General features: G+C 40.6%; 416 protein-coding genes, 2 tRNA genes, 2 pseudogenes and 1 riboswitch (2 of these 421 only partly in view). Of the genes and pseudogenes, 210 read left to right on the top strand and 210 right to left on the bottom strand.

Annotated elements, in window-relative coordinates; translation table 11 throughout:
- The 11 genes from glyQ to ACZ45G_RS15220 all read left to right on the top strand — a co-directional run.
- Positions 1-20 carry the end of a glycine--tRNA ligase subunit alpha gene (glyQ, locus tag ACZ45G_RS15270; protein WP_464179600.1) on the top strand. 871 nt of this gene lie to the left of the window's left edge, so only the last 20 of its 891 coding nucleotides appear in the window; its start codon lies beyond the left edge, outside the window; the stop codon is at positions 18-20.
- 1 nt (position 21) lies between these two features.
- Positions 22-2,097, top strand: a complete 2,076-nt coding sequence (glyS, locus tag ACZ45G_RS15265; protein WP_464179598.1) for a glycine--tRNA ligase subunit beta — start codon at positions 22-24, stop codon at positions 2,095-2,097.
- A gap of 57 nt (positions 2,098-2,154) precedes the next feature.
- A complete protein-coding gene (locus ACZ45G_RS15260; RefSeq protein WP_464179596.1) occupies positions 2,155-2,412 on the top strand; it encodes a hypothetical protein in 258 nt (85 codons plus the stop codon).
- Positions 2,381-3,157: a nucleoside phosphorylase gene (locus ACZ45G_RS15255; RefSeq protein ID WP_464179593.1), complete on the top strand. Its 777-nt coding sequence runs from the start codon at positions 2,381-2,383 to the stop codon at positions 3,155-3,157. Before ACZ45G_RS15260 ends, ACZ45G_RS15255 begins: the two co-directional genes overlap by 32 nt.
- Positions 3,147-5,162: an NAD-dependent DNA ligase LigA gene (ligA, locus tag ACZ45G_RS15250; protein ID WP_464179591.1), complete on the top strand. Its 2,016-nt coding sequence runs from the start codon at positions 3,147-3,149 to the stop codon at positions 5,160-5,162. The genes ACZ45G_RS15255 and ligA overlap by 11 nt, the downstream gene beginning before the upstream one ends.
- Positions 5,128-5,778 (top strand): LysE family translocator, encoded by a 651-nt coding sequence (locus ACZ45G_RS15245; RefSeq protein WP_464179588.1) that lies wholly within the window; start codon positions 5,128-5,130, stop codon positions 5,776-5,778. Before ligA ends, ACZ45G_RS15245 begins: the two co-directional genes overlap by 35 nt.
- Positions 5,779-6,022: 244 nt before the next feature.
- Positions 6,023-6,886 (top strand): universal stress protein, encoded by an 864-nt coding sequence (locus tag ACZ45G_RS15240; protein WP_464179586.1) that lies wholly within the window; start codon positions 6,023-6,025, stop codon positions 6,884-6,886.
- On the top strand, positions 6,879-8,369 hold the full coding sequence (locus ACZ45G_RS15235) for a glycine betaine uptake BCCT transporter (protein WP_464179584.1): 1,491 nt from the start codon (positions 6,879-6,881) through the stop codon (positions 8,367-8,369). Before ACZ45G_RS15240 ends, ACZ45G_RS15235 begins: the two co-directional genes overlap by 8 nt.
- Before the next feature lie 168 nt (positions 8,370-8,537).
- The gene (locus ACZ45G_RS15230) at positions 8,538-9,506 is read left to right on the top strand and encodes a YitT family protein (RefSeq protein ID WP_464179582.1); all 969 of its coding nucleotides are present in this window, start codon (positions 8,538-8,540) and stop codon (positions 9,504-9,506) included.
- A gap of 370 nt (positions 9,507-9,876) precedes the next feature.
- Entirely contained in the window at positions 9,877-10,290 is a 414-nt protein-coding gene (locus ACZ45G_RS15225; protein WP_464179580.1) for a type II secretion system protein GspG, read from the top strand.
- A 14-nt stretch (positions 10,291-10,304) separates the two neighbouring features.
- A complete protein-coding gene (locus ACZ45G_RS15220) occupies positions 10,305-12,398 on the top strand; it encodes an HD domain-containing phosphohydrolase (protein WP_464179578.1) in 2,094 nt (697 codons plus the stop codon).
- A gap of 27 nt (positions 12,399-12,425) precedes the next feature.
- Here ACZ45G_RS15220 and ACZ45G_RS15215 read toward each other — a convergent pair whose 3' ends face one another.
- The 7 genes from ACZ45G_RS15215 to ACZ45G_RS15185 form a co-directional block, all read right to left on the bottom strand.
- Positions 12,426-13,727 carry a TRAP transporter large permease gene (locus tag ACZ45G_RS15215; protein WP_464179576.1) on the bottom strand — a complete coding sequence of 434 codons (1,302 nt, stop codon included), beginning with the start codon at positions 13,725-13,727 and terminating at the stop codon, positions 12,426-12,428.
- The gene (locus ACZ45G_RS15210; protein ID WP_464179574.1) at positions 13,724-14,215 is read right to left on the bottom strand and encodes a TRAP transporter small permease; all 492 of its coding nucleotides are present in this window, start codon (positions 14,213-14,215) and stop codon (positions 13,724-13,726) included. The genes ACZ45G_RS15215 and ACZ45G_RS15210 overlap by 4 nt, the downstream gene beginning before the upstream one ends.
- Positions 14,216-14,282: 67 nt before the next feature.
- Positions 14,283-15,323 (bottom strand): TRAP transporter substrate-binding protein, encoded by a 1,041-nt coding sequence (locus ACZ45G_RS15205; protein WP_464179572.1) that lies wholly within the window; start codon positions 15,321-15,323, stop codon positions 14,283-14,285.
- A gap of 58 nt (positions 15,324-15,381) precedes the next feature.
- Complete coding sequence (locus ACZ45G_RS15200) at positions 15,382-16,674, bottom strand: phenylacetate--CoA ligase family protein (protein ID WP_464179570.1); 1,293 nt, start codon at positions 16,672-16,674, stop codon at positions 15,382-15,384.
- Between the two features lie 69 nt (positions 16,675-16,743).
- Complete coding sequence (locus ACZ45G_RS15195) at positions 16,744-17,451, bottom strand: GntR family transcriptional regulator (protein ID WP_464179567.1); 708 nt, start codon at positions 17,449-17,451, stop codon at positions 16,744-16,746.
- 40 nt (positions 17,452-17,491) lie between these two features.
- Positions 17,492-18,061, bottom strand: coding sequence for an indolepyruvate oxidoreductase subunit beta (locus ACZ45G_RS15190; protein WP_464179565.1), 570 nt, complete (start codon positions 18,059-18,061; stop codon positions 17,492-17,494).
- 21 nt (positions 18,062-18,082) lie between these two features.
- Positions 18,083-19,936 (bottom strand): thiamine pyrophosphate-dependent enzyme, encoded by a 1,854-nt coding sequence (locus tag ACZ45G_RS15185; protein ID WP_464179563.1) that lies wholly within the window; start codon positions 19,934-19,936, stop codon positions 18,083-18,085.
- Between the two features lie 500 nt (positions 19,937-20,436).
- On the opposite strand from ACZ45G_RS15185, the gene ACZ45G_RS15180 reads away from it, so the two are divergent.
- Complete coding sequence (locus tag ACZ45G_RS15180) at positions 20,437-21,045, top strand: DUF6515 family protein (protein WP_464179561.1); 609 nt, start codon at positions 20,437-20,439, stop codon at positions 21,043-21,045.
- Positions 21,046-21,400: 355 nt separating this feature from the next.
- On the opposite strand, the gene ACZ45G_RS15175 is transcribed toward ACZ45G_RS15180, so the two are convergent.
- Positions 21,401-24,418 carry a CHASE domain-containing protein gene (locus ACZ45G_RS15175; protein WP_464179559.1) on the bottom strand — a complete coding sequence of 1,006 codons (3,018 nt, stop codon included), beginning with the start codon at positions 24,416-24,418 and terminating at the stop codon, positions 21,401-21,403.
- Positions 24,419-25,289: 871 nt separating this feature from the next.
- Here ACZ45G_RS15175 and ACZ45G_RS15170 point away from each other — a divergent pair.
- The 7 genes from ACZ45G_RS15170 to ACZ45G_RS15140 all read left to right on the top strand — a co-directional run bounded on the left by ACZ45G_RS15170 (position 25,290) and on the right by ACZ45G_RS15140 (position 33,769).
- Positions 25,290-26,057, top strand: coding sequence for a methyltransferase domain-containing protein (locus ACZ45G_RS15170; RefSeq protein ID WP_464179556.1), 768 nt, complete (start codon positions 25,290-25,292; stop codon positions 26,055-26,057).
- A gap of 127 nt (positions 26,058-26,184) precedes the next feature.
- The gene (locus ACZ45G_RS15165) at positions 26,185-26,361 is read left to right on the top strand and encodes a methionine adenosyltransferase domain-containing protein (protein WP_464179554.1); all 177 of its coding nucleotides are present in this window, start codon (positions 26,185-26,187) and stop codon (positions 26,359-26,361) included.
- Between the two features lie 177 nt (positions 26,362-26,538).
- Positions 26,539-27,294: a glutamine ABC transporter substrate-binding protein GlnH gene (glnH, locus tag ACZ45G_RS15160; RefSeq protein ID WP_464179552.1), complete on the top strand. Its 756-nt coding sequence runs from the start codon at positions 26,539-26,541 to the stop codon at positions 27,292-27,294.
- Positions 27,295-27,517: 223 nt separating this feature from the next.
- Positions 27,518-28,240, top strand: a complete 723-nt coding sequence (locus ACZ45G_RS15155) for an ABC transporter permease subunit (RefSeq protein ID WP_464179550.1) — start codon at positions 27,518-27,520, stop codon at positions 28,238-28,240.
- Positions 28,237-28,971, top strand: coding sequence for a glutamine ABC transporter ATP-binding protein GlnQ (glnQ, locus tag ACZ45G_RS15150; RefSeq protein WP_464179547.1), 735 nt, complete (start codon positions 28,237-28,239; stop codon positions 28,969-28,971). The genes ACZ45G_RS15155 and glnQ overlap by 4 nt, the downstream gene beginning before the upstream one ends.
- A gap of 188 nt (positions 28,972-29,159) precedes the next feature.
- Positions 29,160-29,963 carry a nitrilase-related carbon-nitrogen hydrolase gene (locus tag ACZ45G_RS15145; RefSeq protein WP_464179545.1) on the top strand — a complete coding sequence of 268 codons (804 nt, stop codon included), beginning with the start codon at positions 29,160-29,162 and terminating at the stop codon, positions 29,961-29,963.
- Positions 29,964-30,436: 473 nt separating this feature from the next.
- The gene (locus ACZ45G_RS15140; RefSeq protein ID WP_464179543.1) at positions 30,437-33,769 is read left to right on the top strand and encodes a hypothetical protein; all 3,333 of its coding nucleotides are present in this window, start codon (positions 30,437-30,439) and stop codon (positions 33,767-33,769) included.
- 341 nt (positions 33,770-34,110) lie between these two features.
- On the opposite strand, the gene ACZ45G_RS15135 is transcribed toward ACZ45G_RS15140, so the two are convergent.
- Positions 34,111-36,426, bottom strand: coding sequence for a PAS domain-containing hybrid sensor histidine kinase/response regulator (locus ACZ45G_RS15135; RefSeq protein WP_464179540.1), 2,316 nt, complete (start codon positions 36,424-36,426; stop codon positions 34,111-34,113).
- A gap of 597 nt (positions 36,427-37,023) precedes the next feature.
- On the opposite strand from ACZ45G_RS15135, the gene ACZ45G_RS15130 reads away from it, so the two are divergent.
- On the top strand, positions 37,024-37,284 hold the full coding sequence (locus ACZ45G_RS15130; RefSeq protein WP_464179538.1) for a PilZ domain-containing protein: 261 nt from the start codon (positions 37,024-37,026) through the stop codon (positions 37,282-37,284).
- 375 nt (positions 37,285-37,659) lie between these two features.
- On the opposite strand, the gene ACZ45G_RS15125 is transcribed toward ACZ45G_RS15130, so the two are convergent.
- From ACZ45G_RS15125 to ACZ45G_RS15105, 5 genes are all read right to left on the bottom strand, one after another.
- A complete protein-coding gene (locus ACZ45G_RS15125) occupies positions 37,660-37,827 on the bottom strand; it encodes a toll/interleukin-1 receptor domain-containing protein (protein WP_464178320.1) in 168 nt (55 codons plus the stop codon).
- 123 nt (positions 37,828-37,950) lie between these two features.
- Positions 37,951-39,774 carry a PKD domain-containing protein gene (locus ACZ45G_RS15120; protein WP_464179536.1) on the bottom strand — a complete coding sequence of 608 codons (1,824 nt, stop codon included), beginning with the start codon at positions 39,772-39,774 and terminating at the stop codon, positions 37,951-37,953.
- A 962-nt stretch (positions 39,775-40,736) separates the two neighbouring features.
- Entirely contained in the window at positions 40,737-42,662 is a 1,926-nt protein-coding gene (locus ACZ45G_RS15115) for a MopE-related protein (protein WP_464179534.1), read from the bottom strand.
- 479 nt (positions 42,663-43,141) lie between these two features.
- Complete coding sequence (locus tag ACZ45G_RS15110; RefSeq protein ID WP_464179533.1) at positions 43,142-43,588, bottom strand: hypothetical protein; 447 nt, start codon at positions 43,586-43,588, stop codon at positions 43,142-43,144.
- 364 nt (positions 43,589-43,952) lie between these two features.
- Complete coding sequence (locus ACZ45G_RS15105) at positions 43,953-45,761, bottom strand: SLC13 family permease (protein ID WP_464179531.1); 1,809 nt, start codon at positions 45,759-45,761, stop codon at positions 43,953-43,955.
- A gap of 1,133 nt (positions 45,762-46,894) precedes the next feature.
- On the opposite strand from ACZ45G_RS15105, the gene ltrA reads away from it, so the two are divergent.
- Positions 46,895-48,298 (top strand): group II intron reverse transcriptase/maturase, encoded by a 1,404-nt coding sequence (ltrA, locus tag ACZ45G_RS15100; protein ID WP_464179528.1) that lies wholly within the window; start codon positions 46,895-46,897, stop codon positions 48,296-48,298.
- A 484-nt stretch (positions 48,299-48,782) separates the two neighbouring features.
- Complete coding sequence (locus ACZ45G_RS15095; RefSeq protein ID WP_464179526.1) at positions 48,783-50,030, top strand: histidine kinase N-terminal 7TM domain-containing diguanylate cyclase; 1,248 nt, start codon at positions 48,783-48,785, stop codon at positions 50,028-50,030.
- Positions 50,031-50,292: 262 nt separating this feature from the next.
- On the opposite strand, the gene ACZ45G_RS15090 is transcribed toward ACZ45G_RS15095, so the two are convergent.
- From ACZ45G_RS15090 to ACZ45G_RS15050, 9 genes are all read right to left on the bottom strand, one after another.
- Positions 50,293-50,454, bottom strand: a complete 162-nt coding sequence (locus ACZ45G_RS15090; RefSeq protein ID WP_464172986.1) for a hypothetical protein — start codon at positions 50,452-50,454, stop codon at positions 50,293-50,295.
- A 623-nt stretch (positions 50,455-51,077) separates the two neighbouring features.
- Positions 51,078-53,882 carry a hypothetical protein gene (locus ACZ45G_RS15085; protein ID WP_464179524.1) on the bottom strand — a complete coding sequence of 935 codons (2,805 nt, stop codon included), beginning with the start codon at positions 53,880-53,882 and terminating at the stop codon, positions 51,078-51,080.
- 1,908 nt (positions 53,883-55,790) lie between these two features.
- Positions 55,791-56,480 (bottom strand): PAS domain-containing protein, encoded by a 690-nt coding sequence (locus ACZ45G_RS15080; RefSeq protein WP_464179522.1) that lies wholly within the window; start codon positions 56,478-56,480, stop codon positions 55,791-55,793.
- A 413-nt stretch (positions 56,481-56,893) separates the two neighbouring features.
- The gene (locus ACZ45G_RS15075; protein ID WP_464179520.1) at positions 56,894-57,259 is read right to left on the bottom strand and encodes a response regulator; all 366 of its coding nucleotides are present in this window, start codon (positions 57,257-57,259) and stop codon (positions 56,894-56,896) included.
- A gap of 48 nt (positions 57,260-57,307) precedes the next feature.
- Positions 57,308-59,164, bottom strand: a complete 1,857-nt coding sequence (locus tag ACZ45G_RS15070) for a PAS domain-containing sensor histidine kinase (protein WP_464179518.1) — start codon at positions 59,162-59,164, stop codon at positions 57,308-57,310.
- Between the two features lie 552 nt (positions 59,165-59,716).
- On the bottom strand, positions 59,717-61,036 hold the full coding sequence (locus ACZ45G_RS15065; RefSeq protein WP_464179516.1) for a reverse transcriptase domain-containing protein: 1,320 nt from the start codon (positions 61,034-61,036) through the stop codon (positions 59,717-59,719).
- A 742-nt stretch (positions 61,037-61,778) separates the two neighbouring features.
- Positions 61,779-62,966 (bottom strand): PqqD family peptide modification chaperone, encoded by a 1,188-nt coding sequence (locus ACZ45G_RS15060; RefSeq protein ID WP_464179514.1) that lies wholly within the window; start codon positions 62,964-62,966, stop codon positions 61,779-61,781.
- A 45-nt stretch (positions 62,967-63,011) separates the two neighbouring features.
- On the bottom strand, positions 63,012-63,212 hold the full coding sequence (locus ACZ45G_RS15055) for a hypothetical protein (RefSeq protein WP_464179512.1): 201 nt from the start codon (positions 63,210-63,212) through the stop codon (positions 63,012-63,014).
- A 463-nt stretch (positions 63,213-63,675) separates the two neighbouring features.
- Entirely contained in the window at positions 63,676-63,879 is a 204-nt protein-coding gene (locus tag ACZ45G_RS15050) for a hypothetical protein (RefSeq protein ID WP_464179510.1), read from the bottom strand.
- Positions 63,880-64,405: 526 nt separating this feature from the next.
- On the opposite strand from ACZ45G_RS15050, the gene ACZ45G_RS15045 reads away from it, so the two are divergent.
- On the top strand, positions 64,406-65,611 hold the full coding sequence (locus ACZ45G_RS15045) for a lytic murein transglycosylase (RefSeq protein WP_464179508.1): 1,206 nt from the start codon (positions 64,406-64,408) through the stop codon (positions 65,609-65,611).
- Between the two features lie 597 nt (positions 65,612-66,208).
- On the opposite strand, the gene ACZ45G_RS15040 is transcribed toward ACZ45G_RS15045, so the two are convergent.
- From ACZ45G_RS15040 to ACZ45G_RS14985, 12 genes and pseudogenes are all read right to left on the bottom strand, one after another.
- Positions 66,209-67,339: a BamA/TamA family outer membrane protein gene (locus ACZ45G_RS15040; RefSeq protein ID WP_464179506.1), complete on the bottom strand. Its 1,131-nt coding sequence runs from the start codon at positions 67,337-67,339 to the stop codon at positions 66,209-66,211.
- Between the two features lie 102 nt (positions 67,340-67,441).
- Positions 67,442-68,803 (bottom strand): DUF1254 domain-containing protein, encoded by a 1,362-nt coding sequence (locus ACZ45G_RS15035; RefSeq protein ID WP_464179504.1) that lies wholly within the window; start codon positions 68,801-68,803, stop codon positions 67,442-67,444.
- Positions 68,804-68,892: 89 nt separating this feature from the next.
- Positions 68,893-69,351, bottom strand: coding sequence for a TspO/MBR family protein (locus tag ACZ45G_RS15030; protein WP_464179502.1), 459 nt, complete (start codon positions 69,349-69,351; stop codon positions 68,893-68,895).
- A 249-nt stretch (positions 69,352-69,600) separates the two neighbouring features.
- A pseudogene (locus ACZ45G_RS15025) lies at positions 69,601-69,725 on the bottom strand (transposase); the annotation flags it as partial.
- The gene (locus tag ACZ45G_RS15020) at positions 69,724-69,924 is read right to left on the bottom strand and encodes a hypothetical protein (RefSeq protein ID WP_464179500.1); all 201 of its coding nucleotides are present in this window, start codon (positions 69,922-69,924) and stop codon (positions 69,724-69,726) included. The gene ACZ45G_RS15020 and the pseudogene ACZ45G_RS15025, both read right to left, overlap by 2 nt.
- Positions 69,925-71,212: 1,288 nt before the next feature.
- Positions 71,213-71,914 carry an aquaporin Z gene (gene aqpZ, locus ACZ45G_RS15015; protein WP_464179498.1) on the bottom strand — a complete coding sequence of 234 codons (702 nt, stop codon included), beginning with the start codon at positions 71,912-71,914 and terminating at the stop codon, positions 71,213-71,215.
- A 146-nt stretch (positions 71,915-72,060) separates the two neighbouring features.
- Positions 72,061-72,309, bottom strand: coding sequence for a GlsB/YeaQ/YmgE family stress response membrane protein (locus ACZ45G_RS15010; RefSeq protein ID WP_464179496.1), 249 nt, complete (start codon positions 72,307-72,309; stop codon positions 72,061-72,063).
- A gap of 172 nt (positions 72,310-72,481) precedes the next feature.
- The gene (locus tag ACZ45G_RS15005; RefSeq protein ID WP_464179494.1) at positions 72,482-73,327 is read right to left on the bottom strand and encodes a mechanosensitive ion channel family protein; all 846 of its coding nucleotides are present in this window, start codon (positions 73,325-73,327) and stop codon (positions 72,482-72,484) included.
- Positions 73,328-74,246: 919 nt separating this feature from the next.
- Positions 74,247-76,142: a monovalent cation:proton antiporter-2 (CPA2) family protein gene (locus tag ACZ45G_RS15000; RefSeq protein ID WP_464179492.1), complete on the bottom strand. Its 1,896-nt coding sequence runs from the start codon at positions 76,140-76,142 to the stop codon at positions 74,247-74,249.
- An 11-nt stretch (positions 76,143-76,153) separates the two neighbouring features.
- Positions 76,154-76,768, bottom strand: coding sequence for a glutathione-regulated potassium-efflux system oxidoreductase KefF (gene kefF, locus ACZ45G_RS14995; RefSeq protein WP_464179490.1), 615 nt, complete (start codon positions 76,766-76,768; stop codon positions 76,154-76,156).
- 300 nt (positions 76,769-77,068) lie between these two features.
- Entirely contained in the window at positions 77,069-77,638 is a 570-nt protein-coding gene (locus ACZ45G_RS14990; protein ID WP_464179488.1) for a poly-gamma-glutamate hydrolase family protein, read from the bottom strand.
- A gap of 1,099 nt (positions 77,639-78,737) precedes the next feature.
- On the bottom strand, positions 78,738-78,848 hold the full coding sequence (locus tag ACZ45G_RS14985) for a penicillin acylase family protein (RefSeq protein WP_464179486.1): 111 nt from the start codon (positions 78,846-78,848) through the stop codon (positions 78,738-78,740).
- 138 nt (positions 78,849-78,986) lie between these two features.
- Between ACZ45G_RS14985 and ACZ45G_RS14980 the strand changes: the two genes are divergently transcribed.
- A complete protein-coding gene (locus ACZ45G_RS14980) occupies positions 78,987-80,045 on the top strand; it encodes an MBL fold metallo-hydrolase (protein WP_464179484.1) in 1,059 nt (352 codons plus the stop codon).
- A 199-nt stretch (positions 80,046-80,244) separates the two neighbouring features.
- On the opposite strand, the gene ACZ45G_RS14975 is transcribed toward ACZ45G_RS14980, so the two are convergent.
- Positions 80,245-81,147: a diguanylate cyclase gene (locus ACZ45G_RS14975; protein ID WP_464179482.1), complete on the bottom strand. Its 903-nt coding sequence runs from the start codon at positions 81,145-81,147 to the stop codon at positions 80,245-80,247.
- 50 nt (positions 81,148-81,197) lie between these two features.
- On the bottom strand, positions 81,198-84,257 hold the full coding sequence (locus ACZ45G_RS14970) for a response regulator (protein ID WP_464179479.1): 3,060 nt from the start codon (positions 84,255-84,257) through the stop codon (positions 81,198-81,200).
- Positions 84,258-85,048: 791 nt separating this feature from the next.
- Between ACZ45G_RS14970 and ACZ45G_RS14965 the strand changes: the two genes are divergently transcribed.
- Positions 85,049-86,311 carry a DUF1186 domain-containing protein gene (locus tag ACZ45G_RS14965; protein WP_464179477.1) on the top strand — a complete coding sequence of 421 codons (1,263 nt, stop codon included), beginning with the start codon at positions 85,049-85,051 and terminating at the stop codon, positions 86,309-86,311.
- Positions 86,312-86,415: 104 nt separating this feature from the next.
- On the opposite strand, the gene ACZ45G_RS14960 is transcribed toward ACZ45G_RS14965, so the two are convergent.
- The 8 genes from ACZ45G_RS14960 to ACZ45G_RS14925 form a co-directional block, all read right to left on the bottom strand.
- Positions 86,416-86,492, bottom strand: a tRNA-Asp gene (locus ACZ45G_RS14960).
- Between the two features lie 168 nt (positions 86,493-86,660).
- Positions 86,661-87,431, bottom strand: a complete 771-nt coding sequence (locus tag ACZ45G_RS14955) for a DUF2914 domain-containing protein (protein ID WP_464179475.1) — start codon at positions 87,429-87,431, stop codon at positions 86,661-86,663.
- A 431-nt stretch (positions 87,432-87,862) separates the two neighbouring features.
- Positions 87,863-90,019: a penicillin acylase family protein gene (locus ACZ45G_RS14950; protein WP_464179473.1), complete on the bottom strand. Its 2,157-nt coding sequence runs from the start codon at positions 90,017-90,019 to the stop codon at positions 87,863-87,865.
- A 79-nt stretch (positions 90,020-90,098) separates the two neighbouring features.
- The gene (locus ACZ45G_RS14945; protein WP_464179471.1) at positions 90,099-90,755 is read right to left on the bottom strand and encodes a hypothetical protein; all 657 of its coding nucleotides are present in this window, start codon (positions 90,753-90,755) and stop codon (positions 90,099-90,101) included.
- Positions 90,756-90,821: 66 nt separating this feature from the next.
- Entirely contained in the window at positions 90,822-92,258 is a 1,437-nt protein-coding gene (locus ACZ45G_RS14940; protein ID WP_464179469.1) for an RNA-binding domain-containing protein, read from the bottom strand.
- Between the two features lie 136 nt (positions 92,259-92,394).
- The gene (locus tag ACZ45G_RS14935) at positions 92,395-92,871 is read right to left on the bottom strand and encodes a winged helix-turn-helix domain-containing protein (protein ID WP_464179467.1); all 477 of its coding nucleotides are present in this window, start codon (positions 92,869-92,871) and stop codon (positions 92,395-92,397) included.
- The gene (locus ACZ45G_RS14930; protein WP_464179465.1) at positions 92,787-93,233 is read right to left on the bottom strand and encodes a penicillin acylase family protein; all 447 of its coding nucleotides are present in this window, start codon (positions 93,231-93,233) and stop codon (positions 92,787-92,789) included. Before ACZ45G_RS14930 ends, ACZ45G_RS14935 begins: the two co-directional genes overlap by 85 nt.
- Before the next feature lie 64 nt (positions 93,234-93,297).
- Complete coding sequence (locus ACZ45G_RS14925; RefSeq protein WP_464179463.1) at positions 93,298-93,861, bottom strand: TetR/AcrR family transcriptional regulator; 564 nt, start codon at positions 93,859-93,861, stop codon at positions 93,298-93,300.
- An 858-nt stretch (positions 93,862-94,719) separates the two neighbouring features.
- Between ACZ45G_RS14925 and dndB the strand changes: the two genes are divergently transcribed.
- The 4 genes from dndB to dndE are packed head-to-tail and all read left to right on the top strand — an operon-like array spanning position 94,720 to position 99,664.
- A complete protein-coding gene (dndB, locus tag ACZ45G_RS14920; protein WP_464179461.1) occupies positions 94,720-95,838 on the top strand; it encodes a DNA sulfur modification protein DndB in 1,119 nt (372 codons plus the stop codon).
- A complete protein-coding gene (gene dndC / locus ACZ45G_RS14915) occupies positions 95,798-97,246 on the top strand; it encodes a DNA phosphorothioation system sulfurtransferase DndC (RefSeq protein WP_464179459.1) in 1,449 nt (482 codons plus the stop codon). The genes dndB and dndC overlap by 41 nt, the downstream gene beginning before the upstream one ends.
- 44 nt (positions 97,247-97,290) lie before the next feature.
- Positions 97,291-99,306, top strand: a complete 2,016-nt coding sequence (gene dndD / locus ACZ45G_RS14910; RefSeq protein ID WP_464179457.1) for a DNA sulfur modification protein DndD — start codon at positions 97,291-97,293, stop codon at positions 99,304-99,306.
- The gene (dndE, locus tag ACZ45G_RS14905) at positions 99,299-99,664 is read left to right on the top strand and encodes a DNA sulfur modification protein DndE (protein WP_464179455.1); all 366 of its coding nucleotides are present in this window, start codon (positions 99,299-99,301) and stop codon (positions 99,662-99,664) included. The genes dndD and dndE overlap by 8 nt, the downstream gene beginning before the upstream one ends.
- A gap of 152 nt (positions 99,665-99,816) precedes the next feature.
- Here the strand turns inward: dndE and ACZ45G_RS14900 are convergent, their stop codons facing one another.
- The 7 genes from ACZ45G_RS14900 to ACZ45G_RS14870 form a co-directional block, all read right to left on the bottom strand.
- Positions 99,817-101,067 (bottom strand): DNA phosphorothioation-associated DGQHR protein 1, encoded by a 1,251-nt coding sequence (locus ACZ45G_RS14900; RefSeq protein ID WP_464179453.1) that lies wholly within the window; start codon positions 101,065-101,067, stop codon positions 99,817-99,819.
- Positions 101,064-101,558 carry a hypothetical protein gene (locus ACZ45G_RS14895; RefSeq protein WP_464179451.1) on the bottom strand — a complete coding sequence of 165 codons (495 nt, stop codon included), beginning with the start codon at positions 101,556-101,558 and terminating at the stop codon, positions 101,064-101,066. The genes ACZ45G_RS14900 and ACZ45G_RS14895 overlap by 4 nt, the downstream gene beginning before the upstream one ends.
- A 45-nt stretch (positions 101,559-101,603) precedes the next feature.
- A complete protein-coding gene (gene dptH, locus ACZ45G_RS14890; RefSeq protein ID WP_464179449.1) occupies positions 101,604-106,703 on the bottom strand; it encodes a DNA phosphorothioation-dependent restriction protein DptH in 5,100 nt (1,699 codons plus the stop codon).
- Positions 106,684-108,108, bottom strand: coding sequence for a DNA phosphorothioation-dependent restriction protein DptG (gene dptG / locus ACZ45G_RS14885; protein WP_464179447.1), 1,425 nt, complete (start codon positions 108,106-108,108; stop codon positions 106,684-106,686). The genes dptH and dptG overlap by 20 nt, the downstream gene beginning before the upstream one ends.
- On the bottom strand, positions 108,105-109,883 hold the full coding sequence (gene dptF, locus ACZ45G_RS14880) for a DNA phosphorothioation-dependent restriction protein DptF (RefSeq protein ID WP_464179443.1): 1,779 nt from the start codon (positions 109,881-109,883) through the stop codon (positions 108,105-108,107). Before dptF ends, dptG begins: the two co-directional genes overlap by 4 nt.
- A 211-nt stretch (positions 109,884-110,094) precedes the next feature.
- Positions 110,095-110,247 (bottom strand): hypothetical protein, encoded by a 153-nt coding sequence (locus ACZ45G_RS14875; protein WP_464179441.1) that lies wholly within the window; start codon positions 110,245-110,247, stop codon positions 110,095-110,097.
- Between the two features lie 549 nt (positions 110,248-110,796).
- A complete protein-coding gene (locus tag ACZ45G_RS14870; protein WP_464179438.1) occupies positions 110,797-111,099 on the bottom strand; it encodes a hypothetical protein in 303 nt (100 codons plus the stop codon).
- A gap of 318 nt (positions 111,100-111,417) precedes the next feature.
- Here ACZ45G_RS14870 and ACZ45G_RS14865 point away from each other — a divergent pair, with 318 nt between their 5' ends.
- Genes ACZ45G_RS14865 through ACZ45G_RS14845 form a run of 5 tightly spaced genes read left to right on the top strand, consistent with a single transcriptional unit; the run spans position 111,418 to position 118,042 of the window.
- Positions 111,418-112,665: a hypothetical protein gene (locus ACZ45G_RS14865; RefSeq protein ID WP_464179436.1), complete on the top strand. Its 1,248-nt coding sequence runs from the start codon at positions 111,418-111,420 to the stop codon at positions 112,663-112,665.
- The gene (locus ACZ45G_RS14860; RefSeq protein WP_464179434.1) at positions 112,652-113,227 is read left to right on the top strand and encodes a condensin complex protein MksE; all 576 of its coding nucleotides are present in this window, start codon (positions 112,652-112,654) and stop codon (positions 113,225-113,227) included. The genes ACZ45G_RS14865 and ACZ45G_RS14860 overlap by 14 nt, the downstream gene beginning before the upstream one ends.
- Entirely contained in the window at positions 113,217-116,057 is a 2,841-nt protein-coding gene (locus tag ACZ45G_RS14855) for a hypothetical protein (RefSeq protein ID WP_464179432.1), read from the top strand. The genes ACZ45G_RS14860 and ACZ45G_RS14855 overlap by 11 nt, the downstream gene beginning before the upstream one ends.
- A 3-nt stretch (positions 116,058-116,060) precedes the next feature.
- Complete coding sequence (locus ACZ45G_RS14850) at positions 116,061-116,891, top strand: hypothetical protein (RefSeq protein ID WP_464179430.1); 831 nt, start codon at positions 116,061-116,063, stop codon at positions 116,889-116,891.
- Between the two features lie 38 nt (positions 116,892-116,929).
- A complete protein-coding gene (locus ACZ45G_RS14845) occupies positions 116,930-118,042 on the top strand; it encodes a pentapeptide repeat-containing protein (RefSeq protein WP_464179428.1) in 1,113 nt (370 codons plus the stop codon).
- A gap of 51 nt (positions 118,043-118,093) precedes the next feature.
- Here the strand turns inward: ACZ45G_RS14845 and ACZ45G_RS14840 are convergent, their stop codons facing one another.
- The gene (locus tag ACZ45G_RS14840; protein ID WP_464179426.1) at positions 118,094-118,375 is read right to left on the bottom strand and encodes a HigA family addiction module antitoxin; all 282 of its coding nucleotides are present in this window, start codon (positions 118,373-118,375) and stop codon (positions 118,094-118,096) included.
- A 209-nt stretch (positions 118,376-118,584) separates the two neighbouring features.
- Positions 118,585-118,824 carry a hypothetical protein gene (locus ACZ45G_RS14835; protein ID WP_464179424.1) on the bottom strand — a complete coding sequence of 80 codons (240 nt, stop codon included), beginning with the start codon at positions 118,822-118,824 and terminating at the stop codon, positions 118,585-118,587.
- Positions 118,825-119,268: 444 nt separating this feature from the next.
- Here ACZ45G_RS14835 and ACZ45G_RS14830 point away from each other — a divergent pair, with 444 nt between their 5' ends.
- Positions 119,269-120,543 (top strand): 4Fe-4S dicluster domain-containing protein, encoded by a 1,275-nt coding sequence (locus ACZ45G_RS14830; RefSeq protein ID WP_464179422.1) that lies wholly within the window; start codon positions 119,269-119,271, stop codon positions 120,541-120,543.
- A gap of 93 nt (positions 120,544-120,636) precedes the next feature.
- On the top strand, positions 120,637-121,575 hold the full coding sequence (rsgA, locus tag ACZ45G_RS14825; RefSeq protein WP_464179420.1) for a ribosome small subunit-dependent GTPase A: 939 nt from the start codon (positions 120,637-120,639) through the stop codon (positions 121,573-121,575).
- Here the strand turns inward: rsgA and ACZ45G_RS14820 are convergent.
- The 3 genes from ACZ45G_RS14820 to ACZ45G_RS14810 form a co-directional block, all read right to left on the bottom strand.
- Positions 121,540-122,163, bottom strand: coding sequence for a hypothetical protein (locus ACZ45G_RS14820; RefSeq protein ID WP_464179418.1), 624 nt, complete (start codon positions 122,161-122,163; stop codon positions 121,540-121,542). The two genes, rsgA and ACZ45G_RS14820, sit on opposite strands and share 36 nt — an antisense overlap.
- 15 nt (positions 122,164-122,178) lie before the next feature.
- Positions 122,179-122,742 (bottom strand): YaeQ family protein, encoded by a 564-nt coding sequence (locus tag ACZ45G_RS14815; RefSeq protein ID WP_464179416.1) that lies wholly within the window; start codon positions 122,740-122,742, stop codon positions 122,179-122,181.
- Positions 122,743-122,834: 92 nt separating this feature from the next.
- Positions 122,835-123,290, bottom strand: coding sequence for a universal stress protein (locus tag ACZ45G_RS14810; RefSeq protein ID WP_464179414.1), 456 nt, complete (start codon positions 123,288-123,290; stop codon positions 122,835-122,837).
- A 203-nt stretch (positions 123,291-123,493) separates the two neighbouring features.
- Here ACZ45G_RS14810 and ACZ45G_RS14805 point away from each other — a divergent pair, with 203 nt between their 5' ends.
- Positions 123,494-125,947 carry an SEC-C metal-binding domain-containing protein gene (locus tag ACZ45G_RS14805; RefSeq protein ID WP_464179412.1) on the top strand — a complete coding sequence of 818 codons (2,454 nt, stop codon included), beginning with the start codon at positions 123,494-123,496 and terminating at the stop codon, positions 125,945-125,947.
- A gap of 20 nt (positions 125,948-125,967) precedes the next feature.
- On the opposite strand, the gene ACZ45G_RS14800 is transcribed toward ACZ45G_RS14805, so the two are convergent.
- The 7 genes from ACZ45G_RS14800 to ACZ45G_RS14770 all read right to left on the bottom strand — a co-directional run bounded on the left by ACZ45G_RS14800 (position 125,968) and on the right by ACZ45G_RS14770 (position 131,978).
- The gene (locus ACZ45G_RS14800) at positions 125,968-126,276 is read right to left on the bottom strand and encodes an antibiotic biosynthesis monooxygenase family protein (RefSeq protein WP_464179410.1); all 309 of its coding nucleotides are present in this window, start codon (positions 126,274-126,276) and stop codon (positions 125,968-125,970) included.
- Positions 126,277-126,307: 31 nt separating this feature from the next.
- Positions 126,308-127,474 carry a sodium ion-translocating decarboxylase subunit beta gene (locus tag ACZ45G_RS14795; RefSeq protein ID WP_464179960.1) on the bottom strand — a complete coding sequence of 389 codons (1,167 nt, stop codon included), beginning with the start codon at positions 127,472-127,474 and terminating at the stop codon, positions 126,308-126,310.
- A 130-nt stretch (positions 127,475-127,604) separates the two neighbouring features.
- Complete coding sequence (locus tag ACZ45G_RS14790) at positions 127,605-129,482, bottom strand: biotin/lipoyl-containing protein (protein WP_464179408.1); 1,878 nt, start codon at positions 129,480-129,482, stop codon at positions 127,605-127,607.
- A gap of 40 nt (positions 129,483-129,522) precedes the next feature.
- Entirely contained in the window at positions 129,523-129,780 is a 258-nt protein-coding gene (locus ACZ45G_RS14785; protein ID WP_464179406.1) for an OadG family transporter subunit, read from the bottom strand.
- A 164-nt stretch (positions 129,781-129,944) separates the two neighbouring features.
- On the bottom strand, positions 129,945-130,616 hold the full coding sequence (locus ACZ45G_RS14780; protein ID WP_464179404.1) for an amino acid ABC transporter permease: 672 nt from the start codon (positions 130,614-130,616) through the stop codon (positions 129,945-129,947).
- Positions 130,617-130,635: 19 nt separating this feature from the next.
- Entirely contained in the window at positions 130,636-131,430 is a 795-nt protein-coding gene (locus ACZ45G_RS14775; protein WP_464179402.1) for a substrate-binding periplasmic protein, read from the bottom strand.
- Between the two features lie 11 nt (positions 131,431-131,441).
- Entirely contained in the window at positions 131,442-131,978 is a 537-nt protein-coding gene (locus ACZ45G_RS14770; protein ID WP_464179400.1) for a CD3072 family TudS-related putative desulfidase, read from the bottom strand.
- A 400-nt stretch (positions 131,979-132,378) separates the two neighbouring features.
- On the opposite strand from ACZ45G_RS14770, the gene ACZ45G_RS14765 reads away from it, so the two are divergent.
- Complete coding sequence (locus tag ACZ45G_RS14765) at positions 132,379-135,651, top strand: 7TM diverse intracellular signaling domain-containing protein (RefSeq protein WP_464179398.1); 3,273 nt, start codon at positions 132,379-132,381, stop codon at positions 135,649-135,651.
- Positions 135,652-135,820: 169 nt separating this feature from the next.
- On the top strand, positions 135,821-137,554 hold the full coding sequence (locus tag ACZ45G_RS14760; RefSeq protein WP_464179396.1) for a hypothetical protein: 1,734 nt from the start codon (positions 135,821-135,823) through the stop codon (positions 137,552-137,554).
- A 535-nt stretch (positions 137,555-138,089) separates the two neighbouring features.
- On the opposite strand, the gene ACZ45G_RS14755 is transcribed toward ACZ45G_RS14760, so the two are convergent.
- Positions 138,090-138,542, bottom strand: coding sequence for an amino acid ABC transporter permease (locus ACZ45G_RS14755; RefSeq protein ID WP_464179958.1), 453 nt, complete (start codon positions 138,540-138,542; stop codon positions 138,090-138,092).
- Positions 138,543-138,914: 372 nt separating this feature from the next.
- Between ACZ45G_RS14755 and ACZ45G_RS14750 the strand changes: the two genes are divergently transcribed.
- From ACZ45G_RS14750 to ACZ45G_RS14730, 5 genes are all read left to right on the top strand, one after another.
- Positions 138,915-139,940 (top strand): amino acid ABC transporter substrate-binding protein, encoded by a 1,026-nt coding sequence (locus ACZ45G_RS14750; protein WP_464179394.1) that lies wholly within the window; start codon positions 138,915-138,917, stop codon positions 139,938-139,940.
- A gap of 108 nt (positions 139,941-140,048) precedes the next feature.
- Positions 140,049-141,236, top strand: a complete 1,188-nt coding sequence (locus ACZ45G_RS14745) for an amino acid ABC transporter permease (protein ID WP_464179392.1) — start codon at positions 140,049-140,051, stop codon at positions 141,234-141,236.
- A complete protein-coding gene (locus ACZ45G_RS14740) occupies positions 141,233-142,333 on the top strand; it encodes an amino acid ABC transporter permease (protein WP_464179390.1) in 1,101 nt (366 codons plus the stop codon). Before ACZ45G_RS14745 ends, ACZ45G_RS14740 begins: the two co-directional genes overlap by 4 nt.
- A gap of 111 nt (positions 142,334-142,444) precedes the next feature.
- Complete coding sequence (gene cysK, locus ACZ45G_RS14735) at positions 142,445-143,362, top strand: cysteine synthase A (protein WP_464179386.1); 918 nt, start codon at positions 142,445-142,447, stop codon at positions 143,360-143,362.
- Between the two features lie 213 nt (positions 143,363-143,575).
- Positions 143,576-144,328, top strand: a complete 753-nt coding sequence (locus ACZ45G_RS14730; RefSeq protein ID WP_464179384.1) for an amino acid ABC transporter ATP-binding protein — start codon at positions 143,576-143,578, stop codon at positions 144,326-144,328.
- 283 nt (positions 144,329-144,611) lie between these two features.
- Here ACZ45G_RS14730 and ACZ45G_RS14725 read toward each other — a convergent pair whose 3' ends face one another.
- Positions 144,612-145,568, bottom strand: coding sequence for a PLP-dependent cysteine synthase family protein (locus ACZ45G_RS14725; RefSeq protein ID WP_464179382.1), 957 nt, complete (start codon positions 145,566-145,568; stop codon positions 144,612-144,614).
- A gap of 461 nt (positions 145,569-146,029) precedes the next feature.
- Here ACZ45G_RS14725 and ACZ45G_RS14720 point away from each other — a divergent pair, with 461 nt between their 5' ends.
- The 4 genes from ACZ45G_RS14720 to ACZ45G_RS14705 all read left to right on the top strand — a co-directional run bounded on the left by ACZ45G_RS14720 (position 146,030) and on the right by ACZ45G_RS14705 (position 149,019).
- Positions 146,030-146,833, top strand: coding sequence for a FadR/GntR family transcriptional regulator (locus ACZ45G_RS14720; RefSeq protein WP_464179380.1), 804 nt, complete (start codon positions 146,030-146,032; stop codon positions 146,831-146,833).
- Between the two features lie 129 nt (positions 146,834-146,962).
- Positions 146,963-147,997, top strand: coding sequence for an L-threonine 3-dehydrogenase (gene tdh / locus ACZ45G_RS14715; protein WP_464179378.1), 1,035 nt, complete (start codon positions 146,963-146,965; stop codon positions 147,995-147,997).
- A gap of 45 nt (positions 147,998-148,042) precedes the next feature.
- On the top strand, positions 148,043-148,252 hold the full coding sequence (locus ACZ45G_RS14710; protein WP_464179376.1) for a hypothetical protein: 210 nt from the start codon (positions 148,043-148,045) through the stop codon (positions 148,250-148,252).
- Positions 148,253-148,329: 77 nt separating this feature from the next.
- On the top strand, positions 148,330-149,019 hold the full coding sequence (locus ACZ45G_RS14705; protein WP_464179375.1) for an aspartate/glutamate racemase family protein: 690 nt from the start codon (positions 148,330-148,332) through the stop codon (positions 149,017-149,019).
- Positions 149,020-149,116: 97 nt separating this feature from the next.
- On the opposite strand, the gene ACZ45G_RS14700 is transcribed toward ACZ45G_RS14705, so the two are convergent.
- The 4 genes from ACZ45G_RS14700 to ald all read right to left on the bottom strand — a co-directional run bounded on the left by ACZ45G_RS14700 (position 149,117) and on the right by ald (position 152,650).
- Positions 149,117-149,371 carry a heterodisulfide reductase-related iron-sulfur binding cluster gene (locus ACZ45G_RS14700; RefSeq protein WP_464179374.1) on the bottom strand — a complete coding sequence of 85 codons (255 nt, stop codon included), beginning with the start codon at positions 149,369-149,371 and terminating at the stop codon, positions 149,117-149,119.
- A gap of 81 nt (positions 149,372-149,452) precedes the next feature.
- Positions 149,453-149,785 (bottom strand): aminotransferase class I/II-fold pyridoxal phosphate-dependent enzyme, encoded by a 333-nt coding sequence (locus ACZ45G_RS14695; protein ID WP_464179373.1) that lies wholly within the window; start codon positions 149,783-149,785, stop codon positions 149,453-149,455.
- A 40-nt stretch (positions 149,786-149,825) separates the two neighbouring features.
- Positions 149,826-151,415: a sigma 54-interacting transcriptional regulator gene (locus tag ACZ45G_RS14690; RefSeq protein ID WP_464179372.1), complete on the bottom strand. Its 1,590-nt coding sequence runs from the start codon at positions 151,413-151,415 to the stop codon at positions 149,826-149,828.
- Positions 151,416-151,537: 122 nt separating this feature from the next.
- Positions 151,538-152,650: an alanine dehydrogenase gene (ald, locus tag ACZ45G_RS14685; protein ID WP_464179371.1), complete on the bottom strand. Its 1,113-nt coding sequence runs from the start codon at positions 152,648-152,650 to the stop codon at positions 151,538-151,540.
- Between the two features lie 178 nt (positions 152,651-152,828).
- Here ald and ACZ45G_RS14680 point away from each other — a divergent pair, with 178 nt between their 5' ends.
- Together ACZ45G_RS14680 and ACZ45G_RS14675 are read left to right on the top strand one after the other, a co-directional pair.
- Positions 152,829-152,990, top strand: coding sequence for a hypothetical protein (locus ACZ45G_RS14680; RefSeq protein WP_464179369.1), 162 nt, complete (start codon positions 152,829-152,831; stop codon positions 152,988-152,990).
- Positions 152,991-153,168: 178 nt separating this feature from the next.
- Positions 153,169-154,083 (top strand): B12-binding domain-containing radical SAM protein, encoded by a 915-nt coding sequence (locus ACZ45G_RS14675; protein ID WP_464179368.1) that lies wholly within the window; start codon positions 153,169-153,171, stop codon positions 154,081-154,083.
- Here ACZ45G_RS14675 and ACZ45G_RS14670 read toward each other — a convergent pair.
- The 5 genes from ACZ45G_RS14670 to ACZ45G_RS14650 are packed head-to-tail and all read right to left on the bottom strand — an operon-like array spanning position 154,080 to position 161,636.
- Complete coding sequence (locus ACZ45G_RS14670; protein ID WP_464179367.1) at positions 154,080-155,279, bottom strand: multidrug effflux MFS transporter; 1,200 nt, start codon at positions 155,277-155,279, stop codon at positions 154,080-154,082. The two genes, ACZ45G_RS14675 and ACZ45G_RS14670, sit on opposite strands and share 4 nt — an antisense overlap.
- The gene (locus ACZ45G_RS14665; RefSeq protein ID WP_464179366.1) at positions 155,279-156,745 is read right to left on the bottom strand and encodes an efflux transporter outer membrane subunit; all 1,467 of its coding nucleotides are present in this window, start codon (positions 156,743-156,745) and stop codon (positions 155,279-155,281) included. Before ACZ45G_RS14665 ends, ACZ45G_RS14670 begins: the two co-directional genes overlap by 1 nt.
- Positions 156,738-159,878 (bottom strand): efflux RND transporter permease subunit, encoded by a 3,141-nt coding sequence (locus ACZ45G_RS14660; RefSeq protein WP_464179365.1) that lies wholly within the window; start codon positions 159,876-159,878, stop codon positions 156,738-156,740. The genes ACZ45G_RS14665 and ACZ45G_RS14660 overlap by 8 nt, the downstream gene beginning before the upstream one ends.
- A gap of 15 nt (positions 159,879-159,893) precedes the next feature.
- Positions 159,894-161,039 carry an efflux RND transporter periplasmic adaptor subunit gene (locus tag ACZ45G_RS14655; RefSeq protein WP_464179363.1) on the bottom strand — a complete coding sequence of 382 codons (1,146 nt, stop codon included), beginning with the start codon at positions 161,037-161,039 and terminating at the stop codon, positions 159,894-159,896.
- Positions 161,040-161,051: 12 nt separating this feature from the next.
- Positions 161,052-161,636: a TetR/AcrR family transcriptional regulator gene (locus ACZ45G_RS14650; protein ID WP_464179362.1), complete on the bottom strand. Its 585-nt coding sequence runs from the start codon at positions 161,634-161,636 to the stop codon at positions 161,052-161,054.
- 370 nt (positions 161,637-162,006) lie between these two features.
- Here ACZ45G_RS14650 and ACZ45G_RS14645 point away from each other — a divergent pair, with 370 nt between their 5' ends.
- The 7 genes from ACZ45G_RS14645 to ACZ45G_RS14615 all read left to right on the top strand — a co-directional run bounded on the left by ACZ45G_RS14645 (position 162,007) and on the right by ACZ45G_RS14615 (position 170,612).
- Complete coding sequence (locus tag ACZ45G_RS14645) at positions 162,007-163,665, top strand: AMP-binding protein (protein ID WP_464179361.1); 1,659 nt, start codon at positions 162,007-162,009, stop codon at positions 163,663-163,665.
- A 92-nt stretch (positions 163,666-163,757) separates the two neighbouring features.
- A complete protein-coding gene (locus tag ACZ45G_RS14640) occupies positions 163,758-165,320 on the top strand; it encodes an acyl-CoA carboxylase subunit beta (protein WP_464179360.1) in 1,563 nt (520 codons plus the stop codon).
- A 136-nt stretch (positions 165,321-165,456) separates the two neighbouring features.
- The gene (locus tag ACZ45G_RS14635) at positions 165,457-166,140 is read left to right on the top strand and encodes a ferritin family protein (RefSeq protein ID WP_464179359.1); all 684 of its coding nucleotides are present in this window, start codon (positions 165,457-165,459) and stop codon (positions 166,138-166,140) included.
- 367 nt (positions 166,141-166,507) lie between these two features.
- Positions 166,508-167,419, top strand: coding sequence for a tetratricopeptide repeat protein (locus tag ACZ45G_RS14630; protein WP_464179358.1), 912 nt, complete (start codon positions 166,508-166,510; stop codon positions 167,417-167,419).
- Between the two features lie 94 nt (positions 167,420-167,513).
- Positions 167,514-167,768 carry a glutaredoxin family protein gene (locus ACZ45G_RS14625; protein WP_464179357.1) on the top strand — a complete coding sequence of 85 codons (255 nt, stop codon included), beginning with the start codon at positions 167,514-167,516 and terminating at the stop codon, positions 167,766-167,768.
- Between the two features lie 71 nt (positions 167,769-167,839).
- Positions 167,840-168,601, top strand: coding sequence for a SagB/ThcOx family dehydrogenase (locus ACZ45G_RS14620; protein ID WP_464179356.1), 762 nt, complete (start codon positions 167,840-167,842; stop codon positions 168,599-168,601).
- A 25-nt stretch (positions 168,602-168,626) separates the two neighbouring features.
- On the top strand, positions 168,627-170,612 hold the full coding sequence (locus ACZ45G_RS14615) for a monovalent cation:proton antiporter family protein (RefSeq protein ID WP_464179355.1): 1,986 nt from the start codon (positions 168,627-168,629) through the stop codon (positions 170,610-170,612).
- A gap of 6 nt (positions 170,613-170,618) precedes the next feature.
- Here the strand turns inward: ACZ45G_RS14615 and ACZ45G_RS14610 are convergent, their stop codons facing one another.
- From ACZ45G_RS14610 to ACZ45G_RS14590, 5 genes are all read right to left on the bottom strand, one after another.
- Positions 170,619-172,097 (bottom strand): acetate--CoA ligase family protein, encoded by a 1,479-nt coding sequence (locus ACZ45G_RS14610; RefSeq protein ID WP_464179354.1) that lies wholly within the window; start codon positions 172,095-172,097, stop codon positions 170,619-170,621.
- Positions 172,094-172,780, bottom strand: coding sequence for an acetate--CoA ligase family protein (locus ACZ45G_RS14605; RefSeq protein WP_464179353.1), 687 nt, complete (start codon positions 172,778-172,780; stop codon positions 172,094-172,096). Before ACZ45G_RS14605 ends, ACZ45G_RS14610 begins: the two co-directional genes overlap by 4 nt.
- Before the next feature lie 26 nt (positions 172,781-172,806).
- Positions 172,807-173,241, bottom strand: a complete 435-nt coding sequence (locus ACZ45G_RS14600; RefSeq protein ID WP_464179352.1) for a MarR family winged helix-turn-helix transcriptional regulator — start codon at positions 173,239-173,241, stop codon at positions 172,807-172,809.
- Positions 173,242-173,361: 120 nt separating this feature from the next.
- Positions 173,362-175,524 (bottom strand): hybrid sensor histidine kinase/response regulator, encoded by a 2,163-nt coding sequence (locus ACZ45G_RS14595; RefSeq protein ID WP_464179351.1) that lies wholly within the window; start codon positions 175,522-175,524, stop codon positions 173,362-173,364.
- Positions 175,525-175,564: 40 nt separating this feature from the next.
- Positions 175,565-175,996: a DUF1499 domain-containing protein gene (locus ACZ45G_RS14590; protein ID WP_464179349.1), complete on the bottom strand. Its 432-nt coding sequence runs from the start codon at positions 175,994-175,996 to the stop codon at positions 175,565-175,567.
- A gap of 167 nt (positions 175,997-176,163) precedes the next feature.
- Between ACZ45G_RS14590 and ACZ45G_RS14585 the strand changes: the two genes are divergently transcribed.
- Positions 176,164-176,964 (top strand): MBL fold metallo-hydrolase, encoded by an 801-nt coding sequence (locus ACZ45G_RS14585; RefSeq protein WP_464179348.1) that lies wholly within the window; start codon positions 176,164-176,166, stop codon positions 176,962-176,964.
- Here ACZ45G_RS14585 and ACZ45G_RS14580 read toward each other — a convergent pair.
- Positions 176,951-178,036, bottom strand: a complete 1,086-nt coding sequence (locus ACZ45G_RS14580; RefSeq protein ID WP_464179347.1) for an HD domain-containing phosphohydrolase — start codon at positions 178,034-178,036, stop codon at positions 176,951-176,953. The two genes, ACZ45G_RS14585 and ACZ45G_RS14580, sit on opposite strands and share 14 nt — an antisense overlap.
- Positions 178,037-178,360: 324 nt before the next feature.
- Positions 178,361-180,010, bottom strand: coding sequence for a protein kinase domain-containing protein (locus ACZ45G_RS14575; protein WP_464179345.1), 1,650 nt, complete (start codon positions 180,008-180,010; stop codon positions 178,361-178,363).
- 409 nt (positions 180,011-180,419) lie between these two features.
- On the opposite strand from ACZ45G_RS14575, the gene ACZ45G_RS14570 reads away from it, so the two are divergent.
- The 20 genes from ACZ45G_RS14570 (at position 180,420) to ACZ45G_RS14475 (ending at position 202,366) form a co-directional block, all read left to right on the top strand.
- Entirely contained in the window at positions 180,420-180,803 is a 384-nt protein-coding gene (locus ACZ45G_RS14570; RefSeq protein WP_464179344.1) for a PAAR domain-containing protein, read from the top strand.
- Positions 180,804-180,999: 196 nt separating this feature from the next.
- Positions 181,000-181,914 carry a methyltransferase domain-containing protein gene (locus tag ACZ45G_RS14565; protein WP_464179342.1) on the top strand — a complete coding sequence of 305 codons (915 nt, stop codon included), beginning with the start codon at positions 181,000-181,002 and terminating at the stop codon, positions 181,912-181,914.
- Positions 181,911-182,258, top strand: coding sequence for a hypothetical protein (locus ACZ45G_RS14560; RefSeq protein WP_464179339.1), 348 nt, complete (start codon positions 181,911-181,913; stop codon positions 182,256-182,258). Before ACZ45G_RS14565 ends, ACZ45G_RS14560 begins: the two co-directional genes overlap by 4 nt.
- Positions 182,255-183,151 (top strand): hypothetical protein, encoded by an 897-nt coding sequence (locus tag ACZ45G_RS14555; RefSeq protein ID WP_464179338.1) that lies wholly within the window; start codon positions 182,255-182,257, stop codon positions 183,149-183,151. Before ACZ45G_RS14560 ends, ACZ45G_RS14555 begins: the two co-directional genes overlap by 4 nt.
- 129 nt (positions 183,152-183,280) lie before the next feature.
- The gene (locus ACZ45G_RS14550) at positions 183,281-184,387 is read left to right on the top strand and encodes a type VI secretion system protein IglI family protein (protein ID WP_464179336.1); all 1,107 of its coding nucleotides are present in this window, start codon (positions 183,281-183,283) and stop codon (positions 184,385-184,387) included.
- 18 nt (positions 184,388-184,405) lie between these two features.
- Entirely contained in the window at positions 184,406-184,912 is a 507-nt protein-coding gene (locus ACZ45G_RS14545) for a hypothetical protein (RefSeq protein WP_464179334.1), read from the top strand.
- 37 nt (positions 184,913-184,949) lie between these two features.
- Positions 184,950-186,557: a hypothetical protein gene (locus ACZ45G_RS14540; protein ID WP_464179332.1), complete on the top strand. Its 1,608-nt coding sequence runs from the start codon at positions 184,950-184,952 to the stop codon at positions 186,555-186,557.
- A 35-nt stretch (positions 186,558-186,592) separates the two neighbouring features.
- On the top strand, positions 186,593-189,187 hold the full coding sequence (locus ACZ45G_RS14535) for an ATP-dependent Clp protease ATP-binding subunit (protein ID WP_464179330.1): 2,595 nt from the start codon (positions 186,593-186,595) through the stop codon (positions 189,185-189,187).
- 24 nt (positions 189,188-189,211) lie between these two features.
- Positions 189,212-189,508 carry a hypothetical protein gene (locus tag ACZ45G_RS14530; RefSeq protein WP_464179329.1) on the top strand — a complete coding sequence of 99 codons (297 nt, stop codon included), beginning with the start codon at positions 189,212-189,214 and terminating at the stop codon, positions 189,506-189,508.
- Positions 189,462-192,815 (top strand): hypothetical protein, encoded by a 3,354-nt coding sequence (locus tag ACZ45G_RS14525; RefSeq protein ID WP_464179327.1) that lies wholly within the window; start codon positions 189,462-189,464, stop codon positions 192,813-192,815. Before ACZ45G_RS14530 ends, ACZ45G_RS14525 begins: the two co-directional genes overlap by 47 nt.
- A gap of 17 nt (positions 192,816-192,832) precedes the next feature.
- Positions 192,833-193,282, top strand: coding sequence for a hypothetical protein (locus ACZ45G_RS14520; RefSeq protein WP_464179325.1), 450 nt, complete (start codon positions 192,833-192,835; stop codon positions 193,280-193,282).
- Positions 193,283-193,304: 22 nt separating this feature from the next.
- Entirely contained in the window at positions 193,305-195,026 is a 1,722-nt protein-coding gene (locus ACZ45G_RS14515; RefSeq protein WP_464179323.1) for a hypothetical protein, read from the top strand.
- A gap of 43 nt (positions 195,027-195,069) precedes the next feature.
- Positions 195,070-195,594 (top strand): type VI secretion system contractile sheath small subunit, encoded by a 525-nt coding sequence (tssB, locus tag ACZ45G_RS14510; RefSeq protein WP_464179321.1) that lies wholly within the window; start codon positions 195,070-195,072, stop codon positions 195,592-195,594.
- 70 nt (positions 195,595-195,664) lie between these two features.
- On the top strand, positions 195,665-197,173 hold the full coding sequence (tssC, locus tag ACZ45G_RS14505; RefSeq protein WP_464179319.1) for a type VI secretion system contractile sheath large subunit: 1,509 nt from the start codon (positions 195,665-195,667) through the stop codon (positions 197,171-197,173).
- Between the two features lie 44 nt (positions 197,174-197,217).
- Entirely contained in the window at positions 197,218-197,790 is a 573-nt protein-coding gene (locus ACZ45G_RS14500; RefSeq protein ID WP_464179317.1) for a hypothetical protein, read from the top strand.
- 27 nt (positions 197,791-197,817) lie between these two features.
- Positions 197,818-199,059: a type VI secretion system baseplate subunit TssK gene (gene tssK, locus ACZ45G_RS14495; protein ID WP_464179315.1), complete on the top strand. Its 1,242-nt coding sequence runs from the start codon at positions 197,818-197,820 to the stop codon at positions 199,057-199,059.
- 20 nt (positions 199,060-199,079) lie between these two features.
- The gene (locus ACZ45G_RS14490) at positions 199,080-199,454 is read left to right on the top strand and encodes a GPW/gp25 family protein (RefSeq protein WP_464179312.1); all 375 of its coding nucleotides are present in this window, start codon (positions 199,080-199,082) and stop codon (positions 199,452-199,454) included.
- A gap of 15 nt (positions 199,455-199,469) precedes the next feature.
- Complete coding sequence (locus tag ACZ45G_RS14485) at positions 199,470-200,039, top strand: hypothetical protein (protein ID WP_464179310.1); 570 nt, start codon at positions 199,470-199,472, stop codon at positions 200,037-200,039.
- A 17-nt stretch (positions 200,040-200,056) separates the two neighbouring features.
- Positions 200,057-201,673, top strand: a complete 1,617-nt coding sequence (locus ACZ45G_RS14480; protein WP_464179308.1) for a type VI secretion system baseplate subunit TssF — start codon at positions 200,057-200,059, stop codon at positions 201,671-201,673.
- Between the two features lie 54 nt (positions 201,674-201,727).
- The gene (locus tag ACZ45G_RS14475; protein ID WP_464179306.1) at positions 201,728-202,366 is read left to right on the top strand and encodes a DotU family type IV/VI secretion system protein; all 639 of its coding nucleotides are present in this window, start codon (positions 201,728-201,730) and stop codon (positions 202,364-202,366) included.
- Positions 202,367-202,436: 70 nt separating this feature from the next.
- Here ACZ45G_RS14475 and ACZ45G_RS14470 read toward each other — a convergent pair whose 3' ends face one another.
- The 3 genes from ACZ45G_RS14470 to ACZ45G_RS14460 form a co-directional block, all read right to left on the bottom strand.
- The gene (locus tag ACZ45G_RS14470) at positions 202,437-203,237 is read right to left on the bottom strand and encodes a FecR family protein (protein ID WP_464179304.1); all 801 of its coding nucleotides are present in this window, start codon (positions 203,235-203,237) and stop codon (positions 202,437-202,439) included.
- A gap of 143 nt (positions 203,238-203,380) precedes the next feature.
- Positions 203,381-205,531, bottom strand: coding sequence for a CHASE2 domain-containing protein (locus tag ACZ45G_RS14465; protein ID WP_464179302.1), 2,151 nt, complete (start codon positions 205,529-205,531; stop codon positions 203,381-203,383).
- A 70-nt stretch (positions 205,532-205,601) separates the two neighbouring features.
- A complete protein-coding gene (locus ACZ45G_RS14460) occupies positions 205,602-207,881 on the bottom strand; it encodes a tetratricopeptide repeat protein (RefSeq protein ID WP_464179300.1) in 2,280 nt (759 codons plus the stop codon).
- Positions 207,882-208,135: 254 nt separating this feature from the next.
- Here ACZ45G_RS14460 and ACZ45G_RS14455 point away from each other — a divergent pair, with 254 nt between their 5' ends.
- From ACZ45G_RS14455 to ACZ45G_RS14425, 7 genes are all read left to right on the top strand, one after another.
- Positions 208,136-208,528: a universal stress protein gene (locus tag ACZ45G_RS14455; protein WP_464179298.1), complete on the top strand. Its 393-nt coding sequence runs from the start codon at positions 208,136-208,138 to the stop codon at positions 208,526-208,528.
- An 18-nt stretch (positions 208,529-208,546) separates the two neighbouring features.
- On the top strand, positions 208,547-209,455 hold the full coding sequence (locus ACZ45G_RS14450; protein WP_464179296.1) for an ArsR/SmtB family transcription factor: 909 nt from the start codon (positions 208,547-208,549) through the stop codon (positions 209,453-209,455).
- Positions 209,456-209,542: 87 nt separating this feature from the next.
- Positions 209,543-210,970 (top strand): mannose-1-phosphate guanylyltransferase/mannose-6-phosphate isomerase, encoded by a 1,428-nt coding sequence (locus tag ACZ45G_RS14445; RefSeq protein ID WP_464179294.1) that lies wholly within the window; start codon positions 209,543-209,545, stop codon positions 210,968-210,970.
- A gap of 150 nt (positions 210,971-211,120) precedes the next feature.
- Entirely contained in the window at positions 211,121-211,651 is a 531-nt protein-coding gene (locus ACZ45G_RS14440; RefSeq protein ID WP_464179292.1) for a YqgE/AlgH family protein, read from the top strand.
- 16 nt (positions 211,652-211,667) lie between these two features.
- On the top strand, positions 211,668-213,959 hold the full coding sequence (locus ACZ45G_RS14435; RefSeq protein WP_464179290.1) for a dynamin family protein: 2,292 nt from the start codon (positions 211,668-211,670) through the stop codon (positions 213,957-213,959).
- Between the two features lie 42 nt (positions 213,960-214,001).
- Complete coding sequence (locus ACZ45G_RS14430) at positions 214,002-214,397, top strand: hypothetical protein (RefSeq protein WP_464179288.1); 396 nt, start codon at positions 214,002-214,004, stop codon at positions 214,395-214,397.
- A 163-nt stretch (positions 214,398-214,560) separates the two neighbouring features.
- Positions 214,561-214,905 carry a response regulator gene (locus ACZ45G_RS14425; protein ID WP_464179286.1) on the top strand — a complete coding sequence of 115 codons (345 nt, stop codon included), beginning with the start codon at positions 214,561-214,563 and terminating at the stop codon, positions 214,903-214,905.
- A gap of 20 nt (positions 214,906-214,925) precedes the next feature.
- Here ACZ45G_RS14425 and ACZ45G_RS14420 read toward each other — a convergent pair whose 3' ends face one another.
- The gene (locus ACZ45G_RS14420; RefSeq protein ID WP_464179284.1) at positions 214,926-215,480 is read right to left on the bottom strand and encodes an HDIG domain-containing metalloprotein; all 555 of its coding nucleotides are present in this window, start codon (positions 215,478-215,480) and stop codon (positions 214,926-214,928) included.
- Between the two features lie 104 nt (positions 215,481-215,584).
- Here ACZ45G_RS14420 and ACZ45G_RS14415 point away from each other — a divergent pair, with 104 nt between their 5' ends.
- The 10 genes from ACZ45G_RS14415 to ACZ45G_RS14370 all read left to right on the top strand — a co-directional run bounded on the left by ACZ45G_RS14415 (position 215,585) and on the right by ACZ45G_RS14370 (position 224,782).
- Positions 215,585-216,403 carry a putative molybdenum carrier protein gene (locus tag ACZ45G_RS14415; RefSeq protein ID WP_464179282.1) on the top strand — a complete coding sequence of 273 codons (819 nt, stop codon included), beginning with the start codon at positions 215,585-215,587 and terminating at the stop codon, positions 216,401-216,403.
- Positions 216,400-217,374: a rhomboid family intramembrane serine protease gene (locus ACZ45G_RS14410; RefSeq protein WP_464179280.1), complete on the top strand. Its 975-nt coding sequence runs from the start codon at positions 216,400-216,402 to the stop codon at positions 217,372-217,374. Before ACZ45G_RS14415 ends, ACZ45G_RS14410 begins: the two co-directional genes overlap by 4 nt.
- A 16-nt stretch (positions 217,375-217,390) precedes the next feature.
- Complete coding sequence (locus ACZ45G_RS14405; RefSeq protein ID WP_464179278.1) at positions 217,391-220,666, top strand: intermembrane phospholipid transport protein YdbH family protein; 3,276 nt, start codon at positions 217,391-217,393, stop codon at positions 220,664-220,666.
- 14 nt (positions 220,667-220,680) lie between these two features.
- A complete protein-coding gene (locus tag ACZ45G_RS14400; protein ID WP_464179276.1) occupies positions 220,681-220,884 on the top strand; it encodes a YnbE family lipoprotein in 204 nt (67 codons plus the stop codon).
- A gap of 8 nt (positions 220,885-220,892) precedes the next feature.
- Positions 220,893-221,264, top strand: coding sequence for a YdbL family probable chaperone protein (locus ACZ45G_RS14395; RefSeq protein ID WP_464179273.1), 372 nt, complete (start codon positions 220,893-220,895; stop codon positions 221,262-221,264).
- Positions 221,265-221,346: 82 nt separating this feature from the next.
- Positions 221,347-222,129: a DUF4198 domain-containing protein gene (locus tag ACZ45G_RS14390; protein WP_464179271.1), complete on the top strand. Its 783-nt coding sequence runs from the start codon at positions 221,347-221,349 to the stop codon at positions 222,127-222,129.
- A gap of 4 nt (positions 222,130-222,133) precedes the next feature.
- Positions 222,134-222,745 carry a cobalt transporter CbiM gene (gene cbiM / locus ACZ45G_RS14385; protein ID WP_464179270.1) on the top strand — a complete coding sequence of 204 codons (612 nt, stop codon included), beginning with the start codon at positions 222,134-222,136 and terminating at the stop codon, positions 222,743-222,745.
- Positions 222,746-223,231 (top strand): hypothetical protein, encoded by a 486-nt coding sequence (locus ACZ45G_RS14380; RefSeq protein WP_464179269.1) that lies wholly within the window; start codon positions 222,746-222,748, stop codon positions 223,229-223,231.
- A complete protein-coding gene (cbiQ, locus tag ACZ45G_RS14375) occupies positions 223,224-223,979 on the top strand; it encodes a cobalt ECF transporter T component CbiQ (protein ID WP_464179268.1) in 756 nt (251 codons plus the stop codon). Before ACZ45G_RS14380 ends, cbiQ begins: the two co-directional genes overlap by 8 nt.
- Positions 223,979-224,782, top strand: coding sequence for an energy-coupling factor ABC transporter ATP-binding protein (locus ACZ45G_RS14370; protein WP_464179266.1), 804 nt, complete (start codon positions 223,979-223,981; stop codon positions 224,780-224,782). Before cbiQ ends, ACZ45G_RS14370 begins: the two co-directional genes overlap by 1 nt.
- A gap of 6 nt (positions 224,783-224,788) precedes the next feature.
- Here the strand turns inward: ACZ45G_RS14370 and ACZ45G_RS14365 are convergent, their stop codons facing one another.
- Positions 224,789-225,214 (bottom strand): hypothetical protein, encoded by a 426-nt coding sequence (locus ACZ45G_RS14365; protein ID WP_464179264.1) that lies wholly within the window; start codon positions 225,212-225,214, stop codon positions 224,789-224,791.
- A gap of 87 nt (positions 225,215-225,301) precedes the next feature.
- The gene (gene recJ / locus ACZ45G_RS14360) at positions 225,302-227,011 is read right to left on the bottom strand and encodes a single-stranded-DNA-specific exonuclease RecJ (RefSeq protein WP_464179262.1); all 1,710 of its coding nucleotides are present in this window, start codon (positions 227,009-227,011) and stop codon (positions 225,302-225,304) included.
- 190 nt (positions 227,012-227,201) lie between these two features.
- On the opposite strand from recJ, the gene ACZ45G_RS14355 reads away from it, so the two are divergent.
- The 3 genes from ACZ45G_RS14355 to map are packed head-to-tail and all read left to right on the top strand — an operon-like array spanning position 227,202 to position 229,658.
- Complete coding sequence (locus ACZ45G_RS14355) at positions 227,202-227,411, top strand: DUF4911 domain-containing protein (RefSeq protein ID WP_464179260.1); 210 nt, start codon at positions 227,202-227,204, stop codon at positions 227,409-227,411.
- Complete coding sequence (gene miaB, locus ACZ45G_RS14350; RefSeq protein WP_464179258.1) at positions 227,401-228,780, top strand: tRNA (N6-isopentenyl adenosine(37)-C2)-methylthiotransferase MiaB; 1,380 nt, start codon at positions 227,401-227,403, stop codon at positions 228,778-228,780. Before ACZ45G_RS14355 ends, miaB begins: the two co-directional genes overlap by 11 nt.
- Positions 228,777-229,658, top strand: a complete 882-nt coding sequence (gene map, locus ACZ45G_RS14345; RefSeq protein ID WP_464179257.1) for a type I methionyl aminopeptidase — start codon at positions 228,777-228,779, stop codon at positions 229,656-229,658. Before miaB ends, map begins: the two co-directional genes overlap by 4 nt.
- A 132-nt stretch (positions 229,659-229,790) precedes the next feature.
- Here map and ACZ45G_RS14340 read toward each other — a convergent pair whose 3' ends face one another.
- Positions 229,791-230,543: a hypothetical protein gene (locus tag ACZ45G_RS14340; RefSeq protein ID WP_464179255.1), complete on the bottom strand. Its 753-nt coding sequence runs from the start codon at positions 230,541-230,543 to the stop codon at positions 229,791-229,793.
- 190 nt (positions 230,544-230,733) lie between these two features.
- Here ACZ45G_RS14340 and ACZ45G_RS14335 point away from each other — a divergent pair, with 190 nt between their 5' ends.
- The 3 genes from ACZ45G_RS14335 to ACZ45G_RS14325 all read left to right on the top strand — a co-directional run bounded on the left by ACZ45G_RS14335 (position 230,734) and on the right by ACZ45G_RS14325 (position 231,869).
- Positions 230,734-230,889, top strand: a complete 156-nt coding sequence (locus tag ACZ45G_RS14335; RefSeq protein WP_464179253.1) for a YjbQ family protein — start codon at positions 230,734-230,736, stop codon at positions 230,887-230,889.
- Positions 230,890-230,982: 93 nt separating this feature from the next.
- Positions 230,983-231,441 (top strand): MaoC family dehydratase, encoded by a 459-nt coding sequence (locus ACZ45G_RS14330; RefSeq protein WP_464179250.1) that lies wholly within the window; start codon positions 230,983-230,985, stop codon positions 231,439-231,441.
- A gap of 224 nt (positions 231,442-231,665) precedes the next feature.
- Positions 231,666-231,869, top strand: coding sequence for a hypothetical protein (locus ACZ45G_RS14325; protein WP_464179248.1), 204 nt, complete (start codon positions 231,666-231,668; stop codon positions 231,867-231,869).
- A 285-nt stretch (positions 231,870-232,154) separates the two neighbouring features.
- Here ACZ45G_RS14325 and ACZ45G_RS14320 read toward each other — a convergent pair whose 3' ends face one another.
- Positions 232,155-233,345, bottom strand: coding sequence for a Fic family protein (locus tag ACZ45G_RS14320; RefSeq protein WP_464179246.1), 1,191 nt, complete (start codon positions 233,343-233,345; stop codon positions 232,155-232,157).
- Between the two features lie 793 nt (positions 233,346-234,138).
- Between ACZ45G_RS14320 and ACZ45G_RS14315 the strand changes: the two genes are divergently transcribed.
- The 4 genes and pseudogenes from ACZ45G_RS14315 (at position 234,139) to ACZ45G_RS14300 (ending at position 237,862) form a co-directional block, all read left to right on the top strand.
- On the top strand, positions 234,139-235,377 hold the full coding sequence (locus ACZ45G_RS14315) for a tyrosine-type recombinase/integrase (protein WP_464179244.1): 1,239 nt from the start codon (positions 234,139-234,141) through the stop codon (positions 235,375-235,377).
- A 108-nt stretch (positions 235,378-235,485) separates the two neighbouring features.
- Entirely contained in the window at positions 235,486-235,860 is a 375-nt protein-coding gene (locus tag ACZ45G_RS14310) for a hypothetical protein (protein WP_464179242.1), read from the top strand.
- A gap of 106 nt (positions 235,861-235,966) precedes the next feature.
- A pseudogene (locus tag ACZ45G_RS14305) lies at positions 235,967-237,204 on the top strand (ISAzo13 family transposase).
- Positions 237,155-237,862 (top strand): hypothetical protein, encoded by a 708-nt coding sequence (locus ACZ45G_RS14300; protein WP_464179240.1) that lies wholly within the window; start codon positions 237,155-237,157, stop codon positions 237,860-237,862. The pseudogene ACZ45G_RS14305 and the gene ACZ45G_RS14300 overlap by 50 nt, the downstream one beginning before the upstream one ends.
- A 270-nt stretch (positions 237,863-238,132) precedes the next feature.
- On the opposite strand, the gene ACZ45G_RS14295 is transcribed toward ACZ45G_RS14300, so the two are convergent.
- Both ACZ45G_RS14295 and ACZ45G_RS14290 read right to left on the bottom strand, forming a co-directional pair.
- Positions 238,133-238,345, bottom strand: a complete 213-nt coding sequence (locus ACZ45G_RS14295; RefSeq protein WP_464179238.1) for a hypothetical protein — start codon at positions 238,343-238,345, stop codon at positions 238,133-238,135.
- Between the two features lie 704 nt (positions 238,346-239,049).
- Positions 239,050-240,570: a MarR family transcriptional regulator gene (locus ACZ45G_RS14290; protein ID WP_464175045.1), complete on the bottom strand. Its 1,521-nt coding sequence runs from the start codon at positions 240,568-240,570 to the stop codon at positions 239,050-239,052.
- Positions 240,571-241,469: 899 nt separating this feature from the next.
- Between ACZ45G_RS14290 and ACZ45G_RS14285 the strand changes: the two genes are divergently transcribed.
- Positions 241,470-242,051 (top strand): hypothetical protein, encoded by a 582-nt coding sequence (locus ACZ45G_RS14285; protein ID WP_464179236.1) that lies wholly within the window; start codon positions 241,470-241,472, stop codon positions 242,049-242,051.
- A 285-nt stretch (positions 242,052-242,336) separates the two neighbouring features.
- Positions 242,337-242,807 carry a hypothetical protein gene (locus ACZ45G_RS14280; RefSeq protein WP_464179234.1) on the top strand — a complete coding sequence of 157 codons (471 nt, stop codon included), beginning with the start codon at positions 242,337-242,339 and terminating at the stop codon, positions 242,805-242,807.
- A gap of 476 nt (positions 242,808-243,283) precedes the next feature.
- On the opposite strand, the gene ACZ45G_RS14275 is transcribed toward ACZ45G_RS14280, so the two are convergent.
- The 5 genes from ACZ45G_RS14275 to ACZ45G_RS14255 all read right to left on the bottom strand — a co-directional run bounded on the left by ACZ45G_RS14275 (position 243,284) and on the right by ACZ45G_RS14255 (position 246,915).
- Positions 243,284-244,303, bottom strand: a complete 1,020-nt coding sequence (locus ACZ45G_RS14275) for a tyrosine-type recombinase/integrase (RefSeq protein ID WP_464178012.1) — start codon at positions 244,301-244,303, stop codon at positions 243,284-243,286.
- Positions 244,300-245,274 carry a tyrosine-type recombinase/integrase gene (locus ACZ45G_RS14270; RefSeq protein WP_464178010.1) on the bottom strand — a complete coding sequence of 325 codons (975 nt, stop codon included), beginning with the start codon at positions 245,272-245,274 and terminating at the stop codon, positions 244,300-244,302. Before ACZ45G_RS14270 ends, ACZ45G_RS14275 begins: the two co-directional genes overlap by 4 nt.
- Positions 245,261-246,175 carry a tyrosine-type recombinase/integrase gene (locus ACZ45G_RS14265; RefSeq protein ID WP_464178008.1) on the bottom strand — a complete coding sequence of 305 codons (915 nt, stop codon included), beginning with the start codon at positions 246,173-246,175 and terminating at the stop codon, positions 245,261-245,263. The genes ACZ45G_RS14270 and ACZ45G_RS14265 overlap by 14 nt, the downstream gene beginning before the upstream one ends.
- Positions 246,168-246,578 (bottom strand): hypothetical protein, encoded by a 411-nt coding sequence (locus ACZ45G_RS14260; protein WP_464178006.1) that lies wholly within the window; start codon positions 246,576-246,578, stop codon positions 246,168-246,170. The genes ACZ45G_RS14265 and ACZ45G_RS14260 overlap by 8 nt, the downstream gene beginning before the upstream one ends.
- Before the next feature lie 133 nt (positions 246,579-246,711).
- Positions 246,712-246,915, bottom strand: a complete 204-nt coding sequence (locus tag ACZ45G_RS14255; RefSeq protein ID WP_464178004.1) for a hypothetical protein — start codon at positions 246,913-246,915, stop codon at positions 246,712-246,714.
- A 1,097-nt stretch (positions 246,916-248,012) separates the two neighbouring features.
- On the opposite strand from ACZ45G_RS14255, the gene ACZ45G_RS14250 reads away from it, so the two are divergent.
- The gene (locus tag ACZ45G_RS14250; protein WP_464179232.1) at positions 248,013-248,495 is read left to right on the top strand and encodes a hypothetical protein; all 483 of its coding nucleotides are present in this window, start codon (positions 248,013-248,015) and stop codon (positions 248,493-248,495) included.
- A 176-nt stretch (positions 248,496-248,671) separates the two neighbouring features.
- The gene (locus tag ACZ45G_RS14245) at positions 248,672-249,535 is read left to right on the top strand and encodes a hypothetical protein (RefSeq protein WP_464179229.1); all 864 of its coding nucleotides are present in this window, start codon (positions 248,672-248,674) and stop codon (positions 249,533-249,535) included.
- Positions 249,536-250,123: 588 nt separating this feature from the next.
- Here ACZ45G_RS14245 and ACZ45G_RS14240 read toward each other — a convergent pair.
- Both ACZ45G_RS14240 and ACZ45G_RS14235 read right to left on the bottom strand, forming a co-directional pair.
- Positions 250,124-250,594: a hypothetical protein gene (locus tag ACZ45G_RS14240; protein ID WP_464179227.1), complete on the bottom strand. Its 471-nt coding sequence runs from the start codon at positions 250,592-250,594 to the stop codon at positions 250,124-250,126.
- Positions 250,595-250,845: 251 nt separating this feature from the next.
- A complete protein-coding gene (locus ACZ45G_RS14235) occupies positions 250,846-251,049 on the bottom strand; it encodes a hypothetical protein (protein WP_464179225.1) in 204 nt (67 codons plus the stop codon).
- Positions 251,050-251,217: 168 nt separating this feature from the next.
- On the opposite strand from ACZ45G_RS14235, the gene ACZ45G_RS14230 reads away from it, so the two are divergent.
- From ACZ45G_RS14230 to istB (ACZ45G_RS14215), 4 genes are all read left to right on the top strand, one after another.
- On the top strand, positions 251,218-251,664 hold the full coding sequence (locus ACZ45G_RS14230) for a hypothetical protein (RefSeq protein ID WP_464179222.1): 447 nt from the start codon (positions 251,218-251,220) through the stop codon (positions 251,662-251,664).
- 78 nt (positions 251,665-251,742) lie between these two features.
- Positions 251,743-252,063 carry a hypothetical protein gene (locus ACZ45G_RS14225; RefSeq protein ID WP_464171865.1) on the top strand — a complete coding sequence of 107 codons (321 nt, stop codon included), beginning with the start codon at positions 251,743-251,745 and terminating at the stop codon, positions 252,061-252,063.
- Between the two features lie 9 nt (positions 252,064-252,072).
- Positions 252,073-253,551 (top strand): IS21 family transposase, encoded by a 1,479-nt coding sequence (istA, locus tag ACZ45G_RS14220; RefSeq protein ID WP_464171864.1) that lies wholly within the window; start codon positions 252,073-252,075, stop codon positions 253,549-253,551.
- Entirely contained in the window at positions 253,548-254,273 is a 726-nt protein-coding gene (gene istB, locus ACZ45G_RS14215) for an IS21-like element helper ATPase IstB (protein ID WP_464171863.1), read from the top strand. The genes istA (ACZ45G_RS14220) and istB (ACZ45G_RS14215) overlap by 4 nt, the downstream gene beginning before the upstream one ends.
- Positions 254,274-254,389: 116 nt before the next feature.
- Here the strand turns inward: istB (ACZ45G_RS14215) and ACZ45G_RS14210 are convergent, their stop codons facing one another.
- Together ACZ45G_RS14210 and ACZ45G_RS14205 are read right to left on the bottom strand one after the other, a co-directional pair.
- Positions 254,390-254,545: a hypothetical protein gene (locus ACZ45G_RS14210; RefSeq protein ID WP_464179220.1), complete on the bottom strand. Its 156-nt coding sequence runs from the start codon at positions 254,543-254,545 to the stop codon at positions 254,390-254,392.
- Between the two features lie 190 nt (positions 254,546-254,735).
- The gene (locus ACZ45G_RS14205; protein WP_464179218.1) at positions 254,736-256,019 is read right to left on the bottom strand and encodes an IS4 family transposase; all 1,284 of its coding nucleotides are present in this window, start codon (positions 256,017-256,019) and stop codon (positions 254,736-254,738) included.
- A gap of 510 nt (positions 256,020-256,529) precedes the next feature.
- Between ACZ45G_RS14205 and ACZ45G_RS14200 the strand changes: the two genes are divergently transcribed.
- The gene (locus tag ACZ45G_RS14200; protein ID WP_464172795.1) at positions 256,530-258,050 is read left to right on the top strand and encodes a MarR family transcriptional regulator; all 1,521 of its coding nucleotides are present in this window, start codon (positions 256,530-256,532) and stop codon (positions 258,048-258,050) included.
- A gap of 857 nt (positions 258,051-258,907) precedes the next feature.
- On the opposite strand, the gene ACZ45G_RS14195 is transcribed toward ACZ45G_RS14200, so the two are convergent.
- From ACZ45G_RS14195 to ACZ45G_RS14185, 3 genes are all read right to left on the bottom strand, one after another.
- Entirely contained in the window at positions 258,908-259,075 is a 168-nt protein-coding gene (locus ACZ45G_RS14195) for a hypothetical protein (RefSeq protein WP_464179216.1), read from the bottom strand.
- Positions 259,065-259,508, bottom strand: coding sequence for a MaoC family dehydratase (locus ACZ45G_RS14190; RefSeq protein WP_464179214.1), 444 nt, complete (start codon positions 259,506-259,508; stop codon positions 259,065-259,067). The genes ACZ45G_RS14195 and ACZ45G_RS14190 overlap by 11 nt, the downstream gene beginning before the upstream one ends.
- Before the next feature lie 229 nt (positions 259,509-259,737).
- Complete coding sequence (locus ACZ45G_RS14185; RefSeq protein ID WP_464179212.1) at positions 259,738-260,625, bottom strand: HU family DNA-binding protein; 888 nt, start codon at positions 260,623-260,625, stop codon at positions 259,738-259,740.
- Positions 260,626-260,809: 184 nt separating this feature from the next.
- On the opposite strand from ACZ45G_RS14185, the gene ACZ45G_RS14180 reads away from it, so the two are divergent.
- The 3 genes from ACZ45G_RS14180 to ACZ45G_RS14170 are packed head-to-tail and all read left to right on the top strand — an operon-like array spanning position 260,810 to position 262,052.
- Entirely contained in the window at positions 260,810-261,103 is a 294-nt protein-coding gene (locus ACZ45G_RS14180; RefSeq protein WP_464179210.1) for an integration host factor subunit alpha, read from the top strand.
- 17 nt (positions 261,104-261,120) lie between these two features.
- Positions 261,121-261,723, top strand: coding sequence for a DUF7713 domain-containing protein (locus ACZ45G_RS14175; protein ID WP_464179208.1), 603 nt, complete (start codon positions 261,121-261,123; stop codon positions 261,721-261,723).
- 8 nt (positions 261,724-261,731) lie between these two features.
- Positions 261,732-262,052, top strand: a complete 321-nt coding sequence (locus tag ACZ45G_RS14170; protein ID WP_464179206.1) for a DUF6794 domain-containing protein — start codon at positions 261,732-261,734, stop codon at positions 262,050-262,052.
- A 53-nt stretch (positions 262,053-262,105) separates the two neighbouring features.
- Here ACZ45G_RS14170 and ACZ45G_RS14165 read toward each other — a convergent pair whose 3' ends face one another.
- The 3 genes from ACZ45G_RS14165 to ACZ45G_RS14155 form a co-directional block, all read right to left on the bottom strand.
- The gene (locus tag ACZ45G_RS14165; protein WP_464179203.1) at positions 262,106-262,579 is read right to left on the bottom strand and encodes a flavin reductase family protein; all 474 of its coding nucleotides are present in this window, start codon (positions 262,577-262,579) and stop codon (positions 262,106-262,108) included.
- Between the two features lie 27 nt (positions 262,580-262,606).
- Positions 262,607-263,290, bottom strand: a complete 684-nt coding sequence (locus ACZ45G_RS14160) for a putative quorum-sensing-regulated virulence factor (protein WP_464179201.1) — start codon at positions 263,288-263,290, stop codon at positions 262,607-262,609.
- A 488-nt stretch (positions 263,291-263,778) separates the two neighbouring features.
- Positions 263,779-265,011, bottom strand: a complete 1,233-nt coding sequence (locus ACZ45G_RS14155; protein ID WP_464179199.1) for an ATP-binding protein — start codon at positions 265,009-265,011, stop codon at positions 263,779-263,781.
- 547 nt (positions 265,012-265,558) lie between these two features.
- On the opposite strand from ACZ45G_RS14155, the gene ACZ45G_RS14150 reads away from it, so the two are divergent.
- The gene (locus ACZ45G_RS14150; protein WP_464179197.1) at positions 265,559-267,415 is read left to right on the top strand and encodes an NACHT domain-containing protein; all 1,857 of its coding nucleotides are present in this window, start codon (positions 265,559-265,561) and stop codon (positions 267,413-267,415) included.
- A gap of 422 nt (positions 267,416-267,837) precedes the next feature.
- Here the strand turns inward: ACZ45G_RS14150 and ACZ45G_RS14145 are convergent, their stop codons facing one another.
- Positions 267,838-268,020 carry a hypothetical protein gene (locus ACZ45G_RS14145; RefSeq protein WP_464179195.1) on the bottom strand — a complete coding sequence of 61 codons (183 nt, stop codon included), beginning with the start codon at positions 268,018-268,020 and terminating at the stop codon, positions 267,838-267,840.
- 243 nt (positions 268,021-268,263) lie between these two features.
- Between ACZ45G_RS14145 and ACZ45G_RS14140 the strand changes: the two genes are divergently transcribed.
- The 4 genes from ACZ45G_RS14140 (at position 268,264) to ACZ45G_RS14125 (ending at position 270,276) form a co-directional block, all read left to right on the top strand.
- Entirely contained in the window at positions 268,264-268,455 is a 192-nt protein-coding gene (locus ACZ45G_RS14140; RefSeq protein WP_464179193.1) for a hypothetical protein, read from the top strand.
- 74 nt (positions 268,456-268,529) lie between these two features.
- Positions 268,530-269,096, top strand: coding sequence for a hypothetical protein (locus ACZ45G_RS14135; RefSeq protein WP_464179191.1), 567 nt, complete (start codon positions 268,530-268,532; stop codon positions 269,094-269,096).
- Positions 269,093-269,425 (top strand): hypothetical protein, encoded by a 333-nt coding sequence (locus tag ACZ45G_RS14130; protein WP_464179189.1) that lies wholly within the window; start codon positions 269,093-269,095, stop codon positions 269,423-269,425. The genes ACZ45G_RS14135 and ACZ45G_RS14130 overlap by 4 nt, the downstream gene beginning before the upstream one ends.
- Before the next feature lie 329 nt (positions 269,426-269,754).
- Positions 269,755-270,276 carry a hypothetical protein gene (locus tag ACZ45G_RS14125; protein ID WP_464179187.1) on the top strand — a complete coding sequence of 174 codons (522 nt, stop codon included), beginning with the start codon at positions 269,755-269,757 and terminating at the stop codon, positions 270,274-270,276.
- A 652-nt stretch (positions 270,277-270,928) separates the two neighbouring features.
- Here ACZ45G_RS14125 and ACZ45G_RS14120 read toward each other — a convergent pair.
- The 6 genes from ACZ45G_RS14120 to ACZ45G_RS14095 all read right to left on the bottom strand — a co-directional run bounded on the left by ACZ45G_RS14120 (position 270,929) and on the right by ACZ45G_RS14095 (position 275,277).
- Positions 270,929-271,372: a hypothetical protein gene (locus ACZ45G_RS14120; protein ID WP_464179185.1), complete on the bottom strand. Its 444-nt coding sequence runs from the start codon at positions 271,370-271,372 to the stop codon at positions 270,929-270,931.
- A gap of 68 nt (positions 271,373-271,440) precedes the next feature.
- Positions 271,441-272,487, bottom strand: a complete 1,047-nt coding sequence (locus tag ACZ45G_RS14115) for a hypothetical protein (RefSeq protein ID WP_464179183.1) — start codon at positions 272,485-272,487, stop codon at positions 271,441-271,443.
- A gap of 39 nt (positions 272,488-272,526) precedes the next feature.
- Positions 272,527-274,149: a DUF2569 domain-containing protein gene (locus tag ACZ45G_RS14110; protein WP_464179181.1), complete on the bottom strand. Its 1,623-nt coding sequence runs from the start codon at positions 274,147-274,149 to the stop codon at positions 272,527-272,529.
- Between the two features lie 344 nt (positions 274,150-274,493).
- Positions 274,494-274,817, bottom strand: a complete 324-nt coding sequence (locus tag ACZ45G_RS14105) for a hypothetical protein (RefSeq protein ID WP_464179179.1) — start codon at positions 274,815-274,817, stop codon at positions 274,494-274,496.
- Positions 274,793-275,101, bottom strand: a complete 309-nt coding sequence (locus ACZ45G_RS14100) for a hypothetical protein (RefSeq protein ID WP_464179177.1) — start codon at positions 275,099-275,101, stop codon at positions 274,793-274,795. Before ACZ45G_RS14100 ends, ACZ45G_RS14105 begins: the two co-directional genes overlap by 25 nt.
- Positions 275,098-275,277 carry a hypothetical protein gene (locus ACZ45G_RS14095; protein ID WP_464179175.1) on the bottom strand — a complete coding sequence of 60 codons (180 nt, stop codon included), beginning with the start codon at positions 275,275-275,277 and terminating at the stop codon, positions 275,098-275,100. Before ACZ45G_RS14095 ends, ACZ45G_RS14100 begins: the two co-directional genes overlap by 4 nt.
- Positions 275,278-275,882: 605 nt before the next feature.
- Here ACZ45G_RS14095 and ACZ45G_RS14090 point away from each other — a divergent pair.
- Positions 275,883-279,194: a translation initiation factor IF-2 N-terminal domain-containing protein gene (locus ACZ45G_RS14090; RefSeq protein ID WP_464179173.1), complete on the top strand. Its 3,312-nt coding sequence runs from the start codon at positions 275,883-275,885 to the stop codon at positions 279,192-279,194.
- A 54-nt stretch (positions 279,195-279,248) separates the two neighbouring features.
- Here the strand turns inward: ACZ45G_RS14090 and ACZ45G_RS14085 are convergent, their stop codons facing one another.
- The 15 genes from ACZ45G_RS14085 to ACZ45G_RS14015 all read right to left on the bottom strand — a co-directional run bounded on the left by ACZ45G_RS14085 (position 279,249) and on the right by ACZ45G_RS14015 (position 289,373).
- Positions 279,249-279,449: a hypothetical protein gene (locus ACZ45G_RS14085; RefSeq protein ID WP_464179171.1), complete on the bottom strand. Its 201-nt coding sequence runs from the start codon at positions 279,447-279,449 to the stop codon at positions 279,249-279,251.
- A gap of 139 nt (positions 279,450-279,588) precedes the next feature.
- A complete protein-coding gene (locus ACZ45G_RS14080; protein ID WP_464179169.1) occupies positions 279,589-279,819 on the bottom strand; it encodes a hypothetical protein in 231 nt (76 codons plus the stop codon).
- Positions 279,816-280,400: a P-loop NTPase family protein gene (locus tag ACZ45G_RS14075; RefSeq protein WP_464179167.1), complete on the bottom strand. Its 585-nt coding sequence runs from the start codon at positions 280,398-280,400 to the stop codon at positions 279,816-279,818. The genes ACZ45G_RS14080 and ACZ45G_RS14075 overlap by 4 nt, the downstream gene beginning before the upstream one ends.
- 89 nt (positions 280,401-280,489) lie before the next feature.
- The gene (locus ACZ45G_RS14070) at positions 280,490-280,978 is read right to left on the bottom strand and encodes a JAB domain-containing protein (RefSeq protein WP_464179165.1); all 489 of its coding nucleotides are present in this window, start codon (positions 280,976-280,978) and stop codon (positions 280,490-280,492) included.
- A 97-nt stretch (positions 280,979-281,075) separates the two neighbouring features.
- Positions 281,076-281,318, bottom strand: a complete 243-nt coding sequence (locus ACZ45G_RS14065) for a hypothetical protein (RefSeq protein ID WP_464179163.1) — start codon at positions 281,316-281,318, stop codon at positions 281,076-281,078.
- Between the two features lie 13 nt (positions 281,319-281,331).
- A complete protein-coding gene (locus ACZ45G_RS14060) occupies positions 281,332-282,258 on the bottom strand; it encodes a DUF932 domain-containing protein (RefSeq protein WP_464179160.1) in 927 nt (308 codons plus the stop codon).
- 536 nt (positions 282,259-282,794) lie between these two features.
- Positions 282,795-283,280, bottom strand: coding sequence for a hypothetical protein (locus tag ACZ45G_RS14055; protein ID WP_464179158.1), 486 nt, complete (start codon positions 283,278-283,280; stop codon positions 282,795-282,797).
- Between the two features lie 104 nt (positions 283,281-283,384).
- On the bottom strand, positions 283,385-285,244 hold the full coding sequence (locus tag ACZ45G_RS14050; RefSeq protein WP_464179156.1) for an ATP-dependent helicase: 1,860 nt from the start codon (positions 285,242-285,244) through the stop codon (positions 283,385-283,387).
- Entirely contained in the window at positions 285,241-285,534 is a 294-nt protein-coding gene (locus ACZ45G_RS14045) for a hypothetical protein (protein ID WP_464179154.1), read from the bottom strand. Before ACZ45G_RS14045 ends, ACZ45G_RS14050 begins: the two co-directional genes overlap by 4 nt.
- Positions 285,531-286,355 (bottom strand): RecB family exonuclease, encoded by an 825-nt coding sequence (locus ACZ45G_RS14040; protein ID WP_464179152.1) that lies wholly within the window; start codon positions 286,353-286,355, stop codon positions 285,531-285,533. Before ACZ45G_RS14040 ends, ACZ45G_RS14045 begins: the two co-directional genes overlap by 4 nt.
- A 91-nt stretch (positions 286,356-286,446) precedes the next feature.
- Positions 286,447-287,445: an SWIM zinc finger family protein gene (locus tag ACZ45G_RS14035; RefSeq protein WP_464179150.1), complete on the bottom strand. Its 999-nt coding sequence runs from the start codon at positions 287,443-287,445 to the stop codon at positions 286,447-286,449.
- Positions 287,446-287,472: 27 nt separating this feature from the next.
- Positions 287,473-287,814 (bottom strand): single-stranded DNA-binding protein, encoded by a 342-nt coding sequence (locus ACZ45G_RS14030; protein WP_464179148.1) that lies wholly within the window; start codon positions 287,812-287,814, stop codon positions 287,473-287,475.
- Positions 287,815-288,192: 378 nt separating this feature from the next.
- The gene (locus ACZ45G_RS14025; RefSeq protein ID WP_464179146.1) at positions 288,193-288,852 is read right to left on the bottom strand and encodes a hypothetical protein; all 660 of its coding nucleotides are present in this window, start codon (positions 288,850-288,852) and stop codon (positions 288,193-288,195) included.
- Positions 288,853-288,873: 21 nt separating this feature from the next.
- On the bottom strand, positions 288,874-289,095 hold the full coding sequence (locus ACZ45G_RS14020; protein WP_464179144.1) for a hypothetical protein: 222 nt from the start codon (positions 289,093-289,095) through the stop codon (positions 288,874-288,876).
- Between the two features lie 68 nt (positions 289,096-289,163).
- Positions 289,164-289,373, bottom strand: coding sequence for a hypothetical protein (locus ACZ45G_RS14015; protein WP_464179142.1), 210 nt, complete (start codon positions 289,371-289,373; stop codon positions 289,164-289,166).
- Positions 289,374-290,065: 692 nt separating this feature from the next.
- Here ACZ45G_RS14015 and ACZ45G_RS14010 point away from each other — a divergent pair.
- From ACZ45G_RS14010 to ACZ45G_RS14000, 3 genes are read left to right on the top strand one after another with little or no spacing between them, the layout of a single operon-like run.
- The gene (locus ACZ45G_RS14010; protein ID WP_464179140.1) at positions 290,066-292,150 is read left to right on the top strand and encodes an HsdM family class I SAM-dependent methyltransferase; all 2,085 of its coding nucleotides are present in this window, start codon (positions 290,066-290,068) and stop codon (positions 292,148-292,150) included.
- Positions 292,147-293,445 (top strand): restriction endonuclease subunit S, encoded by a 1,299-nt coding sequence (locus tag ACZ45G_RS14005; protein WP_464179138.1) that lies wholly within the window; start codon positions 292,147-292,149, stop codon positions 293,443-293,445. The genes ACZ45G_RS14010 and ACZ45G_RS14005 overlap by 4 nt, the downstream gene beginning before the upstream one ends.
- Positions 293,442-296,666: a type I restriction enzyme subunit R domain-containing protein gene (locus ACZ45G_RS14000; protein ID WP_464179136.1), complete on the top strand. Its 3,225-nt coding sequence runs from the start codon at positions 293,442-293,444 to the stop codon at positions 296,664-296,666. The genes ACZ45G_RS14005 and ACZ45G_RS14000 overlap by 4 nt, the downstream gene beginning before the upstream one ends.
- A gap of 402 nt (positions 296,667-297,068) precedes the next feature.
- Here the strand turns inward: ACZ45G_RS14000 and ACZ45G_RS13995 are convergent, their stop codons facing one another.
- Positions 297,069-297,398: a hypothetical protein gene (locus tag ACZ45G_RS13995; RefSeq protein WP_464179134.1), complete on the bottom strand. Its 330-nt coding sequence runs from the start codon at positions 297,396-297,398 to the stop codon at positions 297,069-297,071.
- A gap of 49 nt (positions 297,399-297,447) precedes the next feature.
- Positions 297,448-297,996, bottom strand: coding sequence for a hypothetical protein (locus tag ACZ45G_RS13990; RefSeq protein WP_464179132.1), 549 nt, complete (start codon positions 297,994-297,996; stop codon positions 297,448-297,450).
- Between the two features lie 339 nt (positions 297,997-298,335).
- Between ACZ45G_RS13990 and ACZ45G_RS13985 the strand changes: the two genes are divergently transcribed.
- Positions 298,336-299,109 (top strand): hypothetical protein, encoded by a 774-nt coding sequence (locus ACZ45G_RS13985; RefSeq protein ID WP_464179130.1) that lies wholly within the window; start codon positions 298,336-298,338, stop codon positions 299,107-299,109.
- Positions 299,100-299,816 (top strand): NUDIX domain-containing protein, encoded by a 717-nt coding sequence (locus tag ACZ45G_RS13980; RefSeq protein ID WP_464179128.1) that lies wholly within the window; start codon positions 299,100-299,102, stop codon positions 299,814-299,816. Before ACZ45G_RS13985 ends, ACZ45G_RS13980 begins: the two co-directional genes overlap by 10 nt.
- Before the next feature lie 76 nt (positions 299,817-299,892).
- Here the strand turns inward: ACZ45G_RS13980 and ACZ45G_RS13975 are convergent, their stop codons facing one another.
- Entirely contained in the window at positions 299,893-300,930 is a 1,038-nt protein-coding gene (locus tag ACZ45G_RS13975; RefSeq protein ID WP_464179126.1) for an ADP-ribosylglycohydrolase family protein, read from the bottom strand.
- A gap of 199 nt (positions 300,931-301,129) precedes the next feature.
- Positions 301,130-301,756, bottom strand: coding sequence for a hypothetical protein (locus ACZ45G_RS13970; protein ID WP_464179124.1), 627 nt, complete (start codon positions 301,754-301,756; stop codon positions 301,130-301,132).
- A gap of 371 nt (positions 301,757-302,127) precedes the next feature.
- On the opposite strand from ACZ45G_RS13970, the gene ACZ45G_RS13965 reads away from it, so the two are divergent.
- The 3 genes from ACZ45G_RS13965 (at position 302,128) to ACZ45G_RS13955 (ending at position 304,648) form a co-directional block, all read left to right on the top strand.
- The gene (locus ACZ45G_RS13965) at positions 302,128-303,039 is read left to right on the top strand and encodes a DUF5655 domain-containing protein (RefSeq protein WP_464179122.1); all 912 of its coding nucleotides are present in this window, start codon (positions 302,128-302,130) and stop codon (positions 303,037-303,039) included.
- Between the two features lie 9 nt (positions 303,040-303,048).
- A complete protein-coding gene (locus ACZ45G_RS13960; RefSeq protein WP_464179120.1) occupies positions 303,049-303,399 on the top strand; it encodes a YkgJ family cysteine cluster protein in 351 nt (116 codons plus the stop codon).
- Positions 303,400-303,697: 298 nt separating this feature from the next.
- Positions 303,698-304,648, top strand: a complete 951-nt coding sequence (locus ACZ45G_RS13955; protein ID WP_464179118.1) for a putative phage abortive infection protein — start codon at positions 303,698-303,700, stop codon at positions 304,646-304,648.
- 68 nt (positions 304,649-304,716) lie between these two features.
- Here ACZ45G_RS13955 and ACZ45G_RS13950 read toward each other — a convergent pair whose 3' ends face one another.
- From ACZ45G_RS13950 to ACZ45G_RS13915, 8 genes are all read right to left on the bottom strand, one after another.
- Entirely contained in the window at positions 304,717-304,935 is a 219-nt protein-coding gene (locus ACZ45G_RS13950) for a hypothetical protein (RefSeq protein WP_464179115.1), read from the bottom strand.
- A gap of 51 nt (positions 304,936-304,986) precedes the next feature.
- On the bottom strand, positions 304,987-305,373 hold the full coding sequence (locus ACZ45G_RS13945) for a hypothetical protein (RefSeq protein WP_464179113.1): 387 nt from the start codon (positions 305,371-305,373) through the stop codon (positions 304,987-304,989).
- Positions 305,374-305,720: 347 nt separating this feature from the next.
- Positions 305,721-306,614 (bottom strand): tetratricopeptide repeat protein, encoded by an 894-nt coding sequence (locus ACZ45G_RS13940; RefSeq protein ID WP_464179111.1) that lies wholly within the window; start codon positions 306,612-306,614, stop codon positions 305,721-305,723.
- A gap of 454 nt (positions 306,615-307,068) precedes the next feature.
- Complete coding sequence (locus tag ACZ45G_RS13935) at positions 307,069-311,073, bottom strand: NACHT domain-containing protein (protein ID WP_464179109.1); 4,005 nt, start codon at positions 311,071-311,073, stop codon at positions 307,069-307,071.
- A 294-nt stretch (positions 311,074-311,367) separates the two neighbouring features.
- Positions 311,368-312,093 (bottom strand): IS21-like element helper ATPase IstB, encoded by a 726-nt coding sequence (istB, locus tag ACZ45G_RS13930; RefSeq protein WP_464179107.1) that lies wholly within the window; start codon positions 312,091-312,093, stop codon positions 311,368-311,370.
- Positions 312,093-313,574 (bottom strand): IS21 family transposase, encoded by a 1,482-nt coding sequence (gene istA / locus ACZ45G_RS13925; RefSeq protein ID WP_464179105.1) that lies wholly within the window; start codon positions 313,572-313,574, stop codon positions 312,093-312,095. Before istA (ACZ45G_RS13925) ends, istB (ACZ45G_RS13930) begins: the two co-directional genes overlap by 1 nt.
- A 12-nt stretch (positions 313,575-313,586) precedes the next feature.
- Positions 313,587-313,907 (bottom strand): hypothetical protein, encoded by a 321-nt coding sequence (locus ACZ45G_RS13920; protein WP_464179103.1) that lies wholly within the window; start codon positions 313,905-313,907, stop codon positions 313,587-313,589.
- 79 nt (positions 313,908-313,986) lie between these two features.
- Positions 313,987-314,421, bottom strand: coding sequence for a hypothetical protein (locus ACZ45G_RS13915; RefSeq protein WP_464179101.1), 435 nt, complete (start codon positions 314,419-314,421; stop codon positions 313,987-313,989).
- Between the two features lie 853 nt (positions 314,422-315,274).
- Here ACZ45G_RS13915 and ACZ45G_RS13910 point away from each other — a divergent pair.
- Positions 315,275-316,339, top strand: coding sequence for a toll/interleukin-1 receptor domain-containing protein (locus ACZ45G_RS13910; protein ID WP_464179099.1), 1,065 nt, complete (start codon positions 315,275-315,277; stop codon positions 316,337-316,339).
- Positions 316,340-316,680: 341 nt separating this feature from the next.
- Here ACZ45G_RS13910 and ACZ45G_RS13905 read toward each other — a convergent pair whose 3' ends face one another.
- From ACZ45G_RS13905 to ACZ45G_RS13840, 14 genes are all read right to left on the bottom strand, one after another.
- Positions 316,681-317,211 carry a DUF2889 domain-containing protein gene (locus ACZ45G_RS13905; protein WP_464179097.1) on the bottom strand — a complete coding sequence of 177 codons (531 nt, stop codon included), beginning with the start codon at positions 317,209-317,211 and terminating at the stop codon, positions 316,681-316,683.
- Between the two features lie 92 nt (positions 317,212-317,303).
- The gene (locus tag ACZ45G_RS13900) at positions 317,304-318,077 is read right to left on the bottom strand and encodes a hypothetical protein (RefSeq protein ID WP_464179094.1); all 774 of its coding nucleotides are present in this window, start codon (positions 318,075-318,077) and stop codon (positions 317,304-317,306) included.
- 157 nt (positions 318,078-318,234) lie between these two features.
- A complete protein-coding gene (locus ACZ45G_RS13895) occupies positions 318,235-320,220 on the bottom strand; it encodes a hypothetical protein (RefSeq protein ID WP_464179092.1) in 1,986 nt (661 codons plus the stop codon).
- A gap of 84 nt (positions 320,221-320,304) precedes the next feature.
- Positions 320,305-321,045 (bottom strand): DUF5131 family protein, encoded by a 741-nt coding sequence (locus ACZ45G_RS13890; RefSeq protein ID WP_464179090.1) that lies wholly within the window; start codon positions 321,043-321,045, stop codon positions 320,305-320,307.
- 74 nt (positions 321,046-321,119) lie between these two features.
- Positions 321,120-322,139 (bottom strand): hypothetical protein, encoded by a 1,020-nt coding sequence (locus ACZ45G_RS13885; RefSeq protein WP_464179088.1) that lies wholly within the window; start codon positions 322,137-322,139, stop codon positions 321,120-321,122.
- Positions 322,140-322,157: 18 nt separating this feature from the next.
- Entirely contained in the window at positions 322,158-322,463 is a 306-nt protein-coding gene (locus tag ACZ45G_RS13880; RefSeq protein ID WP_464179086.1) for a DUF2695 domain-containing protein, read from the bottom strand.
- Entirely contained in the window at positions 322,453-322,620 is a 168-nt protein-coding gene (locus ACZ45G_RS13875; RefSeq protein WP_464179084.1) for a ribbon-helix-helix protein, CopG family, read from the bottom strand. The genes ACZ45G_RS13880 and ACZ45G_RS13875 overlap by 11 nt, the downstream gene beginning before the upstream one ends.
- Positions 322,621-322,876: 256 nt before the next feature.
- Positions 322,877-323,281: a DNA polymerase gene (locus ACZ45G_RS13870; protein WP_464179955.1), complete on the bottom strand. Its 405-nt coding sequence runs from the start codon at positions 323,279-323,281 to the stop codon at positions 322,877-322,879.
- Positions 323,282-324,415: 1,134 nt separating this feature from the next.
- Positions 324,416-325,429, bottom strand: coding sequence for a hypothetical protein (locus ACZ45G_RS13865; protein ID WP_464179082.1), 1,014 nt, complete (start codon positions 325,427-325,429; stop codon positions 324,416-324,418).
- 454 nt (positions 325,430-325,883) lie between these two features.
- Positions 325,884-328,181: a DNA primase family protein gene (locus ACZ45G_RS13860; RefSeq protein ID WP_464179080.1), complete on the bottom strand. Its 2,298-nt coding sequence runs from the start codon at positions 328,179-328,181 to the stop codon at positions 325,884-325,886.
- On the bottom strand, positions 328,162-328,341 hold the full coding sequence (locus tag ACZ45G_RS13855; protein WP_464179078.1) for a hypothetical protein: 180 nt from the start codon (positions 328,339-328,341) through the stop codon (positions 328,162-328,164). Before ACZ45G_RS13855 ends, ACZ45G_RS13860 begins: the two co-directional genes overlap by 20 nt.
- A gap of 284 nt (positions 328,342-328,625) precedes the next feature.
- Positions 328,626-329,714 (bottom strand): hypothetical protein, encoded by a 1,089-nt coding sequence (locus ACZ45G_RS13850; protein WP_464179076.1) that lies wholly within the window; start codon positions 329,712-329,714, stop codon positions 328,626-328,628.
- Positions 329,714-330,694 carry a hypothetical protein gene (locus ACZ45G_RS13845; protein ID WP_464179074.1) on the bottom strand — a complete coding sequence of 327 codons (981 nt, stop codon included), beginning with the start codon at positions 330,692-330,694 and terminating at the stop codon, positions 329,714-329,716. Before ACZ45G_RS13845 ends, ACZ45G_RS13850 begins: the two co-directional genes overlap by 1 nt.
- Before the next feature lie 226 nt (positions 330,695-330,920).
- The gene (locus tag ACZ45G_RS13840) at positions 330,921-331,463 is read right to left on the bottom strand and encodes a hypothetical protein (protein ID WP_464179071.1); all 543 of its coding nucleotides are present in this window, start codon (positions 331,461-331,463) and stop codon (positions 330,921-330,923) included.
- Positions 331,464-331,855: 392 nt separating this feature from the next.
- On the opposite strand from ACZ45G_RS13840, the gene ACZ45G_RS13835 reads away from it, so the two are divergent.
- From ACZ45G_RS13835 to ACZ45G_RS13815, 5 genes are all read left to right on the top strand, one after another.
- Entirely contained in the window at positions 331,856-332,350 is a 495-nt protein-coding gene (locus ACZ45G_RS13835; protein ID WP_464179069.1) for a hypothetical protein, read from the top strand.
- 338 nt (positions 332,351-332,688) lie between these two features.
- Complete coding sequence (locus ACZ45G_RS13830) at positions 332,689-333,747, top strand: tyrosine-type recombinase/integrase (protein WP_464179066.1); 1,059 nt, start codon at positions 332,689-332,691, stop codon at positions 333,745-333,747.
- A gap of 323 nt (positions 333,748-334,070) precedes the next feature.
- Entirely contained in the window at positions 334,071-335,243 is a 1,173-nt protein-coding gene (locus tag ACZ45G_RS13825) for a tyrosine-type recombinase/integrase (RefSeq protein WP_464179063.1), read from the top strand.
- A gap of 802 nt (positions 335,244-336,045) precedes the next feature.
- Positions 336,046-336,807, top strand: coding sequence for an MBL fold metallo-hydrolase (locus ACZ45G_RS13820; protein ID WP_464179061.1), 762 nt, complete (start codon positions 336,046-336,048; stop codon positions 336,805-336,807).
- Positions 336,798-337,160: a hypothetical protein gene (locus ACZ45G_RS13815; RefSeq protein ID WP_464179059.1), complete on the top strand. Its 363-nt coding sequence runs from the start codon at positions 336,798-336,800 to the stop codon at positions 337,158-337,160. The genes ACZ45G_RS13820 and ACZ45G_RS13815 overlap by 10 nt, the downstream gene beginning before the upstream one ends.
- On the opposite strand, the gene ACZ45G_RS13810 is transcribed toward ACZ45G_RS13815, so the two are convergent.
- Both ACZ45G_RS13810 and ACZ45G_RS13805 read right to left on the bottom strand, forming a co-directional pair.
- Positions 337,125-337,466, bottom strand: a complete 342-nt coding sequence (locus ACZ45G_RS13810; RefSeq protein ID WP_464179057.1) for a PEP-CTERM sorting domain-containing protein — start codon at positions 337,464-337,466, stop codon at positions 337,125-337,127. The genes ACZ45G_RS13815 and ACZ45G_RS13810 overlap by 36 nt on opposite strands.
- Positions 337,467-337,717: 251 nt before the next feature.
- Complete coding sequence (locus tag ACZ45G_RS13805; protein ID WP_464179055.1) at positions 337,718-337,975, bottom strand: hypothetical protein; 258 nt, start codon at positions 337,973-337,975, stop codon at positions 337,718-337,720.
- Between the two features lie 326 nt (positions 337,976-338,301).
- Between ACZ45G_RS13805 and ACZ45G_RS13800 the strand changes: the two genes are divergently transcribed.
- From ACZ45G_RS13800 to ACZ45G_RS13790, 3 genes are all read left to right on the top strand, one after another.
- Positions 338,302-338,460: a hypothetical protein gene (locus tag ACZ45G_RS13800; RefSeq protein ID WP_464179053.1), complete on the top strand. Its 159-nt coding sequence runs from the start codon at positions 338,302-338,304 to the stop codon at positions 338,458-338,460.
- Positions 338,461-338,637: 177 nt separating this feature from the next.
- A complete protein-coding gene (locus tag ACZ45G_RS13795; RefSeq protein WP_464179051.1) occupies positions 338,638-338,886 on the top strand; it encodes a hypothetical protein in 249 nt (82 codons plus the stop codon).
- Between the two features lie 53 nt (positions 338,887-338,939).
- Positions 338,940-339,083, top strand: coding sequence for a hypothetical protein (locus ACZ45G_RS13790; RefSeq protein ID WP_464179049.1), 144 nt, complete (start codon positions 338,940-338,942; stop codon positions 339,081-339,083).
- Between the two features lie 649 nt (positions 339,084-339,732).
- Here ACZ45G_RS13790 and ACZ45G_RS13785 read toward each other — a convergent pair.
- Positions 339,733-341,100, bottom strand: a complete 1,368-nt coding sequence (locus ACZ45G_RS13785) for a pentapeptide repeat-containing protein (protein ID WP_464179047.1) — start codon at positions 341,098-341,100, stop codon at positions 339,733-339,735.
- A gap of 495 nt (positions 341,101-341,595) precedes the next feature.
- On the opposite strand from ACZ45G_RS13785, the gene ACZ45G_RS13780 reads away from it, so the two are divergent.
- The 4 genes from ACZ45G_RS13780 (at position 341,596) to ACZ45G_RS13765 (ending at position 342,767) form a co-directional block, all read left to right on the top strand.
- The gene (locus tag ACZ45G_RS13780; RefSeq protein ID WP_464179045.1) at positions 341,596-341,892 is read left to right on the top strand and encodes a hypothetical protein; all 297 of its coding nucleotides are present in this window, start codon (positions 341,596-341,598) and stop codon (positions 341,890-341,892) included.
- Positions 341,893-341,964: 72 nt separating this feature from the next.
- Positions 341,965-342,132: a hypothetical protein gene (locus ACZ45G_RS13775; protein WP_464179043.1), complete on the top strand. Its 168-nt coding sequence runs from the start codon at positions 341,965-341,967 to the stop codon at positions 342,130-342,132.
- A 73-nt stretch (positions 342,133-342,205) separates the two neighbouring features.
- On the top strand, positions 342,206-342,487 hold the full coding sequence (locus tag ACZ45G_RS13770; RefSeq protein WP_464179041.1) for a 4a-hydroxytetrahydrobiopterin dehydratase: 282 nt from the start codon (positions 342,206-342,208) through the stop codon (positions 342,485-342,487).
- Between the two features lie 97 nt (positions 342,488-342,584).
- Positions 342,585-342,767, top strand: a complete 183-nt coding sequence (locus ACZ45G_RS13765) for a hypothetical protein (protein WP_464179039.1) — start codon at positions 342,585-342,587, stop codon at positions 342,765-342,767.
- Between the two features lie 175 nt (positions 342,768-342,942).
- Here the strand turns inward: ACZ45G_RS13765 and ACZ45G_RS13760 are convergent, their stop codons facing one another.
- Complete coding sequence (locus ACZ45G_RS13760) at positions 342,943-343,155, bottom strand: rubredoxin (RefSeq protein WP_464179037.1); 213 nt, start codon at positions 343,153-343,155, stop codon at positions 342,943-342,945.
- Between the two features lie 523 nt (positions 343,156-343,678).
- Between ACZ45G_RS13760 and ACZ45G_RS13755 the strand changes: the two genes are divergently transcribed.
- The 4 genes from ACZ45G_RS13755 (at position 343,679) to ACZ45G_RS13740 (ending at position 348,120) form a co-directional block, all read left to right on the top strand.
- Positions 343,679-344,440, top strand: a complete 762-nt coding sequence (locus tag ACZ45G_RS13755) for a hypothetical protein (protein WP_464179035.1) — start codon at positions 343,679-343,681, stop codon at positions 344,438-344,440.
- 409 nt (positions 344,441-344,849) lie between these two features.
- Positions 344,850-345,134 carry an HU family DNA-binding protein gene (locus tag ACZ45G_RS13750; protein WP_464179033.1) on the top strand — a complete coding sequence of 95 codons (285 nt, stop codon included), beginning with the start codon at positions 344,850-344,852 and terminating at the stop codon, positions 345,132-345,134.
- Between the two features lie 927 nt (positions 345,135-346,061).
- Positions 346,062-346,478: a GNAT family N-acetyltransferase gene (locus tag ACZ45G_RS13745; protein WP_464179031.1), complete on the top strand. Its 417-nt coding sequence runs from the start codon at positions 346,062-346,064 to the stop codon at positions 346,476-346,478.
- A gap of 661 nt (positions 346,479-347,139) precedes the next feature.
- On the top strand, positions 347,140-348,120 hold the full coding sequence (locus ACZ45G_RS13740) for a pentapeptide repeat-containing protein (RefSeq protein ID WP_464179028.1): 981 nt from the start codon (positions 347,140-347,142) through the stop codon (positions 348,118-348,120).
- A gap of 165 nt (positions 348,121-348,285) precedes the next feature.
- On the opposite strand, the gene ACZ45G_RS13735 is transcribed toward ACZ45G_RS13740, so the two are convergent.
- Complete coding sequence (locus ACZ45G_RS13735; RefSeq protein ID WP_464179026.1) at positions 348,286-348,783, bottom strand: GNAT family N-acetyltransferase; 498 nt, start codon at positions 348,781-348,783, stop codon at positions 348,286-348,288.
- 581 nt (positions 348,784-349,364) lie between these two features.
- Here ACZ45G_RS13735 and ACZ45G_RS13730 point away from each other — a divergent pair.
- Together ACZ45G_RS13730 and ACZ45G_RS13725 are read left to right on the top strand one after the other, a co-directional pair.
- On the top strand, positions 349,365-349,853 hold the full coding sequence (locus ACZ45G_RS13730; RefSeq protein WP_464179023.1) for a tyrosine-type recombinase/integrase: 489 nt from the start codon (positions 349,365-349,367) through the stop codon (positions 349,851-349,853).
- A gap of 177 nt (positions 349,854-350,030) precedes the next feature.
- The gene (locus ACZ45G_RS13725) at positions 350,031-351,329 is read left to right on the top strand and encodes a hypothetical protein (protein WP_464179021.1); all 1,299 of its coding nucleotides are present in this window, start codon (positions 350,031-350,033) and stop codon (positions 351,327-351,329) included.
- 185 nt (positions 351,330-351,514) lie between these two features.
- Here the strand turns inward: ACZ45G_RS13725 and ACZ45G_RS13720 are convergent, their stop codons facing one another.
- The 3 genes from ACZ45G_RS13720 to ACZ45G_RS13710 form a co-directional block, all read right to left on the bottom strand.
- The gene (locus tag ACZ45G_RS13720) at positions 351,515-351,910 is read right to left on the bottom strand and encodes a hypothetical protein (protein ID WP_464178083.1); all 396 of its coding nucleotides are present in this window, start codon (positions 351,908-351,910) and stop codon (positions 351,515-351,517) included.
- A 33-nt stretch (positions 351,911-351,943) separates the two neighbouring features.
- Complete coding sequence (locus tag ACZ45G_RS13715; protein ID WP_464178084.1) at positions 351,944-352,351, bottom strand: DUF3024 domain-containing protein; 408 nt, start codon at positions 352,349-352,351, stop codon at positions 351,944-351,946.
- A 478-nt stretch (positions 352,352-352,829) separates the two neighbouring features.
- Complete coding sequence (locus tag ACZ45G_RS13710; RefSeq protein WP_464179019.1) at positions 352,830-352,985, bottom strand: hypothetical protein; 156 nt, start codon at positions 352,983-352,985, stop codon at positions 352,830-352,832.
- A gap of 135 nt (positions 352,986-353,120) precedes the next feature.
- Between ACZ45G_RS13710 and ACZ45G_RS13705 the strand changes: the two genes are divergently transcribed.
- From ACZ45G_RS13705 to ACZ45G_RS13695, 3 genes are all read left to right on the top strand, one after another.
- Complete coding sequence (locus tag ACZ45G_RS13705) at positions 353,121-354,530, top strand: hypothetical protein (RefSeq protein ID WP_464179016.1); 1,410 nt, start codon at positions 353,121-353,123, stop codon at positions 354,528-354,530.
- Positions 354,511-354,565: transfer RNA gene (locus ACZ45G_RS13700), tRNA-OTHER, on the top strand. The genes ACZ45G_RS13705 and ACZ45G_RS13700 overlap by 20 nt, the downstream gene beginning before the upstream one ends.
- 329 nt (positions 354,566-354,894) lie before the next feature.
- On the top strand, positions 354,895-356,022 hold the full coding sequence (locus tag ACZ45G_RS13695) for an adenylate/guanylate cyclase domain-containing protein (protein ID WP_464179014.1): 1,128 nt from the start codon (positions 354,895-354,897) through the stop codon (positions 356,020-356,022).
- Between the two features lie 324 nt (positions 356,023-356,346).
- Here ACZ45G_RS13695 and ACZ45G_RS13690 read toward each other — a convergent pair whose 3' ends face one another.
- The 10 genes from ACZ45G_RS13690 to ACZ45G_RS13645 form a co-directional block, all read right to left on the bottom strand.
- Entirely contained in the window at positions 356,347-357,006 is a 660-nt protein-coding gene (locus ACZ45G_RS13690) for a class I SAM-dependent methyltransferase (RefSeq protein WP_464179012.1), read from the bottom strand.
- A 56-nt stretch (positions 357,007-357,062) separates the two neighbouring features.
- Complete coding sequence (locus tag ACZ45G_RS13685; RefSeq protein ID WP_464179010.1) at positions 357,063-357,566, bottom strand: lactoylglutathione lyase family protein; 504 nt, start codon at positions 357,564-357,566, stop codon at positions 357,063-357,065.
- Between the two features lie 1,007 nt (positions 357,567-358,573).
- Entirely contained in the window at positions 358,574-359,866 is a 1,293-nt protein-coding gene (locus ACZ45G_RS13680) for a sensor domain-containing diguanylate cyclase (protein WP_464179008.1), read from the bottom strand.
- Complete coding sequence (locus ACZ45G_RS13675; RefSeq protein WP_464179005.1) at positions 359,853-360,386, bottom strand: V4R domain-containing protein; 534 nt, start codon at positions 360,384-360,386, stop codon at positions 359,853-359,855. The genes ACZ45G_RS13680 and ACZ45G_RS13675 overlap by 14 nt, the downstream gene beginning before the upstream one ends.
- A gap of 770 nt (positions 360,387-361,156) precedes the next feature.
- Positions 361,157-361,384, bottom strand: a complete 228-nt coding sequence (locus ACZ45G_RS13670; RefSeq protein WP_464179003.1) for a hypothetical protein — start codon at positions 361,382-361,384, stop codon at positions 361,157-361,159.
- Positions 361,385-361,402: 18 nt separating this feature from the next.
- A complete protein-coding gene (locus tag ACZ45G_RS13665) occupies positions 361,403-361,804 on the bottom strand; it encodes a (deoxy)nucleoside triphosphate pyrophosphohydrolase (RefSeq protein WP_464179001.1) in 402 nt (133 codons plus the stop codon).
- Between the two features lie 500 nt (positions 361,805-362,304).
- Positions 362,305-363,516, bottom strand: coding sequence for an EAL and HDOD domain-containing protein (locus tag ACZ45G_RS13660; protein WP_464178999.1), 1,212 nt, complete (start codon positions 363,514-363,516; stop codon positions 362,305-362,307).
- A 974-nt stretch (positions 363,517-364,490) separates the two neighbouring features.
- A complete protein-coding gene (locus ACZ45G_RS13655; protein ID WP_464178996.1) occupies positions 364,491-365,426 on the bottom strand; it encodes an HD-GYP domain-containing protein in 936 nt (311 codons plus the stop codon).
- A gap of 790 nt (positions 365,427-366,216) precedes the next feature.
- On the bottom strand, positions 366,217-367,305 hold the full coding sequence (locus tag ACZ45G_RS13650; RefSeq protein WP_464178994.1) for a hypothetical protein: 1,089 nt from the start codon (positions 367,303-367,305) through the stop codon (positions 366,217-366,219).
- A 399-nt stretch (positions 367,306-367,704) separates the two neighbouring features.
- The gene (locus ACZ45G_RS13645) at positions 367,705-369,201 is read right to left on the bottom strand and encodes a BCCT family transporter (protein WP_464178992.1); all 1,497 of its coding nucleotides are present in this window, start codon (positions 369,199-369,201) and stop codon (positions 367,705-367,707) included.
- A 1,486-nt stretch (positions 369,202-370,687) separates the two neighbouring features.
- On the opposite strand from ACZ45G_RS13645, the gene ACZ45G_RS13640 reads away from it, so the two are divergent.
- Positions 370,688-370,948: a PilZ domain-containing protein gene (locus tag ACZ45G_RS13640; RefSeq protein WP_464178990.1), complete on the top strand. Its 261-nt coding sequence runs from the start codon at positions 370,688-370,690 to the stop codon at positions 370,946-370,948.
- Positions 370,949-371,287: 339 nt separating this feature from the next.
- Here ACZ45G_RS13640 and ACZ45G_RS13635 read toward each other — a convergent pair whose 3' ends face one another.
- Positions 371,288-374,086: a PAS domain-containing hybrid sensor histidine kinase/response regulator gene (locus tag ACZ45G_RS13635; RefSeq protein ID WP_464178988.1), complete on the bottom strand. Its 2,799-nt coding sequence runs from the start codon at positions 374,084-374,086 to the stop codon at positions 371,288-371,290.
- A gap of 601 nt (positions 374,087-374,687) precedes the next feature.
- A complete protein-coding gene (locus ACZ45G_RS13630) occupies positions 374,688-375,338 on the bottom strand; it encodes a hypothetical protein (protein ID WP_464178985.1) in 651 nt (216 codons plus the stop codon).
- A 904-nt stretch (positions 375,339-376,242) separates the two neighbouring features.
- On the opposite strand from ACZ45G_RS13630, the gene ACZ45G_RS13625 reads away from it, so the two are divergent.
- Positions 376,243-377,040 (top strand): MBL fold metallo-hydrolase, encoded by a 798-nt coding sequence (locus ACZ45G_RS13625; protein ID WP_464178983.1) that lies wholly within the window; start codon positions 376,243-376,245, stop codon positions 377,038-377,040.
- A gap of 1,601 nt (positions 377,041-378,641) precedes the next feature.
- On the opposite strand, the gene ACZ45G_RS13620 is transcribed toward ACZ45G_RS13625, so the two are convergent.
- Positions 378,642-379,700 (bottom strand): hypothetical protein, encoded by a 1,059-nt coding sequence (locus tag ACZ45G_RS13620; protein WP_464178981.1) that lies wholly within the window; start codon positions 379,698-379,700, stop codon positions 378,642-378,644.
- Between the two features lie 1,563 nt (positions 379,701-381,263).
- Between ACZ45G_RS13620 and ACZ45G_RS13615 the strand changes: the two genes are divergently transcribed.
- From ACZ45G_RS13615 to ACZ45G_RS13605, 3 genes are all read left to right on the top strand, one after another.
- Complete coding sequence (locus ACZ45G_RS13615) at positions 381,264-381,887, top strand: tyrosine-type recombinase/integrase (RefSeq protein ID WP_464178979.1); 624 nt, start codon at positions 381,264-381,266, stop codon at positions 381,885-381,887.
- A 79-nt stretch (positions 381,888-381,966) separates the two neighbouring features.
- The gene (locus tag ACZ45G_RS13610; RefSeq protein WP_464178977.1) at positions 381,967-382,704 is read left to right on the top strand and encodes a putative quorum-sensing-regulated virulence factor; all 738 of its coding nucleotides are present in this window, start codon (positions 381,967-381,969) and stop codon (positions 382,702-382,704) included.
- Between the two features lie 28 nt (positions 382,705-382,732).
- Positions 382,733-382,978, top strand: a complete 246-nt coding sequence (locus tag ACZ45G_RS13605; protein ID WP_464178975.1) for a hypothetical protein — start codon at positions 382,733-382,735, stop codon at positions 382,976-382,978.
- Between the two features lie 56 nt (positions 382,979-383,034).
- Here the strand turns inward: ACZ45G_RS13605 and ACZ45G_RS13600 are convergent, their stop codons facing one another.
- Positions 383,035-383,673: a histidine phosphatase family protein gene (locus ACZ45G_RS13600; protein ID WP_464178973.1), complete on the bottom strand. Its 639-nt coding sequence runs from the start codon at positions 383,671-383,673 to the stop codon at positions 383,035-383,037.
- 651 nt (positions 383,674-384,324) lie between these two features.
- On the opposite strand from ACZ45G_RS13600, the gene ACZ45G_RS13595 reads away from it, so the two are divergent.
- The 4 genes from ACZ45G_RS13595 (at position 384,325) to ACZ45G_RS13580 (ending at position 388,355) form a co-directional block, all read left to right on the top strand.
- Positions 384,325-385,038 carry a YkgJ family cysteine cluster protein gene (locus ACZ45G_RS13595; RefSeq protein ID WP_464178971.1) on the top strand — a complete coding sequence of 238 codons (714 nt, stop codon included), beginning with the start codon at positions 384,325-384,327 and terminating at the stop codon, positions 385,036-385,038.
- Between the two features lie 416 nt (positions 385,039-385,454).
- Entirely contained in the window at positions 385,455-385,610 is a 156-nt protein-coding gene (locus ACZ45G_RS13590; RefSeq protein WP_464178969.1) for a tyrosine-type recombinase/integrase, read from the top strand.
- A gap of 48 nt (positions 385,611-385,658) precedes the next feature.
- A complete protein-coding gene (locus tag ACZ45G_RS13585) occupies positions 385,659-387,062 on the top strand; it encodes a hypothetical protein (RefSeq protein ID WP_464178967.1) in 1,404 nt (467 codons plus the stop codon).
- 645 nt (positions 387,063-387,707) lie between these two features.
- On the top strand, positions 387,708-388,355 hold the full coding sequence (locus ACZ45G_RS13580; RefSeq protein WP_464178965.1) for a lysoplasmalogenase: 648 nt from the start codon (positions 387,708-387,710) through the stop codon (positions 388,353-388,355).
- Between the two features lie 270 nt (positions 388,356-388,625).
- Here the strand turns inward: ACZ45G_RS13580 and ACZ45G_RS13575 are convergent, their stop codons facing one another.
- A complete protein-coding gene (locus ACZ45G_RS13575) occupies positions 388,626-388,961 on the bottom strand; it encodes a helix-turn-helix domain-containing protein (RefSeq protein ID WP_464178963.1) in 336 nt (111 codons plus the stop codon).
- Between the two features lie 501 nt (positions 388,962-389,462).
- On the opposite strand from ACZ45G_RS13575, the gene ACZ45G_RS13570 reads away from it, so the two are divergent.
- From ACZ45G_RS13570 to ACZ45G_RS13480, 19 genes are all read left to right on the top strand, one after another.
- Complete coding sequence (locus ACZ45G_RS13570) at positions 389,463-390,329, top strand: GIY-YIG nuclease family protein (protein ID WP_464178960.1); 867 nt, start codon at positions 389,463-389,465, stop codon at positions 390,327-390,329.
- 408 nt (positions 390,330-390,737) lie between these two features.
- Complete coding sequence (locus ACZ45G_RS13565) at positions 390,738-390,914, top strand: antitoxin Xre/MbcA/ParS toxin-binding domain-containing protein (RefSeq protein ID WP_464178958.1); 177 nt, start codon at positions 390,738-390,740, stop codon at positions 390,912-390,914.
- Positions 390,915-390,925: 11 nt separating this feature from the next.
- A complete protein-coding gene (locus ACZ45G_RS13560; RefSeq protein WP_464178956.1) occupies positions 390,926-391,714 on the top strand; it encodes a hypothetical protein in 789 nt (262 codons plus the stop codon).
- Between the two features lie 21 nt (positions 391,715-391,735).
- Positions 391,736-392,149, top strand: coding sequence for a hypothetical protein (locus ACZ45G_RS13555; protein WP_464178954.1), 414 nt, complete (start codon positions 391,736-391,738; stop codon positions 392,147-392,149).
- A gap of 150 nt (positions 392,150-392,299) precedes the next feature.
- Positions 392,300-392,545, top strand: coding sequence for a hypothetical protein (locus ACZ45G_RS13550; RefSeq protein WP_464178952.1), 246 nt, complete (start codon positions 392,300-392,302; stop codon positions 392,543-392,545).
- A 32-nt stretch (positions 392,546-392,577) separates the two neighbouring features.
- Positions 392,578-392,808 carry a hypothetical protein gene (locus ACZ45G_RS13545; protein ID WP_464178949.1) on the top strand — a complete coding sequence of 77 codons (231 nt, stop codon included), beginning with the start codon at positions 392,578-392,580 and terminating at the stop codon, positions 392,806-392,808.
- A 31-nt stretch (positions 392,809-392,839) separates the two neighbouring features.
- Positions 392,840-393,019 carry a hypothetical protein gene (locus ACZ45G_RS13540; protein WP_464178947.1) on the top strand — a complete coding sequence of 60 codons (180 nt, stop codon included), beginning with the start codon at positions 392,840-392,842 and terminating at the stop codon, positions 393,017-393,019.
- Between the two features lie 327 nt (positions 393,020-393,346).
- Positions 393,347-393,697 (top strand): hypothetical protein, encoded by a 351-nt coding sequence (locus ACZ45G_RS13535; protein WP_464178945.1) that lies wholly within the window; start codon positions 393,347-393,349, stop codon positions 393,695-393,697.
- Positions 393,678-394,376: an antitoxin Xre/MbcA/ParS toxin-binding domain-containing protein gene (locus tag ACZ45G_RS13530; protein WP_464178943.1), complete on the top strand. Its 699-nt coding sequence runs from the start codon at positions 393,678-393,680 to the stop codon at positions 394,374-394,376. The genes ACZ45G_RS13535 and ACZ45G_RS13530 overlap by 20 nt, the downstream gene beginning before the upstream one ends.
- Positions 394,373-394,960, top strand: a complete 588-nt coding sequence (locus ACZ45G_RS13525; RefSeq protein WP_464178941.1) for an NIF family HAD-type phosphatase — start codon at positions 394,373-394,375, stop codon at positions 394,958-394,960. The genes ACZ45G_RS13530 and ACZ45G_RS13525 overlap by 4 nt, the downstream gene beginning before the upstream one ends.
- Positions 394,961-394,974: 14 nt before the next feature.
- On the top strand, positions 394,975-395,193 hold the full coding sequence (locus ACZ45G_RS13520; protein WP_464178938.1) for a hypothetical protein: 219 nt from the start codon (positions 394,975-394,977) through the stop codon (positions 395,191-395,193).
- 12 nt (positions 395,194-395,205) lie between these two features.
- Complete coding sequence (locus ACZ45G_RS13515; protein ID WP_464179953.1) at positions 395,206-395,607, top strand: DUF6957 family protein; 402 nt, start codon at positions 395,206-395,208, stop codon at positions 395,605-395,607.
- A 36-nt stretch (positions 395,608-395,643) separates the two neighbouring features.
- Entirely contained in the window at positions 395,644-396,069 is a 426-nt protein-coding gene (locus ACZ45G_RS13510; protein WP_464178936.1) for a hypothetical protein, read from the top strand.
- A complete protein-coding gene (locus tag ACZ45G_RS13505) occupies positions 396,041-396,223 on the top strand; it encodes a hypothetical protein (RefSeq protein WP_464178934.1) in 183 nt (60 codons plus the stop codon). Before ACZ45G_RS13510 ends, ACZ45G_RS13505 begins: the two co-directional genes overlap by 29 nt.
- Positions 396,223-396,456, top strand: a complete 234-nt coding sequence (locus tag ACZ45G_RS13500) for a hypothetical protein (RefSeq protein ID WP_464178932.1) — start codon at positions 396,223-396,225, stop codon at positions 396,454-396,456. Before ACZ45G_RS13505 ends, ACZ45G_RS13500 begins: the two co-directional genes overlap by 1 nt.
- On the top strand, positions 396,453-396,872 hold the full coding sequence (locus tag ACZ45G_RS13495) for a hypothetical protein (RefSeq protein ID WP_464178930.1): 420 nt from the start codon (positions 396,453-396,455) through the stop codon (positions 396,870-396,872). Before ACZ45G_RS13500 ends, ACZ45G_RS13495 begins: the two co-directional genes overlap by 4 nt.
- A 45-nt stretch (positions 396,873-396,917) precedes the next feature.
- Entirely contained in the window at positions 396,918-397,991 is a 1,074-nt protein-coding gene (locus ACZ45G_RS13490) for a metallophosphoesterase family protein (protein ID WP_464178928.1), read from the top strand.
- Between the two features lie 24 nt (positions 397,992-398,015).
- On the top strand, positions 398,016-398,372 hold the full coding sequence (locus ACZ45G_RS13485) for a hypothetical protein (protein WP_464178926.1): 357 nt from the start codon (positions 398,016-398,018) through the stop codon (positions 398,370-398,372).
- A 303-nt stretch (positions 398,373-398,675) separates the two neighbouring features.
- Positions 398,676-399,008, top strand: a complete 333-nt coding sequence (locus ACZ45G_RS13480; RefSeq protein ID WP_464178924.1) for a hypothetical protein — start codon at positions 398,676-398,678, stop codon at positions 399,006-399,008.
- 516 nt (positions 399,009-399,524) lie between these two features.
- On the opposite strand, the gene ACZ45G_RS13475 is transcribed toward ACZ45G_RS13480, so the two are convergent.
- From ACZ45G_RS13475 to ACZ45G_RS13410, 14 genes are all read right to left on the bottom strand, one after another.
- Positions 399,525-399,812 carry a hypothetical protein gene (locus ACZ45G_RS13475; RefSeq protein WP_464178922.1) on the bottom strand — a complete coding sequence of 96 codons (288 nt, stop codon included), beginning with the start codon at positions 399,810-399,812 and terminating at the stop codon, positions 399,525-399,527.
- Positions 399,813-399,834: 22 nt separating this feature from the next.
- On the bottom strand, positions 399,835-400,080 hold the full coding sequence (locus ACZ45G_RS13470) for a hypothetical protein (protein WP_464178920.1): 246 nt from the start codon (positions 400,078-400,080) through the stop codon (positions 399,835-399,837).
- A gap of 39 nt (positions 400,081-400,119) precedes the next feature.
- Positions 400,120-400,254, bottom strand: a complete 135-nt coding sequence (locus tag ACZ45G_RS13465) for a hypothetical protein (protein WP_464178918.1) — start codon at positions 400,252-400,254, stop codon at positions 400,120-400,122.
- 322 nt (positions 400,255-400,576) lie between these two features.
- Positions 400,577-402,340, bottom strand: a complete 1,764-nt coding sequence (locus tag ACZ45G_RS13460; protein WP_464178916.1) for a hypothetical protein — start codon at positions 402,338-402,340, stop codon at positions 400,577-400,579.
- A 13-nt stretch (positions 402,341-402,353) separates the two neighbouring features.
- On the bottom strand, positions 402,354-404,420 hold the full coding sequence (locus tag ACZ45G_RS13455) for a hypothetical protein (RefSeq protein ID WP_464178914.1): 2,067 nt from the start codon (positions 404,418-404,420) through the stop codon (positions 402,354-402,356).
- Between the two features lie 13 nt (positions 404,421-404,433).
- The gene (locus ACZ45G_RS13450) at positions 404,434-405,231 is read right to left on the bottom strand and encodes a hypothetical protein (protein WP_464178912.1); all 798 of its coding nucleotides are present in this window, start codon (positions 405,229-405,231) and stop codon (positions 404,434-404,436) included.
- A gap of 175 nt (positions 405,232-405,406) precedes the next feature.
- The gene (locus tag ACZ45G_RS13445) at positions 405,407-406,279 is read right to left on the bottom strand and encodes a hypothetical protein (RefSeq protein ID WP_464178910.1); all 873 of its coding nucleotides are present in this window, start codon (positions 406,277-406,279) and stop codon (positions 405,407-405,409) included.
- Positions 406,280-406,778: 499 nt separating this feature from the next.
- Positions 406,779-407,600: a hypothetical protein gene (locus ACZ45G_RS13440; protein ID WP_464178908.1), complete on the bottom strand. Its 822-nt coding sequence runs from the start codon at positions 407,598-407,600 to the stop codon at positions 406,779-406,781.
- A gap of 107 nt (positions 407,601-407,707) precedes the next feature.
- Positions 407,708-408,058 (bottom strand): DUF4870 domain-containing protein, encoded by a 351-nt coding sequence (locus ACZ45G_RS13435; RefSeq protein WP_464178906.1) that lies wholly within the window; start codon positions 408,056-408,058, stop codon positions 407,708-407,710.
- Positions 408,059-408,347: 289 nt separating this feature from the next.
- Positions 408,348-408,426: riboswitch (cyclic di-GMP riboswitch) on the bottom strand.
- 1,046 nt (positions 408,427-409,472) lie between these two features.
- Positions 409,473-409,787: a hypothetical protein gene (locus ACZ45G_RS13430; RefSeq protein ID WP_464178904.1), complete on the bottom strand. Its 315-nt coding sequence runs from the start codon at positions 409,785-409,787 to the stop codon at positions 409,473-409,475.
- A 235-nt stretch (positions 409,788-410,022) separates the two neighbouring features.
- Positions 410,023-410,601 carry a flavin reductase family protein gene (locus ACZ45G_RS13425; RefSeq protein ID WP_464178902.1) on the bottom strand — a complete coding sequence of 193 codons (579 nt, stop codon included), beginning with the start codon at positions 410,599-410,601 and terminating at the stop codon, positions 410,023-410,025.
- A gap of 132 nt (positions 410,602-410,733) precedes the next feature.
- Positions 410,734-411,486 carry a hypothetical protein gene (locus ACZ45G_RS13420; RefSeq protein ID WP_464178900.1) on the bottom strand — a complete coding sequence of 251 codons (753 nt, stop codon included), beginning with the start codon at positions 411,484-411,486 and terminating at the stop codon, positions 410,734-410,736.
- A gap of 31 nt (positions 411,487-411,517) precedes the next feature.
- Positions 411,518-411,673, bottom strand: coding sequence for a hypothetical protein (locus ACZ45G_RS13415; protein ID WP_464178898.1), 156 nt, complete (start codon positions 411,671-411,673; stop codon positions 411,518-411,520).
- A 107-nt stretch (positions 411,674-411,780) separates the two neighbouring features.
- On the bottom strand, positions 411,781-412,071 hold the full coding sequence (locus ACZ45G_RS13410; RefSeq protein ID WP_464178896.1) for an integration host factor subunit alpha: 291 nt from the start codon (positions 412,069-412,071) through the stop codon (positions 411,781-411,783).
- Between the two features lie 124 nt (positions 412,072-412,195).
- Here ACZ45G_RS13410 and ACZ45G_RS13405 point away from each other — a divergent pair, with 124 nt between their 5' ends.
- The 7 genes from ACZ45G_RS13405 (at position 412,196) to ACZ45G_RS13375 (ending at position 418,369) form a co-directional block, all read left to right on the top strand.
- Positions 412,196-412,468, top strand: coding sequence for a hypothetical protein (locus ACZ45G_RS13405; protein WP_464178894.1), 273 nt, complete (start codon positions 412,196-412,198; stop codon positions 412,466-412,468).
- Between the two features lie 6 nt (positions 412,469-412,474).
- Positions 412,475-414,970: an SF1B family DNA helicase RecD2 gene (gene recD2, locus ACZ45G_RS13400; RefSeq protein ID WP_464178892.1), complete on the top strand. Its 2,496-nt coding sequence runs from the start codon at positions 412,475-412,477 to the stop codon at positions 414,968-414,970.
- Positions 414,971-415,028: 58 nt separating this feature from the next.
- A complete protein-coding gene (locus ACZ45G_RS13395; RefSeq protein ID WP_464178890.1) occupies positions 415,029-415,424 on the top strand; it encodes a secondary thiamine-phosphate synthase enzyme YjbQ in 396 nt (131 codons plus the stop codon).
- 587 nt (positions 415,425-416,011) lie between these two features.
- Positions 416,012-416,434, top strand: a complete 423-nt coding sequence (locus ACZ45G_RS13390; RefSeq protein WP_464178888.1) for a GNAT family N-acetyltransferase — start codon at positions 416,012-416,014, stop codon at positions 416,432-416,434.
- A 15-nt stretch (positions 416,435-416,449) separates the two neighbouring features.
- Positions 416,450-416,875, top strand: coding sequence for an alpha/beta fold hydrolase (locus tag ACZ45G_RS13385; RefSeq protein WP_464178886.1), 426 nt, complete (start codon positions 416,450-416,452; stop codon positions 416,873-416,875).
- Entirely contained in the window at positions 416,844-417,356 is a 513-nt protein-coding gene (locus ACZ45G_RS13380) for an alpha/beta hydrolase family protein (RefSeq protein WP_464178884.1), read from the top strand. The genes ACZ45G_RS13385 and ACZ45G_RS13380 overlap by 32 nt, the downstream gene beginning before the upstream one ends.
- Positions 417,357-417,904: 548 nt before the next feature.
- Complete coding sequence (locus ACZ45G_RS13375; RefSeq protein ID WP_464178882.1) at positions 417,905-418,369, top strand: hypothetical protein; 465 nt, start codon at positions 417,905-417,907, stop codon at positions 418,367-418,369.
- Positions 418,370-418,384: 15 nt separating this feature from the next.
- Here the strand turns inward: ACZ45G_RS13375 and ACZ45G_RS13370 are convergent, their stop codons facing one another.
- Entirely contained in the window at positions 418,385-418,942 is a 558-nt protein-coding gene (locus ACZ45G_RS13370; protein ID WP_464178880.1) for a MerR family transcriptional regulator, read from the bottom strand.
- 188 nt (positions 418,943-419,130) lie between these two features.
- Complete coding sequence (locus tag ACZ45G_RS13365; RefSeq protein WP_464178878.1) at positions 419,131-419,424, bottom strand: hypothetical protein; 294 nt, start codon at positions 419,422-419,424, stop codon at positions 419,131-419,133.
- 1,550 nt (positions 419,425-420,974) lie between these two features.
- Here ACZ45G_RS13365 and recC point away from each other — a divergent pair.
- The 6 genes from recC (at position 420,975) to ACZ45G_RS13335 (ending at position 436,470) form a co-directional block, all read left to right on the top strand.
- Positions 420,975-424,478 (top strand): exodeoxyribonuclease V subunit gamma, encoded by a 3,504-nt coding sequence (gene recC, locus ACZ45G_RS13360; protein WP_464178876.1) that lies wholly within the window; start codon positions 420,975-420,977, stop codon positions 424,476-424,478.
- A 2-nt stretch (positions 424,479-424,480) separates the two neighbouring features.
- Positions 424,481-428,161: an exodeoxyribonuclease V subunit beta gene (gene recB / locus ACZ45G_RS13355; protein WP_464178874.1), complete on the top strand. Its 3,681-nt coding sequence runs from the start codon at positions 424,481-424,483 to the stop codon at positions 428,159-428,161.
- Positions 428,145-430,130, top strand: coding sequence for an exodeoxyribonuclease V subunit alpha (gene recD / locus ACZ45G_RS13350; protein ID WP_464178872.1), 1,986 nt, complete (start codon positions 428,145-428,147; stop codon positions 430,128-430,130). The genes recB and recD overlap by 17 nt, the downstream gene beginning before the upstream one ends.
- Positions 430,131-431,008: 878 nt before the next feature.
- Positions 431,009-432,712, top strand: coding sequence for an ATP-dependent nuclease (locus tag ACZ45G_RS13345; protein WP_464178870.1), 1,704 nt, complete (start codon positions 431,009-431,011; stop codon positions 432,710-432,712).
- Entirely contained in the window at positions 432,709-434,094 is a 1,386-nt protein-coding gene (locus ACZ45G_RS13340; protein ID WP_464178868.1) for a UvrD-helicase domain-containing protein, read from the top strand. The genes ACZ45G_RS13345 and ACZ45G_RS13340 overlap by 4 nt, the downstream gene beginning before the upstream one ends.
- Positions 434,095-434,139: 45 nt before the next feature.
- Positions 434,140-436,470 (top strand): hypothetical protein, encoded by a 2,331-nt coding sequence (locus ACZ45G_RS13335; RefSeq protein WP_464178866.1) that lies wholly within the window; start codon positions 434,140-434,142, stop codon positions 436,468-436,470.
- A 320-nt stretch (positions 436,471-436,790) separates the two neighbouring features.
- Here the strand turns inward: ACZ45G_RS13335 and ACZ45G_RS13330 are convergent, their stop codons facing one another.
- On the bottom strand, positions 436,791-437,528 hold the full coding sequence (locus ACZ45G_RS13330; RefSeq protein ID WP_464178864.1) for a tetratricopeptide repeat protein: 738 nt from the start codon (positions 437,526-437,528) through the stop codon (positions 436,791-436,793).
- Positions 437,529-438,210: 682 nt separating this feature from the next.
- Here ACZ45G_RS13330 and ACZ45G_RS13325 point away from each other — a divergent pair.
- The 8 genes from ACZ45G_RS13325 (at position 438,211) to ACZ45G_RS13290 (ending at position 442,850) form a co-directional block, all read left to right on the top strand.
- Entirely contained in the window at positions 438,211-438,498 is a 288-nt protein-coding gene (locus ACZ45G_RS13325; RefSeq protein WP_464178862.1) for a hypothetical protein, read from the top strand.
- A complete protein-coding gene (locus ACZ45G_RS13320; protein WP_464178860.1) occupies positions 438,499-438,894 on the top strand; it encodes a hypothetical protein in 396 nt (131 codons plus the stop codon).
- 586 nt (positions 438,895-439,480) lie between these two features.
- Positions 439,481-440,086, top strand: coding sequence for a recombinase family protein (locus ACZ45G_RS13315; protein ID WP_464178858.1), 606 nt, complete (start codon positions 439,481-439,483; stop codon positions 440,084-440,086).
- A 257-nt stretch (positions 440,087-440,343) separates the two neighbouring features.
- Positions 440,344-440,916: a hypothetical protein gene (locus ACZ45G_RS13310; protein ID WP_464178856.1), complete on the top strand. Its 573-nt coding sequence runs from the start codon at positions 440,344-440,346 to the stop codon at positions 440,914-440,916.
- Between the two features lie 29 nt (positions 440,917-440,945).
- Positions 440,946-441,140 (top strand): hypothetical protein, encoded by a 195-nt coding sequence (locus ACZ45G_RS13305; RefSeq protein ID WP_464178854.1) that lies wholly within the window; start codon positions 440,946-440,948, stop codon positions 441,138-441,140.
- A gap of 78 nt (positions 441,141-441,218) precedes the next feature.
- Positions 441,219-442,391 carry an NIF family HAD-type phosphatase gene (locus ACZ45G_RS13300; RefSeq protein WP_464179951.1) on the top strand — a complete coding sequence of 391 codons (1,173 nt, stop codon included), beginning with the start codon at positions 441,219-441,221 and terminating at the stop codon, positions 442,389-442,391.
- Positions 442,381-442,677, top strand: a complete 297-nt coding sequence (locus ACZ45G_RS13295) for a hypothetical protein (RefSeq protein ID WP_464178852.1) — start codon at positions 442,381-442,383, stop codon at positions 442,675-442,677. Before ACZ45G_RS13300 ends, ACZ45G_RS13295 begins: the two co-directional genes overlap by 11 nt.
- Entirely contained in the window at positions 442,674-442,850 is a 177-nt protein-coding gene (locus ACZ45G_RS13290) for a YfgJ family double zinc ribbon protein (RefSeq protein WP_464178850.1), read from the top strand. The genes ACZ45G_RS13295 and ACZ45G_RS13290 overlap by 4 nt, the downstream gene beginning before the upstream one ends.
- Here the strand turns inward: ACZ45G_RS13290 and ACZ45G_RS13285 are convergent.
- The 5 genes from ACZ45G_RS13285 to ACZ45G_RS13265 all read right to left on the bottom strand — a co-directional run bounded on the left by ACZ45G_RS13285 (position 442,822) and on the right by ACZ45G_RS13265 (position 447,936).
- Positions 442,822-443,097 carry a hypothetical protein gene (locus ACZ45G_RS13285; protein ID WP_464180075.1) on the bottom strand — a complete coding sequence of 92 codons (276 nt, stop codon included), beginning with the start codon at positions 443,095-443,097 and terminating at the stop codon, positions 442,822-442,824. The two genes, ACZ45G_RS13290 and ACZ45G_RS13285, sit on opposite strands and share 29 nt — an antisense overlap.
- A gap of 744 nt (positions 443,098-443,841) precedes the next feature.
- On the bottom strand, positions 443,842-444,927 hold the full coding sequence (locus tag ACZ45G_RS13280) for a site-specific integrase (RefSeq protein WP_464178848.1): 1,086 nt from the start codon (positions 444,925-444,927) through the stop codon (positions 443,842-443,844).
- 613 nt (positions 444,928-445,540) lie between these two features.
- Positions 445,541-446,341: a hypothetical protein gene (locus tag ACZ45G_RS13275; RefSeq protein WP_464178846.1), complete on the bottom strand. Its 801-nt coding sequence runs from the start codon at positions 446,339-446,341 to the stop codon at positions 445,541-445,543.
- The gene (locus tag ACZ45G_RS13270; RefSeq protein WP_464178844.1) at positions 446,325-447,488 is read right to left on the bottom strand and encodes a DNA cytosine methyltransferase; all 1,164 of its coding nucleotides are present in this window, start codon (positions 447,486-447,488) and stop codon (positions 446,325-446,327) included. The genes ACZ45G_RS13275 and ACZ45G_RS13270 overlap by 17 nt, the downstream gene beginning before the upstream one ends.
- Positions 447,489-447,504: 16 nt before the next feature.
- Positions 447,505-447,936, bottom strand: coding sequence for a very short patch repair endonuclease (locus tag ACZ45G_RS13265; RefSeq protein ID WP_464178842.1), 432 nt, complete (start codon positions 447,934-447,936; stop codon positions 447,505-447,507).
- Between the two features lie 1,138 nt (positions 447,937-449,074).
- Between ACZ45G_RS13265 and ACZ45G_RS13260 the strand changes: the two genes are divergently transcribed.
- The 8 genes from ACZ45G_RS13260 (at position 449,075) to ACZ45G_RS13225 (ending at position 452,476) form a co-directional block, all read left to right on the top strand.
- On the top strand, positions 449,075-449,515 hold the full coding sequence (locus tag ACZ45G_RS13260) for a hypothetical protein (protein ID WP_464178840.1): 441 nt from the start codon (positions 449,075-449,077) through the stop codon (positions 449,513-449,515).
- Entirely contained in the window at positions 449,512-449,766 is a 255-nt protein-coding gene (locus ACZ45G_RS13255; RefSeq protein ID WP_464178838.1) for a hypothetical protein, read from the top strand. The genes ACZ45G_RS13260 and ACZ45G_RS13255 overlap by 4 nt, the downstream gene beginning before the upstream one ends.
- Before the next feature lie 1,016 nt (positions 449,767-450,782).
- Entirely contained in the window at positions 450,783-451,142 is a 360-nt protein-coding gene (locus ACZ45G_RS13250; RefSeq protein ID WP_464178836.1) for a hypothetical protein, read from the top strand.
- Between the two features lie 50 nt (positions 451,143-451,192).
- Positions 451,193-451,600, top strand: coding sequence for a threonyl-tRNA synthetase editing domain-containing protein (locus ACZ45G_RS13245; RefSeq protein WP_464178834.1), 408 nt, complete (start codon positions 451,193-451,195; stop codon positions 451,598-451,600).
- Complete coding sequence (locus ACZ45G_RS13240; RefSeq protein ID WP_464178832.1) at positions 451,601-451,732, top strand: hypothetical protein; 132 nt, start codon at positions 451,601-451,603, stop codon at positions 451,730-451,732.
- Positions 451,723-452,019 carry a nucleotide triphosphate diphosphatase NUDT15 gene (locus ACZ45G_RS13235; RefSeq protein WP_464178830.1) on the top strand — a complete coding sequence of 99 codons (297 nt, stop codon included), beginning with the start codon at positions 451,723-451,725 and terminating at the stop codon, positions 452,017-452,019. Before ACZ45G_RS13240 ends, ACZ45G_RS13235 begins: the two co-directional genes overlap by 10 nt.
- Positions 452,020-452,044: 25 nt before the next feature.
- Positions 452,045-452,221, top strand: coding sequence for a hypothetical protein (locus ACZ45G_RS13230; protein ID WP_464178828.1), 177 nt, complete (start codon positions 452,045-452,047; stop codon positions 452,219-452,221).
- Positions 452,222-452,275: 54 nt separating this feature from the next.
- Entirely contained in the window at positions 452,276-452,476 is a 201-nt protein-coding gene (locus ACZ45G_RS13225) for a hypothetical protein (RefSeq protein ID WP_464178826.1), read from the top strand.
- 220 nt (positions 452,477-452,696) lie between these two features.
- Here the strand turns inward: ACZ45G_RS13225 and ACZ45G_RS13220 are convergent, their stop codons facing one another.
- The 10 genes from ACZ45G_RS13220 to ACZ45G_RS13175 all read right to left on the bottom strand — a co-directional run.
- On the bottom strand, positions 452,697-452,879 hold the full coding sequence (locus ACZ45G_RS13220; protein WP_464178824.1) for a hypothetical protein: 183 nt from the start codon (positions 452,877-452,879) through the stop codon (positions 452,697-452,699).
- Positions 452,880-453,542: 663 nt separating this feature from the next.
- The gene (locus ACZ45G_RS13215) at positions 453,543-454,286 is read right to left on the bottom strand and encodes a hypothetical protein (RefSeq protein WP_464178822.1); all 744 of its coding nucleotides are present in this window, start codon (positions 454,284-454,286) and stop codon (positions 453,543-453,545) included.
- Between the two features lie 119 nt (positions 454,287-454,405).
- The gene (locus ACZ45G_RS13210) at positions 454,406-454,741 is read right to left on the bottom strand and encodes a hypothetical protein (RefSeq protein WP_464178820.1); all 336 of its coding nucleotides are present in this window, start codon (positions 454,739-454,741) and stop codon (positions 454,406-454,408) included.
- A gap of 137 nt (positions 454,742-454,878) precedes the next feature.
- Positions 454,879-455,637: a hypothetical protein gene (locus ACZ45G_RS13205; RefSeq protein WP_464178819.1), complete on the bottom strand. Its 759-nt coding sequence runs from the start codon at positions 455,635-455,637 to the stop codon at positions 454,879-454,881.
- 154 nt (positions 455,638-455,791) lie between these two features.
- Positions 455,792-456,145, bottom strand: a complete 354-nt coding sequence (locus ACZ45G_RS13200) for a hypothetical protein (protein WP_464178817.1) — start codon at positions 456,143-456,145, stop codon at positions 455,792-455,794.
- Positions 456,146-456,834: 689 nt separating this feature from the next.
- Positions 456,835-458,076 carry a TRAP transporter large permease gene (locus tag ACZ45G_RS13195; protein WP_464179949.1) on the bottom strand — a complete coding sequence of 414 codons (1,242 nt, stop codon included), beginning with the start codon at positions 458,074-458,076 and terminating at the stop codon, positions 456,835-456,837.
- A 77-nt stretch (positions 458,077-458,153) separates the two neighbouring features.
- Complete coding sequence (locus tag ACZ45G_RS13190; RefSeq protein ID WP_464178815.1) at positions 458,154-458,636, bottom strand: TRAP transporter small permease; 483 nt, start codon at positions 458,634-458,636, stop codon at positions 458,154-458,156.
- A 37-nt stretch (positions 458,637-458,673) separates the two neighbouring features.
- Positions 458,674-459,714 (bottom strand): TRAP transporter substrate-binding protein, encoded by a 1,041-nt coding sequence (locus ACZ45G_RS13185; RefSeq protein ID WP_464178813.1) that lies wholly within the window; start codon positions 459,712-459,714, stop codon positions 458,674-458,676.
- Between the two features lie 28 nt (positions 459,715-459,742).
- Positions 459,743-461,110: an aminotransferase family protein gene (locus tag ACZ45G_RS13180; protein WP_464178811.1), complete on the bottom strand. Its 1,368-nt coding sequence runs from the start codon at positions 461,108-461,110 to the stop codon at positions 459,743-459,745.
- A 23-nt stretch (positions 461,111-461,133) separates the two neighbouring features.
- Positions 461,134-461,373, bottom strand: partial view of an IclR family transcriptional regulator gene (locus tag ACZ45G_RS13175; protein ID WP_464178808.1) — the final stretch only. 537 nt of this gene lie beyond the right edge of the window; only the last 240 of its 777 coding nucleotides appear in the window; its start codon lies beyond the right edge, outside the window — the gene reads right to left on this strand; the stop codon is at positions 461,134-461,136.

The raw sequence follows: 461,373 nt of genomic DNA, 5'->3' as shown, positions 1-461,373 counted from the left end.
TGAGAAAGGAGGGAAAATAAAATGAAGACACTTTTAATTGAAATCGGCTGTGAAGAGATTCCGGCAGGATATATTATCCCGGCACTGACGGTATTTAAAAACAATATTTTAAAAGCCCTCACCAAAGCCCGCATCGACCATGGAGAGGCAAAAATTCTGGGAACTGCCAAGCGTCTCACCCTCATGGTGGCCAATGTGGCAAAGGTCCAGAATTCCAAGACCTCCACCCTGTCAGGCCCCCCTGAACGAGTGGGGTTTGATGAAAACGGCAAGCCCACCATCGCCGCTCAAAAGTTTGCCGAAAAGGCAGGAATAAAGGTGGATGCCATTGTGGTGGCAGATACGGGCAAGGGACGTTATTTAACCGCAGTGGTAGAAGAAAGTTGTGAGGCCGCACCTGTTATCCTGGAACGAATGATGGCAAAGCAGATCCTTGCCATCCCCTTTCCCAAGAGCATGCGATGGGGAAGCCTTTCCATCAGTTTTGCAAGACCCATTATTTCACTTGTGGGGCTTTTGGGAGACCAGGTGCTCAACTTTACGGTGGGCAATATCACCTCTTCCAATAAAACCTTTGGTCACAGGTTCATGAACCCTGGTTCCGTAAGCATTGAAACAGCGGATGACTATGAAGCCGTGGTGGAATCAATCGGGGTCATTGTGGACATTGACCGAAGAAAAAAAATGCTGACAGATGCAATTGAGATGTTGGCCGCGGAACATGACAGCCAGATTCTGGAGGACCCGGATCTTGTGGATATCGTGGCCAATCTGGTGGAATATCCCTATCCGGTTGTGGGCCGTTTTGACGAAGCCTTTCTTGAGGTTCCCGATGAGGTACTGATCACGGCCATGCGCGAGCACCAGAAATATTTTGCCCTGGTGGATGCAGACAAGACCCTCAAACCCTTGTTCATTGCCGTGAATAATACCCTGGCAAAGGATATGGATCTTGTGGCAAGGGGTCATGAAAAGGTTTTGAGAGCAAGGCTCTCCGATGCCAAATTTTTCTATGAAGCCGATTGTGAGGTCAGCCTGGATACCTTTGCTGAAAAACTAAAGAAGGTCACTTTCCAGGCAAAATTGGGATCTGTTTATGAAAAAACACTGCGGTTGGAAGTTTTGGTGGATTATCTGGCAGATGCGAGTGCCTATGCAGACACGGCCGCTTTGAAAACCAATTTGTCACGGGCCGCCAGGATCTGCAAGGCAGACCTTGTCAGCCAGGTGGTGATTGAGTTTACCAAACTCCAGGGATTCATCGGCCGGGCCTATGCCATCAGGGGGGGAGAAACCGCCGACGTGGCTGACGCCATTGAGCAGCATTACAGACCGGTCCAGTCCGGAGGTCAGCTGCCGGAAAATCCCACGGCAGCCCTTTTGGCCATTGCCGACAAACTCGATACCATCTGCGGCTGTTTTTCCGTGGGCCTGATTCCCACCGGTGGGACCGACCCTTACGCCCTGCGTCGTCTGGGAATTGGTATTATTCAGATTATCCAGGCGGAAAACCAGAGTCTCTCCCTGACCGCCCTCATTGAAAAGGGCGTGGCAGGCTTTGTGTCCGACACGGCCAAACGTGACAAGATAGTGGATCAGGTTAAAACATTTTTAAAGAACCGAATGGTTAATATCATGACCGATCAGGGGTTTTCCAGGGAAGCGGTTAATTCTGCATTGGCGGCATCCTTTGATAATATTCCCGATGTGCATCTGAGGGTAAAGGCCCTGGACATCCTACGAAAAGAGCCGGATTTTGAACCCCTTGCTGTCACCTTCAAGCGGGTGGAAAATATTCAGAAAAAGGCCGGGGAGATTAGCACCCAAAAGGTGGATCCCTCTCTTTTTGAACATGGGGCAGAAAAAGATCTGTTCGAGGCATGTACAGCCGTGACCTCAACGGTTGAATCGCTTATAAAAAAGGGGGAATACACGGGTGCCTTAAAAGAAATTGCTACCTTAAGACCTCTGGTGGACAGCCTTTTTGATGATGTAATGATTTTTGCCGATGATGCGGCAATTAAGAACAACAGGATTGCCCTGTTGGCATCTGTATCCGGCCTGTTTAACAACATCGCCGATTTTTCAATAATATAAATAAATCGGGTCAGGCCCTTATTTGCCTGACCTCAACTTAATAGAAAGGAAGATTTTATGGCAGGTTATGATCCTGAATTGGACAAATTGATAAAAGAATGGAAGAACGAAGAAACAGGACTTTTAATTTCCATCCAGCAGTATGGGGAGGGAGAGCCCAAGGTCCAGATAGGCCCCAGAATTCTTAAAAAAAAGGACGGGTCTGACAGGGCCCCTTCTAAAGCAGGGCGGCTTTCCGTTGAAGACATCATGTGGGTCTATGAAATAATTGATGAGGTAAAGGATGAATTATCCGACATGGTCGGACCTGAATAATGATGCCATTGTACCGCCTTTAGGTGCAAGACAGGCACTGGATATCGGACCTATGGCCCTGTTGGTCAGCACGGAACCCGATATCCGGTACCTGCGGACAACACTGAAAAACCCAAAGACCCAGGGTTTTTTCATGGGGTCCCTTATGACCCCGGAAGCAGCTCCCCAGGGATTTTCGGTTGCAGGCCCCTATATCGGGGCTCCCTATGGGGTGATGCTCCTGGAATCCCTTATCGCCAAGGGGGCCAGACAGATTGTTGTCCTGGGATGGTGCGGTGCCCTTACCCCGGATCTGGCCTGCGGGGACCTGATTATTCCTGAATTTGCTGTTGTGGATGAGGGCACCTCGGCAAGTTACACGGTATTGGACCGGGAATTGCCCACTACCTCTCCGGATCAACATTTATCAAACCAATTGGCTGCCCATTTAACGGATTCAGGTGTTAAGGCCTCGCGTCTTCCCACCTGGACCACCGATGCCATTTACCGGGAAACCCCCCAAAAGGTGGCCTGGTTCAGGGAAAAAGGTGCTTGTGCCGTGGAAATGGAATGTTCTGCTCTCTTTGCTGTGGCAGCCTATAGAAAGGTGAAGATTACTGCCCTGCTGGTGGTATCGGATTCCCTGGCATCGGGATCCTGGAATCCCGGGTTCCGAAAAAAAACATTTAAAACGGCAAGGAAATCAGCCTGTACTTCGGTGCTGAGCTTTGTTGAGAAAGCATGTGAAGATAAAAATGAACAATAGTCTGGAAAAGGAAGCAGCCCAGCTTCAAAAAGAATTGACCGAGCACAGCCAGCGGTATCATGTTCTGGATGACCCCGTTATTTCCGATGGTGAATATGACAGAATGATGGCAAGGTTAATCGAAATAGAAACCCAAAATCCCGCGCTTTGTACGGCTGATTCCCCCACCAAACGGGTGGGGGCGCCGCCCCTTGATGCCTTTGAATCCGCTGCCCACTCCATTCCCATGCTCAGCCTGGACAATGCCTTTGAAGATGACGATGTTCTGGCTTTCCACTCAAGAAATGTCAAAAATCTGGAGTTTGAAAAAATTTTTTACACGGCAGAACCCAAGCTGGACGGACTGGCTGTGGAGCTGACCTATGAAAACGGGATTCTTACCCGGGCCACCACCCGTGGGGACGGCATCAACGGGGAGGTCATCACCGAGAATGTCCGGACCATAAAATCCATTCCCCTGAGGTTGAAGACACCCAAAGAATCCTTGCCGGCACTTCTGGAAGTCCGGGGAGAAGTCATCATCATGCACAAAGATTTCGAGCGTCTGAACCAGACCCGGCTGGCCAAGGGGGACGCAGTCTTTGCAAACCCCAGAAATGCGGCAGCTGGTTCTTTGCGGCAGCTGGATTCCAGGGTGACCGCCACAAGACCCCTGACAATCTTTGTTTATGGGGTGGGCAAGGTAACGGGGATGGCATTTGAAACCCAGGCCCGGATGCTGGCCGCCTTGAAAGAGTTCGGTTTTCCAGTAAACGAACACATCCAGACCCATATTACCATCCAAGAGGTGCTGGGATTTTATAACCGCCTGGCCGAGATCCGGGCGAATCTTGATTATGAGATTGATGGCATGGTGATCAAGGTGGATCGCATGGACATGCAGCAGGCCCTGGGTGAAAAAATCAAAAGCCCCAGGTGGGCCATTGCCTATAAATTTCCCGCCATGCAGGAAACCACCACGATTCTTGATATCATTGTCCAGGTAGGCAGAACCGGTACCCTGACCCCGGTGGCCTTGCTGGAACCCACCAATGTCGGCGGAGTGGTTGTCGCCCGGGCCACCCTGCACAATGCCGATGAAATCAAACGAAAGGATATCCGGATCGGGGACAAGGTGTTGATCATGCGGGCTGGGGATGTGATTCCCAAGGTGGTCAAGGTCATAGAATCTGCCCGGAAGGGAGATGAACGGCCCTTTGAAATGCCCGACACCTGTCCGGTTTGCAATAGTCCGGTGCGCAGGTTAGCGGATGAGGCGGCCATAAAATGTATCAACCTTGCCTGCCAGGCCCAGTTGACCGAGCGAATCAAACATTTTGTATCCAAAAAAGGGTTTGACATGGACGGGCTGGGCAAAAAAATTGTGGACCAGCTGGTCAATGAGGAACTGATCGCTTCTTTTGCCGATCTTTTCAGCCTTGACCAGGAGCGTCTGGCAGCCCTTGACCGCCAGGCGGAAAAGTCTGTTTCCAATATGCTCAAGGCCATTGAGGGCTCAAAGCAAATCAGTTTTCCCAGGTTTTTATTTGCTCTCGGCATTAATCACACCGGTGAAAACGCTGCCAGACTTCTGGCCGGGCAATTTAAAACTCTGGATCAACTCATGGCAGCCGATACAGCGACCCTTGAAAATATCCACGGCATGGGAGAAAAGACGGCGGCATCTGTGATCAGCTTCTTTGCCAACCAGGAAAATAAAAGGATTATCCAGCAGATCCTGGACGCAGGGGTGATGATTCAAAATGATCTATTTGCCCGGCAGACCCCGGCGGATCACCCCTTGTCCGGCAAAACCCTGGTGCTGACCGGTACCCTTGAAACCTTGAAACGCTCCGAGGCCAAACGACGCCTTGAGGAGCTGGGGGCCAAGGTCACCTCCTCCGTCTCTGCACGAACCGATTTTCTGGTGGCGGGCCGGGATGCCGGGTCCAAATTGGAAAAAGCAACACGCCTGGGCGTCACCGTCCTTGATGAAACCGAGCTCAAAGCGTACCTCCATGATTGATCCGGCTGTTTTATTCTTGTTTATTCCCACTTTTTTTGTGGTTTCTGTCACCCCGGGGATGTGCATGACCCTGGCCCTGACCATGGGCATGACCATTGGGGTAAGAAAAACCTTTTACATGATGTGGGGGGAACTATTGGGTGTGGCCCTGGTTTCCGTGGCCGCCGTCTGCGGGGTCGCCGCCATCATGCTCCAATATCCTTCCCTGTTTTTGTTGCTCAAATACCTGGGGGGAGGATATCTGGTTTTTCTGGGGGTTCAAATGATCCGTTCCAGGGGAAAAATCCCCCTTGATTCAGATCCCTCACAACTGAAAAACATCAGTCCCAAAACCCTCATGGTCCAGGGGTTTGTCACAGCCATTGCCAATCCCAAGGGCTGGGCATTCATGATTTCCTTGCTGCCCCCCTTTATTACACCTTCCAAACCTTTTTTACCCCAGATCACAATTCTGGTCCTGATTATCCTGACAACTGAGTTTCTTTGTCTTGTCCTCTATTCAAACGGCGGCAGAACCCTGAGCCGGTTTCTTGAAAAACAAGGGAACCTTCGGATCCTCCACGGGGTATCCGGCCTGCTCATGGCAGGAGTTGGTATCTGGCTGGCATTCGGCTAAACTGGCAAAAAATAGCCCCGCCCCGCCCCTGAAACACCCGTTCAAGGGGCACATCCATTAGTATCAATCCCTTCCCCCTGTAATTAAAAAGTACCTTTATGATACCATTGTTTTGGCATGGCAGATATTCTATCCGCCTTCTCTTTTCTGCTCCAGCTGCCGGACGATTCTGTCGTTGCAACGAGGGATTGATTCGGCTACAATGCGCAGAATGTGAGAATATAGCTGAAAAAATGGAGAAACAATGATGCTGGAAAATGTTCTGTTTCCCGTGGAGGGCAACGAGTCCACAGCGAAGCTTGCTGACATGGCCGGATTTTTGAAGATTTTTAACACAAAGACCATCTCCCTTCTCTGGGTGGGATCGAAAAAAAAAGAGAAAAACACTCGCTTTTTTGAAGAATTGAAACAATTGTTTTCCGACCTTGGCTTTGAGACCGATTTTGTCCAGCGGAACGGCGCCGTTGCGGACCAGATTGTTCAGTATGCCGGCGAGAGCGGGACCGAATTTGTCTGTTTTGCCTATAAACGAAAAAGCCCTTTGAAGCGGGCACTTCTCGGGGATGTTGTCACCGATGTGATCCGGTTGTCAAACCTGCCGGTTTTTGTGTATAAACGCCCCTTTTCATTCCAGAAAACCAAGGGGGTCCAAAGGGTGATGTACGCCACAGGCCTTTCCGCTACCGACATAAAAATACTCGGTTATCTAAAGGACAAAAACCTCAAAGCAGACGAGCTGCTGCTCTTCCACGCAGGAGAGCGGGCCCCTGACCCGGCAGCGGAGGCAAAAAGGATTGAAAGGGCCTATGCCAGGCTTGGGGAGCTTGAGCAGCAGTGCCGCGGTGCTTTTACCCGCATTGATAAAAAAGAGGCTGTGGGCGCTTCAATTACCAGGGCCATTGTCTCCCAGGCCAAAGAATCCGGTGTCGATTTTATTATTGCCGGCAAGTCGGACAAGGCCAATGCCTTTGAAAAAATGATTGGCGCCACCGCCGAGTCCCTTCCCCGCAAATCCCCCTGTCCGGTGCTGATCATCCCCGGCATCTACGAGGGCATCCACGGTGCCGCCCTTTCCGACCGGCGTGAAGATGAGGCCTATCATGGTTAAGAAGAACAGTGTTTTTATTGTCTCCCTGGGTATTGTCCTGCTCCTTGTGGGCTTTGGCATCTATGATCCGGATCTTCTGACCAAAGTCTCGTCTGCCCTCCACCAGTGGATCATCACCGCCTTTGGGTGGTTTTACCTATTGTCCACCTTTATTTTTCTGGTCTTCAGCATTGCCCTGGCCTTGAGCCGGTACGGGGCAATCAAGCTTGGCCAGGATTTTGAAAAACCCCAGTACAGCTATTTTGGCTGGTTCAGCATGCTCTTTGCCGCAGGTATGGGCATTGGTCTCATCTTTTGGGGGGTTGCCGAACCCGTCTCCCACTACATGTCCCCCCCTCGTTACATCGAGGGGTTTTCCGGGGAGGCGGCAAAGTTTGCCATGACCCGCTGCTTTTTCCACTGGGGGCTTCACCCATGGGCCATCTATATCGTGATGAGCCTCTCCATTGCCTATTTTTCATTCCGGCGGGGAATGCCCCCCCTGATCTCCAGCTGCTTCTACCCCCTTCTGGGGGAGAAAATATACGGCGTTTTCGGGCTGACCATCGATATCCTTGCCGTCTTTGCAACGGTGTTCGGCATTGCCACCTCCCTTGGCCTGGGCGCTCTCCAGATAACCAGCGGGCTGGCCTTTGTCTTTGGCACCCCTGACTCGTTTTTCGTCACGACCCTTGTTGTCTGCTGCGTCACCGTGATGTTCATGATCTCGAGCATGACGGGCCTTGACAAGGGGATACAGCTGCTGAGCAAGATCAATATCATGATCGCCCTTGTTCTCCTGGTTTTTATGTTGGTTGCCGGTCCCACAGCCTACATTTTAAACATTTTTACATCAACCCTCGGCGACTACTTCTCCTCGCTTCTCTCCATGAGCCTGACCTCGAATCCCTTCCAGGGGTACGAATGGACCAAAAACTGGACCCTGTTCTACTGGGCCTGGTGGATCGCATGGGCCCCTTTTGTGGGGCTTTTTGTGGCCAGCATCTCCAGGGGCAGAACCATACGGGAGTTCATTTCAGGAGCCCTCATAGTACCCACTTTGCTGACCTTTTTGTGGTTTTCCGTTTTTGGCGGTGCCGCCCTGAACCTGGAGATCAACCAGGGGGTAAAGATCTCCGATGCTGTGTCGGATAATGTCAGCACGGCTCTGTTTGTTCTCTTCTCCCACTATCCCATGAGCAGCCTGCTCTCTTTTGTGGCCGTCATCCTGCTCATCGTCTTTTTTGTCACCTCTGCCGATTCGGCAACCTATGTCCTTGCCATGATGACTTCCGGGGGCAACCGGAATCCCTCTGCATGGAAAAAAATCCTATGGGGCCTGACAGTGTCTGCCACAGCACTGATCCTTCTCATGTCCGGGGGGCTGGAATCCCTGCAGCGGATGTCCATCGCTGCAGCCCTTCCCCTGGTGGTGATCATGCTCTTACTGGTATGGTGCCTTCTCAGGGGGCTGATGTATGAGCTCAAGGAGAACGGGCGATGAGAGAGGTCAAAACCGGGCATTAAGGCCAGTATTGTTGCGGTTTTGGGCCCTTCAGCCCCATGTTTCAGGCAAAGGGAGTGTCATCCACACAGGCGTCGGTCAAGAAAGCCGGTGCAGACGTAAATTAAAACAGGACAGCGCTTGTTCAGTAAAAAAGGAGCAGTGACAATGGCAGAGAAAACGGGTACCGCCAGCAGAAGGGAGCGTTTTTTTTTGAAAAGGCATATTCAACTCCACGGCCTTGGCAGCGTGATCTTATACCAGGTGCTCATTGCCGTCGGCTCAGGGATTTCGGCCTTTGGATACAGCATGTTCATGGTCCCGTTCAATCTGGCAGCAGGGGGGATTGGCGGCTTGAGCATTATCATCAACCACTTCACCGGTCTGCCCGCCGGTATGGTCTACCTTCTCATGAACCTGCCCCTGCTGGTGATGGGGTTTTTTCAACTGGGCCGGTGGCGGTTCCTCTTTTCCTGCGTGTTTTCCATTGTGGTCTTCTCCTTTGCGGCGGATTTTTTTGCCGCCTATCTTCCCGGCATCATGGAGACCTACCCCATCACCGAGGATCTGCTGCTCAATTCCATTTACGGCGGGCTCTTCTTCGGCCTTGGGGTGGGCATTGTGTTCCGGTACGGCGGCTCCTTCGGTGGGACCACCATTCCTGCCCTGATTCTTCACAAGCGCACCGGCTACCCGCTGAGTCAGACTTTTTTTTATCTGGACGGGGGAATCATCCTCCTTGCCGGTGTCGTTTTCGGCTGGGAGCTTGCCCTCCTTGGTCTGCTGGCCCTTTTCTTCGCCGGTACTGCAACGGATTTTGTTTTGGAGGGGGTCAGCCAGGTGCGCACCGTCACCATCATCACCTACTCTCCTGAGGCGTTGAAGCAGGTGATCATGAAAACCCTGGGCCGGGGGATCTCCCAGTGGGAGGTGACCGGTGGGTACTCCAATGATAAGTATACCATGCTCCTATGTACCATCAGCCGTTCCCAGGTCCAGGATCTCAAGGCCATAGTGGCCGAATACGAGCCCAAGGCCTTTATGGTCATCGGCGTGGCCCAGCAGGCCATGGGAAGCTTCAGTTTTATGGCTCATAAAAAGAGCCGCAAGAGTGTAGCCGTGTCAAAGGATCCATGAGAAAAGATCCATGAGAAAAGATCCCGCTGCCGCACCCAATTGAATTTACACGCACTGGAAAATAATAGGGAAACCGCCATGGGGGCGGCTGAAAATGAGCCCTTGCTGCGTAAAAATGCCCCTAGGACCCCGTCGCCAATGACCAGTGCTTTCGTTGAAATAGAGCGCATTTCAACAATTTATCCGGGTGTGCCAGGATTGAAGTTCCCTGCGATATTGACATAATAAAAAATCATGGAAAAAAATCGAATTTAATGCAATCCTATTAAAAATTAGGATATGTTGTGACACCTAATTGCCAGTTGGGAATAAAAGGAAGGACAGCATTAGAAAAATTAAGCATAAAAATGGGTTTACGCTGATTGAGTTAATGATAGTTATGGCCATCATTGGCACCTTGTCAGCGATTGCAATTCCAAATTTTATTCGTTACAGGCAACGAGCCCTCGAAGATAGAGCCATAGTAGAAATCAAACAAATCGGGACTGAAATTACCCTTTTTCAGGTTGATACCGGTAACCTGCCGGAAAGTTTAGCCGATATCGGTCTGGGGTCCTTGCTGGATCCCTGGGAGAACCCCTATCAATACCTGAACTGTGAAACGGCTAAAGGGAAAGGCAAATTTCGAAAGGACCATAACCTGGTGCCTGTAAACACAGATTTTGATCTGTACAGCATGGGGCCGGACGGTAAAAGTCAGAGTCCGTTCACGGCCCAGGCAAGCCGGGATGACATTGTTCGCGCTAACAACGGCCAATATGTCGGATCTGTTTCCAATTATTGATCCAGGAGAACCATATGAAAATAGACCGCTCATTTTTAAAAAGTAAGGTTGCCAGAAGAATTTTTGCCCTGTTTGTTTTATGCGCCCTGATACCGATTTTTGCAATAAGCGGCATCTCTTACTTTCAGGTCTCCAAGGAGCTGAAGATCCAGGGAATGGAACAACTTTACAACTCTGCCAAGATCCATGGTTTGTCGATTTATGAAAGGTTTTTACTCCTTGAAAGCCATCTTTATATTCTTTCTTCGGCCATTCAATCCACGGGTGGAAAAACGGATACCGTCCTTGCTGAACGTGTCATAGGGGAAACGGCTACACAGCGGTTCACCGCACTGGCGCTGATAAAAAACGCTAACAATATCACACCGCTTTATGGCAAGCTCACACATTTTTCTCTGGATATGTTGACAAAACCGGAAAGCGGTAAGACATCCATTTTTTTTCAAGACAATCCAGGTGCGCCATCGGATGTTTATATGATATTGCGCTTGAATCCAGCGGATCCATTATCCGATTATCTGGTGGGCCAGATTGAAATAGCGTCCTTGTGGGGAATCGGATATGAAAACTCACTTCCTCCCATGACAAAATTGTGCATCAGCACACAATTCAGAAAAGTTTTGGTCAGTTCCTTTTCAGTGCCCGAAACGCTCTTAAGTAAACTTGTGATCAAAAATGACGGCAAAAAGTCTAATTTTTTTCAATATGAGGAGGAAGGGCAAGAGTATTATATGACATATCGACCGGTCTTTTTACAATCCGGGTTCGACGGCCCCAATATCAACGTTGTGCTGCGGCGGTCTGAAAAAGAAGTGCTGCGCCCCGTTGCTGATTTTAAAAAAATATTTCCCCTTGTTGTTTTGCTGTCGATCTGGATCATTTTGTATTTAAGTCTTTCGTTCATCCGAAAAAGTCTTACCCCTCTGGAACAATTGAAAAAAGGAACCCTCCGCCTTGCAAAACGGGATTTTAAAACCCAGGTAGTCGTTAACAGCAATGATGAATTTGAAGACCTTGCCGATTCTTTTAATACGATGTCTCGCCAGCTGGGCCGGCATTTTGAAGCGGTGACAACCCGATCAAAAATCGACAGGGCAGTCCTTTCATCGTTGAGTGTAAAAAAGATTGTGAATACGGCCTTAAAAAGGATTTACCTGTTTTTTGACTGTGATTCCATCAGCATTAATATCGCAATGGACAAAAAACCGACAACCTATCATGCCTTTATCCTAACCGATATTAATGTTCGAAAAACTATGGAAGAATTTTTTAATTCAACCCATGAGGACCGAAATATCCTTGCAGCAACCAAAACACACCTGACGCTTGATTTAACCGAAGAGCACCCGTCATTTCTGTCCCAGACCGCAATGAAAAATATGTCTTCATTCCTGGTTTTACCGCTTTTTTTCGATGGCGATCTAAAAGCAACCATTGCACTTGGATTCAAGGACAGGAAAGATTTTTCAAATGAAGAACAGGACCAGGCACGCCAGATTGCGGATCAGGTCAGTGTGGCACTTTCCAATTCTTCCCTTGTCTCGGCATTGAAAAAGTTAAACCTGGGAACACTTGAAGCTCTTGCGCGAACGGTTGATGCAAAATCCACCTGGACTGCCGGCCATTCGGAACGTGTTGCCATCTTGTCTGTGAAGATTGCACAGGTATTGGGCTGGGATGAAAAACTATTGGAATTAATGAGGCGAGCTGCCTATCTGCATGATATTGGTAAAATAGGCATTCCCCTGTCAATATTGGACAAACCCGGCCGGTTAACCGAAGAGGAGTATGAAATAGTTAAGGATCATCCGGAAATCGGTGCCCGAATATTAGAACCCATTGAAGCATATGCCGATGTGATTCCCATGGTATTACAGCATCATGAGAAATTCAATGGGAAAGGCTATCCCCATGGCATAGCAGGGGAAGAAATTTCCATTGGTGCCAGGATAATGGCCGTGGCGGATGTGTATGATGCGGTGGCATCTGACAGACCCTATCGACAAGGGTGGATAGAAGAAAAGGCGATCAAAATGATCAAGGAAGAGGCGGGTGAACATTTTGATCCCAAAGTTGTAGATGCATTTTTAACCGCAATTTCCGAGTAGGAGGCGGCGACATTGGGGGTTCCTTTTTTATAGGAGGTTGGGCAGGAACAGGACCACCTTTGGGAAAAGCATCATCAAAATAATACAAAGGATATAGGCCGGCAGAAAATAGGCCACTCCCTGAAATACCCGTTCAAGGGGCACATCCTTTGCCATTCCTCCCACCACATAGGTGGTGGCACCCACGGGCGGGGTAACAGCCCCCAGGGTGGTCACAATGGTGATGGTGACCCCGAACCAGATGGGATCATACCCAAGTTCCATGGCCACGGGAAAGAAAATGGGAATGGTGATGAGCAGCAGGGCCAGGGCATCCATGACAGCCCCGCCGATGATATAGATCAAAAAGATGATGCCCATGATGGTCAATTTTGAAAAGGGAAGGGTGACCACCCAGTCGGCAATGTCAAAGGGGATCCGGGTAATGGCCAGAAAGCGCCCGAAAATCATGGCCCCGGTAATAATAACAATGACCATGCAGGAAATCCGAAGGGTGTCATAAACTGAACTCTTAAAGTTTTTCCAGGAAAGGCTTCGCTGAACCAGGGCAATGGCAACGGCAAAAAAGGACCCGATGGCCCCGGCTTCCGTTGGGGTGAAAAACCCGAAATAAAGCCCCAGCATGACCACCAAAAATAAAATGAGCATTTCAACGGCACCGGCAAGGGACAAAATTTTTTCTTTGAAGGTGGTTTTTTTTCCAATGGGTCCCCAGGATGGATGGAGGGTGCACAACACATACACCGTCGCCGTGAGCAACGAGGCCAGTAAAATTCCGGCCGTAAGTCCCCCGTAAAAAAGCTTGGCAATGGACTGTTCCGTGGAAAGCCCGATAATAATCAGCACCACAGAAGGGGGGATGACAACTCCCAGGGTGGAGCCGCAGGCAATGGCCCCGGTGGAAAGCATGGGTTCATAGTTGTACTTGTTCATCTGGGGCAGGGCAACCGTGGTCATGGTGGCCGCTGTGGCGGCATTGGAACCGCAGATGGCGGCAAAGGCGGAACAGGCCAGGACCGTTGCCATGGCAATGCCCCCCCGGATATGCCCCACCCAGGTATAGGCGGCTGTGTACAATTTTTCGTTCACCCCGGAATAAAAGGCCACCTGGCCCATGAAGATAAACAGCGGTATCACGGTTAACCCGTATTTGGAAAAAGTGTCCCAGGTCACCGTGGCCAGCATGTTAAACCCTGCATCAAGGGAAATCACAACTGAAAAACCGATAAATCCAACAAGGCCCATGGCAAACCCGACGGGCATGCCAAAGACAAACAAGATTACAAGCAGGAGAAGAATCCCTGTAATGCCGATGAGGGAAAGGCTCATTTTGCACCTGCTTTCTGGGGAAATATCAGGGTTAAGCCGTCGGTCAACAAGGCCAGGGCCAGAACAAAACACCCGAAGGCCACGGCCAGGGTAAAGGGATAATAGATGATTCGCAACGTTTCTGAAAGCTCGCCCGCGTTTTTAAGGATCATGGCCTTTTTAACAACCTGCCAGGCCGCAATGAAAAAAAATCCTGCGCACACCCCGTTATTGACAAGGCCGACCCATCGTCTCAGGGGTTTGGGGTAGGTATTTACCAGGACATCCACACAGATGTGGCCCCGGGTCAGCTGGGTATACCCCAGGGCAAATGCCGTTACAACAGCGCCGACATATCCCATGAGTTCAAAGGTTCCCCGGATGGGGATATAGAACTGCCGGATAAAAATGTTGGCACAGGTCAAAAGGATCATTGCGACCAGAAATGCGCCGCCTGTGATCGTCAGCACCTTGTTTAAAATTATATTAAATTTTACTAAAAACGCCATTGAACGGTCTCTCCAAAAACCCCTTTGCAGACAAGCGCTGTCTGCAAAGGGGAAGATAACAAAGGGGTTATTGGATATAGGTTTTAATATCCTTGATAATTTCTTCGGCCGGCAGCCCTTTTTCTTTGGCGCCTTTTATCCAGTTTTCCGTGATAAAATCAAGTTTGCCGTCCCACCGGGCTTTCTCCTGGGCGGAAAGGGAGATAAACTCAACATTGTTGGATTCCTTTGACCAGGCAATGGCACGCTTAATATGGTCATCCATGTAAGTGCCGGTCCACAGGGACTGTTCTTGTTTAAGATCCATCATAACTTTTTGGACATCGGCGGGAAGGGAGTTCCATTTGCCTTTGTTCATGATGACGGAAAAAGGATAGATAACAGTCTGGGTCATGGTGACAAATTTACAGTTTTCAGCAAATTTAGAGTCCTTCATCACTTCCAGGGAAGAGAAAAGCCCTTTGACCGTGCCTTTCTGCAAGGCTTCAACCGTTGCCGGCATGGGCATGCCAACGGGATTGGCTCCCCAGGCTTTCAGGATCTGGGCGGCGCCGCCCGAAGCTCTCAGGTCCAACCCTTTCATGTCCTCTAAGGTGCGGACCGGAACCTTGGACATGACGTTGCCCGGGGCATTGGTGAACATGGCCAGGACCACCACATTTTCAAAGGCCTTGGGTTTGTAGCGTTCATAAAGTTTGAGAAGGGCCATGCTGCCGGTTTTGGCATCTTTGATTCCAAGAGGAAGGCTGGTGGCATTGGTGACAACGAACCGGCCCGGCTGATAGGCCATGCAGATGTTTCCAATGTCGGCCTGACCCGCCACAACACCGTCCATCATCCCCTTGGCGCCCAGGAGGGTTCCCCCGGGGAAGGTGTTGATCTGAACCTGACCGTTGGTGCGTTTTTCCACTTCCACCTTCCAGCGCTCCATTTGAACGCAGGGGAAGGTGGGGGCAGGGGGGAAATTGGCATAGTTGAGTTTAATGGCGCCGGCCAGTACCGGTGTTTGAAGGGCAATAAGGCAGGTGACACTCAAAAACAACCCCAGGATTGTCGACCCCCCCACTCGTTTTAAAATGGACCGTTTTAAAAATGATCGTTTTACCATGGTGTATCCTCCGTCATAAAATTATGGCCCCGGGGTGACCCCGTCAGCCCTCGGTTTTTCATTCGTCTCTTGTGTCAAAAATCCGCTGGGCTTTGCCCGGGTATCTTGGCAAATCACCATAGGCGCAGATATCAGGCGTGCAACTGACCATGATCTTGGAGTGAACCAATTTTCTTAGTCTGGCTTGAACCTCCTGGGTGTGGCCGGGATCAACTCCCTGGGCAGCTTCCACCCGTATGGTCATGTATTCCTTGCCGTCTTCTTTTCGTTCCAGATGAAGCTGGTATTCGCTGCCAACTTCGGGAATGGCGGACAAGACTTCATCCACCTGGCCGGGGTAGATATTGACCCCCTTGAGGATGATCATGTCATCTGAGCGGCCCAGGATTTTGTCGTGCATGGGAAATATATTACCGCAGGAACAAGGCGTGGTGATTTTCCGGGTGAGATCCCTTGTCCGGTAGCGGATAAGCGGGGTCGCCTCCTTGCATAGCGTGGTGATTACCATCTCTCCGATTTCACCATTCTCAACGGGCAGAAGGGTGTCCGGGTTCAAAATTTCAAGAATATACTTGTCCGCCCAATAATGAATCCCCTCATGCCGGGAACAGTCAAGCCCGGTCCCGGGTCCGTAAAGTTCGGTCATGCCTGTGATGTCGAACATGTCCTCAAGGCCGATGAGGTCCTTGATTTTTGCCCGCATGGCACAGGAACACCGTTCAGATCCCAGGATGATTTTTTTCAGGTTGATCTTGTCGCGGATCCCCTGGCGATTGATCTCCTCGGCCATGAGAAGGGCCATGGAGGCAGTGCAGCAAAATACAGTGGGCTGCAGGTCCACCAGGAACTGGCATTGAATGTCAATGTTCCCCGGTCCCACAGGAATGGCCATGGCACCCATGCGTTCACATCCCAGCTGAAATCCCATGCCCGCCGTCCATACCCCGTAGCCCACAGCTATCTGAACCCGGTCCTCCCGGGTGAGCCCGGCCATCTCATAGCACCTGGCAAACATGTCAAACCAGACATCCAGATCCTTCTGGGTATAGGCCAGCACCTTTCGTTTGCCCGTGGTACCCGATGAGGCATGGATACGCACCACATCCCCTTGGGGCACCGACAGCAGGGGCAACGGATACCCTTCCTTGAGGTCGTTGCCCGTGGTAAAAGGAAGGCCCTGCAGGTCCTCCAGACTCTTGATATCCCCGGGCAAAAGCCCGACCCCTTCAAATTGCTTCCTGTAAAAGGCAGATCCCTCCCAGGCATGGGCAGTGGTCCATTTGAGTCCAGCAAGCTGATGCGCCTGCAATTGCTCCATATCCGTGAAGACAGGCATAAAATGTTTTGTCATGTGGTGCTCCCTTAAGGTATGGTCAGGATAGAACCGGTCCCTGCCGGCCCCTCTTCCATTGTGTTTTTATTAACTGTCCTGTTTTTTCTGGGCTTTTTTCTTGTTTTTTTCTGCCTGATCCAGCTGGGCCAATACCATGTTTTTCCCTTTGATGATGTGGGCCCGGAGCAGCTGTTCAACTTCATCACCATCCCTGTCCTTAACCGCTTTGAGCAGGTCGATGTGGTCCTCATTGCTCTTGAGAACAGCCTCCTCCTGGTTGAGGATAATCTGGTGAACGCTGGGCAGCTGTGCCCGAAGCTGGTTGACCATGGTGATCAGTTTGGGATTTTTGCTCAAGGCATAGAGAAGGTCATGAAATTGGGTGTTGATCTCCTGAAGTTTGTCCCAGTTTTTTTTGGATTCCAGACACTTGTCATATTCTTTGATGTTTTTTTCCAGGGGGATCAGGTCCTTGTCCTGATAATTTTCCGCAGCAAGCCTTGCCGCATACCCCTCCAGCACGCTCCTGATGCCAAAGGTCTGCTCAACGTCTTCCTGGGTCAGGGTGACCACTTGAAATCCGCCGGAATGAAGCCGTTCAATCCAGCCCCCCAGGGCCAGCTTGTGCAGAGCTTCCCGCAGGGGGGTCCGGCTGATACCCAGCATGTCCGCCATTTTGCTTTCCACAAGCCTTGCCCCTGGCTCAATGGTCTGGTCGATGATGGCGTTTTTTAAATATTCAAATACATCCTGGCCCAGGGAATTTCTTTCCTTAAAATTAGTATCTAATTTCATGTGAATCCTCGGTTGAAAAGTTTTCTTTCAATTTCCTAACCTAACTGTCCAACATGGCCCTGCCGGTTTCATAACAGGTATCAAAGATTTTAAGGTTCAAGGCCTGGAAGGACCCGGGGCTGATGGCCGAAACCGTTGTCCTCAGCTCATCTGCATTCAAAGGTCCCACCCCGAAACTAGAATAAAAGGCAATCATGGCAAGATTGGTCGATCTGGGAGCTCCCATATCCATTGCTGTCTTGCCTGCCTCCATGGCCCTGGGGACAATCTGCATTTTGGAAAGATAGGGGGCCACCCGCTCATCCGGGAAGGCATGGGTCCCGGCATTGGCAAAGAGCATCCCCCCTTTTTTCAGGTAGGGCAGGTGCCGATAGGCTTCCGATTCATCCATGGACAATAAAAAATCAGCCCCGCCAGCCCGGATCAGGCTGGACTTTGCTGTCCCTATTTTTAGGTGGGATACCACGGACCCGCCCCGCTGGGCCATGCCGTGGGTTTCTGCTCCCAATATATCAAACCCCTTGTTCAAAGCGGTCATGGCCAGCACACGGGTCATAAATAATATCCCCTGGCCCCCTAGCCCGCTCAATACAAAATTAGTCGTTTTCATTTATATTTTCTCCTCGGTTGTTCATACTCTTTCGATGGCACCCTGGGGACAGATGGTCAGACAAACCCCGCACTGGACGCAGAGAAGCGGATCAATCATGGTCTTTTTTCTGTCCGCGTCCCGGATCAGGGCAGGGCATTCAAATCGTTGGTGGCAAAATCCGCAGTCATTACATGCATCAGTGACCCTTACCTCAATTTTTTCGGGAATGGCATCCTTGAACCCGATTACACAGGGGTGTCGGGAAATGATCACCGCAATACCGCCTTCAGGGTCGCTGGCATGGGCATGGGCATCCTTTACCGTCTGGATCATGCTCTCTGTGTCATAGGGGTCCACCACCTTTAAATAGTTGACCCCGCATCCTCGCACAATATTTTCAAGGGCGATGGGATTTCCCTGCCTTCCGTCCACCAGATTTGCCTGGGTAATGGAGGGCTGCATCCCGGTCATGGCCGTGATGTGGTTGTCCAGGATGACCAGAACAAACCTTGCATCATTGTAAACCGCATTGATCAAGGCTGTGGTACCGGAATGGAAAAAGGTGGAATCCCCAATGGTGGCCACAATGGGTTTTCTGACCCCATCCTGGATATAGGCATTCCAGAACCCTGACGCCATGGTAATCCCGGCCCCCATGTCCAGGACCGTGTCCACCACTCCCAGGTTGCTGCCCAGGGTGTAGCACCCGATATCCGAGGGGAAAATAGCCTTGGGCACGGCCTTTCGAATGGCATAAAAAGAGGCCCTGTGGGGGCATCCCGGACAAAGGGTGGGTTTTCGAATGGGCAGTCCCAAATCCGCCACCAGATCAAAGGCTTCTTTCCCGCAGTCCCCATGGGACAAAGGGGCCTGGCCGCAGTCAATCAAGGCCTTGTTCAGCAAAGTCTCAATTTTTTCCGGTACCAACTCCCCTTCCATGGGCACATGGCCGGACAATCGTCCCAGGGTTTTGCGTTTGTCCCGGAGCATATACTCAATAACCGTGTCGGTCTCTTCAATGACCAGCACCTTGTCACAGGCATCCATGAATTCATCGGCCAACCGTTCCGGAAAGGGGTAGGGGGCTCCCAGCTTCAACACCGGAATATCCTCTCTGCCCGCTTCTTCAAACAGGTCTCTCACCACAAAGGCTGGAATCCCGCCGGCCACAACCCCGAAGGGATAGTTTCCTTGCTTTAGATTGTGTTGATTAAAGGGGGTCAGGGTATTAAATTTCTCTGCAATTTGCAGATGTTTTTCATTCAACGCTTTGTGCAGGATAAACCGAAATTTCGGAGTAGAAGCCCAGCGGGCTGGGTCCCGCTTGAAATCGGCAGGGGTCAGATTGTTTTCAAGGGCACCATATTTTATATTTTGCCGGGCATGGCAGATCCGGATAGCAGGCCGAACTAGCACCGGCACCTGGAATTCTTCGGACAGATCAAAGGCAAAGCGGATCATCTCCCGAGCTTCTTCAGGACTGGACGGGTCCAGCACCGGCACCTTGCCAAGGCGTGCCATTAATCTGGAGTCCTGTTCCGTCTGGGAGGAATGGGGTCCGGGGTCATCGCAGCTGATAATAACAAGGCCGCCGATGTTCCCGATATAGGCAGCGGACATGAACGAGTCTGCCGCCACATTCAGGCCCACCATCTTCATGCAGCAGGCCGACCGCTTGCCGGAAATGGCAGCAGCAAAGGCATTGTCAAAGGCCACCTTCTCATTTATGGACCATTCAATGGCCGTATTTAAATGGGCAGCCTTTGAAAACCGCACCACCTCGGGTAAAATTTCCGAGCTGGGGGTACCCGGGTATGAGGTCATGACCTGGCATCCGGCCTCGAGCAGCCCCAGAGCAATGGCACCGTTTCCTAGTAAAAATTCTTCTTTCATTCCAAGATCCTCAACAAAAGTAAATTAATGTCACACAGCAGTTCAATCGGGCCTGTTGCAAAAAAAAACGTGTGTACGGTATACGGTATACAATTGTTTTTTACAATCATTATTTTGCCATAAAAAAATTACCATGGCCACGGCCACTGAAAAACTAAATGCCTTGGGTAGTGAGTCTTTTTTATACACAAAAGAGAATCCGGGTGAGTAAAAACTATCCAATCCAGTAATACTCTCCCTCAAAACATGGGCTGGGCAAGGTTTGGGAAAAGATAGACCTCACACGATCTATGTTCCTCCCCTCCGGATTGGGTATTTTATATACACTTTTATCTTTGATCCAGGGTGGAAACGATACAAAAAATATGTTTCCTCGTATTATTAAAGGCCAGATAGGGCTTTGCCGTTTGTGGCATGGCTTTTGCTATATTAATTTGGTATTGTTAATCTGGTATTGTTAACTTGGCAAAAAAGTAACCCCTTTATTAAAGGAAACAGGCATGAAATCAAACAATATGTTTAATAAAATCATCGTCATCACAGTATCTCTGGTGTTTTTAACCCTGTCTGTCACCCCGGTCAATGCCCTGGCAGGTCCCCATAAATCTTCCAGGGACTTTTATAAACAGGCTCCCAGGGGAAGTAAGCGGGTAAGTCATGGCAATAAGCATTATGTGGTTCACCAAGGCCGGTTTTATAAACCCGGCAGGGGCGGTTACGTCCACACCCGTCCGCCAAGAGGTTTTGTGTTGGGGGGCCTGCCTTTGGCAGCAACACTCATTGTGATGGCGGGTATTACCTATTATGTGTTTGACGATATTTATTATCGTAAAATACCCGCAGGCTATCAGGTTGTGGAAACTCCCCAGCCGGTAGTGGTTGTGAATTCAATTCATCCCGGTACCCAGGCCATGGTGGTGGCTAAAGCCCTGAATGTCCGGTCCGGACCGGGTTTCGGTCATCCTGTACAAAACCTGGTCCATTCTGGTGATCTGCTGATAGTCCAGTCAAGTTCTGCGGACTGGCTTTATGTGCAGTTACCCGACAGGAGCTATGGATGGGTCAAAAGCTCTTATGTTTCAATAATGGATACCGGCGCGAAAGGATAAGAAAAGAAATGATTGCAGCCGGACAAAAACAATTCTAAATAAAGGGCTTTGCGGCTGTCCCCCGGTTTGTCCATGATGACCAATGAAAAAATTGTAATAGGTCAGCTTGTTTATCTTGAAATGCAGAAACATAGGGGAGCAGGCAGATGACCGGCAGGCACGTTTTTTATATTATAAAAATTATAGTGAAAGATTGGCTTGTGACAGAGGTTGAGGGTTATATAATTGAATTGCAAATTCAAAACTGAAAAAGTATCATATACCACATATTGGGGTTCCCAAATTTTGCCCGGACTGAGTCTTTAAAATTATGGATAGAAAAGCAATTGAAGCTAAATAATATTAATTCTGCAGATTAATGTTTTTCAAGTTCTTTTTTGACTGTTATAGCTATCTTTTCAACAGAATATGGCTTTCTAATATATTGTCCGGCCCCTAACCTTTGGGCTTCTTTTACCCTCTCGTTCTCTGAAAAGCCACTTGCAATGACCACTTTTTGATCAGGTTTTAAATTTTTAATCTTTTGATAAGTTTCAAGCCCGTCAATACCTGGATCCATTATCATATCCAATAATATAATATCACAAGAGTCATTTTTTAAATATTCAACAGCCTTTTCCCCGCTTGAAACAGATACGACATTGTAGTTCAAACGTTTTAAGATAGTTTTGGCAATCTGTCTTTGTTCCTCTATATCGTCTACAATCAAAATGATTTCTTTATTTCCCAGGTATTCTTCAACAAGGTGTGGTTCTTGTTTCATTTCAATTTGCTGTCTTACAATCGGAAAATACAAATAAAATTTTGTACCTTTGTTTTCGATGCTTTCAACATTAATATAACCGTAATGATCCTGAACGGTTCCCCATACTACCGACATGCCAAGTCCTGTTCCGCTACGGCCCATTATTTTTTTTGTATAAAATGGTTCAAATATCCTTTGCAGGTCCTTAGCATTGATCCCGATTCCCTTGTCTTCAATTGTAACAACAGCAAATTCTCCTTTTTTTATTGATTCATATCCTGGTATAGGTTTGTCAATATGCTGGTTCTCAGTAGAGATTATAATTTTCCCTCTTGATGTCTGGGCTTCCACAGCATTTAAGACCAGATTCATAATGGTTGTTCGCAAATGGATTTCGGAACCTTTTATGTTAGCCAAACTTTTATTAAGGTTGGTTTCAATTACAACATTATTATAAGATAACAGTTTATAATGTTCAGGAGACTTTAAGTAATCCATAATAATATTATTCAGGTTGACTATTTCAGTAGCCATTACACCTCGCCGGGCAAGAGTCAATAGATCGTTAACTATGGCAGATGCCTGTAGCCCTGAGCTGTGGATCAACTCCAAAGGCTTTCGAAAACGATGATCATTGGGAAGGCCCATCATCAAAAGTTCCGGGTAAGATACAATTCCTGAAAGAACATTGTTTAAATCATGGGCAACACCACCAGCCAGGAGGCCTAAAGCCTCCATTTTTTCCATACGAACAAGTTGTTTCTCCAAATCTTGCTTTTCTTTTTCTGCCTTTTTTCTGGCAGTGATATCTGTTATGGTCCCAATCCAACCCGTTATTTCCCCATGATCCTTAAGCACTGATGCGATACACAAGACCCAAATGATTTTGCCATTCGAATTGACAAAACGAAACTCTGACTGATACATGGTATTCGTAATAGCTGATTTCTTCCATTCGTTGAAGATCTTTTCTTTATCATCTGGATGGATTTTTTCTGACCAGCCTGTACCTTTTGCCTTGCTTGCCGTGATGCTGGTTATCTCACTCCATCTGGGGCTTGCATAAGTATTGTTTCCTAATGCGTCAGTCATCCAAATCCCTGATGGTGATATCTCGGTCAGAAGTTTATAATGTTCCTTTGTCCTTGATAGTTCTTTTTCTGCGGTGATACGATCAGTCAAATCAATACCGAACGTATAGTTTTTTTCTTCACCAGTAATATAACCCCACAAAATATTCCTCTTCGAACCATTCTTGCAAGTAACCTCTGCCGCCATCGCCTCAATTGACGATTGTGTCTCGATTGCATGTTGAATTCTTTTTGCCCATTCCTCCGAAATTTGCTGGCGATATATTTTATCGGGATAGGCTAAAGGCCACCAATATTCTAGTGTAGGGACTTCTTCTATGGAATAACCAAACAAATTGACAAACGTGGGATTCAAGTAATCGAACACCTGTTCTATGCCCACGGAAGAGCATATAGCCACTGGTAGTATCTCCACCATTTTCTTGAAATTTTTCTCACTCACATAAAGTTCTTTTGTCCGTTTGTCCACCAGGATTAGTGCTTTCTCACGGGCTTTTAATAAAACACGGATCAATATGAACAAAAGTAAGGTTATCAGAGTGCCACAGACAAGAGCAAGCCAGGCTGCAAGGTATTGCTCATGAACAATCTGGCCGACAGGTTGTTCAAAGATTAATGTCCAGTAATGGCCATTAAAATTAATTTGGGCCTGTCGTTTGAATTCAATATTTGATAAAGATTTTTTATCCACTGACGTATACAGCAAGTTTTGAGGCAAAGGGTCTAACCCATCAAAGACCTGAATATAAAGTTGTTTTTTTTCCTTAAAATAGTTTTTACCGAGGACTCCCTCCATCAGGTCGTTCATCCGGTAAGGACTGTAGACCCATCCATCGATTGCATTACGACGCTCTTCTATGGTCGTGATGGGCATACCCTTTCGGTATACTGGGACATACATTAAATTTCCGGCTTGTACTTGTTTGTCAGTTTCCTGAACCAGCGTTATTTTACCAGAGAGTGCGGCAATATTTGTATCTCGCGCTTGTTCCATGGCTTTTCGACGCACAGGTTCTGAAAACATATCATAACCGAAAGCTCGGAGGTTACGATCAGAAAAAGGTTCCAGATAAATTATAGAAGAATAATTCTCTCGATCACCCTCAGGATAAATTTTGTAGTCTGGAAATCCTTCTTGACGGATTTTTTGAATGTGCTGGGGCAACCCTTGACGGGGGATCAAAAGCGAGAATCCAATTCCTTGGATACCCGGAAGTTGTTTTTCAAGGTTCTGTTGATGAGTAAAAACATACCATTCTTCCCGAGAAACTGTTTCAGATGCGTTAAACAAGGCTTTTCCGCTCAAAAGGATACGATTATGGTCATCGAGTCTTTCTGAAATCTTAACGCCAATCTCATCACATTGATTCACAAACCCCTCTTCTATTCGGATATCTATGCTCGATTTGATATAGATGGCTGTGCCGGATGAAATAATAAGTCCAATCACTACAATCATCCAGGTCAGTTTCTTGAAATAAAGGTTTGAGTTTGGTTTAGTGTTGGCTTCAAATGTGTTGGGTAATTGGCTCGGCATGGTCGTCCTTGATTCGACACAACTTACATTAGTCATAATTGTTCAAAGACTTAACAATTCAAATTATATTTGTAAAGATTTCTAAAAAACCGTACCTCAAAAATCTGGATATTATTGCAAAAAAAATTTAATAATTTGACCCGATTTCCTCGAGAGTAATTATAGTATTATCAAACATACCCCGAATTAAAACTTCACCCATGACTTGAAATACCAGTACGCACCCAGAGAAGGTTGTAAAATAGAGCCTTTTCATAGACAAAACGTTCGCTTTTTTTATCAAAAAATAATCTTAATAAAAATTCATTTTAGGAAAGAATCTCTTTCCTTGCAGAAAGTAAAATCTCATTGCCAATTGGCTTGTTAAAGGTGTGAACAGCCCCAAATTCGAATAGAATACTATGAAAAATATAGTCAGAGTTTAGATAGAATACTATGAAAAAATTTCTCTAATTATTTTCATAAAATGAAATTTGATAAAAGTTTTACTATGGATAAAGATGTTTTTTGAAATGAAATAAAAATAGATTTCTTATATAACTTGCTTAATTATTAATTCTATTTTATGGTGCTATTCAGATCTATTACTTTTATTACTATTTTTTCTATCTTGACTTTGTTGTGCTGGAAAAGGTGTTTTGAATTTATTTAATACAAAGTATTCTATGTAAAATAGTGATATTTGACAAGATTAATACTTAGAGTAAAATGTTTTTTTTAAAATGGTTGTAACTTCCAAACGCCTCAATTTTGTGAGGCAAGTTATCTGTATTCGGGGTTTCAATGCAAACAGATGATGACGTAAAAAAGTTTATTACTTATTTGAACTTAGGGCTCAAGAAGTGTGCAAAAAACAAATGGAGGAGAAAAAATGGACGATCCAAGTTTTACAATGTCAATCCCGAGAACGACCTGTGAAATTGTACAGGGAGAAGAGCAATTTATTATCACATGTGATGATGGCAGAGAGGTGCAGATACGGGCACATGATTATGATGAAATTTATAAAATTCCCGGCCTTTATGAACACCTTTTTTATGAAAACTATAAATGTGACTCTCCTGCAGTTGTTTGTTCAGAGTTAGTCAATGCGGTGGAAGGTGCAAATCAGAAAATATCCAATCTTAAAGTACTTGATGTGGCAGCCGGTAACGGCATGGTTGGTGAGGCGCTGGTTTCAGTAGGGGTGGGGAGCGTATTCGGTATTGATATCCTTGAAGAGGCGGCTATGGCTACAGAACGGGACCGGCCTGGTATTTATGCGGATTATTTTGTAGAAGATTTAACCAGACTGCCTTCTGATGTCGAAAAAAGTATTACAGATGAATCTTTGAACTGCATGACCCTGGTTGCAGCTCTGGGGTTCGGTGATATACCGCCCCATGCATTTGCAGAAGCCTACAATTTAATAAACAAATCCGGTTGGATCGCCTTTAATATTAAAGATGAATTCTGTTCCGAAAAGGACCAGACAGGCTTTTCCAAGCTCATTCAAGATATGACGGGAAGCGGAGTATGGGATATAAAATCAAAAAAGCATTATGTTCATAGATTGTGTCAAGACGGAACCCCCCTCGAATATTATGCCATCGTAGGTAAAAAACAGGAAGACATCCCGAACAGCATGGTTTCAAATTAATTCCTTAGCTTCATACTACTAGAATAATCACCTTAGGCGTGACATCAAATTAAAATCGTCCAAGCAAAAGAGACTATCCTCAACGGATAGCTGTCTTTGGAAATGTCACTTCAATTACCTGGGCGGTTTGTTTTTGATAAGCAGTCTTACCCGTTATATTACCAAGAATGCACAACTGGCAAGCAAATGCGAAGTTCAAATCGCCTATGCAATTGGCGTGGTCGAGCCTGTATCTGTTCTGGTAAATACAATGGGAATCGGACCATGCGTTAGTCTGCCTTCAATACGGGTCAACCCCTTTTAACCAAACCTTTGAACATACAGATTTACATGGTTTCCCATCTCCAGGGAATGGAGGCCAACGGCTGGAAAATGCCTGCTCACAGTGAGCAGGCATGGCATAAAATGAGAAAAGTGGCTTAACCTCAATTACAGTTTTTGGGGGGGAGGATCACATTATCAAAATTTAAAGGAGGATAAATTGAAAAAAACATTTAAACACAAATGGTTATTAGCAATTTTAACAACATTGGCAATTTTGACAGTTGGTAGTTTCGCTTATGCTGCCGATTTGCGTGTGGGTGTGGATACAGCTTTTGTGCCTTTTGAATTCAAAGGCAAGGACGGCAATTATACAGGTTTTGATGTTGATCTGTGGGATGCGATTGCCAAACGTATAAACGTAAAGTATGAGCTAGTCCCAATGGATTTTAACGGGCTCATCCCAGGAGTGACCACTGGCAACCTTGATGTGATTCTTGGAGCCATTACAATTAAATCCGAAAGAGAAAAAGCCATTGATTTTTCACATCCTTACTTCAGAGCTGGCTTAAAAGTTATGGTACGAATCGAAAACACAGACATTAAAGGCCCGGACGACCTCAAAGACAAGGTTGTGGCTGTGAAAACTGGAACGGCAACTGTTGATTATGTAAAGAACCTGGGCACGAAAAAAATTGTCCAGTTCCCAAATATCGGCCAGGCCTATCTGGAAGTGGTCACTGGCGGTGCCGATGCAGCTATGCATGACACACCTAATGTACTATACTTCATCAAAACTGCAGGCCATGGCAAAGTCAAATGGGTTGGTGCCAATGTAAAGGCGGCTTATTACGGGATCGGTTTTCAGCAGGGAAGTGCTTTGCGTGATAAAGCCAATGTTGCCCTGTTGGAATTGACGGAATCCGGTGAATTCGACAAGATTTATATCAAGTGGTTCGGCTCAGCGCCGGAATAATGGTTGTCCACCTTTGACGGAATAATTTGCCAAAATCAAATGACCCCGTTGTTCAGCAGAACGCACAGCCGATATTCGAAAAGATCCCCGAATATCCAGATCTATCTACCAATTAGTCGATAGATTAAAACGACGGTTACTTAGAGCCCTGGTAATTAATAAATCTACAACCAGGGCTCTAAAACCTCACATTTGTAATTAATTAAAATACGAAGGAAACATCATGAGTTTTGAATTTAAATACATAGTGGAAGCGATCCCCTCTTTGCTCATAGGTGCCAAGCTAACCGTGTATATAACCATTATCGGTATCATCGGCGGACTGATCCTGGGAACTTTGGCCGGGCTTTCCCGACTTGCCGGAACTAGTGCAATAGGCGGCGAAAGCTATGGGGGTTTTCGGGTGTTTAGTATCGTTGTTCAAAAACTTGCCGTTGTCTATATCGAACTGATTCGTGGGACACCCATCATCGTTCAGGCCATGTTTATCTACTTTGCCCTGCCGATGCTGATTGAAGTGACCACCGGTGTAAGGGGAATTCGCTTTAATGCTCTGACTGCCGCTATTATTACGATCATATTAAACGCTGGTGCCTATATGGCTGAAATCGTTCGTGGTGCAGTGCAATCCGTAAACAAGGGGCAGGTTGAAGCCGGTCTGGCCATGGGAATAAGCCGACTGCAATTAATTATGAACATCATAGGCCCAATTGCCTTTAAACGCGCCATTCCATCCCTAGGCAATCAGTTTATCATCAGCATGAAAGACACATCACTGTTTATTGTCATCGGTGTTGGGGAGCTGACACGTCAAGGTCAGGAAATCATGGCGAGTAATTTCAGGGCTCTGGAGGTATGGTCTGCGGTTGCCGTATGTTACCTGATCATGACAACAGCTTTGGCTCTGTCTCTGAAAATTATCGAAAAAAGGATGAAAGCAACATGAACGGTCTCATCGAATTTAAAAATGTCAACAAAAGTTTTGGCAAAGTGGAAGTTTTGCATGACATCAATATAACGATAGAAGAAAAAGAAGTGGTCGTCATTGTCGGACCTTCAGGTTCCGGCAAGTCGACCCTGTTGCGCTGTATCAACGGGCTGGATATCATCACGTCAGGAGAATTAATAGTCAATGACATTTCTCTGCCCGAAAATTATCAACAGATCCGCGAAATTCGTAAGGAAGTCGGAATGGTATTTCAGTTATTCTACCTTTTCCCGCACATGACCGCTCTGGAAAACATAGCTTTCGGTCCGAAAAAAGTTCGGGGAGCTTCCCGGAGCGAGGCCAATGCCATTGCCAAACGTCTCCTGGAAAAAGTCGGACTTTCAGATCGAGGCGATCACTATCCTTCCCAGCTTTCCGGAGGTCAACAACAAAGGGTAGCGATTGCCAGGGCCATGTCAGTGAAACCTAAAATTATGCTTTTTGACGAACCCACATCAGCCCTTGATCCGGAATTACGAGAAGAGGTCCTCAATGTGATGATGGCAGTTGCCCAGGAAGGCATTACCATGGTGGTGGTTACCCACGAAATGAGTTTTGCCAGTAAGGCAGGATCCAGGCTTTTGTTTATGGATGAAGGTCGAATTACAGAAGATGGTGATCCAACAACACTCCTGGAATCTCCGACCACAAAGAGATTAAAGGACTTTCTAAAGCACGTCGGGTATTAATTAAATACCCTTCTATTATCAATTTGCTTTATAAAAGCCTCGGAAATATGATTTGAATGAACTGTTATTTTGTGATAGCCTTAACCAATTAAGTCTGAAGTTAATCAAATTTGTAAAACTCACCAACTGCAGAAAAACCATTGTAAAAATCGATTTTTATAACTGCTCGATTAGAAGGAGTTCCAGAAATGTTTCAAGTCGCTGCCATCCAGATCACACCTATCTTAGGTGATGTTCAGGCCAATCTAAAACGAGGGATCCAGTTCATGCGACAACTCGGTCAGGAAGCCGATTTAATCGTTTTTCCTGAACTCTGGACCACGGGTTACTATCTGTCCAAACAGGTTTTTCAACAATTGGCTGAAACAAGAGATGGGCCTACTATTAATCAACTCAGAGAAGAAGCTCGACGTGCAAAAGCCGTGGTGATAAGTTCTTTCGCAGAAAAAGGCCCCGAAAATCAATTGTTTATTTCAGCGGCTATTATCGATCAGAATGGAGAGCTATTGGGTGTTGTGCGCAAAAGCCTTTTATGGGGGCGCGAGAGCGAAATCTTTAAAAAAGGTGAAATAAAATACCCCATTTTTGAAACAGAGCAGGCAAAAATCGGAGTGTTGATCTGTTATGAAATGGAATTTCCCGAACCATCACGGCTGTTGGCATTGGAAGGCGTGGAATTGATTATTTGCCCTTCCGTATGGAGTGTCTCTGCATCGCGGCGTTGGGATATCCAGTTACCAGCACGTGCCTTGGACAATACCGTCTTTATTTTGGGCGTTAATACCGTTGGTAATAACAGTTGTGGAAAAAGCAAACTGGTTGGCCCCATGGGTGATATTCTGGCGGAGGCTTCTGATGCCAGAGAAGAGGTTCTGTTAAGAGCTGTTGATATTCAATCCTTATATTGGGCGCGAGATGAGAATCGGTATTTGGAAGATTATCGGACCAAATTAACACCAGGCGGAAGCACTATCCCCACTCCCATTATTTAACTTCACACCACCCGATCTTTGAACAATATGGAAATATATTTATTTTTAATACGCCCTTCTGACGGGATATTGAAACATAGTATCCTTTTTTTTACAGGACGGTTGACAACAGTGGTAAAATTCTGATTCCACTGCCAGAGACCTTTAGAAAAATGCCCTTTGCCCAGGAAACCCTCGGTTTTTTAATCGGCAAGATAAATGAAGAGTGTGGTAAAAGGACTTCATTGGAGCGGGTCGTCCAACAAGCGAGACCGAATTTGGCTTTCGTTTTCTGACGGCCCCGGAGCATGAATTTTTCCTGTTGACGGCCAAATGTGTTAAATGCAAAAAAAGAGAGGAACCGCTCGAATTACTCATAAAATAAGCATTGGCAAAGGCTATGGACTAGGGACAACTATGCAGTACCCCAATAAGCAAACGCCTATAAAAGGGAATAATCCCAGTATTCATTTTTTTTCATGGGAAAACATATTATGTCAAGAAGGGCAAAAATAACCAAAGGGTTGTTGGTTATTTTATTCACACTTACCAGCCTTCTGGCTGTTGGGATAATAATTGCACCGAAGCTTATTTCCAACGCCGCTGTCAGCAACAAAGTTCGCAGTGAAGTGTCCAGGATGTTCGATTGTGAATTTGACTTTAAACAGCTGGAACTCTCTTTTTTCCCCCGGCTCAAAGTGGTGGTTGACACGCTTAAAATAAATGTTCCCCGGCAATTATCCGTCTCGGTTAAGGAAATTGAAATATATCCTGAGATTTTGCCGCTGCTCACTGGAAATGTTGCACTTAAAAAAGCGATCATCAATGGTCCGAAGGTTCGGATTCTCATGCCTGAATCGACCCCGGGGGAAAAGAGTTCGACCAGCCCATCTGAAACAGACCCGTCCACATCAAGTGTATCAAATGCCATTTCCGAGCTGTCAAAAATGTATCTGCCCATCACCCGTGGAATCGTCACACAGGGTAGCATTGAACTGGTGTATGATAAAAACACCACTTTTAAAGTGAATGATGTTGAGGCTGATTTAAAAAATGAATTGAAAAATTTAAGCTTTCAGATAAGGGCCATAGTGGATATGATGCCGGTATCCGGCAGTTTCATTATCTCTGAAGCAGAACCAAAATTTCGTTCGCAGCTTGAAATCAGGGACCTTGACATCAATTCCGCCCGTTCGGCAATCCTTGCAGCAGCAGGAGAAAATACTGCCGTTCAAACCGTTTTTGATATATTAAAAGGCGGCAAAATCCCACTGGTTACAGTGTCTGGTCAGGCAAATACACCAGCCGATTTTAAAAATTTGGACACCTTTATCATTCAAGGTCAAGTGATGGATGGGATAGTCAAAATTCCTGGAACAGGCTTGGAAATGGCTGCTGTTAAAGGCGATGTTAAGATTTTACATGGAGTGCTGGCCGGGGAAAATATTCAGGCCCAATGGGGGAAATCATCGATTCAAAGTGGCAGTTTAAAGCTGGATCTGGCCAAAGATCCCATGCCGCTCCGGGTTGAAACCGGGATAACGGCCAATATGGCGGATATTCCGGCAATCCTTGACCGTATTATCCAGGATCAGGATTTCAAAAATGAACTGGCACAACTTGAGAATGTCAAGGGAAGTGCCAGGGGAAAATTGCAGTTGACCGGTGATGCAGACAACCTGGAAATGGGTATTGTTGCAACCGATATTGACTTTGCCGGGCGTTACAAAAAAATTCCCTATCCGCTCACCCTGGTCTCCTTAAACAATGGGAGCCTCTCCTATGACGGGAATAAGATAGGATGGGAGCAACTATCCGGTTCCTTGGGGGCATCCTCCTTTTCTGGATTTTCCGGCAGTCTTGATCTGAAGGGAGTAAATGATTTTAGCATTACCTCGGGAACCTCCCGTATTCTCCTGCTCGAGCTGCTGCCATGGATTTCAACCCATGCAAAGACACAAAAGCTCCCTATATATTTGAGTGGCGGCAAAGGGATTCTCCAATTATCAACGGTCCTGTTAAACGGGCAGCTTAAGGATTTTAGCAACTGGCAGTTTAACATTGCCGGTGATCTGGAGGATTTTGTCTTTCAGAACTTACCTGGAGATCCTGGTCCACTGAAAATTGGCACCTTGAACTTTACGGCAGACCCTCAAACATTAGAATATGCCCATGGACAGATAAGCGTGCATGATACCTCCCTGGAAATATCGGGTATTCACAAACTATATATGACAGATTTTAATGGGGATGCAAAGTGGACCTTTGAAGGCCAGGTGGGCCAGCAAACGGTTGACTGGTTCTCAAAAATAATTGACATGCCAGATTGGCTGAAGTTCCTGCCCCTTTCCTTTGCACCCTCACATCTTGCCGTTTCGAATCAAGGGGGACAAAAACTCACTGCAGACCTCTCTTTTCAAGACGGTCTTGGGGTGTCAGCCGATTTAACCGTGAACCCAAATGAGGTGGTTCTTAAAAATTTGAAGATTAAGGATAAAAATTCCCAAGCCTCCTTTGCAGGTTTATACAAGGATCCGTCCATTGAAGTTTCCTTTGAAGGAAACCTTCATGAATCGACCCTGGAAAAATTATTCAGGTTCAGTTCCCCCTTGGCAACTTCCCCCTTGGCAACTTCCATTAACGGCAAGGTCCGGACCCGCGCAAACCTGAAAACTCCATTATATATGAGTTTTGATGGAAACCTGAATGGAAAAAATTTGTACATACCCCTGGGCATGGGGACTCCCCTGTTGATAAATCATATTGCTGCAAAGGGAGAGCCAGAAGAGATAAAGATTGAATCTGCAGATCTGTCCTGGGATGATATGGCCCTGACCCTGTCAGGAAGCATAAACCCCGATGCCGGCAAATCGCTGACCTTTGATCTGGATATAGCGGCTGATACAATTGATGTGAAAAAAATCATGGATCATTTTGAAGAGGAGAACAGGTCTACCGATCAAAAATCTGTCGCCCCCACCCGTTCTGCACCGATTTTAGTACCGATTAAGGGTGACATTCGTTTGAAAGCAGAGCAATTTAAAACCAAGGCGCTAACGATCCAGCCCCTATATGCCGACATCAGGGTTCAAGACAAAATAGTTGACATCAAGATAAAAAAGGCAAATCTGTGCGGCATTCCAGCTACAGGCACCATCAAAATTTCCCAGGAAAACATTGAATACCACCTTGAGCCCATCGCTCAGGCCCAGCATTTAAGTACGACAATGAACTGTTTGATGGATACATCCTATAAAGCCGATGGGACCTTTGACGCAAAGGGTATTATAGAGGGACAGGGCTCTGTGGAAGACTTATTATTATCCTCAACAGGCAACATGGATTTGAGCATTTTAGATGGCCATATCTATCAGGATATCGTTTTGCAGAATGTTGTTAAATTTCTCAACGCCACAGATCTTCTTACGGACATCCTGAGTGAAGATCAGCTAAAGGATGAAGGTTTTGGTTTTAAACAATGCAAAGTCCATGTCACATTGCACCAAGGAAAGCTGCTGTATAAGAACTTGGTGCTGGATGGTAACCGGTTGACGATAATTGGTGAAGGAGAAGTCGATCTCATCCAGAACCAACTGGATGTCACGCTGCTTGTGGCCCCGCAAAAAACTGTGAATACTATTTTGGGGCACATCCCATTGGTTGGGGGCATTCTGCAGACAATGGCTGCCATACCCTTAAGAGTCACAGGGCCCTTTGATAATCTCCGGGTTGTCCCGGTGGCTCCAGCAGCTGTAAAGTATGAGCTGAAGGAAATCATGAAAGCGACCCTTGGTGCCCCAATGAAACTGGTTCCCGTAAAGAAATAAAGATTGGTCTGACGATACTATTTTAATTTAGATAATTCCGGGGCATCTACCCTGAGGCTATAATTCACCAATCACGATTCATTATTGTTTCGGGTTCATATAAACGCTCCGGACATTGCATAGAATTGTTTTAGCAAGGGTGTGCCTTAGAATATGAGCCCTGGGGCAGCAGGTATATGCCCGCCAGGTGTGGTTTTTATATATTATATCGTTTAATACGGAAGAATGGCTTATTATAATGGATTTGGTCTATATAATTTAATGCAACGTGACAAAATATTATTCATCCCAACCACAAAATATGGGATTATTCTTGTTCCAAAGTTCCAAAAAAGATTGTGTTATTTGTCCAAAACGTTGCGTATAGCTTTTGCAATTGTGGACATTGATGCAGGCTTCATAAGATAACCGTCAATCCCAAATCTTTTTGCTTTTTCTTCATCAATTAGCGAGCTGTGGCCTGTACAGATGATGATAGGGATGTCCGGTCGAAGTTCCTTTAGTTTTTCAGATAGTTTAGCACCAGTCATCTGCGGCATTGTCATATCGGTTATGACCAGATCAAAAGTATCAGGTTTTAACTTGAATAAATCCAATGCTTCTACAGGATTAAGCCTTGCTTCAACCCTGTAACCCAGTTTTTCTAATACTTTTTGAGTCATATCAGTAATGGCCTGTTCATCATCAACAAAAAGAATCGTTTCTGTACCCAAAGAAAATTCATCTGCCGTTTTAGTTTTATTCACAGCCTTTTCATCCACCACCGGGAACAAAAGCCTGAAAGTGGTTCCTTTGCCAAGGTTACTGTCTACGCAAATAGCACCTCCATGATTTTTAACAATGCCGTGTACAATGGAAAGACCCATGCCCGAACCCTTTCCTATTGCCTTGGTGGTAAAATAGGGATCAAAAATCCGGTTGATGATTTCAGGATTTATCCCGGGGCCGGTGTCAGTGAGCGTGATTTTGAGATACTTACCCGGGGTCAGGCCCTCAAAGCCGTTTGTTTTTTCCGTTTCAGACCTTGTCAGTTTAACCGTGATATTCAGGTTGCCTCCTGTTTCTTCCATGGCCTGGGAAGCATTGATACACAGATTCATCATGGCCTGATTGATCTGGGTTGAATCCGCAAGGATTACGATATCCTCCTCCGGCAGGTGTTGATGAATTTCTACGGTGGTGGGGATGGTTGACCGCAAAAATTTTAGAGAATCCTTTATAACGGCGACAGCTTCTATGGGTATCCTTTCCTGATCCGTCTTACGGCTGAAATTGAGCAATTGCTTTACAATACCTGCTGCCCTGAGGCTGGCAGATTTAATCTCTTCAAGATTGGTATATGCTGGATTCCACTTTGGAATATCCTCAAGTGCCAGTTCCGTATTTCCGACAATCATGTAAAGCAAATTATTAAAATCATGGGCAATGCCACCTGCAAGCGTTCCAATGGATTCCATTTTTTCTGACTGGCGAAGGTTTTCTTCTATGTTTTTTATTTTGGTAATATCATGAAAAATTGTTAATTTTGAAATCGTACCATTGCTACGGGATATGGGTGAGCTGGAGACCATATAATAATTATTATCTTTAGGATCTAAGGTTTCATATTCAACATGCTCATTTTTTTCAATCTGATCAAATACACACCAGGAACATTTTTTATCCTGACCATATATGGCTTTATGGCAAACTTCGCCAGTGGCATCTCTTCCGACCCTATCAATCATGATAGAGTTCATATATTCGATTCGCAGTTCAGGGGAGCATATATAAGCAGCGTCTTTCATCGATTCCATCATGGTACGATATTTTTCTTCGCTGTCCCGCAAAGCATCCACAGCTCGTTTACGCTCGCTTACATCACTTAGAACGCAGTGGGTCTGCTTAAAAGACCCGTCATCCCCGTGTCCGATCTTCCCATCAAAGGCAACGATTATCTCTGATCCGTCTTTCTTAATCATCTCGAATTCAATGCCCAGGATATATCCTACACGCTTAAATTTTGGAAAGTTTTCCTTGAAAATTTCTTTGAAATCAGGGTGAATGAAGTCTGAAAAATTTTTACCAAGAACTTCTTCTTTTGTATATCCAAGTAATTTGCACCAGGTTTCGTTGAGTTCGATTAAATTCCCATTCGCATCTAATGATTGATAACCCAGTGGTGCATTCTCGAATAGAATACGAAACCGCTCTTCGCTCTCTTGAAGATGGTTTTCTGATATTATACGTTCAGTGACGTCCTGAAACAAAGATCCGATGCCAATAACATTGCCATCAATATCTTTCAGGGTTGTGTTGTACCATTCGCATATGACTCGCCTGCCATCTTTGGTTATGTTCTCATTGGTACTGCGAGCTCCACCTTTTTGGGAAATCAAATTCTTAAATAGGTCATCAACCAATTCTTTCATATCTTCAGGAAGAATAAGTTCTGTGGCATGTTTGCCCAAGGCCTCTGATTTAGTATAACCGAATATTGCTTCAGCCGCCGGATTCCATTCAGTAGCTTTGAAATCCAAGTCCCAGGAAAGCACACCCACTGGCGTCTCTTGAAGATGGTTTGCAAGTTTGTGTTCATTTTCTAAGAGCGCCTTCTCTGAACGCTCTAACTCCTGAACTCTTTTTTTTAATTCTTCATAGGTCGGTTTTTTAACCATATAAGACCTCTTTTATTGTCAAAATTCACGTTGTTCTTGAAGGGGAATACTTACAATAAAATTAGTAACTCCAATCTGCAATAATTCAAATTGTATCTAAAAAAGTTTTTTAAAAGAAAATTACATTAAAAGGTTGGAAATTGCAAAATTAAATAACATTTTAGTGGGCTTTTTCACGAATACCGATATTAACCGTGACCAGTAAGATTTTAAATGAGGCGACAAATTCCAAAAGAAATATATGGGGTGCTTGATCTGGACCGTAGAGATTACACTAACGAGAAGGGCTCTCTTTTTAAGATCTCCCCATAATACCACATCTGGTATAAACCAAACTTTCAATCTTTAATGTGAAATTCAGCTATATGGGACAAGGTATTTTTAAATGAATCAATTCCCCGGTAAATTTTATTGGAGATAGGCGCACACGACGTTGTGTTTGGTACATTTTCGCTTGATCTTTTATGTTTATTCGGCTAACTGAAGTATAATCTATTACCCACAAAAGACTGTAATAAGGATTTGCTTATGGGACCTTCCTCGGAAAAAAGAAGAGATCAAAGATATATAATTACGTCTCCGATGGACCTATACCGTATGGATAATAAAAACAACCGTTATGACGCAGAGATGATTGATTATTGTAATAAAGGTCTATCCCTGAGGACCAATGAAAAATTAGTTTTAGGGGAATCCGTCTATGTTGAGGTAAAAAATTGTGACACCAATGTTCCCACCTCTATAAAAAAACAAAGTTACAGCGGAATAGTCAGATGGGGAAAACGATATTCGTCAACCAATGATAGAGCTAACGGTCTTTACAAATATGGGATCGAATTATCAACAAATAATCATTGATAATTCTAAAATGGTAGGGCCGAGGGGCCACCACTTATCCCCAGAAATAAGGAGTCCTGATATTTGAGATACACTTTCCAACAGTTCAAACCCGAAAAATAATTGTTCAGAATCGGCGAAAATGTTTTTGATATATTATAAAAAACACTCTGGAAGAATGTCCAGAAATGATACCTGTGGTTCATATATTTGAATGGGTAGTTTTATTCTGGAAAAGAACAAAACAACAGATATAGTGGTTCCAAAATATTGTCAGGACTGAGGCCTATGAATACGAAGTCGTGACTGACTGTCTTTAGATACCAGACAACATTGCCAAAAGAAATTATAAATTTTGCAGGTCGAATATCTTTATATTTCCCTTTTCCAAAGTTGTTAGAGCAAATATTTCCAAACTGGAACAGTGACCTGGTAGAAGTTTGTGCCAAGGACAAAAGTCCAGGGTTGATATGTCATAGAGTAGCCTTTATGGTACAGGTGCCAAGCGATCCAATCAGCCCAAGCTTTGTCTGACGAAGTAAAACTTAAAAAAAATTCTGGCATGTGCGAAGTACCCCTGTTTGAAATTCGTCTATCTTGTGAATGGGTTTGTGACAAAGTTTCAAATACCATTTGTGAGTACTACAGGTTAACTTTTTTAAATAATAATAATCGTATACGTCTTTATCACAATCCCCCAAACCCAAAAATTTCTGCAAATTCAGAGAGATCTAAGCCATCCACATCTCCATCTAAATTGAGGTCGCCTTTGATTCCAATTGCCGAAATCGACATCTCGTCTACACTAATTGCATCACCATCATCTGTGACCGACAGAATAACGTTGTAAAAACCCGGAGCCAGATTCGAAATCGTTGGAGAAACTCCTTCCGCAGTTTTATTCTTGTCAGAATTGCTTTCATTTAAAAGTTGCCAACTGTAATCAACAATTATCCCATCTGGATCGTAGGACGAAGATGCATTGAGTGTGATCTCATCAAAAACTCTTCTACTTGGCTCTACGCCAACTTTGGCAATGGGTGGTTGGTTGATATTTTCACATGCAAGAGAACTACAGTCCGTCCCGATACCTTGAAAATATCCCCTTGCACTTATGCAGTCAAATTCAATGGCATGAATACAACTCCCATTTTCACGGCAACAAGCACCTTCAAGTTCTTTCAAACCTTCCCAAAGATAAGCTTTTGGTCCCCCTAAAAAACCCATGTCATTCCGGGATAATCCCAATCCGTGGGGGATAGCGTCCTCGTATTCAATGTCTGGATGTCCTGCATCAATAGCAGGAGACCCGAGTACTACTTTATATTCAAGATCAAGTATTGGGTTAACATCTATGTTGCCGTCACCAGAAAACCATCCTCCTTGAATATCAGAATAAGATACAGACGCTGCCCCCGAAATTTGTGTACCGCTGGCGTTATTAAAATAGACTATAGTATTACGTATCTGTAGGGTTCCTCCATGATTATAGATGGCAGATGTAGTTATATTTTCTGTGACTGTAGAGTTTACTAACGAACAATTCCCTGCATTCACGTAGATTGCACTGCCTTTATACGCTGTCCTTCTTTGCGCTGAGAGGTAGCTCTCAGCGAAGAGACTATTTTCAAATAAAATCGACCCAGAATAAAGAAAAACTGCACCTCCATAAGGGTAACTCCAGTCTGGGGTCTGGGAATGTGCGGTCATTTTACACCTATTTTTCAGAAATCTACAGGCAGTTACAGTGCTTTGACCATCCTGAAGCCACAGAGCCCCACCACGTGTGTAGCGGCCTGAAGATGTATAAATCGTATAGGAATTTGCTTCATTCTTTGAAAAATCACAATTTAGAAATGAACCGTCTCCTTTCAAAAAGACAGCCCCACCCGATGCATTCCGTCTGTCATAGTCTGGGTTCGCCTTATTGGCCCTAAACGAGGATGTGTCTACCATCAGTTTACCATTATCGAGATCAGCCCATATGGCCCCACCTGCAACTTCGGCACCATTATTAAAAAATCGAGATTTCTCGACGATCAAATCTCCATTTTTTATAGTAGCTCGGATGGCTCCTCCATAATCCCCCCGGTTTCCAATAAAACTACAGTTCCGGATTTCAGGAACACTGTTGATTAGATGAAGAGCACTGCTACGGGCTTCTTTAAATTCACACCACTCAAGAATGCTACCCAGAACAGAATTATCAAACTTTAAGCCCTGCCACCCAGATGTATTATTTTTCGCATTTGTAAACACAATACGTTCGGCTTGGCTACCCTCCGCATTGATCAATCCAGCAACCTCAAAACGATAGTCACCCAAAAACTCAATTTGGACACCCGGTTTTACAGTCAAATTTGAAGCTATTATGTTTCCCTCTACATAATAAGGAGATCCGGTCAAAGTCCAAGTTTCATTAACAATTGTCCCCGATACATACGTGTCTGCTAAAAGCTTAGGTGTCCATAAAAAAACAATTAAAATAGACAGAAGTAATCCCTTTCTCATTGATAGGCCTCCTTTTTAAAGTTCCATTTTGCATAAATCTGATATATGATTTCTCACTCGAATTGTAGAATCTGAAAATCAGTAGTTTTAGCGTACGAACTTTTCTTGACCTTTAAAAAGGTTGAAAAGAATTATCTATCGGGACAATTATTCGAGTTCTGAACTGCTACTTTTTATAAGATAGGAGTTGTATATTGTCAATAAAAATGCAAATTGAAACTTTGCAAAAAATATTGGATAAATGCACATGGCATTTCTGCACAACCGGAGCTGCTCCTCAATCCATTGCCACTGACGCTCACAGGCGGATCTTGCATGAAATAGAATGGGCCTGAACCCACTGAAATGGCCCGTGGCCGGGATATAAAAGAGTTTCAAAAGAATATGGAAGCTAAGAAAATTTACGCAACGGAGCGCAAAAAACACCTTTAAGAATTACATTTTGTAAATGTCTTCTGCCTGAACCCCTTACAGACCAGAAATGTAGAAAAACTGAACTGAGCATAAAGGTATTAGCTGTCAGGAATCAAATTTAACAAATTGTCGAACGCTTCATCCACCAGTCTGGGCTTTTTTAAATATTTCCAGAAGACCATATCTGGTATGGACAAGTTTTTCATTTTTTGATGTGAAATTCATATATGGGAAACCTCATGACCATATGAATCAAGATCCCATTACGTTTTAATTGGAGAGTAACCGGATTTTGGTCCAGGCCCCGGAAATTATTTTCCAAGAATCTGCAAAAATGTTTTTGATATATTATAAAAAACACTCTGGAAGAATAGCCAGGAATGCAACCTGCGGCTTATATAGTAGAATTGAAATTCAAAAACTGTGAAAACCTCACATACCATATATAAGGGTGGCTAATATTTATCTGGACTGAGCACTACGAATGCAACAAACGCTTTTGAATTCTGAATCATCCTGACCAAGTATAGACAAATGGCTCGCCTCTTTTATCTTGCTTGGCAGGAGAGCATTCCGACGATATCTATACCATCTACATCGCCATCTCCATCAAAATCACCAAAGCAAATATTTGGTAATATACAGTTAATCCGTCCAAAATTTATTACTGCGTCATGGAAATTCGTATTATGTACAAGGCACTGATCAATGATGGCCGTGTGAATTGTGTAATCCCCGCTAATGGGGTGGCCATACTCGTCTTCAGTATATATAGCCTCCAAGAAATAAATCATTTCATTTACCTTTACCATTCCTTCGTAATTTGCTTCTTCAGGAAAAGGGTATAAATCAAGATCAAAGGTATAATAATTGACATGTGCATGAACCGGGTCGGCCGGATCGATCCTGCCAAAAAGTGGATCACTGTTGTCCGTAGTCCAAAGAAAACCATCAGCGAAACAGATATCTGTGATCTCAGAAAGTTGTGCCTTCTTATTTATTCCGAATTGATCGCCTGGGATTGTCTCAAGAACTGTACCGTCAGGCAGACTTATTTTATATATGTTAATTTTATCCGAATGACGGCCTCTCTCTTGCGCCCAAAGGATGTTGCCGTCCCAAGCTATATTGACACTCCAAACCAAATCCCAGTCGCTGCTGGAAGGCAGTTTTATGAGATGACCGGCAGTAAATCTTGACCCATCAAAAGTGTATTGCCTGATAATCCAGATAGAAGCGCTAAAGTCCCGATGACTGACCCACAAATCATCACCAATCCACTCAAGGCTTCTGACAAACTGAATTCCCAAATCATAAGAATTAACTAGTTGGCCATTTACTGGATTAACTTTGTGAATATCAATTGGCCCGGTACCATCATCTGTTGTGTCACAAACCCACAAGTAACCATCGTGGTAAACCATGTCACCTGAGTGTCCAGAGAAAAAATTAGCGGAGAAACTATCAAGAAGGACAGCCCCTTGATGGAAATCAGCAAGATAGATATCCTTGTTTTGCAAAACAGCGCTACAATTTGGGATAGTAATCGTGTATCCATCGTTATCTGGAGAATATACTCCTGATGGCTCTTTTTGATAGAAGGTGTCAATCGAGATATTGCCGGAGTTATCCGTATCCATTTGGGCGGCGATATGATAAGATCCGGCAGGAAGATCAAAAGTAAATGGCCCAGGTGATGGGATAGTTGTTTGAGCAACGATTACCGGATTATCATCCGCATCAAATTGCACGGCTCCGATATAGATCGTTCCTGTTTCTGAGCCATTATAATAAACTGTGCCGCTAATAGTGTATTGCTGTTCAAGCCCTTCATCGACTTCACCATTACAATCATTATCTATTCCGTCGCAGATTTCTGATGCCCCAGGGTGAATAGCAGCTCCTGATCCTGGAGTATCATCACAATCATCACCTGGCATGGCTTGGCAACCGAAAGGGATACAGCCTTCTCCAATACAATAGCCATCACTCTGTGTGCCAATGTAACCATCATTATCAGTATCGCAATAATATGGCGCGGGAGCATAAACAGTGATGGATGTCAACTGTTCTTCGACCACATCAAATACAAGGGCTCCACCGCTACCGTTTGCGCCGACATGAGCGAAAACACCATCTGGTGCGTTCCAAGACTCCCAGAAGTCAGGTGTATTCCCGGTGATATGAGATGAAAGATATGTGCTGTCTGAAGCTTGGACCGCATCAATCAGTCCGATATCACCAGAGTATGTTGTAATAAAGTAATAATTATAAGTGCCATAAAACGTCTGTGTTTTATTTGCCGTGCCCAGAAGAACCGAGCCATAGTTTTCTGGATGATATGCATTGTCGCCATCTGGCATATGTTCAAAAGAATCATTCCCATAAACATAATATTGGTTGGAGGAGTTAACATTGCCTGTCAAACAAAGCCCAATGATGATAAAGCATAATAAGGTATTCAATGATTTCAATTTTAATTCCTCCTAACAAAAGCTTTTCGTTTCAGAAGAATAACACATTATAGTGAATTGGCTTTTCCATCTTTTTATTCCGTAATAATACTGCAAGGAATATGCCTGGAATATTTATTTTGAATATGACCCGTAATTAGAAAATGTTACGGATTTCAAGTGTTTTTGGCGTAATACATTAATGTTATAAAATATGAAAAAAAAGTGATGAAAATAAGAAGACTTTTTCACATTGGGAGGAGTTGACTAATGGTATTATCTGTCAGGAGTCAAATACGACAAATTACCGAGCGCTTCATCCACTAGTCCGGGCTTTTTATGATTTGCCATGAAACAAGATATGGTATGGATAAATTTTTCAGTTTCAAATTTGAAATTATACTATATGGGAAAAATTAAAATCAAAAGAGCCAAAACTACATTCAAGTAAATTGGAGATACACTTTAACGTAGCTGTCCAGATAATCGTATAAACATCATTACAGCCGTGTACACTTAAACTCGTCGATAGAAGCATCTAAAATATTACGCTCAAGCTGCATACTCGGCTTCCACCAGATGGTATTATCGCGTTGCCTTTTGGCGAATTTCTGCTGTGCATTTATTAAATTGCCTTGAACTTTTTCCGCAAAAATGTCAGCTAATCCTGCATCTGCCACTATGCCACCGTCCTTCATAAACCTGTCATAATCGAGAATACCTTTTTCATTGAAGTGCAGGTAACAATAATTGGCACGTAGAACCAGTATGGGCTTTCGATTCGCAAGTTTCACAATTATTTTTGCGGCGCGTACACGCTTCCCCGCAAATCGTTCGGTCTTTTTCTCAATTGAGCCTCTTAACAGTCGCTCAAATTTCGTATTTGGTACTCGAAAAATCTCGCTATTATCTGAAATAAAAAAATGTCTTACTGCAGCTGAGCTCATGTAACTACCTCAAATTGATGTTTAACAAGTAATTTTGCGGTTGTCAGCATATCTTGTAAATTTGATTGATATCCAACAAGCTTAATAAAAAAATTATCTGGTTCAAGAGCTCTGTATATCACATTGTTTTGCATGATAGACTGAACCAAAATATATTATTTTTATCAAAACAACAACAAAATCTATAATGCTTGTAAATAAGAGGTGTCAAAATTAAATTATATTTGCGTCAAGATAAGCCCGGAACATCGGAAAAGGAGGAAATAAACTCTTTAAAATTTGTTATTGTTACCCAGTGGGTGTAAGTCCTACTTGATTAAAGCGTAGTCAGCAGATCAATAGGAAAGTCCGAGGGTAAGCCACGCTACAAGGATAAAAGAGTAACTGCAGTCACTGCCATGACGATGGACAGGCCGATTCCAACCTTGACAAAATCCCTGGTCTGATAGCCACCGGGGCCCATGATCATCAGATTGCACTGATGGGCGAATGGGAGAACAAAGGCGCAGCTTGCGCCGTAAGCCACGGCAAGAAAGGCCTTGCTTACATCAACGCCACTTGATTCCGCTGCTGCGTAGGCAACGGGTGCCAGAATAACCGCTGCTGCTGCGTTGTTCGACGTGGTGCTGAGCAACGCAGAAACGGCAAACAGCACACCGAATACATAGAAAGGACCTAAGCCCATTCCCGGAGGGAACAATGTTGTCGCCAATTTTCCAGCAACACCGGTCTGGAAGAGGGCATCACCCAGAGGCACCGTACCAATGATCAGAAATAGGATGCGCAGATCGATTGCTTTTTGAGCACCTCGAAGCGAGACGCAGCCGGTGGCCGCCATCAGCAGCGCGCTGGCAAGTCCGCTGACCGCAAGGGGCAACAATCCAAGAACTGGAGGTAACAGGGCTGCTGCCATAAGCAGCAGAGCTAAGGGTGCGCGCCGAACATCCTCCTCGGATTGCTGCCGGTCCAGGATAATCAGATCATCACTCTCTTCAAGTTTTCGAATGTTCCGGATCGGCCCGTACACGATCAGGGCGTCACCGAGCTGCAGCGGAGTATCTCCAACTTCCTTTTCGATAAGTTCCCGCCGCCTCCAGATGGCCATAACTGAAAGACCGAACACACCGCGAAAGCTGAGGTCAATCAGGGTCTGATCGATAAAGGCGGAGTGGGGAGAAAGGGAGACTTCAGCTATGTTGATCCCGCGCCCCATTAGCTGCTCAAACTCTTCCCCAGTGGAGACCTGGATAGGGATTGATTGTGCTTTCGCCAATTTTTGCGCGTCCTTATCCCTTGCTTCCACGAATAAGATATCACCCGCCTGGATCTTCAGATCCGCCTGGATATCCAGGAATTGATCCTGAAAACCTTTGGAGCGACCAATCTGGACCACTTCGACCTGGTAATTCTTACCAAAGCTTGCCTGTGCAATCGTGGTACCGGCCAACTTTGAACCCGATGGAATGGTCAGCCTAAAGAGTTTCTTTTCAAATTGGTACCGCTTTAACAACCTTTCCAGGAAGTTTTTCATCTTCGGTGCGTCATCCAATCCAGGACGGCCAAGCAACCGGGTTCCGATCAATGCCATGTATGCAATACCGACGATTGAGATAGGTACCCCATAGATGGCGAATTCAAACATCCCCAGTGTCTGGTTTCCCCCGCTTAGTCGTTCCAGTTCACTGCCAAGGATTAGATTTGGTGTTGTTGAAATTAAAGTAAGGGTACCGCCGAGAATCGCTGCATATCCCAGAGGCATCATCAACCGTGAGGTGGGGATATTTGCCTTGCGTGATAGCACCAGCACTGCTGGCAAAAAAACCGCAACAGTAGCTGCATTAGACATGATTGCTGATAGGACGCAGGTGGTGACCATGATCAGCAGAACCAGGCTCCATTCATTCTTGCCGCCAAATCGCTCGAGCAGTCGCCCCATTAAGGTGGCGACACCACTTTCTTTGAGACCGGCCGAAAGCACGAAGATTGCTCCCAGGGCTATCACGGCATTGTTACCAAACCCTCTGAGAGCCGCTTCTGCCGGAGTAACAGTTCCGGTGATCGCAAGCACGACTGGGATCGATAGGGCAGTGGCCTCAAGCGGGATCAGCTTGCTGATGAATAGAATCATGGCTATAATCAGGGTCGAGATAGCTATCCAAGCATGAATGTCCATCCTTACAGATCTCCTATGAATTTAGTTCTTTTTACGGCTGCTGATTGAATAATTGAGTAAAATGGGATTATATCACACACCAACAGAGATTAGAATTTGTTTTTAGTTTAAAAATCATCAAAAATAGTTTTTTGGATAAAGCTGCAACCCAGTATATTCAAACAAAAGATTCCCATTAAAATCCACCAATGGGAATCTGCTTTTCTTTCAGCCTCAACATCTATCTGAAGATGCTAAAATCCCGGCATTAGCCGTGACCGGCAAGATTTTAAATGGAGCGACAGCTTCCAAAAGATATATGCGGGGTCCAGGATCTGGACGGCAGCGACTATATTAAAGTGTATGACTCACTTTTTAAAATTTCCCACAATACCACATTTGGTATAAACCAAACTTTCAATCTTAAATGTGAAATTCAAATATATTTGCGTCAAGCTAAGCCCGGAACATCGGGAAAGGAGGAAATAAACTCTTTGAAATTTGTTATTGTTACCCAGTGGGTGTAAGTCCCACTTGATCAAAGCTTAGTCAGCAGATCAATAGGAAGGTCCGAGGGTAAGCCCGGCAACGGGAGTCCTGAGCCGGACTGGATCAAGAATGTAGGCCCTGTATTGAGCTTCGAAAAGAATTTTATTGTGGTCAATGGATAAATTCTGATTTTTTTCAAATAAAATGAAGAATGAAAGCCGACGTTTTATATATGATGGAAGGCAGCAGTCCTCTGAGCGCTATGACAAGCAAAGCGGACACCACCGTAGTCCCAGACCAGGGCATGTATTCAAAGGGGTAACTCGGGAACTTGAGAGAGCCCAAAGTTTCCCTGTACAATGAAGGTTTAGGAAAGCCTTAATCAAAATTTTCCCGGTATTCAAGGCGATTGTTCAACACCCCTTGAATAAGTCTAAAAGTCATCCTCGGGATGCCTTTTGAAATCACAAACAAGTTGAACATGCATGGTATCAGGGGCGGAAAGTGAACAGCGAACAAACCTGAGATGGACTTTGGGCAGTCTTAGCGGATCATAGTACCGATGATCAGAGTACTGTACCTGATCGAGAAGGTGGGGAAGTGACGTCCAAGCGACCCACTGTAGGGAAGGAGAAGTTGGGCATAACGTAAGTATGGAAGGAATTATGGGAGATACGCAGAGATCACAAACCATATCAACGCAAAACCGTACAATTGAGAAACAGGTCACTCACAGAACAAATAGTGCCAACTCTGGCTCTGAAAGTAAGGGCAGTCCACCTATATTGGTGGGAGATGCATCTCTGAGCGGGATTGCTATACTGGCAAGGAAACATCCGGAAATGACTTTTACGTCACTGGCTCACAGACTTGATCTGGCTATGTTGCATGAAGCATTCCGCAGGGTCAAGAAAAGTAGTGCAGCAGGTGTGGACAAGGTAACGGCATTAAGCTATGCAGTTGACCTTGATCAAAACCTCTATAATCTACATCAGCGATTGTGCAGAGGTCAATACGCTGCAACACCTGTAAAACGAATCTGGATAGAAAAGGAAAACGGCAAACAGAGACCGATCGGTATTCCTGCTTTTGAGGATAAAGTAGCTCAAAAAGCAGTGGAAATGATACTTAGCGTGATCTACGAGCCAAATTTTTATAACTTTTCTCATGGATTTCGTGCCGGACACAATCAACACATGGCAATTAAGGAGTTACGGGAAGAGTGCATAAGGACAAACACTAATTGGATATTGAGTGCAGATATTACAGGGCTATTTGACAACATTGATCATGGCTATTTGAGAGACTTTCTTAAGTTGCGGGTCAATGATGGTGGGATAATACGTCTGATAGGAAAATGGTTAAAAGCTGGTGTTATGGAAGAGGGAAGACTCTACCGATCAGATACCGGCACTCCACAGGGAGGTGTGATTTCTCCTGTATTGAGTAACATTTTTCTTCATTACGTGCTGGATGATTGGTACGTTCGCGAAGTACAACCGAGGATGAAAGCGCGTAGTTTTTTGATCAGGTTTGCAGATGATTTCATAGCAGGTTTTGAATTGGAATCTGATGCAAGAAGGGCTTTAGAAGCAATGAGGAAAAGGTTTGACCGGTATGGCCTGGAACTCCATCCAGACAAGACAAAGCTATTACGCTTTGCTCGACCGGGTAAGAAGAATGATCAGGTTGAAAGGTCGGGTACATTTGACTTTCTGGGATTCACCTTTTACTTGGGAATGTCACGTCGGGGTTATTGGGTAATTATGAAGAAAACAGCCAGCAAACGTCTTCATCGTTTCAAAAAAGGTGTATGGGAATGGTGTAAAAAGAATCGGCATAAATCCTTGAAAGCGCAGTATAAAACCCTATGTAGCAAGTTGAGGGGATACTACCAGTATTTTGGAGTAATTAGCAATTTCAAGGCTATTGCAAATGCACATTACAGCACACTGAGAGCCTGGAGGTACTGGCTGTGTCAACGGTCTCAAAAAGGAAAAGTCCAATATGATGATCTTTCAGGGCAGTACCCATTACCTAAACCACGAATAGTTCATAAAATGTATTAGCCTGGTGGACAGCAAAGTTATGCGCCATATGGGGAAACCTGTTTGGCTTTCGGCTTGGTAAAAAGAGTCGGAACTGAGGAACCGTATGCGGGAATTCCGCTCGTACGGCTCTGTGGGGGGGGCGCCGGGTAACCGGTGCTTCTACCCGGAGGGAAAAGACATAATCAAATCAATCAAGATTCCATTACGGTATATTGGAGTAACCGGATTATGATCCGGGCCCCGGAAATTATTTTCCAAGAATCTGCCAAAACGTGATCTATATATTATAAAAATCACACTGACAGAATGTCCTGTTTTAAGTCCCCAAACTCATATAGTGGAAACAAAAGTTAGAAGTTAAAAAATTTTACATACCAGATAATGGAATACATAAGACTATGCTTTATTCTTAGGAGACTTCAATGTTTAATCATTTTCCATTCAGATTTTTTATGCTATTTTTGAGTTAACCTAAGATAATTGAAAGGCTCAAACAACAAAAATGATTATTAACATCAACATTGATTCTATCAGTAGTAGCATTGGCGCAATAATAACCCTGACCTTTGCCGTCTACTATTTTACATCCTACCTCATCGTAAAAAAAGAGCTACTGTATCTGGTTATAGCACTTTCTATGTTTTCTTTTTTTATCTATCTGAGCGGATACTCCCTTTACGCATCGGCAAATAAGCCTGATACTGTCCTTTTCTGGACCCGTATCTGTTATGCTGGCGGCGCATTTATAATTTATTCCAGTTTTCTTTTAAGCTCTGAAATTATCCATAAAACTTCCAAAACTTTAAGCAGAGCCACCCTGGTACTGGTTATCTTTTTGATGATTCTGATATTTTTGCCGGTGGATTTTATTTTTACCCAGAATCTGAACCCTGATAAAACCCATAGTTCAGTATTAAAAGGGCCTCTCTTTCCTTATTTGCTGGCAACGATTTTACTGGCAGATTTCCTACTAATCATCCGGTTTGTCAGGGGCCTGTTTCAGAACAAAGAAGAGATGCATTTGCTGATGCCCATCCTTTTCGGGTTGGTTTTCTGGTTTCTTGAAGCTCTTTTTGACGGTGTCTTTGGCGCAGTTCTTGGTTTGGTGAATATGAAGCTCTCACTGGGGCCTATCATCATGACCTTCTGTCTGGCCTTATACAGCGGCCGATTTGCAGAATTGCAAAATTCAGAGCTGATACGGGTAAAAAAAGAAAAAGAAAAAATTTACCATAACTTGATTTATGATAAACTCTCTGCCCTATATTCACGGGAATATTTTACTGAAATTCTGGAGCATCGGATCGTTCTTGCACAGCGTGAAGCAGTGTGTGATTGTGTCCTGTTTTTTGATGTGGATTATTTTAAAACGGTAAATGATGAACTGGGCCACAGCTATGGCGATGATCTGATTGCTTATTTGGGTCAAAATCTTAAGCAGCACTCCCGAAAGAGCGATGTGTGTGCCCGTTACGGCGGGGATGAGTTTCTTGTCCTGTTTGAAAATTGTGATCTGGAAAATGCCCAAAAAAGAGCAAAAGAGATTCAGAATCAGTTTAATCAAGGTATCTACGAGGTACTGGGCCAATGGGAGGGCAGCAAGAAGGTCTCCTTAAGCATCGGGATTGTCTACAGTGCATCCTGGGGCCTGGATCCCCAAGAAACAATCAGGAGGGCTGACTTGGCCATGTACGAGGCAAAGCAGTCCGGTCGGAATGCGGTTGTAGCTTACACAATTAAGAAAAGTTAAAACTATGGACGGATCTGATCTGTTAAAAGCGTGCTTTAATGGTATTTATCAATCAGGAGTCAAACAACAAAAACTACCAATCTTTTTTTTCACCAGTCCCCATTTTTCAAAACAATTATATACATCTGGTATCGACAAGTTTTTTGTTTCATATTTTAAATTCAAAGATATGGACTGGATGCAGACTCAAAGGGACAAACCCTTCTGTAAACTATAATTGGAGAGTAACAGTAACAGTTCTGACAAAATCCAATTGGCATTTTTACTGCTCAAAATCCACATCAATTGGTTCACCACAAAATGGACATAAATTCATATGATTCTCTTTTGTATTCCCCTCGAAAAAAAACCACTCACCACCACATCCAGATTCGTAATGATTTTCATCTTCAACAACACTAAATTTCCATTCGCATTTTTCCATATTTCCGTCCTGTATGTTTTAGATGTTAAAATCAAACCTTACAGAAGAAAGAATAACCAAAAGCGAAAACAATTTTTCAACTAATTAAGTCGATATTTATTTGATAGTACTTGTTCAAGTCTCTTTAAGGAGATGGGGGTGAAGAAGATGTCACCCATCTGAGGTTCAAGTCCGTTTGGACAAAAATTATAATAGTATATATTGTGGTATAAGGCAAATTTATTGTCGAATATGAAATTCATTTGGGAAAAAACATATTCAAATTTTCAAAGGCTCCATTAATTTTCATTGGAGAGAACCGGATTTTGCTCCAGGCCAGGAAAAATATTTTCCAGGAATCTGCCAAAATGTGATCTATATATTATAAAAAACACTCTGGAAGAATGTCCAGAAATGATGCCTGCGGTTCATATAGTGGAATCAAAATTTCAATGCTGAAAAATGTTCATATACCACATATTGGGGTTCCCAAATTTTGTCAGGACTAAGCCTAATGAATACTAATGTCCATCAGTCAAATTTTAATTGCAACTACTAATAACAAAAGAAATCAAAGCCCTTGGGTTATACGGAACCGGGCAGTCACTCCAGTCCGGTTCCGTATAGCTGGGACTTAAAAAAAATTAGCGGCCGAATGCGTTTGCAAAAGCCTCTATGGTTAACAAAGCCGTTCCTTCTGAAAGTTGCTGAGCGAAATCGGCCAGATCGGTTCCATCGATATCATAATCCTGATTAAAATCACCGGCACATGCATCCCCGGTAGTGAACCTGTAAGACGCCCGCCAGAAAATAAGATTGGCTGAAAGAAAATCAATGTCATTGTCTGGAAATGCGTCATAGGCATATACCCTGAACGTATAGGTTGTGTCTGAGTCAAGAACATCGCATGGTATTGTATACTGAGTTTCTTCGAAGAAAGGGCTCCAATAAAGGGTAGAACTCCCTACCGCATTGAAGATTCTCACTCTATAGGACACTGCCCCGGGCACTGTGTCCCATGAAATAACCGGCGTTTTCGTATCAAGGATGGTTCCGTCAACCGGTGCAATATTAGTGGCAGAAGAAAGTATACCGCCTCCTGGTCCCCCGGCTTTAGGCAGAGCATCCGTAAAAGTCTTCGTGTTGTTATCAAAATCGGTTACTTTAAATGTGTAAATCCCACTGGAGTTGCTTGTATCCTGGATCAATGCCGTATCATTGATAAATTTTTCAAAATAATAATTTCTGCCATGATCCGGTCCATCAACATATTTCAAATCCAGCTTGGTGATGCCGTCAGGATATGTGACCGTCACCTCTTTAATATTTTCAGGCACACCATCCAGATCCTGAACCATCAAGTCAAAAGACAAATAATGCATGGGTATGCCGGTATTGGGGTGCAGGGCCTGAAATAATGAAACGCCAGAACTTTGTGAGTCTATCTGGACAGCTGAAGTCCCATAGACGGCGTTGGTAAAGAACATGTTCGAATTCCATGTCCCGTTAGTCGGTGAAGAAGATCCGGCATTCTGATTATCTTCCCAGAATGTATTAAAGGTTAAAATTCTGTAACGATAAAGACTGTTTTCTTTTAAAAGTCCAGGCCAAAGGGAAAATTCACTTTCCGTATTTCTGACCCTGAACTGAAAATTTAAATCCTTATCATAAAAATCCACCTGGTAAAATGCACTCCCCGGAACGTCATCCCAATCAAGATTTAAAGCGGTACTGTCTAAAACGGTATTGTTAAGAGGAATAAGGCTTTGTTCCGGTGGATACGCTATCTGGGGATCCAAGATTAAGGTATCAGTCTTTGCATCCGTATTCAGATCTTTGTCTGTTACGGTAAAAATGTATTCACCGGCCTGGACCGTTCCATAGTAACTGTTTTTAAAGATGGCCCTGGTACCGGTTTCATTATAATCATGGTAAAGATCCATTTCGGTTGTTCCATCAGGAAAAAGAACCTTTACAGACTTTATGTTTTCAGGCACCCCCTGGGCATCATGAATTTTGATATAAAAATGTGTGGTGGTGCCGATTTCGGATTGGTTCCAGGTATAAACGCCATGACTGTCGAAGTCCAGCATGGGTTTTTGGGTCTCTTTAGGGCCTGCAATAATATATTGTTTATTCCTATCGCTGCCGGCCTTATTGTCTGTTTCCATCCACTGGTGGTCTCTAAATGAATCGATCCTGTATTTATAATAAGCGTTGGGTTTGAGAATCCCGGGCGGTAGGGTAAAAGAGGTTGTCCCGGTATAACCATTGTAAATAGTAGAAACATTCCAATTTACATCAAGTGCATAAAATCTTACCCGATAGTATTCTGAGCCGGGCACTGCATCCCAGCTCAAACTTGGCGTTGTTGTGTTAAAAAAAAGGTGCCGTGCAATGCCAATTCTCGCTCCAGGATCGGAGGGTAAACTAATGGTGCCCGAGGGTGAATAGGTATCAGTATAATCAACACTATCATTAAGGCCCAGTGCATGGAAGGTAATCGTGCTGCCGCTCCATTGCATTGACAGTTCGTAGCCGTTTCCCTGGCTGATCGGGCCAAGAACAGTACTATCAGCTATTTCTACGCCGATCATGTGACCGTCAAGCATAATATCTTTCCAGATAGAATATGTCGCATTATTCTCTTGAATTCGCACTTGACAATAAACATCAACACCATTTTCCTGCCAAAAATTTCCCATTATCCTGGCCTTTGAGGATGTTCCAGAAATGGTATCCGCTCTTACTGTGGCTTTAAGTTCGTCTAAAAATTCTTCATTTTTTAGGTTAAACGATACGGACCCGCTTGAAGTATAATAGATTTTTTTAAACCGTACCTCGCCATTTTCATAAATGACCTCGTTGGGTTGCCAGTCCCATTTTGCGGGATCAAATACGCCGGAATTAAAGTCATCGAATAAAACTCCATTGACATACACGTTATCAAAATAAGCAGTAAGAGTTTCTGTTGTATCAAAATTTGGAGAAAATGTAGTTTCAATAGGAGGGTTGATTGGGTTTACTTCAAGGGAGTCCGTTGCTTCACTCCACTCTAAATTCGAATCTTCTACTCTGAAAACATAGTCACCACTGTATATCAAAGGATCCATGGGCTGAGAAATGGTGTTATCCCAGAAACTGTAATAGGCTGTATGATCATTAACTTTCCATTCATAATTCAATACCCTCACGGTATTGTCCGGATAGGTAACTTTAACAGTATGAGAACTGCCGTCGTCAGCAATGCCGTCATAGTCGACGATCTTGATCCAAAAATCCAAGGATGTATAAGGGCTTCCTGAATTGCCTGTCCAAGTTGAAAGGCCATAGTTATCAAAATCAATTCCCGGCTGTGCTGAAAAAGAGATTATTGGCGTGGTTAAAAATACAAACCAGATGAATACCAAATGTCTTAAAAATAGGAGTGTATCAATTTTTTTGATCATTTTTCTTATGCCTCCTTTTATCTTAAAAAATTTTAAAAAAACTACCTCGGTCTTCGAATTGTAACCCATTCTAAATATTTAAAATAAATGTCAAATAAAAAATCGGATCACCTTAATGTCGGGTAGACCAGAGGAGTTTCACCTCCAACCTCCCACAGTTCCGTACGTGAACCTCTCGATTCATACGGCTCTTGCCAGCCATCCCCTTCGCTCCAGCCTCATTACAAGGCATTCAGCACTACTACAGGATGACCCACCCCCTCCATGTGCATCGATACTTTCCCCCTTCGTGGGCTTCACTTATAGGGTTTTCTCTTATCATCACATGCAGAGTTCCCACGTTCCATGTAAAAGCCTGAAGCAGGATCACGCCATCTATATGCCGGACATCACATGGACAGTAAGTAGGTGTCCTCCATATTTATCCCGGAAGCAGTTGTCGGACTCCGGTTTTGACGTCATCTTTAGCCTTTCGACACCTCATCAATGGTTCGCTTTTGCTCGTCTTCCTGAATCTCACCTGATCCTGTCATGCAGGACCTTTTCCTTCAACGCTCACCACCATGGCTTTCCGTCCCTGCTTCACAACAGGTTTGGTTTTTTCTTAAGCCTATACAGCGATTGCAAAAAACATACCAATGTTTTACAATGACAAGCGCCTGATTTGGTAGTATTTACAGTGTTCTTTAGTAATTTTTTACTGAGAAATAAATGTGCTATAATAAGAAAAAAATTTAGTAATTACTTGGTATCTATTATTCTAAATGTTTTTGTTGCATTTATTCTTTTTGGAAAATGAAATTCAATTATATAGCCGAAAGCAAAATTAAATAAACCAAGATCCCATTCAGCTATATTGGAGTTATGTTGCGAGTCACCGTAACTATCTGATTTTTAAGGGGATTTCTACTCGACTTGTGTAAATCAATATTGCCTTTAAATTCAATAGGTTATGCAATATTTTGGAATTTTTTAAAATAACTGGCAACATATTAATTTGCTGTACTACATAGGTCACCGTGTCTGGCAATATCCGTTCCTCTCGTGTTCTAACAGTCAAGCCAGTTTTTCGTTTCCGCATTATTTGCCCAAAATCTAAATCGACCAAAAGCTTCTCTTTTAATTACTATGCATTTTAGCATTAATTTCATTGAATTATTTAGCTCCATTGAAAAAATACATGTAGTCATCTTAGCATCCTTGATCTGGCACAATCAAATTTTAGGGATATCCGATTTCAACATTATATCCCCTTGTGCGGTGATATCAAGCATATTTTTTAACACTGTTTATTAAAGTAGGGCTAAAGCCTATACAGACAATGATTTTAGCCGATTACATATCTTGTAACGCATTTTCAAATTATAAGGTTCTTTTGGTTAATTTCTTCCACTTCCAGTAACCGGGATCATATTCACGCTACTGCTGGACCCGGTTCACATTTTCAGGACATGAGAAGCAGTCCCGGTTATTTGGCCTTTTTAACCATTCCCTATGACTGTGCTTTTTGCTGGCTATTCTGTATTCGGACCTGTGGCAAAATTCTTTTTTTTAATGGCGGGGATCTGGTATGAAAAAATCATGGCAGTTTTTACACCTATGCTGTCATATTTTTTTTCATAGACCTGGTACCTCCTCAGATCTATAATCGACCTATACGAAAGGCGGGCGGGGTATTGTTTAAAAAAAGGGGCGGGATCAGGCGGGATAAAACTCGCAACAAAAAAAACTGACAACATAATTGGAGAATAAGTAGATTTTTCAAAATCCTTATCAGACGTTCGGTAAAAATTATTTTTTTAAAAAAATTAGTGCGGAAGAATATATTATGATGCGGGTTATGGTTCGTAAAATTGAATTCCATTTGACAAAAAAATATCGCTAAAATGAATATCTCAGAATCCAATATCAATCGGGAATATTAAAATCAGGATACAATTTTTTTGTGCAATCAGGACAAATACTGTGGCTAAATTCAACTGTTGAATGATCCCTGATATAAGACTCGATTTGATTCCAGTAACCTTTATCATCACGTATTTTTTTACAGGATGAGCAAATGGGAAGCATTCTGTTTAGTTCTTTGATTTCCAAGAGAGCTTTTTGAAGATTATTTTTCTCTGATATCAAAGCCTCCTCCATCTGTTTACGTTCAGTAATATTGTGCGCAATACTATTAATTCCTGTTAATTGATCTGTTTTGTCATAGTGAAAATTGATGGTCCAAAGCAAATTGAATATATTACCATTTATTTTATTTATCTGCCTATTTTCAAAGGATGCTTTTAGTATCTTTTTTACAACACAGCCTTTAAACCAAGATTGAGTTTTTTTCTGATCATCAGGATGTATAAAATCAAATGCAGGCATTCCAACAATATCTTTTGGCTCGAGGCCAAAAATTTCTTTACTCATATGATTAATATACAAAAAATTGCCATTTTTATCTACTTTGGTTACAAGGTCACTCGTTCCTTCAACAAACTCTTTATAGTTCATTTCGTTTTCCCATATTGCCATCTCAGCCTGATTGTACTGGATAGTCTTACGAAAAGACTCAGCTTGCTCTATTTTCTTAAAATTCTGTTTTTTAACCATAGGAAGCTTCCTTTAATACAAAAATGAACTTTGGTCTTGGAGCAGAATGCTTGTCCTATTCCAGGCACGTTTCTAAACATTAGAAAGAAGTATTTTGAAGTTCAGGTCAATTTGGATAAAAATCACGTTACTATAAATAGTGACCCGAAGCAAATAATTCATCGGAAAAATATTCAATTATATAGCCGAAAGCAAAATCAAGTTTTTATAGATGCCATTAAATTTTATTGGAGATACACTTTTCAGCAGTTCAAACCATGAAAAATATTTTCAAAATCAGCAACTATAAATTTGTTATATTATTAACTGGAATATGAAAGAATGGCTCCTGACAATGGTTTTAGTTCATATAGTATAATCTGATCACCATATTTTAAGATCCATTAATTACCATATTTGGTGTCACCCAAAACCTACATGTCAGAGGAAAGAACCTCATTTATGACCTTGCTCAGTTCATCTCTTGTTGTAGGTTTTATTACAAAACCTGAAAAACCGTATGCCCTGAAATTAACAACTACCGGATCATCAGAATAACCTGTGATGATTATCCCCTTAACATCAGGGTCAATTTCAAGAAGTCTTTTCATGGCCACCTGACCGCCCATTCCGATTTTATTGGTTAAATCTAAAATCACCACATCAAAGGGTTCTTTGGATTCCATGGCCTTTGTATAAATTTCAACAGCCTCTTTGCCCTCAATGCAAGTTTCAACATCATATCCCAATTTGTTAATTTCCTTACCCAGAAATTTTTTGATCGCTTTTTCATCATCCATTAAAAGAATTTTTCTTGTACCTATGGCAGGTTTTTTTACAGGGTTTTCTTATGATTTTTGAGGGTCTGGTTCTTTGACAGATAAAGCTGGCAGATAAATCGAGAAGGTCGATCCTGTTTGTGTTTCAAATTCTATAGTGATTAATCCTCCATGTTTTTGAATGATGGAATAACTTACTGCAAGCCCAAGCCCCTGTCCTTTATCAGCTCCCATATCTTTTGTTGAAAAATAGGGATCAAATATTTTTTCAAGGTTTTTATTTGATATTCCACATCCCTGATCTTTGAAGGATATTTTAATATATTGGCCCTGGTTTAATGTAAGATAGCCTTCTTCAGCTATATCAATATTTTCGCATGATACCGTGAATTGTCCATTATCATCCATTGCTTCCATTGCATTGACGACTATATTACGAACAACCTGTTTGATCTGACTTTCATCAATATTTACATTTCTGACAGCATCGGCTATGGATATTTTTAGCGTGATGTTAGACCCACCCAATGCGGAAACAACCGTATCTTTTAGCAAATCATCGATGGACATCATTTTCTTAACCGGATTACCACCTTTTGAAAAGGTAATCAGCCGTGCAGACAATTCCTTTGCCTTCATACATGCTTGTTTGGCTTCCTTGAGATTTTCAGATGTTCCAAATTCAGGGTTCAGATCATCCTGGGCCAGAGAAATATTACCCATCACCACAAATAGAAGATTGTTAAAATCGTGGGCAATGCCACCAGCCAAGATACCGACAGACTCCATTTTCTCAGCTTGTATCATTCTTTTCTCAAGTGCTATCTCTTTGGTGATATCTTTCGCAATCCAAATGAAATTTGTGAGGTTGTTTTGGAGGTCTCGAACTGGAGATATTGAGCTTTTAGAGACGTATTGAGTTCCATCTTTGCGTTTGTTAATCAGATTCCCAATCCAATTACTACCGGATAGAATTGTATCCCACAGGTCCTTATATAATGATTTATCCTGGTGCCCGCTTTCCAAGAGACGAGGTGTCCTACCGATAGATTCTTGTTTCGAATAGCCTGTTATCTGCTCAAATGCAGGATTGACGTGTTTTATGATACCATATTTGTTGGTGATAACAATGGAGTCATCAGCCTGTTCAATTGCTTCAAACAGTAGTTGTCGATCAGCTTCAATTCGTTTGCGTTTAGCGATATCACGGAAATTACATTGAATTAAATTTGTCTTGTCAACCATATAAATATCGGTATCGATAATATGGCCGTCTTTGGCTATTAACGGGATATCATCAAAATGGATGATGCCCTCTTTTTCCAAGTTCTCTAATAGTTCTTGGGGAGTTCCTAAATTAAATTTAAAACCAATATCCCTCATTTGATTTCCGATACAATCCTCGGTGGAATACCCAAATATCGTGGTAATAGCCGGATTGGCATGACGAATTTTAAATTCACTTTTCTCGAGAAGCAATATCCCGTCACTTGCGGTCTCAAAAAGTCGCCTGTATCGCTCTTCAGAATCCACCAATAAGGTTTCTAATTGCTTACGCTCAGTAATATCCTCAATGGCCAGGAGAATGATTCGTTCTTTACCCATCGTTTGTTCAATCTGACGGGCATTTAACAGCATTGTTCGTCTACCGATGGTGGTAAAATTATGTTCGACCTCATAATTGTCAAAACTGGTCTTTTGGGGAAGGATGGTTTCCAGCAGTTCTCTTAGTTTAGGGATATCCCACTGTTTGTTGCCCAGGTCATAGATAAAAGCGCCTAAAGTTTCTTCCTGGATTACCTTAAATGAATCAATGAAACTTTGGTTTGCAAGGAGAACCTTTAAGTTTGAATCTAACACCAGAAGGGGTTCACGTATTGTCTCTACGATATCTTCGAATAAAGAGCGTGTCTGATCGGTTGCCATGGTGGTATCCTTCCAACATCAAATTTTGATATTTTTTTGTTTTATAAAATTACTATCGCCAGCAAATCTGAAATTCAACGGAAGCGGAAAGGACAAGTGTAATATTAGCGTTGCTACAAGATTCAAGACTGTTCAAATTTTTAAAGTATATCAATAAAAATAGTTGTGGGCAAGGTGATCTTACATCCCCAATCCATATTTTTTTAAGATTTGCCACGATACAAGATGTTGTATCGGGAGATTTTTCAGTTTCAGATTTGAAATTATACTATATGGGAAAAATCAAAATCAATAGAGTCAAAATCCCATTCAACCAAATTGGAGATACACTTTCCAGCAACTCAAGCCATGAAAAATATTTTCAAAATCAACAACTATAAATTTGTTATATTACAAAATGGAATTTGAAAGAATTCCGTTTGATGCTATCTCAGGTCCATATAATTTAATTATTGAAATCTGCGGCTGTCGAGTAAACGTGCACTTCACAGTACACGCTCCTCACAGAAGCTCGCCTGCGGATTTCCCGCACGAGCCTCTTCAACTATTGGTTTACAGTACAGAGTATGACTTCATCTGACTATACGGTATTCGAAGCCTTGGTGTCTGTATTGGAAAGGTAGTTTTAATTATTTCAAACTTTTCCCAGGGTACATAGCCTTTCTGACTGCGGCTGGACAGCATTTTGTGCCAGTAGCTTATCACGAATCGATAGATCCGTTTCAGGGAGTCTATATTTCCTCCCATGCCATAGTACGCATAGTGGCCTCGAAGAATCTGATTAATTTCAGTGATCTGTTCCTTCAGTGAGTAGTGTCGGATTATTCGCATTGTCTCGGTCAGGGACGCTATGGAACGTCTGAGACGGCTCTTCTCGGTCTTCCTGCCGATCATAAAATTCCCTCTTTTGTTCCGTTTACAAAAATGGGTAAAGCCCAGAAAATAGACTGTCTGCAGTTTACGCTTGTATTTCTTTGCATCTCTTTGAGCAAACCGACCAAATTCTACCAATTTCGTCTTGGACGGTTGTATTTCAAGAGAAAACTTAGCCAGCCTTTTTACCAGTACCCTTTGGAACGTCAGGGCATCTTTTCGATGTTGGAAACACACGATAAAATCGTCCAGATATCTAACCAAATAGGCCTCTCCGTTGAGTCTTGGCTTGACAGCCTTCTCAAACCAAAGATCCAGCACATAATGCAAATAAATGTTACTTAAAATCACACTGATGGAACCACCCTGGGGCGTACCCCTGAGAGTTTCATTAATCCTGCCATCTTCAAGGACGCCTGCCTTAAGCCAACTGCTTATCCGCTTTAGTATCCTTGGGTCTCCAACTCGATGCTCGACAAACCGGAGCAGCCATCCATGGTCTAAACTCCCGAAAAAGTTCTTAAGATCCGCCTCCAGCACCCAACTGACCTTCTTGCCGCCAACAACCTCGCTAAAGGTACATAATGCATTGTGTGCACCTATTTTCGGTCTGCCGCCAAATGAGCATTTGAGAAAGTCCTTCTCATATATGCTGGACAATACCTTGTAAACGCTTCTTTGAAGCGCTCTGTCCTTAATTGTCGGTATACCGATTGGCCGCTTTTCCGGCTTCCCGGGCTTTGGGATATGCACCCGGCGTATCACAGGTGCTCTATAGCTACATCTGTGAACAGAGGTCAGCATATCCCCTATCCAGTGGTGGAAGGTTTCTTTCGCCTCGTTTACTGTTTGCTCGTCCGTTCCTTTTGCTGATGACTTTGGGATATGTCTTAGACTGTCCCATACCAGCTGTTCGGTAACATGGTGAGCAAGGGATGTAAACTTGAGATTTGCTTCCTTTCGAGATTTCTCTGCTATTCTCTTAAGTCCTGTTTGCATGATTGGCGATTCCTTTCTTTGAATAAAGGGCCGAAATCTTCCTTTGAATGAAGCTCATGTTTCCCTTAAAAGATTCAATAGTTGTCAGCCGCTTCCCCATGTACATGGCTTTCCCATGCTCAGAGTACTATCAGCTGATCCGACTCCCGCTGGCTCATCGAGTCATCCTAACTTTCAGGGCTTGTTTGACTCTACAGAATCCGTTCTGAAGTCAGCGGGTCTCCCGCGTTCACACAGAGTCCTTGGGTAACATGCTGCAGGTGAAAACCCCGGAAGTGCCATACCACCCTCACCAATTCGGATAGTCTGATTCCGCCTTCCCCATCGGACAATTGAGTCGGCCACTTCAAATATTATGCGATTTCGGGGCTACATGTCCTTTCACTTTGGTTACGGCCTGTTACCTCCCTGTCTACGCTTTACGGTGCTTGTTCCCGTTTATCTCGCCAATCAATTCCATTGAGATTCGACAGTCCGCCCACCGCACAAGACTCGGTTCCTGGTTGTTGGTTAAACTTTGCCAGTATGGCTTTTGCATTCCATATTACTCTGTGCGCCTCGCGGCGCACTGACCGCAACATTTTACTTGTTTGAATTAAGTAGGTGTCACCGTAATTTTCTCTTCATGACGTAAAAGAAGAATCTTCCAACCTAAGTCTCCACTTCAGCCTATCCTGCGAATTCTAATACCTGTCTATCTTTTTTTTTCAAATCTGCCGTCAATCTTTTGGGTAACGACAGGTCAGCAGATATGGCAAACCGCATTGACCGCCTCATCAAGCCGTGAATACCACAATTGATAGGCCGGTATCATGGTGATCCACTCCATGAGTTTTTGCACATCCTTTTTTCCAAATGTGTCAGGGAGGCAAAATCCGGCCTCAGCCAGCAGACAAATACTCTCTATCGGAGTAATAGAATCAAAACAGAACGAACTTCCCGGTCTGAACTCAGGATAGATGATACATTGGACATGGGCTGGCTTAAACCGGTCAAACCGAGACATCTGCCTTTCAGGAGGGAAAATATATTTGACCTGTTGGTCATCAGCCCGTTGGTGAGTCTGATAATCTTCAGGCCAATAACCGTGTCCCGCTATCACCTTCCATGACCCCTTTTTTAGACCCATGGGCGAAGAAATCGGCAGCGCCCTTCCTTGCTCCGGGAGCAAAAAAACCAAATCATCGGCACTGAACTGGAATCCGGATTGAATTAAAGCAGCAGTCAGGGTACTTTTCCCACTGCCTGATTTTCCAGGGATCAAAACAGATTGCCCATTCCGTTCAACAAAGGCAGAATGAACACCCACACATTTTTCTGAATTTTTATACACAGACAACAAAATTCCGGCATGGATCATGGGCACAATCTCATTCATATACATGCAACTGTCCGCTTGCACACCATCCTTGAACAAAACATATTGTTCCCGGATTTTCCCTGCCACAAGATCCATGCTCCGAAAAGCTGGACCACCAACTGGCAAATGACTTGAATAAGGAATAATCTGGTTCAATACATTCTTATCTGGTGTGGAAAATTTAAAAATGATGTTTCCAAGCTGAAACTGACACCTGAACCTGGTGGCCGGAACAGGAATATCTGCTAAAGTCAGCCGGTTTTCAGAAAACTGGTTTTTACCTGTGTTATCATTTACCCAACCCTTGGCATTTCCTATGTTGACGTCAAAAAAGCCCAGTTCCTGCCACTGGGAAATAATCTTTTCGATATCAGATAATACCTGTTTCACATCAGCTTTGGATGAACTGGCTAAAATATCTACGATTTCATTAACAGGAATATTCGACTGGAGTCCTTGCCATAGAACTTTCGCACTTGGATTTAGGGAAACAAGTTTTTTGTTTTTCTGGTTGAATAGAAGGAGAAGGTTTTCAAAATCAATGGGATGAATCCACTTGCCAGGTATCATGGCTTTCCCTTAAAAAGATAAATGATCCCTTACAGATGTCAGGAATCAATTTTTATTTTGTCCGTTTCCGCCTTTATATCCCTGGCCACCATTACCCTGGCCGGGATGATCCTGGTTCCCTTTTCCTGAATTCCACACCTGGGCACCCAGTGCGTCACGGGTGTGGGTAAGAACCACAAGTGCCGGGGGTACCCATACAGCCATTTTCCCTGCTGATTTAAGAAACTCTCGTCTATCCTTTTTCATTGACCTGTGCTCCAGTATGTTGTTCAACTTTGTATTTAGCATAAATATGGTTACTTTTTTTTACAATTCAATATAAATATCGGTAAATTATCCAAAATCTTTAGCAAACCTGATGTGTCAGGATAGTTTTCCATTGGCCGCAAAAATGTTCTAATAATATAAACATGGCGAAATGGAGGAGCAGTCACTGCCATAAAATAATGGTGACGCAGTCGCCGTGAAAAAGTTAGTGTGCTGATCTGGATACTGTGTAATTTTTAATGATATCCGACCAGAAACGCTTAAAATTTTTATCTGTAAATCATTAGCAATGTTTAGAATTTATGTAAATAGACATTCAAATATATGGGAAAAGACATAATCAAATGAATCAAAATCCCATTACGTTTTATTGTTGTTATCGTTGATTCTGAAAAAAAGTTAATAAATTATTTTGCTCAGATCCCGTAAAATGTTTCCAGATTCATAGTTTAATAAAATACGGCAATGCTATCAAAATAATACCGGAAAGGATTAGAATATATAGATTTGTAATAAAATATGGAAACGCCATTAACCCGATACCGCTAAGAAGCGGAATAATAGCGTTTTGCTTTTTTCCATAAACAAAAAAGCCTAACCCGATTGATCCAAATATCACTCCCCACATTAAAGTCGATGCATTCATTTTTAACTTCTTTTCAAGTAATTGTACGTCTCTGAACATCACAAAAAACAATTTGGTATCTGACCCGAAACGATTTAAAATTTTGACATAGAGATCATTATCAATGTAAAAAATTTATGTAAACAAATATTTGAATATATGCGAGAAAACGACAATAAATAAACTGGCAACGCAATTGGAGATTTGCATAAGCAGTGTTCAAAGCCTTTATATCAAAAAGAAATCCCCAAGTTAATCCCCTCGGGGATATTAAAAAAAATTTTTACCAACCGGATGCTTTATTAATTAAATTGTGCAACATTTCAGCGGTTGGATGAAGATATCTGGAGCTTATTGTTTTCTGTGTGTCTCCTAACAAACGGGCGACATGATCCAGATCCATCCTAAAATTATAACGCAAATTTGTTGCCACATAATGACGGAAGGTTTGTCCTTACGGGCGGGATCTGTCTTTATCAAAACCGAAATATTTTACAATCAAACAAATTTTTGCTATTCGATCAATATGGAACATGCAACTGGTACAATGAAAGATGCAACAGGGATAAAAGTCATCGTATTGATCCTTTTCTTTCTTTGTGTATACGTATCTTTGTCTGCGAAACCTTACTTAGACGGGATCATGATAAGTATCTCCGCAACTAATTGTAATCTGCGAAGTGCACCTGATACTTCTCAAAGGAATGTCATTACTGTATTATCTAAAGGCGACAAGGCAACAATTATTAGTACTAAATTGGCAGGTGACAGGCTTTGGTATTATATCAAAGCACCCAAACATCAAGGTTGGGTATCATCTTCAGTAGCGGCTTTAACTGAAAAATCGATTAACTTTAATTTATCGGATTTAATTTATAAAAAGGCGTTTATAAACTTAGAAGCAGAATACTCAGCAAAATATTATAACTTATATCAAAAAGTTAAAAAATATTACTCCGAAAAAGAATTCAATGATTTGTTTACAAATCAACAAGACATAAAGCCTGAGGGTAAATATTTTAAAAAACTCGCTTTCTCGGCATCTCCTTTGTCAATCAAAAAGCAAAATAAACATCATAAGGATTGGGTTCCCATTTTAGTCAACGAAGACTCAATTAAAAAAGGGAAGGTTTTTTATGAAGAACATAAACAATATTTTGAATATGCCGAAAAAGAAACCGGAGTAGAAGCAAGAGATATTATCGCAATATTAAATTGGGAATCACGTCTTGGCCAATACACAGGTGAATATGATGTGTTTAAAATATTCACCAATCAATATTTCCATATTGATGAGATTGAATTTGAGCTATATCAAAAAGGCTACTACCAAAAAGATGGTGCAATGGAAAGAGCAGTTGCTTTGAAACGTATCAAGAAGATAAAAAAAAGAGCGTTGAACAATCTATCTCAACTATTGATGCAAGCTAAAACCAAAGGGTTTGACCCAAAAACGGTAAAAGGTTCCTGGGCAGGAGCAATAGGTATCCCACAATTTATGCCTGCTTCAATGAAATTTGCTGGTGATGGTGACAGAGATGGTAATATAGATCTAAACACCATTCCTGATGCAATCTTCTCTGTTGCAAATTATCTCAAACGGCATAAATACAAAGAAAGAGGTAAGGAATATGCATTTAAACGTTACAACTCCAACGACATGTATATTCGCGGAGTCAAACTTTATTCAGAAGGCTTTGAAAATTATATGAAAACGAGAAGAATTAAATTTTCCAAAATACCATCCAACTAAATTGGACTCAACTACATAGCAACTCAAACCATAAAAAAATCTTCTGAAATCTGCAACTATAAATTTGTTATATTATAAAAACCACTTGGAAGAATCGCCAAAGATGATGCTCGTGGGATATATATTTGAATTGGAATTTCAAAACTGAAAATACATCGTATACCATATGTAGGGGGTGCCAATAATTGATTTGGACTGAGTCTTTAAAATACCAATTCACACTCCAGAAAACGTTCCTATTCTAAGCCAAATAGACAAAGCGCTCGCTTTTTTCTATCTAAAGAATACAACCATTTTCCTAATAATTTTTATATAAAAGATTTTTTAAACGAAGTAATTCCAAAGCCATTATAAATGGTCCAACGCCTTTGGCGTTTTAGTCAGAGTTTTTCATTTTTTGTTGTGCTCCTCGGGGGCATGGGAGTTATTATAAAGTTGAATTAACTGAGTGTCTACAATATCGGGGGAGGATCAGCTCCCTTTCCTCAAGAATCGTTCCCATTTTATGATCCCGAAATATTTTATCTGCACTTAAACTCATATTGATCATCATTTAAGACGGATTTATTGACCCGCGTTTATACCGATTAAAATGCATCAGAATGCTTCCCGGATACCAACGTAAATCCCTTTGTTGTCTCCATTGCCGACGGCGGCGTCGACGCGGAAATTGATCTTCTGATCGGTGTTGAGCATAAATCGGATGCCGACACCGCCACTGTAATAGATATCCTCGGTAATCAGTGCTTGCAGGTCGTCGTCCCATAATTTCGAGAGGCCACCGAAGGCCACCGCACCCCATCGCTCGGTAATCTGCCAACGGATTTCCGCCTGGCCAGCCAACAGGGTCCGGCCGGAAATTTCACCGGATTTGAATCCTCTCAGGTCGCTTTGCTGCCCGAGGCGGGATTTGTCCGTGTATGGGGTGTCCTCAGTACCGGTGCGGCCGTAAGCGCGCAGGGCCAGAATGTGTTTCTCGGTCAAACCGATGTAATGATTGACAGCGACATCGCCGACGGCATAATTCGCCTCGTTGCCCCAGGATGAAGGTTTGTAGAAACCTTTTACTTCGGCCAGGGTTCCCGAACAGGGATAATGGATGTTATCCCGGGAATCATACGAAACAACCGGTCCGATCCCGCCGGAAGTTGTGTTCGCAGCCCCGACCCGATCCAGATAATCGGCGTCTTGGGGGGTGTCCGGCCTATATTGGACGTCTGAGATTATTCCCTGAAGGCCGAGAAACCAATTGCCCTTTATTCGGTAGGTTGCCTGTATATAAGCGGCCAAAATGTCAGTAGAAAAATCGGCTTCACCGCCGAGTGGATCCCGGTATTCGTTTTTTATCCCCGCATGGAACAGGCCGGCTTTGCTTCTCAATTGATCCTGAAGCATGTGCAGGCTGTTCAAGAGCCCTACAAAATAGGAATCGGTATGGGTATAGGCCCCCACAAGCTGGGCACTGGACCGCGGCGTCCCCTCTTCATGGTGGCCGACATCGTAAAAAAACATCCCGGTGGCCCCAGCACCGGTGCCGATGGCCGGATTGGATACCACGATCGGCGCCACCACATAGTTCTTGCTTTGCTGCCGACCTTTCACCTCACCCGCGGCATCGGCTTCAAGCGGGGAACATAACAAAAAAACCAGCACCAGGATCCACAGTCCCAAGGTCATCAGGGCAGCAGTCGAATCCTCATTATTTTTTAAAAAACATATCACAATCATAGCCATCCTTTCAGCGATGTAATCTCCCAGTCCGCCATAGCAGCTCGCGGAAGATTGATTTATTTCATCCTTGTTTAAAAAAAGCGGCCCGTCGCAATCGGTTTAAAAACGAACGTTTCCCGAAAGGACCAGCATGCGGGCATCATCGAAATTGCTACCCACCTCTACCATGACATCAAAGCGGCGGTTCAGGCTCAGCCTGCAGCCGAGTTGATAGGTGAGTGGATCTGTCGGCTCCTGCTCCACTTCGACGGTCGTGGGGCCGAAAATCGGCAGGTCGGTTTTTATGGTCAGAGTCCGCTTAGCGTCGATGTAGCCGATCCCTCCCCACAGCTGTACTTGGCAGCGGTTGATCGTGCGGTGCCAGCCGAGACGGCTGCTGAGAAACCAGGCATCAAGGGTGCCCTCAAAGGTGTCAAGATCGGATCGTGAATAGTTGGCATCGGCCATAGCAAACCATATATCACCGCCCAAGACCGCCGTTGCACCTCCGCCGTAAAGGGGGCCGTCGACCTTCTGATCGGTCTCGATTGTCACTGGAACCGGAGAACCAAGCGAAGGACTTAGTTCGAATGTCGTTGACAAGGATGTGTCTGTTCGGGTCTCACCAAACATGGCGTATACATCCAGAAAAGGCAATACCCAGGCATCCAAACGCATCATGGATAGAATGGTTCGGTTGCTTACCTCGAAGTCGAAACGGTCGGAAATACTCTTTGGGGGGAGATTGCCTATCTTTAAGCTTACATCAGTGACGGTGATATCCCGTTCCATGAATATGGCGTTCACGCCAATCCCAAAAGGCCGTGGCAACTCGACACCTTGATCGGTGTACCATCCACGCTGGAGGAAATTTTTTGCCGCGGTCTCTTTTTTGGCGGTGGAAGGTTTGTCCTCTGCCTTTTGTGCCTGGGCCAGATCGACGGCATCTTCCGCATCAACAAGTGTCCGCGTTATAACAGCCATATAGCGACTTCCCATTTTTTTTTGCGTAAGTTCATACTCACCGGACTCATAAACTTTTAATTTGGCAAAATGGGCCTCGTTGACGGCCAGTATCGATTGGTAGCGCCCTTGGGTAACGGGCTTGATGATCGTTGCCGGTTCGGAGAGGTCGAGCATTCGTGACGAATATAGCGTATCACGGTTCATGTGCACCACATTCTGCTTGTCGATCGGCCAAAAGTCTCGCATGTGTGACCATTTTCCCAGGCAATCTAAACCGTCGACGGAAACTTTCATCATATGGCGAGTCTCTATGGTTGGGAACTGCTCCAGGTTGACCGGAGCCAGTCCAGAAGTTGCAGACGTTTGCTCCCGGGCCCACAGATACGCCGGAGCGATTGCAAGAATCAAAAGGAAAATACATATGCTTAGTTTAAATCTAAAGCTCATATTCATGACTACAGGGTTAACTTCAACGGAAGCATAATCAGGGCTGAATTCATTTTTCTGTTGAATCATACTTTACTCTCCTATAGTTCCGCTTCAATTTGCCCAAAGTTAACGATCATCTTATCTTTTGTTATAAATAGTTCATTTCCAAATTTAATTTAATTTTTTAATAAAATGTACCCGTTCAATGATGTGGCAATTATCATCCAAATGAAATATGGCAGTATTAGAGTGGATTTTAGTTTCAATTCAGGCCAATAAAAGAATAGGAAGAATCCAATAAGTGCAGTAAGAACAGTTATTAGAAGTAGTCCGGCAAAAACATTATGGTAATAGAAGAAAGTTGGATTCCATCCTACATTTAATATCCATTGAAGGGCATATAAGCGAATAAGAATATTTTTATCCTCAATAACTGGCCATAAATATGCCATGTAAACACCAAAGCAAATCATGATTGAAGTCCATGCGGTTCCAAAGACCCAACCAGGAGGGGTCCAAGGGGCTTTAACAATACCAACATACCAATCAGACGGCACGCCTTTGCTTGTAAATAATCCTCCTATTGCAAGTGCCGCAAAATTGAATGCCATGAATATGATAAGTCTAAAAATCATTTTTTTATTACTCCTAACGTTTGTCTATATTAAATTGTGTATATTTTTTTTTTCAAGTTCAATACCTTTTTATTAAAAGGGTTTTGAAATCAACACTTTGATATTCAATTTATAGTTAATAAATTCTAAACTTATGTTGAGAATGGGCCTTCAAAAAGTCACGTCGGAGAATTTGACTATTTGCTGGAGTGGGTTGCTGGAACCCTTTATTTTCAAAGGTATCCAGTTAGGCTTCAACCAAATCCTTTTTACTGCTTTGTATACTCGCTTGAGATCGGCCATGAATTCTTTCTGGTTTTTAAATCTACATACTTCAATGAATTCCGGATTTGGTGTACTAAACATAATTGCACCTCCGTATTGGGGACGATACTAAAACCGCCATGCCAGTCCAAGTGAGACAATTGCCGAGGTTGAATCGTAAAAGTTAATATTGGCATCCTGATATAGGGAGTCGATTTGTTTGGTATCATCGCTGACATCGGAGATGGATTTTGAATACCCAATGCCGACGGCTGGCTGGATATAACCGCTGAAACCCGTCTTGAACTTATCGATTGGCCCCTGCGCCATCAACTGGCCAGCCCCCCCCCATGAGCATGAAACTGATCAGGACTGCCAAAATCTGCACGCACTTTAACCGATTCCTTTGTTTTACATAATTTTTCATTTTTTTGATTCCTGGTTCACCCAGATTAGATCCTGTGTCGAAAACAAAAGTTCCTATGACATTCCCGTTCCGATCTTTGTGAGTATCTGTCGTATAAAAAACGTTGTACGGGACATAATAAACCCCCTGGTTCCGGAACTATAAAATCTCGAACACTAATTGTAAAAGGACTTAGTATTTTTGAGTTAATTAGACAAATAAAATAGGGTGTATTAAGTCCTTATATATAAGATGATATATAAATAGCATTTTTCTTCACTATTAGGAGTAGTAAGGTGAACAAAGTACCACAGGATAAAAAAAATCTCCCATATCCAAAACTCTGATAAAGTTACAACGCAGCTTGAAAGGATTATGAACAGTCCCGAGTTTCATGCGACAGCCATGCCAATCAGCGCAAGCTTCTTGATTTTATTATTTCAGAAACGAGCAACGGCAGGTCTAATGAACTTAAATGATACACAATAACGGTTGAGGTTTTCCATCGAGGGGTTGAGTTTGATCCCAATTCAAACCCGATTGTAAGTATTCAGGCTGGTAAACTTCGACAGGCTCTGGAAAAATATTATTTGGTGGCCTGCGACTCAAGTTCTGACGAACAATAAATAGACATTTCATACATCCTTGATAAGGATGTTGTTGTTTAGCCCCTGCCAGATATGTAAATACCCTTCGGGACTGGTCTATTTTTATTCGTACTTTTCATGACTTTTAATTAGAAAAAAATGAAAGGGACGGTATTCCCAATTGAACCGGTTTTAAATGTATGCGGTAATTTTTCAGAATATGATGAATATATAAAAAATACTCTGGAAGAATGTCCAGAAATGATGCCTGCGGTTCATATATTTGAATGGAAAGTTCTATTCTGGAAAAGCATAAGATACCAGATATAGTAGTTCCCAAATATTGTCAGAACTGAGCCCTATGAATACATATAGTCGCTGCAGTATCCCGGGTACTCATAAGTACTGGAAAACCAACTAAACTCGCTTTGAACAAAGGATTACAGCGACTGTATATAGACAAAAGACTCGCTTTTTACTATCTCAAAATTCATTACTTAAAACAAATATTTTCTATTCCAAATTGTTACGAATCGAATTGGTATTTCTGACAATTCTGGCTCCGGTTACAGTATCCGATAGGATAATGCTTGACTGCTTTCTGGCATCCGAGTGCATCTGTCTTCTAAATATTTTTTTCAACTTCAAGCCATCGGTAAACAATCCCGGCCAAAACAGCACCCACGATAGGAGCAAGCCAAAAAAGCCATAATTGAGATACTGCCCAGCCCCCTTGAAATATCGCAACACCAGTGCTTCTCGCTGGATTAACGGATGTATTCGTAACGGGTATGCTGATAAGGTGGATAAGAGTAAGGCCAAGTCCAATAGCGATAGGAGCAAACCCTTGTGGTGCACGTTTATCTGTTGCACCCAAAATAATCATTAGAAACATGAATGTCATAACTATTTCGGTTACCAGTGCGGCAGTCAGACTATACCCACCGGGAGAGTGTTCTCCATAGCCATTCGATGCAAATCCAGCAGCCACATCAAAACCTGCTTGTCCGGTAGCAATAACGTACAATATAGCAGCTCCAGCAAGACCACCCGCTACTTGTGCGATGATGTAGGGACCAAGTTCAGCGGTTGAGAACCTTCCTCCTGACCAAAGACCAATCGAAACAGCAGGATTAAGATGGCAACCAGATATATGGCCGATAGCAAATGCCATTGTTAATACGGTCAACCCAAAAGCCAGGGCAACTCCCAATAGGCCAATGCCTACATCTGGGAATGCAGCGGCAAGAACGGCGCTACCACACCCCCCAAGCACGAGCCAAAATGTACCAATAAATTCTACGCCTACTTTTTTTGTTAATGTCATTTCCTATTCATTTGTTTAAGTAATTGAAGCGCTCTTGTCCCAAAAAAACGGCTTTTAGGTAAAAGAATATTATAGGAATTAGCAGCCAACGGACAAGCGTTCGTATGATTTGATGGATTGCATATTATTTTAAATATACTGAAATTTTATTTCTTAATTACCCGATATAAAATAAGCAGAAGGATTGCACCGCCAATTGCAAGTATAAAACTAATCAGATTGAAACCCGAAACATCTCCAATACCCAAAAGAGAGCCAATGAACCCGCCCAAAAATGCACCGGCAATCCCTATACAAATTGTTATTATAATACCACCAGGATCCTTTCCCGGCATTATCCATTTTGCAAGTACACCTACAATTAAACCCATAATGATCCATGACAAAATACCCATTTTAAACTCCTTTTCTAAAATAATTGTGTTATTGATGTCAACTTTTTCAAAACCGTTTAAAAATAGAACACCTTCACCCTATTCCGGTAAAGGTGTTCTATTGATTTTACTCCTCCATCACGGAAGTGGTTTTTTCTTTGGCCAGTTTGAGCACAACTTTTAATGTTGTAATTTAGGCCTCTGTGCCGGATTTCTCCTGGAAAAGATGGACGTCCTGCTGGGGAAAGGGGATACTGATGCCTTCCTGATCAAAGGTGAGTTTTATCTTTTCCGTCAGATCAAAATAAACATCCCAATAGTCACTGGTTTTTACCCAGGGCCGGACCACAAAGTTCACGCTGGAGTCGGCCAGTTCAGATACTGCAATTTTCGGGGCCGGGGTTTCAAGTATCCGATTTTCTGTTTTGAGAATTTCACCCAGTACCTGCTTTGCCTTTAAAACATCATCCCCATACCCGATGCCGATGGTCAGGTCAACCCGGCGGGTATCATTGGCAGTGACATTGGTGATCACATCATTGGTGATATTGGCATTGGGAACGATGACCCGCTGGTTGTCCGGGGTATTCAAAGTGGTATTGAAAATGTCAATGCTCTTGATATTTCCTGTGACCCCGCCCACGGTGGCAAAATCCCCAACCCGGAAGGGCCGGAAGAGGATCAGCATGACCCCCGAGGAGAAATTGGACAAGGAGTCCTTCAGGGCAAGGCCAATGGCAAGGCCGGCCGCACCCACAATGGTTAAAAATGAGGTGGTATTGATCCCCAGCTGTCCGGCAACTGCAATTAATACCACAATCAGCAGGGTGTAATAAACAATGCTCTCCAGGAAACGGGTCAGGGTGGCATCCACCTTGTTTTTTTCCAATAGTTTGATAAACACATTGCTGACTTTTTTTGCCAGCCATTTCCCAATGATAAAAATCAGAACAGCTGCAATAATTTTCACGGAATAGGTGGTTGCCCAAAGCGTAAGGGTGTCAATAATTTTTTCAATGTTCAATGAAGAAAGATCCATTTTTGTCTCCTTATGGTTTTAAAAATTTATTGTATCTGTTTCTTCCTGAGTGAGCGGTCCTTTTTCCAGGGCGGTCAATGCGGTCTGCATCTGGTCCATATCCTTGGGACCGCACAGACAGATATTGACCCTGGGATCGGAGAGGGAAAGGCGACTCGCAACATAATGGTATAATTAACCAGGAATGTCAAATTCAACAAATCACCGAGCGCTTCTTCTACCAGTCCGGTTTTTTTAAATATTTCCAGAATACTACATCTGGTATAGACAGTTTCTTTATCCTCGGACTTAAAAATCAATTATATGGGAATGGGAAGAATTAAATTCATCAAGAGTCCATTACCTTATATTGTTGATACACTTTTCAGCAGTTCAAACCATGAAAAATATTTTCAAAATCAGCAACTATAAATTTGTTATATTAAAAAAAACACTCTGGAAGAATGTGTTTAATTAAGATTGTCAGGAAATAAAGTTGAATTTAACGCGCTGCTCAGGGGCCGGAAGGGGCTTTAGCCCTTGGAGGTCCCCTACAGCAGAATTGTTAGATATTTCGCGTTTTAGTGATAATTCGATAAAAACCGATTATCACTTTATTTGCTTATACATCGAAACCGAACTTCCACAAATAATACAGGATTCTTCTGGGACCTTGAAAACTGTTGAACCACATTTCTGACACACATGATAATCTTTCGCTTCTTTTAATTTATCGACAATCTTCCCAAAGAAAAACCCAAGGGCTGAATTCATCTTTTTAATCAACATTGGATAATTAGTATCGATCTCAGATAGTTCTACTTTAAGCGCCCACTTTAGGTTTGTTTTCGTATCGGCTATTTTTTTTGTTTAATTCTTAATATTGAGGAATTAAATAAAACTGGTGTTTACTTTTCTATGGTTTCTCCGGTGTTTTCTCCTATATTTTTCCTCCAAACTCCTTCATGACGTAACTAGTATCCCAAGCTGTATCGATATCTTCTTCTATTTTGCGAAGATCTGAGAGCATTAGTTGTTCCAAGTCTTCAATCCGCTGGCGGGATATACTGATGTAACTTTTTTTATCATGGCGTGCATGTCGTAGCATATGAGTTGCCTCTATGTCGTAATGTCTAAAGGTTTTGGTGACACGTTGCGCCTGATACGACCTGAAACCCAAGGTGGTAAGAGCATCAATTCCCAACTTTAGAGACGTTTCAAATGTTTCCCGATATACATGATGTACTCCCCCCTCATGGAGTTCGAAAATTTCAGTTCGTCCAGAGGATCGGGTGAAAATGATCAGATGCGGGTAGTACTTCCTTACCATGCGCACTATATCAAGCGTTTTTCCATGGTCGTTAAATGCAAGTATCAATATCCGGGCCTTTTCTGCACCAGCAGCATGGAGAAGATCCTGCCGGGAGACGTCACCGTAAAACACCTTTAGACCAAGCTTTCGCAGAAGTTCCACCCTGTCAGAGTCATGTTCAAGAACTGTTATTCCTACATTATTTGCCCTTAGAAGGCGTCCCACAATGCTTCCAAAATTCCCGAACCCGGCAATAATAACAGAATTTTCTTCGTCAATGCCGTCTGCTTCTTTCTCTTCCTGCTCATGAGTGCCGAAGCGGGGTTGGATAAGTTTGTCATTAAGAATTAAGACAAGAGGGGTAAGGGCCATTGAAATAGCAACCGCAGCAATAAGAGGACTTGCAACCGCATTGCTGATAACATGATTCTGTAAAGCAAAGGAAAAGAGGACAAAAGCAAATTCTCCACCTTGGGCAAGTGAGAATGCAAAAAGAATATTCTGGTCATGTTTTATTTTAAATATTTTCCCAACAATCAGGAGAATAATAAACTTAATGGCGATCAGGCCGACCACAAGCGTTCCTATGAGACCAGGTTTTGCGGTGATCAGGCCAAAATCAATTGATGCCCCCACGGCAATAAAGAACAATCCAAGAAGAAGTCCTTTGAAAGGCTCAATATCTCCCTCAAGTTCATGGCGGTATTCGCTGTTAGCCAGAACGACACCAGCAAGAAAGGTCCCCAGGGCTGGGCTTAAGCCTACCTTTGTCATAAGCAAGGATATGCCGATAACCAACAAGAGGGACGCGGCAGTAAAGAGCTCCCTTAATCTCGTTTTTGCGACATAACGAAAAAAAGGTCGTATCAGGAAAAGTCCGGCAATAATAATAAAGGAAATCACACCGACCACAATAAGAGCTTGCCCCCAACCTGAAAACCCTTCCACCCATGTTGTACTTCCTGCGTGGGACTCACCAGCTTCTTTTACTGCATCAACACCTTTGACAGCGAGTATAGGCATGATGGCAAGCATGGGAATAACCGCTATATCCTGGAATAAAAGCACAGAAAAAGCGCTCTGCCCGGCATCCGTTTTCATGAGTCTCTTCTCATTCAACGTCTGTAGGACAATTGCGGTGGATGAGAGTGCAAGGGTCATTCCGACAGCCAGAGATGCCTGCAGAGATAGCCCAAAAAACATACCCACTGATGTTAATGCAGCAATTGTAAGGCCAACTTGCAAGCCTCCCATCCCGAGAATTGGTCCGCGGAGCCGCCATAAAAGTGACGGACGAAGTTCAAGACCGATGAGAAATAGCATCATCACAACGCCAAATTCGGCAAAGTGCATGACATCTTGTCCTTCCTCTCCGATTAATTGAAATCCGAAAGGGCCAATGATAAAACCGGCGATGAGATAGCCAAGAACCGAACCGAGCCCGAGACGCTTTGCCACAGGTACAGATATGACCGCTGCGGAAAGATATACAAATGCCTGAAAAAAGAAGCCTTCGCCTTGCAATGAAATCCCCTTTAAGTAGTGATTATACTTTCTAAATCTGAATTAAGCCTTTGATGCGAGCGCGCCGCTTCAAGGTTCACCTTGCCATCACGCAGAGCTATTATCATTTTTTGGTAATCCTCTCCGTAGCTTGTTATCTCCTGTTGGGTGATATTACGGGTGCCGTGGACAACAAAAGGAGGGAAATAATTCATTCCACACACATGGGCGGACTGCCGTATTGGGGCAAGAAATTCCATGATGGTATTCCCATGACTACCATCATGCTGAAAAAGGGATTCTCTGCCTCCTGTTGTGATGACGTTAAACAATTTTTTTCCCTCCAAAGCCTTTCCTGTTTTACCGTAGGCCCACATATGCTGAAGCACGAGATCCATCCATTCTCTCACTATTGCTGGGACGCTGAACCAGAAGAGTGGGTGGTGGAAAACTATAATATCATTTTCCAGCAGCAAATTTTGTTCGTGTTTAACATTAATGTGGAAATCTGGATATGCTTCATAGAGATCATGGAATGTTACTCCATCGAGGCTTGTGACGTACGTAATGAGTTGCCTGTTCACCCTAGAATTTTGTAATGCTGGATGGGCAAAGAGAATAAGGATTTTGTTTTTAAAATTTTTCATGATGGGTGGTTATATTTAAATTTAAAATAATTGGTTGCCGAACAAGTTGATCAACGGATCCGGATATCTTGTAAATTTGAATGATATCCGACCAGATAAGTTATAAATTTGATTATGAAACTCCATCCATAACAATGTTTTTAATTCCTGTAAAGGTGTTTCGAAAAATCAACTTTGGTAAAAATATAATTTATTCAGGAAGGATCTGCCAATATGTATTCTACTATTTTTTTTCTGTTTAACATTACAAAATAACAGGGATATGAATTCTTGGGTTTAAAAAAATATATTACCATTCCATTAATTATGGCAAACAAACAATTTTAATACTTTCTGGATTGCTGTTGAGATGGAATTGAGTTTTTTAAGATCATCTCTTAGGCCCCTTGATATTTCCAACTGAACTCCTTTTTTTCGTTTTCCTTTATTACAAATATTATTAGGGTGTGTACCCAAAAACTTCTCATTTTTTAGAATTTTAATATTCAAGTTTTCAAGAGTATCTTGGATATCTGATGCAAGTTCTTTAAACCCCCCTCCTAAATAAATAATCTCTTCTTTGTCTTTGCAGGCATGTATGGTGATAATAACATCAGAAGAAAAGATTAAAGCTAAAGCTCTTGGTTCATCAAATCGATGACTTGTGATGTGAAGATCGTGGTTGTTTTTTTCTTTAATCCCCTCAAAACAATAATAATTGTATGTATCTCCTGAAATTAATTTTGCGATTAATGAGGTTCTGGGCTCAATTAATCCTCCGTGAGGGGCAATAATCGTAATATTCGACCCCATATCTTGAATCTGAATACTGTAATCCCGATTTAGAATTTCATTGGCAGCAAGTGTTTTGAAATTTGAATATTTATCCATATTACTAAAAGTATATTATTTTTGAAATGATGAACAACATTTTTATCAAAACTCAGGTTGCGTGTATTTTTGGTATCCATGACAATTTCGGCGGTTGGATACGCCACCTTTTGATAATAATGCTTAACCGGGTAATCAGAAATTATTTAATACCGTTCAGCTCGATGAGATAGAACCAATGTAATAATAAAAACGAATTTTGTTTTTTTCTATCGATATATTTCCGACCCTCAAGATGCTCTCCCTTTAAGCTCAAAATGAAATCATAATACCATGGAAATTTCTATTGTTGAAAAAAAAATTAAAGAGAGGGCTTACCCTGGCATAGGACACCATTACTGAAGATTGATTAACTTGGGTATTAAAATACATAAATTTATGTATTTTTTGTAACCTTTCCTATAAACAAACGGTTAGCAAAAACGCATGGTCTATCCCCAAAACAGTTGACAATAATGCTTCTACAAGGACTCTATCCTCTCAGGCATACATTTTGCATTTTCATTATCATGTCATCTTAATCCAAATAAAGGAAAGGCGGCTAAATGTGGAATACAACAAGAGTAAAAATATTGGAATGGAACTACTGATACAACAGTACAGTAATGAATTTGAGACCGATGAAAATATCAATCACTATTCATGGAAGGATTTCTTAAAAGCGAGAAGGAAATATCTCAAGTATATGCTTGAAGGTTCCATCAATAGAAGTGCCAGTCAATTATATTAAAATCATTAGCAGCTAAGGAAGACCAAAAAATCCGTTAAAGGTGATGCATGGAAAATGTTTGCCAAAAATGCAACGAGAAATCTTTAAATCTTTATAAAGGCATCTGTCATAAATGCTGGCGTACTATCAATAACAATTCAATTATTAAAGGTGAAGAGCTTACGATATACCGTTGCCCTACCTGTAACAAATTCCTCTTCAAGGGGAATGTATCAAGCCTGAAGATGATATGCCCAAATTGTAATGGATTTGTACGAGTACACTTTTCTTGTACCTGAATTCTATTGTATCAAATTGACCAATATGCCATTTCTTAAAATCCAAGTACCTTATGGGGTAATTGTATAACCAACTAACCCTGGAGCAAGGTTAAAAAGAGCTGCCCTGATACCCCATCAAGAGATACGCATCTGACTTGTTTCTTGCCTCGATATGGCAGACACCATTGCCGTCTCTCCAGATTTCGCCGTTATTGCTCATCTTCTCTGTCCATGAGGATGAGGGTCAACTCCTGGCTGTCATCCAATAAAAAACTAAAAAAAAAAGAAATGATTGCGGCTGCACAAAAACAGTTTTATACATAGGGCTTTTGGGGGGTTCTCTGGGTTCGGCTGCCCCATGGCAGATGACTTGATGGAACGACGCCACAGACGACCTGATAACAAGAGGTTAAAAATTTTTATGGAAAAGACCGGTATCGTAAAAGAAATATGTTCAGAATTGTTTTGCATTAAAGTACCCCTGCCTGACAGCCCGTTGAAATATTTGAATTCCTATGTGGTTCGGTCACCTGACCGAAGCCTGATCATTGATACCGGGTTTAATCACAAATTGTGTTTTGACACCCTGACATCCGGGTTGGAATTTCTGGGGATAGACCTTGCCCAGACCGATATTTTTGTCACCCATTTTCATGCAGACCATTTTAGTCTGGTCCCAAAATTAAAAACACCCACCACCCGTGTTTATTTTAATCGTCTGGAAACAGAACTTCTTGAAAACTGGCAGGGATTCGGGCCCATGCTCAAAAATGCGGACCAGCAGGGGTTCCCGAAAGGAAAGCTGAAAGCGGCATTGGAAGCACACCCGGGAAGCAGATTCGGTGTTGAGTGGGCACCTGAGGCAAAGATCCTGGCCGAGGGACATACATTGACCTATGGCGATTACACATTCACCTGCGTCGAAACACCGGGACACACATTGGGACATATCTGCCTGTATGAAAAAGCCAAAAAGATTCTGATTTCAGGGGACCACGTCCTCATCGATATCTCCCCCAATATTCAGTGCTGGAATGATCATGAAAACCCCCTGAAAAGTTATTTACATAGCCTTGAAAAGGTGGGTAAATTAGAGGTTGTGTCTGTATTACCCGGCCACCGGCGAGGGTTTACAGACCTTAAATCACGGGTTGATGAATTAACACGGCACCATGAAAAACGGCTGGATGAAATATGCAACATCCTGGATAACGCCCCGCAGTCCGCCTATGAAACAGCGGCCAGAATGACCTGGGATATCAAGGCCGCCTGCTGGGAAGATTTCCCCATCGCCCAACAGTGGTTTGCAACCGGAGAAGCATTGTCCCATCTAAGATATCTTGAGGAAAACGGAACCATCATCAGAAACCTGTCTGAAAAAAATATCCGGTTTGCTCTGGCTAAGGACCGCAAATGAAATAAGTTGAGCAGAAATAACGCAAATTTTGAACTTTCCTGTTTGTTGCAGCGATCAGCCTGAAATGCGGTTTAATCGCTGTGTTATACCCGGCTCAAGTCTCTGGATGTCATTTTCCGGAACCTCAAATTGCGAAAAAACCCCTGTATAGCTCCTTGCAGAAAGAATGGTTCTGCTCTTTATAAAGGTTATTAGTATCTCAACCGGAAATAACACAATTTCGGCCACTCGCTTTTGCTTTGTAAAGAGCGGCATCTGCCTCATTGATAACATCAACAGGTGAAACAGTTTGATCCCCTGAAACCGTTGTAACGCCCAAGCTGAGACTGACATGGTCTGCAACATCCGATGCAGCGTGCTCGATGTTCAATCCCATCACTGCAAGCCGAACTTTTTCGGCAATTCCAATCGCTTCGGTTCGGTCGGTTTCCGGAAGGATGATGACAAACTCTTCTCCTCCATATCGAGCGACAAAATCACCAGCCCTCTGCACACAACCTGCCAACGCCTTGGCTACTCGCCGAAGGCAAGAGTCCCCTTTTGCATGTCCGTAATGGTCATTGTATTTTTTGAAAAAATCAATATCCATCAATATCAAGGATAGCAATGAGTTGTTCCTTGCAACCCTGCGGAGTTCTTTTTCAAGGGTAACATCAAAATTGCGGCGGTTGGGAATGTCTGTAAGACCATCAATTGAAGCCATGCGCTCTATAAGGTCTGTTTTCAGTTTCAACTGGATATGAGTCCTGACCCGGGCTTTGACAATGATTGGTTTAAATGGTTTAGTGATATAGTCAACCGCACCTAATTCAAAACCCTTTGCCTCGTCATCAGAGGCATCAAGGGCTGTAATAAATATTAACGGGATGTGCCTACTCCTGCTATTTGCTTTTAATCTTCTGCACACCTCATATCCATTGATCTCCGGCATCATAATGTCCAGCAGAATCAGGTCCGGCGGATTGGGACCAAAGACTGCGCTTAAAGCCTGTTCACCAGTTTTAGATGCCATTATTTTATAATCATTCCGTAAAAGCTCGGTCAGTACTTTAATATTTTGCCGCTCATCATCTACAATCAGGATACGGCTAAGTTCATCCATCCTTTACTGCTCCTTTTTTTTCGGAGACAAACGGTTGCCTGTCCCATGACCTATGATAAAATATATGTTTTGATCGTTTCTTTGAGTTTTTTCAATGTTTCAAGAACTTCTTCAAAATTCAAGTTTGCGGCCTGATCCGAAAGCGTATTACCCAATGTTTCATGCCCGCTGCCATGAAGATGGAGTAACTGGCTTATCTCTTCAGCTTTCTCATCCACGTCAGGGTCCATCTCCTTTGCCAATAATTGAAGTTCTTCCATAAGGGATGCCAGCTTTTCCCTGTCACCTGGCTGAAATGATTTATGTTCTGTGCCAACAGGTAAAGGTGGCATGATTTTTTTCTGCAGATCCTCCACAATTTCCCGTAAATCCTTGGTCACTATTGCTATCAGAGGTTTAAAAAGACTGGATTGGTTTTCCTTTAAGGCGGTTTCCAAGTGCTGCCCACTGTCATACAATGCCAAGGCACCGATTCCTCCTGCAACACCTTTTAGGGTATGGGCTGTCCTGTGTGCCAGGATAATGTCATTTTGTTCTATAGCATCGATAATGACCTGATCGTCATTGCCATGATCTTTGACAAGATGTTTCAGAAGGGTGACATAAAGTTCACAATTTTCACCGGTTCTACGCAATCCAGCTTCAATATCGATACCGACCAGATCAGTTGGAAGACCTGGCTTTTGATCCAGGAGGTCTTCCGGTGTTAGTTCCTGGGGAGATTGGGAAATCACAGGCTCTCTTTCAAATGCCGAAATCCATTTTATAAGGGTTTCAAACAGGATCTCGGGTTTAATGGGTTTAGCCACATGATCGTCCATGCCTGCAGCAAGACAGCGTTCACGATCACCGGCCATGGCATTGGCAGTCATGGCAATGATGGACGGCTGAATAATTGATTTGTTGCTACGAATAGCTCTGGTGGCTTCAAAACCATCCATTTCAGGCATCTGAAGATCCATAAGTACGGCGTCAAACGCTGTTTTCCCTGCCAGATCAACTGCCTGTTTCCCATTTTCAGCAATGGTCACCCTTAACCCGGCTTGGGTCAGGAGATCCTGTGCAAGGACTTGATTAATGGTGTTGTCCTCAACAAGAAGCACCTGTGCTCCTTTGATGGCTTCCAGGGTATTAATTTTCCAGTGATCAGATGACGGGCTACATCCGAGGAGTCCTCCTTTGCCGTTCAGGGTTTTCATGATGTTATCCAGCAGGTCTGAAGGGGTTATAGGCTTTGTGAGAAAGCTATCAAGGCCTATCTCTTCAGCTTTATCGATCACCTCATCCCGACTCAGAGCGGTAACCATGATGATGGTGGGAATATTTGCAGTTCTGGAGGATTCTTTTATTCTCCGGGTGGCCTCCATACCGTTCATTCCAGGCATGATATAATCCATAAGCACCAGGCGATATGGATCGTCCTCCGGGTTTTTTCCAAGTGCTTCAAGGGCTGCTTCCCCAGAATCAACACAGGTCACCCTGAAGGAAAAGGAGCGGAGGGTTGCAGCAAGCATATGACGAACGCTGGCCACATCATCCACCACAAGAACTTTAAGTTTTTCCAGATCCATTGGAAACTCTGATTGAAGTTTCTCCTTATTCCTGAAATCCCGGCCCAGAACAATGGTGAAGTAAAAACTGCTTCCCTTGTCCGGCTCACTTTCGACCCAGATCCGGCCTTCCATCAACTGTACCAGATGTTTGGAGATCGCAAGACCCAATCCGGAACCTCCGAATTTACGGGTAGTGGAAGCATCGGCCTGGCTAAAGGATTGAAAGAGTTTTAATTGCTGATCATGGGTCATCCCGATCCCTGTATCTTTTACCGTCACTTCCAGCTCCACGGTCTCCTCTGTTGTTTGAACCGACCGGATCAGTACAACGATTTCACCGGATTCGGTGAACTTTAAAGCGTTTCCTGTAAGGTTGAGAAGTATCTGCCCAAGCCGCAAAGGATCGCCGATCAGGTGAACCGGCATATTGGGGTCAACATCAAACAGGATCTCAAGTCCTTTCTCCTGGGCTTTGATGGATACCAGATTACTTAAGTTGTTTAATACCTCATCCAACTTAAAGGGGATTGATTCAAGTTCCAGCTTGCCTGCTTCGATTTTTGAAAAATCCAGGATGGCGTTAATGATACTCAGCAGTAATTGGGCAGACGTGTTAACCATTTCGATGTAATTGTGTTGCTGGGGATTCAACTGAGTCCCGAGACAGAGGTGAGACATTCCAATGATGGCGTTCATGGGTGTGCGGATTTCATGGCTCATATTTGCAAGAAAGTTTGATTTTGCTTCATTGGCATCTTCAGCCTGCTTCTTGGCTTTTTTAAGTTCTTCTTCTGTATTCTTTCTTTTGCTTATATCTACAATAGAAGTAACTCTGATATCTTTCTCTTGATAATTAAAATTTCTTCCATAAACTTCACACCAAAATTTCGAACCATCTTTTTTAATTGCAAGTGCATCAAAGGGTTTTTCATATCCTGAAAGCATATTGCTTTTAAATAGCTCCCTGCTTTCCTGAGCAAATAAATCAGTTATAAGATTTCCAAGAACTACTTCATCAAAAGAATAACCAAACATTTTTTTTGCACTTTCATTTGCCTCAATACAGATACCCTTGTCTGTAAAAAAAATAGCTTCTCCAGTAACTTTTGAGAAAGCAGATAAACGCCTTTCACTATCTTTAATAGTTTCTTCGGCTAACTTACGTTCACTGATATCTATTATGCTCCATATGACGCCATAATGTCCTTCATCAAGTTCGATTTTTGAACCGAAGAATTCTGTCCAAACACCATCACAACCTTTTTTTTTGATAAAATACTCTAATTTTACTTCTTCACCATCCCTTGCCTTTAAGAAATATTGCCCAAAAGCTTCGCAGGATTCTTGACTAATATGACAAAAACAAGCATTTTGTCCGATAAGTTCTTCTTTGGTAAATCCAACAATGTCACAATATCTTTGATTTACCATGATAATATCTCTATTATGATCAACAAGAAATATACCAGCCGCATTATGTTCAAAAATAATTTCTAATCGTTTTTTGGCCCAGAGTAAGTCTTTTTGTACATCATCCCGATAATCCGAAAAAAACATTGCTTCCCCTTGTGATTTTTAATACTCGATGATCCAGTTTTCTTTATTTGACATGTGGGGTGAAAAAATGGTGAAATGCTTAGATTTCTTTTGCGTAAGTTGCTCACAAGGACGGGTATTAGCTGTCAGGAGTCAAATCAAACAAATTACCGGCTTCTTTCACCAATCCAGATTTTTTAATATTTGTTATGATACCACATCTTGTATAAACAAAAATTTCATCTGCAGATTCAAAAATCACTTATATAAGAACGAAAATAATCACGCAACAAAAAAAACGCAACATAATTGGAGATACAGTGGACTGGATGGAACTCAAGCATAACTTGTAGAACCTGAAAGACTCTTAATACTCAAGGATTCAAATGATATCATTTTCATTGCTGATCAAGTTCCCCAGGAAAAGTTTTTGATAGCAGCTTTGTAATCAGCTTACCTCTTTTATTCTAATTCCTACCGTACTTTTCGGTGGGATGGGCAAAAACCCCCTTATAGGAGCTTTGGGCCGTGCTCCCCTTGGGGGCTGCCTGATTCCATTTTTAGCAAAGTGGGTATGCGTTTTGTCACTTAAATTTGAAATTTATCTCCTAAATCTATTCCAATTGTGATATTTTTATTCATGGCTGATACCCTACTTTTTTTGCAGCCTTTTGGGTGACTGCGTTACTGATTAAGCGTGATTATATCACAGCTCGTCGGAGGGGTCAGCCTTCTCATATTATCTAACCGGACATTACTGGGAAATAGGTGTTCTTTAAAGGAATTGAATCAATCTACAGGGGATAAATAAAATGGAGAATAACGACAATCCAATCATTGGGTATAGTGCGTTGGCATTATATGACGAATGCTATGAATATAATGAAAATGCCTGCTTCATAGCTGATTCAATCGAATCTTTGAAAGAATTTCTTAAAGATGCCACGTTCAATATCAATGATTACAGAATGGACCCAATAAGATTGAGTGATATCATTGATGATTATGGATGTTCCTGTGGTGAATTCGCTATGGAACCAGAAGCCTTAAAAAGATTCGAGCAAGTACCAGATATGAAATATACTGTAGAGCCGTTCTCTTATTCATTTTCTGGTGAAAAACCCGACTTATTTGTTGTTAATATCAAAAAGAAAAAAAATGATAATAATGATGATTTTACCATTCCAGGGATACTTGAATCTTTTAATATCTATGATGGCATTTACAAGCGGGAGCAGATAGATGCCGCTATTAATATGAAGGATGAGATTACGCCCTATCTGATAGAGATACTTGAAAATGCACATACGGACTATGAAAAATATATTTCAGACGAAAATTTATACGACCATATCTATGCGCTAATGCTGCTGGGTCACTTTAAAGAACCCAAATCCCATAAAGTTATAGTAGACCTGTTCAGTCTTCCAGGTGATATACCGGATAAATTGTTCGGTGATCTTACAACATCAAACCTTCCCATTATTTTATTAAATACATGTGGTGGTTCTGTCGAATTAATAAAATCTTTAATTTTAAACAAAGACGCCTATGATTATTGCAGAGTATCTGCTTGTCAGGCCTTGGCATACGCTGTAATTAAAGAATACGTTTCAAGAGAGTCGGTTTTAGAACTATTTGGGACAGTATTCATTGGGGAAGAAGCAGGCGATATGTCTGATTTTTGGGGCATTATGGCTGATTCTGTCTGTGCTTTATATCCAGAAGAAATCATAGATGTAATCCAACAGGGATATGAAGATGGATTAATAATGCCCGGTATGACTAATTACAGTGATTTTGAGGACGCTCTGGAACTTGGTAAAGATGAGTGCCTTGAAAAGCTAAAAGTTGACCTTGAACGGAACAGTTTTGAGGATATACACGATACTATGTCCTGGTGGGCTTGTTTTAATGACAAGTCAGATGTTCTTTCACCGTCATCTGGTATGGGAAATGGTTTATTGCCCGATGATTCAGGACACCCTTCCAGCAAATCTCAGGAGAAGAAAAAGAAGGCCAAGAAAAAGAAGCGGAAACAGGCGAAGGCATCAAAGAAGAAGAACCGCCGTTAATTTTAAGGAGCGCAACAAGAAAAATGTGCATACTGCGGCGAAAAGGTACCCCGCTATAACACAATTTACATTGCGTTGAAATCGGTCGAATTTTTATATGATTGTGGCGGGAGTGACGAGACTCGAACTCGCGGCCTCTTGCGTGACAGGCAAGCGTTCTAACCAACTGAACTACACCCCCGAATGTCACTGTTTTGGTGGGCGATGCAAGGCTTTACCCAGCGACGTAACCTTGTAAGGGTTGCACTCTCCCAAAAACAGGGGATGTATAGCAACCATAGAAAAGAGTGTCAAGCCAAAATAAGAATCACACACTTCTTGTCTTTCGTGCCGCCGGAAATAAAGAAAATCATTTCACAACTACAAACTCAATCTGATCAAGTTTTGCGCCACTCTCATCAATCACTTCAACCCGCCACTTGCCGATATGTTCCGGAAGCCTCAAGGTGACATGGCTCCAGGTGCGCATCCGATGATATCGTATGGCAAGGGGGACTTCACAATATTTTCGTCCGTTGCAATAATACACATGGGTCAGGGTAAACGGTGGATTTTCTGAAATAACCTTCATCCAAATCTTTGGTGCAGCATCCTGTGCAAGGGAAAATTCCATTTTTGGGCTGCGGTACTGCTTATTTTCCACGCTGCTGCAGGATATGATTTCTTCAACTCGAATTCCTGACGGCATATCACCTTGAACTTTCTGATTGGAGAATTCTTCAGGAGAACTTTGTGCAAGAATCGGATTGCTCAAAACAGAATCAGATGATTTTGGTACGGTCTCTTTGTCCACCACTCGCTGGATAGGGGGCGGTACTTTTGGTATATCGGATGAGGCCGTTATTTCTTCGGCGCGGGCGTTTGAAGCTGCTTGTTTCGCAGGAACCGGAACAAGTTTCCTCCAAGATGATGTCCTAGGCTCCTTTGAGAAAAGGATTGGCGGCTGTTCTTTGAGAAACAATAGACTGGATATGATCAAGATTGTGAGCAAAAGAATCAGCCCAAAGGGAAAGCGCTTGGGAGTCGTTTTGTTCTCTATTTTTTTTTCTTTATTGTGGATAATTGTCCTGAACTTTTTTGTCAGTTCTTTATCCCTATTTTCTATTTCTTTTCTTTTCATGGTGGTGGCTTTCTATCGTTTGCTTTCCTGCTGAATTTACCCAGCAGTTTTGAATAAAAATTGATTTTCAATATTTGAACACCTCTTTTACAGTGCCGAAGGCCTATATGCAATTCAAAAATTTATAATCATAGGAACTGGAGCTCTTTGGTTTTGGTCCGTAAATTTGAATGCACTCTTTTTGCGTTACCAATAGGTCACAATATTATTTTTTGAGTTTATTTCAGATTTGGTGTTTAGCAATATATGAAATGATACCATGACAAAAAAAGAATCCCAACTGTAAAAGCTGGGATTCTTTTCATGTTAAGATTTATAGGTCGGCTCTACACCATATACCCCCCGGCATCGTTCCGGGATATGAGAACCTCCCTTTAATTCATTCTCTTTTTGGTGATCAGGCTGAAAAAGCGTTCGATTCTCCTTATCATTTATTTAAACGGGAGTTTTTCCTGGTTATCCTCCACAGACACCCGTTTATATATACCGGTTTCCCAGTTTTTCAAGTCTGAACAATACCATTTTGAAAATCTTCGATCCGACGGCCCTCCGGCCATATTGGTGTGAATTTCCTCTGTAGCCATATCAACAATCATTCTAAAGGAAGGCGAAAAAGTGGTCTGCCGTCCGCCGCTTTCAAAAATCTGCCCCTGATGGGGGGTCGCCAGACTGCCATTGATGGTGATGGGACCGCGATCAAACCCTAAGAATCGAGGCAATTTCCCGTCAAACACGATATTTTTCATGATCACTCGCCGGGTATCGCCCCATCGTTTAACACAGGATGCCAAAGCCGTTTCAACCGCCTGTTGAAACAGCGCTTCCCGGGAGTGGCCGCCAAACCAAACCGAGTGTTCCGCCAGCAGGATCCGATCAAAATTGATATAAAAATCATTAAACATGCCGGTTTTCTGGTCAAGATAATCAACTGCATCGACACCCAGCCCGTTTTGGCCAAAAACGATCCGGTAAAGGTTTTTATAAAACTGGTCAAACAGGTATGCCCCTTCTGACTCGGCTGTGTATTCAAAATTCCAGTGTCGGAGAATATCTGCTTTGTCTCCTTCGGGAAGCAGCGGGGCAAGGATTTCCATAAAGAGCGCTGCCTGATTTGAATAAAAATCAAAGTGTATAACGGCCATGTCTTCCACCGTCAACTGGTTGTTTTCCGCAAGTTGTTTTCCGATCCTATCCGACCGATAGGATCCCATCCCTGCATTGATCGGATCAACCTTCCCGTATGGATTCAGGTCCTGGTTCGAGGTGACAAAATAGCCGCAGTCCGGGTTATAACAACAGGGCAGATCCTCTGTCTCCACAAATCCCTGCCAATCATTTTTCTCTTCCCATCCCGGCATTGGCACAAATCCGCTGATCCCTTGCCGGCGTTTGGGCATCAGGCCTGACATCTGATACCCGATATTTCCCTTATTGTCTGCCAGAACCCAGTTCCAGGAGGTTTCAATCTTGCCCAGAAATCCCATGCCCTGGTCAACGGTTTCCATCTGGAAAAGTTCCAATGCATTGTTGAGGGTTACCCCTCCTGAAAGAGAGGAAGCCCAGGCTGTCGCCAGGTAATATCCATCCTGGTGGGGATCTCCTTCCAGTACACCATGCGGGTTTTCATAAAAGGTCACCGTTACCGGATCTTTCTTTTTTCTTTTGATAATTTCTATCCGTTCATTAAAGGGGACCCACTGGTCGGTCCCCCGCAGGTATTTTCCGCTGCTGCATTTTTCTATCCAGGAATCGGTCCCGTCCATGAAGGTATAGGTCGCTCCCCAGGAAACATTCTTGTTTCGTCCCACCAGCAGAGCAGGGACGCCGGGCATGTTTGCGCCAACCGCATACCCTTCACTTGTTTTTACAGCCATTTCATACCAGACATTGGGCAACCGGTTGACCTCCAGGTGGGGGTCATTTGACAGAATCGGTTTTCCCGAAGCTGTTTTGCTTCCGGAAACCACCCAGTTGTTGGAGGCCATTGCCAGGGGCGCTGCAATATTCCAGAGAGATGCCGGTGAAACCAGCCGTTCCTGAAGTTTTATCTCTTTTATCAGGTCCATATCCATCTCGCCCAATATTCCCGGGAACAATTCATGGAGTTTTGCTTCATCCAGCCCGGCCTGAATCATTTCAATCAACAACCGTTCCATCTCTCCCTGGGATTGGGCAAGGGTAAGATAGCCGATCATGCGCAATATCAGGATGGAATTTTCAATACACCAGGGTTCCGGCTTGTAACCAAAAAGCCTGCATTCCCAGGGGCGTTTTCCCAGGGCCGTGTTGACCCCGTCACAATAGTGATTCATCAAGGTGATGGTTTCTGGTAACAGCTTATCAACCTCCTTGGATATCAAACTGTACCAGTTCATTCTTCGAAAGAAGGTATCAACGGCCAGCAGCTCATCGCTGGAATCCAATATTTCAGATGCCCGGCCCTCGCCCAGGATTCTCATCATCAGCATCTGCATCCCCCGGTCCCTGCCGTGGGCATATCCCATCAATCGATACGCATCTGATTTATTTTCTGCCTCAATATGGCAGACACCATTGCTGTCTCTCCAGATTTTCCCGTTACCGTTCATATCACCACCTGATTTAAAATTTATGAATCCATCAATATCTTCTGAGCCTGGAATGGGGTCTCTATTCCTCTCGCTTATTTTATTTTGTTTTAATTTTTTGTTTTTGCACTTCTCTTTTTAGATGAATCGTCTGATCTTTAGTTCCAATCTTTATTGCAGCGGAATAAACTTTGTTGTGTAAGGATTCATAGCTATCCCTTTTTATCAATGGAATTGAACCCATGGTGTATTCTTCCGGCGTTGATACCTTTGACAAGGATGTCAAATACGATCTTACAAACCACTTTTCATCTCCTGAGATCATCCAGGTACCATATTCATCGGCGAAAACGATTCTGTCTCCATCTTCCATTACGTCAATGAGTTCATGGAGCACTTTAAAACATTGAACTGCCGTTTCATGATCGCCCTGATCTGTTAACCTGGAGCAGTCTTCAAGGTAATCCCCTATTTCATCAAACCAGGCATCTGTTTCTTCGGGAATATCTGAAAAATTCTTGGAGTTGATATCAAATGGCGCGTAATAATACCCGGACATCGACTTTTCATGAAACGTCTCAATGGTCTGCCATAAATTTTTCCCGTTAACAGGGGAGGGTGGTATCTCTATAATTATTTTTCCAAACACATCATGCCGTTGATTTGTATCGATGGCATCATAGGTTAAATTCAAAAGCTCCAATAGGATTGAGTTGTCTTGAGATTTGAGATATTCGAATAATCTTTTTTTGTTCATGGTTCAGCAACCTTATTTCTGTAAATATTTGATGATGGTGTTTTAAACGCGCCTGGCAACTCTTTTTTAGGGGGATATTTTCCAATGCCCGCCTTTTTTTGATCCAATACGGGATAGCCGTCCCATATCTTTTAATTTTTGAATATTTCTCATTATGGTTGATCGGCCTTTATTCAGAGATCCGGTCAAATCTTCATAGGTCGCATTGGTGTTTGTTCTGATAAAATTTAAAATTTGGTTCTGTAACTCATTTATAGGTTCATTTATAGGTTCATTCATAGCGCCTGGGTGAACCTTTAACTTCTTATTCTTGGTTTGTTCAGCCTCGTTTAAAGGATCATCCTGCCCTGATTTTTTATGAACAACGACTTTAAAGGTGCATCCTTCCCGATCATCAAAAAAATCAATATCAGGCCATTCTTCCAGTGATCTTCGAATTCCGGAACCAAGACCCCGGTAGGGAAGCAATTTTTTTGCGACAAAGGATGCCAATATGGGATTGCGGATATTTGAGTTGCCTGCTGTGATTTTTTCAATGGTCAAATTGTTCGGCAAATGACCGGGGCTGATGATCTCGATTCTATCTTCAAAGATAAAAATACGGATAACCGAACTGATAAAATAATCTCTGTGGATCAGTGCATTCACCAGCAGCTCTTCAAATACAATCTGGGGTATTTCCGGTATTCTCGGCGTATTTATATTCTGACCGGCCTGCACTTTTTTAAGGTTCCGCATGATAAAGGCCAAAGAATCATCAAAGATTTTCTTCATTGGGCCGCAGAAATCTTCGCTGTCAAGATATTCTGAAACAGCAATATCATTGCCTGGATAGGATACGGCCTTGACCATAAACGCAGGTTTTATCCATTCAGGCTTTTCGGCAAACAGGAGCACGCCTGCCAGATTCAAGAATCCGTTTTCGCTGGCCAGATTCATGTTTTGGAGTAATTTTAAAAGTTCATCTGGATGTTCCGGCAAATCAATTTTATAAATTTCTTTTATAAAATCTCTGAACCGCAAGCGGTCAGGCTTGTCACTTCCCGCTCTTGTGGGGATTTCATCCCCATGGAAAAGATCCACACTTTGAAATAATCGCCGTAGTTCTTCCTTGGAGTTTACCCGGCGCTTATCCGAACCTGTCTTGAACCAGATCACCCCTTTTCGGTCAAAATAGGGTTTATCCATTCCCTTGGGCACCGTCAGAACAATGACAATTCGTTCCTCTTCCACCATCACATTCTTTGTTTGAACCGCAATGGGGCTTCTCACATGTTGACTGGCAGCATTGCTGATCGGCTGGTTGAGCCGACCCACCTCTTTTTGGCTTAACCCGGGAATAGATCCATCGTCGGCCACACCCATATAAAGGGTTCCCCCTTCACTGTTGGCAAAGGCTGCCATTTCACCGGCCAGGGAATCTGGATTGTGAATATCTGCTTTAAATTGGTTCTGGCTGTCTTCACCCTTGGCGATTTGTTTTTTTAGTTTTTTAAAATCCATACACCCCTCCTCGCCTAATTTAACTTCCGTAAACGTTTTAAGGACATCATATCAAATTTTTTTTAGATGGTTAAACCGTTTTAAACCAATTTTCATCAACAGAAATTTTTTCAACGATTTGTACCCCATATCATATCTATCCGTTATCATTTGTATCTGTTTGAGCCGGTTTCACAAGTACTTTCCAATACCCACCCTTATCTGATCCGATTCTTTTTATTACACCCATTTCTTTGAGTTTTTTCATATTATTTTGTATATTTCTCAAAGTTATTCCTACAATTTTAGACAGATTTTCCTGGGTAACGTTTTTATTTTCAAGTATGCTTTTTATAATCAAGGTTTGATTTTTGGACAAATCAAACCTTTTTTCTACGTCTTTTTCTACGTCGTATGTTTTATTTTCTACGTCTTTTTCTACGTCGTATGTTTTATTTTCTACGTCTTTTTCTGAGTCGTAGGACCGTGTATCAATCAACTCAATTTTTAAAAAATCACCAACCTCACTGATTTTGTACGTCGCTGTTTTTAACTCATTGAGTTTTTTCCGAATGCGGATAAAACCGGTGCCATATTTTTCAATATTCCCGGTAAGATAAAAGGCCTCTGCCAAAAGTTTGTTCCGGATGGAAGAAATGCAGTCGTCTTTTTTGCTGGATCATGGACCGCCTTCGTTTCGGCTATCTGCTGGACCCGGGTATCCAGAAAAGGTTTGCGGGTTGGTCCGTCAACCTCCTTGGATATCAAACTGTACCAGTTCATTCTTCTAAAGAAGGTATCAACCCCAAGCAGTTCATCACTGGAATCCAATATTTCAGATGCCCGGCCCTGGCCCAGAATTCTCATCATCAGCAGCTGCATCCCCCGGTCCCTGCCGTGGGCATATCCCATCAATCGATACGCATCTGATTTATTTTCTGCTTCAATATGGCAGACACCATTACCGTCTCTCCAGATTTTCCCGTTACCGTTCATATCACCACCTGATTTAAAATTTATGAATCCTTCAATCTCTTCTGAGCCTGGAATGGGGTCTCTTTTATCCATCTACTATTTTTTCAACAATAGACATGATCTCTTTAAAAGCAGCTTTAATATTTATCTGTTGGGGGTCGACATGCCATTGGATCACAACGCCGTTGAGCATTGCCAGCAAGACCGATGCCCGCTCTTGTGAGATATTCAGCTGGGCCATTAATGTCTCCCGGTTCCAGCAGTAAATTTCCCGGATTTTCCGGTCAATTTTCTGTTTGATTTTTTTATTAAACACAAAGGAAAAAAACATAATGGGAATTTCAGGGGTTTCTTCCAGCAATAGTTCATAGGCATCCAGAAAAAACTGAAATTTCTCCAGAACGCTTAACCCGGCCGGGCATTGGTTTAGAAAAGTGGTTTCAAGGTTGCGAAATATGGAGTCTACAACCTCTAGAAGCAATCCCTCCTTACTGCCAAAATGCCAGAGAATACTGCTTTTTGAAAGGTTACACCCCTTGGCAATCTGATCCAGGGAAACGCTGTGACTATCTGATTCCCCAATCAGAGCACGGGTTATCTCCAGAATTTTTTGGCGGCTGTTCTCCCCCCGTGCTGTTTTGGAAGACATGGAATCTCTATCCTTTTTGGCATGGAAAACAAATTAAACTGAACGGTTAGTACAATATTGACAATTGCCGCCCTTTGTCAATTAAAAACTTTCTTCAAAATTTTGGGGCTGTTATTGCTAAAACCTCCGCCTCATTGAGCTGGCCTTGATGAACCTCCTGGTGCTGCCTATTCTGATTCTCCGCAACGCCCCTCTCTCTATTGGAACTGGCGTATTGGAGTCACGCTTTCGGTCTTTTCCGAGGTCGCTGTCATCTCATTTGTCTTGATTAAAGTATTCAAGGTGATTGGTCAGCTAAAATTTTAAATCCATCTTCATTTTTACATTGGGTGAATGCGCATAAGATTCACTCCAAGGCTGTCTAACAGCACCCAAGTTTGACCCCCGCCAGCATAATCTTAACCCCCTTAACGATTTTAGAGAAACAATCAATCGATTTGGAGATCCCTTTAGGATTGGGATTTTTTTCGTTTTTAAATCATATAAATCATTTCCAAAGGGGTCAAAGTTGGACGCTTTTGGGGGGCAATATTTAACACTGATTTATATACCCAGGTATCAAAAATCACATTTTTGAATGTTAACTTTCAAAATACACAAAGAAAAATTTGGATTTCAAAAATTAAATTTTAGGGTATCATTATATTTTTTAGGTTGTCAAAAAATTTCATTTATTTTCCTTGATTTGCATTATATGAGTCATAACTGAGTGTATAGAATATCGGAGGAGGTTCAAATATAATATTTCTGAACTGGTGGTAATAATTTATTGAATTTATTTAATGGAAGTTTTATATTGGAAAATGGAAGTTTTTATGTTAACTTCCAAAAGCAAAAATAAAAAAATAGGAAGAACTGATGGTGCAAAAAAAATTAACTCAGGATTTTACGATTTCATTTCCCTCAATCAAGGGAATACAATCAAATAAAGAATATTATGTTACAATGTGTCCTCTAAAGTTGCTCCAGACTATTTTCCCGAAAGATACAAAAGATTTGCCTCCTGAATTGCGAGCACAAAGGGAACTTAATAAAAATCGAGTGCTCCCAATTAAAAAGTATATTTTAGAAAACCAGGACAATTATATTTTTTCCTCTATCGCTGCATCAATTGATCGGGAGGTCGATTTTGAAACATACGGAGAAGATCCAATTGGCCGAAAGATTGGTACATTGTGTGTCCCAATGGATTCTAATTTTGTAATCAATGATGGACAGCATCGACTTGCTGCAATTAGGGAAGCGCTTATCGAGGATCCTTCGATTGAAAATGAAACAATTTCAGTTGTATTTTTTATAGATGCCGGTTTGAAAAACAGTCAACAAATGTTTGCTGATCTTAATCGCTATGCTGTTCACCCCACAAAATCATTGAGCATACTTTATGATCATCGGGATCCTACTGCAAGGCTTGCTACTGAGTTGGCAACAGAAGTGGTAGTTTTTAAGGGGATGACAGAAAAAGCTAAAAGTTCCATATCAAACAGGTCACGTAAACTTTTTACATTGAGTGGTATATATCAAGCCACTAAGCGTTTTCTTCAAAAAAAGGAAGGAGACGAGATCTCCGAGGAAGAAAAGGAACTCGCCATAGACTTTTGGAATACAGTTGGAAAAAATATGCCAGATTGGATCATGGCTGTGAATAAAAAGGTAACAACATCTGAATTAAGAAGTGATTATATTCATGCCCACGGCATTGCATTGCAGGCATTGGCTATTGCAGGAAATAGTCTTATTAAAAAATATCCAGCAGCATGGAAAAGGTCGTTAACAAAAATTAAGCAGATAGATTGGTCAAGAGAAAATGCTATCCTTTGGGAAGGTAGGGCAATGATTGGTGGAAGCCTTAACAAATCTCAAAAGAATGTTACCTTAACAGCAAATTATATCAAAACGATACTTGATCTTCCTTTGGATCCAAATGAGGAACAGGTTGAAGCCAGCTATGTTAAAGGGCAAAATGATTTTAGATAGTAACGCAATTCAAAACGAATTTGATAATGCCGAAGAGTATTATGCAGAACACTACCAAAAGGTTCAAAATGTTTATCTCTCCGATAATCGTCCTTGGGTTATTGGTTATAGCGGCGGTAAAGATTCAACCGCTACATTGCAACTGGTTTGGTTAAGTTTGAAAAAGCTTCCTAAAGAAAAACTTACCAAAAAAGTTTATGTCATTTCTTCTGACACCTTTGTGGAAACTCCTATCATTGCTGAGTATATCGATCAGATGCACAGGCTTATAAATGATAATGCTTTGAAACAGAAACTACCTTTTGAAGCCTACAAGGTCATGCCAAAGATAGAGAATACTTTTTGGGTTAACCTTATTGGTAGGGGATATCCTGCCCCATATAGTCGTTTTAGATGGTGTACGGATAGGCTTAAAATTGAACCTGCAAACCGATTTATATTAGAAAAAATTGCGACCCATGGAGAAGTTGTAGTCGTTTTAGGAGCCAGATTCTCAGAAAGTGCATCACGTTCAGGATCAATGGGGAAACGGAAACAAATTGGCAATGATTTAACTCAACATTCAACTCTTCCAAATGCGTACGTCTATACTCCAATTGAAGATTGGTATACGGAGGAAGTATGGGAATACTTAATTTCAATTCCTTCTCCATGGGAAAGTAACAACAAAGAACTTCTTGAAATGTATAAAAATGCTCAGGAAGGAGAGTGCCCTTTGGTTATTGATAAAAGTACTCCTTCCTGCGGGAATAGTCGTTTCGGATGCTGGACCTGCACAGTTGTTAAGAAGGATGTCTCGATGGAATCTACTATTCAAAGTGGAGAAAAATGGCTAAAACCATTGCTTGAATTCAGAAATTGGTTGGTATCAATCGGTGACCCAGAACTAAAGCGTGATATCAGATCTATTCAGAGAAGAAATGGCAAAATTCAATTTTTTGATAATGATGGAAAAGAAAGTATTATCTGGGGACCCTACACTTTAGAATTCCGTAGAAAAATATTAGAAAAATTACTCAAAACCCAGAAAGCTATTCAAAAGAATAAACCAGAAGCAAATAGTATTCTTATCACAGAGGAAGAATTAAAAAAAATTAGGCAGCTATGGCTTTTTGAAGAGGGGGATTGGGAAGATTCTCTACCCAATATCTACAGCAAGGTAACAGGAAATAAGCTTGATTTGTTGAAAGATGATTGGGCCGGTATGGGAAGACAGGAACTATCCATTCTAAAAAGAATTTGTGAGGAAAATGAGATGCCAGTCAAGCTTCTAACAGAACTTTTTGATGCTGAAAGAAAACAATATGGAATGAGTAGGCGTTCGGCTATTTTCAATGATCTTGATCGTATTTTAAAGAAAGATTGGCAGTCTAAAGAAGAAATTTTAAAAAAAATCGGGATTAAATGATAATTTATCGATCTTATTTATAGAGTAGGTTCTGAAACAATCACATGATAATTAAAAAAATTATATTAGAAAATTATGGGTTATATGGTGGAATAAATGAATTTGATCTAGTCCCAAGATCCAATAAAAATGAAAAAAGGAACATCATACTGATTGGCGGGAAGAATGGTGTTGGAAAAACCACCCTTTTAAATGCGTTGCGGCTTGTCCTTTATGGAAAGTCGATTTTAGGCAAAAGAGTTAGTCAAGCGGATTATGAGGCCTTCCTGAGACAGCAGGTCCATCAAAATAAAAATCCCATCCTAAAAAATACATTTTCCAGGCTATCCGTTGAGTTTGAACATGTTGCAATGGGACAATACAAAAATTATATCGTAGAACGTTCTTGGTCAATTGAAAAAGGCGGGCTTAAAGAGTTTTTAAAGATTTTTTCCGACGAAGAGTTAAAGGAAAATGTCACTGATGATTATTGGAAAGGGTTTATTGAAGAAATAATTCCTGAGCGCCTATCTCAGCTCTTCTTTTTTGATGGTGAAAAAATAAAGGACATTGCTCATGATACCACAGATAATATAGTTCTAGCGGATGCAATAAAAACCCTTTTGGGCCTCGATATAGTTGAAAAACTCAAAGCAGATTTGAGCATATATAAAACCCGAGAGGTGAAAAAATCTTCTTTAAATAGTTTTAAGAAGCAATGGGACCATATTGATACCGCAATAAAAAAGCTGGAAGACGAAGTTGCGACTAAAAACAAAGATCTTCGTGATGTAAATGGCCAAATTAACGGTAATTTAGGGGCTATCAAAGAATGGGAAAAAAAATTGCAGAGCGAAGGAGGGCATTTTGCAATTTTACGAGAATCTTTGAAAAAAGAGAAGAATGAAATTAATGTGAAAATTGTTGAACTTGAAGACAGAATCAAAGAAAAATGTATCGATATCTTTCCTTTTTCATTGTGCTCAACTGTTAATGGTTTATTAAAAATGCAGATCAAAAATGAAAAAGAACTAAGCCGTTCTTATACTGTTCAAAAGGAAATGCGAGAGTTCCAATCGGATGTTATTGCTACTCTTAAAGATGAAAAATCTATTGATGGTTCTGATAAAAAGGCTATAGAAGGCATTATTTCTGATGTAATAAAAGCGAGATTAGTCTCCTCTGAAAGTCGTTCTAAGGTTGAAAAGGTTTTAAATTTCTCAGAAAATTTGGCCAATGATGTATCAAGCGTTTTGGATGATGCTGAAAGAGAGTCAGGTCCGGTTGTCAAAAAGTCCTGTATGGAACTGGAAAAAGTTTACGAAAGATTAAGAATGGTAACAAAAGAATTGTCGAAAAGTCCAGATGAAAGCCTGATTCAACCTTTCTTTGAAGAGTTGACATTATTAAATCGGAGGCATGGTGAGCTACAACAAAAAGAAGCGCATCTACAAGAAGTAAAAAAGACAAAGGAATATGCCCTTAAAAAGTATCAATGGGATAAAAATAAGCTGATAGAACAGCAAAAAGTTCATGATCAAATTCAAGATCGTCTTAAGATGGTAAAAAAAATAGGTACAATATTGGATCATTATTATAAAGAGCTAAAAGAGGCTAAAATAGACCAGCTGAATCAGAGCTTTTGTGAAGGTTTTAACCTGTTAATGAGAAAGCAAATTATTGAGAGAATTAAAATTAATCCTGAAACCTTTGATGTGACTCTGTTTGACGGGAGTGGAGATGCTGTTTCCAAAGAAGCGTTTTCTTCAGGGGAAAGACAACTTTATGCAATAGCCATGCTTTGGAGTTTGGCGAAAACATCCGGCCGTCCCTTGCCCGTAATCATTGACACCCCACTTGGACGGTTAGACAGCGACCATAGAAAGAATCTTATAAGTAATTATTACCCAATGGCTTCTCACCAAGTTATCCTTCTATCTACCGACACTGAAATAGATCAGAAACTTTACAATGGCCTGAAGCCAAATATTTCACATTGTTACGAGCTAAAGTATGATTCTGAGAGCAAAAGTACCAGTCCAACTGAAGGGTATTTTTGGAAGGAGGGACTCTATGCCTGAATTGACCCTTCAAAGAATTCCCTTTAGTTCGGATGCTGATATCAAGTTGAGAACACTTAAAACAAGAACGGGTTTGTCAGCAAACATTATTTGCCGGTTGGGTTTTTGTATGTCTCTGGATGAATCTGGGCAACCCAAAGATCTATCAGAGAATTTTAAGCAAACCCGAGAAATCAATAGATATACACTGCTTGGAAAACATGACCACATCTATATAGCTTTATTAAAAATAAGGCTTTTAAAAGACGGAATCTCTCTAAAAGGACTTGATGCAGCTTTTTTGGGGCATATCCATAGAGGGATTGAATTGCTGGCTGCTCGTGTCAAAACCGTCGAAGATATTGGACATCTTTTGTAAATTCGAAACACATGTGATTCTAAGGTTTTTGGAATATTAAAAGAGCCTTATTCATTTATGCTTTCATCATACAGCAAAGGTCAAGTCTACTGGAGATATTGCTCGATTATCTTAAAATAATAATATATAATTCCACTATTTTGGTGCTTAATTTATTCAAAACATATTCTTTCAAACTCAGATAAATCTTTTTCAGTGACTTTTAAACCAGATTTTTTAATAATTCCAAGGCAAATTCCCAGAGAATTTTTGATTCTTCCTCTTCCAGTTCCTGATGCCTGGAAAAAATTGTCCGCAAAATTTATATGGTTTGTTTTTGTAATTAATTTAGAAAAACACTCATAGGTTAGGCTTGCTGACCCAGGATTATTCTGTAAAATTAGTTTTAATAAATCAAACAATGCCTGGATACCCACAGTCTTTTTAATATAAGATTTTTGAGATGCTTTTTTCCAAAGAAGTTCATCAACCGCTGTAAAATAATTAACAAGGATTAAATAAAGACCTTTGTCATTGCATTCGATATACATTTGTCTGAGAGGTGAATTTGTTTGAAATGGGATATTTTTTCTATGCCTTCCACCTTTTACAGATTTTCTATGCATTTTATCTCTATCTGTTTTAGGATTTGTAGAAATTAAGCTTAAAATACCATCTACAACTGTAGCCATAGAAACTTGCCAGGTCTCTTTTAATCTTTCATCTATTTCATCTTGAACTCCAAGTTTAATATGATTAAAAAATGGAGAGTCTTTCTGAGAACTCAGTAACCGAACTAAATAAACTGATAAAGTTTCAGGTGCCCAAGAATTAGAAGGTTCGTCTTCCAGGCTGAAACCGAATAGTTCATAGGCTAAACTTCGATCTACTTTTTTCTGATTAATATTGATAGTGGCAAAAACATAAGCATGATAAGGTAAGGGAATATCTAAATAAACAGCACACAACAAAGGCATGTTTAATCGCTCTTTATTGTCAACATGTTCAAATGCATGTAGTCTGTGCTGACCATCAATAAGGGAGGCAACTTTTTCTATTGAGGGTATCGTTAGATAATGCATATCCCCTTCAGAATTTTTTGTCACCTTCCATCTTTTTTCATCTTCAGTAATTAGACGTCCTTCTTGGTCATAATTTGCACCTAAAATAATTGAGTTGGGGAAAGCTGCTTCTACTGTGTCAATATATTGTGCAATCTCCTTTAATCTTTTTTCTTTTTCATCTCTTTGGGAACCGAAAATTTTGTAGAATCCACTTTTTTGCTCTTTCACTGCTGTTGCAGGGGTTGAATAAGTGACATTTAATAATATTTCGGCTGTTAGTTTGACTACATAAAAAACACCTAGAGGCTGTTCTATCTCAATCGCTGGTGTTTTAATTGGGAAGCAATTCTCTATATTCATTTCAACCCCGCTCCTGGTAAGTCCATTGGACTTGTCATATTTCCGCCAAGCGAATTATTTGGGGACTGTTTATCATCATATTTGTCATCATTCGCATTTAAAATAAACCATGTCATCAAAACAAAAGAAACACCTGTGATACCTAGCCAAGTTACCTTTAAATTGCGTATTAAATCTAAAAAAAGACAAGTGATTGAGATAGCTATAATCAATAAGAATAGCATTTTTAAACTTTTAGGATTTTCATCATCCTCTCTTAAAAACATTTCTGCTATAACTGTCGCTAATATTGAAATCCCATATGTGAAAAATGCTTCTGGGCGGAACATAGTTTTTGAAATATTCATATAATATGGAAGCCAAACACCCATGCTACCACAAATTACTATTACCCCAATAAAATTAAAAATAAAAGCTGGGGTTAGTAGAGCTTTTTTTACCCTTTGAATTACTGTGTTAGTAAGCTTTTGCCATTCATTTCCATAATCCATAATATTTCCATTAACTGCTTTAAATTAGCATAAGAGTGATTTTCATTAATTCTGAAAATCCTCAACTATTTTGTCGTACGGTTTGATTTTCACTGCATCAAAAGGAGAATGTTTGTCATTCTTGATAAGAGATTCTCCAGGTCCAAAATTTTGTAATTGAATACTAATATTTTCTTTATCCGATTTTGGTACTCCTAAATTGGCCACGACTGTATCAGCATCTTTTTTAGTGAGGCCAAGAGACAATAAGGTTGCTGTATTTGCCCATACGCTTGGTGATAGATCTTTTGCTTCTTGGGTGGATAGTATCAAACTAATTCCAAATTTTCTGGCTTCTTTTGCTAAATTATCTATTTTTTCATTCATTTTTAAATAGTGAGCCTCGTCAATTACGCAAAGGAATCTTAAAGAATCAGTATGTCCAAGTGTAGCCATTCTGTTATATACTTTTTCAAGAATAAACTGCATCATTGCTTTTTGGATTGTGCTTCCAAATCCAAGAAGGGATTTTAATCGAAAAACAGCACCTTTTTTAAAATATTCATCAAAAGAGGTTGTTTCTGTGCCACCAAATAGCTGAAGATCGAATACAGGGCCAAGTTTTGATAGTATGTTGTGTATGCGGTCTGATTCTTTTGGCTGGTCCTCTGCTATTTGCTCTAATCCGTATTTCAAATTCAAAAAGTCAGGGACTTTGTTATCCCAGGTATTTTGGGATTGAGAAAAACCATGTGATGTAAACAATTCTTCGATGGCTTCAGCAACTTTACGTTTTTCCCTCGTTCCAAAATCAAAAATTGCATTTAAAGTATCTGGTAGAGAGTACACTACAGTTTTATAGTGGACTTTTTTATTAGTATAAGGGTCAATAGCAATTTCAAAGGGGTTTATTGGAATCCCATAAGCGGTGTCAATAAGTTCAAATCCTGTTTGATCGATAAAAGTTGGATTAATGAAATCATCGTTAAAATCAATTATAATTGAAGGTATCTTTTGTTTAGAGAGTTGGAATATTATCGATTTTAAAGTTTGAGTTTTACCTTTGCCCGAAGCGCCAAGAATCATACAATGAGGATTCGTCAATTCAAGCGGTTTCCAATCAACGGTCCCTGAACGAGTCATATATTCACCAAGTTTGACAGTCAGTTCTGAAGATAGAATATCCGTTGAATTTCCTGTTGAGGTGCTATCAGAAGTTTCGGTTTGAGATTGTGAATCTTCATTTGGGGGGGGGACAGATTTTTCTTTATGGGCAGAATAACAATTGTACAATAATAATTCCTGGTCAAGATCTGAACTCACTTTTCTATAACGGTCAATAAGTTCATCAATCTCTTTTAGTAAAGTATCGTGTGCATCTCTTTCGAGCATATCGATAATAATATTATCATCCTCTTTTTTTATTGATTGTTTAAAAATATCTTTTTTGAATGAAAGAACAGCAGAACTGCCGAAAGATTCACATAGATTCCAATTTAGATGGTAGTCATCGTTTAGAAGGTTTTGACGACAATCTTTGCTGATTTTTTCCCAGTTTTGATTTTTAAAAACATCATACAGTTCCATTTTTTCAGATGCCATTATTATTAGTTTGGCAAAGAAATTTCTATAAAACTTAGATCTAAAGCTGTCTTGGCTAAGATATTTTTTTAAAATATGTGCAGTATTGGAGCTTTGGAGTTTTCCTTTTGGTGTTTGGTCATTTCCAATTTTTACCTCAACTGGGAGAAAATGAACTGTTGGTTTATGCCCTCTACTGATTTCGACCCCAGCCATAAGTATGTCGTCACAATATTTATCTGCAAACTCCGGTTGTAAGTTCTTTTGTGAAAACAGTCCATCTTTTTGTTTCAAGCCAGTATTTCCTGTAACTCTTAAAACTTCTTCCAAAGAGAGTGGGACCCAGACTATATCTGGATGATCTAAAATGGCTAACATTATTTTAACTGCTGAAAGAATACTGATTTTTTCTCTTGAGAAGTGTGCTCGCCCTGATATCATTCTTAGCAACCAGTCACCATTTATAGCGTTAAACAAATTGATAAGTTTTAATTCATCGTTTACAGAGTATTCGATTTTATTTTTTTCTAAAAATTCTCTTAGAATGGTTCTGTATTGTTTGCTTTTTCGTGTCACTGTAATGGCATCATAACCACTGGAATTATTGTACTGGTCACTATAATGAATAATGATTAAGTCTTTAGTTTTATCTTGCTGTTTAAAAAAATTAAGATCCACTTTTGGCTCAATAAATGTGACCCAATTAGAACTATCATAAATATTGTTTAACCATTCTTTTTGGGCGTCTCGAAAAGTGAAAAAAGTGGTTTGTTTTTCGTTAAATGGGTCACTCCTTTTATCAACCCTTGAGAGAGAGTTTAATGAACTGGCTATCTTTAATAGAGGTTGTTCTTTAGGACAGGATCCTTTTTTGCCAAAACCTGTAATATAGCTGTCGCCCATAAAAACGGAAGGAACAGCATTTATTAGTCCAGATAATGAACAGCCAGTATTTATAGCATTCATATCTTGGTAAGTCCACTGAACAGCCTCAGGGTCAAACTTGATAAAAGTGATATGTGAATAATCCGGTTTTTCTTTCGGTTTTTTAATGAAGAAATTTAGTTTGTCTCGAATAATTCTGAGAATTTCCTCATTATCCATAACAATATTTTCAAACTCGACTTGTAATTTTATCCCAAAATCTGAAATTATTTTTTCTGAATCCGCATAAAGTGCAAATTCTTCAAAAATATTAAAACCATTCTTTTCACCATATATACTCAAAGAAATTGATTGAACTTTGCTAATATCACCCTTTACATCCTTAATTGACTTTGTGTAATAGCGAATAATTCCTTTTAAAGCATCTATGCAGTCTCCCATATGAACAAGGTTAATTCTAATAGGAGCTTTATCGGTTCCAGTGAATAAGTATTCGAAGTGTTTAACGTATTCAAAAATTTTATTCGCAATAAGCTTGTGTACATATTCGTTATGCCAACCGTGATGACTGGTTTGAAATGGTCTATAGACTGCCCACTCCATTAGTTCTGTTTCACGAATAGAAATAAACTTATCGTCTGACGCCTCGGAGCCATTGATATAAGGTAGTAGGTTTGCGTAACCAAAACAGCTTAAAATTTCTTCTGGAACTTCTTCTCTTTTCAACTCATCTATCACGGCAAGTTGGTAACAAACATTTAAGGGATGCAGTGGAGTTAATAAAATTTGTTTTTCTTTTGCCATTGATTCAATAGTACCAATAAGCATCAATCTTTTAAATTCATCACCTAATTGAATATTATGAGGTATGGATTCAACCTGCTGAATAAAGGAATCCACATATGATTTAGATAGATTAGTAAGCTTTTGATTGTTACTTAAGGTCGTTAGGCTTGGAAGCAGTTTTTCTGAATGGTAAAAATTTAGAAGATTTAAGAATGACTTCCTAAGGTCTTCATTAATTTCTATATATTGAGGTTTTAAATTCCCATCAACCTCAATCCAATGGCAATCTTGTGGTTTAGGTTCTATTATTTTCTTTTCAAACTCTAAAAATTTGAGTATCCTCTCTTTATTGGTGAAATATTCATCATTACCCAAAAGAAGCTTATTATCACCGACATATTCAAAGTTTACAGCTTTTTCACGTTTCAGTTTCCAAATTTTAACGCCACTAATAGATTTCCTTTTTATCGGATCTTGTATTACCTCGCAGTCAATTTTTTGTCCATTCCAGTCTAATTGAAATTTCAAAGTTTCTTCTGAATTTTCATCATCAAACTGTCTTGCTATTATTCTGGTATCTTTAGCAAGAGATATGACGACATCCTGCTCCAAATCAATAGACGTTTCATTCTCATTCTTCTTATTAAAAATGAATGAACCATCAGATCTTAAAAGCAGTTTTTTGTCCTTGGGTCGAATTAAGTAACTCGATTTAAATTCATTGAGAATTTCAAATGAAAAAGGCAGTACGGCAATATAAAAATAAAAAAGTGCTTTTGTTTCATTATCTTTATATCGAATCTGTTCAAATTGAGGTCTGGTATTACACCCCGTAATTTCTATATTAAGTTTATTCCCTTTAGTGGAAGCACTCATCGAAGATTTATTTTGTAGTATAACTCCTTTTTGAGTTAGACCTTTATCAAAAATAAATTTATGTCGTATTCTTTCATTTTTTCCTGGATTAAAAATGATAATGTGTCGTTTTCTAATTGCAGCAGCAGTATCACCCTCTCTCCGATCCCAGAAAAAAAGTGCTTCATCTGTATATATTTCATCCGGTTCAATATAGTGATTCGGGATTTTATTCTTTTTATTCTCATTCCATTTTTTGACTTCTGCATAACTTGAACGTTCCCAATTTTCACGCTTTAGTTGACTAACACCAGCTTTAATAAATTTCTTACTAAGTTCCTCTTCTAAATTATCAGGATTAAGTCTATGCGCTCTTTGGATATCTTCAAAAAATTGACGGTTATCAGTAACTCTTTTGCTAATTTTTCTTTTATCCGAGATTAAGGTTAATTCTGGATCAGCAAACATGCCAAGATATATCCAATCAGAGTTGTCAACCGTATCCTTATGTAATATTTCCATAAATGGTTTATATGAAAATATTGTAGAGCTATCTTCATGAATTGTTGAGTTATATGCTTTTAAAATTACGTTTAGTGCTTTCTTCTCATTTTCGTGAATTTTGAGTGTTTGAAGGGAGTTCGTTAACGTTTCTCGAAAGGATTTAATATGTAATGGATTCCCCTCTTTTGTAAGATCCTCCGCGCCCCCAAGAATGCTATCAAGTGAAGTGTTATGAATAATTAACAGCGCATGGCCTGAAAATGCTCCCTCCTGGTTAGCAGTTAAATTTCTTAACCGAGTTAAGAAACCTTCAGTTGGATAATTATTTATAGAAGCAGCTAATAAAATTTTAACATCTTGGCAGGATATGGTTTTTGTTACATAATTTTTGTACGAAAAAATATCATCAGAATTTTGACATAAAGCATTATATAAATATTCAACTTGTTCATTTTTTTCAACATGAATATGATACCTTTGACCTTGAATCGGTGGGTGTTTTTCGAAATATTCCTTTAATATAGCTGCTAAATATTCAAAAGATCTGTTTGACATATTGTGCATCTCCACTATCACTCTTTTTTTCTAATAAATTAAGTGCCTCAAAAAGTCTTACTATTTGCCGTTTAGAATCAAAATCAAAGGCAAGCCCTCGAAGGGATAATTCATCCCATAATTCTCGCAGTCGTATTTTGTTTTTATTTTTACCAATGCATAACTGAGTAAGAAACATCATCTGTTGACGATCGATGGCGAGAGTATTACCAATTCTTCCTCGAAATTTAATAAAATTATTTGATACAAATCTTGAAAACCACTGGGAATAGCGCAAAGAAGCGTTTTTCCTTTCTGAGTTAATAAATTGATAATGGATTATTTTGAATAGTAACTTTGCTTTAGCTATGATTGGATCGTCTAAAAGGTCAATAGAATCGTCAAACTTTCCAGTTAAATCTTGACCTAACTTTGAAATATTATCTTTATAAAATAATATTAATGTATTCAACGACTCCTCAGCAGTATTTCTGTCAGATTCATCGGCATTTTGGGACCATTCTTTTATATCAATATAATTAAAAGGAGAAGAAAGCCCTTTAAACGGAATGTAATTTAATAATTCAATACAATTTGCATGAGACCACATTGTTACAATATTAGACTTAAAACCTCTTTGTTGTTCAATCCTTTTCCACCCTTCTTTATAGGCTGGACGCTCTTTTGAAAGTCTTTCCCAATCTAGTGAGAAGTATATTGGCTCTAATTTCTTATCTGTAAATAAATAGTTGAGTTGCTCGATACTTCTTAATTGATACAACAGGTAATAAAATTTGATTAATTCTGGCAAATGTTTTGTGGCAAGACTCGGGGTAGATATGAATTCCAAATCTTTAAAAAACACTTCACTGAGACCCACGTCTATAAAGCAATACCCTTTTTTTTTATTTGGTGTAGAATCGTTAGTCAACGGAGGAAGATACCTTAGAATAAGATCGTGAAAAACATTTTCAGTACCTTCTTTTCTGTAATCAGGAACAACTTCAGTTTTATTCTTGAAAAGAACATTTGTACAAAATTCTCCGATTGACTTTAAATGTGTTTTTGAGTCTTTGCTTAAAATATAATAGAATATTTTTGGGTGAAAACAATAAAGGTTATCGTCCTCAGAAAAAGCAATTTTTTTGATGATATCCACCAATAACTTTTTATTATCAGATTCAACTTTGTTTGTAATTTTATCTAATAAAGAGTCTATGTCGTAAGACTTCTCCGGTTTGATCACTTTTAGATTTCGATTTATTTCCCCACAAATATGCTGAAAATTTTTTAACATTTCTAATGTTTTAACTGGTGGTGTATTCGTTGTATAGGGGAACAGTACAGCTCTCTTAGGAGTCTTATGAGAAAATTTTCCTTCTTTATCTATATAATAGTTTTTAATTTCATCCAACCAAGCGTTCATAAACGAACCTCCTTGAAATTAAATTCGTCGAATGAATCCAGTTCTAAAATATATTGTTTTCCACTGGTTGAATCTAAAAAACAAAGATTTTTTCTGCCATCACCAGCTTTTGATAGATATTCCATAAATTTAGAAAACGAAATAAAATCGACATGGTCTGTGCGAGTTGGACAATAGCCATTATCCATTTTTAAACATAATTCATATATTTTAAATGAAATTTCCAAAGGCTTTTTTGAACCATTGATTTTAAAACGTAGAGGAAGACATACTTGAAATCGATCTATTTCGACTTTCGAGTTTATTTCAAATTTTAATGGATCTGGATTTAATTGAATCTTCTGGCTAACTCTGTATTGGAGCTGTTGGGTTCCAATTTCAATATTAACATGTCCATCTGGAGAATTTCCAAACCATTTTTGAAGTGAATTTTGGACTAATTTATAAGCAGGTCTAATGCTTAAATTATCTCCAGAGTACCAACCATAAAGGTGACGCATGTATTTTTTATAAGAATCACTCTCCAAACAAAGTTCATCCGTTTCTTGCCAGAAGAAGGTTGAACGAATAAAGGTTTTTATCATTAAATCATCGGCTATATCGTCGTTATTTAACACTTCTTTGATTGCGTCACTTATCTTATTTAACGGGATATACTTGTTGAAAACCGCTTCACGGTCTTCACTAACCATTAATTTAATTGCACATTCATCAAGTGCTTCAGTCCTTTTCGTTGAGGGATCTAATTCTTTTAGGTTGAATAAAATAGGAGATAATTCAGGGTGCTCAAAAATATAATTAGGCAGCATGGCTTCCAAATAACTCTTTTTAGCTAAAGAGGATAAATGTTTGCCATTCTCTTTTGAATCAGAATTATAAAAATCCACAGGTACAATAATGTCGTAAATAAAGTTATAAAGAGCTCTAATTGAGATAGTCATTTGGTTTCTGACAATACACTCTATTAGAAGATTTCTTATTCGAGATTGGATTTGAGAATCTTGCAACAATTCATAATTATATCTTATAGGACAATTTGAAGGATAAGTTTGTTTGTGTTTTTCATAAGCAAGCCAAAATGGATTTATTGGAACTGGATCTACGATTTTATTTATTGCTTTTTCAATAAGATCAGACTTTGGTCCTTCCGGGGTCAATTCAAAAAGATTGTAATCGCAAAAATTAACATGTTGAAAATTGCATTGAGTATCAAAAGTATTGTCTTCAAATATTCCAATTTCAAAGATTTTTTTTTCTTGAACATAGTTAAATAGTTTTGAAAAACATTTTCTACCATCATCCGTTAAGAAATTATTCAATGTACCCAAGTTAATTGCCAAAATAATTTTTTCATGCCCAGAGTTTATGTTATCGTCAGAAAACGGGTCAAGAGTTTCATATAATTCTTCTAAAAATGTTTTTTCTGGAAGGGAGCTTTCAGTCGCATCATTTTTAACAATGAAGTTATATTTAAAATCTGGCCACTTTTTTCTTAAATAAGATATTAAATGAGATTTACCATCCCCAACATTGCCACATACTATAATTAGTTGTTTCTTGTCAGAATCTTCAGCTCTTTCAATAAGATTTTGGAGGTGTTTTTGAATAGGACGATCAATATGTAAGTATTTTTTTATCCCTTTTAATCCAATACGAGAGGCATCAGCAACAGCTGAACTTGAGGATTCTTTTATGCTTAAAAGAGCTTCTTTTAGGTTGTTGTAATGTTTTTGTTCTTGATAATTTTCATTTGAGTAATCATCATCATTAGACATGGAATATTTCCTTTACCTTATCGAAATTATTTTACTGTATTGAAAAATTGATAAAAATTGAGCTAAAATATTCGATAAATCACTTATGCAATACCCGTCAATGGCTTAATTGTCAACGATTTGTGTAAAGTGAAAAAAAAGGTGAATTTCTCTTTTTGATTGGCTTTTATCAGATAATAACATTTTTTAAATCAATCTGCTTAAGGTGTTTTTATTCTGATTGAGTATTTTTTTTACAAAAATATACACCAAAAAATTTTTGACCAGGGCCTGCTGATTCCACAACAACCGATTCTGTTACTTCATCAACACGGTCCTTTAAGTTGGGTTTTCTGCAATTTTTAGCAAAAAATTCATCAAGCACATTCTCGGCTACAGCGGACCTGTCTCTGAAAAAAATATCTCTGGACACCCCCGTCTTTCATCCAATTCTAATGTTCCGAGTTGACAATTTTCAATGCCACTCAAACTCATTACACCTTCTCCTGCTGATGCTTTATTATTATTTTATCAATATTAATGAACACGTTTCATCCGCAAGCACCCAATCACCAAACATATTGAATAGAGTCCGTGAAATGTTAAAAATTATATTTTTCATGAACAGTCCTATAATAAGTAGGTAACATACATTCAATCCATGCAAAGACCGACGTGGCCGAAAAATACCCGCTCTTTTTTTCCAATATGCTCGCCTGCTATGATTCGGGGGGAGGACCAGATCCAGTAAGGTAATTCTATGGTGGAGCCCACAGGCCGGCACACCCAAAAGCGGCAAATCATTGATATAGGCCACAAGGAACATGGCGCCGGGAAAACTGCTGTCCCGTAATGTATTTCTGTTGCACCTGCCATAGAAATACCCATCGAGGGACATCATCTGGGTCAACACTCATCCCTCCGGTTAATAAAATCAGTTCAACCCGGACTCAGTGCAGCGTTCAAAGGCCTGTTGAATGTAGTGGGAATTATCCGGTGTATATTCCACACTGAATATCATTGAGCCGAAATCATCAATCTTCATAGGTAACAAGGGAGCAAACCCATCTTCAATCAATCCTTCATACACTTCATTTCCTAGAATAATCAGGCCGGTTTTTAGTTTTTTTAGGGGTTTAACAAGGATCGTACCCTTATCATGGGATGCCAGGGATGCTGTCCGCTCAATGGGAGTTCGTTTCATGACCAAGGGAATGGCCCGGGTAGCCGCAACCAAAGCGCCTTTTTAAACCAGAGATTATACAAACTTGCACACATGACCTCAACCACCATATTAAATACTGCCTGTGATACAAGATTGACGGAAAGAATACCGTCATATGCGACATGCAAAGTGATTTTTCCTTCCATGGGATCTTTTTAAGTATGGCAATGTCTCCTTTTAGATCTTTTTTTAATTTTACAGCTCGTCCAGACTGTCCTGTTTACGATCGAGACGATGATCGGGTAAGGGGGTCTTTTTTCTGTTTTTACGGGTTGATTAAGTTCATTATTATTTGTATGAACCAAGTGATAATAGTAAAAAGGATATCCAATGAAACCCAAGGGCTATTTAACCTTTCTGACAAAAAGATGGGACCTGATCGCTGAATTATTTGATCTTGCCAAGGACGGGCCCATGGATCAGGTAACCCTGGTGCAGACCATTCGGTCTCACCATCCTGAAACAAATGTCACGGTTTTAATTGAAAAGCTCTTATCCCATGATGTGATTACCCAGATCCTTTCCGGCCAGACCCTGTATAATTTGAGTTATCTGACAGAACAGATTGTTGAAAATCTGTTAAATGAGCAGCAGCTGGGCCTGTCCGAAAGTATTATTGTTCATTTGAAACAATTTGATGAATTGAGCACAAATTTATTGCAGGCGGTTGAAAACCGGGAGCTGGATCTGCTGATCCGGTGTATCAAAAAGATCAACCGACAGACACAGGCCGTCAAAGCCCAGGCCCTTCACAATTATAAGGCCATCCAGAACATTGTGGCCGAATCAAACAAGAAAAGTACCATTATCCCCCTAAAACAGCGATATGCCGATGTGCTTGAAACCTGGGATCACTATATCACCCCCATGGGGGAACTGATTGATCCCTGGGGGGCCTTTGATGCCAATACCGACCAGGTGGTGGTCCGCCTTGAACGGGCCAGTGATATTCTGGACAGGACCGGGGTTTTGATCAGTGAGCAGGAAAATGTCCACATGGCCAAACACATGGTGGTTGATATGAAGGCCAATTTAATCCAGATTTTTCGATTGTCCAGGGAGATTTTGCAGCCTTTGTATGAGGTGGCAAGGCTTAATTCAAGAGTGACCCGGGGGACGTCTGTGATTTTGGCCTATGCCCGGAAAAATAAATTTAAGGCCATTGAAAAAACAGCCACCATTGAATGGTTTTTCAAGGAACGCTCTCCTTTGTTGAGCAATGATATTGGATTGCTCAAATTTTTTGCCGGGTTCAAGGATATAAAAGAAAATCCTGCGCCGCCAATTTTTATTTTGCCGGGTGGAGAAAGTGCAGAAAGTATGGTGAACCGGGTGCCGCCCTTGAACCGGTATGCGGTGCTAACTGATATCCAAGCAAGCCTGCCCATTGCCGATGCCGTGCAATGGGCCATTGACCAATATCCGACGTTTTCCACCGGGAAAATTTTAGACATTGTCCTGCTGATGATGACGGAAAAAACACTAAAGGTGAAAACGGCGGGAAGCCGGCGTTACCAAACAAAAACCCATGTCATTGACGGCGTGAATATAGGGGTGGAACAGTATGAACACCAATGATCAGGAAGCGACCGATTTACGCTTTGTTAAAGAATTATTTCATCATTTTTCCATGGGATATCACTTGAGTATTGATGATGGAGAACTCTGGGCGGAGTTAACCGCTTGCGAAGGACGATACAGGGAGTTGTTCGATTCATTGGGATATTCTCTTTGCCAGGGCCAGTCAGGGGTCTATTATTTTGAGCCGGATAAAGAACGGGTAACGGTGAATACGGTGAGCAAGAAATTTACCCTTTTCATGGCGGTGCTCTATGATTTTCTGGCAGACCAGGGAAAGGATCCGGTTTCCGCCATCATTGAGGATCATTTTCTGGTGAAGGATCTGCCTCACTTGCGAGTGGATCAGTATCGGCAGATCATGGAAAAGGTAAATATCAAAAATGAGTCAGATTTGATAAATGTCCTTAACCGACTGCAAAAATACGGGTTTTTAGAGCTGCGGGATAATTATTTAATCATGTTCAAAAAGTCTGTGTCCCGGTTTACCTCCTTGTTTGCCGAATTTAATGAACCCTTAAAATCCGAGTACCCGGTTGAGGAAGAATCCGATGACGCCTAACATCCATTACGGTATCCGCAGACTGGTTCTGTTAAACACGGAAAGCTATTCTCTGGGGGATTTTCCCCTTGACAGGCCCTTGTCTATTTCCGCCACAAACAATGTGGGAAAATCAACCGCCATTAATGCGCTTCAGTTTCCTTTCTTGTGCAATCGGCGGGATATGGTATTTCCAAAAGACGAGAAAGAGACCCTGAAATATTATTTCCCCTATGATAACTCCTATGTGCTGAGTGAGGTGTTGACGGATAATGGGTTGTATGTGCTGGGAGCGGCCGGCAACGGTCCGCTGTCCGGATATGAATATCAGTTGTTTGCATTTAAAAAGGAATTGGATCTCGCCGATTTTTTGGTGGATGAGCCGGGTGAAGAACGTAAAAAATCCATAAGAACCCTGAAAGAACTGGAGCGGCACCTGGGGCACACCGATGTCTGGGTAAAACGGCTCAAGCCCAAACAGATGCAGGATGCGCTGATCGGCAAGGAGATCACCATCCAGGGGAATGAAAAGTTTTCCATTGGCCTTTTCCGGCTCAAAAGTCTTACGGATAAAAATTACCGGTTGTTCATGAATGTGTTTAAAAACCTTCTTCATATGAATGATTTTAGTATGGAAGAGGTCAAAATGTTTTTGATCAATGCGCTTTTGCCAAGCTGGGATACGGTTTCCGGTGATTTTATGACCGAATATAGAGAGTATAACCAGTCCTTTGAGAAAGACAGAAATAAGATTGAAACCGCTGAAAGCATTTCCAAAGAGGTGGCAAGGCTTGGCCGTCTGAAAGCTGAACATGATGTTCTCGGCCGTTTTTTAGGGTCTGCCTATAAAATTATTGAGAGCCGGTATCAAGAAGAGCGGGATCTCAAGCGCGCTGCTATCGGGAACTTAAAAACAGAATTTAATGAAATTGAAAGTGTGATCATAAAACTCGGACGAGAAATCGAAATTTTCGGGGAGCAATCCAAGCGGCACTACAAGCAAAAGGAAGACTTGAAAGACAGGCTGGGGGCCTTGGAAAAAAAGGATTTGCACTATCGACTTTCGCCTTCCCTGGAAACCCGGCAGGAACTATTGGTTTCCCTTGAAAAACAAAGGGACAAAATCATTGGTGAACTTGCCAAATCTTCTGTTGATCCGGCCAAACGCATACAGCAAAAAATTAATGTCTGTGAAAATCAGATCGCAAAGCTGAAATCACAATTAAGGCATATCACATCAAATCTTCTTTTTTTGATCCAGGACAGCTTTGATGAATCAGACATTCAAATCTTAATGAAACTGATCAACGAACAAATTTTCACCTCGTTTACAGTGGATGAGGGCGATTTGAATGTCCATAATGAAGCAGGTCTCGTCCAAAGCTTGAAACAGCTTTTGGCTCGCTGTGAAAATGGATTTTACAATGACGGGAATATTATCATCAACCTTGCCAAGCTGGATCCTGTTTCCCTGGACGACTATGTCAATCATGGGCAAATCCAGAACAATTTGGAAAATGCGGTTCAGGATTTAAAAGAACACCAGGGGAATTTGGATATTGCCCTTAATTTTCAAAAAAAAGAACGAGAACGAGAAAAGATTGAAAAAAGGCTCCAGCAACAGGCCCGTGATTTAGTCGACTATGAATGCTTTTTGGAAGAGATAAAAAAGAAACCTGACATTGAACGAGAATATGCGGCGGCCGTCGATTCATTCGATGAGATCGAAGCACAATTAAACAAGATAACTGCAGAAAAATTTGAGCTGGGGCAAAGAAAAATCGGGGATGGGCAAAAAATCAAAGAAAAAGAAACGGCTTTGTTTAATATGGAGAGGGAATTTGGACGAGTCGCCATTGCCAGGGGCTTTGAAGGAGATACCCCTTTTCATGACGCCTATGATCCCAATGGTGTAACTCACAGTGATGGCACTTATCCCCTTCAAATTGAAATCGAAGAGTTAATCCATGAATATGTGGAAAAGCAGGATATTTTTCAAGATACTAAAACACAGATAGAACAAAGTTTTTCCGTTATTGAGGCCCGTGGCGGAAGCAGGTTTGCCGTCGGCCGGGATATTTCAGCGCAAATTTTATCCTTGCAGGAGCAGACAGACAAAGAGAGCATCAAAAATTACAGACAACGTCTTAAAAAGAACCAGGAAGCCAGGAGTCAGGAGCTTGGGGCCATGCTCAAAAATCTGGCAAAGCAGCTGGACCAGTTTAAGTATGAGGTCAACCGGTTTAACACTGAAATGAACAAGCACCAGATTTCCAATATCGAAACCATCAAATTTATTGTGGATGAAGATAATAATATCCTGGGCACCATTAAAAGACTGATCAATGAAGATACTATTTTCGGGGGGAGCCAGCACATTGATAAAACGGTGGAAAATTTGAACCACATCATTACCCAGAAAGGGGTCTCCATATCGCTTCCCAACCTGTTTAACCTGGGGGTATTTTTAAAACTGGAAAATGGAAAAGAGATTGAAAGCTTTGGCAAGGGGAGTATCGAATCCACCGGCACAGACCTTACCATAAAGGTGGTTTTAAATGTCATGCTCCTAAGTCGTATTCTCCATGTAAAACAGAATCATCTGCTCAATTTACCGGCCTACATTGACGAGGCCGGGCAAATAGATCCCATCAATCAGCAAACATTGATTGACCAGTGTGCCAAGGCCGGGTTTATTCCGGTTTTTGCTTCGGTTGAAGCCCAGTCAACCGCAGACTATTGGATCGGCCTGAAAGAGGTGGATGGTAAAATCTGTGTTACCCAGGATGACTGGTTTCGCCTTACACCAAAATCGTCCGAGGCCCCCATAAATGGGGAAATGGGAACTTAGAAAATGAAAAATGCAACCCGAAACCTTTTGTTCAAACTTATTGAGGCCGGGCGGATCAGCAGTTCCAATGTTCCAAAATCCTGCCGGTCGGACATCCTGAATTTAAAGGACCGGGGGTTTGTCGACTGGGAGAAATCAGGGAGGGGAGGGGTTTACACGGTTGAAGACCGGGAGGCCATCATTACCCTGTTGGAAAACACGGGGTATCACGGGTCAACCCAGGCGCTTACCCCCAAAGCAAAAGCGGTGGCGTTTCACCAAGACGCCCATAAAGGCAGGGATGACACGCTTCTTCTCATGCTTTCAGCCACCCAGGAGGTATTTTGGACCAATCATGAGGCAGCGGTAAATCTTTTCAAGATCGTTCAGGACTGCGGCATTGCCTCTCTTCTCATAAAACCCTGTGACAACTGGCAGACCGAAACCCCCATTGCCCTTGTGGAGAACTTGGACTTGCTCGTGTATGCGGATCAATATTTCAAACATATTGCCTTTGACGGCAGTGTTCTTTACTATGGCGGCTGGATATCCAAAAGAACCATTGCCTGGTTAAAAACCTTGAAGAATACCCCTGTAACGATTTTTCCGGACTATGACCTGGTGGGGTTAAATAATTATCTTCTCCTGAAGCAAGAGCTGCCGGATCTGGAAATTTATATTCCGGAAAACCTGGCAGACCTGCTGGTTCGATACGGAGATCCGAAAAGACTGACATCATCAACGGACAGAACGCTCATCGAGCAAACAAGGGATGAAAAGGCCTCGTTTCTTTATGCGCTGCTTTTGAAACATGGAGTTGGCCTTCACCAGGAAGGCTTGATGCTAGGCGATTGAAACTTCAGAATTAAGATTCACTGGAGGGCAAAAGGGCCATGCTGGAAGGGGTCTGCCTTGCCGGAATTCATTTGGGGCCTGTCAATTTAGACCAGGCCCGTCTTGCCGGCGCAGATCTTACCGATACGGTTTTAACCGGTGCCTCCCTTAAACATGCGGATCTGAGCCGCGTCAAGGGCCTGCTGGGTGAACAGCTTGCCATGGCGGATGTCACTGGGGCGATATTGCCCGGGTCCATCGCAGGTTTTGACGGTCTGGGTTCGGTCAAGGAGGCGTCCCAGAATGCGCGCAAGCTTTTTTTTGGCATGCTGCTGGCCTGCGGCTACACAGCCCTGACCGTGGCCACCACCGATGACCTCAGGCTGATGACCAATTCGACCTCTTCGCCCATGCCCATCATTGGTTCCTCCATCCCCATTGTTTATTTTTATTTTAGCGCTCCCTTTTTGCTGGTGGGCCTGTACTGCTATTTGTACCTTTACCATCAGCCAAAGCTTGCCGGACTCCAGACCGGGCTCTCCATTTTTCTGAGCGGGTGGACGGTGCCCCTGACCCTTTTTTTTGTATGGCAGCGATATCTTCGACGCCACGACATGGTGTGGACTTCTGTCCATGTTTTTATGCTCGTGGCAACCATGGGTGCGGGGCTGCTGTTCTATCTCACTGCCAAACAAACCCTGGAGGGCAGGGGGATTGAGTCGGTTCCCGCCCATAAAACAGGGAGCATGTTTTTTTCCTTGAAACATTTTTTGTTTCTGCTTGTTGTCGGCTCCGGGCTGTTTGCTGTTTCTTTTAGTTGTATATACAATACCCCGGATTTTATCTACCGGTCCTTACAGCTGATTGGATTTAGCGCCAATGTGAACTTGAGCGGGCGTAACTTGCGCCATGCCGTTCTCTCCCATGCCTTTCTTGTGAAGGCAGACCTTCGGGGTGCAAATCTTGGATTCGCCGATTTGCGGGGGGCCGATCTCAGGCAGGCCAGCCTCATGGAGATCACCTGGAGCAAAGGGACCCAGCTTGATCTGGCCAATATTTATGGAGTCACCTGGACAAACCAATCGGTAAGACAGGGATTTATAGAACGCGGGGCCGTGGAGATCCAGGATGACGACCAGTGGCAGGGGATGAAAACAATACAGCAAAGATAAGGGTAAACATTACAGTAAGAAAATCAAAACTGATATCAACAGGTTTGGCGTTTATGCAAATGCTGTGACGTTGATATTGCTTTCATTTTGTAACGCTTGCCAAAGATCATATTGGGTTTGCTGAATCAACCAACTTTCAGCGCTGCCACCAAATCCTTTTGAAAGGCGGATTGCCATTTCAGGGGAAATACCAAACCGCCCATTTAATAAGGCAGATAATGTTTTTCGAGAAACACCAAGTCCTTTTGCTGCATCTGTAACCGTTAACCCTAAAGGTTCAAGGCAAAGCGCTCTTATTACTTCACCGGGGTGTGGTGGGTTGTACATCACCATATTTTTACGCCTTAATGATAATCGTTATAATCAACATCAACCAAGGTGTTTAACACCGGAAGAATTCAGGCGGGCCCTGGACATGGCCAAACGATTCAACCTGGAAATTATCCGGTGAACTCAAGAAGAACGACGGTTTTCAGACCCAGGCAATTGCGTGTCATATAGTTTGTTGTCACGGCCTTCGTCGTGTTGGCAGTGTCCGTGTTTTAATGTTTCAAAGACCTGTAATAAACCCGTTCATACCAGGATCGGGTGGTTTTATCAAACACAGCCTCCTGCTCATGAATCAGTCTGGCACAACCGTCTTTCCATGATCCGCAGGCCAGGACAACGGTTTCACCCAGGTTGAACTTCCTGTTACAGGCCTCGCAGCCTTTGGCATTGTGGGTGTTTAATATGTTCAAATCCACAATCCGTGCTTTTTGAAAATCGGATTCAACTGACATGTCGACCCTCCATTTTCTGTTGGTGCTACAAAAAGGCCCGGCTTTCAATTCCAGGCAGAAGATATAACACAATAATAAGCCTTCAATCATAAAATTCAACCCAATTAATTTTGTTAGCAACAACAAACTATTGTTTTTTTGTAGTGTTCAAGAAAAATATAAGCATTCAGCGACACATATCCCTGTGCGCAGGTTTTTGTTTTCTCTTTTTTACGGGTTGATTAAGTTTACTTTTCTTTGTATGAAAAAGAGGACCTCGTTACCAGGAGGAGGAATAAATGTCACCTTTCAAAAAGACAAAATCAGGAATAAAGCCAACCGGTTTGGGGAATCTTATGGCCCTCGGGGGGGGGGGGGCTATTGTGGTCCAAGTGTTAAAACAAAAGTGGAGGCAGAAAAAAAGATCCTGAACTGAGGCTTAATTTTTCAAGGGGTATTGAGACAATGGCACATCACACTGCTAAATCCGATTATTCAGACCTGACAGAACGCTTGAACCGGTTTCCCCAGGGCGCACCACCATCTGAACTGTTGAACAAAATTCTGGCCATGCTTTTTTCGGAACGAGAAGCCCGGCTTGTTTCCCTTCTTCCCATCCGGCCGTTTACGGCCGCCCGGGCCGCGGACATCTGGAAGATGGGCCTGTCCGAGGCCCTGAAAATTCTGGACCAGCTGTCATCCCGGGCCATCCTTGTGGACATCGACCAGGACGGCACCACCCAATATGTCCTGCCCCCGCCCATGGCCGGGTTCTTTGAATTCTCCATGATGCGGATGCGCAAGGATATTGATCAAAAATGTTTGAGTGAGCTTTTTTATGAGTATCTCAACGTGGAAGAAGATTTTATCAAAGATCTGTTTTGCCTGGGGGATACCAAACTGGGCCGGACCTTTGTCCATGAGCCGGTGCTGACCAATGAGAATGCCAGTCATGTGATGGACTACGAGCGGGCCTCTGAAGTTATAAAAACCGCCGAGCACATGGGGATCAGCACCTGCTATTGTCGCCACAAAATGTACCATGTGGGCAAGGCCTGCGACAACCCCATGGACATCTGCATGACCTTTAACACCTCGGCCCGGTCTTTGATAAAATACGGCCATGCACTCAGGGTGGATGTGGTGGAGGGGATGGACCTTCTGGATCAGGCCTATGGGTCCAACCTGGTCCAGTTCGGGGAAAACGTACGGCAGCGGGTGAATTTTATCTGTAACTGCTGCGCCTGCTGCTGCGAGGCCATGATTGCGGCGCGCAGGTTTGCCATTTATAACCCGGTGCATACCTCAAATTTTATCCCGGAAATAAACGATGCCCATTGCACTGGCTGCGGCAAATGTGTGACCGTCTGTCCGGTGGAGGCCATGACCCTGGTGTCGGCCCATGATCCTAAACACCCCAAACAAAAAAAAGCCCGGCTGAACAATGAAATCTGTCTTGGGTGCGGGCTGTGTGTCCGGGCATGTCCCGAGGGCAGCCTGACCCTTGTTCCCCTGGACCAGCGGGTGATCACCCCCTTGAACAGCGCCCACCGTTCCGTTGTCATGGCCATTGAACGGGGAACCTTCCAGCACCTGATTTTTGACAACCGGGTTCTGTTCAGTCACCGGGCCCTGTCCGCTGTTCTGGGGGTGGTTTTAAAATTACCGCCAATCAAACAGATTCTGGCCAGTCAACAAGTAAAATCCCGGTATCTTGAAACACTGATATCACGCCTGTGATCTGGAAAAAGATTCTTCGTTGATTTTGAAGGCCCGGCACTGTATTATAAGGATTCACAGGATTTTCCATATTTAAAGGCGGAGCAAGGGCGGTTGAAAATTAAACAAAAGCGTGGTGAAGAACAAAAAGAGAAAAAGTCCGGGCCTGAGAAAAAGGGCGTGATCGTTTCCCACCACGGGATTGCCGTGGATGTTTTGTTTGAGTCCGGGGAACGGCAGCTGGTCAAGGTGAAGCGGCGGGAAGGCCATGTTGTCGGTGACAATGTGGTGGTAAAAGACCATCGCCTCACTAGATTGCCGCGCAAAACCGAGCTTTGCCGAAGGGATTCAAGGGGCAGCGTGAGAATTGTGGGGGCCAACCTGGATGTTCTGGGGGTTGTGGTGTCTCCCATGCCCATGCCCACCCCCGGGTATATTGATCAGGCCATTGTGGCCGCCAGACAGGCCGGCTTGACGCCGGTGCTGGTGATCAACAAGGGGGACCTTGAAGGGGCAAGGATCTTTGCCGATGAGATTATTGCCATTTATAAAGGGATTGTGGATATTTTTGTGGTGAGCGCAATCACAGGAGAAGGCCTCGATGCACTGGAGAAATACCTGGGGCAGGGGGTTCGCAGTTTTTTTGTGGGCATCACCGGGGTGGGCAAAAGCAGCCTGCTCAACGCCATCTGCCCGGCCCTGGATCTTCGGGTGGGAGAATTGTTTACCGCTGGCAACCGGGGGTGCAACACCACCACGGTTTCCACCCTTCATTCCCTGCCCGGCGGCGGGGAACTGGTGGATACCCCGGGATTTAACGAGTTCGGGCTGGTGGATATTTCCACAGAGGATCTGGCGGGATTTTTCCCCGGGTTTGAAGCTGCCATGGAGGACCGCTGCCGTTTCAGGGATTGCCGCCACCGCACGGAACCCGGATGCGCTGTCTCAAAACGGGTTGAAAGCGGCGAGATAAGCCAGGAACGGTATGACACCTATCTGGATATTTTTGACCAGATCCTAGCCGGAGATGCCAGGTTTAAATTCCGGCGATAATTGATCCAAAAGGGTATAGGATTCATTCAGAAGTTTTTTGCGTGCTGCAGCATCTTTTACATCCTTAAGCTGGCCGTAAATTTTAATATACCGTTGTCGGATGCGCTGGAACATAAATGAATCATGGCATTCTTTAATCCAGTTCATATCCTCGACGGTGACCTCACTTAAAACTTCATCCGGGATATAATCAAAATAATCCATATCCCCGTCCGAAGAGAACTGCCAGATATCATATTTTTCGATGGGCTGATCCAGAAGTTGGGGAATGATGTACAGGTTTGACAGCATCAAATCCGCCAGCATATATTGGGCTTCTTTCCGGCGATCCATTCTATACAGGCTTAGGGCCCAGCAAAGTTTCTGGACGGGTTCACCCACATCATCATTAAAAACGGTCTGGTACCATTCAAAATATTTTTCAGATTTTTTTAAATCATTGAGGACAAAATACAGGGAGAACAATAGATATCTTTTGCCGGCACGGTCATTGATAAGGTCGTATTCCTTTAGTTCCTTATTGAGAGCGGATTTGTAAGCGGATATTCTGCCTTTAATTTTCTTTTCTGTGTCTGGAAAGGTTATCATGGTGTAATCCTCTGGTTATGAATTCTTTCGGCTTTTTAATGCCGCAGGTGCCTGCAAAGTCCGACACGACACCTCACATTCTCCGTTTTTGGCGGAAACGTAGACAATATTATCGGAAATAGTGATGGAAAGATCCATGGTCCGCTTCACCAGGGCGGCCAATGCCTGTATGTTTTTCCAGTCAAACTGAAAAACAGAGACCGCTAAGTCTGTGAACTTTGACCCTTCCTTGGCCCACCAGCTGTCAGACTTTAAGTTAAAGGAATACACCTTGACACCAGGGGCGAGACGGGACGCTTTTTTGATTCTGTCAAAGGCCGGTTCTCCTATGTCTATCCACAAGGACAGCTGATCGTCCAGGGTTTTCGCCCAGATATCGGGCTCTTCCACGGCGGAAAGTCCTTTTGTGAACACCACATTTTTCCGGGCATTCATGCAGAAAGCCAGGACCCTTGCCATCATTCGCTCACTTGATTCAGAGGGGTGCTGGGCAATGGTTAAATCGAAATTGTCATAATGATTTTGATCAATATCGGACAATGAAATTTTTATTTTGTAAATGGTCGGTTTTAATGCCACGCACACACCCCAGTTCGTAAAGATAAAAAGAAGCCACGAATTAACCAATCCGGACGACTGTGTCAACAAGTTTGATGGAAATCAGATGATTATCAGGCTGCAATATCAGGAAAAATGGGGATGGCGGTCACAGGAACTGGGGAGTTTTTCATAACTTTTTCACAGACGCTTCCAAACTGGAAATGTCCTTTTTCTCCACGGGTTGCCATGACAACCTGATCTATTTTTTGGGCTTTAATAAAGGTTATGATTTCCTGGGCCGGGTCCCCGATGGCAATGTGTTTTTCATAAAGGGAACCGTTTCCCATATAGTGTTCGCAAATCTGGTCCAGCCGTTTTCTGGCCGAGTTTTTCGCCTGTTTGACTAATTCAGCAATGTGCTTTTCAGCGGAGTCTCCATACCAGGCCATGGGATGGGCAATCTCCTGGATAACATAGAGTACATAAATCTGAGCGGCATATAGTTTTGTCAGGGATTGTATGTGGGGAAGTGCCTTCTCGGAATTGCCGGAAAAATCAGTGGGCCAGAGAATTTTTTTTATTTCCATGGTACCTGCCTCCAATACCTTCTGTTTAATTTATTGAGATTCCAAGGGAGGATATCCCTTTTTTTTAATCTTAACATAATGGGACCGTTTCCAGAAAACATTTTTACAATGGGTAAAATTAGCATTTCCTCTCCTGTTGTTTTTTTGACGGAAAACGTTTAAAAAGGGAACAATTTAATATTGCAATGGAAAGGATTATTTTTATGGATATAAAAACATCTGCAAAGAGAGTAGATTGCTCGCTTCCCATTTTTGCGGATTTTTTCCTGAAAAAATACAAAAGTCTGGGTATCAATCATCCGGACAAGGCAGCGGAAATTGAAAAATATGTTTTTAAGGATTCTTTTTTACTTGATATCCTTAAGGGCAACAACTTTCTGCTGAAGATTAGCATGCTGAAAATCGTGCCTTTTCCTTTGTTTTCAGGCATTATTGATGAGCTGTTAGATGCTTTTAAAACCGGAGGATTGGCGGATATTCGTTTTGATACCATTGCCCCGATTATCCATGAACACAAGCCGGATCAACTAAAGGCCTTGATTCAAAAAGAGTCTGCTGCAATAAGTGAGGTTCAAGGATATGAACATAAATTTTATTGGTTGAATTATTCTGATTATCTCTCCCTTAAAGAACAGAAACGATTATTTCAGGACTCGGTTTCAGCCTATTACACACATGAAGATCAGATAAAGGAAAACCTGTCCAGGCATGGGATTTTATCGGGCCTGGTAAAAACCGGTTTAAGGCTGGGGCATCCTCAAACAATACCCCTGGCAAAACATTTTATTGAATACCTCATCGACCAGGCGGATTTGGATGAACTGGAATTTGAAGATATCTGCAGTGACTTTCTAGGTGTCATGACAGAGGACCGGTTTGAATTCGATCTTTATTTATCAATAGAATGCAAAAAATTTGATGAGGCACCCAAATGTCTTGACGGTATATACAAAGATCCAGGCGGCGGTCAGCAGTTGTTCCAGGGTTTTCAGGATTTGATTGATAGTGAAATTGATTCAGGCGCAATGCTGGTTCTTTCCTGTCTGGATAAAATGGACAATGATCTCCTGGCAAGCCTTATCAGAATCCTTTTGGATGATAAAGCGCTTAAAAAACGGCTGGAAGCGGTTGACATATACCATTCGTTTCTAGCAGTTTTTCTGTCAATTATCTGGCAGCATACCCGTAAAGAGACCCTGGACAGGCATTTTTGTTCAGATGAAAATATCCGGGAGTGCATCGGCTTTGATTCCGAGCATACCCCTTTTACCCGACCGATTAAAGCGTATCTGTCAGATATCGGCATCAAGTCGGCTGGTAAAATTCTAAATACTTTGCTGGATGATCTCATTGGAAAAAAAAATGACCTGGTTTATTTAGCCGGTAACATTGTCGGTTATATGGATCATTTGAAAGATTCCTCTTTTCTTCCAGCACTTTTTAACGCATTGGTTTATGGGTGTGAAAAAGGGGATGGGTATCTTATTGACGCATCCCGCCTTGCACTGATCCACCTGGAAGACGAAGCCATTGATTATATTGCCGCCAGAATGGATGAACTTGATGATTGTCTGCTGGAAGTTAATGACATAATACGTGATATCGGCAGTACAAAGGCGGAAGATCTCTTGATTGGAAATTTTAACCGGTTCTATAATTACGATAGGATTGAAACCCATCATACCTGCGAAGTGTTATTGAGTCATAGAGCACTTCAATTTCTGGATCAAAAAGTTGGGAAAAAACAGCAGCACATCGATCGGCTGTTCCTGTTGGTCACCATGTTGAACGGAATTGAGGATCCAAGGCTTCAAGATGTGTTTCAATCCCATATGAACCATCAGGAAACCAAGCAGGAAACGATGAACCAGATCATGACCCAGGGGGCATTAAAAAGCCTGACCCTTGAACTGAAATGCAGCAATTGCGGTGATATCAGCGACTATGAATGCAGGAGCATCTATTTTCACGAAGATAAAACCCCTTTTATTGCAGATGAACTGACCTGTATTGCCTGCAATGAAATATCCCAATTCCAGGCCACCCCCAGTGGGAATCTCATGGTTCAGATGGAGTTTATGCGGTTGATGGCCCGGAATAACTCCGAGGAGGGAAACCAGGCCCTTGAAACCGGCGTCATCAAAATAGAGAATTTTGCAGCAAAGGGAAAGAAAATGTCCCTGCCCGACGGCATCAATCTTCATAAAAAGGATATCGCTAAAAATCCCAAAGACCCTTCCAATTATATAGGCCTGGGAAATATTTACAGATTTATCGGCCGGACGGCAGCAGCCAAAAAAATGTATGAAAAAGCGGTTCAATACGGGTCGTGCTATATTGAATCCTACCTGTCCCTGGCAAAGATCGCTGAGGCAGAAGGGGATGCAACGCTTGCCCTGGACTGGCTTGAAAAGGGAAGGCCTTTTTTAAAGCGGCCGATCATCTGCAAAGATATCAATCTTAGCGCAGAGGATATCTATGAACATTATTTGGATGTCCATTATAGCCTGGTGATGGAAACACAAACTCGTATTAAACCCATCAAGCCTTCCGAATGTGTGGCTCCGGGAAAAAAAGTGGCAAAAATAGGCAAGAACGAAAAATGCCCCTGCGGCAGCGGCAAAAAATATAAAAAATGCTGCATGATAAAAAGATAACTCAGGGCGTCTTCCTTTTTTTAATCATAACTGAAAACCTTGTACACCGTTGAGGTGCCGAGCAGGGCATCGACCCTGCCTTCCAGTTCAGCCCGTTCATTGTTACGAAGCCACCAGTTCCAGGCTTCAAGGGTTTTCCATGTGCTGATTACAAGATACTCATTGGGGTCATCCACATTTCTCAGGGTTTCTCCGGAAATATAGCCTGGCTGGCGATGGGCCATGCCCCGGAGTTCAATGAGCATTTCTGACAGGGTCGGCAGCAGGGCGACGTCCATGCCGCTGGTCAGCTTGGGAATTTTTCGGGTCATCAGTGCACGGATGGTCATTTCGTTCTCCTATGATATTTCTTGGCTATTATTACAGCGCCAGGTTTTTTAATGTCAACAATACGCCCGCGGCAACGGCAGAACCGATAACACCGGCCACATTGGGGCCCATGGCGTGCATGAGCAAAATGTTCTGGGGATCTGCTTCCATACCGACTTTCTGGCTGACCCGGGCTGCCATGGGAACGGCAGATACACCGGCTGAGCCGATCAAGGGGTTGATTTTTGTTTCAAACACCAGGTTCATCAGTTTTGCCATGAGAATTCCCGATGCGGTGCCAATGGAAAAGGCGATGGCCCCCAGGAAGAGAATTCCCAATGTTGACAGGTTCAAAAACTGATGGGCGGAAAGTTGGGCGCCAACACCCAGGCCCAGAAGGATGGTGACAATATTGATCAGGGCATTCTGGGCCGTTTTAGACAGCCGGTCCACCACCCGGCATTCCCGCATGAGATTTCCGAACATAAAAAAGCCGATAAGGGGAGCGGCAGTTGGCAGCAGCAGTACACACAGCCCCAGGACAGAGAGGGGGAAAATTATTTTTTCAACTTTCCCCACATGGCGCATCTGTTTCATGCGGATCTTACGTTCAGCCACCGTGGTCAAGGCCCGCATGATGGGCGGCTGGATAAGGGGCACCAGGGCCATGTAAGAATAAGCTGCCACGGCAATGGGACCCAAAAGATGCGGGGCCAGCTGGCTTGACAAAAATATGGCCGTGGGGCCGTCCGCTCCTCCGATGATGCCGATGGAAGCGGCTTCAAAAAGATCAAAATGGATGCCCGGGATAATTTCAGATAAAATTAGTGCCCCGATAAGGGTGGTAAAAATTCCCACCTGGGCTGCGGCTCCCAGCAGCAGGGTTTTCGGATTGGCGATAAGCGGCCCAAAATCGGTCATGGCCCCGACCCCCATAAAAATCAGGAGGGGAAAGACCCCTGTTTTGATGCCGATGGTGTAAATATAGTAGAGAATCCCTCCGGGATCGGACATGGATGCCAGGGGTATATTGGTCAGGATGGCACCAAACCCCATGGGAACCAGGAGAAGCGGCTCAAAATTTTTCTGGATGGCAAGGTATAACAGCAAAAGCCCCACGCCGATCATAAAAAATTGTTTGATCCCTTGAACATCCTCGCCTGTGACGGGGGAAAATAAGCTGAACAGGCCTGTGGAGCGTCCAAAATTGAGAATCATGTCACCAATGGGAGGAAGAAGGGTTTGCCCATTAGCGGCAGAGATCAGTGAAACCAGCAGGAGAAAAATAGTGCCGATGATAATGATAGTTTTTTTCACACTCATGATGGCGTCCTTTGGATCTTGCGGGTCATATCAGGGTCAAAAGCACCTGGCCGGACTGAACCGTCTGCCCCTTGATCACGGCAATTGAGTCGATGGTACCGTTGGCCGGTGCGATTACCGGGGTTTCCATTTTCATGGCCTCGAGAATCACCAGGGTCTCTCCTTCTTTTACCTGATCGCCTTGAACAAACAAAATTTCATATACATTTCCCGGCAGCTGGGCTTTGACCTCAATGACCGGGGGTGCTGCCGGGGCCTCCATCTGTCCGTCTGAGAAGGGGCTGATGTCTGAGACCTTTCCGGTTTCATCCTCGACAATAACCTCATAGGCACTTCCGTCAACGGTCACCTTGAAGTGGGAGGTGGACCAGGTCTCTGGGGTGCCATCCACTGAAGTGACGTCTGGAGTGACATCTGGGGTGGGATCAACAGGTTTGGGATCCAGGGATTTTGAAACAGGCCCGGGTGACGTCTTGGTCTGCCGGGGTGACAAATCCTCTTTCGGGGGTATCTTGCGGCAGTGGATGGGCCTGTCCCCTTTGAGAAAATCCAGCCCCTTGTTTCCGCCGGGGGTTGTAAGCGCTCCGATGATGAAGATATTTTCTTCGGTCACGGGAAGCCCCTGGGCCTCAAGGATCTTTTTGGCTTTGGGGATGCCCGGTTCCAGAACATCCAGGGGATCTCCTTTAAATACGGGTATTTTGAGCTGCTGGCCGGCGATTTTGACAATATCGGGGTCCGGAGGGAGGGGGGTTCTGCCGAAATATCCCAGCACCATTTTACCGTAACCGTCTGTGATTTTTTTCCAGGGCCCCTGGGTCACATTGGCGTAGGCCTGCTGGAAATAAAACTGGGAAACCGGGGTAACCGATGTTCCGAATCCTCCCCTGGCAATACAGTCTGCCATGGCGGCGATCACACTGGGGTACAGGTGGAGGGTGCCGGTGTCGCGCATCATCATGGTGTTGGCCGTCAATGCGCCTCCGGGCATGGGAGAAAGGATCACTTCCGAGGAGATCTTTTGTGCCTCCGGGGGGAAAAAATAATCCTTTAGACATTCTTCCTGGATGCGGTTGGCTTCCAGGATCTTATGAACATCGATATCCAGGAAGTAGCCGGTCCCTTTGAGTGCATGCCACATGGAAATCATATCCGGCTGGCAGGTGCCGCCGGACAGAGGAGAGCGGGCCAGGCAGACGCCGTCGCAGCCGGCTTCTATGGCGGCCTTGTACTGGACAACGCCAATGCCGGCGGTTTCATGGGTGTGCATCCAGATATCTTCCTGGTCTCCCAGAAGTTTTCTGGCCGCCCGGATCGTGTCGTACACCTTTTGGGGGTTGGCGGTTCCCGTGGCATCCTTGAAACAGATGGAATCATAGGGCACCCCTGAATCAAGGATCTCCTTTAATGTTTTAAGATAAAATTCAGGGTCATGGGCGCCGGTGAGGCCGGGGGGCAGTTCCATCATGGTGATGGCCACCTGGTGATGGAGCCCTGCGTTCTTGATGCACTGCCCCGAGTAAACCAGGTTGCGGACATCGTTGAGGGCATCGAAATTGCGGATGTGGGTCATGCCGTGCCGTTTGAACATCCTGGAGTGGAGGTCAATCATGTCCCTGGGCTGGGCCGAGAGAGCCACCACATTGATGCCCCTGGCAAGGGTTTGAAGATGGGCAGCAGGTCCTGCAGCCGTTCTAAAACGGTCCATCATGGAAAAAGCGGATTCACCGCAGTACAGGAAAAGACTCTGGAACCGGGCGCCGCCGCCTGCTTCCAAATGATGGATTCCGGCTTCCACGGCAGCTTCCACAGCAGGAAGAAAATCGTCTGTCAGGGTCCGAGCGCCAAAAACAGATTGGAACCCGTCTCGCATGGAGGTGTCCATAAATTTTATTTTTTTCATTGGTATCCTTTCCGGTATTAACTTTGAATAAAGTGAATACTTATGGCTGTCTGTAACGGCTGATGCGCTTCCTATGGGCTGCAACTGCCGCACTGATAATGGCAGTAAGCCTGAGGTTATCCCCGGGGGGCTTTGTGTCCCTGGGGGTCAAAGGCCTGTGGGAGGTGATGGCAGCCTCTTTGAGGGTGTATGGTTTGAGCAGCTTTGCAAACAGATGGATGATGACCAGCAGGAGGAGAAGAAACGAAAAAACCACTGTCATTCCCAGCAGGGTTAATTTTAATCCTTGAATAATCATAGGCCTCTCCTTTTTTAAGAAAGCGAACCTGTCATAATTCAGTCTTAACTCACTTAATTTAATATCGAACCCGGGCCCTAAAGTAAAGTTGGAAAATAATTATTTTAGGGCAGGAAGAGACCCCTTTGAATATTGATGGGCGAAAATCTTATTATCTAATCATATTATCTTTGGGCGATTTTTCCATGAACATGGAATACGCCCTCAAGATACCGGGAGAGAAGGGAGACCGAGTAGGTCATTACAAAATAGAGGATTCCAACCGCCAGGTAGATCTCAAAGGGCCGAAAGGTTCTGGCATATACCATTTGGCCGGATCGGGTCAATTCATTGATGGCAAGAACCGAAACAAGGGAGGTCTCTTTGAGTTGGGAGGAAAAAGAATTCATCAGGGGAGGAATGGCTACCTGGAGCGCCTGGGGAAGAATCACATGGCGAAGGGTCTGGAATTTAGAAAGCCCCAGAGAAACTGCTGCTTCCTGTTGTCCTTTTTCGACAGAATACAGGCTACCGCGAATAATTTCAGAAATATAGGCGCCGCCGCACAAACCAATCCCCAGGCAGGCGGCGACAAAATTGTCGATGGTAATGCCGATGGAAGGCAGGCCGTAATAGATAAAAAAAAGTTGAATCAGCAAAGGGGTGCCCCGGAAAATTTCCACATAGGGAGTGAAAAGTTTTCCGGTCCACCCCGACTCGGCACGGGCAACCCCCACCACAAGACCGATGGTCAATGCGATCAGGAACGAGATGGCTGTTATCTGCAGGGTGATACTCGCCCCGGCAAGCAGCTCCCGGTGATTCCTCAGAATAATGTCTATTTGGAATGCATCCATCGAGTCTACCAGCTCCAGGTTATAGGGACTTGTCCTGGTTGACAGTCAGCCAGCGGTCATAGATTTTGGTGTTGGTGCCATCGGCCTTTATCTTTGCAAGGGCTGTGTCAATTTTGGATGTCAGGGCATCTGCTCCCTTGGGAAGGGCGATGCCGATGGGGGTGGAACTTAAGGGAGAACCCACAATTTTAAAACCGGGATCTTTTTTAATCTGGACAACGGCATAGGCCAACCCGGAAACAAGCGCATCGATTCGTTTGAATTTTAGATCCAGAAAGGCTTCGGTTGTGTAGTTAAATCGCTTTATTTCTCCGACCTGATCTGCCATGTCGTCCAGGGTGCGTTCACTGCTGGAGGCCATCTGGGTGCCGACCACCTTGTCTTTTAGATCTGCCTTGCCTTGAATCTTGTCATCCTCTTTTCGAACCACAATCACTTCGGTTAGATCCACATAGGCATCACTGAAATTGACCATCTCCATTCTTTTGGCGGTTTTGCCCATGCAGGTGATCAAAACGTCATAGTCGCCTTTTTTCATTCCGGCAATCAAACCCTGCCATTCGCCGTCCATAAATTTTACATGAATTCCCAGTTCTTTACCGATGGCATTGGCAAGATCCACATCAAATCCTTGTAATTCACCGGTCTCGGTTTTAAATTCAAATGGCGGATACTGGGCGCAAAAACCCACCACAAGTTCCCCCTTTTCTTTTATTCGTTCCCAGGAATTGTCCAAAGCAAATCCATTGGCTGTAAAAGCGATCAGGGACAGGAGAATTAAAAGGGAGGATAACCCCATGTTTTTTTTTGTCATTTTTGGTTTCCTTATTTTTCGGTGATTAAAGAGGAGGGATTTTTTTCGTCAATGGCCATGAATTTGAGCGAAATCTTCCGGTCTGAAAGCATACTTTTTAATTCGGTAAAAAAGACGCCGCTCTGGTCAATATACCGAAAATCTTTCAGCTGTACTTCCACGGTATTTATATCTGAGATGACGCCGCCGATGAGTCCGGATGGGGTTTTTGTGACCCCGCAGTTAGGGCTTCCGTCAGCGCCGATGACCCCACAAATTTCATACCCTGCCGCGATAAAGGTCTCTATCTCATCCAAGGACGGGGTCAGTATCTTGCGGCAATGCCGCCTAAAATTCGGGTGGTCATATTGTTCCCGGCACATTCCCCACCGGTTGATTCCAAGATAGGAAGACTCAGGGCAGGGAAGCTGCAAAATACCTGTTCCGTCTTCAATGAATTGATCCATTACTTCCCGCAACACCCCTGGGTACGTTGCCAGGGGACCCACTTTTGCGTTGGCATTAAGGATACAATGGGCAACAATGATAATCTTTTTACTTCTGTTCACAACACGCCTCCACTAAAAATTTCGAGATGGTAAACCAGGAGAGAGGAATAAATCAAATTGTTAAATCGAATGGAAAGGTCATAAACCCAGTGGAAATTTCTATGGTATATTTCCACTGGATCTCAAAACAGATGCAATGAAACGAGCACGCCTTGCATTTATTAAAAAGATTCATACTTGTGCAACGGCTTCTTTGGTAAAGTCCTATTTTTAAATTAGCTCAACAAAAATACTTCTTGAATAAACTTTGATATTGTGTAAATAAAGTCCTATAAAAAAGTAATATAAGTAATATAAGTAATTAAGATTTAATGCTGTCTAATCAAAAAAGGACCTGAATTCATGCTCCTCCTGATTGTGGATATGCAAAAAGGTCTGTTTCCCGAAAAGACCCCGCGGTATGATCCGGAATAGAGATTTTATTATGTGTGATCGAGTCATAATACGGATAAAAGCATTTCAAAGGGAAAAAATACTGTGGGGTTTGCTTATTTTATCTCTTTTTTTCTTTTCCTCTGTAAATTTGTATGCTGCTTCACCTATTTTATTAGAAGAAGGCAAATCCAATTTTCCTATCGGATTACATTTGGAAATACTGGAGGACTCCAAAGGGGAATTGACCATATCCGATGTCATTTCAGAGGATTTTAGCCCTAAATTTATACAGAGCACAGACCCTATACCCAATTATGGATTTTCTACCTGTGCATATTGGGTTCGATTTCAATTAGTTAACCCATACATGCAACCCCGGTCATTATTTTTAGAAAGCAACTGGTCTCATCATGACGCTATTGATTTTTATATCTTTGATGGTGGAAAAAAAATAACTGAAAAAAAAGCCGGTGATCTTTTTCAATACAACCAAAGGGAAATAAAATATCGAAATATTATCTTTCCTTTAGACATCGAACCGGATACGCAGCTTACAATTTATTTGCGGTTTAAATCCGAAGCATCCATGCTCATACCCCTCACCTTATGGGAACCAACCCAATTTTATCAACATACAAATGCCAATAATTATTTTTTGGGGCTTTATTACGGTGCTTTAATTATCATGATTTTATATAATTTATTTATATTTTTTTCCGTAAAAGGAAAAAAATATTATCTATATTATGTTTTTTTTATCAGCAGTCTTTTATTGATTCAAATCACACTCGACGGTTTCGGGTATGAATATTTATGGCCGTCATATCCAAGTTGGGCAAATAAATGCGTAAATATTTTTATTTTAATAGGCGTTTTCTGGGGTACCCTTTTTTGCCAGAAATTTCTCAACACAAAATTCCATGTGCCAAAACTTGATAAATTCCTAACTTTTCTCTTACTGACAACACCGCCAGGTGTTTTAATACTGTTTTTTATTAAGGTATCCATTGCCGGCAAGATTGCATCCAGCGTTGGTGGTTTGTTCTCGATACTCCTGCTCATTACCGGTTTTACTTGCTTATTAAAAGGGGTGCGCGAAGCCCGGTATTTTTTCTTTGCATCCCTCTTTTTGTTTATGGGTATGATTTTAGTCGCACTGGGATATGGCGGCTTTTTAGAGCGCAATTTCATCACCACTTTTGCCGTTCACATTGGTACCACGGTTCAGGCCCTCCTCCTGTCATTTGGTTTGGCAGACCTGATTAACACCCTCCAAAAGGATCATCTGCTTGCCCATGAAGCAAATCTCCAAATGGAGAAACAATTTTCCGAAAAACTCAAACGAGAAATTGATGTAAAGACTCTGGATTTAAGTCAGCAGAAAATAAAACTGGAGCAGGCCAATGAAGAACTGACACAATTAGATACACTAAAGTCGAATTTTTTTGCCAATTTAAGCCATGAATTACGCACCCCGCTAACATTGATCCGAGGATGGACAGAATACATTATTGACGGTGAACAGGGTGATATTTCGAAAGAACAGACACAGACATTAAAAAACATCAATGTTCAAAATTTAAACCTGATGGATAAAATCAACCAGATGCTCAAATTGTCCAAATTCGATGCAGGCATGATGAGACTGGCCCTGAATGAAATTGATATCGATAATTTTATGTATCAGATTATATCCAGTTTTAAGGGGTTAACCGATCACAGTGGCGTTGGACTCAATTATACCTGTGAATTAAAGAACAAAGAAGTGTTAATTGATAAAGAAAAACTTAGAGATACGATCAATAACCTTATCAGGAATGCATACAAATTTACTGAAAAAGGTGAAATTAAGATAACCCTTTCCGGCAATACGGATATGGTTATCATAAAAGTTGCCGATACAGGCGTGGGCATGTCTCAAAAGATGGTTCAAAATATTTTTAAGCGATTCCACCAGGGAGACAGCTCAAAAACCAGATTATATGAAGGGACCGGTCTTGGCTTGGCCATTGTTAAAGATTCGGTAGAGATGATGCATGGCAAAATTTCAGTGGACAGTATTGAAAATGAAGGATCCATATTCACCGTTGAACTGCCCAGAAATCTCGAACAGCTTGAACCGGATGCCAACATTGAAAGACGTAGAGGAAATCGGCGCATAACCGATCACCATTTTGATCATGCGGACCGAAGACAAAAGGCCAGAAGAGAAACGGATCTGGCAAAAATTGACAATTCAGATATTGCTTATATTACAGCAGCAGACAAAAAAGTGTCAGACCTGGGAACCATTCAAAAAATTACGGCTAAAAATTCAAAAGGGACATTGGTCATTGCCGAGGACAGTAAAGGCATTCAGGACTTATTGTGCGGCGTATTAAAAGATTACACATTGCTTGTTGCGCCAAACGGAAAGCTGGCATGGGAAATTATCCAGGAAGAAATACCTGATATCATTATATCCGATATAATGATGCCATTGATGGATGGTTATTCTTTGGTGAAAAAAGTAAAATCAAATAACAAGACCAAAGATATCCCTATCATTTTAATTACGGCATCAACAGATAACAACGACCGGATTAAGGGGCTTCAGATAGGTGCCGATGATTTTTTAACAAAACCATTCCATCATTTGGAACTCAAGGCACGTGTCAAAAACGTTATCAGTCTGCGTAGACTTCATACAGAAAAAACACGCACTGAACAGCTTGAAGTATTCCTGATGACGCTTGCATCCGCAATTGAATCAAAAGACAAATATACCGGTGGGCATGTGGAACGTGTTGCCAACTTTGCAAAAGAGCTGGCGTTCAAAATGAATCTTTCCTTTGATCAAATAAATGATATTTATCTGGGAACGATTGTTCATGATGTGGGCAAAATCGGGATTAAAGACACCGTGTTAAATAAACCCGGAAAACTTACGGATGAAGAGTTTAACCATATCAAGGAACATCCGGATATCGGGAAAAGACTTCTCTCAAAACTTGAATGTGCGCCGGTGGCGGTGAGTATCGCCTATTGTCACCATGAGAAATGGGACGGTACGGGTTATCCTCGCGGAATCCAGGGAAAAGATATTCCTATTGAGGCAAGAATTTCAACCGTTGCTGATTTCTGGGATGCCATAACATCTGACCGCCCATACCGTAAGGCCATGCCCCTTGAAAAGGCAATTTCGATTATGTATGAAGAAAGGGGGAAAACCTTTGACCCGGAATTGTTGGATATTTTCATGGACGGTACTGAAAAATTATACCTTAAATATATAGGTTCAAAATTGCTTAAAAAATAATGAAATTGATCATTTGTTTTATCCTTTGGAAAGACTGATAGCCTGGCACTTTCATCGTTTGTATAGGTACCACACTTGGTAACGATGATAGATCACTCTCGATTTTTTCAACTATGGGGTAAAGTGTTTTAATCGGATAATTGACAAATTGAAAGGAATTTGAAACGGCATGAAAATCAAATTTGAAGAAATCAGAAATGCAAGAAGAAAAAGCATCAAAAATACTACCTGCTGCTTTGAAAAAACATCTGAATTATACCAGGTGAGTGACCTGTCGATTAAGGGGTTTTCATTCTTATGTAGTAAAAAAGCCTGTTTTTTTGAAAAAGGTGTGACTTTGGAAAACATCACTTTTTTTGATGCCGAAAAATTAAAAATTATTGAAGGCTCCGGTAGGGTGGTTTATGTTAACGCGTTTGATCATGCCAAAATGCGTATTGGTGTCTCATTTATTAAAAATAAAGTTCTTCATTCTATTGTTGGCAGTGTCAGAGCCCCAAGATATTGCCCAAACATTCGTATGGACGCCACAATTGAATTTATTGATGGTAACAATAAAAAATTTAAAGGGTTTGTCGTCGACTATACGGCAGCATCCACCCGGCTTGGATTTACCGATATATTACCATCAAATGCTGAGCTTGGTGATTCAGTTAAAGTGTGCATAAAATCGAATGATACCCTATTTATTGAAGACCTTGCCATTATTATTCGAAAGAAATTTGATTGCTCCGAGATTATTCTTCAATTTTGCAATGAGTTCATTGACGTCCCGCAAATAGAAACGATTTCAGAGGCAGCAAAAAGTAAAAAAGAAAATCTGGCCTATTTAAATGAATTGAATGACTATAAAGATATTTCGAGTGAATTTAAAGCACTGGTCTGTGACTGGAGAATGTATTTTACCCGTTTAAAACAAGCGCTTGATAATGAAGATAAAAGGGGCCTTTATCGGAAAAAAGAGGAGCAGGAATTTTACCTTAAAGGATTCGAAAAAGACATCATTGAGCAGATCAACACCTTTATTGGGAAATTGAATATCCTGACGGACAAACTCAGCAAGAATGAAAGTTTGTCTTATAAAAAATACTTTAGAGAAAACCTGAACTTGTTTCTAAGAATTTCTCCTTTTGTTGCTGCCGTAATAGATAAAGACAGAGGATACGCTGGAAATTTTGAAATCATCAAACAACTATTCGACGATCCGTATGCGGGGGATTCTCTTTTTGCAAAGATGCTAAACCGATTTATCTTCAGTTTGGATGCTGTTACAGCACATCAGGACAGAATTAAATTCCTGTATGATATGCTTTGTACACTGCATGAAAAAAACGAAGAGGAATTTTCCTTTTTGGTATTGGGCTCCGGTCCTGGGGAGGAAATTCTCAGATTTGTGGAAAACAATGTCTTTACCATCGAAAAACCTGTGCATGCCGCCCTTTTGGATATGGATGCCTTCGCACTGATTGACTTTAAGGATCAAATCCAGTACCTGCAGGTCGATAATTTTAAAGTGGAACTGATTAATAAAAATCTTTTGAATATCCTTGCCAATAGGATAGAGGACCCTGTAAAAAGACAGTATTCCCTGACTTATTGTGCCGGGATGTTCGATTATTTTTCAGAAAAAATATGTAAACGCATCATCGACTATTTACTAAAACACACAAAACCCGGTGGCCAAGTCATCGTTACCAATGTTCACGAAAACAGTTACGCCCGTAGATTTATGGACTATGGAGGAGAATGGGAGTTAATCCTGAGGGACGAAGAAAAGATGATCAATATGGCCCCTTCCGGCTATCATTACGATCTTTTTTCTGATGAAAACAACGCAAATCTGTATCTGAAAATTAGTGTCCCCGATTCTGTTAAACAGCCTGCAACAATGACACCTTTATAAAATGAAGAAGACACCCAATTTTTCAGAAGGTACTGGGTGAAGTTGAGACCTGAAAACCGATGGAACAATGCATTCAGATAATCTTGATTTAATCCTAATTCGGCAGCAACCACTTTTCTATTGATTCCAAGCTGAAAGTGTTTGTTCACGTATGATTTTGCTTTTACGAAGGTTATATGGGACCCCTTTGACTGGCTTTGTTTTTTTATCATTTCATCCACATGCGTCCAAATCAACCTTGCGTATTGTTGCAGTAGGCGATCATTATTTGAAAATTCAACACATTGTTTAAAAAGTATATATAGTTCATTTCGCATATTGCGAATGGGCAACAGGAATCGATGTCTGTGACGGTGTAAATGATCATTGGTGAAAAAATCAATCAACTGATCGCTTAGTAGAATACCACATGTCTCATATGGCTTTCGATTGATGCTTTTTATAAAGGCCCCTGGTTTGATAACCATTGCATTTCCTTTAAGCAGTTCAAGGTTGATTAATTGGTTTTTTTGAATATCCATGGGCGAAAATCTTATTATCTTTGGGCGATTTTTCCGTGAACATGGAATACGCCCTCAAGATACCGGGAGAGAAGGGATACCGAGTAGGTCATTCTAAAATAGAGGATTCCCACCGCCAGGTAGATTTCAAAGGGCCGAAAGGTTCTGGCATATACTATTTGGCCGGATCGGGTCAATTCATTGATGGCAAGGACCGAGACCAGGGAGGTCTCTTTAAGTTGGGAGGAAAAAGAATTCATCAGGGGAGGAATGGCAACCTGGAGCGCCTGGGGAAGAATCACATGACGAAGGGTCTGGAATTTGGAAAGCACCAGAGAAACAGCTGCTTCCTGTTGTCCTTTTTCAACAGAATACAGGCTTCCGCGAATAATTTCAGAAATATAGGCGCCGCCGCACAAACCAATCCCCAGGCATGCGGTGACGTAATTGTCTATGGTGATGCCGATGGAAGGCAGGCCGTAATAGATAAAAAAAAGATTAAATTACCACCAAATGCATGATTTTGAGCTTGGCTGCAGTCTTTAAACTCCAGTTTTTTTAAAAATTAGGCGGAGGATTTACATTTTTATTGACAAGTTAATCTGTCATCTTTATGGTGTAGGATTTTGAATATGCTGGATTAACAAATTTTTCCAATGGATTCATGAAAATAGAAGTACTTGTCATCTTTTTGTTACTCTTTGAAAGGGGCAAGGCGTATTAATTCTTTCTGGTGGTCAGTGCTCGGGTCTTATCCTTTATTTGATATACCCGAATTTCATGGGCCATTAGACGTATGATATTAAAGTGGTTTCAATTTTTTTAAACATGGTGTTGCCAACACCCCCTGAGGAGGAGAGATGACTGTGAAAGCGTTTCGTATTTCGGCAATGATGATTGCTCTTTTGATCTTTACCGTTCAAATTTCTGTTGCAGGACAGACGTTGGAGCAAGTTAAGAAAGATGGTTTTATTTCCGTTGGCGTCAGCGAGGGACTGGCAGGATTTGCCATGCCTGACAAAAAAGGTATGTGGCGGGGTCTGGATGTGGATACGGCCCGGGCTATTTCCAGTGCGGTTTTCGGGTCCCCGGATAAAATTGAATTCAAACCCTTGACAGCAACCGCCCGCTTTACCGCTCTCCAGTCCGGTGAGGTGGATGTACTTTGCCGAAACGTTACCACTACAGCCAGCCGGGACACCGCATTAGGCCTAAATTTTGCCCATCCCAACTTCTATGACGGTCAAGCATTCATGGTACCCAAAAACCTAGGAATTAAAAGTACTCTGGAATTGGATGGCGCATCGATTTGTGTGCTGCCCGGTTCCACCACTGAGCTTAACCTGGCCGACTATTTTAAAAAAAATAAAATAACTTACAAGCCCGTTGTGATCCGCAACCAGGCAGCGGTCCAGGAGGCCTTCTATGGCGGCAGGTGCGATTGCATCACCTCTGATTCATCCCAATTGGCAGGCATGCGAGTGGTGGCTCCCAATCCAGAGAACTACATGATTCTTCCTGAAATTATCTCCAAAGAGCCCCTGGCCCCAACCGTTCGCCATGGCGATGACCAATGGTTTGACATCGTTAACTGGTCGGTGATCGCGCTGATCAATGCTGAAGAATTGGGTATTACTTCCAAAAACGTTGATGAGATGCTGAAAAGTGACAATCCCCAAATCAAGCGTTTCCTGAATGTACCTGAAGGCGTTGCCAAAGCACTGGGCCTGGAACGTAATTTTGCATATAACATCATCAAGCATGTGGGCAATTACGGTGAAATTTTTGAAAGAAACGTTGGGGTCAACACCTCTCTAAATCTCAAAAGAGGAAAAAATGCGCTGTGGACTGACGGCGGATTGATGTACGGACCTCCTATTAGATAATGGCATTCCGGCTGGACACCTGCAACGGGTGTTCAGCCTGACATGTCAAAGTACCATGGCCAATCTGATCGCTTTTTTCATTAAATAATTCAAATCCAGGCAAACCATATGGGGCAGAAGAAAACCCGTTCCGATTTTCAGAGTGAAATTTTTTTTTGGTATGATCCTGCCAAACGCATGATTCTTTATCAGGCCATAACCGTTATGGCTGTATTCATGCTTGGATATGTCATTGTGTCCAACACCCATGCCAACCTGCAGAAGCAATCCATGGTAACCGGGTTTGGTTTTCTTTTCGACACTGCCAGCTTTGATATCAGTGAGTCATTAATTGATTACACGTCGGCAGACAATTATCTTAGAGCGTTTGTCGTGGGAATCCTTAATACCTTGAAGGTTGGTCTGGTAGGGATTGTTCTGGCGGTCTCGCTGGGGATAATTATAGGCATCGCACGGCTTTCTGATAACTGGCTAATAGCCAAATTATCTGCGTTCTATATTGAGGTAATGCAGAACATCCCGACCTTGCTTCAGTTGTTTTTTTGGTATGCTATTTTTTATCAAAATCTGCCGTCCCCCCGCCAGGCCCTTTCAATCTTTCCGGGAACCTATTTATGCAGCCGAGGGCTGATGGTGCCGACGCCTGAGCCTCATATTGCCCACACGTATATGTTGATTGCTTTGCTGGCCGGTCTGGCCATGTCCTGGGGCCTCATCAGATGGGCCAAAGACAGACAGTCGAATACCGGTAAGGTCTTCCCGGTGGTCCCCACCTGTCTGGCCATCACCATCGGCTTGCCCTTTTTGGTCTGGTTGGCAGGGGGGACCCCCCACGGCTTTGACGTACCGGTCTTTAAAGGGTTTAATTTCCAGGGCGGCATAACCATCTCTCCTGAATTTATTGCGCTGTTGCTGGGTCTGGTACTGTACACCGGGGCCTTTATTGCAGAAATCGTCCGTGCCGGAATAGAAGCCACCAGCAAAGGACAGAAAGAAGCTGCCGAAGCACTTGGTTTTAAATCAAGCCTGACCTTACGTTTGATTGTACTCCCCCAGGCATTGCGTATTATCATCCCCCCCCTGATCAGCCAGATGCTGAACCTGATTAAAAACAGTTCCCTGGCAGTGGGTATAGGGTATCCGGATTTTTTTGCCCTGACCAACACAGCCATTAATCAGACAGGGCAAGCCGTTGAAGGCGTCGTCATTATCATGGTGGTCTATTTGAGCTTCAGTTTGACCGGATCAACAATAATGAATTGGTATAATAAAAAAGCACAGTTGGTTGAACGATGATAAACCCGGACCTGACTAAAATAGAACAAATCGAATCCTTAAAACCACCGGTATCAAATATTGGGATTATCGGATGGGTGAAAAAAAATCTGTTTAACGGTATATTTAATTCAATCCTTACCATTACCGTTCTTTTCACCTTGTGGAAAATCCTTCCTTCATTCATCCAGTGGGCATTTATTGACAGCGTCTGGTTCACCGGGCCCGAAGCTTGTAAAGCTGGTAATGGGGCTTGCTGGTCCATTGTCACCGAAAACATACGATTTATCCTGTTTGGTTTTTACCCCTATGAATTGCAATGGCGCCCAGGGACAGCGATAGCTATTTTCCTCATTCTTATCGCTTTTACCTGGAACCGGAAAAATTGGAAAAAACCGTTGGGCTATGCCTGGATTTTTGGCGGAATAAGCATTTTGGTGTTGATGAATGGTGGCGTTCCAGGCCTGGTCCCTGTTAAGATAAGCAAATGGGGAGGATTGCCCCTCACCTTTTTTCTTGCAGCCGGGTCTATTGTGGGGGCCTACCCGATTGGTGTATTGCTGGCCTTGGGCCGCCGCTCCAAGATGCCGATCATTCGGGTGTTGTCTACTATCTATATCGAGTTTATTCGTGGCGTGCCCCTCATTACCCTTTTATTTATGTCTGCCATGATGTTTCCTTTGTTTATGCCGGAGGGCGTCACAATCAGCGCCGTTATCAGGGCTCTACTCGCCCTGATCATGTTCACTTCAGCCTACATTGCAGAGGTGGTGCGCGGGGGGCTCCAGGGAATGTCCAATGGTCAATACGAGGCAGCCTATTCCATGGGCTTGAATTATTACCAAACCATGCGTCTGATTATTCTGCCCCAAGCGCTGAAAATCGTAATACCTCCCACGGTGAGCATTTTGGTTGTGGCGTTTAAAGACACATCGCTTCTGGTGATCATCGCCCTTTATGATTTACTCAAAACCACTGAATCTGTATTGGCCAATCCCGATTGGATGGCCTACAGTAAAGAGGCCTATGTCTTTTTATCCCTCATTTATTTTGTAGCCTGCTTTGCCATGACCGAGTACAGCCGCAAACTTGCAAGAGAACTTGGCTCGGGCAAGTAAGGGTCATGGAAAAAATAAATATTACCACGACCCTAATCCGGAAAAAAACATCGTGACTTGTATGGTGATAACAACCCCATGTCCAAACCCTGCATAAAAGGAAAGACAATAATGCGCTATTCCAATTCAATGTTAGATCTTATAGGTAATACGCCTCTGGTGAGATTAAATAATTTATCAGAGAATGCCACTCTGCTTGCCAAATGTGAATTCATGAATCCATTTAGCGTGAAAGATCGGCCCATGTTCAACATTATCGATCGGGCAGAGAAGACCGGAAAAATCAAACCCGGGGATACCCTGATTGAAACAACCAGCGGTAATACCGGTATGGCATTGGCCTATATCGCTGCGCTCAAAGGATATAAAGTCATTCTTTGCATGTCATCCATACAAAGTGTTGAACGGCGCATGGTAATGAAAGCCCTTGGTGCTGAACTTGAGTTAACCGACGCATCCCTTGGAACCAAGGGCGCTAAAAAAAGAATGTATGAAATCATAAAAGAACATCCTGAATATTTTTATGTGGGTCAACACGTTAATATGGATAACCCTGGTGCCCATTACAAAACCACAGGTCCGGAATTGTGGAGAGATACGGAAGGGACCATTGATATTTTAGTTGCAGGGCTCGGGACCGGTGGTACAATCTGCGGTGCTGGAAAATACCTTAAAGAGCAAAACCCGGATATCCGGCTTGTGGCCATTGAGCCGGAGAGTTCCCCATTCATTTCCAAAGGGATTTTTACCGCCCACCGCATGATGGGGACTGCACCAGGATTTGTTCCTGATACTCTGGATAGAGATATCATTGATGACATCATGCTGGTCAAGGAAGAGGATGCCTTTGCCATGTGCCGGAAACTGGCACGAGAACAAGGCATACTTGTGGGTATTACCTCCGGCGCTGTCGCATGTATTCTTCAAAAAATCGGTGAGAAACCTGAAAATACTAGAAAAACCATAGTTGGTATTTTTGCGGATTCAGGAGAACGGTATTTGAGTGTCGAGGGGTTATTTGATTCGTGAAAAATTTTTATCCCCCTGGGACTCAACTATGTACAGTTCATGAGATTCATCATTCTTCACAGAAATGTACTTATTTGTCGCTTTGAGGTACTTTTTAGGATGTTTCTTTATGTTTAATTTTTCAAAGAAACTTGAAGGTGAACTGGACACAGACAATTACAGTTGACCTCTGTCCCACTGATTCGGCAAACAAACGTCAAACCAAGGAAAAAAATGAATGATATAAAAGACAATAACACCATTATCCAGATCAAGGGCCTTAATAAATGGTATGGTGATTTCCATGTGTTGAAAAACATCAACCTGGAAGTGAAAAAAAAGGAAAAAATTGTTATCTGCGGACCGTCCGGGTCAGGAAAATCCACATTGATCCGGTGCATAAACCGTCTGGAAGAACATCAGGAAGGCAAAATTATAGTAGACGGCATCGAACTGACCAACAATCTTAAAAATATTGAAAAAATAAGAACAGAAGTGGGCATGGTTTTTCAGCATTTCAACCTTTTCCCCCATTTGACCATCCTGGAAAATCTAGTTCTCGCGCCGTTATGGGTTAGAAAGACCCCGAGAAAAGAGGCCGAAGAAATTGCCATGTTCTACCTTGAAAAGGTTAAGATTGCCGAACAGGCCAACAAATTTCCGGGCCAGCTTTCAGGGGGGCAGCAACAGCGGGTGGCCATTGCCAGAAGCCTGTGCATGAAACCCAAAGTCATGCTCTTTGACGAACCCACCTCGGCCCTGGATCCGGAAATGGTAAAAGAGGTGCTTGATGTCATGGTTGAACTCAGTGACGAGGGCATGACTATGATCGTGGTTTCCCATGAAATGGGTTTTGCCAAAACCGTTGCCCAACGGGTGATGCTCATGGACGCCGGAATGATAGTGGAAGAAAACAATCCTATTGATTTTTTTGAAAACCCTGAGCATGAAAGAACCAAATGCTTCCTCAGCCAGATCCTTCATTGACCTTGGTTTTCATTTCTTGATTGAGCGTGCTCTGGTTGGGGAAAATGAATTTTCCTCTTGCCAAGTATTCAAAAAAAATCGCAACCCCTTGTAATATTAATTATCATTACAAGGGGTTATACTCATGTCACGATCATTCGAACCGAATCAAAAGAAACTTCATTAATATAAGGGGTCTTAAAACTTACTCAGAAAATCCATTTTTTCGCCAAAACCCTTGTCAAGTAAAAAATGACATCTGGTACATTTTTTTTGCTGAATAGTTATTTAAATGTTTATGTTTTTATAAAGCCTTTTCAACATCCTCTACTTTAAATAATCCTTCAGTAGACAAATAGCGCTCACCGGAATCATAAATAAAGCAAACGATTGTTTTGTTTTCAAATTCTTTTCGTTTACCTACTTCACCTGCCACCCATGCGGCCGCACCAGATGTGACACCTGCCAGTACTCCCTCCCGTTTGGCAAGCAGCCGGGTGGTTTCAAAAGCATCTTCATTGGACACATGGACTATTTCGTCAAGATGTTCACGGGAACGTTGGAAGTTTTCAGTAACAAAACCGGGACCGATGCCGATGAGGCGATGCACACCCTGTTTTCCACCCGCATATACCGGACTGTCCGAAGGTTCGAATCCAATAATACGAATGTCCTTGTTTTTATTTTTAAAGTACCTGGACAGCCCGTCAAATGTTCCGCTTGTTCCCAAGCCGATTATGACAGCGGCCAAGTCTCCTTTTGTCTGCTCCCAAATTTCAGGTCCGGTTGAATATTCATGAGCCCGACCATTATTTTCATTACCATGCTGGTTTAAAAAAAAAGTCTTCTCGGGATTAGCCTTGCAATATTCAATGGCACGGTTTCTTGCGCCCCTGGTATGTTCGACGGCAGGTGTTAATACAAGTTTGGCTCCATAGGCCGACATAATTTTTAACCGCTCAACACTGCATGCCTCGCTCATATAAATTCTGGCCCTGAAACCCATAGTTATCGCCGCACGGGCAAGTGCTATACCGGTATTGCCACTGCTTGCTTCAACCACTTCAGTGTCTTTTGTTATATTACCTTCTTCCATGGCAGATTTGACCATGAAAAACACACCCCGATCCTTTATGGATGTCGGGTTGTTCAATTCCATTTTGGATAGAATCCTTCCCCTGACTTCTGCAGGGTAAAGGCGTGAAAGTTCCAGCATGGGCGTTTTGCCTATCAGTTCATTGATATCCTTAGCAATAAACATTTTTTTTAACTCCTTATTTGAAAACTATTTAATTAAAATGATTTAAGATTTTTAATGAGGATTCTGTGGATTCTCTTCATTTTTTGCGGAAGGATCAGGTAAGATCGACATTCATCTCTCTTGCCAAATTATTGATTATATAAACAATAGAATTATCAAGTAAAAAAACTTTTGAAATTTTTTTCATGCCAGTCTCCCGAATAAACCATAATTGTTACCGTAGTAACATTATTAATGTAATTTAAAATTTAATTGTTTGTCAAGTTTTCAATTTTCTTTATTACCGTAACTTGACCCGACCTGGAACAGCCATTTGTTGTGCCTGTTTCAGGTCGGGGGGAATATTTCAGCTTTTTGATTCTTTTTTCTATTTTGGTTGACAAAAAGTATGTAACTACCTATCAATATGGTCAGACCAACTTACCGCACAAGTCGGGAATTTATAATGAGGAATTATAAAAATGACTTTAAAAATTAGAGCAATCCAGACAAAAAGCATTCCTGAAATAATTATTCAGGAGCTAAAAAAATTGGTGGATAAAGGGGAACTCGCCCCCGGTGATAAACTGCCTAATGAAAGGGAGCTCTCCAAAATGTTAAACGTTAGTCGTCCTTCTTTGAGAGAGGCATTGATGGCTCTGAATTTGCTAGGCATTTTGGAAAATAAACGAGGGAAAGGCACTTTCTTAAAAGATTCATCCCTTCGTTGGCCCACTGAGCCTTTCTTTGCCTCTTCTTTAAAAGCGGAAAATTTTTTACATATGCTTGAAGCCAGACAAATTTTAGAGGTTGAAATAGCAGGTTTTGCTTCGGAACGTAGTAGTAGAGAAGACATTATTGATCTGGAAAAAATTTTGGAAAATATGCGTAGTAATTTAGATGATCCAAAGAAATATATCGAATATGAGTTACAATTTCATAAAGCCGTTACAAAAGCGGCCAAAAATTCGACTATCGATAGCATAATGGAAAAGATTTACCAGCAACTTCAAGATGCAAGAAGCTATGTTCAAGAATACTATTCTAAAAACAAATTAAATATAGAACCCTCCAAGGCTAGCCAATATAAATTTTATCCCTGGACTCCATCCAGTCCTGCCTCTCTTGAACAAGACTTGCTGGGCCATGAGTTAATTTTTAAATATATTAAAGAGAATGATTCCGAGTTGGCAAAAAAGGCAATGTCGGACCACATGCAGGTAAAATATCATTTTATAAACACCCAAGAAGTCAACAATAATTCTCTAAAAAGGAGCTCCGTATGAAATCACACGTCGCGAAAACAAATGCTGAAACAATCAGAGAACCGGGATAAGGTTATTGTTTGTATTTTTGCCGACACTGGACAACGTTATCTTTCTGTTGACAAATTATTTAGTTAAAGGCCATATACCATGAAAACAATGAAGGCAATTGTAAAAGCAAAGCCTGAACAAGGCTTATGGCTTCAGGATGTGCCAATTCCCAATATAAGTCACAACGAAGTCTTAATAAAAATCCAGAAAACGGCCATTTGCGGAACGGATGTCCATATTTACAACTGGGATACCTGGTCACAGAAGACCATCCCTGTGCCCATGCATGTGGGCCATGAGTTTGTGGGCACCATAGCCGAAATAGGTTCCCATGTCACCGATTTCAAGCCCGGGGACCTGGTCTCTGGAGAAGGCCATATTGTCTGCGGACACTGTCGCAACTGTCTGGCCGGCCGTCGCCATCTTTGCAAAGACACCAAGGGGGTTGGCGTGAACCGACCCGGTGCCTTTGCTCAATACCTGTCCATTCCCGTGACCAATGTCTGGTACTGCGATCCATCCATCCCCCAGGATGTTTTGGCCTGTTTTGACCCCCTGGGCAATGCCACCCATACGGCACTTTCCTTTGACCTGCTGGGAGAAGATGTGCTCATCACAGGCGCAGGTCCCATCGGCTGCATGGCTGCAGCCATTGCCCGTCATGCCGGTGCCCGCCACGTGGTGGTCACCGATGTCAATCCCTATCGTCTGGAACTGGCTAAAAACGCCGGGGCAACCCTGGCTGTGGATGTGTCAAAGGACAACCTGAAAAATACCCAGAAACAGCTGGGTATGAAGGAAGGCTTTGACGTGGCCATGGAGATGTCAGGGAATCCTGCTGCCCTCAATGATATCCTGGACAACATGTGCCACGGCGGCAAGATCGCCATGCTGGGCATCATGGCGGACCATACAAGAATTGACTGGAACAAGGTTGTCTTTAATATGCTCACCATCAAGGGTATTTACGGCAGGGAGATGTATGAAACCTGGTACAAGATGACCACCATGATCCAGAGCGGCCTGGACATAAGCCCCCTGATAACACACCATTTTCATTATACTGATTTTCAAAAAGGGTTTGATGCCATGCGGTCTGGAAATTCCGGGAAGGTTGTTCTGGATTGGGCATAAATTAAATAGATTGGACAAAAAATATTTGTAAGAGGAAAAAATATTATGTCATTAGATAAACTTAACAGCAGCCTGATTCAGGAGATTGACGGGCTGAAAAAAGAGGGGCGTGCAAAAATTGCCGAACGGGTCATTACCAAATATATCCCTCCCAAAGGGGAATTTGGCCCTCGGTATCGGTTGCGAGGCAGCGACAATGAGTTTATCCGCCTGAATTCCAACTGCGGATATCGACCGGGTGCTGGGGCTGCTTGAAAAATTTTAACCGGGATTCATTTAGAATAAATGAGTCATATTTTTTATTTAATTGTGATTAACAAGGAAGAACTCTCATGAAAACAATTGGTTTGCTCGGCGGAATGAGTTGGGAAAGCACCTCTTTATATTATCGGTGTATAAATCAAGAGGTGAAAAAAAAATTAGGAGGCCTCCATTCTGCTAAAATTGTCATGGTCAGCGTTGATTTCTATGAAATTGAAAAGTATTTGAAAAATGAACAATGGGATTTGCTAGAACAAGTATTGGGCAGCGCCGCGAAACAAATAGAAACAGCTGGTGCTGATTTTATGCTTATTTGTACAAATACGATTCATAAATTGGCCACACAGATTAAAAATCATATTTCAATTCCCCTGTTACATATTGCAGATGCGACAGCTGAATCTGTAAAGAAAAAAAATATGAAGTCCATCGGACTTTTAGGGACTCGATTTACAATGGAAGAAGATTTTTATAAGGGTCGTCTTGAGGCTCACGGGATTAATGTAATTGTTCCGTCAAAAGCGGATCGTGACCTGGTTGACCGGATCATCTTCAAGGAACTGTGTCTTGGGATTGTTCGAGAAGAATCAAGGCAGCAATACCTGCGCATAATGGACCAAATGTACCAGGATGGTGCCCAGGGAATTATTGAAGGTTGCACTGAAATCGTCATGTTGGTGAATCAACAGCATACCAGTATCCCCTTATTTGATACAACTGAGATTCATGGGAAAAAAGCAGTATCTCTCGCCCTTGGCTAATGGTTCCTTTAATCGTTTTCGACCGCAACCGCTTTTTTGATCCCTCTGTCTTTCATGGTGATGACGTTGCCGTTGATAAATGCGCGTGTTGTTTCCATTATTCTCCATAGGTCCTTGCAACAAGTTCGATGGGATGAATGGATTCAATCTGCGCATTATCTGCACCCAGTCTGTCATTTATTTGAACCAGGCAGCCGGGGCAGGGGGCAGCCACTATCTGTGCCCCTGAATTTACAATATCCATCGCTTTCTGATCGCCTAGGTTTTTGGACAACTCCTGGTTGTTTAAGGCGCACAGACCGCCGCACAGCAGTTTTCCATGCCGTCCAGGGATAAACCGGTCTTCAAACAAAGCCGGAACCGGGCAGATCTGGCCCCTTGCAAGTGTGATATGGGCCAGGTAGTCCGGGAACCGCCTGGTTCCAGAAGGGTTCTAAAGGGTTCTAAAGGCCGCAGTAAGACCGTCCATAGCACCGTGGGTCATCAGGATGGATGAGACGGGGACCGAGGATTTTATTTCCCGGGAAAGATGCACGGATAATTTTTCCAGCAACTCGGGATCTCCCTGGGACTGGGTATAGTGGGTATGTCCGTTCTGGACGTCTTCAAAGGTTTTGGCAATGATACCCGAGGGGGTATCAAAATCGGGTTCGCCGATCCCAAGGCTGATCACATCGGTTAATCCCTTGGCCATTGCACCCATTTCCCGGATAACACTAAATCTGAGATCTTTGATATCGGCGGATATTTTATTTTTAATCGTCATGGCAGGCCTTATAGATACCTCACGCGTTAAGGAATAAACATCAGGTTGTGACGCGGGTGACATTTTTTATGTTGTATTTTTTCATTTTATTGATCAAAGCTGGGTGTGATAGTTTTAACAGCCTGGCACTTTTGCGTATGGTTTTGGCAGTTTTCAAGGTATTGACAATGATTCTTTTTTCAAGATCTGCCACCTGGTCTTTAAGAGATAATTGATGGGTGGTGGAAACATCGGATAGGGGCAGGGTGCCATGAACCATTTCATGGCTGAATAAAATAGTGTCAATGTCTATGGCATCATCTTCACATAAAATCGCAGCACGGTCCACAACGTTTTTAAGCTCCCTGATATTGCCAGGCCAGTGATGGGTTTTAAGCTTGTCATAGGCCCTCTGGGTTAACACAGGCATTTTTTCTTCAAGCTTGCGGGTCAGGTCAAATAAAAAATGGTCCACCAGCAGGGGGATATCATCCAGCCGCTGGCTTAGGGGAGGAATATGGATGGGCAGGACACTGACCCGATAATACAAATCTTTACGAAAGGTCTTTTCTTCCACCTGCTGCTCAAGATTTTTATTGGTAGCTGTGATGATCCTTGTATTGACGGGGATTTCCTTTGTACCCCCAATTCTTCTGACAGCACCTTCCTGGATCAACCGCAATAGTTTGGCCTGGGATGCCAGGGACATTTCCGCAATTTCATCTAAAAAAATTGTGCCGTCCTTGGCAGTTTCAAACAGACCGGCCTTGCCCTGGCTTTTTCCACCCGTGAAAGCGCCGCCCATATATCCGAACAGCTCGCTTTCCAGCAGGGGATCTGGCAGGGCGGCACAATTGATGGGGACAAATCGGCCGGTCCTTTTACTTGCCATGTGAATGGCCCTGGCAAACAATTCTTTTCCCGTGCCACTGGCACCCCGAAGGGCCACTGGCGAATCTGTGGTGGCAATTTTCTGGGCAAAGGCAATGGCCGCCTTTATGGTGGGATTTTTTCCAATAATGTCGCTGAAACTGATAAGCGCAGGATCTGAAAAGGTCTGGGCCATTTCTCTGATTTCCTGCATGTCTTTTGCTATTTCAACGGCACCGACAATCAGGCCTGAACTGTCCCGGATGGATCTGCAGGTTGAAATATACTGATACCGGCCCTGGCTTGTGATCAGGTTTTGTTTAACATTTTTCAGACTTTTTCCTTCAAGGCATTCCAGGATGGCATACTGCGGCAGATCAATGCTCCTGATATTCTTGCCGATGATTTCATCCGGGGTGCAATTGTATACCTGTCCGGCCACACGGTTGATGGTGGTGACCTTTCCTTCCCGGTCTGTGGAAATGACGCCGTCGCTGATATTGTCCAGCACAACCCTGAATCGGTCTTCGCGTTCCTCCTGGGGAAGGGTGTCGATAAAATTTATTTCCTGCAGGCCTTGGGTGGCTTTAAGATGGATCACGACCGCATCAATGTTATCGGGTAAAAAGCTAGCTTCAATTTCCATGTAAACAACGGCTTTATTATCTTTGCGGACCACTTCCATGAAAATAATATTGAGACTGGAGTCTGCAACGGTTTTAGAAATATCTGCAACAATGCCCACACGGTCTTTGTAACTGAGCTTGATTTTTACATTCATTGGGGTCTCCTGTGAAAAATAACCACAAACGGTAATATTATTTACCGTTTGTGGTTATGAATCGCAAGTATTCCCTATGAAAGAATATTTTTTTTTCATTGGGATCCCCATTAAGAAACGTTTTAAATCAGTTGTTCAATGGGGGTGTAGGGCATATCAAATGCCGCTGCCACACTTTTGTATGTTATCTTGCCTTTGATGACATTGGCGCCCCGTTTGATTTCTTTGTTTTCCTGCATGGCTCGTTTCCAGCCTTTGTTGGCAATTTCAATGGCATAGGGAAGGGTTGCATTGGTCAGTGCTGTGGTGGATGTTCTGGCCACGGCACCGGGCATGTTGGCCACACAATAATGAACGACACCCTCTACTTCAAAGGTGGGGTCTGCATGGGTGGTTGCTTTGGACGTTTCAAAACAGCCCCCCTGGTCAATGGCAACGTCAACAATGACAGATCCTTTTTTCATGGTTTTGAGCATCCCACGGGTGAGCAGTTTGGGGGCTTTTGTGCCGGCAACCAAAACTGCACCGATAACCGCATCTGCCTTGGTAACCAGTTCCGCAAGGATGCCGGCGTTGGACATGATCGGAAAGCAGTTGGCAGGCATGACATCATCCAGATAGCTTAATCTTTCCAGGTTGGTATCCAGGATATACACCTTTGCCCCCAGTCCACAGGCCATTTTGGCTGCATTTATACCGACCACACCGCCGCCGATGACCACCACTGTGGCAGGTTCCACACCGGTAACCCCGCCCAGAAGGATGCCAAGCCCGCCCTGGGGCATTTCAAGATACTTGGCAGCTTCCTGGGCGGCCATGCGACCGGCCACCTCGCTCATGGGAACCAGAAGGGGAAGGGAGCCATTGTCTCGTTCAATGGTTTCATAGGCAATGTCAATGGAATTGCTTTTTATAAGGGCCCGGGTCTGCTGTTCGTCTGCTGCCAAATGCAGATAGGTGAACAGGATTTGATCTTCGCGGATCATGTCATATTCGCAAGGTTGAGGTTCTTTAACATGCATGACCATGTCGCATTCTGCGTAAATCTGTGCAGGGGTTTCAAAGATGACAGCACCGGCTGTAACATAGTCTTCATCGGGGAACCCGGCGCCCAGGCCTGCATCTTTTTCAACCCTTACATCGTGACCGTGTTGTCTCATGGCGACAACACCGGCAGGTGTCATGCAAACTCTATTTTCCAATACCTTTATTTCTTTTAAAATGCCAACAATCATCGGAGGAGCTCCTTGTGTGTGTTTTTAAATTTTAAAGTAGATACCCTTAAATCAGGATATCATTGTTACAGATCCATGGTTCTCCCTATCCTTTAGCAAATGTCTTGCCAGTGATTATTTTTTTTTAAAATATTGGGTTCACCGGGTGGTTGATGGGACCTGGGGACAGCTGTTTGTAATGGTTTTAAAAAAAAGCGGTGTTTTTAAAAAAAGTATTCCAGGGCAAGGGGAAGAACAATTGAGTGGTAACAAAAATTACCAGAATCTCCCTGGGTTTTGGCAAGGACTACAGGGAGAAGGGGTTAACAATATTAGAGCTAAAATTACCATTGGTAATTAAACTGACCATTAGAAATTAGCCGGTTTTTACAAAAATTTCATTTGCGCAATGAAATCGGACCATGATAAAAAGTACTAAAGGACAAAAATCCTTTAAATACTGGGGAATTTAAATATACTGCAGCAGATTTATAAGTGATATTGGACCCCTCAACACCGCAAAGAGAGTAGATAACCATATGAATTATGATCTTGGAAATTTAGTTGAACCCATATTCAGACCCCCATCAGAATGGGATTCCCTATTGATTGGCGTTACAACCGGTTGCACCCATCGGTGTACCTTTTGCTCGATGTATCTGACAAAAAAGTTTTCTGTGCGTAAAGATATTGAAGAAATCAAGACCGATATTCGCAAAGCCGGTGAAATGTTTGGTAATAAAGTAAAAAAAATATTCTTTGAAGATGGCAATGCCTTTGTTGTAAAACCCGAGGTCCTCATTGAATTAACCCAATATTGTTATCAAAAACATCCCAATTTAAAAAAAGTTAGTTCCTATGCCCATGCCCAAGATATCCTCAAAAAATCCGATGATGATTTAAAACGGATTGCAGATGCCGGTTTTACAATGGTGTATGTGGGGATTGAAAGTGGAGATGACCAGGTTCTCAAAGCGTGTAACAAAGGGGTTACCCAGGATGAATTAGCCCTTGCCGCCCAAAAATGCCATAGGGCAGGCATTGCCTGGTCTGGAATCTTGCTTTTAGGGCTGACAGGGAACGATTCACAAAAAAGCCAGCAGCATGCAATGGAATCTGCAAAATTGATAAACCGTATGGCTCCCACCATGCCAAGGAAATGGTATATTTCACCGCTCACACTGGAGGTGACGCCAGGGTCTGAAATCTGGGCCCAAAAAGAAGCAAACAAGTTTGTGCCATGCTCAGCGACTCAAATTTTAGAAGAATTATACACCTTGATAGACCATACGGCAGATGATCTTCAGGGGTGTATATTCAACACCAACCATGCCTCCAATTATCTGAGCTTAAAGGGAGAACTGGCAACAGACAAAAAAAAGTTCCTGAAGATAGTTACAGACGGTATTAATGACCCAAATACGCGAAGACCCGAATACATGCGGGGGCTCTAGGTAGGGGTTGAAATTTTATCCTTTTGATGGCTGATTGCCCGGATGACCGCCAGTGTTAACAAGCTTGTTGATAAGGCCGTAAGGCCTATTGTCATTATTTTCCATTCTCCGCACAGGGAGATGAGTCCCATGGCCAGGGCTCCGAAAATAAAGTTGGCAAACATCATCAGCGAAGAGGCGGATCCGATATCCTCGTTCACTGTTTCCAGGATCATGTTCACACACAGGGGGCGGGTCAGGCCAAAACCAAAGGATATACAGCACATGGGAAGGGTAAAGGACAATACCTGTGAATGGGGCATCAGTATCAGCAGCACCCCTCCGACCACCATACCGCTGAATCCAAACCCGATCAACACCATGTCATTGACCCGCATGACAAGCTTCATACACAAAAAGGATCCTGCCATCAACGACAGGGCATTGATGCCAAAATACAGTCCAAAGGCCTGTTCTGACACCTGGAATCCTAGAATATAAATTTCCGACGAGGCTGCGATAAAGGCAAAAAAAGGACACATGGAAACGGCAAACACCATGGTAAGCGTTAAAAATCGATGATTTTTGAACAGGGATACATAGGGCCCGGCCATTTGAGTCAGGGGAATATGCCGCAAGTTGGTATTGGTTTCGGGTATCTTGAGAACACCTGCAAAAGAAACCAGGGCAACCCCTGCCTGGAGGAAAAAAATAAGGTGCCAGTTGCCAACAAGCATGGCCCACCCCCCAAATGTGGGACCGATCATGGGTGCCAGGGCAACGATAATGCCGATGATGGCCAATATTTTATGGCGCTCAGGTCCTGTATAGTAATCCTTGGTAATGGAGAGCCCCAGGGCTGAAGGAGCAGCAGCCCCTATCCCCTGAAGTATTCTGGAATAGATCAGGGCCTGTACAGATCCTGCTGCGGCGCATAAAAGGCTGCCCAGTATGAACAAAAGCAGTCCGGCCAGCAGGGGAACTCTCCTGCCGAACCGGTCTGAAAGCGGGCCGTACACTAGCAAGGCCGGGCTGTAACTCAAAAGAAAACAGACCAGGGTCAGGTTTACGGTTTTTAGATCCACCGACCATAATTTACCCAGATAGGGAATGGCGGGCAGGTACATATCCGTGGACAGGGGCGGAAAGGCAGCCAGCAATGCCAGCAGGGGGATTAAAAACCAGATTTGGCCGGCAGCAGACACTTTCGATCCCATTATAGTTGACCTCCGCCAAGCACTTTGTACAGGCTGACAAGGTTACTCAAATAAGCCTGCTTGACCGTTACCGCATTCTGCTGGGCAGAAAAAAGAGATCTCTGGGAATCCAGGACCGTCAAAAAATTATCAATACCGTCTTGATATCTTGCATTGGATAATTCATAGGCCCTTTGACTGGCGTCTACTAATGCATTCTGAGCGGCCAGCTGGTATTGAAAGGTTCCCCTGGCCGCCAATTGGTCTGCCACCTCTCTAAAGGCTGTCTGAAGGGCGGCTTCATATTCTGCAATAGCCATTTTTTCACCGGCCAGGGCCGTATCCAGGCTGGCATTGAGGCCGTCCCGATTGAAAATAGGGATGGAGACAGAAGGGGCGAAACTCCATGCAAAGGCAGCACCTGAGGACAACAAAGAGGACAGGCTGTCACTGGCAAGTCCAAAGGAACCCGTAAGGCTTATGGAGGGATACAGTGCTGCCCGGGCAGCTCCGATATCTGCATTCGCAGCTTTCAGGCGGTGCTCAGCCCCTTTTATGTCGGGCCTTGCCAGCAAAATAGTGGAGGGCAGCCCTGTGGGAATGTGGTCCATAAATTGAACCGTGTCGATGGTCTCGGCGTTATCCAGAAGGTCCTCCACACCAGCTCCTGCCAGCAGGACAATGGCGTTTTTTGCCTGGGCCGTCAAACGGGTATATTGGGCAATGGAAACCCTGGCACGTTCAACCGAAGTCGCTGACTGGGCCAGGTCAAGCTGGGTGGCTGAACCCACCTCGTATTGTAACTGGACCACAGCAAATGTAGCTTGTTGGGCCACAAGGGTATCCTTGGCCAGCACCAGCAACTTTTTATATGCCAGATAAGCCATATAGGCGTCCGAGGTCTGGGCGATCAATGCAATGCGGGTATTTAACGCTGCTTCTTCGGTTGCCAGATAGGTTTCAAGGGCCGCTTGATTCAGGCTTTTGACTCTGCCAAAAAAATCCAGTTCATAAGCGGTCATTGCAAGATTGGCACTTAAGACGGAACTTGTGGTAGAACTTCCTGTGGAACTGATATCTTCAGGTACGCCGGATCTTGTGGCAGACCCAGTGCCTGCAATGGTGGGCAGGCTGTCCGACCGCTGTATTCTGTAGGCTGCTCTTGCCTGCTCAATGGTGAGCACAGCCATTCTCAGGTTCCGGTTATTTTCCAGGGTTCTTTGGATAAGGGCCTTCAGGGGTGCTGATTTAAAATAATCTTTCCATGCGATATCCGATACCATGGGGTCTGGAACTGTGGCGTCCGGCACCGTGGCCGTTTGCGTTTGTTCATTGACCTGGGTTTCCGGGTAAGCATTGCCCGAAGGCCAGGTGGTCGTAACAGGCAGTTCCGGCCGCTGGTATTCCGGGATCATGCTGCAGCCAGTCATGGAAACCAGCGCAATTACCACAAGCGTCAGGGCAATTGTCAGTGTTCTATTATACATATTTAACCTCATTTCGGGCCATTTTGGCCTTTTTCCTCTTTTCCGTCCATTGTTCAATAAGAATGAAGAACAGGGGAACATAGCCGATGGCAAGGGTGGTTGCCGCAACCATTCCGCCGATGACCCCGATGCCGATGGCGTTCTGGCTGGCAGACCCGGCACCGGTGGCAAGAGCTAGAGGGGTAACCCCCAGGATGAATGCCAGGGATGTCATGAGGATCGGGCGAAGTCTTTGTTCTGCTGCCGACATGGCAGCATCAACAATATCATGCCCTTTTTCATGGAGATCCTTTGCAAATTCAACAATTAAAATGGCATTTTTCGATGCCAGACCGATGGTGGTGAGCAACCCGATTTGAAAATACACGTCATTGGTGAGGCCAGCCATGCTTGTGGCAACAACAGACCCCACAATCCCCAGGGGAACAATGAGCAAGACCGAGAAGGGAATGGACCAGCTTTCATACAACGCCGCCAGACACAAGAACACAAACAAAAGGGATACCAAATAGAGAAGACTTGTCTGGGAGCCGGCCATTCTTTCTTCATAGGAGATTCCCGTCCATTCAAGCCCGATACCCTTGGGCAGCTTTGTTGCAAGGGTCTGGATGATGTTCATGGCATCTCCGGAGCTGACCCCTGGTGCCGGGGCACCCAGAATTTCCATGGAAGAGACACCGTTGTATCGCTCAAGTTTGGGAGATCCATAGGTCCAATGCCCCTTGGCAAAGGAGGAGAAGGGAACCATTTCGTTTGTTTTGTTACGAACATACCATCGGTCTATATCTTCAGGATGCATCCTGAAGGGCGCTTCCCCCTGCATATACACTTTTTTCACCCGACCCTTGTCCATGAAATCATTCACATAGGTGGATCCCCATGCAGCGGCCAGGGTGTTGGTGATGTCTGAGGTGGAAAGCCCAAGGGCTTCTGCTTTTTCGTAATCGATTTCCAGTTTATACTGGGGCACGTCTGCCAAACCGTTTGGCCTAATACCCACAAAACTTGGGTCCTGTGATGCCATGCCCAGCATCATATTTTTTGCGTTGACCAGGCTTTCATGGCCAAGTCCGGCCTGATCCAAAAGCATGAAATTAAAACCGGTTGCATTCCCAAGCTCGGTGATCGGCGGGGGAATGAAAGCAAACACAGAGGCGTCTTTGATAGTGTATAACCTGCCCATGGCTCTTCGGGCAATGGCAGCCGAACTTTGCTCCGGCCTGTCTCGAAGCTCCCAGTCCTTGAGATTGATAAAGCCCATCCCCACATTTTGTCCCTGTCCGGCAAAACTGAAACCTGTCACAGTGAAGATGCTTTCCACATTTTCGGCCTCCTGGTTCATGAAATAGGTCTCCACTTTTTTTACACTCCCCCGGGTCCGCTCAAGTGTGGCGCCGGGAGGGGCGGAAACCATCATCATCATCATTCCCTGATCTTCATCGGGTAAAAAGGAGGTGGGCAGCATTTGGAAATAATAGACCAGCCCCCCTAAAATGAAACAATAAATGATGAGGAACCGGATGGATCTTGCCGCAACATATCCAACCCCTCGCTTGTATGCGAGTCTTCCGGCATAAAAATTTCTGTTAAACCAGCCAAAAAACCCTTTTCTGCCCTCTTTGTGGGCTGCATCTATGGGTTTGAGCAGGGTGGAACAAAGGGCTGGTGTCAAAATCAGGGCCACCAGAACGGACAGGGCCATGGCCGATACAATGGTTAGGGAAAACTGGCGGTAGATCGCGCCTGTGGAACCGCTGAAAAAGGCCATGGGAATAAATACCGCGGAAAGGACCAGGGCGATACCCACCAGGGCACCGGTGATCTGCTCCATGGACTCTTTGGTGGCTTCTTTAGGAGACAGCCCTTTTTCGGCCATGAGCCGCTCAACATTTTCCACCACAACAATGGCATCATCCACTAAAAGTCCTATGGCAAGCACCATGGCAAACATGGTCAGCACATTGATGGTAAACCCGAAGGCAGATAAAACGCCAAAGGTGCCCAGCAGAACCACGGGTACGGCAATGGTTGGAATCAGGGTTGCCCTGAAATTCTGAAGGAAGATATACATGACAAAAAATACCAGGAGGATGGCTTCGAAAAGGGTTTTTACCACCTCCTCAATGGAAATCTTGACAAAGGGGGTGGTATCATAGGGATACACAATGGTAAGCCCCTCGGGCATAAAGGCGGCAAGTTCTGTTAATTTTGCCTTAACCCGCTTGCCTGTATCAAGAGCATTGGCACCTGTGGCCAGACTTACAGCCATACCCGAGGCTTCTTTCCCATTGTACCGGGCCACGGTATCATAGGATTGAGCACCCAGCTCGACCTTTGCAACCTCTTTGAGCCGGACCTGGGAACCGTCGGGATTCACCTTTATCAAAATTTCTTCAAAATCGGCAACCGTCTGCAGCTTGGATTGGGCCGAAATGGTGGCGTTTAATTGTTGTCCCTTCACTGCCGGGGCCCCGCCCAACTGGCCCGGGGTGATATCCGAGTTGCGTGCCTGGATGGCTGATTTTACGTCCGAGGGCATTAGCTGGTAGGAGTGCAATTGTTCCGGGTTAAGCCAAATACGCATGGAATGCGGCTGTCCGAATACGGTCAAATTCCCCACACCTTGAACCCGGCTGACCGAATCGGCAAGATTGGACTTGATATAGTCTCCAATGTCATGCTCATCCATGCTGCCGTCCGCAGAATACAGGCCTACAATCAACAAATAACTCTTGGTGGCCTTGGTCACGGTTACCCCCTGGGACTGAACTTCCTGGGGCAAAAGGCTTGTGATTGATTGCACCTTGTTTTGAACCTGAACCTGGGCGATATCCGGATCCGCTTCCGGTTCAAAGGTCAGGGTGATTGTCAATTGACCGCTGCCATCACTGGACGAGGAAAAATACCTTAGATTATCAATTCCTGTCAGGTTCTGTTCAATGACCTGGGTCACAGAGTTTTCCAGAATTTTAGCGGATGCACCTGGATAGGCCGTGGTGACACTAATGCTGGGCGGGGCAATTTTCGGGTATTGTTCTATGGGCAGGGTCATTACGGCAAAAAGCCCTGCCAGCATGATAACAATGGCGATCACCCAGGCAAATATGGGTCGTTCTATAAAAAATTTCGACATTCTTTTTTCCTGTTATTAACTTTTAGAAGGCTGCATTTTCACGGTTACTTTTGCCAGGGGGCGTATCTTTTGCAGACCCGCAACCACCACACGGTCTCCGACTTTCAGGCCCGAGGTCACCAGCCATTTGTCGCCAATGACCTGGGAAACCATTATGGGGCGGATATTGACCGTGCCGGTCTCGTCAACAACCCAGACCACGATACTGCCATCGGCATTTCGCACCACGGACTGCTGGGGAACGGTGATGGCATCAGATTGTCTCGACTGCTCCACACGGGCTTTGACAAACAATCCAGGGAGCAGTTCATTTTCCGGATTGGGAAAGAGGATTCTCAGCTGAACCATGCCGGTTCCCTCGTCCACGGTGACATCGGAAAAAAGAATTTTCCCCCTGCCGGCATAGGCATCGGTTTCACCATCAATGAACAGCATTGCTTCAGGATTCTGGGTTTGGGCTGTCATCTGCCGGCGCAATTTCATCATGTTTCTGGCCGATTGATTCACATCCACATATATCTGGCTCAAGTTTTGTATGGTTGCCAGGGCCGTTGCCTGACCGGCGGTGACCAGAGCCCCTTTTGTGACCGAGGATCTACCGATCCTGCCGGATATGGGGGCAAACACCCGGGTATACGCCAGGTTAATTTTAGCGGTTGCCACATTGGCTCTGGCAACTGTGACCCCAGCGTTTGCCTGGGCAAGAGCTGCCACCACATCATCATAGGCCTGGTGGCTTACGCCTCCTAATTTTACAAGCCTGGCGTATCGCTCGACTTTGGGCTCAACGGCTTTGAGGTCTGCCTGGGCTTGAACAAGACCGGCCAGAGCACTGTCATGTGCCGCCTGGTAGGTTGCCGGATCAATCTGATAGAGTTGCTGTCCTTTTATTACCGCGCTTCCTTCTGTGAACAGGCGATCCAGGACAATCCCGGATACCTGGGGACGAATTTCAGCAATTTGAAAGGCAGAGGTCCGCCCGGAAAAATCTTTGGTAAAGACCACAGCTTCTTGTTTGATGGTATGGACGATTACCTCGACGGGGGGAGGCGCTTGCTGCTGGGCCTGTGCCGGTGGTACCTGTCCCTTTTCTGTGAACAAAAAATAACCGAGGCCTAAAAGGACCAGAATACCGAATCCGGTCAATGCTTTCATTTTCATTTTTTTCTCCTGCTACTTGAGTATAATTTTATCGATAAGACGGACTACGTCTTGTTTGATTTTTTCTATGTCCGGAGTCCCATCCCATCCAGATTCGAGAGAAACCAGTGATCCGATCACCGTGCCATAAATCATTTCTGCCAAAACATGAGGGTCCACATCAATAAAGGAACCGTCCTGAATGCCCTGGCTGCAAAACGTGATCAGCGGACGCATGACAAGGTCAAATCGATCATCGATTTGATTTGCCACGGTTCTTTTCTGCTGAACAAACCGAAAATAAAGGGAAACATCCTCGTGAATTCCAAATGCGCTGTCAATAAATTCATGCAGCCGGAGGATGGGATCTTTGGTGCTTTCAAATATGGCAGTGTTGGTGTCTCGAATGGGGCCAAGAACCGTCTGATGGACATACCGCATCAGGGCATTTTTATCCTTGAAATAATTGTACAAGGTGCCTTTGGCCACGCTACAGCGTCGTGCAATCTCATCCATGGTGACAGGTTGCCCTCGTTTAATCAGGGCTAAAACAGTCTTTACAATTTCAGCTTTAACCAAATTATCAACCAGTTCTTTTTTCTTGCTGACAGCGGTCATATTGCGAATGTCCTTATTTAAAAAACAATGAAGGGTTGTCCTGAAAAAGTTTCAGGGCAACCCCTTTAAATTATGCGCTTGACCTTACGGTCAAAAAAATGACTTCGGAGTCATATATATGACTCTATGGTTTTGTGTCAAGTCTTTTTAAAAAAAGGCAACATGTTTTAAAGCCAAAATTAATATAAAACGAACATTCGTTCTTTTTTATTGACTTCTATTTTTTTTGTTCCTAAGATAGCTTCGTCATTACAAAACCCAGGGGAGGCAATCGCCTTTTCCCAAAGTGATTAAAAGGAAAAAAACAGGGTGAAAAATCGGTAGGAGAAATTTTTATTTAACGCAATTGTTTATTTGACAGGAGCAGACAATGGAAAAGATTTGGATGAAACACTGGCCCCAGGACCTTCCCACTAAAATTTCTTTTGATCAGGGTGAAATTCCCCTTCATGATTATTTGCGATTCCAGGCAAAAAAAATGCCGGACAAGCCGGCCATCATCTTTTATGGAAAGGATATTACCTATGGGGAACTGGACCTGGCATCGGATCGGTTTGCAGCCTATCTGCTGTCAAAGGGGATAGGAAAGGGAGACCGGGTAGGGGTTTTCCTGCTCAATTGTCCCCAATATGCCATCGCCCATTTCGGCATCCAGAAAATCGGTGCAATTGTCTGTCCCTGCTCCCCTCTTTTTAAGGAGTTGGAACTTGAATACGAACTCAATGACGCCGGGATAGAAATCCTGGTGGCCCTGGACCTTTTTATGCCCGTTGTCAAAAAGGTTCTGGCAAAAACATCGCTTCGCCAGGTGGTGACGACCAATCTCAATGATTATTTACCGGAAAATCCTTCTCTTCCGCTAATTGACTATATGAAGGTGCAAAAACAGGCAATTCCGGGAACAGAGGATTTTATGGAGATTGTGACAAAAGAAGCGGTTTCCCTGCCCAAAATAGCCATTGATATGAAAAATGATATTGGGCTGCTTCAGTATACCGGGGGAACCACAGGGCTTCCCAAGGGGTGCATGCTCAGTTTCCATGCGGCATTGTTTAAAACAGCCTCCACTGCCGGGATTGCCGCCATGACCGAAGATTCCGTCTGCCTGGTCACCATGCCCATTTTTCATATTGCCGGGATGCTGGCCGGGATGAATTCGTGCATCTATGCCGGTGGCACCCAGGTGCTGTTGACCCTGTTTGACGTCAAGACCGCCGCCCAGGCCATTTCCGACTACAAGGCAGATTTCTGGTACTCGGCGGTTCCCATGAATGTGGGTATCATGGCAGATCCGGCCTGTAAGGCCTATGATCTGTCCAGTCTCAAGTTGTGTCTGACCTCTTCGTTTGGTATCCAGCTGACCCAGGAAATCGCCGAACAATGGGGTGAGTTTACAAAGGGCGGTATCCTGGTTGAAGGTGCCTATGGCCTGAGTGAAACCCATACGGCAGACACCTTTGTTCCCCGGCAGCATATCAAATATGATACCTGCGGTATCCCGGGGCCGGATGCCGAGTTTAAAATTTTGGATCTGGAAGGGAGTGGACAAGAGATGGCACAAGGAGAAGCCGGTGAAATTATATTAAAAAACCCCGGGGTGTTCAAAGGGTATTGGAACAAGCCTGATGAGACCGCCCAGACATTGATAGACGGGTGGGTTTATACCGGCGATATCGGCAAATTTGACCCGGACGGCTATCTGTGTCTGCTGGGCCGGGTCAAGGAAATGATCAAGGTTTCCGGATTTTCCGTCTATCCCGAAGAAGTAGAATTTTTGCTCAATACCCATGCCGACGTGGTCCAGTCTGCTGTGATTGGCGTGAAGGATCCCACAAAAGGAGAGGTGGTCAAAGCCTATATTATCCGGGCAAAGGGATCTAATCTGGATGAACAAGGGCTGATCTCCTGGGCAAAAGAACACATGTCCTCTTATAAATGCCCAAAATATGTTGAGTTCAGGGAAGTCTTGCCCACCCTTGCCACGGGTAAACTATTGCGCAGGAAATTAAAAGAAGACAACGATGCTTAAATGGACCCATTTTTAATAGAACAATTTTTAATAGGACCAATTTTTAATAGGACCAATTTTTACAAAAATTGAGGAATGAGGAGAACATAAAAATGGTATTTAAAGCGGCCTTAGAAACCCTAGCAGAACGAGAAACCCGGGTTCTGGCCATGGGCGGACAGGCTAAAATTGACCGCCAGCATGATAAGGGACGGTACACCGCCCGGGAGCGGATTGACCGGTTGCTGGACCCAGATTCTTTTTTTGAGGTGGGTAGATTTGCCCATTCCGATATGCCGGGGATGGCAGACAAGACCCCGGCAGACAGTAAAATTGCCGGTTACGGCAAAATTGATGGCAGACAGGTGGCCATCACGGCCAATGACTTTACGGTCATGGCCGCCACCACCAGCCGGGTGGCCGGAAAAAAAGAACACCAGGTTAAAAAATATGCCACTTCCAAGGGGCTGCCCATGGTGTATCTGGGGGAAGCCGGTGGTGCCAGGATGCCGGATATCATGGGGGCCAAGGGGTTGACTTCCTTTGGCGGCGGTGGTTTTGAGTCGTTTATTGAGATCATGAGCCGGGTTCGCAAAAATTTATTTATAACGGCCATCATGGGGGAATGTTATGGCATGCCCACCTGGATGGCCTGTCTGTCGGATTTTGTGGTCCAGGTAAAGGGAACGGCCATGGGCGTGTCCGGTCCCAGGGTTTTGGAACTGGCCCTGGGGGAAAAAGTCTCAGACGAGGAGCTGGGAGGATGCCAGGTTCACGGGGAGATAACCGGCACCATTGATCGGGTGGCAGACAATGAGGACCATTGTTTTGATCTCGTCCGGCAGTATTTGAGTTATATGCCCTCCCACAAGGACGAGGCGCCCCCGGTTCTTGATGTGCCAGATGGGTCCGGGGACAAAATGGACGATATTCTGTCCTTCCTGCCCGAACGTCGGAATCGGACCTATGATATGGTCAAAATTCTTGACTGCATCGTGGACAAGGAGAGTCTGTTTGAGATCAAGCCTGATTTTGGGCGATCCGTGATCACGACGCTTTCCAGAATTGACGGCCAAACCGTGGGGATCGTTGCCAGCCAGCCCAAGGTGATGGCAGGTGCCATGGACACCCAGGGAATTGACAAGGTCATCAGCTTTTTATGTCTGTGCGATACCTATAATATCCCCCTTGTGTTTTTCCATGATATTCCCGGATTCCTGGTGGGAAAAGAGGCCGAGCAAAAAAAAGTGGCGGCCAAGGTGATGAATTACATGAACGCCCTGGGCCAGGTAACCGTGCCCAAGATCGGGGTGATTGTGAGAAAAAGCTATGGTATGGCCTTTTGGAATATGGCCGGCTCCGGATGCGGCACGGATTTTCTGGTGGCCTGGCCCACGGCAGAGATGAGCTTTGTGGACCCCATCATTGCTGCCAATGTGGTGTTTGGATCCGGGGACGGTCGATCCGAGGAAAAAGCCACCCTGATTGAAACCCTTATCGATGGCACCTCTCCCTTTGGGGCGGCTGGTTCCTATGATATCCATGATGTCATTGACCCCACAACCACACGCGATTATATCATCCGTGCCCTTGAAATTTCCCGGGGAACAACTTCGGGTAGGGGGCAAAGCGGAATAGGAGAACATCGACTGGCCAACTGGCCAACAAAGTTTTAAAAATAAATTTCCCCATAATCCAGGGGTTATGGCCACGGATTATGGGGACTTGAAGGCAGGGTCCATTGTATGGTATGAAAATAGGAAGTTGCTATTTTTCAATCTCAAAAGGAATTATCCATCCAAAGGCAATAACATGATCACCAAACTTTCAAGAAGAGATTTTTTGTTTTTTTCTGCTTTAGGTTCCCTCGTTTATCCTTTTGGCAGAAATGCTCTGGCCGTTGATACCCATCCTGCCATCTTATATCCGAATACAATATCTATTTTAAAACAAGCGTTTAAGTCTGAAATGATTGCGCACAAGCATTATGTTGGGTATACCCAACGTGCAAAGGTTGAAAAATATCCCAATATTGCGTATATGTTCAAGGCTTTCTCTATTTCTGAAAAAATTCATGCAGATAATTATAGTCGTCTATTAGATAAATTGGGGAAAAAAACCATATATATCCCATTGTTGATCAATGTGGATGACACGAAGTCAAATTTAACTAACGCGACTCAAAAAGAGTTGGAAAAGATCAAAATCACCTATCCACTTTTTTTAAAAAAAATAGAAACAGAGCGATGTGATGACGCCATAAAAAATCTCATGTATTCATGGAAATCCCACCGCCAACATGAAAAAAAAATAAAAAAAATACACAAATATACCGCATATTTTTTTGGATCCGTGGTAAAGGAAATAGAAGGCATGTCACTTGATATGCATGTGTGCGAGGTCTGTGGGTCAACTATTGACGAAGCGCCTGTTTTACCCTGCGACATCTGTAATCGCGCGCTGTCTCATTATCGAAAAATAGATCGGCCAACCTGAAAGCAGTGACGATGAAAGTGGAAGATAATCTGTTAGCACAAATTGTTTCAGTGTATCGCTCTCAACTTTTTCCTGGGTCATGTAAATTTTTCGTTCTAATTTATCATAAGTTGGTTTTTCTGTCATATAAAACCCCCTTTTAAAAGTGGAAATAAGCTTGATCAAAACAAAATATTCTATCTTCAAGCCAAGTCCCGAAGTATGAAAACGGTAAAGATATTTTTGATAACAAGGTCACGTTAAATAAAATCATAATAATATAGATTCCAGCGCAACACAAATTTAATCGTTAATTATAGGCGGAAGCACCATTGTATGGTATTGAAATAGAGAATAGCAATTTTCCAACCCCGAAAGGAAATTTTTCATGGACAAATTTATTTTTTTTGTTTTTATCAGCGCAATTCTTTTCTTAACGGTTATAAATGATATCCCTTCCTGTCTTGCCAGCGGCGTTGACGCTGCGAACGCAGGTATAAAGGCAAATGAGAATGGAGACAAAGTAAAAGCCAAAGTCCTGTTTCGAAGTGCTCTTCGGTCCAATGATCTATCCAAAAAAAATTATATTATTGTCAATAACAATTTGTGCAGGATTTTATGGTCTGAATTTAAAATCTACGAAGCAATTGACTGCTATACTCAAACCCTTTATCTAAGTGATGATAATCTCTGGGCTCTCCAGAGCCGCGCTACCTTATATAACACGATTGGCGAGCATGAAAAATCCATTGAAGATTTAAGCCGATACATCCTCTTGTCCCCCAAGGATGATTTTGGTTACATCCATCGCGCATTGTCCCTTAGCGCCATAAAAAAATTTGACAAGGCAATTTCAGATCTGAACAAAGCCATAAAGTTAAAACCCAACAAAAGTGAGGGATATCTCCACCGGGGGAACACCTATTCAAAAACAGGTAACTATAATCTGGCCCTGGCTGACTTTGAAAAGGCGATTGCGATGGATCCTAAAAGTTCATCCGTCTATCAAGCCATGGCCTGGTTCCATGCCACTTGCCCGGAAAAAGATTTCCGGGATGGAACAGCAGCATTAAAATTTGCTGAAAAATCAATGGAAATTGAAAATAAAGGATTCACCACAAGGCTCTATGACACTTTGGCCGCGGCCTATGCCGAATTGGGGCAATTTAAAAATGCCATTAAAGCTCAAAAACAGGCAATAGCACTGCTCAAGGAAGAAAAAAATGTGGATAAGTCCGAATATGAAATTCGCAAGAGGCTTGATCTTTACAAAAAGGGAAAAGTCTATAGAGCCATCTAGGGGTCCTGAAATCTATAACAATTTGTCCCTAGCATTGATGCCCGGCAAATACGTCTTATAATAGACAGATTAAATGAATCCAGGGAGAAATTTTATGTTAAACGTATATGCTGCCAAATGGTGTCCCCATTGTACCAAAACCATTGAGTATTTAAAAACCAAGCAGATTGAATTTAAATATATCGAGATAGAAGAACAACCGGAAAATATCATTCAGAAAATTATTGAGGTAAACGGAGGGGATGACTGGGTGGTGCCAACCCTTGAATTTAAGGGGAAATGGCGAATAGGCAAAGTCTTTAACGAGATGGAATTGAGTTTTGATTTAAAACAATTGGGGGTAAAATAAAGGGAAAAACTATTTTTTCCCCCTAAAAAAGGAGCTGGGTGATCTGGATCCTTTGAACAGGAGGTATTGGGATGGACAAAAAAGAATTGAAACAATACCGGTATTTTCTCAAGGACAGCATCCGGAAAAAAATCAATTTCAGGTTTACGGATCAAAACCAGGGAATCCCTGCGCCGCCAATTGAGAAAAGGTATAAAGAAGGCGCACCCCTCATTGATCTTCCCGGGCCTGACCTTTGGGAGAATATCCATGGGGGAGATATTACCCTTGCCATGGGGAACAGAAAAAGCCACCGGGTTTATCTGAACCAGCATCTTTCCCTGGAGGAACTTGCCTATCTTGTCTGGGCTACCCAGGGGGTGAGGGGTGAAGCTACCTTGGGTCATGCCTATCGAAATGTCCCCTCTGCCGGGTGCCGCCACGCCCTTGAGACCTATCTGGCCATTTTCAATGTGGAGGGGCTTGCTCCTGGCATGTACCGGTATCTGCCCCTCGCCCATCAGCTGGTGTTTGAGTTTTCCGATGAGATGCTGGCAGAAAAGATGGTGACGGCTTCTTTGGGGCAGTCCTATCCGGGATGCTCAGCTGTTACCTTTATCTGGGTGGCCATCCCTTACAGGATGGAATGGCGCTATGGCCTTGCAGCCCACAAGGTAATTGCCCTGGATGCCGGCCATGTCTGCCAGAACCTGTATCTGGCATGTGAGACCATCCATGCCGGTACCTGTGCCATTGCCGCCTATGATCAGGAGGAACTGGATGAACTTCTGGGCCTTGATGGTGAAGAAGAATTTGCCATTTATCTGGCGCCCGTGGGAAAAGTGAAACCATGAGATTCTTTAGCGTGAAAAAATAAATATGGGAGTTACAGCAGACATTGTCATTATCATGGTGGCCGCTTTGCTGGGCGCGATGATTGCCCAGAGACTCAAGCAGCCCCTGATCCTGGGATACATTTTTGCCGGAATTGTTGTCGGACCCTACACAGGGGGAATTACCGTCGGCGATACCCATGAAATCGAGATGCTGGCGGAAATCGGTGTGGCCCTTCTTTTGTTTGCCCTGGGCCTGGAATTTTCATTCAAAGAATTAAAACCGGTGCGGAAAATCGCCCTCATCGGCACGCCCATTCAGATTCTGTTGACCATGGGGATCGGGTTCGGCCTGGGCAGGTATCTGGGCTGGTCCTTTGCAAGCGCCGTATGGCTGGGGGCCTTAATCTCCCTTTCCAGCACCATGGTAACACTGAAAACCCTTATTAGCCGAGGGCTTGTGGGAACCCTGTCCAGCCGGGTAATGATCGGGATGCTCATTGTTCAGGATCTGGCAGTCATCCCCATGATGATCATTCTTCCCCAGTTGAGCAACCCGGCAGCAGGGCTTCCCCTGCTGCTGATTGCAGTGACCAAGTCCATTGTCTTTCTTGTGGTGATGTTCTACCTGGGAAGAAAGCTGCTGCCGCGACTTTTGATGCAGGTTGCCCAATGGAACTCCAGGGAACTTTTTATCCTGTCCATCACGGCCATTGGTCTGGGGATCGGGTATGTCACCTATTTATTCGGCCTGTCCTTTGCCTTTGGTGCCTTTGTTGCCGGAATGGTTCTCAGCGAGTCTGATTATGGTCACCAGGCCCTGAGTGAAATTATTCCTTTGCGGGATATTTTTGGTCTTTTGTTTTTTACCTCGGTGGGAATGCTGCTGGATCCGATCTTTTTTCTTGAAAACTGGGTTGAAATTATTAGTCTTGTGGTGATCGTTTCTTTATTTAAAGGAACGATCTTTTATGGATTGGCTACCATATTCGGCTATATCAATATTATTCCCATTGCCGTGGGCCTAGGGCTGTTCCAGGTGGGTGAATTTGCCTTTGTTCTTGCCCGGCTGGGACTTGAAACCAATGCCATTGATCAGGATATGGTTTCCCTTGTCCTGGCTGTGTCTGTTTTGAGCATGGTGCTGACCCCCTTTGCCTCCTCCCTGGCAACGCCTCTGTACAAGTTAAAAAAGCGGGTGTTTAAATATGAGCCTCCTTTGACCGGAAATATTCCCCAGGCAGGGCTCAAGGATCATGTGATCATTGCCGGCGGCGGACGGGTTGGCCAGCACATCGCCCAGGTGCTGACCAAACTTTCGCTTCCCTTTGTCATCATTGAGCTAAACCATCAGCGGATGAAGGAATGCCAGAAGGCAAATTTTCCTGTGATCTATGGAGACATGAGCCAACCCACGGTGCTTGAGGTATCTAAAACCGATAAGGCAAGACTTTTGCTGATCACCACCCCTTTGGCCATCACCACCCAGGACATTGTTAAACAGGCGCTTCTTTTAAACCCCCCACTGCAGATTATTGCCCGGGCGGAAGGGGTAACGCAAACCCGGGACTTATATGACATGGGGGTGTATATGGTGGTGCTGCCGGAAATGGAGACCGGTCTGGAAATCGCACGCCAGGCACTGGTTCAACTGGAAATTCCCGTGACCGCTATCCAGCAGTATATCGATGGGGTTCGCCGCCAGCTCTATGCGCCGATTTATGACGCATCCCAGGCGCATCAGCTGTTGACAAAACTGGACAATATAAAGGACATGCTGGAAATTTCATGGGTGCGGCTTGGGCCTTCAAGCCCCCTTATCAATAAGAGCATCAAGGAATCGGCCGTCCGCACCAGGACCGGCGCCTCCATTGTGGGATTTCTAAGAGAAGAAATATTTCACCCCAATCCCAAGCCTGGGTCTTTGTTCCGGACAAACGATATGGTGGCAATTGTGGGCAACCACCAGGAATGCAATGAATTTAAAAAATTATCCGGAAAAACTGAAGCGATAATCAGGACAGAAACATAGTAATTTTTACCCCGCCTTTTTATCACTGCTTTGAACAATCTTATCCCGGAGCCGTTTATAGTCAACCATGGCCCCGAATGCCCTGGCAGCCCTTTCCGGACTGGGGAGCACAGGAACGCCACGATCTTGAAGCCCTGCAACAAAATCATTCGCCCTTGTCACAAATGAAAAGCCGACAATCGGTTTTCCATGGGTTTTGATAAGCGAGGCTATGGAGTCACACTGGGCGTCCACAATATCTTTGATCTGGGTGTCAAGCTCCTCTTTTGGAACTCCCATGCCGATCAGAGCGGTACGGACCATTTCAACAGAGGCCAGAAAATATATCAACATTCCGTCGGCCCCTTTTTCCGCCAATAATATCTTGGGAATACCATGGAAAAAATCCAATGGGTTTTTGGTATAGGTCAGGTCAATGGGATTATTTGCGCTGCCTGTGTGGGGTATGAAGGAGGCAAGCTCCTCCAGAGTTTTTGAAGATAGCAGGGGCAGCTTTAACCCCGCGCGTTCGCAGGCATCCGCAGCAGCGGCTCCGGGACCACCGGAATGGGTTTGAACGATGAGCCGGTTGCCCTGGGGCAGGGGGGAAGATCCCAGGGTATAGCAAAAATCAAACAATTCTTCGATGGTCTGGGCCCGGATAATGCCGCTCTGCCTGAAAACACCGTCATAGAGCCGATCCGGTCCTGCCAGGGAACCGGTATGGGAGAGACAGGCTCTTTTACCGGTTTCAGACCCCCCGGCATAAAAGGCAACTATGGGTTTGTGTTGGGAGACCTTCCGGGCAATTTCAATAAATTTTTGCCCCTGGCGGATGGATTCGATATAAAGGGCAATCACCCGGGTATTGGGGCAGGCGCCCAGATATTCGATACAATCCACCATGTCGATATTGGCTTCATTTCCAAGGCTGAACCCGGTGCTGAACCCTTGGCCGAAGCGCTGGTCCAGATAACTGAACATCTGGGTGATAAAGCTGCCGCTCTGGGAGGCCATACCGATAAACCCCTTTTTCCCTTCCGAAGGGAGAAAGGTGGCATTTAATTTAATATGGGAATTGGCAACCCCAATACAATTGGGGCCGATAAATCGGATTTGGTATTGGTCAGCAATTTGCTGCAATTCCCGCTGGAGTTCAACCCCTTGTCCACCCACTTCGTTGAAACCGGCCGAGACAATAACGGCATGGCGGATCCCTCGTTCTCCGCAGGCCTTAAGGGTCTGGGCAACGATTTTAGTGGGCAGAACAATAAAGGCCATATCCGCAATCGTTGGGATCTGATTGACCGTTGAATAGGCGGGCAAATTTAGAACGGTTTTTTCCTTTGGGTGAACCGGATAGATAATCCCTTCATATCCATCGGATAAAATGGTACTCAAAATACCCGAGCCCATGGCAGAATAATTATTGGAGGCACCGAAAAATGCAATGCTCTTGGGGTTGGCAATGGGATAAAGCGGGCTTTCTAAAATTGAAGTGATCATAGGGAGTCTTTCCTCTGTAAGATAATGAGGGCATCCACGGCTTTTATGGAACCGTCGGGGGAGATAATCAGGGGATTGATATCGATTTCTGCAATTGCATCCTCTGTCAGGCCCAGCTGACCAACAGCGATTAGGGTGCGGCAAATGGCCGCAAGGTCAGCGCCCTGCTGACCCCGGAAAGCTGCGAGCATCGGATTTGATTTTAAATCCTGGATCATATCAAGGGCCTCCACTCGATCAAAGGGGGCCACCCGAAATACCGTGTCCTTGATCACTTCGGCCATGATGCCACCAAACCCCAGCATGACACTAACGCCAAATTGGGAATTTTTGCTCAACCCCACCATAAGTTCGCGCTGGCCTGCCACCATCTCCTGGACCAGAATTCCTTCCAGGGGAAGGGTGATTTTTTCACAAATCCGGTCATAGGCGTCTTGAACTTGTCGGGCAGATGTGAGGTTTAGTTCAATACAGCCTTGTTCGCTTTTGTGCATCAATTGCCAGGAACACGCTTTGAGGACCACGGGATAACCGATGAATTTTGCTGCGGCAACGGCCTCCTTAGCACTTTGTACCAAAGTTTCTTGGGTGACGGGGATGCCAACAGCGCTTAAAAGGCGTTTGGATTGAAATTCAGATAATGCGGTCTGCTGGTTTGCAATTGCAGTTTTTAGTGGATTCATTTAAAAACCTGTGATGGTGTTAGAGGTTAAAGATCTAAATCACGAATGACACTAAGTCCCTTGATCAGGGAGGCCATGTCTTGTTCTCCCACTGCAGCTTCAATGTTTTTTTCAAGCTGTGCGCCCAGAGCCAATAGCTTGGGCGCTATTTTTTGAGCTTTATCCGTCAGTGTTAATACATTGAGGCGGGCATCCTTGGAATCTGTTTCTTTGGTGATAAGCGCCATGAGTTCCAACCGTTTGATCATGGTGACGGCGGCAGCTTTGCCCATGCCGGCCCGCTGTGCAAAGACACCCAGACTTAATCCCCCCTCCTGCCAGAGAATCCCCAGGGCCATCACCTGCTGGGCAGTGAGGCCCAGGGGTTCAAGACTGCGGTTATAATAGGCCACCATCTTGCGGACCGCCTGGGTGGCCAGGGAACATATAAAGTATTTAGGGGGGATATGTTTTGTTTGCATACAAACGTTCGTTAGCAAACGATTGAGGGGGTTGTCAAGACAAATTTTAATCCGGAGTTGTGCAGAATCGGTTATACCAAAAATTAAGGGAGGCAATTTCCTTGGATATGTGCTTTGACTCTATGTCAGTACTTCCCGTATTTTTTTTGAAAAGTCTCGCATCGCAATGGGCTTCATTAAAAAACCCTTAATTCCCAAGGCAGCTGCCTTTTCTTCGGTCATATTTTCACTGAAGCCTGTACACATCAAAATAGGAATATCATGGCGTATCCGGTTTAAGGCTACGGCCAGCTTGTCTCCGGACATATTTGGCATTGCCATATCTGTGATGACCAGGTCAAATTTATCCGAGCGATTACGAAAGGCTTCAAGTGCTTCAATGCTGCTGCCATATGGGGTAACCTGGTACCCCAGCCGCTCCAGCATCCGTTTTTCCATTGTAAGAATTGCTTGTTCATCGTCCACCAGTAAAATTTTTTCAACGCCCCCCACAACAGGGTCTATATTCTCGATATTCTGTTCAGTCACACAAGATTTTTCCAAGGGGAAATACACATTGAACTGGGTTCCCTTACCAGGTTCGCTATATACCTGTACAGCGCCGCCCATACCCGTAACAATCCCGTGAACAACAGACAATCCCATGCCGGTGCCTTTGCCCGTTTCCTTGGTGGTAAAGAAGGGATCAAAGATTTTTTCTGTTAAATTTTTATCCATGCCCATGCCGGTATCTGCCACTGAAAGACAGGCATGGGTACCTGGTTTCATATTCGTTGTTAACAGATCATATTTGCCCAGCTCAATTTTTTTCAGGGTTATGGTCAGCTCCCCGCCGGTCTCCTCCATGGCATGATAGGCATTGGTGGTAAGGTTCATGATAATTTGATGCAACTGGGTCGGGTCAGCCCTTATTACCCCGCAGTCGGGACTGATATCCTGGTTGATTTTAATCATTGCAGGGATGGTTGACCGGATAAGGAGTAATACTTCCTTTATGATTGGCTGCATCTTCATCGGTTTTAATTCATTTTTGTCTTGACGGGAGAAAGTCAGGATCTGATTTACCAGGTTTTTGGCTCTCATGGCACCTGAATAAATTTTATTCAGGCTGGAATGAAAAGGACTCTGCTCGCCAACATCCTCCATCAGCATTTCGGTATGGCCTATAATGGGAAAGAGAATGTTATTAAAGTCGTGGGCAATGCCGCCTGCAAGGGTACCGATGGATTCCATTTTCTGGGATAATAGAAGTCGGGCTTTGAGCTTTTTTTCTTCCGTAATATCCCGGCCAAAGCTAACCAATCCGTTTACCTCTCCATTCTTTAACAGGGGGGCAGTGGTGACTGAAATCGTGAGTATGTTGTCATCCTGGTTTTTAAACCTTAATTCATAGCTTAAAGATTCCCCCTCAAACCCTTTTTTTAAAATTTCCCCAAGCATGGGTAAATCTTCCTCAAGCATTAGAGGAACAAATGATTTTCCAATCCAGTCCTCCCGCTTTAACCCGGTAATTTTTTCAGTCTGCTTATCAAAAAATGTAAAATGACCTGCCTTGTCCAAGGTCCATATCATATCATTGGAATATTCGATCATTGTGCGGTATTTTTCTTCTGTTTTTCTCTGGTGTTTCATTGCCCTTTCAAGCTGTTGGTTTGAAGCTTTTAGTTCAAGCGCATTTTCTTGAAGATTTTTTATGGTTTTCTGCAAAGAGTCCTGGAGTACCCCAAGGCAAACCACCATGATGCTCCCAATTAACAGCAGCAGGACAGATGCCATAAACCATGCTTCCATGCGTGTTGAGTTGGTCATTGCAACAATATCTATTGGAATGAGACCTGTATTCATGGCCGTTCCGATTAACAAAATGGCAACAACACTCATCAGGATGGCGGCAAGTCCCCGTGTGATTCCCTGGAAGGTTGTTGTTAATACACAAAAAGTTATCAACAGAGGAATCCCTGCACCACTAAGCCCAACTCCCCCCAAAATCAATACCGAAAGAATATAAATGTCCAGTAACACGATATTTGTAAGGTACTTGTAGGGTATTTTTTCCCGTAAAAGAAAACAGATCGGTGCCGGCAGATATGCGCCGATGTAAAAGAAAACGATTTCCCATCGTCCTTGCAGATAAACTTCAACCCCACCCATTATGACGGCAATGAAACCGAGAACACAAAAAACCGTAAGAACAGTTTCAAACAAAATTTTTCTGATGGCAGCAATTTTGTTTTCAACGGGCAGATTATAAATTTTTTCTAACAGACGGTCTATTGACTTCACCTGGGGCTATCCTTTTTCGATAATTTCTTATAAATGAAATTTATTTTGCAGTAAACAGTTCACGAAGCTTTTCCACCCGCTTCCGGTTGACGCCGAAATCGGAATATCCAAGCCGGGAGGCGGATCGCACCTGGACGACATTTTCTTTGGAAAAATAAAACTCCAGGTCATCAACAAACCCCATGACGGCTGATTTGCATTCAATATGCAGATAATTGTCGTTTTCCGTAATAAGGGTCATTCCATCCAATGAGGTGATAATTTTTTTTAATTTCTTGAAATTAGCCTCTTTTTCTCCTTGGTACCTGAAGACCGGAAGCAAATGATTTTCATCTTCATCCTGGCTGCTGACACAATTGGGCTTCCCCGAACACCTTGTCAGTTGATCATTGTGTATCCCTAAATTTTCCGGGCGTTGGCCTGCACAGGAAAAAAACATCATACTGATTATCAAAACACCAAGAAGTTTCATTGTTCCCCTTTTATATGAGTATATGTATTTGATCAAAAAGATAGCATAAAATATACGGATCGGATATTTAAAAGTTAATTGCCATGGGGAAATCAGTTCCACGATTTTGTAATTCCAATTGTTTTTTAACAGGATATGGCATAAAATTTCGTGGGATACTAAAAAAAATGGAATTAAAAAAAATAAATGAGCAGGTCTGGCTGACCGAAGTTAAGTTGGAAGACTTTTGTGTAAGAGGGGCCGTCATCCGGGGGGATAGGGAGGTGGTATTGGTGGACACACTTTCCCATCCCCGGGACATGGCACCTTTGCTGCCCCTGATCCAGGGCCGGTCCGTTACCATTGTATACACCCATGGAGATTGGGATCATATTTGGGGAACGGGGGCACTGCCCTGGAAAGATGCCCGAATTATTGGTCATGACCTTTGTTTGGATCGCTTTCATAGGGATGTGCCCGTGACCCTGCATGAAAAACAAATGGCAGAACCCCATCTGTGGGAGGGAATAAAATTGGTGCCGCCCAATGAAACCTTTACAGATACATTTTCCATTGAGGTTGGATCCCTGGTATTAACACTCAACCATTTGCCCGGCCACACCCCTGATTCCATTGTTGTTTTTCTGGAGGAGTTTGGCATGCTGTTCATGGGGGATACTGTGGAAACACCTTTTCCCTGTCTTGAAAAAGAGAGTCCGCTTTCCCCTTGGATTACACAACTGCAGCGCTGGGAGCGTGACCCCCGGGTTAAAATGGTTATTCCGGCCCATGGCAAAATCGGGGGACGCGAAATCATGGGTCACACTATTGCCTATCTGCAAGATTTGTCAGCAGGACACAAGCCTGGCGTTATTGAACCCTTGACAGATTTTTATCGGAAAACACATGGGGCCAATATCCGTTTTGCCCATGATGCCGGGCAAAAATTGAAGTTGTCATCGTCAGGGGGGAGGGCTATGCCTCAGTGACATATTGTTTTTGGATATCTTCCACTTCTCGCATATTGTCCGTGAACAAGGCAAAAAGGTGGGGATCAAAATGCGCGCTTGCTCCCTTTTCCATAATTTTAAGGGTTTTGTCATTGGAATAGGCTCGTTTGTAAGGGCGAACACTTGTCAGTGCGTCAAAGACATCTGCAATGGCACATATTCTTCCGCTCAAAGGAATCTCTTCTTGTTTTAATCCAAAGGGATATCCGGTGCCATCCCATTTTTCATGGTGGCTGATGGCAATGATTTCGCCGGTTTGCAATAGGATTGAATCCGAATTTACAAGGATCTGGCTTCCCATAACCGGATGCTGCTGTATTAAATTCCATTCCAGTTGATTTAATCGCCCGGGTTTGAGCAAAATCTCTTCAGGGGTTCCTATTTTACCTATGTCATGGAGGGGACTTGCGTGGAGGATCATATCAACTTCACCGGACGAGAGGTTCATCAAAGTCGCCAGCATGCCAGAAAAAAGGCTCATTCGTTTTATATGGGAAGCTGTCCCCGTATCCTTAAATTCTGCTGCCACAACAAGTCTGTAAATCGTTTCCATGTGGGCGTCCTGGAGCTGACGCTGTGCTTTTACAACGTCCTGCATTGACGCACGCAACGCCAGGGTACGGCGCTGGACGATCTTTTCCAGCTCCTCTTGGTGGCGTTTTAAATCGTCCTGGGCCTTTTTCATCTTTAACAATGAGGTGGTTCTCACCTTGATTTCGGTCAGATCAATGGGTTTGGCAATAAAGTCGTTGGCACCGCCTTCCACGGCGCGGATTCTGTCTTCCCGGCTGCTCAGACCGGTTACCATGATGATGGGGATGTCCTTATAATCTTCTTGCCTGCGTATCGCTTTTAGCACTTCAAACCCGTCCATTCCAGGCATACGGATATCCAGCAGGATTAAATCAATATCAAAAACAAGCTTTGATAGTGCCTCAAAACCGTCCCGGGCAGTTTCCGTTTCATAGCCAAGTCTTTCCAGCATGGCCTGGAGCACTTCCCTGATACTGTCATTATCGTCTACAATCAAGATCCGATTTTTCTTTTCCATGTTTTTTTATTCCTGATAAAAATAGTGAATTAAAAGAATATGAATTTTCATCGTAGGTTAAGATTTTTCAATTCTGAGTCGTAAAGAATACCTTCAGCTGATCATAATATCGCTAATTCTATCAAACCTGGTATTAATGTCAAAAATTAAAAATATTTTCCAAATTTAATATTCATTTGCCAATATATTGAAATTCAGCAAGCATGTAGTCTGTACTTGGATTCTGGACATCCTTATAAAATTTAGATAAAAAAATACATAATTTAACGAATGGAATTATTCAATAAACAGAAAAATTTCTCTCGCTGAAAAAATTTAACGAAATTATTGCCTTGATTTGGAAAGCTGGGTTTTTATAAACTGATACTCTTTCAATGCGTTTAATGCATCCTTGCCCCCTGACAGTTTATCTTTCCGATATTGTTTTTTATCTTGAATGATAAATCCCAGGGCCTCACCCGCGGAGAAACGATTTGCCGGTACAGGATCGATCAATCTTGCCGCTGCATCTGCCAGGATCAGCAGTCCGTTGGCTTCAAGTTTTTTTCTAAAATTTTCTTTGCGGTGCATTTCCTCCCAGTAGGCGATTCGTTTTTTCACAGAGGATGCGTCTTCAGACGTGGACGCCTTAAGTCCTTCCCATTTGCAGTAATGGGCCAGGAGCCCTTCAAATATAGTCATCCCCACGGCATAATCATCCCGTTGCATTAAATGGCTTTCTTGGGAATAATGGGTTTGGTTCCATGATTCCGGCGGTCTGTAACCCAGCGTACCATATAGGTGCCATTTTTCGTCCAGCATTTTTTGTTTGACCGGTTCTAAAAGCCTGGTTTTTGACAAACCAAAGTCAATGAGTTTTGCAGTATCCGCGTTGCAGAGAATCACATTTTCCGGTTTCATGTCCAGATGGTATATCCGCTTTGAATGCATATGCGTAATGCCGGTAAGAATATCGACAGCATATTTTCGGATCTGTGGGGGGGTGAGGGGGGGATATTTTTTTTTCTTCATATTGGCGGGGGTGTACACGGCCAGATCATGGTATCCCTTTTCCATAAAAAGATAAAATCGCGTGCCTGCGTGGGCATCAATCAATCCCACGATATTTTTATGTTTTCCCAGTGCGGCCATGATTCTGGCTTCCTTGATGAGATCTTGAACCCCCCCATAGAAGCCGGCATCGACCAGTGTATCCTTTTTGAGATTTGCTAATTTTACAGCCATCGGTTCGCTTGGCCTGACCCCAGCTTGGCCGACACCGTTCTGAGGCGGCAATATCGGGGACAGGAGTCGGTTCATCTCAACTATTACGGTATCCGAACCGCCGGAACCGAGTTTTTTTAGTATCTTTGTGTCGTACAGGGTCCCGCCTTCAGCACGGATTCCTTGTGTCCCGGAGGTTAAAGGGGCATCGATCATTTTGTTCGGGCTTTGGGGACTTTTTTTGAACAGACCCACAAGACCCCGTTGGTTGCCCGATTTCTTTTTGCTTTGGTTTTTTTCCTCTTGTTGGATCCGATCATAGGTATTGACAAATACCTGGTGGGATTGGTCAAAATAATTTTTATCCCGGCGGGTGATTACTTTGGCCTGGTGTTTATTGGTTAATCCGGTTAATTTATCATCGGGCAAAGGCGCTTTTGAATATTTGAGAATTCCGCGAATGATCCAGTACAACCAATTTTCAAAGTCCTCATGGCGGAAGGCAAATTCCCTTTTGAAAATTTTAGACTTTGACTGGGTTTCTAATATGATCCTGGGAGGCTGTTTGGTATCGATAATATTTCCGATATACCCGCCGGCTTTTGCATCCCATGAAATAATGTTTTTAAAATATAATTTTTTTCCTATATTTTTCTTATACTGAAGGTATGGAGCGTCCCAGTTCATATACAGCCGGTATTTTCCAAACTTTCCATGACTGGTGGGGCCACAGTAAAAAACGGGTGAATCAAGCGTGCTTTCCTTGGGCATTTGAGACTCCTTCATTATGAAAACTTGACAGTTCCGATCTATCGAAATCAACGCAAAAGCAAAATTTTTTCTCCCTGTATTTAGGATTGGAAGCTACGGTTTGTCAAGAACAAGAATAAAAAGAGGATTGAAGGTCTGCAATAGGACCGTGATCGCAAGACTGCCCTGGTGACATTAATCAGCGAGGGCCGGGATGAAAAGACAATCGGCATATAGAGAATCATGGGGCATTTTGCCGGCAGCGTCAGTGGAAAAGTACCTATTCCTGGGGGAACGATGTCAGGATTTGTATCGGAGTTAAATCTCTTGTTTTTATAACAAATGAATGTTACTAAATTTTTTGAGTAAAAATATTCTTAACCGGCAAAATGAAGTAAAATGTGCCATAAAAATTAAGGAGAATGTCATTATGCCTCCGGCAGCACGAGTAGGAGATCTGGTTCTACAGGATAACCCCCATTGCCATGCGCCCATTCATCCGCCGGCTCCTGTCCCGACACCTGTTCCCCATCCGGCTGTTCCCCTGACCATTATTACGGGTGCTTTCAATGTTCTGATTGGCGGTATGCCGGCCGCTCAAATGGGCAGTATGACCACCCCCTGCATACTTCCCGGTTGCGTTCCAGCAGGGCCTGGAACCGTTGCCAAGGGTTCAACAAAGGTTATGATAGGAGGTCTGCCTGCTGCGCGGGTCAACGATATGACAGCCCATGTATCCTGTGTGGCACCCATTCCTTCGCCAACCGGAAAAATACTGCCTCCCGGATGCCCCACCGTTATGATAGGAGGATAATTCCATCAATCTCAGCCACTTTGAAAAAGTTAAACCCTTATGTCCCCGATGCAAAGAAAAAAAATTGGGGGAGTACCCACTTAAACTCCACAGTGTTTTACTAAAAAGAAAAGAGAGGATAATTGAGGGAATTTTAATTTGCACAAATCCTGCATGTTGTTGTGAATACCCGATTATAGACGGAATCCCAGTCATTGTGGCCGATATACGGGAGTTTATCCGTCAGTCTGCCTTTTCCATTGTTAAGAGAAATAATTTTTCAGAAGATATTGAATCTTTATTGGGAGACTGTATGGGACCTGGATCCATGCATGAATCCATTCGTCAATATCTTAGCACATACGGGTATGATCATTATGGTGATCTTGATCCGAATGAACCGGAACAGCCGGATGCAAAACCCGGATCTGCTCTGCGCCTTCTCGCTGAAACTCTGCCGGAAATGACACCGCTGGTTGATGGCCCCATCCTGGATTTAGGATGTTCTGTGGGACGAACAAGCTTTGAACTGTCACGCGTTTTTAAAACACCCGTACTGGGCATTGATCTCAATTTTACCATGCTCCAGGCCGCAGCAAAGGTATTGGAGACCGGTATTTTTACCTATCCAAAAAGAAGGGTGGGGCTCACATATGAACGCAAAACCATAAAAACCGGTCTTATGGATGATAAAAATGTGGATTTCTGGGCCTGTGATGTCTTGAATCTTCCCTTTTCCAATTCAGTGTTTTCCTTTGGACTGAGTTTGAATCTTCTGGACTGTGTGGGCAATCCTTATCTACATTTACAGGAGATTGAAAGGGTTTTAAAACCAGGGGCAGGTGCAATTATTTCCACCCCCTACGACTGGAATGCCAATGCGTCCCCGGTCGAAAACTGGCTGGGAGGGCATTCCCAGAGATCAGAAGCAAAGGGGAGCAGTGAAAGGATACTACGATCACTTTTTGCAAAGGGGGGTCATTCCCAGGCAATTCCAAACCTGGAACTGATATTTGAAAAAGAAAATTTGCCCTGGACGGTTCGTGTTCACCATCGAAGTTATATGAATTATTCGGTGCACGTGATGGGAGCACAAAAATCGGCTGCCCCCAACAAAGTAGAGGTATTATGAGTGACAAAATAGACACTTTATTTTCCCCGGAGCGACTGCGGGGAAAATGGACTTCCCCAAATCATGGTTTAAAACAAAACAAGCCCATGATTCCGGCTGGATATTTCGAATTATATGTCTCAATACGAGAAACGATCGGCAAGCACTTTTCAGGGGAAAACCGCAAGTTCCTATATGATTTAATGGATCAATTAAAACCATTGCTGGATTTAAGATTTTCGACCACAGACAAATTGGTACCGTCTGATGAAGAAATCCAAGGGCTTAACCAATGCATTGATAAAAGCCTGGCCCAGATTGAAGACCTGGTGGAAGCCTTTGAAATCCAGGACAAACATTCATGAGAGAAAATACTGCCATGGGAATGGATGACACCATTGATCCAAGGAAAATTGAAACCGAAATATCCAGGCGGAAACATGATTTTGATATAATTTCTCTTTTACGGCTCTTGTTTTTCATGGGATATTCGCCCGAGGAGATAATATTTAAAAGTTATAACAGTCTGTGTTCCCAGGCAGGCCTCATTAAAAGAATTCAATTCCAGCAAGAACCCTTTAAAAATGTGACCCTCACCTTGAACATGGGGTTATTAAGTGCCCAGGGCACCTTGCCATCCTATTTCCAGAAAACCATGGACGAAGGGCTGATAAATCTTCAATCCTTTTATTTGTTTATCGGATATTTTGACCATTCCCTCATCTGTAAGTTTTTTGAATCGGTTTATCCAGAATTAAACTTGAACCGGTCCATTGATCTAGAACAAATAAAGTCCAGGTATATTCAGATGCTTGATTTAAAATCATGTGCAACCTTGGACTGGCTTTTCAAACTTGTTTTTCCGGAACTTGACATCTGTGTGGACAAGTGTCGTTTCCGACGGCAGCTTGCCATGAACCCTTTAAAACTGGGGGTCACATCTCTGGGCGAAAATGCCGTGTTTGGTGATAAGACAAGTGTTTCGATTTCAGCTATAAAAGTGACACTTTTCTGTGACGAAGAATTAACTTCCCAGGGCTATCCATGGCCCAGAGAAATAAAAAAAAGGCTGAAAAAAGAGGTGTTTCCCATATTGGCAACCCTGGGAATCGATCTGGAAGTCAGCCTTGTGATTAAATCCCAGAAACAATGGGTGAGACTCCATGGTTCCAGTTACCTGGGGTATGATAAAATTCGGGGCAATACAGACCAATACAAACAAATCCGGATTTTCAAAGGATATGTTGCCTCGTCCTGAACCTTAAGATTAAAATAAATGACTAACTTTGGGACAATATTTTTATTTTAAGTGTTTCTTTATTGAATCTATTGTTGTAAGAATATTTTAGATTATTTGTTCTATGAATCTTTTTATGAGGTATATATTTTGGATTTAGAACTACTGAACACTAAATTCAAGGTGAGTAAAGATCCTGGATTGGATACCCTTGATTCAAGATTCTCAGATATTGCTGGCATGGTTCAGGAAGGCAATTTTTCCAATGCTGCAGTACAGGCCCAAAAAATACTCCAAGACGAAATTTATGATATTCGCATTATTTGTTATTATCTCTATGGTTTTTTCGATGAAGTCGGACCGGGTTCATTAAAAGATATTTTTCATATCCTGGGAAAGATTTTTTGTGAAAACTGGGAAGCCGTCGGACCGTTAAAAAATCGGACAAACCATTCAAAAAACAGCTTGAACTGGCTTTTGAAAAAGATCAATAAGATTCTTGAAAGTGAAGAGAAAAGAAAAGGAGAAAAATGGCAGTCCTGGCAGGATAACACCCCTCCGGAGAATGTCCGGGAGGCGTTGGACACAATTCAGGCCCTTGGACAGGACATGGAAGCTGTTCTTGAAAAACAGGCATCCACCGTGGTTGACAGATTGGCCAAGGTAACGGCATGGCTTGACTCTTTTTACCGCCTGATTTATCGGGAACCTGTGAACGAAAAAGTTATAGAATCAAATATTGAAGATTCCGATGAACTGGAGATTCAAGAGGAGAGCCCTCCCATTGAAATCGAATCTAAACCCGCTCCCCAAAAAGTACCCTTTTTAAAAGGAGAATATGATTTGGCAAATGGATCGGAATCATACCATCTGCAATTACTTTTAAAAAAAATGGGTGCCTTTGAACAGCTTCTCGCGGAAAATAAAACCACAGGAGCTGCCCTGGTCGCAACCGATATTAACCAGATAATTAATAATTTTGATCCTCAACTTTATTTTCCCCGTTTTTTCTCAACATTTACCCGTCTGTTCGCAATGAACACAGAACAATTACTTGCCTTTGATGGCTGCCGTGACACCGCCGCATGGAAGTCCGTGGAAAAATTGTACCAGATCGATATGCAAAGTTTTTTAGATATGGACAATGGGTTTCATTTCAAAGACCCGGATTCATTCCAAGGAGATGGGCAGAATGATTCCACCGAAAGCTTTGAAGATGGTGAACCTGATTATAATGACGATGGGGAAAACTATTAAGCATCAAAAAAATGAGGTATGGGGAATATGAATTGCAAGGGCTGCGGTAAAACTATTTTCAAAAATGATTGCAAAAAAGTGGCTGACTGGACATTTTGCCTTGATTGTTTTGACGCTCTTATGAACCCTACTGAACAAAAAATTGAACCTGGAGAACCTCAGCTTCTGGACAAAAAAGAGTCCTTGGAACATAAAACAACTGCCAATACCTGCAAAATATGCGAGAAAAAAATTGATAAAGGAAAGGAAAAAAAACTGGGCATCTGGACCCTTTGTGAATCTTGCCATGCCGAGTTGACGTTTAAAGCCCCCAAAAAGCCAATGTCTGACCAGGATGAAACCCAAGACCCTATAGTAGAGGATACACAAGAAGAAGAAAGAAAGGAGCGGGAAAGAATAAAGGGCAACAAGACAATTCACTGCAGTCGTTGCGGCAGAACGATACTGGCAGTTGCAGCCAAAACGGATGGTGACAATGCGCTTTGTCCGGACTGTTTTTATAATGAACCAAATGGAAACTTATAATCATATAATATATATATAACTCAACAGAGGCCTGAATATGTTTTCTGAGTCATTGGAAATAAAACTTTCGCTTCAGATTAACAATAAAAAATTTGATATCGCCGGCGGCAACATCAAATTTTGTGAACTGAACCTGGATGCCTTCGGGTTTGAGGGGAAGGCAGGGTTTGGATTGTTTTCAGACGATTCAAAGGACGAACTGTTTTCTTCCTTTGTCACCCAGGACCTTATACGTGTCCAGCTCTCTGTCAATCGTGTCCATGCGCTTCGGGAAAAAACCGTTGAGCCCTTGGACATACAGGCCCATGTCACCCAAAAATCTGTCCGGGAGTCCGTTTACAAGGGAGTGAAAAAAGAACCGGTTATAGAGCGCACCTATGAAATCTCTTTTCAGGATGCGCCGGCGGTCCTATGGAAACAGCATTTTCCGGTCAAATTGTATACGGATAAAAAAATTTTTGATGTTCTCAAAGACCAGGTTGTTGAGGATATCTCTTTGGATATGGAGGAGTCGATTCAAGGAGAGATCCAGGAGATGATTTTTCTGGGCCTTGAGAAAAAACCCTATAATGCCTCTTTTTACGATTTTCTGATCTGGTATGTTCATTCTCGCAACATCGTCTTTTTTTATGATTACACGGATGCGACCATTAAATTATCGGACAAAAAGCTTGCTTTAAAATCCGTTGCGGTTTTCCGTCCCGTTGATGTGGCGGATATTCATACATTTTTTTCCGAATCTTTTCGGTATAACACCAGAATTCTCAATGTTCACTCGGAAAAATACCAGGAAATAGAAATATCACAGGACCAGGCAATCCCCGGACTTTTTCAGGACATTGTCATGCGAACCGCCCTTAAAAATGAGCTGGATGATAAAAAAAAGCTGGAAACCGCAAAACTTGAAAATCCTCTGGAAAAAATTGAGATAACCATGGATGCGTTTCCCTCTAAAAACTGCACCATTGGAACCATGGTAAAATTTGAAAAGGAACACTGGGGGAAACACACTCTATTGTCCGATAAAAATTTCCGAGTCTTTAAGATAAAACTATCAGCCCATGCCCGGGAACAGGCTTTGGATGAACACTATAATGCAAAGCATGCTGCCTATGGCGTGGAGATCAACATTGGATTGGAGCTTGAAGACAATCTCCAGGTTCATTTGCCGCCCTTTGTGACCCCAAAATATCCGGTCATGGTAGAAGGCAAGGTTGTGAGCGAATCAGGAGAAGACTCAGATAAAACCTATCAGATCTATACCCATGAAGAAACCTCCCAGGACAATTACACGGTGCATGTTCCCCTATGGGATCTGAATGTCAAAGCACCGTTTCTACCTGGGATTAACACCGGCCATTTTTATTTTCCGGCATTTAAACATGCCAGGGTAATTCTATCTTTGTATTTTAACCAGGCAGAAATTAAAAGTTTTCTGGATTGGGGAGAGGGATCCAGGCTTCCCATGGAAACCCAGGGGAATCATCTTTTGTTCGGTAAAAATGAGTCGAGTAAAACATCCATGAAATATCTGTATACCGAGGGTAAACCCGTGTTTACTATCCAACGGACCTCGGAAAAGGAAACAGAAATGATAAAGATGGAGGAGGAATCCATCATCCTCCAGACAAAGGACGATGAATAACAATTTAATGCCCCGTAAACAAATGGAGATTTGCTGTGATTATTGAAAATTTTTCAATCCTGGCACAAGGTGTCATTGAGAATGCCTGTCGCCTGGCTGTAAAGAATGAACATCAAAATGTAACCCCCTGGCACCTGCTTTTCAGCATCATCGATGAAAAACAGGGACCGGCAGATCCTCTGTTCAAAACAGCAAATATTGATATAGATCTTGTCAAAACAAAAATCAATAACCACCTGCTGACACTTCCCAAGGCCGTTTCCGATGCCCAGGAAACGCCCATGAACCGGGATCTTGAAAAAATATTTATTGTTGCTGAAGAGGCTGTGGATGCTTCCGGTGATAAATATATCGGCATCCATCATATTTTGCTGGGCACCCTTGAAAACCAGGCCATTATGGAGGTGTTCCAGGAGGTCGGTACCAGCAAAGATGAATTGAGCACAATCTTAAAAGAAGCAGGACCAGGATTTGGGACCGGAAAAAATTTTGGGGAATTTGAATATTTAAACACCTACACCACAGATTTAACTGCCCTGGCAAGACAGGGCAAGTTTGACCCCATCATCGGCAGAGATAATGATATCGGGCTGATTGTACAGGTACTGAGCCGCCGGATTAAAAGCAACCCCGTCATTATCGGCGAACCCGGTGTGGGCAAGACCGCCATTGTCGAAGGGCTTGCCCAGAGAATTGTCAATGGGGATGTCCCCAAGGACCTTGAACAGACAGCCATCCTCGCCCTTGACATGGGGCAGCTTCTGGCGGGTGCAAAATTTCGGGGAGAATTTGAAGAACGCTTCAAACGGGTGATCCAGGAAATTTCTGATGCTGGTAATATTATCTTGTATATTGATGAACTCCATATGATTGTAGGGGCCGGCGGAGGATCGGAAGGTGCCATGGATGCGGCAAATCTTTTAAAACCGGCGCTGTCAAGGGGAGAGATTCGGTGCATGGGTTCCACCACATTGGAGGAATATAGAAAATATATTGAAAAAGACACGGCACTGATGAGACGGTTTCAGGTCGTCATGGTTGCCGAGCCGACCATTGAGGAGACCCTTACCATACTGCGCGGGATAAAGGAAAAATATGAGATATACCACGGTGTCCAGATCCTGGATGCTGCTCTTTCATCGGCCGCTCTTTTTTCCCACCGGTATATCACCGACCGTTTTTTACCGGACAAGGCCATTGATCTCATCGACCAGGCCGCGGCAACCGTTCGCATAGAGCTTGCTTCAAAACCCAAAGAGATCGAAGAGATCGACCGTAAGATCGTTCAGTATAAAATTGAACTTCGGGCCATTGAAAATGAAACCGGGGAAAAAATAATCGCTCAGTCGGAACAGACAAAAATTTTGCTGAAAGAACTGGAACAGGAAAGCACCCTTCTTACCCAGAAGTGGGAAGCGGAAAAAAATGCGGTGACAGATGTCCAGGATGCACAAAAACGACTGAAAAATGCAAGAAAAGAACTTGAACTGAAAATCAAAGATGAAGATTTCTCCCGGGTTGCAGAACTTCAGTACAAGGTGATTCCGGAATGTGAAAAAGTTATGGAAAAATATACAGACGTGGACATGTCTGATGCAAAATTTATCAAAAGAGCCATCACGGATCAGGATATTGCCCTTGCTGTATCAAAGCTCACCGGCATACCGGTTTCCAAAATGATGGATGAAGAAAAAGATCGTCTGATTAATCTTGAGACCCATCTGCAAAAAAGGGTGAAGGGCCAGGATGCTGCCATTGAAGTGATTGCCAAAGCCGTTCGCCGGGCAAGGGCAGGGGTCCAGGATGCCGAACGTCCCCTGGCTTCATTTTTGATACTCGGTCCCACGGGTGTGGGCAAGACCGAGCTTGCCAAGACCCTGGCTGAGTTCATGTTCAATGATGAACGCTCCCTCATTCGTTTTGATATGAGTGAATTTATGGAAAAACATTCTGCGGCACGGCTGGTGGGAGCGCCTCCGGGGTATGTGGGATATGATGAAGGCGGTCTCCTCACCAATAAGGTCAGAAGAAAACCCTATTCGGTTATTTTGTTTGATGAAGTTGAAAAAGCTCATCCGGATGTGTTCAACCTTTTTCTTCAGCTGTTTGACGACGGCAGGCTCACGGACAGCCATGGCCAGGTGATTAATTTTACCAATACCATCATTCTTATGACCTCGAATCTCGGGTCGGCAAACATAAAACCGGTTGAAAATGAAGAAGAAGCAAAGCTTATGAACGAAGGCATAATGGAGGCTGTCAGAGGCCACTTTCGCCCGGAATTTTTAAACAGGCTGGATGATATCCTCGTATTTGAACAATTGACAATGGCGGTAATGAAACCCATTGTGGAAATCCAATTGGGCCGTTTGAAAAAACTGCTTGCCGACAAACAGATTCAAATTGAGGTGGATGATGAGGTGAAAGAATTGCTTGCCCGGGAAGGATTTAATCCTCTCTACGGAGCTCGACCTTTAAAACGTCTCATCCAGACCCGTATTCAGGATCTGCTTGCTGAAAAGATTATCCAGGAGGAAATCAAAGAGGGAAATACGGTTTTTGTGACCACCCATGAAAACGAAATCATCATCCGGACAGATGAGGTTTCAGACATGGAAGTAAACCTTTAATAAAGAGATTGAATCCCGGATGAATTGGATAAAAAAAATATTTGCAAGTCCCTATCTGAAGATGCCTTCGATCAGCTGGACATTCATCGCCTTTTTGATAGCGGTTTGTTTATTGGTCCTGTTGATATTCTTAATTATCAAACGAAGGAAACAAACAGCATCACCATCACCTCAGATACAGCAGCCCCAAGAAGCGGTTGTAACGCCGGCAAGCCTTGTAACCATATGGAAAATATTTTTAAAGAATATTCCGGCCCAGTTCAGAAGATCCATTATGATGTACCAGCCTTATATCGTCATGGGAGAGGCCGGGACGGGTAAAAGCAGCCTCATCGACGGTTATTCGGACTGGAAAAACCAGGCCAACCAGTTTTATCCCAGTTATACCCAGGATCCCATGCTGCAGATTTTTCTAGGGTCCAGGATTATTGTTCAGGAAATACCGGCTGCCCTGCTCCATGACACATCGACACTGACCCGCAAGGCGTTGGTGAACCTGTGGAAGCGCTTTAAAAAGAAAAAAGACCTGGCGGTTGTCATTACCATAAAGGCAGATGCGCTGGTAAACGGTGACCCGGAATCGCTCAAAGAACAGGCACAAATGATTCGCGGAAAAATCAATGTTCTGTCCCGGATTTTAAAACAGCCTGTGAACCTGAAGATAGCGTTGACCTTCATGAATCAGATGCCAGGTTTTTCTGAATTTTCCGATTTTATGCACAACAACAACCTTCCCTTTGAATTGGAGATTAAAAATCAGCATGAGCTCAATGATTTAGAAAACCGTATCAAACCCTATGAAGAATTTCTTTCAAATGCCCTGGTTTCTCAATCCTCAGAAGAATATTTGAAAATAGTTTCCTTTTGTCACAATGCCCCGGTTATGCTATCGGGTTTAACCCGATTTCTCGGCATATTGACAGACGCCAATTCCCTATCCTCATCTCCTGTCATCAACCGCATATTTTTCACGGCAGACAGCCTCAATACAGAAAAACCCCTTTCCAATCCTTTTAAACCAAGGGTTTCCATAAAAAAAGTTCGCAGCTATCATCCCCTGAAAAAACATCAGATTGCTGCTGCTGCATTGACAATTACCGGCCTTGGCTTTCTGTTGTTTTCCTATCATTATGAGAACACTCATTTCACAAAGATCATGAGTAACCTTGAAAAAATCGACACCACCCTGATTCAAATAGATCAGACAGATTCAAATACCCATGATCAGCTGGGAGACCTTCTGGATAATCTTGGAAACGAATCGAAAAAAATCTTAAGCACCCGGTTTATAGTCGATTTTTTCCCCGATGCCCAAAATAAAATCGATGTACAGGTCATTAAAACAAGAAATCGACTAAAGGAAAAAATTATTCAAACTGTTCTGAGGCCTGAGCTGATACCGCTTGCGATTCAAAATGATGCCCAGAAAAAAAACCTGTTGATCCTTGGGCTCATATATGCCTCCAATTCAAATACACTGGGCATCCTGATCAAGGATCATATGGATTTTTGGGTTACCCGGTGTAATCTTTCCCGGCCTATAATTGAAGGGTACCTCTCTTTGGGTGACACCTCCTGGAACAAGGTGATCCCGCCCAAGGGTTTTGTGGAAAAACCGCAATACAATACCAATCGCAAAGAGCGTTCCTGGCTCTTGTTTTTGAGAAATATTGAAAAATTACAAACACAGTCTTTTGTGAGTTCAAAAACCCTTTTAAGGCTTCAAAAAGAGGCCATAAAACTCATTGATGAATTGGATAATTCCATAGAGGCTGACTGGTTTGATACCCTTAGAGGACTTCTTGCCTCAGAAAGCATACTCGGTGACCAACTTGCCCAAAACAGCAAAACATCAGACAAACAAGAGTATAAGGCCTTTAAAAAATTTCTTGATTATTTTTGGCAATTAAAACTGGATCCCAATGAGATCGACACCATCAATCTGGAACAATTGTTTGAAAATCTGGGGCTAATGATGGAATTATCCCCCATGGAAACACTGGATTTCAATTTTACAATCGACAATAAATCATTTTATTTTAATTCCAATGAACTCAATAACCTGATCACAAAAAGCAGTATGGTCCTCTTGCTCAAAAAATTTATATCCTATTACAGCCGGTATCCCGGCACTTCATTTTTCCAACCGGATTTCGAATATGATAATATGGTGGTGGGAATCTCTACGGACAATAATTTTTATTTTTCAAACAAAGGAACCCTGGATGGAAAATATACCAAAAAATCCTATGAACGGGATGTCATGCCTGTTCTCAAAGAACTGCCGAGGTTACTGGAAAAACTGCCAATAAATAAAGCGGAGAAAACCCAGTTCTCAAATTTTATGTTCCGGGAAGTTGACGCCTATACCCGCAAGTATATGGACAGCTACAAGACGTATTATAAAGGCTTTAAAATAGATGCAGATTCCGTGGGCGAACTCAGATATATCCTCACCCAGATGACACTTCCCCTGGGTCAGTTTCAAGAATTTTTAATGGTTCTCAATGATAACCTGGCACTTGAATATGGCGATAATTCCTATTTTGACCTGATCAAATCCAAACTCAGGCCTTTGGGGTTTATTCCGCTGCTGATGCAGGAGCAAAAAGATCAATTTCCGGAACTGGAAAAATACAAGGCCCTGTTAAGGCAACTCCTTGATGATCTTCTTTCCAGTGAACCCGTTGCGGTAAAAACAGAGGGTGACAGCCTTGTTATTTTAAAAGCCATGCTGCCGGCCGAAGCAAGAATCAGTCTGGATATTTTTATGGATGGACCGGATTCATATTTAAAAATGATTGAAAAATGGGGGGCCAGTGTCGGTATTCCTGAACAATGGCTTTATCCGTTCACCGCACCTGTTTTCCAGGCCTATCTTTTGGGACAGCAAAAAATAGAAACCATTATCGATCGAGAATGGGAAAAGGTTGAAAATACCTATATCAGCCCCATCATCGATAAATTTCCTTTTGATCCCCATGCTCAAGCGCCTGTAACACCGGAAGAATTAAAAGGTCTGGCCTATCCCACCGGTGAATTTTGGAATAAATTTACAACGGTTATTGCCCCCCTGTGTAAACAAGACCTGGATGGAATTTGGCAGGCGAGAAAATTTGCTAAAACATCCCTTAAATACCCTTCCCATATGTTTGAAACGGTGAATTATATTTCATCCCTTTCCAAAATTTTCTTCAATGGGAAAGGGGAGCCCCAGCCATTAATATTTGAAATTGAGCCCCAGCCATTGCCCCTGGCAGAGAAAAGCCTGATGTATGTGGTTCTTTCCTATCTTCGGTCTGGGCAAACCACGGTGTTTGGGTTTAACCAGCAGCCCACCTGGCACCCCTTCCGTCTTGAGTGGTGGAAGCAAGATAGCGCATCGGTGGGGGTTGAATTTATGGAAGATAAAGAAAAGGCCGGTAAAATTTTTGGCAATATTGCCGTGCCCAATTCCTATTGGAGTTTTTACAGGCTCCTTGGCAAGGCAGATACGCCTGAACCCCTAACCTATATGTGGGATATTGAAAGCCCGGGAGAGATCCAATGGCAGCGGGCCATCTCTTTTTCCATCAAAAAAGACCCCTGGACTATATTTCAAGCAACGCCACTTAAGGAAAAAAGATAAAAAACAGGATGACAACAATGATATTTAGGGAAAAAACCATACAAACAAAGACCATCGGCTTCTGGATTTTTCTGCTGGTTTTCACGCTTTTCTTTTTTAGCTGCGGCGGGAAAAAACCAGTGCTGAAACTCACCGTAACCGCAGATGAAACTGCTAACAAGGGGCAACCGGTATATCTGGTGGTCCGCACGGTTAACTCAAACGATTTTGTTACCCAGGACTATCAAAGTATAGCAGGGATGGTCATGCTGAACCCGCCGGATGAAACCATCATATCCACCAACCTGATTTTACCCGGCAAAAAAACAAAAATCGAATTTGACAAACCAGACAATAGATCCATCGCGGTTTACTGCATGTTTACCGATCCCGCCCAATGGAAGGTGTTCATGCAAAAGCCCCTGGAAAAAAAATACAAACTTATCCTGGAGGACAATAGTCTCTTTTTAAAGGGAATGCCCCGTTAAGGGGTAAACAGGTGGTTTGATTATGGAGAAACACGCAACGCTTGCTTTGATGAAAAAAAGTCTGGATCTTGAAAGATTCGATCCCCCTGAAAAAATCGAATGGCTTGAAAATAGCTATGATGGGGAGTCAGACTTCTGGCCTGAGCTGTGCAAACAGCAGGACAGCTTGTTGGGTAATACCGGGAAAAGTCGCCCCTTCAAGCAGTATGATTTCTTTTATGACCTGATCACCCGCAATTGCAAGCGGGAGACCCCGGCCTTCATCTGGTATGATCCTGTGAATCACTGGAAAAAGGTATCCTATCAGACACTGGGTGAAAGGGCAGAATTAATCTCAAATCATTGGCGCAATTCAGGTGTGCTGCCGGGTGTTACCCTCTGTATTATAAAACAATTCGGGATAGGTTACCTGGAAACGCTTCTGGCTGGTTTGCGAACCGGGGTGGTCCTTTCTTTTATTATGCCCGAAGGAAAGAGTTTGATCGACAAAAAGCTGGAAGCGCTTCAACCGGATTATATCAGTACAGATCCTATGTATCATCCGCTTTTATCCAGCTGGCAGGAAAAAATATTAATTGATGAAAATATTATAGGAAAAATCGACACAAAAATTCCATCCCATACCTACATGGCCGGCGAGGTGGTTGCCAGGCTTTTTGATCCCATGTGCCAGGATATGTTTACACCCAAAACGGTTTTATCCGATCTTTTTTATCTGTCCGGGATCAGGGACGGCCTTGTCGGGTTAGGCTTAAGTCCAGGGAATATATTTGCCGCACCCGGATTTAACACAGGTTTGACACAGCCTTCGTTTATTTTTTCTGTGCTGCTCAATGGGGCCACTTATCTTCATCTTTCCATGAAACACATTCAAAAAGATCCTGATTTGTTGACCATTTACCCTTTAAAAGTATTGGGTGTCATTTCAGCACTGCGGGATATCCTCATAGCCAGCCCTGCCCGGCGGGTAAGAATATGGGACTCATGGTTCAGGGATCCCTCGGACGCTTGTGACATGCATGTATGGGAGCTGTTTATCAAAAAACTTGAACTTACAGATATCCCGGCCGGGTGCATGATGTGGAATACTGCCATGGGCGGCTGCCTGCTGTTTTCAAGAAAACGAAGGGGACAGGCCCTTCAGAATGTAACCCCCATGCCCGGCAGAAAATGGCAGCTGGCCATGACGGAAGATGATACCACCCAGGCCCTGGGAGATCTTGGCCTTTTTTGTGTCAATGCCTTCCTGAAAGGGGATGAGGAATCCTACCTGCCAACCCCCTGTATCCTGGCCCAAACCTATCTTGAAAATCTGTTTGTTGGATTTAATCTATCCACAAGAAAAGGCATGTATTATCCCAAGGAACTGGTTGCTAAGATTGTCCAAACAATGACGGTATGCTGTGGAACGGTGGTGGTGGAAATCCTGACCTTGGGAGGAACAGCCTCCAAATTTCACCTGCTGGTGTTTACCGGTAATGGACAGACCATCGACCCTGCTGCTGTTATCAAGGAGATTCACCAGGCCATTACATCAAAAATAGGGAAAAAGTTTTTTGTGGATGATATCAGACTATTTCCACTTTTTCCCCGGCGCACAGAAGAGAACCATATGGACGAAGACTGGTGCGTTTCACAATACTTAACCGGCAGACTTAAAAGCAAATCAAAAAATGACCTTTTTTTAGGTCTGTCCCGAATGCGGGAGCTTGCGCTAGGCCCGCATAATGATAAAAACAATTAAACCCGATAGAAAGATGATATTTAACTCATAACAAGGAGGCAATATGGCTATTCAGGATGAGATACCCAAATCGAGGTTGACCCTGAGATACAAAACGGAAGTGAACGGTCAGCCCGAAGATCTGACCCTTCCCATGAGATTTCTGGTGACCGGTGATTTTTCCCAGGGGTCTTCCAAGGATCGGAAAACTGATTTAGAAGAAAGAGATACCCGTAACATGGATGGAAAAAATACCGATGCCATCATGAAAGATATGGGAATATCCCTTGATTTTTCCGTGTCCAACAAAATCAATCCGGACACGGATGAGGATATGCAGGTTCATCTACCCTTTGACAGCATGAAATCTTTTTCACCGGATCAGGTGGCAAAAAATGTTCCGAAAATAAAGGGGCTCTTGATGCTCAAAGAACTTTTACAAGAAGTGGTATCCAATGTGGACAATAGAAAAGGCTATAGAAAACTTCTAGGCGAACTCATGGGAAATGAAGAGGCTTTAAAAAAGATGATGGAAGAGCTCAAAGATTTTGAAAGCTTTAAATTACCTGCTGCAAAATCCGGGCAGTAATCAACCAGGGTCAGTAATTAAACCTAGGCCTTAAGGATACCAGCAATTTTAAAAAAAAGGAGTAACACATATGGCTGATACTGATCAAAAAACTGTTGAAACAACAACAGCGGAAGACACCATTGACCTGAAGCGGTTCTTGTCAAGCATGCGGCTCAAGACCGATGCCAGTGAACCCATGCCCATGATCAAGGACGGTCTTGAAACCATTGTCGAGGATGTCAGTGAAGAAAACCGATTCATCTCGGGCATGGCTGCACTCTTGTACAATGTGGACACAAGTTCCGGTCGTCTGGACAAGGGCAGCGTTTTTGAAGTGATTGCCCGCATTGATACCATGGTCAATGACCAGATAAATGAAATCATCCACAATGAAAAATTCAAGGAGCTTGAATCCAATTGGAACTCGTTGAACCAGATGATATTGACCACCAATTTCAAGGCCGATGTCATGATCGATATTCTGGACGTGACAAAGGATGAACTTTTTGATGACTTTGAAAGCAATGCCGTGGATATCACCGGTAGTGCCCTGTTTCAAAAGGTATACATCGCCGAGTATGATCAATACGGGGGAAAACCCCTGGGATCCATTCTCGGGCTTTATGAGTTTGAACACACGCCGGATGACGAATTCTGGCTCAGGATCATGGGAAAAATTTCAGCGGCAAGCCATGCGCCTTTCATCGGTTCTGTATCCCCTAAATTTTTCGGATGCAACTCCATCCAGGAACTTGAGGCCATCAAGGACCTTGAAGGATTGATGAACCATCCCAAATACGGTTCCTGGAATAAACTCAGGGAATCAGAAGAAGCCGCCTATATCGGACTCACCCTGCCCAGATATATTGCAAGACTGCCCTATGATCCGGAAACAAATCCCTGCCGGGAAATCAATTTTTCAGAGGCGGTCTCCGGGGACAATGACCAGGACTATCTGTGGGGAAGTGCCTCCATGCTGTTTGCACAGAACATGGTCAAATCCTTTGAAACTTCAGGGTGGTGCCAATACCTGAGGGGACCCAAGGGCGGTGGATTGGTCAGCGGACTGCCGGTCCACATGTTCAACATCCGAGGGGAAGATGAAATGAAGGTGCCGGTGGAGCTTGTCATTCCTGATTTCAGGGAACTGGAATTTGCCAACTCCGGGTTCATCCCCTTGATTTACCGCAAGGGAACTGCTGATGCATGCTTTTTCAGTGCCCAGTCCATCAAGAAACCCAAAAAATTCAAGGATCCCAAGGACAGTGAAAATTCACAATTGGTCACCAACCTGTCCTATACCCTTTCCATCACAAGGATTGCCCACTATCTCAAGTGTATCATGCGGGACAATATCGGAAGCTCTGCCGATGCCGCCTACATTCAAAACAGCATTGACAACTGGATCTCAAAATATGTGACCACGGTGGTCAATCCCGATGACTTGACACTCAAGTATTATCCGTTCAAGGCATATTCGGTCAATGTGGTGGAACGTGAAGGCATGATCGGGTGGTATGACTGTGCCGTGTCCATCCTGCCCCATATCCAGTTTGAAGGCATGGATGTGGAACTGAGGCTGGATGCCCGTTTATAAAAATCAGATATTTTTTTAATAACTCATAAGTTAGGAGAGCCAAAATGCCAGCAACCAATTATTTTTGTAATGTTGACCAGGGGTTTAATTTTTATCCAGATGCCCAGGATTACATCGGGCACATCGCCGCACTAAAGGTCGCAGGAAAAGAAATTAAGGCAGATTTAGAGGTGACCAATCCCGAAGATATTACCGGGGACAATGTTAAAGTTGCCGGTGTCATGTCCGGCATCAACTGGGAGGGTGGGATTGCCGACCCCATTGATCTCACTTGCCAGGTCTCTGTTACCAACAAACAAGAACTGATGATTCTTCAGCACAGTGATTTGAGTGATACCACCGTGGAATTTCAGTTCAAGGTATTTGAGTATGACCCCATCAAGAAAAAATATTTTCCCGCCTTCCACACCGATGACAAGGATGTGAAAGGGCTCATTGCAAAATCCGGCTCGGAGCTCCATTTGAGTATTGACCAGGATCAGTCAACAGAGGTGATGAATCCCCTTAATTTTACATTGTCTCTGGGCGTCATGCCAAAGGAAGAAAAACAAGATATCCACATGGCCGTTTCTGTGGATGGCAAATTTGTAAAAAGCTGGGGCATTACAGTCGGATAAAAATATGGAATTATTAGAGGAAACCAAATGATCGAGAATCTGGCTCGCGTAAAGTGGGAAATGGGGCAGACGCTTCTTCCGGTTCATTTCAATGCCCAGGAAGAATCTCTGCTGGCTGATTCGGCCCTGCGATTCAAACTGCAGGGACTTCCCGCCTTTGGTATTGCCGGACTGAAATGGAATCACACTTTGCTCCAGGAGGGTGTGTTTTCCATTCAGTCTTTAAGTATGGTCATGCCTTCGGGGATGCTGATCCATGTTCCTGGAAACGCAAAAGCGACTCCTTTTAATCTGAATGTACCAGGAGACGTGACAATCGGTGTTTATTGCCATGTTGTTGGAGAGGATACCAATGAAGACCGTCTGGATGAAACCTGGGACACAGGGGAGGGCGTGGATGTGCTGCGCACCTATTATTCCCTGGTGATCTCTGCGGATCAAAGTTATCCAGGCGCCTTGGAATCCCTGAAACTGGCCCAATTCAAAAAGGAAGCCGACGGTACCTGGCTGCTTTCCAGGGAGTATATCCCGCCCCTGCTCCAGGTGGGAAGTTCCCTGTTTTTAACAGACTCCCTTGAAGAGTTGAACCAGGCCCTGGAATTGTTTCACTACAACCTTGTCCTGGATGCGTCCAGCTATCTTTCCGGGGAAGCCCTTTTAAGCGTTAAGCAATGCATGAAAAGCAGCTTGAAAATACAGCGGTTCATTGCCAACCTCAAGGAACAGATTCATTGTCATCCCTATTTTGTTCTGGAAGCAGTCACCGGGTTTTACACGGATGTCTGTTACTATAGAAAGGTGATGCCGGAAAATGTAATCGCTCCCTATAAGCATGAACAGCTTGCTGCCTGTTTCAACCGGATTATTACTCCCCTGATGAAACAGATGCAGATGGTGGAAGAAAAATCGCCCTACCTTCCCTTTGCATTCAAGGATGGTATTTTTAACATTGATCTTCCCTCTGAGATAAGGGAGGCCAGGGATGTTTATTTCCTGGCTCAAAAGGGGCATGTAACAGGGAAAATGGAGATCGGCAATGTGAAGCTTGGCAGTTTTTCACGAATCGGCATGATCCATAAAATGGCCCTTCCCGGAGTCCCCATGAAAAAAACAGACAGACCCCCTTTTCAGCATTCCTTTGGTCCAGAGGTGGAATTTTTCAGGATCATTGAAGGGGAAGAATGGGACCACGCCCTGAGAGATCTTTCTTTGTCATTTTATTACCAGGAAATATTCAGCGGTGTTGAATTTTTCCTCTATTGGCGATAGCCGGATACAGGACGGATTTTATGGGTTTGTTCAATAAATTTATAAAAAATGACACCAAAAAGCAGACCAGTGAAACGATTCAGGATGTGGTTGAAAGTATAAACCATATCCTGAATACCAAAAAAGAATATGGATCCCCCCTCAGGGACTTTGGTATCCGGGATTTAAATGAATTCAATAACAGAGACGGCATGGTCGACATCATCATCCAGGAGGTCATCCACTGCATTGAGTGCTATGAACCCAGGGTGCAAATTATCAATGTGGAAAAGATGGCGGAAACAGATATGTTCAAGTTACCCTTCAGGATGGACTGTGTTTTCCGGGACAGCAAACAGAGTCTGAGCATGGTATTTGATACTGTGTTTAATAATTTTTTTGTAGAAAACATTTAAGATAAGGGTATAGTAATGGGATCACTTGTTTGCCGTGTGGAATTGCACAAAAAAAAAGGCATTATTATAACCGTTGAAAACAGTGACGATGAAATCCTTCAGACCATGGTCTTGGACGGCACATCCATTACCACCACCTGTGAAGGTGATGAAACCAGCACCATTACCCAGACACCGGACAGTATAACCATCCAATGCAAGGATTTTTTACTGGAAGCAGACACCATTACCTGCCAGTCCAGCTCCGATACGGTTCATAAAAGCGATGGCAAATTTGAAGCTTCAAGCGCTGCGGCCATGGAACTGAGTGCCGGTGCCGCTTTAAAAGCAAGTGCCAAGGCGGCTATGAATTTGTCTGGAAATAAAATTCAAGCTGCGGCTTCCCCAGGGGATGTCACCATTTCCGGAACCAATGTCAATACAAGCGCAAAGGTAAAAGCTGCGGTTGACAGTAAGACCCTTGAACTCAAAGGAAGTATCTCTGCCAAAATGGAAGGTGGGCTTGTGGATGTAAAAGGAACCAAGACAACATTGGAAGGCAGTGCGCTGGCAACTATCGCAGGCGCTTTGATTAAAATTGGATAGCAGGAACAAATAAAACCATGCAGATGGATGAAAAATTATACCGGGCATTTTTAGAGGAGATGCATGAACTGGAAAGCTTTCGCATGGAATATGCGGCACGGCACCCCTCAGCCTCCCTGGACCGGGATGACCCGGATGTCAAACGGCTTGTGGAGGCCCTTGCCTTTTTTTCTGCCCGGACCCACATGGCAGGAATGAACAATATTCTGTCTTCCAGGCTTAGAATCTTCCAGCAGTTCTTCCCCTTTCTTCTGGTTCCCCTGCCCGTCATGGGAATGGTCCAGGCCCTGCCCACGGGACAATTTTCCGAAACAGCTGTTCTTCCCAAGGCTACCCGGATTCTGGTTTCCCCAAAAAAAGGAAATGCGGCAGTCCTAAGGACCCTCAAGGAGTTACGCATCCTTCCCATTTCCTTGACCCAGACAAAATTGCTGCTGCGCCCCAGGGGATTTCGGCTGCTGATCACCATTGAATCCATGTATGAGCGCACCGACACCATCGGCAGGATCCGGCTGAACGTCGATCATCTCAATAACTACCAGGCATCTTTGCTGGTGTTTGATACCTTAAAGACCCATCTGACAAATGCCTCTCTTGTGTTTGACCAAAAAGCCGATGAATGTTCAAAAGGGATTCCCTGCGATCTTTTATTCGGAAATGATCCCGAAGAGATAAAAATGGGTAAAAAAGAGAGGCACCCCCTGGAAAAAGCAAGATTCTTTTTCCATTTTCCCCACCAGGAACTGTTCATGACCATTGATGTTCCGGAAAGAAAACAGGCCTGGAAAAAGTTTACCCTTTGCCTGGATCTGGACCCGACCTGGCCCAAAAAAATAGTGATCAACAAGGATATTTTCCGCCTGCACACGGTTCCCATGGAAAACCTTACCCAAGAAGCCACATCACCATTCCTCTATGACGGCACAAAGGAACGCTTTCTCATCCGTCACCCCGAACCGGCCCAGGGCTATGAACTCCAATCCGTGGGGGGGGTTTATAAGGTAGAAAACGGTGGTATGGTGCCCTTGCGGGCCGGGATTTTGTCCGGCGGTGAAGGTTCCTATGAAATTGAGCAGACAACAGACAAAGAGAACAAAACACGATACTGGCTCAAACTGCATTATTCAAAAGCCTTTCTGGAACCTGTCACCATTGTTGTGGAAGCATTATGGCACCAGCCCGGATTTTCAAAGACGCTCTCCCAGCAACTGACGGCACAGCCCTACAGCCGTGATATTGCCGGGGTTAACTGGGATCTGTGTGAAAACCATGTCTTGCACGGGGAAAACCGTTTCCAGGAAAACATGGACGGGTTCATGCATTTACTCACCATCAAAAATAAGGCCATGCTCAGTTATGAAGATATTATGGCCCTGCTTGAGATGTTCGGCAGTGTCTGGCAGGGAAACTTTAAGCCTGTAAAAGATTTTTTCTATGGTATCCGGGTTGAACAGGTTCCCCATGGAATGGGCGCAAATGGCGGGCTAAAGCTGGTCTATTACCTTCTTTTCAAAACCTGTGAATCGGGAATCATCCCCCTGATTAAAACTTTTACGGAACAGGTCGGAAAAATCCTTGATGCATGGATTTCAGAAGCCGTTATTGAAACCCGGATGAAAATGGATTCTGTTTAAGTCCTCTCAACTTTAAGAAAATAGGCAATAGCCTGGTAAATAAAAAGGAAAAAAATGGAAACAGAACTTTGGAAAGCAATTCAATCCCTTTTTGATCAGGCGGCCTTATCCTTCGACCGGCTGAAGACAGCTCCCACATCAGGCACGGAGCTTTCACCCGACGGTTCCTATGAACCAGGAGATCTTGTAAAGGCCAGGTCCGAAATAAGGGAAGGCTTTGATCAACTGCGGGTAAATCTTCTGGGATATCTGTCGGAACAGGAATCCTACCAGATTCTTTTTCCCCTGGTGGTCTATTTTGATGAACAGGTTCAGGCAAAATTTTTCAAGGAGAAACATCTGACCTGGCCCTTGCTCCAAAAAGAACTCTATGAGGTGGATAACGGAGGGGAACTCTTTTATGACAGCCTGGACAGCCTCCTGAGAAAACCCCAGACCTCCCAGTTTATTTTTGAAGTCAATTATTTTTGCCTCAAGCACGGATTCCAGGGAAAATATGTGGATGATCCGGTCCGGATCAATAAATACATGGACAAACTGGAAAAAAAAATAACCATCCAGCCCATGGAAGGAACCAGCATTTTTCCGGAAGAAGTCGGTACCATGAAATATTTTATTTCACCGCTATGGCTGTATGGGGGAGCTGTGCTTTTTTTGATTAGCATCTATGGTGTGCTTCGATTCTTGGTCTGACACACAAAATACGGCAAATAATTTTCTATTATGATGTTGGGGTGTTCCCCGATCGCGGCAAGTATAAATTCTATTGTGTCGAAGGGATGGATTTGGAAAAAGAATTGCCCTGCGCCTGCTGGGGGATAAAAAAAGTACCCTGGTCCATCAAGGATTCAACTGCTTCGGTATAGGGCAGGGGCGGTGAATAATTTTCAAAAACAACGGGGACTAAATTTTGCGGGACCATTTGCTCCAGAGTGGCGTTGTCCATAAAAACCTGGGATGGAGGGGCCTTGCCCTGATTTGCTGCTATGGAAAAACTTTCTTGATCTAAATTGCTCTGGCCGTAATCGTTGGAAAAACCGACCTGACCAACATTGCCATTGGGATCCCTTAAAAGAACCAGGGTGGTTTTTCCGGCAACACCTGGAGTTGCGGTGGGTTCAATAACTGCTACCACCAGTTTTGTTCCCCTGATGGCAACTGTTCCGTCTGGGGTTTCAAACTTTACAGATCCGGGATGAAGTTTGCTGATAGCACCGGAAATATAGACGAATATTCCCTTTGCCATCCTTGCGATAAAAGAGGGATTGTCTTCCATAAGACTGAATTTATATTGGATTAGATCAAGGCTGCTGTCCGGTCCCAGGTGAAGGGAAGAACCATCCTGCAAAATAAGCTCTATAAGACTGTCAGGACCGGTTTTAATTTCATCCGACGGATAAACCGTTGTATTGACCAGGCCTTCCATTATTTTCCCCTGGCGGACTATCACGGCGGATCCTTCCATTCGGTGTATTTTCCCTGCTGGGTTTTCCGCTGCCATGGTGCTGCTGGTTAGGACAATTAAAAATAAGACTGCGAACAGCCCGATTATGATGTGTTTCATCTGAAAAAAACCAATGTTTGAATGTACTCCATTTGAAATTTGACCAACCAGTAATCCATATCATATACAAGTAACGGCAATTAGAGGGGATGTCAATATCTAAATTTAGAGATTCCAAGGGTATTTCAAACAATTCCAAGCCGTTAATTATTTTTAAATTTGCAAAAACGAAGCATCATGATTGCGATATCATCGGATTGGGGCGCAGTTCCCACATGAAGCTTGACCTGGCTTAAGACCGCCCCAACAATCTGGGTGGGAGATTTTTTTCCAAGGCCGCTGCAAACCTGAAGCAATTGGTCATCGGAAAAAACCTTCTTTTCTTTATCCATGGCCTCGGTTACCCCATCGGTATATAAAAAGATCCCGTCTCCGGGTTCCAGGGTGAATGACAAATCGGTATAGACAAGTTCTTCCATGGCACCCACCACAGGTCCGCTGATCCCTCGTTTAAAAATGATTCCTTGTTTGGCGGAAAATATAACCGGCAGGTTATGACCGCCGTTGGCATAGGTCACCTTGCCGGTTTTAAGGTTGAGAATCCCAATGAAAAGGGTGACAAAAAGGGCCCTGGGATTATCCATACAAAGGATATTATTAATCCTTATCATCAAATCGGCGGGTGAACTGCAAAACGATGCCATATTTTTTATGAGGGTCCGGGTAATCACCATGAACAAAGAAGCGGGGACACCTTTATCTGAGACATCTCCAATGGTAAAGCACAGATGGTCTTCATCCATGAAAAAGAAATCATAGAGATCTCCGCCCACCTCCCTTGCCGGAATATAATCGGCAAACAGATCCACAAAGTCCTGATCCGGGAATGGCGGAAACACCTTGGGAAGAACCCCCATCTGTATTTCCCTGGCTACATTGAGTTCGCTTTCAATGCGATGAATTTGTCCGGCCCGTTTCTGGGACTCTTTTTCTGCCATACGGAACCGTAACAAACTGAGGACTGCAAAACACCCGATAAGGGTTATCCAGGGATATAAAGGTGAAAAAAACATATTGGCTGTCTTGAACATTGCAAGGGCCCCTATCCACAGACAAAGTACGCCTAGTCCCGGGAATACAAGGGAGATTAAAGGAGTGGAAAAGGCAAGGACAAAAGAAACCAGGACGCCGCTGATCAATGTGACAAATATTTCAACCCCCCTGGACCATGCAGGACGACTCAAAAACATATTGTTAAGAATATTATCCGCCACGGTTGCATTCACCTCGACTCCGGGAAAAAGTGTATCAAAGGGGGTGGTATATGAATCTTTTAGGCCGGTTGCAGAGGTTCCCACAAAAACGACGCGATTGGCTATCTTTTTTCTTACATCCACCTGGCCGTTTAACAGATCAACGGCAGAGATATAATCAAAGGATCTTTTTTTTCCCCTGTATCGTATGAGCAGGTTCCCTTTCGGGCCCAGGGGGATTTTTGTGTCATCCAGGTAAAGCGCTTCCACTCCCGTGTCCGACACCTTGAGTACCCCTTTTTGTATATCCTTTGCCTTCATGACCGAGGCCAGAGCAAGGCTTGGATAAATTTTACCGTTAAACTCGATTAAAAGAGGCATACGGCGGATAACACCATCGGCATCGGGGCGGACATTGACAAAACCTGCTCCATCCATGGACTTGGAAAATTCCGGAAGAGATTCTATGGTCCCTTTTGCCCTATACAGGCTGATTTGTTTGGGTGTTGATCCGGGTGTGTTTAAAAAAATAAGATCCAATGGAACAGGCGCCTTGGATATATTACCGGTTCCGGAAAAAAAGAATTTATATCCCAGAATAAAAGGTCCCTGAATAAGGGTGTTGGAGAGATAAACATCATTATCCCGAAACTGATAAGGGATATTATCCAGATTAAGCCTGATGCCAAGTTCCATTAAAAGCGCCTGCTTGACCCGGTTAAGCGAGGTCCTGTCAGGTTCCGGAAAGAGAATATCCACACCGATACTGGCAGCCCCGGCATCTGAAATTAATCTTAACAATCTGGCAATTTGATACCGCGGCCAGGGCCATTGTCCCAAAGCGGCCAGACTTTTTTCATCAATATCCACGATCAGGGGAAGCGGGGGACCCTGATATTCAACGGAATCAACCAGGGTGTCATATAGTTTGTTTTCAAGGTAAGAAAAAAAAGAAGGGTTATACAAGGCAAGACAAAGAAAAAGCAGGGTCAGAAAAGCACCATAAAAAAAAATCCGTTTGCCGGTTTCAGATCCAATATAAAACAAAGCTCTATATTTATCTGCCTTGCTTGCTATGAAATTTTTTCTCTTGCTTGACAATCAATTTAACCTTCTCTTAAAAATAGTCCTGAACTTACGTCGTCTTATACGATTTAAAATTTATTAGACGTTACATCTGCGCAAGAATTTTTTTGGCTTCGTCGGCTCCGTCAAAATCATTTTGAAGTTCCAGGGCTTTTTTCAAGGCTGTTTCAGCATTGGCATAGTCCCACTTTTTATTGTAGGCAAGTCCGAGATGATAATGAAAGACAGGATTATTTGGCTCTCGTTCAATACAGTTTTTAAACTCTAACAGGGCGTTGTCATATAATTGCTTTTTATAATAAACCCAGCCCAATGTATCCATGACAGCGGGGATCTCTCCTGCAATTTCCCTGGCTTTCCGGGCCAATTCAAGAGCGGTATTAAGCTCCCTGTCCTGCTCGGTATAGAAAAAGGCCAGGTTGTTCATGGCCGGGATATAGTCTGGATTGATGGCAAGTGCTTTTTTATAATGTTCTTCTGCCAGGGCCGGCTCTCCCATTTTTTCGTACAGTGTGCCAATAAAGCTGTGAGGTCCGGCCTGATCCGGCCTGTTTTTAATGAGATCCTTATAAATTTGGAGTTCCTTTTCGCCTTCCTTTCCAAAATTATAGACTCGTGCCAGGGCAAGATAGGGCGCAATAAATTGAGAATTTTTTTCAATGGCAAGTTTAAAGGTCTTCTTTGCCGATTCCATCGCTTTTGTTGCCAGCAAGAGATTGCCCTTCAGGTTTAATACAATTGAAGTGACAACAGGATTGTCCTCTACCATTTGAAGATGAGCATCACATTTGTCAAGGGCAATTTTGTACTCTTTTTGGGAGGCATACAAACTGATGATATTGGTGAATACATCCATGAGGTTGGGATTTATTTTCAAGGCTATCTCAAAGTTTTCAAGGGCTGCTTCCGGCTCTTTTTTTTGCAGATGGACATTTCCCAGCCTGAAATAAGCGGCTGGATTCCCAGGGTCCATCTGGGTAAGCTCTTTAAAAAGCGTTTGTGCCGTATCATAGTCCTTTTGTGCTGCATGGATATTTCCCAGTAAAAGAAGCGCATTGTAATTTTTGGGCATCACATTAAGGGCTTTTTTTACCTCTGACTCAGCAAGGAAATAATCCTTGTTTCGATAGTGAAGATCCGCCACCACGAGCCTGGCCTTGAAATGCCTGGGGTTTTTTTCCAGCGTTTTGGCAAAATAGGGCAATGCCTGTTGCGCCTTACCCGTTTCAAGGAGTGCAGATCCCAAAAGAAAATTATACAAGGCAGATTCCGGCTCTTCCTTGACCAGGGATTGGAATATGGCAATGGCTTCATCCAGTTTTCTTTCATAGGCAAAAAGCTTTCCCTTTAGCAGCTTGCCTGGAATATAGTCCGGTCGTTTGGCCAGGACTTCATCCACTAATTTCTTGGAATTTTCGATGTCTCGATGGATGAAATAAAAATCGGCATAGGCTATTTTCAACCCCACATGTTCGGGATCTATTTTTAATGCCTCTTTAATGAATTTTTCAGCCTTCAGGGGTTGTTCAATCGAATTATAGAATCTGGCAATCATCATATGGGGGGTAACGTTTTCAGGCCCCAAATCAACGGCTTTTAAGAAGGCTGTTTCCGCTTGTTCATTTTCCTGCTGGGCCGCATAAAAATTGCCCAGCATAATCCGGGGTTCAACCTCATCAGGTCTTTGCGAGATAAGGTCTTTAAGAACATTTTTAGCAGAATCAAGATCTTTTTGGGACAGATAAAACCCGAACAAGGTTTTGTATAAAGCGATATTGTCCGGCGCCACTTTAACCGCTCTTTTGATATAGCTTTCTGCTTGGTCCAATTTCCCCTGGGCCTGGTATATTCTTGCAAGAACCACCATGGCTTTTGATTGTTTCGGATCAAGTTCAAGGATTTTAACATAGACTTGCTTGACCGTTTCAATATCTTCTTTTTTACTGGCAAGGGCTCCAGCATGGAGATAGAGACCTTGAATATTGTCTGGATCTTTAGCAAGCACCTCCTCAATTTTTTTTTCTGCCTCAATTCTTTTTTTGGCAAGCAGGTAAAAGGAGGCCAGCTGAATTTTTGTCTCAAGGTTATCCGGGTCTAATTGTTCAAGCCGTAAAAGGGCGGAAAATGCCTCCTGGGCATCTTTAAGTTTCAGGTTAGTCTGGACAAGAAGGGTATATGCTTCAATGGATTCAGGACTCAGGTTGATGGCGTTTTTTACCTGGATTTTGGCTTTGTTATAATCTTGTTGTGCAAAATAGGTATTGGCTTCCTTCATGAATTTTTCGGCTTTTTCCTGATCAGAAGAGCACCCTGCAATGAAAAAAATAAAAACGATAATCAAGGCGTTACGGTAAAGGCGGTTCATATATTGTCCTCTGGATAATTTAGGATTCTTTTCCTTCTTTTAACATTCAATCTTCTTTTTTTTCAATGATCTTTTTTATTAATTGCCAAAGATTGTTTACTACCCCCCTAGTAATTCCATTTGGACTCAAATTATTTTATCTTTCAAACATGCATTTTTTACCCTTGTGAATGACGTTTAAATCTTTTATGTATTATTTACGTCTATTAAATTTTAAAATTTATATCCATTGATACTAAAAAAGAGGGGAAAACATGAAAATTCTGGTTGGATACAAGGGCGTTAATGTTGGAGAAGATCTATTGAAGATTGCCCTGACCCATGCAAAGGCGTTTAAAGGGGAAGTGCTGATTGTCACCTCAATGGTTGGAGGAGGAAAGTCCGAACAGTCAAAGGTTCAAACGGCTGAAGAAAACCTGGAAAAAGCCAAAAAACAGTTTGATGAAAACGGTATCACCTGCAAAACACATCTCTTGATCAGAGGACTTGAAGCCGGAGAAGACATTGTTAATTTTGCCATTGAAAAAGGGGTTGATGAAATTATCATCGGGGTAAAAAGTCGATCCAAAATGGGAAAACTTCTTTTCGGATCAACGGCCCAGGTCGTTATACTCCAAGCTGAATGCCCGGTCTTGTCCGTTAAATAAAAGATCCAAAAATATTTTATGAAAATTATAAAACAGTTCAAAGCACTTTCTGACCCAACACGGCTCCGGCTATTAAATATTCTCAATCAGTATGAACTCAACGTAAATGAAATTGTTTCCATTGTTGATATGATTCAGTCCGGGGTGTCCCGCCATTTGAAAATTTTGCTGGAAGCCGGGTTACTGGTGTTACGAAAGGATGGCAGTTTTATCTATTACGCCGCCAATAAGGCCGGGGACTCCTTGTCCTTGATCAACCTGGCCTGTTCCCGTCTTGAACAAGAGACGGTCTGTGTGATGGATCTGCAACGGGCAAAACAAAGCATTACCCTTCGAAAAAACAGAACCAAACGATTCTTTAGAACCGTGGCCCCCCAATGGGATCGGTTAAAAAAGGAAGTTCTGGGCGCTTTTGATTTAAATGGGGTTTTAAAACAAATGGCCCTGGGGGACACGGTTGCAGATCTGGGCTGCGGCACAGGAGAGATGCTGGGCAGTTTTTTCCCGGAGAACAAAAAAAAGCTAATTGGCGTGGACAGTTCTCCGGAAATGCTCGAACAGGCCCGAATGAAATTGCCAGGCCTGAACGCCATTGACCTTCGTTTGGGAGAGCTTGAAAACCTTCCCATGAAGGATCAGGAAGTGAGTATTGTGATTATGAGTATGGTCCTCTACCATATTTTTGAACCGGAAAAATCCATACATGAAGTTTTTCGGGTGCTTAAACCCGGGGGGCTTTTTTTACTGGCAGACTTTGAAAAACATGACCAGGAAAATATCAAGGACATCATTGGCGGATCCTGGTTGGGCTTTGAAAAACAACAGATCAACGGCTGGCTTTCGACCTGTGGGTTTACCCTGAACTCCTGTAACCGGTATGAAGTCGAAAAGGGCTTGTGCATCAATCTTTACGCCGCAGAAAAATAAACAGGTCCCAGGATTTTTGTCCACACCTATAATTATAGTACGTATTTTTAATGGGCATATTAAATGCCATTTATTTTAGGAGTATTTATGATTGTTCCAATAATCCTGGCAGGTGGATCAGGTACGCGGTTATGGCCGCTTTCCAGAGAACTGTATCCCAAACAATTGATTGATATCTACAATGAAAATACCATGCTGCAAAATACCCTGATGCGGCTTGAGAACATTGATGACCTGGCAGCCCCTGTGGTGGTATGCAACGAGGCCCATCGGTTTATGACAGCCGAACAATTACAGCAAATCAAAATCAAACCCCATTCTATTATTTTGGAGCCCATTGGGAGAAATACGGCCCCTGCCATTGCCCTGGCTGCCATAAAACTGCTTGAGAAAGGAGAGGACGCGGTTATGCTGGTCCTGCCGGCAGACCATGTCATTGAAGATCTCCCTCATTTCCATGAAAAAATATCCCAGGGCAATGCCTTGGCTGAACAAGGGTTTTTAATCACATTCGGGATTGTCCCGGTATCACCTGAAACCGGTTATGGCTATATTAAAAAAGGAAAGAGGATTGATAGCACTTCCAACGCCTGTGAAATTGAGTGCTTTGTAGAAAAACCGGATCATGCACATGCCCAAGCATATGTTGCATCAAAGGAATACTGCTGGAATTCGGGCATGTTTATGTTCAAGGCATCCGTCATTATTGACCAACTGGAACAATATGCTCCGGACATGCTCAAGCGTTGCCGGCAGGTGATGGCAGCGGGAACTCAGGATCTTGGTTTTTTTAGAATTAACAGGGAACTCTTTGAAAAAATTGACGCAGATTCCATTGACTATGCCGTCATGGAAAAAACCGATAAAGGGATTATGATTTCCCTGGATGCCGGTTGGAATGACCTGGGATCCTTTGATGCCCTGTGGCAGACAGGTAGCAAGGATGAAGAGCACAATGTGCTCAAGGGGGACATTTTAACCCAGGATGTGAAGGATTCCTATATTCATTCAGAAAGCCGTCTGGTGGCTGCGGTGGGCCTTGAAAAATTTGTCATAGTTGAAACCTCCGATGCCGTTCTGGTCGCTCCCAGGGACCGGGTTCAGGAGGTTAAAAAAATTGTTCTCCAGCTCAAGGCAAAGAAAAGAAAAGAAACTGTCACCCACCGAAGGGTTTACCGCCCCTGGGGTAACTATGAAACCATTGACCAGTCCCAGCGCTATCAGGTGAAACGCATCACGGTCAAGCCCGGTGCAAAGCTTTCTTTGCAAAAGCATTACCACCGTGCAGAACACTGGACCGTTGTTTCGGGTACGGCAATTGTAACCAAAGGGGATCAGGAAATTATGCTCCTGGAAAATGAATCAGCCTATATCCCCCTTGGCACGGTTCACCGACTGGAAAATCCCGGAACCATTCCCCTGGAATTGATTGAGGTGCAGTCCGGTTCTTATCTGGGGGAAGATGATATTGTCCGGTTTGAGGATGTATATGGCAGAAAAGAGGATAGGCCATAACCATTTATCACAGGGTTTGTGTAATCTTTTAAAAATCTTGTCTCTGGGAATAAAAGTATTGCAAATCAATCAAAACTATTTAAGATTACTCAATTAACTGATATACGTGTACCAGGAATTGGAATGTACGGATAAATACGGAGCGGGTGTATGAGCGATGAACTTATTGAAAGCGTGAAGGGCAAGTTTCTTCTGGCAATGCCGGGGCTTCCGGATCCTAATTTTTCACAAACAGTGACCTGCATGTGCGAGCACAATGATTCAGGCGCTTTGGGATTTATTGTCAATAAAGTTCATCCCCTGCTTACGGGCAGGGAATTGTTTGAAGATCTGAACATTGACTGCAATGCCAGCGTGGATAAGTTGAATATCTATCTTGGTGGACCTGTTCAGCCCAGTGGTGTTTTTGTGCTACATGGACCTCCTTTTTCCTGGAACGAAAGTCTTCAGGTAAACGACTGGCTTCATCTGAGCAATTCCAGGGATATTTTAGAAGCCATTGCCGTCCAGGAAGGACCCAAATCGTTTATGATCATACTGGGGTGCGCCGGCTGGGGGCCACTGCAGCTGGATAATGAACTCCATGACAGCGCATGGCTCACCTGTGACCTTTCAAAGGATCTCTTGTTTTCAACCAGCTCGGATGTTAAATATGAACGCGCAATGATGCTGATTTATTGACTCCCCCACCCCTATTATGACAATAAAAACCGCCCATTCACAGACCATGGACACCATTACCGCAGATACCCTCGCTGTGATTGCGATGATGGAAGAAATATCCCCAGGGGATAATGATTTTCTGGCAGCCTATCGGGAAAATTGCCGGCAAATCCCCCTCCATATTCAGTCGGGCCTCATCAAGATTGCGGTTGTCGGGGTGATTAAATCCGGTAAAAGCACCTTTATAAATTCTCTGGCTGGCAAAGAACTGGTAAAAAGAGGGGCAGGGGTTGTGACCTCCATTACCACGCGAATCCGTAAGGGTAAAAAAAATGAAGCCGCCCTTACGCTCAAATCCTGGGATGACATTAATGGGGCCATCAAAAAAACATTGGATCTGTTTCCAGATGAAGGACAGGGACCTGGCATCAGTTGTTCTAATATCAGTGACACCTTTGATCTTAGACGAAAAAAAGACCGGGCCTATCTTGCAGGGGTATATGACACCCTTGTTAAACGCTTCCCCGTCACAAGTGCCGGCATACGGCCTGAACCCCTTTTGATCCGAAACGCCCTTGACGGATATGGAGCATGCAAGGATATCGTCGGTGCAGACCGGGGGACGATTTTATTTTCATCCAAATCATTTGAAGACTACAAATCCTTTACATCCAATCCGGCCATGGCCTTTTATGTCAAAGATATCTGCCTGAGCGTTTTTGGCAAGACCATTGACCCCAATGTCGAAATTGCAGATTGTCAGGGGGCGGACTCAACTGATCCGGCCCATCTGGGTCAGGTTATCAACTATATGGAATCGGCCAATCTCATTGTCTATTGTATCAGCTCCAGAATCGGTCTTCGCCAATCGGACATGGGGTTTTTAAAAAAAATAAAACAACTGGGGCTGATTGAAAATATATTGTTTGTGAACAATTGTGATTTAACTGAACACGAGAACCTTGCGGATCTGGTCCATATTGAATCAAGAATTCGACATGAACTTAAATTTTTGACCCCTGAACCTGTGGTCTATTCATTTTCAGCTTTATTGACCCTCTTCCAGGCCATGGGGTCCCGCCTGCCCAAAAGGGATGCCAAACGGTTAAACCTTTGGATAGAAGATAAGAAAATGATGGATTACTGCAATACCAACAGCCTTTCCTTTCATCAAGAACTTGCTCATTTATTGGAAAAAAATTATTTTGATCTGCTGTTGTCCAATCCTCTGGAACGAATCCGGATGATGGCAGATGAAATGAACAAAAAGGCAGATATCGTTTTTGAGGTTCTTTGTGCAGACATGGAGGGTGAAAAAAAAACCAGGGGCCACCTGAAGGAAATCAGTGAAAATGCATCCCGGCTCAAGTCCATTGTGGACAATTCAATCCAAGGAGCTGTGGGAGGCCTGGTAAAAGAGATTCAGCTAAATTTAAAAAAAGCATTTGCCCGGGATTCAATTCATATCGGTAAACAGGTCCAGGATTTTATAAAACTGACGCCCATTGATGCGGCCCCCTATCGGTCCTTGATCAAAGAATCGGGTTTCAAACAAATTTTATACCTGATGTTCCAGGACTTTAAACAAAAAATTGATTTATTTGCCCTGGAACAAATCGCTCCGGAACTAAAAAAATTGATTGAAGCCCAGGAGGACAGAATCTTCGCGTATTTCCAATCTCTTCTCAATTCCTACCAGATCGATTTTTTAAAATTAAGGTATCCCCAGAACCCGGAAAATAAGGACCCGGAAAACGATTTTTTTTCCACCCAATTTTCCCAACAAGTATCAGACCAATTGTTAAAAAAAGATCCCGGTTTCATCAAGGCGGTGGATATCCAGGGAATTAAAAAAATTTTAGGACTGGAACTGCCTGAAACCATCTTTACACCACGATATACCACTAAAATACGCGCCAATGCCTTAACAGGCCTGGGACTTCAATCCATTGCCCAGTTCATTTCCTCTTTGTTGAATAAACAGTCTCGCTTTTCTTTTACGCCTGGATTTGACAAGGCTGCCCTGAGAATCAAACGAGAAAGTCTCGTCTCCATTCAGCACCAGATAAACCAATATCATGATCAATTGAATACCCTTTATTTCATGCCCCTGATCCAGGCCGTCACCAGAGATTTTAAGGAGAAAATTCATCAGCGGTTTGCCTTGTACGAGTCTTTAAATGAAGATATGGAAATACTTTTTTCCTTGAAGCAAAGTGAGAAAATCACTCAGCAGGAAAAGATTCGTAAAATAAAAAATAAAATTTCCTTTATTATCAGTGAATTGGACTCTTGTGCCAGCAGGTTTCAACCATTGGCCAGATAAAAGCCATTGAATTTTTACCCCGCTATGATATAAAAACAGGCTATGAAACGATTCGGTTCCACACATATCAGCAAAGAAAATAGGGATGACACTCAGCTTTTCCGTATGCGTCTTCATCTGTTGATTGTGATGGTAAAGGCAAAGCTTAAGGGATACCCTGGAGGGGATTTTAGAAAAAAGGCAGGCTTGGAAACAGCCAGCAGTGTTTTTAAGGCAATTCCAAGGGTAAACTTTTCATTTATCGGCAGGGCATCTTCCCATCTTTTTAAGGAACGGGTTAAGTTATTAAGTGTCATGGCAACAGCCATTATATGCGAAGATTATCCTCTGGGGGTTCACCGCCGGGAAGCGGTTCTCGATAATATCGAAATGATCACTCAAATTGCATTCCCCAGCCAGGATTTGTCCTTGTTTCATGATGTGCTGATGGCCGCCTGATGCTGTCACTCCTGTGGAGCTCCGATCCTGTGGGGCGCCAATCCTGTGGGGCGCCAATCCTGTGGGGCGCCAATCCTGTGGGGCGCCAATCCTGTGGGGCATTAATCCTGTGGGGCATTAATCCTTTGAGGAGGTAAAATCCATTATTCAAAATGTTAAAATTATGGTGGTGGATGATGACTCTGAAATCCGGGAGTTGATGGTAAATGCGTTAAGCTATTGCGTGAATCGGGAAGTTTTAGCCTTTGAAACCGGTGATCTGGCATGGCAATATCTTCAAGATGACAACGATGCCGATATGGTCATTTGTGATGTTGATATGGATAGGGGTGGATTTGAACTCATGGCAAAGATAAAACACCAATCCCCTGATAAAATTTTTATTATCATGTCCGGGCAGGGTGAAAATGAAAAAAAAGCGGAACTTACCGGTGCAGACGCTTTCCTGGGAAAACCATTTGCCATAAATGATCTGTTCAATCTGGTGCAATGCTATATTGTAGACTGATTTTACTATTCTTTTTACGATTATTTCTTAATGATGGGCAATACCAAATCTGATAACTGGGACGGTTCAAAGGGAAGTTGTTTGAACAGCTTTTGTTCAAGCGCCACGGTCTCGGTCCACATGAGTTGAATCCGGTCTTTGAATTCGGGTTTGGATCCATATCTGACGCGAATATATTCCAAGCGTTTTTCCAGGGAAACAACCTGATCATGTAAAACTCTTTTATCGGCATAATTGACAATTTCTGGTTCCGATACAGGGGCATCAAGGGAGCAGGTATCCAGCATAACATGTTGGCGGATAATATCTCCAATTTCAGGATATCCCATTTCCGTAAGGAGTAGACCGCCGGTTTCAGAATGAACTTCGCCTGTGGTAAAACTTCTTGTCTTGGTGATATCGTGGAGAAGGGCGGCAGAACGGACCTCTGCAATATTAAGGGGAAATTTTTCACCCAGGAACCGGCAAAGACACAAGGCCACATTGCTGACCATGATGGAGTGGTCAATGATATGATCCATCATCTCCATTCTATGGATTAGCCGGAAACATTCCTCTTTGGACGGTATATTCATTTGATCGACACTATATCCCAGGTTAAACTTAAAATAGTATTGAACTTATACTCTTTACTGGTATTATAAAAAAGGAATTTTTAAATAAACCCCAGGATTTTTATATGTTAAAGAAAATTATTTCAGGTGGGCAGACAGGAGCTGATCGTGCAGCAATTGATCTTGCCATCAAATTAGGCATTCCCCATGGCGGTTGGATTCCCAAAGGGAGAAAAACAGAATCAGGACCCTTGCCCCTAAAATACCAGCTAAGGGAAATGGACACCGCGGATTACCCCAATAGGACAAAGCGAAATATCCAGGACTCCCAGGGCACTGTCATCTTGTCAAGGGGGCGGCTTACCAAAGGATCTGAGTTAACACTTGTATTTGCAAATGTGGCGCAAAAGCCCAATTGCCATATTGATCTTGCCGATAATGATTCCTTTGAAGCCGCCATTATTCTGCATTCTTTTCTCCTGGAAAATCAAATTGAGATTTTAAATGTGGCAGGGCCCCGGGCAAGTATTGACCCCGGGATTTATTTTGATGTAAAATCCATTCTTGAAGCTGTCGTGTATATGATGTTTCTGGATTCCCCGGAAGAAAAAACCATAGGAGGCCTTGTTCCAAACATTTGTGTTAAAGAGGCCTTCCCAAAGACCAAACAAGAGGCCATTGAGCTGATTGCCCGGGAACTGCCCCTTAAAACAAAAACATTTATTGCCAGACTTCCTAAAGAAAAGATCCAGTTTCTCTATTTTGGATGGCTGGATTATATAAAACTTCTTCTGGGGTTGGATTCCGGGAACCAAGCACTTTTCAACCAATTACGCCAGGGAAAAGATCCCATCACCTTTACCATAGAAGACGGGGTAATGGAGATTGTAAAATCATTGAAGCAATTTTTTGAAACCCATTATTGCCTTAAGGTTATTAAATGATCCCCCTTCGGGACAACCAGCCCACCAACAGCATCCCCATTGCCTGCTATGCCATTATGGGAGTAACCCTTTTGGTATTTTTATATCAACTTCAACTGGGGTTGAACAATCAAGCTGTTTTTTATATTTATGGATTGGTACCGGGGAAATATACCGTCTGGGATTTGTCCCGTCATTTTTCCCTGTTCAATAAAATATTTTCCTTGTTCTCCTATATGTTTTTTCATGGTGGTTTCTGGCATTTTTTAGGGAATATGTGGTTTTTATATATATTTGGGGACAATATTGAAGCCCATTTCGGATCTTTGCGATTCATCGGGTTTTATCTTCTCTCCGGCCTTATTTCCGGCGGTTTCCATTTTCTGTTAAACCCCACCTCCCTTGCGCCGACCATTGGGGCAAGCGGGGCCATTGCCGGGGTCATGGGGGCATATTTTTTATTGTACCCCAGATCTAAAATTCTAACCCTGATTCCCATAATTATCATTCCCTGGATTCTTGAAATACCCGCCTTTATTTTTCTTGGGTTCTGGTTTTTGATGCAGTTTTTAAATGCCGCCGGCAGCGGATCAGGAGCAGGCATTGCCTGGTGGGCTCATATAGGCGGATTTCTTGCCGGTATTGCCCTGGTAAAGTTGAATCAGCTAATACCTGAAACCGGCACCCGGGAGAGACTCAATAAATTTACCCAAAAAAAAACGACCCCCAAATTTCAGGTTGTCCAAACCCTCTCCAGAGATCTTGGTCTTGACCTTTACGGGCAGATGGAAGTCTCTTCTTTGGAAGCGTTGACCGGTACCAAAAAAATGGTTAGTATTCCAAGGGGATTTTACAATCCCCTGTACAAGGTGACGATTCCACCCGGTGTTAAACGAGGAACACGGCTGCGTCTGGCCGGTGTGGGAAAAACCACTCCAGACCATAAAAAGGGGGATCTGTTTTTAACCATTCAGATTAAAAATGCGATTTAAATCCTTGTTGGGATATTTGTGTTTAGCGCTCCTGGTTCTTTTGCTCATGGGACAGGCAATGTTTCTTGCCCTGCCAGTTATAGTTGAAACAGCCCTTGTTGAGCCCTTAATTCAGCGACACCTGCCTAAGACGCTTCCCCTTGGGCTGACCCCATCGGATATAGAATTCAAAATAGAAAAAATCGGGTTGACCCATACCCTTGTGAGCCGCATCCATGTCGGGCAGATGCTGTCTGCAGATCTTGTAGATTTTCAATATCACCTTAAGGGGTTAAAAAACGTTGCGCTTGAAAAAATAACCGTTTCCGGACTGACCCTTTATGCAAAGATGGATGCTGATGACCAATTGCATATCAACGGAGAAAAATTCCCCGGTAACATCAATCATGTCCAAGGGGAGAATAGTGCCCAAAAGGAGAATAGTGCCCAAAAGGAGAATAGTGCCCAAAAGGAGAATAGTGCCCAAAAGGATAAGGATGCCCAAAAAGATAAAAATTCGGCTGATTCCATATGGGTTAACCTGGACTCTATTTTGGATTTTTTACCCAAACAGGCGGTGTTAAAAGATGCTGCCTTGTCCATTACAAGAGTGAATGATAAAATTATAATCCCATTTGAAATTTTGTCTCGCCTGGACACCTTGAAAAAAAAAGTCGTTCTGAACGCCCGGTTTTATCCCCTGGGCCAAACCATTAAAACCCTTATTGAAGTGGACTTAACCTCTGGTATAGAGATGGTGAGAATCCAATCCACAGCCTTTCACCCGGAGGTGCTGGCCGGCTTTTTGCCGGAGGTTGACAATTTTAGGGTTTCAGGCCCTGTTGATATTGATATTTTAAAAACCATTGATGCCGACTGGCAATTGTCCCTGTCTTCGGTGAAACTGGATCTTCCCAATCTACCCGGTACACAGATTAAAAATTTAACCGCCTCTGTGGGGAACCAGGCCGGAAAAATTTCAGCTGAAGGTGGCTTTGATCTGGCCGGGTCCCTCTCACCAGCCCTGGGGATGCGCTTTGATCTTAATCTGGCCCAAAAAGAAAATTTTTCACCTGTCTTTGATCTGACAATCGAAAACAAGGCCGTTGATTCTATTTCCCTGGTCACGTCCCCCCAGGGGATCCGTTTTGACCGTCCCCATCTTTTCTTTTCATTAAAAGGAGACCTGGCCCACCAGACCGGAAACTTTTTATTGGGGTGTCAAAATCTCATGGCAACCCAAGGGGAAAAAACGTTTTTAGTTAAAAATTTTTCACTCAATTCAGGAATAAAAGGGGATTTCTCAGACAAAGGAAAGGGGCTTGATCTTGATATTCAATCCTCTTTGTCCGGGATGAAACTTCACTCTAACGCCGGCCAGGCAGAAATCATGACGCTAAAACTAAAGGGCAGGGCCGGTGTCACAAAGCAAATGGATCCCTTGATTCATTTGGATACTAGGATAAACAATGCCAGGATAGACCTTTCTGAGTTCAAGACATCGGCCATGGGCATAGATGCAAGGTTTCCCCTTGTGTTTCCCTTTAACAGTGAGACCATCGGCGGGACTGTTTCAGTGGAAAAAATTTTGTATGACAATCAATATATTGCCCTTGGACGGGAAAAAACCCAGCGATCGGATCTCCATCAAGGAGAAGAACTGTTGGGCGTCCTTCGTCCCGTTCTGGGGCTGGACTTTTCTCTTAAATACCACCCGAAAGAAACAACGTCTCCTTTCTTTGACCTGACAATCAAAAACAGGGAAGCCAATGAAATATTTCTGACCAGTGAATCCCAGAAGATGCGTTTTAAAAATTCCACTCTTCTATTGACACTAAAAGGCAATTATACTCGCCAGGCCGGAACTTTTTTATTGGGCTGTGAACATCTCACGGCAATCCAGGGTAACAATCGGCTTTTTGTTAAAAATTTCTTGCTCACCTCAGGGATTAAAGGCGATTTTTCAGACAAGGCAAATAAACTTGCCTTTGATTTAAAAACCGATTTACCCCGGATAGAAATTTCTTCTAAAGCGTTACCGACAGATGTCGCAGGGGGAGCGCTTTCGGGAAAAAGGGGCATCACAAAAAAGAATGCACCAACTGAATTTAAAATGACAGCTTTGGGCATCCATGCCAAACTTCCTCTTACCTTTCCCTTTAAAAATCAGAATACGCCCGGGTCCTTCTCGATCAATGAAATCAGCTACGATAATAAAATTGCGGCCGCTCTTGCGGGGAGTATCACCCAAAGTGAGATCTTGGGCGTCACTCTTGCGGGTCAGGCCTCTATAAAGGGGTTAGACGGCTTTAATCTTGTTTTTGACGGGAAGGTTTGGGGGCCGGACCCGTCTGCCAGGATCGATTTTATGATTGATCCCTTCCTGCTGATGCCGACCCACATAAAAAAAATAATGCCAAAATTAACCCTGGGGGAAGATTCTTCGATAAACGTGTCATCAAAGGGAACCATTGAATATAAACACCATGGGGTGAAATCCCGGGCCTCGGTCATGATGGACGGGGGAAACCTCGTTTTCCCGGACATGAATCTTTCCCTCAAGGGTATTGCAGGCAGCATTGATTTTAATGATCTTATGGTACCTGAATCAATCCCCGGACAGGTGCTGATCATTGACAAGGTTCAGCTCAACCAGTTTGAATTTGATACTGCAAGGTTGCGGTTCAGTGTAGAAGATGGAAAATCTGTCAATCTTGAAAACCTTCGGTTTAACTGGTGCAACGGCTTGGTCTCAACCGAGTCCATCCGCCTGCCAGGCAAAGACAATGTTCTTTCTTTGATCCTCTATTGTGACAGGCTTGAATTATCAAGCCTGTTAAAACAGATGGGCGCCTTCCATGCAGAGGGAGAAGGCACCTTAAGCGGAAGAATCCCCCTGGTCTATTCAAATGGCAATATTTCCTTTGACAAGGGTTTTTTGTTCTCCACGCCTGGAAAGGGGGGGAGGGTAGTGATCGAGAACACAAAAACGCTCACCGCCGGTATTCCAATGGATACACCGGAATTTGTCCAATTGGATCTGGCACGTGAGGCGTTGAAAGATTTTGACTATCAATGGGCCAAGCTTGAACTGAACACCTTTGAGGATACCCTGGAAATGAAGATAGAACTGGATGGAAAGCCAGCCAAACTGCTGCCTTTTGAATATCAACAAGAGATTGGATCCTTTGTCAGGGTGGATGCAACAAGTCCCGGATCAAGGTTCCAGGGAATTAAACTGAACCTGAATTTAAAACTACCCTTTAATCAGGTCTTGAAATTTGGTAATAAACTAAATGATATTTTCAATTAATAAAAGGAGAGGGTATGGCACAACGATTATGGCTCACACCGATGTTTCTTGTTCTGTTTGTCCTGGCAGGCTGTCAATCCAGCCACCAGGTAGAGCTCAAGCCCGTTGAGATTAAACCCATTCACATCACCATTGATGTAAATGTAAAAGTAGACAGGGCCCTGGATAATTTTTTCAATGATATTGACGCTGCTGAAGATAAAATAAAACAAGATTAGGAGGAAAAATGAACTATAAAAAAATACTCGTTGTAAATGTACTGGTTCTTTTGGGGCTATTGATAACGATTGGAACTTGTACGGCCGACGGGATTAAAGAACGGATGAAACAGCGCCTGCCCGCCATTGTTGCGTTAAAAGCCCAGGGGATTGTGGGGGAAAACAATCAAGGATATCTTGCCTTTGTCACAGAGCAAACGAGTCAGAAGGCCCTTGTATCAGATGAAAACAAAGACAGAAAAACTATCTACACCCATATCGCAAAACAGCAGAATACCTCCCTTGATCTGGTGGAAAAGCGGCGGGCCATTACCCTTGCCCAAAGGGCTATCCCCGGTGAATTCTTTCAGAATGCCGACGGGACCTGGATTAAAAAATAAGATATCAATAAAACCACGAAGGTTAACATGTACATTTTTTTGTCTTAACCTTTGTGGTTTTTTGCTTTTAAAAGGAGAACAAATGAAATTTAAACGGATGAATACAGCCCTATTGACGGTTGCCCTGGTATTTCTTTTCACAAACAATTGTTTCGCCCATTACGGGATGGTGATTCCTTCGGACAATATGATCATGCAGGAGGATAACCGAACGATACAATTGTCCCTTTCCTTTTCTCACCCCTTTGAAGGGATCGGCATGGAACTTTCGTCACCAAAGGCTTTTTATGTGGTAAAGGACGGAAAAAAACAAGATCTTACCGGCAATCTTTCGCCCTTGAGCGTTATGGACAAACCCGGGTGGACACTGGATTATTTGGTTAAAAGACCCGGGGCCTATGCCTTTGTCATGGAGCCTGCAGCCTATTGGGAACCTGCTGAAGATTGTTATATCGTTCACACCACAAAAACCATTGTAGCGGCCTTTGGAGGTGATACGGGTTGGGATGAAGAACTCGGGTTAAAAACAGAGATAATCCCCTTGTCCAAGCCCTTTGGCTTGTATGCAGGAAATCTTTTCCAGGGGATTGTTAAGCTGGATGGAAAAGTCGTTCCATATGCCGAGGTTGAAGTAGAATTTTACAATGAGCATAAAACAGCTGTTGCCCCCACCGATTATATGGTCACCCAGACCGTAAAGGCCGACCAAAACGGAGTTTTCTCCTATTGCGCACCTGTTTGTGGGTGGTGGGGCTTTGCAGCCTTGAACACATCGGATAAAAAAATGATGCACAATGGTGAAAAAAAGGATATAGAGCTTGGGGCAGTTATCTGGGTAAAGTTTGAAGCGTGGCAGGAAAAATAAAATTATGCATATTTCTGAAGGTGTTTTATCTGGACAGGTATTGGCAGCCGGTGCAGTCATTACCATTGTGGGTACAACCATCGGGTTGAAAAAAATTAATTATGACCAGATGGTTCACGTGGCAATTCTGGCATCTGCTTTTTTTGTTGCCTCATTGATCCATGTCAATATCGGTCCTGTGAGCGTGCATTTGATTTTAAATGGCGTAGTGGGGCTTTTGTTGGGGATGGCAGCCTTTCCTGCCATCCTGACAGCCCTGTTGCTGCAGTCTTTGTTTTTTCAATATGGCGGATTAACCGCCCTGGGTGTTAATACCGTGATCATGGCTCTGCCAGCTGTTTTGGTGCATTATTTATTTTTACCCATGGTGGGTAAATCTGAACGACTGACCTTTATTGCCGGTTTTTCTGCCGGTTTTTTTTCAATTGTATTTTCTTGTTTTCTCCTGGGGATGGCCCTGTGGTTTACCGACCAAAATTTTTTAAAAACCTGTATTGCCATCATTTCCGCCCACCTGCCGGTGATGGTAATTGAGGGGATCATCACCGGATTTTGTGTTACTTTTTTGTTAAAAGTGTATCCGGAAATATTACCAATACATAAAGATGGAAAATAAATGAGAAAAATAATACCCTATATTGCCCTGGTTCTTATGATGTCCAGTACATCTGCCCTGGCCCACAAAGTTATTGTATTTGCCTGGGTGGAACAGGGGCGAATACACGTGGAGGGCAGTTTCGGATCCGATCAACCGGCCAAAAATTGTGTGATCAAGGTAACAGGTCTAAACAAAGTGCTGGTTCACCAGGGAATCACCGACGCCCAGGGCACCTATTCCTTTGCGCTTCCCAAAAATCTGGATTCGGATCTGGTGATTGAGATGAATGCCGGCCCCGGACACTTGGGTCATTGGACTATCTCAAAGGATGAGTTGGGTGCGGAACCCACCCCTGAAAACATCGAAAAAAAGATGGCTCAAAAACAATCCCTTGAAAAAAATCCTTCCCTGGCCAGGATTGCAGCAGGAATTGCCCTGATTTTTGGATTGGCATTTTTAGCATCCTGGATTAAACGAAGAAAGACAAAGGGGCATAATGCTTGAAAATACCCTGTCAGACGGCAACTCCCATATCCACAGACTGGACCCTAAAATTCGGATTCTGGCCGCTTGTTTTCTTTCCATTGCTACGGCATTGTGTGATAATCTTATCATTGCCCTTGGCTATCTTATCATTGCCCTTGGGGTGACCGGGTTGGCGCGGCTGCCGATAAAGGCCTTGGGAAAAAGGCTGTCTCCTTTGTTCTGGTTTCTGTTGATGATCTGGATTTTTCTTCCCCTGACATTTGAAGGAAACATTGTATTTGAGTATGGGTGGCTGCAGGTCTCCTCCCAGGGAATTTTGCTCAGCGCCAAAATCACCCTCAAGTCCATTGCCATCCTGCTTATGTTTTCCTCATTGGTTGCCACCATGCCCATCGCCTCTCTTGGATCCGGTCTTCATCAGCTCAAAGTGCCGGACAAACTGGTATTTTTAATGCTCATGACCTATCGGTATATTGCCGTGATTCAAGGAGAATACACGCGATTGCTCAGAGCAGCAAAATTTCGAGGTTTTAAACCGGGAACCAATTTGCATTCTTATAAAACCTATGCCTATCTTGCGGGCATGCTCTTTGTCAGGGCCTCTTTGAGGGCAAAACGGGTCTACCAGGCCATGCGCTGCCGCGGGTTTCAAGAAAAATTTCATACCCTTGACTTCTACCCGGCCAATGGATTAAACTATCCATTTTTATGGGCAATGATTTTGTTAGCCGCAGGGCTTGTCCTAATAGAACTAACTTGGATTTAATGATGACTACGCCCACGAAGACTCAGCCCAATACGGCTCAACCCAATACGACTATAATTGACAGCACCCCCCCTGCAGATACTGCCAGCATTATCAAGCTCACAAATATATCATTTGCCTATCCCGGGTCGGAAAATAAGGTATTGAATTGCCTCAACCTGGATATAAAGCAAGGAGACAGGATCGGAATGATGGCACCCAACGGCAGTGGCAAAACAACATTGCTGCACACCATTATGGGGCTTTGTAAGCCTGAAACAGGGTGTATAGAGGTGTTGGGCAACCCAATGGAAACGGAAAAGGATTTTACCCGTATCCGTTCCAGGGTGGGGCTTTTATTCCAGGATTCCGATGATCAGTTATTTTGTCCCACGGTTTTAGATGATGTGGCTTTTGGTCCCCTGAACCTGGGATATTCCCGGCAACAGGCCATCGATGTCTCCAGAAAAATCCTTAAAAATCTGGGTCTTGAAGAATTTGAACAAAGTGTGACCCATCGGTTAAGCGGGGGGCAAAAAAGATTGGTGGCCCTGGCGGCTGTTCTGGCCATGTCTCCTGCAATTTTGCTGCTGGATGAACCCACAGCCGGGTTGGACGCGGCGGTTAAAAAAAAATTAATCCATATCTTAAACCATTTGGACATTACCTATTTTGTGATTTCCCATGAATTTGACTTTCTCAACGCTGTGACAGACAAAGTTTATTCAATGGATAAGGGCAAAATTTTAACCGATGACGAGATCCATGTCCACCGCCATGAACATATCCACAAACATGGAAAACATCCCCATATTCATAAATAAAACGAGTTATACGCCTGCCATGAGAGCCGTCAATTCCTTTTGGATACAAAAGTAGATATCTTCATCACTGCCATACACATCAACAACATCCTTGTGATTCAGCAGTTTTTCCACCACAAAGGCGGTTAAATAAAGACTGGCTATGTTGGGGTTGGAGATAAGGGTTCTAAAGGGGGCGACCATATAATCGATATCAAAATCCTCGGACTTGCATAGGGTGTCTAAACACCGGACAATCTGGTTTTCGATACTGGATTTGCTGACGGTTTCAATGAGGCCTGATTCAATGAGTTTCATGGAAACTTTAGAGCTGAAGGTTTCAATGTTGTCCCGGATGGCATTGATGGTTTTGATTCTTTCCCGTTCTTTTGAGGATTCGATTTTCGAAAGAAGCTTGGCTTCCCTGTTTCCGTTATAAAAAATTTTGGCCATTGATTTGTCCTTAAAGTAAACAAAAAAAATCATTAAATGTTAAGTTGGTATTATAGTATAAAATCCGGCATTTTTTCAAGTTAAAATCTAAAAGTCTTCGATAATTATTTGAGTTGTGCCGGGTTTGAATTTGTTGATTTTGAGCTTAAAAACGATTTGAGCATAATATTCCGGCAAATTTTTTGTATCCCCAATATTAAAGTGAAAGGCCTCAACGCAATGGCCGGAAGGGCAATCAGCACTTTCCAATATCATTTTGCGGTGGAGGTTGCCAATGATAATAGAAGAAATCACCCGAACACGTTTGCACGAGAATACAGGTTCCGGGTTTGCCATTCCAAAGGGCCGAAGTCGGTTAATGGCCTGTGCCAGGTCAAAGGTGATATCTTTAATATCAAGTATGGCATCAATTGTAAGGGTTTTTAAAAAGTCATCCTCATTGTATTGGTCTTTTAAATAACGGGTGATGCCCGATTTTAGCTTTTCAAGATTCTCTCGTTTAAGGGTCAGGCCGGCTGCCATGGTATGACCTCCGAATCTTTCAAGTAAATGACCATTTTCCACAAGTGCCTGGTGGATATTGATGGTGTTAATGCTTCTACAGGATCCCATTGCCATTTCTTTTGAATGGGACAGCAGCACCACCGGACAAACATATTTTCGGGAAAGCCTGGATGCCGCAATGCCCAGGACCGATGGATTCCATCTTGAATCGCATAACAAGAGCAAATGATTGTCCAGAAGAGAAGGATCCCTTGCGATACGGTGTTCAATATTCAAGACAATTTCCCGTTCAATCTGCTGGCGTTTAAGATTAAGTTCATCCAGAAGGGTGGCCGTTGTTTGTGCCTCATATAGGTTTACAGACGTCAAATGGCTGACACAAATTCTGGCATGGGATATCCTGCCGGCCGCATTTATCCTGGGCACCAGCTTAAAGGAGATATCATCTGAATCCATGTGTTTAGGGTCGATTCGACAGACCCTGGAAAGGGAGAGAATTCCCGGCCTTTTTCCCAGCTGCATTTGTTTTAAGCCTGCCATGCACAAGACCCTATTATCATCAATCAAAGGAACCATATCCCCGATGGTACCCATGGCAAACAAATCCAGATACCTTAAAAGATTAGGTTCTTCAATCTCTTTCCAAACATTTTTTTCCCTGAAATATTTTCTAAGGGCCATGACCAGGTAAAAGGCAACGCCCACGCCGGCAAGGTAATCAAGGCCCGAAGAACAATCCTTTCTTTTAGGGTTGATTACTGCAAGTGCCTGGGGAAGAGATTTTCCGGGTTCATGGTGATCGGTGATGATGACATCAATATCTTCAGCCCTGGCAACTTTAACCGCGTCAATGGAACCCACTCCACAATCCACGGTGATAATCAAATCAACCGACAGTTGAACCGCCATGTCGATGTGGGGGGGGTGAAGGCTGTACCCTTCCTTTATCCGATGGGGAATATACCAGGTCACATCGGCATCCACATGGGTCAAAAAATCATGTAAAAGTGAAGTGGCTGTCACCCCGTCAGCATCAAAATCCCCAAAGATGAGAATCTTTTCTCGGTTGAAAACTGCGGTGTGGATTCGTTCAACCGCCTTGTCCATATCCATCAGACAAAAGGGATCTTTTAATCGTTCAAAGGTAGGGTCTAAAAAAAAGCGTGCTGCCTCGGGGGTTTTAATCCCCCGGCCATAAAGCAGAGAAGCGATAACAAGATGACAGTCAATCTCTCGTGAAAGTTTTTCAATCCCATGGGGGTCAGGCTGGGCATATGTGAGTTTGGTTTTCATTCAATCCGTTAGCTTTATATCGGCTATATCCGGCAAAGTCAAATGGTATGAAACAATGGATTAAATCACAAATTATTTCCACAACAACGGGTTGTTTTGCACAAAAACAGGGAAATAATAAAAAATTCATTTGAGGAATACAGGTCGATAATGATATAAAAATAGTTTTAAGAATTATATTGGATTATAGATGAAAACCATACTCAAGGAATATCGGGTTGATAAAACCAGAATCGGTTTTATCAAATTTATTTTTGAAGCCCATGACGGCATTGCCGTGGCCACCACCCTGGATCCGAAAACAGGCCATATCAGACTTGCCATTGCACCACAAAGAACCGAATCAGCATTCAGGATCATTGAAGATCTGAAAAAGGATTTTTTATTTAATGAATTATAAAGGATATGCCTATATCAATACCATCGGCTGTCAGATGAATGTATATGATTCTGAAAAGCTTGCCGATATTTTAAAATCCCATGGATTTGAAATGACCCATGACATGGACAAGGCCGATATAGTGGTTTGTAATACCTGCGCCATTCGTCATAAGGCCGAGGAAAAAGCCTTTAGTTTTTTAGGAAAATTTGCCAAGGAAAAAAAGAAAAGACCCGATTTGATAACCGTGATGGCAGGCTGTGTGGCCCAACAGGAAGGGGAAAAGGCTTTTGCCAGGGTTCCTCACCTGGATCTGGTCCTGGGCACCCAGGCATTTTCCCGGTTTGGACAACATCTGGAAGACTTGAAATCCGGCAAGCGGCAGATTGTAGATATTGAGGATTCCGATATGATCTTTGAAGCCATGCCTGATATGCCTGCTTCTGAGATAGGCTTTGATGGTAACAAGATTTCAAGATTTATCACCATCATGCAAGGCTGTGACAATTATTGCACCTATTGTGTGGTGCCCTATGTCCGGGGAAGGGAAAGAAGTCGCAGCCACAGTGCCATTGTCGATGAAATCACATCCCTTGCAAACAATGGTATTCGAGAAATTACCCTGTTGGGCCAAAACGTCAACAGCTATGGGGTCAAGGAAAAAGGAATCTCCTTTCCCCAATTATTGGAACGCGTAAGTTGGGTGGAAGGGATTGCCCGGATTCGTTTTGCCACCTCCCATCCCAAGGATTTATCCCTTGAATTGATCCATGCCATCCGGGATATTGACAAGGTGTGCAATCACCTTCATCTGCCGGTACAGTCGGGTTCCAATAAAATTTTAAAAAAAATGAACCGCGGTTATACAAGACAAACCTATATCACTAGGATAAATGCCTTGAAAAAGGCCTGCCCTGATATTTCCCTGTCAACGGATATCATTGTGGGATTTCCAAGCGAAAGCCTTGAAGATTTCAATGATACCATGGAATTGCTCAAGGAGATTGAGTTTGATTCCATTTTTGCCTTTGCTTATTCTGACAGGTCTTCGGCCCCGGCCGCAAAATTTTCCGACCAGATCGAAGAACGAGAAAAAAAACGCCGGCTGAACCTGTTATTGCAATTACAGGATGTTTATACGGATAAACGAAACAAGGCCCTGGTTGGAAAAAATCTTGAGGTGCTGGTGGAGGGAGAAAGCCTGAAACTCCATGACGGGTTCATAAAGACCTCTGATAGAATGAAACAAATGACCGGAAGAAGTGCCTCCAATAAAATTGTCCATTTTCCTTCAGAAAATTGTGCCGTTGGCGACCTTATTAGTATCCAAATTAAAAATGCATACCCCCATTCATTATGGGGCTACCCCATAGGAGCTGAAAAAAAATGAAAACCAAGTCAGTAAAAATAGGCAGAAACGATGATTGTCCCTGCGGCAGTGGTAAAAAATATAAAAATTGCTGTCGGAATAAAAAACAGGAGATTTCAATTCGAGATGAATATAAAAATCGGTATGGCGTTATTTTAAAAACCCCGGAACAGGTAGCCGGCATTAAACGAGCCGGTGATCTGTTGATCTCCATCATGGACCGGGTTGAAAAAATGATAAAGCCTGGATTAAAAACAGATGACATCAATACCTTTGTTCATGAAGAGACCCTCAAAGCCGGTGGAATTAGTGCCCCGTTAAACTATAGAGGATTTCCCAAAAGCGTCTGTGTCTCCATCAACGAGGTGATCTGCCACGGTATCCCCGGAGAACGGGTCCTTGAAGACGGAGATATTGTCAACGTGGATCTAACCCCTATTCTCGATGGATATTATGCCGATGCCAGCAAAACCTTTTTTGTGGGAACCCCGGGGCCGGATGCTAAAAAAATTGTTGCTGTGGCAGCCGAGTCCCTAAAAAGGGGTATGGAAGCGATGATCCCGGGTGCCACCCTGGGAGATATCGGCCATGCCATCCAAAGCTATGCAGAAGGTTGTGGGTGTTCTGTGGTGCGGGAATTTGTAGGCCACGGGGTAGGAATCGATTTTCATGAACAGCCCCAGGTTCTCCATTTTGGAAAACCTGGAAAAGGACTTGCCCTGGTGCCGGGAATGGTCATCACCATTGAACCCATGATCAACCTGGGCAAACGGGAGCTCCATGTCCTGGAAGACCAGTGGACAGCCGTGACCAATGACAGCTCCCTGTCCGCCCAGTTTGAACAGACCCTCCTGGTAACACAAGATGGGTATGAGAGCCTGACTCCCTATGAATTATAATTGGTTCATAGCGATTGAAACAAAGGAAGGACACTATATATAGGAGGGTCAAAAACAAGATTGCCTCCCAGGTAAAAGAACATGGGAGGCAATAGCGTCCGGTTAGCGTTTGGTTGGATAGATTTTCACAAATTAAACATCAACCATATTTTCAATTTCCTGTAATCGTTTTTTTAAATCCTTTGATTCTTCCATATCCTTTTGTTCTTCAAGCTGCTTGATGACTGAATCAAACATATTCTCTATGGCTGGTAAAACTTCTTGTTTAAAGGTTTCTTTTTGTTCAATTGAAAATTGTGAAATTTGATTGATAAGCGCATCTATTTTTTCACGAAATTCTTCTGTGTTGACCGTATCAAGATATTCTTCAAGTTGACTCATGATGTCATTATTTTGTTTTTGGATACGATTCATAACCTTTTTTAACGCTTCTCTGGCAATCGCGATCTCGTATTCTACAAAAGTAATTCCTTTCACTGAAGATCCTGATTTCAAACGTGTTTTATCAGGTGTTTCTAAAGGAGATACCGCAACTATGTATGCATTTGAATGCTGTGAAAAAATGTTGCTCATTAAAACAAATTTGGTGGTATCATATATTTTTTCTTTATATTTTTGATCAACACTGATTTCAACTTTGGACATTTGTGACGCAACCAGGGATACTTTTTTTACTCGCCCGATCAAGATTTTCTGGTCTTTTGGATCTACGGCTAAATAGACGTCAGAGCCTGGGATAAGATTTCTATGATTTTTGTACAAGACATCCACTATCAAGTCCCTTTGAAAGATTGACATGATTTTTGATAACGGATTTGCAAAACAAGGGGTATTAAGCCCTAAAATGATAATGAATATTAATATTGTTTTTGAATAATTTTTCATGATAAATTCTCAATATTTAATTGGGTTTTGTTTATATACCACTCAAAAAATGATGGGTTCATTTTTTTTGAGATTTTTTCCATGGGTGTTGTTTTGGTACAGTTCAATTTGAGCGGTACTCCTGGGTTGAAAATTGAATTCTTATATGTTTTATTATTATAACTGATTAACAAAATATGGAATGAATTTTATGAAAACATATAAAAAAGAATTATGGTTTAATATTCCAACCAGAAGGGCTTTTGTCAACATCACACTTGATTTCGGTACATGGGAACAAATTTTTTATGGTGAGTTTGACGGTAGAAGGAAAAAACGTGTTTTGGTCAAAATAATTGGAGAATAACTTTTCCCATCGATATTTTTGATCTGTTTTTTCATTGTTCACCCCTGATATTGCTGATTTTAAAATTCATAAGCACCGGGAGACACTAAAACCATGAAAGATCAACTGACAACATTCGATGACCTCAAAATTGGTCAGAAAGCATCACTGACAAAAACAATAACGGAAGAGGATCTTTCCAATTTCATTTCAATAACAGGTGAGATGAATCCTCTGCATGTGGATAAGACATTTGCAGAAAAGACATTCTTTGGTCAGCGTATCGCCCATGGTATGTTGTCAGCTTCATTGTTTTCAACAATGGTTGGTATGCATATCCCGGGTATTGGTGCCATATATAAATCCCAGACTTTGGAATTTCTGGGCCCGGTTTTTATTGGGGATACGCTTTGCGCCTGGTTTGAAATTATGGAAATAAATTTGAACAAAGAAGAAGTTGTTATAAAAAGCTGGATTGAAAATCAGGATGGGAAAACGATCATTCAGGGCCAAACGATTGCTGGCTTGTTGAGAGGATTTAAGGGAAAAAAAGCACCTTTGTTTCCAGATTGATAGGACTCAAGGTTAATTATCCGAAGGCGTAATATTTGTTCTTTTTCAAAAGGTTGCTTGAAAAGGTTGCTTGAATTTTTTTTTTCTTGAATTATTATTATAAAAAGAAACTTTACGGAATTAAAAAAATGATTCCCTGTCGAATATGAGCGCATGAATCGAAGGATAGCTGTTTTATGAAGTAAGTTTCTGATGGGTTATCACCGATCTGCAAGGAGTTAAATATGGAAATCAACACAAATAATATTGGCGCATCAACCTATGCCATGAAAAAGGCAATGGAGATGCCAAACCTCATGCTCAATCTTATTCAGCAAACTGCCGATTCAGGCAAACAGCCTCTTGGAACGAATAGTACTACAACACCACAGATACTTGACCTCGCAACGATTACAGGCAAAGGAAAAATTATCGATTTAGTCGCATGATAAATCTTGAGTGGGTTATGCAAAAGACAGATGAAGCCCGTGAAGAACTTTTTTTACCAGGGTATAAAGCAAAAAGGCTCTTAACGAATATCGTTAAGAGCCTTTTTAATTAATGGTGGGCCGTCAGGGAGTCGAACCCGGGACCTACTGATTAAAGGAAGGTTGACAGATCCTTTGTCCACAACTATTTCAAGCAGACTCGGTGCAAAACTCGGTGCTTTTTTATCAAATAGATTCAAGTTTTATAATCCAAATTAGATGGTAATTCGAGTTCCACAAATATAATTATCCTAAATATCTCCAGTTTAATATATACTGCACCTCTTTTTTCTGCACCTCTTTTTTCTGTTCTTCCTTTTTCCCTTTCTCCTCTATAAGTAGTCCTAAAGATAGAAATTTTTTCATATCCCTTCTAGCAGTTTGTTTGCTTACATTGCTACCGTATAGAGCTTCGAACATAGGATCAGTAAATAAATCGTTAAAGACAATTACTTTACGAGAACTAAGGAGTATTTGTAAAAAATTATGTTGTCGTTTTGTAAGATCTTTCGATTCTAAAAGAAACCTAAAATAGTCTTTCAATGATAAAAGTCTTATAATATCAATTATTTTTATTTTTATTTGTTTTAAAGATTTTATAGTTCCATTCAACATGACTTCTAAAAATGGGGAAACATCATTTTGATCTTTAAGTTTTATGGATTTAGAAAAACCAATGTAATAATCATCAATATTTCGATAGTAATAATTTGAAAGTTCTTTGAGAACATATTTCATTCCTGCTGATTTGAGAAGAACTGCTTCTAAAAGCCTTGCTGTCCTTCCATTTCCATCTGCAAATGGATGTATTAGGCATAAATGGTAATGAGCCAAAGCAGCACGTAGAATAGGGTCCAATGATAAAACTTCTTTACTATTAATCCAACTTATAAATTCTTTCATAAGATTTTGGATATCTTTAAGTATTTTGGGTGGTTTATATGTTCCTCCATGTGCTTTATCACCAACAAAAACTTCATTGTTGCGGTAATTACCTGGGATATTGTATTCATGTTCAACATCCTTAGTAATATCTTTATGTATATTTTTAATGAACTTTTCATCAATAATTAAAGGGGAGGTAATATTAACTCTTGAAAGAATTTTATAAACTTCAATAAGATTGAGGATCTCTTGTTTGTGTTTTTGAGAATATCCATCAACATCCTTTCCTTCAGCTAAGGTTTTAACATCGTTTTCTGTGAATGGATTGTTTTCAATAGCTGCTGTTCCTGCAATTGACCGATAATGCACCTCTAACTCGAGTTGTGAAGCCATATTGGGTAATATTGGTAACTCAATAATAGTTTCATTTAATATAGTGACTTCTGCGAGAAGGGTGTAAAGACGATGGTTATTAAAATTATGTATAAAAGAAAAATTACCGGATTTGAATGTCAAAAATTTTCTTGGTTTGTTGCCATTTTTGTCACTCATTTTGATTCCTTAAATATTAATAATTTCAAATATTTATTTGCTTAATTAATGATAAATGTAATTACGGATGTAACATAAAATGATACTTTGTTCAAACGTAATTATACATTTTTTATCAAATTACATCACGACAACTATACAGACCGTAGTTTTAACAGTGGCTGTCAAGGGCGGACCAGGGGGCACTAATTAAGAGAAGGTTGACAAATCCTTTATCGAAGGAGCAGAGCCCTCTAATTTCAACTCTTTCACTCTTAACAAAAGCAGTTGCCATTTCAGAAAAAAAATATTTCAATAACCTTAGAAACTTCCTGGCTGATCAAGTTGCATTTTTCTTTTAGGGTCCGGATAAGTTCAAGTTTGTTCAAACTTGATAAATTCCCAATTGTTTTGGAACTTTCTTTAATTAAAAAGAGTGAAAGCCTTGTTCATCAAACTATACCGGTTTTCAAAAAAGGCAAGCGGAGATATAGATAAAAAGATGAGTGTGTATTAAATGTGTATTAAAAAGGCCATACAGAAGCAAAAAGGCTCTTAACGAATATCGTTAAGAGCCTTTTTAATTAATGGTGGGCCGTCAGGGAGTCGAACCCGGGACCTACTGATTAAGAGTCTATTTTTTTTGATTTCACATAATTTCATTTTATTTCAACTTAATATTATTTTAAATATAAAATCAGATATTTAAAAACTAATAGATTTCATTTTCTATAACTTGACATCAGTTTATTTCAGGTATAAAGCTACATTAAGAACCACATTAAAACTTGGCAGTCCAAAGGAGGGCTTTAAAATGTCTGAAAAAGTAACATGGCTCAAGACTGGATCAAAAGAAACAGGGTTCCTGTATTACAAAAAACATCCAACCAGAAAACACGGCTTAAAATACGATAGGTATCACAGGGCAGAATATCAATTTAAAGGCAAACGAATTGCTATTAATTTTGGTTGGGTCTCGGACGGGTGGACTGAATTGGAATGCCTCGGAAAATTAAAATTATATAAAAATAATGCCAAAAATAATTTAAAACCGATCTCTTTAAAAGAGGAAAGGGAAATTTTACAACAGGCACAAAAGGCAAAACAAAAAAAACTTGAACAAGAAAGTATCGATAAAAAAACCTTTGCCGAATTTTTTAATGAAATATATCTGCCAATAGCATCAAAACATAAGAAAAAATATACCGTTAAAAATGAAGAAGGGCTTTTCAATAATTGGATCAAGTCTGAAATTGGGCACCTGCCATTTAATAAAATAAAGCCATTTAATCTTGAAAAAATAAAAAAAAACATGTTCGATGCTGGCCGGGCTACCAGAAGCGTACAATATTGTTTTGCCATCTTGAGGCAAATATGGAACCATGCTCGGATAAATGACCTTGTAATTGAAGATTGCCCGACAAAAAAAATAAAATTACCCAAAATTGAAAATCAGAGAGTGCGTTTTCTAACCCATGAGGAAGCCGAAAGCCTTTTAAAAGAGTTGAATGGTAAAAGCCAGCAGGTTCATGACATGGCTTTGTTATCACTTCATACCGGGGTGAGGGCAGGGGAGCTATACTCTTTGACATGGGGTGTTGTGGACCTGGAAAATGGTTCTGCTTTAATTCGGGATGCCAAAGGAAAACCAAGGCATATTTATTTGACCGATGCCACAAAAAAGATGCTTGAACAGAAATATCAAGAGCAGGCAGCAAATGAGTTTGTCTTTAAAAACCGGTATGGAAATCAATTAAAATTTGTAAGCAAGACTTTTGATAGAGCCATAGAAAAATTAAAATTCAACTCAGGTGTTAATGATGACCGTGATAAAGTTCTTTTTCACACATTGCGACATACCTTTGCATCCTGGCATGTTCAAAGCGGTACTGACCTCTACACTGTCAAAGAGTTGCTCGGTCATTCAACAATACAATTAACCGAACGATACAGCCATCTCAGACCGGATGGATTAAAAACGGCTGCACGGCACTTTGATAAACAGCTTAAAGAAAACAATGTCATTCCCCTTGAAAAGACAGAGAACGGCTGATAACAATTTCCCTGGGATAGAATCGGCGTAATTAACCGATTTGAAAGGGTGGCTTTCCTGAACCACCTTTCCCGGGGACTATAAATCGGGGCCTTATAGGAGAGCAGAATGGATAGAGCAAAATTTGATAATCTCACTATAAAAGGGGAAGACCTACGTAAAAATTGGATGGGCGTCTTAATCAGGGTGATGAGGAATCAAACAGGAAATACTTTTAAAAAATTAGATTTGTGGACGCTTGAAGAGGGGGTTGCATTCCTCTGCAGTTTTGAACCTGAAAATTTTGTCAATAGCGATGTTATAATGGGATTTGACAAGGTTAAACCTGCAGATATATCTCAAATCGTTCATTCAGATTTTGTGGATTGTATCGATACTGAATATTCTATTAGATATTTAGATGTTGAAACTACACCGAACACGCTTTTCAAAATTGAGGTGGTAAAGGAATTATCTCTTAGGAATAAAAATTCAATTACCTGATCAAAATAACGTGAAATATCAAGTACTTATAAAAATCTAGACTTTTACATTATAGTATGAGATAGTTACGGTGCAATCTTTATCAAAAATTTAAGAGGCACCGTGAATGAAAAAAAAAAGAACACCTGGTCCAAAACCATTGTCACCTTATCCTGCTGAAATTGAAAAACTTATCAAAAAGACTTATTTGACGCTGTCAGAAAAAGACAGGCGAGCATATGCTGCAATAGAAGCGTTAAAATTACCGAGAGGTGGAAAAGCGTATATCGTTGAACTTTTTGGTTGCAGTAGAAATACCTTAGTTCGCGGTATCTCTGAAATAAAAAAACCGGAAATGGTTGTAAAAGACAGAACTCGAAAGAAGGGGGCTGGACGAAAACCAGTTATAGAAATAATTGAAAATATAGACGAAGTCTTCCTCAAAGTTATTGACGACCATATCGCTGGGGATCCTATGGATGAAAGAATTCGTTGGACCAATTTGAGCCACAAAAAAATTGCAGTAAAAATGAAAGAGGCGGAAATTATTATCAGCGTAACTGTGGTTAAAAAGCTGTTAAAAAAACACGGGTTCACAAAACGAAAAGCCTTTAAGAATAAGCCCATTGGGACTTCTAAAAATCGTAATGAGCAATTTGTAAAAATTAACCAGTTAAAAGAGCAATATCTCAAAGACGGCAATCCGGTTGTCAGTATGGACACAAAAAAAAAGAGCTTTTAGGTAATTTATACAGGGATGGCCATGTATATACTACGGGTGTAATTGAAGTCTATGATCATGATTTTCCATATCTTGCTGATGGGATAGTAATTCCGCACGCCATTTATGATTTAAAATTTAACAAAGCCCATGTAAACATTGGGGTTAGTAAAGATACAAGTGAGTTTGCCTGTGATTCGATAAGGATCTGGTGGGAAGTTTATGGCAAACTTCAATATTCGAATTGTACTTCCATCCTCATACTTGCAGATGGTGGTGGTAGCAATTCAAGCCGCCACTATATCTTCAAAGAAGACTTGCAGAAGCTTGTAGATGAAATCGGAATAGAAATAAGGATGGCACATTTTCCTCCTTATACATCAAAATGGAATCCTGTAGAGCATCGGCTATTCCCCCATATTACAAGATCTTTAAAGGGTGTCATCCTAAAAAGTCATGATTATATAAAAGAACTGATTGAAAATACGACTACACTAACGGGTTTAAAAGTTAAAGCCCACATTATAAAAAAAATCTATAAAACTGGGAGAAAATATGCTGATAATTTTAAAGAAACCATGAGAATAGTTTTTGATGATTGTCTGGGGCAGTGGAATTATAGAGCGATACCGGGAAAAGGGTAATTATAGTCAGTTTATTTTATTTTTATTCCTTACTATTAAAATAATTCAAAGGGCAGTTGATGCAAAATATTTAACGGTACATAATGATAGATGTATTAATACGGGGGGAGTAGAAATAAAAAAAAATTTAGATACTATTTGTTTATGGGAAAACTATTATTCTAAGCTCACAGTCAATCCTTTTGAATTTCTTGATTTTGTAAAAAAAAAAGATTTGTTTCGCATACCTCCGGAACTTGAATTTGTAAAAAGAACTTCTGAATCTGGAAAAATGGAATATCATTGGGTAAGTGATGTTCAGGAGGATTCCAGCAAACAACAAGAAATTAACAAAAAAGTAGAGAGTGAGACACTTGGTCCAGGATCAGATGAAATTAATAATTTATCTGAAATGTCAGGAAAAGAGAAACAAGAACTTGGAAGATTAAGAGCAGAAAAATTTACAATGGATTCAACAGTCAAGTCCGCTATTAATGTCGACAAATATATCGAAAAAGCAAAAATTGAAGGCAGGCAAATTGTGAAGAGCGAGATCTGTGATTTGATAAACGGCATAGACCTGAAGATCCCAAACACAAGAATAGATTTGATTTGGAAATCAATTCCAGACGATATTAAGAGTGGCCCTGGAAGGCCAAAGAAAAAGAATAACATTTAATACCACTTCCCCCGGGATAGAATTGGCGTAATTAATCGATTTGAAGGGTGATTTTCCTGAACCATCTTTCCCAGGATTATAAATCAGGGTCTTGCAGGAGAAGAAAGATATGAATGAGCCTACAAAAAATAATAATGAGAACCTTAAAAGAATATTAACCTATGATGGGTATCAATCATATAAAACAATGGAATATTGGGAACCGTTGCAACACCCGCATCAATAATTCGTTTAAAGTATGGCCAAACCCTGGGATCAAGATCATTAGCCTCATCTATTATAATAAAGCAGCTGGACAGGTGGCATGATGACCTGCTTTTTTGAATAGTTGCGTACGAAAAAACTTTGCTTCCGTGCTCGACTTGCTACTGCTCGGCTTAGAGAATATTTTTTTTGAATTTCACTGATTGTCATTTCATCCGGAATCCAGATTTTTTCCCGTTTGACTTCTGGTGTGATAACTGGTGTTACATTTTCATGCATGACGATGTTCTCCTTTGGCTATGTATTTTTAAAATTTATGAATAGCTTCCATCAAAAGTAATTCACTCAATGGAAGACGAAAAAAGAAACTTGCGCGAAAGGTGTTCTGGTGGGATTGTTGCTTGGTTTGGAATTGATTCTTCTCATATCTATTGACCAGAGAAAAATATAAAACTGAAGGGCGGATCATGGTTAATTGATATTTTCATTCAGTTTGACGCTGGGCGATTTTTGAAGCCATAAAAGATAAAATGGGTTCGATTCTTATTTCGGACTATACTTTTCAGGCTTACAAGTATAGATGAGCCTGTTTTTGTTTTTATCTGGTTGGAATCCCATGGCTCGAGGGGAACAGATTCTATCCAGGTGAATCAATTTTTAATGTGTTGACTGCCTGGGATTGTCCCTGACAGATGCATTTTTGAAATTCATTTTCAACTCCCCCTGGGGGACATGAATTTTTCCCAAATTAAAAGCGGGGTAATGGTCTAACTATTAGACATTAATATATATTGGTGAACTATCCATATTGGATTTGCAAAATGGGGGTTTTAGGATTGGTTTTGGGGGTTCTCTATCTCCAACTTAGTTGAATGGGCGGACAAGAATTTCGTTGTTTTTTAAAATGTAAAAATTGTAATAACAATTTCATATGTTTTAATTAGTTTCTTATCTCTTATATTCGTGTTTTTTTGGCAAAAGAATTATGCAAATGGCTCATAAGCCTTTGACAATTCAGGGATTATAACCATTGTTTTAACTTTCATCCCCATGGTAATTACTTGGCTTCCAAAACGAGTCAAATAGTATTTATAAGTGTGGGCAACTTTTTTGATCATACCGTGTGTATGCAATCTTTTTAAGGTTCTTGATACTTGACTGCTGGAGTAGTTTTTAAGCTTACTACGGAGATTTTTATTCTGGAAGCCACTGATTGTAAACTCACCGGACATTATTGTTTGCAATACGTTCATGTCATCTTCGTTGAAAAAGTTAAACCCCTTGAATGGCCGGTTGTTTTGAACAACGGTCTCTGAGATTTTTTTAAGTTTTTTTATACCAACACTCGGATCAACTATATCTGAAATGAATTTTAAAAAACGTTTGTTTGCATTCAATAATATGCCGGTTAAAGGCCCCAAACTGTATAGTCCTTTTTTCATACCTGTAAGTTTCATGGAGCTTGTTCCATCTCGATGTTCTACCTTTCGGTAGTGCCTAAAAAAAGAGACATCATTGGTCGTTGTTTCTATCCTGAGAATGATACCGTGTTTATCATACATTTTTATTGAGGTGGACCCCATTCTAAATTTGATGCATGTCCCCTCTATCCTTGTAGAAAAATTATTGCCCATTTCATCCTGATATTGTGGATCGAGTTTTCGGCCAAGAAAAGTAGCGATGTTTTCAGGTTTGACTGAATGAATAGCAGTACGGGTTAAATTTTCATAAATTAGTTTCAAATCTTCTTGACGTTTGAAAATAATATCGGTCGCATATTCAACCTGCATGATGCTCCAATGATAACCCATAGGAAAATGTTTGATAACCGGACAATAACGGTTTGCAAGTTCATTTAGCTTTTCATGTATTTGAACAATATTTAGAGCATCGCTGATTTCTTGAGCAGCTTCAAAGGATTCAGTTTTCATGATTGCATTGTCCCTTATTACACTTTGAATGCCTTTTCGTTTCATAGCAGCATCAAGGACATTATGGCCATTAAAATAAATTTGTAATCGAAACGGACACCATGTAGGAACCCTGACATAACAAAGGCCCAAATTCTCATCAATAAAATAAAAATAATAATGCAAACATTTCCCCAAAATTGATTTCAGATATGTTTTGCCAGTTTTTTTATTGTGCCAAGGTTTGTAGGAAGGACATGCTTCCATGGCCGAAATAATATGAACAAGACCGGAATGATCACCTCTTTTTTTGATGATATCTTTTATTATTTTTTCTTTCCGAATTTTTCTCTTTGGAAGAAATTGAATCTGGATTTCATTATTTAAAGCAACTTTTTCAGCATTATTTCGGAGTTCTTCTTTGAAAGGTTCGGCAAATTTTGGGTAATCAAAAATTCTAACTTTATTTGAATAAAGATAACTGGTCATGCCTTTTGCGTAACAGATTCCGGGAACAGTACCTTGAATAATGACACGATCGTAACAATGTAAAACACCAGATATTTGTTTGGAGTATCTTTCTGTAAAAAGCATACTTGACCTCCTTTGGGTTAGGCACGGTTTCCAGTGGAGGTTTGATTGCCTTGTAAAGAGCGTATTTTTGATCATTTTTTACAAACTCTTGCCGAATGGAATGATAGAACAGCAACTGTTTGAGGGAGCGAAGCGAGAGAGTTTTGCTGTTCAAATGAAATGAGGGTAGAGTTTGTTAAAATGATCAAATCAACGATTGCAAGGTGATCAGACCGGAACGGGTCTTGACCAAATTCTTCTTATTGGATATTCATTATACATTCGCTTATTATTAAATGAAACCTTTTTGGTTCTGGCTTGTCCAGGTTAGGATATTGATTAATCTTTTTTGAGAAGATATAAAATTCATGATGTTGATGAGATATCAGCACAAATTGTCTATTATTCAAAGTGTAAAAAAAATTTAAAAGAATCCAATTCAGATTTTATAATTCTAAAACCTTACATTTGACATTTTTTGTCTATCTCATTTGACATTTTTTGTTATTTTTTCCGGATCTTAATAAAAATGCTTTTATTTTCAAAGGCTATATTTAATTTGTCACCAAATAAACCGATAATCATTCTTTTTTATAATTCGCTTTGCCCTCTTTTAAACTCTTTTCAAATTTCATATTATAAAATAAAAAAATTCCCCCGACAAGCCTGACATCCTTACTGTTGCGATCAAAGACTGACCAACTATTTACACATTCCTGCCACCCGTTTGAATAGTTGAAAAGGCTCATTCATCCACAGGGAAACTCATGGTATTTTGTCTTCGACTACATAAAAAAAATCATTTCTATTCTGTTTGGTATGGTTTCTGCTTTATGAAATCGTAAAGCTTTTAAAAATGCATTTTTCAATACAGCCACAATTTTTTTAAAGATTAGTAATGTAAATTTAAGGAGAGAATTATGACCACTGAAAATATCATTTCAAAGGGATTCCAAAATATCGTTTTAAAAAGCAAGCTTTTAGGCAAAACCAATGAAGAAACCGAAACCAATGATGAGAAGGAAAATAAAGACGAAAAACCATCCTACTTTTGGTTTGCTTTTAATACCCTTATATTTGCCTATAATAGTTACGTCATTGCGAATAATCTAAGCGTGAACGATGGCTATCTCTTCGTTTTGATTTCTTTAATTGTTAATGTGGCAATCGGAGTGTTTTATAAAGAACAATTTTCAAGTCTTTTCCCAAAACTTAATAAAAATATAGCATATGCTATCCTTGGAGTAGCTTTTATTGTAGGTTTGTCTTCTGGAGTCGGATCCTCAGGCTCCGTTTTGGAAGAAACTTCGATTGGCTTAGTGACTCAAATAGTCCAAGAACAATATTCGACAGATGCTGTTTGTAAAGCTGTAAGAATAGACGAAGAAGTTTCCGATGGGTTTTATAAAGCAACGGCTATTCTTGATAGTGGAGTTGATTTGAATATAACAATTGAAGAAAAAGCCAACAATATGATTTATGTTCAAATTCCATATCAATAAAAGGTACTCAAGAATAAAAAAATAGTGTGGAATCAGTTTGAAAGGCAGGGTCAAAAGACTCTGCCTTTTTTACTTTCCATTCAGTTAATTATATAAAAAACAGTATCCCGGATGGCCACCCAAAATCCCCCAGTCGTGGCCACTTCAAAATCCCCCACCTGAGCATTCCAAAAATCTGATGTAACTGCTGAAAATCGGAAAATTTGGGAAAAAGGCGACAGAGCGTTTACAGTCCCATGTATTACTTGGTTAAGACATACATGGGAGCCTGAAAGGATGAACGTTTTGAAACCAGAAAAGCGAGTAACGATGGTCACCTTGCTCAAAAAGAAGATCAGTCAGCATGAGATTAGCCGTAAGGTTGGGATTGACCGTAAAACCATTCGAAAATATATTCGGCAGAATGATTTTGGGTCATTACCAGAAAATGGAGACTTTTTATTTATCGTCGATGTGGTGGCCACCGGCCAGGTTGAAGATAAAAGTCAAAATCCCCCACCCCGGCCACCGGCCTATTCAGTGGATATAGGAAATATTCCGTTCCATGCCAGATCAGCCTGCGACCCTCACCGCCAATGGATAGAGGAACAAGTCAGGTTGGGCAGAAATGCAATGGCCATATACCAGGATCTGGTAGAAAGGTTCAATTTTAACCACAAATATAATAGCGTAAAACGCTTTGTCCGAAAATTAAAACAAAAAAGGCCCAAGCAGAATCTCTGTTCAACGTGCATGAAACACTGGCTTCTATTTTAAAGGAATTGAATTATGATGCAAAAGCCACCTATTGACGCACTCCGGAATATTTAAAAATGATATTACGAAGGAGAGTAGAGAAAGCTTTAATCCGGCATATGCATATAACCTGGCGAAGAAAGTATATTTTAAGAATTTCCGATTCAAATTCAACATAGCTGAAGAAATAAAGGAAGATTTGATACAAGAGGCAGCTGTCAGATTATTTGAATTCTCTGGCAAGAAGACCACAGATGAAAGGTTTGATGACAACTATTGAAAATTTTGGATCGCACACAACGCAATACTGGCATTATGTTGCGAGTTGCCCTATCTCATTGATAGCAGGACATTTGCAGTGTTTTCGAATGGAGACTGTAAAAGTCTTTAAATTCAGTATGTTGCCAGGTATAACACAAATTTGTAATAAAAGACGTAACATAAGAATCTGCTCCAATCCGCTATTTGGCGATGTCTTTGACGATCCTTACAGGTATTCAAAGACTGTCCAGCCACTCAAGAATATTTTGTTTGTTCTCCCATTGAACCAGTTCATCGATTTTCGGATCTGATGCAAGGTGCTGCCGGGTGAACTTGATAAAATCATCCTGTAATTGCCGTTTTTTATTCAAATCCAATTGCAGGTAAACCATTGTAGATTGAACGTTCGAATGGCCCAGACGATTTTTGATTTCAGATATGGCCTTTTCCTCAGAGACCATCCGGATAGCACAAGAATGTCTAAAGCTATGAACAGGATGTATGAGAGTTAACCGCTTTGAGTTTAACACCCGATCAAGATACTTCTTACAAAGGCGATTGATACCATGCCGTGTAAGTGCTGCTCCCCTTTGATTGATAAACAAATTATCTATATAAAGCAGATTGGGAGAACGACGGTATTTGATAATATATTGGTGGACAAGCTCTGCTGTTTTCGACAAGATCTCAATTTGTCGATATCGATTTCCCTTGCCGAGGATAGCCAGAGTCTTATTTTTATAATCAAAATAATCTAACTGAAGCGTTGCGATTTCTGTTGCCCTGGCACCGGTGTCATATAAAAGGTGTAAAAGAGTATAATCCCGGAAGCCATCTTTTTGAGTAAGATTCACTGCTTTAAAGATCTTGATAATTTCCTGGGGATATAAAAATCCTATCAACTTTTTTTGACTGCGTTTTTGAGGAATGGCAATGATAGTATCCGTTAATTTTTGCTTGTCCGGATACATAAAACGAATCATTTTGGCAAAGGATTTTAACACAGCCAAGCGATGATTACGAGTTTTAGCTATGTTATGACGGTGAGATTCGAGCTGATTAAGAAAATTTAATATCAAGTCTGTTGAAAGATGTTCCAATTTTAGGGAATCAATTTTAACTGAGTGATGCTCGGCAGCAAAAGGTAAAAAAAGGGCAATGGTATCCCGGTAACTTTTTATGGTATTGGGACTGCAACCTTTTATGTGGGGCAGGTATTGATCAAAAAACATAATAACACAACTGGTCAGCCTCATGGATACTCCCTTTGTGTGCCTGCAAAATCAAATAAACTCATTCTGCTTTTGGCATCAACTACTTTCAAGTATTTCATTGTATGACGGTATTCAACATGGCCCAGATAAGTCGCAAGCACGGGCAAGACATTTTGTGGCGATTGTTTTCGGGCAATGGCTAATCTCAAGGTGTTGATGGCAAAAGAATGCCTCAAACAATGTGGCGTAGCTTTTCCAAAGACAGTGTCTCCAATGATTTGCCGGGTTGTGTTAATACCGATATCACTTACTGTCTCATGAAAGATCCTACGAATACGATATTGGGTTAGTCTTTTTTGTTTTCGACCAATAAATAGGAATGGATTGATACTTTTATCATTTATAGTTGCCCTGGCTGATAAATAATTATCAATTGCCTCTGCAACGGATTTAGGTATGGGGATAAGTCTGTCCTTTTTGAATTTTGTTTTTTCAATATAAATGGTTCTTTCATAAGGCCGATAATCCCTCATCTTTAAACGCAGAGGTTCGTTGATCCTCAACCCACAACGTGCCAGAAGCAGGATCACTGTATATTCGCTGAGATCTTTGATAAAAAATTGATGTTTTTGACGGATTCGACGGCATGTGGCATTCAATAACTGCTCAACCTGTTCCGATGAAAATACAAAAGGAATAAATGCACGCTGGGGCAGGCAGGGCAAATCTTTTAAAGGGTTTTTCAAGTGGCTATGGTTTCGTCTCAAGTATTCAAAAAAGCATCGAACAGCATATAGGATGGTGTTTATCGAAGATGGCTCAAGTTTAATCTCATTTCTGAATTTCAAATAAAAATGCGTCTCCCAGACAATTGAAGAATTCGGTTGCCGTCTGATATATCGGTCAAAAGTCCGAAGGGGACTCCTGATTCGCTCACCGCTGTAACCAAGCCCTTGTCGATAAGAAATGAAAGCTTCCAGTTCTTGGCTTAAAAAACTTTTAAACGGTTTCATCAAATAAGACCTTTCGCATTAGAGACGTGTGTATGCTCAGATATTGTCTCGTGGATTCAATACTATCATGACCAAGCATTTCTTTGATTTCAAAGATGCTGGCACCTGATTCCAACATGTTCTGGGCAAAAGTATGCCGTAACCAATAGGCTGTACCAGGAAGCTCTGCATCCCGTAGAGCCTTTGTCAAATATTGAGCGACAAGTCCTGCACTCATGGGAGTGGGGTTGGGCCAAAAAATCAAAAAAAGAGTTCTGCCCAGATTTTTGGGCCTTCCTCCGACAAGATAAGCTGCAATGGCTTTTAGTGTATCTTCCGGGATCGGCAATTGAAGGGGACAATTGTTTTTTCTGTTCTTCACATTCAACAACCCTTTGGAGAAAAAAATATCATCCAGGGTGATTCGACTGATTTCAATGGGTCTCAATCCTAAAAAATAAGCCAGATGGACTTGGGCATAGGTTCGAAGTTCACAGGCAGTAAAATGAGGTAAATGTTTAAATAATTTCTGTACTTCATGGGGGCGCAAGAACTGCGGTGGTTTGGATTTAGCAAACATTGGCGGTCCAATCAAAAGGTCGGCCAGATTTTGTTTAATTAAATTTCTTTCATTATAGAGATAACGCAGGAAACATCTCAAATAGGACCTGTACAGACGCCGGGTCGTTTTTGCATACGATGCATTGAACACCACTAAAAAGCCATCCACATGTTCAATGTTGAGACTGGTCAGTTTTACCTTGGATTCTTGCAAATAAATGCCGAATGCCTTAACGACTCTTGTTATAGCACCAATCTGTGTTGGACCGCTTTGCTGAACTCTTTGAAAATAGTCGAGATATTCACGACAAACCTGATTCATATCATAATAAAGCGGCTGTTTTTGTTGCCGCTTATCCACGGTTTGACTCCATGAATACTTTAGTCAGAATATTACCAACCGATTCGGGTTGACGGGTTTTACAAGGAGAGGGGGCCGCTTTCGATATCTTCACAGAAGTTTTCGGCAGGGAAAGCACCTGGTAAATTGTACCGTCAAAGGCAATCAGATCATTTCCCAACAATCCGTCCCGGGCTTGGATGTACTGATCCAACCGTATTTGAAGCAGAGTGCATATTTTATCATAACTGTAAAAACTCAGCCCGTTACGATCCCCGACCATGACCAGGAAAAAGTACAATAAAAGTTCATACTGGGTCAATAAGCTCCAAAAGCCATCCGTAAGAAAACGATGGGGAATAAAACTAAACCCTCGTTCGACGCAACGTATTCTCCCGGAGTTTAAAATTGTCTTCTTTATCATGAATCACCTCCCGGTTTTGTTGACTATCCATATCCCCGTCTGGGAAATTCCGGTACAAGTTGACCCAAAACGCAACAGAATCTGCAGCATGGTTTAATTTGAAGGCTAAAAATATGATGTTGAGTCCATATGATTATTGTCGTACACCAGACTGGCAGCACTGTGGAAGGTGTATCATCCATGTTTTTTCTTTTTTTGATAGCCTGACGGTATCGACGACGATTTTCTGCTTCCCGATGATTCTTTTTTCCCTTTTCGGTCTGGCGGTATCTTCTCTGTGCCTCTCTTTTGTTTTTAAGGTTCCCAGCCGTACGACAAGCATCACAACAATATACATGGCCTCTCCAGCACACACGGCAGAGGAAAAAAGGAAAATCACACCATCGGCATGTAATCGAAATTAGTAACAAGACAAAGCAGTCCTCCGGTCTTGCAGCCAGCCGGAAGATGATGTAAAATAATATAATTGTTTGGGCTTCCGGCTAAATGCAGTAGCTCGAATTTAAAGCCCGGAGTTGCAGCTTCGGGCTTTTCTCATTCTGTCCCCAGATTATCGACTTGAATTATACGAATAAAAAGAAAGATTAAAAAATCTTTTTTGAATAAAATTGAATAATAAAAGGAATAAAATACTCACAACATAATCAAACTCGCTGCATAACTGGCATTTATCAAAACTTGGGAAAAGCAAGTTCGGTACAAACAGATCTGGAAGAACGCCCACGATGTTATCAGGTGCTATCCGGATCTAACCTTTTCAAGCAATTTCACGACTTGTTGATTTCCAAGTTAAAGAATAAAATTCAAAAAAGAATCCCAGTGGAAAGGATCAAATCATGACAGGACCAAAAATTAAACCCCGGTTAAGCTGATTGATACCAATGGGAATGCGTTTGCTATTATCGGCGTGTCAAAGATGCTTTATCTAAGGCTGGAGCTGACAAGGAGTATGTGCGGCGCTATATGGATGAAGCGATGTCCGGAAATTATGACAACCTGCTTTGCGTCACGATGGATTACGTTCATGTACCCTGATTCGGTGATGGCGGTTCTGGGAATGAAATAATAACCCCTCTGGAAGTTGAGGGGTTATTATCCTTAGAGTAAAACAAATTGTGTTAACTTGACATTTTTTGTTATTTTTTGAGTACTATTTCAACTAAGATAAATTTCGTGTGAAAAATAAAAATTATTTTTAATAGGTATTATAATTCCAAGAAAATCATTTAAACCCTTACTATATAAAGATTTTTATGGTTTTGCTAAAATCATAATGGACCCGAAAGCTATTAATCTATAGACCAATGTATATTATGGCACATTTATTGTATTAATTAGAGCTATCGTTAACGAAAAACACAATTTACAGCACAATCTAACTAAAACGATTTTTATAATTTTTTCACAGTTCAATCAATAAAAAGGGAGATAAATATGAGTCAAATCAATGAGTTGAAAAATAAAATTGGTCAAAAAACATTTATCATGGTGCTTCTTTCTTCAGTAACTTATGGTCTCTACGGTTTAATATGGATTACAGATCGATATAAGATTTTTAATAAAATATTTGGGGGAAAAATTATTTCTATTAATTACATAATATGGATCGCAGCTTGCGCAGGAATAAGTTCATCGTTTGGTGCGATTGGTAACATAAATGCTGCAGCTACCGGGGATTTTACGATGTCTTCATTTGCTTCTATAATAGGTATGATTGGATGGGCATTGTATATTTTAGCAGCATTCAAACTATCGAAGGGTATGAGCAAATATTGTGCAAAGGAATTTAAAATAAATTTAAAATTTAATAAGTTCTATTTGGTGATATTTAATATATTTTATATAAATTATTATATTAATGCATTAGAAAAAATTATAGAACAAATCAAAACACAACAAGATATGGTGTCGGAATAAAAGTCTTATATTATTATCTTTTTACTTGTGAGCCTCTTGCAGAAATAAAAATATTTTATTTCTTTTAACCATATTTTGGGATTAATAATTCTTATGACAAAATTTGCATTAGAAAAAATTTTAAAGTATTTTATCTGCAAGAGGATCTGCTCTTGTTACTGTGAAGGAGAGATGACATGAGGACCTCTGAAATAGGGAATGCTTTTATTGGTTTTTTAAATTTAAATGCATTTTTTTTCCAAGCTGGGATTATTGGCATACTTGTTTGGATAGAAACCGGTAGTTTTATAACCGGAGTTGGTTTTACAATAGGGTTGTTTATAATGTTGGCTTTCAAAAAGTTAGCTTGGGTTATCATTGGCGGATTTACTTTTTGTTGGTGTTATATCGGTTGGACATTCTGGGGTATAGGAGGTACATTTATCCTTGGTTTCATTGGGTTTGGAATCAATTGGAGTGTTTCTCAGTTTGCTCAGGTTCTCAGTGGTGGGTTTGATGAAAATGGAGAATCGCAAGAAGAAAGTAATGAATTGTTCGAAGAGGATGAATTTAAGAAATGTCCATTTTGTGCTGAAAATATAAAAATTGAAGCCAAACTTTGTAGATATTGTCAATCTCCATTACCTGAAGAAAGTATACAATCAGAATGTATACAATCAGAATGTATACAATCAGAATGTATGGAATCAAAAACAGGCATCAATATTGAACTCGGTTATTTCTTCGGAGCGTTCTTCCTTTTCTTCTGTTGTCCAAAAGTTGAGGTTGCAGGAAAAACATATGAAAAACCATGGGGCACCCACTTTATTGAACTTCCTGTAGGCATTCATAACATCAAGGTGTTCTTCAAATATTTTGAAAATTCAAGATGTGGCGAAAATCAAATCAACGTAGAACTCCAAGAAAGAGAAGTCAAAAGAATCAAGTTCTTCATGCCTCCGCTTATGACGGCATCTGGAAAATTAACCGTGTTGGAACAAGAGAGTCAGAGAAACCACAATGCAAAGGAGGGTATGATGACAGAAGAAGTTGAAGCATAGTTTAAACTTGGACTATAATTTATTCTTTACGAGAGATATCTTTTTTTTTTATTCCTCATCACTGCAATTGTAAAGCAAATGGATCTTTATTCGAATCCTTTTTTTATGTTCTCATATGCCCTGGAATCATACCCTGGAATCATACCTCGAAATTATCCAACCCTTTATCCAGGAGAGTCACTTGATGCATTTTTTATCTGGGATGCTCCAGAATCGTTTTTCTATATAGCCAGAAAAAAAAACAAGCGGCAGATACCGCAAGTTATATATTTTTCTAAAAATACAGATTTGAAATGAAAAACGCTGTAGGAAAAATAAAATTTCGAAATTTTGGGTAGGGGATGAAAAATTGATTATAGCGAAGCTCTTTTAGAATATGTAGGCAATGTCATAAACTTAACGGCAAGGTTTATAATTCATGTAATGCTCGCGCTTGTTCACCTTGTGGTTTCGTTCACTGGGCCCCCATGGGACTTTAAAGCGGACGCCGCCATATGCAACATGCGTTAAATCGATAATTTTAGATAAAAACCCCTCTCTGGCTGGTACTTGGGAGGGGTTTTTCTGTTTGTGGGAGTATAAAACGTATCAACCACAACTTTTAAAAAAAGCGAAAAGGCCACAGATTACCGCCACTGAACTGATTAAATTATACGGTAGAGTTAAACCGTCGCTTAGCTCCTTGTCTATATCAACGAAATACAACCCAACCCAGTATAGCGGCCCGACTATAATCACGATGGCTATAAATACTCTATCTCCATCATCAAAAACCCATTTGATAAAATTCCAGAGCTGCGGAAGGCCGAAGTATAAAAAAAGACTGAGAATTGCAAGAATACTTAAGACAAGAGATATTCCATATATGGTTGAATTTCGAAAATCAGAGATTGATTCTTTTTCGTCAAAATTAGTTTCCTCTACTGAGGGTACTTCCGAAATATAATAAGTGTTAAGTCTACACCCGCATTTGCAGACCCCCCTATCACGGGGTGACCGTATTTTAAAGGTATTCTTTTCGCCACATTTTGGGCAAATCACTGTTGTTAAATATTCCATTTAATTGGAGAATATCCCCACCCAGGCCCAGAATGCAAGGTGAAATTTGATATCCTATTAAATCCACCCCTCTGCACTCACCCAAGTTCAACCTTGCCCATAATAGATAAAAAAAGGCCCTGGCGTGTCACCAGGGCCTTTTTACATCATAGTTCGGAGTTTATATATTCTCCGGGCTCCACACTCGCTGTTTTACCTCCGGCATTGGGGGAACTGTTTTTCCAGTAAATCTGACGCCGCCCTCACCTATATCAATCATAAAAGTCATCATCCGAATCGTCCTCATAATCGAGGTCTATATTTCTTATATCATCCAGAGTTTCTTGAGCAGCTTGAGATACATTGATATCTGGATCATCAACTAATTTTTTAAGAAACAATTCAGGGGTTTCTTCACTGGTTGCCAACGCATATCTAACCTGTGGATCTTTTGCTCGATAAAGTTGTTCACTCAAATAGTCTTGCTTGTGATCAAGATTTTAATTCCGCCCCAAAATCCGGGAATGTACTTCCCCGGCCCGATTTAATTCAATCCATCTAATTCCCTTAAAAATAAATTTTTCAAAATTTAATTTCTTCCATATAATTCCATTTCGTACTCAACGATGTTTTACATGGAGGGAATGATGGATCCGATACCTTGTCCCGGTTGCGATTCGTTTTTTGTGCCAAGAAATAAACTACAGATTTTTTGTACCGATCCGGATTGCCAAAGAACCAGAAAAGCCCTATGGCAAAAACAAAAATTGGTATGTGACCCGGAATACAAAAAAGGTCAAAAATTGACTAATCAGAAATGGCTTCAGAATAACCCCGATTACTGGACAAAATATCGTCAAATAAATCCGAAAAAAGCCGACAGGAACCGCTCTTTACAGAAAATCAGAAACTGTAAAATTCAAAAAAACAAGGTCCATTCCAAGGCATCAAGAACTATCGGTATTGCAAAGATGGACTCGAGCAAGTCCAGGAACCAAGGGCTTTTAGGCCAATATTGGCTTGTTCCCGTCGTTGCAAAGATGGACCCGGTAAAAATTTTTATCGCTACAGCCCCAGTCTGTTCGCCATAATTGCAAAGATGGACTCGAGGACTGGAGAAAAATTTTGTGTTACAGAGATCATGAACCCCATCAGGCCAGGAGGGCATCATGATAAGAAAAAAAGTGCTTATTCAAGACCGGATACGCCGTACCGGCAAGAGTTTTTGTTTTATCCCTCACCGTTTCCTTACAGACGGATTTTTACAATCATTGACCCGGCATGAGTTGGCATTATACCTGTTCCTTGTGTTGGCCTCAGACAAACATGGCCTTTCATATTACGGAGACAAAAGCATCTGCTCTAAACTGGGCCTTAAAGAACAAGACTATCTTTTTGCCCGCAGTTGCTTGATCCACAAAGACCTTATCGTTTATGACGGCACCCTGTTCCAGGTGCTTTCCCTGCCGAAAAGTGCCCATAAAATATAAGGAGGAGCAATGATTGACATGAGAATGATTTTTGAAATCCACCGGTTAAAAGATATGGGAATGTCCAATCGAGAAATCTCAAAAGCAATTGGCTGCAGCAGGAAAACGGTATCAAAGTATATCTCCAACCCAGAGTCGAAACCATCTAAAAGGAAAGCCCGGACGCTGAAACTGTCACCATACCACGACTATATCCGGGAAATAATAAACAGATATCCAAAGCTCAAAGCACCCGTTGTTTTACGTCAGATACAAAAAAAGGGTTTTGATGGCGAAATAAGCATTTTGAGGGATTTTCTGCGTAAAATCCGGGGACAGTCCTTAAAAAAGCAGGCGTATAGCCGATTTGAATCAGAACCCGGGCAACAAATGCAGGTTGACTGGGGGCATTTTGGGACCATCTCCTATGGAAAAACCAAAAGAAAGCTGTATGGGCTTGCCGTCATCGAATCCCACAGCAGGATGCTTTATGTTTCTTTTACCCATAGCCAGAAACAAGAAGCCCTTCATCAGGCTTTGTTTGATGCCTTTAAGTATTTTGGCGGCCCTCCGGAAGAACTTGTGGTGGATAACATGATCACAGCGGTGACTGAACGGACGGGCGCTCTGATACGTTTTAATGGCAATTTTCTTCATTTTTTACTCCCCCTTGGTATCAAGCCTGTGGCCTGCAATATCAGATCTCCCCATGAAAAAGGAAAAATTGAAAGAAGCATTCATTATATCCGGCACAATTTTTTGCCATTAAGAGAATTTAACAACCTGCCAGAACTCCAGTCCCAGGCTATGGAATGGTTAAACAATATTGCCAACACCAGGACACATAGTACGACAGGAGAAATCCCGGTAAAAAGACTTCAGAGATACCGACTTAAAAAGTTTCCGTATCCTGCCCCGGATTACAGGGAAATACACTCCTTATATGTCCATAAAGATTTTTCCGTGAGATTTGACTCCAATACGTATAGTGTTCCGGTTTGGACGATTGGTAAAACTGTTGTTTTGAAAGCAAATCAGGAAAAAGTATGGATGTATTACAAAACCCGATGTATTGCCGTCCATGCTCGGTCCTGGGAAAAAAAACAAAGGATCGAACTCGAATCCCATAAATCACAACTTCATAAGCTTAGAAAAAGAAGGCTTGCTGACAAAAACGTTCTTGCCTTTTTGTCTTTGGGTCAAACGGCGCTGGATTATTTGAATGAACTTGAAAAAACAAGGTCTCCATTAAAAAAGGACATCATCCAGATAATGACCCTGAAAGACAAATATGGAGACAGTTCAATAATTATCGCCCTGAACAAAGCATTGGATCTAAAATTATATGGTGCGGGTTATATCCAGAATATTCTTTACCAGGAGATGACACCCAAAACCTGTCATCCACCTGTGAAACTGAAAAGTGATACTCTCAACGAGATAAGACTTTGCTCCCCAAACCTTGCAGAATATGATGCTCTGGTCCTCAAAAAAAGGAAAAAGACATGAATACCGTTATAGAAAAGTTCAAAACATTAAGGCTGAGAAATTGTGCCCAAAACATAGAAAGCATCATTGAACAGGCGAACCAAAAAAACCTGTCTCCCCTTCAAGCCATTGAACGGTTAATCGACATTGAAATCGAAGAACGGGATAAAGCCAGGATGGTATTAAGGTTCAAGCAGTCCGGGCTTGATACAAAGGTCACCATTGATCAATTTGATTTTAATTATCACAAGTCCCGACAGGCTCAAAAAAGTATAATCTTAAACCTTATGGATCTTGAGTTTATTGAGAAGAAAAAAGATATCATCATGATTGGTAATCCTGGCACAGGAAAAAGTTATTTGGCTAAATGTATCGCCTTTGCTGCGACCCAGGCTGGAATAAAAACGCTTTTCACTACTGCCATGGATATGATCAATCATTTGATAGCAGCGGAAGCGGATCATAATCTGCTCAAAAAACTTAAATATTATCAATCACCGGATACTCTAGTCGTAGATGAAATTGGGTACCTTCCGCTTGGCCAACAGGGATCAAATCTGATTTTCCAGGTAATCAGTGCAAGGCATGAGAAAAAATCTACCATGATTACAACCAACTTGCCATTTGCCCAATGGGGAAACATTTTTGACAGCACTACTGTTGCCACAGCGATTGCCGACCGTCTTGTGTACAACTCTGATATCCTTGTATTGGAGGGCCCAAGCTATAGAAAGAGGAATTAATCGAAAAAAATAAAAACTGAAAAACTGGTAATTTTTTAACCGGCATATAAGACCTCTTGATCGTTTTTTTTAGTATCAAAATGGATAGGTACGTCCTAACTCAGGTGTGGGGCATTTTAGAATCCTGGTTTTGGGGCAAAAACAAATTCCTGATCACAGTCTTGCTCACATACGCTAGCTTCTTCAATAAAATGATCCATGTTTTTTGTCATAATCGTCAAGACTTCTGAATCTCCATTCTTGATAAATCTTTTAACGTCCTCTTTGTTCATTAATCTTATTAATTTCCTTTTTGAAATTACAGCCCGCATAACTTCAACCTGGGTATCTGATAGAAGCATTTTGACAGTCTTGTCGTGGAGATTTTTGTAAGATCCTATGAGAGATCTTACATCTGTTGCTGTAGATTTTGCTAATTCATGGAAACCGGAAACAACTCAAAATGTATTCAATGTCATAAACTTAACGGCAAGGTTTATAATTCATGTAATGCTCACGCTTGTTCACCTTGTGGTTTCGTTCGAATTTCCGTCCTGGCCGGATGGGTTCAGTCGCATATATGAAAACCGCATAAATTTGTTGAATTAACTGCGCTATTTTTTCAGCAGGTCTTTTGAAAAGTAAAAATAGCGTATCTTTGGACTTTGAAATGGCTTGAGTCATATTTAATTGTTGTTCCTGCTTGTCCTCTTCCCTTGTTTGTTTAAGAGCTTCTTGGGCTGGTGAAGCAAGAACCCAAATAAGATTTTTAGTGAAGACCTTCGAATGGAAATCTTGATAAACCGATAGTGAAGATTCCCCTGAGAAGTTTCCGACTTGAATGCGCTCCTTCATAAATAAATAATCAACTTCTACCGGCCAGCGTAGATGGTATAAATCTTTGAATATTTCTTGCGGAAATTTTTTTTCATCGGTTAGTGATGTGATAAGAACTTCAATTTGGCCGGTTTCAAGCTCAACACGGATGAGACGTAAGCGTAAAGGCAATATATCAAGCCCCATCTCCAGGCATTCTTTTTTTGATTGATTCGAAGCATGCAGATTTACAATAGTTTCGTTTGATCCCGATTCGATAAAGCTTTGTACTATTTTCCATTGTTTGAAAAACCTGGCACAAAAATTTCCACCACGCGATATTATCAGATTAAAAATCCAATATGCAGGATATCCCCGATCCAAGAGTAACAAATCATTTGGCATCAAATTAAGCATGTGTTGGTGTAATAATTCTCTTTCACCGACATGGTAGGGGCTGATAATAGCATCAACAGATATTCTATTTAGAACATCAAACATTTGTGATACGCGTGCCATAGGAACCTCGGAGCCCTTATTTGGTTGCATCACACCAAAATGATCTCTTATATCGTTATATTTAAATAATTTGAGAGTCGAACCATCTATCCCAAAAAGATTGAATCCGTGCCATGTTTTGACACTTTTGAAATGTTTGTAGAAAAATTCGGATAGGTGCTGGTTCAATTCAACAAAAGCAGAATATTCAAGCTTCTTACGTGCAAGACATAATGCCATTTTGGAGACCACTGCAACAGCGACATCTAATTTAAACAAGGCCTTAAAAAAATGGTCTAACTCATCTTGATATGATCCTTTCGGCAAGTTTATGAAATAAAGAAAAAGTATTTGAAAGGTGAGCAGTCGTTTGCGTATAAAGTCTTTTGGAGATCTTTTGTGTCGATTAACAAAATCTTGAGAATAGAGAATTTTTTTAAGAAATTCGATCAACTCGGCACATGTCTTGAAATGCATGTCCCATGCCAAACATTGTTTTTTCTTTTAATTTTTTTGACATTTTTTCTCCTTATTTTATGATGTTAGATTCTCCAATAGTATTTGCATATTATACCATAAAAAGTAATAAAATCAAAGTCTTATTGAACTCCATAGGAAACGATCTTAACTTTATGACATTAAAAATGTATTCCCTAACCTGGACAAGCCAGAACCAAAAAGGTTTCATTTAATAATAAGCGAATGTATAATGAATATCCAATAAGAAGAATTTGGTCAAGACCCGTTCCGGTCTGATCACCTTGCAATCGCTGATTTGATCATTTTAACAAACTCTACCCTCATTTCATTTGAACAGCAAAACTCTCTCGCTTCGCTCCCTCAAACAGTTGCTGTTCTATCATTCCATTCGGCAAGAGTTTGTAAAAAATGATCAAAAATACGCTCTTTACAAGGCAATCAAACCTCCACTGGAAACCGTGCCTAACCCAAAGGAGGTCAAGTATGCTTTTTACAGAAAGATACTCCAAACAAATATCTGGTGTTTTACATTGTTACGATCGTGTCATTATTCAAGGTACTGTTCCCGGAATCTGTTACGCAAAAGGCATGACCAGTTATCTTTATTCAAATAAAGTTAGAATTTTTGATTACCCAAAATTTGCCGAACCTTTCAAAGAAGAACTCCGAAATAATGCTGAAAAAGTTGCTTTAAATAATGAAATCCAGATTCAATTTCTTCCAAAGAGAAAAATTCGGAAAGAAAAAATAATAAAAGATATCATCAAAAAAAGAGGTGATCATCCCGGTCTTGTTCATATTATTTCGGCCATGGAAGCATGTCCTTCCTACAAACCTTGGCACAATAAAAAAACTGGCAAAACATATCTGAAATCAATTTTGGGGAAATGTTTGCATTATTATTTTTATTTTATTGATGATAATTTGGGCCTTTGTTATGTCAGGGTTCCTACATGGTGTCCGTTTCGATTACAAATTTATTTTAATGGCCATAATGTCCTTGATGCTGCTATGAAACGAAAAGGCATTCAAAGTGTAATAAGGGACAATGCAATCATGAAAACTGAATCCTTTGAAGCTGCTCAAAAAATCAGCGATGCTCTAAATATTGTTCAAATACATGAAAAGCTAAATGAACTTGCAAACCGTTATTGTCCGGTTATCAAACATTTTCCTATGGGTTATCATTGGAGCATCATGCAGGTTGAATATGCGACCGATATTATTTTCAAACGTCAAGAAGATTTGAAACTAATTTATGAAAATTTAACCCGTACTGCTATTCATTCAGTCAAACCTGAAAACATCGCTACTTTTCTTGGCCGAAAACTCGATCCACAATATCAGGATGAAATGGGCAATAATTTTTCTACAAGGATAGAGGGGACATGCATCAAATTTAGAATGGGGTCCACCTCAATAAAAATGTATGATAAACACGGTATCATTCTCAGGATAGAAACAACGACCAATGATGTCTCTTTTTTTAGGCACTACCGAAAGGTAGAACATCGAGATGGAACAAGCTCCATGAAACTTACAGGTATGAAAAAAGGACTATACAGTTTGGGGCCTTTAACCGGCATATTATTGAATGCAAACAAACGTTTTTTAAAATTCATTTCAGATATAGTTGATCCGAGTGTTGGTATAAAAAAACTTAAAAAAATCTCAGAGACCGTTGTTCAAAACAACCGGCCATTCAAGGGGTTTAACTTTTTCAACGAAGATGACATGAACGTATTGCAAACAATAATGTCCGGTGAGTTTACAATCAGTGGCTTCCAGAATAAAAATCTCCGTAGTAAGCTTAAAAACTACTCCAGCAGTCAAGTATCAAGAACCTTAAAAAGATTGCATACACACGGTATGATCAAAAAAGTTGCCCACACTTATAAATACTATTTGACTCGTTTTGGAAGCCAAGTAATTACCATGGGGATGAAAGTTAAAACAATGGTTATAATCCCTGAATTGTCAAAGGCTTATGAGCCATTTGCATAATTCTTTTGCCAAAAAAACACGAATATAAGAGATAAGAAACTAATAATAGCGTTGCGTATAAATATAAAATTGTAGATAAACAAATAACTATCATTTGAAATTGTAAAACTAAAATTATTTTTGGATTTTAAATGGGGGAGGGCAAGTTATTGTTAAAATTTGTCTTGAATTATACTTAGTCAGTAGACAGTCAGGGGGATTTAATTACTGTTAATATATTGTGTTTTATCAAACAGTTAAAAAATGGGAGTCGGGTTCAACTCCCGCAGTCGATAACCCAGTTGACTATTCTTACATAATTTTTTCCAAGAAGTTGTGGCAATATTACCCTCCGCATGATTTGTTGATCAAAGGATTATATTTTCTTTGAATCAGAAGATTATTTATACGGACTGAAATAGACTTTTTTTTCAATACCAAATGCCCCCAGTTTGAAAGAGACAAAGATAAAATACCAAGGTATATAATGGTATGTTAATAAGGTTTTTAAATAAATTGGCAGATGAAAGGGTGTATAGAAAGAAAAGTAGACCTATTCGCTGGATTAACAAAGTGATTAATTTTTTATACCCTCCTGATTTTGTAAAAAGACACAAAGATCACTGTGAGAAATATAATAATCGATTTTAAATGCCAGTATAGAACTAACAGAAAAACCTCTCTATCTAATCTGTATTATAATAATCCGGCAGGAAAATAATCTTTCTGAAAGAGAAGTTTGATACCCTGAGATACCTTTAAATACGTCCTATCGGTATAAATAGGGTATAAAAAAGCAACAAGGCTCTTAACGAATATCGCTAAGAGCCTTGTCATTAATGGTGGGCCGTCAGGGAGTCGAACCCGGGACCTACTGATTAAGAGTAAGAACCTCCATGTTTCCTAAACTCCTCAATAAACCTGGAACCCCTTTTAAATAAGGGATTTCCATTTTCCAGACTTTTTCCAGTTTTCACCTGTTTTAGCACATTTTGGAATGTTTTTCTCACACAGATTCTCACACAGAATTTTGATTCAAATTTCATTTTTCAATCCCCTTAACAGACTCGCCACCGCCTTACCCTCAATAACATTTTTACCATCCTGATTCTCGATCCAGCTTTTTATAACAATCTCTTCCTTCTCCTGGTCAATTTCAACAATTTCAAACCAGGCACAAAGGGTCTCACCTATAAAAACAGGACGTAAAAATTCCAAAGTTTGTGATTTATAGATTGCACCGATACCAGGGATATGCAGACCAACCAGAGTTGAAAATAATGATGCCGACAGCATACCATGGGCAATCTGTTGACCAAAAAAGGTTTGTGATGCAAAGGAATCATCAACATGAAGAGGATTAGTATCTCCCGTAATAGCTATAAAATGAGACAGATCCTCTTCAGTTATTGTTTTTGTCAGAGATGCTTTTTGTCCGACCACAAGATCATCATAGGTTGTCAATTTGAATGCTGTCATGGCGGATTCCCTTTTTTTTTTGAGAAATTTGATCTGGATCTGCGTATCCTATCAAAAGGTTACACCCGAATTCCAAAATTTGAAAATTTTATTTTTTCAGAACCGTTTTTTATTTCAAATTTGTTTTTTAAGAAAAATCGCCTGAGCGCTGCAACCCATACATCATCTTGCCCTGTGGAGACAGAAAAAAGCAATCATGAGATACAACATTGGGAAATACATCAAGTGACTATTCACGAAAAGACATTCGTTCGCCATCTATAGGAAATGTTCCATCTCGGAAGTACCCCAATTCTTCACGCATTTCAGATGTAAATCCAGCACCATATTTTTTTTCTACTATTTTTATTAATTTTTCATATTCTTCCTGAAAAAGCTCACCATGCATCGGTTCCTCACCTTGGAATCCTTCAATTTGCTGTGCTCTTTTCCATGTTTTTGATACATGAGCAAGTTCATGAACTAATATACATTCCACCGGATTATCAAAATATGGTATCAATATTAAATAGATTTCGTTTAATATCATATCTCCATACTTTTCCAACTCGATAGAATATTTGGGAAACTCTTGAGCTCTATCTGACAATTTTTCAGAACGAACAAAAGGTAGTGCACCTCCCATCATCCTTCCATCTTCCTCTTCAAGATGTTCACATTCTTCATATTTTGGAATACGAATGAAAATATTTAATGCATCAGGATCATATTTGTAATCATCAAACTTATAGAATACATTCCAATTTGATGGAGTTATTTCGTTGGCTAAAATAAAAGCGGCATCAAGCTTATCTGACAATTCAACGCTCCAAGGTATTATTCTGTTCAATCTATGTATCAGTACCTTGGAGCTTTTAAAAGAAACTACTTTTTTAGATTTTATTAATATCTTTTCCCCTGTGGCTGGATTTCTTCCCACACGTTCTTCTGTCTTTTTTATTCTAAAATTTCCAAAATTTCTGATCTCAACATCCTCACCAGATACAAGTGTGGATTTGATAGAGGTAATAATTGAATTTAATATCTTTTCACTTTTTTTGTCTGAAATAGAATAATTATTAGAAAGAACATGCTGCAAAGTGATTGTCTTAATGAGGTCTCGTTTAGTTAGCTTCATAAAACATCCTTCTTGATCTGGGTTCAACCCGTTAATAATTGAGGAAAAATCAAACTACCATAAATTTGATAAAAGACAAAATACAATTGATAACCAATTTCTTGACAATACCCCGCTAAAAATCTTAAACAACACCTTTATTAACAGCCAGATACCAAGCAATCCGAAATAGGAGTACGACCCCTTGTCAGCACTCACCAAACAAATCATAATTGAAAAAATCTCAGAAGAAATTAACCAGTCGCCTCCTCAGGCAAAAGACACAGTCGAACACCTTCTTGAAATAATGAAATCCACCCTGGCATCCGGAGAAGATGTCATGATATCAGGATTCGGTAAATTCCAGGTCAATGAAAAGGCACCAAGGAAGGGAAGGAATCCAGCCACTGACCAAGAAATGATGTTGAAGAAGAGGCGAGTTGTTACTTTTAAATGTGCTGGGATTTTGCGGAATCGAATTAATGGGCAAGATCTATAAGCAAGGACAATTCAAACATGACAACTGACAAAAAAATAAAATGTGAAAACTGTGGTAATCTGACTCCTTCATATAATACTGTCTGTTTATCCTCAGAGGACAACTTACAAACCATTTGTCTGAAATGTTACAACAAAACCATTGCAGGCGCCTTAGGTGAAGATTATCAACACATGGATTTTGAACCGATAATCATAAAAGACTCCGATGAGATAGAACATAAATTCCATTTTCTCCATAGATTGTTGGGCCATATACAAACAATAGAATCTTTTGAACTCGTTGAAGGTTCTCCTGGCGGTTATGAATTCAGTGTTATTGGTGATCCAAAAGAAGATTTGTTTGAATTGTTTACAAAATTATATGAACGAATGAAAAGAGCCCTGAATAAAAAACACATATATAGGGATGAAGGAACCCGATCATGGCAAATAACTGAAGAAGATATTGTCCACGGTCAGATTTCCTGTGAGCATGATTCTTCAGATTTTGACAGAATCCCAATGGTAATAATTGATGGGAAAGAAATCTCCTGGGAAGATTTTGGGCAGATGCTTATGACTTATGAAGGATTTAATTTCAAATTCCAAATCTTTGACCGAAGTGATGAAATGGATTGAGGCGCTAAATGGATGACAATAAAAATAAACCCACAACCATAGCAGATGCAGTTAATACCCTTCTATCTGATCTCTCCATTGAGACAAAGCATCAAATTAAAAATTCAAGTGGAGACGGATTAATCAACTTTCATTTTGGTCTTGGGATGGGTATAAGAAATGAATTCGGGTTGTGGGAAAAGGACTCCAAACTGCTTGAAAACTGTAAAGAGTTGTCAGGCAATCCGAATCTCGATGTTGACACTGCTTCAGGAATTATAATCAAAGCTCTATGGGATAGATTACAAAAATTCCCTCCGCCAAAATTGGTCAGGGATGATAGTTATTGATAATGTCTTTGAAATAGATTTTTTGACTTCCGCAGAGACAGGTTGCTTTTTTCTTATTGTTTTCCAATATACATTCCATCATATTCCAAAGTGCAAAGAGGAGTGCCTGGTGAATTAACCCCGCTGTTTATAACTTCTCCAATAAAAAGAGTATGATTACCAGGATCATGGCGTTCTTTGACCTGTAATTCAAACCACGCCATACAATCTTTTAAAATTGGTGCTCCTGTTTTTTTAGTTTCCCAGGAAAGATCAACAAATTTTTTCTCAGGGTCAGGACCTTTAAACCTTTTCAGCATATCTTTTTGCGATTTGTCCAGTACATGCAATGCAAAGGCATCACTTTTTTCAATCAGGTTATGGGAATATCGGTTTGGATGAACAGCCACCAGAATCAGGGGGGGCTCATATGATACCTGAGTTACCCATGATGCAATCATACCATTAACAGTATCATCATATTTAACTGTTAAAACATAAATTCCATAGGTCATGTTACTGAATGCTGAGAGCCATTTTTTTTCCATTTCAACACCTGTATAATTGTATTTTTATTATTTTAAATAATACCCCACAGTAAACCTCATATCCTCATCCAGATCATCTTTACCAGACAACCACTTTAAATAATCTTTGGGAATATCCCTGAAAAGCTGTCCCTTATGTTTCCCGAAATACATCCGACTCAACAAAACCGGTTTACTTGAAATATCCATCATTTTGTCATCAACAGCAGCGGGAACGATATCCTTACTCATCTTTATAAATAATCTCTCAAACAACTTTTCAAGGACCAGAATATCACCCAAGGCATCATGGGCGGTGGCTTCAATTTGAATGCCCAGGTAGTATCTTAAATATTGAAGTTTGTATTTGGGAATAACACCATTCGGATCCAGGTGCCTGGCCAACTTCAATGTACAGATTATCTTTTTTGGGTGGACACCTTCTTTGACGAGCATATCAACATCAAATTTAGCATTATGGGCGACCAGTATATTGGTATCATCTTTTAATAAATCGACCAATTTTTGATATTCAGGGCTGTCCTTAAATGCTGGTTTATCAGCCACCATTTCATTCGTAATATGGTGAATACTCATTGGTTCAATGGCAATTGGCAATGGCGGTCTGAATAATTCGTTTACAATCTCACCAGTGTCGAGTTTATAGGCGAGTTGGCATAATCTGTCTTCTTTTTCAGTTCCGGTTGTTTCTGTATCTAGAAATATGAACAAGGTTGCTCCGATTCTTATATTTTATATGTTGAATTGTTTTTAAGGAATATCAGAATGGGTGTGAGGATTCAAGAAAAGTTGTTGCTATAATTTTTATATATATCAACTGTAATCTGGAAGAATGCCCGGCCATAAAGCCATTGGCTCATATAATTGAATAAAAAACTCAAAGATAGAAAAACCCTCTATACCATATGTGGGAGTGCCCAAATTTCGTCAGGACGGAGCCTTATTAATAATTAGGTTGCCAGTTTTTTTCCGGATTTTTCAAATGTCTTGTAAGTTATTGAATTTAAAAGCGATACTCACTTCCACGGGGAAGGTAGAAATCTGTTATAAATTCAACCAGTTAAGGCCACTCGCAACAGATTAATAATAGTCCGGGCTTTTAACCCAGTTCCAAACTGATATTTTAGCAAATACTGACCCGGTTAAAGTTCCGAGTTGGAAAATCTAATACTATCAAAAGAAAAATTTATTTATTAGTTTTAATCGAAAAAACAGGATGATTCATCATCATCATCATTATCTCTAATTCTGCCATATGAAATAAGCTCTTTTTCAATATTTTCAGCATCTTCTGACACATCCATAAAAACCCTAACTCTTAATAATTCATCCACAATTTCATACTGATCACCATGTACTACAAGAATATTTTGATTTAGAAACCAATTAATATCCTCTTTTTCAACAAACTTAATAATGGAAGATATATCTATTTTTCCTGGAAATTCTCCCCCCATCTGACTAATTATTGTAAAATATGGATCATATTTTGCCTCAACCTTCATATCATGTATTAACTTATCGTAAACTGCTGCTCGTTTTTGATAACATATTTTATTTAGAGAACCCATTAAGTTTTCACTATCTATTACCCCATCTGGGTATGAATATTCATGTTCCACCACATGAGAGCCCAAAAGTTGTAACAAGTGGGGATGCCCTCCTGAAAGTTGCATTATTCGATCAATTACTATTGGATCAACCTTTACTGGCATACCAGCTTGTTCAGCACTTTTTATGACAAAATGGAATTTTCTATCTAAAAAATCTTGTGCATCTTCTTGGGAAAATGGTTGTAAATCTAAAACCTCATAAATAAATCTCATTACACCTTGATCTTCGGCGACCATTTTTTCAACAAAGGGACTTACACCTGCGAAGATAAAACGTATATTATCAATGCCATTGAGTTCTGCTTTCGTGTTTATCTGTCTAATTAATTTTGCAATTGCAGGAGCACACTTCTCGACCTCATCAATTGCAATCACAAAATAACCTTGATTAGAAATAGCTTCTTTGAATGCCGTATTTTCAATTATCTTATTTAATGCCGCAAGATTCCTACCCTCTTGAAAAAGAGTATATGCTTCTTTTGAAGAAAAACTGGCAACCTTTGGTATTCCTACAGTCAAACTATGAGAACGAGAGTCGACATCTACAAGTTCTTCTAATACCAGTTTTGCTGCCAGCTCGATATTTTTTATATCAGAATGACCAACTACGATTTTATAAGAACAAATTTTTTCAGCCCCAAACCCATCCATATGAAGAAGCGTGCGGGACATTAAGGAAGATTTCCCTACTCCAAAACTACCTTGGATTGCTATTGATCCTTGCCCAATTAATCTCCCAAGAGTTGTTATCTCATTGTTTCTACCATAAAATTCGTCAGGTTGGCTGACTATTTGGCTTGGTTTAAACGGGTTTTTCATTTGATGTCCTTATAAAAATGAATTGCTTTCAAGCTTAGATTATTCACTTCCATAATACAATGTGATTCAAACCTCAAGTGATTATGACAACTAAAAAATCGAAATAATTTCATAAGAAAAATTCACGGTATAATCAAATCCACAGCAGTACTTGACACACACCAAATTCTTCCAATATTCAACAAATAAAAAGGTATCTTTGAGATTCGGCTATAAACAAGTAGGATGGCTAGAAAAAAACCTGTGGACTATCTGTAATTATGGGCGTTTTTCGAAAATTCTACAACCACAATATGTGGGATCTGTCCTATTTTCAAAAATGTAGAGCCATGTTAATAATAATCCACCCCTTGAAATTCAGGGGTAATAAAAAAGCCTATTACCATTAGTCCCCATTCACCTATATAAAAAGCTGAATAAAAACTTTGTAAACCATTTTTAATAGTGCTAAACTTTTTTTTTGTCGACATTTTAAGGATTATAAGGGACAGAATATTTTTTGCCGTTTGAATTTATTTGTTTAGATAAAAGGATGCAGAGATTACCTATGGCTATTTCTGAAGTAATTGCAAAGAGTTCGATCAGTTTTGTATTAGACTTAATAAAGCCATCAATAAAACGATATTTAACGAAACCATCATCTCACAATATCGAAAAAGCAATATCAGATCATCTAATTGAAATAGCTAATTGGAGCTCAAACATTCAGTTTTATGGGATGAGTAAAGCTAAAAACATAAACACACATACAATAAAACTTAGAATATCAGACGATTTAAAAAAATTTACACCAAAGGGTGCTCAATGTGAAAAAATACTTGATGAGACCTTTATCCTAACCAATGAGAATAATCATATAATAACAGGTCCACCTGGTTCTGGAAAAACCACGACGCTTAAAAGAATATGTCAAAATTATTTATTTAAAGAACCAACCAGCGATAACGATATATATCAATATCCTGTTTTGATCCTATTCCGAGAGTACAATTCCAAAATATCTCTTTATAAAAATATAGCAAACATATATGGAGTAAAATACCAGGACAAAGAAGAAAAAGATGCTGATGGAAAAGTTTTCTACTCTACTGTCGTCGAAGATGAAAGAATTGAAAAACATATTCCTAAATTACTGGATTCATCAAAAGCGATTTTATTATTGGATGGACTAGATGAAATAGAAACATCCATTTCCGAAAAAATTGAGTCTGAAATTGAATTATTAGCTAAGAAGTTGCGTTTTTGTAAAATTGTTATCACTTGTAGATCAGGTTACTATAGACATTTAATAAAAGGATTTGATCTTTTAGAGATACTTCCATTAGATCTCTCTCAAATTGAGCAAATTGCGAAATCATGGATTACAGACTCAGTTGGATTTATAAGTGGAATTAAGAAGCTTCCTTTTTTTGATACCGTTGATCGACCCTTATTGTTATGCCAATTGCTGATGATCTATGAAAAATACGAGAGACTTCCAGAGAAACCTTCGCTGGTCTACAAAAAAGCAATAAGCCTACTGCTGGAAGAGTGGGATGCTGATAGAAGAATCAGGAGAATTTCAAAATATTCTAAATTTGACCCAGAAGTCAAGATCTCTTTTCTATCATCCTTATCGTTTCATCTAACCTACAAGATTAAAACAAAAGTATTTTCTGAACAACAACTCTTAAAGTGTTATGAATATATTTACAATGATTTTAACTTACCTCCAGAGAGTGCAAAAGATGTAATTAATGAAATTGAAACCCACAATGGGATTATTTCTGCTACCTATAATGGAATGTATGAGTTTTCACACTTGTCACTGCAAGAATATCTGTGTGCGGAATATTTGGTTAGGTGTCCATTTACACCCCTAATCAGAAATTATATTGAACAATATCAACCACCAATAGCAATTGCGGTTGCTCTTTCATCAGAACCTTCTATCTATTTGGCTTTTTTAATATTAAAGTATAATAATCTTGAGCTCTTTAAGAAAAATAACATGAAATATTTTTTAAGTAGAGTAATCATTGAAAGACCATCTTTCAAAAAAGATTTATTTCTTGGGCTTGGAATATTAACCTTGATGGGAGAAATTTTGCCTTATGACACTATAGGTATTCAAGATTATTTAAAAGACTTACTAAGATTACCTGGAGTCTTAGAATCTGTAATGTTGGCAATCAAGCAATGTAAATATCCTACAAGAATGGATGGATATAAGGTAGTGGAATTAGAAAGAAATTTCGATAAATTAAATGATGACTTCTTTTTTGAAAGAGATCTCCCAGTACCAAGACAATATAAAATAGAGAAAAACTTACTTGATCACATATGCACAACGTATGATCTTGAAAAACGAAAAATTTTCGATACAAATAGCAGTAATCAAGAGGAATTTTGGAAATTCATATAAAAGACAGACCTCGTATTGTATATAGAGTACACTTTACTTGCGCCTGTTGACTATGAAGTCCTTTGTTTGCAAGGGGTGAGCACTATAACGTGAAGCCATGGTCTTCCTGGATTCAAAAAATCCTGTGGACTAACGCTGTGAATCTTCACAGAAAGGAACCCTGTTATATACCCTTTTTTTTCCCGGCCAGACATGGGAAAGACATAAAAACACAGCAGCCGGTTATCTACCTGCTCCCCCAGGGCGCATACTCGAAGGCAACACCCTTGCTAAAACAATTCTGCACAATGTCCGGAGTATTAAATGGTGATCGATACAAGCGATCCTGTGGTCTGCCCATGATCTTTTAAACTTTTTACTGAGCGAGGGCATTTTGATCTGGAAATTGGGAAAAAGAACCGATCTTTTCTGTTCATTTCCCTTTATAGTTCATTTTTTAATGTATGACCGACATCAAAGATATCGCTACAGGAAGGGCAAATAAAAAGCCATTTAGTAATATTTTCTTCTTTTTTAAGCATAGAATGAAAACCATCCTTATACCCACAAGATGGACAGACTTTAAATTCATCTTCCATTGTTACATTAATAATTTTGTAATCCACGGGATACCCCTTTTAAAAATTTCAATGTTATGGAATCAAACTATTCCCAGTTTTCCCAGGTACTCTGCCGTTCCATATCCTCCCATTCGTTACTGTGTAGATCAGGGAAGAAGTCCAAACCTGTCATAGCCTCTAAGGCTTCAATTAACAGGAATTTTTTATTCCTTGACAACATTATGAAATCAAGATTATCAAATTATAGATAGATAATGAATACAACAGATTTAAAAGGAGAATTAACAAATGGATTTTAAATCTTTTCTTATTGGGTTTTTAATTTGTCTTTGTATGATGTTATTAACAGGGTTTGGTGGAAGTTCATCTACTGGAAGATATCAATTAAGTAATGATAATGCTTCTAGGATAGTGATTGACACCACCACCGGAATTATAAAAAGAATACAATTGAATAAAGAATTTAATGATTTAAAATAAAGATTATCAAACTTAAAGATGGTTTAAGATTATCAATATATATAGAGAATTAAATTATATAAGGATTTAATGAAATGTATTGGGATACAATTTTAGAAACTATAAAAATAGTTGGAGGTTTTTTAGGGTTATTCTCTGCAATATTTTCTGTATGGTATAGGGAATATATAAAAACTAAGTTTAAAAATCAATTACAAGAATCTCAAAATGAATTTACTTCTGAATTAGACAGACAACAAAAAAAATTTTTATTAGATTTAGAAACGAAAAAAATGGGTTTTGATATTATAAGAACAACCCAAATAGAAATTAATAAAAATAAATTATTATTTTACGAAAATTTGATATCAGTATTACATAAATCATTTAGAAATTTAGTAAGGTATGAGTTTGATAAATCGAAAATAACTAAAGTAAATATAGATTTAATTACTGATTTATTTGTTAAAAAATCATTTTATTTTTCAGATGTCAAAATAGAAATTACTTTTTTCGAAATTATGGATTATTTCTCATTAATTAATAATTATATTTTAGAAAGAAAAGATATTCCTGAAAAAGAATTAAATAAATTTAAAGATATGAGTAACAAGTTAAAAACTCAAATGATGGATGAATTAACAAAAGAAGAAATATTATGAAACCTAATAAAAAATCTATCTGTCTATCTATAATCTTCATATTGATATCAATCTTTATATTATTTAATGATGTATTTGCTTATATTGCAGATAGACCATTAAGAATGAAAGAATTTAATGAGTCTAATAAAATTGAATATGGATGGATTACACAATATCCAATAGGAAAGTTTGAAATAATTATAAATGAAACTGGACTAAATTTTATTTCAAAAGATGAAATTCGAAAATATGTAAAATTAAAGTTAAGAGGATTTATTAAAGATTATAAAATAATTAAACCAAAATCTGATGATAATAATTATAATTGGATGAATATTGCCTTATAATTATATAAGTATAATGAAAAAAAGGAAATTTATTTTGGTTTATTGATGTTCAAGATTGAATCATCTATCAATTATAAAAAATGTGGGCAAGATTATTATATAGTATATTCGATTGCAGGTTCAGATACACAAATAAAACAATTTGTGAAAGAAATATTAGATTCTATGATTGAAGCATATGCAGAAGATTATTATTATATGAAAGACTTAAAATAGAATAACCTTCTTAAATCGACTATGAAACCCCTATAAATCATATGATTTTGTAGGGTTTTTTATAAGTATTTTCAAAAATACTTATAAACTATTTTAAATATTAAAGGGGAAGTATGAAGAAAATTATTATAATTTCTATATTTGTAATATTTGGAATAAATTCTAATTGTTTTGGTGGAGATTTATTAGAAGAATTTAGAGGAATAAAATGGGGAACAGATATATCATATTTTAAAACTAATAATTTTAAGTTTAGACATAAATGTGAAGGTGATATTGTTTATGACAAGATTGATGAAAATTTAACATTGGGAAACACTAAATTAGATATTATTGGATATATTATAAACGAAAAAACTATGAAATTTGATGAAGTGTTTATTGGTTTAAAGACAAGTCGTAATACAGATTATAAAAAAGAGAACAAAAAATTTATGAAAGAAAGGTATGATATAATATCAAATGCACTTGGACAAAATGTAGATAGTTATTATGAATCCCCTGATACTAAATCTTCTAAAAATTATAGATGGGAAAAATATCCTATTAGAGTTGAACTAAATACACATTATTTAAAAATAGGTTATAAAAAATTTAAAAAAGAGATTAAATATAAAGAAAAGGGAACCTTATAATTTAACCATATAAAAAATATAATCCCTTTCAATCAATTATAAAACCCTTTTCTATTCATTTAGAAAGGGGTTTCTTATTATCAGATGTATGTCTAATCATCCCCCTAAAATACATCAAAATACCCTCAAAAACTTAATTTTTTATATCCACACACCACCACCCCATAAATATATTCATTTCCAGTCAAAACAATCAAATAACCCTACATGAACCTGTTTCTTGGTTCAACTATCGGCATTCGAAACCCAAGTGCACAACCACCGCGGAGCGGTTTAGTTCAATAATATAAAAAATTGAACCGAGCCAGGAGCTGACTACTGGCTATTATCTGCGCTTTTCAAGATTCAAAAAAGGGAGTGGACTTTCCCTGTAAGTCTCACTTTTTAATAAACTTCTCCGAACACCACATATGGTATGGACTTTTTTTTAGGCTCTGTTGGGCAATTCAAATATATGGAAAAAGCCATCATCAAGCCTATCATAATCCCATTACGTTTTATTGTTGTTTGTAGATTGTGCTCAGAACCCGGGAAATATTTTTTCAAAATTTCTTGAAATCAAGTTGATATATTAAAGAGTTGAATATGAAATAATGGGTTTGATTAAGATTGTAAAGAAATATAGTTTAATGGTCCGCTGCAGCAAACAGGGTTATGAGCGACGTTCATACTGCCAAGTACCTTTGGTGATTTGTTCTATCCTATCCGCTTGTTTTTTAAATAATTTGATATTTGTATCTTTTGCTCTTGCTGCTTTAATATTTACGTAGCGAAAGAACCAACCTTTATATTCTTTGCCTTGAATTTCTGATAACGGAATTCTTAAAGGCGTATGACCGACTCGAAATATTGGGAAAACAGAAATATATATTGAGTTCTCATTAACACCTATGTTTACGCAACTATTGTAATTAACCAATCCCATTTTAAGGCTCTGAAAATAAAATTTTTTCCCAGCAAAATTCCCATCAGCCAAATATATGCTGCCAAGATTTCTCCAACCGCCAAACAGAGACAACAAAAAAGAAACAAACACCCACATGCCTATAAAAAACACTGGGAATAAATACGGTATTTTTTCGATTATATCATTCATTTGATAAGCTCATAACGTCCAGTGCAGCGCCTTGTTGGGCATTATTCTTCCCTCGCCGTTTTACGCATTCATTCAAAAATATACATGCTGGCGACTCTCTTCGCATCGGACGCCGTCACCTTGCCGGTGAGAATCGCGGCCCCATCCTCTCTTGAAATACTTATCGAGCCAATCCTATAGCCTTTTGAATCAAGAATTGGGAGCGTGTAGCGTTCAATTTCAGGATTGACATTTGCTACGGAGCCCCACGCAGCCCCCCACACCTGGCCAACATATTTGACGAATTCACCGCTGCTCCCTGCCGCTCTCTGCGTCTGTGGCGGAAGGCTATTCAAGTCCGAATCTGTCTTTCCTGCCTTCATCATGCCAAATACCGTCTTTGTCGCGTTGTAGATTTCGGCGATGTCGGTGCGGGAAAACGAAAGGGCAATGATGAGCGCCCGCTTGTCCTTAGAAGGACTCGAGGTAATTGTCACATCAGAGAGCGAGCACTTCCACATCGACGGCAGAGAGCCAAGCAGGGTTGGAATATCGCGTTTCAGTTCTGCTTTCGCCGCCTCGTCCGATTTCGTTTCCTTTTCAGTAGTCGAGCCTCCGGGTTGGAGGCTTGCCAGCATTGTGTCGAAATCGGTCAAAACGCTCGCCCATTGACTTGGCACCGCACTGGATTGAACAACGAATACAGTTCTTCCAGCCAAGAAATATGTGTACCGACGCCGTACTTTCTTCCCATCATCTGTGAGTTCGTATTCGCCGTTAATAAGGATCCGGCCACCTACCTTGGGAACTGCCCCTCCTACCAAACGGGCACCGGGATATTGATTCCGAACCATCGTGTCCCACTGACGCTTCATATCAGAAGTGTTGGAAGGGGGTTCTCCCGCTTCCGGCGGCATGACTTCGTGGTGGAAGTAGAAGGTCGCGTAGTCTCCTTCTGCCGTTTTCTTGCGGAATCCTACATCAATGCCCTGGGGTACGCTCTTGGTTCGAGTCCATCCGGATTGTAGCTGGAGTTGGTAAGCCTTCTCTTTCACTACCTCTTGTGCGCTTGCCGTCAGAGAATACAGCGCGATGAAGGCCAACAGAAACAATTGCAGCATCCTGTGTGATTTCATTTCATCGTCCTATTCTTGTGTTTGCGCGAAACAACATACTCACTTTCGACCAAACATGTTCGCGAACGAGACACCCAAGACGATAGCTCCGATAATGACAATGAAGCCACCTTTCTGCCCGAGTTTTTCTTTGTTCCAAAAGAGGAAGGAGCCTGCAGCTGATAATGCTACGAAACCCCACGGCAGCCCCGTTTGCTTGGAGCCACCGGTGGAGGGTTGATCAGAAGGCGGTCCATCTGCCTTAGTCTTCGAGGGATCCTCGTTTTGTGTAGGCCTAACACATAGTTGAGCGGCTGTAATACCAAGTTTTTCATTAACTTGTTTCAATTTATCATTTCCAATAAAATCTATAAACTTACTATTTGGGATCTCCCTCATTAAACCTTCCAACAATGCCTTACATTTTTTGAGATCACCGCTATTATATGTTTCAAAAATACTATCTTTAAATTCTTTTTCCGACATTGAGCTGAAATTATCATCACCTTTTGAATCATTTTTTTCGGTTAAAATATTATTATTCACTACAATTTTTTCGATTTCAGTTCGAAGATCATAAAGATCATAAAGATTATAAAGATGCTGAGCCGAAATACCGGAACGTATGCTCCACATTTCTTTTCTGTCCTCATTTTGAATAAGGCTGCATCCAAACCGAGCCAAAATATCAGGGAAAAAAGTTGGCATAGTAGACAAAGTTTTTGCAAAAATATCAATGTTTTCTGTCCGGCCTTCAAATATCAACATTCTTTCGGATTTTTCTTGGGAGTCTAAAATTCTTTTCGCTTCTTTTTCTGCTTCTTTTTTTGTTTCGTTCTCTCGATCAATCAATTGCTTTTTTAAGACCGCTTTTAAAATAAAGACTCTTTCTTTCACATATAAGGCTTTGGTTTTGTTTTCATCCCCATCACAACTTGAAAAATACTTGGCCCATAGACCGATATCGACCTTGTTTTCTTCTATCTCTTTCCATATTTGTTCGTATAATTCATTTTCATTTACTGTGATATCATTTTTTTCTTTTATTTTGAAATCATCGGTTTTCGACTGTGGAGATGGTTCTTTGATCGCAGTTTTTCTATGGAAAGTTTTAGCAATTGGTTGGTTAAAATCACTTTCTGCATCATTACATATTCCTTTAGGGTTCTTACCATATGCTGTCTGCTCCAATGCATTGTTAGGTGTTTTCTCTACAAACGTGACTTTAACTCGCTTTGATAAAAGCATATATGGAACCCATATTAGTGTAATTATTAGAGAATGACCAAACTCTTTTGTCGTTTCTGGATCAAATATTGGCTCATTTGGCATGACTGATTTTATAACTATTGCATCTATAAGTATGAAAGCCGATGTAAACAACAAAATACCTATGTAGCATTTTGGAAATGCTTTTTTCTTAGTGAAAAACAAGAAGGCTATAAATAGCCACGCTATAATAAGAGCTCCATTTATTGATATTTCTCCAATTAGTATTGCTCCCCATAGTGTATTGTATGCTCCTGTTCCTGGAGTTGTCAGCACTTGCCATGTGCCATTTGAAAAAATTTCCGAATAAGTGAAAAAAAGGAAAGCAATGATTTTCAGCGGAGAAAAAACAATTCCAATACCTACGAGAAAAAGCCAACCTCCTAATCCTTCTAAATCTTTTTCTTCAGTCATGGCGAACCCTTTATTTGCCAAACCAGTTATTATACAGATCTAAATATAATATCATTTGGAATGATATCCGAAATGCAACGATTAAAAATTTCTTTCTGTAAATCAGTATCAATGTTAGGAATTTGTGTAAAGACCTATTCAATTATATTTGCCTAAGTATAATCAAATGTCCCGATTTTCTATTCAATTTAATTGGAGATACACCTGATTAGATAGAACTCAAGATTGTTTGAGTAAATTTTGGACTGCAATCCCGGAGAGCCCTATAACGTGAAGTCCTTATCTTAAATCAAAAATTCCAAAACACCTGATATTGTATCCACATATTATTTTTCAAAATAGTTTCACAGCACCTCTTTCCCTTCCTGCTTCTTTTCTTGATCCCTTTTCTCAGCCATAGTATCAACCATATCATTAAACAGATGAACAGCTTCTGGAGAACTTATGCTGTTCTGCCCAATCTTTACGCACAATCCAATTTTTAAAGCATGGAGAATCTGAAGCGGGATATCATCAGGGTTATTCTCCACCATTGAATTAATATGATCCCAAGCTTGAGGGTTATTGCAGAAATTAGAATCATCATCTGCGTATAAGGGCAAAGAAAAAAACACCGATAGAATTGAAATTATTATTAAATTTTTCATAATTGATTTTTTTTCAACCATTGGGTTTGTTCATTCTTCGCTTTTTTGTAAACGGATTCATGAAGGTGATTAAATACATCCCTTGCAGTCTCAAAGTCTATGGTGCCAGCTTCAATTTTTTTACAGAAACCTATTCTTACAGCATGAAGCATTTGGATATCCATGTCGTGAGGATATTTTTGGACAAGCTCATCCCATTCTTTCCAGGATTCTTTATCGTGACAGTAATTTTTCTCCTGATCCTGGGCATAAGAGGGGTTGATTGTCGCAATGATGAAAATGCATATTATTAGAATTCTTTTCATGGATTCTCTTCCTGACCTAAACCCGCCATGACAAAAAATTTATTACAATGTGAACAAATGACTTTCAAGTGCAGCAAAATTCCAACAGCACAAGGTTCTCCACAGTGGGGGCAATAATAAGTCGTGAGATCTTCGTTCTGAAATGAATCTTTATCTTTTGAAGTCTTTTCAGCCATGGAATTAATCCTTCCTGAAAAGGTTTTATGTTGAATATTATTATCATATTATACGAAGAGGAAAAGATCAATCAGGGAAACCCCTATTTTTAAAAAATTCTGGGTTTTAAAGACTTTATGATGTATTGATACTTTCAATTGAAATAATGTATAGCGAGAACGTTTAGGGAAAATGGACAATTCCAATATTACAGAACCGATAATCCCACCAATTCAGAACGATCCAAATTTGAAATCCTACCGGTGTCCCCATTGCGGAAAATTTTTATTCAAAGGAAATGTCAAAAAACTGAATATGGTGTGTCATCATTGTCAGAAAATGATAAGTGCTGATGCAAAGGATCTTGTTAAATCTGAAATTGAATAAAAGTATTATGCTCGGATCATAATTTTTATCATTTTATATCCCTCCCTACTATTCAAAATCAAGATATCTTTTTGAAAAATCGGGGGTTTCCCGATTGACACTGCTGTTCTCAATAGATAAAATCAAAATTTCTATTTATATGGGCACCTCCGCTTTTAAATATAGCAGTTTATTACAAGGTTATTTTTTTTTGAATTGAGATCTAAAAAACTTTTTACACGATAGATACGAGGAATTAATGACAAAATTAAGAGTATCTGAATTAGCTAAAAAACTGCACATAACCAACAAATCTCTTTTAAATAAAATGCAAGAATTGAAGATTGAAGTTGAAAGCCATATTAGTGAACTGGAAGATAGTGATGTTAAAGCTATTATAATAGCTTTTATAAAAAGCCATCGGAGGTTTCAAAAAGATGAGGAGGCTTGGGACAATCTCAATGGAAACAATATTGAATGTGGGTTAGTTCAAGAACCTGCAGTCTGTGACACAGAATTATCCAAGGATAATAGTTGTTTTACTCAACCAGATCAAAGCCCAATAGAACCGGTGGGGATTTTTCAAAACACATCTTATTTAACTCAGAAAGAAACCTTAGGGAAAATACAAACAAGTGACGAAAATTACTTTATTACAGGAAAGGCTGGTAGTGGGAAATCAACGCTTTTAAAACAATTTGTAAATTCAAATAAAAAAAATGCTGTTATATTGGCACCGACAGCTATTGCTGCTATCAATGTTCGCGGTCAAACCATACACTCTTTCTTTAAATTTAAGATTGGACCCATTGAAACTTCACGTATTCAATCCGTTTCAGATAATACAATTTATGAAAAATTAGATATCCTGATAATTGATGAAATTTCCATGGTTCGGGCTGATCTTTTTGATGCAATTGATGTTTTTTTGAGAAAAAATCGAACAGACTCAAATTCACCTTTCGGGGGAGTCCAAGTCCTTTTATTTGGAGATCTTTTCCAATTACCACCTGTTGTTAAAAAAGGAGGGGAACATGATTTTATAGAAAATAATTATGGATCTCCATTTTTCTTTAGCTCAAGGTGTTATAAAAAAACTAATTTTCAATCACTTATAATTAATGAGATTTTCAGACAAAAAGATGAGAATTTTGTCAGGATATTAAATGGTATTCGCAGCAATTCCATCAATGATAATGATTTACGATTATTGAATAACGCATATAAGCCAAATATACACCACCATAATTATCCAGAGCATACTATTTTAACTTCAACCAATAAAATTACAGATAGAATCAATAACAACAATCTTAATCAAATCCCAGGTGAATTTATTTTTTATCACGGTCTTATCGAAGGGAATTTTGATTCCAAGAAAAACAATCTCCCTAATCCTCTTGTTCTTAAAGAAAGGACAAAGATTATGTTTATAAGAAATGACAAAAGTAAAAGGTGGATAAATGGAACCGTCGGTGTGGTATTAAAACTTTCAAAAGATGAAATTCATGTAAAAATATCCAATTCTACAGGGGAGGTTGTCAAAGTTGAACGGGAAACTTGGGAAGAAATAAAATATTCTTTTGATCAAACAAACAATGAAATAATCCAAGAGGTTAAAGGGAGTTTTTGTCAGTTTCCATTTAAATTAGCCTATGCAATAACTATCCATAAATCACAAGGATTGACTCTCGATAAAGTAATCATCGATTTAACTTCCAAGATTTTTGCACCTGGCCAGCTTTATGTGGCCCTCAGTAGATGTAAAGAGTTAAATCAGTTAATAATAACAAACCCTATACGCAAAGAAGATATCAAAGTTGATTCAAATATAATTAGTTTCTTTAGAAAAATCATGCCAGGGTTCGAGAACAATGAATCAGATAATATGAATAGGAATAGAAAGACAATTCAATCTGAACCCATGCAAGAATTTATTAAATGTGATTTTAACAGAACAAAAACTTTGAATTCAGTTAATGATGATATTCATCTAGGGTCGAGTAAAAAAACAAAATATAGACTTAGAAAGACTCCAATTAAAGTCATTGATTACGAAATTTATTCAACATTTTTTAGATTAGAGAAAAAAAAATATTATGGTCGTTCCGAGTGGAGTCTGATTAATCATATTCAGAATGAATTTAAAGACATTGATGATAAAATTATTATAGACGAAGCGACTGGACTCATGTGGCACAAATATAACAATGAGAATTGTATAAAGTGGGAGGTTCAGATTCCGGTGCCACCCGATTTAAAAAGAGACGAATTAAGGGTTGAAGTAAATAAATATTTGGATTCCATAAAAACCCCTGAATTCTCGGATTGGAGGCTTCCTACGGTAGATGAAATTTTATCATTACTGCAAATCAGAATTGAAAAGGGTGTTAGGTCGTATGCTCCTCCAAAATGGGCGGCACAATCTAAATGCTCTTTCCTTACATCCGATATTCTCGTGCGTGATAATATAATCTATCAAGGTGAACTTTTTGTAAATTATATCACATGGAATAGGGTTCGAGATGATATAATAAGATTTGGTCAATCTCCACAACATCGATATACAACGGCAACCGGACACCCAGATCAAACAATAACTCGCATAAGCGAATGGCATTTTTTTATTGCCGCGGTAAGAGATGTAAATTCTCAACGCCGTTATTCTAAGAAAGATGAAAACTTTAATATAGATCCTACTATCCATAATGTTATTGACAACCACGAATATTCAAAAAAACAACAAAATGAAATCAAAGTTTATGAACACAAGACTAAGACTTTGGGCAGAAGGAAACTGAGACCATTTGAACAACGGGTACAAGATATTTTAACCAGCAAAAAAACGCTTAACGATCCTCTTTTATCTGAAGAGGAAGAAATCGAATCTCAAACAGAAAAAGATATTACAGAAATAGAAGATAAAATATTAGATGATTTCGTTACCAAAATTAAAAAAGTAATAGAAGAAAATGGATCTATTTGGATAGGATATGGCAAACCATATAGGGAAACCCCAAACTCTGTTCTTAAATTAAATAATTCAGAAAGAACAATTCGTCCATTAAAAATTTATGAAAAATATGGCACTTGGTATATTGACGCCTTTTGTGAACTCAGACAGGAAAAGAGAACATTTAAATATGAAAATATAATGAACTGGGAATATATAATACCTGAGGATGAAATTGCCCTACCGCAGGATGCAGTTCACAATTTAAATCACGAATCAAATGAGGGTCATGCAAATAAAGAATCAACTGAAATAGGTTCAACCGAGAAAAATGTCAAAAACCAACAACAAAAGGATAACGAAAGACTTTACTTGATAAGAAAAGCAGAGCAAATAAATTATTTTAATGATAAAAACAAAAAAATTCGATTTTTCTTTGCGTTTAGTACATTAAAGTCAAGGATCGAATATATCGGGCTTATTGATTCAATTCGATATTTGATAGGTCAAGAAAAAAACATTGTTAAAACATGTACAAAGGCTATGATTGAAGTTTTTGGAAAAGAGAAAACAACAACTGCCTTTGAAAAAGTATTGATGGAAGAAAAAAAAGAATAACCCCTCTTCACACTACAGAGGGGGTATTCCTTTTCCATCACCAGCAAGTCCAAATCACGTCACATGCACATAATCCATGGTCACACAAAGCAAATTATTATAATCCCCTGCCATGGCTTCATCCTGATATTTGAATACATACTCCTTGTCGGCGCCAGCATCAATAAGCGCTTTTTTTACATGACCGATTATGGCGTATGCATTACCATTAGTATCGATCAATTTTACAACGGGTTTTTCTGTTGGTCCTGTCATATTTTTATCTCCAGATTTTTATGATTTATTTTTTGTTACAGGAAAGATTTTAAAGGTTATTAACCGGTCCAGAAGTTAAAAACTCCACCAGCAGTTAATAACCTCCAGCCAGTTAATAACAGTTATTATCCGTTAAGATTCAGATGTAGCCATTCTCGAACAAGAGGTTCCGAATCATTGTGGTAATAGGCACACCGCCCAATGTTTTTGACCGGTTAACCAACGCCACCTTTTCCGCAATTGTAAAATTAATGGTTATTTTTTGAGAAAGTTTTTCAGATCCTTTTTTAACAGGACGTCCACCCTCATTACCTGACAATTTCTTTAGAATCTGCCTGTCATTCTTTTTGAAAATCGAAAGATCTGTCATGATCCCCTCTCTTTCATATATCCAATGATCAAATCGAATTGATCAGCAACAGCATTGAAATGGTATTTTTTCAATCCACCTTCAGATACCATTGCACGAACAGATTTCTTTTCTTTAAAAATATTGGGTAATGATTTTGATTGCTTGATTTCAAAGACAGGCAAATCAAAGAATCGTTCCATGGCAGCTCTAATATCTTTCATATCCCCAGGCGTAGTCTGATTGGCAACAATGATCACATTCTGATTCAATTCCAGTAGTTCTGTGATGGTGTCAATTGAAACTTGGATATTGATAAATCCTTTGATCACCGGCACCAGGACAAAGTTAGATTGTTTGATTGCAGATATTGCACGTTTATCAATATGACCGCCCAGATCAAAAATAATATTATAGTCGTCAGGAAATGCGGGAAGGATCTCATCATGGTGGATTTTAAGAATTCTATCTTCATCCAGCACTTTTTCAATCGGAGAATATATATCATTTGTGACCATTGAATACTCCAAGGTAAGCGCCAGATTCAGGGATAGAACTGTTTTTCCGACACCTCCTTTGAAATTATAGACAGTGGTTTTCATAGGTTAAAAACCTCCATAAGTTAAAAACTTTTAAAAAGGTAATGACAGTTATTATCTGTTAAAAACTTCAATTCTGATTTTGGGATAAATTACGCAAACAGGATCTCCTTCATGCGGGTATTAATTTTTTGGATATATCCGGAATCAGCCATGGAATGATAACTATCACCAACGATTATGTGATCATGTAGTTTAACGTCCATACTCCAAAGAGATATGCCCACCTTCATTGTGATTTTTTTATCATCATTGGAAGGTTCTGGATCTCCTGTGGGATGGTTATGAATCAGAATGACAGCAGTTGCCTTGAGCAGGATAATCAGTTTTATTATTTCACGGGGATAAACTATTGAATGATTGATCGTACCCTCAAACATCTTTTCAATGGCAATGACCCTGTTTTTGGTATTCAGAAAGACACAATACATACTCTCAACATCATCCTTTTCAGCGAAGATGGGTTTCATCACATTAAAAACGTCCTTTGGTGAAAAGAGCTGTTTGCCTTTCGAAGATTCCTTTACCATTGATGCAAACTCACCGGATTTGAGAGCAGCCCAGAATTGATTTTTCTCCATTTGTTTTGATCCTTATAAAATGAAAAACCCTCAATGATCATTCAAAGAGGGTTTAGTTAAATTGATTTTGCGAACAGCGGTTCGTTATGTGGTCATGTTATTTAAACTTTGAAAATGATAATGAGACTTCATTTACATTAGAGTTATCATTATAAAAGGAACCAAGATACCAGTCATTGCCAACCTTAAATTTGAAATTAAATTTTGATTCTGCCCATTTTTCCAAAGGTCTTTGATTTAGACTTGGCACTTCATCAAAGAAAGAATCTTGTTTTATAATGCCATTGGAAATCTCAGGAACTTGATTAAGATTTAATTTCATACAGTTTATCATTCCCATGTTTAATTTTCCTTTAATTCACCATTGCCAGGATATTTCCGCCGGTTCTCTGAAGTTTAAAACTGGATTCAGCAGATAACTCTTTATATTGGGCACCTTTTGTATAAGCTTGAATTACATGAAACATTGTATTCCCGACATCATGACACCATCCCCATGCTACAGATTCTTGCTCGACTTTGTTCAGCTGAAATTGCCTGTTAAAACTGGCCATTGAAGATTCAGGGTTATCAACTGGACTATCCATGGAGATTTTGAATAGCTCCCTTTTATTGCCAAGCTCTGCAGATACCTTCTCCAGGACATTAGGGAATTCTTCCAGGATCTTGGTGGATACATGGCGATAAGATGCTGATACGCCAGATGTGGATATGAGTCCATTGGTACAGATCAAACGAAGGATATAAGCAGATATACTCAACGATGCCAATCCCACTTCAGAATTAGAAATAGATATCCCCGGGGTAAACTTATCGCCATTGATATCAAATGATCTGGCACCATCCGGAATGGATAGGGACATGAATTCGGGATCAAGAGAGCACTGGACTTTCGTTTCTGGTTTATACCCCATGGAATCAAGTCGTTCCAATGCTTCAAAGTTATCCACTGGCACATACCTTGGGGTGAATATTGCCCGAACATCATCACCATCAAACCGGAAAAACAATTTTGTATTCTTCTCTTTTTCAATCCAGTAATTTAAATTTTCCGCTTGAATTTCCTGAGGGCATTTTTGAAGGTACTGGTAGGGGATTCCCAATCTATTTGAGATTGATCTTTGGGCAACTGGTCTGACTGTATGAGATTCTCCTGAGATCCTGATAAGATCCAGACTGTCAAATTCAATCTCTTTGACATCTACATTATTATCAACGCAATTGGCTGACATTACATCAACTCGATCATAAACTTTTTCAAGTGTGGTTTCATGCTGCATGATTTTATTCTCCTTTAGTTTGATTCTAAAAGCGCAGTATCCTGCGTATTGTTCCCGATAACACATGGGATGCATTCTCAGGCGCCTGCGAATTTTATTGATTTAAAATAATTTGAGTTAGAATCTGGGAGATATACCTTGCACCACCGGGTATATTATATTTCCCCTGACGACTCTACAGGGTGCATATCCATAAAAGCGGACGGGTGGCTCCCAGATGGGTTCGATTCTGTTATTGATTTTTGATTTTAGTTGAAAATTTAGTGTTGTTGAGAAGCTTGCTGAGGGTGCTAAAATGGTTTGAGATGGTTTCTGTATTAATATGGGACTAAAGATTTCTCTCTTTCTGTCGCCAGGTCTTCAGTATCCGGGCTGAACAGTACAGTTTGTCTCCCACTGTTTTTTTACGGCACTGGTCAGTTTCTTTGATCCGACAGTTACGAACTACCATTATTTTAAACGCCTCTTTCAACTTTTCGGTGCTTAAAGGTTCAAATGGATAAGCCATGTTTGTTTCCCCTTTTTATTAGAATATCTCAGTTGTCTTCTGGGATAAAAGGTTCACCCAAATCAAAAAGACAGATTGTCACTGGCAATGAAATAGTTGGAAACAGCATCTCCATTTCTTCTCTGAGCATATCAGCAGTATTCCCATATGGACTTTTTTCACTGCGAGTTGAGGGGAGCAGCAAGATTCCGGATTCAACCGTTCCCTTATCATATCCCAATTGTAATCTGAATAATCCAGTATGAAGGTATTCATAAGAAGAAAAACTACCATCCATTGCAATATCTCCTTTAACACCTTTATACCGATACCTTCGCCCAGGCAAAATGTTCAGATCCACACGCTCTTCCATCCAATCCATGGTATCCAAAGCAGCCCGGAGTATTTCTCTGCGATACAAAGTGCCAACCAATTGTTCAAAAAGGTATTCACAGGTAATGGTTACATCTTTGAGCATTTTCTTTTCTTTCAGGATCTTTTCCGCATCCCTGAAATGAATAATTTCAAAATTCATTGTTTTCATCTCCTTTTTCAGTGGTTTTGATTTTTTCGTTATAAGGGTTAACGATTTTACGGTAGGTTAAAATTTGTTATATTTTTGCTCGTTTAAAGATAGGTCTACTTATCTTCAGGTTCTTTGATACCAAGGATCTCATCAATGAATATTGATTTTTTAGAAGTCTGATTCAGATATGACAGGGGATAGGATAAAAATAACAATTCCATAGCCCTTGAAATAGCAACAAAGCAAATGCGGCGCTCTTCTTCAATATTCCCTTTGGCACTTGGTAATAAATCCTCAACCATACCGATGACAAAGACAACACGAAATTCCAATCCCTTTGACTTATGGATGGTCATCAAAGATACGCCATTCTTATCTTCACTGATACTGCTGTCCTTGAAAGAATCGGTATATTCCAGGAATGATTTTATATCCTTATACCTGGAGGAGGACAGTTCCAATTGATTCAGATTTTCAATTACAATGTCATCAATCGTTGGCATATCCTCATCCAATATGAAACGATCATAATCAAGATTATTTCTAAGCAATTTCAATAACTCTGATGGCGCAAAAGTATCAACAGACAGGATCAAAGGGTCCATAAGATTAATGAATTCCTTGATATTCTTTCTGATGAAGGGAGTATCAAATCTGGTGGACTTTAATCCCTGGTATAGATGGATGCCTTGTTTGCCACAAAACTCTTTTAATTCCGCTTTGGATTTATTGGATATGTATCGAACCGGCGCATTGAGAATGTTAAGAAGGCTGTCATCTCCGGCATCTGAATCTGGGTTATTTATTACCCTAAGATAATCCAATAAGATTTTAATTTCCCGCCTGTTATAGAAATTACTGCCACCCTGAATATAAAAGGGGATCTTGTTCTGGAGAAATGCCTCTTCAGGATATAATGATTGAAAATTTGCCCGATATAAAACTGCTATTTCCTTGTATTCATATCCTTTTCTTTCAACAAGGTCGGTGATTTCATTTACCAGACTCAATGCCTCTGTCATTTCATTGGAACTCTCCAGAACAATAACATCATCTCCATCAACATTATCTGTTTTGAATTCTTTATGGATCTGTCTTTTGAAATGATTGGCCAGGTCACTGCACGCCTTCACTATTTTCTTTGTGGATCTAAAATTCAAATCAAGGATAAACTGCTCGGACATTGGGAACATGGTTTTAAAATTTAAAATATTCCCAACAGAAGCGCCGGCAAATCCATAAATGGACTGGTGGTCATCACCGCAAACCCAAAAACTGGAGTTCTCCTGGTTATCTGAGATTAAAAGTTTAAGCAAACTGAGCTGGCATGGATTTGTGTCCTGGAATTCATCAATCAAAATGCTGTTGAACATTTCAAGGTACTTCTCTCTAATTTCATCTTCATTCTTTAACAGCTCATAAGTTTGAATAAGCAGGTCATCGAAGTCCAGGAGCATCTTTTTGAATTTGATATCATCATAGGTTTCATAGATGTCAGCGATCTTCATCATGGTTTTATCATTGGCAAATAGATCCCTGAATTCATCCACAAAAATCAAATTGTTTTTAGAAAGTGATATTTCCCGAAGTACGGTTCCAACGGTCAGATCCTTTATCCTCAGTTGTTTCATTACCTGTTTAATTAGAATAAGTTGTTCCTTCCCAGAAATAATTCCGAATGTCATACCCTCCCTTTTTAAAAGGAAATAGCAAAATGAATGAATGGTACTGAGATGGACCCTTTCAGATCTATCACCCAATACTTCAACCAGGCGGTGTTTCATTTCTTCAGCAGAATTGCGGGTAAATGTGAGACCCAAGATATTCTCTGGTGCTATCCCATGCTTGTTGACCAGGATACCTATTCGTTCCATCATTGTTCGAGTTTTTCCAGATCCGGGTACTGCGATGACAGCCACGATACTATTCTTTGATTCAGCGGCTTTTAATTGCTCAGATGTTAAATCACTCATGCTGCTTGCCCTCCTTCTTTATGAGCATTTTTTATACAATTGATCGCCATCTTGATCCTAAATTTAGTTCCAAGGATTTTATTCAACTGGGAAGACGTTTTATCCTCCCGAATTATTTTTTGTAATTTCTTGGCGTATTCTTTGTGAAGTCCATCAAGAAAACTGATTACCGCTGTTGGTGGGTGCTTTCTCAACATCAATTCCACATTTACAATCTGGTGTCTTCTGTTTTCATCTTCTTTATAAATTGTCAGAAAATTTTGAATATTTTCAATTTCTTTTGTACTCATGATGCTCTCCTTTCATTGAATCTTTCACTAAACCATGAATCACAAGCAACTTTGTATGAACAGTTCTTACATTTCCATGATGTGTCATTGGGGATAAATACGCCTTTTTGTATTCCTTCCCATACCTGTACCGATTTCCGGATTAGTCTATGCTCATCCAATTCAGATCTTGTGGTCCAATACTGCTCGAACTTGGGTTTTAGTGTCTTGATCAAGGTGTCAAATTTCAATAGAATTTCCCGATCCCCATATCCCATAGATTTGAGTGCTAATTGATAAAGGGTTAATTGCTGGTTTTGATCCACATCAGATATTGAATAAGCTTTTCCACTGGTTTTATGATCTGTTACAATGATGGTGCCAGCATGGTCTTCCTCGATAAGGTCCATGGCACCAATGAATGGAATTGGAATCCCTGGCAAACAAAAACTAAAAGCTTCTTCAATTCCAATGATATTATAATTGTCGTCGGGTAATTTTTGATACCAGACAGAAAGAAGATCTTTCCCCATCATGAGCATGGATTTAAAATCATGACCTTTGTTAAATTGAATGTCAGTCTTATCTTCAGCTCTGTTTCTCCATGTTTTTTCAAAGATTTCATGGACATCTTTCAACAGCAATTTCTCACCTATCATTTTTTCCCGATAATAATGCTCCAAGGTAATGTGAATAGCTGACCCGAATTCCATGGCATCTGATTTCTGTTCCATTGGTATATGATCAATTTTGGCAAATTTATACATGAGAGAGCATTCCACGTATGTCCCTATGCTGCTCGCGCTCAAATGTTCTGTCTTTCTCAAATCACTTAGAACCATTTTAAGTTCCTCCATAAAAAAAGGGACAAGACGCACCAATACACAGTGAATCTTGTCCCTTTACGAGTTGTTATTGATTTTGTTTTAAGACTTATGCCGCCTGCTGGAGAGTCCGGATAAAAGCTGAGGCGTTCGCTGAAGATAATTTCTCAAGAGTGGTACCAAAATCTTCCATAACCAAATTACCCAGGTCTTCAACTGAGATACCCCTGCGGCGTGAAAGGTTATAAATTGCACGCTGTTGCGCTTCACTCATGGCTGGGGTTTCTTGATTTGCTTTTGAATCCTGTGCTTTAGTACCATTTGAATCTTTTGCTTTAGAATTTACCTTTTCAGCAGGCTGGGATGTTTTTTCAGTTGGCGCTGCAGGTTTCTTTGCTTCAGGTTTCGGCATGGCGGCTGCAGGTTTGGGTTTCGCATTGGTGGCGGTTGTAGGTTTCCTGGTGGGTTTTTTAGCAGATCCAGAACCAACGACATCATCCATAGATTCCAATTCTTCCAGACAGGCAATGGAAATATTACACATGTCCCGAAGACATCGACCTTTTGCCCTGGTACTGGCCATTCGAATCAGGTGCTTTGCAATCAGAGGAGTACAATTACCAGGATTTGCATCACCGATATCTGAAAAGACCTTTCCATTTCTTCCCTCAGCCACAGCTCGGCAAATCGCTTCATTTCCATTTTCTTTTGTTGGGAACTGCAGTAACTCCACTTCAAGTTTCAGAAGACCTTTTTGATTTGCCAGATCCAGCACCCCCGCATATAAGCAAAACTGTTTTCCTTTGATATCCTTAACAAAACTATCTTTCAGCTTTGGGGTATTTTTATCCAGAAATTTTGCTGATTCAATGCCATCTTCTGGAACTGAATTTTCAACAGCGAGGATATGTTTGCAGACAAATGCGGGATCTGCTTTATGATTCTTGGCAAAGTCCCCACAGGTACATGACTTCTCATTTTCACCGATGGCAACATTATATAAAATCTTGCCTTTGCTGGACTCAACGAAAAATTGTCCCTCTTCGCTCTGCATAACCCTCAGCTGGTTTGCCTTAACATTTCGTTTCTGAATTTCTTTTGCGGTCATTGTTCATTTCTCCTTTGTTAATTGTGTTTAATATTGATTGTCATCTCCATTGTTATCGAAGCCACGTCCATCTGTTTTTATGAACTCAAGGGAGTTGCAGAGGATTTGAAAATTACTTTTCTTAACCCCTTCATCTGTTTCCCATTTATTTTCATCAAGGGTTCCGATAATACCTACCCTGGCGCCCTGGTGAAGATGCTTCTCTGTCAACTCAGCAAGGCGACCAAAACAAACTATCTTGATCCAGCTGGTTTTCATTTTTGATCCTTTGAATGCTATTGAAAACTTAGCAATGGGTTTACCTTCACTGGTGAAAAATATTTCCGGATCTTGCCCGATGTTCCCAGTTAATACAGTTTGGTTAAGCATTTTGTGGTTCTCCTTTTTTAAATTTTGATTTAAATTTTCTTTTTATGGTGAACGCCATGAACGAAGCAGTTAAAATGAAAATGACTGCTGATACATATGGCGGTAATAAAGATAAAATGAGATGCAATCCCATGAATGGAACCATCAATCCTACAAGGTGATACTTCTTAAGAATCTTTAAAGTATGAATGATCAGATGTGACTTGGTAATCCCCATAAATGCCATAGGATTTATTTTAAATCCTTTTAAATATATAGTTCTTAAGCGTTTGGGGATGGTTGAATATAAGAATAGTCCTGCATCTCCAGTGAGGTGAATAAAGACTCGTCCTGTGTTCCCAAATTTTGAAATTAATTTAGTGGCTAACTCAAGATATTTTATGCTGCGGATATTGGAAAGAATTGCTGTGGTGCGGGGAATGCTCCACGAGTTTTTTTTAATAGGTTAAAGATCAATTTTGATTCTTTGAAAGATAATGCTCCCTTCAATACTTTCTTGAGAATGCTATTGTTACCAGCAAAGCTTGAAATCCTCCTCAAATATTTAACTGAATTCTTGGCAAATGATACAGAAACATCCGCATATGGCTGGACAGACAGAAAGATCCCGACCCCTGATAAAACAGCAACTATTGAATCAGTCTTTTTATTGGTGAGAAACTTCCATGTCTGTATTCCAAGATCCCTTATATCTCCAACAACGAAGAAGTCAGAAACAATGGCACCAATGCCTGAAAATGTATCCCAGACTCTTCCTGTTACGGCACCCATTGCAATAGCTTTGAATTTTTCAGCAATTGAATATTCAAGCTCTGCTTTAAGCTCTTCAATCTTTTGGGGCTCAATGGTTTTATTTTCTTCATAGAATTGGACCAGATCCAGCGCCTCATCTCGTCTGTTCTGGGATTGTAACTCTTTAATCTTTTTGATTGGATCAAATGTTGACCCAGTAACCTGATAACAAAGTGTAATTCCCGATGAAATCATCAAGATTATTACAAATAAATATACTAAAAGTTCAGAAAGGTGTTTTTTCAATAGGCGTGTTTCCTTTTTTGGCTAAGGGTTATTGTTATCGATATTGTTTTCTGGATCATCTCCTTTCAGGTCTGATGGTTTTGGTGGTGTTCTAATCGTAGGATTGATTTCAGAATTTCTTAATTTTTCTAAAAGTGTGGGGTCATCTTCTTTTCTTAATAAAATATTTTTTGCAAAATAGATCACAAATGCAACGATTGCGAACATGATTAAAATGTACCAGGGGTTTGTTAAAGTCAGCATGACAAATCTCCTTTTCAGCAGTTATTGTAGTTTTTTCGATAACACATTATTACTGAAATTGTTTGATTTTAATCCTTTTTTTCTTTGGTGTCATCTCCTTTCAAATCTGATGGTTTTGGTGGTGTTCTGATTGTAATGTGGACATCTGCTTCACGAAGTCTTTCAAAGAGAAGGGGTTCTTCTTTTGTTTTGTAACGGAATTTAATGGCCAGATAGATCAGTGCCAGGATGTTAATTGTTGTGATTGCCAGAAACCAGGGGTTGGAAATAAAATCCATTGGTTGTTCTCCTTTATTGGTTAGATTTTGGGTTAAAAAACGGCGGGATCATAAGTTCCTTATAGTCATTAATATATATAACTACCTGTTTTTATATTGAATTTTGGGTTAATTTTCCTATAATTTTAGGTGTTTGGAGGGTATATTGGGGGATTTTGAGCAAAATTTTTTTTGCAGATGTTTTTTGATTTCAGATTTGTATTTTGGGATTTTTAGTTTATGTAACAAGAGCGGTTACCAGGATAGGATCTTGCCATGTGGAGAGAGAAAAAAGCAATCTTACTGTGGAAGAAATGAGTTGCCATTAAAATTTTGACAAATCACTTTACTGTTTTTTTTAAGGTGGGGTGGGCGAGGACATATATAGTCCACAGTGGAAATTTCCAGGATACCGGTTTAAATCAGAACCGTTTTCTTATGAAAGTTGAAGCTATTTTACATTAATAACCGCCCTGAAGAGGGTTCTTTAGAAATAAGGTGTTTAATATATTTGCATGATTCTGATATAGCAGTTTGGATGTTATCCGATTTGTTATTTTTGTATGTTCAACAGAAAAAAAAACTGGTAAACACATTGATGAACATATTAATAGGCAGCCCCTACAGGCGCATTTATATAGATTGAAATTTAGATAACCATTTTTTGTGCAAGAAATAGCGTCTAAGAAAATAAAACAGGAGAAAGCGAGTACGTGAACATACTTCAATACGAATCAAATATATGGGCAACTGCCGATCTATTACGTGGTTGTGGCATTAAAGAATCCGAATGGCCATCCTTTATGATGCCGTTCTTTGCACTATCGATGATTGAAAGCCGTCTGGTGCGAATGTTCGAAGAACTCAAAGCCGAAATTGGGGAGGAGGCTTTTATCAATATTGATAAAGATGATTTGTTCGACCTGATCAAAGACAAGGGACAGGGCTACAACATTTTTATTTTTGAGAAAGCTCAAGCACTGACGGATATTTGCAAGAACGATAAATCATTTGAGATCGACTTCGATGCCTACCTGAAAGGCTTTGATGGTGGAACAAAAGACCTGTTGGGAGTTGACGCCTCCGAGGGCGAAAAATTCCTCGACATCAAAGGTGTGATCACCAAGCTCAAAGCAAAAAAGGTGCTGTTTAGTTACACCAAGCTGTGGGCAGAGATTGACCTCAAGCCTTTCAACAACTCAGAGATCACCACCTTAGAAGAACACATCAAGCGCAAGTGGGCAGACATTTCTGCTGAAACCGCCGGGGAGCAATACACCCCGGATGACGTGATTGCGCTGATTGCTGAGATCATCGCCTCTAAAATCGAAGAGTCCGACACCCTGCTCAAAATATACGACTGCACCTGCGGCGGCGGGAATATGCTGTTCGGCGTTGAAGACCGTATTAACCAGAAGTTCAAGCGCCTCACTCAAACTTATGGTCAAGACTGGAACGACGCACTTTACGCCTTGGCCAAAATTGAAAGCCGCTTCCGCCCTGATTCGAAGATCGAGCACGGCAATACACTGGTCGAGGATAAATTCTATAACGAAGAGTTTGATGTGGTCATCGCTAATCCGCCCTATGGCGTGAGCTGGAAGGGCTATCAAAGAGACATTGCCAACGATAAAACCGAGCGATTTAAATACCTGCCCTCTATTTCCGATGGACAACTGCTTTTTATGCAACACCTCATCTCCAAGCTCGACAGTTTCGGCATGGGCGTGGTGGTACACAACGGCTCGACTCTGTTTAGTGGTGATGCGGGTTCGGCAGAAAGCAATATCCGCAAATGGATGCTTGACAGCGATATTGTCGAAGCCGTGATCCAGCTGCCGACCGATGAATTTTTTAACACCGGCATTTACACCTATCTGTGGGTGCTCAATAAAAATAAGCAGGCGCACCACAAAGACAAAGTGATGCTGATTAACGCCAGCGATAAATTCAAACCCCTCAAAAAAAGCAAAGGCTCCAAACGCAAAGAGGTGAATAAAGACAGCCGCCTGGATATTGTTGCCACCCTCGCCACCTACCAGGACAACGACTACGCCCGCGTATTTGATAAAGAGTTTTTCTACTTCAACAAACAAGCCATCATGCTGACTAACGTGGATGAACAGGGCGAAAGCTTTGAAGCACAATTGCCATGGAAAAAAGATAAGTTCGGCGAAATGAAGCGGGTGAAATCGGTCAAGATAGAGCCGACCCAAATCACCCAAGGCGGCATTGAACTGACCGAATTTAGTATCACTGAGTACGATGCAAGCGAATTCACGTCACTTGTGCAGTATTTTACCGATGCCATCAAACCTTTGATTGCGCGGCTCGATTACAAAGAGCAACCCTTACAAATAACCACCGCCGAAGCCCAATATAGTTACGACACGGATCAAGAAACATTGATCAAACAAAGCGTTATCAAAGAAGTTGAGGGCACGAAAAAAACCCTTGGCTGTGGCAAGATTATTGTTAAGGCCAGCTACAAAAAAGCCACCAAAAAACTGCCGGAGCGCATTGAAATTAGCGTGGAGCTAACGCCAGATTATCAAAAAGACTATGAGATTATCCCTTTCCATAAAGATGAAGCGGACAACCAGGCCGCTATCGAAGCCTTTATGGCACGCTACATCAGCAAACCCTTTGAGTATCTGGAAAACGTGGTGGGCGTGGAGCTGAACTTCAACAAGATTTTTTATAAGCCCGAAGCCCTACGCCCGGTGAATGAAATTGTGGCGGAGATTGCGGCGCTGGATGAGGAATTAAAAGCACTGGAAGCTGGGTTGGCCTTATGAGTGAGGTGAAGGCAAAACGCTATGCGGCGTATAAAGAGAGTGGCGTGGAGTGGTTGGGTGAGATTCCAGCGAACTGGATCGTTACTCGAAACAAAGATATTTTTGGTGAACGAGGCAGCCTAAGTCAGTCTGGAGATGAAACGCTGCTGACGGTATCTCACATTACAGGTGTAACTCAACGAGCTGAGAAGAATGTGAACATGTTTATGGCTGAGTCAATGGAAGGCTATAAGCACTGCAAAATAGGAGATATGATAATCAATACCATGTGGGCATGGATGGGCGCACTTGGGACAGCCAAAGAGGACGGCATTTGTAGCCCAGCTTATGGTGTCTACGCACCCAGAAAGGATATTTCTTATAACCATAAATATTTTGACTACTTATACCGAATACCTAAAGCAGTTTCTGAAATGACCAGAAATTCAAAAGGAATCGTCTCCTCCAGGCTAAGGCTATACCCAAGAGACTTTTTTCAGATACTTACGGCTCTTCCAAGTTACAAAGAACAAACAGCCATCGCTGCTTATCTCGACACCAAAAACGCGCAAATCGATCGGAAAATTGATTTGCTCAGCAAAAAGGCGATGCAGTACGGCAAGCTCAAACAATCGCTGATCAATGAAACCGTTACTCGTGGTTTGGATAAAACTATGCCGATGAAAGAGAGTGGCGTGGAGTGGTTGGGGGAAGTGCCGGAACATTGGGAAATTGGGAGATTAAAAAATAAAGTTGAATTTAGCAAGGGCATTAATGCTGCACTATATACACAACAATACATAAAAGACGAAAAAAACAATGGTATACACCCCGTTTACAGCGGGCAAACAGAGAATGAAGGAATTATGGGATTGGTTAATACGTATGAATATAATTTCCCTAAGCCAGTTATTTTTGTGACCACGGTAGGCGCGAATGCTATGACAACGCGATTATTAAAGGGCGGTTTTTCACTTTCACAAAATTGTGCATTATTAAAGGTAATACCTTCTGTTAGTGTTGAGTACATCAATTATTATTTGTCAGTTTTGTTTAGAGAAGAGCGTAGAAATATACCCGCATATATGCAGCCCTCACTGAGGATTGAGGATTTAAAAAAACATATATTGCTCACCCCATCTCTTGCCGAACAAACCTCTATTGCCGCCTATCTCGATAAACAAACAGCGCAAATAGATCGCATCATCGCCGTAATCAACAGCCAGATCGACAAACTCAAAGAGCTGCGCAAGACACTGATTAACGACGTCATCACCGGCAAAATCAAAGTGATAAACGAGGAGCAATCCGTATGAACGAACTCCATTTACAAGACAAATTCCTCATCCCGTTTTTTCGTGATGGCCTGGCTTACAAAGAGGTCAAAGCCAACACCATCAACCAGTCGCTGATTATTGAAGAAGATTTACAGGCTTTTATTGAAGAGAGCTCGCTTAACAGAAAGCCCTACCAAGCCTTACTAAAAAAATACCGGGGCGATAAAAAAATATTGTTGTCTGGGCTGATGGGTTTGATTGCCGAACGTATTGCCAGCAGCCGCAATATGGCCTTGTTCATCAATGCTAATAAATCGATCACCCTGCAAGGCATTAAGCTGCATCTTTTTTACACCAGCGACAGTGTGATTCACGGCAATGACCTTTTTGATGAAAATATTTTTTCGGTGGTGCAGGAGTTGCCGTATAAGTTCAACTATCAAGGCAAGCAAATTTTCTCGTTTCGCCCTGATATCGTGACCTTTGTGAATGGAATTTATCTCGGTTACAGCGAATTAAAAAGCAACTACACCAGTCAAAACGCCAGCAAGAACGGGCGTGGCAAGGTAATCAAAGATTATTTTGAAGCGGTGAAAGTCTATCACCAACACATCGACAGCAATGTCATGCTGAGTGACAAAGAAAAGCAGAGTGTGCGCAAGGACTTCCTTAAAATCTTTGAGAGCGCCATTCATCTCACGACCACCGACATTGGCGAAACTTATGTCATCCGCACCATTGCCGATTACTTTGACGAGATATTGACCACCTGCCGTGAAGGCAAATTTGACCGTGAAGAGATAGAGAAAAAGGCGCACGGCGTATTCAAACTCTATCCCTTGCTCAAACCCGATGCCGAAAAGAAGGAGAAACTCAAAGAGTTGTTTGGTGCTTTGTACGGCAAGCTGATGATTGAGAAAGAGATCCTCTATTACAATTTTATCGAGCGTAGGGTGCATGTACATAAAGGGATGAAAGAGGTCAAGGATCAGCCTGGTCACCTGATTTCACCCCGCCCTAAACAGAAATTCGGCACCGACAAAATTATGGCCAAGATTGATGAGTTTTTGGCGCATGAACAAGAGCCGGATTATTTTGAGAAGTTGTTGGAAAAGCAGTTGGTGGGTGTGGGTGAAGCCAAAAAGAAAGAACTGCTGGAAAAGCGTAAAGCCTATTCCAATAATAAAAATGTATATTCATTGCTGATGCAATACGCCGCAGGTTTTGGTAAATCCAATATCATTGGCTGGTCTGCCTTGCAGCTAAAAGATTTGCGCCGCCCAGATATTCACGATAAACAGCAGTATGTATACGACAAAATCATGATTGTGGTGGATCGCCTGCAACTGCGCAGCCAGATTGATTCTCTCATGCTGAATATGAACATCGACAAGCGCATGGTGATTGAGGCAACCAATAAGAAGAGCTTTCAAAAGGCGTTGACATCCGACACCCGCATGGTGATTGTTAATTTGCAGAAATTTGGCGCGGTGAAAGAGATGCTCAATGCCGGTGTGCTGAAAAAGCTGGCGGGCATGCGTATCGTTTTTTTGATTGATGAGATTCATCGCTCCAACAGCGGTGACCAGCATGAAGAGATGATGAGTATTTTTGATGAGCTGCAAAGTCCATTTGACGGCGCGGCCTACGCCGGACAGTTCACCAAGAAGAACTTGATTATCGGCTTTACTGCCACGCCAGACGACCATACTCTGACGCGCTTTGGCGAGTTCAGTGGCTATGCCGAAAGCGAGAAGCTCTGGCGTCCCTTTGACAGCTACACCATGAAAGAGGCGATTGAGGATGGTTATATCCTTAATCCACTAAAAAACATCGTGCCCGTCGCATCGAAGATGTTGTTTGATTTGCCTGCGAATCCGCTCGAAGGTTTTACCGAGAAGGAATACAAGGATGCACAGAAAAAGCAGGTTTATGAAAATCGTGATCGTATCGACGCTATCGCCAAATACGTGGCCGACCTGTTAGTCAAGGACGTGTACCGACAAATAAGGGGCACAGGCAAAGCGATGCTGGCCGTGCATTCCATCAAGGCGGCGATTGCGTACCAAGACTTGGTTACAAAGCACTTCAATTCCCTGGTGCAAGAACCTAAGTATGTAAGATATGCCGATGCTCCTATCCATGTGGTGTATTCGAATAATCAGGATGAGCAAAGCGCCACCGGCCTCAATGGTGGTTTGACTGAAGAGAAGGTGCTGGAAAGTTTTGCCCTCAAAAAAAACGGCTTAATGATTGTGGTAGCCAAACTACAAACGGGCTTTGATGAAAAGAAATTACATACCCTGTTTTTGGATAAGGAGATCAAGGGGATTGGTGCCATTCAAGCTATTTCTCGGGTGAACCGCACCACAAAATATAAAAACGACTGCAAGGTTGTTGATTTCTCTTATAAGAATGTGAATGTACAAAACATCAAGGATGCCTTCGAACATTTTTCTGATGTGGTGGTGAGTGACTTCGATCCCTTTGGCGATAAGAAGGTGCTGGATGTTTTGCGGACTGAACTGAAGAAGTCAGATACCTACGATAAGTTTTTTACGGTATTTATGGGTATATACAAGGACGTTGCCAGGCGAGACAACCCTGTGAGCTATTTGGATTTTGAAAGCAGTCTAAAGAAATACATTGAAGTCAATCCTAAAAGAACTGCAGATATCAAAGCCAAAGCGTCCCAGTATTTTAGCATTCTCAACCGCATTGAATACGTGATTGAGTTGGATGCCAAGTACAGTGACCCAGGTTTTTTGTTCTTCTGGCGAAAATTCAATACGCTTTACAACATGCTACATCGAAGCGACGACATCAAAGACCCGATTGAAGTCTATTTTGACAACCAGATTGGTATCGTTGAAGTGGTCGCTGCCGAATCGAAAAGGAAGAAAAAGAAGCCAACTGAGGTTGCCAAGGGGACACCACAGGGTCCCGGTGGACAGTTTGATATTTTGGCCATCATTGCCGCCCGTAATGAGCAGGAGGCAAAGACGGGGGAATTGATCAAGGATTTTGAAGCCAAAATTGTTGATTTCTTCCGCAACGTTTGCGAATCAAGCGATGGTACACGGTTAATCGTCAAGATCAATTCTCATGTTTCCGAGGATGAGATCTACGAGGACTTTGCGAAGCTATACCGTCGATACAAAGCGCTGCATCGGAAGACTGTTGGCGACTACTTCTTCAAGGAAACCGAGGATCTGGTTGATAAGCTGTGTGATGACTTTGAGAAGACGGTGCTAAAATAAGATGAGTAGTGTGAACCATCAAATGCTTAACAAGGCAAATGCACTCGGACGGTTAAAAGCGGCTCGGCTTACGCTGCGTTAAAGCCACACCATTTTTAACCGCGGGGTTTTGGGGGTTATAATAGCCTGATTCACACTTAAGAATTATTATCCAATCAAAGATTTTTCCGGGTTGAAATTGTACAAGATACCATTTGTATTCTTAATTATTTTAAATAGAAAAATGACCTTGCTTGAAAGGGATTTTGGAATAGTAAAAAGATGTTTAATGTGTCTATAACGACTCAGGATGAGGCCCTATTTACAAGCATTTACTGGTATTTTAAAGAGTCTTCCAGACAAAATTTAGGAACCCCCACATATTATATATAGGGCTTTTCCTGTCTTGAGTTTCTTATTCACTTATAAAAAAGACATCCAAATTCGGGTTGGTGCCTCTAAGTCCATTTGACAATTTTTTCTCAAATATTGGATTGTAAACTTTTCAGATTCTATTGTTGGCCAGATCATAAAATTAGGTTCATAAAAAACACCAAATTCATTAACACCTAATGATGCAATTGAATGGAATTTTCCGGATTGTAATTCATTACCACTTCCCTGGGATAGATCTGCTTCTATTTTTTCCCAGTTGGAATGGATAGAAGGGAGGATATTTTCTAAAGGGGATTTGAAATAGGTGGCTGTGAGATTGTTTTGTTTGCGGAGGATGGATTCGATTTGTTTTCTCATATTTTGCTTGATCTCACATTATTCATCATCACCTGGGGATCGCATTATGCTACATTTCCAATAGCTGTTCTATGGAATACTGCATCTCATATTCTGCTTTAGCCGCCATAAAGTCAGTTACCGGAATATTTTTACAAACACTTTCAACTTGATTTATAGTTTCTGCCAACCCATATTCGTTGGGAAATTCAAAAAAATTAATTACCTCTCCGGAATCATCAGCAATGATAACATGCCAGTATTTCTGATCAGAAAGCTGTTTGTAGATTGAAAGCTGCTGAGAATCTTCTATATTAATAGTATTCTCGTATGTTATTTGCTCACCAGTGGAAGGGTCTGGAAAATAAAACAAAAGAAAGCAAATCGGTCCATAAGATGTGTTTACTAACCCAGATTTCAGCATAAATCTGGTTATATCTCTTTCTTCAAAATCTTTTGCGAACTCTTTAGGTTCCGTGATTAGCATAACGATTTCTTCACCTATACTATTATCAAGTATCATTGAAATGGGTTTGATACCTGGCGAAGCAATCAAAACAGGTGATAGTTGCGGTAATTCAAAATGTACTTTTCCATGTTTCCATTTGTTTTCTAACATGAGCTATACCTTTCTAAAATAATTATTTTTAAATCAGATTGCACTTGGGAGAGGAGAATTCAAGGACTTTTAAATTGAGGCAAACGGTGTTTTTGAGTAATTCATGGTCTTTAATAATCAAATTAATTCATTTGAAATAAAAAACAAAGAGATACCGATGACCCTTTACCCATATAAAAACAATCACCCCGAACTTCACCCAACAATTTCGCACTGCCAAGACAAACCATGAAGTTAATATTTTGCCAATTATTTTTTTTATTGACACTCATCATTTTTATATATAGCCTGCAATGTTTTTTGTTAGATACTCATGGAGTAATATCTGGGGAGGGCAAAATGAAATATAAATTATCCAATATAAAAAAAGCCGCTAAAGACAACAACAAAGATCTGTTTGATAATGTTGACAAGGGTCGTTGTTATTATTGTGGGGGGGGCTTTGATCCAAAAGAAATAGATATGTGGGACTGGAATTTGATCTGTTTCTGTCCTCTGTGTAATGTTGATGCGATTATCCCTGTCAGCAAAGATTATGACATTCAAGATGACATTTTCATTGAGGCTATGGCTCTCTATTGGTTCAACGGTTATGCCAGCTATTCAGAGGAAACAGGAAGAACCCCTGACCATGAAACATATCAGAAAAGGCTTGCCGAGTTGATTGAGTTTAATACGGTAACGGTAGGCCCAAAACGTCGATTGGATATCACAGTCAAAAATTCTGATGTTGAGATGTTCAAGCAGAAGTTTATTCCATATAAGGAATACGGAAAAGCCGATAGAGAACTTTCAGAAAAAGGAACAACAATATTCACTTATTTCAATGCCACCAATAATGGCTATCAGGATGAGATCGATGCCCTGGTAAAGACAGGTTTGGTTTTTAGTGGAGAACTTGGGCCTGGAAGAAAATCTATGCCGGAAAAATTCATCGCCAGTGATGAATATTTGATCAGCATAGATACCAATACAGGAGGAGAAATTGTTTGTACGTTAAACAGAAAAGGTAAAATAAAGAAGGATAAACTGGATGCTATAAAATCATATCAGAGAGCTGAGAGGCTTGTTCTAAAGTACTTCAAACAAGATAAAGGAGAAATATGTCCATAAGATTAGAGTTCATTAACTTGATAATCCCCAGAAAGATCATTGAAAAAAAATACACTGGTGGTTGGAAACAATGCTTGTTAGATCGCCAGGTGAGTATTGATTGTGGGTCAAATTGGTACGATGACCATCTTTTCAGAACGGGAGCCATGAATGCCATGGACATCGAGTGTATGTTAACAGACTTGGAAGGAATGGGATTTAAACCATATAAAGGAAGGGGAAAGGATCTTAAATGGAATGATGTTTGTGTGGTTGATACTTCTTCTGGTAAACCAACACTACAATGCGATTGGATTGAAATTCGAGATGGTAAGGCAAGCCTGAAAGGGACCCAGTCTAAACATAAAAAGAGGATCAGAGGAACAGCAGTCGTTATTAGAGAAAATAAGGTGCTTCTGGTAAAAGATAGAGGAAAAAAGAAATTTTCTCTTCCAGGTGGTGGAACGAATAGAAATGAACCATCTTTGTCTGCAGCAATCAGAGAATTATATGAAGAACTTGATATGAGTGCAAGGAAGGCTGAGCGCATCTTTAAATGCGACTTTTTGGGATCATTCAACAAGCACAAGGTCTCATTAATAGAAACTGATGATGAACCATTTTTAAAATCAAGGGAATTGGAAGAATTTTGTTGGTGGAATATGAAGGATCAAATTCCACGATATGCTCATGTAGATTATATCATAAAGCAACTGGGAATTTTTTAGTGAAACAACTCTATTTTCAAAAGATATTGGGGTATGGGTGTCATTTTTTATCAATCTCTGTTTTTGTTAAATTTTCTCATCCGAATTGATCAAACAGATCTCCAGATGTCTCTTCAATTAATCCTTTTAGTTCAAGGTTCCTCATCCAGCTTTCAGGGAGAATATCGACCCCATATAATGCCCCTAAAATATTTCCGGTAATGGAACCCGTTGAATCACTGTCTCCAGAATGATTAACTGACAGCAAAACCCCTTTTCTGAAATCATCGCCGGCAACTAATGCACAATAAAGGCTAATAGCCAAAGCTTCTTCCGCCATCCATCCAGCTCCAAGGTTCACTATGACATCAGGTCCAGGGGTAGATAGTTCCACCATTTCAACAGCGTTTATGACCGCCTCCAATGTCTCCTTACTATTTTTTTCATTTTTCAAAATCCGGATGGATTCATCAATTGCATCATTAAGAGAGTTTCCTGAAATAATCATGGAGATTAAAGCAGCCAAAGTTCCAGAACTCAAATATCCAGTAGGATGACCGTGTGTAATTGCCGCACATTCACAACCGATTTGGAACGCTTTTTCAGCATCATTGTAAGCGAGTCCGACTGGCGCTATCCTCATGACACCACCGCAACCTTTGCTGTCATTAATAGGACTCTCAATAGTCCCCATCCTTCCAGATTTCAAAGCAGACAAACAGCTATTCCCTGGCGCTCTTAATGAAAATAGTTCTTTATACCCTGTTAATATTCCATCCACTATTGAACAGGTTCCATGATTTTGAATAAGAGAACCTTGGAGATTTGTCTCTTGGGTATATAGCCATCTTAAAAGAGCATGATAAACAGCAGAGATGACCCCTTCGTTTCCCTTATATTCTTGTCTTATTTTTGATAAAATCAAACCTTCAGCTGTAAATAAAATCATTTGAGTATCATCGGTGATAGCACCTTTACGACCATATGCTTCGGAATAATCTGTCAATCCTTGATCTCCGTGGGTGGATCTGATCTGATCAATCGACATGAATTCAATTGGTGCCCCCAATGCATCTCCGATTGCCCCACCAATTATACAGCCTTTGAAATTTTCTATTGTTCGTTTGTTTATCATTAACGACCCTATTTTTTCTAAAACGGTGTAAAAACTTCTTTCCCATCCCTGGCGCCAAATAGAATCTAAGAAACTTTCCGTCCCTCAGCGGTATCACAAAATCCTGTAATATGACCTATTTTATTTTTCCTGAATTGCACTCTGTAATCGAGCCCTGAATTAAATTGATTCCCAATACTTTCCCTGATTTCGACTATATTTATGGGGCAATTTCATTTAACTTTTGATAAATTGAAATTATCAATTTCCCAGAGGCATGATATGGTTTGTTTAGTTGCAGAGCATATTCTTTTGTTTTACCCAGAAGAGCATTATTTTGATGTTTTGTCAGATAATCAGAATAGTTTCTATAGACTGAAGCATTATTCTTTTGAGCTATTGTCTTATATTTCAAATAATCTTTATATTTTTTATCAACAAAATCAAAATGTGTTACTAAATTGATACAAAATAATGGGATATTACTTGATTCCCATCTTAAAAATTCCTTTTCAATTCTGGTTTTAGATCTATTTTGAAAATTTTGATTTTTCCAATCCTTTTTTTTTGTTCCGGTGATCAAGTCTAATTGAAAAGTATAATTATGTTTTAATTCTATAATGCACTGAATCGTTTTTTGGGCATCCAAAATTGCTATGTCTGCTCTATTTTTATTAGTATAATATTCTGATCTGACAAAAAACTCTGGAAAACTTTTTTGAAGTGGGAATAGTAACCGATCTCTAAATGTATTTTCATATCCCGCATTTAATGCAATCAATGCCAGTTCATCAGAAGAAATCCATGTTTTTAATTCATCAATTGATTGTTCAATTTTATTTATCATCAGTTATACATTTCCTGATTTCAGCCCGTTTCTCTTCAGATAGATACATGAGGTGTCTCCCGTTTCAGATTATGGCGAATATGGAACTGATTTTGCTAAAGATATATTGCACCTTGGTGGAGGAAAATTCAAGGGTTATTGGATGTTATTTGGAAATGATTTGAGTAATAGAATTATTGTGTGGTAATTTGAAATACAGTTTAAATTCGAGGATTTATTTTGAGCTTATGGTTACAAAGTCTATCAAATTGTCTGCATAACTCTGGAGATGACCTTGAATCAAAAACTAAATATATTTTATTCGTTCAAATAGTGGAACTTATAGCAAAAACAAACTATATTATGAATTTAAAAATTGCACAGGAGATCTAATGGCTCTATTTAGGATAACTGACAAATTGAAAATAATCAAAAAAAAACCTTTTATACTTGAAAAGGAGATACAATCATTAACTGAAGATAATTTGCAATGTGTTTTGCATCTTGAATTTGTTAAGTCTGAATTTGCTATTAATAATTTTCGAATTGATACTCTATCATTTGACAATGAATCAAAATCTTTTGTTATTATTGAATACAAAAGAGATAAAAACTTCAGCGTAATAGACCAAGGATATGCTTATTTATCATTAATGCTGAACAATAAGGCAGACTTCATTCTTGAATATAATGAAAATAAAAATGAAACATTAAAAAGAAATGATGTTGACTGGTCTCAATCAAAAGTAATGTTTATTTCCCAAGGATTCACGACGTACCAAAGAGAAGCCATTAATTTTAAAGACTTGCCGATTGAATTATGGGAAGTGTCAAGATTTGATAATGATACAATATCATATGAACAAATAAAAAAATCTAGTGCTCAGGAAAGCATAAAAACTATTTCTAAAAGTGATAACGCAATTAAAAAAATAGCGAAAGAAATTAAAGTTTATACTGAGCAGAAACATTTGGAAAAAACTAATGAAGAGATAAGGGATTTATACTTTAAATTCAAATTGGCCATTATGAATCTTGGCGAGATTGAAGTTAAACCCAAAAAACTTTATTTGGCTTTCGTTTCAAGCTCTAATGTGGTTGACATTGTTATACAAAAGAAAGCGTTTAAAATTTGGCTTAACATGCAAAAAGGTGAGTTGGATGATCCAAAAAATATTATGAGAGATGTGTCATCAACAGGCCATTGGGGTAATGGTGATTATGAGTTGATGATCAATTCTGATGAGAATTTAGAGTATATTCTAAGTTTAGTAAAACAATCATTAAAACGGAATAGCAAATAAAAGACCAAAATGCCCCCTAAAAACTTCAAATGCAAACAATGCGGTAACTGCTGTCTCAACCTCACCGATGCTTTTCAAACAAGTGTCAGTGATGAAGAAGTTGCATTATGGGAAATGGAAGGACGATATGATATCCTTGAATGGGTGAACTCAATACATCTTGGCGAGGAGTATTATATTCATGATATTTGGATAAGTCCAAAAACAGGTGATGATGTGGGGAGGTGTCCATGGTTGAGAAAGCTGCCAAAGCAGAATAAATTTATTTGTCGGATTCAAGATGTCAAACCGGAACATTGCAGGAAGTATCCACAGTCAAGAAAACATGCTGAAGAAACCGGGTGTAGAGGTTTTGAGTAGGTGAGTTTGCAAAATGAATGGGTCGGATTGTTTTATGGATGGAGTTTGTTGAAGTTGGATCTTCTGGGGGAATCTCTATCTCTAATTAATCGGATATCCTTTTTATATTTTGGGATAAATTTAAAATCAGGTTAACTATGAATAAGTGGGTTCCTAATTTCCCTTTACAAGGTTTTTTTATGCTGTTAAGGCTTCCTTTATAAATATTTAAATTTTATAACCACAGATCATTCAAATTGACAGGATATGCTAATCCGGTGGTCAACATTGTTAATGTTTACGAGTAGAGAATTTTAAATTGGAAAAAATAATTACATTTTTGAAGAATAAATTTTTTTGGATATCATTAGTTTGCCTTGGAATATTCGTCGTGGTATGTTTTCTTTACTTTAGAAATTTTTCTGGAAGTTTTAGCTCAAAGCAATCTGACTGGGGAGATTTTGGATCATATTTTGGTGGTACGTTAGGGGCATTGTTCGCATCGCTTTCATTTTTAGCTTTACTTTACACCATATATTTACAGCGTAGGGAATTAGAAACTGCGATATCTGCCTTGAAAAAAAGTGCTACCGCTCAACATGAGCAGTCAAAAACCTATGAAATTCAAAGATTTGAAGTTACGTTTTATTCATTGTTAGAACAGCATAATCAAGTCCTAACAGAGTTGAAATCCCAAAAAGAAGAATATTCTTCTTACCTTTGTAATTTATTTACACTAGATGATAGTCAAGCATTACCAAAATATTTGGAAAAGAAGCAATCTCATATATTAGAACAGTCCGAGCTTTCACAATATTTTAGAATCCTTTACCAATTGTTAAAATTCATTGCCAAGAACAATGTTATGAATAAAGAAAGACATTTTAATGAGTGTTACCTTGGTGATAAAACAACAATATGCTTAAATGAAAATGAAGAGAAAATGTATGCGAGTATTGTTCGTAGTTTCGTTCCGGTGGAGTTATTGCCAGTACTATCAATAAATTGTATTCCCAGTTATAACGGATTGAATAATTTGTCTCTTTACTGGGAGCTTCTGGAGCGCTATGAGTTTCTTGAGCATATGCGATTGGACAAAACCCCTACAAATTTAACTACGTTTATAATTTTAAATAGTTATGCATATGCGCTGGGAAAGAATGATTTCATTCAGAAACAATATGATAAGCTACTTGAAAAATATAGAGCCGTCTTTGAGAACAGTCTAACTGAAGGTTGCTATCTTCATGTACGTTTTTCACATCCATGAAAAAAGCATAAAGCATAACTAAAGTGCTTCACTCGGATAATATATAAAAAAGCAAAGAAAGGATCAGCTCATTCATTCTCATCTTCTTTGTCTTTTTTGAGGTGTTCTTCTTCAAAAATTGCAATCAGTTCTTTTTTCGAATCGGTTTTGCTAAATGGCTTATAAATAAGATCTTGCAACTTTTCATCAAATGACCGTTTGTCTTCGTTCGATTGATCTGAATCCTTGCCTGTTTTTTCTTTTCCTTTTCGATACTGAGATAGGTCAACTATTTTCATTTTAGACATATTAACACCTCATATCAAAGATTTGATCCTCCTGAATATTCACCGAAAATACTAAAGGGCTATAAACAAACCTTCTTTTGTTTTTTCTACTTTTTTCTCTTTCTTCAAATGAAACATATTATTTGAGATCTGTTTGCCGGTAAAACCAGTTTGTTCCTGCAAATCTTTGGTATTAATACCGTCTTTGTTCTTTTTGATAGTCTTGAGAATAGTAGCTTTAACTGATCTCTGAGGTTTAGATTTCTTTTTGGTTTTTTTAGGTGCTGAATTTTTTGATGGCTCTGGTTTTGGTTCAATATCCGGTGCCTCTTCAACTGTAAAATCAACCTTTTCAAACATCCCAATCAGATCATTGATTTGTTTTGAAAGTTTTTTAAATGGTACCTGGAACAACTCAGCCGATTTTTCATCTAATTCGATGGTAATGGCAATTTTCATTTCATTTCCTCATATCAGTTGGTAAAAATTGAGAATGCAAATATCAAGCAATAAATTAAGATAAGGCTTTCAGAATAAAAAACAATACCCCGATCACTAACAGGGATAGTCCACAGTAATTTTTGAATCTTCTTCAAGGTGATAATTATATTAATTACCTGATTTCCCGGGAATTTTTTCTAAAAAGGTTATCAATGAATTAAGTTGATTTTAGAAAATCTACAATGTGCTGTGTGAAGAGTGACGGACAGCAAGGGCTTCCCGTAAACTAATTAAGGATATCACCGTTTTAAAGTTGTTTCAATATTTTAAAAAAGCCGCACCCTGCTGTCTGGTTTACCCGTTGGTCAACTATGGTTTTTCTTGAATTTTTCCAGCGCGTTAATGAAGTCTTTATCTTTTCTAAATTGATCGAAGGCTTTGGCTGTTTCTAAAAAATGGATATAATGGGATGCAGATTTATTTTTAAGGTCACCCGATAATTTGTTAATGAGTGATATTACCTTTACTTTATCGCCTGAATTTCCATAAATAGATAAAACTTCAAATAACAATGACGGTGTTTCTTTAAACAGCACGCTATTTTTGCTGTAAGATTCGTATAATTTTATGGCTTCGTCTTTGTCCCCATTTGACAAATACAAATTTGCAATGCTTCTAGTCTGTTCATACTCCAATTTAGAATTTAAAATAAACCCCATAAAAATAATCAAACCGAAAACTGAAAGTAAATAAACGCTAATCAGTGCCAATGAAATGATATTGTAATACTTTTTGATTTTTTCAGAATTGTCTTTTACCTGATGCTCTTTGCCTATAAAATCTTCACCAACAATACTTATTTCGATATTGCCAGTAAGATCTTTTACTAAAGAGGAAATATCAAATGAGATCCCCTGAGGGAAAAGTGGGATATCAATACTTAACATATCGGAATCATTATTTGTATTTCGGGTGAAGTTGAGAGCATTTTCTGATGCTTGGCAGTCTATAGTTTCAAATTTACCAATAGCTCCAAGTTTTAACTGCACAGAAACGTTTTTAGCTGATTTATTCCCTTGGTTCTCAATGATCCAGTTAATACCAGTTAGGTTATTTGCTGGTATTTTTATGTTTGATAATTTTCTCCAAGTTATGTTCGGTTTTTTCTGCTGTACTTTTAACACAACTAAAGTGAATATAAATGTAAAAAAGGCTCCGATGATTATTAGAAAAATATCTTTGACTAATCCAAAATCCATTATTTATCCTTTAGCTAACAATTAAGTTTACCAGTTTTTTTCTGTTTATTATTCAATTTTAATAAACAAGATAACACTTCAACGGCTACCAAAAAGGAATGGAAATTACAATGGTCTTCATAAAAAAAATATGAATTTCTATCAGGATAGCCCACGAAATAATAATGATAAACAAAATTTGGGGTATCTCCAGCATATAAAAATCAACTTTAGTAGAGAATAACAGTCCTGTTTGGATATTTACGACAGGGAGATTTATACATAACTTAACTTATTTTTGGGGTTTGGGATGGAAAAAAACATGGGACCATATGCTGTGGTTGGATTGTTTTTGAATAAAGCCCGGCCTAACAGGGAAAGTCCACAGGATTGTATAAATCTTGAAACACTTGGCCTATAGTCAGAATACTCACACCAATTGAATATTCAATTATCGGTCTAAATTTTATTACATTTATCCTTCGGGAGGTGAGACGTCTAATACGAATACTCTTAATCGATATAGGTGCTCTGGATTGATTAAGCTCTGAAGAGAGTTTTGCAAGTCTTTCGAGGTTAAAGGTTTTCTAATCCCTCGGGGAGGTTTTGGCAATGGTCCATTCCGTTTATCTCCAAACCAAAAGACAATATAAATTCCATATCCTTCTGCTTCGGGGTCACGAGTGTAAAGCCTGTCTAACTGATTTTCACATGCATACCATAAGTCATCATGAGTATCACGTTTTAATTCTAACGGTAGTTTTTTCCCAGGTGGTGGGAAAAGAACTATATCAGCTCGTTTATCTATTGCCATATGTCCTTCAGGTTCTACACGAACAGAAAGGGGGTTAAAATACGGTTTTAATAGATCAATGAGTCGATCTCTACAGCTTTCTTCGACCTTTGGTTTTGTAATACGACTATATTGATCTTCATTCCAGAAAACTTTAAAAATATCAGTGTTACCATATTTAATTTCATTATTGATGTTCTCAAGATACTCAAGTGTTATCGCATGCAAGTCTTGCACATGAGCTGGATGACCACCTGCCAATGCCTCAATAGTACACGCCCAATTTGCTTGAATAAATTGTTTTTGCCTACAAAGCGTACGATGGTTAGATAAAGAATGCAGAAGATGATTTTTATATGTTAAATAAATAGATTCTTTAAGCATTCCTTCTAATGCTATTGTTGCTGAAGGTTCAGTCCTCGCAGAAAGTTCATTGATATAGTTATTAATAAAATTTGAAGCATCCCAAGGGTTCCTATCACCAGACCAACCACCTATTGGGTAGTCAGCATTTGGAAATTTTGCAGCGAATAAATTTGATAAGAAGACAATTTGATCCACCTTTAGTTTAGCAGGTTCTTCTCCATCAACATTAGGTATATTAACTATTAAAGAACGAATCTCCCATAATACAAAATCCCGATTCCTTGAATATTTTTTTATTTTTTCTTTGTAGGAGCTAAAATCTAATAAGAATCCAATTGCAAACCAAAGAGCCCTTTGCTCTAAACGTACTTTTGCATTTGATTGTAAAATTTCATTAGTTAATTCTAATAGTTTTTCCTTTGGAATACTAATTATTGCTGCCTGTAACATTCTCCTGAGATCATTAGAATTGGTGTTAGGAAACTTCCTTAATATTTCAACCAATGTGTCTCCCCTAATAGCGGATAAACGCTCCTCATCACAGAACGTATAAAGTCCATTTATATATTTTTTTTTAGCCGTTAGCTGAATCATAATAACGTCTGAGTAGACGGATAGAATAAGTTCCGTATTAATTTCATAAATTTTCTTTTTCCAATAAGGTTCAGGCTCACTATTTTGCAGAAAGAAAAGATCGATTGCTAATGCAGCTTTCAGTATTTTTTCATTGTAGTATCTCAAATCTGGTTTCAATAAAAATGCCTCTGTTAGACCAGCTACAATAGAGTACCACCAAGGCAGATATTGATTTAGGACAGAAAGACCAGCAACGACTTCCGGTGTTGGCAGGTCGGTTCTATGTATTACTGCTCGAAACCCTTCAAGAGCAATCTGGCAGTTTTCCTCTCCAATCTGTTCAATTAATCTTTCTTTAGGAGAAATTTTATCATTTACATCAGCGAAATGTGAATAATAGATCTGTCCAAGCCATGCAAGCCAACCTAAGTCGAGACCACTCTTAATGAGCTTTATATCTTTTTGAAAGGCTTTAGTATTCTTTTTTTTTCTTATTATTTTTTCTTTTTTATTCTTTATCCTTCGATCATGTTCTTCTTGTCGCCAATTATCGACTCTACATGTACATCCATCAAATAAAACTTCTGATAGTTCTTCGTAAGAATTGCCGAATTTTATAAGCTTTTCAAATAATTCTGTATCCGGTGGATCTAAATTTTTCGTCAAATTTAATAGCAATGAAAATATTGATTGAATTGCTTCATCACATAACGATTCATTTTTTATAAAAGAGAAACCAGTTCTTATAATGTCTTTCCTATTGTATATATGTAATACTGTTGAAGAGAAAGTATCCCAAAATTTTCCATGATAAGTAAACGTGTCTTTCCAATCAGTTAAAAGAAGTTGAAACATAGAAGTTACTATTTTTTCATTTTTGGTGAGCCAATCTCTGATATCTTGATATTTTTCAATATTGTAATTATATCTATGAAATTTTTTTAACCCGCTTAACCATTTCCAAACACGTTTTGGTGCTATATTCAGTTCCTTTTTTAAACAGCGTTCCAAAATAGTATGATACAATCTTTCAACCTCAGAATGGCCTTCCGTAGTTTCTTCGTATTTGAGTCCAGATAACCCGTCTAAAATATATGGCAAATCTTTTCCCTTTATTGATTCGCGTAATGTCCATAATCCATAACCCACATCCTTTTGCTGAAATTTGATATAATCAGCCACAGCACGAATAAGATCCTGTGGTTCAAAATAATCATTATAAAACTTACTGATTATTTCAATTTTTAATCGAACGTTTGATTCAGTGGAATTTAATGACCTTGTTAACCCGATAATTAAAACTATCCCGTCCGGAATAACTTTGATAATTGATTTGCAAGCATGATATCTCTCTCTAAAATATGCTGATTCGTCACAATATAAAGATACAAGATCTTCTTTTAAATCAGATAAAACAGGCCCATTTTCAATAGCGTTCAGAACTATTGAACGTAAGTGATGTTTTTTTTTGTTTGATGATAACACTGTTCTAAACCCCTCAACCATATCAGGGCCAGATAATGAACCCAACGACATATGAATAGATTCTTCAGAATGGAACCATGGATCTTTTTCAGACAAAACAACTAAAGAATCAAGCAATGCTTTCCTATTAAAAAAAGAAAGAGAACCACAGTCTCCATAAGTCAAAACACCATAGGGATCTTTTGCTATGAGTAGTTCTGCTTGTTCAGGTAGGAAATTAACCAACCAAGCATAGAGACCACGGAGTTCTGGTGCAGGGTAACCATCTATACAAATTAGGCTGAGAATCCGGCTGAGCGGCAAACCATTTTTTATGGACCTTGCAATCCAGTAGGCACCGAGATACTCAGCAATAGTCCTATGCTTATATTGAACAATCCCGGCATCTGGATCAATAGAAATAAAAGCTTTTTTGGCTAAAGCACTAAGAACTATTTCGCTATCAATATTTGGGATGTCTAAAAAACTTGGAATTTTTTCTTTTGAGGGTTTTTTGAATAAACTTATCTCATTAGTATCCGAAATCAATAAAGAGGCACAAACAGCTCCAGTAGCTTCTCTTATATCCACCATGGAGTATGAATTGATTCCAATTTGTGAATGGTTTGGGTTATGTTCAGTTAACAACAGTTCTGTTGCCTTTTGATATAGTTCTTTTTTTGTTGAAGGCCATTCATCACCATCAACTGAGTCTATTAGCATAATTAGAGTTTGAGGATTCGTTAATAAAAATTCTACCCCTCTTAACGCAGCTTCTTTTCTAAATTCAGATGGCCTCTCAACCTTTTTGTGTTCTAAGATAAAATCCATCTCAGCAATTGAGAGAGGTTGGAGGGCTAAAACTATATATCCTCCGTTTAGTTTAAAAAACGGCTTTAACACTTCTATATCGGTTTCACCTAACCAATCTGCTATTCTACAAGAAATTCTTAATTTTGAAGGTTTTATTTTGTTCAACATTTTTGCTATAGAATCAATAGTCTGATAATCGTTGTCGATAGAACGTTTTTCATCTAAAGCATCTATATAAACAGTTTGATTAGAATCTAAACTGTCTCCATATATTAAAAAATTTCTTGCCGACTGCAACACTCCTTTTTCAAATTGATTTGCCTTTTCAAAAAGAAATGATTTTCCTGCACCTGGATCACCGAGTAATATAATATTCGGATTATCTAAAGTTTCTGAAAAATGTAATAACTTCGGTTCATCGATATTTTTTGGGCTTGGATAAATTTGTTTGACAAGACGATTTAGCATAATAGCCTTCATATTGATTATTGAGTTTTCGATCTTTAATATCTACTTAAAAATTAAGAATTGTCAATGTTTGTTAAAGCTAATTTTGATTAAACGTTCCACATCTAAAGAGCACTTTACATTTTTTAGAAACTCGGATTGTAAACAGCGGCTTAAAATCCAGCCAAAAACACCGTTTAAAAACCAGCCACCCAAGTTGATGAACGCACCTGTGCGGCACTGGCAATAAACCAAAGTCAAAAGTTCCCCTATTCAGGTCCGGATAGAAGGACCCTATTTGTTTTCAGTCATTTTTTATAATTTCTTTCGATAACTATCTCCCTCCATTATAAGGATATCAGAGTTGTAGACGAGGCGGTCGGCAATCGCTGTGGCAACAGTGGTTCCGTCAAAGATGTTTCCCCATTTAGCAAACGGCAGATTTGTCGTTATGATAGTAGACTTTTTTTCATGCCGGGCGCTGATGACTTGAAAAAACAGGTTTGATCCCTGTCTGCCCAACGGAAGATAACCGATTTCGTCACATACAAGAATGTCCTGTGATTGATAGTATTGCAGTTTTTTCAACAAGGTGTGATCTGTTTTTGCAGCCACAAGCTGGTTGATCATATCCATGGCTGTTGTAAAAAGGGTTTTAATTCCTGCCTGGGTGGCGGCATAGGCAATGCATCTGGCTATAAAGGTTTTACCTGTGCCGGGATTGCCAATCAGGATAATATCTTTCTTATTCTGGATAAACCCAAGATCCATCAGGTTTAAGATCAGATTTTTTTGCTTTTGCCGGGATTCATGGTGGGTGAAGTCAAATTGATCTATGGTTGTTTTTTCTCCCAGCTTTGACTGTTTAAACCTTAAAATAATTCTGGCTTGTTTCCTACAGACAATTTCAGTTTCAAGCAGCCGATCAATGGTTTGAAGAGCAGATAGATTATTCCTGACACTTTGATCTAAAATGTCTGGCAGGTTCAGTGCACAATTTTTAAGGCGAAGTGATTTGAATTTATCAATTACGGTATCCATTATTTTCTCTTCCTCCTTTTAAGTGCAATGGCATCATAGTCAGCAAGGTTGGGCTTGGGTAGACGGATTTTATTGAGATCTTCATCTTTTAAGGTCACGGGCTGGTGGCGGATTGTAGGTGTTCTTTCCTGGTAAAGGATGTTTTGGATATAAGCAAATCCATAAAGTTTATGCGTTAAAGCCTTTTTCAGGGCATATATCAGCGATGAGGTGCCATAGTCATCGTTCAAGATTAACAAACGGTCCACTGTTTTTTTCAACGGCTGAGATGCATATGCAAGTTTTTCAAGGTAATCCACGGTTTCCTGACCCAATGACATAAACACCATCATCTGTTTATCCATGAATACTTTTTTCTTGAGTTTGCGAACCTGTTCGCTATGGGACGGCAGGTCAATGCGTTGTTTTTTCTTCCAGTTTCTCAAGTGGGTAGCCACCAATTTCTCTTTGTAATAAACAGACAGGGTTCTGCCGTCAGCTTTGAGGGTTATGGATTTGCCGACCAGTCTTGGTGGCACCGTATATACATTTGTATCAAAACGAATGCCAAAGTCTTTGTATACTTTAAGTGTCTCGGTCTCCCGGAAGTCCAGCGATGATGGATCAGGCAAAGATTTTAGGGCATCCTTCACGAATCGATGGGCGGGTTTTTCACTGGTGGTCTGGTGCAGTCTTTGATTGGCCGTGGTATCAAGCCATGCCAGGACCTGATGGTTGACATCATCCAAATCTGTAAAGATCTTGAGAGGCCAAAAATTGTATCTCAAATATTTAATACTGCTTTCTACCTTCCCTTTTTCATGGGGCGCCCTGATATTGCAGGCCACAGGGGTAATGCTAAACTGTCTTAAAAAATTCAAAAATGATTCGTTAAAACGGACCATTGACCCCACACGTTCAGTTACTGCTGTCAGCATATTATCCACGACTATTTCTTTGGGTGTGCCTCCAAAATAACAGAAGGCCTCAACAAGGGATTGGTGTAGTATCTCCTGTTTTTGGCTATGGGTAAAAACCACATAAAGCATTCTGCTATGGGATTCAATTACCGCCAAGGCATATAACTTCCTTGAGTTTTTCCCATATGTAAGACTGCCGAAATGGCCCCAATCAATTTGCATTTGTTGGCCTGGCCTGGACTCAAAACGGATAAAAGCTTCTTTACTATAATTATTATGTCTGAGGTGCTTAAGATAATCTCGAACAATGGTTATTTCTCCGTCAAATCCTTTATCCTGTATCTGCTGCAATACGACGGGGGCCTTGACTTTGGGATATTGCGTCACCATCTCTTTGATGAGTTCCCGGTATGGATCAAGTTTTGAAGACCTTCCTTGCCTTGTTTTATAAGTTGTATCCGGATGCTTGAGATATTTATCAACCGTACTCCTATCCAGATTTAAAGTTTGGGCAATCTGTCGTTTAGAAAACAGCATTTCTTTTAGCCGGTGAATTTCAAAAACAGTTCTATTGTCTATCATTGGGTCGCCTCCCTATGCTTTATGAGTGCTTTTTGGCAATGAAAGGACCTGGAAAAGGGTGCCGTTATACATAATAAGATCTTTATGGATCAGGCTGCTCCGGGCAAAAAGGTAATCATTTTCCTTGAGTCCCAGGGTGGCACAAATGATTCTATCTCCGTAAAAGGAAAGTCCATTCCGGTCCGAGGCCAATACCAGGAACAGATAAAGAGCCAGTTCCTGCCAGCTCAATGATTGCAGAAAACCATCTGTTAAGAAACGATGGGGAATGAAGCTGAAGCCTTTGTCTGTACTGCGAATTCGGTCATGATCAAGCACTTTTTTTCTGATCATGTTGCCCTCCTTATTTTATAGAGATTTTGACCTGTGTAACACAAACAATCATCCCCTGTCCCCGAGTCCATCTTTGCAATTACGGGGAATTGACTGGTATTGAAGTGATAAAGATTTTTACCGCATCCATCTTTGCAATGGTTGGTACAAGCCAATATTGCCCGGAAAGGTTTTGTAGCAAGGGTTTCCTCGCGTCCATCTTTGCAATACCAATGATTTTTGATGGTTCGGGAGGATGCTGTTTTTTCATGTTCCTGATTTTTTGGAGAGAACGATTCCTGTCAGTTTTCTCCGGGTTCCTGCGGCGATATTTTTTCCAGTAATCCGGATTATTTTGAAGCCATTTCTTTTGCGATAGACGTTGACCTTCCTTGTAATCAGGATCAGAGGTGATCTTTTGTTTTTGCCACAGGGCTTTTCGAGCCCTCTGGCAACCCGGTTTTGGACAAAAACTTTGGGATTTATTTCTTGGAATGAAAAAAGTGCAGCAAACTGGACAGGGAACAGATTCCATACTCCCTCCTGAAAGCAAAAAATGAACGAGATGAATTAAATAGAGGGAATTATAGTATTAAAAAAGTAATTTAAGGGAATGAAATGAAGGGAATTAGATTTGTGGCGGATCACCTGTCTTAAAATCGGCTGGGAAAAGACCCTTGATTTTGGAAGGGAATTAAATCCCCGTTACCAACTCGGATATCAAAACAATCCAAAATTGATCCATTTTTGATATGATGTAAACTATCTATAACGAAATTCCTCACACCCTGGATTTAAAAGGGCGGACTATTATTAATACTCCGGGCTTTTCTCAGCAGACAAACAATCAATTTTTTAATTATCAACCACAATACAACATCCCCCCTCATTACCAAAAAAAATGAATATTTGAATTTTTGGTACAATTTTTTTTGCAGATCCGTTTTTATTTTCAAATTTAATTTTTTGGATTTATATGCACTTGTCATATCCACTTGTTTGTCGCTCGCTGTATATTATTTGAAAAAGCAATCTAAGCTATTAAAAAATGGTTTGCTGTTTGAATTTTGATAAGTCACTTATAACGATTTTAAGTGGGGGAGGAGCGGTTGTAGGGTTAAAGAATAGTTGCTTTTTTGATGGTGTATTAAGATGGATTGACTGAGTTTCCAACATTCAACTGTGTCAACAATATACCTGAATGGAAACTTAATTATTCAATTTTTGCTTTCGGCTATATAATTGAATAGCTCTTTACACAAATTTGAAACATTGATATTGATTTACAGATCAAATTTTTTAATCGTTACATGTCAGATAATAGTCCAAAGTACTTGGTATTCAGGTCTACACAATAACTTTTGGGCATTCAGGGAAGATATGAAACAATGAATAAAAATGCGGCTGATATATTTCTTTGCCATAGTTCTAATGACAAAGAATTTGTTAGAAAATTGGCAGGGGATCTTTTCGAGCTTTCTATAGTTGCGTGGTTTGATGAGTGGGAACTCGAACCAGGTGATTCTTTATTCGATTGCATCGGAAAAGCGCTGGAGCAATCTATTTATGTGGGTGTTATATTATCACCAAATTCCATTGAATCAAATTGGTGTAAAAAAGAGCTGAACCAAGCTTTATCTCGTGAAATCCGAGCTGGTAAAAAAGTCATCATTCCTATTAGATTAGACAAGGTAGATATACCTGTTTTTTTAGAAGAAAAATTATACCTAAATTTTACTAATGATTATTTTGAACCTTTTTTAAAGCTTTGCGGCATGATTCATATGTTCAGCTCACGTGAGCTAAATATGGCAATTACAAAATCTCCTCCGAAATCTATTGACGATGTGAAAACAATTCTTTCAGGGTGTGGTTTTGATGTTGAAAAGTTGAAAAGCGAGGAAGGTCAATATCATCGATTAAGAAATTATGCCAAACGGCTTCCAACCAGTGAAAATTTGATGAATTTTGGAAGGATTTGTTTTCAAATGGGGAAGGATGATGAAGCAAAATGGGCTTTCAATACAATTCTAAAGAATGATTCTGAATTTACCTCTTTCGCTGATATTGATTCAAATATCAGATCACTTGCTAAAGAAAAGAAACCATTTAAGCTGAACACGAACATTAGGCTATGCCTGTCATATTTGGGTTTGATAAATGATGATGAAGATATGGTTTTAAACAGCGCGTATGATTGTGATGAAAAAGAAGTGTTAGTAAATGCGGGAAAATTTTATCTTAATACATATGATGCTGATATTCCATGTGCTATTGCATATTTTATCAAGGCTACGAAAGAAGAAACTGTCGATTCAGGATGGGTTCGGGATTGTGATGATTTAATACATCAAATTATGCGCGATAAAAAGGGATGGTATCCAAAAATTTCATGGGATTATATAGAAAAGGCCGTACAGGAATGGAATAGTCATAGGTGGCGTTTGGTTTAATAATGTATCTTGTTATAATTCTTTCACCCAGTTTTCCTTTATATACAGAAGACCCAATAGATAAATCCAAAGGACGCAAAAAGACGCTTCGCTGATTTAAACTAAATGAACCTAAGATAACATCAAACGGCATTCTTCCAAGTTCAATTTTTTAATATATAAAAAACATAGCAACAATTTTTCCATAGCTTCAACATAAAAATATCAATTTGAGTTTGAAACTTGAATTTTTAAGATTGTTTCCTGAAATCAGCCGGTTTGTTTCCAGGCACCGACCAGTTTGTTTCTCAAAAAAATAATGGCACTGCAAATCCAGGAAAACGCCATCTTACAATCGCCACTTATTTAACCAAGGGTCCACCCTTACGCCATGCCCAACAAGCATCTATTAAGTATTCCCCGATAACAAACTCGGAATTTTCACTTATATCTTTATCACGTGCTTCGAATATCCAGTATCCCTGAAGTGCTGCTGGCGCCATAGATAAAAGCAATGTTGTCAAATGGACACATCCTTTTATACCGCCGGCAATCTTTTTGACTTTAGATGTGAATCCTGGAGCAATGACAAGACCTTTTATTTCATCAAGACTATTTTCCATTTCCCTACAAATATCATCGTGAGGAGCACCTGGGATTTTCACATGAATATCCACAATTTTTAATTCAACACTTTTGACAAGTATTTGAATTTGCATATGATGAAAAACATTAGGTTCAATAGGTTCACCAGATTTTTCATAAACCGTTATCAGATTTCCTTCTTTCAATTCTCCTGTAATTAATATGTGCTCGTCATCAACAATATAGCTGGAAATGTTTAAATTCCGGTTATGTATTTTTTCAAGAGATCTCATGTCTACATATTTCATTTCAGCAGTTCACCCTTTATAAATATAATCACAACTATCTGTTATAACAATTTATCCTATCTTAAAACGAACTCCAACGGCGCAGTTGCAGTTTATTTTTTTTGGGTCTTAGACTTTTTTCTACCACGCTTCGTGGGATTTGCTTTTTTCTCTTTCGCAACGTCAGCCAATTTGGCCAACAAGCCATCACAATCAGCCGATATATCACCTGTTTTCTTGACAGTATCATCAATCTTCATTTTTAATTCTGTTAAATGTCTCTCAAGGTCCTTACGTCTCTTATCCGACATTTTGGACAATTCTTCATCGTCGATATCCAAGTTTGAATCTTTCGCAGCCTTCAAAACATCATTTACTTTTGTAATATACTTTTTTGTCGTCCGGATAAGAGATGGACTTGTGCTTGGTGAGAGTCCTTGAATTATTATTTTTATTTCATCATCAAGTTCTCTGGTTGACCAGTTTTTTTTAATGCATTTTTCAATAGTCTTGATCTTTTTTTTAGTATTGTCCAATTTAACCAGTGTTGCTTTGTGAGTGTAAGACAATCCCCTAGTGTTTACTTCATTTTCGGTGAGATATCTTTCCTGAGATGCAACTCTGACCATCAACCCCAATTGATTGGGATGCACGACTAAATCCTGTCTTTCGCATAATTTGTAAAAACTTAAAAGTTTCTTTGGATTCTTTGATGAAGCGAGCTTTATATCATTACCAAAAAAATGCTTCAAAATATATTCACCGATTTCGATTGAACCTTTATAAATTGTTTTGTTTGCAATTTCATTTATAAATTCGACAGCAGAATCAATCACTTTTTCATCTATTACAACATCAGATCCATTTACTCCTTCATCTTTGATCATCCTTGTCCCTCCCATTAATCAGCCGTATTTGAAATCAAACTCAAAAATTTTAACAGTGACAGTCTTTTTGTTCAAGGATTTTCATTCAAAGATGAATACTTAAAGACCGACTCCATCACAGAATCGGTCTCTATCCTCTAAAATATACCACCCCGCCCTAAAAAGCAGGCACCCCAGGAAAGATATCCACCACGCCACCATGATAATTATTCACTTCAACTGTTTCTTCAACAATCTTTTGGGGTACATATGGTTTCAAAATATCACTAATCTCTTCAGACAATTTTTGAATTTCAGGATCATCAGGATCATATTCTTCCATTTGCCTCCTGCTGGATTCTCGAACCATTTCTTTGACCTCATCATTGGTTCTATGGTTTAACACCTTAACACATCCATCAAAGTCATCCTCATCCTCACTATTTCCAACCATTTCACTGTCATCAAAGGTGTTAAGGTCAGCATCATCTTCAGCACCAGCACTTAACAGCTCATCACCGGAATCCAGCTCCAGATTATAAAATTGATATAACTCACCGCCTACAACCCATTCTGGATCTCCAGTCAATTCAAACGGTGTTGGTAAACGATTTACCCCGACAACTTTCAGATAAGCTTTTCCAGAAGGCTTCATCTTTTTCAGATCTTTGGCATTTATACCCACGCCCTGGTCATCACACCAAATCAAAACACCTTTTTCCAACCAGTTTTTTGACCAGGATGTGATTGCGGAGCCAGAGACATTCTCAACTTTTGCAAGATTTTTTGAAAGAATAGGACCCTTTCTATCAACAACCTGAATTCTTCTATCTGTATATTTCCCGCCACCCAAACTTTCTCTGAAGGCACTATCCACCAATTGATACGCCAGAGCATAATCCTGAACCTCTGCTATAAGGCGTCCCTGGTCATCTTTTTGACGTTGTTTCTGATGGATTAAGCTAATGGTCTTGATCGATATCAAAACCCTTTTAAACGCTCGTCTTGCTGATATGGGAAGATCACCGCCCTGGACAAGAAATGCATGAATTCCAGGTGCAAAGGGAATCACAACATCCATAACCTCAAGGGAATCATGAAAAGTTCGCCAAACCTGAATTTCTTTTTCATCTATTATATCAAGAACCCCTGATGCCTGTTGAGCTTCAATGGAAAGAACGTCACTTGTCTGTTTTGAAGTTATATTCGGTTGAATGCTGAACATCCTATCATCAAGTTGCTTTTCAAGAGATGTATATATTGACGTTGTGATCAATGGCGTGGGACCATAAACAGTCTGTTGCTTTGTAAATTTATTACCATCCCCATCATAAGAGGTGTATTGATAGGTGACAGACCCGTCAGAGAGCAGACAGCGGACAACATGAGCAAACTCAGTATCACTTGAATTATTCCCTTGTAGTGAGAATGCTTCATTCAGTATCAATGCTTTATGTTGCAATGCATTCTTTTCCATATTGTAGATACTTTTTGCAGATCCACTATCCAATAAGTGATAACAATTTTTTGAATATAGTTCTAAAATTGTCATGAGAGATGCTGTTTTCCCGGCACCCGGTTTCCCTGTATTTTTTGCAGCTAAAACATTTGATCCTTTAATACCCATGGGATTTAATCTGCTGTCCATGGTCATGCTTATTACGCCGATATTAAGTCGTTCATTTATAATTCCAAGAGAATTGACCATATCAATTCGTTTTTTAAATACTTTTGGATCTGATGCCAACTGTTCTGCTCGTTCAATGATCTCAGGGTCAATTTCATCTTCTTCATTTTCAGACAAATTGTTATCACCTGATTCTATTGCGGGAGTTGCCATCTCTTGTTTAAAAGCTTTTAGCGCTTCTTTTATGGTTTGTTTCGATACTGACAATTTCTTTTGAAGGACAACTGTGTAATAATCCTGTAACCCTGCATCCAACTCTATAATCTGAGGGAATATGTTTTCTTTCAAAATTGGATTTGCATCTGGAAAATTATCCGGTAGTTCAGAAATTATTTCATCCAAGGTCTTTTCATTTTCCGCAACATCTTGCTGATTTTTCGTTTTTATTGGAATTATCTCAGGCGGCTGAGACTGTTCAATATTATCCAGTATCACATCTTCTATTTCATCTATATTCTCTCTTGTGTAACTATCCATCTGTATCGCTCCTATTAAATAAAAAAAGCGCTGCAGATCGAAACCCACAACGCCATTGTATTAATTTAAATTTTTTATTTTGATCTATACGCACATCAAAAAATCTTGACCAGGGACCTTAATCTCTGGCATCTGATCCCATTTTTTCCCTTCCAAAAGACACCCATGCTTTTCTCGGTGCACACCACCCAATTGTTTGAAAAAGAAAGGCACGCCTGCATCAATACATTGATCTCTTATATCAAGCACCCATTCTTTCTTCATGGGTCTTGCACCAGGGCCCGATTCTCCTCCGACGATAACCCAATTGATATCTGACAAATCCATATCCGGTAATGGCCCAAGCAGAGGTTCTATGGAAAGAAATTTAATCGCTGCACCGGTTGCTCTCAGGTGATCGATTCGATATAGATAATCTGCGGTTTCAACTGAAACGCCCATACAGATATTATTCATCCAATTAAGGTCATTTCTCATGTTGTATAATCTTTCTGACCTTTTTGTTAATGCATAAAATTGATGCTGGGCAGCTAAGCTCATAGTCCAGAAAACACGCATGATAAAGGAATCCGGTACATCCATATGAAATAGGTCACTCATTGAATTTACAAAAACTCTTTTAGATTCTTTCCATTTAAAAGGTTCCCGTAATAATGAAGGGTGACACGTCGGTGTGAAACCGTTTTCATATTTTAGCTTGCCTTGTTTTTGAAGTTCTAAGGCGATTCGATAAGCATAGCAGTGTTTACAACCGGTGCTAATTTTGGTGCAGCCTGAAACCGGGTTCCAGGAATTTTTGGACCAATCAATTATGTTTGTATCCATGATATTTCGTTTCTCCTATAATAAAAAAGACCGATCCCATTACAGAACCGATCTTTTCAAATTATTGTCTTTTTTTAAGCTGAAATTTCTTTATCCAAATCCATAAATGCCAGGCCAGGAAAATAACCAAGATCTTTTAAAACCTCTTTATCAGGCATTTGTCTTTCAAAGAGATTATCCAAAAATTCAAAGGTGACACTATCATATCCTCGTATAGCCTCAGCAATTCTTTCCTTATTTTTGATGGATGTTTTTGCAAAATATGAAATTGGTTTGTCCCACAATTTTATTTCCATTATATTTCTACCAGAGGGCAGAGTATTTATATTGATTTCACGATTATCAAAAAATTTCTTAAGCAATTCTATTTTGTTGTCCATGAACCATTTTAAGTTTATGTCACCTATTTCAGATTTTGATACCCCTTGTATTGATAATCCGCTTTCAGTCCAAATAGGATACCGAAAGCTTATATCCTGAAAAATTAGATGCCAATAATTATCAAACCAATTTTCTGGGTGTTCAATATGGTGCGGGTTTCTCCAATCAGAAGAATAATTATAGAAGATGCCAAACGCTGCCTGATCAAATTCCTGTTTTGTCGGGAGTTTTTTAATAAGGGTTGTTCTATTCTCGTCAGGATACACTTCAGCAGTATATTTGCGATTTTTATCTGAATTCAAAGAGACATTAACTACAAATGTTTCAACACCGCAGTCATTATTGACTTTTGTAAAACCATTCACCATTTCATGCTCATATCTATATTCATTTTTTGTATATCCTGGATTCTCCAAAGTATAAAAAATAATCCGCTTGTCACAATCAGTACCAATTCCATAAGTCAAATCTTTAACTTGAGTTGAATTTGGTTCTCCGTAAATTGCATCAATGATAATTTTCTGCATTCTACCTGTGTCGGTTTCTCTGGCCATAAAAATAACCCCATGACGATTACCATTTCTTTCGTAGTTTGAAAGGGTTTTCGTTACTAACAATAGTTCATCCTTCATACCAAACAAAATTCGGGTAAGTCTCTTATTGCTACTGAACATCTTTTTAAAATTTACATTTAAATTATTTTCTTTTTTCATGATCGGTTTCCTTTATATTTATCTGTTATTCCAAAGTCTCGCTAGGTTCATAATCACCTTACAGTCACAGTGACCGCCGTACTCTTTCAAAAATATCAATGTCTCTTTAATATCAATATTATCCAGTGATCGAAGAATATCTGTTGTAAGGGATAGATCACCCCGGCACCTGCTGTGCAATTTTCCATCAACATAAGTTGTAATGGCGTCATCCAATTTTTTCCGGAAGGTTGGCCAAAGTTTGTGGCTTGGTGTTAGGACTTCTTTCCTGTATTCCGTTGTTTCATCTGCCGTCTGAAAAGTTTCGGATGTATTACTTTTCATTGTTGGTCTCCTTTTCATTTAATTTTGCTTCTACGATCTCTCTGATAAACTCCGATTTTGACACCTCCTGTTCTTCTGTTATCTCTTCTAATTTGGTTAAAGTTTCTGGCGTAAGCATAGTCGCCACCATAGCCGTGTACTTCTTTTTTTTTGCCATCTGAAATCTCCTAAATTTAAATGGGATATAATTTATAATATGTTCTAAGGAACATTCCTTTTCGTAACCAGAATCTAACTTGGAGATATTATGAACGTACTTATTTACAAGCTTGTTGGATGCTTTTGTGGGACTAATATGATGGGCTAAAAGATTGATTTAATCGGTTAAATACGAGTGGTTTCTGTCGGATGTATATAAGGAGATTCAACAGGCCCAAATCACCCTTAAAGAAAGACTTTGAAGGGGTAGGGGATTAGCCCCAGGTATCTCTTTTCTTTGGATCAGCCATCATTGGCACACCAAGCTTCAATTGTTCAAAAGCTTTTTCCATGCATTTTTTGACAAGGCCAGCTACCTTTTCAGCAACCTCTTCTTTGGCTTCAACAATAATTTCATCATGAAGAATATGGACAATTTGGGCATCCAGATTCAATAATTTCTTATCAAGAAGCAATAATGCAATTTTAAATCCGTCAGACCCGGTTCCCTGGACAGGAAAATTGATAATACTATTGTTTTCGGTTGAATTTGTGACGACCATTCGCCTACCCATTCTTGTGGCGACATATCCATTAACTCTGGATTCTCTGACCGTTTTTTTACGCCATTTAAACAGGTCCGGGAACGATCGTATATATGTATCAACGAAACCCTGAATGTCCTGTAAAAAGACCGATGTACCAATCTACCGATATAAAAGATTTCAGAAAGAATGGTAACTGCTGTCAGATGCTACCGGCATGATCTATTTTAAATACGCAACTTAACCCTAAAAATCCGATAAATACAGGTGGTGTTAGTTCAGCCATACCTTTATATAATAAAAAGACAAATCTCATTTAAAGCCAGAATTTTGCTTGTCTTAGTGGCTATTATCATTAACATTCACTTCTCTTTTCCCAAAAGGGTGGGGGCTGTATAACTAATAATCCATACAAGTTAAACGAGGATTTTATTTTAAGATAATGCCGCTAATACAAGAAGATTAAAAAATAAATTAAAATTTTAAGCCAATGTTAATCCGGCACCATGACTAATGAGAAGGGTTTTGAACAAAGATTAAAAAATTAACATTTTTAACCTAAACTTTTTATATTTATATATATTTTATTTTTTTCTATTTATTAAAAGAATAGAAATATTATTAATTTTTAATCTTTTGCCAATAAATTGTATATTTTTAATGGTTTAACAGATTAAAAACCTTTTATTTTGTTAATCTATTTTTTAATCTTGACCCAACTTGCTTGTAGAAATCCTTGCCTGATCCCTCAGGCTTATCCTTAAGATTATGTATAAATAGCCCCGCCCCCTTTTGGGAAAAAGAGCAAAGATCTTTAGTTGGTTTAAGGTTGTACTAATCATATCCGATATCCACTGTTTAGAATTGTCCGATTCAACTTGAATACGTATGATTTTTTCAATTGAACCATTTGCCGGTAATAATGACCCCCAACATAATTGATTCTGGAGATTCCCATTTTATAGGCTATATTTGTATTAAGATTATTCTGGAAATTTTCAGCCGGGAATGTTAGTCTCCAATAATCTTGATTGTCAAACCCATACCCTAAAACACCTGGGATACAAGATGTCGTGGGTCTGGTGTTTCGACAAAAGTAACCAATAAAAGACAAAACTCTTTTTTGGGGATCTCAAAAAGGCAATCCCAAAATAGCGTAACTTGTTTCCCAATTTTTCCTTGCATGAGGAATACTATCCCAATGATCTGAACTCTTGAAGGACATATCCCCCCTTGCCATTGCAGGCAAGATGGCAATATTGGACTTAACTATTCAAGGAATGCTTTCATATCATCGTCATTAGGTTTTTTCACATTAATCATAACTGTTGAAATTTTATTAACAATTGGTGGTATTGATTTTTGGGACTCCTCTTGAGCTTTGAGTGCATCCAAGTCCCTTGAGCTCATGACTCTATTATTAGAAAGGGCGACTACTGACGGATTTTTTTTTATCATACCTACCAATTCTTCCATATTTTCCACTTTGTCATACACTTTCAGGGCGGAAATTTTTACAAAAATAGTAAACCATTCAAAAGGTTCTGTTTGCTCTATATGGTAACTGCCACTGTCCCGGTCAAATGTGATTTCCAACCCGTCTTTCTCTATCACTTTTAGGTTTGCGTTTGCACCCCACTTATCGATTGATGAAACAGAAAATTTACATGGTATATACCCCCGGATTATAAGCTTATCTCTCTCAAGAATGTTGCCAAGACTGTTTAGGCATTTTTCATCCTTTAGAGTATTTTCAAAGGTAGTATCATACACAAAAGACTGTTCCATTTCCGAAATCGAAAATTTCATTGAATATGACTTGTTTGCACCAACCTTTGCTTCTCCGATTTTAATAGCTTCAAGCCACTTTGTCGGGATAGTAAGATCAATTTTGAATTCGGAACCGGAGGTGAATTCGGGAAACGGAGGCATACCTGCAGTGTGAATAGTCTCCTTGTTAAATTGACAGAATTCACTTATTGGACTGGGGCTGCCCACATTGAAGGCGGTTCCTATTGGGTATACTGCGCCCTTTGTCGGAGCGATATAAAACTTTTCCCCCCCCCACTCTTTGTTTAGTTTTTGGGCAATATCCTTTTGAAGTTTGAACCAGTTGTTCACTATACCAGCTATTGGTGGTTCTGGCGGCTTATCACAACCCACGGAAAAAATAAGGCATATGCCAATAACAAAAGAAATGATACCAATTTTTTTTAAAGAAAACTTAATTAAACTATGTGGAAAAAGTAAATTTATCTGCTGTTTTTTAGCGAATCGACCCATGGAGACCTCCTTATTTCGGTTTATTTTAGATGGTAAGCTTTTCCAGCAAATGTAATAACCCGGTATAGCAAAACTCACGTATTGATAATAATTGTTGCTTTGGGCAATTGTGAGCGATTTTAGAATTTGAGTAATCTTAGAACGGGAAAAATAGAATCAATTCGCTAAGGATATATCAATATATCGTTAATAAAGTAAAGTATTATTTCCGAGTGCACAATGATATTAAGCCTTCGTTTTCTATCCGAAGCCTCTCTGCACATTTGTGATCATCTATTTTTATTGAATGAGCAAGATTTTAAATTAGTAACCGCCCTGAAGAAGGTTCCCGCAAAATCAGGTAATATATAGACTTTAATATCTGATATTTTTTGTAAAATAAAATTTAATTTCTACATTTTAAAGGGCTACCCCGTATAAAAAAAAGGTAACCCTTGATCATGCCCCAATGATATTATTCTATCATGCCCTGAAGCTTAGCCCCGAAGACACAGAGTTTATTGGCATCCTTCTTTGAATTCAACGTTTCAAATCCTGCCGTTGCAAGCTGTTCTTTAAACGCAGCTTTTTTGTTGGTATCCTTTAGCCCTTCATCGTCGCAATACCGTTGATACAGTTCATAAAGACCCTTAAAAACGACTCTTTCCTCCGGTTCTCCTTGCACAAGGTGTTGACTGATAAAAGACAGGACACTGTTGCTCTGGCTTTTATATTTTTCTTTGGTTTCAGTCATGGACTTTGCTTTCGTAAAGATGAAGCGGTTTTTACGAAGACGCTTGTACCCTTCCAAGGCAAAGTTGAATATGCCAGATAATTCAGTTTTCAATTTTTCAGTCAGATGGACATCCATTTCATCTTCGGTGAAAATTCTTAGGAACTCGATCATATAGATCCTTCGCCACATGCCGTGACTGGTATCCTCAATGGCTGGAAATTCATTCATGGCCAGAAAATGTTTGGCAAACGGCTTGAACTTTACCGGTTCATTATATAATTTCCTGCCGGCCACCCAATCACCCCCGGAAACAGATTTGACCACGTCGCTATCGATCTGTCTTTTCCGTGGTGTTTCAGAACTAATATTGATCATTTTTCCGAACAAATCTGAAAGGTAAAGCTCTCTGGTAAAGGAGCTTAGACTGATGGTACAAGCGTTTTCCTCACCTACTAAATTGCTTAGCGTATCAATAAAAACAGATTTACCATTACTGCCGGGACCGATAAGAAAAAATATGGACGGCTTGGGCATTGCTTTGTGGAAACAGTACCCCATTGCCTCCTGCATAAAATCTATTTTTTCTCGGCTGCTTTCAAAAATATCATTGAAGAAGCTTTTAAATAAAGGACAATCTGCACTTGGATCAAATTCATAAGGTAATAAATTCGTGGTAAAAATATCTTTTGAATGCGGTACCAGCTCCATGCGGGTGAGATCAAACAGACCATTTGGAAATGTAAGATACCTGAGCTGATCTTGTTTAGCCTGCTTGACATCCATCAAGTCATACCCGGTTAAAAAATGGATAATTTCCTTCAATTTTGAATCAGAGAACAGGGCACGGTATTTACCGAGTTCATCCTGACATAATTTATTGAGCTGTTTTTTGCTGACGAGCTCATAACACTTTGAAGTATATCTGAAGATGGCATTTTCTTCTTCGTGGTATTTTAAAATGTGCCGTCTTGAAATTAATTCTTGGAACGGAACAGATTTCAAGACAACAGAATTTTTTCTTTTTTGAATCGACCCTGATATGAATAAAGGGTCTTGCCTTTCTTCTTCAGTGAAATCAGACATGCTTTGAGCCCGTTTTATGCTATGGTCAAGGTAATAATCCGGGTTCTTGTGTGTCCTGTATTTGTCACCAATAAGATATTTTTGAAATATTTCCTTAATATCTGCCGTCCCGTATCCCTTATCGATCAAGACGCAGATCACAGCCATGTCAGCCTCGGATCTGCTTGAATAGCTTCCGGTCTTGCCACGGAGGATAAGGTCTTTGATTTTATCAGAAATATTAAGGTTTTCGATATCTTCATCCCATGCGATAGGCTTTGAGGTGGATGGTTTATCCTCTTTCTTCTGTTCAACTGGCTTTTCAGGTTTTAAAAATTTCTGAAAATCTTCAAATTTATACCTGGGTCCAGCCATGGTGATGATGGTGACTTCCCGTGGATTACCCGGCAGTTTTTGATTAAATGTATCAGGTATACGTAGGACCATGGCTAAATGATGGGTGCCTGCATCCGCTTTTAAATCTTTGGTTAACCCTTTATTGATACTTTCCAGGATATCAACGCCATGTTTTTTCACTTCCACCGCATTGTTTAAAACCCAATAACAATGGAATCCACCGCCGCTGTGATTAATGATTGTTGGCGGCAGGTCATAGCCTTGAATTGCGCCAAGAGCTTCTTCGTAGGTTAAATAATCCGGTTTCTTTTTATGCCCAGCCTTACCATAATCGACTTCTGCATGAAAACTGGTTAAAAAGTGAACGTTTTCCTTCTTACCGGCGCCGCCTGTCCTTGGGTTTACACCAAAATAAACGTTCCAACCATTGTTACAGCCGTCATAAGCCGCATCAATGAAAGTGTTATACATAGAATGGAATGTCGATTGAATGGCACCATTTTTAATAAGCTTAAGCTCAATCTGCCCATATCCATTGTCCAGAGCCCTTGTAAACATGAGGTCCAAAAATTCTGAAACCGTATTGCCGAATTTTTCTTTATTTTTGATGAGTGTCATTGTCCGAGCCCTCCTGCATTGTTTTTAATGTTTGATCGGCTGCCCACCTGAACCATTCTGAAATCGAAATCCGCTGAAGATCTGTGACCTCTTTTATTTTTTCAAAAGTGTCTTTTGCCATGTTGATTGAAATCGATTTTGTAAAAATTGCTTCTTTCATACATCTTCCTCCTGCTTAAAGTTTGATAAATTAAAGGAACTTATAATTTCCTTTATATATAGTTCTCCATTCATGGAGACATCAGCAGGCGGTTTGTATCTTGGTGCTTGGAGGGTGGTGATCTGTTACGGTTGGAACCGATACTAAGTTATTTTTTTTTTGGGGGGGGGGCTCTTTTACACAACTTTTCGTATGCGGAAACTTCTGCAGGAGCTAAAAAATAAAAATGGCCACACCTTATATTAAAGGCATGGCCACTTTTTTAAATAATTAAATATTAGTATTTACAACAGCAATGCCTGCACATTTTTTATATCCTCGTCCCTATACATATCAAGCAAAGACAGCACATTGATCAGTTTATCAATTTTTCCGATATCAGCACTTTTTTTCTTAAGATATTTCTCCAGGGTCAGGATGGTACCAGCACTATCATATAATTCTCTGGTAACCTTTTCAATTGCCCAAAAATTGTGGCACCTTAAAAAATCAACCCGTTCAGTCTGGGGTAAATTTTTAATATATGTAAAAGTTTTACCCTTGCAAAATGGACAGATACAATCATTTTGAATGCGTTCATCAATGGTCACATTATATATCTTCTCAGGCATCAAATTGAACTGGTTAAGATAATTGCCATTTTGCGCCTGTTCTCTCCAAGTGGTGGCATCCAAAGAAACCCAATCAAAATAATGCCGAGCCATGTAGGCGCCCAATGCTATTGTAAAAAATTGAGAGGTGCCCAGGATATGAACCTTGCTGATTCCAAGTTGATAAAATTGGAGAAGGAATAACGCCAATTCATTGATTGAAAAATTTCTTGTGGGAATGCTATATCCGTCAAATTCAACAGGACCAAGATGATCCAGAAAATAATCCAGCTGACCCAGGTTATAGCACTGTATGGGAAGGAACAACTCGATTTCCGGACAATATAGATTTTTTAACCTGGCGGATTCCTTTGCCCAGTGCAAATTAAACCCGACTTTTTTATGGAACTCAAAAGTATTCTCTTCATCCGTACCATGTTTTTTTATGGGAAAATCCATTGCGTTGGCCATCGTGATATTTAAATTGACCATTGCATAAAAAACATGATCTAAGGTCAAATTTAGCGTTGTGTCATCACAAATGGCTGGTTGTGAAGAGTCATTGATTATTTTTTTCCCGTCGTTCTCTGCTACCGCATATTGATAGCCACCGGTGTCAAGGAATCTGTATTCACATGCAGCATAATCAAACATCAGATTGGTATCATTAATGGCTTTTGCCCCTATTCCATTGTACGGCACGTTGACAAGGATTGCATCCACATCTTTAGCTGGCAGGATATTGGCATTGGTACCGGCACAAAAATTAACAAAAATACCCATTATGCCACCTCCTTGATCGCCCTAAACTTGTTAACCAGTATAAGGACTTGACTGATATTACTTTTTAAAAGCTCAACGGATTCATTTGAACCAAATTTTTCATCACTTAAATCGGTAAAGATTGCCAAACCTATTGATTGCATTAATTGACGTAGGGATTGTTCAGATATTTCCTCTTCTGTCTGTTCGATTTCACCATGATGTTCAAATGGCTTCGGAGGATCAATAAGACATTTCTTTTTTTGAGGTGGGAAACTGGGTTCAAAGGATAAGGGTTTGATTTTTCCTTTTTCATGGAATTCTTCCAGCCAGTCAGCCAATTTTGCTGAAACTTCTTCTTTTATGACGGCATCATCTTTTCCATCACATTTTAGGTTCTTGCTGAAACGCCTTTTATTGGACGCCACTGCTTCAAAGAACTTTTTCCCTTCTTTTGATTGGACCAGAGTGTCAAGGATGGCTTCATCCAGGTTTTCTCCATAATTTAAATATTTATTAACGGTTGAAATTGATTTGCCGAGACGCTCTTTCAGAAGAAATCGAATATTTTCTTCTTTATTATCGGGATTATAGTTGACACCTTTCCTTTTTCCACCATGGGAATACATGATCGGATTTTCAGTAGTTTCAATCAATAACGATAAAAGTTTTTTGCAATTACGGACAAGCTCGGCATAATATGGTTTTCCTTCGTCGGAAACGATCCTGGTAGCAGTCTTTCTGATTGCAAGCTCAATTTCTGATTCTGTTGTTATATAAATAATATGACACAATATGGACGCCGATTTTTCCTGAATCGCTTTTTCGATGAGATTGTAACCGTCTATGCAATAATAATGGATCGGCGTTCTGACGATTGTCGGATATATTGAAGTGGTCGGCTCCATATAATCGTCGATGCCTTTGTATTGAATTATTTCAGCTATTGGCAGGCGCTTATATTCCTTGATGGTGATGAGGTGAGGTGTGGTTTCTGTCAAAATCCCCGGGGAATCTTGATCTGTTTTAGTCTCGGTCAAAATCCTCTGGGGATCTTGATGCGGTTTCCTGATTTTTTCTTTTTTTGAGTTTTGAGTTGGCATGTTTGCCCTCCGTTTTTCTTTTCGGAAGGGCGTGGTTTAGACAGGTTTTTTAACGTCTCCTGAATGTTTCATCCCAATGGTTAATTTATAGTTTCCGCGTGCGGAAAGATGGTACTTGGTCTTGCTATTTTTTATTCTTATCACCCCCTTTAGTTTTTCTTTCGATATATTGTGCCTGGGCAACAGCTTTTGAACATAGCGCAGAACAATAAATTTTTTCTCTGGCAGTCGCCTGAAAAAAAGGTGTGCCACATTTTTCACAAACTTTAAAACGATCAGCCGGCAATTCCTGACAAAGATAAGCGACGACCTCAAAGTATTTAACCGATATAATCTTGCATTCCATTTCAACATCAATCTTTGACTCGGGATCGAAGCCTTCCGGCATATATCTTTGAACATATTTGTTTGTCTCAGGGTCAAAGATGATCGTGATTGTTCCGGTGAAAGACGATAGTTGGTGGTGTTCCGGTTTTTCTAAAGACTGTCTGACTTCTGATACCTGTTCCAGTAAACAACTTTGAACTCTTACCAGGGCAGATTTGACTCTTTGGGGTCCCAAATCAGCTTTAAACATTTCACTATACTTGTCCAGGGTTTCTGCAAATTCCTGAAATGGTTTTGTTGAAATATCTCTTAATAATAAATGGGGGTACTCGCCAATCAAAGCTTCAAGTTCCGGCTCTGTTAAGTTCTGGATATTGAGTTTGGAAAACTTGTTCAGCTTTTCCAGGTCATCAAAAAAAATCCTGATCTTGCTTGAATCCGTTTTTGAAAATTTCTTTTTAACAGCCATTGGATTTTGTCTCCCGTTAATATGATATATAATATGGTATATATTTAACCATTGGTTATATTAATGTCAATAGTTTTTTTATCATTTTTTCTTGACTTACTGATATTAAATGTTATAGTTTTTGAATTATAAACAAGGAGAAAAAAATGAACTTACTTATTTGGCACGTTAAAAATATCAAACCGCCTTAATCCGCTATCGTGAATATTAGTGTAGACACAGCAGACAATATTTTAACTAAATAATTTTTAAGGAGATTTTAAATGAATAAATTTAAAATTGTTGAAGACAGCACTGAAGACAAAACTGTAGCCAATACTGTTGAAGATATTATAAAAAGCTCCACAGAGCTTGTGGATCAAAATGAACGCTTAAATGTTTCAAAAAAAGGAGAAAAAAAGATGAGTTTAGAAATGGATAAAGATGTGGAAAAAAGCATTAATGGTGAGTTAATAGATAGTTTGAGACATATTTTTAGAGCCCTTTATGTCGATATTATGTTTGATGATGGCAAAGGTAACTTTGCTACTTTAGATGATCTCTGTAGGATTGAATTGGACTATGATATGCCAAACAGTGTTGACATAACATTTGCCAGCAACTCTAAACCATGTGATGTTGCAGAATTTGCTATGAACATTGTCAAAATAACAGATATTTTAGACATACCTGTTTTTGTATTGAATGACCATGAGCAGGGTTCAATATTCAATGGTAAAGATGTTTATTCTGGAAAGGATATTGAGAACGTTGAATAAATTTTTATGATGGAAGGGGTTTCGGAAAAAACCGATGATGTTACTAATGCCTGCAAGGGTTGAAAATATATTTTACTGCAAAAAAATAATTTAATTTTTATTAGGGATATCAATCCCGCTATGATGTTACCTCCGAAACTCCCCTGAAAAGGGGGGAAATGGAGCAATGAAAGAACAAGTCAATCCATTTGACATAGCATCCGAATCTGGCATAATGACAGTTGAGGAGACCGCCGAGTACCTCCGGAAAAGTACATCTTGGGTGTACAAAAACTGGAAGATGCTTGGTGGTAGGAAGCTTGGAGGTTCTCTATTTTTTCCAACAAAGGAGGACCTTTATGAGTGTTTATTCGGTAAAAGGAAAGGGCTGGAGATACGACTTCACCCTGAAAGGAATCAGGCACACAGACACCTGGTTCAAGACAAAAAGAGAAGCAAAAAAAGCAGAAGCGGAAAAAAGAAAGGAGGTGTTAAACCCGGAACAGCAAATGATAACAGACCCGATTCCAACAGACATGGAATTCTTGGAACTGGTTAATAGACGGTTGGACCATATAAAAGAGTATAATTCTGAACAGCATTACACTGATCATATTTATTACGCCAGGCGGTGGTGCTCATACTGGAGTGATAAGAAGTGTAATGAAATTACCGTTGATATGGTTCAATCTTTTCTGCTGAAACGGAAACGAGATGTTTCAGCGATTACAGCTAACAAAGAACTTCGTTTGTTGAGAAGTCTGTTTAACTTTGGAATTAAAGCCCCAAGAACCTGGTTTTCCAACAACCCGACAGTAGGCATAGAATTTTTTCCGGTCGAAAAAAAAGAAAAGTATATTCCTTCCAAAGAGGATGTGGTGAAGGTTATTGCAGTAGCAGATCCTTCTATCCAAGATTACCTCTGGACTATGATTTGCACCATGGGCAGGATGAGTGAGGTTAACCGACTGAAATGGAGTGACGTCAATCTGGATGGTAAATACCTGGTCTTATACACGAGAAAGAAAAAAGGCGGGCATTTAACACCGAGACGGATTTCATTGAATAAAAAATTATTCGGTATTCTTTCCCAAAGGTACAAAGACCGTGACAAAGATAAACCCTGGATTTTTTGGCACAGATACTGGAGCAGAAAGATAGGGGAATGGGTGGAAGGACCATACAGAGACCGAAAGAAAATAATGACAACACTATGCAATAAAGCTGGAGTGAAGTATTTTCGGTATCATGCTTTGAGACACTTTGGTGCATCTATGCTTGATCATGACAACGTTCCAATAGGGACCGTCCAGAGAATACTTGGGCATGAAAACAGGCTGACAACGGAGATCTACCTTCATTCGATAGGGGAGGGCGAGCGTGTTGCAGTTGATTGTTTAGATCGTTGCTTTGAATGATTTTCTCACACAGATTCTCACACAAAAGCAACAAGGCTCTTAACGAATATCGCTAAGAGCCTTGTAATTAATGGTGGGCCGTCAGGGAGTCGAACCCGGGACCTACTGATTAAGAGTCAGTTTGTTTGTGATTTTAAGTGACTTGTAGTGAAAAAGAAAAAAGATGGAGATGGTTGACGTTGCTGATTTTGAAGCGTATTGTGAAGCCAAGTGACGTTGGCTGAAGTTCTGGCAAAGGGTGTACCATGGATGTACCAAGGACAAAAAGGACTCTTCCTTGGTCGCAGCCAACTTGGCTACACAAACCGAGGGAGAGTGAGAATATGTCAAGGAAATGGTATCCATCTGGGGTTCCTGGTGTAAGATATCGAAAACATCCGACCAGGCTAAATGGCAAGCAACCTGATCGGTATTACGCTATTTATTACAAACTTCACGGGAAGTCAATCAATGAGGGAATAGGGTGGAGCTCGGACAAAATCACACGGGATGTAGCGAATGAAATACGAGCTGCCCTGCGGAAAAATCATATTGCAGGGGAGGGGTACCAGTCCCTTAAGGAAAAAAAACTGCTGGAGGAAAAAACCGCTGCTCGGGTTGAAAAAGATAACACTACATTCACGGACTTTTGCCGGGATGTGTATATTCCGTTGCAGAAAGTTAATACCAAACAGAAGTCCTATTCACAGGAAGAGCGAAATATACGGATCTGGTTAAAGCCAGTAATCGGTCACCTGCCTTTTAAAGACGTTACAGAGGGTCACCTGGAGACGGTTAAAAAGAATATGATAGATGCCCCACGGAGCCCCCGGACGATCCAGTATGTGTTCACAACGTTTGGTCATGCGTGGCGGCTGGCCAGTAAGAAAGGGGTGGTGTTCGGGCAGTCCCCAAAAGCAGAGATTAAGTTACCAAAGGTTAATAATAAATCCCTGAGATTTTTTTCCCGGGAGGAGTCTAAGGATCTCCTTGCAGAGATCAAGTCGAGGTCAAAGCAATGGAGAAATATTTGTTTGATATCTCTCCATACGGGAATGCGCCTTGGAGAGATATTTCATTTAACATGGGGGGATGTAAATCTCCAGACAAAAATGGGGACTGCCCGTGATACGAAATCTGCAGGCCGAACCCGCTATGTATATTTTACTGAACAAGTCAACGATATCTTGAAATCCCTGTTTAGAAAACAGCGGTTCAATGAAATAATATTTTTGAGTAAGACCGGAGAGGAGATTAAAGATCCAAGTGATAGTATTTCCAGGTCTATCGAAAAATTAGGCCTGAACTTTGGGGTGTCTGACACAAGACATAAGGCTAAAGGCCACACCTTTCGTCACACATACGCAAGCTGGCTTGCCCAGTCCGGCAAAGTCACGCTTTATGAGCTAAAAGAACTGCTCGGGCATCAAACCATTCAGCAGACAGAACGATACGCACATCTCTTACCGGATGGGATCAAGACAGCGGCGTCAAAATTCGAGGACATTATTTCCTGACACCGAATAAAAGCAATGGACCCACCAACGACGGTCAAGATAAGACATGCGGGTAGGCGTATGGTTTTCAAATATGATGACACTGAAGCAATCAGTGAAAAAAACAAAAGTTAATCTTTAAAACCCTTATTTAATAAGGCTTCAACCGAATACTCGAATTCCAGATAATCGGTAAACCCGACGATATATTTACAATGTATGCCAGCCAAGCAAAGGTTGTGGGCTTCCCTGAGGAAGTTATGCACTCCAATTCAGATTAGGAGGATGTTAATAGTTTCAGTTATGGTTGTTGGTTTATTCTTACGGCCATTCATCTAAAGATTCAGTACCTTCATTCAGCCTGTTTATTAATTCTCCCAAAGAGATATTCTCATTTATATGGAGAGTGGGGTTATTTACCAAATATCTTATCCGATACCTATTTGGCTTCAAAAACTGCACTCGTTTACCTATTCGGCTTCAAATTTTGAAAAATCATATATTGAACTGGTATTCTTAACAATGGCAGGTCCTGTGAAAGTTACAGATAGGATACTAATCCTTGAGCCCGCTCGACCAACAAAAATAATAGTCACCTTATTTTCGGAGAACCCTTACCTTGGCGGTAATTAGTGTAATAAATTTCCCCTGGACAGTTTTTATCTGGGCATGTTAGTCTCGAATTAAATTGATTTTCCAATGATCGGTAACATTTAAATATTCATTATATCGGGTGCCGTATAATCATTTGGGTGTTCGCAGCACAACGGTCCTAAAAGTTAATAAACAGCATTTTTAAGAATAGTAATGAGGAAAGAGCCAAATGAAGAATTGGTTTACAATAGATCAAATTGATAAGGAAACTTATATCATCAGCGAATACCGCCACTGGGAGGAAACGCATTGTTACCTCCTGAATGGATCTGAATATAGTCTGCTGATTGATACTGGCCTTGGAATTTGTAATATTTATAAAGAAGTCATCAAGCTAACTGATAAGCCGGTAATCGCTGTAGCTACCCACATTCACTGGGATCACGTTGGTGGTCATAAATATTTTCCAAATTTTTACGCCCATGAGGATGAATTAAACTGGCTTAGCGGAGAATTTCCTCTGACGATTGATCAGATTCAAGACATGGTTGTTGACCGCTGTGATCTGCCGGAAGGTTTTGATGTTTTTAAATATGAATTCTTTCAGGGTAAACCAACCAGAGTGCTAAAGGGGAATGACGTAATCGATATTGGAAACCGCATTGTTCAAGTAGTTCATACGCCCGGGCATTCACCGGGCCATATGTGTTTTTGGGAAAAGAATAGCGGTTATCTTTATACAGGAGATTTGGTTTATAAAGACACACTGCTTGCTTTCTTTCCGTCCACCGATCCAGAAGCATACCTCAATTCTCTGGCCCACGTTTCTGCTCTTCCGGTGAAGCATGTGTTCCCCGCACATCACACTTTGAATATTCAGCCTGAAATTCTGGCCAGAATGCGTGATGCTTTCCAGCAGTTGCAAGATGAAGGTAAATTGAATCATGGCAGCGGAACATTTGACTATGGAGATTGGTCTGTATGGCTATAATGAATCAATTTTTTGATGAACTGAAACTGGAACAGCACCCGGACAAGACATTGATCGGCAGAACACAGCGTGGTTTTGATTTTCTTGGGTATCATTTTACGCCTGATATGCTGTCAGTTGCAGGCAAGACCATAGAAAGGTTTACGGAACGTATATCCCGGCTTTATGAGCAAGGTGCGGACTCATTGCGCATCGGGCAATATGTTTCCAGATGGATAGATTGGGTTGAGGCGGGTTCTGGGAGGATCTATAAAATAAGTGAGGGGATAGAACCACAAAATGGCTCCACCCTCTTTTTTTTAATAATGATGCTCAATTTAAAGTTTCTTTCTGCTGACCCCTACAAGACCTAAAAGACCAAAGCCAAAGAGAACCATGGTCGCTGGTTCCGGCACCTGCGCTACGCTGAACGACATCCACGCCACGTATCTGAAATCAGTTGCCTTCGGTCCGCCTACGTTATTTGTTTCCCAATTGATCGATGATATTGATGTTTGTCGAACTGCTAATGCTGCAAAATCCGTCAGGTCGATTTGGTGGGGTATCAGGACTTGTATGGCCGCATTTACCGATCCTATGTCTGTTATTCCTGATGCTTTGCCGTCGAGAAATGATGCGATAGATGATGCTGCAGATAGAGCGCCATTATAGTCATTCATGAATAAATGGCTTGTCATGACAACTTATATGATTGGCATCAACATTAATCCAGATTTCCGGTGATGTATTATTTTGGTATCCATGACAATTTCGGTGGCTGAACACTCCACCTTCGGATACTAATTGTTGAGTCGGAAAAATCGGAAAACTCAATTTTTTATATTTACCTGATTTTGCGGGAACCCTTTCCAGGGCAGTTATTAATGTATTAAATTTAGTGTAACGTTTGCTTCACCGCCTCCGGATCAGCTCACTCTATACCAATATCTTTATCTAAATTTCGTAGTTGTATTTCCTGTATAATTTCTTGTGCTTTTTCAAATGTAAAATTATATTTTGCTGTGATACCCTTTAGGGCTTCCAACTTTACTTCAAAAATTGGGTTTTCACCTTTGTTTCGATTTAATAAAATTTTGAATTGTTGTTTAAAATCGATTTCTATTTTATCAAATAGATCATCAGGTATTTGATTTATATCCATATTTTGAAATGGAATTATTTTCCCCATTTAATATCCCTATTCGTAAATTATGACATGAAGTGTAAATTTAATGGAGAATAACACTCTCAGTCAGAATTTGTCCATAGGAAGGTTAATACATAAAATAAGTATACAGCTCTGGCGTGATCCGGGCTATTCTCTATGCCGGATAGACAAAATTCAGTTCTGAACCAGTTATATAGATAGATACTGCACTACAAAACGAGCTTATTTATGGTATTATTATTTTGATTTACGGGAGAATGGTAGAGGTTGTCAAAAGAGGGACCACCGAAAACTATATAAGGAGGGTGAGTAATAATGCTGGCAGAACCAGAATGTAACAAGAGAAAATGCAAGCATTTTCAGGGCGTAATCCTGAAGTAACTGAAACGGTGGCGTGTGCGGCCTTCCCAGAAGGAATACCGGCTGACATTGCCTATGGTGTGGATCTGCACCTAAAGGCCAGAGAAGATCAAGAGAACGACATTGTTTTTGAATTGGACGAATAAAAAACAGTATAGGCAAGAAAACAAAGAGGTTTTGCGTATTCAGGGGGTAACGGACCTTCCAATGAGAATAGCAAGAGAAGTTGCAGAAATGGCAAAAGGTGGCATAGGTGCCGCAATAGAGGTGAAGCAAAACATTTAAAAGGAAAACAAAGGAAAGGAACTTGAAAGGTAAATACCATGGCAGTGTCAATTGAAGAGAGAAGAAAAAAAGACAGGGAAAGAAAACGCAAAGATCGGAAAGACATAAAAGACGGTTATGTAATCCAACAAATGAAAAAAAATTGTGGTTTCACAAGCAATCAGATTTCCCCTGAATTAATTGACCTCTACAGGCAGCATATATCGAACCATAGATTAATTAAAGCACTTGAACAAATGTCAAAAGAGGGTAGTCTATTAGACCGGATAAAGGAACTGGAAGGGTAATTGTTATAGAGGGAATAGAGAAGGGGAAAATTTCAGACAGGGGGCTGGCTTTAATGACCACAGTGACCGATCCCCAGAACACCGCCGGCCTCAGGAGCACACAGTCCCCGACCAGCATTTCCCGGGTCGGCAGATTCAACGATTCATTAAAGGCCATAACGATGCCGCCAAAAGCTATTATCAGCCCCAGAATTTGAACCTGGGTAACTGGAGCAGATCACAATAATGATGACACTGGGCAACTGGTGAAAAAAATGAAAATGAATCTTTAAAACCCTTATTTAATAAGGCTTCAACCAAATACTCGAATTCCAGATAATCGGTAAACCCGACGATATATTTACAATGTATGCCAGCCAAGCAAAGGTTGTAGGCATCCCTGAGGAAGTTGTGCACTTCAATTCAGGTTACCCATAAAGGAGTTTCTGGAATGCTTCTTTGAGCAAAAAACTTTCCAGGGGAGCCAATGAAAACTCGAATGATTTATATACACTCTTCACATGAATTTCTAATCCGATGTTTTGTTTCAATGTGGATATCGGATAGGGGGCTGTTACCAACTTCAGCTATGGTTGTGGTGAGTACCTTCATTTAGCCTGTTCATTAATTCTCCCAAAGAGATATTTTTATTTATATGGAGAGCGGGATAATTTACCAAATATTTTATCCGATACCTATTTAACTGGCATCAAAACTGCATTCGTTTACCTATTTGGCTTCAAATCTTGAAAAATCATATATTGAATTGGTATTCTTAACAATGGCAGGTCCTGTGAAAGTTACAGATAGGATACTTAATCTTGACCTCGGGATAAGGCTGATATTCAACAAAATATATTAATAAGTTTATTTTTTCGTTCTCCACTTAATGAGGAGATTCTTCCGATGTTGTCTGAATTTATCAGACCAATAATTAGGTTTTTTTTTAATCATTTCTTCACATCCATATTGATTAATAATATCTTCAAGAACTTTGGGGGGGCAGTCTTTTATTTCATATATATTGTTCGCCACAATCAACTGTTCCGCAGTTAAGAATTTTGCATTCTTGAAATTAGCCCCTTCAAGGTTAGAGTCCATTAGGTTAGTCCCTTGAAGTTCTGCTTCCCTGAAATCAGCCCCTTGAAGTTCTGTACTCTGGAGATTAGCTGCTTGAAGTTCTGCATTCCAAAAGTAAGCCCCTTGAAGTTTTGCACCCCCGAATTTAGCCCCTTGAAGTTCTGCATGAATGAAATCAGCTCCTGCAAGTTCTGTATAAATGAAATCAGCCCCTGCAAGTTTTGCGTATGCAAACTTAGCCTTTTCAAATTCTGCCCCCTTGAAGTCAGCCTCTTGAAGTTCTGCTTCCATGAAATTAGCCCCTTGAAGTTCTGCATTTTTGAAATTAGCCCCTTGAAGCTTTACCTTCCGGAAATAAGCCTCTTGAAGTTTTGTATTCCGGAAATCAGCCCCTTGAAGTTCTACATCCACGAAAGAAGCTTTTTCAAATTTTGCCCCCCTGAAGTCAGACCCTTGAAGTTTTGCACCCGAAAAATTTGCCCTTTGAAGCTCTGCCCCCCTGAAGTCAGACCTTTGAAGTTTTGCACCCCTGAAGTCAGCCTCTTGAAGTTCTGCTTTCATGAAATAAGCCCCTTGAAGTTTTGCACCCCTGAAGTCAACTTCTTGAAGTTTTGCTTCCCTGAAATCAGCCTCTTGAAGTTTTTTATCCCATTGTTTTAGTATTTGTTGCCGAAAAGCAACGGCACTTATGAAAGGTTTTTTTTTCTTGTTATAAGTTTGATAATAAGAATCAGAATATGGGCCATATACAAAGGATTTAAAAATACTATTAGGGCTATATATAGATGGTTTTACCGGTATTCCTTCATTTAAAATACCCATAAGGCGGTCGTTTGAAAAGCTTGCACCTGCCGCTACTTGGGTTGTAAACGTACTGTATCTGAATTCTATTTTATCAAGTCGGCTTTCATATCGCTGAGAAGTAAAGGCATACGCAGCAAAATATAAACCGATCAGCCACACTATACCAGCCGGAAAAGGGGCCTTTAAGGTCGGAACAAACTTACTCACAAGATAAGCCACCCCTGTATAAATGAAAAACTTATCTTGATAAAAATGATGCCTATCTTCTTTCTTTGTTAATGCGAAAAAAATTAAAGGTACGGTCAAAAAAAACATGAAAGATATTAAAATGGTGCTCTGATTTTCAGACATGATAATAATCCTTTTGTTTGGAGAACGAATGATAAAACACAATATAGCCCAAGTTTTTGAAAAGGGGCAAGAAAAAAGAGTCCACTTATTACATAAATAACCTTACAGCGCTGGCTTGATTCGGGCAGCTCTCTATCAGTCATCCAAAGAATTCACAATTGGTTTGGTATCCTTTATAATTTAAGCACTCAAATACTCCACCTTCGGATACTAATACTTGAGTTTGTAAATATGTATTCTTGTACCCTCCAGAGTTGATTTATTGAGGCAATCAAGGGTAATAAAGATGAATGCAAGTATTCGCTCTCCAGAAGTATTAAACGTAGGTTACATGATGTACGACTACGACTCTCTTGACAAATTATCATTCTCTCTTATTCTATTGAGATACCACATTGTGGTCATTTTAATCATTCATAGCTAACAATAAATTAATTATAGCTGTTCGATATTTTCTCGCTATTTATTATGGTACGGAAACATAAGGGGGACAAAATGATTATTCACCAGAGGGAAATAAGTTATTCGAAGAACTATTCGGAGTTTTTTGAGACACTTGTCAAGATCAAGGAATATATGGGGGAAAAATATCCTGAAATCTCGATAGATCTCATGTACAATTTAGCAGGACAGAGGGGCCGAGCAACGATTCAGACACGCTATGCTTCGCTGGCTGACTACGAGCGAATCGATGCCGAAGTTGATAACGACGAGGAGTATTCGAAGCTGTTTGAGCCTATCATAACTGCTACCGGGGACCTGCCCGTAGATCAGTTCTATCGCATAATTTAAAAACTACAGCCACATTTATTCAGACGGCACAAACACAAAGAATTCGTTATACCAAAATGGAGGTATTCAAAAATGAGTGATGATAAACAGAAAACATTATGCGCCCATATAGAAGAAGAGTTGCAGGTCAAAGACCCAAAGGCCTATATTGCACTTATCAAACCGGCCACCCATTACTGCGGGGGCTGTGGACGCAGCGCAGCAAAGGCCGAAAATGTGTGTAAACCGCAAAAGTTTTAATAAATAAGGAGCAGCCCCATGGAGGATCTCCATCGTAAACCTTTTGAATCCTGCCGGATGGGGGGATCCCTTGATGACCCCTGAAGAGATTAAGGTTCAGAGAACCAACATTCCATATTGGGAAATCGTTGACGTCTGCGGTGTGAAAAAATTACACAGGGAATTTAAGTTTAAAAACTCTCAACAGGCCCTGGCCTTTACCAACAGACTGGGAGAGATTGCAGAGAAAGAAGACCATCATCCATCCATCTTAACCGAGTGGGGCAGGGTTTGTGTGACTTGGTGGACCCATACGGTACAGGGGCTTCATATCAATGATTTTATCATGGCCGCCATGACGGACAGGCTTATATAGCGTATCCGATAGTTGAAAAATTACCGGCTTGTTTGACAAGGCTACCAAAATAAATTGAGCCAAACAGTATCAATTTTGATCATAAAAGGAAAATATTATGAAAAATGACGCTGATAATAAAAATGCCGCCAGTGAACTCAAATGCCCTGAATGTCAAGCGCAATTAAAGGCGAGGAGATCACGAGTGCCGGATAAATGTGAGATGGTTTGCGGTGGGTGCGGACAAAGTTTTGATGTGTGTAATCTTGAAACGCTGGACGCACTTAAAAAGAACTCTTGAGCCAATTTATAAAGTGGAATAATTTGTGATAAAAAGAATTCCGGAATGCTCATTAATCCTGAATAATTCCCTTCTAAAATCATGACTTTATCAATGGCAATGGTGAGACGATCCTTGGTTCTATTCCTGCTCCAAAGATCGACCAGTGCCTTCTCTTCAAAGGGCCATTAAGCAACTATAATTTGCCATCAGCTAATGTTGACCCCGGTCCGGCTAACGGTCTAAATGTCTTTTTTGATGATCCACAGAAGGGACATTCCCAATCATCCGGAAGATTTTTAAAAGCTGTCCCTGGAGGGGTATTTGTCTTTGGTTCGCCTTTGTCAGGGTCATAAACATATCCGCAATTGTGTATTTGACATTGATACATATCTTTTGGGTCTGCCATTTTGATTCTCCTTTTCTAAGTAAATTAATTCAATGTTAAACGATCAAAGCGGGGTATATCGTAACCCACCTCATAGATGCCATGAACCGTCCCATTTTCTATAGATGAGAGAATGAAACACAACCGCCACGAAAAAGGAGGTGACTCATGAAATAAATTACAGACAGATTCTCAAATATGTTCAAGGGAACTGTTTCTGGATTTGATCGTATCGTATTAAAAGGATGAGGATTTCAACCACTTTTTTTGTCGGAACTCCGGTAAAAAGTGATTCGGTATTATGAAGTATTCCGGACTCTGAAAAGTACGTACTGGGATATTAATACTTGAGTATGCCTGAAATACGCCTGAATCAGATGGATGGTCCCAAGAAAGTCTTTCATTCGCCAGAGTAAGTTCCCGCCAAGCAAAAAAATCCCCAAAAATACCTTTCGACGGGTGTACAAAAAAATAGGCGGTGAATTTGGGTTGGAGCTAAACACTTGAACTATTAAATCAACCATAAAAAATAGGTATACGCTTAATGATTACCATAACAATCGCAATCGCTAGTTTTATTTTTCTCCTTGTACTGCTGGTTTTAATCCGAGCCAAAACAAACGACAAATTCCAAATAAAGAATGCCGATATCGTTATTGCACTGCTCCCTGTAATACTTGCGCTTTTTCTTTCGGGTAAGGTCCAGGAGTTAACCCTCGGAGAGTTTAAGGTTGTCCTTGCTGTACAAGAAACAACTAAATCACCAATTTCTGCTGAAGTGACAGTGTTGCCAGTAGAAGAAGTTTTAATCGGGGAAAGCCAATCACTGGTTGAACTAAAACAGTATATTGAAAAAAAAATTCAGGTTCTTAGCTTTCAATTATCCAAATTTACACGAGGTGGATCCAATTTAATCATTAGCTATCTTGAGTTGACTCAATATCCGTTCATAAGATACGTCGTATTCAACAATCCAGACGGTAGTTTCTTCGGTATGGCTGATGCGCAACAAATAGCGGCAATGAATCGTGCCTCACCAAGTTCCTTTAATTTTGAAGACATAGCAAACTGGGTGCTCGGAGCCAACGAAGATAGTCTCAAAACCTTACCCGGGTTTGTTGCAGCCCAAAATGCGCTTCATGAAAACGAGGATAAGCTGACAGCTTTAAAAAAAATGAATTCTCTTAATGTGCCAATGCTACCAGTGATTGATGAGTCAGGTAAGTTTGCGGGGGTTATTGAACAGAACAAACTAACAGCTAATATGCTGACAGACATCCTCGAAGGATTAAAAAACACAAAATAGAATATACCCACATGACCTTCGAAGATACGCTGCCACATATGCATCTCGTTTCGGCACACTATTGGAAATTGTTAGCAAGATACTTTTACGTCATTCAAACCTGTCCACCACACAAAGGTATTTGGGGAAAATTAGTGATGCAGAGGCAATCCGGTGGATCAACAATCTTCATGGATGATTCATCAAATGGCCGGGCAAATCTGCTATGGATTCAGTCCGGTTATTTCAAGGGCCAATCAAGATTTGTATCGGTATCCTTAATTATTCCAGCTATTGAATACTCCACAATCGGATACTAATCCTTGAGTCTGGTTTATCCTTGGATTAAGCCCTTTAACCTTGAAATATTTTGCCCAAGCAGATAAATGTTATTCTTTAGCAAACCATATTGTGATTGAGGGAAGAAACATTGAACAAACTTGAACTGATTCAGGAACTTAAAGAAAAAGGCCGCTTGACCAGAGATGAAGCCTCCAAGATCGTTGAAATATTTTTTGGGGAAATGGCCAAAGCCTTTATTAATGGTGAAAGAGTTGAAATTAGGGGCCTGTGTTCCTTTTTTGTCAAAGATTACGCACCCTACACAGGCAGGAACCCCAAAACAGGGGAAAAGGTTCAGATCACTGCCAAGAAATTGCCCTTTTTTAAGTGTGGGAAGGAATTGAAGGAAAGGGTTGATTATCCGGCAAATTGAAATTAGTGGGGGGAATGCTAAACACCAATAAAAAACAGCTATATTCGTCCAATGACAGAACATGAGGTGCCAGAATCAGAAATTTGTTACCAGTATTTTTAATCATTTGTTTTTGTCTTATTATATGCACACTTGGCTGTGAAAGCATTCCTATATCCCAAAAGAGTGAACCAACAATCATTATTATCCGCAACAACTCCAATGAATATCTGAAAGAGGTCTCCTTGAGCGAGAACAGAAATCGTGACACCGGCTCTGTTAGAATGGGATCAATTTCACCAGTTCCCAATGGGGCATCACAGATATTTGGGAGATCGTCACGGCCATCAAACCTTCCTCGGCAAATCAATGTTTGCTGTATTAACAACGATGATAAAGGATTTTGCAAACTGGTTTCTTTAAAAACCGTCTTGAAAGGGGTTACTACAATTTCAGGCGAAGCGCTTGTTTTTGAAATCCTTCCCTTTTCAGAGGTAACCGTTTATCTGGAAAATATCCAATAAGCATTTTTATACATTGATATCTTTTTGTGTAGGACCAGGTGGAAATGGCCTGTAGTGAAGTCTCCGGCTTATATACTGGAAGTGAAATTTCAAAGTTAAAAAAACTTCATATGTACATGGGGTTAAACAAGATTTCTAAAAACCACCACGCAAAGGTATTTGGGTAAAATCAGTTACGCAGAGGCAATCTTCATGGATAATTCATCAAATGGCTGGGCAAATCCGTTATGGATTCAGCCCGGTTATTTCAAAGGCCAATCAAGGATTGTATCGGTATCCTTGATATTTCAGTATTCTGAATACTCCACCTTCGGATACTTATCCTAAACTCAAATCTACCAACTATTCTACCGGATTGGCATATTTTTTTATTTTTCTATTTGGTATAGTGCCCTTATCTGTAAATAAAATGAAAATGAAAAATATGAAATTAATTTATACGGATAGGCCAAACAAAAAAGATAGAAAATATCTTGATGACAAATTGATGGGATTCAATGGTGATATTATTAAAGATTATTGTTTTAATAATTTCCTATACAAAATGACCGATGAATCGGGTTTAATCATTGCCGGGATAGATTGTATAATTGGGGGTGGATGGGTCGAAATAATCAGTTTGTGGGTGTCAGAAGATAATAGGAAAAAAAGAACTGGTGAGAGGTTATTGTTTGAAGCCGAAAGAACTGCAAAAAAGAAAGACTGCCATAGCTCATACCTTTACACCTACAGTTTTCAAGCTCCAGCATTTTATGAAAAACATGGATACAGCATTTTTGGTATTTTAGAGAATTATTATAAAAAACATTCCAAACTCTATATGAAAAAAAGGTTAGTTTGATTTAATTTTAATACAGATTGCCGGTGATGTATTCTTTTGGTATCCATGACAAATCCTACCGCTGAATACTCCACCTTTGGATACTTAATCATGAGTATGTAAATTTATTATCTCACTGACATTTTTGAATAATTACCCTAAAAATATTATAAAAATAGATGCATCAAGCACTTCAGCGTAAATTACACAATTTGCGTAATATTTTTTACACAAATGATAGTACCACTCATTGTGTAATATCCGGCCAAAAAAAATTCCAGTCCAGGGGATAGGGTTCTTCTTCACCGGATTTAAACTCTTTGTAATCATGCCGATAGCGAATACTATGAATACAAGTCATCGCTTTCGGGGGCCTGGAAAACCAACGACTTATACCATTAGTGCTTAGTCAACTATGTGACCATCTGAAAAAAATTTGCAAGTCTTTCCAGATGATGTTAATGATTTCAGCATTATTGTTTTCACATTTATGTTGATCTGGTTATTCTTACTTTTCGGATGTTATCCCGTTAGATAAGTGAATATGAAAGATAAACGTAAACCACAGATTAACTTGCTATGATATTTAATGAAAAAACATGTCTTCAACAAATATATAATTTAATTTATTGGAATAAACAGAACACGAAATAATTAAAAATATTGGTATATAGAGAAGTCTATGAAGAAAGCAATAAGATGTAATCTTAAGAAAGCATGGAATAATTTGACCATGTTGCTTAATAATAAAGTCTCTTTGATATTTGGCTCAATATTTGGATTTTCCTTAACACTGTACTTTGCCATTTATCAGGTTGCTGACTCTAAACATTCACAAAGTCTCAATATATACAACTCTCAATTTTCAAACTTCACATCGCTGTTAACAAGTGGAAACAAGCATCACATAAAAAATGCGTTTCTTTTGTCATCTGCTCTTTGCGACATAACGATCATTTCTGAACCTATACTATTAAAGCCACAAAGTTGGTTTTCCAAATCAAGAAATGAAACAAATGTTGTAAGAAAAATATTAATTAATTGCCTTGAAGATTGTACGAAATCTACATGTGGTTCCGAAAAATATCGAATTGATTTATCAGATATAGAACTTTCTAAAGTTGAATTAGATTATGCAAACTTTACCGACGTCAATTTGAGAAATGTGACCCTTAATCATACCAATTTTATAAACCCAAATTTTGATTTCTCAAATCTTGATTTTCTAACTCTAAAAAACAGCTCAATCAGAGTTAGGTATTACGTTGGTAAAAAGTACGAAGACACTTTAAATGATGTTCATAAAAAAGATATTCTAATACTGGCAAGTATGCACCCCAACTTTCAATCAACATCAATGCAAGGAGTAAAAATTAACAACACTGAAATATTGGGAGCAGTATTTTTCGAAGCTAAATTTAATAGCGCTATGGGCTTGCTTAATACCGTAATTGAACGATCTAAAATAATTGACTGCTATTTTTTTAATTGTAATATGGATGGCTTAAAGATTAAGGATTCTGATATCCGTGGCAGTGATTTTAGACGAACAATACTTGATAATGTTGAATTTGAAAATGTATTATACGACGAATTTACAAAGTTTCCAAATGACTTTAATGTTAAGAATAGAGGGCTAATATACAGGAAATCAAAATCATAACAAATCCATAAACACGGACTCGCTGAAGCTCGCCGGTTAATTCCACGTTACCGCTCAACTGAACGTTTTTAAAGTATCTGTAGGCCCTGTTGACTATGTCTAAAAGTCCTTTGTTTACAAGGGGTGAGCACTATAACGTGAAGTCTTCAGATTGTAATGAGAAGCTTATTGCCGGCCATAGCCCAATACCCGATTTTTAATGGTATCATTTCCTAATTGAAAATCATGGTGGCCAATATCTTCAAATCCATATTTTTTATAAAACAATATGGATTTATTTCGCACCCAGGTGCACAGCCAGAATTGATTCCCATACTTTATTTTAACTTCATCCAGCAGGTTAGTGCCAATACCACGCCCCTGAAATGGCCTGTGAACATAAAGTTTTTCTATTTCAAAACCGTTTCTTTCACTTCCAAACCGGGACTCAAGATTCAGCAAACAGTATCCCCGGAGATAAATCCCATCCAAAAAGACTATCAGTCTGTGCTTTTCATCGTCCAAGAACTGTCTGAATTTTTCTTCAGTAAAAACAGATAATACGTACTGAGAATTTTCCCTCCGGATACCATCAATAGAATATGTTTCAAGCCAGACCTGCAAAGATAAGGCTGCCAGATTGATGCAATCTTCTTTTTGCGCTTCCCTTATCACCTGTGTCATTTTAATTTTTACCTTCCAATAAACTGTGTTGTTGGCCGACGTTCTAACTCAATCAAGTCCGGTCGAATTGTAATATTTTATTACACGTCAGGAGTCAATGATACTTGCATTGTTTAAAAGTATCCATCCTCTTAAATTTATTGATGTATACTTTTGATATCCTTAACATTACAATGATTGCCAGGCAGGAGTTAAAGCCTTTAATTATTTCCAAGAGCAAAGGAGAAACGCCATGAAAATTTCCCAAAGCGTTACCCATTTTTTCAATTATCAGAGGATGAACGTTAAAAAAAAATACCATGCGGAATTATGAGTTCGTTCTCAATAAATTCCAAAGCCATTTCGGGGATGTAGATCTATCATCCCTCACCTCCGATGACATCCTTGACTTCATGTCAAAAATGTCTGAAGGAACAAAACAGTCCACCAAAAAATTAAGATTCACGCTTCTAACTGCTTTTTTCAACCTCATCAAAAACTCTGTGAGTCCAGATTTCCAGAACCCTTGTGACAACCCAGCACTTCGGAAACTTTTCAGAGCAGGGAAATCTACCCAATTCAAAATAATTGAAAAGGATGTAATGGATGAAATCATTTTTAGAACTCAGAACCAAAGAAATCGGATCATGCTCGAACTCATGGCCCGTGCTTGCATGAGAGTCGGTGAAGTCCTGCAAATAACTCCCAAGGATATTGAAGACCGAAAAGTTATTATATGGGCACCGAAAAGTGGCAGAGAATCTGAAGCGGTATTCCTACCTCAAAAAGTTGCAGATCGGATGAAAAAATATATTCGCAACAATGGAATCAAATCTGATGCGAGAATTTTTCCAATAACCTATGCTGCTGCAAGGTTGGTCGTGAAAAAGGCAGGGGAGTTGGTCGATATTCAGGTCAGGCCGCATGACCTTAGAAGACACGCTGCCACATATGCATCTCGTTCCGGCACACCCTTGGAAATTGTCAGCAAAGTATTTTTACGTCATTCAAACCTGTCTACCACGCAAAGATATTTGGGTAAAATCAGTGACGGGGAAGCAATCCGGTGGGTCGACAATCTTCATGGATGATTCATCAAGTGGCCGGGCAAATCTGCTATAGATTCTGCCCGGTTATTTTAAAAACCAATCCAGGATTGTATCGGTAAGCTTAAGGATTCCAGCTCTTGAATATAGTTCGTTGCTTAAAAACTGATTAAAGTGTTATGAATCCGTTATTATTTGATATTCAATTTTAGGCAAAGGGATATGATGAAAATAATCATTAAGCTATTGCTTGTACTCAGTTTTATTCTGGTTTTTGTTGCTCCTGTTACACTGTTTGTTCTCAGTATTGAAAAAATTTCCTTGATTAATGAACACCAAAATCTTTCTTATGACAATATGAATCGGGTGAAAAAAATAATTCAAAAAGCCAAACCCTCTCAAATGCGAAGACGACAGAGGAAAAAATTTACAATTAGTGAGCCTGATCTGAACCTTGTGGCAAGCTATGGGATTAATCAAGGGTTCAAGGTTAAAAATCTTTTTATACAGATCCAGTTGTCAGAAAATCATATTAAATTGCAATCTACCTATAGAATTCTATCTACACCAATGGGTGACTACTTGAATGTTATTGTGGATTTTAAGGCTCAGGGGCCAAAGATTGAAATTGAGACTGTAAAAATAGGTCGTGTGATTATTCCAGGTGTCATTATTAATCCTGTTATCCTTTTTGTTGATCGGCTGTTGATGAATTATGCTTTTTATCAAGATGTAAAAGTAAATTCCCATGCGATTAAAAATATTTCTGTACGGAAAAGGTTGTTGACGATTCTGTATGAATGGGACCCAAAAACTATTGCCAATCTGCAAGAGAGTGGTAAATATTTATTGATTCCAGAGGAACACCAGGATCGGCTACTGGTATATTATAATCATTTGGCCTGGATAGTAAAACCATATAAAGGTAAAAAAATATCCATTGCCAAGATTCTACAACCTATGTTTGAGTTTGCCGCACAGCAATCAATTATTTCAAATAATCCTATTATGGAAAATAAAGCCCTGATCCAGGTGATTTCACTCTATTCAACAAAAAATAGAATTAACGATTTTATTCGGAAAGAAAGACAAGATGAGATCAGTCGACCTGTGAGAGTGACCATGATTTTAAAAGGCAGGAATGATTTAACAAAACACTATTTGGTTTCTGCAGGGATTTCTGTCTCTGCCGGTAGCGCCATTGCAAATTTTATTGGCTTGGCAAAAGAGGTGGATGACTCTGATGGCGGGTCAGGATTTAGTTTTGCTGATCTTGCAGCAGACAGGGCAGGCGTAACGCTTGGGGAACTTGCAATTGCATCAACAAACAATGCCGGGTTGCTACAGAAAAAAATGTCAGGAACCTTAAAAGAGTCCGACTTTATGCCTGCCATTGACCGTCTGCCAGAAGGTATTATGAAAATAGAATTTAAAAAGGAATATAAGGATCTTGATTCAAAAACTTATGCATTGGTAAATGATGAGATAAGCAGCCGGACTAAAAAGTGTCGGGTGTTTTGATTTGTATCGATATCCTTAATTATTCCAGCTATTGAATACTCCATCTTTGGATACTAATACTTGACCCGGCCAACCGGCTATCAAGTTGATATACACTTTAATTTGGAAGAATGGTTTATGATGGCGGGGCTGGTTCATATAATGTAGCTTGAATATTTAGAATTTGATTGCTTCATTCTGTGCACTTAATGCTTTTGATTCTCCAATCCTTCAAAAGCAATTTCTATAACTTGTTCAAAAAGCTCTTCCTGAAGATCCATCTCTATCGATGAGATTAGGAAGAACCCTTCGTCACTTCCGGGGCCTTGTCCAATTTCTGTTTCCTTCCAAATTGACCTTTTGTCTTCATCGGTCATATTTGATAAATGTTTCTTAACCGCCTTTTCGACAGGGAGTGTGAACTTATGTGGTACCGTGCTATTAGGATCAATATTATACACTAATTCATCCCAAGCATTGGAATCTGTAAAAGAAGAGTTGGTATCTTTTGACATCAGTAAAATTATTTCTTCCACGGCTTTATATAAGTTTGTGCTCATATTCTTTCTTCTTTTGGTACGGTTAAAAACAAATTCTACCATTTTTTAATTGTGATCTCTACATTAATTTTTCCATCAAAAAGGGACTTCCGAAGTAACATGTTTCAAACACTTATCTGTGGTCATTTTAAATGTTGGATTCCATTTTCCATTGTGCCTCATCTGGCTGTATTGAAACTCGTCATTTCCCAGATATTCAAGCCGGACGAATTTATTTTCAAAAGATTGCCTATGGGCATCTGGGGGGCATTTATATTTGGCACAAAAATAAAAATAATTTCTGTGCCACTTTGTATAAATGTCAACAATCTGATTGAGTGTTTCTTCTTCAGAAACACTCAACAGATATTTTGGCTTGAATATTTTTTCGACAATTTCGTTACCTTTTTTTTGCAAATATTGTATCAATTCTTCTGGTGCTTTGGGTTTTATTTTTTTTGATTTCGATAGGCCATATGTCCATGTTTTTTTTCTAAGTGCCATGTTTTACTCCAAAGCTTAACAATAAATACTGTATCTTATGTGAATTTGAATGATATCTTACCTGCTACGAATCAAAATTTTGATCATTAAATCCGTATCAATATTTAAAATTTGTGTAAAGAGATCTTCGATTATATTAACACAAACAAAATGAAATGAACAAATTTTCAATTACGTTATATTGGACTTTCTTGACTGGCGCCTATTGTTTTCCTGGCAAGCCAAAAGTTACAAATACTTTGCATGATCCTGCTCTAACTTTCCGGTTGAAAAAAGTTTCCAATTGTTTTGGTATCCTTAAGAAATCCGGCATCCAAATAGTCAAAACAGGGATACTTAATCATGAGTATGTAAATTTGTTATCTCACTGACAATTTTGAATAATTACCCTAAAAATATTATAAAAATAGATGCATCAAGCACTTCAGCGCAAATTACACAATTTGCGTAATATTTTTTACACAAATGATAGTACCACTCATTGTGTAATATCATGCCCAAAAAAATTCCAGTCCAGGGTATAGGGTTCTTCTTCACCGGATTTCAACTCTTTGTAATCATGCCGATAGCGAATACTATGAATACAAGTCAACGCTTTTTGGTTCCGGTTCCAACCCCGGACTAATACCATCATTGCTTACTCCCAAGATTATTTTGGAGCGCTATTGAAGCCATTGGTTTTTTATGATAAGGAATGATTATTGTTCCCAATTCAAATATTCATTAAGCTTTTAACAAAATTGTTTAACAGGGGTAAAGAATTCATCTCATGAACCCTGAAATAGAAAACAAAATAGATGCTTTCATTTCTCATATCAGAATAACCAACACTACGGCAGTTCTTTGGTTTTTATCACTATGTATGATCTGGGGGTTAGGACTTTTTGTTTCATATTCAGACTGGCAGAAGTATGACAATTTTAAAAACAAAGCCCTTCCAGAAAATATCCTCTTAAAAGAAACTGCTAAAAAAGTTGATTTCAAGTTACCTGGAGTCGAATTTAAAGTTTTTTCACATTATGCACCAACGGCGTGGAATGTTGCAGCATTATTTTTTCTATGGTTTTTTGTTTTGAATCGAAAGCGATCTTTGATTTATGCCTGTAGAGTAATAAGATATGAAAAAGAAAATCTCGGAAAAAATGGAGTGAGCATTCACAATATCCCCCCTTGGTGGTTGGCCCCTTTGCCCAATGAGTCAACTTATAACGTTACAATATCAGATCTTAATATTTTTGTTTCTTGGGGGCCAAATCAAAAGACTGCACATCTCAAAGTTAAAGCATTTTGTTTTGTTTTTTTTGTTATGCAAATCCACGTGGCTTGGCTTGCTTTTGTTGCAAGTGATATTTTTATTAGGGGAAGCCTTACCGCCATCATTGTCCAATCAATAAGCTTACTTTGTGTCGTATTAACAGGGTTTTTAATTAATATCTGGCTCTGGGAAAAAAAAATACCAGCGTATACTGTTAGTGAAATAATTCCATCGACCGCCTCCCGAAGAAAAGTCATCTGGATTGGACTTTTTTCTTTTTTTGCAGTGATTATTGCACCAATCAGAAAGGCTTTTCAAATTTTATACCGGGTAAAAGCCCCCAGATACAAAAAAAGGAATATAGCTGCCCCTATCAAAATGGGCCTCGATCCTGGATTTTGGAAAAACAAACGCTCTGATAAAAAGGGAAATATTACTCACATAGTATCTTTAGATGGTACTACCTTCATCCATGGGTCTCCTCCGAATAAAAAATATTTTGAACAACTAAAACCCGATGAAGTTGCAGATAGCAACAAAATAATTGAATTTAATGGTACAAAAGGATTATTTCAGCTTGAAAAATACATATTGGAAATAACAATCAACGAAATGCACGACTTTGGTCTTGCTATAAAATTATTGATCGCTGGAATAAAATATGACTCCAAATTTCGTCCCACATCTACAGGGAGATATAGTTATCGCCTCTATGATTTGGCAGCCGGACTGGCAAGTCGGTATGGGAATGAAAATGGTAAACGGAATAATAGGGAATTAGAAAAAATTATTCAGATCGCTAACAGCACAACGGATAATTTACTAAGAAAGAAAGTTAGGAAGTGGAATGAAGAAAACTCTCAATGGCGCCAAAAATGGTCATTAGAAAATAACAGCTTAAAATGGGCCGGTGTTCCAGTGTAGGATCGAGGGTGGGGGTTCGAATCCCCCCCGGCTCATCCCTCTGAATGTACGTTACCTATAAGAGGACTGTGAAGTAATTTTTAATTATTTCTGATGGCGAGATCCTCATCGAAATGAGGTGCCCATTTTGTCTATAAGTCCTTTGTTTGCAAGGGGTGAGCACTATAACGTGAAGCCCTCAGATTTTCACCAGGTGATCATGAAGTATTGTTTTGGTATCCTTGAGTATTCCGGCGTTCAAAGACTTCACCTTAGGATACTTAGTCTTGAGTCTGAAATAGACAAAATGTTAAAGCCAGTTATACTAAATCCTTTCTAACACCCTATGGTTGACCGATCACACAATGCGTCATATGTTTATATAATGGCTCACCGAATTAAAAACAACAGCGTGGAAGGCAAAGGCAATAGGGCTCTGAAATTAGCTGAACTCATTATCGAGAACAGTCCTTCAATACTTTTTCGTCGCTTGGCAGCAGATGATCCCAAGCAGCGTAAGATGGTTTATGTTTCGCCAAATATTTCTCGCTTTGGTTACAACGCTGAAGATTTTCTCAATAACAAAATTATGTTTCGAGATATTGTATATTCCGGTGACTCGGAAAGAACTTTAAAGGAAATTAAAGAATTCGTAGAAAAAAATATTGAGAACTACATTCAATACTATCGAGTCATAACAAAATCAGGAGAAGTGAGATGGGTGGAAGATCGAACTTCCATTTTCTTAGATGCTGAAACAAATACTCGTTATCATCAGGGTATAGTCACTGATATTCATGAGCGGAAAGTTGCGGAAGAAAATCTTCGTTTAGAGCAAAAAAAAGTAAAAAAAGCCTATGGATTGCTCTCCAAATATGTTGCGCCACAATTAGCAGAAACTATTTTCCAAGGAGAAATAGACTTAATATGGAAACATTACAGAGAAAGGCTTACCTTATTTTTCTCTGATATCAAAAATTTTACCATGATAACAGATTCATTAGAACCTGAGGATATGGGCAATTTATTAAACGAGTATCTCACCGAAATGAACAAAATTATCAATAAATATCAAGGCACACTCGCACAGGTTATTGGAGACGGATTATACGTATTTTTTGGAGCTCCCCAAAAAACCAATGACAAAAACCACGCTATCCGGTGTTTAAAAATGGCAATTGACATGCAGGCCAAGATGAAAGATTTAAATAAGAAGTGGTTTGATGGCGGGATTGAGGAAGGGTTGCAAATCAGATGCGGAATTAACACTGGAATGGCAACTGTAGGGGGCTACGGATCATCTGAGCGGAAAGAATATACAGCAATGGGGATGCAGGTTAATATTGCTGCACGCCTTGAAAACGCCTGCAAACCGGGCAGTATTCTAATGAGCCACACAACATGGGCTTTAGTTAAAGACGATATTACATGTACACCGCAAGGAAAGATTGAAGTAAAAGGATATCATCGCCCTCTAAGGATATATGAAGTTGACCCTATTCAATTCAAATAACAATTATAGCCAATTTATTTTTATACAATCTCAAGGATCAAGATAATTTGCATCAAGGAAAACCGGCTCCCATTAAAATTTAATGATGTATTATCTTGGTATTCTTAACTATTCCAAGCTCTGAACATTCCACCTTTGGATACTAATTGTTGAGTCGGAAGAATCGGAAAAGCTCATTTTTTATATTAATTACCTGATTTTAGGAAAACCCTCTCCAAGTCGAAATTAATATACTTTTTAACTTTGAAAAGAACCGGTATCATCAGGTTCATTTTTGTTCTTGGAATTTAATTAGTTTGCTCCGAAGAATATATTTTTGCACTTTTAGTTTTTCGCCAAAAGATAAATATCAAGGATATCTTTAAGGAGAATGGGAGAATGTTCTGATGAGCCGGGCTGTGATTGATTTAATTTTTCAATAATTAGATTTTCGTCCCCAGGTGAAATTGTCTCACGGTCAAAAGCATAACTGCATAAATCCGTTTTATCTTCAAATCTAACAATGGTATTGAAAGTGTCGTGAATTTTCAGCGCAAAGGCACTATTCATTAAACTATGATAAGCATTTCCTATTACCTGAGTTTCATCATCAAAAAGATGGAAAAACTGTTGAAACTCTCCGTCTACTGATGGTTCTATTATTATTAATTTCCCATCATCTTTTTGAACCCTGTATGCTTCTTTCATTGCCAAAATGCTATTCTGATGATGTAGTGAAAGTGTAAAAATAACTATATCAAAACTGGAATCACTGAAATTCAGGGATTCACCACTTCCAATCCTGAAATCCACATTATCATATGCTTGATTGGCATCATTGATGGCATTTATATCTGGATCAATACCAATATACTGTTTCGTATCAGTTGCCAGAATCGAAGATATTTCACCCCCTCCACAACCGATTTCGAGAACTATCTTATCTTTGAAGTCGTCCTGATTCTTAATCATTTTTACAGTCATCTGTTCAATATCGTATTCCATATCAGGTCCTTAACTTGTAGGATACCCCCTCCAACTAAGTTAATTTTCACAATCTATCAAAGTTTATCTTGATAAGCACCGGCGGAATATGTCAGTTCATAACTGTGAGAGTATATTTCAATAAGATTGCCAAATGGATCTTCACAGTAGACCATTCTGTATGGTTTTTCCCCAGGATAATACTCACGAACCGGCATTCGCTGTTTGCCACCATTTTCAACAATTTTAGCCGCCAAGCCTTCTACATCTGGGTCTTGAACACAGAAGTGAAAAACACCTGTCTTCCAATACTCAAAATTGTTTTCTCTTTGTTCTGCGTTATTAAATTCAAATATTTCTACACCAATTTTGTCTCCGGTTGACATGTGGGCAATACGAAAACTTCCCCAGCCTTCACCAAAAACGTCATTGCACATTACTCCGATGGCTGATTCATCCGCCACGATTTTAGTAGGCGGCATAATTACGTACCAACCTAACACATTTTTATAAAATTCTACTGCTTTATCAAGATCAGTAACGGATAAGCCAATATGTGAAAATGTTCTTGGATACGTCATCTTATTTCCCTCATAAAATTATTTGATGTTCAATTGCTATTGTTGAACGATACGTTCTTCTTAGCTCACTGAAACTGGTTACAAAATAAGTCTTCGAATTTAATATGCAAGGCCAAACTTTTTTATTCGTCACTAACATTTTAGTACGAATCAACGAGAACAAAGTAGATACACATTTAAAAAAAGTGACACCAGAGACAGCAACTTTGAATGTGAGGATCCCGACACACACTTGGGATGTGATCTTGGAATTGATGTGGCTGGATAACATAAAGTTCGGATGAAATGGAAAGCAGAGGATGTATGCAAGGTTTGGGTGCGGGAGAACCGTTCAACTGATTGGATCTGCGTTGAAAGATTAAAATGATTGAGGCCCTCATAAATTAATTTTTTGCAAGAACATATGATAAACAACCTTACAGCCCTGGCTTGATCCGGGCTGTTCTCTATAACTTCATTCAAAGATTTCACAATTGGATTGGTATCCTAAACTATTCCAGGCTCCGAATACTCATGACTGGGATACTAATTGTTGAGTCGGGAAAATCGGAAAAACTCAATTTTTTATATTATAAAAAACACTCTGGAAGAACGGCCAAGAATCCGGCCTGCGGCTTATATATTTGAATGGAAAGTTCTATTCTGGAAAAGCATAAGATACCACATATAGTGGTTCCAAAATATTGCCAGGACTGAACTCTATGAATACAAGTACCCTCCGGTCGGGTTTTGATTGCAGTCACTACTGCCAAAAGAAATCAACGCCTTTTCAATAAAGGGCCTTACCCCATAATAATAGACAATATAATCGCACGTTGAGGGGGCTCAATTTACCTTGTTTTAAAATGTTTCGAGAATGAAAATTCAAAATTCATATGGGAAATGGAGTAACGGTCTTTTGTGTTATTCTCGTTAAGAATTTTTGAATTTTTGATCATTGAGGTCCTTTACAAACTTAGCAGATTTTTTTGATGCAGTTTTTCCGGATATTTTGCAAATAATTTATTTTAAGATTGATATGCGACTTGATTTCGACCCCCTTTTTTTGCACGGTATAACGCTTCATCTGCCCGATTTACCAAGGTGATATTATTATCGCTGCTTCGAAAGGTTGTAACACCGAAGCTTACGGTGACTTTTGGGGGTTCTGGAAAATCATAACTTTCAATTTTATTTCGCAACTTCTCGGCTAATTTTATGGCACAATCAAGAGAAGTTTCCGGTGCCTGGATTACAAACTCTTCCCCCCCCCAGCGTGCAAAGATGTCTATTTCACGCAAATTAGCTGCCACCAGCCTGGCAAGATGCTTTAAAACAGTGTCACCAGATAGATGCCCGTACCGATCGTTGACCTGTTTAAAATAATCAATATCAAAAAGAATCAGTGACAGGGGGGCCTTGTAACGTTCCGCTCTTTTTATCTCATTTGTTAATGTCTGGTTGAACTTCATTCGATTAAATATTCCAGTGAGTGCATCTGTGGTGGCCTGTTTTTCCAGCAGTTCATTGATGCCCTCAAGGGATTGCAAATTTTTTTTCTGCACGGTAATATCTCGGAATGCAATGACGGCTCCATCCCGTATTTCATTTTTAAAAACAGCCCTGCAAACAAAGCTTATGGGCATCAATAAGCCAGATTTACAGGTAAAGACGCCATCATCGTTATTGTAATCATTTCCCGATGCGATGGCATTGAAGAATGGATTTTCCCCAGACTTGTATAGAGTGCCATCCGGTTGTTGTTTATAGATCACTTCATGAATAAGACTCCCTTCAATTTCATCAAAGCTATATCCAAGCAGACGCATTGCCTCAGGATTTGCAAAAATAATCTTCCCGTCAGAATCAACAAGAAAAACACCCTCACCCAACACATCGGTTATCTGTTTCAACCGTTGTTTTATGATTTCTTTTTCACGCAAAGACAGAATCATGCAGTTAAACGAGTATGAAAACTCACCCAGAAAATGTACCTGCTGGTTCAAGTCACCTTCCGCAACCTGCCTGGCCTGCCATGTCATATGCGCCAAACTTGCTTGTAATCCTTTAAGTGGCATTGAAAAAATATTATTGCGAGATGATTTGGCTTTGAGATCCCCTTGGGCCAACCGTTCGGAATATTGATACGATTCATTAATCATGTCGAAGGTTGTTGCGAACCGATTACAAATAGCCCTGAGTTCCTCATCCTCAACCGTAATCGGATCTATTGGAAAAATAAGGCCCTTTTTTCCAAGTCCATGCCCGATAGCCTTTTTCAGGCAGGTATCTATCTCTTCTAAAATCTCACGATGGTCCATTTAAATCCTCAATTGGTTTTACTTCAAATCGGCATGTTCTGTCACCGGTTGCCCAACAATCAACTTCCTTGGCTGTAAACTTTTTACCGGTATATTCTTCAAAAATACCTGCAATAAAGCCCTCATCGTAATCACAAACAGACTCTCCAAATATTGGCAACCCTGAGCAATCAAGATCTTCTGACACCGTTAAGACGAATTGAAGTTTTTTTTCATCCGATTTTTCGATCATTAAAATGCCAATTTTCAGTAATATGAGTTTTTCTTTCAAAGCCGCTATGAATTTGCTAAATGGCAGTGACGTGTCAAGAACGTTCTTGCAAAACTCCTGACCGGCAAGAAGACCGGCTTTAACAAACAATTCAACGGTCTTTTGTTTGCCAAGTACTTTGGAAAAAGCATCTTTGAACGTATACTGCATGAGCCGATAGGCTACAACAGATGTTTCAGATCCCAAATTTGGGCGCCCCGCAGAGAGGTCGCCCAAGTCTTCCCATTTAAAGTCATAAATATCCTGCATGATTGGTTCCTTCTTCAGTTGTTAAATTTTATGGACTCGCAAAAAATAAGATTTTTTACAACGCTATCAAAGTCATGAATTTTGGTATTAATCTTTGTTATTCAAAGGTTTAACAATTCGAATAGTATCTACAAAAAACCCAAAAGAAATGTTACATCAAAAATTCGTAGATTGCAAAAAAATATTAATTTGATCAAATTTACTCCTGCGCAATAATGGTATAAAAGCGGAAGAGTAAAAACTCAAATTGGTTGAGGACTACCAAAACAAATATCGGGGATTATGCTTCAAGACCCGAGTGGGAACTATAACGTGTAAGGCTCTCTTTTTGAAAATTCTTCTGAACACCACATCTGGTATAAACAAATTTTTCAGTTTCCAATTTTAAAATCAATTATATGGGAATTAAAAAATTGGAATTTATAGAAATTCCATTCAACTTGATTGGAGAATAAGTTGAGACCCAAGATGCCTTCTGGCAAACGATAGGGGGAGACCTGGCAATATTGATCTCCCCAGCCTGTGCGGCTGTGAGGCCCCATATTATTGATGTTAAGCCGGACCCTATACCGTTAGTAGTATAGGGCCGCAACCCGACCCCGACACTTACCATGAGGTTTATCGAGCCCTGGCATAATCTATTAAGGGGATACAGGGCAGTGGTTGCCGGGAGCTTGATAAAAAATCGGATGTTATGAAGTTATTCAATTTTTATCTGGGTGATTCCTGGTGTTTCTCCGCCTGGGTCATGCGTTCGTAGAACTCATAGCTCATTGTACCGCCCCACGGGTCAGGATCGCAACCGTCCCGATCTTTCGGTCCCCAGTAATTACAACCGAGTGGGTTCCCCCGGATACAATCGGTCCCACAATCCTGGCAGTCTCGATTTGGTATAGCCGTTGAACCACCTGGGCGAGATTTATGCCCTTGGCCTTGTCTTTTGTCAATGTGTCTGTAAGCTCATATACTAAGCCGCCTGACCGTCTGGTCCTTGTCATAAACCCTCACCTTCTATTTCACCAATCATGCCTACAGACCTCCTCTGCTATTGGTATATCTACTGGTGCTAAGTCCAATTCCAAGAGTTTATTAATCGGCACCCAAGATACACGGTGATGTTCCTTGGCAAATGGTTTACCATTGATAATCTCAACTTGATAACAATATAGTTCATATGGTTTGCCTTTGACCTTAAACTTGTTGGAAGAGACCAATCCGAGGACATTAGTATCCACATCAAGCTCCTCCATCAGTTCTCTTCTCAGGGCCTCTTGATGGGATTCTCCGATTTCAACCTTACCGCCCGGGAACTCCCATTTGCCATCCAAAGCCTCACACGACCGTTGAGCCATCAATACAAGACCACCACTATAAACTATGCCTCCGACGACATCCTGTAATGTATATTCTATATTCATTGTGTCAGACCTGTAGCAACATACACAAAGATTGTAAAGCAGGGAATTATGATTCATTTGATCAACTTTCTTTAAGGCCTAAAAATGGCAAACAACCGGCACCCCAACAAAGAAAATTGGGACACTGGCGGCTGATCAATTCCGGGGAGCTCGATCACGACATTTACCATGGGGTCTATCAGGCCCTGACTGGAGCTATTAAGGTATGATGACCAGGGCGGTCGATTTTGTTTTCAACGAAATATATTATAAAATATATAGTGAAAGATTGGCTTGTGACAGGGGTTGAGGGTTATATAGTTGAATCAAAAACTCAAACCTGAAAAAGTGTCATATACTACATATGTGGGGGTGCCCAAAGTTTGTCTGAACTGAGTCTTTAAAATACCAGTTCACTCCGTTAGTTTTCAGCCGAGGCCCCATATAAATAAACAATATAATCGTTTTTTAACCATCTAAAACGACAGTCTTTTTTTGAAATTTGATTGATCCATTTAAAATCAATTAAAAAAGGAATTCGCCATTTTTACAGAATCAAAATAGAATTTTGGAAGGTTTGATTCAAACGCTGTGCCAGAGATAGAATCAAATAAATTACTTTCCCAATCGCCTCTTTCAAATTTGGTTACTATTTCCAATATTTTACTAAACTTTTTATCCTTTCCAAGAAGTGCTTTACTCATTTTTTCAGCCAAAGAAATATTATCTAAAATATTTTCCATGTCACGATCCAAAATGGCATCCATGCTTGAAAAAAGCCCCAAAGTAAATAACTCTTCAGTTGAAAAATCAGTTTTTAAAATTGACCCGCAACGCTCGCACATTCTACCTCGTATTAAAGAATTTCTTATCAGTTCATTGGGTTTTGCTTCAGATAAATCTGAAATAATAACAACATTGATAAATTTTCGAAGCTCTTCTGTTCCAAGATACGCCATTGCATCTTTGACAGTTCCAATAGGATTCGCCCTCTTGAAATAAGCTGAATTGATAAATTTCAAAAGTTTATATGATGCGGAGACATCTTTTTTTATGAAAGCTTCTATTTTTTTTAAATCAAGTTCATTTCGGTTGACTTCTTCAATTAACCTTAATTTTGAAATCTGATTCGAAGTGATTGATTTTTTGGAAAGAATTTCAGGTTTGCAGAAAAAATAGCCCTGGAACAATGTAAATCCCATTTCCTTTGCTTTTTGGTATTCCTCGTATGTTTCAACTTTTTCTGCAAGGAGCATGATATCATATTTTGCTTTTATGTTTTTTACAATATCAACGAGACTATTCAAAGGTGTTTCGATTAAATCAAATTTAATAATCTTACATAATTCAATCAATGGTTTAAATTTTTCATGATAAATAAAATCATCCAAAGCGATATCAAGTCCGTGTTCTTTGAATTCTTTTAAGGCAGAAATAATTTCGTCATCAGGTTCTACATCTTCTAAAACCTCAACAATTATATGTTCTTGGGGAAGTGACAGTGGTATTTTTTGTAGAATCAAGTTTTTTGTAAAATTGACTAAACCCGGTTTATTACCCAAAATTTCTATTAGTTCAAATGAGAAGAATGTATTAGATAAAACATTTGATGTTGCAACGTCCCCATCAATATTTGGAAATGTGTTTTCCAAACCTTGTCGGAATAAAAGTTCATATCCAAAAATTTTCTTTTGTAAATCAAAAATAGGTTGTCTGGCTACAAATACTTCCATCAATAATCTCCTCAAATTACTATTTTTATTCGCCAATTACTTTATCAAACAGGAGCACAAGTCAACAAATACCTGTTTATTGTACTTTCCCTGAAGAACATCGGTTTTAATTATTTGTAGTGCATCATAAGGTGTTAAGGCTGCCCTAAATTTTTTATTCCGGTATTCGTGTGGTCTTTTTGCCGTCTTTGATAACTGTGATGATCTGCTCCATTTTTAGTTCTCCTTTATTAAAGAATTAAAATATTTATTTAATTTTAGGTATAGATATTACAAGTTTTGTGCCAGCAATAAAAAAGTAAAAATGCTTGTATTTCAGTCTGTTACATAAGTCATATTTTCTTAATTTTGCGAAATAACTTTAAAAACATGGAGCATATTTGTGGGTAATATTTTCTAACCAACTGAATTTATATATTTATTTTAATATTTTTTGCGGTTTGTCGCAAAAAAGGGACAATCGCAAAAGGGGGAGACTTTAAATGGGTTGAAAAAAAATAGTATAATGGGACAATTCTATCTTGTGAATACCGGAAAAGCTAACGAGGCAAATTCGATAATTTACCGAGCGCTTCTTTTACCAGTCCGGGTTTTTTGAGATTTGTGCTGATACAAGATATGGTATGGATGGATTTTTCAGTTTCAGATTTGAAATTACAATATATAGCCGGAAGCAAAGTCAAAAAAATCAAACCCCCACTAACCTATAATTGGAGAGTAACAGGATTTTGGTCCAGGCCCGGGAAAACAGTTTCCAAGAATCTGCCAAAATGTGATGTATATATTATATACAGGAATACGCAATAATGGCTTACAATGCCGTTCTTGGCTCATATAATTGAATCCAAAATTCAAAGTTTAAAAAAGGCCAGATACCATATGTTGGGGTTTCCAAATTTTGTCTGGACTGAGTCTTTAAAATACCAGTGAGGGCAGTTTATTTCTATCTGAAAACCAATATAGATAGATTAAATCTATTTAATCCAACAAGAACATAAATCAATAAATACTTGTTTGTTGTACTTTCCTTGAAGTACATCCTTTTTTATAATTTGCAATGCGTTATAGGGGGTCAATGCTTCTCGAAAAGATTTGTTGCTATACTTAAGCGGTTCGTAGCTATCAATAAGGCCTATAACCTGTGCTTCAAATGAAATATTTTTTGTCCCACTGGGATATCCGCTGCCATCTAATAATTCATGGTGTTCAAGGGCGGTCATTGCTACAGATTTATCAAAAACTGAATGAGATTTGATTTTTTTATAACCTCTGGTAGTATGAGTTTTAAGTTCTTTAAATTCTTCTTCTGTAAGCTGATCATTTTTTTCAATTATTTTTTTATCAATATAGGAAGTGCCTACATCATGTAGGAGGGCACAAAGGCCAAATTTTCTAAGTTCATCATCAGAATATTTTTTAAAAAAGCAATATTGAGCAGTTAGAGTTAATACATTTACAGAGTGTTCAATGATTTTTGGGCTATTGCTGTTTATTGAAGTCAAGGCATCTAATAGCTCTGGGGTCTTTTTTGCATTATAAAACAAGATTTCTATTGTTTCCGGTAGAGTCGATAGAATTCCTTCAAGAGGGTTCTCCAAAGCTTCTTCAACAATTTGGCAAAGACATTGTTTTATAGTCTTTATTCCTTTTGACGATATGGCTTTTGCCATTTTTATATTGAGTACAGACAGTAAAGTATTGGTAACAGAGTTTTCATCCTCTTCTCGAATAAAAAATCTTGAAGGCATTTCCTTCTCAAGTATGCCTTCTTTAATTTCATCTCCACCTTTTTTAAATAATACTGCTTCTCCATCTTTTGAAATATAATATAAAGGGAATTTATTATAAAATTCGATATGTGATTTTTTTACTGGTATTAGACCTGATGTTTTTTTAATTTTATCAACCATGGAATTTCTACTTATCAATTGAATATACGATGAATTTATCACTTGAGAGGTCAGCCCTATTCTTATAAAAAATAATATTCAGCTAATATCAAAAGTTTATGAAGTTATCAATCAAGAAATAGAAACCAATAGTTTTTTGACCAGTCCGAGTTTTTTGAGATTTTCCCAAATACCACATCTGGTATAGACAGTTTTTCTACCCTTGGACTTAAAAATCAATTATATGGGAATGGGAAGAATTAAATTCATCAAGAGTCCATTACCTTATATTGGAGAAAAAGTTTAAGCAAAACACCCACAATTTCCTTCCAAAACCTTCATGATGTCTTCGGGCGAGGGGCGTCTTAACGGGCTCCCCTTTTTTTGCCTAAAATTTACCTTCTCCCCCACATCCGAAAGGATTTTTATTAATCAATTTTGATCCAAAAATAAAATCATCCTTCTCAGCAACCAAACCTAATCACCCACTATTTATTTTAAGAACTCAAACGCCGTAAGGCTCTATATTGAGGCGGGGTCTATTCCAGAACCGGCATGGCACAAAGAGTAGGTATTCAAAAGTTCCGCCAGCTCCACTGTTGAATCCTCACTCTTTGTATGCCATTCCAATTCATCCATGCGCCCTGGTCGCTGATTGATGTTGCCAGCGGCCTTTCCCGGAGGGTTTTATCGGCAGGAGCCTTTAAATCAGGCATTAAGGTAGAAAAATCATAGAAATAATCAAAGGAGCTGCCGCTCATATTAGTGGGGATCATGACCCCATAGATTGTCGGACGATAAGCCGCCGTGATTATTCTTTTCTTTTGATAACAGGATTGGGTGTTTTAGTCTTCCGCTTAAGATAAGGATACTTTTCTTTATGCTGGACTGGATCAGTTTCTTGTTCAATATTCGGTTCTTTTTGGGCTTCAATTACAGTTGCCTTTTCAGGCATGGCCGGATTTGTTTCTTTCTCAGGGGCAGTGATGGTTGTTTTGATTGTAGGTGCTTTAATGGGTTCCGGAACGACAGGATCAGTTTTTGATTGCCTTGAAAAAAAGAAAAAAAGAAAAACCAGTATCAAACCTCCCACTGCAAGATAGACCAGCCATGGATATTTCCCCTTTTTCTGGAAAATATCGGTATTCCCTTTTGAAGAAGTAACGTCAGCCAGAAATGAGGGGGGCGGTGTCCCTGTTTTTGGGATCCCCGGAGCTGTGATGAAATTATCACACAGGCAGTCAATGGCCTTGAGCACGGATTTGACGGACAGAGTTGATGATTTTTCCTGAAGTTTTTTAACTGCATCCTTTTCAAGGCTGAGTTCTCCATGGACAGAAATTTTTGCCACCTGGGCCATTAAGATCTTGAAACGGTTTTCACTGCCACAAGTACCTGCAACATAAGCAAGGTAAATAAATGGTTCCCACATGGTCACAGCGTTTATGCCGACCATGGCAACAATACTTTTAATCCACCATTTTACAGCCTGGTTCAAATTTCCTGTTTCATATTCTAAAAACCCGAATCTCTCGTATAAAAGAAATTTATTTATTGAACGCTTTAGCCCGGATACCAACGTTTTCCGTGCCGCATCATTCTGCCCGTTTTTTTGAAAAATGGTGGCTTTCCAGGCATAGATAAAATCAAAATCAAGAAACGCATCCTTATTTGCATCCAGAATAGACCAGGCATCTTCTAACCTATTTTGCTTCACAAGTCCGGGAACATCTTTCAGGCCTTCAATCTGCGACCAGGCCCGGTCATCCTTGCCATCGGCAAATTGAATGGAGAAACAATCGTCAACATATGCATCTCCGGTCGGTGCAAGCGGCTTGAATCTTATTGATTTTTGTTTAGGGGGGGCAGTCATATCCGGTTTGCTCATAATATTTGTCAAGGAAGGATAGCCTTGCTGTTCTGCTATTGAGATTATTGGCTTGGTGTCTGATTTTCAATATCATATATCAAGTTATTCGCAAGCAGATTTTTTTAAAATCCTGATGACCGGAAGAGACAACCGTTTGGGCCACCTTGGCTTTGATCGTCATTTAACACGCCAGCATTGCGTAGAATTATTTTAACAAGGGTGTTGGAGTAGGCAACCTGGGGAATATGTAAACTAACCGGTTGCTGTGTTTTTTTATATTGATAAGTTTAATCTGAGAGCTTGCTCCTTTGATCAATTTTAATTGATATAATTGAATTTTGAACTCATGTTTTATCTTTTTTAAACAACAGCCACAGCATCAGGCCGATAAAGATAAAAACACTAATATTGAGCAGCGTATCAATCAATTTATCCATCTACTTCACCTATATCCTCTTTGAGTGCCTTTACCAGGCAAACCACCAACACCAGAACAATAAATACAAACGGCCCAGCGCTCATGGCAATTATCTGGCGTACGGCATCCACGCTGTTGGAAAGAATCATGGCAAGTCCTAATGCCCCGAGAATACCCCCCCAGATCAGTTTTATTTTAACAGCCGGATTTTGAGAACCACCCTCGGAAAACATGGAGAGCACATAAGCGGCGCTGACCACGCTGGTGACAATAAACAAAAAGGCAGCGATGATGGTCACGATAATGGTAATCGTCGAAAGCGGGAGTGTATCCAGAAGAAGAAAGGTTGTTTGATTTATTCTGGTTTCAACGACTACCGGATCGATTTTGGAGGCTGCTCCCTGGTAAAATGCCAGACCACCGAAAATACCGAACCAGAAAATTGAAAAAACCGTGGGGGCAAGCAATACACCGGCAATGAACTCTCGAATGGTACGGCCACGGGAAATCCTGGCAATAAAAACCCCCACAAAAGGTGCCCAGGCCAGCCACCAGACCATGTAGTTTAGGGACCAGGCACTGAACCAAGCCCTGACGTCCTCATCAAAGAAGGTATACGTCATAAACCCATGGGGGATAACTTGCGTAAAATACTGCCCGATCGCCTCAACGATGCCGTTCATTAGAAAAGACGTTGGCCCGACTAACAGCAGATAGACCATCAGGCATACGGCGAGACCTACAGCAATATTTGAAAGCAACGCCATTCCTTTGCTCAAATCCATTGTCAGCGGTACCATGTATACGACAAATAAAATACCAAAAATGATCAGCGAGTATCGCATACCCGCCATATCAATTTTAAACAGAGCCGCTATGCCGTCCTGAACCTGGAACACACCCATGGCAACAGAACCGGCCAAGCCGATTGCAATGGCATAAATGGAAAGAAGATCCATCAACCATCCGATACGCCTTGGCAATGGCCTGTCACCAAAAACACTTACAAGGGGCGCACTGATCAACTGGGGAGTCCCCCGGCAAAATCCAAAATAAGCGATCACCAGAGCTGTTAAACCGTAAATCGCCCAGGCGTGGAGTCCCCAATGGAAATCGGTGAGGAACATGGCCATGGAGGCAGCTTTTCCAGGGTCCACACCATTTCGGCTGATGGCCAGGTAATGGGATATCGGCTCGGCCGCACCGTAAAATAAAAGTCCAACGCCCATGCCGGCCGCAAACATCATAGCCATCCAACTGGTTGTCGAAAATTCAGGTGATTCGCCCTCTTTTCCCAGCACCACCTTCCCGTATTTTGAAACAGCAAGTGCGATACTCGAGATGAGCATGATGCTTGCTGTCAGCATGATAAACCAGCCACGGCTTCGAAAAGCGATCTCTACATAATTGGCGGCAAAACTGGTAAGTCCCTGAGTGTCAACTATGCCCCAGATAGCCACCCCGATAGTCATCGCAACTGCAACAGCTAAAAGTGGATTTTTAAACACACAAGCCCCTCAAAATTTCCCCCGACCCCTTAGGTTCGGGTATTTACATCCATAATTATTTCTATTCAACGGACTAATTATTAAATCGGTATAACAAATTTTACCATTAAAATTTCAAAACCACCAGCTAAACTATTATAACAATTATCGGTTTCGCCATGGCCCAGCCGGTAATACATAATAGATGTGCAAAGCAAAGAAAGATTTAATTATATGGGAAAATACATCTCCAAATTAATTAACATTCCATTACCTTTTATTAGAACAGATTTTACTCCAAGCCTCGGAAAATATTTTTCCAGAATCGGCTAAAATGTTATATATACACCTAAATCTGTAAGAATTTTTATTATGATGCCTTTGGTCCATTTGAATTAAATTTTTCTGTTTTCTCGGGTTAAAGGCAATAAGATTAGGGGTCCTCCAAATTATCCCAAGATATCGTTCGCTATGTTTCAAGATATGGATTTCAGAATCATAAGGAACTCCATGTAAGTTATACTGAACATTAATAATAGTAGGGGTATCGGCATTTCCGATCTTAATTGCAGTCTGGACCCTCTTGTAGCAGCGCAAATCCAGATAGGCGAACACACAAACACCCCGATCAACAATTTCGTCTTTGGTGGACAATACAATACCGTGTTGATCAATTAGGATGAAATTGTCTGGTGGCCGGCTTGGGTTGGGGTAATGGGAACTATTTAAAAATTTATTTTTATGTTTTTGTATTAGACGATCCAACATGACAGCTCCGTTAAATAACAATTGGACATTTATCATCGTTTTGGCTACTTTTGAAATTGAAATGAACTCGAACGTTTTAAGAGGTCTATAATATCTACATCTATCTTTCATTATGGATTGGCGAATGAACAATATTGGCCCAAAGGAGGATTAAGCTTTTTTATCATAATGCTTGCAAAAAACGTTCCTGTCCTTTTGATATCTGAACGTCATATTTGATTATATTTACAGCCATTTAAAGTGTTTTTTTTCCTATGGAATAAATGTGTTATTGTTACAATAAATTCATGCAATCGAGAAAAAATATACATACCCACAAAATATATTATGATTCTATATTTTACGATTTTCGTATAATTTTAGTGTGGTGACCAGTGTGATAAAATTTGAATATTTTCAGAAATATGATAATTGAAATATATGAGAAAAACCAAAATAAAATTCCCAAATCTTCCATTACGTTATATTGGACTTAACCGGATTTTGGTTCAGGCCCCGGAAATTATGTTTCAAGAATCTGCTAAAATGTGCTCTATATAAGCATTAATCTTTATTGTTGATAGGCGCACACGACGTTGTGTTTGGTACATTTTCGCTTGATCTTTTATGTTTATTCGGCTAACTGAAGTATAATCTATTACCCACAAAAGACTGTAATAAGGATTTGCTTATGGGACCTTCCTCGGAAAAAAGAAGAGATCAAAGATATATAATTACGTCTCCGATGGACCTATACCGTATGGATAATAAAGACAACCGTTATGACGCAGAGATGATTGATTATTGTAATAAAGGTCTATCCCTGAGGACCAATGAAAAATTAGTTTTAGGGGAATCCGTCTATGTTGAGGTAAAAAATTGTGACACCAATGTTCCCACCTCTATAAAAAAACAAAGTTACAGCGGAATAGTCAGATGGGGAAAACGATATTCGTCAACCAATGATAGAGCTAACGGTCTTTACAAATATGGGATCGAATTATCAACAAATAATCATTGATAATTCTAAAATGGTAGGGCCGAGGGGCCACCACTTATCCCCAGAAATAAGGAGTCCTGATATTTGAGATACACTTTCCAACAGTTCAAACCCGAAAAATAATTGTTCAGAATCGGCGAAAATGTTTTTGATATATTATTAACTGGAATCTGGAAGAATGGCTGTAGATGATGCCTGCGGTTCATATAGTATAATCTGAGTATTCAGAAATTAAACCCATTCCACCACAAGATATTGAATTAGGTTTTAATTTAAAAATCAAAAGAATGCTCCAGTTATTATGCAATTGCTAAAAAGTTTGAAGGGCAAAAGCTTTAACTATTATTCTTGGACATAACTTTACTTTTTATCCAGCACTTTTCGAATAGTCTGTGCTGTTTCCTGCATGTCTATTGGTTTCATGACATAGGCTGCCAAACCCAGTTCTTTAGCCTTTTCTTCATCAACAAGGTTACTGTGACCTGTACAGACGATGATGGGAATATCTTTTCTAATGTCCATCAGTTTTTCAGATAATTTAACACCCGTCATCTGGGGCATTGTCATGTCAGTTATGACAAGATCGAAATGATCAGGGTTTAAGCTGAATCGCTCCAAAGCATCTTGCGGTGTTGTGGCTGTTTCAATTTTGTATCCCAGACGCTCAAACATCCTTTGCACCATTTTTGTAATGGATATTTCATCATCCACAAATAATATGGTCTCACTTCCCCTGGGAATATCCTGAGTAGTCTGGGCTTCAACCATTGGTTTTTCTGTAGCCAAAGGAAAAAGTATGCTGAATTTAGTGCCTTTACCCTGGCTGCTGTCAACGGCAATGGCTCCTCTATGGCTCTTGACAATGCCGTGCACCACGGCCAACCCCATACCGGAACCTTTGCCGACTTCCTTGGTTGTAAAATAGGGATCAAAAATTTGATTGATGATCTCAGTATCTATGCCCGGGCCTGTATCGCTTATCATTATCTTGATATGATTGCCGCTTTTCAAACCAGGATAGTCTCTGGCTGAATTATAGTCCAAAACTACCTTTTCAACAGTGACGTTAAGATCTCCGCCGGTTTGTTCCATGGCGTGGGAAGCATTGATGCACAGGTTCATTATAATCTGGTTGATCTGGGTCGGGTCGGCAAGAATCATTTCTTCAGTGGCTATAATATCCCGGTGAATATTTATGGTGGTTGGAATCGTTGACCGCAAAAACTTGAGTGCATCTTTAATGACTGAAGCAATTTGAATGGGTTGCAGTTTCTGGTCGGTTTTACGACTGAAACTTAAAAGCTGCTTCACAATATTTTTTGCCCTGAAACTGGCTATTTTAATCTCTTCAAGGCTGGCATGAGCAGAATTCCATTTTGGGACATCATCTAAAGCCAGCTCCGTGTTTCCAAGAATAATAGCCATTATATTATTAAAATCGTGGGCAATGCCTCCAGCAAGAGTACCTATGGATTCCATTTTTTGTGACTGCCGAAGCTTTGATTCAAGTTTCAATCTATCACTTATATCCCTTTTTACCGCCACATAATTTATGATCTCTCCCTCTTTTGAGAATACTGGAGATATTGTGACCTCTTCTGTATATTCAGAACCATCCTTTTTTTTATTGATTAATTGTCCTGACCAGATGTTACCTCCTGATATTGTATTCCATAATTCTTCATAAAATTGTGTGTTGTGGGCACCGCTTTTTAATACACGAAGATCCTTCCCAAGAACCTCTGCATTTTCATAACCAGTGATTTTTTGAAAAGCAGGGTTAACATAATTTATGATTCCAGTAGTATCTGTGATTACGATTGTATCCGAAGAATTATCCATGGCTAAAGCCTGACGTTTTAGATTTATCTCATTCTTCTTTTTCTCTGTGATATCATTCATGACTATTAGCCCGACATCACCTAAAGGCACCATATAAAATTCACACGTACGTCTTGTTCTATCCTTTATAGTCAAATCCCATATTTGCATTGCGATATCGGTATTATTCTTTTCTGCGTATTCAATCGCATTTGCCCAAGACTGTTGAACCCTATCTCGATAGGTCTTGTCTGGGTAGGCCATCTCCCACCATTTTTCTGCTGTTGATACATCCTTTGACGTATAACCAAACAATTCTGTAAATTTATCATTGAAGAAAGAAATGTCTTGATTTATATCGGTTATAACCATTGGGAGAGGCGACTTCTCAATCATTTTTCTGAATCGTTTTTCACTATCCTTTAAAACTAATTCGATGCTTTTTCTTTGACTAATCTCTGATAGAAGAGATTTGTTTGATTTAGCAAGGTTTTTTGTTCTTTCCTCCACTTTCTGTTCGAGATGAGTTTTTTGTGTCACCGATTTTTGAATTAATGTTAATATTAAAAGGAGGAACCCTAATCCACAACCCCATATGAGCACTCGGTTTGATATGGGAGGAGACGTCGATCCTTTAACTCGGCCGATAGCCATAGTCCAGTGGGTATCCCCTACTTGAATTTTTTTTTCTTGTAAGGCATCAAACTCATTATCTTGTCCGTAAAAGACCCATTCTTTGCTGTCTGTCAAACGGAAAGAAAATCGATGCAACTCTATTTCAGAAAAAGCTTCTTCGATAAGCGTTGAGACATCATAAACACCTATTGCCAGTCCTATGAATTTGCTTTGAATAAATATTGGTGATCGGACGACAATCCCTGAACCTCCCTCTCGTAGAGCAAAAGGTCCTTGAACCGATGCATATTTTTGAGCTATTGCTTTTTTTACAAAGGGTCCTCGCTTAGGATCTTCAATTAAGTTCAAGGGTTTATTGATTATAGTTTTATTGCCTTTTACTGGGAATGTATAGGTTATCAAAGTTTTTGAGTCAGCAAATTGAAGCGTTCGGATAGTGCGATTCGTATTTATAATATGATTGGAAAACTCTGCAAATTCTTTAAATTTTGTATCAGGATACATGGCAAACAATGCCACAATAGTTTCAACAGCATTAAGTCTTGGTATAATGGAATGCTCCAAACGATTCTTATAGAATTTTGCAGTAACAGCCAGTTCGTTTGTCATCTCTTCTCGCCAGGAGTTCACCTGCCATCGGTCAATTCCTAATAAGAAAATAATACCAATTAAAGTTATCACAATTAAAGAAATTTTTCTCATGGTAGCCTTAAATATAGTAAATAGAAATTTATTTCAATTTACATTCAAAAATCCTACAATGCAAAGAATTTCTTTTGCTCCTGATTTATGGTATCAATAGTCACGAGTCAAATTCGACAAATTACCGAGCGCTTCTTTCACCAGTTCGGGCTTTTCAAGATTTGCTCTGATACAAGATATGGTATGGATGGATTTTTCAGTTTCTGATTTGAAATTATACTATATGGGGAAAATTAAAATCAAAAAAACCAAAATCACATTCAACTAAATTGGAGATACATTTGACAGGCATTTTCATTTTTTTTGCAAGCCGGAAACTCAACCGTACTTGCATCATGGGAAAGCGACTCCCACTAAAATTTTAATGATGTATTGTTCTGGTATCCTAAACTATTCCAAGCGTTGAATACTCCACAATCGGATACTAATTGTTGAGTCGGAAAAATCGGAAAACTCAATTTTTTATATTAAAGAGTTGAATATTGAAGGATGCGTTTGATTAAAATTGTCAGAAAATATAAATGAATTTAACGCTTAAATCACCTGCCGACGATGGAGGTCGGATGATTTTGCCAGTTAGGTTTGTTGGTGTTAGGTCTCATCATGGCTGTGCCCCTGGGGTAACAAAATACTCTCCATAGCCCCAAGACTGACGAGAGGGGAATGTAATGGTGTTGCCTTCAACATAAGGCTTTTCCATCAATTCAAGAATAAGTGCTGTATACTCTTTACCCACTTTTTTTTCTATACATTCATTGAACACTTTATCAGCCTCTTTTCTATCTTTTGTACTACCACCATAGTAATAAGCTTGGTCGTATTTAACGCAGCATTCACGCCAAGGCATAGTGGAACCAAACTTAGATTGTAAGGGTTCTAATTTGCTGTAGTTAGAGGATGTAATAAAGCCACACCCATCAGAATGTATATCAGGATCAAATGTTGGGATACCCTTTAATGCAGCATAAATGCGTTTTTTGTTTATCATAGTCTGATCATACTCAGGTAGTTCATTTGCGGAATGTGGCTGCTTAATTTCTTGGCGTTCATTTTCTAAATTAACCACCTCGTTTCCTATCGCTTGAGTATTGCTGACAGCATCTTTGGGATTATTTGTCTGTATTTCGTTTGATATTTGATTCTCTGAAAATATCTTGTCCCAGTTGGCAAACAAAGCACTACCGAGCACACCTATCAATCCAATTATGGCAATGACTATTTGAATAGTATATTTGTTGTTCGTTTCATTCATTTTGTTTTTTCCGAAAAAATCATATACGTTGCCTTAAATAAGCTGACAAGTAATTGAGCGGTTGTCAGCATATCACTTTAATATTGATAATTAACCACTTATCTTTAAAAGATGGGGCATATCTGACGATTAAAATAAAAGAAATATAACCATTATCACATATCAGCATCTTTAAAGCATGTAAAGGATTTCAGTAATTCAACTTTGGTGAAAATATAATTTACTCTGGAAGGATCTGTCTGAATGTTCTTTATTGGAGATGAAGTTGATTGCATGATAGGCATCAATTTTGATTCAGAGAACCGGTCATGTATTCTTTTGGTATCCATGACAATTTTGGCGATTGGATACTCCACTTTTGGATACTAATTGTTGAGTCGGGAAAATCGGAAAAACTCAATTTTTTATATTACAAAATGTAATTTGAAGAATGTTTTCTGATGCTGGTTCTGGCTCATATAATTGAATAAAAGATACTATGCACCACCAACAAAAAATCCCGGCAAAATATGCTCGGGTTTTCTGCTCTTTACATTACATAGAATAGTTTTTAACTATAATCAAAATTTCTGCTGTAAATGAGTACTTTTATTTTGAAAATTAAGGTTTTCCCTGATTTACAAAAGATATTTGCAGGAGTATTTTTATATTATGAAATAAAAGGATATTTTTTGGAGAAACCCCATTGCTACTGCATCATCTCTCACACAATAGTCAATTTGATCGGTCGGGTTTGCTGTTTTACACTCTTTCTGGTAACAAGCCAGGGAGGGGGTTGCTTTAGGTTTAGTAATTTATAAAATCTACCGCCAACAAAAAAATATCCAAAATACGACCGGACTTTTTACTAATGATATTGCATAGAATCTTCTGAATTTGAAACAAATGGTTCAAGGGGATAAGCATGAAACAAAACCAATTTAGTGTATTATTATCATTTTTGGTTTTTGTAGTTATTTTATGGATACCAAGCGTTGGAATCACTGGTAAGGAACAAACCGAATGCCATTCCTTCAAGAATTTTTTTTCCATGACCCTAAAGGCGAATGAAGTGGGGTTTATGTTCTTTGGTCCTTGTTCAAGTGTTATTGTTCGAATAGCTGATAAGACAATTCTTTTCGATCCATCGTGCTTGTGTAAAAGTGTGCTGGAAATTCTTAATAAAGAGGGCATAGATCTTATTATTTGTACGCATTCGCACTGGGAACATTTTTCTAAGCAAACTGTTTTGGAGTTGTTTAAGGGATCACAACCCCATATCGCAATTGATCCGAACATGGTTTTAGAACTTAAAAAAGATATTCCTCGTGAAAAACTTATCACCCCAGCACCGGGAAGAATTTATAATGCCGAAAATATTGTAATAGACGCCCTTGAAGGAATGCATATCGGTTCGGAAATGCTCTTCAGGATCACTATTAACGGAATTAAAATATTTCATGGAGGGGATTCCGCCTATGTGCCGCTTCAAACAATGGTGTCAAATCTTGCATTTGTTCCAACAGGTAACCCTTCTCCCACCTGCAATCCAGAATATGCGTATCAGATGATTCACGATATGAAACCGCAAATTGCTGTTCCCATGAATGGGAATGACATTCAGCATGTCACTTTTATGAAATTAATAGAAAAAAACCTTCCGGGTGTAAAAGTTATTATTCCAGAACGATATACTTCGCAAAAAGTATTAATTCAGAAGTAACTCATACAGATACTAAATTCCATTATATGGAAGGCCTTACAATCAAAAGCATCAAGAGTCCATTCAGCTATATTGGAGTTATGTTGCGAGTTGTCGTAACTATCTGATTTTTAAGGGGATTTTAATTATGTTTGTGTAAGTAGATATTGCCTTTAAATTCAATAGGTTATGCGATATTTTAGACTTTTTTAAAATAACTGGCAACATAATAATTTGCTGCATTACATAGGTCACCGTGTCTGGCAATATCCGTTCCTGTCGTGTTCTAACAGTCAAGCCAGTTTTTCGTTTTCCGATTATTCACCCAAAATTTGAACCGCTCAAAATTTTCTCTTTTTATTACTATGTATTTTAGTGTTTTTCTCATTGAATTATTTTGCTCCACTGAAAAAATACATGTATTCATTTTGGCACCCTTGATCTTGTGCAATCAAATTTTAAAACTATCCGATTGCAACAGTATATCCTTATGAGCAGTGATATCAAGCATAAATTTCAACGAATTTCATTAAAGTGGGGCTAAGGGTAATAAAGACTGGCTTTTGGGCCGATAATATCTCTTGTAACGCAACTTCAAATATTAAGGCTTTCCCCTCTTCCAGTACCCGAGATTTTGTAAAAGCCATTACTGGACACTCAGTGTCATTTTCAGGGGCTGAGAAATAGTCTCGATTTTTTGGCTTTTTTAGCCACTTCTGATGATTCTACTTTTTACTTGTTTTCTTGCATTCTATTAATGTAGAACTTCTGCCTTTTTAAGTAGTAGGTATCCGGCATGAACAGATCATGACAATTTTCGCACCTGAGTTTTCGTATTCTCTTTTTCATAGGCCTGGAGCCTCCTCAGGACTATGATCAACCTATACGAAGGGCTGGCGGGGTATTATTCTAAAGAATGGGGCGGGGTCTGGCGGGGTAGCCACTGAAGACATCCTGTCAAAAGCAAAGAAGATGAGAGAGAAAAAATTAAATCCAAAGAAAATACACCTTTTTTTAAAAAAAATAGAAAAAACTCGCAACAAAAAAAAGGCGCAACATAATTGGAGATACATTTGACAGGCATTTTCATTTTTTTTGCAATCCGAAAGTGCAATATAACTTGCATGATTGGCATCAATTAGAATCCAGATTTCCGGTGATGTATTCTTTTGGTATCCATGACAATTTCTGTCGCTGAATACTCCACCTTCGGATACTGATACTTGAGTTTCATTTTACAAAAATCAGCTATTAATTGATCTGCCAGTCAATCCTCAAAACTGAAAGAGAAATCTGACACTTCATACCATGATTGAAGGCTTTAGCATTGCTCATTTGTTACACGCTATCATGCGAATACATGATTATTGTGATAATCAATTTAAGATGCAGGAACCTTTTACTCTGACTGTTTTCTATTACTGGTGTCAACTGGTCAAAGTGCCCAAGCCAGCGCTGCAATTGACAGTTTGATTGAAACGGATAATTCGAGTGGCCTGGAACTCTATTGGTATCTGAAAGCTTTATTTAAACATATTCCTGAATCATGATTTCCCGCCACCCCAGCCAAGCCCCCCTCCACTATCAATGCACCAGGTGCCCCAGAATGAGAACGAATTCAACTATATTTTAGAAAAATAGATGGCAGTGTCCCTTTTCCAGTCATTCGAATAGGGGGTCATGCCTGATGGGATACCCATCAAAGTATCCTTAATACTTAAAATAATTGCTTCCATTTTTGGGGAACTTCCAAAAGTTGATACCCTGAAAGAGTTTGGATCTATGAATTCGATATTTGATTTAACCTGTTCTCCAGTAGAGCTTTTTAAACTAAATTTGCCATGACTCATGGAGTAAGAGGCCTTACCCATTTTAAGGGTTGGTAGCAGGGATTCCCCGTCTGTGACTATATCGAATGAAGTTCGACCAAAATAAAAAATGGGCTCATATTTAAAATTCGCACGATGATATTTGCCATTTCGTTCAAACCCTGAAATTTTCCAGTTACCCTCTATAGAATGGGGCTTCTGGTTATTTTGAGTTGGCACATCCACAACAAAAACTATTTGTTTTTGGGCATCTACCAAAAAGCCATTTAAAAGTTCAGCTTGTTCAGAAGTAAGCGTCTTAAGTCTTAAATATTGTTCAATATCTTTTTCATAGCCATTTAAAGAGGCCATAAACGAAACATAGACTTGTGTTCTGTCTGAAAAATTTCGCATATAGGCTTTAGTTATATAGTATTGATCAATATCTATATTTTTTGAGTAAAAAGCGTTTTGCTCGTTGGCATTCGGACTTATCAATTGGACAAATGTTTTCCATTGTTTGCCTGCTAATTCAATGGAGCCTTGATCTATTATAACTCCATTTTCCCCTTCTTTTATCTTTAGAGGTAGCCAATGTCCTTTATTCCCTGATGCAATTTTTTTTAATAGGATGATAGCGAGTTTTTTGTTTCCGGCGTTAAATAAATGATATTCTTGAGTATATTTATTAATGTTGTTTTCTTCATTTGTTTCCAATTTTCCGGAATATCTCAAACTTTTATCTATCGATAATTCAAGATTTGGATTTGTGGATAAAAAAACGTTTTGGGGACTGACATTTACAACGGGTTTCACGCCAACACAACTGCAAAGAGAAAAAAGAATTAAAGCAACTCCCAGTAGTTTTTTCATTTAACACTCCTTTGCGCTTTTATCTTTGGAACTTTTTGATATTAAAAAACGAATTAGCGTATAATTTGAAAGATCAACATCGTGGATGTTATCTTAGCGATTATCAGATTACAAGATGTTTTTTTTCATCCATACGATACTGGCTTGGAGCCAATCTCTTACCCATAAATCTGAATCAGGAGTTGCCACCGATCCAGCCAGCGTCTGATCCAGTATTCCCCTCCCCAGGTTCCGAATTGATAGTACAGAATATTTCCTTTAAAGATTGGTCTTTCGATTTTTTTTATAAAACCATCTTGCTCCAGTTGATTTAAGTACTTTGATATTCGGCTCTGTGAAGTATTCAGGTAATGCGCTAACTTATCCACCAGCAAGAAGCTTTGGATATAGCTATTCCCCTGATATAGTTTGAAGAACTTGTGACGACATATTTTATACTCACGATTCCTTTAAAAGGTAAAGACCAAAATCTGAGGTTCTGCTCTTACCTGGTGAAAACAAAGGGTTCCGTGGGAACCCTTTTGTGTGAGTCAACAGAACCGACCGCCACCACATCAACCTCCTCCCTTGAATTATTCTATTACATCATTTCGCATTATATATTGTGGTTGTAGAAGATTCCACATGTGATTCAGAAATCAAATTTATACATAATTTAGCGTGCGGTTTGAGAGTTAACAATACTTGCATTAATCTTGATTCTTCCAATGTTCAACAATTCAAACGGTATCTTTAAGTTTTTTAACAAATTGCATTACCTTATTGCCTGTCATATGGGGGAGGGGGCTCTGGTTGAACCCATAAGGGAGCCACGCAAGCACTGGCCTGGTACAAAAAAAGCTTCACACATCAGAAAATCCCATTTTCATACATATTGGATAGGGAAGGGGAGCAAAACACCTATGTCAAATTGATTCCACCGGTTCCTGTTAATATTGGTGATGAACCAGTGGTTCCTATTGTGAGACTGGTGAAATGATGGGTTTAGAAGAATCAATAACAAAAAGGATAATAAAGGGGTAATTAAGGGTAAAGGTAAAGATTTAAACACAATTATAATCATTCTTTAAATTATGGGGAGAAAAAAGAAGTTTTAGAGGAGCCTGATAAAATCATTGATATGCCTGGCGAACTTGTCAATTTTCGATTGGGACCTGATAATCCACCTTTTGATACTAAATAAACAAAATAACAATAAAAAGAAGCTCCGGAAGAAATTTCAGGTTTTTTTTGTTTTATCAGAACAAATCACACAGAAAATAGAAAAAAGATAATATTTAAAGAAAATCATCAATAAAAGTGAAATAATAAAAATTATAACAAAAAAGACCATAAAACATAAAAAAGAGAACTTTTTCACGTTTTCTAACCATTTCTATTTTGCCCAACATCGATGCTAAGTCTTAGGTATGACTTAGCATCGTTAGAAACAGTCTAAACCCAAGCAAGTAAACCATCTTCGCCGTTATTCTCATTTTTTCTTTGACTTCGGTTTTTATAAATGCTAAGTTTTATATTAAATTATATAGAGAACTTAGCATTAAATGAAAAAGGAGCTTATCCATGACCAATAATATAAAAAATCCCAATGCACCTCAAAAAGGTGATAAAAATCCGGTTGATCCGATACGGGAAGAATCTGATATAAAAACCCTGATAAAATTTTTAGATGGGAATGTCCGGGATTCCCTTCTTTTTATCCTTGGGATCAATACAGGCATCAGAGTGACCGATATTTTGAAACTTCGTGTTGGGGATCTGAGATATTTAAAACCTGAACAGGTCCACCAATTTATTGAGGGAAAAACCGGAAAGAAAAATATTATCGTGATAAATAAGTCGATCCGGAAAGCTCTGGACAGATTTATTGAAGACCGAAAGCCTGACGACCGAGAGTTCCTTTTCAAGAGTGCGAAGAGAGATCCGGAAGGCCAGCCGCAGCCGATTTCTGTGGGATCTGTTAATAGACTTGTAAAAGGCTGGGCAAAAGCCATCAATATAAAGACCGGCAACTTTGGAGCCAGGACGTTAAGAAAGACCTGGGGATACCAACAACGGGTTAAATTTGGCGTAGGCTTTGAGGTCATTGCAAAGCGATACAATCACAGCTCACCGGCTGTTACCATGCGTTATTTGGGGATCGAGGACAAGGAAGTTCATAATGTTCTCATGAATGAAATTGGATAAAGCATTTGTTTTCATGTATTTTTAAAAAAATACAAAAAACATGAAAACTTTTTGAAATCAAAGAATATTTGGAGCATCTATGTATATTTATCTCGATACGGAAACTACGGGCGTGGATGAAGACGATCACTTGTGCCAGCTCGCATATAAAACGAACAAGGGCCTTGAGGTTAATGAGCTTTTCAAACCTCCTGTCCCGATTAAGTTTGGAGCAATGGCCACTCATCATATTACAGAAAAGATGGTTGCCGGCAAACCGGCCTTTTTAAACCATCAAACAAGATCCGACCTGGTGGAACTTCTCCAGGATCCGGGCAATATCCTGGTAGCCCACAATGCAAAGTTTGATGTTGGGATGCTGGAAAAAGAACAGGTCGAAGTCCCAAGGGCGATCTGCACCCTAAAGCTGATAAAAACTCTTGACTCAGAAGGAGAGATTGAAAGCCACAAACTCCAATATCTCCGCTATTATTACGGGATGGAAATCGAGGCCCAAGCCCATGACGCATGGGGAGATATCCTTGTCCTGGAGCAACTTTTCATCCGCATTTTTAAAGAATTTCAAAAAAAGTATGAAACCCCGGCAGAGATCGTGGCAGAGATGATCCGGATCTCCGAGAATCCGGTCCTTATGGCCAAAATTCCTATTGGAAAACACCGAGGGCTACACTTCCGAGATGTCCCAAAAGATTATTTGCAGTGGGTTGTGAAGCAGGATTTCGATGAGGATCTGCTGTACACGGCAAATTACTATCTTAATGATCAAGGCCAGGCTGGTGATGTTGCAATGTCCGGTGGACGGATGATTTTGAAGTAATAACATATTGAAGGAAGAGGGAAAATATATGAAGAAGTACGGTGGCATTATTAAAAATGTAAATTTCATGAAATCAAAAGAAGATAAAGCTATCAGAAAGTTATTATCAGCATTAAATCCAGATACTGATTTGGGACCAGAACGTTTGTTTTTTGAGGCAACTCTTGTTGATGATCCTATTCATGGCTTTAGTAAAGGGAAAAGAATCCAGCAAGAAATAGTATCTATTATTTCTAATAGACAGATCGAGAGAAACTCGAAAATTTTATTTTAAGGTTCTAAAACATCCTTCGGCTGTTTTAGTTGGGGATATCGTTATTATTCTTTGATTCAATAAATCCAACATGTGATTGTTTTGATGAATGTCTTATTTTTCAACAAAAGGTTCCCTTCTGAAAGAATTATCTCAATCCCATCGAGATAGTCTACCCAAATATCATCATGATGTTTTAGTTCCAGTAAGCGAACTGCAAGAGTAGCAATGATAATATCATGTGTAACAAAAAGAGTCGTCAACCCTTCTGGTGGAAGATGAGAAACCATGTGTTTTAAAAGATTCAATATCGCTTCTCGGGGAGGGTAGAATCCTTTCATGGGATCATCATTAAAAAATAGCCTTTGGCATACACCTTCATGGCCAAATTTTTGCCAGTTTTCTCCAGCAATGGATTGGTTTGAAATAAAGGCACCAGGGTTGCCTAACATGGTATCAGAAATAATTGAAAGATCTTGTCGGCTTCCTTCTATGATATTTGAAGCTGTTTCAATGCAACGTGTTACAGGACTTGAATGAATTGAATGGATCTTTGAACCGTATTTTTCCCCTAAATATTTAGATGTTGTTTTTCCTTTTGATGTAATGGACAGTTTGTTCCCGAATGAATGTTGAGGGATCGGTGGGCGCTCAGCGTGGCGCATGATTATCAAAGAGCCTTTCTTTGGATTCTTTTGGTCACCTACACTATTCATGCGGTTGTGCCTCAATAACACTGATAAAACTGGGTCCACTATGAACAGAGACAATGCAAAAACCATTTGAATTCAGCAATTCCTTGTATTGCCGAATCGTTCGCTCTTTACCACCTGTAACTGCAATTAAATGAAGATCGCATAAATGCCCATTGGGTATCCCTACACGATGGTCGATGATGAGACAGCTCGTGAAATCACAGAAGAGCTTTTGGAAAAGGTTTTTCCCTTCATGGTTTGCAAAAGTGGAGTAGGTCGATTGGTTTTCGGTCGAAACCAAATTTAAAGACCTTGATCTCATCCCTGGGGCCAATGCCGGAAGCCTGTTACTATTAATAATAGTGTGTGCCTCTGAATTTGGCACTGGAAAATTCCGTTTTTGACGTAGTCCTCAGTGAAAAAATTTAAAGTGCCGATATAAATCGGAACTAATCACTGATAATGTCTTCGATCCATAGTGGAGTCATCTCATATCCCACTTTTTTTACCGGCAGATATTTTCTTTATTTCTGTATTTTTTTTGCCGGTATTATTCAAACAAAATCAGATCTTTAAAAATCGAACATTTGATGTCTCCGCTTGAATCATGTATCTTTTGACAGTGAATCCGCCCGGAGTTATGAATAACCTCTTTTTAAGGACTAATTTGCCATGGGTAGAAAAAATCTAAAATTTGTTTCTATTTCTGAAGCCGTAAAAGAGTTAAAAAACACCCTGATGATGCAATCTGAACTAAAAAAACAAGAAGAGATCAAACCGCTAATTGAGGGTTTCGGAAATTTTGAGATTCGAAAAGACCGAATAAAGATGCATCCATTAGATTTTGTCGATCGTAATGGGTTGTGGATAAAATCAGATAGCAGCGAACAATTCTATTACGGTGTCGACCTGGTGGAAATTTTTATAGATTTGGTAAATTCTAAGCCGCCAGAAATAATTGCAGAGGTATATTCAAGGATTGAGATGGTAAGTGCAAAAGTTGCCAGACACCCTAAAACTGATGGCACCGGGATTTTGGTTGAAACTGGAATGGAAAAATTCGAATGCATCCAATGCGGTCATTGCTGTCTTGATTTGTCAGATGCCTTTGAGACGTCTGTTCCTGACTCTGATGTGCTACGTTGGGAACGGGAAAATCGATATGACATTTTGGATTGGGTGGTTTCATTTGTAGGATTGAATGATATTTGGGTCAATCCGAAGACCGACGAACCAGTAGATCGCTGCCCTTGGTTAAGAAAACTCCCTAAAAAAGATAAATATATCTGTAGGATTCATGAAACCAAGCCCGACCATTGTCGAAATTTTCCGAAATCTAAAAGACATGCTATAGATAATGACTGCAAAGGATTTTCCGCAGAATAACCGTTTAACAGAGCCGAAGTGCTTGATTTATAAATGCCTGGAGGCCTTGCTTGATCACCAGTTATGAATACCAGATAGGAAGGACTGGCAAAAATAGTGATCGCCTTTTCTGGCAAGTCTTTGGGCGGTTAATAATAGACATAGTCCACATCGCAGCAGAATGGTGGTCTGTTAATTTTTATGTATAGAATTTTATCTTTCATCTATTGCGAAAGACTTTATAGAACCCTCTCGTTGAGATCCATGAGAAAACATTCTGGAACCGAGGTCTTAGAGATGATAGATTAAACTCCAATATAACGTAATGGGAGCTTATGCCTTTCACATAGGTTTACTCCAAATATAGTTGAATTGTATAAAAATTCAAAAATTCATCTCCTTGCAGGCCCACTCGGACACACACACCGATTTAAAAAATGCCCAGATCTGCAAAATATATGATAAGAGTTATTCATAATATGAAACATTCTGCTGCTACCACAATGCTTGAGGCAGGAATTGAGATTAATGTTATCCAAAAAATTCTGGGGCATTTCAAATATTCTATCAATTTTAAAAAAATGAACATTTGATTTTAGAATTATTCGGAACTGAAAGGATATTATTTCAAAGGAATTTATATGAGTGATAAAGAAAATATTATTTTGTTTCTTGGCAACGCCGATAATGACGGAGTCTTAGCAAAGTTAAAGGCTACTGGCACACTATACAAACGCAAAATGCTTGAATCTAAAAAACAAAATTGGGCAACCATCATAAAATATTTTGACAACTACAACGTGACCGCTGTTGCGGCTAAGTTAACTAACTATACATATAGTTTTTTATGCGATGCCACGTATAAGGAAGTCGGTGGAAATCTTTTCGGAAAAATATCCAAAGTTCCAAATATTTTCATGGCACATGAATTTTTAATAACTGGAGAGATAACCGATGAATTTGATACTAATAACCGAAGGTCAGAACCTTTTACAAAAGATCAAATACCCTTAAGTCCTATCAATGATGACACCTATTTTGAAGATCAATTCGATATAGGATATTTCAAACCACCCGACGAAGAAACAAGAACCAAAGTCGTTCAAATTTTAAAAGCTCATAATATTCAACTAATGCCATACAAAACGAATGCTGAATTAACCATCATAGTTACTTCATTTTTAGAACAAAATGAACAAAATCTAATCTTCAGGATTTATGTACCGGCTGAAAGAATGTGGGCCAATGAAGCTGAAAAACTCCTTCAACTGTTCAGAGAATATCTTCAGAAAGTATCCAAATTTAACATACGACAGGATCAATATAGAACAAATCAAGGGGTGATGTATGAATTTTTTGGAGACAATAATGTACCTCCTTCAACTCTCCCTGATAAGTTTACAGAATTTTCCACTTTTTTAGATACCTGTATTGCAAACCCTGTTAAAGCACAGGTTTTGTTGGAATCTAAAAATCTTAATAAAACAGAAGTATTCAATATAATTGACCGGTATACCAGAGAAGCAAGACGCTTACACATAGATTTGAAACAAGAAAGAGAACGAAAACTTTTAACTATAAAACATAATCTTGAGAGTGAATTAGCTGAATATGCTATAGTTGAAAAAGATTGGTCACTTATTGACAAAATAATTGATAATAGTATCCCGAGAATCGATGGTTTTAGTTCAGCGATAAGTTTTAATAGAGACGCCCTTCCACAGACTTCACAAAATTTAACGGTTAATATTAATCCCCAAATCATTGAAACTATCAATGGGGTAGTTGCTCAAGAGATTATTGGAGATCAACATATAGGACCTGATGCAAAATCATTATTAGATATCATCGAACAATATGGGTCTGACAAAAAAGTAGAGTTAACTTCTGCCGTACACGAATTAGTTGATCCGAATGTAAAAAAAACAGATAGAATAACTGCTAAACAAAAATTGAAAGGTTTCATTCTACCACTTGGAAGCAAAATCGGTGACATAGGAATGGGTATGATTCAATCATTTATTGAAAATCAAATTGGTTTTTAATAAAAAGTGAATCTATTTAATAAAATTGCACCGAGTTTTGCACCGAGTCAGCTTGAAATAACTGTCGATAAAGGATCTGTCAACCTTCTCTTAATCCGTCGCCCGGCAAGTGGCCAACAAGCCATTTAAAATTCAATTATATAGTTCAAAATTGATCAAATGAAGCTCTTTACCAAATTACAGTATTTAATATAAAAAATTGACAGTAGACTTCTGGCTATAATCATGGCCTTTCAGGATTGATAAATTCCCCCAGACTTTCCCTGTAATTGATCGCTTTCTTTATGTTTTTCGGGCCATAATATCTGGGATGCCACAATCTTTAATTTTGCTGGTATGATATCAACATAATTGGAAATAGAGCAGATTTTGATCAATACTCCGGAAAATTATTTTTCAGAATCCGCTAAAATGTGATCTATATATTAATTACCTGATTTTGCGGGAACCTTATTCAAGGCGGTTATTAATGTATTAAGTTGGTCTTTTGGAGAGAATACACTTACGGCCGGTGACGTTGGTTGCCTGCCGCTCTTGTGCACCATGGAACTTACCGGGTTGGAAATTTTTTCATAAAAAGTTTCTACGCAGGTCAAGGAACAATATGGTAAGGTCTCCCAAACCAGAGGATAAAAAGGAGGTGCTGTGGAAAAAGGAAAAAATTGGTTCAATCGGTTTCTGATCACCGGGTTCATAGTCTTTTCCATTGCCTTTTTAGCCTTCATGAATTCCAAGCCCCACACCTTAAGCTGGCTTGTCAAAACCATTCCCATTGCCTGTCTGGCCTTTTTTTCCTTCCTCAATCTGCCGGGGAAACGGCTGCTGGGGGTGGGGCTCGTGTTTTCCGGAATCGGGGATATTTTACTTGAGTTGCCGGTGGAGGGACTGTTTGAGGCAGGAATGGGGGCTTTTATCCTGGCCCATTTCTGCTATATCTTTTTGTTTTTACGAAAGCCTCGCCTTACCCTGATGCGAGCTCTGGTCATGGGGGGCATGATCCTATTTACCCTGGAATTTACTGTCATGCTTTACCCGGGGCTCGGCCCCATGAAAGTCCCGATTTTTGTATATCTCGGCGTCATCCTGGCCATGGGTTTGTCCGCCTGTCTGGGTCGCTACACCAACGGTATCATCATCGCAGGGGCAGTACTGTTTATTATTTCCGACTCTCTGATCGCCTATCCCATGTTTATTGCACCCATTGCTTATTCAAGTTTCTGGGTAATGTTTACCTATTATGCTGCCCAGGCCCTGCTGACCTACGGCACCCTGAAAATAAAACCGCAACGATAGGACCTTGACCGAACCGCCCCATACACTGCCGGCCTTATCTGGTCCGTGATGATTTCACGCAGATAATCACGGGAGACATCCGGTTTGGTATGATTGCCAGCAGCCGGTGAACAAACCCTCAGACTGACTGGCAACACTGGCAAAGTCGCTTTTAAAAGCATTGGGTGTCTTTCCCAAGAAGATAAGAAAAGACTTTTGAGATTGAGGAGAAAATATTCGAATGAGTAGAGCCCGTTGTGGGTTATATAGGGGCTTGTATGCAGTTAGGAATTAATGATTTTTATTTTCGGTGATTCTAATCAAATGGTCTATTAACTGTTCTATTATTTCTTTTGAATCTTTGTCGAGTTCATCAAATTTCTTTAAAAAGCAACTATTTTCTTGGTTCAATGGCATTTTAGTATCATCCTCATTTGCAAGGTAATCTAATGTAATGCCTAAAATTTTTGAGATTTTAACAATGATATCAAATGATGGCTTGTTTTTACGTTCATTTTCGATTTGCCAGATATAGCTTTTACTTGAATCTACCTTTTTTGCAAGTTGTTCTAAAGTAATACTTTTATCTTTTCTGGCCTTCTTTAATTTTATAGATAATCCTTCCAATCTAAACGGTCCTTTCTAAAGTGGGTTATAAAGCAGTTAATTATAGTAATACATAAAGTTCATTAAAACAATATTAATTGCTTGACAAAAGTTCGTTATAGTGATATATATAGTATATCCAATGCGAACATAAATTGAAAAAGATGTCTGAAAGATTGGATTTGGACGGTGCTAAATTTGTAAGGGGATGGGTCAGTATTTATTAAATATATCACAAAAACGAAGTATAAATAATTAAGGAATAAGAATGGGATCATCAAACACTGGAAAAAAAGTGCATCGAGTAGACTACAGCATCAGACTAATCGCAAGAGTCCACCATGAATTAAATTGCAAGCTTAATAATGTTACAGTCCTTTTGGATGAAGAAAGAAGGGTAAATAAAGGACTAAGAGAGCGCATTATGAAGTTGGAAATGCCACACGAATAAACCTTTACATAAAATATGCAGTTGTTCAGCATTTTGTTTTACCGAATAAAAAGAAAAGGAAAAGGAAAACGATGACACAGGTTTCTAAAAAATCAAATCTATACATTTTGGTGTTTCCAGAAAAAAAAGTAATAAAAATAGGGAAAGCAAATTCTATTCAGGGTCGAATTAATCAACTCCAAAAAATTTGGGGGAGTGTAGATTATAAGTCCTCTTATTCGATAGAGATAGAGAAAAAGAACGTTTTTAAGTTGGAAAACTCACTGCAGTTCATGCTTTCAAGGTATTCTGTCAAGTTTGAGGAAGGGGATGGGAAAACAGAATTTTTTTCAATGGATGCGATAGAACAAGCCTTAGAGCATATAAGATTATATTTATTGCCCACAGGAAACCCGGAAGCATTAAAAAAAGGCATTCAAAAATCGATTATAGAGAAGAAAAATAACCCTCAAAAGCCCCCCGATCACCCAAGCAAAATATTTTCGGATAAAACCACTGAATGTATCAATTCAATGGATAGTTGTACTGCAAATTTAAAGAAATTGTTTATCTTGATAAAAATTTTATTGCGCTATCAGTACCGAATACCATTTCAGTATGATGTCGAAGACGATACCATTTGTTTTCGTATAAGATATAATAATAGATCTCAATTTAAACTAATAGATTCCGTATTTTCTTTGTTTCAATTTTATATGAAGGATTCCTTTGGTTCAGTATCCTGGAAGATTTGCTCAGCCAACTTTGTTGATGGGGATATATTTCAATATAATCTAAATTTTAAAAAAGATGATCATCCCTACATGACATACATAAATACTCTAATTCGAGATGCTTTATATAAATTACCGCAGAAGTCAAAAGCAGTCATTGATAATATTCCAATTTTGGATTTCAATCGTACCTCTCGTTCAATAATCGCTTCCTGGAATGCATAGGCATGGGGTGTATGGGTTAATTCCATAGTTACCTCACACAAGCGATTATCCTGCATGTCTGCAGGAAGACCACCTGATTACGCACATGTGTGAGTTCATGAAAGTTCTTGTGAGTCTGCTTATTATTATGACAGAATTCTCAACTTGTCGTAATAATAAGAAGTATACGAGCAAGACCCCTTATGGACCTATCTTTTTGTTCCGTTTTTCTAAAATAAGATTCAAACTATTTTACCTAAAAAACTGAAAACCGTTGGCATTGTGATCTTTACTCTAATTACGACAACGACGGCAAGGGAACAACAGGGCAGGTGCTTAACCGGTCAACAGAGTCTTTTTCCGAGGTATACACCCCCCTATAGCCAACAATATTGCCCCTTTCGGCTCTTTGATATACAATTGAAAACTATGAAAATCAAGAAAGAAATATTGGATCTCGTCACCCAAGTCTTTGAAGATCCGGTCGTGGCAGAGAAATGGCTTACAGAACCAGCCTTTGGCCTGGGGGGTGAAATCCCCATTGAATATATCGGGACACCGGAAGGGCTTGCGGAAGTCCGGAATCTACTCGGGAGAATCGAGTAAGGAGTTTACACATGAGCCAAGACAAATGGTTTGCGATCAATAGCCGAAGGAAATTCAAACAGCGTCTTGATGGTGTGTTTGAACAGTTTTTAGGCTCCTTAAATCGTTTGGCTATTGTTACTCATATTAATTATGAGAGTTCTGATGATACTTTAAAATTCGATCCAAAACAGCAAGAAAAGATTATTTTTGTGGTCGAGTTTAAAGGATCAGAAAATATTCCTAAGATTTTCAAAAAGGCTCTTTCAGAAGTGATTGCAAAACCGTTTGCTATTATTGGTTTTGATGACTTAAAGGATGGGCAATATTTGGATTTTGAAATATCTGCTCGTGTGCCTTGTGAAAAAAGAAAAATTCAAGAAGAGTTAGCAGAATACTACAGCAAAGAAATAAAATTAGTATACCTCCTTCTCGGTCTGACTGTCGAAGAAATGTCGGATCGGATTAATGGTGCTCTAACGCCGCAAGAAATCCAGGACTATGAAGATTGTAGGGTCACAAATTTTGAGGATAATCCGCAAATTTTTTCTTTGCTCAAAGCAATCGAAATAAAGCGGGATTATTATTTCAAACGTTTTCAGCATGATCCCAAATATTATGAATTGGATAACATCAGAGTAATGTCTTTATTAGATCGATGCGCAGACTTAGAGATGATCTTGGGCCAACCACAAGGATCAATAAAAACTGAAAAGCAATTAAAAGAAGGAGTGCTCTTAGGAGTTGCGCATAAAACACTGGGCCGGTCTAAAGCTGCTGCTCTTTTAAATATCTTCGATGATGAATTTGGAGAAATTTAAAGATTTAAATAGGAGGTGAACATGGAAAAAGGAAGTGAAAAGAATGATCGTGGCCAACAATTGTGGTGGGGCCTTCATTTGATTCCTGGGTATTATTTGGGGTGGGCTGACTGGAAGATCAGAGTCTATCAAGTATATGACAATCAGTTAAAATTTCTTAATGAGGCCAGAGATCAGCAAGATTGGTACTTCGTTTTTCGGGAAGTTTTAGAGATCCAGGTGGGAGAAAAAACTGCATATTTTAAATATGTCCTTTTTAAACAGCTCAGCAAAAAAGATCAGGAGAAATTTCGTATCTGGGAATGGCGGTATGGGATCACGAAAATCGACCCGGAACCTGGTGAAAAGTGTATTCATCGAGATGACTTTCTCAATTTTAAAAAAGAACAACTCATCATCAGATACCATGAGCTTATGTCTGAACCACCGGAGTGAGATTATAAGGCTGATCAAAAAGTTATTGATGCTTGAAACATTCTCCAAGGGCAGCTTAGAGACCTCTTTAAAGATGATAAATATGGCTTGAGATTGATCGGGACTGTTTCGCCGTTCGCTGAAGAACAGAATCAAACTTATGGAAGTTTTATGTTTGACCCGTCCAAGCAAGAGGCATTTAAGATGGTTGTGGATTTCCTGGAATCTGGTGATTTGGATCGGCTGCAGAGCGTGATTGAGGGTGAAGTCGGGAAACCAGTTTCTTTTATTCCATGGTCCGACTTTAAAGATATAAAATCACTTGATCAACAATTGACAATTCTTCGGAGAGGCCCTGAACGATGGAATGTTATCTCAAATCCAGCACATTTTGAAAAAGAGTGGTTGGCTAATTAATTGTCCTTTAAAAAGGGTAGGATAAAAAACTGATGCATCGCAAAGAGCATGAAGATAGGAGTATTGAGACTTTTGGAAATCCATGGACAGAAATCCATAAATTTCTTGAGCAATATTTTGAAAAATATTGGATAGATCATCGCATCGTGTTGCACCACCAGCAAGGTATCGAATTGGTGATGCGGAAGTTTGGTGAAGAAGCAAGGGCCGTGGCTGAACAACACATTGCCGAAGGTGATTATCCTTTTTTAAAGGATAACTAAGGCGAATATTATCCCTTAAAAAAGGAGAGGTATGTCAAAAAAAGAAACCCCGGACCCCAAAAATCTTCTAAAGAAATCACGGAGAATAAGATGTATGACCGCACTCATTGAACATCAAAAAAACGAGCTGATGGAACTCGCTATAGCTGCTTTAAAGGACAAAAAACGGGCCGAGAAGTGGCTTGCATCGCCTTCCAAAAGCCTTGTGTGAGCTCATGGGAGTTCTTGTGTGTTTGCTTCCTTATTATGACAGAATTCTCAACTTGTCATAATAAGAAGAATACGAGCAAGGCCCCTTATTGACAAGGCCTTCCGTCTCATTTTTCTAAAATTAAATTCAAACTATTTTTTCTAAAAAACCTAAAATACGTTGGTGCTGTGGTCTTTACTCTAATTTTGACAACAGGACAGGTGGACAGGAGAACAAGAGGGTCTCTTTCCGAGGGATACACCCCCTATAACCAACAAACTTGCCCCTTTCCACGATTTGAGATACATTTATATATAAAAATCGAAAAAAGAAATTTAGGCGGTATAAATGAAAAGAGAAGAGCACGAAAAAAGAAGCATTGAGATGTTCGGGGATCCATGGACGGAAGTTCATGTCTTCTTGGACCAATATTTTGGCAAATATGGTCCGTATCATAGAGTTCTCTTGCACCACAGATTAGGTATTTTCCTGATTTGCAAAGAGATCCCCGGGCCTGTCCGGGCTGTCGCTGAGCAACATATTCTGGATGACCTCGGCTATATTCCTCTTGATCACGCCGCCCCGGAATTTACCATGGACCGAGATTTGTGTGATAGATGGACCCAGGGTAACGATTATAAAGCAGAAATTGAAAAATTATACCCAAACTGGAGGCCCGATGTATTACTTCACCGCTGATGAACACTATGGCCATGCCAATATTATCAAATACTGCAGCCGACCATTCAAGTCTGCAGAAGAAATGGATCAGGTTCTTATCGTCCGGCATAACTCCGTAGTAACTCCTAAAGACACGACAGTCCATATCGGAGATTTTTGCGAACCAAAAGACCGGCCTTTTGCGGAATCAATTATCAAACAGCTTAACGGCCAACACATTTTTCTTCCAGGGAGTCATGATCACTGGCTTAATCGTGGGCCGGCAAAGAAGGATCTGAGAATCGAACAGATAATTTGGACACATAATCACAAGAATGATGGAAAATCCCATGTAATTGTCTGTTGCCATTATGCAATGCGGAGCTGGCCACGGTCACATTATAACACTTGGCAGCTCTACGGTCACCATCATGGCAATGTGCCTCCTTACGGCCTCCAATTGGATGTTGGGGTTGATACTAATAATTTTTACCCGTATTCCCTTAAAGAGATCTTTGAAATTATGGAACCCAGGGAAGAACTGTTTAAAGCTGCTTTCCTGGTTTTTGAAAATAATTACAAAGATACATGGGATTGGCTTACCTCACCAGCCCACGGCCTTGATGGGGCTATCCCTAATAATTTTATTGGGACACCAGGTGGATTTGAGGAAGTCAAGAATCTATTAATTCAGATTGATGAAGGGATTTTCTCATGACAATGACTATAACAATTGCTCTCGATCTCGAAGGGACCCTGATCTCAGACGAAACAACCCGGATTCCCAGGCCTGGGCTGTATGATTTCCTGGAGGCTTGCAAGGAATTAGGACGGGTTATGATCTACACAATGGTCGATGAAGAGACAGCCGAAGAGATCACCCTGGAGCTTTCAAGCAAAGGATTTGCTCCAAATTGGTTTAGTGGCGTTGAGTGGGTTGACTGGTTTAGTCACGACACTGATTTTAAGGACCTCGATCTGATCCGTGGGTCTGATGCTAAACATGCAATCCTTGTGGATGATCATTTGGGCTTCGTAAAACCCGGACAGGAACATATATGGATTCCTATTAATTTTTTTTATCCACAAGATTCAAATGATGCCGAGCTTGAAAACGCCCTTTGGAAACTGAAACGGAAAATTAAAAAACTGACCGGCAAACCGGTGGACGTGTCCTGGCCAGGAGACAAAGATAAGAAGCTACAAGAGCTGCAAGATGAGATTGATGATCTGTTGCTGGATAATATCGAACTGCAGAAAGAAAAAGACAAGCTGACTCAAATTATACTTGAAGACGAATAGAAAGGCGCTGAAATATGAAAACTTATTTTGCGGTGTTGACTACAACAGAAACTGAATACCAATATGATTTCGTTGATCTGCCAGGGTGCGTATCGATTTCAAATATTGTTGATGAGCCTTCTTCTGGCTATCAGTTCAATGCCAGCATTGAAGCTGATGAGGTCTTAGAAACCTGGCTTGCTGATAACAGTGTGCCAGATAATCTCAGGTCAAGAGAGCAACTTTTAAAGTAGTATCCAGATGCAATAATTTCGAGCTTCGAAAAGTTTGAAGAACATGAGCTCAAAGCTCAAGAGGATCACGAAAAAGCGGCAAAGCATGAGTCGGGGAAGCGAAGAGGTGGCACTATTAAGAATTGGCAACTCCATCACCTGACCCTCCCAGGCGGGGACGAGAACCAAAAACTTTTTGCAGAGTATAACCCCACCGCCATGCTTGATCCTGGACCGCTGATGTTTTCGGGAACGGTCGTTGATGATCCAGCCCGTCGTTGGAAGCCAGGAAATCATATGCGTTCTTCGTATATTGTTTCAATTGATCGGGAAAAAGGAATTATTGAGACTCAAAATACCGTCTATAAAGTTATCGATGAAGGTGATGATGTCTTGCCGGATCTGGGGAATGGTATTTTAGGAGTCTTTTATTAAAAATCAGTTTTAAAAAGTAAACAATGGAGATTGACTATGAAAAAAGAATTGCAAATGAAGCTTTTTGAAAAATATCCCAAAATTTTTGTTCAAAAAGATCTGGGGCCAAAAGAAACCTTGATGTGTTTCGGGATTAGCTGTGGGAATGGTTGGTATTGGCTGATTGACGAGCTGTGTAACTGTCTTAAATTCCATGTTGATAGAAATAATTATTCGCAAGTTGAAGCAATTCAAGTCAAAGAGAAGTTTGGGGGTTTGCGCTTCTACACAAACTGTAAAGATAATTATTTGAGGGGATATATAAATTTCGCAGAGCATTTATCTTTGTCCATTTGTGAGACGTGCGGGACAACTAAAGATGTGATTCAAACTGAAGATTGGATCAAAACTATTTGTCAAGAATGCTTAGCGAGAGAGTCAAAGAAGAATATAGATGATGAAGAAAAAAGTAAGCGAATTTGATCTGGATGCAATGATACTGTCTGTTTCCTCAAACACGGAAGCAAACAAAAGAATAATCAAAGGAATAAAAGGTCTTCTTGGTGAGCAAAAAGTGACTTCCGAAAACTTGATGGAACTGATCAACTTTAATATAAGTTTGGTGACAAAAAAATAATGGAAAAAGAATATGAAAAATTTGTTGCCCTGGAGCATAAAGAACAAACAGAATTCAAGGCACTCCTGGAAAAAATAGTTGGTTATGCAATAGTCATTCAAGAGAACGGTATAGAAAGATCCACACATCCATTTAAAAACAAAGTATGTGCTGAAAGCTATGCCACTTTTGTTAACTGGCAGTTAAGAGATGGTGGATATGCTTATGTTAACCCGGTGCGAGAGGCGGTTTGAAAATTCAAAAAAAAGATGGTGGACTGATCAAAAACTGGCAAGCGTATTGTCCAAAATCGGATGATCCAGAGTCTTTGGTTTTTTTGGGTATCGTGGTTGAGGATGCTGCAGGTCGTTATCAGCCAGGAGATCGCATAAGATCATCTCGGATCGTGTCGATTGACAGGGATAAAGGGGTGATTGAGACGCAAAACACACTATACAGAGTGATCCATGAAATTCAGATCCATGAAAAAGGGCAGTATAAATTTGTCCGGATTTCGGACCTCCAGATTGAAGATCAAAAAAAGTTTAAAAAGTTTCTTCTTGGTCGAAATACACCTATTCCCCCTGGGGAAGCGCCGGGGGATTGTGTTTGGCCAAGCGATTTCCGTGCTTTTGCTCGAGGAACTGATCCAGCCGAAGGCTTCTTTTAATTCCTGGGGCCGTGTCCAACTCATAGCCCCAAAAGGTGAAAAATCATGAAAATACTATACACAACAGATCTCCACGGATCTCAACATTATTATAATCAGGTATGGAAAAAAGCGGTGCTGCACAAAGTGGATATGGTGATCAACGGTGCTGACATGCTCCCCAAAATCAATCCCGTTTTTAAGCAGCAACCCAGCTTTATCAAAAACCTTGAAAAACATTATTTTTCCAAATTTGAAAAAGCCGGCATCCATTATTTGTGTTGTTTTGGCAACGACGATCTTCGGATCTATGATGAGCCGTTTGATCGGGTCTGCAATCAATTTGAGTTTATCCATAATATTGCCGGCAGGAGTGTTGTGATTGCCGGTTTAGAATTTATCGGTTTTAACCTCATCACCGACTATCCATTTGGACTCAAAGACCGGTGCAGGATGGATCAACAAGGCTTTGAGTTTCCGGAACAAAGAGGAACACCCTCTTTTTCCATCGAAAAAGGAAACGGTTATGGCTGGAAGGAAATATCAAGAGATGATTGGTATTCCCATGCCCGGGATCAACCCACTATTGAAGATGAGCTGAAGGCCCTGGTTCGGCCCAAAGACATGAAAAAAGCGATATATGTTATCCATATGCCCCCAGCAAATCTTGGGCTTGACGTATGTGCAAACGGTGATAGACCAGCATCCCACGCAGTTTTGGGATTTCTAAAAAAAGAACAGCCCCTTTTGTCTTTGCATGGGCATATCCACGAGTCATATAAAATGACCGGAATTTGGCAAGCTCCCTTAGGGGAAAGTATTTGTGTGCAGCCCGGGCAGGGCGGCATGAATCCGGTTTTTGTGATCATTGATACTGACGATCTGGGAATGATGAAGAGGTACGGGCATGATACAGAAACGCTTATGGTTAAAAGCTATCACGTTAAAGGAAGAATGGAATATATCCGGATTTCTGAGCTACCAGAATACTTGCGAGAGCCCTTTTGGGACTCTCTTGCAGGCCAAGGGCAAACCAGTTATCCGGGTGAAAAAATGTACGATACCCCTTATTCCGTGGACTTTTTGAAATTTTGTGATCAAAAAGGAATTAAAATAAAATTCGTTGAATCTGCAATATAATTGATTAAAATGGAAAGGAAAATAATGAAGAAATTAAGGCCCTTTAGGGTCATCCCTGTGGGGTTTTTGGCTGTTGCTTTTGTCTTATGTTTGAACGTGCCTGCATGGGCAGATGCTATTCAGCTTTTTATTGTTGTAGACGGAACAGCCATTGCTGAAGTCACCCCAAACGAGATGGCTTGGTCTCTTAACGTCATAAATAAAGGCCAGGAAGCAGAAGTCCCTGATGGACAAAAGAGTGACATTCTGCTCTCAACTTTTCCGTTTCGTGCAATAGATCAATCAAGACTCCCACTTGTTGCGAAAAAAGGCATGTACAAGAAGGGTGAGAATGCTTTCCAGGATTATATAGATAAACACAAAAAAGAGGCATCAAAATAAAATCCGGTGAAGTTGTCAGATGATAAATTTTGAAGATCCAGAAAAAAAGGAAACGTGAAAATGACAAAAAGAAATGAACCAGATCCAAAAAACCTTATAAAGAAACCCCGAAGAATCAGGTGCTTAACATCCCTGATAGAGCATCAAAAAAAACTGGAAAAATCTTCTTTGGCAGAATTAAATCTTTTTGACATTGAGCACAGTTCCATTTTGTCATGGTACGGAACCGGCAGTCCTGGAGATCACAGGGACCCCAAAGCCCAGGGATCTTTTTGTCACATAGTCGTTGCCCATGAGATCTCGATGAATACCCCTTGGCTGTTGTTTATTGATCAAGAAGCACCCGGGAAAGCCATTGCGAATAGCATAGAATGGCTGATACCAAGGACTTGTAAGCTTTTTGATCTGGACGTTTTTAATATTCGGGCGTTTGAGATCGATCCTGGAGATAATAAACTTTTTTGTGAAGAAGTGGATTTAAAAAGACTTTATTTTCAACACGCAATACTTAAAGCAGATATTGCCTGGAAGCCCTGTAATGCTTCGGTTTTAGGATCTCTTGAAAAGATTATATCTGTTGCCGATGATAATGTTATTGATGTCACAACAGGTATTTTTGTTGGACCTGCAGAATAATTCTTGGATTTACAAAGGTGTTCCGGGCCTTCGGCTCCAGGGATTTAACAAGCGTTTGGGGCAATCCCAATAAGATTATGCCGTATCTTTATTCGACTCATTATTTACCAGCCTGGAACAGCCTGTTCCATTCAGTGGCCGGAAAAATTATTTGATTGGAACAATAGTTTTCATTCTTTTGCCAAGAAATGATAAAAAAATGAAAACCGAGTTTTCCATTTTTTTGAAAAAATTGCGAAACGAGAGAAAACCGCTATCAATAAAGGTTTCAGAGGCTTAAAATGCCCTGAACCCCCCTTCTTTTCCTTCATTCAAGATCCTCAAAACCCAAACTTTGGGCGTATTCTCTTGCTCCCACGACTGTCTCTCCACACCCGGGACAAATCAGCTCTGTATTCCCGCTCCCGTTATACTCTTTGAGTATCTGAGCTGTAGTTATACGCATGGCAAGGACCACACCAAAACTTTTTTTCGGTTTTTTCTTTTTTCATATTTATCTCCTTGGGAATTAAAGAATTAGGTGGTGGAGGTTGTCAGTTTGTCGATTGCTGCTTTGTTTTGTAGAAATTTTTCACTGGCCAGAGCTATTTTTTCTTCTGGGGATGATTCGGGGAATCCTTCCCAGACCATGTTTTGTTCTTCGTTTAAAATATCCAGATAAGACAAATACCAGAGTTCGTCATCTGTGAGATCCATTATGGACCAAAGTTTACATATGGAATAATTTTCATAATCAGGATTATCTTTTTTAACCTGTTCAAATTTTGCCAAATAATCTTTTCCAATCTGTTCAAAGTTATCCAATGTTTGGTCTCCTATTAGTATATTAAAATACCCTGAATTTCCCCGGATCATCGTCTTTTTTTGTGATCTCTTGAGCCTGTTCATAGAGACGGGCAACCAGGGCCTCATACAACCCTTCTTTTTCGATTAAGCTTAGAAAGGCGACTCTTAAGGCCATTTCAGAAGTAGCAACATCACTTAACTCTCGCTTGGTCATTTCATGCTGATACCGTTCGTCATGAATAGTTTTAATTGAATCATCGCTTGTCTCGCTGAGCTTTCTTTTCAACTCTGCATAATTTTGTTCTAATGCAGAGTTGTTCGTTTTTTAAGAGTCACTGTGTTTTTTCCAATCTTCAAGGGTCTTATTGAGAGTGGTGACGGTTTTTCTCAAATTTCGAACACTCTTTTCTTCTCTTGCGGCTGCTTGGGCATCTAATTCGAGTCTAACACGCTCAGACATGCCCCCGGAGAAATCCCAATTTGCAAATTGTTCCATATTTTAAATCTTTTTTATAAGTATTCAATACTATCTGTTTGATGTTTCAACTTCTTGCAAAGTTTCTCAATGTATTCAAAGAATCAAGACGTACGATATCGTGAAACTGATATATCTTTTTATAGAATTCTTCAGTGTTAAAAGTATCAATATATTCTACACGTTGACTCATAATTTTATTATTTCTAATACTATTCATTACTTTTCTTAACTCTGAGTAGCAGTAGCAATCTTGTATTCTACAAAGGTAATTCCTTCCACTGAAGATCCTGATTCCAAAAGTGTTTTACTGTATTTCATACCCGTTTTTATGCAACCAAAGCGCACTATGTAAAAAAATATCGAATTTATCTGGCTGGTTAAATTCCAGAAGGTTATCAACTCTGCCATTTTTAAATCTATCACCGATATATCGTTTTTCTTCCAACGAATGCATTAGTTGCTTCATGGCTTTTTTAGAGCCTGTACCCCAGTCACCATCTATGGTCCCGAAATAGTAGCCGATAGTTTTTAAGGCTTCTTGCCTTTGTTCAATAGTCATAGTTGGAGCTGTGAAATATGAATAAGTAATGCCAATTTTAGCCCACACTTTTCCCCCCATCCATATCAGATTCGAACTATCTTGCTCAGCGGCAGTATCAAAGAAAGCCACCTGATTGTTTTTTTTAAGGGCTGGTATCCCTACATGGTTATCATTAATAAAAGAGTACCCTTCAGATACAACCCATGGCTTATATGAAAAAATAGCCAACGCAATCATAGAGAAGATAAAAAATTTGAGTGTTTTTCCTTTAACCCTAATACTCTCGATTAAGGCAGCGTTTTTATTGTGTCGGTAAATACCAACAGATAATGTCAACAATAAGACACCAAGAGCACCAATTGAAAAGGTTTCATTCTCCAAATGTCTTGTGGATGAATGAAACCAGGCAAAAGAAAAAATAAACAGAAGACTTGGATAAAACCAAAACGGGAAACCAATATCAGCGTTAGATGTCATTGTTTTTATAGATTGCAAAAGAGCCGTCATGCCATCAGGAGAAATAAAGTGCCCAAGCGTAGGCAAGTCCTTTTTTTCAAGTTTTTTATTGCCATGCATATCCACTATAGCTTTTAGCAAAGGATATTTTTGGATTTTTGTTATTTTTTTTCTGGCCAACTTTAACGAGTTGATTTTCGAAGATTCAGCAGGGCCGATCAAATCTTCCTGGCCAATATCTTGTAAATAATTATCGACTACAGATGCATAAGTTAATAATTGAACGCTATTCACTAACGAGTATGATACAAACATATACTCTCGTCCATCAATTTCAATAACAGAATGTTTAAGATGGACTTTAATCTGGTACTCAGTATTGACGTTTTTCTTGTCTGTTGTCGTTAAAGAGAAAGCGCTATTACTGGGCAACCAAGTAACCCAATTTTCCCCACGGGATTTCAGAAGTTTTTCAACACGACCCATTAAAGCGGATTTCACTCTATAAACCTTGGAAGATGGTGTATATATCGCTTCTATATATCTCAAGCGTGTAGAAGAACCTGCCCCGAAACATGTAGGGCAAGTTTGACGAGGGGGGCACGGAATCCATTCTACAATATACTTGCCTGAAGGTAGCTGACGGTGGTTCTCTTTCGTGCCTGTGCCCATGCAAGTATAGCAAGCGATCTCCCCGCTTCCTCCGCAACTAAAACATTTTTCTAACGTTGAAAGAGCCTCAGGGAAATTATGCACAGAAAGAGGACTGCTCAAACCAGCCCAAGTTTTTTGGTTGCCGATTTTTTGCCAAAAGGTAGCCCTAAATTTATTAGAAGCCTCTTTGCGGCAAGCGTCCATATTACTTTGATTGTCATTATATGTACCTCTTGTACGATCCCCACTTAAAGTCTGGGTACTTCGGACACGACATCCCGGGGTCCAATGAGTCTTGATTGTCAAGGTATGCTCTTCAGCTTCTTCTTTGATAACCTTAAAAGTTGCTTTATCAAGGTGGATTTTAGCCAATTTTTGACGGATATAATTAGAAAGGTCTGATTTGATTGTCTTCATGCAAGTTCCCTATCTATTTGTTTTGACCAATTGGGGCAGTATTATTACCTATTAATGTTTCCAAAACATTGCCCTCAAGATCAAAAGGAGCAGAATCATGCCCAGGTGTAAACTCATAGCCCATCAAAAACTTTTCTCGGAGCCCATTATTAATCGGGTAAGACACAGGAGCTGTTTCGATCAGCACTTTAACTGCGGTTGCCACCACAGGATGGTAAACTTCGGACACACTGGCCTCCAAAGAACCGTAAAGCTGAGACTTGGTGATCGAATTAGAAAGGTCTATATTGGATATGCAAAAGATTATTACCGCAGCACCGGCAACCATCAACGGCAACCTAAGAAGGGGTTTTATCTTGAATGACAAGGAGAAATTGAACACCTTGAAGATATGGATGAACCCACCAAGTAACGAGAAGAACAAGGCAAATGGAGGGACGACCACACCTCTCATGGCTCTTTTCCCGAACTCTTCATACTTCCCGCCATTCTCATAATCCTTTGGTTTGGCGGTGAATTTTCTAAGCTGCTCATTGGTTTTGGTTTTAATGATGTCCTGGAGGATATGTTTGTTGCTTTTCCCGATATATTTACCTTTGTTTCCCAAGTACCGCTTAACATCTTTGTTTGCCAGAAATTCTTCATAAGACAACCCGGGAACCAGATATTTTGGGTAAAACCCGAATATCTTCTTGGCTTCCTGCTTGAATTTTTTCAGGACACCGGCATGATAAGATTTTTTAAAAGAATTCTCAAAGATATCTCGATCAAAAGGCCTCCAACCTTTCGGCACAGCAATTCCTGATTTCCGGACCTCTCCCCGGATCTGGGGCCACCGATCTTTAGGAATGGCACTCAGATTTAAGTCGATCCGATAGTCTGTAACCTTTTTCTTATACGCCTGCCAATGACCTTCAGATTCTTTTTTGAATTTCCGAGTAACTTCTTTGTTATAGGCCACCTTCATAAACGCATAGAAACCAATCTTGTCGTTTGGATTCCAATTATCCGGAGGATTAAGACCTTTTTTTCGGACTTCTTTTATAACCCGGGGCCAGTATCTTTCCTTTATATTTCCGATTGTGAGTCGTTTTGCTTTAAGCCCTGCTTGGTATTCATCAAAACGCTTCTCTACTTCTACCCTCAAGCCTGGTTTTGAGTCTGTATAATACTTAGTTCCCAGAGCTCTTAAGAAACCTTTCTTGTCTGATGGTTTCCAGGAATTTGGAACCATTAGGCCTGATGCTCTGACCTGTTCACGAACCTCGGGCCACTTATCTTTAGGGATATTCTCCAGTGCTATTTTTTGGTCAGCAAGCTTGTTCAGGTATTTTGCCCAGGCTTGTTTTTCTTTAGCCTTTGCGATGTTCTTAGCATCGGCACTACGGTATTTCTCAGTAGCAGGGGCATACTGTTCGTAATATGCCTTATCCAAATCTTTGAGTTCCGAATGAACATTGGTTTTCAAAAATTTATTGCCATCCCCTATTTCGGCTCTCACTTCATTTTCTATGATTTTCCGAATAGTTGTTTTCTTGAGCTTCCCTTTTAGTATGGTGGACCCCAGGAAAGGAAGCACAGCAGCGAAGGATTTGCCCTCAGGAGAGTTTAATTCATCAGAGGATAGCTCCATGCCGTCTATGGATATAGTGCCCTTTAAGAGCGAATTTTGGACAATCATGGCCTTGGCTGCAACTGATCTATCTTCTCCAGAAGAACTATCCACTATATGATCAACCAGCATCCTTTCACCGTAAAACACAGAGCCTATGATAAGGACAGCTAAAATAATAAATACAGCCATCCGTGCGGGTATGTCTTTAAGCCAAGTAAGCTTTTTGCACAAAGGCAAGAGCACTACGCCCAGGACCAACAGATATAAAGCTGTTCCTGATATCAGTCGGCCAAACTTTTCTAAGCCTTCCACCTCTTCAATGGAAACCATTGTGCCGGCCACATCAAGCAGTCTTGCCTGGAAAGCAAGTTCAATAGATAGATATACGGTTGTTACTATAGTGATAAACCAAAGGTTTTTCCTGGTCATCGACAGATCATTTTCGCTGGATACAAATAGTTTCAATTCTTAACTCCAATTAGTCGATCTTAATTTCTACTTTTTTGGAAGAGCGGGAAGTGGACACCTTGTCAGTGGGAACCACGGATCTGCCTGCGGGACGGAAAGCCTCATACTCTGACTCAGGCAAAGCAGGGATAGCATGTTTTTGGATCTCCGCAGATTCTTCCTGATAATCAAGAGATCTCACTTCTGGTTCAGGATCGCCATAAATATATTGGTCCTGGTAGAACTCTAACAGATCACCACTAAGCTCTCCCCAGGGGACCGGGCCTTCATGTTTGTTTGCCCCGAAAGCGTAATAAATGCTATCCTTAAAGTCTTTTGGCAACTCACCACGCACAACACTCTTAAAGTTGTTTGATTTATGATAAACAGCTTTTTCTGTAACCACATGGGCTGATGACATAATCCTTCGTGTAGAAACGGTAACGACCTCATGGAGAGGTTCACCTTGAGCAGAAACGCCGACAAGAACCAACGCATCGTGCTCTTTCAATCGCCATATCTGGAATTTTTCGATATGCTGTACTTTCAGTCTGACCGGCTTTTTAAATGTTGGGCCATCAAGTTTGCAAGAATCTCCAATCATGGATTGATACAGGGTAATATCACCATAATTCGAAGTCCAGGTCTTAACGGGCTTATATCCGATCAAGCCTAATTCCATTTGATACGAAGCTGAATTTGAAGATTTGGATGTCTGCTTAAAGCTAATACAGCCGGAAACCATAATCAAAATAAAGCCCAACACTATAACTAAAATAAAATTACATTTCATTTTAGTGCCCCGAGCTATGTTTTTGCTATATGCCATTGTTTTTTTATCTCCTAATGTCAATCAGCGTCCAACTTTGATCCCAGTAGGCGTTTATCTGAGCAATAGGTGGTTTTATTGAAAAACCCAGTGCCCATAATTGTATTGGATTTCAACGATGATACTTGTTTTTTGTTGAAGTGGGTCAAGGTTGTACGTTGATTGGACCATATTCCTATGATTTTATTTTTATATTAAGCAACCTAAAGATATCATTAGATAGTTGTTCGATACGCATAAGCCTGCCTAAAGGTTGTGGTTTTGAAGGAGATGCCGTAATTGATAGTTCTTCAGGATCTTCAACGAACTCCATAATCTCACCCAACGAATCCTTAGCTAAATCGTCATTTGCATTTTCAATTTCAATTTCGATGTCTTGGATTATAGATTTTTTAAAATCTTCAATGCTTAAATCTTGTTCTTCGGCTCTAAGCTTTATAAAACGTTCGAATAAGGACTCGTCTTTATATTCAATCTTGGCTTCGTGGAAAATGATTTGTTGAAAATTAAAAAGTAGACCAACTATTTCATTTGGATTAAGAGAAATGTTTCCTAAACGAAGACTAACACTGATCTCCCCTGCTTCATCTGCACCTATACCTATCTTGCTAATATTTATTTCTTTTTTCTCTTTATCATAAGAATATTCAACATTTAGATTAACGATCATCTTGTCAATGTAGCCTAAATTCCTAAGTCCTTCTGCCTCTTCTCCGAGGTCTTTAATATTTAGTTCAATCCCATTACATGACATAGATAAAAAAGTTGGAATGTCAGCGTTCTTATCTATGTCATGAATTATAATTTCGTGAATTTTTAATTTTTCTTTAGCGTTCACAGGAGAAACAAGAATGTCAGAAATCCTTACATCCATCCCAAGCAAATCAACACTGACGCTCTTGTAATCAATATCGGCAAAATTAGTAACCTTTGCTATGGATTCGTTTACTTTCCCCTCTGCCACACTTGATGCGTACATTTTAATCCCAAAGTAAATGGCGATTAAAGCCACAGCGATGCTAATGCCTGTAATTTGTTTTTTGTTCATTGTATTTTTCCTTAGATCGTTAAATAGCTGAATACAAAACATTTTTTTGTGGAACTCTACACAGCCAGAGTTTCATCCATGTTCCTTTGTTTTAATCAAAAAAAAGCCCCGGGCAGCGTGAAATATGCCTGGGGCTTTTTTGTTTAGAATTTATAAAACCAAATTTAGATTTCCAATAGGGCCGGAGTCCTTGCCTCTGGCTTTTTGGGTTCCGGGTACATTGGTGCAGGTCCATAATATGTGCCTGCACATTCTGAGGGTGTACTCTGACAAAAAACCACCATTGATAATTTTGATGCACCACGCTTTTGTTAATGATACGCCAGGAAAAATTTTGGGATGTTTGGCATCTGTCCAAGATACATCAGAAATCGGATTACCATTCGATCCCTTTGTAATAAACAAAGTCAGACCCTTATTGGAAACAACCTGATTTCCCTTGCTATACCAAAATACCTTCAAGCTAACTATTGGTATTTAATAAGTTTGGAAACAAGTCTTACAGGCTTTCGTCCTCTTTAATATCTACGATCCACATACGAAAATCTTCATTCTTGTCATATTCATATCCAGAATCCAAGATAAGCTGTTTAAGTACATAAAAATTGAAGGCTTTATTAAAGCCATCCGCCTTTTTTCCATCGATAGCATCCTTCGGTGGGGTAGGCCCAAAAGTGCGTCTATAGCCAGTATTTTTCACAGAGAAACTTGGGCTATGAAGGCCTATCAGCATATTTTCGTATGCACCACTACTATTATAATAGCTTTCTTTAAGATCTTGGGTACTGTCAGAAAGACAATAGGCGAATGCTGGGATTTTTTCACTTTTTGTAGAGGAATGCCAGATTACACCTTCAAAAACATAACACCCATTCAGGATTTTAGCTGTGTTGTTATTTAAACGTCCTTTCAAGATCACAAATTCATTTTGATCTTTTGGATCAATAGTTTTCAGTTCCCCTACATTGACGGTGCCACTGGACGTAACTTTATATTTTGGAGCTACTGTTTTTATTGTTCTTGGCATTGCCATTGACAAAGCTACCCTCGGATAAGTCGTGCTGTCATCATAGTATGGGTATTTTTCAAAGAGCTTATACAGTGGCGTGTCCTTTATAGTTAATTCAGTTGGTTTTACTGTTTTTATAAATTCTGTCTTTTCATTTTCTTGTTTTGTCTCATGCGTTTGCACAGTTGTATAAGAATTAACAGCAGTCTCAATTTGCTCTTGCATAGAGGCAACTTGTTTCTCTATGGTCTGACAACCGGTTAATACAAAAAAACAAAGACACAAAGTGAGAATAAAACGAGATTTTGTCATAACAACGTCCTTTCTAAATTAATTCAATTATTAAATAATGCAGCCGGACTTTGTAAAAAAGCCCGGCTGCATTATTTTTATATATTTTGTTTGCAACCCGGCTATCTTTATTTAATAAGGCGTATTGCAAACGGGACCCGAAATGTTTTGCCTTTGGATGCAGCTACACCGCCCATAATACAAAATATCAGATGGCAAATACCCACGACAGGGATCATAAACACTCCAATCACTACAAACGTTAACATCATGGAGATGACATATCCGAGAAACGCAGTTATGGACCAGTTTAGAGCCTCTTTTGCTTGATCCTGAATATAAACGTCATCTTTTTTGATAAGATAAATAATCAAAGGTGGTATAAATGTTAGCACAAGGGTTCCTATCCATGTAAGTACCGCAATGTTTTTATCCTCTTTTGTTATCTCAATTTCCTGCTGAATAGTTGATTCATTCATTTTTTTTCTCCTAAAAATATTTAGATTTTTATTAAGCATGAGTCAGACTCGGTTAATATTCAGTACTTTTTCAACTTTATTTGTATGTGGTTATTAGATGTTAGATAGGTACAATACCTTTATGTTTTCATCCACCAGAAAGGATAAATCTTCTGAGATCTATGAGTCCTTTATTGCCGAATAGTTTTGTGATTTCTTTTTTAATTTAAAGTAAAAACTAACACGACCAAATAAAAAACCCGGAGACCTATTATTAAGGCCACCGGGTTGCACTCATTAATTATTATAACATTGCAACCCGGCTATCTTTAATTAAAAGATCCGTGGCTTTCCGTCCCTGCTTCACAACAGGTTTGGCCATAAGTTCAGGATGATATACAGATATAATAAAAAATAATCAATCATTTTTATCATCCCAAAGTGGTTATATTTAGTCAAAATTTATGGAAAACATTAGTCCCATACGGTCATAAGAGTTATATATGGGTAATTTTTTATCAAAAAATAGTGTTTTTTATTGACATGGTTGTAAAATAGATATGAAAAAATGGCTGTGGTTTTTCAGATGAAGGACTTGGGCCAAAAAAACGGACCGATAAATATCAGTTTTTCTTAGATAGCGTAACTTTAATTCCACTTCATAGGGGAAGGGTCATCATAATCCTGCCCCGAAAAATTGGAGCCCAGGTTAAGCCTCTTCTTTTGAGTATCAGGTCTTGCGCTTAGTCTTGCGCTTTTTATCCAAAATCAACAAAATAAGCACTTCTGTGTAAAATTGCATAATTCAAAAAGGCCGGATTTAAAGGGGATTGCCGTGTTTCAAGGATGTGTGAAAATGGCGGCTATCTGACTTCTAATCCGTAGGTCATGAGCAAGTTCCACCGCCGGGGAATACTTCCTCTTTGCACTCCGGAAACTTGCTTGGTTTCTTGAATGTCTTCTGGTTTTTAAATTGAAATCCCCAATCCAAGCAATAATAGGGCTCCATATTTATTCTTTTTTTCTGGTGCTTGACTGTTTTTTCTATAAACGCAGATTTCCATTTATCTATTCCGGATATATTTTAAAAGTTTTTTCAAGGATCTCATTTATTACATTAAGGCACTGCAAAATTTCTTCAGGTGCGTTTCCTTGAGTGCAGAGATTCCGAATTATCAGTATTAGGGGCGGCATAAGTCTTAAATTCCTGACGACCTCCCAACTCATTGCCTCGTCTGTATGAAACAGCACATCACCAGCACCCATAAAACCGCCAGATCTGCTACTGCCTCACGAAAAATACTCCAGGCTACCTGAAGATCTGAAAGGATTGTCTTTTCATATCCTGTCGGTGTTGTTTGGAATGTCATATTTTCCTCTTATTTAGCAGGTTCCAATTTTTATTAAAATTTTACCAATTGGCAATGACCAATACTCAAAGTTCATCTTCATAATAATATTCCAGAAAGGTCTCTCTTGCTTCTTCTCTTTCTTCTTGCTCATCAAACTCATCTTCGTCTTCTTCTGCACATCTCATCCAGACTTTGGTGTATTCTTCAATGGCGTGCTCGAACAGTTCATTGCAGATAGCAGGGTCAACTTCTTCAGCTTTTTCTATTCCAGTTCTGATTATTTTAATAAAATAGGAATCATCAACGTCACCCAGTTCATATGATTTGTTAAATATTCCGGTAAGCATCGCTTTAATAATTGTTAGTTTGTTAACCACCACTCCTATTGCTGGATTCAAAAATTTGGACCACCATTATTAAAACTATTTTTCCAGTCAATGTATGGTTGTCTCGGCTTGATGCTTATTGCGGTTCGGTTAATAGTTTTCATTGTCAGTCAATGATTCATTTCAGTTGTTTATAGCTGGAATTTATTAACCTACTCAACTTTCGGATACTAATACTTGATTGTAAGTTTAGTTTTTGGTGATTTGATCATTCACTTCGCAATGACAGATATCTTGTCCTCATATTTTATTTCCCGGGTTTTATACTCTTTCCAATAAAAAATGCATCCCCAAGTTTGTCACCTATACCGTGATAAGTCTGGCATGATGGCGCATAAATAATTGGATTAACTTTTTGTATATTTGGCATTCCGTCGTCGTTGAGAACAGACTCATCTGCCTTAACATCAATTATCTCACCAATAAATTGTGTGTGTAATCCTATCTCGAAAGTATGAAGGAGTTTACATTCCAATATCAAAGGAAATTCTTCAATGTACGGAGCGTTGACCACATCGCTTTTCACTGGCGTAAGCCCCGTGGCCTTGAACTTATCTTCGGTTTTACCCGTGGCCATACCTAAATAATCGGCCTCTTTAACATATTTTTGAGATGGAATATTCAAGGTGTATGCCTTACTTTGAACAATACAATCATAACTGTATGTGGCTTTACGCAATGACACGGTTACACATGGTGGTTTGGAACAACAGATACCACCCCAGGCAGCGGTCATGGCATTGGCTTTCCCATCTTCATCGTATGTAGCGACTATTAGGACAGGTGCCGGGTAAACAATGGTTTTTGCCCCTATTGATCTTTTCATTTAGATTCTCCTGAAAAAGGGTAATATGCTTAACTGACTTCTCTACCAAACAATACATTTCACTATTTTTTCTTCCAACCGGATATGCGGTATACAGTTTGGAATTATTTGGGAAAGGTGAAAATTCCCAAATTAAACATCAACCATGTCTTCAATTTTCTTTAATCGTTTTTCTAAATCCCTTGATTCTTTCATATTATTTTGTTCTTCAAGTTGCTTCATTACCGAATCAAACATATTTCTGAGTGCAGGTAAAACTTCTTTTTTAAAGGTTTCTTTTTGTTCTGCTGAAAATTGTGAAATTTGATTAATAAGTTCATCTATTTTTTTATGGAATTCTTCAGTGTTAAAAGTATCGATATATTCTTCAAGTTGACTCATGATTTCGTCATTTTGTTTTTTAATACGATTCATTACCTTTCTTAATTCTTCAGCAGCAGTAGCAATCTTATATTCTACAAAGGTAATTCCTTTCACTGAAGATCCTGATTTCAAAAGTGTCTCATTCGATGCTTCTATAGGAGATATAGCAACAATGTATGCATTTGAATTTTTTGAAAAAATATTGCTCACCAAAACAAATAGTGTGGTCTCATATATTTGTTCTTTATATCTTTTATCAATAAGGATTTCAACTTTGGACATTTGTGATTCAACCAAAGATACTTTTTTTACCTTCCCTATTAAAATCTTTTGGTCTTTTAAGTCTCCTGCTAAATAGACTTCACTGCCTTGAATAAGATTTCTATGATTTTTGTATAACACATCAACTATCAAGTCTCTTTGAAATAGTGACATGATATTTGATAGCGGATTTGCTAAACAAGGGTTATTAAAACTTAAAATGATAATAATGAATAATATCGCTTTTGAATAATTTTTCATTATACACTCTCTGCATTTGATAGGGTTTCGTTCATATGTCACTCTTCAAAACTTCCACATTATTCTCTTCTAAAAATTTGATTGATTTGCTGCAAATTGGAGCATTTGTTTCCAGAAAAACCGAAGCATTCGGCACTTTCTTATTTATTTTTTCAACCTTTTTTAGAATTATTAATGCATCTTTCATGATGATTCTGCTTTTTCTGTTGATAACAAGGATGAATTCTTCAGGTCCCATTTTCATTAAGACGGTTCTGGGTGGTAGGCCATATGATTTTGGATCAACTATGTTTTTCAATTGAGTTCGTCATTTAGCTTATCCCGCAAAATTCCTGCACATTTAAACGTCACAACCCGTCTTTTTCTCAACATCATTTCTTCGTCAGTGGCTGGATTCCTTCCCTTCCGTGGTGCTTTTTCATTAACCTGGAATTTACCAAATCCTGATATCATAACATCTTCTCCGGATGCCAGGGTGGACTTCATGATTTCAAGGAGGTGTTCAATTGTGTCTTTTGCTTCTGAGGGTGACTGCTCAATCTCTTCTGAGATTTTTTCAATGATTGTTGTTTTGGTACAGGTCAATTTGGGTGGTGCTCCTATTTGGTTTATTTTATAAATTTTCTTGTCGAATTTAATGTTAATAGCATAGTATTGTCAAGAATTGAATCCGGGGCAGGCAGATGGTCTAAGAAACTGGGAGAATGGCATGAATGATAATAATATAGAAAAAAATATGGGCAGTGACTTAAGAAAAAAAACCTTAAATGAGAAGTCACCCATGAATCAGCTTGCTGTTCTTTTTGTATATTTATTTGAATATCTCGAAGCAGGAGGGCTCTCTGAAGAAGAGTCAAAAGATATATTTGATGTTTTCATTGAGTGTGTTGGAAATATGAAAGAGGAATCTCATGAAATGCTTATAGATCACATTATTGAAAAATGGGCACTTCCGCTTATGAAAACTAAAGGAAACTCTTAATTTTTAATGAGACCACAAGCTGTCAATCAAACAGGTGTTATTAATGAAATTCTAAAAGGTATTGTAGATCGAGTCACCTTTCACAATCCTGATAATGGATGGTCTATTCTCAGAGTAATGCCCTTTAATAATCCTCAAGGTCAAGAAACCGTCATTGTTCATCAAACAAAAGTATTCGCCGGTGCTACAATGGAATTCCAAGGGTCATGGACAACTCACCCAAAATATGGTCGGCAGTTTCAAGCAACGGTAGCAAAAGAGAATAAACCTGCGACTGCTGCTGCACTGGAGAAATATCTTGGTTCTGGTCTTATTAAAGGGGTCGGTCCTAAAACAGCAAAAAAGATTGTTAAACATTTCAATAAGCAAACACTCGATATCTTCGAAAAAGATATTGAAAGACTGACAGAAGTACCAGGGATAGCACAGAAAAAACTTGATATGATAAGTGAAGCATGGACTGAGCATAAAGCAATTCGAGAAGTCATGATGTTTTTACAATCTCATGGTATCAGTACTTTATTTGCAGTTAAAATTTATAAAGAATATGGCGATGATGCCGTCAAGTTGGTTACTGAAGATCCTTATCGCTTGTCCAATGATTTTTATGGCATTGGTTTTTTTTCTGCTGATAAGGTCGCTTTAAGTATTGGACTTGAGCCCGACAGTCAACAGAGAATATTGGCGGGTATAAAACATGTCCTTGCTGCGAGTAGAAATTTTGGGCACTGTTATCTGACCGCATCTCAAATTGATAAAGAAGTCAAAGAATTATTAAAATTGGACCTGTCAGATAAACTGCTTGAGCTATTGAAGTATATGGAAACAGAAAAGTTGCTCATGGTTAGAGATCTTTTTCAGGACAACGGTATTACGGAACGATGCTATTATTCAAAATCTTTATACTTTGATGAACTCTATGTGGCAAAGCGGATCTCTGATATTGGTAAACCTCCTAAAGTTGATAAGGATAGGGTCGAAAAATGGGTATCCCGATATTGTGACTCAAAAAGTATATCCTTGAGTGATGAGCAAGCTGATGCTGCTAAAGAAATAGTTTGTCAAAAATTTTCTATTCTTACTGGTGGTCCTGGATGCGGTAAAACAACAGCCACACTTGTCATAGTTAAATTGATTGAAGCAATGGGATTAAAGGTCCTTTTAGCAGCGCCAACTGGTAGAGCTGCCCAAAGGATGATGGAGGTCATTGGAAAAGAATCAAAGACAATCCACAGATTATTAGGGTGGCAAGGCGGTAAATTTAAAAGCGATGAAGAGACACCTCTAAAAACAGATTTTTTAATTGTTGATGAATGTTCAATGCTTGATATCAATTTGACGGCATCTCTTTTAAAAGCTGTTCCTAAAAACGCTCAGGTTTTGTTCATTGGAGATGCTGACCAGTTACCTTCTGTCGGTGCTGGTAATGTTATAAAAGATATAATTGCTTCTGAATCCGTTCCCTGCTTTCTTTTAACAAAGATCTTTAGGCAAGCACAAGAATCTCTTATCATTAAATATGCTCACCAGATTAATAAAGGGGAGATACCTTGGATTAAATCACCCTTCAAAAATCCTGAAATATGGAAAGAAAAAACAGATTGTTTATTCCTTGATTCAGATGAAGCCACTAAAGAGCAGATAAGTTTTATTTCAAGAGTTAAAAGATTTTATAATCTAAAACAAACTGAATTGGAAAACAATATTTCTAATGATTCTGATAGCTTTGATTTCTTTGAGTTTAGGGTCCAGGAACCTGTTATTCCATATGAAACTGAAATAACGATACCTAAAAAATTTGAGCATGTGAATCTGGACAAAGTATATCAGGCTGAAACTAAAATTGAAGAATTGTTTTCAATCCTAAAAAAAGTTCATCCTTGGTCTTCTCTTCATTATGGATTCTCAGCTTTGGATGTTGTCAGAAAGTTATACCAGGAATGGATACCCAAATATTATGGTAACTGTGAAATACAGATCCTTTCTCCTATGACCAGGGGGAGCCTTGGTACAATCAGCTTAAACAGAGTGATCCAAGAAACTTCAAATCCCTTTGTTGAAGGTAAACGACAATTAAAAGTTGGGGAAAGAATATTCAGGATTGGAGATAGGGTAATTCACCGGCGTAATAATTATGACCTGGGTGTCTTTAATGGTGACATAGGCATTATTCAAGATATTGATAATATAGATTTGACTTGTTCCGTTTCCTTTTATCCTGATAATCGAATAGTTCATTACAAACAAACTGATATCATGGAACTCGATTTGGCTTATGCTATTACCATACACAAATCTCAGGGGAGTGAATTTGAAGTTGTTATTATTCCAGTCATTACACAGCACTTTAAAATGCTCTTTCGGAATCTGATTTATACAGGAATTACCAGGGCAAAAAAGCTGGCAATATTTGTTGGTACACGACGAGCACTTGCTATGGCTGTGAAAAATCAAGATATCAGTAAAAGACAAACGGCACTGCAGGAATTGTTGATGGATTGACCAAGATTTTATTCACCACTTTCCGGTACTAAAATTTTAATAAAAAGGAATGAATTTTATGAAAACATATAGAAACGAACTCTGGTTTGAGATTCCAACAAGAAGGGCTTTTATCAACATCACGCCTGATATTCAAGAATGCATTGATGAAAGTGGTGTCACTGAAGGACTTGTACTTATCAACGCAATGCATATAACAGCCTCTGTATTTATTAATGATGATGAATCAGGACTGCACCATGATTATGACCTATGGCTTGAAAAATTAACTCCCCATGCTCCAGTGTCTCAATACAGACATAATGTAGGTGAAGATAATGCAGATGCCCATATGAAAAGACAGATCATGGGTAGAGAAAGTGTTGTTGCAATCACGGAAGGAAAGCTTGATTTCGGTACATGGGAACAGATTTTTTATGGTGAATTTGACGGTAGAAGGAAAAACGTGTTTTGATCAAAATAATTGGAGAATAAATCTTTTTTTGTCATTCCTCATCCGGAATGTGTCAATGAAATGAGACACCATTTATGATAAATTAAGCTCTAATTTCAACAGGTTTTTCTTGTTTCGGATTTAATCACTATAAGTGAAGAAAAAAGGGTAGGGGGGCCAAAAGAAATAACTTTTAACCACAAAAAAAATGGCCTGATGTTGGCCACCCACTGCAATATGATAATCTTGTCGATTGCCGGACTTTATGCTTTCCACAGACATGGCTTTAAAGTTGATTCTTGTTCTCAGGTGTGATCTTGTTGTTCCTGTTATCGTTTTTACCCCCATTTTAAAAAAACTATAATAAATATAAAAGTTTTTTAAACAATTGAGTAAGATAGGAACCACAAGAACCACAGAATCACAAATTTACATTTCTTAATCAAACATTAAAATATCATGGCATTATGCCACTATCAATACTCACACCCACCAGGTCATTTTTTGTTATTCCATGAAGTTTGAAAATGATTGTAATTTCGAACTTTATTAAATATGGTCAATTATCCAGATCCAACAAAATCACCATTACAGGATGAAGAGTTTTTATGGATATAGAGGTTAAATTCGATTGTTCAAGAGTAGATTGGAACCTTGTTGCTGATATCCTAAAAGATGTCGGGATGGGGCATCATGAGCCAAGCTTGCATAAGAAAGCTTTTGAAAATAGTTATGTTACTGTTTTTATATACTATGGAAATCGAATGATTGGATTCGGCAGAGCTATTTCTGATGGTGCTTATCAAGCTGCAATCTATGATGTGGCTGTTGCTCCTGATTTTCAAAGAAAAGGTTTGGGAAATATAATTTTAAAAAATATTATATCCAAATTACTTCAGTGCAATATAATCCTGTATGCATCTCCGGGGAAAGAAGATTTTTACACAAAAAACGATTTTAGAAAAATGAAAACAGGTATGGCACAATTTACAAATGCAGGAAAAATGTCCGAAAAGGGATTTACAGATTAAAAAGGAGAATTGAGGATGAAAATTTTAAGAACACCTGATGACTCATTTAAAAATCTTCCCGGTTATCGATTTAATCCAAACTATATAAAAATCCCAGATGGTGAAGGTAAAGAGTTAAGAATACATTATGTTGATGAAGGCCCAATTGATGCGGAGCCTGTTCTATTGATGCATGGAGAACCAAGCTGGTCATATCTGTACCGAGACATGATTTCTATCATTGTTGATGCAGGGTATCGAGCCATTGCGCCAGATTTAGTGGGATTTGGTCGTTCGGACAAACCGGCAGACCGGGGAAATTACACATATGAACGTCATGTTGACTGGATGCAGGCATGGTTTGACAAAATGCATTTACAGGGAGTTACGCTCGTTTGTCAGGATTGGGGGTGGTTTAATCGGATTGCGATTGCTGGTCCAAAATATAGATCAATTCCATAGGGTTGTTGTTGCCAACACATGGCTACCAACCGGAGACACACCAGCATCGAAAGCTTTCATGGTTTGGCGTAAATTTTCAATAGGAGTGCCGGACTTCGATATTGGCAGTATTATTACTATGGGGTGCAAGACTTCTTTAAAAGAAAATGTAATTGCAGCATACAATGCGCCTTTTCCGGATGATACATACAAAGAAGGAGCTCGTATATTTCCTTCTCTTGTCCCCATCACCCCGGATGATACAGCATCACAAGCGAACCGCAATGCCTGGAAAGTCCTATCCAAATTTGAAAAACCGTTTATTACCATGTTCAGTGACAGTGATCCTATTACTCAAGGTGGTGAACGTATGTTCCAAAAACTAATCCCAGGGGCAAAAAATCAAAAACACATTACCATCAAAGGTGGTGGGCATTTTCTCCAGGAAGATTGCGGGGAAGAATTTGCAAGGAATATTGTTAAATTTATTTCACAGACTTGATAAAGTTGATTGAACTGAAAATTTGTTTGATTTTTTTCCATAATAGTTACCAATTCCAACTGGAGAGAGGCATTTGTTACGGAAAAAAACAGCATGGATTAAAAGAACATTCTATTGGGAGTTCATCCTTTATTGTTCTGCATTTCATATCTAATGCAAGTTTCTTCGCTTTCCAGGTACCTATTTATGCTCAGCTATTGCCCAATTCGCTTTAGCCCCCCCCCCCACTCTGCCATATATTTTTTGTTGACCCTCTTAGCTTCGGCAGTTCGCTTTTTATTTTCAGCATGGATATCTGATATCCCTCGGTTAGCAAAAGGGCAAGCAAGAGATCCGGAAGGAGATCGGTCTTGCCTTGATGATTTGTATGTCAGACAAAAAATGTTTCCCAGGCTTTCAGAAAAATATAAACCCCAGGGCGATCAAGTTTTAAAATTTTAATCATAGGGCAGGGTGGGAACCCAACAGCATTCTGAGTCAACTTCTCCCTTGTTTTCCCATTAACACAATGATACGAAAACAATATCATTAATATATAAGGGGACAGTATGAAGATTAATTTTACAATGGAATTGGACAAGGAACTTGCTGAGCTTATACAGTCGCCAATCAGAAACTTTTTTGAGGTACTATTGGCATTGGCCAAACCTGTTAAAGATGCCCCTGTGAAGCAAGGGGATGACCCTGAAGGGCCTAATCAAGGAGAGGTTGTCAAAGAAACGCCTGTCAAAGATGAAACCCCTCAGGGTCCGGAAACTATTGTAAGTACAGAACCCGCTTCCGAGGCTCCTGAACCTAAAGCAAAGCCAGGGGTAGTCAAGAACACAATCCTGGAAGCCATACAATCCAGAAAGATCGGCATAGATGCCAAGGGGATCATGAAATTGACAGGCTTTACCGGGAAACAAATATCAAATAATATGTTTCACCTGAAGAAAGCTGGCCTCGTTAAGAAAAATAAAGGCGGGAAGTTTGTGGCCATCAAGATCAAAGAGCCCAAGCCCAAGGAATAAAATCTTAACCGCAAATTATGGGGCAGGGTAGGGCTCATAATTTGCGGAACCTGTTCCATCCATCTCAGTGCTCCACCCTAATTCGAGCGCCAGGCGATCCCGGATCTCTCCTACATCAAAGAAAAGCATCCATTGCCATTCGAACCCTAAAGAATCCAGTATGATTTTCACATGAGCTGTGTTGCTCTTCTCTGAGAAAAGCACACAAACACATCTTTGTTCTTCATCATTTCGAAGAGAAACAAAAATAGGATGTGTTTTTAATGGAAGGTCAACTGAATCTATGATTTTCCAAGGTTTTGTTTTCTTTGTCTGCTGGCCATCGACTTCCATATAAATATGTTTTGCGCCAAGTATATCGGAAGCGCCGACTCGTGATAACCCATTTTTCAGAAGTTGCTGAAAAGATGCGATTCTAACCATATCCGAAAAAGACCAGATGTTTCGTTCACCTTGGATATTTGATTTCACAACACTCGGTGTAAGATATCCATTCTCCATCCATTGTTGAAGACGATTTCGTTTAACCTTAAGGATTTCGGTGATTTGTTTTAGCGTATAAGTATTTTTCATAGAATGAATATGACATATGTTGTAACATATATCAATGAAATAACCAATAATAATAGTATTATACGGCAAATTTTACTTAGCTAATTTTAGGATTTCTAAATCATCTCTTATAAGAAGACCAGGAATTGGACTCGGAAACAAGAGAGAAAAGGGCTCTTAATCCCTTTGATTTCCAAAAAAAGATGATATTATACCGGAATAGGTATGGTTCTCATACGAGTCCCTGATTTCTCCAAACAGAAATCGATATCCTCATAGACTCTTTCCCGGTTTCCCTGGACTTTTTCCCGGATCTTCTTAGAATAGAATTTCTCTGCCTCTCCAGGACTCTGGAAATTAAAAACTCGTCTATCAAGAATTCTACCTATGGGGTATGTGGTACCAGAAACCTTCAAGACCTTAGTGCCAGCAAGGACGAGGTTGTAAAAGGCTTGTTTGGGGCTGCTCTTGCAAAGCAGGCATTTAGATTGAACCTGAAGCATCAATGGTCTCCTTGTTTAAGTTGTCGTTGCCTAAACATAGATGATTTCAGAGGCCCTTGTTAAGAGATTTGTTCTGTTATATCGGATACTTACGGGCTTTACTGTATAGTATACACAGCGTGGAACAAGCTGTCGAGTTGTTTCACTTACTGGCAGTAGGGGGCATGGAAAATCAAGTTTTTTCAATCTTTTTAAATAAAAGATAGGCACCTCCAAGGCACCTTGGAGGCAACTTGAAGGCACCTTGGAGGCACCTTGAAGGCACCTTGAAGGCACCTTGATGGCACCTTGGAGGTGCCTAACTATAAAACATATAGGCACCTCAGAGGCACCTTGGAGGTGCCTACAGCTTTTTGAGATTTCAAGAGGAAAAGTTGACAGTAACAACGGGATTGGGTTGACAAGAACTTTTTACCTGCGTTCATTTAGGGTTGACAGTAACGTGTAGAGTAACAAAAATTTTAGGGGGGACAGAAACGCCCTTCCGATGTTACTCCAAAGCACTCTCCGCTGTTCGAGATCTTAGTATTCCACAGACATTTTCATGTCACCCAACTAACACCCCCAATACACACTTTCTGGCTACCTAAAACATCCACTTAAAGATCACCATTAAAACACACCCCTTTTTTTACCACATTTCCCGGGCTACCAAACAAAACCTTCTGACCACCAAGAAAAATGCACGACATTCACTGGCAATAAAAACCCCCTGGGCATCAAAGAAAATAAGAAAGAGGCTCAATTAACCACATAAGCCATACAATAAAAAACTAAGGTAGCCATAATAAAAGCACAGATGTCAGCCAATCAATACTTTCGGGCTTCTTATGACACAACTTGTGGCTTTGCAAAAAAGCTATATTTGTCAAAATCAAAGATTGACCAACAAAACAAGAAAGGCCTTCGATTAACCACAGAAGGCCGACAAGCAAGAATCAATGGTAGCCATAGACAAACGCATAGATATCCATTAACCCATGCTCACGGGCTTCTTATGACGCAACTTGTGGCTTTAATCCTGTTTATGCTTGCCAAAATCAAAGTAGATTGACCTCAGAAGACAAAAGGCTTGATATTTGCGCCAAACAAGTTTTCCCTGTATAATAGACATGAATACAACCTTGATGTCCGGGTAGAGTAACAAAGATTCCAAGGGCGACAGAAACACCCTTCCGATGTTACTCCAAAGCACTCTCGGCTGTTCCGCTATCTGTTTCCCAAAATACCTTCTTTGAAATTCAAAAAACTGCCCTCAAATAAAACCTTCTTATGATTGTCAAGAAAAACGGCCTTTGTAGGTCAAATAAAAACTGTGTTTTGTATCCACTATAAGTTTGATTATCTCTGCTTAGCCTTCATGGCACACCGACAACTTTCTTGATATTCATCGAGGTGAATAGTCTCTCTTTATTGCCCTGGGCCTGGATTGATTGGTTGACACAAAAGCGGTTTCTTTATAGATTGAGCCCGTATCGGACAAGTTCCCTGCATTGATGCTTAAACCGTGACCTGCCTTTCAACTGGCATAACCATTTTAGGAGAGATCCATGGAGACCCAAAGGAGAAATAGCAGGCAGGGGTTACCCTCCGGCCTTTCCATAATTCATTCCAATCATTTGGAATCCTTGAGACAGGTGGCTGTGGGCTGGATAAAGGCACACCCCCTCAAGGTGTTCGAGACTGAGCAGTTCATCGTCCAGAGCAACGGGATGGCCCAGTGGCTCAAGCTTGCTTTAGCGGCGGACGACGGTTGCGGGATCAGTGCAGGGCTTGAGGTCCAACTGCCAGGGCGCTACATCTGGACCGCTTATCGTTCCGTTCTGGGGGATGACATAATCCCTGTGGATTCTCCCTATGACAAAGATAGGCTGGTGTGGCGGCTTTTCCGCATCCTGCCGTCCCTTTTAGGGGACAGCGCCTTTCTGCCGCTCAACCGGTTCCTTGAACAGGATAAAGACCAGCGCAAACGCCATCAGCTCTCTTGTCACCTGGCGGACCTTTATGATCAGTACCAGGTCTATCGAGCCGACTGGCTTGAGGATTGGGCTGATGGCAGAGACCAGCTCAGGAAGGGCGGGGGGGAACCTATTGAATTGCTCCAGGAACAAAAATGGCAGGCAGAACTGTGGAGACGGCTCAAGGCTGATGTCCCGGATGAATTTCGAAAGATCGGCCGTGCAGACCTGCACCAGCGTTTTCTCCAAAAGACCAAAGATCTCCAGGGAGAGAGGCCCGCTGCCTTGCCCCCAAGAGTAATCGTGTTTGGCATTTCATCCTTGCCCAAACAGGTGCTTGAGGCCTTGCAGGCTGTTTCCAGCCTTTGCCAGGTGCTGCTGTTCGTCAACAATCCCTGTCGTCACTTCTGGGCCGACATTATAGAAGACCGGGAGCTTTTGCGGATCGAACATGCCCGTCATAACGCCAAAGCCTCCATGCCGGAGTCCCTTGATCCCGAGCTTCTCCACCAATACGCCAACCCACTTCTTGCGGCATGGGGTAAGCAGGGCAGGGACTACATCGGGTTGCTCTACGGCTATGACGAGCCTGAAACCTATGAAAAGGATTTTGCCCAAATCGATCTGTTTGATGATTTTGTAGCGCCGGGAACAGGGGGGACGCTGCTCCAACAGGTTCAGCAGGCGATCCTCGACCTTGAACCCCTTCCCAATGACAAGGAAAAGAGACCATGGGTTGAGGGTAACGACCAATCCATCAGCTTCCAGATTGCTCACAGCCGCCAGCGGGAGGTGGAGGTCCTCCAGGATCAGCTCCTCCATAGCTTTGAAACTATTGAAGACCTGAATCCCAGGGATATCATCGTGATGACACCGGACATTGAGGCCTATGCCCCCCACATCGAGGCCGTGTTCGGTAATTTGTCGCCCATGGACCCAAGGTTTATTCCCTTTACTATTGCGGACAAGCCCAATAGGGAAAGCTTGCCCATGCTCAAGGCCCTTGAGAAGCTTTTACATCTACCCGACTCCCGCATGGCTGTCAGCGATCTCATGGATCTTTTGGAAGTACCGGCGTTTAGAGAACGGTTCGGCTTGGGGGAGGCAGATCTGCCAAGGCTCCACCAGTGGATCGAGGGGGCCGGCATCTCCTGGGGGCTTAACCCAGACCAACGCACGAGTTTTGGGCTGCCCTCAGGTCTTGACCAGAATACCTGGGATTTCGGTCTTAAAAGAATGCTCCTTGGCTATGCCGTGGGCAAGGGAGAGGATTGGAACGGCATAGAACCCTATGACGAGGTGGGGGGGCTTGAAGCCAGCCTGGTCGGTCCTCTTTCAGCAGTGCTTGACGAGATGGATATCCTTTGGAAAGAGTTGAGCCGACCGGGCATTCCCGGGCAATGGTGCCAGCGCATCCAGAACCTTGCAAGGGACTGTTTTTTACCCATGGGAAACCAGGATCGACTAACCCTCAATCGTTTGGAACAGGTCCTGGATGACTGGCTTGAAGCCTGTAACGAGGCCGAGCTTGAAGAGGAGCTGACTCTGGCCGTGGTACGGGAATTTTTTCTTGGAATGATGGTCGAGTCCAGCATATCCCAGCGCTTTCTTGCCGGCATGGTAAACTTCGGCACCCTCATGCCTATGCGTGCCATTCCCTTTAAAGTAGTGTGCCTTCTGGGAATCAACGACGGGGATTTTCCAAGGAGCCATCCTCCACTTGATTTCGATCTCATGGCGGGAAAAGGTCTCTACCGGCCCGGGGATCGTTCCCGGCGGGAGGATGATCGCTACCTTTTTCTCGAAGCCCTGCTATCAGCCCGGGAAAAATTCTACATCTCCTATGTGGGAAGGGATGTCAGGGACAACAGCGAACGTATGCCGTCGGTGCTGGTGGGTCAGCTAAGAGATTACCTGGATGCTGGTTGGCAGCTTGAAGGTCAGGGGGATGACAAGAACAGTCCTCTGCTCAATAACCTCACCTGCATTCATCCATTGCAGCCCTTTGGCAGCGCTTATTTTCTCAAGGATCGCCCGAAACTGTTCTCCTACGCCCATGAATGGCGTAGTTCTCTTGAATTTGAGGCCCCTGAGATGGTTGATGAACCTCTGGAATCGTTCCAGTTTGAAGGTACCCTCCAGCTCACTTCCCTAATCCGGTTTTTGAAAAATCCCGTGCAATACTTTTTCAACCAGCGCCTGGCTGTCCGTTTTGATGATGTCTCCGTGGTGAGTAAAGACCAGGAACCCTTTGCCCTGGACTTTCTTGCTCCATTCGGTCTTGGTATCCAGCTTCTGGAGGCAGGGCTTTCAGTTGAACCTGAAGCCGTGGAGACCGCAATTACAATAGAAGCTGAGCGTCTCACCCGCACTGGGGAGCTGCCCATGGCAGGATTTGGTAAGCTTGCTGCTAAAGAGCTTAAACAACCGATTATCTCTATGGTCAACTATCACCATGAACTTTGTTCCCAATGGCCCCTTGAGTGCGATCCCATGGAAATTTCCATTGCCCTTGACCCTGATCTGTCCACGGTCTCCAGCCTGGATGACTGGCTTGACCGGCTTCATGAAACCGCTACCCCGGATGCTTCAGCCCGGTTCGGGCGGTGGGAATTCTATCCAAAGTCCATCATGGACAAGGGGGGAAAGTTATTTCGGCTCTACAGCCTGGTTCCTCTATGGGTCAGGCATCTTTCAGGCTGCGCTCAGGGGATGGACCTCGCAAGCCATCTGGTGGCCCCGGACGGTATTGCAACCCTTGTCCCCCTGGAGAGAACAAAGGCCAGGCAGATTCTCATGACCATCATTGCGCTTTGGGGGGAAGGACTCAATCAGCCTCTGCCAATAACCGCAAAAACCGGGATCACCTATGTGGATATCCTGAAAGCCAAAGGTGAGGAAAAGGCCAAGCTTGAGGCGTTAAAGTCTTATGAGGGAGACGGCTTCCGATCCAAAGGAGACCTTGGGTATAGTATTTATCTACAACGGACCTACCCGAGCTTTGATGCCCTATGGCAGGCAATGGACAACCGTTTTACCATTCTTTGTGAAACATTGTATGAACCCTTAGTAAGTGCCCTGAGAGAGGAAGTGTAATTATGGCAGAAACATTAGATTCCCTGACTTTTCCCCTTCACGGCTCCCGGCTCATCGAGGCCAGTGCTGGAACAGGTAAGACCTATACCATTGCGGCCCTCTATTTGCGCCTGGTGCTGGGGCATGGGGGAGAAAACGGTTTCTCAAGGCCTTTGATCCCGCCGGAAATCCTGGTGGTTACCTTTACTAATGCGGCCACTGAAGAGCTCAGGGAGCGCATCCGAATCCGTCTCACCGAGGCAGCGGCCTTTTTCAGGGGCAATGGGGAGGGGGATGATTTTCTCCAAGGGCTCAGGGCCGATTTTGATCCGGACCTCTGGCCTGGCAGGGCAATGCTCCTTGACCAGGCAGCTCAGTGGATGGATGAATCCGCTATCCATACCATTCACGCCTGGTGCCAGCGTATGCTTCGCCAACACGCTTTTGACAGCCTTTCTCTCTTTGATCTTGAGCTTGCACCCAGCGATCAGGATCTTCTGGAGGAGGCGGCCTGTGACTTTTGGCGTGCCGGTTTTTATCCCCAGACAGTGGAGGTGTTGTCTGAGTTTAAGGAGGTGGCAAAAATCACCACCCCTCAGGAACTTTTGAAGCAGGCCATGCCCCTTATCAATGCCGGAAAAAAGAATGGTGTCAACCCCTTTGAGATGCTTGAACAACGAAGACAATTTGTTGAAGAGGCCCGCAGGGTATGGATGTCAGACTTCAAACAAGCAGTGGATCTGGTTATCAAGGCCCAGGCAGACAAAAGTCTGAACAACAACAAGTATCGAAAAGCCTCCCTGGAAAACTGGATTGTGCAACTGGACCTCTGGGTCAATAGTTCCGGTCCCTTGCCGGAACCCCAGGTGCTGGAAAAATTTTCAACCCAGGGTCTTACCAGCGGGGTGTCAAAGAAAAAGAACCCGCCTGTTCATCCCGCCTATGACGCTCTTGACCTATTGAACGGTCTCCTGAACTCCCTTGATGTCAAAGAGGCCCTTATATCCCATGCCGCAGCAAACATCAATCAAAGGGTGATTGAGGCAAAGGCCCGGCTTTCCAGGATGGGGTTCAATGACCTTTTGACCCGTTTGGGAGATGCCTTGTCCCGGCCGGAGAGTACCCGCCTTGCTGAAGTGATCCGAAATCAGTTTCCCGTTGTCATGATCGACGAGTTCCAGGACACAGATCCTGTGCAGTATGCTTCTTTTTCCACCATCTATCTGGATCAGCCGGACACAGGCCTGTTCATGATCGGTGATCCCAAACAGGCAATCTACGCCTTTCGGGGGGCTGACATCCACACCTATCTTGGGGCCAGGAAGGATACACAGGGACGTCACTACACATTGGAGAAGAATTACCGTTCCACCCAGGGCATGGTGGCTGCCGTGAACCAGATGTTTGGCCGGGCCACAGAATTTGCCGACGGGGCATTCCTATTCAAGGACGATATCCCCTTTGATAAGGTTAAAGCCCAGGGAAGATCAGAGGGATTCGTGGTGGAAGGAAAAGAATCCTTTCCTGTTACCCTGTGGCAGATGGAGCAGGATGAACCCATTACCAAGAACGGACCGGACGGATACCTTGCCCGGATGGCAGAGGCCGGTGCCGGTGAGATCGTCCGACTCTTGAACCTTGGGCAGACGTTGCCCTGCCAGGCAGGGTTCGGCCAGGAGGATGGCAAACTTACTCCCCTTCGGCCGTCGGACATTGCCGTGCTTGTGCGGGACGGTATGGAAGCCCGTGCCATTCGAAACGCTCTGGAAAAAAAGCGGGTCAGATCTGTCTACCTCTCGGACCGGGATTCGGTATTTGACAGTCAGGAGGCTGTTTCCCTGCTTTATCTTCTCCAGGCCTGCTCTGATCCCACAAATGACCAAGTGTTACGAATGGCATTGGCAACTCAGGTGTTGGAACTTTCCTGGGAGACCCTTGACTGGTTGAACAGGGATGAGCTTGCTTGGGAGGCCGAACTTGAGCGGTTTAAAAATTTTCAAAAGATCTGGCGCAGCCAGGGGGTGCTTCCCATGGTGCGTAATTTGCTCGCTGAATTCAATGTGGGTGCCCGACTTTTGTCAAAGCCTTTTGGAGAACGCCAGCTTACCAATCTCCTCCATCTTGCCGAAATGATCCAGGCAGCCGCCGCAAACCTTGACGGGGAGAAAGGGGTGATCCGATGGCTGGCAGGCCAGATCGATCATTCCGAGAGTGGTGTTGATGAAGAGATCCTGCGCCTTGAAAGCGACGATGAATTGGTAAGGGTGGTCACCATCCACAAATCAAAGGGGCTGGAGTATCCACTGGTGTTCCTGCCCTTTATCTGCAGTTTTCGAAAGCTCACTTCCCGCAACTCTACCATGGTCAAGCTCCATGACGATCAAGGAGAGGTCAAAATGGTTGTGAACCCGGGGGATGAGGAGCTTGCTCAGGCTGATCGTGAGCGACTGGCAGAGGATCTCAGGATGCTCTATGTTGCCCTGACCCGGTCCAGGTACGCTTGCTGGCTCGGTATCGGGGTGATGGGCAAGATAACCAAGAAATCCGGAGAAACCACCGACCTTCACCAATCCGGTATTGGTTATTTACTTTCAGGAGACAGAATGATCGAGACATCCGAGCTTGCCTCGATCCTGAACGAGTTCAGGGGGGATTGTGGACATATGACTGTTACACTCCTGCCCGAACCGTCAACCGAGACCATTGTCACCAGTTTAGAAACGGTGACCCTCTCCCAGGCCCGGACATTTAACGGCAAGGTTCCCCGCAATTGGCGGATCACCAGTTATTCCGGTATTCTTACAGGCGCTGCCATGCCCGAACATAGTGTCTCTCTTGGTACCCCTTCGGATGAAGTTGTTGACTCTCCGGATAGTGCACCCCAGGATCAGCTCCAGGAAGCTGCAACTGAAGAGAGCCTTGCACCCGAGGTGAATATCAATACCCGCTCTATCCATACCTTTGCAAGAGGGCCTGAGCCCGGAACCTTTCTTCACGATATGCTGGAACGGGCTGCTACCCAAGGATTTGATCAGGTTGGCTCGGACCGTGACACCACACTAAGCCAAGTTACTCAACTCTGTCAACGGCGAGGATGGGAGGAGTGGGCCGATGTGTTGACCGATTGGCTAATGGAATTTGTTCGGGTTGAACTCACCCTCCCAGGGCCTACCATGCCATCCATGAAATTGTTGGACCTTGCCCAGGGCCTGTGCCGGGCTGAAATGGAGTTCATGTTCGAGGTCCATAGGGTGGATATCCCTGTATTGGACCGTTTGGTTGGAACTTTTGTTTTGCCGGGAAATATCCGGCCGGTGTTAAGGGAAGATCGGATAAATGGTATGCTCAAAGGATTTATCGACCTTGTTTTCTGTTTCCAGGGACGCTATTTTGTTCTTGATTACAAGTCCAACCATCTGGGGGATAATGAAATCGCTTACGGGAAGGAAGCCATGGCCGATGCCATGCTGGAGCACCGGTACGATCTTCAATATGTGCTCTACACTCTGGCATTGCATCGCCTTCTTAAGGCAAGGCTTGGGGACTATGACTACGACCGTGATGTGGGTGGAGCGGTCTACCTGTTCCTGAGGGGAGTCAATAGCTCAGGCCAAGGTGTTTATGTTGATAAACCCCCAAAAGAACTGATCAACACCCTGGATCACCTGTTTCAAGAAGGAGATACCCATGATGACCACTGCTGATTTCTTTGATTTGCTTCAGACCTGGACGGGTCGTGGGTGGTTGCGGACCCTTGATAGTGCTTTTGTGATGTTCCTGAGCAGACAGGAGCCGAATGCCGACCCCCTGGTGTTGCTGGGGGCGGCCCTTGCCAGCCATCAGCTTGGACGGGGGCATATCTGCCTTGATCTTGCCGGGGTTTTAAAAGACCCCGATGCAACCCTTTCCCTTCCCCCCGAAGGGCAAATCGGGGAGGATATGATCCTGAAACCCTCTGAAGTGCTTTGCAGCATCATGGAAGAAGAATGGAAACACAGCCTTGAGGCTTCAGCTCTTGTGGGGACGGACACGGGCAACACACCCCTGGTAATGAACCAGGGCCGCCTCTATCTGCGCCGGTACTGGCACTATACCCAACGGGTGGCCCAAGAGATCCTTTGCCGGGTGGGTGAGAAACTGCCTGTGCCCGACAACCTGGAAGAGCTGCTTGACGGACTTTTTGCCCAGTTGAGAAGCCCTGAAGAAAAAGAAAAATGTGAGATTCACTGGCAGAGCATTGCCGCTGCCGTTGCTGCAACCCGTGCATTTAGCGTGATTTCTGGGGGGCCTGGTACTGGAAAGACCACCACCGTAGTTCAGCTCCTGGGGTTGCTTCAAGGACTTGCCATGGAGCAGGGTAAGGTTTTGAGGATTCGTCTTGCCGCCCCCACGGGTAAGGCTGCGGCCCGGCTTACGGAATCCATCAGCACGGCAATGGGACGGCTGCCCGAAGCGATCCAGACAAAGATGCCCACAGAGGTCTCGACCCTTCATCGCCTGCTGGGAACCCGTCCTGAGTCACGTAATTTTATCCATAACCGGAATAACCGGCTCCATGTGGATCTTCTGGTGGTGGACGAGGCCTCCATGATAGATCTTGAAATGATGGACGCCCTGCTTGATGCCTTGCCGCAAAAGGCCCGGCTGATTCTCCTTGGGGACAAGGATCAGCTTGCCTCGGTGGAGGCGGGGTCGGTACTTGGCGACCTGTGTGCCAATGCAAGGAATCCCTGTTACAGCCCTGAAACCGTTGCCTGGCTCCAAGGGGCCACCGGCTATGACCTATCAAAATTCGCAGGTCACGGCAGTGACCTTGATCAGCAGATCGTTGTCTTGAGAAAGAGCCACCGTTTCGATGAAAAAAGCGGCATCGGCGCCCTTGCCAGATCGGTCAACCAGGGAGATGGAAGGCGGGTGAATGATATCTGGGACCAGGGGTTTTCTGACATCTCCCGTCTTGTGATAAATTCCTGTGAAGACCCTGGATTCCGGCGCCTGGTGCTGGACGGCAACCCCAAGGCATTTGCCAAGGTCAAGAACACGGTCCAACCGGTAGGATACCGAACCTACCTTGAGATAATTACCAAAGGTTCGGGGGAGTGGGAGTCGGAGGATGCCTGGCTTCGGGCTGTTCTTTCCAGCTTTAACCGCTTCCAGCTTTTGACCCCTCTTCGAAGGGGTGATTGGGGGGTTGAAGGACTTAATGGAATCACCGCCGGCATACTCTATAAAGCCGGACTGATCCAGTCGACCTTGGGCTGGTATCCCGGCCGTCCGGTCCTTGTTACCCGGAATGATTACAGCCTGGGACTGATGAACGGGGATATTGGCATCGTCCTTGATGTGACGGATGAGCGAAATCCCGGCACCCATGGACTGAGGGTGGTCTTTCCAATGGCCGACGGTTCACTGAAACGGGTGCTGCCCTCTCGTCTTAGGGATGTGGAGACCGTTTTTGCCATGACCGTGCATAAATCCCAGGGATCAGAGTTCGAACACACGGCTTTGGTACTGCCGGACACCATGAGTCCGGTATTGACCCGGGAACTGGTCTACACCGGGATTACCCGTGCCAGATCTTGGTTTACCCTGGCAAGCCCCCACGCCAATCTTTTGGGAGCAGCGGTTGAGCAGCTTACCCACAGGGCCTCTGGCCTTGGGGACCTTCTCTAATTTATCAATCAGCATCCAAATTTGATCTCAGCCAGAGTGATATTGACCCCAGTAAGAGTTTATCCGAGCAGCAGGCGTTTTTATTGAAAAACCCAGTTTCCATAGGCGGATTGGTTTTCAAAAATGGTGCTTGCTTTTGTCGAGGAGGGGCAAGGTTGGACGCTTATAGGGGGGCAATATTCAACGCTGTTTGACATCGTATGTGTCAACTGGATAAGGTTGTTGATTCTTGTTCTCAGGTGTGAACTTGTGGTTCCTGTTATCATTTTTCCCCCCATTTTAAAAAAAACTGTAATATTATAAAAGTTTTTTAAAAAAATTGAGTAGAATAGGAATCACAAGAACCACAGAACCACGCCGATCAGCCTTTGGTTGTGGATTTGAGATTTTGATGATGATCTAAATGAATGCTTAATTTCCAAATGTCGAATTCTTGTACCTGCAGAATGAATCAATGATTGTGGCATACACATAACTTGTGGTTTGAAAATCTTTGAGAAAAAGAGCAGTTACAAGGATTGTCCACTCCCCTTTTTGAAATCTCAAAAGGAAGGACTGTAGCCAGAGTCCGGGTATTTGCAATTATCATCTGTCCAGGTTGAAAAGACAAATTTTTCAATTTCAAAGATTGCATTTTATCAAGATTTAATTTTGTATTGTTGGCAATTAAGGATTAAAGAACATTACGTACAAGGGCACTTATTATTGAGTTAAACCAAACAGGTTTCATACTAATATATATCAAGTTGTCTGGGGAAAGAGTTGTTTTATCCTTTATGAGCTGTTAATTTATTTTAAACATAAATTTCGAATTAAGATCCTGGTAGAATTTGCCGCAATGAGTAATCAAGATCATTGAAAATTAAGGATTTCCCAATATGTATATTAGCAATGTAACAATCAAGAACTACAGGGGTTTTAATAATCTTAAAATAAAATTGTCAAAACTGACAGTCATTATAGGCGAAAATGATACTGGAAAAACTAATTTCCTACGTGCATTAAGTTTACCTTTAAGTAACAATTCTCTTGATTACAATCAAAAAAGATTAAGTGTTCCAGATATCAATTCAAATTGCATTAAAATATTTTACAAATCAATAATTGAAGATGAAGATCAAGAAATACAGCTTAAAAAAATTCCAAAAGTTTCTGTTACAATTCAGTTCAAAGATGTGAAAGATTTTTATGAGACTGAGATTGTACATAAATGGCTAACCGATGCAGACGGAGAGCCCTGCTATGAGATAAGATATGATTATAAACCAAAAAATGATTTAGACCTCTTGTTGAATGTAAAGGATATGCTTAAAGATTGTAATGCCTCTGAAGAAAGCAAGTGGTTCACTTTACCAGTTGAGCATTATGAATATCAAATTATCTCAAGTAATAATGAAAAGCAGATATCTTTCAATGATCTAAAACACGTTGTTATCAATACTATTCCTGCTGAAAGAGATGATTTTTCAGATTCAAATTCTATGAAAGCAAATAACATTTTGACGAAACTATTGGTGAACACCTTAGACGATTCGGAAAAAAATAACATTAATTCAGCATATACAGAATTCTTTGCTGCTATAGAAAAAACAGATACCTTTAAAAAAATATTGTCATCCGATGCAGATTTCGAAAACTTAAAGGACTATATAAATCAAATTGAATGTATTCCTAACTTACCAAATTTAAGAAATATTTTGTCAAATATAACGTTAGGTTATGGTGATGATTTCTTGTACCAAAAGGGGCTTGGTGAAAGAAATTTAGTATTTATTTTTTTATTGTTCGCTTTTTATAAATCAACTCAAAAAAGTTTTAACCTTTGCTGTATTGAAGAACCGGAATCCCATCTTAGTATCAACAATCTTAAGTTGGCTACAGATTTCATATATAAAAGCGTTAATAAGAGTAACCGATTGCTCCAGACTATACTCACGACACATAATCCAACCGTGATTAATAAGCTGAAGATAAATAATGTCGTGGCTTTTAATGGGACTGAAGCAATCAGTTTGACGGATGTTAGTCAAAATTTATTGGATTATCTTAGGAAAAGACCGAATTTCGATATCCTCAAATTATTATTTGCTGACAAAGTTATTTTGGTAGAAGGCCCAAGTGAAGAGATGTTGATAAATACATTTATTCAAACAAAAGTTAATAGTTTGAATAATGTTGAGGTCATTAGCATTGGCCATAAAGGATATAAAACTTTTCTCGATATTTGGTTACGGATCAATAAAAATAATTCTGCAAAAAAGATCGGCGTTGTAAGAGACTTCGACAACCAACAAAAAGCCAAAGAAGATCATGATGTATATGATGCAGAAAATGAAAATATAGTGGTGCGTACTACAAAAGAATACACATTAGAGGATGACTTCGTAAGAGCCGGCGATAATTGTAAAATCCTTAGTGAGTTATTTGGTACTGAAATTGATTATGATACTGTTGCGCAAAGCATGAAAGCCAATAAAACAGGTGGTATGCTTAAGATTTGTGATGCCATGTTATCTCCAGACAAAACCTTCGATTTAGTTCTTCCAAGTCATATTATGGAAATAGTAGAGAAACTAAAATGATAGAAATACAAATTGCTGGTGCTGGAGCAGGAAAGACTTATGGTCTTGCTAAAAAAATCGTTGCTCAAATTAAAAATGAATGCACAGAAAAGAAAATCTTTGCCCTTACCTTTACTAATGCAGCCAAAAGTAAGATCGAATTCGAAGTTAAGAAACGAAATGGGTTTATTCCAAATAATCTATTCATTGAAACCGTACACAGTTTCCTGCTTAATGAAGTAATTTTTCCTTACTCTCAGTATACGTTAGGCGAAAAATATAACAAATGCTCAATAATGTACCTTGGTCAAAAACCGCAATACAAAGCTAAAAAAATAAAATCTTTAAAAGAGCAAAACATCATCCATTCGGAAAGAGTTTATGATATTGCAAAACAAATTATTGATGAGGATAATAATAAGCATAAAAGCAAAAAAAAGAAAACGAAGGTAAAATTTGTAATTTCACTTTTACAAACTTGTGTGGATAGCATTCTAATTGATGAAGTACAAGATCTCGATCACCATGCTCTAAGATGTTTTGAAGTATTAGGCTTGTCAAATATTGCCGTCTATATGATTGGCGACCCAAAACAAGCTATCAATTGGCCAAAAGATTTCGAAAAATTTATTAATAAGTGTGAAACAGATAAAACCTGCTCAGTAACTGTATTAGAGCCAATAAATACAACTCGGCGGGTTCCATCTGAGATTTTAATTCAGTCAAACAGATTTTGCTTAAAGGGTCAGGAGCAAAAGAGCTTAAGTAACGAAAAAGGCAGTGTTAAATACATCGAAAGTATTCATGAGGACTTTGAGCAAATATTAAAGGAACATATTTCCAAAGGGAGTATTGTTTGTATTGATAAAAAAACAGGAAATTATAATACGGGAAACTCTAAACAACATTGTTTCCCATATTCAATTGAGAATAAATTAAAAAAATCCGAACATATTGGAAATAAAGACGAAACGCTATTTATTGGGGCTGTATGTAATGAATTTTGTTATAAGACTTCAAAATCATCCGTCAAAGCCTCAGTAAATGCTCTTGTAACATTTCATAACCTTGATTTGGAAAAATCAGAATTTGCCCAATTATATGAATTCGGTAATTTGATAACCCAAACCCATTCAAAGTATATGGTTAGAAGTATTAATGCTGTGAAGGGATTAGAATCAAATACATGCATTTTTGTATTATCACCAAATACATTAAAATATTTTTTACAAGAAGAGATTGAAGAAGGGAAAAGATTTAACAAGGAATGGAAAAAAATATATGTTGCATTGACAAGAGCAAAAAAAGAATTGGTATTAGCCCTGGACCATGATTTACTTTGCGATTTAAATATTAAATCGGTTAAAAAGTCTTTAGAAAATTTGGGTATCCACCGGTTTTAATTTTGAAACCAAATGAAATATTAAGTTTACCTAATGTAATGGCCTATGATGAAAAAAAAAATTAAGAAAGAAATTTTTTATGCAGAACTTCAACACACAGTCTCAGCTTTTTCGAAAAGGGGTATCTATTCCCCCACAAAACTGCTGATTGAAATTCCAGACAGCCTTTCTTTTGAGTTAAAAAAAAATAAATCCCAAACTATTATAACTCGTCTTGCGTTATCTTTTAAAGAAAAAAAACAATATGGCAAACTATCAATAATTCTTTGTATTATCATAAATTTTGATTCAACATATTTTGAAGCAATTGAGAATAACGGCCTGTTATTATGTGATTTTCAAGTCGAAAAGAAATATTTAAAAATGCTATACAATCTTAAATGCCAATTCGATGAGCACGAAAGATATGAAATATACAAGAATAGAATTCTTACTTATATCATTTTTTATGATTTGAACTTGTCATTAAGTCAACATACTCTTGAGCTTAAAAATACATTGAAAAATCGTTCCATATTCTTAGTGAAATCAATTTTATGTTGTTCTGAGTTATTCTTTTTTATCACATACTTCGATTTAAATGGCATATCCATTCCAGATTGGCTAAATAAAGTTTATAGCAGAGTCAAAACACCAGAAAATTTCGCTTCCATCGTCTCATATTTGATTTGGCAAGCGAATGACATTTCACCTATAAAACCAATAGAATTTGAAATTCCAGTTGATATTGAACTTGAATCTGATGAAATTCAAAAAACAATTTATGGGGCGATATTCGCCCATTCTATACTTCGGATTTCAAAAAAAATCTCCTATTTCAATTATTCACTTGAAAAAATAAAGGTTGATCAAAAGACAATTATAAAAATTCATCCACCGTCACAAGAATTTGAATATTTTTTACGGTTAGGATATATCAGAGAGCAAGTTAACCGGAAAATACAGCCATTTACTATTCTTGACCAAAATATAGATGATTACCCCAGCCTTAATATGACGACAAAGTCTCTTGCTGAAAGCAAACTAAATTACTTAGCACAATGGATAGAAAAACCTTTTCCAAGATTAAGAATGATTTTGCCATATTCAGAGACTAACGGTTTTCCGCTAAAGGAGCTAATCAATAAAATAACCTTTCAAGAAGAGGCTATGATTTTGGACCTATTGGTGAATGAGTATCTTGTGACACCAAACCAGAAGCTAACAGATAATCTCATGATAAGCGATTTTATTACTATTTACATGGCTATTCTTTCCTCTAATCTATTAAATATTAATTTAATATCGGAATACAATCGAATGAAGAAGAAGTTTTCTTTCAATTCTATGATACGTGTACAAAACAAAATACATATCAAAGAGTTTGCATCTTTGTTTGAGTTTGATGAAGATCAATTTAATGATTTTCTTGATCTAATCTCTTGGGATTCTGCTGAAGGTAGCTATTACGATTTACAATATGCTCCTTTCCTAAAATGTGAAAACAGCTATATGACCCTTCCGTGCACTATAAGCACGTCAAATATCATAAGAAACATTCAAGTTTCAAATAGAATACGAGTTCCAAAGCAAGGAGATAAATTTGTTGAAATTTGTAGTCGATTGTTCAAAATGAAATTCAAAAAAGTTGTAACTGAAAAGCGTATTAAGAAAAATAATGTCAAAACAGAAATCGATATGGTTGTATTATATGAAAATTATTTATACCTTTTTGAATGCAAATATTCTGTTCCTCCTTATAACTCTCATGAACTGAGAAATACATGGGCATATGTAAAAAAAGGAATTACTCAACAAAAAATTGCAAATAAAATATTATCAGAGGAAACAATCCTAAAAGCATATTTAGACAGTTGGTTTCCAAATAATGGAATACGAAATTATAAAAAGATTAAGGTTAAAAATTGTATATTATTATCCGGCAGAAATTTTAGTGGAATGACCATTGATGACATTCCTATAAGGGATTTTCATTCATTAAATGCTATTTTAAGTGAAGGACAAACTTCATTCGGAATTGCCAAACCGGATGAACAATCTACACTTATTAAGTACAGTCTCGTTGGCCAAAATGGATTTACACATAAAGACCTAAATGACTATTTATCTAATAAATCAAAATATTTTAAAATGTTCAAAGTGAATATGAAAGTAACTTCAAATTTTGATGAGCTTATCCCGAACAAACTTACAATAACAGAGGAAATACATACGTATTCAAAAAATTCGAATGATGAATTCTCTGATTATATTCAGAAAATGGATGAAATCGGGTTTATTAGAATGCCTGATGAAATAAAAAAAATAGAATTTCCGAAGTCGATAGAAGATATAATAGACTCAAAACAAACTCCCCCCAAAAAAGCGAACAATTAATATTAACAGTATTACCTTGAAATTTTTCACTGCGGACTTTGTCTATACGTCCGCACCATTGGTAACACCAACAGATTGAATATATGCCCCTGCTGTGTAAAAAGTCATGGGTTTATTCTGGGTTAACACTTGAAAGTAGAAGCTGAGCAAGAGCAAATATGGTGATCTGCTTTCCCCGAAAATATCAAACCCTGTCTTAAGTTCATTTCACATGCCTGTAACTCAGCTTTACTGGAAGGTTGTAGCAGTCTTTGGATAGTTTCTCTAATACAGATTCTCACACAGGATTTTGATTATTATTTCATTGCCAGTTTATCCCTTTACTTTGATATATCGAAGCCTGATTCCTCAACCGTAAAGTTTTCCAAATTATCTGGCAGGTTTGAAAAGACAAGCATAAAGGGTACAGACTCTCCTGGCTTTACATTAACATTTGAGTTGTTAGTTCCTTCTCTGAGATTCAGTTTCTTGTTTATGACTGAAATATTTCCTGTTTTAAGCATTTCTTCAGAGATAATATTACCACAGAAGATAGCCTGAGTTTTGGCCTTTACTTTCCCTTTTGTGATCAGTGTTCCCTTAACCTGAATATGGCTGTAAAGTATCGCTGATGGATTTTCAATCTGTCCAGTAATAATGAATAATTCCCCGACCGTGTCATTGGAAATAAATCGACCATTAACACTTCCCTCATTTGGAATAGGCTTTGCTGGTGGTATAGGTTCTGTTGATTTGCTTTTCAATTTTGATATGAGGTTTTGTTGAAGAACAGCAAAGTCTTGAGCCTCACTTAATTGTTGAGGACCCAATTTTTTTTCAGTTATATCTCTTCTTTTTACGGCATCTTTATGTCCTTTTGCTGCTGCTAAACTGAACCAGATATAAGCCAGTTTATAGTTTTGGGGAACCCCAAGGCCTGATTTATACATCATCCCAAGATCATACTGAGCATTCAAATCCCCTTGTTCTGCTTTTTTGAAAGCATCTTCAAACTCATTTGCTAAGACAAGAGTGCAACCAAGCAGGATTATCATAGATACAATTAGAACTTTTTTCATTTTACCACCTTGATAATGGATGAACAATTGTTCCGAAGATCAGATAATAATCCATACTAAGGACTCATTTTGATGTCAATCTTATTTCCGATAATCTCATTACCCTGGCATGGTTTTCATCGCCCGGCAATTCGGTATGTCATATGATGTTGGACACGGATGTTGTCAGAATATTCTGTTCAATTTTTTGGATAGCAATTGTTTTATGCACGCCGACTACCTTTGCAACCCTCAGACCAGTATTTTGTACAGCCCCAGAACTTTTTCCATCGTTGCCCTGGTTTTGGAGTCATAAGCCTCATCGGGCTATAGAGTACATGACACCAGGAATCCAGTTTAAAACAATAGGTTTTTGAGCACCTTGGGATAACTGAAGCAGATCACAATAATGATGATACTGAAGCAACCGGTGAAAAAATGAAAGTTAATCTTTCAAACCCTTCTTAGATAAGGCTTCAACCGAATACTCGAATTTCAGATAATCGGTAAACCCGTCAATATATTTGCAATGTATGTCAGCCAAGCAAAGGTTGTGGGCTTCCCTGAGGAGGTTACAAAGAATGATGTTCAACTGCTTGCATTAATGGTAGGTGATATAAAATGCTTTTTTGGATTTTGAATTGGAGATTATTGATGCGGGAAACAAATAAGTTCTGAAGCTGAAGCTTGTCCTCATTGCGGAATGCCTGCAAAAAAAGATGTGCCTCTCCCTGAGAAACTTGTAAAAGAAGAGCCTGTTTACCATGAAGAGCTTGAAGAAATAAAAAGCGATCATCTCGGTAAAATAGTTGGGCTGGTGATTATATTGATTGTTGGATTTATTCTTTATAATTCTGCCACAAAAATTCAAACAGACATTCCTGTTGCAGAAAGTTCGCAGGAAAATCCGCAAGGGAAGGATGAACATAAAGCCAATTTCACACTGGATGAAAAGGGTTTTGTCGAGGATATCGAGGCTCAATACCAATGAGTGGTATCTCTTTATGGAGAGAAAAAATATAAAGAGGCGCTTGAAAAAATACAACTTTTTAAAGATTTTTCTAAATTGAATTATAAAGATGTTAGTTCATTGAAGAAAAAGATTAAAACTGATTTTCTTTATGAAAAAGTAAAGAGTTTGCCGGGTTCAGAAGCCGAAAAGAACCTGGGTTTATACAGCCAGTTACTTACCTTGAATCCCAACAATAAACTATTCCGCCAAAAAGTTGCACATTATCAAGCTAAGGCTCAAAAGATCAAGGGGCAAAGGGATAGAAAGATAGCCAAGCTTGACTCTGATTTATACTTGCTAAGTGTCCCCTATAAAAACATAACATTTCATTGCAATATAGGGTCTTTTCCAACAAAGGGACGTAAAGTCTCATAGGATTTAAAGAAACCGTTTGAAAACAAAGGAAATCTTCCATTTTCAGCACTCCCAAAATCAGATGGGCGTCGCAGCAAAATTTTTGGGCTTCCTAATTCCCACCGAATCTTGCAATTTTTCTTCTGAAAAATCATATTCTCCCAATAAGTTGATGTGTTGCCAGGAGACAACGGACCCTGATGTGATAGCATTGATTGTCCAGCAAAGACCTCCAGGTTCTAAATTCAGATAAATCAGAACACCTCATTAGGGGTTTTTAATAGCAGGGCAGGGTAGCATTGTTCCTTCCAGAACACTCTTGGCTGCTTTACTATATGGCCTCCAAAGGATCTTCTTTGAAATTCAAAAAACTGCCCTATCAAATAGACCGTATTATGACCGTCAAGAAAATCTGTTGTCGCAGATCAAGGATACGTGGTTTGAATGCCTTGGAAGGATATTTGTTAAACAGCATCCACCCATGATCAAGTTTAAGAATCCACTGGTGGTGTGACGAAAGGTATAATTATGGAACACCCTGTCCTAAATGTCCAAATAAGACTTTAGGGCAGGGGTTTTGCAAAACATCTAAGGAGTTTTGAAACAAATGAGAGAATTTCTTTATGCAGGAGTATCAACTATCGAACAAAATCTGGATACACAAGAAGTTGCCTTGAAAAAAGTTTATCCTAATGGTGCGTATGTATCGGAAAAAAAATCTGGAACGAAGATGGCTAATCGAGATGGCTTAGATCTTATTCTTAGGGTAATCGAACCGGGACAGAAATTAGTCGTCTGTAAACTTGACAGACTCTGCCGTAGCATTTCAGATCTATCAAAGATTACAGCCATATTAAATGAGAAGAAGGCAATCCTCGAAATTTTAGACCAAAAAATTGATACATCAACTGCCACTGGCCGTGCCTTCTTGCAAATGCTTGGGGTGTTTGCTGAGTTTGAAACCAATCTGAGAGCTGAGCGTCAAGCAGCAGGAATTGCCGCTTCAAAGAAGCGATTTGGTCGCCCTCCTGCCTTCACAGAGAAGCAAAAGTTAGAAGTGTTGGCCAAGATCGAGTCAGGAAAATCACATTCTGAGTTGGCCAGGGAATATGGCGTGTCCCGTGCATCAATTTACCGAGCTGTTCAAACGGCGGTCCCAGACGGAAAACCTGTTGAATTCCAAATTGAGCTGCCGGTGGCCGTTAATGCTTGAACTGCTATTCCTTCTCTGGTAAACTTCTATAGTCTTGCTTGGCGGGGCTTGAGAAAATAATTTTAGTCAACAAATTTGTTGACTTATATTAGGAAAACAGGGGCTCTATGAAAAAAGAAATAGCAGATCTTGTGGATTTTTTGGATAATCTCGATTTAGATGATGGTCGATCTTGGGAAGAAATTGAGTTTGATTTAAACTGCGATTTGATTGACGAATAAGGGTGTGAATGAAGATATGCAAAAAGGAGATGACAAATGAAAACTGATATGTCCCCACATGCCATCACCCAAAGAATCAAAAAATCAAGCGAGTTAAGACGATTGTGCATCGCCCTGGGCAGCAATCGATTAACAGAGAGATTAAAACACCCTCCATATTCGAACAGATCAGAAGATCAAATCATTGAAGTATCTCAAATGAAAACCACAAATAATTTTTGGAGAACAAAAACTTATCAAGGCAAGATTCGTTATGTAACGCTATATAGAGAGCGGCTTTCAGACGTTGAATTGAAGAAATTAAAAGACGAATTCTCCGATATTCTAATTGTTGAATCCTTTATTTTCTATTTTTCCGCATACGAAACCAGACCGGTGGAGAGAAGGTTTGGGTGCTTTGAAGAGTTTACGTCTTCTTATATAACAAAAATCGATAGAAAAGCCGGACGGATAGCGGCTCTTAGGCGGTGGTGGCATGTCCAAAAGATGGTAGATGAGAAATCTTGTATTGACCGGGATCGGCCTGACCTTGATTTAGCCGGTGACGATTGGAAGCCTATGGATCTGCCTGACGATGACCGGAAAATTGATTATCTGCCCTGGGAATAAAAGAATGAAAAACGACAGAGGAATACAATATGGCAGAATCCAGATTAGAAATGATGCCGCACTATATCCAAAAATTGAAGGCAGACAAACTTAGACCATCACCATCACCCGAAGAAAAGTTACGGGTCTTTGAATCTCTGCCTTCAGCAGCTCAAAAGTTAGTGAGTCTGCCCGTTTTAGCTACTCATCATAAAGACGATTTTGAATCTCCAATCAATCACTGATAGTCTTGTTTGGTGGAGGCTTGAGAAAATAATTATAGCCTACAAGTTTCTTGACTTATATTGGAAAAAAGGTTGAAAATGGAAATTCCTCTTGAACGCAAACTCTTGTTAAAAAGAGAGTATTATAAGTATTGTCGCAGGAACCAGTCGGTTCTTTTATCACAGGAACAGGCACGAAGGCATTATGGCAAGATCAAAGTATTGGTTTTGGATTTGGAGCGCACTCTTACTACAAGCGTTGATCTTGATACTCATGACTATTGGCCCAGGCCCCATCTTTTCGATTTTCTTGAAGCTGTGAAAGATTTATTCGAACGGATTGTGATTTTCACCGCTGTCCGTGAAGAAGTTTTTCGAATCGTGGCAAAGGGTTTAGTCAAAAAAAAGAAGGCTCCTGAATGGTTTGCAGGAATCGAATATGTTGAATGGCCTCGAACGGGCAAGAAGAATTTATCATACATCCCTGGCATTGAGCCCTTTGAAGCATTGCTGATTGATGATCATTTTGGCTACGTGCATTATGAGCAACTTTTTCAACATATTTTGGTAGGCCCATATGAGGCTATTTACAACTATCATGATCGTGAGCTGCCCCGAGTCCTTGGCATTTTGGAAATGATTATGCACGACACAATCAAAAAGGAAGCGGTCTTGGCTTATCTCAAGCCCTATGTTGACAATCCAGGCTCGGGCATAAGACGGGCATGGCTATTTGGGGATGTGGCCCTGGACAAAGCAGGTGCCAAGAGCACTATCAAGATTGCCCTGGAAATTGATGATGTGGTGAACAAAAAACGGGTTGAAAAGCCTTTTGGACGTGGTATTATGGACCGGGCGCAAGGGGAGTTTGAAAGGTATTATTGGGGTAAAATGGAGTTAATTGCTTATCCTGTGTCTGACATTAATCTCAAAGAAAAGATTTATAATGGAATTCAAATTATCAATTCTTGGGAACCTTTTAATGTTGTTTTTACCCGGGAACCGGACGGAATTGATATCCAATTTCCTGACATCCCTGGGTGCTATGGGTTTTGTCCGGACGATGGCACTGAGCATTTTAAAAGTTTTACGTTGCAAGCTCATAAGCCAGCCGGAGAAGCTTTGGACAAATGGTTGGAAACCGCCACCCCAATTGATTTGCCAAAAAAGCGGATATCAGAAGAAGACTGGAGAAGGCAAAATCCTAAATCGATGATCCAAGAAATTTGGGCACCATTGCCCTGGAGACAAAGATGCTTTGATGAAAAATAAAAAAGATTATGTCAGGTTTTCGGATCTGCCTCTTGAAGAACAAAATCTATTTTGGGAATTCTTGGCAAAAACAGCCCGAAGCCGCCCTATCGGTGAAGGTGATTGTGCCTGGCTAAGCGATTACGAAGAGTTTAATAAAGTTGGTGCTGATCCGTATGCATGTCTTCGAGCTTCCGAGCAATATGCCGGCAAACTTAGAAAAGTGGTCGAAAAGAAAAGATATCAGCCAGGCACAATGCGATGTCTGACAGTAGATCTGAAAGGAAAGGTTGAGAAAAAGTTATGAAAAAGTATAAAGAGCCCTTTGTTTGCCCTCATTGCCAAGCTGATCTGCGTAATCTTGAGGCGGGACCACCGTTTAAAAGGGAAATCCGAGTCAAAATACGGTGCAAGTCTGTGGATTATTTACAATGCCCTGATTGTGACGAGATTATCGCAAAGAGAAATTTAGAGCCGTAAGACCGATCTGCTTAATCCTTGGCATCACACCCGAATAATCCCAATCATTGCCAATACCCTTGCCCTGCCGTGCAGCGCAGCGGAACCCCAGCCACAAGCACTGAGCCGATTGAGCGAACAGAAGAAGAATCCCTTTTGAGCTGCGACACACAAAAACGCCGGGCGTGAGCCCATCCCTAATCCCCACCCTGTTTTGTTGGCTAATTTTCCCTTTCTCTGTGATCTCCAATTCTTTGTTGAAATCCACATAGGATCTCCGGATTTCTAAAAGGATTGTGGTTTGGCATCCAGGAGGATTGTTCGGGATGCCGGAAGAGTTGTTAGTCGGAAACCCAACCTTATCCAATTGTTCAGGGTTTTAAACCCTGGCCTCCCAGGTAGGGTCCCTCGGAAGAGACGGCTTTAAGCCGGAATAATCACCTGGTGGCCACCGGCCATCCATATAATGATCCCCGCCTGGTTGTAATCCCTGGGGAGGGAATGAACCGATTACAGAGATTTCTTTGAAAAACCAAGAGATTCTGTTCATGCTCAGCAAAAAGTTTTCTTTTTAGAAGACCAATAACCCATCTGTGTAACATGCCCCTTTACTAAAAACCGGATCGGAGGGGCCTTGAGACTGGAGATCCGGTTTTTAAAATAGAAAGGGGCATATTAAAAACAAATATTTGCAAATCAAAAAAGGATATTGGTTGCCCGGGATTATGTATGGGTGGACAAGGAAGGTTTGTTCCCCCTCCCCCCGGGTCTTTTAATTTACCCAAGGAAACCCTAATCGGTTATCATACACCATATAGAATAGGTGTTGTCTTTTTCCTGCTTACTGCCAGTAAGGAGAGCGAGATTGCTGTTTCTTTTATTTTTTTAAAACAGATTACTGTAGGTGCTTTCAAGGCACCTCCGAGTATACTCCAAGGCACCTCCAAGGTGCTCCCAAGGTGCCTACAGGATTAATAAATAGAAAATGATAGGTGCTCTCAAGGCACCTTCATCATTTCGGCCTTAAATCATCTGGTGTTATTGGAACAAGGTCTCCGGTTGCTGAATCAATAATGTTCCCGCTTCTTTCCTCAATCGTTGCAGCAGATCCAGAAATTTCTTTGACTGGTCTTGTTGCTGAAACCTCAAGCAATCCAGTCTTCCCTTTCCCTTGATTGACAGCCCCATAAACCTGCTGAGTTCTGTCATTGATATGCCCTAAAGCCAGGGCAATTGACACCCGATCCCAACCATCGGCTTTAAGATCAGCAGAAAATTGATTTCGAAATGAATAGGGGGTGACTTTTTTAAATCCAACTCTCTTTGCGGCCCTGGTAACAGCTTTTTGGAAACTATCTTTGCTTTTAATTTTGATAATATCCTCATTAATTCCTTCTGTCTGGAAGCACTCTTCAATCCCAATGGCATATGAGGAACACGAAGTATCAATAACCAGAATCCTTTCGGGTTGACCTGTACGTTCAGTAACCTTTGCCCCCTGAATCACAAATGTGATTCTCCCTGGGAGATCAATTTTCACTTTTATGCCATTCAATAATTCATGAGGCCGGCATCCGGTCAACATTGCAACAATGGAAGCTGAATAATGCGAATTCTTTGTACGTAATAATTCATCCAACACATTTTTTCGCCAGTCCGTAGGCAGGCCAATAATGTTTTTCCTGTGGCCCACAGCACGGGTCCGTTTGCCCTGGTACTCACTGTCAATCTCTTCGTGGATATGTTGCCGGGTATAATCGCTCTTCAAATTTATTAATTGATTAGCATAATCGCTGATCTGATCACGTAACTGCCTGGCAACTCGTTTATCTTCTTCTCGGGCGATATCTAACTGGCTTAAGTATCTTAGAATGTCTGAGGCAAGACCAATTTGATACGCTGCTTTATATGCATAATAGGAAGCCTTTTTGTAGTTTTTCAAATTAACAAAGTCATGGAACGGCAACCCATAATTTTTAATGCGATCATATTTTTTATGGTAATCTTGCAAGGTCTCAGCTTTGTTTTTCTTAACTGGTTTAATGATGTCCTTTGCAATTTTCCTGGCTTCCTCAGGGGATATTTTTTTGTCAGTCATGAACTTTCCTTGAGATGCTTAAAAGTATTATGGTGCACCGAAACTGGCTCAGTTCAACTCCGGTGCAAGCACCTGCGTTGATTTGATACCTCTTATAAAATATCATACTTCATTTTATAGGAGGTGTCAAACCCCTCACCATATTATCAGGACACTACAGTGTCCAAATAATATAGATTATATGGTGTCCTGATAATATTTATTTTTGCATCTCATTTGATATTTTTTTAATGGGATGGGGAAAAATATGTTGATTGATATCCTGATCGAGAAGCGGATTTGTGTCGGCACTCTGGAAATATAAAAGGGTTGAAAAAACAGGGGGGATAGCCAGCAAAAGTCAATTTCTACAACATGGTAGAGGATGATACCCATGATGATCAGGAAAATGACCTGGACGATGATTACGGTTTTCGAATGTAAATTTTGAAAAACATTGAAGGCCGATTGACCTGGGGCCTTTTTGTTTGGCTAAGAATGATTTTTTTGATATTCAGGTATACGTTCTGGGGTTTTGGGGAGAATCTTTTGGTCCTGACTTTAGCCAGTAAACCCGATAAGATTTTTGGTTTGATCTGTCATATTTTCAAAAAATTCATTAGCTGTTGAATCATTATATCAATGTCCATGTTCCGTGGACGATACAATGACTTTTCAAAATACTGTTGATAGTTATTTTCGCATCAGATCGATCTATTTTAAGTTTTAAAATAGGTGGATCCATGCCCACGGGGATGTTGATGGTCGGGCCGTCCGAATCAAAGGACTCTCTCGGCACCTCCAAAATCGGGGCAAACAATTCCACGGGAATTTCAACTAACTCATAATAAGCCTTTTTCGCAAAATATCTCAATTGAAAAATTGTGTCGACAACATCAATGTATTCTGCAAATAAATCTTTGGTCCGCTTTTCCCTCATGGAAGCTGTACGGCAGTCCTGAATCCATGCCGCCTCCGTTAATTTGCTGATTTTCAATTTTTTTAGATTGAGGCTTTTTGCTTTTGTCGATTTCAGACTTATTCTAAAGTCGTCAACAATCAGATCCCAGAATCTTTCACCGGCGGGTGCCGATTTACAGTTTTTCCCACTTGCATTTAAAGCAGCGATAAAGGCAGAGTCAAAGGTATCCTGAAATAAAGGGGTGTCTTGGAAAGCGTGCTGAGTTAAGATCCTGGACCTGAACTCCTCGGCAAACAGTTCATCGATATATGAGGACCCTTTATTTAACCATTCCTTATAAGGCTTTTTTAAAGCTCCTACAAATTCCGAAACCCTATTTTGTTGAAACTTATTCAGCTCTTCGATTTGCCCTACAAGATCGTCAAGAGGAGTGTCAATTATACTTAAGAATTCGGAGACTCTTTTCTTTTGAAATTTATTGAGTTTTTCAATTTGATCAAACAGCTTGTTCATATTTGTAGGAAACACCTTCAATATCAGAAGTTTTTAAGCTGGTATTTTTTAAAATTAGATTCTCAACGGCGGGTTTTCGCCCGGACAATATCCAGTCTACAAGATGTGCCAACTGATAAGAAACAAGAGGAGGAACCGCATCCCCAATGTGTCTGTATTTATTGGACATTGAATTTCCAGAAAATTTATAGGTGACGGGAAATCCCTGCAATACGCCCATTTCTCTTATCGTGCACAAACGGTCCTTTTCCGGATGTGCGTAACGACCATTTCCGACATGACTGCATTCTCTTTTAATGGTGGGCGCAGGTTTATCCCATGACATTCTGCCGTAAGTGTCGGGGAAAGAGCCGATCTTCCCGGCCTTAAAAAGCTTTTCCATACCGTCAGTAAGAAGATGACGGGTCTTTTTTTGTTTGGTCAAATCGATCCAGGACCCTCCGCTCTTTGGAATGGCCCGAATTCTTGCTTTGACCGCATCTGTTTTAAAGGTGGGAGCTACATTTGCTTTGTCATTTTTATAATCGATAATAGAAAAAGCGTTTCGAACCGTGGTTGCATCCTGATTAACGGTGCGGCCTTCCCATAGATCTTCGATTGTTTTGATTCTTAATGGTTTTTTAACCGCAATAATTAGCGCTCGTTCTCTTATTTGGGGTAACCCGAATTTATTTAAAAAATGAACGGAACCATGAATTTCATAATCATTCTTACGTAAAATATCCGAGAACCCATCAAAATGATGCTTAAACTTACCGTTGAGCAATTCTCTTGCGTTTTCCATTACAATTACGGAGGGTTTTACAGCCATTGCCAATAAAGCGGACTTTGTGACCAAAGAATTGCGAGGATCGTCTTTAAGATGATTTTCGGAATTAGTTCTGGAAAAACCTGTGCATGGAGAACAGGCTATGAAAACATCCACTGTATCGTTCACCATTTCTTTAAATTCTTTGACGGTTATCGTGCCAAGGTCCACATTAAAAGGTTTTATTCCCATGTTAGCATGGTACGTTGAATTGCATTCAAGCTTCCCAGCTCCGGAACTCGGTTTTCCTTTTTCCAAATCAAACGCCGCCAACAAATCAAAATTTCCATGGGCATGGAACCCATAGCTCATGCCCCCAGCCCCCGAAAATAAATCCACTGTTTTCCAAGGAGCTTTATTCATGTTTTTCACTTTTAGTCCTGATAGCTATCATACGTCTTATACGCCTTATGACATTCTTTTCATTTTTTTTCTTTAATTCAAAATCCCAAATTCTTATAACCGACCAGCCTTTTTTTCGCAATTCTTTTGTAACATTTCGATCCCTTCGTTTATTGGAATTTATTTTTTTTTCCCAAAAAGGCCGATTGTTCTCAGGTAATTTCGAATTTTCATGTCCGTGCCAAAACGCACCGTCTATAAAAACCGCAATTTTCAATTTTTCAAAAACGAAGTCCGGTTTTCCAATTATATCGAAATGCTTTTCCCACTCCGTTATTTCCACTTTTTGTAAGAGAGCCTCGAATCGCATCTCCGTTGAGGCATTACCCTTATTCCTCACACGTGACATTATAGCAGATCGTTTTTCTTTGGAAAATACATCCATCGTTTTTAAATAATCCTATCCACCAATTTACCGATAATTGTATTTATAACCAGATAACCAATTGTAAATCAAACTAAATATTAACGTACCTACCCGAAACAAACCGTATCCGATTGAAATACTAATCCCCTCATCCCAACCACTTAAGAATCGAATAATCAAAAAAGCTACACTACCTGGGCGGTTGACTAAGCCTTACCCAGGAGGGCCGAAGCGTTCACAGTCCCTCTCAACAATGAACCAGCGCCAGGTTCATCAAACGATAATAATCCTTGAATTGATACCGGTAAAAATCTACTGGCCATAGTTACCGGCTTGGGAGGTCGACGGGGTTGTTTTTTTTAGCTTAAATAGAAGGCTTGTGTTGTTGTCTTAAAGAATAATAATAAGGACCGCCCTATTAAAATTTGTGACCAAATTGTGACCACTCTAATAAAAAACAGTGAAAACCAATAAAAACTACTACGAAGCAACAAACGGTGAAAGTCTTGTTAATAAAGGCCAAAAAGCGTTAATTGGAATTCATATAAACAGTTGAAACAAGCCGTAATCAGATCGACACGGTAGAAGTCAGCAGTTCAAGTCTGCTCGTGCCTAACATAAAAATCATTACCTCTGACTGCTTCGTTCTATCAACGTTGAATGCTAAGTGAATATTTCCTCCTCCCCCCCCCCAAAAAAAAACAGGACTACACGTTATAATTGACACTGCCATCCAATTCCGAGCTCTGAGTCTTTCTTTTGGAAGTCATGGCCCATTTTCTATTTTTCCTCATCATTATTGATACCATTAATATTCACCCTGGAGTTACTGAATAATATCGTGCATATCATGCTATACTTTATGAACTAAAACATTCAAATTTGATATTAATTCTTCTCACTATTGAAGGGTCAAATTACATTTTTTGGAAGAGGAGAAGAGGGCTGGAAAAATCGAGCTATTGCAGGTGAGAAATTTTTCAATTATAATACAAATTAGGGTTTGAATTATAATTGGTCTTGTTTTTTTTAAAAATAAATATTAACTATGATACCTACCTTTTAATTTCAAAATTCATGATGATTTCAATGTTCTGGTTGCACCTCGACCTCGCTTCCCTTTTATAAAATCCCTTCTTTGTCAGGAGGATATAAAATGACAATTGAAGAACTTATAATTTCATCTATATGTGGCGGATTGATTGGAACTATAGTTTCAGTAGTTGCAAATATTATTTATATGCAACATCGTAAGAAAGTTGATTTAAGTATCAACATCATCAATGATTATTTTCATAAATTCAATGAAATAGGAAATGTAGAAAGCTTATTGAAAAACCCTCCAGTACTTGATGAAAATGCTGGCGAGCTAAATGTCTATAGAAATCTGATTAAAAATGTTGGGAACTGGTATGAACTTGTTGCCTATTTATACATGAACGAAGAACTTGATTTCAAAATAATGAATGGATCGAAACTACCTGAACTTATAGCTGATTTTGGGGATAAAATTAAAACTTCTGATTTTAATTGGGATAAAAAACCAACTTGGGAGAATATCGATTTATTAGAAATTAGAAAAGGAGGCAAACAATGAAAAATTTTCATGAGATTAGTAGGCAAATTCTCATGGTTAAAGAGGAAGTCGAAAACGATTTCGAAATAAATAGTAATATTAGGAATTACATTGTTGGCAGTATGGACTTAACCCTTAAATACCTCAATATGACAATAGAAGGCGCTTCTCCTGTTCCTCCGGCGGTACCCGTTTCATGCACAAACCAAAATTGCCCATGGAAGGAGCCTGTATGTCCAATTTGCAAAAGTAATCTTAAAATCGGTCTATAGACAATAGTAAAATAATATTTTTATTTAAGTGAAACGCTATATGTATGGCGACTTTCTGCCTTGTTAGCTGTTCGGCAACCACTATTGATAGAACTTTATGTAATAGTGAGGGAAATATGAAGACTCTGGCTTGTTCTCTAAATTCAGTTAAATTGTTTAGTAAACGAAAATCCCGGAATGTGTCTATCTACAGTCGCTACAAGCCTTTGATCCAAAGGAGTTGACTTCTTTTGCCAGTGCCCATGGCAACAGATACTCAGTTGGGCAGGGACTTGTATTCATAGTCCTGGATAGGTAAGCCTCTTGCCGGTGATCGAACAAATGATTGAGCTTATAACCCATGAGTCTTTAACAGACTCTTGATTCGCTTTGGATCAACCAGGACAACATAACCACCCTTGGCTGGGACCCCCAATTATTTTCTCATTTTGCATTAACCATCAAAGATTCAGTGGTGCGGGTGTGGTGCACATCAAAAAATAGTTAAATATTTTCAGATAGATAGGTCGGTGATGAGAGGTTCAAATCCTCTCATCTCTACCACTCAAGGACTCGGAATCATAAAAGATTTAGGCTTTTTTATTGGGCTAATTATCTGTTTTACTTTAATGGTGTCCGTCAGAGGCTTAAATCCAGGACTTCCTGATTAAGTTCGTTGGAACACCATAGAAAATTTAAATTTAGGGTAAGGTTGGACGTAGATAGGGGTCAATATTTAACGCTGTTCGACAATTTACATTGATTTGATAATATCAGACCGGTATATATCCGTGTTGTTTTTTAAAAATGAAATAAACCAAGGATAATTGATTTGATCCCAAGCAGTATAGAACCAATTCAGAGTGATTCAAAGATGAAATTTTATTGTCCTCATTGCCAGAAACTTTTGATGAAGGGAAATGTGAAGAGGCTGAATATGACCTGCCTACATTGCCAAGCGTTGATTGATTCTGATGAGAATGATCTTGTCATGCCTGATGTTTTGAACGAAAAATTAGATTGAGTTGGAGGATTAGGTGGAATCCAGAAAGAAAAAAATTTCTGAGATGGTGGGGGACTTTGCAGGCGATTATATTTCTTTAGGTGATGATATTCAAGAAATGCAACAATATCTTCACGCAGCAATCAGTACATGGAATACTGCATGTCTTGATAAAAAAGATCGGCCTCGCCTGATTAAATTTTATATGAAAAGTTATCGAAAAATAAATCCTGGTCAGAATAAAAAAAATTATCAGGGCGTTGAAGATGATTTTAAATTGCTGATCAAACAAAAGATCAAATTATATCCCGATGTGGATGTTCAAATAATTGATGCCCAAATTGAAGAAGTTTATGGGAAAACACATATTAAAGTGGCATCTTTAAATATATAATGATTTAATCCAATGGGATTGTTTTTTGAAAATAATATTATGGTGATCTTATGAGAGTGCTGTTTTGGTATTGTGATAAATTTGCATGGACTCCAACAATTAAAACCCTTGAGCAAGTTCCGGAATCAGAACCGGATGTGCAAGATAACGTTGTCGTTGCCTTTGTGCATGTTGAACCAAAAGATGTTGAGAAGGGCAGTTCATCAGAAACCAAACTTGTAAAAAATGCCAAGTGGCTTGCCAGGAAATGGAATGTCACCAAAATCTTACTTCATTCATTCACCCACCTTGGGGAAGAAAAAGCTGATCCAGATCAGGCAAAGCAGCTCTTAGATAGAGTTCAGGGACGACTTTTGAAAGCAGAGTACGACGTATCTCTGACAGCATATGGCTATTATAATGATTTGGTCATTGAAGCCCCTGGCCATCCTTTGGCAAGAATATTCAAGGAATTTTAAATGCAAAATAGACCAGCAGTAGGTGTTGCCGCAATTGTTATTAAAAATAAAAAAGTGTTATTAGGAAAGCGCTTGAACTCTCATGGGGCAGGGGCTTGGGCCTTTCCTGGAGAGGTGGACATTTGGAATTAAACGAATCTATTGAAGATTGTGCAAAAAGAGAAGTCTTTGAAGAAACAGTTCTTTCAATTAAAAATCTTCATCGGGCTACTTTTACAAACGATATTTTTGAAAAAGAAAAAAAGCATTACGTGACTTTGTTTGTTCTCTCTGAATATGATTCCGGGAAACTCCAATTAAAAGAACCGGATAAATGTGAAAAATGGGATTGGTTTAATTGGAATAAGTTTCCAGAACCTTTGTTTCTGTCTTTGAAGAATTTATTGGATCAAGGGTTTAGAACTGAAGGTACGAATTGATTATCCGGTTAATTAAGGGAAAATAATGAAATCAGAACATTACGTATTGAGTAAATTTGCAAATGAAATTGCTGAACAGATATCAAGAAAGACTATTTTCGGACTTCAAGGTATTAAGGAGACCCTTTCTGGGGATGCCTGGGACTTTAATAACAGTTGGGATGACATTTGTGCCCAATTCCAATCTGGGCTATATAATTGAGGGGGTGCTTATGACGAAGCGATATATGCTTTTATCTTGGGATATATTGAAGACTTGAAAGAACATGAAAAATTTGCGCTTTGGTTTCAAACAGATGAAGGATGGGACTGGATTTATGACAATGCAGAAGATTCAAAAGAGCATCCTCCTGTGTACAATGCAGACATAGCTCATTATGTTGTTAAAGAATATTTATACTCCAAAGCAAAGGCTTGGTCTAACAAAAGGATAAGAGCATTTTTAGATTGGTATTAATCTCAAGAATCTAAGGTGTTTACTGAATTTATCGTTCACATCGTCAGGGCAAACGAATCCTGTAAATTCATCTTCCTCTCTGAATAATCATTCTTTTATGGAGTTTTGAGAGCTGGCTCATACCCTTTGTTGTACCGGCAGCGACCATGATGGAACTGGCTAAAAAGGGTTTTAAGTTTGATGTGATTATTAGGGGGCTCCTGTTTTGTATATTTAAATTTTAATGCGTCAGTTTGATGCGGCCAACCTTTAATTCCATGTCCTGGAAGGCATCTATATCAGCAAGCGGAATCTGCCAGCCATTCAAAACCTTTTTGGCTCCCGAAAACCGATTTTTCCGGAGATGCATATGAATAGTGGGGCCGGCAAGACCTGTTTTATCGGCCACTTCTTTGATTGACATATAGTCTTTTGGTGGAGGGTCCAGGAAATATTCTATAGCTGACTCTGGGATCTCCCAGGACTTCCCGGTCTTAACTGACCCAGGGAGCTTGCCACGCCTCAGATGATGATGGACGGTTGTGATTCCCACTCAGAGCCTTGCTGCTACCTCTTTGATTGTCAGAGTCTTCTGTTTGTCCCTTTTTTTGTATTCCAGAAAATTCTTTGTTAAGGTCCCCACCGACAGGGGGATGGTGGTGGGCTTTCCGTTTTCCTTATGAAAAATTTTTGAGAATCAAAACCTTGGGTTTTCAGAAAGAAAATTGAAAACCCAGGATTTTGTATGGGGACCATTATTGTTTTTTGATGATTTTGATTGTAGCTTCAAGCCAAGTGAGGGCAGTTTTGTCGGTAATGCTGTCTGTTTTCCCACGGACAGATTACCTTTCGTTTCGGTATCCCGTGAATTTTTTGCCATTAACAAGAAATCCATGTCCGGGAATTGGCGGTGTAAAGCTTTTATGATGTTTCCGATTTCCTGATGCGTTTTCATATGTTGATCTCCATATAATTTATTGATTATCCAGGCCGATTTCCGGCCCTGTCGTCCCAGGGCCATAAAATCGGCTCAAGTTATTTTTTGGTTGGAGACCCGGAAGGTTGGTTCCGGATCTCCAGGGAATTGTTAAGGAAGAATTCTTAAAAGTTTTTCATAAGCTTCATTATGGAAATCCGCAAGTCTTTCTTCGGCTTCCATGACGAATTTGTCCCATTCATCGGACGTATAGACGCTCTCTATGCCGCCATTGCCTTTTATCTTCAAACCCTTATTTACTTCATCCAGCCATTCTCCGCCTGCTTTCGCTCTATAGAGATCATCTTCATCAGGGAGAACAGACACATCATCAGAGAGTGCCCAAAAAGATTCTTTTTCGTTTCCGGTGGTTGTCCTTCGTTCCTCATCATCATCGAATTCCTGGGGGCAATGATGCTCAAAATAGAGGTCGTTTAGTTCAACCATGAGGTCACCGTACAACAAATTATCCTTGATTTGATTGTCGGTATAGAGTTTTACGATGTATTGGCAGTCAAGGCATCGGTTGATGGCCATCTCGATATCATATAGGCAATCAATATCCTCGATCAGTTCGTCAAAATCGGGGTCTTGGTCTGTCTCGGCACCATCTGTAAGCAAAACGCCATCTTCTACAAATTCACGGTATGTAACGGTCTTGCCGTCTATTGTGATATCGGCAGTGAGTATTTCATATCCGGGATCAGAAGGATCTTCTTTGGGATCTTTGAATTCTGGTGTTTGGTCCATTTCAATATTGCTTTCAATTTCATTGATGAAAATATGAATTGTTTTTCCATCAACTTCAATTTCTGTTTCGTTTTTTTCGATTTTTGTAAATGCTGTAAATGCCATCGTCGTTCTCCTAATATTTAAGTTGTCCAAACCCGCATGGCCCATGCCATTTGGGGTCTATCATATGGTTTATTTGGCCCCCGTTTAAGGTCGGGGAACACCTGTTTAATATTGGATACTTATTCGTCTTCGTTGGCTTCCATTTCAGCTTCCATCTCAGCTTCCATCTCCAAGAACGCTTTATCCCTGGCCTCACATTCCTGCTCAGCCGCCCAATCGCATTCCTCGTCAAGGGTCATATTTTCAGGGAATAGATCGTAAAAATCAATGACATGCTGGAGCGTCTGATGCCTGGATTTGGTTTGCTGTGAAAGATGATGGCCATCCATCCATTGGCAAACTTCCCAAGGGGTATAGGTGCTCTGTTGAGGTTCCCATGAAACAAATTTATCTTCTTTCGCCAGTGCGTCGTCCACCTTTTTTTCCAGTTCTTCTATTTCTTTTTTTGTTGTCATTGTCTTTTTCCAATTATTTTTATTGATTATCCAGGCCGATTTCCGGCCCTGTCGTCCCAGGGCCATAAAATCGGCTCAAGTTGTTCTTTGGTTTTTGGAAATCCGGGAACTGGTCCCGGATCTCCATATATTGAGGATTAGTCGGTATGATTTGACAGGTCATGATCCTCTTCGTAGACATACTCGTCTTCGCATTCGGCAAGAGGCTCTCTATCCCACTGGGCGGCTTGTTCTTCGTCCCAATCTGGCTGGTTCGCCGCTTCATAGAATTTTTTCACAGCATTTTCCCAATCTTCAACATTTTCGACTTGCTCTTCATAGTATCCGAGCACACAATCGATAACGTCACCCAGGAGCTTGTCATAGTCCTCTTTACAAACCTTTGAGATCCACGCTTCCCGGTCCATGTCGTTGTAATTATGCACATCATCATATTGCACGGCATAGAAGCCTTCAAGGTCAGCTTCCAGGCTCTCACATTCAATAAATTCCAGGGTGTCTTCTGCACTCTCAAAGATAAGCTCAGTCATTTGTTCGATAGTCAGGGCCTTTGTTTCCATGTCGTCCCCGTCGTCCAGATATCTTTCAATGGTTTCTTCTTTGTCAAGCAAGAGAAATTCAGAAAGATCAATGTAAAAATTTCCATCCATCTCAGAATTGCCGGGAGTATCAACCCGGGTACCGATTTCACCATCCCTGGTATCAATCTCAATAATAACCTTTAGATTATCGGTATTGCCACCCCAGGTCCAGAGCCCTTTTTTCTTGATCAACTCGGAAAAGGTGTTCCCGTCTTCCAAATATTTGTTAACGATGGCCTTGATTTCTTCCTGGCCCATGATTTCGATTCCTTCTTTGCTGCTGTAATCTTTGATAGTTGTGATTCTTTTATCCATGGTGTTCTCCCTGGTGTTTTAAGTTGTTCAAACCCGCCTGGCCCATGCCATTTTGGGGTCCTGCATATGTTTTATTTGATCCGGTTGTGAGAAGGTCGGGGAACACCTTTTTTAAATTGGGGGCCGGATTATCCTAACCCCAGGGGGTTTCTTGTTATTTGAAGGATTCACATACACAATCAAGATCATCGGCCAGATATTCACAGTGATTCAATTTGGCCGTATATACGCCATCTTGCTCAACAGATTCGCTTTCAAATTCTTCAATCCGATTCGCTGTGCCGGCAAAATCAGAGTAACCACATTCAACCTGGACACTCTCAAGGATATCTGCCCGATCTACCGTGAGCAACAGGCAGGTATCACCGGCTTTTTTATTGAAATTTTTGGCTGTGAATTTTACAGCACCACTATAAAAAGCAACCCCTTCCATGGCAGAAATATACTTTTGAATAATTTTTGCATCTTTTGCCGATTTTGGTTTTACGATCCATGCTTTAAAGCTCATGTTAAATTTCCTTTTTTCTTGTTATTTTCTTTTGAAGGTTAATCCCTCATTCATTACGTATATTGTACTATTTTTTTATATGCTGTGTCAATGATTTACCTAATAAAATCAGTAGTTTGCTAAAATATAGACAAAACCAAAACCGGGCCCCTAATCTGCTGAAATCATGCCCCGTCCTGATATTCGGCCAACAATTACCCGTTTCCAATTGTTGCCAATATACATAGTGGGATGCTGTGATTTTTCATGATAGACAAAAGCGTTGTGGGTATACAGACAGCCGTTCTCCCGGACTTCTCCTATTATTTTATGGCTTCCATCAGTGCCGGGGATAGGCGTATGGATTTTTAAATATGATGACACTGAAGAAACCAGTGAAAAGAATGGAAATTTGTCTTTCAAACCCTTCTTAGATAGGGCTTCAACCGAACATTCGGATTCCAGATAATCGGTAAACCCGACGATATATTTACAATGTATGCCAGCCAAGCGAAGGTTGTGGGCTTCCCTGAGGAAGTTATGCACTCCAATTCAGACTCCAGCAAAAAGGTATTCTTTGCATCTTTGGGATTAGGTGCCTCCTCAATCAAAGACTGATAGACAGAGTCGCCTGAAATGTTTCAAGACATATCGGTTATCCAATAAGCAGGAGATTTAAAATAAAGTTTATGTATAAAAAATGAATCGTATTATCGGAACACACGCACAAGATACATGACAATATCTGGAAAAAAGGTGGCCGTCATCATGGCAGCCACCCATGCTCCGAGGAATGGCCATGCTTCTCTGGCTATCGCTCCCATTTTCTCCTTGCAGACAGGAGCTGCTATCCATAATTGAGGGCCCATTGGAGGCGTTATTTCTCCAATTAAGGAGTTTGTTACGGCTAAAACACCATAAAATACCGGATCAATACCCAAACTTATAACACTTGGGATAAAAAGGGGAAGCACAATTATGACCATGGGAAGGCTTGAAAAGAAAAACCCCATAACAAGCAACACAGCATTGACCATAAGCAAAAATCCGAGGGGACCTAAATCCATTGCAGCGACATATCCGGTAATCATCTGGGGAAGCTCGACATAGGCAAACATCCGTCCCATAAGATCAGAACCGATAATAAGAAAATAGATCATTGAACTTATTTTAGCAGTATCGATGGCTGCATCTATGATACCTTTAAAATTGAGTCCGCCATATACAAACAAACCGATTAATAACGAATAAAGGGTTGCAACCGATGCAGCCTGAGTCGGGCTGAAAAAACCACCATAAATTCCACCGAGCACTATGACAGGCATAAAAATCAAAGGAAGCACTTTTATGAACGTTTGTTTTTTGACTTTCCAGGAAGCCTTTGGCATGGTTGCATATTTTCTTTTTTTACAGATAATTACTGCCACAATACACATAAAAAAAGCTGTGAGAAGTCCCATACCGACTCCCCCCATAAAAAGATCAACAATGGAGATCCTGTTTAAGGCACCAAAAATAATAAAAAAAAGACTTGGTGGAATAAGAAGCCCAAGTTCGGCAGAGGTAACGGCAAGACCGGCTGCAAAAGGTCTATCATATCCGGCTTCCACAAAAATAGGAACCATGACAGTACCGATGATAGCCAGACAGGCTGCTGCAGAACCGGATATAGATCCCAAGAATGCCGCAAAAATTATCCCGGCAACAGCAAGGCCACCCGGTAAAGTGCCAAAAGTAGCTTTGACAAAGTCACTTAAGGGAACCATCCCTCCACTTCTAAGTATCAAGTTTCCTGCAAGTATAAAAAAAGGACAGGCTAAAAGTGGATATGAATTTATGGATGAAAAAAATATCTGTGCAAGTGCTTCAAGAGACATTCCCATGGAAAAAAGAGCAATTATACTGGAACCAAACGCAAAGGCAATTGCAAGGGGAGTTCCGCTCAAAAACATCAGGACCATCAAAGCCATTCCAATATAAACAAAATAATCCAATTCTGCCTCCAAGGGATATTATTCTTTTTTTAGTGTTATTTATATTTTTTAATTATTTTAAAAAATTCAATTATACTAATAATTGTAAAGATTCCCATACCCAGTGGTATGCATAGTTCTACGATCCACTTAGGTATGGGAATATATTTGGGGAAAACAGCTTCTCTTAGATAAAGCATTCGGACCAGGGCAAAACCGCCGATAGTCACAGCGAAACTATATATAGCGGTAGCCGTAATGTTGAAAAGGTCGAGTAAGAGCCTTGCCCTTCCATGAAGCTTGTTTGCCATAAAATCAATAGAAACATGTCCGTTTTCGGCAATAAGGGGGCCACCAATGAGAAGCATCGCCCATACTGTTATCCATACCGGCAGATCAATTATAAAATCATAGGTAGTATGAAAAACGACACGGCCCACAATTTCTCCGAGACTAATGCCCACTGCAATAAAAAGCAGTAATCCGCAAAAGATCTCAAGTGTCCTGTAAACTTTTCGTTCATGGCCTCCTTTATTCATGGCTCACCATCCTTATTATTTAAAATAAGTTCCGAGATTATCTTGCTGAATCTATTGCTTTGATTAGTTCAGGATCAATCTTTTCAAACATATCTTCAAAGGAAGTCCTCATAGTCTTCTGCCATAGTGCAACTTCAGCATTATCAAATTTAACGGCTGTAAGATTTGGATTGTCATCCCATTCTTTCAAGGAAGTCTGCTCAAACTTTGAATAAAATCTGGATGCATCAATTTGGTCAAAAGGGGTATTCAAAGCGCCACGAACTTTTTCAGGCAAAGAGTTCCACCATTTCGTATTTGCAACCATGCATATGGGTTGATTACCAAAGGGAACGACAACTGCATATTTTGTATGCCTTGGAAGTTCAAAATACCCGACACCACCTGTAAAATCTGTCAGAAGTCCCTCAATCATATTAGTCTGGAGGGCTGTCACAACTTCAGTATATGGAAGTGCGATGGGCGTAGTATTAAGGCTTTTTAACGCCTTGGCAAAAGCTTCTCCACCTGCAAAACGAATTTTTTGTCCTTTAATATCTGCTAAAGAATTGATGGGACCTGTTTTTGTAAACATATACCAAGTACCTGTATCAAAGAGCCATTTGATAATCGTCACACCTTTTTTTTCTGCCATTTTTTGATGAAGAGCTTTCCATGCAGGAGTGTCCATTGTTCGTAAATAATGGTCCCAGTTTTCAAAAACTCCTGGAGTTTCTCCAAGTTTCCATGCAGGGTCTAATGACTCAAGAAAATGTGGGCCGGAGTATGTCATCTGGATAGCACCGTTAGAGACGGCTTCCAGTGCCTCGCTTTGGTTGCCGTATAGCATTCCCTTATCATAGATTTTAAATTCATATTTATCCTTTAACTCAGGATGGGTTTGGGTAAGGCCAATAATAGAGTTTATATAAAGGTTAATTCCGATTTGCTCAGCAAATGCTGGATACATAGGTGTCGCTGTTGACATTACAATTTTTTTTGCTTTGCCCGCCATGACTGTTCCGGGGAGTAATAAGGTGAAGCCTGAGACCAGAAAAAAGATAAACATGGTGATAATTGTCGTAAATTTTCTTTGCATTGCTTTTCTCCTCATTTTATTAAAAAAATTAAAAGGTTAAAACATCACTGCTATGGGATAACAAATCCTCACCAAGGGCTTGGTTTAGGATCTCAATAGCTTTATCTATCTGGGTTTCATTGATTATAAACGGAGGGCCGAACATGATCATATCTCCAGACTGCCCTCTATCACATCCACCCGAATATTCGATAAACATCCCTCGCTTAAGGCATTCTGCTGCCAAACGGGCTGAAAATGCATATTTCGGATCAAGGGTTTTTTTGGTTTTCTTGTTTTCAACGAATTCAATCCCCCTCATCAGTCCTTTTCCCCTGATATTGCCGACCATTGGATGGGAATATAAATCTTGAAGCTTATGATCAAGGTATTCACCCATTTTTTCGCATTGGGCAATAAGGTCATGCTCATATAGATAATCAATGGTTTTTGACACAACAGCACATCCAAGGGGATTGCCGCCCCAGGAGTGACCTGCACCAAACATACCGGAATTATCAGCAATTTTTTTATGTATGTAACCTGGAACAGCAACAGCTCCTATCGGAAAATAACCTCCTCCAAGCCCCTTACCAAGGGCCAAAATATCAGGAACAACATCAAAGTGCTCATATGCAAACATCTTTCCAGTCCGACCCATTCCGGTCATTACTTCATCAAACATTAACAGAACATCAAATTTGTCGCAAATTTCTCTAATACGTTCAAAATACCCTTTTTTAGGAACAACTCCGCAAAGAGACATGCCTGAAATAGGCTCAGCAAGAAAAACAGATACATTGTCAGGCCCAAGGCACATGATTTCATTTTCAAGCGCATTTGCACATTCCAGGTTGCAGGTATCTGGTGTTTTATTAAACCAGCACCGGTAACAATAAGCGGGTGGTATATGAGTAAAATCATGGAGATATGGTAAAAAATCGGATCTTCGGCTTGTACTGCCTGTCCAGGCGAGGGCTCCTGCTGTGCTACCATGATAACTTTGCCATCTTGAGATCACACGGGTTTTAAATGGTTTGCCATTATCAAGATGATATTTCCTGGCAATTTTCACACCAATTTCTACGGCTTCAGTACCACCTGAAACGAAAAAAACTTTCTCCATAGCATAATCAGAAGCCTTACAAACCTTTTTAGCTGCTTCTTCAAGAGGAGGATTCGTAAAATCAATGCGATGGACATAGGAGAGCTTCTTCGCCTGAGTTCCGATGACATTTGCCATCTCATCAATTCCGTGACCAAGGTTGCACAAGATTGGGCCGCCTGAAGCATCAATATATTCATTCCCTTTATCATCATAAAGATAAATACCCTTTGCATTGGCAATGGAAATATATTCCCGGTTCAGGAAAAAATGAAAAACATTGGATAAATCATTTGAGATGTTTGTTTCCATTGTTATTCCTCCTGTTCAATAATTTACATGGTCGGTAATATCTGCGATATCCTTTTAGCGAGATCCATGATGATCTCGGAATATTTTTTCTCTATTTCTTCCTGCGAATGTTGGCTGGCCAGAAAATCAAAACAAATAGCGCCTGCAGCTTTTTTTGTATTTATATTTATTAAAGGTGCTCCGAGTGCTATTAAGCCTGGAACAAATTCCTCGTTGTTTAAAGAATATCCCCGTTCCTTTATTGTTTTTAATTCCTGGTAAAG

The organism is Desulfoconvexum algidum (assembly GCF_055382125.1).
The sequence above is the reverse complement of the archived record's forward strand: the minus strand, read 5'-3'. Positions and strand labels throughout refer to the sequence as shown.

What these genes read in the sequence shown, in the direction of transcription:
- ACZ45G_RS13940 (WP_464179111.1), bottom strand. Translation starts at nt 306,614, where the DNA reads ATGGATTTTGGATTAGTCAAAGATATTTTTCTAATAATCATCGGAGCC.
- ACZ45G_RS14830 (WP_464179422.1), top strand. Translation starts at nt 119,269, where the DNA reads ATGGCACATCACACTGCTAAATCCGATTATTCAGACCTGACAGAACGC.
- recC (WP_464178876.1), top strand. Translation starts at nt 420,975, where the DNA reads ATGGAGACCCAAAGGAGAAATAGCAGGCAGGGGTTACCCTCCGGCCTT.
- ACZ45G_RS13695 (WP_464179014.1), top strand. Translation starts at nt 354,895, where the DNA reads ATGGCTCACCGAATTAAAAACAACAGCGTGGAAGGCAAAGGCAATAGG.
- ACZ45G_RS14865 (WP_464179436.1), top strand. Translation starts at nt 111,418, where the DNA reads ATGAAACCCAAGGGCTATTTAACCTTTCTGACAAAAAGATGGGACCTG.
- ACZ45G_RS15255 (WP_464179593.1), top strand. Translation starts at nt 2,381, where the DNA reads ATGAATTATCCGACATGGTCGGACCTGAATAATGATGCCATTGTACCG.
- ACZ45G_RS15170 (WP_464179556.1), top strand. Translation starts at nt 25,290, where the DNA reads ATGGACGATCCAAGTTTTACAATGTCAATCCCGAGAACGACCTGTGAA.
- ACZ45G_RS13995 (WP_464179134.1), bottom strand. Translation starts at nt 297,398, where the DNA reads ATGAGAAAACAAATCGAATCCATCCTCCGCAAACAAAACAATCTCACA.
- ACZ45G_RS14290 (WP_464175045.1), bottom strand. Translation starts at nt 240,570, where the DNA reads ATGCTTTTTACAGAAAGATACTCCAAACAAATATCTGGTGTTTTACAT.
- ACZ45G_RS13950 (WP_464179115.1), bottom strand. Translation starts at nt 304,935, where the DNA reads ATGTCTAAAATGAAAATAGTTGACCTATCTCAGTATCGAAAAGGAAAA.
- istA (WP_464171864.1), top strand. Translation starts at nt 252,073, where the DNA reads ATGATTGACATGAGAATGATTTTTGAAATCCACCGGTTAAAAGATATG.
- ACZ45G_RS14410 (WP_464179280.1), top strand. Translation starts at nt 216,400, where the DNA reads ATGATCCCCCTTCGGGACAACCAGCCCACCAACAGCATCCCCATTGCC.
- ACZ45G_RS13800 (WP_464179053.1), top strand. Translation starts at nt 338,302, where the DNA reads ATGCAAGCATTTTCAGGGCGTAATCCTGAAGTAACTGAAACGGTGGCG.
- ACZ45G_RS14245 (WP_464179229.1), top strand. Translation starts at nt 248,672, where the DNA reads ATGAGGACCTCTGAAATAGGGAATGCTTTTATTGGTTTTTTAAATTTA.
- ACZ45G_RS14485 (WP_464179310.1), top strand. Translation starts at nt 199,470, where the DNA reads ATGGGATCACTTGTTTGCCGTGTGGAATTGCACAAAAAAAAAGGCATT.
- ACZ45G_RS13735 (WP_464179026.1), bottom strand. Translation starts at nt 348,783, where the DNA reads ATGACACAGGTGATAAGGGAAGCGCAAAAAGAAGATTGCATCAATCTG.
- ACZ45G_RS15145 (WP_464179545.1), top strand. Translation starts at nt 29,160, where the DNA reads ATGTTTCAAGTCGCTGCCATCCAGATCACACCTATCTTAGGTGATGTT.
- ACZ45G_RS15225 (WP_464179580.1), top strand. Translation starts at nt 9,877, where the DNA reads ATGATAGTTATGGCCATCATTGGCACCTTGTCAGCGATTGCAATTCCA.
- ACZ45G_RS15190 (WP_464179565.1), bottom strand. Translation starts at nt 18,061, where the DNA reads ATGAAAACGACTAATTTTGTATTGAGCGGGCTAGGGGGCCAGGGGATA.
- ACZ45G_RS13365 (WP_464178878.1), bottom strand. Translation starts at nt 419,424, where the DNA reads ATGCTTCAGGTTCAATCTAAATGCCTGCTTTGCAAGAGCAGCCCCAAA.
- ACZ45G_RS13835 (WP_464179069.1), top strand. Translation starts at nt 331,856, where the DNA reads ATGAATAAATTTAAAATTGTTGAAGACAGCACTGAAGACAAAACTGTA.
- ACZ45G_RS13660 (WP_464178999.1), bottom strand. Translation starts at nt 363,516, where the DNA reads ATGGAAGTATTTGTAGCCAGACAACCTATTTTTGATTTACAAAAGAAA.
- ACZ45G_RS13830 (WP_464179066.1), top strand. Translation starts at nt 332,689, where the DNA reads ATGAGTGTTTATTCGGTAAAAGGAAAGGGCTGGAGATACGACTTCACC.
- ACZ45G_RS14425 (WP_464179286.1), top strand. Translation starts at nt 214,561, where the DNA reads ATGGTGGTGGATGATGACTCTGAAATCCGGGAGTTGATGGTAAATGCG.
- ACZ45G_RS14065 (WP_464179163.1), bottom strand. Translation starts at nt 281,318, where the DNA reads ATGGGAATGATAAACTGTATGAAATTAAATCTTAATCAAGTTCCTGAG.
- ACZ45G_RS13640 (WP_464178990.1), top strand. Translation starts at nt 370,688, where the DNA reads ATGGATAATAAAGACAACCGTTATGACGCAGAGATGATTGATTATTGT.
- ACZ45G_RS13245 (WP_464178834.1), top strand. Translation starts at nt 451,193, where the DNA reads ATGAGAGTGCTGTTTTGGTATTGTGATAAATTTGCATGGACTCCAACA.
- ACZ45G_RS14295 (WP_464179238.1), bottom strand. Translation starts at nt 238,345, where the DNA reads ATGCATGAAAATGTAACACCAGTTATCACACCAGAAGTCAAACGGGAA.
- ACZ45G_RS13850 (WP_464179076.1), bottom strand. Translation starts at nt 329,714, where the DNA reads ATGGGTATTTTTGTTAATTTTTGTGCCGGTACCAATGCCAATATCCTG.
- ACZ45G_RS14720 (WP_464179380.1), top strand. Translation starts at nt 146,030, where the DNA reads ATGACTTTAAAAATTAGAGCAATCCAGACAAAAAGCATTCCTGAAATA.
- ACZ45G_RS14340 (WP_464179255.1), bottom strand. Translation starts at nt 230,543, where the DNA reads ATGAAAAATTATTCAAAAACAATATTAATATTCATTATCATTTTAGGG.
- ACZ45G_RS13535 (WP_464178945.1), top strand. Translation starts at nt 393,347, where the DNA reads ATGAAAAGAGAAGAGCACGAAAAAAGAAGCATTGAGATGTTCGGGGAT.
- ACZ45G_RS13970 (WP_464179124.1), bottom strand. Translation starts at nt 301,756, where the DNA reads ATGATAAATAAAATTGAACAATCAATTGATGAATTAAAAACATGGATT.
- ACZ45G_RS14840 (WP_464179426.1), bottom strand. Translation starts at nt 118,375, where the DNA reads ATGGTGATGTACAACCCACCACACCCCGGTGAAGTAATAAGAGCGCTT.
- ACZ45G_RS14750 (WP_464179394.1), top strand. Translation starts at nt 138,915, where the DNA reads ATGACTGTGAAAGCGTTTCGTATTTCGGCAATGATGATTGCTCTTTTG.
- ACZ45G_RS14400 (WP_464179276.1), top strand. Translation starts at nt 220,681, where the DNA reads ATGGCACAACGATTATGGCTCACACCGATGTTTCTTGTTCTGTTTGTC.
- ACZ45G_RS13910 (WP_464179099.1), top strand. Translation starts at nt 315,275, where the DNA reads ATGAATAAAAATGCGGCTGATATATTTCTTTGCCATAGTTCTAATGAC.
- ACZ45G_RS13590 (WP_464178969.1), top strand. Translation starts at nt 385,455, where the DNA reads ATGCCCAGATCTGCAAAATATATGATAAGAGTTATTCATAATATGAAA.
- ACZ45G_RS13280 (WP_464178848.1), bottom strand. Translation starts at nt 444,927, where the DNA reads ATGACTGACAAAAAAATATCCCCTGAGGAAGCCAGGAAAATTGCAAAG.
- ACZ45G_RS13820 (WP_464179061.1), top strand. Translation starts at nt 336,046, where the DNA reads ATGAAGAATTGGTTTACAATAGATCAAATTGATAAGGAAACTTATATC.
- ACZ45G_RS13310 (WP_464178856.1), top strand. Translation starts at nt 440,344, where the DNA reads ATGAAAACTGATATGTCCCCACATGCCATCACCCAAAGAATCAAAAAA.
- ACZ45G_RS13795 (WP_464179051.1), top strand. Translation starts at nt 338,638, where the DNA reads ATGGCAGTGTCAATTGAAGAGAGAAGAAAAAAAGACAGGGAAAGAAAA.
- ACZ45G_RS14860 (WP_464179434.1), top strand. Translation starts at nt 112,652, where the DNA reads ATGAACACCAATGATCAGGAAGCGACCGATTTACGCTTTGTTAAAGAA.
- recB (WP_464178874.1), top strand. Translation starts at nt 424,481, where the DNA reads ATGGCAGAAACATTAGATTCCCTGACTTTTCCCCTTCACGGCTCCCGG.
- ACZ45G_RS14105 (WP_464179179.1), bottom strand. Translation starts at nt 274,817, where the DNA reads ATGGTTGAAAAAAAATCAATTATGAAAAATTTAATAATAATTTCAATT.
- ACZ45G_RS13865 (WP_464179082.1), bottom strand. Translation starts at nt 325,429, where the DNA reads ATGGGTCGATTCGCTAAAAAACAGCAGATAAATTTACTTTTTCCACAT.
- ACZ45G_RS15065 (WP_464179516.1), bottom strand. Translation starts at nt 61,036, where the DNA reads ATGCAAACAGGACTTAAGAGAATAGCAGAGAAATCTCGAAAGGAAGCA.
- kefF (WP_464179490.1), bottom strand. Translation starts at nt 76,768, where the DNA reads ATGAAAAATTTTAAAAACAAAATCCTTATTCTCTTTGCCCATCCAGCA.
- ACZ45G_RS13915 (WP_464179101.1), bottom strand. Translation starts at nt 314,421, where the DNA reads ATGGAATCTGTTCCCTGTCCAGTTTGCTGCACTTTTTTCATTCCAAGA.
- ACZ45G_RS14615 (WP_464179355.1), top strand. Translation starts at nt 168,627, where the DNA reads ATGGGAGTTACAGCAGACATTGTCATTATCATGGTGGCCGCTTTGCTG.
- ACZ45G_RS13815 (WP_464179059.1), top strand. Translation starts at nt 336,798, where the DNA reads ATGGCTATAATGAATCAATTTTTTGATGAACTGAAACTGGAACAGCAC.
- ACZ45G_RS14255 (WP_464178004.1), bottom strand. Translation starts at nt 246,915, where the DNA reads ATGTATATTGTTGTGATGCTTGTCGTACGGCTGGGAACCTTAAAAACA.
- ACZ45G_RS14130 (WP_464179189.1), top strand. Translation starts at nt 269,093, where the DNA reads ATGAAACCTAATAAAAAATCTATCTGTCTATCTATAATCTTCATATTG.
- ACZ45G_RS14055 (WP_464179158.1), bottom strand. Translation starts at nt 283,280, where the DNA reads ATGAATTTTGAAATTATTCATTTCAGGGATGCGGAAAAGATCCTGAAA.
- ACZ45G_RS14745 (WP_464179392.1), top strand. Translation starts at nt 140,049, where the DNA reads ATGGGGCAGAAGAAAACCCGTTCCGATTTTCAGAGTGAAATTTTTTTT.
- ACZ45G_RS14525 (WP_464179327.1), top strand. Translation starts at nt 189,462, where the DNA reads ATGATGTACCAGCCTTATATCGTCATGGGAGAGGCCGGGACGGGTAAA.
- ACZ45G_RS14185 (WP_464179212.1), bottom strand. Translation starts at nt 260,625, where the DNA reads ATGAAGCTAACTAAACGAGACCTCATTAAGACAATCACTTTGCAGCAT.
- ACZ45G_RS13810 (WP_464179057.1), bottom strand. Translation starts at nt 337,466, where the DNA reads ATGAATGACTATAATGGCGCTCTATCTGCAGCATCATCTATCGCATCA.
- ACZ45G_RS15005 (WP_464179494.1), bottom strand. Translation starts at nt 73,327, where the DNA reads ATGGATCTTTCTTCATTGAACATTGAAAAAATTATTGACACCCTTACG.
- ACZ45G_RS14390 (WP_464179271.1), top strand. Translation starts at nt 221,347, where the DNA reads ATGAAATTTAAACGGATGAATACAGCCCTATTGACGGTTGCCCTGGTA.
- ACZ45G_RS13745 (WP_464179031.1), top strand. Translation starts at nt 346,062, where the DNA reads ATGAAATTAATTTATACGGATAGGCCAAACAAAAAAGATAGAAAATAT.
- ACZ45G_RS14515 (WP_464179323.1), top strand. Translation starts at nt 193,305, where the DNA reads ATGGAGAAACACGCAACGCTTGCTTTGATGAAAAAAAGTCTGGATCTT.
- ACZ45G_RS14395 (WP_464179273.1), top strand. Translation starts at nt 220,893, where the DNA reads ATGAACTATAAAAAAATACTCGTTGTAAATGTACTGGTTCTTTTGGGG.
- ACZ45G_RS14850 (WP_464179430.1), top strand. Translation starts at nt 116,061, where the DNA reads ATGAAAAATGCAACCCGAAACCTTTTGTTCAAACTTATTGAGGCCGGG.
- ACZ45G_RS14630 (WP_464179358.1), top strand. Translation starts at nt 166,508, where the DNA reads ATGGACAAATTTATTTTTTTTGTTTTTATCAGCGCAATTCTTTTCTTA.
- recD (WP_464178872.1), top strand. Translation starts at nt 428,145, where the DNA reads ATGATGACCACTGCTGATTTCTTTGATTTGCTTCAGACCTGGACGGGT.
- ACZ45G_RS13990 (WP_464179132.1), bottom strand. Translation starts at nt 297,996, where the DNA reads ATGTTAGAAAACAAATGGAAACATGGAAAAGTACATTTTGAATTACCG.
- ACZ45G_RS13935 (WP_464179109.1), bottom strand. Translation starts at nt 311,073, where the DNA reads ATGCTAAATCGTCTTGTCAAACAAATTTATCCAAGCCCAAAAAATATC.
- ACZ45G_RS14520 (WP_464179325.1), top strand. Translation starts at nt 192,833, where the DNA reads ATGATATTTAGGGAAAAAACCATACAAACAAAGACCATCGGCTTCTGG.
- ACZ45G_RS15140 (WP_464179543.1), top strand. Translation starts at nt 30,437, where the DNA reads ATGTCAAGAAGGGCAAAAATAACCAAAGGGTTGTTGGTTATTTTATTC.
- ACZ45G_RS13330 (WP_464178864.1), bottom strand. Translation starts at nt 437,528, where the DNA reads ATGAAAAAAGTTCTAATTGTATCTATGATAATCCTGCTTGGTTGCACT.
- ACZ45G_RS13215 (WP_464178822.1), bottom strand. Translation starts at nt 454,286, where the DNA reads ATGGCATTTACAGCATTTACAAAAATCGAAAAAAACGAAACAGAAATT.
- ACZ45G_RS13755 (WP_464179035.1), top strand. Translation starts at nt 343,679, where the DNA reads ATGATTACCATAACAATCGCAATCGCTAGTTTTATTTTTCTCCTTGTA.
- ACZ45G_RS13345 (WP_464178870.1), top strand. Translation starts at nt 431,009, where the DNA reads ATGTATATTAGCAATGTAACAATCAAGAACTACAGGGGTTTTAATAAT.
- cbiQ (WP_464179268.1), top strand. Translation starts at nt 223,224, where the DNA reads ATGCTTGAAAATACCCTGTCAGACGGCAACTCCCATATCCACAGACTG.
- ACZ45G_RS14570 (WP_464179344.1), top strand. Translation starts at nt 180,420, where the DNA reads ATGCCTCCGGCAGCACGAGTAGGAGATCTGGTTCTACAGGATAACCCC.
- ACZ45G_RS13500 (WP_464178932.1), top strand. Translation starts at nt 396,223, where the DNA reads ATGGAAAAAGAATATGAAAAATTTGTTGCCCTGGAGCATAAAGAACAA.
- ACZ45G_RS15135 (WP_464179540.1), bottom strand. Translation starts at nt 36,426, where the DNA reads ATGGTTAAAAAACCGACCTATGAAGAATTAAAAAAAAGAGTTCAGGAG.
- ACZ45G_RS14165 (WP_464179203.1), bottom strand. Translation starts at nt 262,579, where the DNA reads ATGGAAAAAAAATGGCTCTCAGCATTCAGTAACATGACCTATGGAATT.
- ACZ45G_RS15110 (WP_464179533.1), bottom strand. Translation starts at nt 43,588, where the DNA reads ATGAGCTCAGCTGCAGTAAGACATTTTTTTATTTCAGATAATAGCGAG.
- ACZ45G_RS13725 (WP_464179021.1), top strand. Translation starts at nt 350,031, where the DNA reads ATGATGAAAATAATCATTAAGCTATTGCTTGTACTCAGTTTTATTCTG.
- ACZ45G_RS14500 (WP_464179317.1), top strand. Translation starts at nt 197,218, where the DNA reads ATGCCAGCAACCAATTATTTTTGTAATGTTGACCAGGGGTTTAATTTT.
- ACZ45G_RS14325 (WP_464179248.1), top strand. Translation starts at nt 231,666, where the DNA reads ATGGAAATCAACACAAATAATATTGGCGCATCAACCTATGCCATGAAA.
- ACZ45G_RS14635 (WP_464179359.1), top strand. Translation starts at nt 165,457, where the DNA reads ATGATCACCAAACTTTCAAGAAGAGATTTTTTGTTTTTTTCTGCTTTA.
- dndE (WP_464179455.1), top strand. Translation starts at nt 99,299, where the DNA reads ATGCCTGAATTGACCCTTCAAAGAATTCCCTTTAGTTCGGATGCTGAT.
- ACZ45G_RS13370 (WP_464178880.1), bottom strand. Translation starts at nt 418,942, where the DNA reads ATGAAAAATACTTATACGCTAAAACAAATCACCGAAATCCTTAAGGTT.
- ACZ45G_RS14115 (WP_464179183.1), bottom strand. Translation starts at nt 272,487, where the DNA reads ATGAAATCACACAGGATGCTGCAATTGTTTCTGTTGGCCTTCATCGCG.
- ACZ45G_RS14250 (WP_464179232.1), top strand. Translation starts at nt 248,013, where the DNA reads ATGAGTCAAATCAATGAGTTGAAAAATAAAATTGGTCAAAAAACATTT.
- ACZ45G_RS14790 (WP_464179408.1), bottom strand. Translation starts at nt 129,482, where the DNA reads ATGAAAAAAATAAAATTTATGGACACCTCCATGCGAGACGGGTTCCAA.
- ACZ45G_RS13480 (WP_464178924.1), top strand. Translation starts at nt 398,676, where the DNA reads ATGAATACCCCTTGGCTGTTGTTTATTGATCAAGAAGCACCCGGGAAA.
- ACZ45G_RS14785 (WP_464179406.1), bottom strand. Translation starts at nt 129,780, where the DNA reads ATGATTATTCAAGGATTAAAATTAACCCTGCTGGGAATGACAGTGGTT.
- ACZ45G_RS15185 (WP_464179563.1), bottom strand. Translation starts at nt 19,936, where the DNA reads ATGAAAGAAGAATTTTTACTAGGAAACGGTGCCATTGCTCTGGGGCTG.
- ACZ45G_RS14580 (WP_464179347.1), bottom strand. Translation starts at nt 178,036, where the DNA reads ATGGAAAAGAAAAATCGGATCTTGATTGTAGACGATAATGACAGTATC.
- ACZ45G_RS13505 (WP_464178934.1), top strand. Translation starts at nt 396,041, where the DNA reads ATGATGAAGAAAAAAGTAAGCGAATTTGATCTGGATGCAATGATACTG.
- ACZ45G_RS13690 (WP_464179012.1), bottom strand. Translation starts at nt 357,006, where the DNA reads ATGGAATACGATATTGAACAGATGACTGTAAAAATGATTAAGAATCAG.
- ACZ45G_RS14740 (WP_464179390.1), top strand. Translation starts at nt 141,233, where the DNA reads ATGATAAACCCGGACCTGACTAAAATAGAACAAATCGAATCCTTAAAA.
- ACZ45G_RS13985 (WP_464179130.1), top strand. Translation starts at nt 298,336, where the DNA reads ATGAAATATAAATTATCCAATATAAAAAAAGCCGCTAAAGACAACAAC.
- ACZ45G_RS13390 (WP_464178888.1), top strand. Translation starts at nt 416,012, where the DNA reads ATGGATATAGAGGTTAAATTCGATTGTTCAAGAGTAGATTGGAACCTT.
- ACZ45G_RS13785 (WP_464179047.1), bottom strand. Translation starts at nt 341,100, where the DNA reads ATGTCTGAAAATCAGAGCACCATTTTAATATCTTTCATGTTTTTTTTG.
- ACZ45G_RS14470 (WP_464179304.1), bottom strand. Translation starts at nt 203,237, where the DNA reads ATGAAACACATCATAATCGGGCTGTTCGCAGTCTTATTTTTAATTGTC.
- ACZ45G_RS13210 (WP_464178820.1), bottom strand. Translation starts at nt 454,741, where the DNA reads ATGACAACAAAAAAAGAAATAGAAGAACTGGAAAAAAAGGTGGACGAC.
- ACZ45G_RS14330 (WP_464179250.1), top strand. Translation starts at nt 230,983, where the DNA reads ATGAAAGATCAACTGACAACATTCGATGACCTCAAAATTGGTCAGAAA.
- ACZ45G_RS15040 (WP_464179506.1), bottom strand. Translation starts at nt 67,339, where the DNA reads ATGATTGTGATATGTTTTTTAAAAAATAATGAGGATTCGACTGCTGCC.
- ACZ45G_RS13880 (WP_464179086.1), bottom strand. Translation starts at nt 322,463, where the DNA reads ATGAAAAGTAATACATCCGAAACTTTTCAGACGGCAGATGAAACAACG.
- ACZ45G_RS13445 (WP_464178910.1), bottom strand. Translation starts at nt 406,279, where the DNA reads ATGAACAAAAAACAAATTACAGGCATTAGCATCGCTGTGGCTTTAATC.
- map (WP_464179257.1), top strand. Translation starts at nt 228,777, where the DNA reads ATGAAAACCAAGTCAGTAAAAATAGGCAGAAACGATGATTGTCCCTGC.
- ACZ45G_RS14925 (WP_464179463.1), bottom strand. Translation starts at nt 93,861, where the DNA reads ATGTCTTCCAAAACAGCACGGGGGGAGAACAGCCGCCAAAAAATTCTG.
- ACZ45G_RS14080 (WP_464179169.1), bottom strand. Translation starts at nt 279,819, where the DNA reads ATGACAGATCTTTCGATTTTCAAAAAGAATGACAGGCAGATTCTAAAG.
- ACZ45G_RS14200 (WP_464172795.1), top strand. Translation starts at nt 256,530, where the DNA reads ATGCTTTTTACAGAAAGATACTCCAAACAAATATCTGGTGTTTTACAT.
- ACZ45G_RS13485 (WP_464178926.1), top strand. Translation starts at nt 398,016, where the DNA reads ATGAAGAAATTAAGGCCCTTTAGGGTCATCCCTGTGGGGTTTTTGGCT.
- ACZ45G_RS14050 (WP_464179156.1), bottom strand. Translation starts at nt 285,244, where the DNA reads ATGAGTGATTTAACATCTGAGCAATTAAAAGCCGCTGAATCAAAGAAT.
- ACZ45G_RS14195 (WP_464179216.1), bottom strand. Translation starts at nt 259,075, where the DNA reads ATGAAATTTGAATCAAAATTCTGTGTGAGAATCTGTGTGAGAAAAACA.
- ACZ45G_RS14125 (WP_464179187.1), top strand. Translation starts at nt 269,755, where the DNA reads ATGAAGAAAATTATTATAATTTCTATATTTGTAATATTTGGAATAAAT.
- ACZ45G_RS13805 (WP_464179055.1), bottom strand. Translation starts at nt 337,975, where the DNA reads ATGGGGAAAATAATTCCATTTCAAAATATGGATATAAATCAAATACCT.
- ACZ45G_RS13205 (WP_464178819.1), bottom strand. Translation starts at nt 455,637, where the DNA reads ATGGATAAAAGAATCACAACTATCAAAGATTACAGCAGCAAAGAAGGA.
- ACZ45G_RS13405 (WP_464178894.1), top strand. Translation starts at nt 412,196, where the DNA reads ATGAATGATAATAATATAGAAAAAAATATGGGCAGTGACTTAAGAAAA.
- ACZ45G_RS14085 (WP_464179171.1), bottom strand. Translation starts at nt 279,449, where the DNA reads ATGACAGGACCAACAGAAAAACCCGTTGTAAAATTGATCGATACTAAT.
- ACZ45G_RS14120 (WP_464179185.1), bottom strand. Translation starts at nt 271,372, where the DNA reads ATGAATGATATAATCGAAAAAATACCGTATTTATTCCCAGTGTTTTTT.
- ACZ45G_RS15095 (WP_464179526.1), top strand. Translation starts at nt 48,783, where the DNA reads ATGATTATTAACATCAACATTGATTCTATCAGTAGTAGCATTGGCGCA.
- tssK (WP_464179315.1), top strand. Translation starts at nt 197,818, where the DNA reads ATGATCGAGAATCTGGCTCGCGTAAAGTGGGAAATGGGGCAGACGCTT.
- ACZ45G_RS14015 (WP_464179142.1), bottom strand. Translation starts at nt 289,373, where the DNA reads ATGGATTTTATTTCCAACCCCTGGTTTCTGGCAATCACAACAATTAAC.
- ACZ45G_RS13705 (WP_464179016.1), top strand. Translation starts at nt 353,121, where the DNA reads ATGAACCCTGAAATAGAAAACAAAATAGATGCTTTCATTTCTCATATC.
- ACZ45G_RS14705 (WP_464179375.1), top strand. Translation starts at nt 148,330, where the DNA reads ATGAAAACAATTGGTTTGCTCGGCGGAATGAGTTGGGAAAGCACCTCT.
- ACZ45G_RS14730 (WP_464179384.1), top strand. Translation starts at nt 143,576, where the DNA reads ATGAATGATATAAAAGACAATAACACCATTATCCAGATCAAGGGCCTT.
- ligA (WP_464179591.1), top strand. Translation starts at nt 3,147, where the DNA reads ATGAACAATAGTCTGGAAAAGGAAGCAGCCCAGCTTCAAAAAGAATTG.
- ACZ45G_RS14690 (WP_464179372.1), bottom strand. Translation starts at nt 151,415, where the DNA reads ATGAATGTAAAAATCAAGCTCAGTTACAAAGACCGTGTGGGCATTGTT.
- ACZ45G_RS14675 (WP_464179368.1), top strand. Translation starts at nt 153,169, where the DNA reads ATGAATTATGATCTTGGAAATTTAGTTGAACCCATATTCAGACCCCCA.
- ACZ45G_RS14940 (WP_464179469.1), bottom strand. Translation starts at nt 92,258, where the DNA reads ATGGATTTTAAAAAACTAAAAAAACAAATCGCCAAGGGTGAAGACAGC.
- ACZ45G_RS15180 (WP_464179561.1), top strand. Translation starts at nt 20,437, where the DNA reads ATGAAATCAAACAATATGTTTAATAAAATCATCGTCATCACAGTATCT.
- ACZ45G_RS13975 (WP_464179126.1), bottom strand. Translation starts at nt 300,930, where the DNA reads ATGATAAACAAACGAACAATAGAAAATTTCAAAGGCTGTATAATTGGT.
- ACZ45G_RS14005 (WP_464179138.1), top strand. Translation starts at nt 292,147, where the DNA reads ATGAGTGAGGTGAAGGCAAAACGCTATGCGGCGTATAAAGAGAGTGGC.
- ACZ45G_RS14170 (WP_464179206.1), top strand. Translation starts at nt 261,732, where the DNA reads ATGGATGACAATAAAAATAAACCCACAACCATAGCAGATGCAGTTAAT.
- ACZ45G_RS13565 (WP_464178958.1), top strand. Translation starts at nt 390,738, where the DNA reads ATGAAAATCAAGAAAGAAATATTGGATCTCGTCACCCAAGTCTTTGAA.
- ACZ45G_RS15215 (WP_464179576.1), bottom strand. Translation starts at nt 13,727, where the DNA reads ATGAGCCTTTCCCTCATCGGCATTACAGGGATTCTTCTCCTGCTTGTA.
- ACZ45G_RS14365 (WP_464179264.1), bottom strand. Translation starts at nt 225,214, where the DNA reads ATGGCCAAAATTTTTTATAACGGAAACAGGGAAGCCAAGCTTCTTTCG.
- ACZ45G_RS15235 (WP_464179584.1), top strand. Translation starts at nt 6,879, where the DNA reads ATGGTTAAGAAGAACAGTGTTTTTATTGTCTCCCTGGGTATTGTCCTG.
- ACZ45G_RS13710 (WP_464179019.1), bottom strand. Translation starts at nt 352,985, where the DNA reads ATGATGGTATTAGTCCGGGGTTGGAACCGGAACCAAAAAGCGTTGACT.
- ACZ45G_RS14210 (WP_464179220.1), bottom strand. Translation starts at nt 254,545, where the DNA reads ATGAACAAAGAGGACGTTAAAAGATTTATCAAGAATGGAGATTCAGAA.
- ACZ45G_RS14855 (WP_464179432.1), top strand. Translation starts at nt 113,217, where the DNA reads ATGACGCCTAACATCCATTACGGTATCCGCAGACTGGTTCTGTTAAAC.
- ACZ45G_RS14970 (WP_464179479.1), bottom strand. Translation starts at nt 84,257, where the DNA reads ATGTTTTTTTCGGATTATCGGGATGATGTACAAAAAGACTTACTCTGG.
- ACZ45G_RS13395 (WP_464178890.1), top strand. Translation starts at nt 415,029, where the DNA reads ATGAAAACATATAGAAACGAACTCTGGTTTGAGATTCCAACAAGAAGG.
- miaB (WP_464179258.1), top strand. Translation starts at nt 227,401, where the DNA reads ATGAATTATAAAGGATATGCCTATATCAATACCATCGGCTGTCAGATG.
- ACZ45G_RS14300 (WP_464179240.1), top strand. Translation starts at nt 237,155, where the DNA reads ATGATTGTCTGGGGCAGTGGAATTATAGAGCGATACCGGGAAAAGGGT.
- tdh (WP_464179378.1), top strand. Translation starts at nt 146,963, where the DNA reads ATGAAAACAATGAAGGCAATTGTAAAAGCAAAGCCTGAACAAGGCTTA.
- ACZ45G_RS13895 (WP_464179092.1), bottom strand. Translation starts at nt 320,220, where the DNA reads ATGGATAGTTACACAAGAGAGAATATAGATGAAATAGAAGATGTGATA.
- ACZ45G_RS14560 (WP_464179339.1), top strand. Translation starts at nt 181,911, where the DNA reads ATGAGTGACAAAATAGACACTTTATTTTCCCCGGAGCGACTGCGGGGA.
- ACZ45G_RS13920 (WP_464179103.1), bottom strand. Translation starts at nt 313,907, where the DNA reads ATGATCAGAAAAAAAGTGCTTGATCATGACCGAATTCGCAGTACAGAC.
- ACZ45G_RS14490 (WP_464179312.1), top strand. Translation starts at nt 199,080, where the DNA reads ATGGGTTTGTTCAATAAATTTATAAAAAATGACACCAAAAAGCAGACC.
- ACZ45G_RS14230 (WP_464179222.1), top strand. Translation starts at nt 251,218, where the DNA reads ATGATGGATCCGATACCTTGTCCCGGTTGCGATTCGTTTTTTGTGCCA.
- ACZ45G_RS13860 (WP_464179080.1), bottom strand. Translation starts at nt 328,181, where the DNA reads ATGACACTCATCAAAAATAAAGAAAAATTCGGCAATACGGTTTCAGAA.
- ACZ45G_RS13775 (WP_464179043.1), top strand. Translation starts at nt 341,965, where the DNA reads ATGAGTGATGATAAACAGAAAACATTATGCGCCCATATAGAAGAAGAG.
- ACZ45G_RS13460 (WP_464178916.1), bottom strand. Translation starts at nt 402,340, where the DNA reads ATGAAGACAATCAAATCAGACCTTTCTAATTATATCCGTCAAAAATTG.
- ACZ45G_RS13610 (WP_464178977.1), top strand. Translation starts at nt 381,967, where the DNA reads ATGTATATTTATCTCGATACGGAAACTACGGGCGTGGATGAAGACGAT.
- ACZ45G_RS14780 (WP_464179404.1), bottom strand. Translation starts at nt 130,616, where the DNA reads ATGGATGCATTCCAAATAGACATTATTCTGAGGAATCACCGGGAGCTG.
- ACZ45G_RS13595 (WP_464178971.1), top strand. Translation starts at nt 384,325, where the DNA reads ATGGGTAGAAAAAATCTAAAATTTGTTTCTATTTCTGAAGCCGTAAAA.
- ACZ45G_RS13450 (WP_464178912.1), bottom strand. Translation starts at nt 405,231, where the DNA reads ATGGCATATAGCAAAAACATAGCTCGGGGCACTAAAATGAAATGTAAT.
- ACZ45G_RS13855 (WP_464179078.1), bottom strand. Translation starts at nt 328,341, where the DNA reads ATGAAAGAAGCAATTTTTACAAAATCGATTTCAATCAACATGGCAAAA.
- ACZ45G_RS15090 (WP_464172986.1), bottom strand. Translation starts at nt 50,454, where the DNA reads ATGGAAAAATGCGAATGGAAATTTAGTGTTGTTGAAGATGAAAATCAT.
- ACZ45G_RS14460 (WP_464179300.1), bottom strand. Translation starts at nt 207,881, where the DNA reads ATGAACCGCCTTTACCGTAACGCCTTGATTATCGTTTTTATTTTTTTC.
- ACZ45G_RS13945 (WP_464179113.1), bottom strand. Translation starts at nt 305,373, where the DNA reads ATGAAAATTGCCATTACCATCGAATTAGATGAAAAATCGGCTGAGTTG.
- ACZ45G_RS14155 (WP_464179199.1), bottom strand. Translation starts at nt 265,011, where the DNA reads ATGAAAAACCCGTTTAAACCAAGCCAAATAGTCAGCCAACCTGACGAA.
- ACZ45G_RS14950 (WP_464179473.1), bottom strand. Translation starts at nt 90,019, where the DNA reads ATGAACGGTAACGGGAAAATCTGGAGAGACAGCAATGGTGTCTGCCAT.
- ACZ45G_RS13635 (WP_464178988.1), bottom strand. Translation starts at nt 374,086, where the DNA reads ATGAGAAAAATTTCTTTAATTGTGATAACTTTAATTGGTATTATTTTC.
- ACZ45G_RS14820 (WP_464179418.1), bottom strand. Translation starts at nt 122,163, where the DNA reads ATGATAACCTTTCCAGACACAGAAAAGAAAATTAAAGGCAGAATATCC.
- ACZ45G_RS13670 (WP_464179003.1), bottom strand. Translation starts at nt 361,384, where the DNA reads ATGACAAGGACCAGACGGTCAGGCGGCTTAGTATATGAGCTTACAGAC.
- cbiM (WP_464179270.1), top strand. Translation starts at nt 222,134, where the DNA reads ATGCATATTTCTGAAGGTGTTTTATCTGGACAGGTATTGGCAGCCGGT.
- ACZ45G_RS14545 (WP_464179334.1), top strand. Translation starts at nt 184,406, where the DNA reads ATGGGGAATATGAATTGCAAGGGCTGCGGTAAAACTATTTTCAAAAAT.
- ACZ45G_RS14095 (WP_464179175.1), bottom strand. Translation starts at nt 275,277, where the DNA reads ATGGCTGAAAAGACTTCAAAAGATAAAGATTCATTTCAGAACGAAGAT.
- ACZ45G_RS13740 (WP_464179028.1), top strand. Translation starts at nt 347,140, where the DNA reads ATGAAGAAAGCAATAAGATGTAATCTTAAGAAAGCATGGAATAATTTG.
- ACZ45G_RS15080 (WP_464179522.1), bottom strand. Translation starts at nt 56,480, where the DNA reads ATGGTTAAAAAACAGAATTTTAAGAAAATAGAGCAAGCTGAGTCTTTT.
- ACZ45G_RS13825 (WP_464179063.1), top strand. Translation starts at nt 334,071, where the DNA reads ATGTCAAGGAAATGGTATCCATCTGGGGTTCCTGGTGTAAGATATCGA.
- ACZ45G_RS13675 (WP_464179005.1), bottom strand. Translation starts at nt 360,386, where the DNA reads ATGCAGGATATTTATGACTTTAAATGGGAAGACTTGGGCGACCTCTCT.
- ACZ45G_RS14670 (WP_464179367.1), bottom strand. Translation starts at nt 155,279, where the DNA reads ATGGGATCGAAAGTGTCTGCTGCCGGCCAAATCTGGTTTTTAATCCCC.
- ACZ45G_RS14775 (WP_464179402.1), bottom strand. Translation starts at nt 131,430, where the DNA reads ATGACAAAAAAAAACATGGGGTTATCCTCCCTTTTAATTCTCCTGTCC.
- ACZ45G_RS14695 (WP_464179373.1), bottom strand. Translation starts at nt 149,785, where the DNA reads ATGACGATTAAAAATAAAATATCCGCCGATATCAAAGATCTCAGATTT.
- ACZ45G_RS13520 (WP_464178938.1), top strand. Translation starts at nt 394,975, where the DNA reads ATGAAAACTTATTTTGCGGTGTTGACTACAACAGAAACTGAATACCAA.
- ACZ45G_RS14430 (WP_464179288.1), top strand. Translation starts at nt 214,002, where the DNA reads ATGAAACGATTCGGTTCCACACATATCAGCAAAGAAAATAGGGATGAC.
- ACZ45G_RS13305 (WP_464178854.1), top strand. Translation starts at nt 440,946, where the DNA reads ATGGCAGAATCCAGATTAGAAATGATGCCGCACTATATCCAAAAATTG.
- ACZ45G_RS14150 (WP_464179197.1), top strand. Translation starts at nt 265,559, where the DNA reads ATGGCTATTTCTGAAGTAATTGCAAAGAGTTCGATCAGTTTTGTATTA.
- ACZ45G_RS13180 (WP_464178811.1), bottom strand. Translation starts at nt 461,110, where the DNA reads ATGGAAACAAACATCTCAAATGATTTATCCAATGTTTTTCATTTTTTC.
- ACZ45G_RS14270 (WP_464178010.1), bottom strand. Translation starts at nt 245,274, where the DNA reads ATGAAACCGTTTAAAAGTTTTTTAAGCCAAGAACTGGAAGCTTTCATT.
- ACZ45G_RS14380 (WP_464179269.1), top strand. Translation starts at nt 222,746, where the DNA reads ATGAGAAAAATAATACCCTATATTGCCCTGGTTCTTATGATGTCCAGT.
- ACZ45G_RS14585 (WP_464179348.1), top strand. Translation starts at nt 176,164, where the DNA reads ATGGAATTAAAAAAAATAAATGAGCAGGTCTGGCTGACCGAAGTTAAG.
- ACZ45G_RS14835 (WP_464179424.1), bottom strand. Translation starts at nt 118,824, where the DNA reads ATGTCAGTTGAATCCGATTTTCAAAAAGCACGGATTGTGGATTTGAAC.
- ACZ45G_RS14275 (WP_464178012.1), bottom strand. Translation starts at nt 244,303, where the DNA reads ATGAGGCTGACCAGTTGTGTTATTATGTTTTTTGATCAATACCTGCCC.
- ACZ45G_RS14060 (WP_464179160.1), bottom strand. Translation starts at nt 282,258, where the DNA reads ATGCAGCATGAAACCACACTTGAAAAAGTTTATGATCGAGTTGATGTA.
- ACZ45G_RS15060 (WP_464179514.1), bottom strand. Translation starts at nt 62,966, where the DNA reads ATGATACCTGGCAAGTGGATTCATCCCATTGATTTTGAAAACCTTCTC.
- ACZ45G_RS13890 (WP_464179090.1), bottom strand. Translation starts at nt 321,045, where the DNA reads ATGGATACAAACATAATTGATTGGTCCAAAAATTCCTGGAACCCGGTT.
- ACZ45G_RS14980 (WP_464179484.1), top strand. Translation starts at nt 78,987, where the DNA reads ATGGCAGATGACTTGATGGAACGACGCCACAGACGACCTGATAACAAG.
- ACZ45G_RS15045 (WP_464179508.1), top strand. Translation starts at nt 64,406, where the DNA reads ATGAAAGATGCAACAGGGATAAAAGTCATCGTATTGATCCTTTTCTTT.
- ACZ45G_RS15240 (WP_464179586.1), top strand. Translation starts at nt 6,023, where the DNA reads ATGATGCTGGAAAATGTTCTGTTTCCCGTGGAGGGCAACGAGTCCACA.
- ACZ45G_RS13715 (WP_464178084.1), bottom strand. Translation starts at nt 352,351, where the DNA reads ATGGCACTTAGAAAAAAAACATGGACATATGGCCTATCGAAATCAAAA.
- ACZ45G_RS15260 (WP_464179596.1), top strand. Translation starts at nt 2,155, where the DNA reads ATGGCAGGTTATGATCCTGAATTGGACAAATTGATAAAAGAATGGAAG.
- ACZ45G_RS14100 (WP_464179177.1), bottom strand. Translation starts at nt 275,101, where the DNA reads ATGAAAAGAATTCTAATAATATGCATTTTCATCATTGCGACAATCAAC.
- ACZ45G_RS13490 (WP_464178928.1), top strand. Translation starts at nt 396,918, where the DNA reads ATGAAAATACTATACACAACAGATCTCCACGGATCTCAACATTATTAT.
- ACZ45G_RS15130 (WP_464179538.1), top strand. Translation starts at nt 37,024, where the DNA reads ATGGATAATAAAAACAACCGTTATGACGCAGAGATGATTGATTATTGT.
- ACZ45G_RS14090 (WP_464179173.1), top strand. Translation starts at nt 275,883, where the DNA reads ATGACAAAATTAAGAGTATCTGAATTAGCTAAAAAACTGCACATAACC.
- ACZ45G_RS13200 (WP_464178817.1), bottom strand. Translation starts at nt 456,145, where the DNA reads ATGAGCTTTAAAGCATGGATCGTAAAACCAAAATCGGCAAAAGATGCA.
- ACZ45G_RS13665 (WP_464179001.1), bottom strand. Translation starts at nt 361,804, where the DNA reads ATGAATATAGAATATACATTACAGGATGTCGTCGGAGGCATAGTTTAT.
- ACZ45G_RS14335 (WP_464179253.1), top strand. Translation starts at nt 230,734, where the DNA reads ATGAAAACATATAAAAAAGAATTATGGTTTAATATTCCAACCAGAAGG.
- istA (WP_464179105.1), bottom strand. Translation starts at nt 313,574, where the DNA reads ATGATAGACAATAGAACTGTTTTTGAAATTCACCGGCTAAAAGAAATG.
- ACZ45G_RS15120 (WP_464179536.1), bottom strand. Translation starts at nt 39,774, where the DNA reads ATGAGAAAGGGATTACTTCTGTCTATTTTAATTGTTTTTTTATGGACA.
- ACZ45G_RS15175 (WP_464179559.1), bottom strand. Translation starts at nt 24,418, where the DNA reads ATGCCGAGCCAATTACCCAACACATTTGAAGCCAACACTAAACCAAAC.
- ACZ45G_RS14620 (WP_464179356.1), top strand. Translation starts at nt 167,840, where the DNA reads ATGGACAAAAAAGAATTGAAACAATACCGGTATTTTCTCAAGGACAGC.
- aqpZ (WP_464179498.1), bottom strand. Translation starts at nt 71,914, where the DNA reads ATGACATTAACAAAAAAAGTAGGCGTAGAATTTATTGGTACATTTTGG.
- ACZ45G_RS14370 (WP_464179266.1), top strand. Translation starts at nt 223,979, where the DNA reads ATGATGACTACGCCCACGAAGACTCAGCCCAATACGGCTCAACCCAAT.
- ACZ45G_RS13685 (WP_464179010.1), bottom strand. Translation starts at nt 357,566, where the DNA reads ATGACGTATCCAAGAACATTTTCACATATTGGCTTATCCGTTACTGAT.
- ACZ45G_RS14035 (WP_464179150.1), bottom strand. Translation starts at nt 287,445, where the DNA reads ATGACCGCAAAAGAAATTCAGAAACGAAATGTTAAGGCAAACCAGCTG.
- ACZ45G_RS14480 (WP_464179308.1), top strand. Translation starts at nt 200,057, where the DNA reads ATGCAGATGGATGAAAAATTATACCGGGCATTTTTAGAGGAGATGCAT.
- ACZ45G_RS13720 (WP_464178083.1), bottom strand. Translation starts at nt 351,910, where the DNA reads ATGGTAGAATTTGTTTTTAACCGTACCAAAAGAAGAAAGAATATGAGC.
- ACZ45G_RS13335 (WP_464178866.1), top strand. Translation starts at nt 434,140, where the DNA reads ATGATGAAAAAAAAAATTAAGAAAGAAATTTTTTATGCAGAACTTCAA.
- ACZ45G_RS14030 (WP_464179148.1), bottom strand. Translation starts at nt 287,814, where the DNA reads ATGCTTAACCAAACTGTATTAACTGGGAACATCGGGCAAGATCCGGAA.
- ACZ45G_RS14660 (WP_464179365.1), bottom strand. Translation starts at nt 159,878, where the DNA reads ATGTCGAAATTTTTTATAGAACGACCCATATTTGCCTGGGTGATCGCC.
- ACZ45G_RS14665 (WP_464179366.1), bottom strand. Translation starts at nt 156,745, where the DNA reads ATGTATAATAGAACACTGACAATTGCCCTGACGCTTGTGGTAATTGCG.
- ACZ45G_RS14650 (WP_464179362.1), bottom strand. Translation starts at nt 161,636, where the DNA reads ATGACCGCTGTCAGCAAGAAAAAAGAACTGGTTGATAATTTGGTTAAA.
- ACZ45G_RS13680 (WP_464179008.1), bottom strand. Translation starts at nt 359,866, where the DNA reads ATGGACCATCGTGAGATTTTAGAAGAGATAGATACCTGCCTGAAAAAG.
- ACZ45G_RS14955 (WP_464179475.1), bottom strand. Translation starts at nt 87,431, where the DNA reads ATGAAAAGAAAAGAAATAGAAAATAGGGATAAAGAACTGACAAAAAAG.
- ACZ45G_RS14175 (WP_464179208.1), top strand. Translation starts at nt 261,121, where the DNA reads ATGACAACTGACAAAAAAATAAAATGTGAAAACTGTGGTAATCTGACT.
- dndD (WP_464179457.1), top strand. Translation starts at nt 97,291, where the DNA reads ATGATAATTAAAAAAATTATATTAGAAAATTATGGGTTATATGGTGGA.
- ACZ45G_RS14845 (WP_464179428.1), top strand. Translation starts at nt 116,930, where the DNA reads ATGCTGGAAGGGGTCTGCCTTGCCGGAATTCATTTGGGGCCTGTCAAT.
- ACZ45G_RS13375 (WP_464178882.1), top strand. Translation starts at nt 417,905, where the DNA reads ATGAAGATTAATTTTACAATGGAATTGGACAAGGAACTTGCTGAGCTT.
- ACZ45G_RS14355 (WP_464179260.1), top strand. Translation starts at nt 227,202, where the DNA reads ATGAAAACCATACTCAAGGAATATCGGGTTGATAAAACCAGAATCGGT.
- ACZ45G_RS14810 (WP_464179414.1), bottom strand. Translation starts at nt 123,290, where the DNA reads ATGGAAATAAAAAAAATTCTCTGGCCCACTGATTTTTCCGGCAATTCC.
- ACZ45G_RS14315 (WP_464179244.1), top strand. Translation starts at nt 234,139, where the DNA reads ATGTCTGAAAAAGTAACATGGCTCAAGACTGGATCAAAAGAAACAGGG.
- ACZ45G_RS14640 (WP_464179360.1), top strand. Translation starts at nt 163,758, where the DNA reads ATGGTATTTAAAGCGGCCTTAGAAACCCTAGCAGAACGAGAAACCCGG.
- ACZ45G_RS15125 (WP_464178320.1), bottom strand. Translation starts at nt 37,827, where the DNA reads ATGCCAGAATTTTTTTTAAGTTTTACTTCGTCAGACAAAGCTTGGGCT.
- ACZ45G_RS15085 (WP_464179524.1), bottom strand. Translation starts at nt 53,882, where the DNA reads ATGATCAAAAAAATTGATACACTCCTATTTTTAAGACATTTGGTATTC.
- ACZ45G_RS13415 (WP_464178898.1), bottom strand. Translation starts at nt 411,673, where the DNA reads ATGAAAGATGCATTAATAATTCTAAAAAAGGTTGAAAAAATAAATAAG.
- ACZ45G_RS13265 (WP_464178842.1), bottom strand. Translation starts at nt 447,936, where the DNA reads ATGGATGTATTTTCCAAAGAAAAACGATCTGCTATAATGTCACGTGTG.
- dptH (WP_464179449.1), bottom strand. Translation starts at nt 106,703, where the DNA reads ATGTCAAACAGATCTTTTGAATATTTAGCAGCTATATTAAAGGAATAT.
- ACZ45G_RS15205 (WP_464179572.1), bottom strand. Translation starts at nt 15,323, where the DNA reads ATGGTAAAACGATCATTTTTAAAACGGTCCATTTTAAAACGAGTGGGG.
- ACZ45G_RS13730 (WP_464179023.1), top strand. Translation starts at nt 349,365, where the DNA reads ATGGATGAAATCATTTTTAGAACTCAGAACCAAAGAAATCGGATCATG.
- ACZ45G_RS15230 (WP_464179582.1), top strand. Translation starts at nt 8,538, where the DNA reads ATGGCAGAGAAAACGGGTACCGCCAGCAGAAGGGAGCGTTTTTTTTTG.
- ACZ45G_RS15105 (WP_464179531.1), bottom strand. Translation starts at nt 45,761, where the DNA reads ATGGACATTCATGCTTGGATAGCTATCTCGACCCTGATTATAGCCATG.
- ACZ45G_RS13765 (WP_464179039.1), top strand. Translation starts at nt 342,585, where the DNA reads ATGAAAAATGACGCTGATAATAAAAATGCCGCCAGTGAACTCAAATGC.
- ACZ45G_RS14260 (WP_464178006.1), bottom strand. Translation starts at nt 246,578, where the DNA reads ATGATAAAGAAGACAATTTTAAACTCCGGGAGAATACGTTGCGTCGAA.
- ACZ45G_RS15245 (WP_464179588.1), top strand. Translation starts at nt 5,128, where the DNA reads ATGAAACCGAGCTCAAAGCGTACCTCCATGATTGATCCGGCTGTTTTA.
- ACZ45G_RS14135 (WP_464179191.1), top strand. Translation starts at nt 268,530, where the DNA reads ATGTATTGGGATACAATTTTAGAAACTATAAAAATAGTTGGAGGTTTT.
- ACZ45G_RS14985 (WP_464179486.1), bottom strand. Translation starts at nt 78,848, where the DNA reads ATGAGCAATAACGGCGAAATCTGGAGAGACGGCAATGGTGTCTGCCAT.
- ACZ45G_RS14110 (WP_464179181.1), bottom strand. Translation starts at nt 274,149, where the DNA reads ATGACTGAAGAAAAAGATTTAGAAGGATTAGGAGGTTGGCTTTTTCTC.
- recJ (WP_464179262.1), bottom strand. Translation starts at nt 227,011, where the DNA reads ATGAAAACCAAACTCACATATGCCCAGCCTGACCCCCATGGGATTGAA.
- ACZ45G_RS14455 (WP_464179298.1), top strand. Translation starts at nt 208,136, where the DNA reads ATGAAAATTCTGGTTGGATACAAGGGCGTTAATGTTGGAGAAGATCTA.
- ACZ45G_RS13780 (WP_464179045.1), top strand. Translation starts at nt 341,596, where the DNA reads ATGATTATTCACCAGAGGGAAATAAGTTATTCGAAGAACTATTCGGAG.
- ACZ45G_RS13195 (WP_464179949.1), bottom strand. Translation starts at nt 458,076, where the DNA reads ATGTTTTTGAGCGGAACTCCCCTTGCAATTGCCTTTGCGTTTGGTTCC.
- ACZ45G_RS14140 (WP_464179193.1), top strand. Translation starts at nt 268,264, where the DNA reads ATGGATTTTAAATCTTTTCTTATTGGGTTTTTAATTTGTCTTTGTATG.
- ACZ45G_RS13790 (WP_464179049.1), top strand. Translation starts at nt 338,940, where the DNA reads ATGACCACAGTGACCGATCCCCAGAACACCGCCGGCCTCAGGAGCACA.
- ACZ45G_RS14020 (WP_464179144.1), bottom strand. Translation starts at nt 289,095, where the DNA reads ATGCTGACTTTAACAAACCCCTGGTACATTTTAATCATGTTCGCAATC.
- ACZ45G_RS13615 (WP_464178979.1), top strand. Translation starts at nt 381,264, where the DNA reads ATGACCAATAATATAAAAAATCCCAATGCACCTCAAAAAGGTGATAAA.
- ACZ45G_RS14045 (WP_464179154.1), bottom strand. Translation starts at nt 285,534, where the DNA reads ATGAGTACAAAAGAAATTGAAAATATTCAAAATTTTCTGACAATTTAT.
- ACZ45G_RS13760 (WP_464179037.1), bottom strand. Translation starts at nt 343,155, where the DNA reads ATGGCAGACCCAAAAGATATGTATCAATGTCAAATACACAATTGCGGA.
- ACZ45G_RS15195 (WP_464179567.1), bottom strand. Translation starts at nt 17,451, where the DNA reads ATGAAATTAGATACTAATTTTAAGGAAAGAAATTCCCTGGGCCAGGAT.
- ACZ45G_RS14895 (WP_464179451.1), bottom strand. Translation starts at nt 101,558, where the DNA reads ATGGATTATGGAAATGAATGGCAAAAGCTTACTAACACAGTAATTCAA.
- ACZ45G_RS13220 (WP_464178824.1), bottom strand. Translation starts at nt 452,879, where the DNA reads ATGTCAATCAAAGAAGTGGCCGATAAAACAGGTCTTGCCGGCCCCACT.
- ACZ45G_RS13605 (WP_464178975.1), top strand. Translation starts at nt 382,733, where the DNA reads ATGAAGAAGTACGGTGGCATTATTAAAAATGTAAATTTCATGAAATCA.
- ACZ45G_RS14600 (WP_464179352.1), bottom strand. Translation starts at nt 173,241, where the DNA reads ATGCAAACAAAACATATCCCCCCTAAATACTTTATATGTTCCCTGGCC.
- ACZ45G_RS14795 (WP_464179960.1), bottom strand. Translation starts at nt 127,474, where the DNA reads ATGATTCTCAATTTTGGACGCTCCACAGGCCTGTTCAGCTTATTTTCC.
- glyS (WP_464179598.1), top strand. Translation starts at nt 22, where the DNA reads ATGAAGACACTTTTAATTGAAATCGGCTGTGAAGAGATTCCGGCAGGA.
- ACZ45G_RS13560 (WP_464178956.1), top strand. Translation starts at nt 390,926, where the DNA reads ATGAGCCAAGACAAATGGTTTGCGATCAATAGCCGAAGGAAATTCAAA.
- ACZ45G_RS13295 (WP_464178852.1), top strand. Translation starts at nt 442,381, where the DNA reads ATGAAAAATAAAAAAGATTATGTCAGGTTTTCGGATCTGCCTCTTGAA.
- ACZ45G_RS13230 (WP_464178828.1), top strand. Translation starts at nt 452,045, where the DNA reads ATGAAATCAGAACATTACGTATTGAGTAAATTTGCAAATGAAATTGCT.
- ACZ45G_RS13900 (WP_464179094.1), bottom strand. Translation starts at nt 318,077, where the DNA reads ATGATCAAAGATGAAGGAGTAAATGGATCTGATGTTGTAATAGATGAA.
- ACZ45G_RS14945 (WP_464179471.1), bottom strand. Translation starts at nt 90,755, where the DNA reads ATGAACAAAAAAAGATTATTCGAATATCTCAAATCTCAAGACAACTCA.
- ACZ45G_RS13530 (WP_464178943.1), top strand. Translation starts at nt 393,678, where the DNA reads ATGTATTACTTCACCGCTGATGAACACTATGGCCATGCCAATATTATC.
- ACZ45G_RS14435 (WP_464179290.1), top strand. Translation starts at nt 211,668, where the DNA reads ATGACAATAAAAACCGCCCATTCACAGACCATGGACACCATTACCGCA.
- ACZ45G_RS14680 (WP_464179369.1), top strand. Translation starts at nt 152,829, where the DNA reads ATGGTTTTAAAAAAAAGCGGTGTTTTTAAAAAAAGTATTCCAGGGCAA.
- ACZ45G_RS13585 (WP_464178967.1), top strand. Translation starts at nt 385,659, where the DNA reads ATGAGTGATAAAGAAAATATTATTTTGTTTCTTGGCAACGCCGATAAT.
- ACZ45G_RS13290 (WP_464178850.1), top strand. Translation starts at nt 442,674, where the DNA reads ATGAAAAAGTATAAAGAGCCCTTTGTTTGCCCTCATTGCCAAGCTGAT.
- ACZ45G_RS14710 (WP_464179376.1), top strand. Translation starts at nt 148,043, where the DNA reads ATGTCATTAGATAAACTTAACAGCAGCCTGATTCAGGAGATTGACGGG.
- ACZ45G_RS15020 (WP_464179500.1), bottom strand. Translation starts at nt 69,924, where the DNA reads ATGGCGCAGGGGCCAATCGATAAGTTCAAGACGGGTTTCAGCGGTTAT.
- ACZ45G_RS15070 (WP_464179518.1), bottom strand. Translation starts at nt 59,164, where the DNA reads ATGGCAACCGATCAGACACGCTCTTTATTCGAAGATATCGTAGAGACA.
- ACZ45G_RS13465 (WP_464178918.1), bottom strand. Translation starts at nt 400,254, where the DNA reads ATGTCTGAGCGTGTTAGACTCGAATTAGATGCCCAAGCAGCCGCAAGA.
- ACZ45G_RS14240 (WP_464179227.1), bottom strand. Translation starts at nt 250,594, where the DNA reads ATGGAATATTTAACAACAGTGATTTGCCCAAAATGTGGCGAAAAGAAT.
- ACZ45G_RS13440 (WP_464178908.1), bottom strand. Translation starts at nt 407,600, where the DNA reads ATGACAAAATCTCGTTTTATTCTCACTTTGTGTCTTTGTTTTTTTGTA.
- ACZ45G_RS14445 (WP_464179294.1), top strand. Translation starts at nt 209,543, where the DNA reads ATGATTGTTCCAATAATCCTGGCAGGTGGATCAGGTACGCGGTTATGG.
- ACZ45G_RS13655 (WP_464178996.1), bottom strand. Translation starts at nt 365,426, where the DNA reads ATGGTTGATAAAATTAAAAAAACATCAGGTCTAATACCAGTAAAAAAA.
- ACZ45G_RS14655 (WP_464179363.1), bottom strand. Translation starts at nt 161,039, where the DNA reads ATGAAAATGAAAGCATTGACCGGATTCGGTATTCTGGTCCTTTTAGGC.
- ACZ45G_RS15075 (WP_464179520.1), bottom strand. Translation starts at nt 57,259, where the DNA reads ATGGATGATGAAAAAGCGATCAAAAAATTTCTGGGTAAGGAAATTAAC.
- ACZ45G_RS13525 (WP_464178941.1), top strand. Translation starts at nt 394,373, where the DNA reads ATGACAATGACTATAACAATTGCTCTCGATCTCGAAGGGACCCTGATC.
- ACZ45G_RS15200 (WP_464179570.1), bottom strand. Translation starts at nt 16,674, where the DNA reads ATGACAAAACATTTTATGCCTGTCTTCACGGATATGGAGCAATTGCAG.
- ACZ45G_RS14285 (WP_464179236.1), top strand. Translation starts at nt 241,470, where the DNA reads ATGACCACTGAAAATATCATTTCAAAGGGATTCCAAAATATCGTTTTA.
- ACZ45G_RS13315 (WP_464178858.1), top strand. Translation starts at nt 439,481, where the DNA reads ATGAGAGAATTTCTTTATGCAGGAGTATCAACTATCGAACAAAATCTG.
- ACZ45G_RS13965 (WP_464179122.1), top strand. Translation starts at nt 302,128, where the DNA reads ATGGCTCTATTTAGGATAACTGACAAATTGAAAATAATCAAAAAAAAA.
- ACZ45G_RS13555 (WP_464178954.1), top strand. Translation starts at nt 391,736, where the DNA reads ATGGAAAAAGGAAGTGAAAAGAATGATCGTGGCCAACAATTGTGGTGG.
- ACZ45G_RS13620 (WP_464178981.1), bottom strand. Translation starts at nt 379,700, where the DNA reads ATGAAAAAACTACTGGGAGTTGCTTTAATTCTTTTTTCTCTTTGCAGT.
- ACZ45G_RS13185 (WP_464178813.1), bottom strand. Translation starts at nt 459,714, where the DNA reads ATGCAAAGAAAATTTACGACAATTATCACCATGTTTATCTTTTTTCTG.
- ACZ45G_RS13240 (WP_464178832.1), top strand. Translation starts at nt 451,601, where the DNA reads ATGCAAAATAGACCAGCAGTAGGTGTTGCCGCAATTGTTATTAAAAAT.
- ACZ45G_RS13340 (WP_464178868.1), top strand. Translation starts at nt 432,709, where the DNA reads ATGATAGAAATACAAATTGCTGGTGCTGGAGCAGGAAAGACTTATGGT.
- ACZ45G_RS13510 (WP_464178936.1), top strand. Translation starts at nt 395,644, where the DNA reads ATGAAAAAAGAATTGCAAATGAAGCTTTTTGAAAAATATCCCAAAATT.
- tssB (WP_464179321.1), top strand. Translation starts at nt 195,070, where the DNA reads ATGGCTATTCAGGATGAGATACCCAAATCGAGGTTGACCCTGAGATAC.
- ACZ45G_RS13630 (WP_464178985.1), bottom strand. Translation starts at nt 375,338, where the DNA reads ATGAATGAAACGAACAACAAATATACTATTCAAATAGTCATTGCCATA.
- ACZ45G_RS13905 (WP_464179097.1), bottom strand. Translation starts at nt 317,211, where the DNA reads ATGAAATATGTAGACATGAGATCTCTTGAAAAAATACATAACCGGAAT.
- dptG (WP_464179447.1), bottom strand. Translation starts at nt 108,108, where the DNA reads ATGAACGCTTGGTTGGATGAAATTAAAAACTATTATATAGATAAAGAA.
- ACZ45G_RS15035 (WP_464179504.1), bottom strand. Translation starts at nt 68,803, where the DNA reads ATGATTCAACAGAAAAATGAATTCAGCCCTGATTATGCTTCCGTTGAA.
- ACZ45G_RS14610 (WP_464179354.1), bottom strand. Translation starts at nt 172,097, where the DNA reads ATGATCACTTCAATTTTAGAAAGCCCGCTTTATCCCATTGCCAACCCC.
- ACZ45G_RS14965 (WP_464179477.1), top strand. Translation starts at nt 85,049, where the DNA reads ATGGAGAATAACGACAATCCAATCATTGGGTATAGTGCGTTGGCATTA.
- ACZ45G_RS15055 (WP_464179512.1), bottom strand. Translation starts at nt 63,212, where the DNA reads ATGAAAAAGGATAGACGAGAGTTTCTTAAATCAGCAGGGAAAATGGCT.
- ACZ45G_RS14000 (WP_464179136.1), top strand. Translation starts at nt 293,442, where the DNA reads ATGAACGAACTCCATTTACAAGACAAATTCCTCATCCCGTTTTTTCGT.
- ACZ45G_RS14320 (WP_464179246.1), bottom strand. Translation starts at nt 233,345, where the DNA reads ATGAGTGACAAAAATGGCAACAAACCAAGAAAATTTTTGACATTCAAA.
- ltrA (WP_464179528.1), top strand. Translation starts at nt 46,895, where the DNA reads ATGGGAGATACGCAGAGATCACAAACCATATCAACGCAAAACCGTACA.
- ACZ45G_RS14555 (WP_464179338.1), top strand. Translation starts at nt 182,255, where the DNA reads ATGAGAGAAAATACTGCCATGGGAATGGATGACACCATTGATCCAAGG.
- ACZ45G_RS14625 (WP_464179357.1), top strand. Translation starts at nt 167,514, where the DNA reads ATGTTAAACGTATATGCTGCCAAATGGTGTCCCCATTGTACCAAAACC.
- ACZ45G_RS14900 (WP_464179453.1), bottom strand. Translation starts at nt 101,067, where the DNA reads ATGAATATAGAGAATTGCTTCCCAATTAAAACACCAGCGATTGAGATA.
- ACZ45G_RS14540 (WP_464179332.1), top strand. Translation starts at nt 184,950, where the DNA reads ATGTTTTCTGAGTCATTGGAAATAAAACTTTCGCTTCAGATTAACAAT.
- istB (WP_464171863.1), top strand. Translation starts at nt 253,548, where the DNA reads ATGAATACCGTTATAGAAAAGTTCAAAACATTAAGGCTGAGAAATTGT.
- ACZ45G_RS14450 (WP_464179296.1), top strand. Translation starts at nt 208,547, where the DNA reads ATGAAAATTATAAAACAGTTCAAAGCACTTTCTGACCCAACACGGCTC.
- ACZ45G_RS14070 (WP_464179165.1), bottom strand. Translation starts at nt 280,978, where the DNA reads ATGGAGAAAAATCAATTCTGGGCTGCTCTCAAATCCGGTGAGTTTGCA.
- ACZ45G_RS15010 (WP_464179496.1), bottom strand. Translation starts at nt 72,309, where the DNA reads ATGGGTATTTTGTCATGGATCATTATGGGTTTAATTGTAGGTGTACTT.
- dndB (WP_464179461.1), top strand. Translation starts at nt 94,720, where the DNA reads ATGGTGCAAAAAAAATTAACTCAGGATTTTACGATTTCATTTCCCTCA.
- ACZ45G_RS15030 (WP_464179502.1), bottom strand. Translation starts at nt 69,351, where the DNA reads ATGATTTTTAGACTTATCATATTCATGGCATTCAATTTTGCGGCACTT.
- ACZ45G_RS14725 (WP_464179382.1), bottom strand. Translation starts at nt 145,568, where the DNA reads ATGTTTATTGCTAAGGATATCAATGAACTGATAGGCAAAACGCCCATG.
- ACZ45G_RS13960 (WP_464179120.1), top strand. Translation starts at nt 303,049, where the DNA reads ATGCCCCCTAAAAACTTCAAATGCAAACAATGCGGTAACTGCTGTCTC.
- tssC (WP_464179319.1), top strand. Translation starts at nt 195,665, where the DNA reads ATGGCTGATACTGATCAAAAAACTGTTGAAACAACAACAGCGGAAGAC.
- ACZ45G_RS13385 (WP_464178886.1), top strand. Translation starts at nt 416,450, where the DNA reads ATGAAAATTTTAAGAACACCTGATGACTCATTTAAAAATCTTCCCGGT.
- cysK (WP_464179386.1), top strand. Translation starts at nt 142,445, where the DNA reads ATGCGCTATTCCAATTCAATGTTAGATCTTATAGGTAATACGCCTCTG.
- ACZ45G_RS15155 (WP_464179550.1), top strand. Translation starts at nt 27,518, where the DNA reads ATGAGTTTTGAATTTAAATACATAGTGGAAGCGATCCCCTCTTTGCTC.
- ACZ45G_RS13300 (WP_464179951.1), top strand. Translation starts at nt 441,219, where the DNA reads ATGGAAATTCCTCTTGAACGCAAACTCTTGTTAAAAAGAGAGTATTAT.
- ACZ45G_RS14475 (WP_464179306.1), top strand. Translation starts at nt 201,728, where the DNA reads ATGGAAACAGAACTTTGGAAAGCAATTCAATCCCTTTTTGATCAGGCG.
- ACZ45G_RS13425 (WP_464178902.1), bottom strand. Translation starts at nt 410,601, where the DNA reads ATGAAAAGATCAATAGGGGCAAAAACCATTGTTTACCCGGCACCTGTC.
- ACZ45G_RS14575 (WP_464179345.1), bottom strand. Translation starts at nt 180,010, where the DNA reads ATGCCCAAGGAAAGCACGCTTGATTCACCCGTTTTTTACTGTGGCCCC.
- ACZ45G_RS15220 (WP_464179578.1), top strand. Translation starts at nt 10,305, where the DNA reads ATGAAAATAGACCGCTCATTTTTAAAAAGTAAGGTTGCCAGAAGAATT.
- ACZ45G_RS13885 (WP_464179088.1), bottom strand. Translation starts at nt 322,139, where the DNA reads ATGAAAAAAGAAAATAATTTAAATGTAAATTTTAAAAAGATGTTCAGT.
- ACZ45G_RS14590 (WP_464179349.1), bottom strand. Translation starts at nt 175,996, where the DNA reads ATGAAACTTCTTGGTGTTTTGATAATCAGTATGATGTTTTTTTCCTGT.
- ACZ45G_RS14310 (WP_464179242.1), top strand. Translation starts at nt 235,486, where the DNA reads ATGGATAGAGCAAAATTTGATAATCTCACTATAAAAGGGGAAGACCTA.
- glnQ (WP_464179547.1), top strand. Translation starts at nt 28,237, where the DNA reads ATGAACGGTCTCATCGAATTTAAAAATGTCAACAAAAGTTTTGGCAAA.
- ACZ45G_RS15210 (WP_464179574.1), bottom strand. Translation starts at nt 14,215, where the DNA reads ATGGCGTTTTTAGTAAAATTTAATATAATTTTAAACAAGGTGCTGACG.
- ACZ45G_RS14420 (WP_464179284.1), bottom strand. Translation starts at nt 215,480, where the DNA reads ATGAATATACCGTCCAAAGAGGAATGTTTCCGGCTAATCCATAGAATG.
- ACZ45G_RS14440 (WP_464179292.1), top strand. Translation starts at nt 211,121, where the DNA reads ATGAGCGATGAACTTATTGAAAGCGTGAAGGGCAAGTTTCTTCTGGCA.
- ACZ45G_RS13980 (WP_464179128.1), top strand. Translation starts at nt 299,100, where the DNA reads ATGTCCATAAGATTAGAGTTCATTAACTTGATAATCCCCAGAAAGATC.
- ACZ45G_RS14190 (WP_464179214.1), bottom strand. Translation starts at nt 259,508, where the DNA reads ATGACAGCATTCAAATTGACAACCTATGATGATCTTGTGGTCGGACAA.
- ACZ45G_RS13275 (WP_464178846.1), bottom strand. Translation starts at nt 446,341, where the DNA reads ATGAACAAGCTGTTTGATCAAATTGAAAAACTCAATAAATTTCAAAAG.
- ACZ45G_RS14765 (WP_464179398.1), top strand. Translation starts at nt 132,379, where the DNA reads ATGATCCGGAATAGAGATTTTATTATGTGTGATCGAGTCATAATACGG.
- ACZ45G_RS13770 (WP_464179041.1), top strand. Translation starts at nt 342,206, where the DNA reads ATGACCCCTGAAGAGATTAAGGTTCAGAGAACCAACATTCCATATTGG.
- ACZ45G_RS13600 (WP_464178973.1), bottom strand. Translation starts at nt 383,673, where the DNA reads ATGAATAGTGTAGGTGACCAAAAGAATCCAAAGAAAGGCTCTTTGATA.
- ACZ45G_RS13260 (WP_464178840.1), top strand. Translation starts at nt 449,075, where the DNA reads ATGACAATTGAAGAACTTATAATTTCATCTATATGTGGCGGATTGATT.
- recD2 (WP_464178892.1), top strand. Translation starts at nt 412,475, where the DNA reads ATGAGACCACAAGCTGTCAATCAAACAGGTGTTATTAATGAAATTCTA.
- ACZ45G_RS14075 (WP_464179167.1), bottom strand. Translation starts at nt 280,400, where the DNA reads ATGAAAACCACTGTCTATAATTTCAAAGGAGGTGTCGGAAAAACAGTT.
- ACZ45G_RS14990 (WP_464179488.1), bottom strand. Translation starts at nt 77,638, where the DNA reads ATGGATAAATATTCAAATTTCAAAACACTTGCTGCCAATGAAATTCTA.
- ACZ45G_RS14760 (WP_464179396.1), top strand. Translation starts at nt 135,821, where the DNA reads ATGAAAATCAAATTTGAAGAAATCAGAAATGCAAGAAGAAAAAGCATC.
- ACZ45G_RS13325 (WP_464178862.1), top strand. Translation starts at nt 438,211, where the DNA reads ATGCCTGCAAAAAAAGATGTGCCTCTCCCTGAGAAACTTGTAAAAGAA.
- ACZ45G_RS14415 (WP_464179282.1), top strand. Translation starts at nt 215,585, where the DNA reads ATGTTAAAGAAAATTATTTCAGGTGGGCAGACAGGAGCTGATCGTGCA.
- ACZ45G_RS14040 (WP_464179152.1), bottom strand. Translation starts at nt 286,355, where the DNA reads ATGGTTCTAAGTGATTTGAGAAAGACAGAACATTTGAGCGCGAGCAGC.
- ald (WP_464179371.1), bottom strand. Translation starts at nt 152,650, where the DNA reads ATGATTGTTGGCATTTTAAAAGAAATAAAGGTATTGGAAAATAGAGTT.
- ACZ45G_RS13190 (WP_464178815.1), bottom strand. Translation starts at nt 458,636, where the DNA reads ATGAATAAAGGAGGCCATGAACGAAAAGTTTACAGGACACTTGAGATC.
- ACZ45G_RS14800 (WP_464179410.1), bottom strand. Translation starts at nt 126,276, where the DNA reads ATGACCATCCGTGCACTGATGACCCGAAAAATTCCCAAGCTGACCAGC.
- ACZ45G_RS13435 (WP_464178906.1), bottom strand. Translation starts at nt 408,058, where the DNA reads ATGAATGAATCAACTATTCAGCAGGAAATTGAGATAACAAAAGAGGAT.
- ACZ45G_RS14975 (WP_464179482.1), bottom strand. Translation starts at nt 81,147, where the DNA reads ATGGATGAACTTAGCCGTATCCTGATTGTAGATGATGAGCGGCAAAAT.
- ACZ45G_RS13540 (WP_464178947.1), top strand. Translation starts at nt 392,840, where the DNA reads ATGTCAAAAAAAGAAACCCCGGACCCCAAAAATCTTCTAAAGAAATCA.
- ACZ45G_RS13625 (WP_464178983.1), top strand. Translation starts at nt 376,243, where the DNA reads ATGAAACAAAACCAATTTAGTGTATTATTATCATTTTTGGTTTTTGTA.
- ACZ45G_RS13420 (WP_464178900.1), bottom strand. Translation starts at nt 411,486, where the DNA reads ATGAAAAATTATTCAAAAGCGATATTATTCATTATTATCATTTTAAGT.
- ACZ45G_RS14225 (WP_464171865.1), top strand. Translation starts at nt 251,743, where the DNA reads ATGATAAGAAAAAAAGTGCTTATTCAAGACCGGATACGCCGTACCGGC.
- ACZ45G_RS13570 (WP_464178960.1), top strand. Translation starts at nt 389,463, where the DNA reads ATGACACAGGTTTCTAAAAAATCAAATCTATACATTTTGGTGTTTCCA.
- ACZ45G_RS14805 (WP_464179412.1), top strand. Translation starts at nt 123,494, where the DNA reads ATGGATATAAAAACATCTGCAAAGAGAGTAGATTGCTCGCTTCCCATT.
- ACZ45G_RS14645 (WP_464179361.1), top strand. Translation starts at nt 162,007, where the DNA reads ATGGAAAAGATTTGGATGAAACACTGGCCCCAGGACCTTCCCACTAAA.
- ACZ45G_RS15050 (WP_464179510.1), bottom strand. Translation starts at nt 63,879, where the DNA reads ATGAATGCATCGACTTTAATGTGGGGAGTGATATTTGGATCAATCGGG.
- istB (WP_464179107.1), bottom strand. Translation starts at nt 312,093, where the DNA reads ATGGATACCGTAATTGATAAATTCAAATCACTTCGCCTTAAAAATTGT.
- dptF (WP_464179443.1), bottom strand. Translation starts at nt 109,883, where the DNA reads ATGTCTAATGATGATGATTACTCAAATGAAAATTATCAAGAACAAAAA.
- ACZ45G_RS13545 (WP_464178949.1), top strand. Translation starts at nt 392,578, where the DNA reads ATGCATCGCAAAGAGCATGAAGATAGGAGTATTGAGACTTTTGGAAAT.
- ACZ45G_RS14930 (WP_464179465.1), bottom strand. Translation starts at nt 93,233, where the DNA reads ATGAACGGTAACGGGAAAATCTGGAGAGACGGTAATGGTGTCTGCCAT.
- ACZ45G_RS14605 (WP_464179353.1), bottom strand. Translation starts at nt 172,780, where the DNA reads ATGAATCCACTAAAAACTGCAATTGCAAACCAGCAGACCGCATTATCT.
- ACZ45G_RS13255 (WP_464178838.1), top strand. Translation starts at nt 449,512, where the DNA reads ATGAAAAATTTTCATGAGATTAGTAGGCAAATTCTCATGGTTAAAGAG.
- ACZ45G_RS13550 (WP_464178952.1), top strand. Translation starts at nt 392,300, where the DNA reads ATGTTTGACCCGTCCAAGCAAGAGGCATTTAAGATGGTTGTGGATTTC.
- ACZ45G_RS13875 (WP_464179084.1), bottom strand. Translation starts at nt 322,620, where the DNA reads ATGGCAAAAAAAAAGAAGTACACGGCTATGGTGGCGACTATGCTTACG.